Origin of the sequence: Cohnella herbarum, assembly GCF_012849095.1 — a bacterium.
GTDB lineage: Bacteria > Bacillota > Bacilli > Paenibacillales > Paenibacillaceae > Cohnella > Cohnella herbarum.
This window is the reverse complement of sequence record NZ_CP051680.1, coordinates 1,441,789-1,903,161: the sequence shown is the minus strand read 5'-3', so window position 1 is coordinate 1,903,161 and position 461,373 is coordinate 1,441,789. Positions and strand designations below refer to the sequence as shown.

426 protein-coding genes, 1 tRNA gene, 10 pseudogenes, 4 riboswitches and 2 other annotated features (2 of these 443 cut by a window edge) are annotated in these 461,373 nt (G+C 49.3%); of the genes and pseudogenes, 345 read left to right on the top strand and 92 right to left on the bottom strand.

The window, feature by feature from the left end:
• The 3 genes from msrB to HH215_RS08340 form a co-directional block, all read left to right on the top strand.
• On the top strand, positions 1-129 hold the final stretch of the coding sequence (gene msrB, locus HH215_RS08350) for a peptide-methionine (R)-S-oxide reductase MsrB (protein ID WP_169279479.1). It extends 837 nt beyond the left edge of the window; the window shows 129 of its 966 coding nt (coding positions 838-966); its start codon lies beyond the left edge, outside the window; it ends in the stop codon at positions 127-129.
• A 102-nt stretch (positions 130-231) separates the two neighbouring features.
• Entirely contained in the window at positions 232-1,164 is a 933-nt protein-coding gene (locus HH215_RS08345) for a manganese-dependent inorganic pyrophosphatase (RefSeq protein ID WP_169279478.1), read from the top strand.
• A gap of 91 nt (positions 1,165-1,255) precedes the next feature.
• Positions 1,256-2,251 carry an LLM class flavin-dependent oxidoreductase gene (locus tag HH215_RS08340; RefSeq protein WP_169279477.1) on the top strand — a complete coding sequence of 332 codons (996 nt, stop codon included), beginning with the start codon at positions 1,256-1,258 and terminating at the stop codon, positions 2,249-2,251.
• 64 nt (positions 2,252-2,315) lie between these two features.
• Here the strand turns inward: HH215_RS08340 and HH215_RS36325 are convergent, their stop codons facing one another.
• The 3 genes from HH215_RS36325 to HH215_RS08330 all read right to left on the bottom strand — a co-directional run bounded on the left by HH215_RS36325 (position 2,316) and on the right by HH215_RS08330 (position 5,137).
• Positions 2,316-2,522 carry a hypothetical protein gene (locus tag HH215_RS36325; RefSeq protein ID WP_254450417.1) on the bottom strand — a complete coding sequence of 69 codons (207 nt, stop codon included), beginning with the start codon at positions 2,520-2,522 and terminating at the stop codon, positions 2,316-2,318.
• Positions 2,474-3,991, bottom strand: a complete 1,518-nt coding sequence (locus HH215_RS08335) for a helix-turn-helix domain-containing protein (protein WP_254450416.1) — start codon at positions 3,989-3,991, stop codon at positions 2,474-2,476. The genes HH215_RS36325 and HH215_RS08335 overlap by 49 nt, the downstream gene beginning before the upstream one ends.
• 126 nt (positions 3,992-4,117) lie before the next feature.
• Positions 4,118-5,137: an ABC transporter substrate-binding protein gene (locus HH215_RS08330; RefSeq protein ID WP_169279476.1), complete on the bottom strand. Its 1,020-nt coding sequence runs from the start codon at positions 5,135-5,137 to the stop codon at positions 4,118-4,120.
• A gap of 322 nt (positions 5,138-5,459) precedes the next feature.
• On the opposite strand from HH215_RS08330, the gene HH215_RS08325 reads away from it, so the two are divergent.
• The 8 genes from HH215_RS08325 (at position 5,460) to HH215_RS08290 (ending at position 18,034) form a co-directional block, all read left to right on the top strand.
• Entirely contained in the window at positions 5,460-6,512 is a 1,053-nt protein-coding gene (locus tag HH215_RS08325; protein WP_169279475.1) for a FecCD family ABC transporter permease, read from the top strand.
• A gap of 67 nt (positions 6,513-6,579) precedes the next feature.
• The gene (locus HH215_RS08320) at positions 6,580-7,554 is read left to right on the top strand and encodes a FecCD family ABC transporter permease (protein ID WP_375140518.1); all 975 of its coding nucleotides are present in this window, start codon (positions 6,580-6,582) and stop codon (positions 7,552-7,554) included.
• A gap of 215 nt (positions 7,555-7,769) precedes the next feature.
• Positions 7,770-8,276 carry a metallophosphoesterase family protein gene (locus HH215_RS08315; protein ID WP_169279473.1) on the top strand — a complete coding sequence of 169 codons (507 nt, stop codon included), beginning with the start codon at positions 7,770-7,772 and terminating at the stop codon, positions 8,274-8,276.
• Positions 8,277-8,348: 72 nt separating this feature from the next.
• Positions 8,349-9,227: a radical SAM/SPASM domain-containing protein gene (locus HH215_RS08310; protein WP_169279472.1), complete on the top strand. Its 879-nt coding sequence runs from the start codon at positions 8,349-8,351 to the stop codon at positions 9,225-9,227.
• Positions 9,228-9,354: 127 nt separating this feature from the next.
• Positions 9,355-10,413, top strand: a complete 1,059-nt coding sequence (locus tag HH215_RS08305) for a M42 family metallopeptidase (RefSeq protein WP_169279471.1) — start codon at positions 9,355-9,357, stop codon at positions 10,411-10,413.
• Between the two features lie 10 nt (positions 10,414-10,423).
• Positions 10,424-10,942, top strand: coding sequence for a DinB family protein (locus tag HH215_RS08300; RefSeq protein ID WP_169279470.1), 519 nt, complete (start codon positions 10,424-10,426; stop codon positions 10,940-10,942).
• Positions 10,943-11,071: 129 nt separating this feature from the next.
• Complete coding sequence (locus HH215_RS08295; protein WP_169279469.1) at positions 11,072-13,669, top strand: winged helix-turn-helix domain-containing protein; 2,598 nt, start codon at positions 11,072-11,074, stop codon at positions 13,667-13,669.
• Positions 13,670-13,831: 162 nt separating this feature from the next.
• The gene (locus HH215_RS08290) at positions 13,832-18,034 is read left to right on the top strand and encodes an S-layer homology domain-containing protein (RefSeq protein WP_169279468.1); all 4,203 of its coding nucleotides are present in this window, start codon (positions 13,832-13,834) and stop codon (positions 18,032-18,034) included.
• A gap of 92 nt (positions 18,035-18,126) precedes the next feature.
• Here the strand turns inward: HH215_RS08290 and rsgA are convergent, their stop codons facing one another.
• Positions 18,127-19,242, bottom strand: a complete 1,116-nt coding sequence (rsgA, locus tag HH215_RS08285) for a ribosome small subunit-dependent GTPase A (protein ID WP_254450415.1) — start codon at positions 19,240-19,242, stop codon at positions 18,127-18,129.
• Positions 19,243-19,716: 474 nt separating this feature from the next.
• On the opposite strand from rsgA, the gene HH215_RS08280 reads away from it, so the two are divergent.
• Together HH215_RS08280 and HH215_RS08275 are read left to right on the top strand one after the other, a co-directional pair.
• Positions 19,717-21,138 carry an MDR family MFS transporter gene (locus HH215_RS08280; RefSeq protein ID WP_375140517.1) on the top strand — a complete coding sequence of 474 codons (1,422 nt, stop codon included), beginning with the start codon at positions 19,717-19,719 and terminating at the stop codon, positions 21,136-21,138.
• 89 nt (positions 21,139-21,227) lie between these two features.
• A complete protein-coding gene (locus tag HH215_RS08275; RefSeq protein ID WP_169279465.1) occupies positions 21,228-22,472 on the top strand; it encodes a DUF445 domain-containing protein in 1,245 nt (414 codons plus the stop codon).
• Here the strand turns inward: HH215_RS08275 and HH215_RS08270 are convergent.
• Positions 22,457-23,338 carry an AraC family transcriptional regulator gene (locus tag HH215_RS08270; RefSeq protein WP_169279464.1) on the bottom strand — a complete coding sequence of 294 codons (882 nt, stop codon included), beginning with the start codon at positions 23,336-23,338 and terminating at the stop codon, positions 22,457-22,459. The genes HH215_RS08275 and HH215_RS08270 overlap by 16 nt on opposite strands.
• Positions 23,339-23,474: 136 nt before the next feature.
• Here HH215_RS08270 and HH215_RS08265 point away from each other — a divergent pair, with 136 nt between their 5' ends.
• The 6 genes from HH215_RS08265 (at position 23,475) to HH215_RS08240 (ending at position 30,721) form a co-directional block, all read left to right on the top strand.
• Positions 23,475-24,305 carry an amidohydrolase family protein gene (locus HH215_RS08265; RefSeq protein ID WP_169279463.1) on the top strand — a complete coding sequence of 277 codons (831 nt, stop codon included), beginning with the start codon at positions 23,475-23,477 and terminating at the stop codon, positions 24,303-24,305.
• On the top strand, positions 24,302-25,798 hold the full coding sequence (locus HH215_RS08260) for a tagaturonate reductase (RefSeq protein ID WP_169279462.1): 1,497 nt from the start codon (positions 24,302-24,304) through the stop codon (positions 25,796-25,798). Before HH215_RS08265 ends, HH215_RS08260 begins: the two co-directional genes overlap by 4 nt.
• Entirely contained in the window at positions 25,795-27,288 is a 1,494-nt protein-coding gene (locus HH215_RS08255; protein ID WP_169279461.1) for a UxaA family hydrolase, read from the top strand. Before HH215_RS08260 ends, HH215_RS08255 begins: the two co-directional genes overlap by 4 nt.
• Complete coding sequence (locus tag HH215_RS08250) at positions 27,288-28,232, top strand: aldo/keto reductase (protein ID WP_169279460.1); 945 nt, start codon at positions 27,288-27,290, stop codon at positions 28,230-28,232. The genes HH215_RS08255 and HH215_RS08250 overlap by 1 nt, the downstream gene beginning before the upstream one ends.
• Positions 28,233-28,247: 15 nt before the next feature.
• Positions 28,248-29,261: a zinc-binding alcohol dehydrogenase family protein gene (locus HH215_RS08245; RefSeq protein WP_169279459.1), complete on the top strand. Its 1,014-nt coding sequence runs from the start codon at positions 28,248-28,250 to the stop codon at positions 29,259-29,261.
• 311 nt (positions 29,262-29,572) lie between these two features.
• Positions 29,573-30,721: a cation:proton antiporter gene (locus HH215_RS08240; protein ID WP_169279458.1), complete on the top strand. Its 1,149-nt coding sequence runs from the start codon at positions 29,573-29,575 to the stop codon at positions 30,719-30,721.
• A gap of 356 nt (positions 30,722-31,077) precedes the next feature.
• Here the strand turns inward: HH215_RS08240 and HH215_RS08235 are convergent, their stop codons facing one another.
• Entirely contained in the window at positions 31,078-31,980 is a 903-nt protein-coding gene (locus tag HH215_RS08235; RefSeq protein ID WP_254450414.1) for a DMT family transporter, read from the bottom strand.
• A 212-nt stretch (positions 31,981-32,192) separates the two neighbouring features.
• Between HH215_RS08235 and HH215_RS08230 the strand changes: the two genes are divergently transcribed.
• Positions 32,193-32,399, top strand: coding sequence for a hypothetical protein (locus tag HH215_RS08230; protein ID WP_169279457.1), 207 nt, complete (start codon positions 32,193-32,195; stop codon positions 32,397-32,399).
• On the opposite strand, the gene pdxR is transcribed toward HH215_RS08230, so the two are convergent.
• Both pdxR and HH215_RS08220 read right to left on the bottom strand, forming a co-directional pair.
• A complete protein-coding gene (gene pdxR, locus HH215_RS08225; protein WP_169279456.1) occupies positions 32,382-33,857 on the bottom strand; it encodes a MocR-like pyridoxine biosynthesis transcription factor PdxR in 1,476 nt (491 codons plus the stop codon). The genes HH215_RS08230 and pdxR overlap by 18 nt on opposite strands.
• 79 nt (positions 33,858-33,936) lie before the next feature.
• Positions 33,937-35,556 carry a glycosyl hydrolase family 18 protein gene (locus HH215_RS08220; RefSeq protein ID WP_169279455.1) on the bottom strand — a complete coding sequence of 540 codons (1,620 nt, stop codon included), beginning with the start codon at positions 35,554-35,556 and terminating at the stop codon, positions 33,937-33,939.
• 186 nt (positions 35,557-35,742) lie between these two features.
• On the opposite strand from HH215_RS08220, the gene HH215_RS08215 reads away from it, so the two are divergent.
• From HH215_RS08215 to modB, 4 genes are all read left to right on the top strand, one after another.
• Entirely contained in the window at positions 35,743-37,689 is a 1,947-nt protein-coding gene (locus HH215_RS08215) for an ATP-dependent DNA helicase (protein WP_169279454.1), read from the top strand.
• Positions 37,690-37,784: 95 nt separating this feature from the next.
• Positions 37,785-38,333 (top strand): NADPH-dependent FMN reductase, encoded by a 549-nt coding sequence (locus tag HH215_RS08210; RefSeq protein WP_375140492.1) that lies wholly within the window; start codon positions 37,785-37,787, stop codon positions 38,331-38,333.
• Positions 38,334-38,558: 225 nt separating this feature from the next.
• Positions 38,559-39,335, top strand: a complete 777-nt coding sequence (gene modA / locus HH215_RS08205; RefSeq protein ID WP_169279453.1) for a molybdate ABC transporter substrate-binding protein — start codon at positions 38,559-38,561, stop codon at positions 39,333-39,335.
• A 28-nt stretch (positions 39,336-39,363) separates the two neighbouring features.
• Complete coding sequence (modB, locus tag HH215_RS08200) at positions 39,364-40,026, top strand: molybdate ABC transporter permease subunit (protein WP_169279452.1); 663 nt, start codon at positions 39,364-39,366, stop codon at positions 40,024-40,026.
• Positions 40,027-40,085: 59 nt separating this feature from the next.
• On the opposite strand, the gene HH215_RS08195 is transcribed toward modB, so the two are convergent.
• Entirely contained in the window at positions 40,086-41,045 is a 960-nt protein-coding gene (locus HH215_RS08195; protein ID WP_169279451.1) for a substrate-binding domain-containing protein, read from the bottom strand.
• 181 nt (positions 41,046-41,226) lie between these two features.
• Between HH215_RS08195 and HH215_RS08190 the strand changes: the two genes are divergently transcribed.
• The 4 genes from HH215_RS08190 (at position 41,227) to HH215_RS08175 (ending at position 44,629) form a co-directional block, all read left to right on the top strand.
• Positions 41,227-41,682 carry a MarR family winged helix-turn-helix transcriptional regulator gene (locus HH215_RS08190; RefSeq protein ID WP_169279450.1) on the top strand — a complete coding sequence of 152 codons (456 nt, stop codon included), beginning with the start codon at positions 41,227-41,229 and terminating at the stop codon, positions 41,680-41,682.
• Positions 41,675-43,162, top strand: coding sequence for a DHA2 family efflux MFS transporter permease subunit (locus tag HH215_RS08185; protein WP_169279449.1), 1,488 nt, complete (start codon positions 41,675-41,677; stop codon positions 43,160-43,162). The genes HH215_RS08190 and HH215_RS08185 overlap by 8 nt, the downstream gene beginning before the upstream one ends.
• 163 nt (positions 43,163-43,325) lie before the next feature.
• Positions 43,326-44,252: a glycerophosphodiester phosphodiesterase gene (locus tag HH215_RS08180; RefSeq protein WP_169279448.1), complete on the top strand. Its 927-nt coding sequence runs from the start codon at positions 43,326-43,328 to the stop codon at positions 44,250-44,252.
• A 101-nt stretch (positions 44,253-44,353) separates the two neighbouring features.
• Positions 44,354-44,629 carry a YqkE family protein gene (locus tag HH215_RS08175; protein ID WP_169279447.1) on the top strand — a complete coding sequence of 92 codons (276 nt, stop codon included), beginning with the start codon at positions 44,354-44,356 and terminating at the stop codon, positions 44,627-44,629.
• A 21-nt stretch (positions 44,630-44,650) separates the two neighbouring features.
• Here the strand turns inward: HH215_RS08175 and HH215_RS08170 are convergent, their stop codons facing one another.
• Complete coding sequence (locus tag HH215_RS08170; RefSeq protein WP_254450413.1) at positions 44,651-44,845, bottom strand: uracil-DNA glycosylase; 195 nt, start codon at positions 44,843-44,845, stop codon at positions 44,651-44,653.
• An 83-nt stretch (positions 44,846-44,928) separates the two neighbouring features.
• Here HH215_RS08170 and HH215_RS08165 point away from each other — a divergent pair, with 83 nt between their 5' ends.
• The 5 genes from HH215_RS08165 (at position 44,929) to HH215_RS08145 (ending at position 53,158) form a co-directional block, all read left to right on the top strand.
• The gene (locus HH215_RS08165) at positions 44,929-45,801 is read left to right on the top strand and encodes a M15 family metallopeptidase (RefSeq protein ID WP_217362286.1); all 873 of its coding nucleotides are present in this window, start codon (positions 44,929-44,931) and stop codon (positions 45,799-45,801) included.
• A 66-nt stretch (positions 45,802-45,867) separates the two neighbouring features.
• Positions 45,868-46,383, top strand: coding sequence for a GNAT family N-acetyltransferase (locus HH215_RS08160; protein WP_169279446.1), 516 nt, complete (start codon positions 45,868-45,870; stop codon positions 46,381-46,383).
• An 87-nt stretch (positions 46,384-46,470) separates the two neighbouring features.
• Entirely contained in the window at positions 46,471-48,213 is a 1,743-nt protein-coding gene (locus tag HH215_RS08155) for an ABC transporter ATP-binding protein (protein ID WP_169279445.1), read from the top strand.
• A gap of 63 nt (positions 48,214-48,276) precedes the next feature.
• The gene (locus HH215_RS08150) at positions 48,277-52,710 is read left to right on the top strand and encodes a DEAD/DEAH box helicase (RefSeq protein WP_169279444.1); all 4,434 of its coding nucleotides are present in this window, start codon (positions 48,277-48,279) and stop codon (positions 52,708-52,710) included.
• A gap of 94 nt (positions 52,711-52,804) precedes the next feature.
• Positions 52,805-53,158, top strand: coding sequence for a PH domain-containing protein (locus HH215_RS08145; protein ID WP_169279443.1), 354 nt, complete (start codon positions 52,805-52,807; stop codon positions 53,156-53,158).
• 486 nt (positions 53,159-53,644) lie between these two features.
• On the opposite strand, the gene HH215_RS08140 is transcribed toward HH215_RS08145, so the two are convergent.
• The 4 genes from HH215_RS08140 to HH215_RS08125 all read right to left on the bottom strand — a co-directional run bounded on the left by HH215_RS08140 (position 53,645) and on the right by HH215_RS08125 (position 58,175).
• Positions 53,645-54,289: a metal-dependent hydrolase gene (locus tag HH215_RS08140; protein WP_169279442.1), complete on the bottom strand. Its 645-nt coding sequence runs from the start codon at positions 54,287-54,289 to the stop codon at positions 53,645-53,647.
• Between the two features lie 171 nt (positions 54,290-54,460).
• Positions 54,461-55,606, bottom strand: coding sequence for a Ger(x)C family spore germination protein (locus HH215_RS08135; RefSeq protein WP_169279441.1), 1,146 nt, complete (start codon positions 55,604-55,606; stop codon positions 54,461-54,463).
• Positions 55,603-57,084: a spore germination protein gene (locus tag HH215_RS08130; RefSeq protein ID WP_169279440.1), complete on the bottom strand. Its 1,482-nt coding sequence runs from the start codon at positions 57,082-57,084 to the stop codon at positions 55,603-55,605. The genes HH215_RS08135 and HH215_RS08130 overlap by 4 nt, the downstream gene beginning before the upstream one ends.
• Complete coding sequence (locus HH215_RS08125) at positions 57,081-58,175, bottom strand: endospore germination permease (RefSeq protein WP_169279439.1); 1,095 nt, start codon at positions 58,173-58,175, stop codon at positions 57,081-57,083. The genes HH215_RS08130 and HH215_RS08125 overlap by 4 nt, the downstream gene beginning before the upstream one ends.
• Positions 58,176-58,446: 271 nt before the next feature.
• Between HH215_RS08125 and HH215_RS08120 the strand changes: the two genes are divergently transcribed.
• Positions 58,447-59,496 (top strand): glucosaminidase domain-containing protein, encoded by a 1,050-nt coding sequence (locus HH215_RS08120; protein ID WP_169279438.1) that lies wholly within the window; start codon positions 58,447-58,449, stop codon positions 59,494-59,496.
• Here HH215_RS08120 and HH215_RS08115 read toward each other — a convergent pair.
• The 3 genes from HH215_RS08115 to desA all read right to left on the bottom strand — a co-directional run bounded on the left by HH215_RS08115 (position 59,489) and on the right by desA (position 62,383).
• Entirely contained in the window at positions 59,489-60,094 is a 606-nt protein-coding gene (locus tag HH215_RS08115) for a response regulator transcription factor (protein ID WP_169279437.1), read from the bottom strand. The genes HH215_RS08120 and HH215_RS08115 overlap by 8 nt on opposite strands.
• Positions 60,091-61,236, bottom strand: a complete 1,146-nt coding sequence (locus tag HH215_RS08110; protein WP_169279436.1) for a sensor histidine kinase — start codon at positions 61,234-61,236, stop codon at positions 60,091-60,093. Before HH215_RS08110 ends, HH215_RS08115 begins: the two co-directional genes overlap by 4 nt.
• Before the next feature lie 91 nt (positions 61,237-61,327).
• Positions 61,328-62,383, bottom strand: a complete 1,056-nt coding sequence (gene desA, locus HH215_RS08105) for a Delta(5) desaturase DesA (RefSeq protein ID WP_169279435.1) — start codon at positions 62,381-62,383, stop codon at positions 61,328-61,330.
• Between the two features lie 225 nt (positions 62,384-62,608).
• Here desA and HH215_RS08100 point away from each other — a divergent pair, with 225 nt between their 5' ends.
• The 25 genes from HH215_RS08100 to HH215_RS07980 all read left to right on the top strand — a co-directional run bounded on the left by HH215_RS08100 (position 62,609) and on the right by HH215_RS07980 (position 90,353).
• On the top strand, positions 62,609-64,882 hold the full coding sequence (locus tag HH215_RS08100; protein WP_254450412.1) for an ATP-binding protein: 2,274 nt from the start codon (positions 62,609-62,611) through the stop codon (positions 64,880-64,882).
• A gap of 118 nt (positions 64,883-65,000) precedes the next feature.
• Positions 65,001-66,188: an MFS transporter gene (locus HH215_RS08095; RefSeq protein WP_254450411.1), complete on the top strand. Its 1,188-nt coding sequence runs from the start codon at positions 65,001-65,003 to the stop codon at positions 66,186-66,188.
• 91 nt (positions 66,189-66,279) lie between these two features.
• Positions 66,280-66,612 carry a metal-sensitive transcriptional regulator gene (locus HH215_RS08090; protein ID WP_169279434.1) on the top strand — a complete coding sequence of 111 codons (333 nt, stop codon included), beginning with the start codon at positions 66,280-66,282 and terminating at the stop codon, positions 66,610-66,612.
• A gap of 19 nt (positions 66,613-66,631) precedes the next feature.
• Positions 66,632-66,832, top strand: coding sequence for a copper chaperone CopZ (copZ, locus tag HH215_RS08085; RefSeq protein WP_169279433.1), 201 nt, complete (start codon positions 66,632-66,634; stop codon positions 66,830-66,832).
• A gap of 230 nt (positions 66,833-67,062) precedes the next feature.
• Positions 67,063-68,619 (top strand): helix-turn-helix domain-containing protein, encoded by a 1,557-nt coding sequence (locus tag HH215_RS08080; protein WP_169279432.1) that lies wholly within the window; start codon positions 67,063-67,065, stop codon positions 68,617-68,619.
• Between the two features lie 108 nt (positions 68,620-68,727).
• Positions 68,728-69,678: an ABC transporter permease gene (locus HH215_RS08075; RefSeq protein WP_169279431.1), complete on the top strand. Its 951-nt coding sequence runs from the start codon at positions 68,728-68,730 to the stop codon at positions 69,676-69,678.
• Complete coding sequence (locus HH215_RS08070) at positions 69,671-70,618, top strand: iron chelate uptake ABC transporter family permease subunit (RefSeq protein WP_169279430.1); 948 nt, start codon at positions 69,671-69,673, stop codon at positions 70,616-70,618. Before HH215_RS08075 ends, HH215_RS08070 begins: the two co-directional genes overlap by 8 nt.
• Positions 70,615-71,373 (top strand): iron ABC transporter ATP-binding protein, encoded by a 759-nt coding sequence (locus HH215_RS08065; protein WP_169279429.1) that lies wholly within the window; start codon positions 70,615-70,617, stop codon positions 71,371-71,373. Before HH215_RS08070 ends, HH215_RS08065 begins: the two co-directional genes overlap by 4 nt.
• 62 nt (positions 71,374-71,435) lie before the next feature.
• On the top strand, positions 71,436-72,443 hold the full coding sequence (locus HH215_RS08060; protein ID WP_169279428.1) for a siderophore ABC transporter substrate-binding protein: 1,008 nt from the start codon (positions 71,436-71,438) through the stop codon (positions 72,441-72,443).
• 25 nt (positions 72,444-72,468) lie between these two features.
• Complete coding sequence (locus tag HH215_RS08055; RefSeq protein ID WP_169279427.1) at positions 72,469-72,804, top strand: antibiotic biosynthesis monooxygenase; 336 nt, start codon at positions 72,469-72,471, stop codon at positions 72,802-72,804.
• A 149-nt stretch (positions 72,805-72,953) separates the two neighbouring features.
• Entirely contained in the window at positions 72,954-73,274 is a 321-nt protein-coding gene (locus HH215_RS08050) for a hypothetical protein (RefSeq protein ID WP_174887608.1), read from the top strand.
• Between the two features lie 20 nt (positions 73,275-73,294).
• Positions 73,295-75,013 (top strand): ABC transporter ATP-binding protein, encoded by a 1,719-nt coding sequence (locus HH215_RS08045; protein WP_169279426.1) that lies wholly within the window; start codon positions 73,295-73,297, stop codon positions 75,011-75,013.
• 293 nt (positions 75,014-75,306) lie between these two features.
• Positions 75,307-76,008, top strand: a complete 702-nt coding sequence (locus HH215_RS08040) for a GntR family transcriptional regulator (RefSeq protein ID WP_169279425.1) — start codon at positions 75,307-75,309, stop codon at positions 76,006-76,008.
• Between the two features lie 25 nt (positions 76,009-76,033).
• Positions 76,034-77,536, top strand: a complete 1,503-nt coding sequence (locus HH215_RS08035) for a sugar ABC transporter ATP-binding protein (protein WP_169279424.1) — start codon at positions 76,034-76,036, stop codon at positions 77,534-77,536.
• Positions 77,520-78,509, top strand: coding sequence for an ABC transporter permease (locus tag HH215_RS08030; protein ID WP_375140516.1), 990 nt, complete (start codon positions 77,520-77,522; stop codon positions 78,507-78,509). The genes HH215_RS08035 and HH215_RS08030 overlap by 17 nt, the downstream gene beginning before the upstream one ends.
• 82 nt (positions 78,510-78,591) lie before the next feature.
• On the top strand, positions 78,592-79,569 hold the full coding sequence (locus HH215_RS08025) for a substrate-binding domain-containing protein (protein WP_169279423.1): 978 nt from the start codon (positions 78,592-78,594) through the stop codon (positions 79,567-79,569).
• Positions 79,570-79,731: 162 nt separating this feature from the next.
• Positions 79,732-81,954 (top strand): glycoside hydrolase family 20 zincin-like fold domain-containing protein, encoded by a 2,223-nt coding sequence (locus HH215_RS08020; RefSeq protein WP_169279422.1) that lies wholly within the window; start codon positions 79,732-79,734, stop codon positions 81,952-81,954.
• Positions 81,951-83,096 (top strand): M20 family metallopeptidase, encoded by a 1,146-nt coding sequence (locus HH215_RS08015; RefSeq protein WP_169279421.1) that lies wholly within the window; start codon positions 81,951-81,953, stop codon positions 83,094-83,096. Before HH215_RS08020 ends, HH215_RS08015 begins: the two co-directional genes overlap by 4 nt.
• A 114-nt stretch (positions 83,097-83,210) precedes the next feature.
• Positions 83,211-83,600 (top strand): RidA family protein, encoded by a 390-nt coding sequence (locus HH215_RS08010; protein ID WP_169279420.1) that lies wholly within the window; start codon positions 83,211-83,213, stop codon positions 83,598-83,600.
• A gap of 24 nt (positions 83,601-83,624) precedes the next feature.
• The gene (locus tag HH215_RS08005) at positions 83,625-84,365 is read left to right on the top strand and encodes an MBL fold metallo-hydrolase (RefSeq protein ID WP_169279419.1); all 741 of its coding nucleotides are present in this window, start codon (positions 83,625-83,627) and stop codon (positions 84,363-84,365) included.
• A 60-nt stretch (positions 84,366-84,425) separates the two neighbouring features.
• The gene (locus tag HH215_RS08000; RefSeq protein WP_169279418.1) at positions 84,426-85,544 is read left to right on the top strand and encodes an aminotransferase class V-fold PLP-dependent enzyme; all 1,119 of its coding nucleotides are present in this window, start codon (positions 84,426-84,428) and stop codon (positions 85,542-85,544) included.
• Positions 85,545-85,584: 40 nt separating this feature from the next.
• Positions 85,585-86,622, top strand: coding sequence for a zinc-dependent alcohol dehydrogenase (locus tag HH215_RS07995; RefSeq protein WP_169279417.1), 1,038 nt, complete (start codon positions 85,585-85,587; stop codon positions 86,620-86,622).
• A complete protein-coding gene (locus tag HH215_RS07990; protein WP_169279416.1) occupies positions 86,619-87,617 on the top strand; it encodes a Gfo/Idh/MocA family protein in 999 nt (332 codons plus the stop codon). Before HH215_RS07995 ends, HH215_RS07990 begins: the two co-directional genes overlap by 4 nt.
• A 77-nt stretch (positions 87,618-87,694) precedes the next feature.
• Positions 87,695-88,558, top strand: a complete 864-nt coding sequence (locus tag HH215_RS07985) for a fumarylacetoacetate hydrolase family protein (RefSeq protein ID WP_254450409.1) — start codon at positions 87,695-87,697, stop codon at positions 88,556-88,558.
• 40 nt (positions 88,559-88,598) lie between these two features.
• Positions 88,599-90,353 carry a methyl-accepting chemotaxis protein gene (locus HH215_RS07980; protein WP_169279415.1) on the top strand — a complete coding sequence of 585 codons (1,755 nt, stop codon included), beginning with the start codon at positions 88,599-88,601 and terminating at the stop codon, positions 90,351-90,353.
• Between the two features lie 100 nt (positions 90,354-90,453).
• Here the strand turns inward: HH215_RS07980 and HH215_RS07975 are convergent, their stop codons facing one another.
• Positions 90,454-91,617, bottom strand: coding sequence for an AI-2E family transporter (locus HH215_RS07975; protein ID WP_169279414.1), 1,164 nt, complete (start codon positions 91,615-91,617; stop codon positions 90,454-90,456).
• A gap of 121 nt (positions 91,618-91,738) precedes the next feature.
• Positions 91,739-91,878: riboswitch (cyclic di-AMP (ydaO/yuaA leader) on the top strand.
• 193 nt (positions 91,879-92,071) lie between these two features.
• On the opposite strand from HH215_RS07975, the gene HH215_RS07970 reads away from it, so the two are divergent.
• The 3 genes from HH215_RS07970 (at position 92,072) to HH215_RS07960 (ending at position 95,278) form a co-directional block, all read left to right on the top strand.
• On the top strand, positions 92,072-93,256 hold the full coding sequence (locus tag HH215_RS07970; protein WP_169279413.1) for a KamA family radical SAM protein: 1,185 nt from the start codon (positions 92,072-92,074) through the stop codon (positions 93,254-93,256).
• Between the two features lie 112 nt (positions 93,257-93,368).
• A complete protein-coding gene (locus HH215_RS07965) occupies positions 93,369-93,599 on the top strand; it encodes a DUF6199 family natural product biosynthesis protein (RefSeq protein WP_169279412.1) in 231 nt (76 codons plus the stop codon).
• Positions 93,600-93,787: 188 nt separating this feature from the next.
• Entirely contained in the window at positions 93,788-95,278 is a 1,491-nt protein-coding gene (locus tag HH215_RS07960) for a PQQ-binding-like beta-propeller repeat protein (RefSeq protein ID WP_169279411.1), read from the top strand.
• 39 nt (positions 95,279-95,317) lie between these two features.
• On the opposite strand, the gene HH215_RS07955 is transcribed toward HH215_RS07960, so the two are convergent.
• On the bottom strand, positions 95,318-96,484 hold the full coding sequence (locus tag HH215_RS07955) for a hypothetical protein (RefSeq protein WP_169279410.1): 1,167 nt from the start codon (positions 96,482-96,484) through the stop codon (positions 95,318-95,320).
• Positions 96,485-96,641: 157 nt separating this feature from the next.
• On the opposite strand from HH215_RS07955, the gene HH215_RS07950 reads away from it, so the two are divergent.
• From HH215_RS07950 to HH215_RS07915, 8 genes are all read left to right on the top strand, one after another.
• Positions 96,642-97,547 (top strand): VanW family protein, encoded by a 906-nt coding sequence (locus tag HH215_RS07950; protein ID WP_169284287.1) that lies wholly within the window; start codon positions 96,642-96,644, stop codon positions 97,545-97,547.
• 70 nt (positions 97,548-97,617) lie between these two features.
• Positions 97,618-99,282, top strand: coding sequence for a GAF domain-containing sensor histidine kinase (locus HH215_RS07945; RefSeq protein ID WP_169279409.1), 1,665 nt, complete (start codon positions 97,618-97,620; stop codon positions 99,280-99,282).
• Positions 99,279-99,938: a response regulator gene (locus tag HH215_RS07940; protein ID WP_169279408.1), complete on the top strand. Its 660-nt coding sequence runs from the start codon at positions 99,279-99,281 to the stop codon at positions 99,936-99,938. Before HH215_RS07945 ends, HH215_RS07940 begins: the two co-directional genes overlap by 4 nt.
• 213 nt (positions 99,939-100,151) lie before the next feature.
• Entirely contained in the window at positions 100,152-100,778 is a 627-nt protein-coding gene (locus HH215_RS07935) for an FMN-dependent NADH-azoreductase (protein ID WP_169279407.1), read from the top strand.
• 131 nt (positions 100,779-100,909) lie between these two features.
• Entirely contained in the window at positions 100,910-103,090 is a 2,181-nt protein-coding gene (locus HH215_RS07930; RefSeq protein WP_169279406.1) for a YhgE/Pip domain-containing protein, read from the top strand.
• Positions 103,091-103,211: 121 nt separating this feature from the next.
• Positions 103,212-103,892: an NAD-dependent epimerase/dehydratase family protein gene (locus HH215_RS07925; protein ID WP_169279405.1), complete on the top strand. Its 681-nt coding sequence runs from the start codon at positions 103,212-103,214 to the stop codon at positions 103,890-103,892.
• 56 nt (positions 103,893-103,948) lie between these two features.
• Positions 103,949-104,359 (top strand): DUF2203 domain-containing protein, encoded by a 411-nt coding sequence (locus tag HH215_RS07920; RefSeq protein WP_169279404.1) that lies wholly within the window; start codon positions 103,949-103,951, stop codon positions 104,357-104,359.
• Positions 104,360-105,030: 671 nt separating this feature from the next.
• Positions 105,031-105,130, top strand: a riboswitch (purine riboswitch).
• A gap of 76 nt (positions 105,131-105,206) precedes the next feature.
• Positions 105,207-106,169, top strand: a complete 963-nt coding sequence (locus HH215_RS07915; protein ID WP_169279403.1) for an EamA family transporter — start codon at positions 105,207-105,209, stop codon at positions 106,167-106,169.
• 97 nt (positions 106,170-106,266) lie between these two features.
• Here the strand turns inward: HH215_RS07915 and HH215_RS07910 are convergent, their stop codons facing one another.
• A complete protein-coding gene (locus HH215_RS07910) occupies positions 106,267-107,940 on the bottom strand; it encodes a ribonuclease J (RefSeq protein WP_169279402.1) in 1,674 nt (557 codons plus the stop codon).
• Between the two features lie 175 nt (positions 107,941-108,115).
• Positions 108,116-108,356 (top strand) — a binding site (T-box leader).
• A gap of 86 nt (positions 108,357-108,442) precedes the next feature.
• On the opposite strand from HH215_RS07910, the gene HH215_RS07905 reads away from it, so the two are divergent.
• From HH215_RS07905 to tnpC, 4 genes are all read left to right on the top strand, one after another.
• The gene (locus HH215_RS07905; RefSeq protein WP_169284286.1) at positions 108,443-109,573 is read left to right on the top strand and encodes an aminotransferase class I/II-fold pyridoxal phosphate-dependent enzyme; all 1,131 of its coding nucleotides are present in this window, start codon (positions 108,443-108,445) and stop codon (positions 109,571-109,573) included.
• 67 nt (positions 109,574-109,640) lie between these two features.
• Entirely contained in the window at positions 109,641-110,363 is a 723-nt protein-coding gene (locus HH215_RS07900) for a hypothetical protein (protein ID WP_169279401.1), read from the top strand.
• Positions 110,364-110,538: 175 nt separating this feature from the next.
• Entirely contained in the window at positions 110,539-111,336 is a 798-nt protein-coding gene (gene bacA / locus HH215_RS07895) for an undecaprenyl-diphosphate phosphatase (protein ID WP_169279400.1), read from the top strand.
• A gap of 392 nt (positions 111,337-111,728) precedes the next feature.
• Entirely contained in the window at positions 111,729-113,222 is a 1,494-nt protein-coding gene (gene tnpC, locus HH215_RS07890) for an IS66 family transposase (protein WP_169279399.1), read from the top strand.
• A gap of 424 nt (positions 113,223-113,646) precedes the next feature.
• Here the strand turns inward: tnpC and gdhA are convergent, their stop codons facing one another.
• Positions 113,647-115,020 carry an NADP-specific glutamate dehydrogenase gene (gdhA, locus tag HH215_RS07885; RefSeq protein ID WP_169279398.1) on the bottom strand — a complete coding sequence of 458 codons (1,374 nt, stop codon included), beginning with the start codon at positions 115,018-115,020 and terminating at the stop codon, positions 113,647-113,649.
• A 191-nt stretch (positions 115,021-115,211) separates the two neighbouring features.
• On the opposite strand from gdhA, the gene HH215_RS07880 reads away from it, so the two are divergent.
• From HH215_RS07880 to HH215_RS07860, 5 genes are all read left to right on the top strand, one after another.
• Complete coding sequence (locus tag HH215_RS07880) at positions 115,212-115,979, top strand: MerR family transcriptional regulator (RefSeq protein WP_169279397.1); 768 nt, start codon at positions 115,212-115,214, stop codon at positions 115,977-115,979.
• Positions 115,980-116,209: 230 nt separating this feature from the next.
• Positions 116,210-116,632: a GntR family transcriptional regulator gene (locus tag HH215_RS07875; RefSeq protein ID WP_169279396.1), complete on the top strand. Its 423-nt coding sequence runs from the start codon at positions 116,210-116,212 to the stop codon at positions 116,630-116,632.
• Positions 116,616-117,305 (top strand): ABC transporter ATP-binding protein, encoded by a 690-nt coding sequence (locus HH215_RS07870; protein ID WP_169279395.1) that lies wholly within the window; start codon positions 116,616-116,618, stop codon positions 117,303-117,305. Before HH215_RS07875 ends, HH215_RS07870 begins: the two co-directional genes overlap by 17 nt.
• Positions 117,302-118,123, top strand: coding sequence for a hypothetical protein (locus HH215_RS07865; RefSeq protein WP_169279394.1), 822 nt, complete (start codon positions 117,302-117,304; stop codon positions 118,121-118,123). Before HH215_RS07870 ends, HH215_RS07865 begins: the two co-directional genes overlap by 4 nt.
• A gap of 16 nt (positions 118,124-118,139) precedes the next feature.
• Positions 118,140-119,399 (top strand): hypothetical protein, encoded by a 1,260-nt coding sequence (locus HH215_RS07860; protein ID WP_169279393.1) that lies wholly within the window; start codon positions 118,140-118,142, stop codon positions 119,397-119,399.
• A 37-nt stretch (positions 119,400-119,436) separates the two neighbouring features.
• On the opposite strand, the gene HH215_RS07855 is transcribed toward HH215_RS07860, so the two are convergent.
• Entirely contained in the window at positions 119,437-120,075 is a 639-nt protein-coding gene (locus HH215_RS07855) for a helix-turn-helix transcriptional regulator (RefSeq protein ID WP_169279392.1), read from the bottom strand.
• A gap of 29 nt (positions 120,076-120,104) precedes the next feature.
• A complete protein-coding gene (trhO, locus tag HH215_RS07850; RefSeq protein ID WP_169279391.1) occupies positions 120,105-121,007 on the bottom strand; it encodes an oxygen-dependent tRNA uridine(34) hydroxylase TrhO in 903 nt (300 codons plus the stop codon).
• A 199-nt stretch (positions 121,008-121,206) separates the two neighbouring features.
• A riboswitch (cyclic di-AMP (ydaO/yuaA leader) is annotated at positions 121,207-121,344 on the top strand.
• 152 nt (positions 121,345-121,496) lie between these two features.
• On the opposite strand from trhO, the gene HH215_RS07845 reads away from it, so the two are divergent.
• From HH215_RS07845 to HH215_RS07815, 7 genes are all read left to right on the top strand, one after another.
• Positions 121,497-122,150 carry a hypothetical protein gene (locus HH215_RS07845; RefSeq protein ID WP_169279390.1) on the top strand — a complete coding sequence of 218 codons (654 nt, stop codon included), beginning with the start codon at positions 121,497-121,499 and terminating at the stop codon, positions 122,148-122,150.
• Between the two features lie 175 nt (positions 122,151-122,325).
• Positions 122,326-123,099 carry a gluconate 2-dehydrogenase subunit 3 family protein gene (locus tag HH215_RS07840; RefSeq protein ID WP_169279389.1) on the top strand — a complete coding sequence of 258 codons (774 nt, stop codon included), beginning with the start codon at positions 122,326-122,328 and terminating at the stop codon, positions 123,097-123,099.
• 12 nt (positions 123,100-123,111) lie between these two features.
• Entirely contained in the window at positions 123,112-124,833 is a 1,722-nt protein-coding gene (locus tag HH215_RS07835; protein WP_169279388.1) for a GMC family oxidoreductase, read from the top strand.
• Positions 124,830-125,585 carry a twin-arginine translocase subunit TatC gene (gene tatC / locus HH215_RS07830; protein WP_169279387.1) on the top strand — a complete coding sequence of 252 codons (756 nt, stop codon included), beginning with the start codon at positions 124,830-124,832 and terminating at the stop codon, positions 125,583-125,585. Before HH215_RS07835 ends, tatC begins: the two co-directional genes overlap by 4 nt.
• 45 nt (positions 125,586-125,630) lie before the next feature.
• Positions 125,631-125,828 (top strand): twin-arginine translocase TatA/TatE family subunit, encoded by a 198-nt coding sequence (locus tag HH215_RS07825; protein ID WP_169279386.1) that lies wholly within the window; start codon positions 125,631-125,633, stop codon positions 125,826-125,828.
• Positions 125,829-126,075: 247 nt separating this feature from the next.
• A complete protein-coding gene (locus HH215_RS07820) occupies positions 126,076-128,274 on the top strand; it encodes a heavy metal translocating P-type ATPase (protein ID WP_169279385.1) in 2,199 nt (732 codons plus the stop codon).
• A 21-nt stretch (positions 128,275-128,295) separates the two neighbouring features.
• A complete protein-coding gene (locus tag HH215_RS07815; RefSeq protein ID WP_254450407.1) occupies positions 128,296-128,979 on the top strand; it encodes a sulfite exporter TauE/SafE family protein in 684 nt (227 codons plus the stop codon).
• 20 nt (positions 128,980-128,999) lie between these two features.
• On the opposite strand, the gene HH215_RS07810 is transcribed toward HH215_RS07815, so the two are convergent.
• A complete protein-coding gene (locus tag HH215_RS07810; protein ID WP_169279384.1) occupies positions 129,000-129,410 on the bottom strand; it encodes a FixH family protein in 411 nt (136 codons plus the stop codon).
• Between the two features lie 142 nt (positions 129,411-129,552).
• Here HH215_RS07810 and HH215_RS07805 point away from each other — a divergent pair, with 142 nt between their 5' ends.
• From HH215_RS07805 to HH215_RS07780, 6 genes are all read left to right on the top strand, one after another.
• On the top strand, positions 129,553-129,969 hold the full coding sequence (locus tag HH215_RS07805; RefSeq protein WP_169279383.1) for a BlaI/MecI/CopY family transcriptional regulator: 417 nt from the start codon (positions 129,553-129,555) through the stop codon (positions 129,967-129,969).
• On the top strand, positions 129,966-130,823 hold the full coding sequence (locus tag HH215_RS07800; RefSeq protein WP_169279382.1) for a M56 family metallopeptidase: 858 nt from the start codon (positions 129,966-129,968) through the stop codon (positions 130,821-130,823). Before HH215_RS07805 ends, HH215_RS07800 begins: the two co-directional genes overlap by 4 nt.
• A 93-nt stretch (positions 130,824-130,916) precedes the next feature.
• Positions 130,917-131,609, top strand: coding sequence for a DUF3105 domain-containing protein (locus HH215_RS07795; RefSeq protein ID WP_169279381.1), 693 nt, complete (start codon positions 130,917-130,919; stop codon positions 131,607-131,609).
• Between the two features lie 133 nt (positions 131,610-131,742).
• On the top strand, positions 131,743-132,468 hold the full coding sequence (locus HH215_RS07790) for an ABC transporter ATP-binding protein (protein ID WP_169279380.1): 726 nt from the start codon (positions 131,743-131,745) through the stop codon (positions 132,466-132,468).
• Entirely contained in the window at positions 132,465-133,505 is a 1,041-nt protein-coding gene (locus tag HH215_RS07785; RefSeq protein ID WP_169279379.1) for an ABC transporter permease, read from the top strand. Before HH215_RS07790 ends, HH215_RS07785 begins: the two co-directional genes overlap by 4 nt.
• A 35-nt stretch (positions 133,506-133,540) precedes the next feature.
• The gene (locus HH215_RS07780; RefSeq protein WP_169279378.1) at positions 133,541-134,200 is read left to right on the top strand and encodes a TetR/AcrR family transcriptional regulator; all 660 of its coding nucleotides are present in this window, start codon (positions 133,541-133,543) and stop codon (positions 134,198-134,200) included.
• Here HH215_RS07780 and HH215_RS07775 read toward each other — a convergent pair.
• A complete protein-coding gene (locus HH215_RS07775) occupies positions 134,197-135,132 on the bottom strand; it encodes a cation diffusion facilitator family transporter (protein WP_169279377.1) in 936 nt (311 codons plus the stop codon). The genes HH215_RS07780 and HH215_RS07775 overlap by 4 nt on opposite strands.
• Before the next feature lie 679 nt (positions 135,133-135,811).
• Here HH215_RS07775 and HH215_RS07770 point away from each other — a divergent pair.
• Both HH215_RS07770 and HH215_RS07765 read left to right on the top strand, forming a co-directional pair.
• The gene (locus HH215_RS07770) at positions 135,812-136,321 is read left to right on the top strand and encodes a hypothetical protein (RefSeq protein WP_169279376.1); all 510 of its coding nucleotides are present in this window, start codon (positions 135,812-135,814) and stop codon (positions 136,319-136,321) included.
• On the top strand, positions 136,318-136,803 hold the full coding sequence (locus tag HH215_RS07765; protein WP_169279375.1) for a hemerythrin domain-containing protein: 486 nt from the start codon (positions 136,318-136,320) through the stop codon (positions 136,801-136,803). The genes HH215_RS07770 and HH215_RS07765 overlap by 4 nt, the downstream gene beginning before the upstream one ends.
• A gap of 107 nt (positions 136,804-136,910) precedes the next feature.
• Here HH215_RS07765 and HH215_RS07760 read toward each other — a convergent pair whose 3' ends face one another.
• Positions 136,911-137,540 (bottom strand): rhomboid family intramembrane serine protease, encoded by a 630-nt coding sequence (locus HH215_RS07760; protein WP_169279374.1) that lies wholly within the window; start codon positions 137,538-137,540, stop codon positions 136,911-136,913.
• A 219-nt stretch (positions 137,541-137,759) separates the two neighbouring features.
• Here HH215_RS07760 and HH215_RS07755 point away from each other — a divergent pair, with 219 nt between their 5' ends.
• Positions 137,760-138,557 (top strand): helix-turn-helix domain-containing protein, encoded by a 798-nt coding sequence (locus HH215_RS07755; RefSeq protein WP_169279373.1) that lies wholly within the window; start codon positions 137,760-137,762, stop codon positions 138,555-138,557.
• Between the two features lie 39 nt (positions 138,558-138,596).
• On the opposite strand, the gene HH215_RS07750 is transcribed toward HH215_RS07755, so the two are convergent.
• Positions 138,597-139,304 (bottom strand): DUF421 domain-containing protein, encoded by a 708-nt coding sequence (locus HH215_RS07750; protein ID WP_174887607.1) that lies wholly within the window; start codon positions 139,302-139,304, stop codon positions 138,597-138,599.
• Between the two features lie 260 nt (positions 139,305-139,564).
• Between HH215_RS07750 and HH215_RS07745 the strand changes: the two genes are divergently transcribed.
• From HH215_RS07745 to HH215_RS07725, 5 genes are all read left to right on the top strand, one after another.
• Entirely contained in the window at positions 139,565-140,611 is a 1,047-nt protein-coding gene (locus tag HH215_RS07745) for a multicopper oxidase domain-containing protein (RefSeq protein ID WP_169279372.1), read from the top strand.
• 17 nt (positions 140,612-140,628) lie between these two features.
• On the top strand, positions 140,629-141,822 hold the full coding sequence (locus HH215_RS07740) for a ZIP family metal transporter (RefSeq protein WP_169279371.1): 1,194 nt from the start codon (positions 140,629-140,631) through the stop codon (positions 141,820-141,822).
• Between the two features lie 25 nt (positions 141,823-141,847).
• Positions 141,848-142,033 carry a twin-arginine translocase TatA/TatE family subunit gene (tatA, locus tag HH215_RS07735; protein ID WP_169279370.1) on the top strand — a complete coding sequence of 62 codons (186 nt, stop codon included), beginning with the start codon at positions 141,848-141,850 and terminating at the stop codon, positions 142,031-142,033.
• Between the two features lie 491 nt (positions 142,034-142,524).
• Entirely contained in the window at positions 142,525-143,142 is a 618-nt protein-coding gene (locus tag HH215_RS07730; protein ID WP_169279369.1) for a DNA-3-methyladenine glycosylase family protein, read from the top strand.
• 11 nt (positions 143,143-143,153) lie between these two features.
• The gene (locus HH215_RS07725) at positions 143,154-143,837 is read left to right on the top strand and encodes a DNA alkylation repair protein (RefSeq protein WP_169279368.1); all 684 of its coding nucleotides are present in this window, start codon (positions 143,154-143,156) and stop codon (positions 143,835-143,837) included.
• Positions 143,838-143,872: 35 nt separating this feature from the next.
• Here the strand turns inward: HH215_RS07725 and HH215_RS07720 are convergent, their stop codons facing one another.
• Together HH215_RS07720 and HH215_RS07715 are read right to left on the bottom strand one after the other, a co-directional pair.
• On the bottom strand, positions 143,873-144,691 hold the full coding sequence (locus tag HH215_RS07720; protein ID WP_169279367.1) for an SPL family radical SAM protein: 819 nt from the start codon (positions 144,689-144,691) through the stop codon (positions 143,873-143,875).
• Positions 144,692-144,794: 103 nt separating this feature from the next.
• A complete protein-coding gene (locus HH215_RS07715) occupies positions 144,795-145,475 on the bottom strand; it encodes a GNAT family N-acetyltransferase (RefSeq protein ID WP_169279366.1) in 681 nt (226 codons plus the stop codon).
• 91 nt (positions 145,476-145,566) lie between these two features.
• Between HH215_RS07715 and HH215_RS07710 the strand changes: the two genes are divergently transcribed.
• The 5 genes from HH215_RS07710 (at position 145,567) to HH215_RS07690 (ending at position 150,313) form a co-directional block, all read left to right on the top strand.
• The gene (locus HH215_RS07710) at positions 145,567-146,313 is read left to right on the top strand and encodes a spermidine synthase (protein WP_254450406.1); all 747 of its coding nucleotides are present in this window, start codon (positions 145,567-145,569) and stop codon (positions 146,311-146,313) included.
• A gap of 138 nt (positions 146,314-146,451) precedes the next feature.
• Positions 146,452-146,805: a hypothetical protein gene (locus tag HH215_RS07705; protein ID WP_169279365.1), complete on the top strand. Its 354-nt coding sequence runs from the start codon at positions 146,452-146,454 to the stop codon at positions 146,803-146,805.
• Between the two features lie 58 nt (positions 146,806-146,863).
• Entirely contained in the window at positions 146,864-147,400 is a 537-nt protein-coding gene (locus HH215_RS07700) for a TVP38/TMEM64 family protein (protein ID WP_169279364.1), read from the top strand.
• A gap of 166 nt (positions 147,401-147,566) precedes the next feature.
• Positions 147,567-148,709: a serine hydrolase domain-containing protein gene (locus tag HH215_RS07695; protein WP_169279363.1), complete on the top strand. Its 1,143-nt coding sequence runs from the start codon at positions 147,567-147,569 to the stop codon at positions 148,707-148,709.
• A gap of 320 nt (positions 148,710-149,029) precedes the next feature.
• Positions 149,030-150,313, top strand: a complete 1,284-nt coding sequence (locus HH215_RS07690) for a hemolysin family protein (protein ID WP_169279362.1) — start codon at positions 149,030-149,032, stop codon at positions 150,311-150,313.
• Between the two features lie 74 nt (positions 150,314-150,387).
• Here the strand turns inward: HH215_RS07690 and HH215_RS07685 are convergent, their stop codons facing one another.
• Positions 150,388-150,981, bottom strand: a complete 594-nt coding sequence (locus tag HH215_RS07685) for a TetR/AcrR family transcriptional regulator (RefSeq protein ID WP_169279361.1) — start codon at positions 150,979-150,981, stop codon at positions 150,388-150,390.
• A 155-nt stretch (positions 150,982-151,136) separates the two neighbouring features.
• On the opposite strand from HH215_RS07685, the gene HH215_RS07680 reads away from it, so the two are divergent.
• The 11 genes from HH215_RS07680 to HH215_RS07630 all read left to right on the top strand — a co-directional run bounded on the left by HH215_RS07680 (position 151,137) and on the right by HH215_RS07630 (position 159,562).
• Positions 151,137-152,024: an ABC transporter ATP-binding protein gene (locus HH215_RS07680; protein ID WP_169279360.1), complete on the top strand. Its 888-nt coding sequence runs from the start codon at positions 151,137-151,139 to the stop codon at positions 152,022-152,024.
• Positions 152,021-152,830 carry an ABC transporter permease subunit gene (locus HH215_RS07675; protein ID WP_169279359.1) on the top strand — a complete coding sequence of 270 codons (810 nt, stop codon included), beginning with the start codon at positions 152,021-152,023 and terminating at the stop codon, positions 152,828-152,830. Before HH215_RS07680 ends, HH215_RS07675 begins: the two co-directional genes overlap by 4 nt.
• A gap of 172 nt (positions 152,831-153,002) precedes the next feature.
• Positions 153,003-153,428, top strand: coding sequence for a DMT family transporter (locus tag HH215_RS07670; RefSeq protein WP_169279358.1), 426 nt, complete (start codon positions 153,003-153,005; stop codon positions 153,426-153,428).
• A 21-nt stretch (positions 153,429-153,449) separates the two neighbouring features.
• Entirely contained in the window at positions 153,450-154,148 is a 699-nt protein-coding gene (locus tag HH215_RS07665; RefSeq protein ID WP_169279357.1) for a Crp/Fnr family transcriptional regulator, read from the top strand.
• Positions 154,149-154,163: 15 nt separating this feature from the next.
• Positions 154,164-154,640 (top strand): DMT family transporter, encoded by a 477-nt coding sequence (locus tag HH215_RS07660; RefSeq protein ID WP_169279356.1) that lies wholly within the window; start codon positions 154,164-154,166, stop codon positions 154,638-154,640.
• Between the two features lie 81 nt (positions 154,641-154,721).
• The gene (locus HH215_RS07655) at positions 154,722-155,726 is read left to right on the top strand and encodes a metallophosphoesterase family protein (protein WP_169279355.1); all 1,005 of its coding nucleotides are present in this window, start codon (positions 154,722-154,724) and stop codon (positions 155,724-155,726) included.
• Between the two features lie 54 nt (positions 155,727-155,780).
• On the top strand, positions 155,781-156,125 hold the full coding sequence (locus tag HH215_RS07650; RefSeq protein ID WP_169279354.1) for a YojF family protein: 345 nt from the start codon (positions 155,781-155,783) through the stop codon (positions 156,123-156,125).
• 23 nt (positions 156,126-156,148) lie between these two features.
• Entirely contained in the window at positions 156,149-156,802 is a 654-nt protein-coding gene (bshB2, locus tag HH215_RS07645; protein WP_169279353.1) for a bacillithiol biosynthesis deacetylase BshB2, read from the top strand.
• Positions 156,803-156,992: 190 nt separating this feature from the next.
• Complete coding sequence (locus HH215_RS07640) at positions 156,993-157,295, top strand: phasin family protein (RefSeq protein WP_169279352.1); 303 nt, start codon at positions 156,993-156,995, stop codon at positions 157,293-157,295.
• Between the two features lie 13 nt (positions 157,296-157,308).
• On the top strand, positions 157,309-158,982 hold the full coding sequence (locus tag HH215_RS07635) for an ABC1 kinase family protein (protein ID WP_169279351.1): 1,674 nt from the start codon (positions 157,309-157,311) through the stop codon (positions 158,980-158,982).
• 19 nt (positions 158,983-159,001) lie between these two features.
• On the top strand, positions 159,002-159,562 hold the full coding sequence (locus tag HH215_RS07630; RefSeq protein ID WP_169279350.1) for a GNAT family N-acetyltransferase: 561 nt from the start codon (positions 159,002-159,004) through the stop codon (positions 159,560-159,562).
• 80 nt (positions 159,563-159,642) lie between these two features.
• Here HH215_RS07630 and HH215_RS07625 read toward each other — a convergent pair whose 3' ends face one another.
• Positions 159,643-161,793: a heavy metal translocating P-type ATPase gene (locus tag HH215_RS07625; RefSeq protein WP_169279349.1), complete on the bottom strand. Its 2,151-nt coding sequence runs from the start codon at positions 161,791-161,793 to the stop codon at positions 159,643-159,645.
• A gap of 159 nt (positions 161,794-161,952) precedes the next feature.
• On the opposite strand from HH215_RS07625, the gene HH215_RS07620 reads away from it, so the two are divergent.
• A complete protein-coding gene (locus tag HH215_RS07620) occupies positions 161,953-162,327 on the top strand; it encodes an ArsR/SmtB family transcription factor (protein WP_174887674.1) in 375 nt (124 codons plus the stop codon).
• 142 nt (positions 162,328-162,469) lie between these two features.
• Here the strand turns inward: HH215_RS07620 and HH215_RS07615 are convergent, their stop codons facing one another.
• Positions 162,470-162,937: a hypothetical protein gene (locus HH215_RS07615; protein ID WP_169278020.1), complete on the bottom strand. Its 468-nt coding sequence runs from the start codon at positions 162,935-162,937 to the stop codon at positions 162,470-162,472.
• A 206-nt stretch (positions 162,938-163,143) separates the two neighbouring features.
• On the opposite strand from HH215_RS07615, the gene HH215_RS07610 reads away from it, so the two are divergent.
• From HH215_RS07610 to HH215_RS07600, 3 genes are all read left to right on the top strand, one after another.
• Positions 163,144-163,578 (top strand): RrF2 family transcriptional regulator, encoded by a 435-nt coding sequence (locus tag HH215_RS07610; protein ID WP_169279348.1) that lies wholly within the window; start codon positions 163,144-163,146, stop codon positions 163,576-163,578.
• 55 nt (positions 163,579-163,633) lie between these two features.
• Positions 163,634-164,554 carry an NAD(P)/FAD-dependent oxidoreductase gene (locus HH215_RS07605; RefSeq protein WP_169279347.1) on the top strand — a complete coding sequence of 307 codons (921 nt, stop codon included), beginning with the start codon at positions 163,634-163,636 and terminating at the stop codon, positions 164,552-164,554.
• 92 nt (positions 164,555-164,646) lie between these two features.
• Positions 164,647-165,186, top strand: a complete 540-nt coding sequence (locus tag HH215_RS07600; protein ID WP_169279346.1) for an NADPH-dependent FMN reductase — start codon at positions 164,647-164,649, stop codon at positions 165,184-165,186.
• A 118-nt stretch (positions 165,187-165,304) separates the two neighbouring features.
• Here HH215_RS07600 and HH215_RS07595 read toward each other — a convergent pair.
• Positions 165,305-165,381 (bottom strand) — tRNA-Met (locus HH215_RS07595).
• 283 nt (positions 165,382-165,664) lie between these two features.
• Here HH215_RS07595 and cyoE point away from each other — a divergent pair.
• The 7 genes from cyoE (at position 165,665) to HH215_RS07560 (ending at position 175,017) form a co-directional block, all read left to right on the top strand.
• The gene (gene cyoE, locus HH215_RS07590) at positions 165,665-166,585 is read left to right on the top strand and encodes a heme o synthase (protein ID WP_169279345.1); all 921 of its coding nucleotides are present in this window, start codon (positions 165,665-165,667) and stop codon (positions 166,583-166,585) included.
• Positions 166,586-166,810: 225 nt separating this feature from the next.
• Positions 166,811-167,854 (top strand): selenide, water dikinase SelD, encoded by a 1,044-nt coding sequence (gene selD / locus HH215_RS07585; RefSeq protein ID WP_169279344.1) that lies wholly within the window; start codon positions 166,811-166,813, stop codon positions 167,852-167,854.
• A 22-nt stretch (positions 167,855-167,876) separates the two neighbouring features.
• A complete protein-coding gene (gene mnmH, locus HH215_RS07580; RefSeq protein WP_169279343.1) occupies positions 167,877-168,938 on the top strand; it encodes a tRNA 2-selenouridine(34) synthase MnmH in 1,062 nt (353 codons plus the stop codon).
• Between the two features lie 119 nt (positions 168,939-169,057).
• The gene (locus HH215_RS07575; RefSeq protein WP_169279342.1) at positions 169,058-169,792 is read left to right on the top strand and encodes a hypothetical protein; all 735 of its coding nucleotides are present in this window, start codon (positions 169,058-169,060) and stop codon (positions 169,790-169,792) included.
• A 12-nt stretch (positions 169,793-169,804) separates the two neighbouring features.
• A complete protein-coding gene (locus tag HH215_RS07570) occupies positions 169,805-171,493 on the top strand; it encodes a vWA domain-containing protein (RefSeq protein WP_375140491.1) in 1,689 nt (562 codons plus the stop codon).
• 23 nt (positions 171,494-171,516) lie between these two features.
• Positions 171,517-172,656 (top strand): toxic anion resistance protein, encoded by a 1,140-nt coding sequence (locus HH215_RS07565; protein WP_169279340.1) that lies wholly within the window; start codon positions 171,517-171,519, stop codon positions 172,654-172,656.
• 240 nt (positions 172,657-172,896) lie between these two features.
• Positions 172,897-175,017, top strand: a complete 2,121-nt coding sequence (locus HH215_RS07560) for a penicillin-binding transpeptidase domain-containing protein (protein WP_169279339.1) — start codon at positions 172,897-172,899, stop codon at positions 175,015-175,017.
• On the opposite strand, the gene HH215_RS07555 is transcribed toward HH215_RS07560, so the two are convergent.
• Positions 174,983-175,681 carry an FHA domain-containing protein gene (locus HH215_RS07555; protein WP_169279338.1) on the bottom strand — a complete coding sequence of 233 codons (699 nt, stop codon included), beginning with the start codon at positions 175,679-175,681 and terminating at the stop codon, positions 174,983-174,985. The two genes, HH215_RS07560 and HH215_RS07555, sit on opposite strands and share 35 nt — an antisense overlap.
• Before the next feature lie 566 nt (positions 175,682-176,247).
• On the opposite strand from HH215_RS07555, the gene murA reads away from it, so the two are divergent.
• The 9 genes from murA to HH215_RS07510 all read left to right on the top strand — a co-directional run bounded on the left by murA (position 176,248) and on the right by HH215_RS07510 (position 191,067).
• Complete coding sequence (gene murA, locus HH215_RS07550) at positions 176,248-177,540, top strand: UDP-N-acetylglucosamine 1-carboxyvinyltransferase (RefSeq protein ID WP_169279337.1); 1,293 nt, start codon at positions 176,248-176,250, stop codon at positions 177,538-177,540.
• A 225-nt stretch (positions 177,541-177,765) separates the two neighbouring features.
• Positions 177,766-178,407 (top strand): hypothetical protein, encoded by a 642-nt coding sequence (locus tag HH215_RS07545; RefSeq protein WP_169279336.1) that lies wholly within the window; start codon positions 177,766-177,768, stop codon positions 178,405-178,407.
• A gap of 136 nt (positions 178,408-178,543) precedes the next feature.
• Positions 178,544-179,197, top strand: coding sequence for a P-loop NTPase family protein (locus HH215_RS07540; RefSeq protein WP_169279335.1), 654 nt, complete (start codon positions 178,544-178,546; stop codon positions 179,195-179,197).
• 138 nt (positions 179,198-179,335) lie between these two features.
• Positions 179,336-179,668 carry an NIPSNAP family protein gene (locus tag HH215_RS07535; RefSeq protein WP_169279334.1) on the top strand — a complete coding sequence of 111 codons (333 nt, stop codon included), beginning with the start codon at positions 179,336-179,338 and terminating at the stop codon, positions 179,666-179,668.
• 253 nt (positions 179,669-179,921) lie between these two features.
• Positions 179,922-183,626, top strand: coding sequence for a phospholipid carrier-dependent glycosyltransferase (locus tag HH215_RS07530; RefSeq protein ID WP_169279333.1), 3,705 nt, complete (start codon positions 179,922-179,924; stop codon positions 183,624-183,626).
• 180 nt (positions 183,627-183,806) lie between these two features.
• The gene (locus HH215_RS07525) at positions 183,807-187,697 is read left to right on the top strand and encodes a discoidin domain-containing protein (protein ID WP_169279332.1); all 3,891 of its coding nucleotides are present in this window, start codon (positions 183,807-183,809) and stop codon (positions 187,695-187,697) included.
• A gap of 120 nt (positions 187,698-187,817) precedes the next feature.
• A complete protein-coding gene (locus HH215_RS07520; RefSeq protein WP_169279331.1) occupies positions 187,818-188,273 on the top strand; it encodes a GNAT family N-acetyltransferase in 456 nt (151 codons plus the stop codon).
• Positions 188,274-188,362: 89 nt separating this feature from the next.
• On the top strand, positions 188,363-189,250 hold the full coding sequence (locus HH215_RS07515; protein WP_169279330.1) for an AraC family transcriptional regulator: 888 nt from the start codon (positions 188,363-188,365) through the stop codon (positions 189,248-189,250).
• Between the two features lie 524 nt (positions 189,251-189,774).
• The gene (locus tag HH215_RS07510; RefSeq protein WP_375140515.1) at positions 189,775-191,067 is read left to right on the top strand and encodes an MFS transporter; all 1,293 of its coding nucleotides are present in this window, start codon (positions 189,775-189,777) and stop codon (positions 191,065-191,067) included.
• 46 nt (positions 191,068-191,113) lie between these two features.
• Here HH215_RS07510 and HH215_RS07505 read toward each other — a convergent pair whose 3' ends face one another.
• Positions 191,114-192,034, bottom strand: a complete 921-nt coding sequence (locus HH215_RS07505) for an ABC transporter permease (protein ID WP_169279329.1) — start codon at positions 192,032-192,034, stop codon at positions 191,114-191,116.
• Positions 192,031-192,918 carry an ABC transporter permease subunit gene (locus tag HH215_RS07500; RefSeq protein ID WP_169279328.1) on the bottom strand — a complete coding sequence of 296 codons (888 nt, stop codon included), beginning with the start codon at positions 192,916-192,918 and terminating at the stop codon, positions 192,031-192,033. The genes HH215_RS07505 and HH215_RS07500 overlap by 4 nt, the downstream gene beginning before the upstream one ends.
• A gap of 155 nt (positions 192,919-193,073) precedes the next feature.
• Between HH215_RS07500 and HH215_RS07495 the strand changes: the two genes are divergently transcribed.
• The 4 genes from HH215_RS07495 (at position 193,074) to HH215_RS07480 (ending at position 197,978) form a co-directional block, all read left to right on the top strand.
• The gene (locus HH215_RS07495) at positions 193,074-193,982 is read left to right on the top strand and encodes a LysR family transcriptional regulator (protein ID WP_169279327.1); all 909 of its coding nucleotides are present in this window, start codon (positions 193,074-193,076) and stop codon (positions 193,980-193,982) included.
• Positions 193,983-194,091: 109 nt separating this feature from the next.
• A complete protein-coding gene (gene metE, locus HH215_RS07490) occupies positions 194,092-196,371 on the top strand; it encodes a 5-methyltetrahydropteroyltriglutamate--homocysteine S-methyltransferase (protein WP_169279326.1) in 2,280 nt (759 codons plus the stop codon).
• 177 nt (positions 196,372-196,548) lie between these two features.
• Positions 196,549-197,106 (top strand): 5' nucleotidase, NT5C type, encoded by a 558-nt coding sequence (locus HH215_RS07485; protein WP_169279325.1) that lies wholly within the window; start codon positions 196,549-196,551, stop codon positions 197,104-197,106.
• A gap of 527 nt (positions 197,107-197,633) precedes the next feature.
• On the top strand, positions 197,634-197,978 hold the full coding sequence (locus HH215_RS07480) for a CD3324 family protein (protein ID WP_169279324.1): 345 nt from the start codon (positions 197,634-197,636) through the stop codon (positions 197,976-197,978).
• 495 nt (positions 197,979-198,473) lie between these two features.
• Here HH215_RS07480 and HH215_RS07475 read toward each other — a convergent pair whose 3' ends face one another.
• Positions 198,474-198,968 (bottom strand): MarR family winged helix-turn-helix transcriptional regulator, encoded by a 495-nt coding sequence (locus HH215_RS07475; RefSeq protein WP_169279323.1) that lies wholly within the window; start codon positions 198,966-198,968, stop codon positions 198,474-198,476.
• A gap of 154 nt (positions 198,969-199,122) precedes the next feature.
• Here HH215_RS07475 and uvrA point away from each other — a divergent pair, with 154 nt between their 5' ends.
• From uvrA to HH215_RS07420, 11 genes and pseudogenes are all read left to right on the top strand, one after another.
• Positions 199,123-201,627: an excinuclease ABC subunit UvrA gene (gene uvrA / locus HH215_RS07470; protein WP_169279322.1), complete on the top strand. Its 2,505-nt coding sequence runs from the start codon at positions 199,123-199,125 to the stop codon at positions 201,625-201,627.
• A gap of 1 nt (position 201,628) precedes the next feature.
• On the top strand, positions 201,629-203,152 hold the full coding sequence (locus HH215_RS07465) for an MDR family MFS transporter (protein ID WP_169279321.1): 1,524 nt from the start codon (positions 201,629-201,631) through the stop codon (positions 203,150-203,152).
• Between the two features lie 298 nt (positions 203,153-203,450).
• Positions 203,451-204,257: an alpha/beta fold hydrolase gene (locus HH215_RS07460; RefSeq protein ID WP_169279320.1), complete on the top strand. Its 807-nt coding sequence runs from the start codon at positions 203,451-203,453 to the stop codon at positions 204,255-204,257.
• Between the two features lie 86 nt (positions 204,258-204,343).
• A pseudogene (locus tag HH215_RS37000) lies at positions 204,344-204,487 on the top strand (DUF998 domain-containing protein); the annotation flags it as partial.
• A 45-nt stretch (positions 204,488-204,532) separates the two neighbouring features.
• Positions 204,533-204,967, top strand: a complete 435-nt coding sequence (locus HH215_RS07450; RefSeq protein WP_169284280.1) for a YciI family protein — start codon at positions 204,533-204,535, stop codon at positions 204,965-204,967.
• Positions 204,964-206,235 (top strand): RNA polymerase sigma factor, encoded by a 1,272-nt coding sequence (locus HH215_RS07445; RefSeq protein ID WP_169279319.1) that lies wholly within the window; start codon positions 204,964-204,966, stop codon positions 206,233-206,235. Before HH215_RS07450 ends, HH215_RS07445 begins: the two co-directional genes overlap by 4 nt.
• Positions 206,236-206,247: 12 nt before the next feature.
• Positions 206,248-206,703 (top strand): YciI family protein, encoded by a 456-nt coding sequence (locus HH215_RS07440; RefSeq protein ID WP_169279318.1) that lies wholly within the window; start codon positions 206,248-206,250, stop codon positions 206,701-206,703.
• Positions 206,700-207,041, top strand: a complete 342-nt coding sequence (locus HH215_RS07435) for a DUF1801 domain-containing protein (protein WP_169279317.1) — start codon at positions 206,700-206,702, stop codon at positions 207,039-207,041. The genes HH215_RS07440 and HH215_RS07435 overlap by 4 nt, the downstream gene beginning before the upstream one ends.
• A 57-nt stretch (positions 207,042-207,098) precedes the next feature.
• Positions 207,099-207,602, top strand: a complete 504-nt coding sequence (locus HH215_RS07430) for a DinB family protein (RefSeq protein WP_169279316.1) — start codon at positions 207,099-207,101, stop codon at positions 207,600-207,602.
• Between the two features lie 113 nt (positions 207,603-207,715).
• Positions 207,716-207,974, top strand: a binding site (T-box leader).
• A 139-nt stretch (positions 207,975-208,113) separates the two neighbouring features.
• Entirely contained in the window at positions 208,114-209,199 is a 1,086-nt protein-coding gene (gene asd, locus HH215_RS07425; RefSeq protein ID WP_169279315.1) for an aspartate-semialdehyde dehydrogenase, read from the top strand.
• Positions 209,200-209,330: 131 nt separating this feature from the next.
• Positions 209,331-209,675: pseudogene (locus tag HH215_RS07420) on the top strand (ATP-binding protein); the annotation flags it as partial.
• Positions 209,676-209,940: 265 nt separating this feature from the next.
• On the opposite strand, the gene HH215_RS07415 reads toward HH215_RS07420, so the two are convergent.
• Complete coding sequence (locus HH215_RS07415) at positions 209,941-210,267, bottom strand: YnfA family protein (RefSeq protein WP_169279314.1); 327 nt, start codon at positions 210,265-210,267, stop codon at positions 209,941-209,943.
• Between the two features lie 366 nt (positions 210,268-210,633).
• Entirely contained in the window at positions 210,634-214,416 is a 3,783-nt protein-coding gene (locus HH215_RS07410; RefSeq protein WP_169279313.1) for a DUF11 domain-containing protein, read from the bottom strand.
• A gap of 271 nt (positions 214,417-214,687) precedes the next feature.
• On the opposite strand from HH215_RS07410, the gene nikR reads away from it, so the two are divergent.
• From nikR to HH215_RS07360, 9 genes are all read left to right on the top strand, one after another.
• Entirely contained in the window at positions 214,688-215,140 is a 453-nt protein-coding gene (gene nikR / locus HH215_RS07405; RefSeq protein WP_169279312.1) for a nickel-responsive transcriptional regulator NikR, read from the top strand.
• 172 nt (positions 215,141-215,312) lie between these two features.
• Complete coding sequence (locus HH215_RS07400; RefSeq protein ID WP_169279311.1) at positions 215,313-216,911, top strand: ABC transporter substrate-binding protein; 1,599 nt, start codon at positions 215,313-215,315, stop codon at positions 216,909-216,911.
• Positions 216,912-216,930: 19 nt separating this feature from the next.
• Complete coding sequence (locus HH215_RS07395; RefSeq protein ID WP_169279310.1) at positions 216,931-217,920, top strand: ABC transporter permease; 990 nt, start codon at positions 216,931-216,933, stop codon at positions 217,918-217,920.
• Complete coding sequence (locus HH215_RS07390; protein ID WP_169279309.1) at positions 217,920-218,783, top strand: ABC transporter permease; 864 nt, start codon at positions 217,920-217,922, stop codon at positions 218,781-218,783. Before HH215_RS07395 ends, HH215_RS07390 begins: the two co-directional genes overlap by 1 nt.
• A gap of 34 nt (positions 218,784-218,817) precedes the next feature.
• Positions 218,818-219,741, top strand: coding sequence for an ABC transporter ATP-binding protein (locus HH215_RS07385; RefSeq protein ID WP_169279308.1), 924 nt, complete (start codon positions 218,818-218,820; stop codon positions 219,739-219,741).
• Positions 219,731-220,327, top strand: a complete 597-nt coding sequence (locus HH215_RS07380; protein ID WP_169279307.1) for an ABC transporter ATP-binding protein — start codon at positions 219,731-219,733, stop codon at positions 220,325-220,327. Before HH215_RS07385 ends, HH215_RS07380 begins: the two co-directional genes overlap by 11 nt.
• A 126-nt stretch (positions 220,328-220,453) precedes the next feature.
• The gene (locus HH215_RS07375) at positions 220,454-220,789 is read left to right on the top strand and encodes an ArsR/SmtB family transcription factor (RefSeq protein ID WP_169279306.1); all 336 of its coding nucleotides are present in this window, start codon (positions 220,454-220,456) and stop codon (positions 220,787-220,789) included.
• Between the two features lie 40 nt (positions 220,790-220,829).
• Positions 220,830-222,170: an alpha/beta fold hydrolase gene (locus tag HH215_RS36320; protein WP_254450404.1), complete on the top strand. Its 1,341-nt coding sequence runs from the start codon at positions 220,830-220,832 to the stop codon at positions 222,168-222,170.
• A gap of 50 nt (positions 222,171-222,220) precedes the next feature.
• Positions 222,221-222,892: a DUF998 domain-containing protein gene (locus tag HH215_RS07360; RefSeq protein WP_169279305.1), complete on the top strand. Its 672-nt coding sequence runs from the start codon at positions 222,221-222,223 to the stop codon at positions 222,890-222,892.
• Positions 222,893-222,947: 55 nt separating this feature from the next.
• On the opposite strand, the gene HH215_RS07355 is transcribed toward HH215_RS07360, so the two are convergent.
• The 7 genes from HH215_RS07355 to HH215_RS07325 are packed head-to-tail and all read right to left on the bottom strand — an operon-like array spanning position 222,948 to position 230,387.
• Positions 222,948-223,796, bottom strand: coding sequence for an SDR family oxidoreductase (locus HH215_RS07355; protein WP_169279304.1), 849 nt, complete (start codon positions 223,794-223,796; stop codon positions 222,948-222,950).
• Between the two features lie 24 nt (positions 223,797-223,820).
• The gene (locus tag HH215_RS07350; RefSeq protein ID WP_254450403.1) at positions 223,821-224,975 is read right to left on the bottom strand and encodes a GNAT family N-acetyltransferase; all 1,155 of its coding nucleotides are present in this window, start codon (positions 224,973-224,975) and stop codon (positions 223,821-223,823) included.
• Positions 224,972-226,291: a F390 synthetase-related protein gene (locus HH215_RS07345; protein ID WP_169279303.1), complete on the bottom strand. Its 1,320-nt coding sequence runs from the start codon at positions 226,289-226,291 to the stop codon at positions 224,972-224,974. The genes HH215_RS07350 and HH215_RS07345 overlap by 4 nt, the downstream gene beginning before the upstream one ends.
• On the bottom strand, positions 226,288-227,154 hold the full coding sequence (locus tag HH215_RS07340) for an MBL fold metallo-hydrolase (protein ID WP_169279302.1): 867 nt from the start codon (positions 227,152-227,154) through the stop codon (positions 226,288-226,290). Before HH215_RS07340 ends, HH215_RS07345 begins: the two co-directional genes overlap by 4 nt.
• A complete protein-coding gene (locus HH215_RS07335; protein ID WP_169279301.1) occupies positions 227,151-228,149 on the bottom strand; it encodes an NAD-dependent epimerase/dehydratase family protein in 999 nt (332 codons plus the stop codon). Before HH215_RS07335 ends, HH215_RS07340 begins: the two co-directional genes overlap by 4 nt.
• Positions 228,146-229,390 (bottom strand): ATP-grasp domain-containing protein, encoded by a 1,245-nt coding sequence (locus tag HH215_RS07330; RefSeq protein ID WP_169279300.1) that lies wholly within the window; start codon positions 229,388-229,390, stop codon positions 228,146-228,148. The genes HH215_RS07335 and HH215_RS07330 overlap by 4 nt, the downstream gene beginning before the upstream one ends.
• Positions 229,380-230,387 carry a beta-ketoacyl-ACP synthase III gene (locus HH215_RS07325; RefSeq protein WP_169279299.1) on the bottom strand — a complete coding sequence of 336 codons (1,008 nt, stop codon included), beginning with the start codon at positions 230,385-230,387 and terminating at the stop codon, positions 229,380-229,382. Before HH215_RS07325 ends, HH215_RS07330 begins: the two co-directional genes overlap by 11 nt.
• Before the next feature lie 395 nt (positions 230,388-230,782).
• Between HH215_RS07325 and HH215_RS07320 the strand changes: the two genes are divergently transcribed.
• The 18 genes from HH215_RS07320 to HH215_RS07235 all read left to right on the top strand — a co-directional run bounded on the left by HH215_RS07320 (position 230,783) and on the right by HH215_RS07235 (position 249,066).
• Positions 230,783-231,760, top strand: coding sequence for a ring-cleaving dioxygenase (locus HH215_RS07320; protein ID WP_169279298.1), 978 nt, complete (start codon positions 230,783-230,785; stop codon positions 231,758-231,760).
• 138 nt (positions 231,761-231,898) lie between these two features.
• Positions 231,899-232,720, top strand: coding sequence for a GNAT family N-acetyltransferase (locus tag HH215_RS07315; protein ID WP_169279297.1), 822 nt, complete (start codon positions 231,899-231,901; stop codon positions 232,718-232,720).
• A 31-nt stretch (positions 232,721-232,751) separates the two neighbouring features.
• Complete coding sequence (locus HH215_RS07310) at positions 232,752-233,174, top strand: DUF1801 domain-containing protein (RefSeq protein WP_169279296.1); 423 nt, start codon at positions 232,752-232,754, stop codon at positions 233,172-233,174.
• 701 nt (positions 233,175-233,875) lie between these two features.
• Positions 233,876-234,400, top strand: coding sequence for a ribonuclease H family protein (locus HH215_RS07305; protein ID WP_169279295.1), 525 nt, complete (start codon positions 233,876-233,878; stop codon positions 234,398-234,400).
• A gap of 128 nt (positions 234,401-234,528) precedes the next feature.
• Positions 234,529-234,960: a universal stress protein gene (locus tag HH215_RS07300; RefSeq protein ID WP_169279294.1), complete on the top strand. Its 432-nt coding sequence runs from the start codon at positions 234,529-234,531 to the stop codon at positions 234,958-234,960.
• Between the two features lie 190 nt (positions 234,961-235,150).
• Positions 235,151-235,612, top strand: a complete 462-nt coding sequence (gene hutP / locus HH215_RS07295; protein WP_169279293.1) for a histidine utilization transcription antiterminator HutP — start codon at positions 235,151-235,153, stop codon at positions 235,610-235,612.
• Between the two features lie 117 nt (positions 235,613-235,729).
• Complete coding sequence (locus HH215_RS07290; RefSeq protein WP_169279292.1) at positions 235,730-236,707, top strand: agmatinase family protein; 978 nt, start codon at positions 235,730-235,732, stop codon at positions 236,705-236,707.
• Positions 236,708-236,722: 15 nt separating this feature from the next.
• The gene (hutI, locus tag HH215_RS07285; protein ID WP_169279291.1) at positions 236,723-238,012 is read left to right on the top strand and encodes an imidazolonepropionase; all 1,290 of its coding nucleotides are present in this window, start codon (positions 236,723-236,725) and stop codon (positions 238,010-238,012) included.
• Between the two features lie 329 nt (positions 238,013-238,341).
• Entirely contained in the window at positions 238,342-239,385 is a 1,044-nt protein-coding gene (locus tag HH215_RS07280; RefSeq protein WP_169279290.1) for an ABC transporter substrate-binding protein, read from the top strand.
• 117 nt (positions 239,386-239,502) lie between these two features.
• Positions 239,503-240,267 carry an ABC transporter permease gene (locus tag HH215_RS07275; RefSeq protein WP_169279289.1) on the top strand — a complete coding sequence of 255 codons (765 nt, stop codon included), beginning with the start codon at positions 239,503-239,505 and terminating at the stop codon, positions 240,265-240,267.
• Positions 240,264-241,106 (top strand): ABC transporter ATP-binding protein, encoded by an 843-nt coding sequence (locus HH215_RS07270; protein ID WP_254450402.1) that lies wholly within the window; start codon positions 240,264-240,266, stop codon positions 241,104-241,106. Before HH215_RS07275 ends, HH215_RS07270 begins: the two co-directional genes overlap by 4 nt.
• A gap of 36 nt (positions 241,107-241,142) precedes the next feature.
• Entirely contained in the window at positions 241,143-242,420 is a 1,278-nt protein-coding gene (gene hisD / locus HH215_RS07265; RefSeq protein ID WP_169284275.1) for a histidinol dehydrogenase, read from the top strand.
• Positions 242,421-242,514: 94 nt separating this feature from the next.
• A complete protein-coding gene (gene hutH, locus HH215_RS07260) occupies positions 242,515-244,083 on the top strand; it encodes a histidine ammonia-lyase (protein ID WP_254450401.1) in 1,569 nt (522 codons plus the stop codon).
• Positions 244,084-244,099: 16 nt separating this feature from the next.
• The gene (gene hutU / locus HH215_RS07255; RefSeq protein ID WP_169279288.1) at positions 244,100-245,770 is read left to right on the top strand and encodes a urocanate hydratase; all 1,671 of its coding nucleotides are present in this window, start codon (positions 244,100-244,102) and stop codon (positions 245,768-245,770) included.
• Between the two features lie 36 nt (positions 245,771-245,806).
• A complete protein-coding gene (locus HH215_RS07250) occupies positions 245,807-246,997 on the top strand; it encodes a M20 family metallopeptidase (RefSeq protein ID WP_169279287.1) in 1,191 nt (396 codons plus the stop codon).
• Between the two features lie 190 nt (positions 246,998-247,187).
• The gene (locus HH215_RS07245) at positions 247,188-247,568 is read left to right on the top strand and encodes a GntR family transcriptional regulator (RefSeq protein WP_169279286.1); all 381 of its coding nucleotides are present in this window, start codon (positions 247,188-247,190) and stop codon (positions 247,566-247,568) included.
• Complete coding sequence (locus HH215_RS07240) at positions 247,565-248,413, top strand: ABC transporter ATP-binding protein (protein WP_169279285.1); 849 nt, start codon at positions 247,565-247,567, stop codon at positions 248,411-248,413. The genes HH215_RS07245 and HH215_RS07240 overlap by 4 nt, the downstream gene beginning before the upstream one ends.
• Before the next feature lie 5 nt (positions 248,414-248,418).
• Entirely contained in the window at positions 248,419-249,066 is a 648-nt protein-coding gene (locus HH215_RS07235) for an ABC-2 transporter permease (RefSeq protein WP_169279284.1), read from the top strand.
• A gap of 26 nt (positions 249,067-249,092) precedes the next feature.
• On the opposite strand, the gene HH215_RS07230 is transcribed toward HH215_RS07235, so the two are convergent.
• Together HH215_RS07230 and HH215_RS07225 are read right to left on the bottom strand one after the other, a co-directional pair.
• Entirely contained in the window at positions 249,093-250,019 is a 927-nt protein-coding gene (locus HH215_RS07230; protein ID WP_169279283.1) for a carbohydrate deacetylase, read from the bottom strand.
• A 180-nt stretch (positions 250,020-250,199) separates the two neighbouring features.
• Complete coding sequence (locus HH215_RS07225) at positions 250,200-250,670, bottom strand: carboxymuconolactone decarboxylase family protein (RefSeq protein ID WP_169279282.1); 471 nt, start codon at positions 250,668-250,670, stop codon at positions 250,200-250,202.
• 193 nt (positions 250,671-250,863) lie between these two features.
• Here HH215_RS07225 and HH215_RS07220 point away from each other — a divergent pair, with 193 nt between their 5' ends.
• On the top strand, positions 250,864-251,733 hold the full coding sequence (locus HH215_RS07220) for a sigma-70 family RNA polymerase sigma factor (RefSeq protein ID WP_375140490.1): 870 nt from the start codon (positions 250,864-250,866) through the stop codon (positions 251,731-251,733).
• A gap of 314 nt (positions 251,734-252,047) precedes the next feature.
• Positions 252,048-253,526 carry an Lsa family ABC-F type ribosomal protection protein gene (locus HH215_RS07215; protein WP_169279281.1) on the top strand — a complete coding sequence of 493 codons (1,479 nt, stop codon included), beginning with the start codon at positions 252,048-252,050 and terminating at the stop codon, positions 253,524-253,526.
• A gap of 91 nt (positions 253,527-253,617) precedes the next feature.
• On the opposite strand, the gene HH215_RS07210 is transcribed toward HH215_RS07215, so the two are convergent.
• Positions 253,618-254,283, bottom strand: a complete 666-nt coding sequence (locus HH215_RS07210; protein ID WP_169279280.1) for a C40 family peptidase — start codon at positions 254,281-254,283, stop codon at positions 253,618-253,620.
• 345 nt (positions 254,284-254,628) lie between these two features.
• On the opposite strand from HH215_RS07210, the gene HH215_RS07205 reads away from it, so the two are divergent.
• From HH215_RS07205 to HH215_RS07170, 8 genes are all read left to right on the top strand, one after another.
• Positions 254,629-255,279 (top strand): copper resistance CopC family protein, encoded by a 651-nt coding sequence (locus tag HH215_RS07205; protein WP_169279279.1) that lies wholly within the window; start codon positions 254,629-254,631, stop codon positions 255,277-255,279.
• A 57-nt stretch (positions 255,280-255,336) separates the two neighbouring features.
• Positions 255,337-256,542, top strand: coding sequence for a D-alanyl-D-alanine carboxypeptidase family protein (locus HH215_RS07200; RefSeq protein WP_254450400.1), 1,206 nt, complete (start codon positions 255,337-255,339; stop codon positions 256,540-256,542).
• Between the two features lie 13 nt (positions 256,543-256,555).
• Positions 256,556-257,266 (top strand): DsbA family protein, encoded by a 711-nt coding sequence (locus HH215_RS07195; protein WP_169279277.1) that lies wholly within the window; start codon positions 256,556-256,558, stop codon positions 257,264-257,266.
• A gap of 2 nt (positions 257,267-257,268) precedes the next feature.
• Positions 257,269-257,703, top strand: coding sequence for a disulfide oxidoreductase (locus HH215_RS07190; protein WP_169279276.1), 435 nt, complete (start codon positions 257,269-257,271; stop codon positions 257,701-257,703).
• A 31-nt stretch (positions 257,704-257,734) separates the two neighbouring features.
• Complete coding sequence (locus HH215_RS07185) at positions 257,735-258,160, top strand: BlaI/MecI/CopY family transcriptional regulator (RefSeq protein ID WP_169279275.1); 426 nt, start codon at positions 257,735-257,737, stop codon at positions 258,158-258,160.
• Positions 258,161-258,410: 250 nt separating this feature from the next.
• Positions 258,411-258,539, top strand: coding sequence for a sporulation protein YjcZ (locus HH215_RS07180; RefSeq protein WP_169279274.1), 129 nt, complete (start codon positions 258,411-258,413; stop codon positions 258,537-258,539).
• Positions 258,540-258,746: 207 nt separating this feature from the next.
• Positions 258,747-259,577, top strand: a complete 831-nt coding sequence (locus tag HH215_RS07175; RefSeq protein ID WP_254450553.1) for a DNA alkylation repair protein — start codon at positions 258,747-258,749, stop codon at positions 259,575-259,577.
• A 42-nt stretch (positions 259,578-259,619) separates the two neighbouring features.
• Positions 259,620-259,898, top strand: coding sequence for a hypothetical protein (locus tag HH215_RS07170; protein WP_169279273.1), 279 nt, complete (start codon positions 259,620-259,622; stop codon positions 259,896-259,898).
• Between the two features lie 84 nt (positions 259,899-259,982).
• Here HH215_RS07170 and HH215_RS07165 read toward each other — a convergent pair whose 3' ends face one another.
• Positions 259,983-260,330 (bottom strand): hypothetical protein, encoded by a 348-nt coding sequence (locus tag HH215_RS07165; protein ID WP_169279272.1) that lies wholly within the window; start codon positions 260,328-260,330, stop codon positions 259,983-259,985.
• 219 nt (positions 260,331-260,549) lie between these two features.
• Between HH215_RS07165 and HH215_RS07160 the strand changes: the two genes are divergently transcribed.
• The 9 genes from HH215_RS07160 (at position 260,550) to HH215_RS07120 (ending at position 277,213) form a co-directional block, all read left to right on the top strand.
• Positions 260,550-260,861 carry a transposase gene (locus HH215_RS07160; RefSeq protein ID WP_169279271.1) on the top strand — a complete coding sequence of 104 codons (312 nt, stop codon included), beginning with the start codon at positions 260,550-260,552 and terminating at the stop codon, positions 260,859-260,861.
• A 391-nt stretch (positions 260,862-261,252) separates the two neighbouring features.
• A complete protein-coding gene (locus HH215_RS07155; protein WP_169279270.1) occupies positions 261,253-262,266 on the top strand; it encodes an ABC transporter substrate-binding protein in 1,014 nt (337 codons plus the stop codon).
• 69 nt (positions 262,267-262,335) lie between these two features.
• The gene (locus HH215_RS07150) at positions 262,336-263,361 is read left to right on the top strand and encodes a FecCD family ABC transporter permease (RefSeq protein WP_169284271.1); all 1,026 of its coding nucleotides are present in this window, start codon (positions 262,336-262,338) and stop codon (positions 263,359-263,361) included.
• Between the two features lie 65 nt (positions 263,362-263,426).
• Positions 263,427-264,359, top strand: coding sequence for a FecCD family ABC transporter permease (locus HH215_RS07145; protein ID WP_254450399.1), 933 nt, complete (start codon positions 263,427-263,429; stop codon positions 264,357-264,359).
• 45 nt (positions 264,360-264,404) lie between these two features.
• Complete coding sequence (locus HH215_RS07140) at positions 264,405-265,997, top strand: AraC family transcriptional regulator (protein WP_169279269.1); 1,593 nt, start codon at positions 264,405-264,407, stop codon at positions 265,995-265,997.
• Positions 265,998-266,039: 42 nt separating this feature from the next.
• Positions 266,040-266,813, top strand: a complete 774-nt coding sequence (locus HH215_RS07135) for a (2Fe-2S)-binding protein (protein WP_169279268.1) — start codon at positions 266,040-266,042, stop codon at positions 266,811-266,813.
• Positions 266,814-266,832: 19 nt separating this feature from the next.
• Positions 266,833-267,711 (top strand): aminoglycoside phosphotransferase family protein, encoded by an 879-nt coding sequence (locus HH215_RS07130; RefSeq protein WP_169279267.1) that lies wholly within the window; start codon positions 266,833-266,835, stop codon positions 267,709-267,711.
• A gap of 258 nt (positions 267,712-267,969) precedes the next feature.
• The gene (locus HH215_RS07125; protein ID WP_169279266.1) at positions 267,970-275,571 is read left to right on the top strand and encodes a SpvB/TcaC N-terminal domain-containing protein; all 7,602 of its coding nucleotides are present in this window, start codon (positions 267,970-267,972) and stop codon (positions 275,569-275,571) included.
• Between the two features lie 139 nt (positions 275,572-275,710).
• Entirely contained in the window at positions 275,711-277,213 is a 1,503-nt protein-coding gene (locus tag HH215_RS07120; RefSeq protein WP_254450552.1) for an oligosaccharide flippase family protein, read from the top strand.
• A gap of 13 nt (positions 277,214-277,226) precedes the next feature.
• Here HH215_RS07120 and HH215_RS07115 read toward each other — a convergent pair whose 3' ends face one another.
• Positions 277,227-278,360, bottom strand: coding sequence for an amidase domain-containing protein (locus HH215_RS07115; RefSeq protein WP_169279264.1), 1,134 nt, complete (start codon positions 278,358-278,360; stop codon positions 277,227-277,229).
• Between the two features lie 151 nt (positions 278,361-278,511).
• On the opposite strand from HH215_RS07115, the gene HH215_RS07110 reads away from it, so the two are divergent.
• From HH215_RS07110 to HH215_RS07105, 3 genes and pseudogenes are all read left to right on the top strand, one after another.
• Positions 278,512-280,050 (top strand): malate:quinone oxidoreductase, encoded by a 1,539-nt coding sequence (locus HH215_RS07110; RefSeq protein ID WP_256376733.1) that lies wholly within the window; start codon positions 278,512-278,514, stop codon positions 280,048-280,050.
• A 98-nt stretch (positions 280,051-280,148) separates the two neighbouring features.
• Positions 280,149-280,280 (top strand): annotated as a pseudogene (locus HH215_RS36315) (nitroreductase family protein); the annotation flags it as partial.
• Between the two features lie 37 nt (positions 280,281-280,317).
• A complete protein-coding gene (locus tag HH215_RS07105; RefSeq protein ID WP_169279262.1) occupies positions 280,318-280,701 on the top strand; it encodes a VOC family protein in 384 nt (127 codons plus the stop codon).
• Positions 280,702-281,245: 544 nt separating this feature from the next.
• On the opposite strand, the gene HH215_RS07100 is transcribed toward HH215_RS07105, so the two are convergent.
• Positions 281,246-281,368: a sporulation protein YjcZ gene (locus tag HH215_RS07100; RefSeq protein ID WP_169279261.1), complete on the bottom strand. Its 123-nt coding sequence runs from the start codon at positions 281,366-281,368 to the stop codon at positions 281,246-281,248.
• Between the two features lie 244 nt (positions 281,369-281,612).
• On the opposite strand from HH215_RS07100, the gene HH215_RS07095 reads away from it, so the two are divergent.
• The 4 genes from HH215_RS07095 (at position 281,613) to HH215_RS07080 (ending at position 285,741) form a co-directional block, all read left to right on the top strand.
• On the top strand, positions 281,613-283,232 hold the full coding sequence (locus HH215_RS07095; protein WP_169279260.1) for a copper amine oxidase N-terminal domain-containing protein: 1,620 nt from the start codon (positions 281,613-281,615) through the stop codon (positions 283,230-283,232).
• 108 nt (positions 283,233-283,340) lie between these two features.
• Positions 283,341-283,925 (top strand): RNA polymerase sigma factor, encoded by a 585-nt coding sequence (locus HH215_RS07090; protein WP_169279259.1) that lies wholly within the window; start codon positions 283,341-283,343, stop codon positions 283,923-283,925.
• Complete coding sequence (locus tag HH215_RS07085; protein WP_169279258.1) at positions 283,909-284,733, top strand: anti-sigma factor; 825 nt, start codon at positions 283,909-283,911, stop codon at positions 284,731-284,733. Before HH215_RS07090 ends, HH215_RS07085 begins: the two co-directional genes overlap by 17 nt.
• 27 nt (positions 284,734-284,760) lie before the next feature.
• Positions 284,761-285,741, top strand: coding sequence for an aldo/keto reductase (locus tag HH215_RS07080; RefSeq protein ID WP_169279257.1), 981 nt, complete (start codon positions 284,761-284,763; stop codon positions 285,739-285,741).
• Between the two features lie 74 nt (positions 285,742-285,815).
• Here the strand turns inward: HH215_RS07080 and HH215_RS07075 are convergent, their stop codons facing one another.
• Together HH215_RS07075 and HH215_RS07070 are read right to left on the bottom strand one after the other, a co-directional pair.
• Positions 285,816-286,181: a c-type cytochrome gene (locus tag HH215_RS07075; protein ID WP_169279256.1), complete on the bottom strand. Its 366-nt coding sequence runs from the start codon at positions 286,179-286,181 to the stop codon at positions 285,816-285,818.
• A 16-nt stretch (positions 286,182-286,197) separates the two neighbouring features.
• Entirely contained in the window at positions 286,198-286,812 is a 615-nt protein-coding gene (locus tag HH215_RS07070; protein WP_169279255.1) for an SCO family protein, read from the bottom strand.
• 195 nt (positions 286,813-287,007) lie between these two features.
• Between HH215_RS07070 and HH215_RS07065 the strand changes: the two genes are divergently transcribed.
• From HH215_RS07065 to HH215_RS07055, 3 genes are all read left to right on the top strand, one after another.
• A complete protein-coding gene (locus tag HH215_RS07065) occupies positions 287,008-287,613 on the top strand; it encodes a pentapeptide repeat-containing protein (RefSeq protein ID WP_169279254.1) in 606 nt (201 codons plus the stop codon).
• A gap of 188 nt (positions 287,614-287,801) precedes the next feature.
• Complete coding sequence (locus tag HH215_RS07060) at positions 287,802-288,146, top strand: ArsR/SmtB family transcription factor (protein WP_169279253.1); 345 nt, start codon at positions 287,802-287,804, stop codon at positions 288,144-288,146.
• Between the two features lie 30 nt (positions 288,147-288,176).
• On the top strand, positions 288,177-288,692 hold the full coding sequence (locus HH215_RS07055) for an SRPBCC family protein (protein ID WP_169279252.1): 516 nt from the start codon (positions 288,177-288,179) through the stop codon (positions 288,690-288,692).
• A 124-nt stretch (positions 288,693-288,816) separates the two neighbouring features.
• Here HH215_RS07055 and HH215_RS07050 read toward each other — a convergent pair whose 3' ends face one another.
• A complete protein-coding gene (locus tag HH215_RS07050; RefSeq protein ID WP_169279251.1) occupies positions 288,817-293,949 on the bottom strand; it encodes a CLIPPER-2 domain-containing protein in 5,133 nt (1,710 codons plus the stop codon).
• Positions 293,950-294,122: 173 nt separating this feature from the next.
• Here HH215_RS07050 and HH215_RS07045 point away from each other — a divergent pair, with 173 nt between their 5' ends.
• The 4 genes from HH215_RS07045 to HH215_RS07030 all read left to right on the top strand — a co-directional run bounded on the left by HH215_RS07045 (position 294,123) and on the right by HH215_RS07030 (position 298,124).
• A complete protein-coding gene (locus HH215_RS07045; protein WP_169279250.1) occupies positions 294,123-295,451 on the top strand; it encodes a cytochrome ubiquinol oxidase subunit I in 1,329 nt (442 codons plus the stop codon).
• Positions 295,452-295,463: 12 nt separating this feature from the next.
• A complete protein-coding gene (locus tag HH215_RS07040) occupies positions 295,464-296,480 on the top strand; it encodes a cytochrome d ubiquinol oxidase subunit II (protein WP_169279249.1) in 1,017 nt (338 codons plus the stop codon).
• A gap of 393 nt (positions 296,481-296,873) precedes the next feature.
• Complete coding sequence (locus HH215_RS07035) at positions 296,874-297,305, top strand: hypothetical protein (RefSeq protein ID WP_169279248.1); 432 nt, start codon at positions 296,874-296,876, stop codon at positions 297,303-297,305.
• 162 nt (positions 297,306-297,467) lie between these two features.
• Complete coding sequence (locus HH215_RS07030) at positions 297,468-298,124, top strand: CatB-related O-acetyltransferase (protein WP_169279247.1); 657 nt, start codon at positions 297,468-297,470, stop codon at positions 298,122-298,124.
• A 116-nt stretch (positions 298,125-298,240) separates the two neighbouring features.
• Here HH215_RS07030 and HH215_RS07025 read toward each other — a convergent pair whose 3' ends face one another.
• On the bottom strand, positions 298,241-299,764 hold the full coding sequence (locus HH215_RS07025) for an FAD-dependent monooxygenase (RefSeq protein ID WP_169279246.1): 1,524 nt from the start codon (positions 299,762-299,764) through the stop codon (positions 298,241-298,243).
• A 133-nt stretch (positions 299,765-299,897) separates the two neighbouring features.
• The gene (locus HH215_RS07020; RefSeq protein WP_169279245.1) at positions 299,898-300,416 is read right to left on the bottom strand and encodes a hypothetical protein; all 519 of its coding nucleotides are present in this window, start codon (positions 300,414-300,416) and stop codon (positions 299,898-299,900) included.
• A gap of 228 nt (positions 300,417-300,644) precedes the next feature.
• Between HH215_RS07020 and HH215_RS07015 the strand changes: the two genes are divergently transcribed.
• The 6 genes from HH215_RS07015 to HH215_RS06990 all read left to right on the top strand — a co-directional run bounded on the left by HH215_RS07015 (position 300,645) and on the right by HH215_RS06990 (position 304,358).
• A complete protein-coding gene (locus tag HH215_RS07015) occupies positions 300,645-301,313 on the top strand; it encodes a MarR family transcriptional regulator (RefSeq protein WP_169279244.1) in 669 nt (222 codons plus the stop codon).
• A gap of 75 nt (positions 301,314-301,388) precedes the next feature.
• Positions 301,389-301,856, top strand: coding sequence for a DUF402 domain-containing protein (locus HH215_RS07010; protein ID WP_254450398.1), 468 nt, complete (start codon positions 301,389-301,391; stop codon positions 301,854-301,856).
• A gap of 51 nt (positions 301,857-301,907) precedes the next feature.
• Complete coding sequence (locus HH215_RS07005; RefSeq protein WP_169279243.1) at positions 301,908-302,708, top strand: SDR family oxidoreductase; 801 nt, start codon at positions 301,908-301,910, stop codon at positions 302,706-302,708.
• Between the two features lie 254 nt (positions 302,709-302,962).
• Positions 302,963-303,433 (top strand): hypothetical protein, encoded by a 471-nt coding sequence (locus tag HH215_RS07000; protein ID WP_169279242.1) that lies wholly within the window; start codon positions 302,963-302,965, stop codon positions 303,431-303,433.
• Between the two features lie 193 nt (positions 303,434-303,626).
• Positions 303,627-304,151, top strand: a complete 525-nt coding sequence (locus HH215_RS06995) for an ATP-binding protein (RefSeq protein ID WP_169279241.1) — start codon at positions 303,627-303,629, stop codon at positions 304,149-304,151.
• 132 nt (positions 304,152-304,283) lie between these two features.
• Positions 304,284-304,358: a hypothetical protein gene (locus HH215_RS06990; protein WP_169284268.1), complete on the top strand. Its 75-nt coding sequence runs from the start codon at positions 304,284-304,286 to the stop codon at positions 304,356-304,358.
• 97 nt (positions 304,359-304,455) lie between these two features.
• Here HH215_RS06990 and HH215_RS06985 read toward each other — a convergent pair whose 3' ends face one another.
• A complete protein-coding gene (locus HH215_RS06985; RefSeq protein WP_169279240.1) occupies positions 304,456-306,780 on the bottom strand; it encodes an ABC transporter permease in 2,325 nt (774 codons plus the stop codon).
• 2 nt (positions 306,781-306,782) lie between these two features.
• Positions 306,783-307,487 (bottom strand): ABC transporter ATP-binding protein, encoded by a 705-nt coding sequence (locus HH215_RS06980; protein WP_169279239.1) that lies wholly within the window; start codon positions 307,485-307,487, stop codon positions 306,783-306,785.
• Positions 307,488-307,708: 221 nt separating this feature from the next.
• Here HH215_RS06980 and HH215_RS06975 point away from each other — a divergent pair, with 221 nt between their 5' ends.
• The 4 genes and pseudogenes from HH215_RS06975 to HH215_RS06960 all read left to right on the top strand — a co-directional run.
• Complete coding sequence (locus tag HH215_RS06975; RefSeq protein ID WP_254450397.1) at positions 307,709-308,077, top strand: GntR family transcriptional regulator; 369 nt, start codon at positions 307,709-307,711, stop codon at positions 308,075-308,077.
• A 7-nt stretch (positions 308,078-308,084) separates the two neighbouring features.
• Positions 308,085-308,954, top strand: a complete 870-nt coding sequence (locus HH215_RS06970; protein WP_169279237.1) for an ATP-binding cassette domain-containing protein — start codon at positions 308,085-308,087, stop codon at positions 308,952-308,954.
• A gap of 1 nt (position 308,955) precedes the next feature.
• Positions 308,956-309,639: a hypothetical protein gene (locus tag HH215_RS06965; protein ID WP_169279236.1), complete on the top strand. Its 684-nt coding sequence runs from the start codon at positions 308,956-308,958 to the stop codon at positions 309,637-309,639.
• A gap of 10 nt (positions 309,640-309,649) precedes the next feature.
• Positions 309,650-309,784: pseudogene (locus tag HH215_RS06960) on the top strand (VOC family protein); the annotation flags it as partial.
• Between the two features lie 117 nt (positions 309,785-309,901).
• Here the strand turns inward: HH215_RS06960 and map are convergent.
• Both map and HH215_RS06950 read right to left on the bottom strand, forming a co-directional pair.
• The gene (map, locus tag HH215_RS06955; RefSeq protein ID WP_169279235.1) at positions 309,902-310,648 is read right to left on the bottom strand and encodes a type I methionyl aminopeptidase; all 747 of its coding nucleotides are present in this window, start codon (positions 310,646-310,648) and stop codon (positions 309,902-309,904) included.
• Positions 310,649-310,655: 7 nt separating this feature from the next.
• Entirely contained in the window at positions 310,656-311,240 is a 585-nt protein-coding gene (locus HH215_RS06950; RefSeq protein ID WP_169279234.1) for a TetR/AcrR family transcriptional regulator, read from the bottom strand.
• 296 nt (positions 311,241-311,536) lie between these two features.
• On the opposite strand from HH215_RS06950, the gene HH215_RS06945 reads away from it, so the two are divergent.
• Positions 311,537-311,959: a VOC family protein gene (locus HH215_RS06945; RefSeq protein ID WP_169279233.1), complete on the top strand. Its 423-nt coding sequence runs from the start codon at positions 311,537-311,539 to the stop codon at positions 311,957-311,959.
• 5 nt (positions 311,960-311,964) lie between these two features.
• Positions 311,965-312,132 carry a sigma factor gene (locus tag HH215_RS06940; protein ID WP_169279232.1) on the top strand — a complete coding sequence of 56 codons (168 nt, stop codon included), beginning with the start codon at positions 311,965-311,967 and terminating at the stop codon, positions 312,130-312,132.
• Here HH215_RS06940 and HH215_RS06935 read toward each other — a convergent pair.
• Together HH215_RS06935 and HH215_RS06930 are read right to left on the bottom strand one after the other, a co-directional pair.
• Positions 312,124-313,084 (bottom strand): annotated as a pseudogene (locus HH215_RS06935) (IS30 family transposase). The gene HH215_RS06940 and the pseudogene HH215_RS06935 overlap by 9 nt on opposite strands.
• A gap of 95 nt (positions 313,085-313,179) precedes the next feature.
• A complete protein-coding gene (locus HH215_RS06930; RefSeq protein WP_169279231.1) occupies positions 313,180-314,406 on the bottom strand; it encodes an MFS transporter in 1,227 nt (408 codons plus the stop codon).
• A gap of 146 nt (positions 314,407-314,552) precedes the next feature.
• On the opposite strand from HH215_RS06930, the gene HH215_RS06925 reads away from it, so the two are divergent.
• The 4 genes from HH215_RS06925 to HH215_RS06910 all read left to right on the top strand — a co-directional run bounded on the left by HH215_RS06925 (position 314,553) and on the right by HH215_RS06910 (position 318,335).
• A complete protein-coding gene (locus tag HH215_RS06925) occupies positions 314,553-315,305 on the top strand; it encodes a MerR family transcriptional regulator (protein WP_169284267.1) in 753 nt (250 codons plus the stop codon).
• Between the two features lie 450 nt (positions 315,306-315,755).
• Positions 315,756-315,917: a hypothetical protein gene (locus HH215_RS06920; protein WP_169279230.1), complete on the top strand. Its 162-nt coding sequence runs from the start codon at positions 315,756-315,758 to the stop codon at positions 315,915-315,917.
• A gap of 449 nt (positions 315,918-316,366) precedes the next feature.
• Positions 316,367-317,266 (top strand): phosphotransferase, encoded by a 900-nt coding sequence (locus HH215_RS06915; RefSeq protein WP_169279229.1) that lies wholly within the window; start codon positions 316,367-316,369, stop codon positions 317,264-317,266.
• Positions 317,267-317,423: 157 nt separating this feature from the next.
• Positions 317,424-318,335 carry an aminoglycoside phosphotransferase family protein gene (locus HH215_RS06910; RefSeq protein WP_169279228.1) on the top strand — a complete coding sequence of 304 codons (912 nt, stop codon included), beginning with the start codon at positions 317,424-317,426 and terminating at the stop codon, positions 318,333-318,335.
• 70 nt (positions 318,336-318,405) lie between these two features.
• Here HH215_RS06910 and HH215_RS06905 read toward each other — a convergent pair whose 3' ends face one another.
• A complete protein-coding gene (locus HH215_RS06905) occupies positions 318,406-319,971 on the bottom strand; it encodes an MFS transporter (RefSeq protein WP_254450550.1) in 1,566 nt (521 codons plus the stop codon).
• Between the two features lie 401 nt (positions 319,972-320,372).
• Here HH215_RS06905 and HH215_RS06900 point away from each other — a divergent pair, with 401 nt between their 5' ends.
• The 4 genes from HH215_RS06900 to HH215_RS06885 all read left to right on the top strand — a co-directional run bounded on the left by HH215_RS06900 (position 320,373) and on the right by HH215_RS06885 (position 322,756).
• Positions 320,373-320,870: a DinB family protein gene (locus tag HH215_RS06900; RefSeq protein ID WP_169279227.1), complete on the top strand. Its 498-nt coding sequence runs from the start codon at positions 320,373-320,375 to the stop codon at positions 320,868-320,870.
• A 79-nt stretch (positions 320,871-320,949) separates the two neighbouring features.
• The gene (locus HH215_RS06895; protein ID WP_169279226.1) at positions 320,950-321,945 is read left to right on the top strand and encodes a helix-turn-helix transcriptional regulator; all 996 of its coding nucleotides are present in this window, start codon (positions 320,950-320,952) and stop codon (positions 321,943-321,945) included.
• A gap of 9 nt (positions 321,946-321,954) precedes the next feature.
• Positions 321,955-322,257 (top strand): putative quinol monooxygenase, encoded by a 303-nt coding sequence (locus tag HH215_RS06890; protein ID WP_169279225.1) that lies wholly within the window; start codon positions 321,955-321,957, stop codon positions 322,255-322,257.
• Positions 322,258-322,309: 52 nt separating this feature from the next.
• Entirely contained in the window at positions 322,310-322,756 is a 447-nt protein-coding gene (locus HH215_RS06885) for an acetyltransferase (RefSeq protein WP_169279224.1), read from the top strand.
• Between the two features lie 77 nt (positions 322,757-322,833).
• On the opposite strand, the gene HH215_RS06880 is transcribed toward HH215_RS06885, so the two are convergent.
• Together HH215_RS06880 and HH215_RS06875 are read right to left on the bottom strand one after the other, a co-directional pair.
• A complete protein-coding gene (locus HH215_RS06880) occupies positions 322,834-323,304 on the bottom strand; it encodes a DinB family protein (RefSeq protein WP_169279223.1) in 471 nt (156 codons plus the stop codon).
• A gap of 91 nt (positions 323,305-323,395) precedes the next feature.
• Complete coding sequence (locus HH215_RS06875; RefSeq protein WP_169279222.1) at positions 323,396-323,851, bottom strand: ion transporter; 456 nt, start codon at positions 323,849-323,851, stop codon at positions 323,396-323,398.
• Positions 323,852-324,066: 215 nt separating this feature from the next.
• On the opposite strand from HH215_RS06875, the pseudogene HH215_RS36995 reads away from it, so the two are divergent.
• The 13 genes and pseudogenes from HH215_RS36995 (at position 324,067) to HH215_RS06810 (ending at position 331,814) form a co-directional block, all read left to right on the top strand.
• Positions 324,067-324,692, top strand: a pseudogene (locus HH215_RS36995) (UDP-N-acetylglucosamine 2-epimerase).
• 159 nt (positions 324,693-324,851) lie between these two features.
• Positions 324,852-325,643, top strand: coding sequence for an excinuclease ABC subunit UvrA (locus HH215_RS06865; protein ID WP_169279221.1), 792 nt, complete (start codon positions 324,852-324,854; stop codon positions 325,641-325,643).
• A gap of 16 nt (positions 325,644-325,659) precedes the next feature.
• On the top strand, positions 325,660-326,163 hold the full coding sequence (locus tag HH215_RS06860; protein ID WP_169279220.1) for a DinB family protein: 504 nt from the start codon (positions 325,660-325,662) through the stop codon (positions 326,161-326,163).
• 46 nt (positions 326,164-326,209) lie between these two features.
• Positions 326,210-326,377, top strand: coding sequence for a hypothetical protein (locus tag HH215_RS06855; RefSeq protein WP_169279219.1), 168 nt, complete (start codon positions 326,210-326,212; stop codon positions 326,375-326,377).
• A 121-nt stretch (positions 326,378-326,498) separates the two neighbouring features.
• Positions 326,499-327,506, top strand: a complete 1,008-nt coding sequence (locus tag HH215_RS06850) for a phosphotransferase enzyme family protein (RefSeq protein WP_169279218.1) — start codon at positions 326,499-326,501, stop codon at positions 327,504-327,506.
• A gap of 295 nt (positions 327,507-327,801) precedes the next feature.
• Positions 327,802-328,188: a hypothetical protein gene (locus HH215_RS06845; RefSeq protein WP_169279217.1), complete on the top strand. Its 387-nt coding sequence runs from the start codon at positions 327,802-327,804 to the stop codon at positions 328,186-328,188.
• Between the two features lie 251 nt (positions 328,189-328,439).
• A complete protein-coding gene (locus HH215_RS06840; protein ID WP_169279216.1) occupies positions 328,440-328,682 on the top strand; it encodes a hypothetical protein in 243 nt (80 codons plus the stop codon).
• Entirely contained in the window at positions 328,683-329,063 is a 381-nt protein-coding gene (locus HH215_RS06835) for a retropepsin-like aspartic protease (protein WP_169279215.1), read from the top strand.
• A 329-nt stretch (positions 329,064-329,392) separates the two neighbouring features.
• Positions 329,393-329,656, top strand: coding sequence for a nucleotidyltransferase family protein (locus HH215_RS06830; RefSeq protein WP_254450396.1), 264 nt, complete (start codon positions 329,393-329,395; stop codon positions 329,654-329,656).
• 109 nt (positions 329,657-329,765) lie between these two features.
• Positions 329,766-329,951 carry a HepT-like ribonuclease domain-containing protein gene (locus HH215_RS36305; protein WP_310735563.1) on the top strand — a complete coding sequence of 62 codons (186 nt, stop codon included), beginning with the start codon at positions 329,766-329,768 and terminating at the stop codon, positions 329,949-329,951.
• 180 nt (positions 329,952-330,131) lie between these two features.
• Positions 330,132-330,557, top strand: a complete 426-nt coding sequence (locus tag HH215_RS06820; RefSeq protein ID WP_217362282.1) for a GNAT family N-acetyltransferase — start codon at positions 330,132-330,134, stop codon at positions 330,555-330,557.
• Between the two features lie 373 nt (positions 330,558-330,930).
• Positions 330,931-331,284 (top strand): hypothetical protein, encoded by a 354-nt coding sequence (locus tag HH215_RS06815; RefSeq protein WP_169279214.1) that lies wholly within the window; start codon positions 330,931-330,933, stop codon positions 331,282-331,284.
• A gap of 164 nt (positions 331,285-331,448) precedes the next feature.
• Positions 331,449-331,814: a hypothetical protein gene (locus tag HH215_RS06810; protein WP_169279213.1), complete on the top strand. Its 366-nt coding sequence runs from the start codon at positions 331,449-331,451 to the stop codon at positions 331,812-331,814.
• A 404-nt stretch (positions 331,815-332,218) separates the two neighbouring features.
• Here HH215_RS06810 and HH215_RS06805 read toward each other — a convergent pair whose 3' ends face one another.
• On the bottom strand, positions 332,219-332,458 hold the full coding sequence (locus tag HH215_RS06805; protein WP_169279212.1) for a hypothetical protein: 240 nt from the start codon (positions 332,456-332,458) through the stop codon (positions 332,219-332,221).
• Positions 332,459-332,739: 281 nt separating this feature from the next.
• Here HH215_RS06805 and HH215_RS06800 point away from each other — a divergent pair, with 281 nt between their 5' ends.
• The 12 genes and pseudogenes from HH215_RS06800 to HH215_RS06745 all read left to right on the top strand — a co-directional run bounded on the left by HH215_RS06800 (position 332,740) and on the right by HH215_RS06745 (position 341,004).
• Positions 332,740-333,090 (top strand): VOC family protein, encoded by a 351-nt coding sequence (locus tag HH215_RS06800; protein ID WP_169279211.1) that lies wholly within the window; start codon positions 332,740-332,742, stop codon positions 333,088-333,090.
• 106 nt (positions 333,091-333,196) lie between these two features.
• A complete protein-coding gene (locus HH215_RS06795) occupies positions 333,197-333,625 on the top strand; it encodes a hypothetical protein (RefSeq protein WP_169279210.1) in 429 nt (142 codons plus the stop codon).
• Positions 333,626-333,800: 175 nt separating this feature from the next.
• Positions 333,801-334,370 carry a VanZ family protein gene (locus HH215_RS36990; protein WP_169279209.1) on the top strand — a complete coding sequence of 190 codons (570 nt, stop codon included), beginning with the start codon at positions 333,801-333,803 and terminating at the stop codon, positions 334,368-334,370.
• An 83-nt stretch (positions 334,371-334,453) separates the two neighbouring features.
• The gene (locus HH215_RS06785) at positions 334,454-334,942 is read left to right on the top strand and encodes a GyrI-like domain-containing protein (protein WP_169279208.1); all 489 of its coding nucleotides are present in this window, start codon (positions 334,454-334,456) and stop codon (positions 334,940-334,942) included.
• Between the two features lie 184 nt (positions 334,943-335,126).
• Positions 335,127-335,495 (top strand): hypothetical protein, encoded by a 369-nt coding sequence (locus tag HH215_RS06780; protein ID WP_169279207.1) that lies wholly within the window; start codon positions 335,127-335,129, stop codon positions 335,493-335,495.
• Between the two features lie 171 nt (positions 335,496-335,666).
• On the top strand, positions 335,667-336,017 hold the full coding sequence (locus tag HH215_RS06775; protein ID WP_169279206.1) for a VOC family protein: 351 nt from the start codon (positions 335,667-335,669) through the stop codon (positions 336,015-336,017).
• Between the two features lie 109 nt (positions 336,018-336,126).
• The gene (locus HH215_RS06770) at positions 336,127-336,585 is read left to right on the top strand and encodes a GyrI-like domain-containing protein (RefSeq protein WP_169279205.1); all 459 of its coding nucleotides are present in this window, start codon (positions 336,127-336,129) and stop codon (positions 336,583-336,585) included.
• 194 nt (positions 336,586-336,779) lie between these two features.
• Positions 336,780-337,925: a hypothetical protein gene (locus tag HH215_RS06765; protein ID WP_169279204.1), complete on the top strand. Its 1,146-nt coding sequence runs from the start codon at positions 336,780-336,782 to the stop codon at positions 337,923-337,925.
• 15 nt (positions 337,926-337,940) lie between these two features.
• Positions 337,941-338,549, top strand: a complete 609-nt coding sequence (locus tag HH215_RS06760; RefSeq protein WP_169279203.1) for a class I SAM-dependent methyltransferase — start codon at positions 337,941-337,943, stop codon at positions 338,547-338,549.
• Positions 338,550-338,610: 61 nt separating this feature from the next.
• A pseudogene (locus HH215_RS06755) lies at positions 338,611-338,802 on the top strand (DinB family protein); the annotation flags it as partial.
• A 322-nt stretch (positions 338,803-339,124) separates the two neighbouring features.
• A complete protein-coding gene (locus HH215_RS06750; protein WP_169279202.1) occupies positions 339,125-339,685 on the top strand; it encodes a YdeI/OmpD-associated family protein in 561 nt (186 codons plus the stop codon).
• A gap of 134 nt (positions 339,686-339,819) precedes the next feature.
• Positions 339,820-341,004 (top strand): chromate transporter, encoded by a 1,185-nt coding sequence (locus HH215_RS06745; protein WP_169279201.1) that lies wholly within the window; start codon positions 339,820-339,822, stop codon positions 341,002-341,004.
• 25 nt (positions 341,005-341,029) lie between these two features.
• On the opposite strand, the gene HH215_RS06740 is transcribed toward HH215_RS06745, so the two are convergent.
• Positions 341,030-341,659, bottom strand: coding sequence for a GntR family transcriptional regulator (locus HH215_RS06740; RefSeq protein WP_169279200.1), 630 nt, complete (start codon positions 341,657-341,659; stop codon positions 341,030-341,032).
• An 84-nt stretch (positions 341,660-341,743) separates the two neighbouring features.
• Between HH215_RS06740 and HH215_RS06735 the strand changes: the two genes are divergently transcribed.
• The 5 genes from HH215_RS06735 (at position 341,744) to HH215_RS06715 (ending at position 346,251) form a co-directional block, all read left to right on the top strand.
• Positions 341,744-342,379: a GntR family transcriptional regulator gene (locus HH215_RS06735; RefSeq protein WP_169279199.1), complete on the top strand. Its 636-nt coding sequence runs from the start codon at positions 341,744-341,746 to the stop codon at positions 342,377-342,379.
• A gap of 82 nt (positions 342,380-342,461) precedes the next feature.
• Positions 342,462-343,610 carry a mandelate racemase/muconate lactonizing enzyme family protein gene (locus HH215_RS06730; protein ID WP_169279198.1) on the top strand — a complete coding sequence of 383 codons (1,149 nt, stop codon included), beginning with the start codon at positions 342,462-342,464 and terminating at the stop codon, positions 343,608-343,610.
• Between the two features lie 12 nt (positions 343,611-343,622).
• On the top strand, positions 343,623-344,624 hold the full coding sequence (locus tag HH215_RS06725) for a zinc-dependent alcohol dehydrogenase (RefSeq protein WP_254450395.1): 1,002 nt from the start codon (positions 343,623-343,625) through the stop codon (positions 344,622-344,624).
• A gap of 2 nt (positions 344,625-344,626) precedes the next feature.
• Positions 344,627-345,466, top strand: a complete 840-nt coding sequence (locus HH215_RS06720; protein WP_169279197.1) for a fumarylacetoacetate hydrolase family protein — start codon at positions 344,627-344,629, stop codon at positions 345,464-345,466.
• Between the two features lie 17 nt (positions 345,467-345,483).
• A complete protein-coding gene (locus HH215_RS06715; RefSeq protein WP_169279196.1) occupies positions 345,484-346,251 on the top strand; it encodes an SDR family NAD(P)-dependent oxidoreductase in 768 nt (255 codons plus the stop codon).
• 76 nt (positions 346,252-346,327) lie between these two features.
• Here HH215_RS06715 and HH215_RS06710 read toward each other — a convergent pair whose 3' ends face one another.
• Positions 346,328-347,818 carry a glycosyltransferase gene (locus HH215_RS06710; RefSeq protein ID WP_169279195.1) on the bottom strand — a complete coding sequence of 497 codons (1,491 nt, stop codon included), beginning with the start codon at positions 347,816-347,818 and terminating at the stop codon, positions 346,328-346,330.
• Between the two features lie 21 nt (positions 347,819-347,839).
• A complete protein-coding gene (locus tag HH215_RS06705; RefSeq protein ID WP_169279194.1) occupies positions 347,840-349,243 on the bottom strand; it encodes a glycosyltransferase in 1,404 nt (467 codons plus the stop codon).
• A 186-nt stretch (positions 349,244-349,429) separates the two neighbouring features.
• On the opposite strand from HH215_RS06705, the gene rfbH reads away from it, so the two are divergent.
• The 12 genes and pseudogenes from rfbH (at position 349,430) to HH215_RS06650 (ending at position 365,390) form a co-directional block, all read left to right on the top strand.
• Positions 349,430-350,755 (top strand): lipopolysaccharide biosynthesis protein RfbH, encoded by a 1,326-nt coding sequence (gene rfbH / locus HH215_RS06700; protein WP_174887606.1) that lies wholly within the window; start codon positions 349,430-349,432, stop codon positions 350,753-350,755.
• On the top strand, positions 350,752-351,531 hold the full coding sequence (gene rfbF, locus HH215_RS06695) for a glucose-1-phosphate cytidylyltransferase (protein ID WP_169279192.1): 780 nt from the start codon (positions 350,752-350,754) through the stop codon (positions 351,529-351,531). Before rfbH ends, rfbF begins: the two co-directional genes overlap by 4 nt.
• Before the next feature lie 6 nt (positions 351,532-351,537).
• A complete protein-coding gene (rfbG, locus tag HH215_RS06690) occupies positions 351,538-352,638 on the top strand; it encodes a CDP-glucose 4,6-dehydratase (RefSeq protein WP_169279191.1) in 1,101 nt (366 codons plus the stop codon).
• 37 nt (positions 352,639-352,675) lie between these two features.
• Positions 352,676-353,692, top strand: a pseudogene (locus tag HH215_RS36985) (glycosyltransferase family 2 protein); the annotation flags it as partial.
• Between the two features lie 165 nt (positions 353,693-353,857).
• The gene (locus HH215_RS36980; RefSeq protein ID WP_375140514.1) at positions 353,858-354,937 is read left to right on the top strand and encodes a glycosyltransferase; all 1,080 of its coding nucleotides are present in this window, start codon (positions 353,858-353,860) and stop codon (positions 354,935-354,937) included.
• A 1,160-nt stretch (positions 354,938-356,097) separates the two neighbouring features.
• Positions 356,098-356,553, top strand: a complete 456-nt coding sequence (locus tag HH215_RS37180; RefSeq protein WP_310735562.1) for a hypothetical protein — start codon at positions 356,098-356,100, stop codon at positions 356,551-356,553.
• A 102-nt stretch (positions 356,554-356,655) separates the two neighbouring features.
• Positions 356,656-356,961 carry a hypothetical protein gene (locus tag HH215_RS37175; protein WP_310735561.1) on the top strand — a complete coding sequence of 102 codons (306 nt, stop codon included), beginning with the start codon at positions 356,656-356,658 and terminating at the stop codon, positions 356,959-356,961.
• The gene (locus HH215_RS06670) at positions 356,958-360,590 is read left to right on the top strand and encodes a BclA C-terminal domain-containing protein (protein WP_310735611.1); all 3,633 of its coding nucleotides are present in this window, start codon (positions 356,958-356,960) and stop codon (positions 360,588-360,590) included. The genes HH215_RS37175 and HH215_RS06670 overlap by 4 nt, the downstream gene beginning before the upstream one ends.
• Positions 360,591-360,765: 175 nt before the next feature.
• Positions 360,766-362,532, top strand: coding sequence for a thiamine pyrophosphate-binding protein (locus tag HH215_RS06665; RefSeq protein WP_169279190.1), 1,767 nt, complete (start codon positions 360,766-360,768; stop codon positions 362,530-362,532).
• Between the two features lie 18 nt (positions 362,533-362,550).
• Entirely contained in the window at positions 362,551-363,420 is an 870-nt protein-coding gene (locus tag HH215_RS06660) for an acetaldehyde dehydrogenase (acetylating) (protein WP_169279189.1), read from the top strand.
• A 13-nt stretch (positions 363,421-363,433) separates the two neighbouring features.
• Positions 363,434-364,438 carry a 4-hydroxy-2-oxovalerate aldolase gene (gene dmpG, locus HH215_RS06655; protein WP_169279188.1) on the top strand — a complete coding sequence of 335 codons (1,005 nt, stop codon included), beginning with the start codon at positions 363,434-363,436 and terminating at the stop codon, positions 364,436-364,438.
• Between the two features lie 22 nt (positions 364,439-364,460).
• Complete coding sequence (locus tag HH215_RS06650; RefSeq protein WP_169279187.1) at positions 364,461-365,390, top strand: NAD-dependent epimerase/dehydratase family protein; 930 nt, start codon at positions 364,461-364,463, stop codon at positions 365,388-365,390.
• Between the two features lie 17 nt (positions 365,391-365,407).
• Here the strand turns inward: HH215_RS06650 and HH215_RS06645 are convergent, their stop codons facing one another.
• Complete coding sequence (locus HH215_RS06645) at positions 365,408-366,256, bottom strand: helix-turn-helix domain-containing protein (RefSeq protein ID WP_169279186.1); 849 nt, start codon at positions 366,254-366,256, stop codon at positions 365,408-365,410.
• Positions 366,257-366,385: 129 nt separating this feature from the next.
• On the opposite strand from HH215_RS06645, the gene HH215_RS06640 reads away from it, so the two are divergent.
• The gene (locus HH215_RS06640) at positions 366,386-368,332 is read left to right on the top strand and encodes a glycoside hydrolase family 127 protein (RefSeq protein ID WP_169279185.1); all 1,947 of its coding nucleotides are present in this window, start codon (positions 366,386-366,388) and stop codon (positions 368,330-368,332) included.
• 37 nt (positions 368,333-368,369) lie between these two features.
• Here HH215_RS06640 and HH215_RS06635 read toward each other — a convergent pair whose 3' ends face one another.
• Positions 368,370-369,656 carry a DHHW family protein gene (locus HH215_RS06635; RefSeq protein ID WP_169279184.1) on the bottom strand — a complete coding sequence of 429 codons (1,287 nt, stop codon included), beginning with the start codon at positions 369,654-369,656 and terminating at the stop codon, positions 368,370-368,372.
• Positions 369,657-369,676: 20 nt separating this feature from the next.
• Positions 369,677-371,083 (bottom strand): MBOAT family O-acyltransferase, encoded by a 1,407-nt coding sequence (locus HH215_RS06630; RefSeq protein WP_169279183.1) that lies wholly within the window; start codon positions 371,081-371,083, stop codon positions 369,677-369,679.
• A gap of 101 nt (positions 371,084-371,184) precedes the next feature.
• On the opposite strand from HH215_RS06630, the gene HH215_RS36805 reads away from it, so the two are divergent.
• The 6 genes from HH215_RS36805 to HH215_RS06600 all read left to right on the top strand — a co-directional run bounded on the left by HH215_RS36805 (position 371,185) and on the right by HH215_RS06600 (position 376,482).
• A complete protein-coding gene (locus HH215_RS36805; RefSeq protein WP_217362333.1) occupies positions 371,185-372,006 on the top strand; it encodes a collagen-like protein in 822 nt (273 codons plus the stop codon).
• Positions 372,007-372,256: 250 nt separating this feature from the next.
• Entirely contained in the window at positions 372,257-372,931 is a 675-nt protein-coding gene (locus HH215_RS06620; protein ID WP_169279182.1) for a response regulator transcription factor, read from the top strand.
• Positions 372,928-374,295 (top strand): sensor histidine kinase, encoded by a 1,368-nt coding sequence (locus HH215_RS06615; RefSeq protein ID WP_169279181.1) that lies wholly within the window; start codon positions 372,928-372,930, stop codon positions 374,293-374,295. The genes HH215_RS06620 and HH215_RS06615 overlap by 4 nt, the downstream gene beginning before the upstream one ends.
• 207 nt (positions 374,296-374,502) lie before the next feature.
• Positions 374,503-375,447 carry an alpha/beta fold hydrolase gene (locus tag HH215_RS06610; protein WP_375140512.1) on the top strand — a complete coding sequence of 315 codons (945 nt, stop codon included), beginning with the start codon at positions 374,503-374,505 and terminating at the stop codon, positions 375,445-375,447.
• Positions 375,448-375,645: 198 nt separating this feature from the next.
• Positions 375,646-375,882, top strand: a complete 237-nt coding sequence (locus tag HH215_RS06605) for a hypothetical protein (RefSeq protein WP_169279179.1) — start codon at positions 375,646-375,648, stop codon at positions 375,880-375,882.
• A 123-nt stretch (positions 375,883-376,005) separates the two neighbouring features.
• On the top strand, positions 376,006-376,482 hold the full coding sequence (locus HH215_RS06600) for a hypothetical protein (RefSeq protein WP_169284260.1): 477 nt from the start codon (positions 376,006-376,008) through the stop codon (positions 376,480-376,482).
• A 110-nt stretch (positions 376,483-376,592) separates the two neighbouring features.
• Here the strand turns inward: HH215_RS06600 and HH215_RS06595 are convergent, their stop codons facing one another.
• The 3 genes from HH215_RS06595 to HH215_RS06585 form a co-directional block, all read right to left on the bottom strand.
• Positions 376,593-377,261 carry a hypothetical protein gene (locus tag HH215_RS06595; RefSeq protein WP_169279178.1) on the bottom strand — a complete coding sequence of 223 codons (669 nt, stop codon included), beginning with the start codon at positions 377,259-377,261 and terminating at the stop codon, positions 376,593-376,595.
• Positions 377,258-377,533, bottom strand: a complete 276-nt coding sequence (locus tag HH215_RS06590) for a hypothetical protein (RefSeq protein WP_169279177.1) — start codon at positions 377,531-377,533, stop codon at positions 377,258-377,260. Before HH215_RS06590 ends, HH215_RS06595 begins: the two co-directional genes overlap by 4 nt.
• Before the next feature lie 94 nt (positions 377,534-377,627).
• A complete protein-coding gene (locus HH215_RS06585; RefSeq protein WP_169279176.1) occupies positions 377,628-378,326 on the bottom strand; it encodes a hypothetical protein in 699 nt (232 codons plus the stop codon).
• Between the two features lie 438 nt (positions 378,327-378,764).
• Here HH215_RS06585 and HH215_RS06580 point away from each other — a divergent pair, with 438 nt between their 5' ends.
• The 13 genes from HH215_RS06580 (at position 378,765) to HH215_RS06520 (ending at position 398,843) form a co-directional block, all read left to right on the top strand.
• Entirely contained in the window at positions 378,765-379,856 is a 1,092-nt protein-coding gene (locus HH215_RS06580; protein WP_169279175.1) for a glycoside hydrolase family 11 protein, read from the top strand.
• 48 nt (positions 379,857-379,904) lie between these two features.
• A complete protein-coding gene (locus HH215_RS06575) occupies positions 379,905-380,969 on the top strand; it encodes a polysaccharide deacetylase family protein (RefSeq protein WP_169279174.1) in 1,065 nt (354 codons plus the stop codon).
• Between the two features lie 155 nt (positions 380,970-381,124).
• Positions 381,125-382,816 (top strand): sensor histidine kinase, encoded by a 1,692-nt coding sequence (locus HH215_RS06570; RefSeq protein WP_169279173.1) that lies wholly within the window; start codon positions 381,125-381,127, stop codon positions 382,814-382,816.
• Between the two features lie 18 nt (positions 382,817-382,834).
• A complete protein-coding gene (locus tag HH215_RS06565) occupies positions 382,835-384,382 on the top strand; it encodes a response regulator (protein WP_169279172.1) in 1,548 nt (515 codons plus the stop codon).
• A 140-nt stretch (positions 384,383-384,522) separates the two neighbouring features.
• Entirely contained in the window at positions 384,523-385,872 is a 1,350-nt protein-coding gene (locus HH215_RS06560) for an ABC transporter substrate-binding protein (protein WP_169279171.1), read from the top strand.
• Positions 385,873-385,942: 70 nt separating this feature from the next.
• On the top strand, positions 385,943-386,821 hold the full coding sequence (locus HH215_RS06555) for a carbohydrate ABC transporter permease (RefSeq protein ID WP_169279170.1): 879 nt from the start codon (positions 385,943-385,945) through the stop codon (positions 386,819-386,821).
• Positions 386,821-387,663: a carbohydrate ABC transporter permease gene (locus tag HH215_RS06550; protein ID WP_169279169.1), complete on the top strand. Its 843-nt coding sequence runs from the start codon at positions 386,821-386,823 to the stop codon at positions 387,661-387,663. Before HH215_RS06555 ends, HH215_RS06550 begins: the two co-directional genes overlap by 1 nt.
• Before the next feature lie 34 nt (positions 387,664-387,697).
• Positions 387,698-390,364 (top strand): family 78 glycoside hydrolase catalytic domain, encoded by a 2,667-nt coding sequence (locus HH215_RS06545; protein WP_169279168.1) that lies wholly within the window; start codon positions 387,698-387,700, stop codon positions 390,362-390,364.
• 33 nt (positions 390,365-390,397) lie between these two features.
• On the top strand, positions 390,398-392,872 hold the full coding sequence (locus HH215_RS06540; protein WP_169279167.1) for an apiosidase-like domain-containing protein: 2,475 nt from the start codon (positions 390,398-390,400) through the stop codon (positions 392,870-392,872).
• A 647-nt stretch (positions 392,873-393,519) separates the two neighbouring features.
• Positions 393,520-395,283, top strand: a complete 1,764-nt coding sequence (locus HH215_RS06535; protein ID WP_169279166.1) for a Rieske (2Fe-2S) protein — start codon at positions 393,520-393,522, stop codon at positions 395,281-395,283.
• A gap of 191 nt (positions 395,284-395,474) precedes the next feature.
• A complete protein-coding gene (locus HH215_RS06530; RefSeq protein WP_169279165.1) occupies positions 395,475-395,717 on the top strand; it encodes a hypothetical protein in 243 nt (80 codons plus the stop codon).
• A 198-nt stretch (positions 395,718-395,915) separates the two neighbouring features.
• On the top strand, positions 395,916-397,643 hold the full coding sequence (locus tag HH215_RS06525) for a pyrroloquinoline quinone-dependent dehydrogenase (protein ID WP_169279164.1): 1,728 nt from the start codon (positions 395,916-395,918) through the stop codon (positions 397,641-397,643).
• A gap of 78 nt (positions 397,644-397,721) precedes the next feature.
• A complete protein-coding gene (locus HH215_RS06520) occupies positions 397,722-398,843 on the top strand; it encodes a carboxypeptidase-like regulatory domain-containing protein (RefSeq protein WP_169279163.1) in 1,122 nt (373 codons plus the stop codon).
• Between the two features lie 6 nt (positions 398,844-398,849).
• On the opposite strand, the gene HH215_RS06515 is transcribed toward HH215_RS06520, so the two are convergent.
• From HH215_RS06515 to HH215_RS06485, 7 genes are all read right to left on the bottom strand, one after another.
• Positions 398,850-399,785 carry a dipeptidase gene (locus HH215_RS06515; protein ID WP_169279162.1) on the bottom strand — a complete coding sequence of 312 codons (936 nt, stop codon included), beginning with the start codon at positions 399,783-399,785 and terminating at the stop codon, positions 398,850-398,852.
• Positions 399,786-399,792: 7 nt separating this feature from the next.
• On the bottom strand, positions 399,793-400,887 hold the full coding sequence (pqqE, locus tag HH215_RS06510) for a pyrroloquinoline quinone biosynthesis protein PqqE (RefSeq protein WP_169279161.1): 1,095 nt from the start codon (positions 400,885-400,887) through the stop codon (positions 399,793-399,795).
• Positions 400,884-401,156 carry a pyrroloquinoline quinone biosynthesis peptide chaperone PqqD gene (gene pqqD, locus HH215_RS06505; protein ID WP_169279160.1) on the bottom strand — a complete coding sequence of 91 codons (273 nt, stop codon included), beginning with the start codon at positions 401,154-401,156 and terminating at the stop codon, positions 400,884-400,886. The genes pqqE and pqqD overlap by 4 nt, the downstream gene beginning before the upstream one ends.
• Entirely contained in the window at positions 401,153-401,860 is a 708-nt protein-coding gene (pqqC, locus tag HH215_RS06500; protein ID WP_254450394.1) for a pyrroloquinoline-quinone synthase PqqC, read from the bottom strand. The genes pqqD and pqqC overlap by 4 nt, the downstream gene beginning before the upstream one ends.
• A gap of 2 nt (positions 401,861-401,862) precedes the next feature.
• On the bottom strand, positions 401,863-402,648 hold the full coding sequence (pqqB, locus tag HH215_RS06495; RefSeq protein ID WP_169279159.1) for a pyrroloquinoline quinone biosynthesis protein PqqB: 786 nt from the start codon (positions 402,646-402,648) through the stop codon (positions 401,863-401,865).
• Positions 402,649-402,819: 171 nt separating this feature from the next.
• The gene (gene pqqA, locus HH215_RS36975) at positions 402,820-402,891 is read right to left on the bottom strand and encodes a pyrroloquinoline quinone precursor peptide PqqA (RefSeq protein ID WP_375140511.1); all 72 of its coding nucleotides are present in this window, start codon (positions 402,889-402,891) and stop codon (positions 402,820-402,822) included.
• Positions 402,892-403,033: 142 nt separating this feature from the next.
• Positions 403,034-403,498: a WGxxGxxG family protein gene (locus HH215_RS06485; RefSeq protein ID WP_169279157.1), complete on the bottom strand. Its 465-nt coding sequence runs from the start codon at positions 403,496-403,498 to the stop codon at positions 403,034-403,036.
• Between the two features lie 141 nt (positions 403,499-403,639).
• Here HH215_RS06485 and HH215_RS06480 point away from each other — a divergent pair, with 141 nt between their 5' ends.
• From HH215_RS06480 to HH215_RS06470, 3 genes are all read left to right on the top strand, one after another.
• Positions 403,640-404,182 (top strand): manganese efflux pump MntP, encoded by a 543-nt coding sequence (locus tag HH215_RS06480; RefSeq protein WP_254450393.1) that lies wholly within the window; start codon positions 403,640-403,642, stop codon positions 404,180-404,182.
• Positions 404,183-404,306: 124 nt separating this feature from the next.
• Positions 404,307-404,498, top strand: coding sequence for a hypothetical protein (locus HH215_RS06475; RefSeq protein ID WP_169279156.1), 192 nt, complete (start codon positions 404,307-404,309; stop codon positions 404,496-404,498).
• 239 nt (positions 404,499-404,737) lie between these two features.
• A complete protein-coding gene (locus HH215_RS06470) occupies positions 404,738-405,676 on the top strand; it encodes a hypothetical protein (RefSeq protein WP_169279155.1) in 939 nt (312 codons plus the stop codon).
• Positions 405,677-405,773: 97 nt separating this feature from the next.
• Here the strand turns inward: HH215_RS06470 and HH215_RS06465 are convergent, their stop codons facing one another.
• Positions 405,774-406,268, bottom strand: a complete 495-nt coding sequence (locus HH215_RS06465) for a DUF2269 family protein (protein ID WP_169279154.1) — start codon at positions 406,266-406,268, stop codon at positions 405,774-405,776.
• Between the two features lie 406 nt (positions 406,269-406,674).
• Between HH215_RS06465 and HH215_RS06460 the strand changes: the two genes are divergently transcribed.
• On the top strand, positions 406,675-406,887 hold the full coding sequence (locus HH215_RS06460; RefSeq protein ID WP_169279153.1) for a hypothetical protein: 213 nt from the start codon (positions 406,675-406,677) through the stop codon (positions 406,885-406,887).
• Between the two features lie 17 nt (positions 406,888-406,904).
• On the opposite strand, the gene HH215_RS06455 is transcribed toward HH215_RS06460, so the two are convergent.
• The gene (locus HH215_RS06455; RefSeq protein WP_169279152.1) at positions 406,905-407,507 is read right to left on the bottom strand and encodes a TetR/AcrR family transcriptional regulator; all 603 of its coding nucleotides are present in this window, start codon (positions 407,505-407,507) and stop codon (positions 406,905-406,907) included.
• A 263-nt stretch (positions 407,508-407,770) separates the two neighbouring features.
• Here HH215_RS06455 and HH215_RS06450 point away from each other — a divergent pair, with 263 nt between their 5' ends.
• From HH215_RS06450 to HH215_RS06400, 11 genes are all read left to right on the top strand, one after another.
• Complete coding sequence (locus HH215_RS06450; RefSeq protein ID WP_169279151.1) at positions 407,771-409,216, top strand: 4-hydroxyphenylacetate 3-hydroxylase family protein; 1,446 nt, start codon at positions 407,771-407,773, stop codon at positions 409,214-409,216.
• Positions 409,217-409,326: 110 nt separating this feature from the next.
• Positions 409,327-410,481 carry an FMNH2-dependent alkanesulfonate monooxygenase gene (gene ssuD, locus HH215_RS06445; RefSeq protein ID WP_169284257.1) on the top strand — a complete coding sequence of 385 codons (1,155 nt, stop codon included), beginning with the start codon at positions 409,327-409,329 and terminating at the stop codon, positions 410,479-410,481.
• Positions 410,463-411,236, top strand: coding sequence for an ATP-binding cassette domain-containing protein (locus tag HH215_RS06440; protein WP_169279150.1), 774 nt, complete (start codon positions 410,463-410,465; stop codon positions 411,234-411,236). Before ssuD ends, HH215_RS06440 begins: the two co-directional genes overlap by 19 nt.
• A gap of 12 nt (positions 411,237-411,248) precedes the next feature.
• Positions 411,249-412,247, top strand: a complete 999-nt coding sequence (locus HH215_RS06435) for an aliphatic sulfonate ABC transporter substrate-binding protein (RefSeq protein ID WP_169279149.1) — start codon at positions 411,249-411,251, stop codon at positions 412,245-412,247.
• 15 nt (positions 412,248-412,262) lie between these two features.
• A complete protein-coding gene (locus HH215_RS06430) occupies positions 412,263-413,057 on the top strand; it encodes an ABC transporter permease (RefSeq protein WP_169279148.1) in 795 nt (264 codons plus the stop codon).
• Positions 413,058-413,138: 81 nt separating this feature from the next.
• On the top strand, positions 413,139-413,468 hold the full coding sequence (locus HH215_RS06425; protein WP_169279147.1) for an ArsR/SmtB family transcription factor: 330 nt from the start codon (positions 413,139-413,141) through the stop codon (positions 413,466-413,468).
• Complete coding sequence (locus HH215_RS06420) at positions 413,465-413,863, top strand: SRPBCC family protein (RefSeq protein WP_169279146.1); 399 nt, start codon at positions 413,465-413,467, stop codon at positions 413,861-413,863. Before HH215_RS06425 ends, HH215_RS06420 begins: the two co-directional genes overlap by 4 nt.
• Positions 413,864-414,002: 139 nt before the next feature.
• Positions 414,003-416,258 carry an ATP-binding cassette domain-containing protein gene (locus HH215_RS06415; protein ID WP_169279145.1) on the top strand — a complete coding sequence of 752 codons (2,256 nt, stop codon included), beginning with the start codon at positions 414,003-414,005 and terminating at the stop codon, positions 416,256-416,258.
• Between the two features lie 152 nt (positions 416,259-416,410).
• On the top strand, positions 416,411-416,905 hold the full coding sequence (locus HH215_RS06410) for an SRPBCC family protein (protein WP_169279144.1): 495 nt from the start codon (positions 416,411-416,413) through the stop codon (positions 416,903-416,905).
• Between the two features lies 1 nt (position 416,906).
• Positions 416,907-417,425, top strand: a complete 519-nt coding sequence (locus HH215_RS06405) for an SRPBCC family protein (RefSeq protein ID WP_169279143.1) — start codon at positions 416,907-416,909, stop codon at positions 417,423-417,425.
• Between the two features lie 16 nt (positions 417,426-417,441).
• Positions 417,442-417,753, top strand: a complete 312-nt coding sequence (locus tag HH215_RS06400; RefSeq protein ID WP_169279142.1) for an ArsR/SmtB family transcription factor — start codon at positions 417,442-417,444, stop codon at positions 417,751-417,753.
• A gap of 125 nt (positions 417,754-417,878) precedes the next feature.
• Here HH215_RS06400 and HH215_RS06395 read toward each other — a convergent pair whose 3' ends face one another.
• Positions 417,879-418,376, bottom strand: coding sequence for a DinB family protein (locus HH215_RS06395; protein WP_169279141.1), 498 nt, complete (start codon positions 418,374-418,376; stop codon positions 417,879-417,881).
• Between the two features lie 114 nt (positions 418,377-418,490).
• Positions 418,491-419,318 carry an alpha/beta fold hydrolase gene (locus HH215_RS06390; protein WP_169279140.1) on the bottom strand — a complete coding sequence of 276 codons (828 nt, stop codon included), beginning with the start codon at positions 419,316-419,318 and terminating at the stop codon, positions 418,491-418,493.
• A 148-nt stretch (positions 419,319-419,466) separates the two neighbouring features.
• Between HH215_RS06390 and HH215_RS06385 the strand changes: the two genes are divergently transcribed.
• The 19 genes from HH215_RS06385 (at position 419,467) to HH215_RS06295 (ending at position 443,848) form a co-directional block, all read left to right on the top strand.
• Positions 419,467-419,904, top strand: a complete 438-nt coding sequence (locus HH215_RS06385; RefSeq protein ID WP_169279139.1) for an Lrp/AsnC family transcriptional regulator — start codon at positions 419,467-419,469, stop codon at positions 419,902-419,904.
• A gap of 238 nt (positions 419,905-420,142) precedes the next feature.
• A complete protein-coding gene (locus HH215_RS06380) occupies positions 420,143-421,630 on the top strand; it encodes a lamin tail domain-containing protein (protein ID WP_169279138.1) in 1,488 nt (495 codons plus the stop codon).
• Between the two features lie 43 nt (positions 421,631-421,673).
• Positions 421,674-422,267, top strand: a complete 594-nt coding sequence (locus tag HH215_RS06375; protein WP_169279137.1) for a YdeI/OmpD-associated family protein — start codon at positions 421,674-421,676, stop codon at positions 422,265-422,267.
• A 35-nt stretch (positions 422,268-422,302) separates the two neighbouring features.
• The gene (locus HH215_RS06370) at positions 422,303-422,983 is read left to right on the top strand and encodes an MBL fold metallo-hydrolase (protein ID WP_254450391.1); all 681 of its coding nucleotides are present in this window, start codon (positions 422,303-422,305) and stop codon (positions 422,981-422,983) included.
• Positions 422,984-423,578: 595 nt separating this feature from the next.
• Entirely contained in the window at positions 423,579-425,852 is a 2,274-nt protein-coding gene (locus HH215_RS06365; protein ID WP_169279136.1) for a glycoside hydrolase family 3 C-terminal domain-containing protein, read from the top strand.
• Positions 425,853-425,885: 33 nt separating this feature from the next.
• Positions 425,886-428,183, top strand: coding sequence for a glycoside hydrolase family 3 protein (locus tag HH215_RS06360; RefSeq protein ID WP_169279135.1), 2,298 nt, complete (start codon positions 425,886-425,888; stop codon positions 428,181-428,183).
• 199 nt (positions 428,184-428,382) lie between these two features.
• The gene (locus HH215_RS06355; RefSeq protein WP_169279134.1) at positions 428,383-430,122 is read left to right on the top strand and encodes a sensor histidine kinase; all 1,740 of its coding nucleotides are present in this window, start codon (positions 428,383-428,385) and stop codon (positions 430,120-430,122) included.
• 14 nt (positions 430,123-430,136) lie between these two features.
• Entirely contained in the window at positions 430,137-431,747 is a 1,611-nt protein-coding gene (locus tag HH215_RS06350; protein WP_169279133.1) for a response regulator transcription factor, read from the top strand.
• Between the two features lie 134 nt (positions 431,748-431,881).
• Positions 431,882-432,811 (top strand): ABC transporter permease, encoded by a 930-nt coding sequence (locus HH215_RS06345; protein WP_169279132.1) that lies wholly within the window; start codon positions 431,882-431,884, stop codon positions 432,809-432,811.
• Positions 432,812-432,830: 19 nt separating this feature from the next.
• Positions 432,831-433,712, top strand: coding sequence for a carbohydrate ABC transporter permease (locus tag HH215_RS06340; RefSeq protein ID WP_169279131.1), 882 nt, complete (start codon positions 432,831-432,833; stop codon positions 433,710-433,712).
• A 62-nt stretch (positions 433,713-433,774) separates the two neighbouring features.
• Positions 433,775-435,301, top strand: a complete 1,527-nt coding sequence (locus HH215_RS06335; protein ID WP_169279130.1) for an ABC transporter substrate-binding protein — start codon at positions 433,775-433,777, stop codon at positions 435,299-435,301.
• Positions 435,302-435,621: 320 nt separating this feature from the next.
• Positions 435,622-435,799, top strand: a riboswitch (cobalamin riboswitch).
• 172 nt (positions 435,800-435,971) lie between these two features.
• Positions 435,972-436,196 (top strand): glutaredoxin family protein, encoded by a 225-nt coding sequence (locus HH215_RS06330; RefSeq protein ID WP_169279129.1) that lies wholly within the window; start codon positions 435,972-435,974, stop codon positions 436,194-436,196.
• Positions 436,193-436,564: a class Ib ribonucleoside-diphosphate reductase assembly flavoprotein NrdI gene (nrdI, locus tag HH215_RS06325; protein WP_169279128.1), complete on the top strand. Its 372-nt coding sequence runs from the start codon at positions 436,193-436,195 to the stop codon at positions 436,562-436,564. Before HH215_RS06330 ends, nrdI begins: the two co-directional genes overlap by 4 nt.
• Entirely contained in the window at positions 436,561-438,654 is a 2,094-nt protein-coding gene (nrdE, locus tag HH215_RS06320) for a class 1b ribonucleoside-diphosphate reductase subunit alpha (protein WP_169279127.1), read from the top strand. The genes nrdI and nrdE overlap by 4 nt, the downstream gene beginning before the upstream one ends.
• Positions 438,642-439,607 (top strand): class 1b ribonucleoside-diphosphate reductase subunit beta, encoded by a 966-nt coding sequence (nrdF, locus tag HH215_RS06315; protein WP_254450390.1) that lies wholly within the window; start codon positions 438,642-438,644, stop codon positions 439,605-439,607. The genes nrdE and nrdF overlap by 13 nt, the downstream gene beginning before the upstream one ends.
• A gap of 149 nt (positions 439,608-439,756) precedes the next feature.
• Entirely contained in the window at positions 439,757-441,289 is a 1,533-nt protein-coding gene (locus HH215_RS06310) for a spore germination protein (RefSeq protein ID WP_169279125.1), read from the top strand.
• Positions 441,286-442,458 carry a Ger(x)C family spore germination protein gene (locus HH215_RS06305; RefSeq protein ID WP_169279124.1) on the top strand — a complete coding sequence of 391 codons (1,173 nt, stop codon included), beginning with the start codon at positions 441,286-441,288 and terminating at the stop codon, positions 442,456-442,458. Before HH215_RS06310 ends, HH215_RS06305 begins: the two co-directional genes overlap by 4 nt.
• Before the next feature lie 2 nt (positions 442,459-442,460).
• Positions 442,461-442,733 (top strand): hypothetical protein, encoded by a 273-nt coding sequence (locus tag HH215_RS06300; RefSeq protein WP_169279123.1) that lies wholly within the window; start codon positions 442,461-442,463, stop codon positions 442,731-442,733.
• On the top strand, positions 442,730-443,848 hold the full coding sequence (locus tag HH215_RS06295) for a GerAB/ArcD/ProY family transporter (RefSeq protein WP_169279122.1): 1,119 nt from the start codon (positions 442,730-442,732) through the stop codon (positions 443,846-443,848). The genes HH215_RS06300 and HH215_RS06295 overlap by 4 nt, the downstream gene beginning before the upstream one ends.
• 142 nt (positions 443,849-443,990) lie before the next feature.
• On the opposite strand, the pseudogene HH215_RS36970 reads toward HH215_RS06295, so the two are convergent.
• Positions 443,991-444,152, bottom strand: a pseudogene (locus HH215_RS36970) (GNAT family N-acetyltransferase); the annotation flags it as partial.
• Between the two features lie 156 nt (positions 444,153-444,308).
• Here HH215_RS36970 and HH215_RS06285 point away from each other — a divergent pair.
• The 15 genes from HH215_RS06285 (at position 444,309) to HH215_RS06215 (ending at position 456,457) form a co-directional block, all read left to right on the top strand.
• Positions 444,309-444,707 carry a filamin/ABP280 repeat domain-containing protein gene (locus HH215_RS06285; protein WP_169279121.1) on the top strand — a complete coding sequence of 133 codons (399 nt, stop codon included), beginning with the start codon at positions 444,309-444,311 and terminating at the stop codon, positions 444,705-444,707.
• Complete coding sequence (locus tag HH215_RS06280) at positions 444,704-446,056, top strand: right-handed parallel beta-helix repeat-containing protein (protein WP_254450389.1); 1,353 nt, start codon at positions 444,704-444,706, stop codon at positions 446,054-446,056. Before HH215_RS06285 ends, HH215_RS06280 begins: the two co-directional genes overlap by 4 nt.
• Positions 446,053-446,613, top strand: a complete 561-nt coding sequence (locus HH215_RS06275; protein ID WP_169279120.1) for a nitrous oxide reductase accessory protein NosL — start codon at positions 446,053-446,055, stop codon at positions 446,611-446,613. Before HH215_RS06280 ends, HH215_RS06275 begins: the two co-directional genes overlap by 4 nt.
• A gap of 2 nt (positions 446,614-446,615) precedes the next feature.
• Complete coding sequence (locus tag HH215_RS06270) at positions 446,616-447,437, top strand: ABC transporter permease (RefSeq protein ID WP_169279119.1); 822 nt, start codon at positions 446,616-446,618, stop codon at positions 447,435-447,437.
• Positions 447,430-448,143: an ABC transporter ATP-binding protein gene (locus tag HH215_RS06265; protein WP_169279118.1), complete on the top strand. Its 714-nt coding sequence runs from the start codon at positions 447,430-447,432 to the stop codon at positions 448,141-448,143. Before HH215_RS06270 ends, HH215_RS06265 begins: the two co-directional genes overlap by 8 nt.
• Positions 448,140-448,682, top strand: a complete 543-nt coding sequence (locus HH215_RS06260) for a TlpA family protein disulfide reductase (protein ID WP_169279117.1) — start codon at positions 448,140-448,142, stop codon at positions 448,680-448,682. Before HH215_RS06265 ends, HH215_RS06260 begins: the two co-directional genes overlap by 4 nt.
• Before the next feature lie 147 nt (positions 448,683-448,829).
• Positions 448,830-449,042, top strand: coding sequence for a DUF378 domain-containing protein (locus HH215_RS06255; protein ID WP_169279116.1), 213 nt, complete (start codon positions 448,830-448,832; stop codon positions 449,040-449,042).
• A 283-nt stretch (positions 449,043-449,325) separates the two neighbouring features.
• Entirely contained in the window at positions 449,326-450,033 is a 708-nt protein-coding gene (locus HH215_RS06250) for an FAD-dependent oxidoreductase (protein ID WP_169279115.1), read from the top strand.
• 64 nt (positions 450,034-450,097) lie between these two features.
• On the top strand, positions 450,098-450,469 hold the full coding sequence (locus HH215_RS06245; protein WP_169279114.1) for an iron chaperone: 372 nt from the start codon (positions 450,098-450,100) through the stop codon (positions 450,467-450,469).
• A gap of 185 nt (positions 450,470-450,654) precedes the next feature.
• On the top strand, positions 450,655-451,632 hold the full coding sequence (locus HH215_RS06240) for a phosphatidylinositol-specific phospholipase C/glycerophosphodiester phosphodiesterase family protein (protein ID WP_169279113.1): 978 nt from the start codon (positions 450,655-450,657) through the stop codon (positions 451,630-451,632).
• Positions 451,619-452,314 carry a response regulator transcription factor gene (locus HH215_RS06235; protein ID WP_169279112.1) on the top strand — a complete coding sequence of 232 codons (696 nt, stop codon included), beginning with the start codon at positions 451,619-451,621 and terminating at the stop codon, positions 452,312-452,314. Before HH215_RS06240 ends, HH215_RS06235 begins: the two co-directional genes overlap by 14 nt.
• On the top strand, positions 452,289-453,632 hold the full coding sequence (locus HH215_RS06230; protein ID WP_254450388.1) for a HAMP domain-containing sensor histidine kinase: 1,344 nt from the start codon (positions 452,289-452,291) through the stop codon (positions 453,630-453,632). The genes HH215_RS06235 and HH215_RS06230 overlap by 26 nt, the downstream gene beginning before the upstream one ends.
• Positions 453,633-453,872: 240 nt before the next feature.
• Positions 453,873-454,352 (top strand): free L-methionine (R)-S-oxide reductase MsrC, encoded by a 480-nt coding sequence (gene msrC / locus HH215_RS06225; RefSeq protein WP_169284253.1) that lies wholly within the window; start codon positions 453,873-453,875, stop codon positions 454,350-454,352.
• Positions 454,353-454,550: 198 nt separating this feature from the next.
• Positions 454,551-454,910 (top strand): BlaI/MecI/CopY family transcriptional regulator, encoded by a 360-nt coding sequence (locus HH215_RS06220; RefSeq protein ID WP_169279111.1) that lies wholly within the window; start codon positions 454,551-454,553, stop codon positions 454,908-454,910.
• A gap of 8 nt (positions 454,911-454,918) precedes the next feature.
• Positions 454,919-456,457 (top strand): M56 family metallopeptidase, encoded by a 1,539-nt coding sequence (locus HH215_RS06215; protein WP_169279110.1) that lies wholly within the window; start codon positions 454,919-454,921, stop codon positions 456,455-456,457.
• A 364-nt stretch (positions 456,458-456,821) separates the two neighbouring features.
• Here HH215_RS06215 and HH215_RS06210 read toward each other — a convergent pair whose 3' ends face one another.
• The 3 genes from HH215_RS06210 to HH215_RS06200 form a co-directional block, all read right to left on the bottom strand.
• Complete coding sequence (locus HH215_RS06210; RefSeq protein ID WP_169279109.1) at positions 456,822-457,694, bottom strand: LysR family transcriptional regulator; 873 nt, start codon at positions 457,692-457,694, stop codon at positions 456,822-456,824.
• A gap of 15 nt (positions 457,695-457,709) precedes the next feature.
• Complete coding sequence (locus HH215_RS06205; protein ID WP_169279108.1) at positions 457,710-458,918, bottom strand: MFS transporter; 1,209 nt, start codon at positions 458,916-458,918, stop codon at positions 457,710-457,712.
• A gap of 78 nt (positions 458,919-458,996) precedes the next feature.
• Positions 458,997-459,659 (bottom strand): type 1 glutamine amidotransferase domain-containing protein, encoded by a 663-nt coding sequence (locus HH215_RS06200; protein WP_169279107.1) that lies wholly within the window; start codon positions 459,657-459,659, stop codon positions 458,997-458,999.
• Between the two features lie 140 nt (positions 459,660-459,799).
• Between HH215_RS06200 and HH215_RS06195 the strand changes: the two are divergent.
• Together HH215_RS06195 and HH215_RS06190 are read left to right on the top strand one after the other, a co-directional pair.
• Positions 459,800-460,024 (top strand): annotated as a pseudogene (locus HH215_RS06195) (biotin synthase BioB); the annotation flags it as partial.
• Positions 460,025-460,037: 13 nt separating this feature from the next.
• Positions 460,038-460,343: a hypothetical protein gene (locus tag HH215_RS06190; protein ID WP_169279106.1), complete on the top strand. Its 306-nt coding sequence runs from the start codon at positions 460,038-460,040 to the stop codon at positions 460,341-460,343.
• A 39-nt stretch (positions 460,344-460,382) separates the two neighbouring features.
• On the opposite strand, the gene HH215_RS06185 is transcribed toward HH215_RS06190, so the two are convergent.
• On the bottom strand, positions 460,383-460,763 hold the full coding sequence (locus tag HH215_RS06185) for a DoxX family protein (protein ID WP_169279105.1): 381 nt from the start codon (positions 460,761-460,763) through the stop codon (positions 460,383-460,385).
• 285 nt (positions 460,764-461,048) lie between these two features.
• Between HH215_RS06185 and HH215_RS06180 the strand changes: the two genes are divergently transcribed.
• On the top strand, positions 461,049-461,373 hold the 5' portion of the coding sequence (locus HH215_RS06180; RefSeq protein WP_169279104.1) for a GntR family transcriptional regulator. Its footprint extends 38 nt past the window's final position; the window shows 325 of its 363 coding nt (coding positions 1-325); it begins with the start codon at positions 461,049-461,051; the stop codon falls past the right edge of the window.

The window sequence follows — 461,373 nt, the reverse complement described above, 5'->3', positions numbered from 1 at the left end:
GGGCACGTATTCGACGACGGTCCTAAGCCAGGCGGTCTCCGTTATTGCATCAACTCGGCCGCGCTAAGGTTTATTCCGAAGAGTCAACTGGAGCAGGAAGGCTACGGCAGATATTTATCGGAAATTTAAATATAATGTAAGCCTATCGGAATAGAACGTAGTTTGTCTTGATTAAGGTTACCATTTTGCGGTATACTTTTCTCGCCAAAATAATAGATGAGGAGCAAGAAAATGAGCAAAGTATTGATCTTCGGTCACAAAAATCCGGATACGGATACGATTTGTTCCGCCATTGCCTACGCTGATTTGAAGAAACAGCTGGGAGAAGACGTTGAAGCCGTTCGTCTGGGCTCCGTTAGCGGCGAAACGCAATTCGCGCTAGATAAGTTCGGTTTTGAAGCACCGCGTCTCGTAGAGACGGTCGCGGGCGAAGTGAAAGGCGTAATTCTCGTGGATCACAATGAACGCCAACAAAGCGTGTCCGATATCGATCAAGTTACGGTACTCGAAGTCATCGACCATCACCGTATTGCTAATTTCGAGACAAGCGCGCCGCTCTATTACAGAGCCGAGCCGGTCGGTTGCACGGCAACCATCCTCAACAAGCTATACAAAGAAAACGGTAAATCCGTTCCTAAGAACATTGCCGGGCTGATGCTATCCGCTATCATCTCCGATTCCTTATTGTTCAAATCCCCGACTTGCACAGCGCAAGACGTAGCCGCCGCTCGCGAGCTCGCCGAAATCGCCGGCGTCGACGCGGATAGCTATGGTCTGGATATGCTGAAAGCCGGTGCCGATCTCAGCGACAAAACGATCGCGCAGCTGATCTCCCTGGACGCGAAAGAATTCCAAATGGGAACGGCCAAAGTCGAGATCGCGCAAGTCAACGCGGTAGACGTGAACGACGTTCTGTCCAAGCAAGCCGAGTTGGAAGACGCGCTTACGAATATCATCAACGACAAAGGACTCGATCTGTTCTTGTTCGTCGTGACGGACATTCTGAACAACGATTCCGTCGGTTTGGCTCTCGGACGCGCGGCTGATGCCGTTGAGCAAGCCTACGACGTTAAGCTGCAAAACAATAAGGCTGTCATGAAAGGCGTCGTATCGCGTAAATCGCAGATCGTACCCGTACTGACGGATATATTCAATAAACGTTGATGGAACGGAGAGCCCGCGAACGTTGCGGGCTTTTTTGACTATTTACTGCGCATGACGGGAACGCGGCGAAAGGGAGAGGGATCGGACTACCATGAAACTAAGCGTGCTCGAACATTCGCATATCAATGAAGGAAGATCCGTGAAAGACGCGCTGAACGAAACGGTTGGGCTTGCCCGGGAAACGGAGAAGATGGGGTACACCCGATTCTGGGTTTCAGAGCACCACGGATCCGAGGCTTTAGCCTCTTCCAGTCCGGAAATTCTGATCGGGCATATCGCCGCGCATACGAAAAATATTCGTGTCGGCGCCGGCGGAATTATGCTTCCTCATTATAGCCCATATAAGGTTGCGGAAAACTTCAAGCTATTGGAAGCGCTTTATCCTGGGCGGATCGATCTTGGCTTAGGTAGAGCGCCTGGCGGTTATCCGCTCCCGACTCGCGCCCTCCAGGAGCATAAAAGGGTAGATATCGATCTATATCCGCAGCAGGTTGAAGATTTGAACTTATATTTGCATGACGAAAAGCCGGAAAATCATCGTTTTCCGGGATTACGAGCTTTCCCGCAGACGGATACGGTACCCGAGTTGTGGCTGCTGGGTTCAAGCGACGGCAGTGCAAAAATTGCCGCGCAACTGGGAACGCCGTACGCTTTCGCGCAATTTTTCGGCGCGGCGGGGGATGAGGCGCTTCAGCATTATTTCGCTTATTTTCGGCCATCGGCATATCACCATAAACCTGAGGCGCTTGCCGCCGTCATGGCGATCTGCGCGGACACGGAAGAAGAGGCGCAACAGCTCGCCAAGAGTAACGAACTGTACTCCCTTAAGTTTCTATGCGGGCAGGAGCTTGGATTTGTTCCCTCGGTAAAGACGGCATCGGAGTATCCGTACTCGGCCATGGAACTGCAGATGATAGATCGGATGAAGACACGCCGATTCATAGGTACGCCCGGCCAAGTCAAGGAAGGGCTTAAACGTTATGCGGATCGCCTGCATCTGGAAGAGTTGATGATCGTGTCGCACATACACGAGTATGGTAAGCGCGTGAAATCCTATGGTATGATTGCCGAAGCCTTCGGCTTATAGCCGATGTAAGAAGACCGATATCCCCGTCGAATCGAGCGGAGGTATCGGTCTTTTTTTTGTTAGTTTAGCCCATTTTCATAAAATCTTGTTTGAGAACTACGGGCAGCATCTCCAGCATTCGTTCTTGGGTCTTCGCATCGTTGTAATTCCATAACTGAGCATTCAGCACGTAGACGCATCCCTTGCGAACCGCGGGTAAGCTTTGCCACATTGCGCTCTCCATCAATTCGTGCGCCGAACGTCTGGACAGCTCGTTATCCGACAGAAGCATGAAGATATGGTCCCCGCGTATTCGGGCAATGCGTCCGGGGAAATCTCCGCGAAACCAACTCCGGCTTCGACGATGTCTTGGATTCTATTGGCGGCTTGAAAGCCGTATGGGTGGTAGAGGGCAGAGGATAAACCGGAATTCCCCATGACGAAGAGATGCTCCCCATGTTCGTAGATGAATACCGAAGCCGTCCTGCCTTCTTTGATAACCGGTCGTAGCCTATTCCACATGTCCGTAACCTTTGCGTTAAAAGAACTAAGCCATAGCTCCGCTTCCCGTTCACGCCCCAACAACCGACCGAGCGTATTCAGACGATGATCTAAGGGGGCGAACGTGTTGAAGGTGACGGTGGGAGCAATCTTGGATAAGGCGCTATATTGATTCTCGTCCGCGCTTGCGAATATGATCAGATCGGGTTTAAGCGCTAACGCTTTATTGGGATCGATGGGCAAGCCCACGTCATGAATGTTGTATTCATCTTGCTCTTGAGAATAGCCGTTCTTGAAGCGTTCGCTTGTGCCGATCACTTGAATGCCCAAGGCGCTAAGGTCGCCTAGCGTCTCCCCATGGTAAATGATCCGTTTCGGGCTTTCCGGAATATCGACCTCATGACCGGTCCAATCCTTCACGCGGATTTTGCCGCGAATCGATTCGGAATATTGTCTAGGCGTCATCCCGGTCGATTGGCGGAACCGACGGTTGAAATAATACTCGTCCGAGAATCCGACCCGACGGGCGATTTCGCGAAGCGGCTCCGTGGACTGGAAAAGCCATTCTTTCGCATGGCCGATTCGAAGATCGGTTAAATAATCGAGCGGTTTCTTGCCGGTGAGCTCTTGGAAGATCGTGCTGTATTGCCACTGGGCAACCTGCGCGATTTCCGCAAGCTGCTTCACCGTGATCGGGTGCATATAATGGCTGTGAATGTATTTAATCGTTAATTCAACGGATTGAATCGGGTTGGAGGGATGCTCGGTACGCAAGTTATGCTCGAATAGGAAGGCTAGCAATTCGTTGAACTTGGCTTGAAACGAGAAGTTTTCGACCTCGCTGCGAGATTGCCTGCTTTCGCAGAGGAGCTCCGTTAAGCGCATGAGGCGGGTGAAAGGATAGGCGGCAAGCTCGCTTCTATCCGGGACGATCTCTCCCGCGTATTTCTCGTACCCCGAGCTATTCATTTGGATGGCCGTAAAGGACAATCTATAGTATTGAATCGCGTCGCATTCGTTAACGATTCGGAATGGCTCTCCCGGATTTAACCAATAACATTTATCCGCCGCAAGCTTCGTCAATTCGCGGCCCTGGAGCAGTCCGCCTTTGCCTTTTACAACGATTAGCAACGTATAGCGATCAGCCTCGTATGTATCGGGATGCCATGCAGCGCTATGTTCAACGCGTTCTATGTCGGTAATACGAAACATCATAGAGCTTATCGAAACTTTGACTGAAATGGAGCTTGGATGAACCATAGCGTAGCACTCCCTTCTCAATGATAATGATTATCATTTGCGTTAATTGTATAGAAAAAGAAGGCGCATTTCAACGGTTTCGTCGAAAACGCCTTCTTTGGGTTGAAGAATTCGTGTTTCCTGTCTTTATTTAGCCATTAGTTTTGGAAGTTCCTCTAATAGCCATTGTCTGCTAAGCGCATCGCTTCCCGACGATTTGATATCGAGCCGGTACACGTTACCCGCTTTGACGGCGGGTAAATCCAGCCAAATCCGACTCTGCAACAACTCTTCGGTAGATTGGACAGCATCCGTTAGTTCCGCGTACGGATTAAGAATGAAGATACGATCTCCGGCGTATTCGGGCAGCAATTCGGTGGATATTTGTTCGAATCCGCTATTGGCATCCAATACTTGTTGAATACGATCGGTCGGCTTAAGCCCGTTAGGACTGTACAGCACTTGGGACAGACCGGTTCTTGCCATAACGAATAAGCGATCTCCCGGATAATAGGTAAACACGGAAGCCGTTTCGCCCGGCTTCAAGCCCGCAGCTCGCAGATCCGTCCATAATTGCTCCTCTTGCTTGGTATAATCCGCGAGCCACTGCTCCGCTTGCGGTTTCTTTCCAAGGATGTCGCCCAGAAGCAACAATCGATCTTCGAGCGGAGCGAACGTATCGAACATGATCGTCGGCGCGATCTTGGTAAGCTGCTCATAAGCTTTCTCGTCCGTATCGGCGATAATAATCAGGTCGGGTTTCAACGAGGTCGTTTTCTCCAGATTGATCGGGAAACCGACGTCTTCGATGCCGGCTATTCGATCTTCGTATACCGTATCCGCTGCCATGCTCGTTGAAGTTCCGACCGCTTTGACGTCCAAGACGAACAAGTCGCTGAATGTTTCTCCAACGAAGATCACCCGTTGAGGGGAGACGGGAATTTCAACCTCATGACCCATGTAATCCGTCATTTTACGTTCCGATGCGGGAGCTTCGGCAGTCTCTGAAGCCGAAGCCGAAGCCGTTGTTGTCGGGGTGGGATCGGCCGCGGGGGCGCTCGCGCTGGAAACGGCATTATTGTCTTTGTCGTTCCCGCAAGCCATTAATAATGTTCCGAACAGAGCGATGATGCTTAACGCTAAGGTAACTCTCATTTTCCTACTCATGATATAAATTCCTCCGTTTTTCGATGGTATAGATAGATAATGATAATCATTATCGATACCTTAACAGTGACCATCATAAAAGAATGTGCGCCCAGGCTCAATGGATAAAACCGAGTCAGGGTATAGAATTTGTACAATCTCCTATCGGTATGAACGAATAGAGTTAAGGAAAACTCATCTTTACTAATGGCCCGAAAATTTAACTTTGTACAAAGAATGTCTTGATTTTGTCCATTGTCGGCGCTTGGCGTTGGTTCTAATATGGACTAATAATCCAAATGAGAATCAATATCATTTGAGCGTGGAGGCAAGGCGAAGTAATATGATAAACCCTTCTCATCAAGAACGGCCCGGGAAAATTCAAACGCCACCCATTAGCTCCCGTCCATGGGCGGGGGCCTTCATCATAATGGCTGGAATAGTCGCTTTATTGTTAGGCATAGGGTTATCCGTATCCTATGGAGCCGCCGATATACCGCTGGCTACGGTATGGAACTCCGTCCTTCATTTCAATGCGGAGCTCACGCAACATCAGATTATCCACGATATTCGAATGCCCCGCGTACTTGGCGGAGCGCTCGTAGGGGCGTGCTTCGCCGTAGCGGGCGCGATCATGCAAGGAATGACGAGAAATCCGCTCGCGGATTCCGGATTGCTTGGCCTAAATGCCGGCGCCGCGTTTGCGCTAGCGATTTGTTTTGCGCTTTACCCCGGCTTATCTTACACGTATCTGATCGTGATCTCTTTCTTAGGAGCGGGACTAGGAGCGGGGCTCGTCTATGGGTTCGGCTCATTCTCTAAAGGAGGACTGACCCCGGCTCGCCTAGTTCTGGCGGGTGCCGCCGTGAGCGCCTTGCTGGCCGCGTTAAGCGAAGGAGTCGCGCTGTATTATCAGATCGGACAGGATCTCGCGTTCTGGTATGCGGGCGGCGTCGCGGGAACGAAGTGGCAGGAGCTGAAGGTTCTGTTTCCGCTAGTCGGTGCCGCCATTCTGGTGGCTATCGTGATATCGAGATCAATTACGCTCTTAAGTCTGGGAGACGACGTTGCAAGAGGTCTCGGTCTGCGTACCGGTTGGATCAAAACGATAGGGATGCTGGTCGTCCTCTTGTTGGCGGGCGTTGCAGTATCGGTCGTCGGGGCGGTCGGGTTCGTCGGACTCATCATCCCTCATTTAACCCGGTATTTGGTCGGCGTCGATTATCGATGGATTATTCCGTGCTCGGCAATACTCGGGAGTCTGCTCGTCGTATTGGCGGATCTAGCCGCGAGATTGGTTAATCCGCCCTTCGAAACGCCAATCGGCGCGCTGATTGCGTTAGTAGGCGTACCGTTCTTCCTCTTCCTTGCGCTTAAGGAAAGGAGGGAGTTGTAGGATGAAGGGAACGTTAGCGAATGAAACCTTGGTCCGTTTCCGTTCACGGAACAAAGGACTGACCACGATGCTTATTTTAGGCGCCCTGATCCTTATCGTATTCATCATTAGTATGAATACCGGTTATATTCGATTGTCTCCTGCGGTTCTGATCCGCACGTTATTCGGGGCGGGATCGGATAAAGAGAGTCTCATCCTATTCGATTTTCGTTTGCCGAGGATCGTCATCTCTATCCTGATCGGAGCGGGATTGGCCGTATCGGGTTGCATTATGCAGGGGATATCCCGCAACGCGCTAGCGGATCCCGGTATCTTGGGCATTAACGCCGGCGCTGGGCTGATGGTCACGCTGTTCATCTCGTTTTTTTCCGCAACCTCTACGTCGTCGATTTTTTTATTGCCGATCTTGGCGTTGCTCGGAGGCGGAGCGACCGCGTTATTGATCCTTGTGCTGGCTCATCGCCCGCATCAGCCCTTATCTTCCACCCGATTGCTGCTGACGGGGATTGCCGTTGCCGCAGGGCTAAGCGCCGCTATGCTGGTCTTAACGCTTCGGCTTAATCCGGATCAGTACCAGTTCGTCGCGACTTGGTTAGCGGGCAGCATCTGGGGAACGAATTGGAAATTCGTCCTCTCGTTATTGCCATGGATCTTGATTCTATTGCCTTATGTCATCTATAAGGCGCGAGTGTTGAACGTGCTCCGCCTAGGAGAATCGATGGCGACGGGCCTTGGCGCTTCCGTATCGAGGGAGCAGCTCAAGCTGTTGTTCGCGGCTGTCGGGCTTGCGGCATCATGCGTGGCGGTAAGCGGCGGTATCGGTTTCGTCGGATTGATCGGTCCTCATCTTGGTCGTAGATTAGTCGGATCCAGACATCAATTATTAATTCCGGTATCGGCGTTGATAGGCGCGCTTCTGGTCATTACGGGGGATACGCTAGGCCGCTGGATTCTACAGCCTTCGGAAATTCCGACGGGTATCGTGGTCGCGGTGATCGGAGCTCCTTATTTCCTTTACTTGTTGTCCCGGACGAAAGAATAAAGCGGAGGATGCTGGAGATAGATGAAACGGAATGAATCGTCATCGTTGGGCGCTTTAGGATCTAAGCGGGAATATCCGCGCATACCCTAAAGCGTCTTTTTTTCTATATAAAAGACTTAAAGTTGGGCTCCCTATTGTGGCATCGTCGCATTGATTGAATGGGGAATAGTCGATATGATAATGTTATAGAACTTAACGAATCGAGGTCGGTACGGATGAAGATCGTCGTCGTATCCGATACGCACATGCCGAGAATGAGCAAGAAGCTGCCCGAAAGATTGCTTCGCGAGCTTGCGAATGCCAATGCGATCATTCATGCGGGCGATTGGACGAATCTTTCCGTCTACGAGCAATTGGCGAACTATGCGACGACGTACGGAGTCGCGGGCAACAACGACGGGGAGGACATCGTTCGCCGCTTCGGCCTGCGTAAGCAGCTCGAATTCGACGGTTGCCGGATCGGAATCGTGCATGGGCATGGCACGGGGAAGAGGGAAGCTACGGAGTCTCGCGCCATCGAGACCTTCAAGGATGTCCGGTTGGACGCCATCGTGTACGGACATTCCCATATCCCCGTGCTGAAACGTACCGGGGGTTTGCTCGTTTTTAATCCCGGTTCTCCGACGGACAAGAGGAAGCAACCGTTGTATTCGTTCGGAGTGTTCCGAATAGCGAGCGGAACGTTAACGGCCAAGCATGTGTATTATGCGGACAAATCATAGGAACGGCCCCTGGTGCTTGTGCTATAATAAGGGCATCATTCTAAGAGCAGGACCGATAGGAGCACCCCAACCTTGAAGAAATTTAAGAAATTTTATATCGAGATTACGAGCATATGCAATCTCGCTTGCAGCTTCTGTCCGCCTACGAAACGTCAAGCGAATTTTATTAAAGTCGATGCTTTCACGAATACGCTGGATCAGATTCAGGGGCATGCGGAATATATTTATTTTCACGTGAAAGGCGAACCGTTGCTCCACCCTAAGATTGACGAGCTGCTGGATATCAGTCATGAGAAAGGGTTCAAAGTGAACCTGACCTCCAACGGGACGTTGCTCCATAAAGCCAAGTCCAAGATTCTCGGCAAACCCGCGCTTAGGCAGATCAACTTTTCTCTGCATAGCTTCGACGGGCATGAAGGATCGGTCGATAAGGAGGGGTACGTGTCCAGCGTGCTGGATTTTGCCAAGGAAGCTGTCGCCGCCTCGAACATTCTGATTTCCCTGAGACTGTGGAACCTTACGCCGGATAACGAGACGAACTTAATGAACGACCGGAACAGGGAAATTCTCGAGCAGATCGAGAAATCGTTCGGGCTCGGTTATAAGATCGAGGAACATTTCGTTCGGGGTAAGGGCATTAAAATCGCGGATCGGATTTATTTAAATCACGAGGAAGAGTTTAAGTGGCCGGATTTGAAGGAGAAGGAAGACGATAGCAAGGGCTTCTGTCATGCCTTGCGAAATCAAGCCGGAGTTCTGGTAGATGGAACGGTCATCCCATGCTGCTTGGACGGAGAAGGCGTCATTAATTTGGGGAATATTAATAAAACCCCTTTCTCGGAAATTATCGAAGGCGAGCGCGCGACGAAATTGTACGATGGATTTTCCAGAAGGGAAGTCGTCGAAGAGTTGTGCAGAAAATGCGGATACCGCCAAAGATTCAACGCCTAAAGACATGCCGAACGAGTAAGAGGAATGAAGCGGTATTTAAATGTTATGAAAGGAAGTCGCGAATTTGCGACTTTTTTCTACGATTTCGAAGGATTTCAGCCGATAACTATATTAGGAGATGGAACACATGCCTGAAGCTCTCCAACCGCAATTAGATCGCGAGTATATCGTGAGCTTGCTTAACGAGTTGTTGAATACGCCGAGTCCGAGCGGGTTTTGCATGGCCATTATGAAGCGCATTCGAGAGGAAACCGCTAAGCTCGGGTATGCACTCGAGATGACGCCCAAAGGAAATGCGATCATCACGATCCCGGGTACCGGCGATTCGAAGGAGAGAGTGATAGCCTTAACCGCGCACGTCGATACGCTTGGGGCAATGGTTCGTTCGGTCAAGCCGAACGGAATGCTTCGGTTTACTTCTATTGGCGGCTATGCGATGCATACGGTTGAAGGAGAATATTGCCTGATTCATACGCGCGACGGCAGAACCTACGAAGGCACCGTGCTTTCGACGAAACCTTCCGTTCATGTTTACTCGGATATGAGGGATTTGAAACGCGAAGAGGCGAACATGGAAGTTCGCATCGACGAGTCGGTGAAGACGAAAGAGGAGACCGAGGCGCTTGGTATTGCTCCCGGGGACTTCATATCGTGGGATCCCGGCACGCGTACTCTTCCTAACGGCTGGATCAAGTCTCGCCATCTGGACGACAAGGCAAGCGTTGCGGCTTTATTCGGATTAATGGAGTGGTTGAAGCGCGAAGGCCAATCGCCTGCGAATACGGTTAAGGTGATCTTCTCTACATATGAAGAAGTCGGTCATGGCAGTTCCTATATCCCGCCGGACATTACCGAATTGATCGCCGTAGACATGGGAGCTATCGGGGACGACCTCTCGGCGACGGAGAAAGACGTATCGATCTGCGCCAAAGACTCTTCCGGACCCTATGATTACGCAATGACTTCGAAGCTGATCGACCTTGCGAAACGAGAAAACATCGCTTATGCCGTCGACATCTATCCCCACTATGGTTCCGACGCCTCCGCGGCATTACATGGAGGCAGCAACATTCGAGCGGCTTTGATTGGCCCGGGGGTTCACGCCTCGCATGGCATGGAGAGAACGCATGCCGATGCCATCGTGAACACGGCCGCATTACTGATCGCTTACACTATGGAGAAATGAGGCTAAATTGATGAATCAACGTCCCGCGAAAGAAGAATACGCAGAATATTACGATCAGTACGTCCGTCTGGTGCCGGAAGGGAAAATCAGCGATATTTTGGCTAGACAGCTGGAGCAAACGTCCGCTTATTTGTCCGATATTCCCGAGCAAATCGGGAATTTCCGGTATGCTCCGGATAAATGGAGCTTAAAAGAAGTCATAGGTCACATTAACGACAATGAACGGATTATGGCCTATCGCTTGCTTCGGATCGCAAGAGGCGACAAAACGTCGTTAGCCGGTTATGATCAGGACGAGTTTATGAAAGGGGTCAACTTCGACGGCTATTCATTAGCGGATCTTATCGACGATTATATTTCCGTACGTAAAGCGACGCTAACTCTGATTCGCGGATTGACCGACGAACAAACATCGAGATCCGGGACGGCGAATGACAACGCGATTTCCGCAAGGGCGTTAGCCTACATTATTTCCGGTCACGAGACTCACCATATCAACATCATCAGAGAACGGTACCGGATCAATTAATTTCCGGGTCGCGATCGAGAGCCCATGGCGGATTAACCGTCATGGGTTTTACTTGTTGTTGCTAATATCTGACGGTTATTTAATGTGATAAAATATGACTATATGAATAACCAATAAAGGATGGAAGCTATGGTTCATGGAAGTTATGAAAACCATTCTCTTATATTATCCAAGCTGCGGATTCCGCAACCCCTTGATCATTCCGTATCTCGACCCCAGTTGCTTGAGCGGATGAATCAGGGACTGAAACGCAAAGCAACATTCATTACGGCACCTGCCGGTTACGGTAAAACGACGCTGGTCAGCGATTGGGTAAGACAACTAAATGTACCTGTCGGTTGGCTGTCACTGGACGATAAGGACAATGACCCGATTCGATTCTGGCAATATACAACTAAGGCTGTCGAGCAAGCGCTTGGCAGTTTGTCCGGTCCGCTCCAATCGGCAGTTGCAACGTTAAGCCCTGGTCAGCATGAACCGTTCCTCGTTGCTCTGCTGAACGAATTGAATGGTTTACAGGAACCCCTTGTGCTTGTGTTGGATGATTGGCATGTCGTTAATGACAAGAATATCATTGCATCCGTGTCCTATTTTTTGGAGTACCTGCCGTCCCCTGTGCATATTTCCTTCGCAAGCCGTACCGTTGCAGATTTTTCGAAGGCGAGATGGATTAGCCGGGACTGGATCCAAGAAGTCCATGTCGAACATTTGCGATTCGATTTGCGGGAAACGGTAGATTTCTTCCGGATCTGTGCTAAGAGGGATATGCAAAGAGAGCAGATTGAACAACTTCTTGAGAAAACCGAGGGTTGGGTAACGGGCCTTAAACTTGTATCGTTGTCCTTACGAAATGGTAAGCGGACGATGTCGTACATGCCTCATGATCACAGAGACAGCGTCCGGGTTGAGCAATTTTTGCTGGAAGAAGTTTTTGAAGCTCTTGACGAATCGTCTCGGCAATTTCTAATGAACGTCTCCATTCTTCAGAGAATGAACGGATCGCTTTGCGAAGCTGTGGCCGGGGACAACGGAGCGGGGAAACTTGCGGAATTGGTAAGCACGAACCTATTTCTCATTTCGTTGGATCAAAACAAAGAATGGTATCGATTTCACCATCTGTTCGGCGATTTTCTGCAAAAGCAACAGATACGTCATTGCCCCGACAAAACGATGGAACTGAACAATGCAGCTGCTATTTGGTGCGAATCAATGGGGCTGCTGGAAGAAGCCGTGGATTATTATCTAGCCGGGCACTCTTATAAGGAAGCGCTGCGTTTGCTAGAACAGATGAGGAGCATTATGATACGCAGGGAATTCTCGACGCTGAGAGTTTGGTTGTCGGCTATCCCCGAGCGGCTTTTAATGCAACATCCGTATCTTTACTTCTCGTATATTTTTTCTTTGTTGTGGGCTCATGATCTCGATCAGGCGGAAAGGCATTTGCAACTGGCCGAGGAACATTATGAGCTATCGTCGGGGAGTTGGAGTCCGGAAGACAGGAATCGCTATATGAGCTACCTGTATTATGTAAGGAATTTCAAAGCGACCCAGTACGATATGGATATGGTCAAGGGGTTGGAATACATCCGTCTTTCGCTTCAACACAGCCCGGAAGGAATAGATCTCATATTTGCTTCGCCTCAGATGCCGCTGTCCCCGTCCATTTATAGGTCGTATAACGGCAAGCGAGGCAAACATTTACCTAGAGGGCTCTCGGATACGTTTTTTCTTAATATGATCGAATTCATGACGCTTATGGGCTTACAGCATTCGGTTCTGGTCTGTTATGGAGAATTGTTGTACGAACGGGGCGAACTGGAACAAGCGGAGCAATATTTGAAGTTTGGACTGCTAGAGAAGAACCAAGCGCTCTATCAGCCGGAGAAGGTTTACGTTCCCGCAAGCCTGTTCCTTTCGAGGATAAGCAAATCCAACCAAGATATCGCGCAAGCCGAGAAGTGGTTGGAAGAGGCCGGGCAGAAAGCGCTGGAAGAAGGCGCAGAGGGCGCGCATATTCTAATCGAAGCAGAAATGGCCGCTTTGCGGCTGGAGCGAGGGGATCCGTCTGCGGCTCTAGAGTGGAAGGAGCGCTACAGACTCTCGGCGGATGATCCGGTGTCCGTGTATCAGCTGTTCGTCTATATCTTTCTCGTAAGAGTATTACTGGAAACCGCTAACGCTAGAAAAGCGTGGGACCTGTCGGAGAAGCTATATCTCATCGCCGTTAAAGATCATCGTCCGATGGATGCGTTGGAAATTCAAGTGCTTCAGGCGATGATACTGCGGCATGAATCTAAGACGGAGCAAGCTCTTCTGAAACTGGAAGAAGCGCTCAAATATGCGGAACCGGACGATTACGTTCGTGTATTCGCCGATAAGGGCAAACAGATCGCGGAATTGCTGATTACATACGTACAGCAACGACAGAAAGGCAATATCCGGGACAAAAATTCGCCTACGCTCGCCTATGTGCGCAAGATTTTGTCCTCATGTGGTGGAATGGCAGACTCGTTATATCCATCGGAAGGCGCTTTGGAGACGCTTCTAACCCAGAAGGAGCACATGATATTCCGTTGTATGGAAGATGGTATGGACAACATGGCGATTGCAGAAACGCTCGGCATCGGCATGGGAACTCTTAAAGCGCACATTAATCATATCTATAGCAAACTCCAAGTGACCGGCCGCGTGGAAGCGATCAATCGGGGGAAAGGAATGCGGGGTTAGCCGGAACGATTCGAAGCCATTCGGGTCTTCTTTAAGCTGGGGCTATAACCGAATCTATAACCGCGGTTAGACTTCAAGATCTCTAAAACCGTATATAATTCGGCATATGTTGAACGATGTAGACTCTAAGAACATCCAGAGGTGAACGGTATGAGAGTAACTATGAAAAGATTATTTTCTTTATTTGCAGCGCTTCTTTTATTGTTTGGAATCTTCCCGTATCAAGCGTTAGCCGATTCACAAGCTACGATGACAGGCTCGGGGGAGGTCGCCGATCCGTACGTTATTATGACGCTGGATCATTTGAATGAAGTGCGAAACGACCTGAGCGCTCACTATAAGCTCGGGGCGGATATTGACGCTGCGGAGACTGCCAACTGGAACGATGGAGAAGGCTTTATCCCCATCGGAGGCGATGGGAATAACGACAGCCAGTTCATCGGGACCTTCGATGGTCAAGATCATGTCATTAGCGGACTGACCATTAATAAGCCCTCAAGCGATCTTATAGGTCTGTTCGGGATCATTGGCTCCGGCGGGGTGGTAAGAAATGTCGGTCTTGAAGGAGGCTCCATCACTGGAAAGCTATATACGGGCGGATTGGCGGGTCGTAACCGAGGCACAGTGGACAAGTCTTACGTTACCGGCACTGTTAGCAGCAGCGGACTCGTCGGAGGATTGGTAGGGCACAATGATATCGGCAGCACAGTGACCGAATCCTACGCCATGGGCGCAGTCAGTGGAAACAATTATGCCGGAGGGCTTGTGGGGCTTAATGACGCTACAGTGAGTCACTCCTATGCGACCGGCTCCGTTATCGGCACCTTCATTGTCGGCGGGCTTGCAGGGGGCAATGAGGGCGGAACGGTTAGCCAGTCCTACGCCACCGGCGCGGTAAGCGGAAGCGCTAGTAATGTTGGCGGACTGGTGGGGTATAATGTCCAAGGAATGATCAACCAATCCTACGCCACTGGCTCTGTCAACGGGGATAGTGCTGTTGGTGGTCTGGCGGGGAACAATGTCTCTGGCTCGATAAGCCAGTCTTACGCCACCGGCACCGTCAGCGGCACTACCAATGTTGGGGGTCTGCTCGGGGGCAATAGCGGTACTATCACAAGCAGCTATTGGGATAGAGATACAACCAAGCAAGCCGATCCCTTTGGCAATAACAGTGGAACCTTCAACGTTGCCAGCTTTTCTACTGCCCAGGCGCTGACAAAAGGGAGTTATCCCGGTTGGGATTTCAACAATGACTGGTTCATGGTCGAAGGCTCGACGCGGCCTTTCTTGCGCAGCGAATATTCCACTACCATCTCCAATACGCATCAGTTGCAGTTGTTGGCGATGAACCTGACGGCGAACTACAGCCTGGCGAAGAACATCGATTTCGGTACGATATTCACCGACAACAGCCGCTCAGACATGTGGGCGACCGGCATGAGCGGCGACATCATCACGGGAGCGGGCTTCGTGCCCATTGGCGGGATGGGTTCTCCCGAATTCAGCGGCACTTTCGACGGGCTGGGGCATATGATCGGCAATCTGACCATTCATCGTCCCACAAGCAGTGACGTTGGCCTATTCGGCTCAGTTCAGACCAATGGGGTCCTAAAAAACATTGGGCTGGAAGGCGGAAGCGTCATCGGGGATATCGCTGTCGGTGGTTTGGTGGGCGTAAACTTCGGATCACTTAGCAATGCTTACAATACCGGCAGCGTTCGCGGCACCGACTCGATCGGCGGATTGGTAGGGCGGAACAAGTCGGGCACGATAAGCGAAGCTTATTCGGCTGGCAACGTTTCTGGCCGTACATTTATCGGTGGTTTGGTAGGCGAGAATTATGCTGAGGTGAGGGACGCCTACGTCACGGGTACAGTTAACGGCAACAGTGAAGTTGGCGGGCTGACTGGAAGAATTTTCGGCTCAGGCTCAGTGAATACCTCTTACGCCACTGGTGCTGTCAAAGGCAATGCTTATGTAGGAGGGTTGGTGGGGTATGGCGCCTCCGTGAGCGCAAGCTTCTATGACAGCCAGACTACCAACCATTCCGATGAAGGGAAAGGCGAACCGAAAACTACCTCAGAGATGAAGCGGGTAGCTACCTTTCAGCCAGGGTGGGATTTTACGGATACTTGGGTGATCGAAGAAGGGAAAGCATACCCGGTGTTACAAGGGATTGCTGCTAATGCAGGATTGGATGCTGCCCCGCCGACAATCGTCAGCGCGAAGGTAGAGGACGATCATCCTGATCGCGTCGTCGTGACGTTCGATGAGGATGTAAGCATTGCGGATGCAAGCGGAGTTACGATTCAAGTAGACGGTAATGTTGCTACGGTTACGAATCACTTCTTGATGGGACAGAGGGTTCTAACATTTTCCATAAACAACGCGATTGGACATGGGCAAGGGGTAACGATCTCTTATGATGGACAATTGGGGAATATTGCGGATACGGCACGTAATTCATTGCATGGCTTTGCCGATCTATCAGTAGAAAATAACGTCAACGCTCTGGAAGCGCCGACCAACTTGACGGCGGCGGCTGATAACAGCCAGATTACTTTAACCTGGAATGGCGCTTCGAAGGCTAGCGGCTATAAAGTTTATATGGGCACGGATAGCGGGACTTATGCCCAAACGCCGGTAGCGACCGTTACGGAAGCAACCTATAGCGTAACCGGCCTGACCTACGGTACGACTTACTACTTCGCCGTCAAATCGAGTACCGCGATCGAGGACAGCGAATATTCCAATGAGGTTAGCGGCGCTCTACTGGATCATACGCTGCCTTCCATCAACTTGGGGACGAACGGCAGCGAAACCTGGGCGATATCGGCACAGACGGCGGTAACGGTGACTGACAGCAACATCGGAGTGGACGACTCTACGCTGCAATATGCGTGGTCAACCGATATTGCGACACCGGCTTCGGGCTGGATTTCGTTTACAAACGGCGATACGTTAACTAAGAACGGTGTAGACGGAGACTGGTACCTTCACGTTCAAGCGTTGGATCTGGCAGGCAATAAGGCGAATTTAGTGTCAAGGCGGTTCCGGCTGGATGCATCGGTCGCAGCGTTAAGCGGCTTAACGGTGACCGATGGGACGCTGAGTCCCGCGTTCGCGGAAAATACAACAAGCTATGCGCTTAGCGTGGGGAATAGGGTGTCCGGCTTGACCCTTGTCCCTGTATCGGCTGATGCGACGGACACCATAACGGTGGCAGTAAACGGGAGGACGGCCCAACCTGTCGAGAGCGGTGAAATGAGTGAAATTCTAGCTCTCCATGAGGGCGTTAATACGATTACTCTCCATGTCACGGCATTAAACGGATTGCGGCAAACCTATACCGTCACCGTAACCCGGGCAAGCTCAAGCAACGGCGGAAGCAGTACGCAGATTAACCCTGCCCGCTTCGTGAGCATGGACGGTGGGACGATCGTATTTGACGGCGGTGAAATCATCATCCCTAGCGGTGCGTTGAACCGATCAATTAATATAACGATTAGCGAGGTAATGAACACGAATGCCCTGCCGCTTTCTAATAGAGAACAGTTAGCAAGCAAAGTGTTCGAGATCACGAAGGATCAATCTGGAAAATTCAACAAAGAAGTCGTTTTACGTTTGAAATTTGCCGCCAATGCGATAGAGAAGCAAAACTTTAAGATTAGCCTCTACTGGTTCAACGAAGAGACGAACGAATGGGCGGAGCTCGATAACATTCTCGTAGATTGGGAGAAGAGAACGGTCAGCGGCGTCACCGACCACTTCACCAAATTCGCGGTTATAGCCATGCCAGTAAAGGCAGCAGAACAACCGCAACCAGAAGAGACCGATGTTCATTTTACGGATATAAAGGGTCATTGGGCGGAAAAGAATATTGAAAAATTGGCAGCAAAAGGTGCAGTGAAGGGTTATTCGAACGGTACTTTCAAGCCTGATCATCCGATTACCCGGGCAGAGTTTACCGCGATTCTGGTTCGGGCTCTGGAACTCCCGCAGATAGAGGGCAAAGTATTCGCGGATACGGCTGACCATTGGGCCGGCCGGGCCATATCTTCGGCGTCTGCCTATGGGATTATTCAGGGAAACAATCAACATAAATTCGCTCCCGATGGACTCGTGACACGCGAGCAAATGGCGGTGATGATTGTTAACGCATTGCAATTGGAGAATAGGCAAGCAAGTCATGCCTTTGCCGATCGAGAATCGATTGCTGCATGGGCACAAGAAGCGGTCGCCGCCGCAGTTGAGCATGGGGTAATTGCCGGTTATCCGGACAACACGATGAAACCTAAAGCAAATGCAACCAGAGCGGAAGCGGTAACCGTGATATTGCACGCTATCGAGATCGAGAAAGAATGAAGAGAAGGCCCTAAGGGATATTCAAATCCCTAAGGGCTTTCTAACATTTGCTATATTAGCGCCGGTCTTTAGAGCAGCTACAGCAAACACCTTTAATCTTCCGTCAAATAAGCGCGTTTGTTAAGTCTCGCTTGAGACTTCCCTGATTTGGAACGGGGTGTTCGATTGCTTGATTTGGCCTGGCTCTGTGATTCCTTGATGGCCAGCCGGGCGAGCTCCCTGGCTGTTTTCTTATAGTTAGCGAGTCGCTTCGGGTCGAGGCTGCCGGTATTAGCGGCTTCGAGGACCGCGCAGCCTTGATCGTGTTCGTGCTTGCAGTCCCGATAGCGACATTGCGAAGCCAGCTTTTCAATATCGGCGAAAGCCTGCTGCCAGCCGTCATGCGCTTCCCATAACTGGAGTTCCCGCATTCCCGGCGTATCCATGACAAGCGCTCCGTTGTTCAGCAGAAACAGCTCGCGATGAGTCGTCGTATGACGTCCTCGGGCATCGTTTTCACGGATTCCCTGAACCTGTTGCCTATGCGTATCGGCGAGCCAGTTCAACAACGTGGATTTGCCGACGCCGGATGATCCGGTTACGCCGATCGTAACGCCGGGTTGCAAGTAAGCGCCTAGCTCGTCTTTGCCTTGATCGAGCAGAGCGCTGACGAAATGTACGGGTACGCCGGGCGCTACGGTCTCGACCTCGGCGACGAATTTCTCAGGCCGTTCGCATAAATCCGCCTTTGTCAGCAAGACTACCGGCTGTGCGCCGCTTTCCCAGGCCGCGATGAGATATCGTTCAATCTTGCGGATATTGAAATCCTGGTTAAGCGCGTTAACGATGAACAGATAGTCGAGGTTCGCTCCGATGATCTGATCTTCGGTGACGTTGCCCGCCGCATTGCGGACCATCGCCGTTCGGCGCGGCAATACCGCATGGATAACGGAACGGCTTTCGTTCGCGAGCCGCTCCACCATCACCCAGTCGCCTACGGCGGGATAATCGCCGCGCTTAGCGGCGTTGAATTCGAATTTACCGGTAACGGACGCGCTATTCTCGCCGGCTTCCGTCATCACATTGTAAGAGTGGGAGAACTGGGCGACGACCCGAGCCGGTTTAAGCTGTCGAATCGCGGGTTGTTGCTCCGAAAGGAGCTGATCCCAGTAAGCATTCCAACCATAGGCACGTAAACTATCATTCGGATGAAGCGTATTATTGTTCAATCGAAAACTCCTCATATTCGTAATGGGTTAAACAAATAACCGCAGGGGATTCCCTGCGGTCGGATGATGCGCCTTAAGAGCAAGCGCATAACAAAAACCGCCAAGAACCTAAGGTCCCTGGCGGCTGCTTAACACGATTAAGGGTGGATATCGTTAATCCAATATCCTTTTACCCTCATACATGTTGCGTTACTTTCCGTAGAGACCGATTCCTATGAACTTGAGAACACGACGACGCAATCGAAATATTCATGAAGTTGTACATATTCATCAGCCTCCTTCTTTAACGTTGAGTGTAATTATAAGGAACGAATTATTCGTTGTCAATCTGCAATCCATTAATATTCATGATTAGATTACATCGTGTTTGAAGAAATTAATGTCGAATGGTATAGTAAAAATCTATACATATATGGATATGGAGGAAAAAGAGTGAATGCCGCTGGAGGAGCTGCGAGTTCGCAGCACAAAGATTTGGGGGATATTAAACGATTGCCGATATTAATAACGCTCGTTATCGGCGCGTTCTTTTCCATTCTTAACGAAACATTATTGAATATTGCATTCGTCGACCTGGTTAAAGATCTTAACGTATCGTATACGACGATTCAATGGCTGTCGACGAGTTACATGCTCGTCGTGGGGATATTGATCCCGATCTCGGCATTATTGGTACAATGGTTTACGACCAGACAGATGTTCTTGGGAGCCATGATCTTATTTACCTTAGGTACTTTGGTTTGCGCTTTAGCTCCTGATTTCTCGGTACTGCTAAGCGGTCGAATCATTCAAGCTTTCGGTACGGGACTTATGTTGCCTGTCATGATGAACACGATCCTTGTTCTGTACCCGCCCGAGAAACGCGGAGCGGCAATGGGAAGTATCGGCTTAGTCATTATGTTCGCTCCGGCGATCGGACCGACGTTGTCCGGCTTAATCTTGGAGTCGTTGGATTGGCGCTGGTTATTTTACCTCGTGTTCCCATTCGGCGTGCTCTCCATTATTATCGCGGCCATTTATCTGAAGAACGTGTCCGACGTAACGAAGCCAAAAGTAGATATTTTATCGATTATTTTATCGACGATCGGTTTCGGCGGTATCGTGTACGGATTCAGCAGCGCAGGCGGGGAGAACAGCGGCTGGTCCAGTCCGGAAGTCTATCTCACGCTCATCGTCGGTGGTTTAGCGTTGCTGTTGTTCATATGGCGGCAATTGATATCCAAGGAACCGATGCTTAACTTGCGTGCTTTCTTATCGCCTATGTTCGCGTTAACTACGGTGTTGATTATTATCGTCATGATGGCGATGTTCTCCACGCTTATGCTATTGCCGATATTCCTTCAGCAAGGCTTGATGTTCACCGCATTTACTGCCGGACTTATCCTGCTTCCGGGGGGCATTCTCAACGGATTCCTGTCGCCGGTTACGGGTAAGCTATTCGATAAATTCGGACCGCGCGTGCTCGTTATTCCGGGGACTGCGATTCTCGTGGTCGTGATGTGGTTGTTTACTCAGATTGATCTGGATACGAGCAAAGGAACGATTATCCTCTACCACTGTATTATGATGGTCGCTATTTCGATGATTATGATGCCTGCTCAGACGAATAGTTTGAACGAGCTGCCAAGAAAATATTACCCGCACGGTACCGCGATTCTGAATACGTTGACGCAAGTCGCCGGTGCGATCGGAGTCGCCTTCTTCATCAGCATGATGTCGGCGGGAACGAAAGATTACGTGATCGAGAACGCCGAGAAGGTTGACCCTGAGAAGTTGGGGGCTCTAGCGTTAAATGCCGGTATTCATAACGCATTCTATATCGGAATGATATTCGCCATCGTCGGGCTCGTGTTATCGTTCTTCTTGAAACGCACGAAAGCGCCGGAAGAAGCATAATGGGTTAAATAAGAGGGTTATTTATGGGAGAAACCGCTGCAGAACCTGCGCGGTTTTTCTTCCTACATTCAACTAAAAGAGGTAACGATATGAGAACGAGATATATTGCGGGGTTATCTTTGGTTGCAATGGGTGCCGGATTCGTTACGACCTTATTCCTGCCCGATCATCCGGTCGTGGATTTATTGAAAGGCGGATTCGAAGCCGGTTTGGTTGGCGGGTTCGCCGATTGGTTCGCGGTTACGGCTTTGTTCCGCCATCCGCTCGGCATCCCGATTCCGCATACGTCTTTGCTATTGAAGAGTCGGGATAAGATCGCCAACTCGCTCATTTCCGCTTTGGAGAACGAGCTGCTTAACAAAGCAAGCATTACGAGCAGGCTTAAGCAGTTTCAGCTCCTGAAGCTGGCAGGCTCGACGGTTACGCGAATCGTGCGGAAGAGAAGTAATCGCGTAGGCGCGATCCGCTTGCTTCATACGTTGCTGACCAAGCTGCCGCTCGGATCGCTTGTGCCCTATCTTCAGTCCGGCATCGTATCGATGATCGGCCGCATCGACGTGAAACCGCTGGCGGAGAAACTGTTGCATACGGCCGCCGAGGAACGTTGGGATGAGCGCGCGCTCGACTATGCGTTGGATCAAGGCCGGATATGGGTGAGCAGGCCGGAAACCGGACAACTGCTCGGATCTATCGCGCAGCAGAAGATGCAGGAAGCCAAAGTAGGCGGCATTATGGGCTTCGCCGTGCAGGCTTTCGCGGGGTTCATGAACGAGGACAAGCTAGGCACGATGATTCAGCAGCTGTTGCTCTCGGGCATTCAGGATTTAAGCCGGTCGGGCAATATGAACCGGGAGAAGCTGCTGGCGGAAATTCGTAACCAATTGCAAAGGTTCGCGACCGACGAGGAAACGTTAAACAAGGGCAAGCAATGGATCGCGGATAAAGCCGCTCATCCCGATAGCGGCAAGTTTATAGAGGAGCGACTGGAATCGCTGAGAACGTCCCTGTTATCCGCGTTGGACAAGGAGATGGACAATGGCGGGCGTAAAGTCGTTACCGTCGTTCGGTATGCGATTCGGAAGTTGCAAGCGGAGAAAGAGCTTACGGACAACGCGGAACAGAAGATATTATCGTTTATCGTCGATTTCGTCGAAGCTAACCATTATCGCTTAGGTCTGTTGCTGAAAGATAACATCGATCAGATGAACGATAAGGAATTGGTGCGGATGCTGGAAGAGAAGGTCGGTAGCGACCTTCAGTGGATTCGCGTCAACGGCGCATTGTGCGGTTTTATTATCGGACTGATTTTAACGAGCATTCAGTGGCTGGGGTGAGCGGGGGACTTTCCTCTTTTGTAAGCACCCGGGGTTAAACCCGTAATTTTTTTGAAAATGCGATGAAAATGCGGGAGACTCTCGAAGCCGCATTTTTCGGCGACCAAGCCGATGCCGTCATCGGTTTCAAGAAGCAGCTCCTTAGCTTGAACGATACGCTTGGCATTCACGTAATCGGTCACGTTCATTCCGGTAAGCTGCTTGAACACGCGCGAGAAGTGGGCTCCCGTTACCGAAGCCTGCTGGGCTAGCGCGGATAAACTAAGATCCTCGTGCGGATGAGCGGCGATGTAGCCTAAACTTTCCTTCATCCATTGCGGTCCGATTCTGGCGTCCTCCAGATCGTCCGCGAGCGCGGGTGTCGCAAGACGGTTGATGAGCAGCAGCCATAGCTGGAGATGGTGGAAGATCGCTTGTCGATAACCGGTTCTCGTCAGCTCCAGTTCCAGCCGGATTTCCTCTAATACTTGTTCCGTGGCGGTTTGAAAGGGAGATGAGGTTTCGATTTTGTATTGCTTTCGTTTGCGAGCTAATTCGAAGCATCGCGCGCCATGATAAGAATCGTCCAGATTATCGTGGGCAATCAGGCTTGGCGCGAAAAATACGGCGGTGGAAGTGACAGGATCGTTCGGGTCCGGAAACGCCCGGTGGATCGAGTTGCCCGGGATAAGAAACAGATCGCCTTGCCCCATATCGTAAAATTTCTGATCGATGAACATCGTACCCTTGCCCCTATAAACGTATACTAATTCATACCGATCGTGCAGATGGTCCGGCAGCTCTCGCTCCGGGCTTTTCGTGTCTTTAAAGACGAGATCGAAAGGAAACAAAGAGTCGTTAGAGAACGACTTGCGAACGGGATTCATGAGACGCGCCTCCTCGGCTTGCTGTGTCCTTATAAAATATCAAAATAGAGTACATTCATGCAAATCTGAACACTATTTATGTGATTTTTAGCTGGTAAAATAGAAGAATAAGCAATGAAAGGGGAGAAACTCGACAATGAGGATGGATGCCCACCAGCATTATTGGAAAATAGAGCGCAACGATTACGGCTGGATTACGCCTTCGATTCCCTTGCTCTATCGGGATTACTTACCCGAACATCTCGCTCCTCACTTGAAGGATCACCGGTTGGATGGAACGATCGTCGTCCAAGCTGCACCGACCGTAGCCGAAACCGAATATCTATTATCGCTCGCGGATAGCGACGATACGATCATCGGCGTCGTGGGTTGGCTTGATCTGAACGATCCGAACCACCGTACCCATTACGAGAGATTTCGTCGGCATTCGAAATTCGTCGGATTCCGCGTGATGATCCAAGAGATGCCCGATGCCAACGCTATCCTTGAGCCTCATTTCGTGGAAGCGCTTTGTTCTTACGCGGAGGAAAGTGTTCCGATAGACCTGCTTGTCTTATCCCATCAGCTCGAGCCTCTCGCGAAACTTCTCGAACTTGTACCCGGTTTACGCGGGGTCGTTAACCATATCGCCAAACCTTTAATCTCCGAGGAGATCGTCGAGCCATGGTATAGCCAGATGCAGGATATCGCTAAGCACCCGAACATTTATTGCAAACTGTCCGGTATGGTCACCGAAGCGGACCATCGGAATTGGAAGCCGGAACAATTGGTGCCGTACATTCGCCGGATGCTCGATTTGTTCGGTTCGGACCGCGTTATGTTCGGCAGCGACTGGCCGGTGTGTCTATTAGCGGGTAGCTATGACGAAGTCGTGGACGTTCTTGAGCTGGCTTTGCCGGCAAGCTGGGGCCAAAACGAACGCGAGAAGCTATACGGAGGAAACGCGAAGGAGTTTTATCAACGATGAGAGCATTGAATCGATCAGTTCTAAATGAACAGCAGATAAGCGTTATTGATGAAGTGAATGCGAGTCCGATAACGGTACTTCAGATCGGGGAAGGCAACTTTCTTCGCGGATTTTTTGATTGGATGGTTCACGAGTCGCGCAAACAAGGTTTATTCAAGGGGAGCGTTGCGGTGACGCAGCCTCGTCCATCCGGTAAGCCCAAGATCGAAGCGCTCGCCGGTCAGGACGGACTCTATACGTTAGTCGTTCGCGGAATCGAAAACGGGGAAAGCGTTGAACGCGCCGAGGTCATTTCCGTCTTCTCGGAAGTTTTCGATCCCTATACGGATTGGGAGAAAATGTGTCGATTAGCCGTGAGCCCGGATTTGCAATTCGTCGTATCGAATACGACGGAAGCAGGACTCGTGTATCGTCCCGAACCATTAACGGAAGGAACGCCGATCGTTTCTTTTCCGGGTAAGGTCGCTTATTTGCTTTATCGGAGGTACTTGGCATTTGAGGGAGCGAGCGATCGCGGCTTGATCTTCCTTCCTTGCGAGCTTCTGGAGAGAAACGGCGATTCGTTACAAGAAGCCGTTCTGAAATATGCGGCGGATTGGGAACTGCCGGTTCCGTTTGCGGAATGGGTTCGAACGAGCAATCGGTTTCTGAATTCCCTTGTCGATCGGATCGTCACGGGATATCCTGATCAAGATCAGGCGGAGAGTTGGTTCTCCGATTGGGGTTACCGAGACGAGTTGCTTAGCACGACGGAACCCTATCACCTATGGGCGATCGAAGGAGAGCCGGAGCTTGACGAACGGTTACCGTTAAAGAGCGCAGGGCTAAACGTGTTGTGGGTAGACGATCTTAAGCCGTATCAGCAACGCAAGGTTCGCATTCTGAACGGGGCGCATACGTTGATGACTCCGTTAGGTATCCTCCATGGGGTAGATCACGTTAGGGAATTGATGGAGCATGAGAGACTGGGCGCTTTCGTTCTGACAACGGCGATGAACGAGATTATTCCGTCTCTGCCTTACCCGGAAGACGAGATGCGAGCTTACGCCGACGGCGTATTCGAAAGATATTCGAACCCCTATATTCGCCATCGGTTGTCGGATATCGCGATGAATAGCCTTAGCAAGTTTAAGGCGCGGCTGATCCCGTCTTTATTGTACTACGCGGAAGGCGGGGAGCCGATTCCGGAAGGGCTGTTGCTAGGCTTCGCGGCGCTGATTCGATATTATCGGGTTTATCGTAACGGCGATCAATACGAAGGTGTATCGTTATTAGGCTTAAAGTATGTCGTACGCGATGATGCCAATGCGTTGGAGACGATAGCCGCGATCTGGGCAAAGGCTAACGAGAGCGAACAGGAGCTTGCCGTCACGGTAACTCAGCTGCTATCGGAGTCGACCTTATGGGGGCAAGACCTCAATCGTTGGCCGGGGGTAGCGGAAGCGGTAACCTCGCATTTGACTGAATGGACAACAAAGGAGAATCGAACATGAGCGATTGGATACGATTAACGGCAAACGATCAAGTGGCGATCGCCCTTAAACCTTTTTCCGCGGGAGAAGTCGTGACGTTGGAGGATGGCTCGCTGCTTCCCTTGCTAAACGATGTGCCCAAAGGACATAAAATCTTAACGAAACCGGTAGCCGAAGGCCAGGACGTACTGAAATTCGGATATTCGATCGGTAAAGCGAAGGAAAATCTGCTTCCGGGAACTTGGGTGCATACGCACAATCTAGGAACGGGACTCAAGGGTTTCCTAGACTATCGATACGAGCCGACACCCCCCGTGGCGCAAGCTTCGAAGCCGCTCAGACAGACGTTTCAGGGATACGTTCGTAGTAACGGAGAGGTCGGAATACGCAATGAAATTTGGATTATCAATACGGTTGGCTGCATTAACAAAACTTGCGAGATTCTTGCTAACCGCGCCAATGCGCTTCATCGCGGCAGCGTGGACGGTGTGTATCATTTCTCCCATCCGTTCGGCTGCTCCCAGCTCGGAGACGATTTGAAGCATACGCAGAAGCTGCTCGCGTCGCTCGTGAACCATCCGAACGCCGCCGGCGTGCTCGTCGTCGGGCTAGGCTGCGAGAACAATCAGATCGATTCGTTTAAGCAGGCGATCGGGGACTTCGAACCTGGTCGGATTAAGTTTATGAGATCGCAGGACGAAGAGGACGAGTTGGAAACCGGACTTGCGCTCATTGATGACCTGGTCGAATATGCCGGCCGATTCGAACGCGAGACGGTGCCGGCTAGCAAGCTAAAGCTCGGCTTGAAATGCGGCGGTTCGGACGGATTGTCGGGGATTACCGCGAATCCGCTTGTCGGCTCCGTTTCCGACAGATTGATCGCAACGGGTGGAACCGCGATACTGACCGAGGTGCCGGAGATGTTCGGCGCGGAGACGATTCTGATGAATCGCGCGCGGAATGAGGAAGTTTTCGGAAGGATCGTCTCGCTCGTGAACGATTTCAAGCAATATTTTATCCGTCATGATCAAGAGATCTACGAGAATCCTTCGCCTGGCAACAAGGCCGGAGGGATCAGCACGCTGGAAGAGAAGTCTTTGGGCTGCACGCAAAAAGGCGGACATTCTATCGTCGCCGATGTCGTCGCTTATGGAGATCGCGTGCGCAAGGAAGGGCTTAATTTGCTCGAAGCGCCGGGCAATGATCTCGTATCCGTAACGGCTCTGTCCGCTGGAGGCGCGCATATCGTTCTCTTCACGACGGGCAGAGGAACACCGTTCGGCGGGCCGGTCCCGACGGTGAAGATATCGACGAACAGCGAACTGGCGACCCGCAAGAAAAATTGGATCGATTACGATGCCGGGCAGCTTCTAGACGGCAAAGGAATGGACGAACTAACGGAGGAGCTATGGAATCGACTCCTCGACATCGCTTCCGGCGACGTCCGTACGCATAACGAATCGAACGGCTTCCGTGAAATCGCAATTTTCAAAGATGGAGTGATTCTGTAATGAAATATCGTTCGCTAGGCCGGACCGGCTTGAACGTGTCGGCGTTAAGCTTCGGAGCATCATCGCTTGGATCGGTGTTTCGCGAAACGAATGAGTCGGAAGCGATCCGAACCGTGCATGAAGCACTGGATGCCGGCATTAATTATATCGATGTTTCCCCGTATTACGGATTGACAAAAGCGGAGACGGTATTAGGCAAAGCGATCAAGGAGCTGCCGAGGGATCGATTTTTGTTATCTACGAAAGCGGGAAGATACGGGGTAGACCAATTCGATTTCAGCGCGAAGCGGATTACGGCAAGTTTGGAGGAAAGCTTCTCGAGGCTAAACACGGACTATGTCGACATTTTGTACTTGCACGACATCGAGTTTGTTTCCTCCGGCATTATTCTGGAAGAAGCCATTCCGGCGTTGGAGAGATTAAAGGCCGAAGGGAAAATCCGATTTTACGGCATTTGCGGCTTGCCGATTCCGTTATTCGAGACGCTGCTCCCGCAAATTGAAGTAGACGCTATTATTTCCTACTGCCATTATTCATTGAACGATACCGCATTGCTCGGTTTGCTGCCTTTGCTGGAGAGCAAAGGGATCGGCCTGGTCAACGCATCTCCGTTATCGATGGGATTGCTGAGCACGCGAGGAACGCCGGATTGGCATCTGGCTAGTCCCGAGCTTAAGGCTGCATGTCTTCAAGCGGCCGAATTGTGCGCAAGCCGAGGATATGACATCGCGAAGTTAGCCGTTCAATATTCGACTTCGAACGAACGGATTCCGACAACTTTGGTCAGTACGGCGAATCCCGATAATATTCGTAACAACGCGGCTTGGACGGACGAGCCGATCGACGAAGAGCTGCTTAAGGACGTGCTTGATCTGCTAGCGCCGGTTCACGATCGGACATGGGTAAGCGGAAGACCCGAATATAACGTAGGCATTCAAGTTTAAGGAGATGAGATGACGATGTTAGCAATCGTATGCGAGGAAATCGATCGTTTTAAGCGAATAGAGATGGCGGAACCTGCTTTCGTCGAGGGGGAGGCCATCGTTCGTATTCGGCGAATCGGCATCTGCGGGACGGATTATCATGCTTTCAAGGGAAACCAGCCGTTCTTCACTTATCCGCGCGTGCTTGGTCACGAGTTGGCGGGCGTGATCGAGAAGATCGGCGCGAACGAGGCGGGGCTTGCGGAAGGGGATCAAGTTAGCATCGTTCCCTATATGCACTGCGGTCATTGCGTAGCTTGCCGCAACGGTAAAACCAATTGTTGTACGTCCATGAAGGTGCTGGGCGTTCACATTGATGGAGGAATGCGCGAGCTTATTTCCGTCCCGACTTCTCATTTGATCCGAACGAACGGCTTGACGCTCGATCAATCGGCGGTATTGGAGCCGCTCGCAATCGGAGCCCACGCCGTTAGAAGATCCGGTCTTCAGAGAGGCGAAACGGCGCTTGTCATCGGCGGCGGACCAATCGGCTTAGGCGTCATGGCGTTCGCCAAATATGCCGGAGCAAGAGTCATTGCAATGGATATTCATGACGAGAGACTGGCGTTCTGCAAATCTTGGATTAATGTTGACGATACCGTTAACGCCCGGCATGATCCGAAAGCTAAGTTAGCGGAGCTAACGGACGGAGACTTTCCGACGGTTGTCTTCGACGCTACCGGGAACGCGAAGGCAATGGCGGATTCTTTCGGCCTTGTCGCTCATGGCGGGACGCTAGTGTTCGTCGGACTGGTCAAATCCGATATCACGTTTAACGATCCGGAGTTTCATAAACGCGAGCTAACGCTTATGGGTAGCCGCAACGCGACGAAGGAAGATTTCGCGAACGTGTACGAGGCGGTCAAGAGCGGCGGCATCGACGTCGCCAGCTACATTACGCACCGCTCGTCTTTCGATGGGATGATCGGGCAGTTCGAGAATTGGTTGAAGCCGGAATCCAAAGTGATCAAAGCGATGGTGGAGCTTTAATCACCTCTTCGAGCATAGACGAGGAATGCCGTGATATCCGAAGTTAATTCGTGATAGTCGGAGTTATTTAATGAAATCTAACGATTATCTCGTGAATCCATTGAAAAATCCGCATCCGTTCGTTATAATGAATATATTGATGAACAGAATATGGAGATTACCGGAGGAGCCTGCCAACAGCGGGCTTCTTTTTCGCTTTTTTGGAGTTACGTTTCGTATCTTCCTCCTGCTGTCGGCATGGCTCCGATCTGATCCGATTCTGAGATTAGTTTTGGACATCATGGAGAATCTAAGATCATGGAGGGACGAAAATGGAATTTATTCTTTATTTGATTTTGATTCTATTTTTTACGAAGGTGTTCGGCGATCTGTTCGTCCGATTGGGACAGCCGGCGGTGCTTGGCAAGCTGATCGTCGGGATACTACTAGGTCCTGCCGTACTCGGTTGGATCGAGCAAGGGAGCTTCATCGACGAAGTATCGGAGATCGGGGTACTGTTGCTCATGTTCATCGCGGGACTGGAGACGGATCTCGAGCAGCTGCGCCGAAATATTAAGTCCGCCTTTGCCGTGGCAATCGGGGGAATCGTACTGCCCTTTATCGGGGGCTACGGGATGGGACTCGCTTTCGGGTTGAGCCAGAACTTCTCCCTCTTCCTTGGCGTGGTCTTGTCCGCTACATCGGTCAGTATATCCGTACAAGTCCTTAAGGATATGGATAAATTGAATTCTCGAGAAGGGACGACGATTCTTGGGGCGGCCGTCATAGATGACGTAATAGTCGTAATTCTGTTAGCGATTATGATGAGCGTGATCGGAACGGGAGAAGAGGTGTCGATCGGACTTCTTATCGGCAAAAAGGCGCTCTTCTTCATCGCCGTATTCGTCGTCGGATGGTTTGTCGTACCTAAAGTGATGAAGTGGATGGCGCCGTTACGCGTGTCGGAAGCGGTAATCAGCGCTGCTTTGGTCATCTGTTTCTCCTTCGCTTATTTCGCGGAATGGCTGCAAATGGCCGGTATTATCGGAGCTTTCGCGGCAGGGATCGCGGTCGCGCAAACCGAGTTCAAGCATTCCGTGGAGGAGAAGATCGAGCCGATCGCTTACTCGCTATTCGTTCCTGTTTTCTTCGTCAGTATCGGCTTGAACGTATCCTTCGCAGGGATGGGCAACCAATGGGGGCTCGTGATCGCGATGACCGTCATGGCTTGTTTAACTAAGCTGTTGGGCGGCTGGATCGGCGCTCGCACGACCGGATTTAATTCAAGGTCTTCGCTGGCGATCGGGGCAGGCATGATATCGAGGGGAGAGGTGGCTCTGATCATCGCTTCCACGGGACTGCAAGCGGGATTGGTTCTGCCCGAGTATTTCACGTCGATCGTCATCGTCGTCATCTTAACGACGTTGGTTACTCCGCCGCTGTTGAAGATGTTCCTCAAGGATGTGAAACCGTCTTATTGAGTTCACGGCAAAGGATAATAAAAACCAGTCCTTCACTTTTTTGAGTGTTTGACTGGTTTTTTCGTGACTGTTTATATTTGGCCGCATTGCGCCGCAATAGGTACTTGTTAACGGAACTCAATTCCGCTAAAGTGCCAATCAGACTAAATTAGCACATTATAGCGGAATTCTGTTCCTTTATCAGAACAAAAACTCGATAATTATTGCGATTTCGAATGATTTAACGGACCGCATTTCCGTTATTACTCCGGAGCATCGGCAAAGAAATCCTGATAGCGGAATAGCGTTCCGTTAATTTCAGAAGTGCAAAATCAAGCTGCTTGAACGACCTCCGTACAGTATTGGTTGATCTTATTTTACGCGGCTTCCGCAGAAATCGTCTTTACGGAATGTTCCGTCCTCATGTACAGTAGCAGGCCAAGGATGATGAACGCTCCGCCAATGAGCTGGAACGAGGTGATCATCTCTTGGAAGAGGAGCATGCCCAGCAAGCTCGCGCCAACCGGTTCCGCGAACACAGAGATCGATATCGTAGTCGGTTTCACGTACTGTAGCAGCCAGTTAAAGATCATATGCCCGAATACGGTTGGAACGATAGCCAGCAGGACGAATATGCCCCATTCCCTTACCGGATACTCTCCCATGTTAAATCCAACCGCGAGGTTATAGAAAGCAAAGCAGACGAACGCGATTGCGAAGACGATTAAGCTATAGAGATACGAACTTACGCGAGTCAGTATCTGTTTGGCGATGAGCATGTTTACGGCTACGGCTATGGTGCCGAGAAACGATAAAAGATCTCCCTTGAAGGCATCCCCCGACAAGCCGATGTCGCCAGAACCGACGCAGATTGCTCCGATGAGCGCAACGATCAGCCCGATTAACGCGAACTTGCCGATTCTGTCTTTGAAGACGAAATAAGCGCCGATCATGACGAACACGGGTTCAAGAGCCAGAATGATCGTAGAGCTGGCGATCGAAGTAAAGTTGAGCGACTCCATCCACAGCAAGAAATGCAACGCCAGGAAAAAACCGGCCAGTACAAGCAATATCCAATCTTTGCGCGATATCGATTTTACCGTTCGAAGCTGTCGAGTTCCGAATGGGAGCATGAGAATCACGGTGAATAACATGCGGTACATCCCTTGAACGGAAGCCGGCGCATCGGAATAGCGAACGAGAATCGGAGCGAAGGAAATGGCGATCATGCCTATGATTAGAGGAATAAGTATCGGGATAGGCGGGGACGTCTTGTTCACGAATAAGTCACTTCCTGTTCTGATGCGCAATTAAGCCATTGTAATGCCGGAGCAGGGAAAGATCAATTGCTATTCTTATGCAAATATTAACTAAATATAAGCCAGCCCCCGGCATCGGCCTCGGTTAGGTGGATGGTTGGCGAACGTTCGGAGTGGATGGTGTCAGAATAGGCGGAAAAGGTTAAAATAAGCACTAAGGAAGGGGCGAGTTTATGACAAACTTACTGTTAATCGTAACGCTGATTATCATGGTCGCAGCCGTGGTTTGGACGATAAAAATAGGCGGCTCTCTAAGCAGCAAAGAAGGAAGCAGCACCTATTCGGTTAATCCGGGACGCAAGCTGGGAAGGCTGCTGTCCTACTACATTGTCGTTATTGTAGCTGTTCTAGTAATCTTTATATTAATCATGCGGGGTTAGAAGCTGAACTTTTCGGTCCTGTTTCGATTCCCGATAAGCGGCGGCGAACTTCCGGATCCCCTCGACGATGCTCGAGTCGTCCACCTTGCTATAAGTGAGCCGAACGTAACGTGCTTGCGAGCCGAGCGTCGAACCTGGCGTAAACACGACGCCGGCTTGGATGGCATGGTTAAATAACCGCTGAACATCCCACTCTCTAGCCAGCTCGCACCAAAGATGTATGCCCCCGGCCGGTTCGTGGAAGCGGACCTCATCGCCGAGCTCAGCCCGCAGGGTTCTCATCGTTAGCTCCAGCTTGTGACGCAAACCGATCTTCAGCTTAGTCAGATGGTTATCCAATTCCGCCGAGGCGAGCAGTTGAGCTGCGATCCACTGGGGAATATTGGCGTGTCCGAAATCCAACTGCTGCTTGGCATCCGTAAGCCGCGTAATTACGGATTGCGGCCCCGCGATCCATCCGATACGCAGCCCCGAAGAAATCATTTTGGACAAGGAGCTCACATAGAGAACTGAACCATCTTGATCCAGCGACTTCAACGTGCTTTCTGAACGTTGGTCGTAACTGGTCAGACTATACGGGTCATCTTCGACGATCGCGATTCCGTATTTCGTGGAAATATCCAGCAGTCTTTTTCTTCGTTCGTAGGAGAGGGTAGTTCCGGTCGGATTATGGTAAATCGGGTTCACGAACACCATTTTGACCCGATGCTGCTTGTAGAGCGACTCGACCTGCTCGGGATCGATCCCCTCCTGTTCTACCGGTAATCGATAAGTTCTTAATCCCGCCGAATGGAATATCGGCAAGGAATAACAATAGGAAGGATCCTCGATGGCGACCGCGTCCCCCGGCTTCAGTAAACATTGGATAATGAGCTGCAACGCTTGCTGAGCTCCGGAAGTGACTAATACGGAAGAGGCAGAGGAAACGATATTTCTGTGCGTTCGCAAGTGATTCGCGATGCTCTCCCTAAGCTTATAGTTCCCCTGAATATGTTCATAGCCTAGGTATTGACTGATCTCTAATCGATTATGCGCTTCTTGGAGAAGGGTAACCGGGAATAAGTCGGCGCTTAATTCACCGATCGCAAAATTAATATAAGGCTTGTCCGATCCGACGATCTTGTGAATTTGCCGGGTGATGGGATCGTTAAGACGAAGAAATCCGCCTTTGACGTATTCCTCCCAATCCGGGACGCGTTTCATGTGCCCTTCTCCGGTCGGAGTCGGTGAAACAACGGTGCCGAATCCTTTGATTCGGTTAACGATTCCAAGAGAATTCAATTGGTCGTAGGCGGAGACGATCGTGCTGCGATTGACGCCTAGTTGAGCGGCTAGTACCCGTTCGGAAGGAAGCGAGCTGCCCGACGGGTATTCCCCGTTCCGGATTCTAGCCTCGAAATAATCCGAAATCTGAATATATATCGGAACCTGCAACGATTTATCCGGTTTCCACTCCATGCTGCGGTTGTGCCTCCTGATCCTACGCCGTCGATAATCAAACATCTTATCGATTATAGCATAAGGCGGATAACGTTCCCTACGCGAACCGGTAAGAATGATATTTCATTATGTTACGTAAACTAGGCCAGACATCCAAGCTTTCTCCGCCCATATACCAATATCCGTATCCCGCAAGGGCACTGTCTTCACCGACGAGCATTTTCCGGGACAGGGAGCGTCCGTCATCGAGCCACATTTGGTGTTTAACGCCGTTTTTCAGGTAGCTTGTATAGTATTGTCCGAGCGTCTCGTTCCAGACCGGGAATAAGTTGTTCGCCAGCACGGCTTTATTCTGCTCGACAAGACTCCAGACGTCGGAATGCATGCCGGAAGCGTTCGTGTACCAATCTCGCGTATAGAAGGGCAGAGCAAGAATCGTTTTCCTCGCGGGGACTTCCGCAAGCAGCTTCTTCAAGCCGGACCGCAGCCAGGGAACGGATGAGATCGAACCGGCAGTAGATCCGCCGCCCCAATGCTCGTCGTATCCCATTAGAACAATGTAATCGGCGATTTTCCCCAGTGCGGCATAGTCGAATGCTTCCGTCCAATCCGTTCCTAAATCCGGAGAAACATTCACCGATAACACTACGTTAATCTCGTCCAGCGCTAAGCCCAACTCTTTAATGAACGGGGTCATCGTATCGCGGTCTTGGGCATCCACGTTTTCGAAGTCGATATTTAACCCATCGATCCCGTAAGTCTTTACGGCGCCAACAAGCTTGCTTACAAATGCTTTGCGTTGGGTAGGCGAGGATAACATTTGATGCGTGTTCTCCAGATCGGACCGATTGCCGACCATCGCCCATACTTTCTTGCCATGTTGATGTGCCCACGTCAGCAACGAAGGATCGGAGTAATCATCCATAACGCCTGATTTGCCTAGGAAAAACCATCGCGGAGATAAGGTGTTCACGTTAGAGGACGCGACTTGCTGCTCGAACTGTTTCGTCGTTTGCCCGTATTGCCAGCCTAGCTGGATTTTCTCGACGGGATTCTGACGAATCTGCTTCGCCCAATCCTCCCGTTGAAGTACCCGATCGAGGAATACCGCCGCTTCTTGTCTCGTAATCGAGGCTTTCGGACGGAAGTTTCCTTGATTGTCTCCTTCCATTAGATGAAGCTGGCGCAAGCGCGACACGGAAGAAGCCGCCCAAGAGTCAATCCGGCTCCGGTCCGAATAATCGTCGGCACCGACGGTTGAGCTCCCGTTCGGCTGCTTCAAAGCTCTGGCCATTAATACCGCGGCTTCTTGCCTAGTGACGGCTTGAGTCGGCGCGAAAAGGGTAGGCGAGGTTCCTTGGACGTAACCTATCTGCACGCCGGTGAGCACCCAACCGTAATACCATGCGGAGCGGGAGAGATCTCTGAACTCGGTAATCGGGCCCGTTGAAGGCGAGAGAGCAAACAGCTTCCCGAGCATTGTTACGAATTCGGCTCTCGTAATTGCTAAATGAGGTTCGAATTTGCGCTCTCCCGTTCCTTCTATGATATGTAGTTGCGAGAGGCGGACGATTGCATTCGTCGCATAATTGATAGAGATATCGTCGAACGGCAATGAAGCCGCGGCCGAGGCGGGCCGAGATAACGCGGTGAAGCTGCTTGAACATAAGATAAACGCGAGCAAAAATATGCCGCTGCGGGATAATAACCGATGCATTTATCGATCGACTCGCTTTCCGAGAATGTAGTAGAGTACCAATCACTCTATCGTAATCAATCCGCGAGAAGATACCTATCATTAATTATTGGTAATCCGCATTGGCGGAAAATCAATAATGTTTTGCTTTTAGCGGGCGATCGTGTGATAATGTCTCGGACAACATGAAGTGGAGGCATCATCCTATTGAATCGGTATCCTTTTGAATTCGAGCATTCCAAACCATTCATGCAACAGGTCGGGGAATGGGTTGCGGATGTGTTTTACGACCTCTTGCCGGAAGCGGGCTTCGAAGTTCGCGACGAGCAAATCTACATGGCGTTCCAGCTCGAGCGGGCATTCGCCGACAAGCAGACGATCTTCGCCGAAGCCGGAGTAGGGACCGGGAAGACGCTCGTCTATTTGTTGTACGCCATTTGTTACGCTCGATATCACCGCAAACCGGTTATCGTCGCATGCGCCGACGAGTCGTTAATCGAACAGCTCGTTAAACCGGAAGGCGACATTGCCAAGCTGGCCAGGCATCTGGAGCTCGTTATCGACGCAAGACTAGGGAAGTCCCAGGACCGTTACTTATGCTTGGCTAAGCTGGAGCATGCCAGAACGGATTACGAGGACGTCGAAATTTACAAAGCTTTATATGAAGAGTTACCTTCATTCGTCCACAAGAGCGAAGGAATGCAAGCCTTCCACGCTTACGGAGATCGGAAACAATATCCTCACCTGAACGATGCGCAGTGGGAGAGAATCAATTGGGATCCGTATCAGGATTGCTTCGTGTGCGATAAGAGGCACCGCTGCGGGCAAACGTTATCGCGCGAACATTACAGGCAATCGACGGATTTGATTATTTGCTCGCACGATTTCTATATGGAACATATTTGGACGTACGAAGGACGGAAGAGGGAAGGTCAGCTTCCGCTGCTGCCGGACCATTGCGCGGTCGTCTTCGACGAAGGACACCTACTGGAATCCGCGGCGCAGAAGGCGTTAACTTATCGGATTAAGCACAACATCTTCGAAGAGTTGATCACCCGGCTGTTGAAGAACGAGATTCGCGAGACGTTGGCCGTCCTTATCGACGAAGCGATCGAACGGAGCGAGGCCTTGTTCGCGTTGCTCGAACGTCAGAGCTTGTCCATTCCGGGTTCCGATCGCAGACAAATCGTGTTGAACGACGAGCTCCAGCGAGAGGTGACGCGATTCCGCGGCGTTCTGGACGGAATCGAGGAAGAGCTCGTCTTCGAGAGCGAGCTGTACGTGTTGGACGACTACCAGCTTCGAATCGTGGAGGAGCATCTCGAAATGATGCAGAAGGCGCTGAGCTTATTCCAAAGCTCTAGCTCGCTGATCTGCTGGGCTACGGAAAGCTCGACCGGCCTCACGCTCGTCATCATGCCGAAAGCCGTCAAGGAAGTGTTGCGCGAGCGCGTATTCGGCTTGAAGATGCCTGTCGTATTCTCGTCCGCAACGTTGTCCGTTAACGGGTCGTTCGATTATTTGGCTTACAGCCTCGGCGTCGAGAATTACTTGTCGTTCAGCGTCGATTCCCCGTACGAGTACGCGAATCGGATGGAAGTACTCGCGCCTAGGTGGGAGAACGGATCCGACTTCGCGGAGAAAATGGCGACGGCCGTGCGAATGCTCCAACGGACGGAAGGGAGAGCGCTGATCTTATTCCCTTCCAAGGAAGAGCTTAGACAGTTCAAAGAAGCGATCGCTTCATTCCAGGAAATCGCGGATATTAACTTCGGTTATGAAGGAGACCGGGAAATCAGCCATTTGATCGCCGATTTCCAACGCGACGAAACAAGCGTATTGTGCGCGGTCACCCTATGGGAGGGATTGGATGTCCCGGGGCCGTCTTTGTCGAACGTGATCGTGTGGTCGCTTCCTTTTCCCCCGCAGGATCCTGTGTTTACGGCGATGCGCCAAGAAGCGGAATCTTCATTCGAAGAGGTGGACATGCCTTATATGCTGCTCCGTCTCAAGCAAGGAATAGGGCGCTTGATCCGTTCCCGGGAAGACTCCGGTATCATCGCGATTCTGAGCGAGGAAATCCACGAGGACGTCCAACTGCGAGAGCAAATTCAAAGTTTGTTGCCGCAGGGCGTTGAACTGAAGTTAAATTAACGTGCTTTAATTGTCGTACCAATTGTTCTTTTTAGCGTTCCGATGCTAATATAGAGTGAGATGATCATGAAATTGGACAAGGAGGTTGTGATCGAATGCTGAAAATCGCCGTACTTATCGGAAGTCTTAGACAAGGTTCCTACAATATGCAATTGGCTCATACGATGAAGGAACGTTATATTAACAAATTAGACCTAGAAATCGCGGACATTCGATCTCTTCCGTTTTTCGATCAAGATATCGAGTTAAATCCGCCGTCGGTGGTGAAAGAACTGCTGCGCAAAATTACGGCAGCGGATGGAGTCCTCATCATTACTCCCGAATATAACTGGTCGGTACCCGGGGTGCTTAAGAATGCCATCGATTGGTTATCGCGGGTTGATAAAGTACTGATCGGCAAACCGGTTATGACCGCAGGGGTATCTCCGGGAATGATGGGAACGATTAGGGCGCAGCTTCATCTGCGTGAAATCTTGGCAAGTCCAGGCATTCAGGCTAAGCTTCTGCCTCCCGCGGGCAACGAGATTTACATTAGTTCGGCGGGCTTGAAATTCGACGAAACGACTAGCCGGTTGGTCGACGAGTCTACCTTGCGTTTCATCGACCGCGTCGTAGACAAGTTTATCGATTTTGCGAACTCCTAATCTACGATTCGAGCTTAAGGTTCTTCCCATGATTCCTTTCGGAATCCGGAAGGCCTTTTTTGTTTTCCCATCGTGTTAGGACAAGGGTTGTGATTTTTGCTAAATTTCAATATTAAATATATTTATTTATAACTAAACATAGCTAAATAGATTAACTTTATGAAAATGATGTGGTATGCTCATAGCCAAGAAAGCTGACTATACCAGTTAAAGGAGATTATTCGTATGCTAAGAAGAGGGATACTAGCGGCAGTCTGCACGGCATTGTTATTCGGTTTGATTTCCATTCCGGCCGAGTCGGCGAGCGCGAAAGAGAGAACAACATTGCTCGTTTCCGCGGCCGCGAGTTTGAAGGACGGTCTTGACCGGATCGAGGAAATTTACGAGAAGTCCCACCCGGACATCGATTTGCAATTTAATCTCGGTTCTTCCGGCACGCTTCAGAAACAGATCGAACAAGGTGCTCCTGCCGATATATTCCTATCTGCCGGGAAGAAGCAAATGGATGCTTTGATAGACGCTAAGTTGATAGCTAAGAGTATGGTATTATTAAAGAACGATCTCGTTCTTGTCGTACCGTCGGATTCGAATCTTCAAATCAAATCCGTGAAAGAGCTTACGGACAAATCGATCAAGAAAGTCGCCATCGGACAACCGGAGAGCGTACCGGCGGGCCAATACGCCAAGGAAACGCTTGAAGTTCGCAAAGTATGGGAACCGTTGAAAAGCAAGCTCGTCTATGCGAAAGACGTTCGTCAAGTGTTAACCTATGTAGAGAGCGGCAACGCGGAAGCGGGATTCGTCTACCGTACCGACGCGTTGTCTTCCAATAAAGTAAAGATCGCTTTAAAGGTACATTCTTACGCGCATAAGCCTATCGTGTATCCTGCGGCGGTTCTTAAGGAGTCCAAGCATTCGGAAGAAGCGAACGAATTCTATGAATACTTACAGTCGAGCGAGGCTAAGGCCGTTTTCACAAGCTTCGGATTCAAGCTTCCTTAACGAGATTCGATAAAGAGGTGTTAGAACGTTGGACGGGCATGAGTTTCTAGACCCCGTCATCCTTTCGGTGAAGGTGTCGGCGATCGCGAGTGTGCTCGTTTTCGGACTTGCGGTGCTTTTCGCGCGCTGGATGGCGAAAGCGAAGTTCTGGGGCAAAAGTCTCGTGGAGACGGTTTTGCTGCTTCCGCTGGTGTTGCCGCCGACGGTTGTCGGCTTCGTTCTGCTCGTTGCGCTTGGGAGACGAAGCTTGATCGGAGAATGGTACGAGAGACTTTTCGCGGGTCCCATTTTGTTTACATGGGGCGTAGCGGTCATCGCTGCCGTCGTGATCGCTTTTCCGTTGGCTTACCGAACGATGAGGGCCGGATTCGAGGGCGTTGATCGCGACTTGGAAGATTCGGCAAGAGCGCTGGGAGCAACGGAATGGCAAGTGTTCCGTTATATCACGATGCCATTGGCTGCACAAGCGTTGAGAGCCGGCTACATACTGGGGTTCGCGAGAGCGCTTGGAGAATTCGGCGCGACATTGATGGTGGCCGGGAACATCCCCGGACGAACGCAAACGATTCCGACGGCCATCTACGTGGCCGTTGACGGCGGCAGCATGAGGATGGCATGGACGTGGGTAGCGGTTATGATTTTCATGGCTTTCGTAATGCTGCTTGTCGCGAATCGTCAATCGAAGAAGTAAACGAAAGAGGCTGTCCGGGAATTATTTCTCGGGCAGCCTCTTCGTATATAAACCAATCCTTAAGTTTCCAGTAAGACCTGTCCGGTTAAAGCAAGGTCGTAACCGTGTATCTGCCGAAGCTCGCTCTTGAACGCGTCCGACCGGACGATGCCGATGACCGACCCGATCCAATCTTTGTTCTCGGGGCGCTTCAGCATGACGATGTCGTACCGTTCCTGTATGAGGGGGATAAAATCAATGCCCCCGATGAGTTGGGCCGCTTTTTCAATCCCGACCCCAACGTCGGCTTCATTGGATGCAACTTTGCCCGCCACCGCGAGATGCGTGTTCTCCTCTTGGGAATAACCGGTTAGCAAGGCGGGGTTCAGATTCCTTATTCGCAGCTGTTCATCTAACAACACCCTCGCTCCCGAGCCTTTTTCCCGATTAACGATACGAACGCCTTGCTTAAACAAGTCATCCCAGCCGAAGATCGTTTTCGGATTTCCGTTCCGGACGTACAAGCCTGCGGCGCGGGATAACAATCGGACGACGACGTAAGATTGACCGACGAACAACTTGCGTATGTAAGGGAGATTGTACTCGCCGCTATCGCCGTCCAGGAGATGGGTGCTTACGATATCCGATTCCCCTCGGTACATCGATACTAGGCTATCCATGCTGCCATTGAACGAGCGAAGGGGACGTATTCCCGTCATTTGTTTCTCCATGTACTTAGAGAGGATATCCAAGCTAGTGTCCTGTCCCGTGATGACGAGTTGCCGTTCTCCGACATGACCTCTGGAGGAAGATATTTGCTGTTGGATTGTTGAAGGCGGAAAATCTAACGTTGCGCTATCGTTTGCGGTTAAGCCTTTGGATCTGAGCTTGAAGGCTTCGAGGTCGCTGGCGTCGACGCGCATTTGTTTGCCGACGCGATAGGAGGACAGTTCGCCCTTCTTGAGCAGGTCGTAGACGGTGAGCTTGGAGATCTTGAGCAATTTCGCGACTTCCTCGGTCGTGTAAGACTCGTTCGTCATCGTATTCCTCCGCAATGAAGATGTTCTCCCTTGATTATAACATATGCCGTTTCATCCATATTTTTATGTCCAAGTTGACATATGTAAACATTGACATAGAGCTAAAAAGAGAGTATTTTAGTTCGTATGCGAAATGTTCAGATGCGAACAATAACAAGAAAGGAGAGAGGAGGGATTGTCCATGGAAGATAGACAAAGAATAGAAAATATATTCGCATCCTTCCGTGAAGTGAACCAAGCTTTTCATCAATCCATGCTGCAATTATCGCAGCAAATCGGGATTACTCCGATTCAGTATTTCGTACTGAAGATCGTCGTGGAGCATCCAAGAATAGGCCTTAGCGAGCTTTCGGAGAAAATTCATTCGGTAACTAGCACGACCAGCGGGATCGTCGACAGAATGGTGAAGGCGGGATGGGTGTCGCGCGATCGACCGGCGAACAATCGCCGTTCCATCTGTTTAACGGCTACGGCTTCCGGAGAGGAGTTGAGACGGAAGCTGAACGAGTTGAGAATTTCTCAGCTTTCAAGCTCGCTGCTGAGGTTATCGGAAGAAGACGAGCAACACATGTTACGGGTACACAAACAGATCGTCAACATTATACAGAGACAGAGAGAGGAAGAGAATCATGAGTAATGCGGTTTCCACACTGAAGAGAGGTCCGATCGTCGCCGCCTTGTTAATCGGCGCTTTCGTCGCGATACTTGCCCAGACGTTGCTTAACGTCGCTTTGCCGAAAATGATGGAAGATCTAGGGATCAGCGCGAATACGATCCAATGGCTATCCACGGGTTATTTGCTTGTTAACGGGGTGCTTATTCCCGTTAGCGCCTATTTAATCGACCGGTTCACGACGAGGCAGCTGTTTACGACGGCGGTCGGATTGTTTACCTTGGGTACGATCATGTGCGCGGTTGCTCCCAATTTCGAAGTTTTGCTGACCGGTCGCCTGATTCAAGCTGCCGGCGCGGGTATTCTAATGCCGCTTATGTCCGTAATCTTCTTGACCATCTTCCCGATCCAAGAACGCGGGAAGGCCATGGGGATGATGGGGCTTGCGATGATCTTCGCCCCGGCCATCGGACCGACTTTGTCGGGCTGGGTCGTTGAGCACTACGATTGGAGAGTCCTATTTTATATCGTCTTGCCGATTTCGCTGTTTGCTCTGATCTTCGGAATGATATCGATGAAGAACGTGACCAAGACGTCTTCTCCGAAGCTCGATACGCTTGGCATTATTCTCTCGACGCTCGGATTCGGCGGACTGCTGTACGGCTTCAGCGATGCCGGACATGACGGCTGGGACAGCGCTCGAGTCATTACCAGCTTAGTCATAGGCGCCGTATCTTTAGTGTTGTTCTTCTGGAGAGAAATCACTGTCGACAAGCCGATCTTGGAATTCCGCGTGTTCAAGTACAACATGTATTCTCTGACTACCGTCATCAACATGATTATTACGATGTCCATGTACTCCGGGATGATCCTGTTGCCGATCTACTTGCAGAGCATCCGCGGATTCAGTCCGCTCGACGCCGGATTGCTTCTATTGCCCGGCGCGATCCTGATGGGGATTATGTCGCCGATCACGGGTATTATCTTCGATAAAGTCGGCGCGCGCTGGTTATCTGTTGTCGGGCTGACCATCACGGTTATTACGACTTACGAATTCAGCAATCTGACGATCGATACGACTTACACGCATATGATTCTAATGTACACGTTGCGGATGTTCGGAATGTCCATGCTGATGATGCCGATTCAGACGGCGGGCATGAACCAACTGCCGCAGCGTCTGAATGCGCACGGTTCCGCCATGTCGCAGACATTACGTAACGTCGCGGGGGCATTAGGAACGGCATTTCTCGTTACGATTATGACTAACACGGCGTCAAGCCGGGTGAAAGAGCTCGTTATCGCAGGCAAAATCGCCGAAACGGATAAGGCGGGTCTGCTGGAAGCGACTCAACAGGGCACGATATACGGAATTAATCACAGCTTCGTTATCGCGACCTGGATGACCGTTGCGGCGCTTGCGCTCGCCTTCTTCATCAAGAAAGTGAAGCCGCACTCCGAGACGGTTGCCACCGCGCAGTTAGAGAAGAAACCGGCGAACTAATCATGGATCACAAAATGAGGGCAACCTACTACAACGGGTTGTCCTTGTTTTATTAGGACGACTAAATGAAGGAACGGGAGAAAATATCGTAAAAAAGTGGTATCATTATTTAACCACGGCACCATGGGCTACCGAAGCTCAGGATTCGCATCAGGAGGCTCGCATGATCAGAAAGCTGCTTAAGCCGATGGAAGTCCCCAGATTGTATTTTTACGCGATGAACGTATTATTGCTCTTCTCGGTCGTGGGTCTCATCTTATGGGTAGCCGATAACGAAGACGTCCTGGATCACGTATTCTCCAAAGAGGAGAAAATCGTTACGGTCGCGCATAGGGGCGCTTCAGGTTATGCGCCTGAGAGTACGCTGGCTTCTTATCGGTTGGGTATACGAATGAACGCGGATTATATCGAGATCGACCTGCAAGAGACATTGGACGGCGAGCTCATCGCGATGCACGACGAGACGGTGAACCGAACGACGAACGGTTCCGGGCGGGTGAAGAGCTTATCTTTGGACGAGATTAAAAGCTTGGACGCCGGTTCTTGGTTTAACGAAAAGCATCAAATTTACGCCCGGGAAGAATACGTGAACGAGAAAGTACCTACGTTGCGCGAGATTTTCGAAGCATTCGGCAAAGACACGCGATATATGCTCGAAGTGAAATCGCCGGAAGAAAATCCGGGTCTCGAGGAAAAAATGTGGGCGCTTGTGACGGAATTCGATCTCGCGGATCATATTGCGGTGCAGTCGTTCAGCAAGGAAAGCTTGTTGAAAATTCGGGAATGGGACACCGATGTTCCTTTGTTTCAGTTGCTGTGGTATAGCCGCCCCGCTTACATTTCCGATACGCGTCTTCAAGAAATAAGCGGTTATGCGAACGGGATCGGAGTGAACTTCTTAAGAATTAACGAAAGCTTCGTTCACAAAGTGAAAAATGCGGGTTTGCTGATGTACCCCTACACGGTTAATTATCAACTGAACATGGATAAAGCTCTAAAATGGGGCGTGGACGGGGTTCACACCGATTACCCGGATCGCTTCAAGGAAGTCATCGAGGAGCTTGACGAATCCATGATCGGATTGGATTGAGGTGATTGCAACGAGTTTGCTGGAGACGAAGGCACTCGTAAGGCGATTCGTTTTACGCCGAGGATTAAATCGATACCGGATTCGAGGAGGTTAACGAAACGATGGCAAACAACAAGAGGAAACAACAGAAGCCGCATTCGCCAGCGACAGCGTCGGAACAAGCCGACAAACCGGTTACGCTCAAGGATAGGTTGGGAGCCGGCGTCGTGGAGAAATTGAAGCAGCAAGCGGAGTCGATGAAGCTGGAGGAAGCTAAGCAGCGAGAAATCAAACGCATCGAGGCGGAAACGGCTAAGATAGCCGAGCAGAAGCTCAAGGAGAAAGACTTCGAATATTTATTGAACAATAGCACCGCGGATTGGAAGAAGTATAATTGAGGAAGTACAATGAAATTGGATTTAACGATGCGGCGACGAGCTCGACGCTTTAAGTTCAAAATTCATGCATGCTTTACCTGAGGAAGATAGTACGGTTAAGCTCGGCATGGCGTGCGACTTGAATCCGAATGCTTTGCACCCTCTAGGGAAATTCGGATCCCAAGTGACATAGTAATAACGGCATTTCATGCAATCGACGCGTTTGGTATCCGACAAGCCGGATCACTCCTTTTCTTGCAATGAACTCTATTATAACGCATCTCGACAATCGTAGAGAAGAGAGGGTGAAGGCGAAATTCATGAATCCGAATCGAGTAATACCGGTAAAACCTATGAAGCGGTTCGCTAGTTGCATCCTCTTCCTAAGTTTTATCCTTGTCGTCGCAACTGTAGTGACGGGATGCGGCGGGGCCTCTAATGCGGCTGACCGAATGAACGTACCGGACCCGATCGTGAAGCCGATCCCGGAACCGGTAAGTACCCAAACGGGACAATCGGTCGCTAACGAAAAACAAAGCAAGCAAAATTCGACCGGCGAGAAGTCTGCCGAGAAGCTAAGGAAGCTGCCCAAAGGATTCGTATATTTAGACGAGGTTATTCCCGACGCCAAATACGAAATCCGTTATTATAGCGACTACAACTTCGTCGGCGAGCCGATCGACGGTTATAAGGCTCCGGTTCCCATTTTCTCGGGTAAAGCGGCCGATGCGTTGAAGAAAGTCAACAGCGAGTTAGAACGTAAAGGGTATCAGTTATTGATATACGATGCGTACCGTCCACAGAAAGCGGTAAACCATTTTATTCGGTGGGCTAAAGATGCCGAAGACGTGAAGATGAAGATGATTTTCTATCCGGACGTGGACAAAACGAAAGTATTCAAACTCGGGTATGTCGCTTCGAAATCCGGGCATTCCCGAGGAAGTACCGTCGATCTAACGATGGTGGTTAAGAAAACGGGCAAAGCCGTTGATATGGGCGGTCCTTACGACTTCTTCGGAGAGATCTCCGGTCATGGAACGAAGTTGATTACGGCCAAGCAAACGGCGAATCGAAATATTCTCAAGAACGCTATGGTGAAGCATGGCTTCAAGCCCTACGCCAAAGAATGGTGGCATTACACGCTCGTCAATGAACCTTTCCCGAAAAAATACTTCGATTTTGACGTGGAATAGGAAATTTGGTTTATTCGGCCCTTTCACGGGTAATCTAACACAATCTAGCCAAACTGGAGGACTCACATGTCTATTTTTACAAGCGTGACTCGCGCGGATTCGGATGATACGCAAGACATTATGCGTTTGCTGGTCAATACAGCGGAATGGTTGCTAAGCAAAGGCTCTAACCAATGGAATGGATTGCTAAGAGGGGAAGACTCTCATAATACGCCAGAGGCGATCAATCGCGGAGAGGTGTACATTTTCAGGCAGGATCCGAAAATCGTCGGCATGGTCATCCTGCTTCAGGAGCCCAACGCATGGGATCTAGACCTCTGGGGCGCGAAAGCGACGGATAAGTCCGCGATCTATCTTCACCGGCTTGCGATTAATCGTAACTTCGCGGGTAAAGGCATAGGCAGGAATATTATGTCGTGGGTCGATTCGAATGCTCCTTCTTTGGGGAAACGCGTTATCCGGCTCGATTGTCTCGCCAACAACGAAGTGTTGAACGACTTCTACCGCCAGCTCGGGTACGAACATGTCGGGAACGCCTCTAATTCCTACGGAGAGTTCAGCAAGTTCGAGAAACGAGTGTAGCATAGAAATCATCTGCGAACAGCTTGGCCTAACCGGGTCAGGCTGTTTGCGGCTATGCGAAAGCACAGAAACCGAAAGGGAAATCCGATGAAAGAATTTCGATTGTACCTCAGGTTCGTAAAGCCTTATCGGCTTCTAGTTGCCGTTACGCTGCTTATCGGAATGCTGAAGTTTGCTATTCCGCTTGCCGTGCCGTTGTTTCTGCAGTACGCGGTAGACGATATCCTGCTCGCCGATCTCTCCCAGCAGGTCAAGATAGAGCGATTGCTTCAGTTAGTCGGAATATCTTTCGTCTTATTCGTCGTCATTCGCTATCCTGTGGAATACTTCCGCCAATATTTCGCCCAATGGACGACAAGCCGGATCTTGTTCGATCTTCGCAATAAACTGTACGGGCATCTGCAACGTCTATCACTGCGATTCTATCAAGAGCGCAAGTCGGGAGAAATCATTTCCAGGATGATCAACGATGCCGAGCAAACGAAGGCGATCGTCGAGACGGGCATGATGAACGTTTGGCTGGATTTATTTACGTTGATCATCGCGCTTGGAATCATGCTGTACATGAATGCGACATTAACATTGTTCGCGATTATTATTTTGCCTTTCTACGGGCTTGCCGTAGTTAAGTTATACAAGCGGCTAAGGTCTTACGCCCGATCGCGCTCGGCCGCCTTAGCGGACATGCAGGGATACCTTAACGAGCATGTCGTCGGTATACCTGTCGTAAAGAGCTTCACTTTGGAGAAATACGAACAGAAGCAGTTCGGCGTTAAGAACGGTAAATTCCTCGAACGTGCGTTAGCGTTGACCCGCTGGAACGCTTTGACGAACGCCATCATTAATACGCTTACGGAAATCGCGCCTCTCCTTATTTTGTTCGGAGGCGGCTATATGGTCATTAAAGGCAAGTTAACGATCGGAGAGTTCGTCGCTTTCTACGGGTATCTCGATCGGCTGTATACCCCGCTGCGCAGACTGGTTAACGCATCGACGGAGCTGACGCAAGCTTCGGCTTCCTTGGAGAGGGTCATGGAGCTGCTGAACGAACCCCCAGGTATCAAGGATGACTTGGCGGCCCAACCTCTTAAGAAAGTCGCCGGGCGGATCGAGTTTCAGGACGTTTCGTTTCGTTACCGCGAAGAAAACGATTACGTGCTCCGCGATATCGATTTGACGATCGAGCCGGGACAGACGGTTGCGTTCGTAGGGATGAGCGGAGGCGGTAAATCCTCGTTGATCAGTCTACTGCCGCGATTCTACGATATTCAAGAAGGCACTATTCGAATTGACGGCCAGGACATCTCGAAGGTGACGCAGATCAGCCTGCGCTCGCAGATCGGCATGGTTCTGCAGGACAATATCCTGTTCAGCGGAAGCGTTCGCGAGAATATTATGCTTGGCAATCCGGATCAATCGGAAAGCCAAATGCTAGAAGCCGCGAAGCGGGCCAATGCGCACGACTTTATTATGAGTCTTCCCAACGGTTACGAAACCGAGATCGGAGAACGGGGAGTGAAGCTGTCCGGCGGCCAGAAACAGCGAATCGCGATCTCAAGGGTATTCTTGAAGGATCCGGCGATCTTAGTTCTGGACGAGGCAACTTCGGCTCTGGACTTGGAATCCGAGCATCTGATCCAGGAATCGCTGCAGGAGCTCGCGGATAATCGGACGACGCTTATCGTCGCGCATCGTCTATCTACTATCACGCATGCGGATCAGATTATCGTCATCGAACGCGGTGAAATCGCGGAACGAGGCACTCATCGCGAACTGATGGAGCTGAACGGGGTATATGCAAGGCTATATAATGTGCAAAATTTAGGATAGGACTTTATTTCGCATGATTTGGCTATATTCATAGATTCTTTTGAGTTGGAGGCGATGGGTCTGATGGATTCGAAGTTGAGCTTGCCGTTTCATCCCGTAATATCCGCTTGGTTCTCCTCGTCTTTCGGGGATCCGACGGACGTGCAACGCCAAGCTTGGCAGGCGATCGGCGAAGGGAATCACACGTTAATCGCCGCGCCGACGGGATCGGGGAAAACATTAGCCGCATTGCTTCCCTGCTTGGACAAGCTTGCTCGATCACGCGGACGTACGAGGGAAGCAGGCGTACGAATCGTCTATCTATCGCCTTTGAAAGCGTTGAATAACGATATTCATCACCATGTCCTTCAATTCGTAGAGCAGTTGGAAGGCGTTGCTGCCATTAACGGCGATTCGGACTGGAGCGGCATCCGTTGCGAAGTGAGAACGGGCGATACGAGCCAGAGCAAACGCGCTTCGATGTTGCGTAATCCTCCCGACGTGCTCGTGACGACTCCGGAATCTCTCTACTTATTGCTAACTTCCGAGAAAGGCCGAGGAATCTTGAGAACCGTCGAGCAAATCATCGTCGACGAGATTCACGATCTAGCGGCCGATAAACGCGGTTCGCATTTATCGTTAACGATGGAGAGATTGTCTCGAAGATGCGCTAAGCCGCTTCAACGCATCGGAGTGTCGGCGACCCAGAAGCCGCTAGAGAGAGTGGCTACATTCCTCGGAGGCTGGGAGCAAGCAGCAGGTATCGGAAAGATCGCGGATGGCGATGATATGCGTCCTCGTCCGGTCACGATCGTAGAAAGTACGATGAGCAAGCACATGGACGTACGGATTACGATGCCGGATCAAAGCAAACCCGCCGCGACGAGAGAAGCGGTATGGCTGCCGCTCCTCGACCGAATTATTCAGGCTATGGAAGGAAGCCGCTCCGTTTTGTTATTCGTCAACAGCCGTCGTCTGTGCGAACGGCTTTGCTTGCGGCTTAACGACCACGTCGGTTACGAGATGGCCCGCTCTCACCATGGCAGCATCTCCCGCGAGCGTCGTCTTGAAGTGGAAAGCTTGCTGAAGGAAGGGAGCCTAAGGTGCATCGTGGCGACCTCCTCGTTGGAACTCGGCATTGACGTGGGGCACATCGACCTGGTCATACAATTAGACTCCCCGCAAGAAGCCGCCCGCGGCATTCAGCGGATAGGCCGTGCCGGCCATGCGGTAGGAGAATCGAGCCGCGGGTTGCTGCTGGCCAGGCAGAAAGCCGTATTGCCGGAGCTTGCCGTGTTATGCAGGCAAATCGCTCGCCGCGAGATCGAAGAAATTCGTATCCCGCGAAACCCGATGGACGTCTTGTCGCAACATATCGTGTCCATGGTCGCCATGGAGGATTGGGAGCTCGGCGAGCTCTATCGCTTGATCCTGCACAGCGATAGTTATCATACGTTTCCCAAGGATCGATTGGAAAGCATGCTGCAGGTTCTGTCCGGTTTCTATCCGTTCGCAAGACCTTTGCTTACTTGGGATCACGATAGCAATGTCTTATCGAAGAGAAGCAATACCGCCATGGCGTCGATTACCGGAGTCGGTACCATCCCCCAGAGCGGCAATTATCCCGTTCATCACTTGGATAGCCGTGCTCATCTTGGCGAACTGGACGAAGAATTCGTGCAAGAGAGTCGCGTGGGGGACGTCTTTCAACTAGGGACGAGCTCGTGGATGATCCGGGATATTCGCAATGACCGGGTATACGTCTCCGAAGCGGGCAACAGGTTCAGCGAAATTCCGTTCTGGCGCAACGAAGCAGGCAGTCGTCCTTATGTGTTGGGCGAGAAGATCGGAGCTTTCCTGCGGGAAATATCAGAGCGTCTCGAGCTTGAAAAGGATGAGGAAACCGTCCCGTCGGATAGCCGTTCGGCAATGGAAGATCGGGTAGTCGAGTGGCTTAACCGGCATTATGGCATGGATCGTACTTCCGCAGAGGAGTTGATCTCTCTCGTACGATCCCAGTTCAAGTCGTGCGCGATCCCGACGGATAAGCAAATCGTCGTCGAACATTATCGCGACGTGGTGAACCAAACGCATGTCATTATCCATAATCAATGCGGGAGAACCGTTAATCGCGCTTGGTTGCTTGCGATCGAAAGGCAATTCGAACAAACTTTGCCTTACAAGCTGTATGGGAATGCCAAGGACAACGGCATCGAATTCGTACTCCCGGAGTGGGACTCCTCTTGGCTGCAAGCGTTGAACCAAGTGACCCCCGCGAACCTTGAGACTTTGCTGGTCGAAGCGATCACGGGGTCGCCTTTGCTCGGAATCGCGTTTCGAAGAATAGCCGAGAACTCGCTCCTCCTATCGAGAAGCTTCACGAGGACTCCTCTGTGGCAGAAAAGGCTTCGCAGCGAGGAGCTTCTGCGCGGGGCGATGCCTTATGCGGAGCAATTTCCCTATTTGCGGGAAGCGATGTCGGAATGCTTGCACGATTATTTGGGTTATGACGAGTTAAAATCCGTACTTGAAGCTCTTGTTTCGGGGCAAACGTCGATCATCGTCAGAGAAACGCCTTTTCCGTCGCCTTTCGCGTCGCAATTTATCGCGGATTACGTCAATATGAGAATCTACGAAGGAGACGGCTTGGACGAGGCGACACGGCTTCAACTGTTGAATGTGAGCAAGGAATTGGCCAGTCAGTTATTCGAGGGGAACGGTGCCGGAGAGGCGATTAACCGCGAGGTCATCGAAGAGGAAAATCGGCGAATAAATTCGCAGGATCACCCTCCGACCGATGCGAACGAGCTGTGGACCCTGCTGAAGAGCAGGGGGGATTTGACCGCCATGGAGATTGCCAAAGTTGCCGGCGAGCCTTCATTGGCTTGGCTCCAGTCGCTACATGAGCAAGGGCGAGTCACTAACGTGGATATGACGGGTGATGGGGAGTATCGCTGGATTCCATCCGATGAACGCGATGTGTATGCCAGCTTTCCGGAAACGACGCCCTCGGTTATTTTCGTGCTCGGAAGATATGCCGATCATGTCATCTCGTTCACGGAAGCCGATCTTTGCGAGAGATATCCGGCATTAACGCTACGGACCGCGAAGGATGCCGTGGAGCAATTGCTGGAACAGGGATTGATTGAAAGGGCGCCTCACGCCGCCGACGAAGAGGAGCGGTTATGGTCAAGCGCGAAGGTCGCTTCGCGTCTCGTGCGCTTATCGATCCGGCATGCCCGCGACCGGGCGGAGCCGGTAGAACCTGCGCGATGGTGCAGTCAAATCGCTTTCATGCAGCATGCGCTGCAAGGCACGCAATTGCAAGGAAGCGAGGGCCTGCTTGCCGTTATTGATCGGCTTCAAGGCTTATATCTCCCATTGTCCCATTGGGAGACGATTATCTTTCCTTCGCGGCTGTCTCCTTATCGGAAGGAGCATCTGGATCAATTATGCGCCTCAGGGGAGGTGCTCTGGCTGGGGCGTAAAGACGAGGGGGATAAGGAAGGGAAAGTAGCCTTCTTCCTTACGCGATCCAAGTCCTTATTCACGCCTTACTTAGCGGATTTGGTGGATGGGTCTCCGACCAAACATCCCGAGCTCCTTAAGCTATTGGCGAGTGGCGGGGCCAGTTTCCTTACCCGACTTAGCAGGGAAGCAGGCAAGCCGCCTTCCGAATTGTTGACCGATTTGCTTGACTTGGTATGGGAAGGGCGTGTCTCGAACGACCAGTTCGCTCCGCTTCGTCTTCAGATTAACGCGAAGCAGGCGAATTGGGCGAAGACGGGCTCCGGATTAGGTCGTTGGTATGCGACGAGTACGTTACAAGAAAGCGATCAATCGGCGAATCGGCAAGAGACGCCCGAGAAGGAATCGCCGGTGCTGAACTGGACGCATCATTTGATCCAAGTGTATGGATTGATCAATAAGGATTTAGTGGCCAAGTCTGCTCCTTATTCCTGGGATACGTTCTATCCGGTACTGAAGAGACTGGAAGAATGGGGAGTTCTGACGAGGGGGACGTTTATCCGCGGAATGTCGACGTTGCAATTTACGACGAGGGAATTGAGCGATTCGGTTCGTCGCCCGCTGCCGATGCCGGAACGTCTTCCCGCGACACTACTCTCTTCAGCGGATCCGGCGAATCCGTTCGGGCTGCTCATCGATTGGCCGGAGCATGGCGGAGGAGCCTCGTATGCACGGAAACCGGGTAATTTCTTGGTTCTTCAGGATGATCAATGGATAATCTGGATCGAAAATAACGGAAAACGAGCTTATAGCCAAGCGAATAGGGGACTCTCGGAGAAATCGGAATCCGGTCTTGATGATCGATCGATTGAACATCAAGCTTCGCTTCTTCTGTCGGCGTTCCAATCGATTATTCGCAGGCGGAAACTCGTCAAGATCAAAGTCGACTTCTGGAACGGCGAACCGATTACCGAATCGGAGATCGGCAATGAATTGATGAAGCTAGGAGCCGAAAGGGATCTTCGATCGCTTGTATTCTGGTCTAGTTAGCAGTCGGAGGTCCCGGATCCTAATTTGTGAAGCCAAGGATGGATTCCTGGTGTACAATAGCTATAGATAATATCCATTATAGGGAGATGTTGAGATGTTGAACGAGGATGTGTTATGGCAGGGCAAACCTTTCAACTATGGAATCCCAAGTTTTACCCGTTATCAAATTACGGAACGAAGAGTCATTGTGGAAAGAGGCATTTTCACCAAAAGACGCGAAGAAATCCAATTGTATCGCGTGCGGGATATTAACTTGAAGAGGAATTTGATCGAGAGAATGCTCAAGTTCGGGGACATTACGATTTTCTCCACCGATACGACTTCACCGACTTATATTCTTAGAAATATAAGAGACAGCGTTAGAGTGTCGGACCTTCTCGGTCAGGCAGCCGAAAATGCTAGACTCAAATACAGAGCTCAAGAGCTTACCGAAGTTCAAGTTCAATAACGCCCGATTTGGGGCTCCTGAGTGAACTGCACATATCGAATGAGTCGCATGTGCAATCATGTCCGATCAGGAGCTCCTGAGTAAACTGCATATATCTTCGCTTGCTCAAATATGTCCGATTAGGGGTCCCTGAGTAATCTGCACATATCGTATATATCCCTCACAAAAGCGTTGGTTGAATTAACTCTCGAGTTCCTCACCGGTAAATTGGAAACCGTTGCGGAACTGGAGTTAATATGTGCTGACCTGGAGTTTATGTGCACATAGCTCAGGAGAAGGTAAAGCGATAGTAGTCGAGTTCCAATTATATGAAAAATTGACCCTAGAAGCTCGAGAGTCAATATGTGCACATTGCTCAGGTAAAGCCAAAAGGCAAGTGAACGACTGATTCCCAATTACTGAGCGCGTAAGAACTATGCTGTAGCTACTCGGAGTACATATGTGCACATAGCTCAGGGGATGCCCAGGCAAGCATTAGAAGCATTGTTACAGATGAAGCTTAATCGATTTCTTATAGATCGGATACAGCCATTTTACGCCATTAGGCGTTAAGGTGTCCGCGATCAGGTGAGAAGCATATCCCGCGACCGCAACGACCGTTATTCCATCGATCCCAAGCTGTTGCTCAAGCCCCCGGCCGATCGCTCCCCATAGTACCAAAGCCCATATCGTATGCGTCATTCCCCGATGTTTTAACCAAGGAACCCAAGCCACGAATAAACCGAAGCCCATCAACCAATTCTGCTGAGTATCCCATCCGGCATAGAGCAGCGCGCAGCCGATCGCGCTTACGAGAGCATTACGGATCGTGCCTTCTTTGGTGATCAGTCCGAGGATAAACATCGCAACGGAGATGGTGCTGAAGATGGGATAGAGCGTATCCCGAACAAAATACAGGTAGGCAAATACGGCAACGAAGCCAATCCCCGTCCATAGAGCTAGGTTGCGCAGCAATTTGGACAGCTTGCCGAGTTTACCGCTTAATAGGCTAGGGCCATCCAAATCCGCGCTTAACGCCGAGAAGCCGGCAATGCAAACGTACATCGCCGCATGATCGAATTGGAATGGGTAAATCAGGCAGGCCGCCGCCCCAATGGCGCCTCCAATGGCTAGATGAGTCGTCCCTTTCATAGTTCCCCCCGCTGACTGTACTTGGTGCAAGATGTTTATGCTGCATGAATACTAGATATGCAAACATATGTTTGCTTGGCTAAGTAATTATACAGGCAGACCGGGGGGATTAACATCCTACTAGCAGACTATTATAGAGCGATAACCGTGTTCACGGCGATTTATTTCGTCCTACTTCGTTCTGCCCTTATATTTTCCCGTGTTCCTTAAGTCGACTTTGACGATAATCTTCCTAAGGCATTCATGGTCAAGTAAGAACGCTTGGGACTTGTGAAGCCTATGCCATTCTTTGGGACGATTTCGATAGAGCGTCTCCTCCAGCATGAGGACATCGACCTGCTTCTTTAATCCGTTATGGAAGCTTTCCCTGATTTCGTCGCTTATGACTTCACTTGCTTGTTGTTCAAGGTAATCGATGGAGACGTCCTTCATTAATTCATCAAGCGTGGCATCGATTTTTAAGCTGACGTCATACCATACTTTCCCGTCTACGACATCGATATCCACCTTATAATGCGGATTGATCATAACCATCGTGGCGATCGCTTTTCCTTCGGCAGGGATTCTGATCAAGGATCTCTTTAGCTCTTTTTGCGACCAACGGGTACCCGCCAATTCATCTTCAGAGAGCCAGGCCGCCATTTTATCCTGATTAAAGAAATACGCCCCGTTGATCTTAAGCAAGGATTTCGAATTTTTGTCCTCGCGCCAGGTTCCCTTGTTAATCGTGAGGGAGGGTAACATTCCAGGCTCGCCAGGCTCGTTGATTTGCGCAATGACTTGGTTGCCGGTCTTAGGTACGATAAACGAACGCTGGGCATAGATTTGCTCGGGAGAAAACATGAGCGTATCCAATGGCGATAAGTTAAAAATGGATTTCTGGATGAAGATGTCGCTGAGCTTTTCTTTGGTACCGAAAATAAGAATGTTATACCGAACATCTCCGAACCGATTCATTGCGTTATAGGCATCTCTCACGCCTCTCTTTAACACGTTCTCCGTGCACACGATCGTTTTGACATGCCCCCAGAAGATGCGCATCTGAGACGTGGCGTAAATAGACGATAACGATTCGGATATCGTCGAGCCCTCACCTTTACCTACCCATATCGGGACGGATTTGCCGACTTCAAGCGTTTCGGATCTGCCGATATTGGTGAAGTTCAATACTTGTACATAGGTAATGTATTTACCATCCACGAAATCCAACCCGATCGCGGTAACATAGTCCATGTTCTGAATATCTTTGGAATTCCAACAGCCCGTTAACGGAAACAGAAAGATCAGCGCGCTACCCAGAAGCAAAAGCCGTTTCATGGACCTTGATCCTCTTGGTGATCAGGGTCGATCGGCTCCATAGCGATTGGCCTGGTTCTGATCTTGGCGAAGGGGAGCCTAAGGTAGGATACGGCAACATCTTTAATATGGAGCGGAGATATGGGAGTAAGGTAAGGCACGCCGAAGGATTGCAGTCTAGACATATAAGCAACGAGAAGGATAAGACTGAGAATTAAACCGTACATCCCGAGAAACGCCGCAACGAGAAACGTGACCAGCCTAACGAGACTGACGACGGTACTTAGACTTTGGTTGACTAACGTAACGGAAGTTACCGCCGTAATGGCGCCCACTACGACGACGGAAGGCGATACGAGGCCGGCGCGGATCGATGCGTCGCCGATAATCAGACCTCCGACGACGGTTAGCGTCTGTCCGATGTTGCTGGGCAGGCGAACGCCGGCTTCCCGAAAGATCTCGATCAACATAAGCAGGATAAACATCTCCATCTGCGCGGACAGAGGAAGTCCGAGCCGCGCTCCTGCGATCGTAGCCATCATTCGGAAAGGAATTTGATCTTGATGAAACGCCGTAAGCGATACCCAAAAGCCAGGCAGCACGATAGACAGAAAGAGGCTTACTAGCCTAATAATGCGTGCGAAGGAAATATAGGTGTAGTTAAAATGAATATCCTCGGGCGATTTCATAATGAGCGATAAGCCGGCTGGACCAATAAGGACCATCGGAATACCGTCTACGATCAAGATAAACCTTCCCGCAAGCAGGCTGTTCACGACATAGTCGGGGCGTCCGGTCACGGCGAACGTGGGGAAGATCGTGAATTTAGAATCGGATAACATTTCTTCGAGCTGGTTGATGCTGTAGATCCCATCGACGTCGATCTTGCTTATTCTTACGCGGACTTCTTTTAAGATTTTGGGAGATAGAATGTCTTGAAAATATAACAGGCCGATCTTCGTCTTCGTTCTCCTGCCCAGAGTAAACGTTTCATAATTCAGGCTGGTGCTGCGGATTCGTTTGCGAATGAGCGCGACGTTAATGACGAGATCTTCCGTAAAGCCATCCTTAGGTCCTTTGATCGAAATTTCCGTATTGGATTCCTCTGGCATCCGTTGCGGCCGATTGCAAATATTCATTTTGTACATTCGTTCGCTTGCCTTGAAAAACAAAATGAGATCGCCTTGAAAGAGATACTCAATAAGAGTATCCGCGGATTCCTCTTCTTTAATATAAATAAGAGGCAACGTTCCCGTGATTTCTCCGGATAGTAAGTCGGAGAACTGAGCTTTCTTAATCAGCTTTTCTAATTCCGGGAGGACGATTTGCGCGATTTGAACGGAGTCGCACAGTCCTTCAGAGAATATTAGCATCACTTCGGAATTCGGTTGGTCGTCAAGCTTGCAGCTTTGAATTTGCACATCCGCCGAATGGACGAAGAGCTCGCGGAGTTTAACTTCGTCCCATTTCTCTGATGCCGATTGCGGTCGTGTCGTCATGTTTTTCCTCCTTTGGCTTGTTTGGCGAACGCGGACACCGATACCCATGCGATCGAAACCGCCAATAAGACGACCAGCGATATCGGGAAATAGAAGCGATACATCCATAGGTAGAAGGTGTATTCATTGATCGGGACGACGGACAACACGATGTAACTCAAGGCGATGAGCATGATGTAACTGTTTTTCGTGTGGGAATTGCGCAACGGCAAGAGGTCGATCACCAAGAATATGGACAAGCTGATTCGCACGCAAGCCCCGGCAAGCCACTGATAGACGGAGAAGAAATCGACATGCTCGACGTAGGATCCGAGCCTGACCAACCTCCATTGCTCGAAAGGGGACACCATTTGTTTGGCTGCTTCGAGTGGTCCGAATTCCGTGATCGCCCCGAACAACGGTCCAACCATAATGTAGACCATGATTGATGAGTAGATGAGTAGATGTAGCGGACGAACCTTGGCATTTATGTGATGCTGCAAGGCGATGAGTACAATGATTTCAACGAAACCTCCGCCTGCATAGATCATCCCGTTGATCACGGGGGATATTCCGAATTCCAAGTACGGCTTGAGCATATTGAAGTTTTTTTCCGGATAATTGGACACGCCGGCAAATATGCCGAGCAGGATGACGAACGGGAGCAAGATCCCGGACATCACGGCGATAACCCGAATTCCCCAATGCGCGAACGTTGCGCAGAGCACCGTTAGCACGATCGACAGTACGATCTTCGGAGTCGAAGGGAGATAGTTGGTGACCGTCCAAGCCGATGTATGTACGATCGTCATCGCTCCGATTAAATAAAGTTGAATAATCAGAGGAATAGTAAGAATCCATGCCACGATCGGATGGGTTTGTTTGGCTAACCACGGACGAAGTTCGCTTTGCCCGGAACGTTTCATGAAGACGCTAAGAAACAGGCACCAGGGAACGAACAACACCCCGGCCGCGATAACGGATATCCAAGAATCCCGGCCGGCTGCATCCAGAAGCATCGGATTAACGATGACATGATTCGTAAGTCCGTTCATCAACATGAGTATCATGCATGCTTGCAAGAAGCTGATTTTACTGTTGACTGCTGACAATTCTATATCCCCTAGCTAGCTGGTAAAGTTTGCAACAACTGTTACTATGCACGATCAAATGGCTTTTTATGTAACGGATATAAGGGCTCAAAACCTCCTAAAACCTCTTAAGATGACAATTATGAGAAAATATTAATTTACTGCGTCCGGGATCGACATTTTTTCTTTATTTATTCACTTAAAGAATGACAAGCTTTTCATCCGCATATATGTACAATCTAACCTATATTGCTGCGAGTAGCCTTCACCATTTCACGAAAGAGGTGTTGTCATGCGTAGGAAGCTAATGAGCCGTGTGATGATTTATGCGTTAGGATTAGCTCTGCTGTTAACTTTAGGAATGAGATTTCAACAGTTGAATAACGATCAGAAGCCCGTTTCCCCTGCTCCGATACTTTTGTCGCAACCATCCGTTAAGCCGGTCGATACAATTATCGATACAACTAGCGCAACCGTACCGCTGAGCACGATAACCGATTCGGCATCGATCCGATCAAAGAATGAACCGATCCAAGACATAGCCAAGAGTCCGGATAGCGAAGTGCGTATCTCGGCCCTCGTAAGTTCATCGATTCGTACATACGAAGTTACGGCGTATTATCTTAACGTACGGGCGAATGCCTATCCGAAATCGAAAATCATCGATATCGTCAAGAAGGGGACGAAGCTTGCCGTTTCGAGAACGACGGATAACGGTTGGCTGAGAATTAACGGCGGAGGGTATGTACATGGCGACTATGCCAAGTTGGTGGATGAGGGGATAATTAAAAGCGGAGAAGAGACGAGGGAAGCAGATGGATTGAAGGAACCTAATGAACTGAAGGAATCCGACGAAGCGAGTGATGACATACAAGCTATAGAGGAAGATTCCGAGGTCGTGAAGCCGTCGTCGACGGTAGGAACGGAATCGGGGCTTACGGAAGAAGATATCTCCGTTATTTTTAACGGGACGGCTCTAGAGGGGCATGGACTGGAGCAGACGATTCTCGAGGTCGAAGAGGAGTATGGCATTAACGCTTTGTTTACGATCGCGGTTATGAAGCTGGAGAGCGGTAACGGGAGCAGTAGATTGGCTAAGAACAAGAACAATCTGTTCGGTCTTAACGCGTCAGGCAAAGATGCGCATAAGAGAGCGTTCAGCTTCGAGACGAAAGGGGACAGCGTACGAAAATTCGGTCAGTTGCTCTCCAAAAATTACGTGGGTAAAGGGTACACGACGATCGAGAAGATTGCGACGAAATATTGTCCGGCGAATTCCAAGTGGTCGGGGCTCGTTAAAAATATTATGACTAAGGACTACAAGAAGCTGAACGTTATTTGAACCAGCCCTTTTCGTTGAATCGCTTGATCGCTTCTACGCGATTGCTTACGTTGAGCTTGTCTAAGATGATGGAGATGTAATTCCGTATCGTACCGGTCGTAAGGTAGAGCTCCGTGGCGATTTCTTTCGTGTTCTTGCCATCGGCGATCAATTCGAGCACTTCCTTCTCCCGATCCGTTAACGGATTATCGTTATCTCCGCCGTAGGCCTCGTCAACGAGTTCCGCGGCGTAGATCCGTTTGCCCGCCAATACGCTTCGGATCGTGCTAGCCAGCTCGTCGCTCGGGCTGTCTTTTAACAAATAACCACTTACTCCTGCCTTGATGGCGCGATCGAAGTAACCCGCGCGGGCGAAGGTCGTTAAGATAATGACCTTGCATGGCAATTCTTTAAGCTCTTCAGCCGCTTCAAGACCGGTTTTTCCCGGCATCTCGATATCCATAATACAGATGTCGGGTTCGTGGAGACGTACGAGTTCGATTGCTTTCGCGCCGTCCGAAGCTTTGCCGACGACGACCATGTCCTCTTCAAGATCGAGCAGAGAGCCGAGCGCGCCTAACAGCATGCGTTGATCCTCTGCGATAACGATACGAATCATGCATTGTCCTCCTTTTCCATGCGCCTTACGATTTGCGGAATTCTCGTAATGATCGTCGTTCCTTCTTTTAATGAAATTTCCAAAGTTCCGTTCACGAATTCCAACCGTTCTTTCATTCCTTGCAAGCCATGACCGTTCTTGAAGTTCAATTCGTTCGTCCGATTGTCGCCATTGTCGTGAACTTTCATAATGACCTCAGTCGGTGTTTGCTCCAGGGATAGGCAACAGGAAGTAGCTTCGCTATGCTTAACTACATTATTAACGGCTTCCTTCAAGCACATGCTCAATACGTTCTCCGAGAGGAGAGAGATGCCGGGCAATGTCGGATCTCCTTTAATCGTGAATTCGATCTGTGCCGCCTTTAGAATTTGCTTAATGCGCACGATCTCTTCTTCGAGCTTGGTTCCGCGCATTCTGGAGACGAGCAGCCTGACTTCATGCAACGCCGTTCTGGCCGTTTGTTGAACGTCTTTCATCTCGGCGCGAGCCTTATCCGGGTTCTTGGCGATGAGTTTATAGGCTAGATCGCTCTTGAGGCCGATCAGCGACAGCTTCTGGCCGAGCGTGTCGTGCAAATCGCGGGCGATACGTTGCCGTTCCTCCATCTTGACCAAATCGGCGATTCGAATATTCGCGTCTTTGAGTTGCTCTTGCAGTTCGCCGCGCTTGTTGCGGTTATAGCTGTTGAGCGGAAGAAGGATGATGCCGAGCAAACTAATCAAGATGAACGGGGTTTGCGTAATGAAAAATTTATCTTGCATAATGAAGCCTAGATTTACTGCAACGAAGCTGGTCACGATATGAACGGTGTATAAAGTAATAAACCCGGCTTTATTCTGAATGTTGCCGATGAAGAAGGCTAAGAAGAAAGCGAAATATGCATAGTTGAATAACAGCGTCATCGCGATGGAGATTGCGATCTGGATGCTTGTCCCTACGTAAACCGGCCAACCTTTAGCGTTCAAGGTCAGCCGATAACAGACGAAGAATAGGATGATCATGGTAATTCCGCTCACGATCTCGAGATCGGTCGAGGCGCGGAAGATGAAATAGAAAGGCAGTATGCAGAACATAAGCCATACATAAGGGCTTACGCCTGTCGTTTTCGGGAAAATTTGAATTTTCTTTAACTTCTTGTACATCGTTGACGCTCCTAATAACGGGTACGATCTGAGCTTAGTTTAACACAATCTCGAGCTTATGTTACCGTCTTGCTCGGGGACTAGGTCTAAGCTAGGCGACTTCTCCGCTAATCGGAGGCTCAGGCTTCTTAATCGTCGGTACAGCCCCGGATTTATCAAGGTTTTTGATCGCCTTAAAACTCACGAAGCGTTTATTATCCTCATCCCATAGCTTGAACTTCAGAGACCTGAAGCTCTCGGACAAAGTGATCGTCGTCGCATGTTGCAACGGAGGCACTGCTGTATGAGCTTCTTCCAGGTTATAGTTCGGGACTCTAGGGCTTAAATGGTGAACGTGGTGGAAGCCGATATTACCGGTCAGCCACTGAAGCACCTTCGGAAGCTTATAATACGAACTTCCTTCGACCGCCGCTTTCACGTAACTCCATTCCTCGTTGTGCTCGAAATAGGAGTCCTCGAATTGATGCTGCACGTAGAACAGCCAAATGCCCAATGCGCCGGAAATCCAGAAAATCGGAGCTTGAACGAGCAAGAAGTTTTGCCATCCCAGCGCCCACATCAATACGCCGTATAACGCGATAATGCCGATATTGGTGATCCAAGTATTTATTTTTTCCGCGCGTCTTGCGCCTTTTACGTTGAATCTGTATTCGACGAGGAAAATCGCTAGCGGTCCGATGCCGAACATGACGAGCGGGTTCCGGTAAATCCGGTAATACGTTCTTTTCCACCATGGAGCCGCAACGTATTCCTCGATCGTTAGCAACCACATGTCGCCGATTCCGCGTTTATCCAGATTACTGCTCGTTGAATGATGAATGGAATGGCTATGCTTCCACTGCTGATAAGGGAAAAGGGTTAGAATTCCCGTAATGGTACCCATCACTTCGTTGGCTTTGCGGCTCTTGAAGAAGGATTGGTGGCAGCAATCGTGAAAAATGATAAAGGTGCGAATGACGAATCCCGCAGCGAGAATGATGAACGGTAACGCGAGCCAGTAGGAAACGGATAAGCTTAGGTAAGCGGCGGCCCACAGCAGGAAAAAGGGCGGCAAAGTGTTCAGGAGCTGTTTAACGCTTGATTTCGTATTTGATTTTTCATAAGGAGCGACGCCTTTTTTCAATTGTGCATGGTTCGGATTAGTCATAGTTACCTCCTTATGATCTGGACAGTATTGGCATGTGGTTAGTTAGGTTGCGCGACTGTATCTCTATTGTACGTAAGGATGGCGATGGACGTTAGTCATAAGTGTCAGTAACCTCATATGACAAATGTCATGTGTTCGCGTGGTTGTGGCGAAAAATAAAGGAATTTGTCGAATCATGTCAAATAAGTAGAGAGCACCTGAGATAAATTTCGGAGGGTCAGTGACGTGTCCATTAAAGCCAAGTTATCGCTGCTGATTTCGATCATCGTGACGATCACCCTCACGTTGAACATATCGATTTTCTATTTTTCCTCCAAGAACGAACTAGAAACCAACATCAGGCAAGAAATGTATACGATCGCCAAGCAAGTCGGGACGAGCCTTGACGCAGCGGAGAAAACCAAGAGATTCATGGAAGATACGATCGGAGAGAAGCTGCGCGCGGTCGCCGTCGCTGCCAAGAGCGAATTGGATCCCTCTATCGCTAACGTTACCAACGAGCAATTAGCAGGTCTTAGCCACAGACTCGGGGTCGATCATATTTCCCTGTGGAAGCGAACGGATGGCAATATTGTCGTTCTCAAGTCTTCTGAGCCGAAAGAACTTCTCATGTCCTCCAAGACATGGGACTATTGGAATACCGCTTTTAATCAATTGCTGGATGACCAAGAGGTTACGATCCCGGAAGGGCAGAAGCTTCTATATTATTGGTCCGGTCCTTATCAATACGCCTCGTCCGATCCGGAACGCGTTAACAAGTGGGGGTATTATTATGACGGATCGACTGACTATATTATTAATCCCTACATTAATGCGCAAGTATTTCTTGATTACGAGAACAAGATCGGAACGACGGCTCTTATTCGCCAATTGTTAGAGGATAATCCCGATATCTTGGAAATCACCGGGTTCGATCCGAAGTTCTTCGGAAAACCCCCTATCGTGAAAGTGAAGAAAGGCAAGCTCATCCATAACTTAGACGTTCGGGATATTCCGTTCGGCGAATATACATACCGGAATAAGAAAACCGACGTAGCAAACGTTCTACACGCTGCGGAGTCCGGCGAGATCGTAACGACGACGCTCTCGAGCGGCGGTAAAAACGTCATCAAAAGCTTTATCCCCTTAAGCAAGGAAACGCCGTACGTCATTAGCGTAAATTTCGATTACGGCGCGATTAAGGAAGCGTTGAATCGACAGTTGTTCTTACATACGGTAATTTCCGTCTGCTTGATCGTTGCTTCTTGGGGCGCCAGTTATTTGATATCGGGTTTACTCATACGGCCTCTTCATCACATTCTGCACAACGTCAACCAGATTTCCGCAGGGCATTTCGGTAGTAAAATCGCGGTTCGAAGTCAAGATGAACTTGGCTTGTTATCATCCCGGGTCAATACGATGGCGGATAATCTGCAAACTTACATGGGAAGACTGCGAGACTCCGCGGAAGAGCTGAGAAGCACGAAGGAATATTTGGAATCCTTCGTAAACCATACATCGGATGCGATCCACGTCATCGACATGCAGGGCAACATAACGCAGGTTAACAACGCGTTCGAATCGATGTACGGATGGTGCAGAGAAGAAGTCATCGACCGAATTCTTCCTCATATTCCGGCGGAGCTGCAGGAAGAGTACGAGGATATACGCTTGCGAGTCGGGCGCGGCGAATCCTTCGCGGATTACGAGACCGTGCGCCGCAGGAAGGATGGCAAACCTATCGACGTTAGCATTACGGTATCCCCGATCCGCGACGAGGGCGACCGTATCGTGGCCGTTGCGGAAATCTCGCGGAACATTACCGCCCGCAAGCAGACGGAAGAGGTCATCCGCCGTTCCGAGAAGCTGTCCGTCATCGGACAGCTCGCAGCCGGAGTAGCTCACGAAATCCGCAATCCGTTGACGACATTGCGAGGGTTCGTTCAATTGAATAAGCAACAGGGAAATTTATCCGGTGTTTACATGGATATTATGCTCTCCGAGCTGGATCGTATTAATTTTATCGTGAGCGAGTTTCTGGTGCTGGCAAAGCCGCAGGTCGGACATGTTCAATCCGTGGACATTCGAAGCTTATTGCACGATATGATCGCTTTAATGGATTCTCAAGCTAGCATGATCAACGTTGTTTTCGCTCCGCGACTCGATAAGGACGTTCCGATGATCGTCTGCGACGCGAATCAGATGAAACAGGTGTTCATTAACGTAATTAAGAACGGATTAGAAGCGATGCAGGGCAATGCGGGTACGATTACGGTCGAACTGGATTACGATGCAGACAATAAAGAGGTCGTCGCGCGTTTCATCGATCAAGGTCGGGGGATATCGGAGCAGGACTTAAAGAGGCTCGGCGAGCCGTTCTTCACGCGCAAACCGTCCGGTAACGGGCTGGGACTGATGGTTACCCAGCGGATCATCGCCAACCATAAGGGCACGGTGAGTTTCAGAAGCAAGCTGGGAGAAGGAACTTGCGTTGAAATTCGATTACCGGCCCAACAGTAAAGCAGATCATGCTCATTTCCCGGGAAGCCGCAATTTCCGATAAATTTCGCTTAACAAGATATGGAATCCGCGTTATTGTAAGATCTTAGAGATTACGCTTGGCGAAGGGGCTAATAACGTGGGATTTGTTTCGGATTTTCGGATGTTCATCCGCGTCCGTTGGGCGTGGAAGCTTATCGCGGCCATGTTCTTATACGGCTTGGGAGTAGGGATTCTGGCTCCGATGAACGCGGTTTACATGCAAGAAAGCATCGGATTAACGAAAGAAGAGATCGTCATCGTATTCGCAAGCTCCTTGCTCTTGAATATGGTTCTCACGATCAGCGTCGGATTCATTAGCGACAGGCTCGTCAGGAGAAGAAGAATCCCGATGATCGCGGCCGCGCTATGTATTGTCGGTTTGCTATTCTACATGCAAGCGGATAGCTTCGCCTATGCGTTGCTCGGAATGGCGTTAGCCAGCGCGCCTTCAGGGATGATTATGGGACAGATGTTCGCGATGGCTCGCAACCATTTCTCCCAATGGGCGCCTACGATCGTGGAAATGTCGCAGCTTTGGCTCCGAGCGACTTTCAGCGTCGGTTTCTTCACGGGATTGCTGGCCGGCGCGAACATTTATCTGATCTCGTCCTTCCGCGGCGTGTTATGGGGAAATCTATTCGGTTACGCTGCGTTATTCGCGCTGTTGCTATTTTACCGCGAAGTCGTTGCCGAACCGCGATCTGCCAAATCCGGCGGCGGCGAGCCTTATAGTCTGATTATGCTCATTGCGTTATTGTTGTTATCGTGCGCCGACGCGATCCGCGGATTGTACTTGCCGCTCGTCGTGAACGAACGCTTCGGCGATCCGAGGCTCGCCTCTTACATCTGGAGCGCGCAAGCGGTATTCGAATTGCTCTTCATGACGATTGCCGGCTATTGGGCCGTTAAATACGGCAGTAAACGAATTATCGTGCTTGGCGCAGCGTGCGCATTCGTAGCTTATTTCGTTTACGCGACGGTCGACTCGCTGCCCGTCTTCTTTGTCGTGCAACCGATCTATTCGTTCTTCGTCTCGGTATTGATGGGCGTAGCCATGGGGTACGTACAACGAATGTTCATAAGCAGAACGGGTTTCGGCGCGAGCTTATATGTTTTTATTACCCAGACCGCTTCGCTAATCGGGTTTATTTTGCCTTTGACGATCGAAGGGATCACTCCGACTATTTTCTATATCCCGGCAGCGCTCGTCCTGGTCTCCCTATCGTTAATCGCGGTATCGCTCAGAAGCGAACGGGGGAAACTGAGCATAAATTCGCAAGCCTAAACAGCCTCTGCCGCTAGGATATAAAAGGTGTTCCGTCCCTTGACATACCCATATGGGGTATATTATGATACAACCAAGAGGTGAAACGATTATGGATAATCTTAAAGAGCCGCAAGGCGAACATTGCCATACAAACGACGTTCATGCAAGAAAAAGCCATCATTCGGACAAAATGAAAACGAATCTGATCTCCCGCCTCAATCGAATCGAGGGGCAAATTCGCGGAATCAAGGGACTTATCGATAAGGATACTTACTGCGACGACGTGCTGAACCAGATCGCAGCCGCCCAATCCGCGCTGAATAGCGTCGGCAGACTGCTGCTCGAAGGGCATATGAAAAGTTGCGTGGTCGATCGGATTCAATCGGGGGATCACGAAGTGCTCGACGAACTTCTCGTTACTGTTAATAAACTAATGAAATAAAGAGATGGAGGGATTTGAGATGAGCAATATTACATTAAACGTACAGGGAATGTCTTGCGGCCACTGCGTGAACTCGGTGGAAGGCGCGGTTAAGAATTTGGGAGCTGCGGCTACGGTCGATCTCGCGAAAGGCTCGGTTACGATCGCTTACGACGAGTCAAAGACTTCCCTTGCCGCAATCAAGGAAGCGATAGAGGATCAAGGGTATGACGTCGTTTGATTTAATTCGGAGTCATCGGCGATGGCTCCTTTTTTTTGCAAATAGATATACCCTAGTGGGTATATGGGTCTGGCAACCGCCGATCGATGAGCCGTAGGACGATGCTCCGCAATTCGGGGTTCTTCGAGAGAACGGAGTGAATCTTTCATAAATTGACTTTGAGAATAGTTATCAATAAAATTAATAGAATAGAAATCATTGGATTGTCACGAGAAGGAGACGCACGGACGTTGAATAGAACGCATAACAAGCCGGTATCCCTTCATTATTCGGAAACGCGAGAGATTGGGATAGCAGGCGGAGCGAAACACACGATTTCTCCAAGCCCATATGATCGATTCGGGATCTGTTTCCATTCGGATGTCCTTGTTTCCGTGGAGGATACTGGCAGACCCTCGATCGAGGTTCCGTTAGGCGAGCTTTTCTATATCCCGGAAGGGTTATCTTTCGCGCTACAGCCTTTGTCTTCTTCGGATGCCAAGGTGAATCTGATTTCCTTTCGCGTGGATTCCAGCCAAAGACGCTCCGGCCTGCTCTCTCCCTACGTTCTCAGAAGCTTCCGGGTGCCCCAGCTGAAAAATTGGATTTCGGAGTTCACGAACGATAACGAAAACGAGGTCGGAGCGCTTTCCGACTATTTTCTGTTGCAATCCAGACTCTATGCGATAGCTTTCGCTTGCATGAAGTCGGAAATCAAGCCGACTCGCAAGGGGGACGAATTGACGAGATTCGTCGAGCAGGCAAGGCAAAGAATCGTCGAGAATTACGATACCGCGCTGGATATGGAAGAGCTCGCGAGAAACTCAGGCTCGGGTTCAAGCCGATTCTATCGAACGTTTCGCAAACAAACGGGATTAAGCCCGCTTAAGTATTTGATCACGACGAGACTTAACGCTTCGTTAAGATTGCTGGCGGATTCGAACGTCAGCGTGACGGAAGCCGCGCACTCCGTAGGCTATAGCGACGAGTATTATTTCAGCCGACTGTTCAAGAAGCAGTTGGGGATCACGCCGACCGAATACGCATCCCGCGCTCAAGTTTCGGTTGCCTGCTTATCTCCGATATTTTCGGGAGATTTAGCCGTGCTCGGGTTGACCCCCAGAGTCACTCTTAAGAGGGATTGGGAGTTAGAAGACGCCAATCTCGCTGATTATTTGGAGGAGATCAAGTCGGCCCAGCCCGACTTGATTCTAAGCGGTCCCATCTCGGAGCCTTTACGGATCGAATTAAGCAAAATCGCTCCCGTATCGGTATATTATTGGCACGATTATTCATGGAAACAACGGTTGGTCGAATTCGGGAGGCTCTTAGGCTTGGAAAGCGTGGCGGAGCGTTGGTTAGCGGATTTCGAGAGCAAGACGGACAATGCTAGACAGCATGTGGTAGAACGATGGCCCGACACTCCGTATTTGCTAATCGGAGTTAGGGAGACGAATTTCCGCGTGTACGGGAAACAGAGACGGAAATTTACGGATTTGTTATATGACGAGCTGCAATTAAAGGCTCCGGCGATTGCCGACGAGATTGGCTTCATGGATTCGGCCGTTCTCGGGGAACTGACGAAGCTGCCCGCGGATAACGTCATGTTCTTAATCGAATTTTCGGCTTCCGAATCGTATTGCGAGCAGTTGGAGAAGGAATGGAAGAGCGCGGTAGGCGCGAACGGACATGAGAGGCAATGTATTTTCATCCGTTTGGAAAATCCATTTCTATATAATTCGGCCATGCACGAATTACTTGTCGATCAAATTGTGAACAATTTGCATACGCAATATCGATTGAAATAGAAAAGTCCATGTGGAAATCGGAATGTCCATTCCGGTTTCTTTTTTTTGCAGTAAAATGGGTTTAGGTTGTGCAAATGATAATCATTATCAAAAAGAAAGAGAATGGAAATGAAAATCGGAATCTTATGGATTGTGCTCGTCGTGCTAGCCTTCACGTCCTTATTCGTCGGAGTAACCGATATAAACCCGTTGGATTTGTTCTCGATGACGGAATATCAATGGGAGATTATGCAGGTAAGCCGAATTCCGCGCTTGATCAGCATTATTATCGCGGGAATAGGGATGAGCGTTATCGGGATGATTATGCAGCAGTTGGCTAGAAACAAGTTCGTGTCGCCTACGACGGCGGGAACGACGGATTCGGCAAGCCTGGGCGTGCTCGTCGCCATGTTGCTTTTTCCGGGTGCATCGCCCTTACTGAAAATCGTCATCGCATTCGTGTTCGCTTTTGTCGGAACGATGATTTTCATGCGAATCTTGACCAAGGTTCAGTTCCGGGATCCGATCTTGATCGCTCTTATTGGTTTGATGTTCGGAGGGATCGTGGGATCGATCACGACTTTCTTGGCGCTCAAATACAACATGCTGCAAAGCGTGATGAGCTGGCTCCAAGGCGACTTCTCGGTCATCCTTAAGGGAAGATACGAGATGCTGTATGTCAGCTTACCGTTAATCGCGATCGCCTACTTATTCGCCAACCGATTTACGATCGCCGGCATGGGCGAAGATTTCGCGGCAAACCTCGGGCTTAAATATCGCCAAGTCGTCAATATCGGACTAGTAATCGTAGCGCTCGTCTCGGCCGTCATTCTCCTTACGGTCGGTTCGCTGCCATTCCTGGGGCTGATTATCCCGAATATCGTCTCGATCTATAAAGGAGACAACTTAAGAAGCAACCTATCCCATACCGCCTTACTGGGCGCGATATTCGTTCTGTCTTGCGACATCCTTGGACGTATCATTATCTATCCATACGAAGTATCCATCGGATTAATGGTTGGCGTACTCGGCAGCGGTATTTTCCTCTATCTGATCTTGAGGAGGAAGAGCCTTGCATGACAAATGGAAGTTAGTTGCGTTAGCCATTGTTGCGACGGGTCTGATAGCGGTATTCATGACGATCGACGGAAGCGGCAATTGGGATTACGTTCTACCTCGCAGAGCGAAGAAAATATTGGCGATGATACTTACGGGCTTAGCTATCGCGCTATCTACAGTCGTGTTCCAGACGATGACGAACAACAAGATTTTGACGCCGAGTTTAATCGGGCTTGATTCTTTATACTTGCTCCTGCAGACGGCTATCGTGTTTGTATACGGTTCGACGGTGCTTACGGCGATGAGCAAAAACTTGCAATTCGCGGTTGCGATAGGGTTAATGGTGTTATTCGCAGGACTGCTGTACAAGTTGTTGTTCAGAAGGGAAGGCAACCATCTCTATTATCTATTGCTCGTGGGGATTATTTGCGGCACGTTCTTCTCAAGCGTATCCAGCTTCTTGCAGATGTTGCTCGACCCGAATGAATTCATGGTCGTGCAGGATAAGATGTTTGCTAGCTTTAACAACGTTAACACGGATATTTTGATCCTCTCCATCGCGTTGGTTCTGCTGGTCGTCGTTTATTTCTATCGGGACTTCAAATATTTGGACGTTCTTGCGCTAGGTAAAGAGCATGCCGTGAATCTGGGCGTTCCCTACGATCGAATTACGAAAAGACTGCTCGTCGCGGTAGCCTTGCTGGTTGCGGTTTCGACGGCTTTGGTAGGTCCGATCACGTTCCTCGGATTGCTGATTTCGAACATTGCTTATCGGATGATGAGCACTTTCCGGCATAAAATCGTCATCGTAAGTTCGATCTTGATCAGCATCGTAGCGCTTGTCGGAGGACAATTGATCGTCGAAAGAGTGTTTACTTTTTCCACCAATCTCAGCGTGATCCTCAATTTTGTCGGAGGTATCTACTTCTTATACCTACTGCTTAAGGAGAGCAAATCGTGATAGAGGCAAGGAACGTTACGAAAAGTTACGGCGGTAAAAGCGGGATCCACGGGGTTTCGACGACGATTCCGAAAGGCAAGATCACGTCCTTCATCGGTCCGAATGGAGCGGGGAAGAGCACGCTGCTATCGGTCGTCAGCAGATTGATTCAGATGGACGAAGGCGAAGTGGTAATAGACGGTTTGGACGTTAAGAGCACGGACAGCAGCGAGCTGGCCAGGAAAATATCCATCTTGAAGCAAGCGAACGCCATTAACGTAAGGCTTAGGGTAATCGACTTGGTGGAATTCGGCAGATTTCCGTATTCCAAAGGGAGATTGAACACGGAGGATCGCCGGCATGTAGATGAAGCGATAAGTTACATGGAGCTTGACGAAATGCGCGACAAATATCTGGATCAGCTTAGCGGAGGACAGAAGCAACGGGCATTCATTGCCATGGTGCTTGCTCAAGATACCGATTACGTGCTGCTTGACGAGCCGCTTAACAATCTGGATATGAAACATTCCGTCCAGATCATGAAGGTACTTCGCAGACTCGTCGACGAACTGGGCAAAACCGTGGTGCTCGTGCTTCACGATATTAATTTCGCTTCCAGCTACTCCGATTACATCGTTGCGATGAAGGAAGGCCGAATCGTTCATGAAGGGTCGACGGACGAGATGATCGACACCTCGGTGTTGAAGAGCGTATATGACATGGACATTCCGATACATGTCGTGGACGGGAAAAAAATATGCATTTATTTCTCTTGAGTTATTTTGGAGCCATGTGCCCCGATTGACTATATAAAAAACATAAATAGGAGTGGTCTTTCGTGAAAAAATCTTTATCCCTGATTCTGATGTCTGTTATGATGATTGCTGTATTGGCAGCATGCGGATCCAACAACAATGAAGGAGCGGCAAGTCCGTCGGCTTCTCCGAGCGCGTCCGCTTCTGCTTCGGAGTCCGCCAGCCCAAGCGCAACGACTCCCGCCGCACCCGCGGAAGTAACGATCACGCATCCGCTAGGTACCGCGACGGTAAAAACAAACCCGGAAAAAGTCGTCGTGTTCGACTTCGGTACGTTAGATACGTTAAATAAACTAGGCGTCGAAGTCGCGGCGCTTCCGAAAGCTTCGATTCCGTCTAATCTGTCCCAATTCGGCGATGCGAAATACGAAGACGCGGGCACGTTGTTCGAGCCGGATTTCGAGAAGCTGAACAAGTTAAAGCCCGACGTTATTTTCATCAGCGGCAGGACGGCGGAGGCTTATGAAGAACTGAATAAGATCGCGCCAACGATTCAAATGTCGATCGATTATAGCAAGTATGCGGAGTCTTTCGCAGCAAATGCGGAAACGATCGGTAAAATCTTCAACAAAGAAGCAGAAGTTGCCGCCGAGCTTGCTGCCTTTAACGCTTCCGTTGAAGAGTTGAAGGGTAAAGCTTCGACGGCGGGTAAAGCGCTTATCGTGCTTACGAGCGGCGGTAAAATCAGCGCGTACGGCAAAGGCTCCCGTTTCGGCAGCATTCACGATACTTACGGTTTCGTTCCCGTGGACGAATCGATTAAGCCGGATACGCACGGCGATAAAATCTCGAACGAGTATATCGCGGAGAAAAATCCGGACATTCTGTTCGTCGTCGATCGCGATGCGGTCGTGAGCGGAGAAGGAACGGTTCCGGCCAAAGAAGTGATCGAGAACGATCTCGTCAAGAAAACGAACGCCTTCAAGAACGGCAAAATCATCTATCTAGACGCGAACTATTGGTACTTGTCGGGCGGCGGTCTTCAAACGGAATTAGAAATGGTTAAAGAAGCGGCTCAAGCCGTTCAATAAATCGAGATTATGGAGGCTAATATAGATGCTCATTCAAACACGAACGATCGTCGTGGAAAAAGGGAATGCGGACAAGGTTATCGAACGTTTCAGCCAAGAGGGGATTCTCGACGAAAGAGAAGGCTTGATCGATATTTCCGTCATGGTGAATAAACGCGGCAAAGAAAACGAGGAAGTCGTTGTATTCATTCGTTGGGAATCCGAAGAGGATTGGAAAAATTGGGAGAAGAGTCCCGAACATCTTCAAGGCCATCGCGACAACAAGGGAAAGCAGCAGCCTGAATACGTCATCAGCTCGAACGTTAACATGTACGAAGTTAAAAAAGTCAGAAAAGGCAAGTTCGAACGAAAAGGCGAATAAATAATGATGCTATAAAGGGGCTTCGAGGAATCGAGAGCCTCTTTATTGCAGTCATTGTCAAATAAAGTATTGACTTCTTCTTGGCATCTGTATACATTTGTATACAGATGGTGATTGAAATCTCGATTGCGAAGGAGCAGGTGATCGAAATGAAAATTCACGGAAGAGAAGAAGTAGGAGAAAGAGGCCACGGACATCGGGGAGAACGCAATGGCGAACGTCATCGTCATGCGGCTAACGGTGCTCAGACGTTCAGAAGAGGGCGTATTTTGGTATTTTTAGAACAATTGAAAGTGAAAAGGGTTACGTTAGCCCGTCAGTTGAACGAGCCTGAGTTCCAAACGATTCAACAGGTGCTATGCGGTGAGCTTAAGGCGCTGGATCAAGTGATAGAGGAGTACATCCATTTATTCGAACTGCAAGATGATGATGCCGAGTCGCCGAATACCGATATCCCGTCGGCTGACTGAAGAAGAGAGAGAGGCTAGCGATGTTAAGACGTTTTTTCTCATATTATCGTCCTTATAAGGGACTTTTTATTTTGGATTTCTCCTGCGCGGTGATCGCCGGACTGCTGGAGCTGGCTTTCCCGCTGGCCGTTAGCAAGTTTATTGACGATCTGCTGCCGGGCGAGGATTGGCCGATGATCGTATTGGCGTGTGTCGCGTTGCTCGGCATATACGCCTTGAATACCGCGTTGAATTATGTCGTCACCTATTGGGGCCACATGCTAGGCATTAACATCGAAACCGATATGCGCCGGAAAATGTTCGAGCATATCCAGAAGCTATCGTTCCGGTTCTTCGATAATCATAAAACGGGACATTTGGTCGGAAGGGTAACCAACGACTTGAACGATATCGGGGAAATTGCCCATCACGGTCCCGAGGACGTGTTCATCGCCGTCATGACGCTAGCCGGTTCGTTCACGCTAATGGCTTACATTAATCTCGAGCTTGCCTTGATTACTTTTATTATCATTCCGATTATGGCATGGCTGATTATCGTATTCGGCGGTAAGATGACGAGCACCTATCAGAGGTTATTCGGGAACGTAGGTAACTTCAACGCTCGTATCGAAGAGAACGTTGGAGGCATTCGCGTCGTACAATCGTTCGCGAACGAAGAGCACGAGAAGAAGCTGTTCGCGGTCGATAATAGCAACTTCCGGGAAACGAAGCTGCTTGCGTACAAGACGATGGCGAAAAGCATTTCGGTCAGCTATATGTTAATGCGCCTGATCACCGTGTTCGTCATGGTTTGCGGAGCTTGGTTCTTCATTCAAGGAAAACTGGAGCTTGGGGAATTCATGGCATTCTTGCTCCTATCGAATATTTTTTTCCGCCCGATCGAGAAGATTAACGCGGTCATCGAAAGTTATCCTAAGGGCATCGCGGGCTTCAAGCGGTACGTGGAGGTGCTCGACACCGAGCCGGATATCGCCGACGTGAAGGATGCAGTTGCGGTTGAATCTATCCGCGGCGACATTAAGTTCGATAAGGTCACCTTCGGCTATGAGCCGGGCAGGGATATTCTAAGCGGAATCGATCTGTCGATACGCGCGGGAGAAACGGTTGCGTTCGTCGGGCCTTCCGGCGCGGGCAAAACGACGATCTGCAGTCTTCTTCCAAGATTCTACGACGTTACCGAAGGTAAAATTACCGTTGACGGAATGGATATCCGCGGCATGAAGCTGCAATCGTTGCGCAAACATATCGGGATCGTACAGCAGGACGTGTTTCTTTTCTCGGGGTCGATTCGAGAAAATATCGCATATGGAGATCTGCTCGCAACGGAGGAGCAAATCTGGGATGCGGCTAAACGGGCTTCCCTCGAGGATATGATCCGGCAATTGCCGGAAGGGATGGACACCATTATCGGAGAACGCGGCGTCAAGCTGTCCGGCGGTCAGAAGCAACGGATGGCGATCGCGCGAATGTTCTTGAAGAACCCGCCGATCCTGATACTGGACGAGGCGACTTCCGCGCTCGACACGGAAACCGAAATGGCGATTCAGAAGTCGCTGTCCGAGCTATCCGTAGGACGTACGACGCTCGTTATCGCCCATAGGCTCGCAACGATTAAGAACGCCGATAGAATTATCGTCGTCGACGAGAACGGGATTGCGGAGCAAGGAAGGCATCAAGATTTGGTTCAATCCGGAGGGATCTATAGCCGGCTTCATCAGGCTCAATATCAGCACGCGTAAGGCTGGCTGAGGTTGACGGAGCTGTGCGAAACCGTCGGAGCCGATGGCAGTACAATATTGATCGGCGATTTCCGCTATCTCCAAAAATCAGCTTATGAAGCGACCGTTTCCCGGTATTCAACCGGGGGACGGTTTTTTTTTGTTTGTAGAAATTCTAAAAATTGTATTGCCAAATTATATATAATGCATTATATATAATATTATAAAAGTTAAAGCATAGCCCAAGCAATCACCTTGCAATGCGAGTTGTGCATGTCGGGTTTCCAATAGAGTCGGTAGAGGAGCGAGCGATTATGAAAGAAACGATTTCCAAAAAGTTTTTCGCGGATAAACAAAACATGAGCAACGATCTGGTCGAATTTTTCAAGCAGGAAATATTGGGTGGCAGACTGAATCCAGGAGACCGGATCGTCGAGACGAAATTCGCCCGCGAGCTGGGCATTAGCCAGACGCCGGTGCGGGAAGCGGTGCGGCTCTTGTCGGGCGAAGGCATCGTCACGATCGTTCCGAATCGGGGGCCGGTCGTGAACGAACTGAGCGCCCGGGATATATTCGAAATCTATTCGCTGCGGGCATCGATCGAAGGGTTGGCGATTCGCCTTGCGACGCAGATCGCTACCGATGAAGCGGTCCGGGAGCTGGAACTGTTCTATGAGGAGATGAAGGGCAAGGCGAAAGATAATGAAGTCGTCTCCTTGCTGGTCGATTCCTTGTACATCCATCAATCGATCATTTCGCTCTCGGAGCACTCGAGGCTGCTCCGCGCCTACGAGTCGATCTCCTTTCAGATCGCGTTGGTCAATCGCATACTCGGCAACGAGTCCACCAAGGAGAAGGAGGTTGAACAGCATTCCGAGCTGATAGAGGCGCTGAAAGAAAGGGATCCCGATAAGGCGGAGCTGACGATGCGCAAACATATATACCGCTCCTATCGGGAGTGTTTGGATCTTAAGGAAGACGAGGATACCGAATTCGGGACCCATTTATGGTTTTGACGTCTAGCTAGGAGGAGGACGGGGCATGGGAGAAACCATTTTGACGATGAGAGGCATGACCAAATCGTATTTCGGCGTTAAGGCGCTGGACGGAGTATCGCTCGATATTCGCAAGGGCGAGGTTCATGCGCTGATGGGCGAGAACGGCGCGGGCAAGTCGACGCTCATGAAAATTTTAACGGGGCTGGTCAAGCCGGACGAAGGCGAAATCGTGTTCGAAGGAACGAAGGTGCAGTTTCCTAATCCGCAAGCGGCGCTGAATGTCGGCATCGCGATGATTCACCAGGAGCTGAATCCGATTCCGGAGATGACGGTGGCCGAAAATATTTACCTCGGCAGGGAACCTTGCTTTCCGGGAACGCCGTTCGTGAATAAAAAGAAGCTCGAAGAGCAGACGAGGCGATTGCTGGAACAGTTTCAATTCCGGGCCCAGCCGCATACGAAAGTCGGACAGCTCAGCGTCGCCCAGAAGCAGATGCTGGAAATCATCAAGGCGATTTCCTATCAAGCCAAATTGATCATTATGGACGAGCCTACCTCGGCGCTGTCCGAGAGCGAGGTCAAGACGCTGTTCCAAACGATCGAACGGCTGAAAGGCCAAGGCGTCCCGATCATCTATATCTCACACCGGATGGAAGAAATATTCGCCATCACGGATCGGATTACGGTGCTTCGCGACGGTAAACTCATCGGCTCGCGGAAATCGTCGGAACTGGATTCCGACGGATTGATCTCGATGATGGTCGGACGGTCGCTCGATGCCATCTATCCGAAGGAAGAGGCGGCCATCGGCGACACGGTACTCGAAGTTCGCGGTTTGACGCGCCGTCCTTACTTTGCAAACGTTTCCTTCTCGGTGCGTCAAGGTGAAATTCTCGGCATCGCGGGTCTGATGGGCGCCGGACGAAGCGAAGTGATGCGGGCGATATTCGGTATCGACCGGCCGGACGGCGGGGAAGTGCTGATGGAGGGCGAAGCGATCAAAGTCCGGCATCCGGCCGACGCGATCCGGCACCGCATCGGTTTCGTTACCGAGGACCGCAAGGAACTCGGACTCGTGCTTAGCCAGTCCATTCGCGAAAATATGACGCTGGCGAGTCTATCCAAGACCAGCAAGGGACCGTTCGTCTCGCGACCGGCGGAAACGGCACTGTGCGACGGGATGACGGCCAGTATTCGCATTAAGATGAATCGCATGGAGCAGGAAGTGCTGACGCTTAGCGGAGGCAACCAGCAGAAGGTCGTTATCGCCAAATGGCTGCTGACTTCGCCCAAGCTGCTCATTCTGGACGAGCCGACGCGAGGCATCGACGTCGGGGCCAAGGCGGAGATTTACCGGATGATGTCCAAGCTGGCCCAGCAAGGGATGGCCATTATCATGGTATCCTCGGAGCTTCCCGAGGTATTGGGAATGAGCGATCGCATACTGGTCATGGGCGAGGGCGAAATCCGGGGCGAGTTTAACCGGGGAGAAATTACGCAGGAACAAATTCTGGAATGTGCAATCGGGGGTGGACGCATTGCCTAGCGGCGTGCCAGTAAATCAGAGTTCGATCATTAGAGACAAGGTCAATTCATCCGAAATGATGCGGAAGTACGGGTTAATCGCGATCTTGCTCGCGGCGGTTATTATTCTCAGTCTCGTCTCGGATACCTTCCTGACGGTCACGAACTTAATGAACGTGCTGCGGCAGGTATCGATCAACGGCATTCTCGCCATCGGCATGACTTTCATTATTTTGACCGCGGGCATCGATCTTTCCATCGGTTCGCTGATGGCGGTCGCGGCGGTTATCGCGACGAGCATCGTCGCGCACGATCCGGGAGCCGTCGGCTTGGCGTTGATCGCGGGGGTGGCGGCAAGCGGAATTCTCGGCGGCGTCAGCGGCACGATGAGCGCGAAGCTGAACGTAGCACCGTTCGTGGCGACGCTGGCGATGATGACGATCGCGCGAGGGATCGCGTTGATCTATACGAACGGGAGGCCGATCGTGGTCAGTTCGGAGCCGTTCAAGTTTCTAGGACAAGGCTATATCGGTCCGCTCCCCGTACCGGTCATCATCTTCGTGGCGGTAGCGGCTATTATGGGCGTCGTTCTGTATAAGACGAAGTTCGGACGCTACGTCTACGCGATCGGCGGCAACGAGAACGCTTCGAAAATTTCCGGAATTCGCGTCGGACGCATTAAAATCTGGGTCTACGTCATTAACGGTTTCTTGGCCGGGCTTGCCGGCATACTGCTTTCTTCGCGCATTAGCTCGGGACAGCCCAACAGCGGCATGGGTTACGAGTTGGACGCGATCGCCGCCGTCGTCATCGGCGGCACCAGCCTCTTCGGCGGCCGCGGGTCGCTGCTCGGCACGATCGTCGGGGTGCTCATCATCGGGATCATCAACAACGGTCTTAATCTCATGGACGTCTCGTCCTATTGGCAACAAATCATTAAAGGTCTGATCATTGCCGGCGCGGTCATACTGGATCAGCGCGCCAAAAGGAATTGATGGGGAAAATCAGAGATAAGTCCGTAACGCGGGCGAATCTGATTATATAAAACATCAAAGGGACATGGGAGGAGAAATCGGCATGAAGAGGAAGAACGCATGGAAGTGGATGGTCACGGGGGTAATCACGGCCGTGATGTTGACGGGTTGCGGCAGCAACGGGAACTCGGGCAAGACGGATAACGGGGGCAATTCGGAATCCGGCGGGGACAAGAGCTATAAAATCGGCGTCGCCGCCCAAGGGCTCTCGCATGAATTCATCAAGTCGTTGGTCGAATCGATGCAGGAGAAGGCAAGCGAGCTTAAAGTCGAACTGGTCGTCATGGACAGCCAAGACAAGATCGAGGAGCAATTGAACCAGGTCGATACGCTGGTCGCGCAGAAGGTGGATGCGGTTATCCTGAACGCGGTCGACTTGGTCGGGTCCAGCCCGGCCGTAGACAAGGTGAAGGAAGCCGGCATTCCGCTCGTCGAAGTGATTACGTTCACGGAGAACGAGAACTACGACGTCTTCGTCGGTACGGATCCGAAGCAGTCGGGCGTCATGATGGGCGACATTCTGGCGGACAAACTCGGCGGCAAAGGCAACGTGGCTTTGCTGCAAGGCCAGATCGGCCATTCCGCGGAAATTACTCGCGGCGCGGGGCTTCAGGAAGCGCTGTTCGACAAGCATAAAGACGTTAAGAAGCTGACCGAGCAGACGGCGAACTGGAACCGGGACGAAGCGATGAGCATCACCGAGGACTGGCTGCAACGCTTTCCGGAGATCAACGCGATCGCGGCGCAGAACGACGAGATGGCGATGGGCGCTCTCCAAGCCGTTGAAGCTTCCGGCCGTAAAGACATTTTCGTCGTCGGCATCGACGGCATCGCCGACGCGCTGAAGGCGGTCAAGGAAGACCGTCTGGCGGCGACCGTGCTGGATAACGTCACGGCGGAAGGCAAACGTGCCGTGGAGGTAGCCGTAGGTCTGATCAAGGGCGAGAAGTTCGAGAAGAAGGAACTGGTCGACTACGTGCCGGTTACGAAAGAGAACGTCGATCAGTTCTTGGCGAAGTGAGCAACCGATCGGCTTCAAGGTGTGGTCATTTAATCGGGTTATCGGCGCCGGGCAATCCTGCGCGAACCTGACAACGGGGTATGCGGACGGACCTTCCTCCGCATACCTTCTCTTTCCCCATTCCCATCACGGCGGGACGCCGAATCAAGGAGGTAATCGCGGATGAGCGCAGCTCTGGGATCGTTAGCACAACCGTTGCTTCCCGAGCCGAAACGGGCGACCCGGACCGAAGGTAGGTTTGTCGTTCAATATGATCGTATTTCGTTGTATATGGAAGGATTAGCTTCCGTCACGGAGGAAGTCGTACGCGGCGAGTTGAAGCATGCCGGTTACCGGCAAATTCTACGGGCTTCCAGTGCGGCGGAAGCCGATCTCGTGCTGCTTGCAGGCCCGCATATTCCGAAGGCTGCTCGTGCGCTTATAGACGAGCAGCCTCACCCGGAGCAGTCTTATCGGTTGACGATCGGCGACGAAGGAGCGGTCATCCATGCGGGCGATTGGGCCGGCGCGCTTTACGGGCTGGCTACCTTGACCTCGCTGCTGGGGAATTCGGCGGACGGCTTGCTGCCCGCCATCGATATCGTCGACGGGCCGGACGCGAGCAAACGCATCGTTTCTCCGACGCTGACTTGGTACGCGGGTTTCGCCCGCGCGGGCTTCGGCACGCAATTATGGGACGGAGAACGGTGGAAGACATTCATCGACTGGTGTTACCGGCACAAGATCAACGCGCTGAATATCGTCATGTACGGGTTTTGGCCGTTCGAATTTCCTCAGTATCCGGAGACGGTACTTCGGGATCTTAAGGTGCAGACTTGGTCCAAGGAAATCGACGGCTGGATCGAAGTGTCGTTCACCCATCCCAATCTCCGCAAGCCGTTCTTGGAGGATATGATCCGCTACGCGAATGCGAGAGGCATCGACATTTACGCTTATATCGGCCTGAACTCGTACAGCGGCGGTTACCCGGTCGCGCATCCGGAGAGTCGGGGGCAGTTGTCCCGGGAACTCCTCGACAAGGGACATGTGAATAATTACGACTCGTTATGCACGTCGAGAACGGATGTCCGGGATTATTTGATCGCCAGCGTGAAACGAATCGAGCAGCTAGGCTTCAACGGCCTCGTGTTCGAGGAGAGCGAGGAAGTGCAATGGTTCTGCCAATGCGCGGAATGTCAGGCGAAATACGGCCATCTCGCGCCGAACGATGCGAAGCATACGGTGTCGGTCGATTTGCTGCGCGCCTATGACGAAATCCTTCGTCCGGAGACGATGATCGCCGTCCGCTGGCTGCGGGAGCCGCCGATCGTTAAGGATCGGGCGACGCTCGAGGCTTGGCGGGACAAGCTGCCGGAGCGGGTCAAGCTGTTCTGGGCGCCGGGGCTCGAAGACGACGATCGCGAGTTTCTGAAGTGGGTAGACGTATTCGGTCCCGACCGGATATGGTCGCGCAACTGCGAAGGCAGCGGCTTCGCGGCGAGCTTGGGGCGTATCCCGTACATCCTTCCGGACACGTTTCCGGAAAGCTTGAAAAATTACGCCTTTCAGCACCTGTGGAACGATATTTCCCAGTTCCAGGGCGCTGTCAATACGGGATGCACCGGCATTAACGGTTACGGCTTCGAATGGTACGGCCACGAGCTGTTCTTCATGGCCGCGGCGCAATACGGCTGGAACGCTTGGGCGTTGGACAATGATGGATTTCTGGCCCGAGCGTCGCGGCATTTGTTCGGAGAGACGAACGGCGCCCGTTACGAGAGGCTGATCCGAACGCTTCCTTGTATTCACGAAACGCAAATCTGCGATACGCTCCCTTCCTTTCCGTTCATGCCGAACAAATATATCGGCGACGAAGGAAGACGGTATTTGGAAGATTGCGCGGAAGCCGTCGAAGCTTCGATCGCCGATTTGAACGCGATCTTGGCTACGGCCGGATTGATCGACGTCCAGCGGGAATGCGCGGAAGCGACCCGAATTATGGCGCTTCGGATGAAAGAAGTGATCTGGGCGGGCATAACCTTCAACCGATACTTGGAGGAGCGCGACCAAGGACAGAATGAAACGGCAAGGCTGGAACGGTTGGCCGATCGGGCGTTGCATCATGCGGAGCAAGACTACAAGCTCATCAAGGAGCATTACTTCGATACGAAGGAGCATGATTGGACCGGCGTCGCGATCGGCGAATATTACATCCCGATGGTCATTAACGAGTACAAGAAAACTTTTGCCGAGAGGCTTGGCGATCGCTACGAACCGGACGACGAGGTTACGCCTATCGTAGGCGGAGAAAGCCTGCCGTGGGAATGGCTTCTAGAATGGGGGCCGAAGATCGCTGCGGCTAAACCGAACGCCGCGATCCGGGGAAGGGAAGGGGTTCGCGGATGAAAGAGCGGGCATTGAAACTGCTGGAGCGGTTGATCGCCATCCAGAGCGTCAATCCTCATTACGGGGAAGGCGCGAGAGGCGAGATGGCCATTTCCCGTTTCATAGAAACCTATTGCCTCGATGCCGGCCTGAAAGTGACCCGGCAGCCGGTCTTGGAAGGCAGGGACAATCTGATCATCGAGCTGCGAACCGGACATCCCGAATCGGTGCTGCTGTTCGAGGCGCATATGGATACCGTATCGCTGGGCAGCATGGACCGACCTCTCGAGGCGGTCTACCGGGACGGCAGAATCTATGGGAGGGGAGCCTGCGATACGAAGGGCTCACTCGCGGCCATGATCGTCGCCATGGAGACCTGCGCGGAAGCGCCCGATTTGTTGCGATCCGATCTGGTGCTATGCGCGTCGGTTGACGAAGAGCATGCCTTTCGCGGGCTGCTGAAATTTCTGGAGCTGGACATGCCGATCTCGGGCGCCGTGGTCGGCGAGCCGACGGAAATGAAGATCGTCGTCGCGCACAAGGGCTGCGTCCGGTTCGCGGTGCATGCTCTCGGCAAAGCCGCGCACAGCTCCGTTCCGCACGAGGGCGAGAACGCTATCGTAGCCATGGCTGAGATCGTGCGATATATTACGGAACGGATGTCCCCTGGATTGGCCGACATCCGGGACCTGTTATGCGGTCAGGCTACCGTATCGATCGGCACGATCGCGGGCGGCGAGCAAATCAATATCGTCCCGGAGCGGTGCTCGATCCAAGTCGATCGGCGAATCGTCCCGGGCGAGCATCCGGAAGACGTCATGACGCGCATCGAGCGGGAGCTTTATGCCTTCTGCGCGGAGAAGGGAATCCGGATCGAGGTGGAACGATTGCTGCTCGATTATGCGCTCGCGACGCCCCATGACGCTACGCTCGTGACTGCCGCCCTCGAGACGGCCGACCGCATCGGACTCCCCGGAGGCATCCATGGCGAGACGTACGGGAGCGATGCCAGCAAGCTTCAGGGGATGAAGGGCATTCCTTCCATCGTCTACGGACCGGGGTCGATCGCGCAGGCTCACTCCAAGGAAGAATGGGCGCCGATCGTGGACATCGGGAACGCGACGCGATTCTACGTGGAATTGGCGCGGGCTTTCCGGGCATGATCTGGCCCGGAAAAATCCGCAGGAACGTTAACGGTTAGCTTGATACGCAACGTAAGTCTTAAGGACGCTAAGGAAAATGAAGTCATCTTACAGCGGAACTGGAGGGAACGACCGATGAAGAAGGAAATCATCCGCTCGGAGCGGGCGCCGCAACCTGCCGGCAGTTATTCGCAGGCGGTCAAATACGGCAATATGGTTTACGTCGCGGGTACATGCCCGTTCGAGTTGGGCTCCAAAACGGTGAAATATCCCGGCGACATGGCTAGACAAACGTCGTTGGTGTTGGAATATATCGGTAAAATTCTGGAGGAGGCGGGATCGTCGCTGGACAACGTGTTGAAGGTTACGGCCTTTATCGACGATCTGGATCGATTCGCCGAATACGATGCCGCTTATGCGCCGTTCTTCGCCAATGATCCTCCGGTGCGCAGCACGGTCGAAATCGGCAAGTTCCCGCAAGGGATGTGCGTCGAGATCGAGTGCGTTGCGTATATCGAGGAATAACGACGAGGCGGGAGTGAGTGGCGGATGAACATCAGCGATCGCGTTTATATGGTGGGAAGCGGCAAATACGGAATGGAAATGAGCGAGTCCATGGATTGCAACGTCTATCTGCTGGACGGCGGCACCGAGTGCGCCCTCATCGACGCGGGGGGCGGTATCGAACCGGAGCGGATCGTGGCCAACATCGAACGGAGCGGTTTTAAGATGACTCAGGTACGGCGCTTGTTGATCACGCATGTTCACGGCGATCATGCGGCAGGCGCCTATTATTTTCAAAGCCGTTACGGAATCGAAGTCGTCGCGTCGGAAGAAGCAGCCGCTTGGCTGTCGGCCGGCGACATGGACAAGACGAGCTTGAATCACGCCAAGCGGGGGGGCGTGTACGATCCCGACTTCCTATTCCCCGCTTGCCCGGTGGAGCGGAGCGTGCGGGAAGGGGAGATCGTCCGAGTCGGCGATATCGAGCTCCGCGTTATCGATAGCCCGGGACACGCGAGAGGCCATATCAGCTTTTTGTGGGATAAGGGAGACGGAGAGCGGAGTTTGTTCGCGGGCGACACCGTATTCGCCGGAGGCAAAGTCGTGATGCAGTATGTATGGGACTGCAATATCGAAGAGTACGCCGATACGATCGAGAAGCTGCACCGTTTGCGGATCGACCGTCTGTATCCCGGACACGGTCCCTTTCTGCTCGCGAACGCCGGTCGACATATCGAGAAAGCGCATGGCTGCTTCAGCAGGCTGGAGCTGCCGCCGAATTTATAGACGACGTGAACGTTTGATTTCGATCCGCGTCTGAAGGGACGGTTTAGGATGAAAGCATTAATGAACAAACAGGACTTTATCGGCCTGGACCAGAGCGCCTGGTTGTTTTGCGGGGCGGAAGCGCCGGTTCATAGTAAAGTGATGGACGCCGTTATGGAATACATGATTGCCCGCACCCGCGGTCCTCGCGGTAGGGAACGGAACGCGAAGACGGAATGGGCGTGCAAGACGAATTTGGCCAGCCTGATCGGAGGCCGCGCTTCGGATATCGCCCTCATGTCGAATTCGTCGGAAGCGATCTCGATGGCGGCGCAAGCGGTACGGCTGCAGGCTGGAGACAATGTCATCATCAATAATTTGGAATTTCCTTCCGGAGTTTTACCTTGGCTTGCGCTGAGGCGGCAAGGCGTGGAAGTCCGAATCGCGAGGCATAACGAATGGGGCATGGAAACGAACGATATTATGGAACTGGTCGACGATCGCACGCGGCTCGTCATGACGAGCCATGTCAGTTATTTATCCGGTACCCGTATCGACTATAAGAAGCTGTATGAACAGCTTCGCGACACGAACGCCTTGATGCTGCTGGACGCGACGCAGTCGTTGGGCGTGGTGCCCGTCGATATCCGTCATACCGACATGCTCGTCTGCAGCTCTTATAAGTGGCTGTTGTCCACGCACGGCGCAGGGATTCTCGCGCTCAATCCGGGCCGCGTCGAAACGCTCATCCCGACTTACGTCGGTTGGAGAAGCGTCGTCGGCGCGCCCGGCGAAGACAGATTCGCCTCGTATGCGATGCATACCGATGCGAGAAGGTTCGAGCTTGGTTATCCGAGCTATCCGACGATCTATGCGCTCGAATGCGCGACGCGGCTTCTTCTGGAGACGGGCATCGACAACATCGAGCGTCACGTGTTGGAGCTTGGCGGACAGTTGATAGAGTTGCTGAAAGAGCAAGGGTTGCAAGTCATGACGCCGGACGATCCAGCGCGCCGCGCCGGTAATATCAGCTTCGCGCATGCCGATGCGGAGGCCATCGCCGGCAAGTTAGCAGTCCATGATGTTTACGTGATGGGAGGCGACGAACGAGTGCGCGCCTCGATTCACGCGTACACCGATTCGACGGACATCGGTCGGTTGATTACGTTGCTGCCGTCCGTTCTGGACAGCCGTGCTTAGCGTGGGCTGACGACGCGAAAAACAATTAGGAGGGATAATCATGCAAGCACTTATATGGACGGCGGCGGAAAAAATGGAATATAGCAGAACGATGAATAAACCCGTGCCGCTAGAAGACGAGGTGTTGATCCGCGTGGAAGCCGTCGGCATATGCGGATCGGAAATCGAAGGCTACCTGGGCCATAACAGCTTACGCATCCCGCCGTTGGTCATGGGGCATGAGTTTTGCGGCCGGATCGTGGAGACCGGAAGCCGCGTTACGGGATTAAACGTCGGGCAGAAAGCGGTCGTTAATCCGTTGCGCCACTGCGGCGCCTGCGCCTCCTGCCGCAAAGGGCAGCCGCAACTCTGCGCAACCCGCAAGATCGTGGGCATTCACCAGCCCGGCGCGTTCGGCGAATGGGTGGCGGTACCCGCTTCCGGCGTCGTACCGGTGCCGGACGAGCTCGATCCGTTCCGCGCCTCGCTATCGGAGCCGCTTGCCTGTTCGCTGCGAGCGACGCGCCGTGCCATACTGCGACATCCCTTCGCGAACGTCGTCGTATTCGGCGCCGGAGGGATCGGCATCCTCAGTGCCAAGATCGCGAAGCTGCTTGGAGCGGAACGAGTAATTATGCTCGACACCCAAGACGAGCGGCTCCTTATGGCCGCGCAAGTTGCCGCGGACGAGACGATTAATCCGCGGACGACGGATATCAAGGAAGCGCTCGCCCGCATCGTCGGAGAGAAGGGCGTCGACGTTGTCATAGACGCGGCCGGCTTCCAGCCGACGCGCACCGCTGCCATCTCGATCGTCAATCCGGGCGGCACGATTATGAATATCGGTCTCGGCATCGACGACACCGTTGTTCCGATCAACGTCCAGATCCGCGGAGAAATCGAGATTCTCGGATCTTTCTGCTACAACCCGCAGGATTTCCGCGACGCGGTCGACCTGCTCGTAAACGGAAGCATCACTGAGGAAGGCTGGACGGAAGTACGTCCGCTCTCCGCGGGCGACGGGGCGTTCCAAGATTTAATCAACGGACGGGTGAAGTCCGGCAAAATCTTCCTGAGCATGGACGGTGGCGAAGCATGAGAACCTTAAAAGTCGGAATCATCGGCCTAGGGAACTGGGGCTTGAGCCATCTAGAAGCGTATCGCCAGCTTCCGTTCGTGGAGGTCGCGGCCGTGTGCGACGCGAACCCCGAACGGCTTCGTTCCGCGAAAGAGCAATACGGCATAACCAATGTCTACGCCGATGCACAGACGATGCTGAACCAGGAAGCGGATATCGAACTGGTCAGCATCGTTACGTTCGAACGCAACCATTTGCAGCCGACGTTGCTCGCTCTTGAAGCGGGAAAACACGTCATCGTGGAGAAGCCGATTACGACGGATCCCGAAGAAGCCAGACAAATGCTCGCGGCATCGCGGCAGTACGGCAGATATGCGGTCCCGGGCCATTTGCTCCGGTTCGAGCCGAAATACGCGGAAATCAAGCAAATCATCGAGAACGGCCAGATTGGCAAGCCAGTGAGCATTTACTTGAAACGCTCCCGCGAGAACGGCCTGTTCGCCACGTATCAGCGCACGCACACCGTGTTCGAGCTAATGATTCACGACTTGGATCAGGCGATCTGGTATGCGGGCGGCAAAGTGAAAAAAGTATACGCGACGGGTCGTACCGTTACCGGAGCCGAGACGCCGGAAATCTTGTGGGCGCAGCTTCAATTCGAGAGCGGAGCCGTTGCCGTTCTTCACAGCAATTGGATGACGCCGGATGCGGCCGGGATCGCCATTAACGATTATACCGAGGTCATCGGGGAGAAAGGCATCGTTCAGTTCGATACGAATCCGGCCGGCGTCCAGGTATGGACAAGCTCGGGACGGTCGACGACCGACGTTTCGATCCATCATCGCCAGAACGGCAGGGTGATCGGCTGCCTGGCCGAGCAATTGAATTACGTGAGCCAGTGCATCATCTACGGCCGGAATCCCGATTGGATATCGTTCGAGGACGCGCTTCACGGCATAGAGGTGGCGGACGCTATCGTGAAATCCGCGGCGGAAGGCAAGGAGATTATCCTGTAGCGCCGGCAATAAACTCTCCGTCCTTCCCGGCTTAACCGGCCGGGAGGAGACAGGAACAGCAGGAAAGGAAGATCAAGGTGAGACTGGTACAATTTACGAAACGTTCGGAACCGGGCGGCGAATTGAGGCTGGGCGTATGGAGAGAAGACGGGCGGATCGCGGCCGCGACGGAGGCGCCGTCGATGCTGGCTTGGATCGAGAAATGCGAGAACGGCGACTTTGCCGCGTCTAACGCGGCATTGGCAGAATCCGCTACGGAGCTCTATGCGTTCGAGGACGTGAGACTCGAAGCCCCTCTTCTTAATCCGCAGAAGCTGATTTTCGTCGGATTGAATTATTACGATCACGCGGCCGAATCGAACATGGCGGTACCCCAAGTGCCGGTTCTGTTTCCGAAATACGCGAACTCGATCATCGGTCCCGAGGACGACGTCATCATTCCGAAGGAAGTTACCCAATGCGATTACGAGGTCGAGCTGGCCGTGGTCATCGGAAAGACAGCGAAGCGCGTATCTCCCGAAGACGCTATGGACTACGTCTTCGGTTACACGGTGATCAATGACGTCAGCGCCAGGGATATTCAGTTGTCCGAAGGGCAGTGGACCCGCGGCAAGGCGATCGATACCTTCGCGCCGATAGGACCTTGCATCGTGACGAAAGATGCGATTGTCGATCCCGGCGAGCTTGATCTATCGCTGATTCTTAATGGAAAGACGATGCAAAACGCCAATACGCGGGATCTGATCTTCGATATTCCGTATCTGATTTCATTTCTCTCCCGCACGATGACGCTCGTGCCCGGGGATATCATCAGCACGGGGACGCCGCCGGGCGTCGGACTCGGCCACAAGCCGCCGGTATGGCTGGAAGACGGGGACGTGACGGAAGCATACGTGCAAGGAATCGGCACTTTACGCAACCGTTACGTAAGGGAGTCTTGACGTCGAATCCGCAAGCTTAAGCGACAGGGGGGATGGAGAATTGACCGGATTTCGTTTCAGAATCGGCTATAAAATATCGATCGGTTATATCGTGCTGCTGATCTTTCTGGCCGCGTCGCTGTTCATCGTCTCCGGCACGATTAAGTCGCTACAGGGAGAGCTCGATTCCATCGTCAACCGGGATCTGAAAATTCACGAAACGACGCATACGCTCGACAAATACGCATCGACGATGGAATCGGCTTTATATCGCGCGATCATGACCGGCCAAAAGGCGGATCTTGACCTCTACGAGGGGGAGAAAGCGAAGTGGAAGCAGGGATACGAGACGCTGAAGGAGCTGTTCAACGGAAATGCCGAACAAACGAGCCGACTGGTTGGCGTTCTGGGAGCAATGGATCGCTGGTTCGCGGTTTCCGACAAAGCTTCGGCGACGCTGTCCTACGACAAAGATGCCGCAAAGGCCGTTCAATACTTCGCGGACGATCCCGGCAAGAAGGCGATGACCGGCATGAAGGAACAGCTCTCCCGGCTGCGGCAATCCGAGAAGTACGTAACGGAAAAACGCATCTCCAGCCTGATCGACACCAATGACGGCTTGCGATCGTTGTTATATGCCATGGCGGCCGTGCTCGCTGTTCTGACGATCGCTTTCTCCTGGATCGTTTCCCGCAACATTACCCGGAATTTGAAGCGAGTGACGTCCGCTATCGCCGATATTGCCCGATCGGGCGGAGACTTGACCCGGCGCATTCAAGTGAAGGCGACGGATGAAACTTGGGAGTTGGGGCAAGAGACGAATAAGCTGCTAGCCTCCATGCAGACGATGATGCGTCAGATTCAGGAACAGGCGGCACGCTTGTCCGCCGTCTCCAGACGAATCGGCGAAGGCTCAGCGGGCACGGTCGAGATTAACGGCCAAGTGAGCGAAGCCGTTCGCAGGGTTGCGGTCGGGGCAGAAAATCAGGTCGCACAGACGGAGGAAATATCCGCGATCATGCAGGAGAACCTGGGCGGCCTGGATTTGGTCGCCAAGGGGACGCGGCAGGCGGCGGAACTGGCCAAGACGACGCAGGCGGCCGCGGACAGCGGCAGTCGCAATTTGGACAAGACGCAAGAAGAAGTCGCGAAGATCGACCGGGCGTTCACGAATATCCAGCAAAGCGTTACCCAACTGTCGGAGCAGTCGAGCCAAATTCTCGGCATCGTCGGGTATATGAGCGATATTTCCACGAAGACCAATCTGCTCTCGCTCAACGCGACGATCGAAGCGGCGCGCGCGGGCGAATACGGGCGGGGATTCGGGGTCGTCGCCGCCGAAATCCGCAAGCTGGCCGATCAAACGGCGCAATCCGCCGGCAGCATCGAATCGACGCTCAAGCGGATGAACCAGGACGTCGAGACGATCGTCGAGCTGATCGCCGACAGCTCTAAAACCGTCTATGAAGGAACGTCGGCCATTCGCGAAGCGGAGTCGAACATCAGGCAGATCGTCGATAATGTCGACGATCTGACTTCCCAAGTGATCGAAGCGGCTTCTTCCATAGGCCAGATCGCGGCGGGCAGCGGCAGCGTTGTCCGTTCGGCCGAAGAGATCAGCCGCGTGACGGAGGAAACATCTGCTTTCACCGAGCAGATGTCGGCTATGGTGCAGGAACAGACCGCCGTATTGAATGAGTTCGCCCAAACGTCGCAGCAGCTTCTGGAGGTGTCGGATTCGCTGAAAGCGGCGGTCGGCCACTTTAAGGTAGACGGGGAAAGCGCTAAGGATCCAACGTCGCCAGCGAAGCATTGATGCCGAGCGTTACCGAACATTATCCGTCGTTACCCTTACTTAAAAAAAGGGCATCTCGCAAGCCATTAGCCTGGCTAGCGAGATGCCCTTTTTATTCCGTTCACTCGGAAGCTTTCGGCTCCTCGACTTCGGGCGGTTCATATAGCCCAGTCCGCGCCTTGAACCATCGGAACAAGTGAGTGGCGATGACCTTAATGATCGCATAACCGGGAACCGCGAGAATAATGCCGATGATACCGAACAAATTCCCAGCGGCGATGATTACGAATATGATGGTGATCGGATGAACGTGCATCGTCTTTCCCATAATTTGCGGAGAGATGAATTTTCCTTCGATAAGCTGGACGATCGTCCAGACGATGACCATTTTCAACAACATGAACGGCGAAGTCATCATCGCCACGATCAGGGCTGGGGTAATGGCGATGACCGGTCCTAAATAAGGGACGATACTCGTGCAAGCGGCAATGACCGCAAGAACGAGCGAATAGTCCAAGCCGATAATCAGATAACCGATGTAGAGCAGAACGCCGATGCACAAGCTAACGACGATCTGTCCGCGTATGTAAGAGCTGATCTGTTGGTTCATCTCGAGCATAACGCCGAACGAACGCTGACGTAAGGAAGTCGGCAGAAAGCTGAGCACGAATGGAGACAGTTTCTTGCGGTCCTTCAATAGATAGAACAGTATGAACGGCACGGTGATGATGGCAAGCACAGTTTCCGTAATGCGGCCGACAAGATTCCCGATCCCGGACCATGCATTGTTCAACACCTCGGAGGCGCGACCCGAGAAATCGTTCACCAGCTTGCTGGAATCGATGCCGAGCGTATCCTGCAATTCGTTGAAGTATTCGTTCCCGATCAATTCCTCGAACTTCAGCTTCGCGTCCTGGCTATAATTCGGGAACTGTACGATCAAGCTCGTGATTTGCTCGCTTAGCAACGGAACGACCTTCATGACGACGAGCGTTAGGATGGTAATAATGACAAGGTACAAGACGATAATGGAATACACTCGTTTAATTTTACGAAGCTCGAGGTAATCCACGATCGGGTTAAGCAAGTAATAAGCGACTCCGGTCAGAAGAAAAGGAAGGAAGACCGTCTCGAAGATGACGATAAACGGATGAAATACGTACGAGATTTTGTCGAGTACGAGTATATTCAGGCTGATTAACAGTACGACGACAAGGAACAGGATTACTTTTTGGTTCATCAGCATCCATTTGATGCGATCAGACCATTTCCGCGCAGGTTGCATATGTGCCTTCCTCCTCTAATACTTCTTATTTTAATCGACTTTAGACCCTAAGAACAACTTGGCTTGGATCGGATATTCCCGAGGTTTACCACGTATTGACATCTCTTGGAGAATCCTCTATAGTAACCCTAAGCTTAGTTTCCGGCATTAGGCCGGAGAGCGGGGGAACCAGTTTTCTGGGGCGAATCATTCTACGCGAATGTAGGGAACCATCTATCCCGAGTCCGTCAGCTAACCTCGTCAGCTTTGGATGGGTCGGATTGTCGTGCGCAGATAAACTGCTCATTCTTTTGACCCGAACAAGGGTCTTTTTTGTTTTCTTTAGGCCCGGTATGCAGAAGGGATGGTCTTCTGGCATCGGGTCTATTTATTTTGAAACGAAGGGGGGATAGCAGGGGCTTGGAATGGATTCGTTCTCGAATTCGACCGAATATACCTTGAGGAGGAATATGCAATGCCGCAACCCAAGTATATTACCGATATCGGAAAAATCACTCACATCCCCGAGCAACAACGTGAGCAATTAAAATCGATCACCGATAAATTCGTCTTTCGCGTGAATGAGTACTATTTGAAACTGATCGATTGGAACGATCCGGACGACCCCATCCGCAAGCTCGTCATTCCCAATGAAGGGGAACTGCTGGAGTACGGAAGATGGGATGCCTCGGATGAAGACACTAACTACGTTGTGAAGGGCTGTCAACATAAGTACAGTTCGACCGCGCTGCTCATCGTCTCCGAAGTGTGCGGGGCGTATTGCCGATATTGTTTCCGCAAACGGTTGTTCCGCAACGACGTCAAGGAAGCGACCTCGGATATCGAGCCGGGACTGCAGTATATCGCGGAGCACCCGGAGATCAGCAACGTCCTCCTGACCGGAGGGGATAGCTTGATTCTTGCCACCTCTAAACTGCGCGCAATTTTGCATAGATTAAGGGAAATCGAACACGTTCAGATTATACGGCTAGGCTCCAAAATTCCGGTGTTCAACCCTATGCGTATCTATGAGGACGAGCTATTGCTCGAAGCTATACGCGAGTTCTCCAGCGCGAACAAGAGAATCTACGTCATGGCCCATATTAACCATCCAAGAGAGATTACGCCCGAAGCCGTTCGCGGGTTTCAAGCTTTACATGATGCAGGCGCGATCGTCGTGAACCAGACCCCGATTCTGAAAGGAATCAACGATGACGCGCAAGTGCTTGGCGAGCTTCTGGATAGATTGTCGTGGGCGGGAGTAACTCCTTATTATTTCTTCATTAACCGTCCAGTCGCGGGTAACGTAGACTTCGTGCTTCCGCTTGCCGAAGTATACGATCTCGTAGAGAAGGCTAAAGCCCGGACGTCCGGGTTGGGGAAAAGAGTGCGACTGTCGATGAGCCATACCTCGGGTAAAATCGAAATTCTGGCCATCGAGAACGGAAAAGCTTATTTGAAATACCACCAATCCCGCGACGGGCATTACGGTCGCTTCATGATCTTGGATTGCCCGGACGATGCCGCGTGGTTCGACGATCTGCCCGGCAGCGAGCAATACTGGAGCAAGCCTAACAAGAAGACGGATGCGGTCGTCTCGGTGAATGAGATGCCGGAACATCCTCAGCTTAGGGCTAATAAAATGATTATGGTTAAATAGGTACGAATAGACAGACCGTTTCGTTAGCCAAGTTAAGGCTTTCGGGACGGTCTTATCTATCCGGGTACGTACGTATTATCTACAAACATGTTAATGGGGGGGGGAAATGGGAGTGCCGCCGGAAGTGAATGCTTTTTCTTGGATTTTTTTCATATTCATGTGTTTATGGACCGGAATTGCATTGTTTGCAACGATAAATCCTTATTACTTCTGGAAGTTAGCTCAAAGCTGGAAAGCTTTAAGAGAACCGCCAAGGGCCTATTTTGTTTTTCAAAGGATCATTTCAGGGGTGTTTGCGCTTATTGGCTTATCGATTTTGTTGCTGCCGCATTTACTGCGCTAGTTGTTATAACGCAGTTTCTAGTATTTTTGTTGTAGTAAGATCCGTATTCGTTTAAGACTAGACGAAATCCCGGATCAAGTCGCTCATTATGACAAATATTCCCTTAATACTCGCCGACCGTTTGACATGCTTCTCGGAGTCTAGTAGGTACACTCTATTTATCCTAGGTTTTGGAGGAATAAATAGAGATGTCCCGAGGAAAAAAGACTTTCATCCTAGCACTATTAATCGTTTGTATGTACCAGGGAATCGCGCAAGCCGAAAGTCGTTACTCCTCGCAATGGAATAAGAAGCCTACAATCTCGCAAGCGTTTCCCGCCGTTTATACCGAAGTCGAGGGGATTTTGACCTTTCGAGGGAATAAGGAGAGAAGCGCTCCTTCCTTCGGCACGACGGAGATGAAGCGATTTAGCCCGAAGATCGTCTGGGAGAAAAAAACCAAGTCGAGCTCTTGGGGAGGCGGAGCGGGTTGGACGGGTCAGCCGGCCATCGTGAAATGGACTCCGGAAGTATTGCGCACGATGAACGTCAAAGAGAAGTTTCTCTCGCAACCTGATTTTACCGAAGTGATCTACGCGTCTCTCGACGGGTATGTCTATTTCATGGAGTTGAAGACCGGCGAGGAGACGCGCAGTCCAATCAAGATCGGCAATCCGATCAAAGGCAGCGTGTCGGTGGACGCAAGAGGTTACCCGCTCCTCTATGTCGGGGAGGGCATTCCCGAGAACGGCACGATCGGATTTAATCTGTTCAGCTTAACCGATCAGAAGAGATTGCTGCGCGTAAACGGCAAAGACCCGTTCGCCTACCGCACATGGGGAGCGTTCGATAGCTCGGCGATGTTCAATCGGCTGGACGATACACTTATCGTCGGCGGCGAGAACGGACTGGTCTACCATCTGAAGCTGAATACCGTTTTCGATCCGGCGAAAAAGAAAATATCCATCGATCCGATAATCAATAAATACAGATACAAGATTTCAGGCAATAATCATCAAGGTATCGAAAATTCGATCGCCATTCACGATAACCTGGCATATTTCGCGGATAATGGCGGCAGCGTGCAAGCGCTGAACTTAAATACTTACGAATCGGAATGGTCGCTTCCTCCCATCGATGACACCGATGCTACGATCGTGCTTGAAACGGAGAAGGGCATTCCTTATCTCTATACCGGTACCGAAGTGGACAAGCAAGGAAGGAAAGGAAATTCCTACCTCAGGAAGATCAACGGTTTAACGGGAGAGACGGTCTGGCAGAGCAAATACGCGAGTTTCTCGGTGCTCGGCGATCATCCGATTAACGGCGGATTACTGGCGACGCCCGTATTGGGGAAAAAGGAAATTTCCAACCTCGTGATCTTCACGATCGCCCGGTACGGGACGTTCAGCGGAGGATTAATGGTGGCTTTGGACAAGGCTACGGGGTTAGAGAAATGGAAGCTGCCGATGGCGAATTACGCCTGGTCTTCACCGGTGGACGTATACGATAAATCGGGGAAAGCGTATCTGATTCAAGCGGATTCCATCGGCAATATTTCCGTCATCTCAGCCAGCAACGGCAAAGTCGTCGGAAAATTAAGTATCGGTACGAACATCGAGTCATCGCCTGCCGTCTTCAACGATTATGCCGTCGTTGCTTCTCGCGGGGGCAAAATATACGGAATCAAGCTGGAGTAAGCAACGCACGGGTTCACACGGAGATTAGTCTAAAAAAGCTTATTTCTTGGATTTAGCGATTACGTCAACAATGCGCCATGGCTGCTGCGGAGTTTCCCGTTTGAATTGAAACGTATAGGTAGTTGCGCGATCCGAATGACCTTTGACGTGGAATTTGATCGGGAGTTTCATTTCCGCGACTAAGTCGGTTTCGGAGAATTTCGGGGTTATGCGTTTTTTGCCGGTCGGTAGATCAATGCGAATGGACTCGAGGGTATCTATCTTTGCGATGAAATACGACAATCGATCGCTTTCCACGTCTTGTGCAATAAGGGTTAGCATGTCCTTATCCTTCTGGTACATCGCTTCCACGAAGCTTTCCGCCAACAGATCCGGGGCAGCCGATTCGACGTACCGCTTAAGCTCGCCCGCAGCCTTATGCACCATCAATTGATGCGCGGGATCGGGAGTTTTGGATTTGTGCGAAGTACTGTCTTGGAAGTGGACGCAGAAGTGGCCCGAGAAGCCGTTATCGGGGATGCCGTCTCCGCCGTGAGGCATACCGTTCATCGAGGCCGCAATCCGTATTCGTCCGGTTTGAACAAGGACCGCTTTGCGCTTCCAGCTCCATTTTCCATCGTATATTTGCTTCATGATTTTCGAATCTTCTTTCGATATCGGCTGGACGTCCGCATGGCTGCTTCCCGCCCGTCGCTGTACGCGAAAAGTAAGTCCCGATTCCAATTCCGTTATAGAGAAGATGCTCTTGCGGCCGACGATTCGTTCTGCTTCCTCCCAGCTCATTAATTTGCCGTAATGGGATTGACGCACAATCTCGCCGTAATGCAATAGCGAACTCGTCACCTCGGAGGGAAGAACAAGCAACTGCGAGCTCGCGGTTTCCCACAATCGGCCGGAACGATCCAAACGATAGTGAGTCGTCTGATGACCGTTCGTGAATTGAACTTCGATATCCGCGAACAAGGAAGCCTCCTCGGTGGCTTCTTTTTTGGCTTTTATTATGCTTTTGATTATTTTCGCATTAACGATATCCAGCTTGCTGTACATCAAGGCATTGGAACTGGAACGAACGGTCATCGTCAATTCGGAGGCAGGGGCAGGGGGATTAGCGGCAGCTAAAGCTGACGATCGATATGCCTGCATCGGAAGTAATAAGCAGATCGCAATTGCAATAAAAGCAAACTTCCCACGAGTAAAATAGGACATTGATTTCCCTCCGATTCCTTTTTTTTATTTTCCGCATCGCGTCAAATAATTATGTAAGGGTGTGGGGGATAGTAGGAAGGCATGTGCCAAATCAAGCTTAGGAATCGATGTCGTATTGGGGGACTAAGAATTGGGATTTCATTGGCTCTTAGGAGTGATGATGCTCGTAGGTCAAACAGCTCTTCCGGATAGCGCAATCGTGGTCGATCATGATCAAACCGTTGCCAGCATTAAGCGATCGGATTACACGCTTCCTTATTTAGGGCTGCCCGTAGTGAACGAAAACAAGCTTGACAAGCTTATTGACGATGTCAGCAAACGCGTATATCGCGCTCCTGTCAACGCCGGTCTCGACGACGGGGGAAGGATCGTACCCGAACAAGCGGGAAGCGAATTGAATCGTTTTGCCTTCATGGATCGGGTGTACGGCTATATCGTCGAAGGCAAATCTTTACGGATTGAAGCACCGTTACGAAAGCTGCATCCTAAGGTAGATACCGAACTTCTGACTTCCATTCGGGAGAAACAGATCGGCGTCTATACGACTTATTTTAATTCAAACAACAAAAATCGTTCGCACAATATCAAACTCGCCGCCAAAGCCATCAACAATCATTACGTGTTTCCAGGGGAAACCTTCTCGTTTAATAAAGTCGTCGGGGAACGTTCCGCGAGCAAAGGTTACCAACGCGCTAAAGTAATCGTTAGAGGCGAAGTCGCGGAAGGGATCGGAGGCGGGATCTGTCAAATTTCCTCGACGCTGTTCAATGCTGCGGATCGCGCGGGGATGCAGATCGTTCAACGCTATTCGCATAGCAGAAGGGTTCCATACGTCCCGCCCGGACGCGATGCAACGGTGAGTTGGTACGGCCCTGATTTCTCCTTTCAGAATAATTACAGCTATCCCATTCTGATCCGGGCCGTCGTGTACGGAGGACAGGTGAGCATCATCCTGTATTCCGCCGACGAAGTGAACGAGAAGCCGCGGGAAGTTCCGAGAGCGTCAAAACGGTTGCCCGAAGAAGTGCCGGCCGACCAGAATGTTCAACGGATCATGCCATAACTCATTGTGTCTTAGGGGGCGAAAGCAGTAAAATAGTTAAATCCGGCTACAAAGGGGAGGAGATGAACGCATGCCGAGGGAGATTCGCACGAATGAGCTGTTAGCCCTTAAGGAAATCGCGGAGCTTCTCAACACGACGAATGAAATGAACGAGATGTTGAACGACGTGTTGCAAAAGCTTATGGAGGTAACCGCCTTTACGACGGGATGGATCTTCCTGACGTACGATCATCCCGGTAATCCATGCGCGGCATGGCATCGACTCCCTCCCGCGTTAACGGCAGGCAACTACTCGTTGATGTGCGGCGAAGATTGCTCCTGTATCATTCGATACAAACAAAACGGATTGGATCGGGCTACGAATATTATCGAATGCAAACGAATTTCATACGCGATTGCCAATGGGGTTGGGGATACGGAAGGCATTACGCATCATGCGACCGTTCCGTTAAACGCCGGAAGCGAGAGTTTTGGCTTGCTTAACGTCGCAATGCCGGGTAAGGTACGCTACTCGGAAGACGAGCTCGCCTTATTGCAAGCCGTTGCTTTGCAGATCGGGATGGCGATCAAGAGAATTCGGCTCTATCAAGCGCAAGAGAGGAACGCTGCGCTCTATGCGAAGCTGGGCGACGTCATTCAACGGATTAATTCCATTCCGGATCTTAATCAATTGCAAGTCAAAGCCGTACATATTATCGGGAATGCATTCGATTGGGCGCATGTTTCCTTGTTCGTTCATAGGAATCAGGAACTGTCGTTGCGAGCTCAATACAAGGAAAACAGGGTGGACGAGAAGTGGCAGGCGCTGTCCCATGACGAGTCCGGTTTAGTCAGCAAAGCTTTCCGCCATAATCGTCTTATTATCGAATCTCATTCCGGGAAAGAGTGTCCGTCAACGCTCTCCGAAGTCGGCGTGCCCCATTACGTGTCCGCAGCCGCGATCCCTCTTCGCGCAAGAGGTCGTCCGTTCGGCGTGCTGTTGATCAGCAGCCCGAATCATGAACAATTCGACGAGATGCACGAAGATTTCATGTATTCGCTAGGCGATCATCTTACGTTAAGCATCGAAAATCTGCGAATTTACGAACAGAGAAGCGAGCTTGCGTTGCTTGAGGAGAGAAACCGGATGGCTCGGGATCTACATGATTCGGTCATTCAGAAGGTATTTTCTCTATCGTTCATGGCCAAGGGCGCCGAAGCCGTGTTAGGCGGCGATTCCCCTATCGTTAAGCAATCGTTGCAGGAGATCGGTCAGCTCTCGCAAGAGGTGCTCAAGGAAATGAGAGAGCTGATCTGGCAACTTCGGCCGGCCGGATTGGAGAACGGTTTATTGCCGGCGTTGAAGCAATACGGGCAAACTCTGGATTTAACGGTATACGAACAGGCGGAAGGCATTATGGAGTTACCCCGGGCGATCGAGGAAGCGTTGTGGCGAATCGGCCAAGAAGCGCTTAACAACGTGAAGAAGCATGCGGGAACGAACGTCGCTTATATCCGATTGACCAAATCGGAAACGGGCACCAGCTTGGAAATCACGGACAAGGGAACCGGGTTTTCCAACGAGAAGAAGAAAGGCAAGCTGACGATGGGCATGATGTCGATGCGGGAAAGGGCGGAAGCTCTCGGAGGCGAGATTACGATTTCAAGCGGTAAAGGGCAAGCTTCCACGGTCAAAGTGACGATCCCGGTTCATGTCGTGGAGGAGAAATGCTCGGAGGAGAAGGAGCAACTTTGAAGATTAGATTATTGTTAGCGGACGATCATCAGCTCGTACTGAAAGGAATCTCGTTTTTTCTTGGTTTGCAGCCGGATTTCGAGATCGTCGGAGAAGCGCATAATGGTAAAGAAGCGGTCGAGCTTGCCGCGGAATTACAGCCTGACATAGTGCTTATGGATTTGAATATGCCAGTCATGGACGGGATTGAAGCAAGTCGTTTAATCTCCGAGCAACACCCGAACGTTAAAGTTCTCGTATTGACGAGCTTCTCGGATCGCAGCCACATCGTGCCTGCTTTGCAGACGGGAGCGATCGGTTATATGTTGAAGGAAGTTGAGCCGGATCAACTGGTCGAGGCGATTCGAAGCGCTTATAAAGGCAATATCCAGCTGCACCCGGAAATCTCTAACGCGATCTTATCGCAACTATCGCCGATTGCTCACGAGCCTAAGAAGTTACCGGGGAAAGAAGCGATCAACTCGCTGACTCCAAGAGAGATAGAGGTATTGGAGCAATTGACCAAAGGATTAAGCAATAAGGAAATCGCGCAAGCGCTTGTCGTCGCCGAGAAAACGGTGAAAACGCACGTGAGCAGTATTTTGAGCAAATTGAATTTATCCGATCGAACGCAAGCCGCGTTGTTCGCGGTTCAAGTATTCCATTCTAACGGTTAAATACCCAGAGCTAACGGTGAACGATAAACGGGATTGAAGCACGGACAAGCTTCTACGACTAAAGTCTTACGACCGGTCCTCCGCCTATGGCGGATTTTTTTGTGCGCCGAAATCCGCCTATTTACCGATGTGAGCGGTGGGGAATGCGTGTATAGTCATTTATAGTTACTTTAAGTTACTAACTAAATAAAAAAACATCTGGAGGAAATTCATATGAGTACCGTATTATTCGTTAAAGCGAACGACCGCGCGATCGAACAAGCCGTTAGCGTTAAACTATATCAAGCATTCTTGGATAGCTACAAAGCTAGCCATCCTGAAGATACGATCGTCGAGTTGGATCTGTTCCAAGAAACATTGCCATACCTGAACGCGGATATGATCAACGGAAGCTTCAAAGCGGCCCGCGGTTATGATCTGACGCCAGAAGAGCAAGCGGCCGTAGCCGTGAAGCACAAATATCTCGAGCAATTTCTAGCGGCGGATAAAGTCGTCTTCGGATTCCCGCTATGGAACCTGACGATCCCTGCGGTATTGCATACGTATATCGATTACATCTACGAAGCCGGCAAAACGTTCAAATATACGGAGCAAGGTCCGGTCGGTCTGATTCCGGACAAGAAGATCGCTTTGTTGAACGCTCGCGGAGGCATTTACTCCGAAGGTCCTGCAGTGGCCGCGGAAATGTCCTTTAACTACATCTACAACATCATGTCGTTCTTCGGCGTGACGAATTTCGAGAACATTATCGTTGAAGGACACAACCAATTGCCTGCGCAAGCGGAAACCCTCGTATCCGAAGGGGTTGCGAAAGCTGAAAAAGCGGCGGTCGGATTCTAAGAATTCAATTGTCCGATCATAGGAAGCGGGAAGCCGATCATCGCGAATGCGATGATCGGCTTCTTTTTTGCATACGGCCCGGGGTGATTGTAACATACTACCACCGAATCACTTACGAATCGGGGGACGATATGCGATATTTTCAAGTGTTTAATCAGGCCTTTAAATATTTTATCCGCCAACCGATGCTCGTCGTTACTTTCGTCGCGGTCGCATTCATCCCTATCTTGTATAGCGGGTTTTTGATCAAGGGAGCATGGGATCCCTATGGCCAATTGAGCGGACTTCCGGTAGCCATCGTGAACATGGACGAGGGAGCAAGCTTTCAAGGGGAAACGCTGAATGCGGGACAGGATTTCGTAGACGAGCTTAGGGGAAATAACAGCTTTCATTGGCAATTCGTCAACGAGGAAGAAGCGGAGGTCGGGATGAGGGGGAATCGCTACTACGCGGCCATCACGATACCGGCGAATTTCTCGCGGGAAGTGGCATCGTTAGCGAACGATAACCCGGTTCAGGCGGAAATTATTTTCGAATCCAACAGCTATTACAATTTCGTCGCCGGTCAGATTAGCGAGAATGCAACGAAGGAGCTCAAGGAGAAGCTTTCGCATAATCTTACGGAAGCCTACTCGCGAAGTATTTACTCTCAGTTCGAGACGTTGTCCAGCGGACTTAGCTCCGCAGGCGACGGAGCCAAGAAATTAAACGAAGGGGCCGCGTCGCTTAACGATGGAATCGTTAAAGTCGCGGGAGGGATATCCGATCTTGCGAACGGTACCGCTCAACTGAACGCCAAAGTCGGATTGCTGCGCGAAGGATCAAGCAAGGTGCATGCGGGAGCATCCCAATTAAACGCCGGAATGACGGAATGGTCGGCGGGCGCAAGGCAGTTATTCGATGCAGGGAAGAAGCTGCAGCAAGGCGCTGAGCAAGCCGCGCAAGGTTCAACGGGACTGTACAACGGAATAAAGTCGTCCAAAGAGGGGGCGGATCGTCTTACCGCAGCCCTAAAGGATGCTTCGTCAGGCACGAAAAAATTAGGGAGCGGACTTGAGAATTCCATTTCAAGCCTCTCGGAATTGGCTGACGGCAGTTCGCGGCTTGCTGCGGGATTGCAGAAGGTAATCGACGATCATCCGGAATGGGCAGCCGATACGCAATTGAGCAACTTGCTAGCGGCAAGTCAAGACGTATCCAAGGGGACTCGTGCGCTGTTAAGCGGTCAGAACGAGCTTCTATCGGGCAGCAAAGCCGTTGTTACCGGACAGCAGCAAGCGCTGGCGGGTTCCCAAGCGATAAGCGACGCCCAAACCCGATTACTTCAAGGCGCGACGGATTTGCAAGGAGGACAGAAGCGGTTATTCGACGGACTCCGGACGTATAATGCCAACTTCTCTAAGATCGTAAACGGCAGCGACAAGCTGGCGCAAGGCGCCGGACAAGTAGGCTCGGGAGCGGAGCAGTTGAAAACCGGGATGAGCCAGCTAACGAATGGAATCGGTAAAGTGGCCGACGGAGCTGCGCAATTAAAGACGGGCTCGGCGCCGTTAGCTACCGGTGCGGCGGAACTGGCGGAAGGTGCCCGACAATTGGACGTTAAATTGAACGAGGCAGCGGAGAAGACTTCAACGATCCAAGCCAATGACAAGATGATACAGATGCTGGCGCAGCCGGTTACGATAAAATCCAATAACGAGCGAAAGGTGTCGCTGTACGGCAACGGTATTGCGCCATACTTTATTTCAATGGCGCTGTTCGCGGGCGCGCTCGTCTTTACGACGATCATCTCGGGTCGTACGACGGTCGTCGAAGATGCCTCTGGCGTTCCGCTGTTTATCGCGAAGACGTTGACTTTCGGTTTGATCAGCATAGCGCAGTCGCTTATCCTAGTTACGATCCTCGTGTTTATTCTAGGGCTGGAAGTACAGAATGTCCCATTATTCTATCTATACACGGCGTTAGTCGGATTGACTTTTATGCTAATCGTTCAAGCGATCGTCACTTGGCTGGATTTGCCGGGTCGTTTCGTCGTGCTGTTGATCATGATTTTCCAACTCGCCTCAAGCGCGGGTACGTTCCCGCTCGAGCTTCTTCCCGGATGGGCGAAGGCGATGAATCCGTGGCTGCCCATGACCTATAGCATTCGCGGCTTTAGAGACGTCATCTCCAGCGGGGACTACGACAATTTACGAATTCAGTGCGCTTATTTGGCGCTATATTTGATCGTATTTCTCACCTTGACGTTCGTTTACTTCATGATCAAGAAAAAGAAAACGACGGACGAGCAGTTAATGCCGGTTAAGCTTTAACGACTTCATGACCCGAAAATCGAAAAAAATCGGGATTGTCCATTCCAAGCATTAGGAAATCTACTTCTATCAATGGTATAGTTTACATATATACGATTCGTTAAGAAGTTGAACTCGGCGAATGGGGTGGACTCTTCTGAAGAAAATAAGGGCGATCATTACGGGGGCAACCGGCATGGTCGGCGAAGGCGTGCTCCGCGAGTGCTTATCGAATGCAGATGTCGAACAAGTATTGATCATCAATCGCAAGCCTAGCGGCATATCGCATCCTAAGCTGAAGGAAATCATACATGGCGATTTTTTCGATTTGACTCCGATCGAGAACGAGCTTGCCGGATATAACGCTTGCTATTTTTGCTTAGGCGTATCTTCGGTCGGAATGAAAGAGGAGGAGTATCGTCGGGTTACCTATGACCTCACTCTTGGCGTGGCGACTCTGTTGTCTAGGATAAATGCCGACATGGTATTTTGCTACGTTTCCGGAGCATCCACGGATAGCACGGAGCAAGGAAAGAGCATGTGGGCGAGAGTAAAGGGGAAGACGGAGAACGATTTGTTGAAGCTGCCTTTCAGAAGAGCGTATCTATTCAGACCCGGTTATATGCACCCGACTAAAGGGGCATTGTATACGCAAAAATATTATTACGCGTTCAGTTGGCTCTATCCCTTATTAAGACGACTGTTCCCGAAACACGTGATTACGTTAAGGGAGCTTGGCATAGCGATGATCCGTTCGGTGAATATCGACTATCCGAAGTCCGTTTTAGAAGTTAAAGATATAATAGATATCTCGAGAAAATGAGATTCGTTTCGCATTTCCGAATAGGATATTCCCCGTACGTAAGGAGTAGATAGACGATGGATGGGAAGTTGTTTACGCTTGAAGAAGCGAACGCATTGCTGCCTCAGATCAAAGAAGAGCTCGCCGATCTGCAAGCGCTGGTGAACCAGATTGAACTGCACTATCAAGAGTTTCAGAAAATCAAATCGAGCAACAAGCATGGCCAATCCGTCAACGGGCACGATCCGCTATTCGAGATCGAAACCCGGATAGACTTCATGCGTATGGAAGTGGAGCTTGCGATTCAGAATTTCGGCCGCAAAGGCGTGCTGCTGAAGACGATCAATCCTGGACTCGTCGATTTCCCTTCCGACCTGAAAGGGAGAGACATTCTCCTGTGCTGGAAGGAAGGCGAAGAGAGCATTACGCACTACCATGGCTGGCATGACGGGTATATGGGGCGCAAGCGAATTGCGGACGAGATGTAGGTTGATGGAAGCTGTGTAGAGCGCCAGGGCAGTGCAGTGCAGGGCAGTACAGGGCAGGGCAAGGCAAGATAAGGCAAGATAAGGCAATGTAAGGCAAGGTCAGGCAAGGTCAGGCAAGGTCAGGCAAGGCAACTGCGTTTATTAATCGCTCCGTCTTAGGCTCGTTAAACTAATCCTCAGTGCTTGACGTAATCAAGGTTCCTTCTAACGGCGACAGCGGCCGTTATTTTGCTCAAAACGGTACTTTTCAAAATCTAACGGAGATGAGCGCTCTTATTCTGGTATTTTCCTATGAAAACATGCCAATTGAGCATAAATAGAGGCGCGTAGCTTCGTTAGAATTTTGAAACCTTGTTTTTGACGAAATAGCGTCCGTGGGAGCCGTTAGATAAATAACCCTTAAATTAAATGCGATAGCCTTGTTCGGACACCAGGGCAACCGCTTACCGAAATTGAAACAAACGCACCGCTATTTCGCTTTACGAACAGGTTTCCGGAGAAATAAGGGTGCTGAGCACCGCTATTTCGCTCCGCGAGCGGGATTCCGGAGAAATAAGGGTGCTGAACACCGCTATTTCGCTCCTAAGCGATTGCCCACGATCTCACTTGACGATCTCACCTGTCTATTGACAATCCACAATGAGCAAGGTATGATTCAAGCTGTTGCTTGTTAATCATACCTAAACATTATTCGTATAACCTCGTGAATTCAGGGCGAGGGTCTCTACGGGAAGCCTTAACTTCCATGCTACGAATATGGAATCATCGCCTAGATGATTCTATATTCCTAGCTGGAAGTTTTTTGTTTTTCCGCGGATTGCGAGAGTCAGGGAGGCGTTTCATCGAAATGAAATACTTATTATCGGTATTGCTCGGAGCGATCAGTTACGGCATCTTGTCTACGATCGTAGTGAAAGCATATGGCAAAGGTTATGGGTTGGGAGAAGTCGTCGGCAGTCAATTGTTGGTCGGTTTTATTCTCGTTTGGAGTCTGGTTTTGTTTACGAAGCTACGGGAAAAGCGCAACAAGAAGTCAGTGGACGGCAAGGGCAAGTTTGCGGTTGAAATGAAAGCCAGCCTTACTTGGAAGCAGCGTTTTTACCTGATGGCGGCGGGAACTCCGACAGCCATAACCGGCCTTCTGTATTATGAATCTTTGCGCTATATTTCGAATTCGTTGGCTATTATCTTATTGTTCCAGTTTACTTGGATCGGCGTTTTGATTCATGCGATCAGTCATCGCAAACGGCCTGATGGAATTATGTTGCTTACGCTTGCCGTCTTGTTAGGCGGAACGATGCTGGCAGCGGGAATTATGGAGCAGGGGTTGTCTAACTTCAATTGGATCGGAGTTGCGTTCGGACTAGCGTCCGCAGTGAGCTATTCCTTGTTCATCCTCATAAGCGGAAGGGTGGTTCCATCCGTTCATCCGGCGTATCGCAGCGGTTGGATGATTACGGGAGGGATGCTCTGCGTCTTTATCCTTTTCCCACCGACATTCCTCATTAATGGCGTCCTGTGGGGGGATTTGCTCTTGTTCGGCTTTATGCTTGGAATGTTCGGAGCGTTCTTGCCGCCCGTATTGTTCGCCATTGGGGTCCCGCATATCGGGGAAGGGATGACCGGCATCCTGGGCGCTTCGGAGTTGCCCGTAGCGGTGATGCTCTCCGCCGTCGTGTTGCACGAGCACGTTAGCGTGCTCCAATGGATGGGCGTCGTACTCGTCATTCTAGGCGTGATGTTGCCGGAGTTAGCGAAACGGATCAATCGTACAAACCGTAGCTATCCCCTTACGAAGTTAGATGTATAACGGAGTTAAATAAAAAGTTGCGAAAATAAGCCCTCATCGGAAGGGCTTATTTTCATAAATCAGATTATCGGATCATATTTTGTCAAATATCAGCGCCCTAGATTTGAATGATAATCGGAAGGATCATCGGCCTTCTTTTCGTTTGGGCATAGAGGAACTTGCCGACGGCTTCCTTGATCGCTTGCTTGTAGACGCTCCACTGATTTACGTTGTCTTCCAGCAGCTTAAGAAGGGAGTTTACGGTGATGCGGTTGACTTCCTCGAGCAACCCTTCCGACTCGCGAACATAGACGAAACCGCGGGATATCGTGTCGGGACCGGAGATGATTTTGTTTTCCGAGCGATTGATCGTGATGACGATGATAAGGATTCCGTCCTCGGACATATGCTTGCGATCCCGCAACACGACATTGCCGACATCTCCGATTCCAAGACCGTCAACGAGAGTGATTCCGGTAGGTACTTTCCGGCGCTGGCGGGCGATTTGGCTATTGATGTCCACGACGTCCCCGTTCTTGAGGATGAAGATGTTCTCGCTCTTCACGCCGACGGCTTCGGCTAACAAGCGATGCTGATAGAGCATGCGATATTCTCCGTGGATCGGAATGAAGTATTTCGGCTTCATTAAAGTCAACATGAGCTTAAGTTCCTCTTGGCTGGCATGACCGGATACGTGCATTCCCGTGACAATGCCGGATCCATAGATGACTTTAGCGCCTAGTTCGAATAGATTGTCTACAATCCGGGCTACGTTCCTCTCGTTGCCAGGGATCGGCGTTGCCGCAAGAATGACCGTATCCCCTCGGAGAACTTCGATTTGTCGATGGTTGGAGCTAGCCAAGCGGGACAACGCGGCCATAGGTTCCCCTTGGCTCCCCGTGCAAAGAACGACAACCGCATGGGGCTCGTACTTATTTACCTCCGGGGGTTCGATCAACATATCGTCCGGCATTCGAAGGTACCCAAGCTCGGTCGCAATGCCAACGACGTTAACCATGCTCCTGCCGACCAATGCGACTTTTCGGTTCGTTCTCTCCGCCGCATCGATAATTTGCTGCAGCCGATGGACGTTGGAGGCGAACGTCGAGATGAATATTTTTTGCGTCGCGTTATCGAATGCTTCTTGGATATGTTCGCCCACGAGTCGTTCCGATGGCGTGAAGCCGGGACGCTCCGCGTTCGTGCTCTCGGAAAGCAGCGCCAACACGCCGTTCTTCCCAAGCTCCGCCATTTTATGGATGTCGGGGTATTGCTCGTTGACCGGGGTGAGATCGAATTTGAAATCGCCGGTATGTACGACGGTGCCTTCAGGCGTATGTAACGCGATGCCAAGACAATCCGGTATGCTGTGATTGGTGCTGAAGAAGCTGACTTTTATCGTGCCGAACGTGACTTTGGAATTCGAATGAATTTGATTTAATTGCGCTCTAGCGAGCAAGCCATGCTCCTTCAACTTCCCTTGGATCAAGCCTAGCGTAAGTCTTGTCGCATAGATCGGCATATTCAGTTGCTTGAAGATGTAAGGGATTCCCCCGATATGATCCTCGTGTCCATGGGTCACGATCAATGCCCGAATTTTATCCTGGTTCTCGAGTAAGAAAGTGATGTCGGGTACGATGACGTCGATGCCGAGCAAGCTTTCGTCAGGGAACTTGGAGCCGCAGTCTACGACAAGAATATCATCGTCATATTGAATCACGTACATGTTTTTGCCGATTTCGTTGACGCCGCCCAGTGCGACGATCGATAGCGTATTTTCCTGTTCGCTCAACCTTGGAAGCCTCCGTTCACACTTAAGAATAGGGACATTGTTCCCATACTCGGACTGAATCATCCAGATTTAGCGGCCAAGGATTACAAGATCAGGATTACAAGATCATTACAAGATCATGTATTGCATTCTTCCCGCGTAGTGAGTATAATAACTTCAACTTGATAGGTATAATGTAATGTCGATGAAGAGAAAGAGTACGTTATTCGTCTGATCCGCAGAGAGTTGGGAACGGTGAAAACCAACGATGAGGCGATAACGGAAAGCCATCTCCGAGACGCAGGCTGAAATTACAGTAAGCTCTGCCGCATTTCCAGCGTTAACGGGAACACGTATTGATGGATACGTTGCAGAGTGCCGTTGCTTGGTTAGCAGCGGAACTAGGGTGGTAACACGGGCATAGACTCGTCCCTTGAGGGCGGGTTTTTTTGTTTTTAAAAAAGGAGGAAATAACGTGATTCAGTCTACGATAGGGGATTTATTGTCACCGCAAGTACGTGATATGCCGCCTTCCGGAATCCGCAAGTTTTTCGATTATACGTCCGGAATGAAGGACGTCATCTCGCTTGGAGTAGGAGAACCGGATTTCGTCACTCCGCAAGTCGTCAGGGATGCGTGCATCCTCGCGCTGGAAAAAGGAAAAACCTCCTACACCTCGAACGCGGGCATGCCGGAATTGAGGGAAGCGATCGCGGAATATATGCGTTCGGGCTACCGGGTCACGTACAACCCTTCCGACGAAGTATTGGTTACGGTCGGCAGCAGCGAGGCGATCGACCTCGCATTGCGTGCGCTCATTACGGAAGGCGATGAAATCCTTATACCCGAGCCTTGTTATATTTCTTACTCCCCGATTGTATTTCTCGGAGGAGGCAAGCCGGTTGCCGTCGAAACTAGCGCGGATAATCAGTTTAAATTGACTGCGGATGCTCTGAAGAAGAAGCTGACTTCCCGATCCAAGGTACTCGTTCTCTGCTATCCGAACAACCCGACCGGCGCAATCATGACCTATGAGGAATGGCTGCCTATCGCCAAACTGGTGGAAGAACGCAATCTGATCGTCATCTCGGACGAAATCTACGCGGAACTCACTTATGGAGGAGAACGGCATGTCAGCTTCGCTTCGCTCCCCGGCATGAAGGACAGAACGTTACTTGTTAGCGGATTTTCCAAGGCCTTCGCGATGACGGGCTGGCGGGTCGGCTACGTATGCGGTCATCGGGAGATCGTATCGGCTATGCTCAAGATTCACCAATATACGGTCATGTGCGCTCCGATTATCGGACAGATTGCGGCACTGGCTTCGCTCCAAGTCGGAATGGAGGAGAAGGACCGGATGATCGAATCTTATAATCAACGCCGGAGGGCATTCGTTCAAGGACTCAGACAGATCGGACTTCCTTGTCATGAGCCGCTCGGTTCCTTCTATGCTTTTCCTTCGATCGCGCATACGGGCTTAAACTCGGAGCAGTTTGCTCAACAACTGCTTAAAGACGCGAAAGTCGTAACCGTACCGGGCCAAGTGTTCGGCAGCGGCGGAGAAGGTTTCATACGATGTTCGTACGCCTCCTCGCAAGTCCAATTGGATGAAGCGTTAGATCGGATTCATACGTTCTTGCAACGTCGGCTCTAGGAATAATGCTCTTCATTCGCTATACTTACATGTAGAAGAGTCGAACGAACAGTTAGGAGTAGATAAGATGGAAGCGACGAAAAATAACGCCATTAGATACTATCCGCCTAAAGAGGACTACATCGCCTTCGATAACGAAGAGGATTACGCGGACAAGGGAAGAAGCTGGGGATTGTTCGGGAAGGCGCCGAAAAAACAATTCTGGTACAAAAACGCGACGACGCAAACTCAGGTGACGATTAAAGGTTATCAAGAGTTCAACAATTTGAGCATTCTAGTCGTCGAATTCGAGGACGGAAATGTAACCTGCATACATCCTTCGTTCTTGAAGGAAATGCAGAGCGGCAATTTCGGTAAAGAAATTATCGTCGAGGATGGAGAGGGTTCGGCATCGGGTGAAGCTGCCGTAACAGAAGCTGAACCTACCAAATCGGCGAAATCGTCCGTGGAGAAGCCGCCTAAAGCGGTTAAAACTCCGAAGAAACAAGTGGAAAAACTGGATCTGCCGCTGGAGAAGGTGAAATTCTCGGCTAAAGTAAAGGAATTCACGACGAAGCCGAATCCGTTCTCGGATAACGACGACGAGGTCGTGCTGCTCGAAGAAGTAGCGGTGCTAGGAGAAACTCCGCTTACGATCGGAGACGCGTGGTGCGGTTACAGCAATACGCTCAAAGGATTCGCGCTCGAAGTCGGAGACTTGGTCGAATTCGAAGGAAAAGTCGTGGATAAGAAGTTTAACAAAGAAATTCTTTACAAGGTGAACAACCCGTCTAAATTAACGAAGAAGTGAACGGGCAATATTCGTTCATGACCGTCGAGACTATCTCGACGGTCATTTGCCGTTCTTGGTTACAATCTTGTAAGGTATTATCCATCAAATTGTCATGAAATTCGATGGATTACCTAATCCGACTTCGTCTATAGTTGTACAAGAGAATACAAGCATTAAAGTGGAGGGAATCGCGTTGAACGAATTTATTAAAGCCGTGATTATGGGAATTGTTGAGGGTTTGACCGAGTTTTTGCCCGTTTCGTCTACGGGGCATATGATCTTGACCGGACGATTGTTGGAATTTGAAGGGGATATGGCTGATACTTTTAAGGTCGTCATTCAACTAGGGGCGGTAATGGCCGTGCTTGTACTGTATTGGAGAAGATTTGTCGGTTTCTTGAATATCACGCCTACGGCGCTTAGACGTCCGGGAATCAATATCATCCATGTCATTATCGCGATGATTCCTTTCGTCATTACCGGTTTCACCATTCACGGATATATCAAGGAACGATTATTCGGTCCCACGCCCGTCTTAATCGGACTTGTCGCCGGCGGTATCCTCATGATAATCGCCGATCGGGTTCGAAGGAAAGTCAGCGCGGAGACGATGGACAAGATTACGTATAAGCAAGCTTTCGGTATCGGTCTCTTCCAATGCTTGGCGGTATGGCCTGGGTTCTCCAGATCGGGCTCCACGATTTCCGGAGGGATGCTGCTGGGGACAAGCCAGAAGGCTGCGGCCGAATTCACGTTTATCGTCTCCGTTCCGGTTATGTTCGGCGCTTCCGCCTATGACCTGTATAAGAGCAGGGAGTTTTTGACGACTGCCGATATTCCGTTGTTCCTCGTCGGACTGGTCGCTGCTTTCGTCGTGGCCATGATCGCGATCGTCACTTTCTTAAACTTGATCAAACGATTAAGGCTGTCTTGGTTTGCTTATTATCGATTCGTACTGGCGGCGGTTTTCTTCGTGATTTTGTACTTATAAGAGCAGAGTGGGAAGAGATGAGCTAGGCAGATTAGAGAAGAGCAAGGCAGATAGGAAAAAAGCAAAGCCGACTCAGCTTTGCTTTTTTTTTGTTGGAGAAGATAGAGCGGCTACACCGCTTTAAATCGAGCATGGAGACACTTTTTGGAGAAGATAGAGCGGCTACACCGCTTTAAATCGAGCATGGAGGCACTATTTGGGGAAATAGAGCGGCTATGCCGCTTTAAATCGAGCATGGAGTCACTTTTGGGGAAAATAGAGCGGCTACACCGTTACTACTTAGGTCTCCCCAAAATTGAGGAGATTTTTTCTTTGCTATTTAAAGGAATTCGAGCATCTCACAGCGAAGTAGTAGTTAAAGAAACTTTGCTAGTGAGGAGCGTGTGACACCCGTGAAACTAACTTCGCAACAAGTGAATAAGATTAGCAAGGGCGACAAAGAAATTGCGGATTATTTCAGTGCGCTCCTTACTCAAAACCAACAGTTGACCCAACTTGTCGAAAAGCAGGCCGCTCAAATCGAGAAGCAAACCCTTCAAATCGAGAAGTTAGAAAAGCGCGTTAACGATTTAGAACGGCAACTCGGACAAAATAGCAACAACAGCAGTAAACCGCCCTCCAGTGACGGATTGCGTAAACAGAATAATTCGCGCCAGTCTGGCGGCAAAAAGGGTGCGCCTACCGGCCATGATGGACATACACTTCGTTTCAGCACTTCGCCGGACGAAATCGTCGTGCATTCGGTATCCACTTGTAAGCATTGTGCCCAATCCCTTGATGGGGTGGCCGTGCAAGGCTATACCAAGAGACAATTATTTGACTTACCACTTCCCCGTTTGGTTGTCACTGAACATCGCGCGGAGGAGAAGTGTTGCCCAGCTTGCCATACACGTCAGCGGGCTACCTTTCCAGACCGAGTTCAAGCACCTGTGCAGTATGGAGAAGGCTTTACAGCTTGGACCGCTTATTTAAATGTTTATCAGCTTCTGCCACTAGATCGCATCTCGCGATTGTTTTTCGATCTGACCGGTTACCAGCCTAGCGAAGCGACGCTTTTGGCACAGATCAAGACGATGGCATCCGTTGTAGCGGATCAAGAGCCGAGTATTCGAAAGCATCTCCTTACGCAGCCACTCATTCACAGCGATGAAACACCCATGCGCTTGAATGGCAAACAACAGTATCTCCATACGCACTCCAACGCCGATTGGACTTTGTTAGCCATGCACGCGAGGCGATGTGGGCCGGCACTTGTAGAAATGGGCGTGTTGCCATCTTACACCGGTATTGTGGTTCATGACTGTCTTAATTCCTACTTCAAACCCGAGTTTAAGTTCACGCACGTCTTGTGTAACGCGCATTTATTGCGCGAATGCCAAGGGATCGCGGAGCATGACCATCATAAGTGGGCATCCGACATGAAACAGTTGCTCCAAAGAAGTTGGGTGCTGGCCAAAGGAGCTCGAGCGGCAGGTATCCCCTTGTCGGATGAGGTGCTCACCGAGATTGACCTAAGCTTCGATGCCATTTTGGCCCTAGGGAAAACGGAATGGGCTAAAGATGCGGTGCGCGAAAAAACAGGACCTCGAGGACGAAAATGCAAAAGCAAAGCGGCTAATCTTGGGCAGCGATTCGAGCTTCATAAAGCGTCGATTCTTCGCTTTCTTTACGATGCCCGCGTCCCTTTTGACAACAACCAGGCCGAACGAGACATCCGTATGTCCAAGGTGAAGCAGAAGATTTCTGGATGCTTCCGTACGGCAACTGGCGGCGAACAATTTGCAAGTATTCGTGGCTTTATTTCCACTCTCCTCAAACAGAAGCTTCCTTTACATGCCTCACTCGTATCCGCACTCCGTGGTAATTTCCAATTCAAGACTACCTGAGTAGTAACGGCTACACCGTTTTAAATCGAGCATGGAGGCACTTTTTGGGAAAATAGAGCGGCTACGCCGTTACTGCTTAGGTCCACTTCTTTTAGGCAGCAATTCTAGGCACATTTTTGGCCTACTTTCGCCGTAATCGCCATCCAGCCTCATATCAAGGTACATTTTTTGGCCTAATTTCGCCGCAGTTGTCATTCAGCCACCCAACAAGGCACATTTTTGGCCTACTTTCGTCGTAGTCGCCATCCAGCCTCCAAACAAGCTACAATTATGGCCTTCTTGCTCTATGTGCATAGAGACTCGGTTCGGGACTAAGAGAGTAAATAGAATAATGACCTGAGTAGTAGCGAGTATGCCCCACCAATCCTCAAAAAAAAGACCGTCAGGGAGAATACGCCCTAACGGTCTGTGCTATATAAAGTTCTTATACGACGCCTTGAGCAAGCATCGCATCGGCAACGCGGATGAATCCCGCGATGTTGGCGCCGACGACGAGATTGCCGGAATGCCCGTAAGCTTCCGCGGCTTTAACGCTATTTTGGTAAATATTTTTCATGATTCCGTGAAGTTTAGCATCGACTTCTTCGAAAGTCCAAGACAATCTCATGCTGTTCTGGGACATCTCGAGCGCGGAAACCGCAACGCCGCCCGCATTGGCAGCTTTAGCTGGTCCGAACAATACGCGATTTTCCAAGAACACTTCGATCGCTTCCAGCGTGGAAGGCATGTTGGCGCCTTCTCCGATGGCTTTAACGCCATTGGATACCAACAATTTGGCCGCTTCTTCGTCAATTTCGTTTTGAGTCGCGCAAGGAAGAGCGATATCGCACGGGATCGTCCAGATGCCTGCGCATCCTTCCGTATATACGGCGTGCGGATGTTCGTTCACGTATTCGCTGATTCGTTTACGTTCAACCTCTTTCAAACGTTTGACCGTATGGAGGTTAATTCCTCTTGGATCGTAGATATAACCGTTGGAGTCGCTGCAAGCGACGACTTTCGCGCCAAGCTGAGTCGCTTTATCGATCGCGTAGATCGAAACGTTCCCGGATCCGGAGACGACGACCGTGCTATCTTGGAAGCTCAAGCCTTTAGCTTCAAGCATCTCGTTCACGAAGTAAACGCAACCGTAGCCCGTAGCTTCCGTACGCGTAAGGCTTCCTCCGTAGATAATGCCTTTGCCTGTAAGAACGCCGGCTTCATGTCCGCCTTTGATCCGTTTGTACTGACCGAACATGTATCCGATCTCGCGTGCGCCTACTCCGATATCTCCTGCAGGTACATCCTCGTCCGGGCCGATGTATTTGTATAGCTCGGTCATGAAGCTTTGGGTAAATTTCATGATTTCGTTGTCTGATTTGCCTTTAGGGTCGAAGTCGGAGCCGCCTTTACCGCCGCCAATAGGGAGACCGGTTAGGGAGTTTTTGAAGATTTGTTCGAAGCCGAGGAATTTGATAATGCTAGCGTTAACGGATGGGTGGAAGCGAAGACCGCCTTTATAAGGACCAATTGCGCTGTTGAACTGAACGCGGAAACCACGATTGACTTGCGTTACGCCTTTGTCGTCAACCCATGGAACTCGGAAGTAAACAACGCGCTCCGGCTCTACGATCCGTTCTAGTATCCCTTGTTTCATATATTTGGGGTGCTTAGCAAATACAGGAGTGAGGGAGTCTAAAATTTCTTTAATGGCTTGGTGGAATTCGCTCTCGTGCGGGTTACGTTTAATGACTGCTTCATAAACGGATTGAACGTATTGTTGCGCGCTTGTACCTGCCTCGGCAGTGATTGTTGTCACTTTTCAATAACACTCCTTCGATTTGTTTGCACTATTCACCGCAAAACATGTATTTATATACTTGATGATTGTAGATTATACACGAATTTTAAGCAAATTAAAATTTTTTTCATGCCTGAAACATTTAAATTATCCGTATTGACATTGACGTTGCGTAAAGGTGTACGATGATTTTGCAAGGGGGATCGATTATGGAATATACAGTGCAGAAACTTGGACTATTGGCAGGAGTTAGCACCCGAACGCTAAGGTATTACGATGTGATTGGCATTCTCAAGCCGGCGAGAATCAACTCATCGGGATATCGCGTCTATGGGCAACGAGAGGTTGACCGATTACAGCAAATTCTATTTTATCGCGAACTGGGAGTGAGTTTGGACGAGATCAAGGAAATCGTGGACTCGCCCCGATTCGACGCTAGTCGCGCATTGCGTGAACATCGGGACAATCTCCTTGCCAAACGGCAGCAATTGGATGCGTTAATTGCCAATATCGATCTCACCTTAGCAAGTCGGGAGGGGACATTTCCTATGAGCGATGAACAAAAGTTCGAAGGTTTCAAACAGAAGCTGATCGACGACAACGAGAAGAAATACGGCGAGGAGATTCGTGCCAAGTACGGCAAGGACCAAGTCGAGCAATCCAATAAAAAGTTAAAAGGGATGTCGCAGCAACAATACGCGGAAGTCGAGCAACTTGCGGCGGATATCCATTCGAAGCTGGCCGAAGCATTCGCAACGGGAGATCCCGCAGGCGAGCTAGCCCAAAAAGCCGCGGATATGCATCGTCAGTGGCTAAGCTTCTACTGGGATAGCTACAGCAAAGATGCCCATGCGGGCGTTGCGCAGATGTATGTGGATGATGAGAGGTTCAAGGCTTACTACGACAAAGATCAGCCAGGCGTAGCTGAATTTCTGAGGGATGCCGTATTGATCTACACGGAAAACCGCGGGGAATAATCTGTCTGGCTTAGTCGAGTGAGTTAAATGTATATGGAACAAATAAGGTTGTCCCGAAAGAATCCGCGGGCAGCCTTATTTGTTTTCATTCAAAATTAATGATTCACCGTGTGATCAGCCCTATTTTCACAAAATCAATCTCTTGACACAGACAGCGTATTAACCTCATAATACACTTACAGGTGTATGAACTAGTTAGTACACACACTTAGTGAAAGCGAGGTGACTGAATGAAAACGGGTGAAGGCTGGGAGGAAGTCGCGTTTAATAGCCGGGATCCGGTCTATTTGCAGGTCGTGAGGCATTTCAAGGAGCAGATCGTAACCGGCAAGTTAGAAGCGGGGCAGGTCATTCCTTCGCGGAGGGAACTGGGGACGTTGCTGAAAATAAATCCGAATACGGCGCAAAGAGCTTATAAGGAGATGGAGGAGCGACACTTGATCGTTACGGAAGGAAATTCGCCTAGCCGAATCACTAGGGATGAGGATGTATTGAGAACGATTCGTTCGGAATTGTTAGGCGAGGCGGTAGAAGCCTTCGTCGCTTCCGTGCGGAAGATCGACGCACCGTTGGATGAGCTTCTGGACTTGGTAAAAGTTAAATATTCGGAAAATAAGGCCGAGGAGGAGATGCGGAATGATCGAAGTCAATAACCTGCGCAAGCGATTCCGTCTCCGCAATGTGCTTAATGGCGTTTCATTTACCGCGGAGAAAGGGCAGATCACTTGTTTAACGGGGATTAACGGCGCCGGTAAATCGACGGTATTAAAGGCGATTATGGGTCTGCTTCCGTTCAACGGCGGTCAGATTCAAATAGATGGCAAAGCGCTCAGCAAACATACATACGAGAAGATAGCGTATATTCCGGACCATCTGACGATGCCGCTCGGAATGAGTCTAAGCGAAGGCATGCGGTTTATGGCCGACTTCTACGACTCATGGAACGAGGAGAGAGCGGAAGAGTTGATGCGATTTTTCAAGCTGGCAAGCTCGGACAAGATCGGCAATCTATCGAAAGGGACCGCGGCCAAATATAATCTGGTGATCGGATTAGCCCAGAATACGGATTACGTGTTGATGGACGAACCGTTCTCGGGCATCGACATCTTTAGCCGGGAGCTGATCGCGGAAGTGTTCTCCAGTCACCTGATCGAAGATCGGGGAGTGCTGCTGACGACCCACGAAATAGGAGAAATGGAACATTTGATAGATAGAGCGGTCATTATGGACAAAGGAATCATCGTTCGCGAATTCGATTGCGAAGAAGTGCGCAGCGAGGAAGGCAAGTCGATCGTGGACGTGATGAGGGAGGTGTATCACTCGTGAACCGCTATTTGAAACTCGTACATATGGAAGTGCATCGATTTCGTTACGTTCTTGCGAGCTTAATGGGCATCACGATCCTTATCCAATTCGCGGCATTGATATGGCACGTCAACGATGAATTGGCGATGAACAAGAAGGCGCTCATAAATACCGGATTCATATCGGATAAAATGTCTTTCGCCGAGGCGATCGCCAACACGCAATTCTGGTTTGCCATCCCGATCTTCTTGAGTATCGCCGTATTATGCCTGTACGTATTCTTGATTTGGTATCGCGATTGGGCAGGACGCAATACGTTCGTTTATCGGTTGTTAATGCTTCCTACGGCAAGAAGAAATATCTACTTGGCAAAGCTTACAGCCATGATGATTTTCATATTTGGGCTTGTTGCTTTTCAACTGTTGCTACTCCCTATTGAGCACTTGATCTTCAAGCTAATTGTTCCGGCGGATCAAATCGAGCCCTCTTACTTTATGGATACCGTTTCTACGAATCAAGTATTCATCTGGTTGATGCCACGCCATTTCGACCAATTTGTTTTGTCGTACGGATTAGGAATCATGGCGTTGATCGTCGTCTTCACTGCGATAATGCTAGAAAGAAGCTATCGATTAATCGGGATATTGTTCGCGGTTCTCTATATACTGGCATGCGTGTTTACGGTGTTATTTCCGTTATTCGCAATGGGCTTCGAACAGTCGGACTCCTACCTTTATCCCGAAGAAATATGGACGATCGAACTTGTCATTTGCATAGCGCTCGTAACGGTATCCGTCTGGCTCGGATTCCGGTTGTTAAACAAGAAAATATCGGTGTAAGAAGGGAGGTTACGCTATGAAACGGTATTGGTTATCGGCATTGTTAGGCCTTTTCGCGGTCGTCGCGATAAGTACGTATTACATCTATGGCGCAACGGAGAAACTTCCCGTATATAAGCTGCAAACGATAGAGGGCGACGAGAACGTAATAGCGGACGTAAATCTGTACGGATGGTACGGGGGAGTACTGCATTCCGAATCCATGGACCTCTCATTGGAAGGGACTAATTACAACGTGGATATGTCCCTCTACGAGAAACACGTAAAGAATGCTCGGTCGTGGACGAGCTCCCAGAAAGGTTACAAGGAGTTAAAGAAAGAACACCGAAATTTCATGAGAGGAAAGAGCGCGATGGATCAATTCTATAAAGACAAAGAGTGGTTGATCTACGTCAAGGCTACGCTGGACTATAATTACGATCATATCGATGATAAGGAAGAAGCGATTCTAAAGATTGATCTTCTGAACGAGAAAACGGGAAAGGTGAACCGTTATCAGACTACGATCAAAGATTCGAGCATCTATACCTGGATGACGATCGAGGATGTGCAGCGGATTGACGATCAAATTCATATCCTCACTACGCAGAGGGCGATGAATATTGGTGAAGAAGATCGGAACTCAACCGCTGAACTCCACGTGTACGTCGTAGACATGAATTCTGGTGATCTTATCAAAAATGAAACCTTGAAACATGGCATTACGGCAACGGACAAGGAGGATATTATCCTATCTTCTGTTTCGAATGAGATTCGTTCCGAACCCGGAGAGGTTGTCGTGCTGAGAATCCGCAAGGAAAAAGCAGAAGATCATCTTGAGGGAAACGTTTACAGCATGGAGTCCCAATCCGATCATCTCTTCGCCTATTCCTATCGAACAGGTAAGCTTACGATGCTGACTGAGTATTTTCTGAAAGGAAATACAGCGCTCCTACCCGATTATACTCTGAACGGTAATATTCTATCGTCATTAGTTTACGATACGAACGCGATCACGATAGCGCGATATGATATTGTAGCCAATAAAAAATTACCGGGACTTCACGAGCTCACAGCGCAACAGCTTGGCGTAAACGAGATCGCATCGGTTACGATCGGGAATGGTCACGTGTATGCGTTGCTGCGCAAGGGCGAACACACGGAACTTGCGGTATTGGAAGCAACGAGCGGAAAAGTCCTGTATCGCGGCCAGCCAACCTATAAGGGGCCGAGCTCTAAGGCGGATGAGCAAATGAAAAACCTTCATCTGATGGGTATCGGGTTTAAATATCAATAAAAAAAAGCTTCCTCGATGCGGATCGAGGAAGCTTTTTCTAACGATCTTGTTGCGGACGAATGCGGTAGACGCATTTGTTGTCGCCCTTGGCCAAACAATCGGAACGGCTAACTTTGGCTTCGAGCAAGGATTCGAACAGGTTAAGTTCGCACGTACACGCATGGTTATACTTATTTGCCACTCTGGATATCGGACAATTATATTCGGTTAGAATATAATCGCTATCGCCGGTTTTCTCCCACGTTGCCATATAGCCGTTTTCATTCTGGATTTCGGAAAGCGCGGCAACTCTATTCTCCAAATCCTTGTTAACCATCTTACTCTCGTAACGTTGCATCAGAGTCGCCTTGCGCAGATCGAACAGATGGTTGACCATCGTTTCTCCTGCCTCGACCTCAAGCTCGGTAAGAAGGTCGAGCGCTACGGAATGATAGTTTTTCGGAAAATAATCATCGGCTTGATCCGTTAATCGATATACCGCGGCAGGACGCCCCATCGGGATTCGAACCGTCGTCGATTCTATTAAGTTATCCCGTTCTAGAATCGAGATGTGCCTCCTGACGGCCATCCCCGTAATTCCTAGCTGGTCCGTCAAGTCCTTGGTCGTCAATTGTCCGGCGGTCTTCAGCATTTGCATGATTCTGTTCCGGGTAGACAAGTCCAAATCGTCTTTCATCTCGTAACCTCCAGATCTACCGCGAATGATTACAGGACGGACCCCGAAGTAGCCAGATCATGGGTTTCGCATTCCTCGGAACAATACCCCCGACTATTGCTTTCGCATTCATCGCAAACCAAATGCTGAAGATGGCAAGTATCGTCCTTGCAGTTAATATAACGATCGGTTTTCTCGCCGCAATGATGGCATTGGCCGACAAGCGTATGCTCGTCGGTTTGGTTAATCCGCACGGAGACGCGTTCATCGAACACGTAACAATTGCCGTCGAAGCCTCGACCTTGAACTTCCGGATCTTGACCGTACGTGACGATTCCGCCATCCAGTTGGAACACGTCGTCGAAACCTTCGTTCTTAAGCACGGCGGTTAACATTTCGCAACGAATGCCGCCGGTACAGTAAGTGAGTATCCGTTTATTTTTATGCTCGGCGAGGTTATTGCGGATCCATTCCGGAAATTCGCGGAACGTCTCGAGATCCGGTTTGATCGCGTTGCGAAAATGGCCGAGATCGTATTCGTAGTTGCTTCTTCCGTCCAAGATGAGCACGTCGTCCCGATCGAGATGGTCATGCCATTGTTGCGGGGTCAATCTTCCGCCGCCGTCGGTATGCGGATTGAGCTTCTTGTCGTAACGGAGCGTAACAAGCTCCTTCTTGTGCCGGACGAACAGCTTCTTGAAGGCATGGCCGGCCGATTCGTCGATCTTAAAGAGAAGATCGGAGAAGAGCGGATGTGCATGCATCGCTTCCATGTAGCGATCCGTCTGTTCGATCGTACCGGAGAGCGTGCCGTTAATGCCTTCTTCGGCAATGAGAATACGGCCTCTGATCCCAAGATCTTTGCAAAACTGAAGGTGCTCCGCCGTAAAGGCTTCAGGATCGGAAATAGGCACGTATTTGTAGTAGAGCAGGATGCGATAATCTGTCGTCATAATCGAACACCTTTCATCTTTTCATCATTTGTATCGGAATAAAGAATAGCGGAAGAGAGAGGACTGATCTCTTCCGCCAAGCGTTAAGACGTTTCGTCGCGGTAAATCATACTGTGATTATGTTATTTTAGCTTCTCGACGTTACTTAGTCAACATGGATGTTTATTAAGTGGTTGACAATCCGCCAAAGTAAGCTTAGGATTATAGTACGCTTAGTTTTCGACCTATAGGTCGAAAAGCGGGGGAACCAGTTATTAGGGGCGAATCATTCTTCGGAATGAAGGGTACCATCTTACCCGAGTCCGTCAGCTAACCTCGTCAGCAGGAGATGGGTCTGTTTTATTATTTTTTCACTTCGGACCCTCCGTTTTAGGGTCCTTTCTGTTTATTTAAGGCCCTAATTATCGGAGACTCCTCTCGATAAGCTATGGGTCTTTTTGTCGTCGTGATCGCGATTCAAGAGAATCATCTACTTAGGAGGTGCGATGTATGATTCACGAGGATGCAGTGAAAGCCACTTATGCGACTCTCATGGAACAGTCTCGGCTGATCGTCGAGCGTAAGACTCCCGGTCCGGAACGTAGTCCGATGGAAGAACTTCACGCGGTGTTGCACATGACCGTCGAGAATACGGGAAGTCGCAACCGCGACGAAGCGACGGATCTTTCCTTGACGCAGCAGGGCATTATCCGATTCGTTTCCGTCGTCTCGCAGATCGTTACGGGTTGGGGCGGCAAGCTGATCGAAGCCAACCACCATTCCTATACCGCGATTTTCCCGATATCCGATCCGGATGCCGGCAGTCACAGCTGTATTTGCGGGTTTCAGATCCTAAATGCCGTCGCGAATGTCATCAATCCTTCATTGAAGAAGGAAGGTATTGACATGAACTTTGAATGCGGCATCGGGATTAGCATGGGGGAGGTATACGGTTTTCAAACCGGCCTGAAACTACCCGCGAATAGTTTGTATTACGGGGAAGCGATGGTCAGCGCTATTGAATATGCCAGTATGACGACCGGCGTAGTCATCGTTGATAAGGTTGTCAAAGAACGATTCGAGCGGGAAGCTTCCCCCTTCAAAGTTCAATTCAAGCCTTATCGTTATCATGAATGGGTAGGATATCAGTTTATCGTCGGATAATCTCTCGTCGTAACTGCTCTAAGCTCTAATTGCTACGATATATAGACTAAAAATAAGACTTCTCCTATCCGCAATAGGAGGAGTCTTATTTTATTTTCTTTTTGGATGAAAATCCATATTCAGGGAACAATCTCGGTATATCCTTTCCATTACAGGAAGCGAGGACGATCCCCAATTGGCTAAAGATCAATCGCAGAAGCCCCAGGACGAATCGAGAAGAAGGTTTCTTAAATATTCGGGTACGGCAATCGGAGGCGTTGTCGTAGGCGGAGTCATTGGCGGAATTATCGGTTCTAGCCTAAAGAAGACGGACAAGGAAGAGAAACCCGCGAATCCGGAAACTCCGGCCCCTTCGTCTGACCGAGACTATAACCAAGCTTTAATGTTCTTTACGCAGGATCAGTTTCTGATCACGGAAGCGGCGTCCGAACGGATTTATCCGATGGACGAACTCGGTCCGGGCGCGAAGGAGCTTGGAGTCGCTTTCTTCATTGATCATCAGATGGCCAGCGCATACGGAATCAACAGCAGGGATTACATGTCGCCGCCTTTCTATCCTTCCGAAGTTTCGCAAGGTTACCAACTCAGCTTCAAGCGCAAAGAGTTGCTGGCGCTCGGGCTCGATGCGCTGAATGAATACAGCACCGACACGTATAACAAGCCTTTTACGAAGATCGCTCCGGAAGAGCAGGACGCCGTGTTAACGGCTTTCGAGAAAAACGAAGTCAAACTCAAAGGCGTGCCTGCGGCCGCGTTCTTTAATTTACTGCACAATCTTACGATCGAAGGCGTGTATTCGGACCCTCTGTACGGCGGAAACAAAAATATGGCCGGCTGGAAAATGCGGAACTACCCCGGCAATCAGATGAGCTATTACGACGTGATCGAAAAAGAAGAGTTCATCAAGATGGAACCGCTCAGCTTGCACGATCATCTTGAGTTAGGTTAAGGAGGAGGTGGCATGGCGAATAAACTTCCGAAAGTGAATGTCGTCATCGTTGGGATGGGCTGGGTAGGCGGCATCATTGCCGCCGAGTTGACGAAGGCAGGTCACAACGTAGTCGGGTTAGAACGCGGCAAAAGCCGAGGAACCCAAGACTATTACCACGTCCATGATGAACTGAGATATGCGACGAGGTACGAGTTGATGCAAGACTTGTCCAAGGAAACCATTACTTTCCGCAATACGGAGAAAATACGGGCGCTTCCGATGCGCACGTACGGATCGTTCTTAATGGGGGATGGTCTCGGCGGGGCCGGCGTCCATTGGAACGGACAATATTACCGTTTTCTACCGTATGATTTCGAAATCTATACCAAGACGGTGGAGCGCTACGGAAAGAGTAAAATTCCCGAAGGAATGACTCTACGGGATTGGGGAATCACGTACGGCGAGCTTGAGCCGTATTTCGTTAAATACGAGCAGATGGCGGGCATCTCCGGGGACAAGGAACTTCCGGAACATGTCTCGCAGATGTCAAAGCCGTTCCCGACGGGTCCGATGAAACAGACGCCGGGCATGAAGCTATTCACGGAATCCGCCAAGAAGCTCGGTTACCACCCTTACAACATTCCTTCCGCGAACCTATCCGAAGCATACACAAATCCGGACGGCATCGAGCGGGCGGCATGCCAATATTGCGGGTACTGCGAGCGCTTCGGCTGCGAATACGGATCGAAGGCCGATCCTGTCGTGACCGTGCTGCCGGTCGCTCTACAGACGGGCAAGTTCGAGCTGCGCACCTTCTCTAACGTCACGGAAATTATTCACGACGGCAAGAAAGCGACCGGGATCAAGTACGTTAACGTACCGACCGGAGAAGAGTACATGCAACCGGCCGACGTTGTTATTTTAGCAGGATACGTGTTCACGAACGTACGCTTGCTGCTGGTGTCCAAGCTGGGACAACCTTATGACCCGAAGTCGGATACCGGATCCGTCGGACGAAATTACGCCTATCAAGTTAACGGAGCGAGCACCGCCGCCTTCTATGAGGATCGGGAGTTTAATATGGCGATGGGGGCAGGCGCGCTTGGAAGCTGCATAGATGACTTTAACGGCGACAACTTCGATCATAGTTCTTTGAACTTCCTGCACGGCGCGAATATTCGGTTTACTCAAGCCGGGTTAAGACCGATTCAGTATCAACCGACTCCCGCGGGCACGCCGAAATGGGGAAAGTCGTTCAAGCAAGCTACGCTGCACAATGCGAACCGCGTGTTATCTATAGCAGGACAAGGAGCATGCATGCCATACCGCCACCATTACTTGGATCTCGATCCGGAGTATAAGGACGCGCTCGGAATACCGCTAATACGCATGACCTTCGATTTCGAACAGCAAGACATCGAGCTCGTGAAGTTTATCGCGCGGAAAACGAAGGAAATCGCGGATGGAATGGGCGCGACGACTACGCAAATGAATGATGTGATCAAGCAGTACAATATCGTTCCCTATCAGTCGACGCACAACACGGGAGGAACGATAATGGGCAGCGACCCGAAGACGTCCGTCGTGAACAATTATTTGCAGATGTGGGATGCGGACAACGTGTTCATCTGCGGAGCTTCCAACTTCCCGCATAACGGGGGCTATAATCCAACGGGAGTCGTCGGAGCGTTAGCCTACCGCACAGCCGAAGGCGTTGGGAAGTATCTACAGAAAGGCGGCTCTCTCGTATGAGCGGGGGGCAGAGATCGGAAGCGCTCGATCGCGATCTGGTCATCCATTTAACGGAGCTTCGCAAGCGTCTCATCTATGTTTCCGTTTATTTTATCGCGGCGTTAAGCTTCGGTCTGTACTTATCTCCGAAGCTTCTAACTTTCGTAAAAGAAAATATGGGGGCCGTGCAAGTCGAGTGGAGCGTGTTCGCGTTATCCGACGGACTGCTCGTGTACATGAAATGCGCATTGCTGGTCGGAGTCGTGTTGACGTTGCCGGTGTTACTGTACCATCTCTGGGCATTCGCCCGACCCGGGATGACCGATTCCGAAGCGAAAAGCACGCTGCTCTACGTACCGTTGTCGTTCTTGCTGTTCATCTTCGGGGTGGGTTTCGGTTATACCGTCGCGCTACCGATGATGATCCGGTTCATGATTAAACTGAATCAGAGCATCGGCGCCATGGAGGTATACGGAATTCAGCATTACGTGTCGTTTTTGACGAGTTTTCTGTTGCCGATGGGAATCGCCTTCGAAATGCCGCTCGTGATGATGTTCCTTACGCGGATCGGAATGCTGACGCCGGACAAGCTGAAGAAAGTACGCAAATTCGCTTATGTCGGACTAGCGATACTAGGGTCGCTGATCTCACCGCCGGATTTCGTCTCGCATCTATCGGTGACGGTTCCTCTCATTGTACTCTTCGAGATCAGCGCGTTCATCTCCACGCGTTATCATCGAAGAAGAACGCTCGTGGCCGTTCGTCCGACCTAACGTAAGGGAACAGGATTCATACAAGGAGAAGGGAGGTGATCCGCAATGTTCAACAACATAGGGATTTCGGGGCTGGTCATCATTTTGGTTATCGCGCTGATCGTGTTCGGTCCGGCCAAGCTGCCGCAGTTAGGCCGGGCTTTCGGCGATACTTTGCGCGAATTCCGCAATTCGACCAAAGGCATCGTGGACGAGGAGCCGGAGGATCGGGTAACGGTAGTCGAAGTGGAGAAGCAGTCTTAAGCTGAAGATTGGATCAAATTCGAATAAGCTAGTTAGCTGCGATAATTGTGAAATGCACCCAATGAATAGACATTAGATTAACCTTCGGGGGATCTAATGATATTCTTGGGTGTATTTTTTTGCGGGATTCGATTAACCGGTAACCTAACCTTTGCCCAGAGACTATTCTGAACGATTTTCCCTGCTCATAGATTAGAAGGACAAGCGAAAGCTTGAACGAATCCGACGGGCGGGAAGAGGGATCGAATTGCAGACGTTAAGGCTGTATATCACGGGGATGACCTGCGCGGCGTGTTCATCGAGAATCGAAAGAGCCGTAGGACGGATGGATGGAGTCCATACGATTTCGGTGAATTTGGCGACCGCCCAAGCTTCGGTTCAAATCGATCAAGGCACGGTCGGAGAAGCGGATGTTTACCGGAAAATCGAACAATTGGGTTACGGAATCGAGCATGCGCAAAGGCCGAAAGACGCGAACGATTCCGAAGTGCGCCATTACCGCATCCGGTTTCTGGCTTCGCTAATCCTTTCGTTCCCGCTCATGTGGGGCATGCTGGCGCATTTTCCGCTTCTATCCGGAGTGTGGACTCCGCATCTCTTTCACGATACGTTCTTTCAATGGGGCCTTGCCACGATTTTGCAATTTTATATCGCGTACCCCTTCTACGTTGGCGCTTATCGTGCATTAAAACAGCGAAGCGCCAATATGGATGTATTGGTCGTCATTAGCACGTCGGCCGCTTATTTCTACAGTCATTATCAAATCTTCCGCCATATCGGCTCGACGGGACATGGGCATGTCCCGCTTTACTTCGATGCGATCGCGATGATCTTGACGGTCATTCTGCTCGGCAAGTTGCTCGAATCCATCGCAAGGGGCAAAGCCTTAAAAGATTTAAACGAATTGTACGATCTGCAAATTCGGCTCGTGCGCATCGTTCGCGGCAAGGAGGAAACATGGATCCCCTCCGAGGAGTTGCGCAGGGGCGACATCGTCTGCGTGTTGGCGGGAGAGTGGATTTCGGCTGACGGAACGATCGTCTCCGGCGCTTCCGAGATTGACGAATCGTTGCTGACGGGCGAAAGCCATCCCGTCATGAAGTCGATTCGGGATCAGGTGTTTAGCGGCACCAGGTGCCTGAACGGGAAGCTTCTTATTCAAGCGGGCAGCGAAACCCAACGTTCGCGTCTTACCCGGATGATCGCGATGGTGGAAGAAGCGCAAAGCAATAAACCGTTAATCGCGCGCAAGGTCGACCGCGTCGCCGCTTATTTCGTCCCGTTCATGCTTCTGTGCGCAGTCGTCACTTACATCGCATGGTTATTCTCTGCGCAAGAAAATGCGTCCGAGATGGCTATGCGTCAAGCGCTGTCCGTATTGCTCGTTGCTTGCCCTTGCGCGTTAGGCTTGGCAACGCCCGTTTCGATCCTTGTCGCGACGGCTTTATCGGCGAAGTCGGGCATTCTCTTCAAGGATGGGCGTGCATTGGAGACGCTACACCGGGTAAATCATGTCTTGCTCGACAAAACCGGAACGCTGACGGAGGGAAGACCACACTTGCTCGGCGTTCAGAGCGTAACGGATTCGGAAGCCTATTTAATCCGGATGGCCGCCGCGGTGGAACAACACTCCGCGCACTTATTGGCGCAAGCGATCGTTCAAGGCGCGGATCGTCGCCGAATTATCGTTCCGGAGGCATCTAATGTGGTCGAGTTGCCGGGTAACGGAATGAAAGGAATCGTGGAAGGGAAGACGGTCCGGGTAGGTCATTATCGCTGGATGAAATCTGAGCTCCCGGCAATGGCGGAACAACAAGCTCAGTCATTGCCGACGTCGGGCGGCGGGGGAAGGACGATCCTCTACGTATCCGTGAATGCCAGGTTAACCGGATGGCTCGTTCTAAGCGATGTGTTGCGGACGGAAGCTCCGCAAGTCGTTCGCAAACTGAAATCCCAGGCGAAAGTATGGATGCTGACGGGCGATCAGCCGGAGCCGGCGAGTAAGATCGCCGCCGAAGTCGGAGCGGATCATTACCGGGCCGCGATGAGTCCGGAGATGAAGCTCGCCGTCGTTCGAGAGTTGCGGGACAAAGGGAGAATCGTCGCCGTGCTCGGAGATGGCAACAACGATACCGCGGCTTTGGCGGCGGCCAACGTCGGAATCGCGATGGGGGGAGGCGTAAATTCCGCGAGAGAGGCAGGCGATGTTATTCTCGTTAACGATCGATTATCCGGCATCTTGGACGCGATCGGGATCAGCAGGAAAACGATGGGGAACATCAAACAAAATCTAGCGCTTGCCGTTGTTTACAATCTGATCGCCGTTCCCTTTGCGGCATTCGGCTACTTGGATCCGCGCGTCTCTTGCATCGGAATGGCCGCAAGCTCGGTAACCGTCGTCGCTAACGCGCTCAGACTTCAGAGGTCGGGCAAGAAGAGAGCATGAGGAAAGGGGAGATACGCGCAAGTGATAACGGGAAACGCGCTGCTCATCGTCGCCTTGTCCGGTTTGGCGGGAGCCCCGCATTGCTTAATCATGTGCGGAGGAATCGCATCCTCCTTCGCGATGAATGCGAAACAATCTCCTTTACGTTCGGTGTTGGCGTATAACGCGGGTAGAATTACGACTTACTCGCTGATCGGCGGGGCAATGGGATACGCGGGTTCTTTTATGAATTTAGCCGGCGGTCTCGTAGGCATTCAGAGCATAGCGAGCATTCTCGCGGGGGTATTCATTCTGCTCTGGACCTATTGGCGTTATACGTTGCCCATACCTCATCATTGGGTGCCGGGAAGCCGCTACTTGACGAAGAAAATCGCGCATGTCAGAGAAAAGTACGACCTGACTGGGATTTATTTAACGGGGATTATGCTCGGATTTCTCCCTTGCGGGCTTACTTACGCGATGCAGATGAATGCAGCCTCGACGGCGTTATGGTTGGACGGCTTGATCATCATGCTTGTTTTCGGATTATCGACGTTTCCCATCTTACTCATCACAGGTCTCTTTGCCGGAGGCATTCGGAAAAAATGGAGGAAAGGGATGCGGACGGCAGGAGCTAGCCTCGCATATTTAATGGGGATTCTGTCTTTAATGAAAGGTTTCGTCGCGAATGGGTGGGTACCCTCCATCCATCCCTGGCTATGGTAGATGAAGTTGGCAGAATTCATTCATGATTTGACGATAAAAGGGTGGTCCACCCGTATAAGCTGATCCGCGATCCGCAGAGAGATTTCGGCATTCCACTTTCCTTGCATCACCGGTATGCCCTTAATGAGGTAAGAACCCGGCGTCTGTTCGGATACTTGAGCCATAATGATTCCGCAATACATTTTCGGCATCAACAATTGCACCTTAAGATTCGCCTGTCGAATCGGTTGACCGGCCGCATCGGTTAGTTGGAGCGTGAAGGAATTTTCGCTCATGGCTACCGCCGCTTCTTGGTTCGAAGTTACGCTTATTCGAACAGCTTCGTTGCTGTAGTCCGTTTTGGCCGATATTCCCGAATTGTCGGGCAATAAATAAAATACGCCCGCAACGATGAGCAGCAGGAGCAAGAGGGTGAGCGAAATGGCTTTCAAGGGATCCCTTCTTCCGTTGTCTAGATATGCAGCAGCTATTGTGATATCTATGCACCTTTATCGGCGGTGATTCGTCAACATTTTCAAGCTTGTAACGCATTCCATGCTACACTATAATGTGTAGTGGAAGGTGGGCGAAGATTTGAGTATCAAAAGTTTTAAATACGACGAAGTGGGATTAAATCGGTTTTTCGGAACGTTGGAAGCCAAGATCATGGAACTGCTATGGAATTCGGAAGAGATGAGCATCAAGGAAGTGCAATCAAGACTAGAGCAGAGCAAGCCCATTAACTTCAATACGGTTATGACGGTGATGAATCGGTTAGTGGACAAGGGCATTTTGCTAAAGCGATCTCGTTCCAGGCAGTCTCTGTACAAGCCTAGCCAATCGAAAGAACGGTTTATCGAGGAGCAATCCAAGAAACTAACGGAAAATCTGTTCGAGGAATTCGGCGGACTCGTCATCAACCATATGATCGACGTGTTGAAGGAAGTAGATCAAGAGCTGCTTGATCAATTGGAGCTTAAAATCCAAGGATTGAAGAGGAAGCCGGAATGATGCGGAGAAAAAAACAAACGTATGTCGTCCTCGCCGTTAGCGTTGCAATCGCCATGCTGGTGTTAAGCCAAATGGGGATGTACGTAGCGCATTTGCTGTGGGGGACTAGCCTGCACAGAAATATTTTTAACTTCTGTATCGGATTATTCCATCCGGATTCTTTGCCGTTTCGTGTAATCACTATCCTGCTCAATCTACTTATCGTTTCTACATTAGGAATCGGAATATTCGGAGGAGCGCATCAGTTTATTCTCCTTCGCCGTTTCAGGAACAAACTGAGCGCGATAACCGATTCGCGTCTATCGGAACATATTACCCGGAAATTTAACCGTCATTCCGATCTGATCGTCGTGAAGCAGGAACGAATGCTCGCGTTTACGGTCGGTTTCCGCCAACCTCGAATCGTGTTGTCTACGGCATTGATCGATAGATTGGACGAGCAGGAGCTGAGGGCGGTTATCGAACATGAATCGTTTCATCAGATTAACCGCGATACGGCTAAGATTCTTCTAACCCGCTTAATCTCGCAAGCCCTGTGGTTTATCCCGCTTGCGCGATGGTCCTATTTGAATTATAAAATCATCAGCGAGCTCGCGGCCGACGAATATGCGATTCATCGAACGGGATCCGAACTCGGCTTAGGCAGCGCCATATTAAAGCTGATCAGAAGCGGGCCAAATCTTAATGCGACTCCCGAGTTGGCGAATTTCTCCGACGGTTCGATCAACTATAGGCTGCAGGAGCTCGTTAATCCGGTGCGCACCCTTCCGGTGAAGCTGGACGCGACATCCATCGTGACCTCGGCCTATATGCTGGTGCTTATTATGTTCATGATGCTGCTCGCGGGCATCTGATTTGCCGTTTTTGCGCTCGATCATAAACTACGAAGCGTAGTGTTCGGAGTTTATGATTCTAATACCCATTACGACGAATGGAGAGAAAAGAATATGGTCATGGGAATAATCGGCGCCTTGATTCTAATAGCCGCTCTAATCGGTTACGGATTAGCTTCGAAATGGAATAAGACGAACACGAGTCAATTGAAGAAGGAGCGGAAAGCCGAGTTAAAGCAGAAAAGCAAGAAGATGCGCATGACCGCTCATTCCCTATTAGCGGTAGCCGTCTTGGCAATCATCGTAGCGTTGGTTCAGAACTCCTCCGGTAAGTACGATTTGGGAACTCTCAATTACAAAGAGGCAATCGAGGTGACGACAGACCGCGATTATGGAGGAGGACATTCGGAAATGCCGGTCTTATACGAGATGAAGCTCCCGACTTCGGGGACGCATAGTCCTCACGATCTGAAATTCGGCTATTACACGGAGAAGCCTGCAACGGAATTGCTGGTGCATAATTTGGAGCATGGGGATATTCTGATCTATTATCGCCCGGATGCAAGCAAGGAAATAAAAGAAGCGGTCGAAGTTCTCTCCCATTACAAGAAGGCGGGTGCGGGCGTTCTTGCCGTACCGAGCACGGACATTCCCGAAGGCAAGCAACTGGTGATGAACGCCTGGACGAAAACGATGGAGTTAACCGCGTACGACGAACGGAAGGCGGGTACCTTCATCTATGAATACATCAATAAAGGACCGGAGCAAATTCCGGCGAGGGTTCGGCGCGGCGGCGGCACGATGTAAGAGGAGAAACCGGGAAAAGGCAGTTCGAATCCAAGAGATTCGAACTGTTTTTTATGTAAATATTGACATTAGACTCGTCGTCACCATAAAATAAAAGTAATCACTCACTTTTTCTGATCCGGGAGGCGTTGGAATGGGTTCATCCGTGAAAGTGATCGGCGTCAGCAAGAATTATGGGAAAAAGACGATTCTGAACGAAATAAACCTGGACATTCAGAGCGGCCAAATCTATGGTTTGATCGGTCCTTCGGGTGCCGGCAAAACAACGCTCGTTAAAATGCTGGTCGGCATGGAGACGGCGGATACGGGGACGGTTCATGTGTTGGGCGAGAAAATGCCGAATCTGAAATTGCTCCAGGAAATCGGCTACATGGCGCAATCCGATGCCTTATACGCGGAGCTATCGGGAGAAGAGAATCTCGAGTTTTTCGCCTCCTTGTTCAAGCTCGGCAAGAAGGAGAGAAAGGATCGGATAGCGTACACCGCGCAGCTGGTAAACTTGACAGAGGAACTGAAGAAGAGGGTGTCCGCGTACTCCGGGGGCATGAAGCGCAGGCTCTCGCTAGCGATCGCATTAATTCAGAATCCCCGGATTCTGATCCTGGACGAACCTACGGTCGGCATCGACCCGGAGCTTAGATTATCGATATGGAACGAGCTGCTGCGCCTGAAGAACGAAGAAGGCAAGACGGTTATCGTAACGACGCATGTCATGGATGAAGCGGGGAGATGCGATTTCCTTGCGATGGTGAGAGAAGGAAGAATATTGACGACAGGCTCCCCGACAGAGCTAATGGAACAATACGGGGTCGGAAGCCTTGAGGATGTATTCCTGAACGCAGGGGGGAAGCGCCAATGAGAACGGTTGCGTTAACGAAAAGAATCATTCGGCAAATGCTTCGGGACAAACGCACGCTGGCGTTATTATTCGTAGCCCCGTTAATCATTCTGACCCTCGTGAATCTCATTCTGAACGGCAATGGCGAAGTTGCCCCGCCGAGACTAGGCGTCATTAGCGTCGAGAAGCCGCTTCTGCAAGCGTTAGAACAAAGCGGGATCGTCATCGAAGAAGTCGCCGTCGATACGAAAGAAACGATCGTAAACGATCGGCTGGACGGCATCCTGCGGATGACGGACGGCAAGCTGACTCTCACGCTTACGAACGCGGAACCTTCGGAAGCTAAGGCTTTGAAGATGAAGGTCAGTCAAACGATCGCCTCGCTCGTCATCGCCAACTTAGCTACCGATTTCGTACCTCCTAACCTGTCCATAAACTACGTTTACGGCAACGGAGACACCAACTTTTTCGACGTGTTAAGTCCCATTCTCGTCGGGTTCTTCGTCTTCTTCTTCGTGTTCCTGATCTCTGGAATCGGCTTGTTGCGCGAACGGACGACGGGGACGCTGGAAAGGCTGATGTCCACGCCGATCCGAAGGGCGGAAGTGATCACGGGATACTTGACGGGGTACGGGATATTCGCGGTTATTCAAACGATCATCGTCGTCTTGTTCGCCGTAAACGTATTGGATATCGCGCTCGTGGGTTCCATATGGAACGTGCTGCTTATTAACTTGTTGCTCGCGTTGGTCGCTCTATCTCTAGGAATACTGTTGTCGACTTTCGCTGCGTCCGAATTCCAGATGGTACAATTTATCCCGATCGTCGTATTGCCGCAAGTATTCTTCGCCGGAATCGTCCCGATCGACGGGATGGCGGATTGGCTGCAAGCTTTCGGGCAAATCATGCCGCTCTATTATGCGGCGGATGCGTTAAAAGGCGTTATGTACCGAGGAGAAGTTTTCGGCGATATTGCGGTTAATATACTGATTCTGGTGCTCTTCGCGACGATTTTTATCGTCCTTAACGCATTGGCATTGAAAAAATACCGCAAATAAAAAGAAGATCAAGCCATAGAAAGGTAAGGGTAGGCATGTCCTCGATAAATATTTTGGAAGCAATCGTAGCCAAATCCAAACTCTCGAAAAAAGAAACGGCCAAACAGCAAAAAATCGTGGAATCGGCCATCGCTTTATTCGCGGAGAAAGGATACTCCAATACGTCGACCAGCGAAATCGCCAAAAAATCGGGAGTGGCGGAAGGTACTATCTTTCGCCATTACGGTACGAAGGAAAATTTATTGCTTTCCGTCATTGCGCCGTTCTTGAAGGAATCCATGCCTGACTTGGCCAAGGATTTAAGAGAAGAAGTAAATCCGGATAACAATACCCGTTTCGAGGATTTTATCGAATCCTTGATTCGTAACCGGCTGAACTTCTTGAAAGCAAACCGGGAAATCTTCCGGGTGGTTATCAAGGAGCTGTTATATCGCGACGAGCTTCGCTACGACCTATTTCCCCATATCGGCAAGGAAATGTCCGCTTTTATCGGCAACGCGATAAACGACTACAAGGCCCGAGGCGAACTGGCGGACATCCCCAACGATCAGTTGATAAGGATGATTTTATCTACGATCGGAAGCCAGTTCGTCGTTCGGTTCGTGTTGTCTCCGGAAACTAACGCGGATAACGAAGAGCGGGAGATCGAAAGTCTCGTTCGATTTATCGTATACGGCGTATCGGCTAGAGACTAAACATGATTCAGTAAAAAATTGCGCCCGTACTCGCCATGGTCATGAATCGCCGCATGCTCGATCTGAATCGTGGAATGACCGATTCCGTATTTGCTTTTGAGCATTTCGTTAATGGCGAGGATGATGCAGAAGGGCTGTATGTCGACTCGTGCGAACACATGAGCCGTAAGCGAATAGTGTTCCGTCGACACAGCCCACAAATGCATCTCATGAACGTCTTCGATGCCCTCGATATTGCCGAGATCGGCACGTATTTCATTCAAATCGAATTTCTCCGGCACGGTTTCCATCAGGATTAAATAAGCCTCCCGAATGATTTTGTACCCTCCGAAACAAATGATTCCGCCAATGACCATGCTGATTAGCGGGTCGATCGCTTGCCAACCGGTGAAACGGATAAGCAAGGCCGATACGATTACGCCAACCGAGCTCAGTAAATCCCCGATGAAGTGCCATAGAGCGCTTTTGACGTTTAGGTTATTCTCGGCCTTCATGCTGCGCGATAGGATAATCGTTAACGTAATGTTTACGACCAATCCGATGGAGGCTATGACCAGCATCAATCCCAGATCGACTTGTTGAGGGTGGATCATTCTTTTGATTCCTTCCACGAAGATCCATAGGGCGATTAAGATTAACGTTAGCCCGTTCAGGAAAGAAGCGATGATCTCGAAACGCAGAAATCCGAAAGTATATTGGTCATTGGGTTTACGCGTGGCCATGTAGATCGCGAACATGCTCAGTCCTAAGGCGAGCACGTCGGATATCATATGCGCGGAATCGGACAACAAAGCTAGCGACTGCGACAGTACCCCGCCAATAATCTCGACAACGGTAAAGAACAAAGTCAAGAGGAGAGTAATCCACAGCGTTCGCTTCGAGGACTGCTGTTCTTTGACATGGTCCAAGTGATGATAATCGACCGTTTTCATAGCAAATCCCCACCTTAATTATAATGATTATCGTTTAATACTTACTATAAATAATCTCATGACCGACGGAAATAGGCAAATGAACTTTGTATGGATAACGTTAGTAATAATCATTATTAATCCAGATAAAGAGAGCAAGGCTGGGGCAAGGATAAACCCGTTATCAAAATAAAAAGTCCGCAGAGTGTACGGACTTCTTAGCTTCGTTGCCATGAGATTAATTACAGCCAAGAGCGGGGTTGATAATATCCGTAATGGTTTTCGTGCCTGATCTCGCAGCAGGCGAAACATCTGCAATTGTTTTTATGCTTTTCGTGACCGCAGGATTTATTTCTGCCATGGGACTTGTCCCTTCCGCAAGATCTGTGTTTATGGTCGGATCTGTGTTTGTGGTCGGATCTGTGCTTGTGTTCGGATCTGTGTTTTTCGCAACCGCAACTGCGGTTGGATTTGTGTCGATGTTCACAGCCGGATACTTTTAGCTTGGACATAATGCCACCTCCTTCTTGATTGCTTAAGATCAAAATATGTCGCATCGAACCGACTTGCTTGTACCAATAACCGATAGGGAAAGAAAACAAGCAATTATGAGCAGTTTGTTACATTGTGATTATTTTCACACGAACAGGGCGGAGGAAGGGTTAAGATAAACTCATAAGTCAGGAGAGGAAGTGATTTTATGACAAAATTACATGTCCCCCACGATAAACATCCGTTAAACGCCGAAAGTAGTGAATATGGGTTGGAAACGTCCATGCTTCGGGCAAAGCAGGAGCATGAGTTGCTGAGATTCGAGTTGCACAACATATTCGAGCAGGCCTGCAGTTTACGTCAAGGCAAAGATGACATCGGCGTAAATCGGGATATTTGCAAGCTGAGCGAGAACGTCAAAATATTCATGCAGGATTGGAACGAGCATACTTCTTGGGAGGAGACGGAGCTGTTCCCGAATGCCGTCCGGTTGTTGGGAGCCGAGTCGGACTTGTACTCGTTGATGGGGAGGGAATACGATTTGGCCGAACGATCGATCCAGGCATTTATGCAATCCTTTGATCGTACGAGTCTTCCTTTACAGCGGGACGAAGCAAGGAGGTTGGCCGGGTATTTGATCCAAGCTTACGCGATTATGAGCAATCGCTTCAGAGAAGAAGAGGAAATCATGCAGGAGTTGGAGGAGGATATCCGATGACGAATTCGGGTTCGCCGTTGCTTGATCTCTATCAGTCATACGACCAGTGGAAAGAAGAACACGATGCTTTGCGGGATAAACTGAACAAGCTATGCGTGAAAATGAGATGGAATCCGGGAAACTTCGATTATCCCTATTGGGGAATGCATCTGCGCCAAGTGCATGAGGATTTCATGCCTTTCATGGAGGAATGGCAGACGCATCAGGAAAAGGAACGGACTATCGTGTATCCGATCGCTAAGTGCTCCGGTAAAGGCGGACGAATGGGGCAAGTGTCGGTGCTAGAACAGGACGATAGAATCGTTCTTCAGTTCTATGAGTCATACTTATTGTCCTTGGAAAGCGGAGAACCGGCAGAAGAATCGCTTACGCGCCTGCTTCAGGTGCTCATCATCATCTCCGAACACTTCCGAGTCGAGGATGAGACGATCGTTCCAGCGGCAGAACGATTAATGGAGGAAATCGAATATATCGGCTCATAAGGATGGACCGTTCCATCGCTGATAATGAAATGAAGAAAACTAGGGAAGCTCGGGCTCCCTAGTTTTTTTGTAATCGTTTCAATCGTTCAATAATACAGATTCGCGCTTTAACGAGAACTTAACCTGTCGCGGACTTTCTTCCTTAATGTAACGATGGCGCCCATCATAGCGAAACCTGAGAGTGCGCCCCCGATATGGGCCCAGAGATTAATGTTCGGGGACAATACCGAGTAGATTACGCCGAAGACCAAGGTTCCGTAGATCGTCTTGCGCGTTGCTTCGTCCAATGCGGCCTTTCGGAAAACGGCAAGAAAGAGATAAGCTCCGAACACGCCGTATATCGCGCCGGAAGCACCTACCGACGCATATTCCGAGCCGGCGTGAATGATCGCGCTTAATGCGTTTCCTCCTATGCCCGCGACCAAATAAAACAACAAATACCGAAGATGACCCAACATGCGCTCTAATGGAGGAGCGAATACCAATGTCGAGAAGCAATTGAACAGGAGATGTTCCCAGCCCGCGTGAAGGATAATAGAGGACAGGTAACGATAAGGTTCGGCCATTCCGTATCGATTGAACACCGGCTCTTGATAGAACAATCCCCAAATGGTTAATCGGGAATCCAGGAACCAATTGTCCAACAGAAACATGATCAAGTTCACGGCGAGAATTAGAGCCGTGATCGGATACAATCGGAGATAACCGCGGAAATTTTCGTATCGCAAGAATAGCATGGTAATCCCTCCCTAACGGTGTGAACCTCTCCCATTATACCATTCGAGATTGCTCGCTTACAGGGAACCGTCTCCAGAGCCTATATACTCGTTTCGATAATTTAGACTTGCGTTTTTTATGTAATTTATGGTAAGTTTTATTGAGAACATTTGTTCCTGTTTGTGCAATACCTATTACATATAGCTTAGTTAGAGAGGTTCAGGAGGTGAAAGGGAACGATGGAGTCCAACCGCTATGCGGAGATCGACGAAGCGATCGCTTATATTCACAGGAACATTTACGATCCGTTGCCGCTGAACCAATTAGCAAGCCATGTTGGCTATAGTCCTTTTCATTTTACGCGTATTTTTAAGGAAAGAATCGGCTTGTCGCCCTTGTATTATGCGTCTTCGATTCGTCTGCAGAAGGCCAAAGACTTGCTTCTTCGCACGAACCTGGGCATACGGGATATCGGGCTGGAGATCGGACAGCAAAGTCTAGGAACGTTTACTACGCGGTTTACGGAGCGGGTAGGAGTGACTCCGTCTCAATTTCGCAATTCTACGATAGAGGCGGAAAATCACCTTAACAATTTGCAGAAGCTTAAAGATTGGCAACCGCGCATTGAAGCTAATGGGGCATACGCGACCGTAGAAGGTAGCGTGCGGACGGAAGTTCCGATTTCTGGCGTCGTCTTGATCGGTTTGTTCGCCAAGCCGATCCCCGAGGGGTTTCCCCTCTATGGAACGTTGATTCCTTCGCATGGAGAGTTCCGTCTGACCGACGTGAGACCCGGTACTTATTACCTGATGGCTACTTCCGTGCTCTGGGGAATGCAGGCCGTCGATTTCCTGCTACCGCATACGACATTGCGAACCCGCTCTAAGGAGCCCATTACGGTACATGCGGGTTCATCCGTTCCCTATCAGCAGGTTACGCTGCATCCGCCGCTTCCCGACGATCCCCCGATTCTGGTTTCCCTATCCTTGTTAATGAATCATTTCTTGAACCAAGTTCTGCAGATTAGCAATCGATGAGAAACTTTCGATTCGAAGGGTTCCGCCATATGGTCATGCTCATTCCCGGTCAATGGCATGGCGGATATGATCTTCGTACTCATCGAAGATCACTTTCCCTTCGGAATTGATGACGGCATAATTGACCTTTTCCAGAGAGAGGTTTTTCTTGTGCAGCTCCGCGTCTAACCATTTTTCCGAGATACCGTTTTGCTTTAAGTTATTGGAAATAACGGTTCCGTCCATAATTAATTCGATCGGAAACGATAGCTTGGTGTCCGATTTCAAATTCAAGTCCTTTATCGTTACAGCCATACTGTCGGATGTTCGCATCACCGATAGATGTCCGTTTAGTTCGAGTATGGCGTACTTGACTTCTTCGATGTTAAAGATCGCTTTTGCTCTTAGTTCTTGATTCAGCATATCTAGTGAAACCTTGAGTTTCTTCATATTCCGCTCCAGAATTTTGCCGTCCTGAATGAGAACGGTCGGTTCGCCTGACAACCATTTGCGCAGAATTCGGTTTTTCAAAGACAGTACCATCAAGAGATAAGCGATTCCGGAGAAGACGATTACCGCGGTAAGTATTTTCCATACGGCAAGTTTGTCATTAAAGGCTAAGTTAGCGGATATGGCGCCTAGAGTAATCGAGGCCACAAAATCATGATAGGTCATCTGGGCGATCGTCGGTTTACCCATAATTCGAGCAATGACCATCATAAGAGCAAACGCTAGCAACGATCTCAGCACGATTTCCCATACACCCATAATTAATCGCCTCGTCTCCGATACTTTCTACATATCTTTCCCAATCGAAGCTGCCTTTAGATATTTCTAAAGAAGGTTTCTTTTTAATTCCTACTTTCACGAAATTCGTTTACAACTTTCCATAAAGAGGATATATTTAGATCAGCATTTAAGTTGCATTAACACAACTTTTTGTCCCTAGTACACAACATATTTTTTTATCCAAAATGTTTCCTTAGGTAAAATTAATTTCCTTGAGACAAGAATGGAAGGTGAAGCGTATGGCATTCGATCCAAAGCGACCTATATCGAGAAGAGAAGTATTGAAGTGGGGGGCTGCAGGTACGTTGGGCGTACTTGGAGGAGCATTGTTAAATCCGGGTTCATGGTTCGGAAGAACGGTCAAAGCGATGGATAAGCACGATGTTCATTCGGCGTTGCAAACCCAGAAGCATGCCATGATGACCCACGGATACGATCCGGGTAAGGAAAGGACGAAAGGGTTGGAAGCGGCGATCGAGGCTCTAACTTCTTTCGATTACGGTAAAGTCAGTACCCGGGCGGACGGACGCGTCTTAAGGGAGTATGAGTTGGTAGCTATGGATACGGAAGTCGAGATCGCGAACGGAATCAAATTTCCCGGATGGGCTTATAACGGCACGATTCCCGGTCCGACTCTTCGATGCACCGAGGGAGATATCGTTCGAATCAAGTTTTGGAACGGTTCCAAACATCCGCATTCCATCCACTTTCATGGCATTCATCCGACGAAGATGGATGGAATAGAGCCCGTGCAATCCGGCACGGAGTTCATTTACGAGTTTGAGGCCAAGCCGGCAGGGTTGCACATTTACCATTGTCATATTCCGCCGCTTGCCAAGCATATTCACAAAGGGTTATACGGGAACTTCATTATTGATCCCAAGAAACCAAGAAAAACCGCGCACGAGCTAAACATGGTCATGAACGGATTCGATCTGGATCTGGACGGTGAGAACGAGGTTTATACGGTTAACGGTTACGCCTTCGCATTCCATGCCTATCCGATCGAAGTCAAAGTAGGGGAGCTCGTTCGCGTTTACTTAAGTAATCTAACGGAATTCGATCTCATTAATTCTTTCCACCTTCATGCGAATTTCTTTCGTTATTACGAAGTCGGTGCGGATCCGGAAGCGAGACCGGTGCTTACGGATACGATCATGCAATGCCAAGGGCAACGCGGAATATTGGAAATCGTGTTTCCCGAACCCGGCCAATATATGTTTCATGCGCACCAAAGCGAATTCGCCGAGCTTGGCTGGCTAGGTTTCTTCGAAGCTAAAGCTTAAGAAAGGAGGATAACCGTATGCAAAGCGAATTGAATCTCGGCAATCCTAAGCCGATGAAGCGATATTGGATCTGGGGAGTCGTTCCTCTAATTTTGCTGGCCGTTATTATTTATTTGTTATCGAGTCTCGGAACCGGAATCAAAGATACACCGGTAGCTCCGGTCGAAGTTCTCAACGTTGAGAAAATCACTTTGACGGAGGACGGATTTACGGTAAAAGTGCTTAACTCCGGTCCGGAAACCGTCACGATCGCGCAAGTAGTCGTCAACGATGCATTCTGGAATGCGTCATTCCATCCGAGTAAGACGATAGGGCGGTTAGGAAAGACGGAAGTTTCGATCCCTTACGGTTGGGTGGATGGCGAACCTTACACGATTACACTGATCACGACGAACGGCCTGTTATTTACCGGCGAGGTTGCCGTCGCGGCTATGACGCCCGTGGCTGACGTTAACCGTTTTGCCCAATATGCTTTAATCGGATTTTACGTGGGGATCGTGCCGATCGGACTTGGTCTATTGTGGTTTCCTTTCCTGCGCAGGTTTTCGGACAAGGGCATACAAGGAATTCTTGCGCTTACGGTCGGACTGCTGTTTTTTCTCGCGGTCGATACCGTTCAGGAAGGATTGGAGCTCGGAGCGGAAGCGCCGGGAATATTCCAAGGCACGGGATTGGTTTGGTTTGGCGCGCTCCTAAGCTTTCTCTTCCTGCTTGCATTGGATCAAGCGAATGAACGGAAAGGCACCCCTGACGGTAAACAATTGGCTTATAAGATCGCCGGAGGGATCGGGCTTCATAATCTTGGCGAGGGATTGGCGATCGGCGCAGCCTTCGCGGCCGGAGAAGCGGCACTGGGAACGTTCTTGATTATCGGCTTCACGCTGCACAATATTACGGAAGGGGTAGGCATTGCTTCGCCGCTCCTGAAAGATCAACCGACGTGGCGAACGTTCCTAACGTTGGCGCTTATTGCCGGAGCACCGGCGATCCTGGGAACTTGGATAGGCGGATTCGTGTTTAACGATACGTTGGCCGCACTGTTCTTCGGTATCGGAGCGGGGGCAATCGTGCAAGTGATCTATGTGATTAGCAAAATGGTCATAAGAGAGGCCGCGAAGGCGGGAAGACCCGCAGTGTCGTGGGTTAACTTGGCGAGTTTGACTCTCGGTATCGTATTGATGTACGTGACCGCGCTTTTCGTCAGCGTGTAATCTTGCATTCAAGGAGGTTATCTTAATGCCTTTAAATATTGGCTGGACGGGAATATTGCTTCTGGTGCTGATTGCTTTGTTGATCTTCGGCCCTTCCAAATTGCCGCAATTGGGTAAAGCGATCGGAACGACGTTAAGGGAGTTTAGAACGGGAACCAAAGATTTAATCGAGGAGGAAGCGGACGAAGGCCATTCTAGGCGGCCCAAGTGAAGTCGAATTATCAATCGTAGGTCAGAGATTAGAAGGGGGAGGTTTATTGTATAAACTTCCCCAGTCCAATCATCGCCAGTTCATAATTCGATGTCAGTATAATTTCTTACGTCATTAAGCAGTACTTGATATTAAGGTGAGCTAAACGACCCTCGTTAACTTGATTTCCATCCAAGGATTCCAGCTCTCGCCATCGCCCGATAGCTCCCAATTACCAGATAAAGTGTTGCCGTCATCGCTGAATGTCCCCGTGAAACGCTCCGATTTCCCCATGATTGTCCAGTCAGCACCAAGTAGAGGAGGGACTCGACTTAATCAGTCCTTCTGTATTCCATGTGCCTACGAAAACAAGGAGAATTAGGAACAACAGGCGATGAGCACGAACCGGCTTCTGATTCTTACGTTATCTTGCTGTCCTATTCGATGAATCTTGCGGATCGAGTCGGTTCAGTTATAGTAGAGTTAAGACGATAGCTATCGGGGGAAACGGATTGGCGACGGTGATAACCAAGTTTTTTGACTATGGGGATGAGGAAGTCGATTATCTAAGAATCGTTGACGGGATTTTAGGAGCGGCAATGGTCAGAATGGGTAAAATCGAGCGCGTCATTATCCCGGATCTGTTCTCTGCGCTTGTGCATGCCATAGTAGGACAATTGATTTCGGCCAAAGCGGCGCAAACCATTTGGAATCGAATGCAGCTTACCTTCGGCGAGGTGACACCGCATAATTTGGCGGAACGGTCCGCCGACGACATCCAAAGCTGCGGAGTGACGATGAAGAAGGCCGTCTGTATTCATAACATTGCCGGGATGATCGCGGATGGAGATTTTAACTTAGATGAATTGCATGATTTGCCGGATGCGGAAGTCATTCAACGACTCACGGCATTAAACGGCATTGGAAAATGGACGGCGGAGATGCTTCTGCTTAACGCCATGGAGCGACAGGACGTAGTTAGTTGGGGAGATATCGCCATTCGTCGCGGAATGATGAAGCTCTATGGCTTGCATTCGATCACGAAAGAGCAATTTGAAGTTTATCGTCGGACCTACTCTCCCTATGGTTCGATTGCCTCTATTTATTTATGGGTGATTTCTTTTGAATAAGGAGCTTTGTTATGAACGTAACGATCAAAGATCAGCTATTGCAGCTTGCGGAACCAGAATTTCAGAAATTTACGGCGGCGCTTATTCCGACTATCGATAATGTATTGGGCGTGAGGTTACCGGAGCTTCGCAAGATGGCCAAACTTATCGCGCAAGGCGAATGGCGCGATTATGTGGAACAAACCGAGAGCGAGTATTTCGAGGAAGTGATGCTGCAAGGAATGGTTATCGGTTACGTTAAGGCGGACATAGAGGAACTTCTTCAGTATGTAGCCGTCTTTGTCCCGCGAATTGACAACTGGTCGGTATGCGATAGCTTCTGCAACGGGCTGAAATTCACCGTAGCGAATAAGGTTCGGGTATGGGAGTTTCTGCAGCCTTATCTGTCGTCCGATCGCGAATACGAAATCCGCTTCGGAGCGGTAATGCTCCTTAGTTATTATATCGATGAGGAATATATCGACCGCGTGTTACGCTTGTTGGATGGCATCAAACACGAAGCGTATTATGTCAAGATGGCCGTAGCTTGGGCGATTTCCATCTGTTTCGTGAAATTACCGGAACCTACGTTAAACTACTTAAACGACAACTCGTTAGATCTATTTACCTACAATAAAGCATTGCAAAAAATAACCGAGTCCTACCGGGTGGACCAGATCACCAAAACGCTCATTCGCAGCATGAAAAGGAAGTAGAGGGCTGTAGCAATAGTATTCGCGATTGCCCCCTCCTAGGGCTCAAATCCTTGCTGGCTCACGTAGATTTGATCCTCTTCAAATACCGTCTTCAACCGCTCATAGACGATGCGATAGGCGGAAGGGTCGTACCATTCTTCTAAACCTAGCTGTTTATATAGCGTTGATATGCCTAAACTCCGCGTTCGTTTCCCCCCGCTGCCATCTCCCATGAAATAGTCGTCTACGCAGACGCGATCGACGCATTTCCGGAGCAACGCCGGTAAAGCCTCGCTGCTCGGGAGCATAGGGGCAATCGTTGCTTGAGTCGGCACGCCTGCATCGGCCAACGCCTGAAGCGTCTTGAGTCTGGCACCGATAGGCGGCGCTGACGGAGAGAAATGCTTGCGAATGCGTTCTAAGTCCGTTTCGACGGTCATGCTGACCCGAACCTGATCTCCTAGTCGTAATAAGAGATCGATATCCCGTGCGACCAAGGGGCTGCGGGTTTGCACGAATAAGAAATCGGGCGGCTCTTCGACAATGACTTCCAGTAGAGATCGAGTGATTCGTTCTTTGTATTCGATCGGTTGATACGGATCGGTGCTCGATGACATGAAGATCGTAACCGGTCCTTTGACCTTGGCCTTACGCAATTCTTTCCGAAAGATTTCAGCCGCGCCTTGCTTGATATCGACCCAAGATCCCCATTCAAGTCCCCGGAAGGTGGATACCGGCATTTGCCTGACGTAACAGTAGGAACAGCCGAACGAACAGCCCGTATAGGGATTGAGAGAGTGACTATAACCGCTTAGAAAACCCGTTCCTTTATTCAAGAGCGTTTTCGGTTGTTTATAAAGGTATTCCGCCTTCAAGAAAGTTCACCTCCATGAACAGTATAACCCCAAGGGGGAACGGTTGTACGCAATATAGAATAGATGAGCAAGAAAACGAAACCCGATACGGTGCGCAGAGGAATCAGATTATTTTGCTTGTCGTGACAAAAGGGTTTTTCCATTCCATCAGAGCCGCGTAATGGCAAGATTCTTCGTCCTCTAAGTAGTTCGATACGACTTTGAGGGGAGTTCGCCCGCAGCGTAATAGGAATGTAATGACCGGATCTTTGATCTCTCCTGCAACGACGGCATTCAGATACTGCTCCGCAGTCATTTCGTTCGCTCGCTTATGATAACCTGACATTCTTCCCCCGCCGAGCAATCGGTCTAACCCCTTGTGCACGACAACCTCGTACATGGACGACATTAAAGCTTGTCCCAATCCTAGTTTCCGATAGGAGGGACGTACGCTAATATCGACAACGTACAGGGTATTTCCGGTGCTTACATGGTTTCGTATGTATCCGTGATCCGTAATCTGTTCCCACGTATGATCCGGATGATCCGGATCAAAATCAATGAGCAGTCCGGTCATCGATCCGGCGAGCACGCCCTGAACTTCGATACATAACGCGCCTTCCGGGAACAACGTAACATGGTTGTTCAATTGAACGGGATTCCACCATAAGTTGGATGGGAACGGGGGCGGAAAGCTTTCCCGTTGCACTTGAATAAGATCGTCGAAATCTCCGCGCTCATAATTACGGATGACGACAGGAACCGGCCGATCTTGATCGAAGACGTAAAATTGTTTGCGATACATACTTTTCCTCCTTGCGATGGGTCGATTGGCTATAATATATAGTAATCGAAAATAAAAGCAAGAGGCACGGAGTGGGAAGGAGTACGACGAGTTGCATTTATTGACGAAGAGGTCTAGCGCGCACAACGAGATTGCCGTATACGAGACCTCTCAATTGTACGGGAAGATGGGGAAATTTCGCTGCATGGGTTTCGCGGATGATGCGGTCCAGGGGGCGATAGACTTAAAGGATCCGAAACGGATTGTTCTGGAATACCAGAGCTCGCTTATTTCATTAATGGAGTTCATTAATCCGTATTTCGAGCGCGTATTCCTTATCGGGCACGGGATTGGGACAATCGCTGGCCATTATCCGAACAAGCTTTTTACGATCGCGGAAATCGATGAGAGCGTCGTGGACATAAGCCGGCAATATTTCATGTATGAACGGAATAACGTCAAGATCGGGGACGGTCGTCAGCTTCTGGATCAGGAGGAACAGAGTTCATTCGATTATATTATCGTTGATGCCTTCACGGATAAGGGAACTCCGCATCATCTAAAAACTTTGGAGTTTTTTGCATTGACGAAAGAGAAGCTCGATAGCAACGGCGTTCTCCTCTTGAATCTAATGGGCAAAACGAATAACGATTGGCTGTTAAACGCCGTAAATACGACGATTAGAAATACATATGATTACGTCAAAGCATTTTCCTTGCCGGCGGTGGCTGAACGAGATGAGCGTAACATAATCGTGTTGGCAAGCGGCAAAACACTCGATGCGCAAGCAGGAGATGTTGGAAAAGGAATCGTTGAAATTCAATTAAGCGAAGGCCATACGATTATGGATAGCGACTGACCGGAGCATCTGCTTCGATTCACAAAATGACCGCAATTGGTGGAATCTTTATCCTATCAGCCGAACCTCGTGAAACATTCTAACCTTTTCCTCGTCTAGGACATTGCGAAGCGTACACTACAACCGGAGGAATGACGAATGAACAAAATGTACAAAATGTACAAAATGTACAAAGCGTTAGCGACGGCATCTATTATCGCATTGGCGGCTATTCCGATTCCGGCCAGTGCGCAAAACGTACCCCCACCGACCAAACACGATGGACAAGGTTTTAACGTGAATCAAGTAAAAGCGATTCCGGCTACTGTAGGAAAAATCACGAATATCGTGAACGATGATTCCGGTAAAACGATTACCGTCACCGGACGCGGCCTTGTCTTAACGGATCAAAGCGAAATCATTCTTTCGATTACGAAAGACACGAAAATCATAGATGCCAGAGGCAAGAGAGTATCCTTGCAATCGATTATCGACGAGAATAAAGTCTCCTAGTCGCCTCTAATCATGTTATTGTTTTGTAAGATAACCCTAGTAAAAGAGGCCTCCCCCATTGAAAAAGCGGATCGTGTTCGTCATTTACCTCGCTACAGCCGTCTTACTGTTCGTCTATCGGAATTCATTGTTGCAGTGGATTGAAGCTGACTCCTCATGGGAGGCGGATATTTTATTATTCGCGGTCGCGTTTCTTATCGCGGTCGTGCCTGCGATTCCTTACGGCATATTAGCTGCTTTGCTTGGTGCTAAGTACGGAATCGTCTCCGGCAGCGTCATCAATCTGATCATATCCAGCTCAGCCGCTGTAGCGTTGTTCCTCTTAGTCCGCTATACGTTCAATCCGGAACAAAGGCAAAGAGCCTTCGACATCAAAGGGATTTCCCGTTTAACGGCCCTCTTTGATCGCAGTCCCTTTCTTGCTGTCATGATCGCCCGTATGTTACCGTTCATCCCCGCACAAGTCATTAACATTTTAGCATCCGTGACCCATATGAAGCTCATTCCATTTGCGCTGGCGTCGATCGTTGGGAAAATACCGTTTATCTTCGCCGTCACCTTATTCGGAGATCGCCTATTGAATTATCTCGATTAACCGTTGCCGGATAGAAGGAAGCGGGTCCTCTTCATGCCGTAAAAATGATACATTTTAACGATTTATTTCACTATAAACGGGAGAGGCGCTGTACGTATAGACGCGTTGTGGGTAGGTCGATTAGAATAATCCCGAAGTTCCTGAAAAAGGAAAGCGAGGATAATCCATGAACGTTAAACCGTTCGACCCAACAATACTAGAAGGGAAGTTGGATGCGGCGCCTGAAGAGGTAATGATGGATTCCCTTCAGCTGCATAAGCTTAACGGCCACTTCGACGATCTCATCACGAAGGATCAAATCCAAGCAGCCGGATATCTCGTAGCTCGTCACGGGAAGATCGTAGCATGGCAATCCCAGGGTCCGCTCCATGGCACGACGAAAGAGGGACTGCTGCAACCGGATTCCTTGCGTCAGCTTTCCTCGATTACGAAGGCATTCACTAGCGTTGCAATCGTTAAACTCATTGAAGACGGCAAGTTGTATCTCGATCAACCGGTGTCTACGATCATTGAAGAATTCAACAATCCGATGCATCAAGACATTACTTTGTTTCACTTGTTGACCCATACGTCAGGCATTATGCCCGTGAGAGGCTACTATAACGAGCCATACCCACGGGAATGGTGGGGCGCGCAAGGGATGGACGGTTGGATTCGTAAAGTGCTGCAGGGACCGCTCGTTTGCCAGCCGGGGGAAGCCTATAATTATTCCTCGGTCGGTTTTTCCCTGCTCGGCGAAGCGGTCAGCCGCATATCCGGCAAGAAATACGAAAACTTCGTTAACGATCATATTTTGCAACCGCTGAAGATGCACAGGACTTTCTTCGACGTGCCAGAACGGTTATGGGCGGAAGTGTGCACGGTTAACCAAGCGGACGTCGAACAACTGAACGAGAAGGACGATGGTTCGTCCAAACCCCCATTATCGGACAGCGGACTTTATTCCACGATGTACGATCTATGGAAATTCGGACAAATGCTTCTGAACGGAGGAACCTTCGAGGGCGAACGCATCCTAGGAAGAAAAACCGTAGAGTTGCTCACCCGTCGTCACTTGTTTAATGTTCCCGCTTATCATTGGGGAGGTAAGATCAAGGACAAAGGCCACGCGCTTGGTCTCGATCTGACGATTAGCCCTCTTAACTTCGAATCTCAAGGAACTTTCCAACTTGAAGGCGGGGGAAGATCGGCTCTCTTCGTCGATCCGGCCGAGAATCTGGTCGTCGTTCTGTTCGTGCCTTCCGTTTACTCTTGGGTTCCGCTGTCGGTACTCGGTACGAAACAAATTATTTGGTCGAGTTTGAAATAGGATGGGCGTCGGGTGAACTAGGAGAGTTCACCAATGATAATTCGTGGAACTCCAAGAAAGTCGCTCTGTTTGTCGGGCGGCTTTTTTTGCTTGATCGGATCTCCTAAGTGAATTGAGTCTTTTATGGGTTAAAAACATCTACTTTGGGGGTAATAATCAATTATCGAGTGATTTGCCACGCATAAGATTGTACCGTATGAATTTGAGCTTTCCGTGGAACCCTTAGCAGATGTTGCCAGTCGGAAATCAAAAAAATGAATACATTGTTGGGTTTCTAACGTATAAACCATTATTCAACTACGAGAGGATAGATTTTTACTTTGGTCATTAATTTGTTTTTAGTCGCAATACTGATCGTATTAACCGCTTTTTTCGTCGCAACGGAATTCGCAATCATCAAGCTCCGTCCAAGTCGGGTAGATCAAATGGTGATGGAAGGAAAGAAGAACGCCATCGCTATTCAGAAGGTTACCGCAAATCTGGACGGATATTTATCCGCCTGTCAGCTCGGAATTACGATTACCGCATTAGGCTTGGGTTGGTTGGGAGAACCGACCGTCGAGAAGATGCTGTTTCCGTTATTCGAACGGTTAGGTATCGGGGAAAACACCGGTCACATTTTATCGTTCTTGATCGCGTTCTTATCGATTACTTATTTGCACGTCGTATTGGGCGAATTAGCGCCGAAGACGCTTGCCATTCATAAAGCGGAGGCCATCTCGACCTACACCGCCCCGGTTATCATTTTGTTCTACAAGATCATGTATCCGTTTATCTGGATATTAAACGGTTCCGCGAATGCTTTAGTCAGAATGTTCGGCATGAAACCGGCCAGCGAGCATGAGGAAGCGCATTCGGAGGAAGAAATTCGCATTATTTTATCGGAAAGTTACGAGAGCGGCAAAATCAATAAAACGGAGTACGGTTACGTCAACCGAATTTTCATGTTCGATGAACTTCTGGCGAAAGAGATCATGGTGCCGCGTACCGATATCGTTTGTTTGTACGAGGATATGACGCTGGAGGAAAATCTCGCAATCATTAAGAAAGAACAATATACCCGATTTCTGGTCGCTAAAGAAAACAAAGACCACATCGTTGGGTTCATGAATACGAAGCAATTTTTCTTGAATTACGATAACAACCCGGCGTTCAACTTTAATGCGCTTATCCAGCCGGTCATGTCGGTGCCCGACGTCATTCCCGTCAAATCGCTATTGCTCAAGATGCAGCAAGAGCACGTCCATATCGCTCTTCTGCTGGATGAATACGGCGGGACGTCCGGTTTGATCACGATCGAAGACATACTAGAGGAAATCGTTGGAGAAATTCGCGACGAGTTTGACGAGGACGAGAAGAAACCGATCGAATCGCTCGGAAATAACCGCTATTTGATCGATGGGTTAACGTCGATCGACCGAGTGAATGCGGTATTGGGAAGCCATCTGGAACATGATGACGTCGATTCGATCGGAGGATGGTTATACAATAGGCAACCCGAACTTGCGATCGGCACGGAGTGGAAGTTCGATTCGCTTACGTTCATCATCCGAGAGAAGGACAAGCATAGAGTTCGGAAAATGGAAATTATTAAAATCGATTAAGCCTATGACCTTAAAGACCCTTCCTTCAACGGAAAGGGTCTTTTTTAATGGCGGCAGGCTATCAATGAGTCGGATTAGGGTTTACCGCAAATTCCATAGAAGAACATATGAACCATGCCTTCCAGATACTTATCCATATCCTCGCTTTGCTCGGCCATTTGCAAGATCGTTTCGTACTGATTCATATACAGTTGAATAAAAGCGAGCACGCTCTCGATAGATACCCCTTCCGAAATTTCTCCGCTCCGCTTTCCTTCTTCCAGAATGCGAACCGTAAGCGGAATCGTTTTCTCCTTGTACTGTAACTCGATATAACGGCTTAGCTCTTCGTCCGCGGCCAACAGTTCTTTAATAAGTCCGGGAGGAAGCTCTTTATAAGAGGATTTCTCCAGCAGGATGATGTGTTCGATCTTTTCCTTTAACGAATGATTCTCGTCCATGTACTGCTCGAATTCGAGGATGGCACGGTCTACGTAGTCTATGAACGCTTCTCGGATCAGAATTTCCTTGCTTCCGAAATAATTGTATATCGTGACTTGCGATACGTTAGCCGCCTTGGCAAGATCGGCAATTCTTATCTTGCTGGACCCGGAAGAGCTTAACATCTGCAAGGTCGTTTGAATGATTTTATGTTTAATTTGGCTTGCTCTTTTCTCGAAACCATTCATATCGCTTCACCTCAATTATTGAAAATTTCATATTTAATGAAATATTAACATAAAAATATTTCATAATGTATTGACTGTTTCCTTTTGTAAGCATAGTATAACATATGAAATATATTGAATGCGAAATTTCATTTATTTACCCTGGGGGTGTCTGCATGTTAACCGTTGAACATCTGACGAAGACGTTTTCGAATGGGAAAGGCATTTTCGATGTGTCGTTTACGGTACGGCAAGGCGAGGTTTTCGGTTTCTTAGGTCCGAACGGAGCAGGGAAGTCAACGACGATCCGACAAATTATGGGTTTCATGAAACCGGACAAAGGATTCGCGACGGTAAACGGGTTGGATACGTGGAAGGAGCAGGGGAAAGTACAAAGGTTCATCGGATATTTGCCGGGAGAAATATCTTTTATCGAAGGAATGACGGGAAAGTCGTTCTTGGATTTCATGGCCGAGATGCAAGGCGTGAAGGACTTGAACAAGCGTACTCGCTTAATCGATCGGCTGCAATTCGATATCCACACGCCGATCCGGAAAATGTCCAAGGGGATGAAGCAGAAAGTAGGAATCGTAGCGGCTTTCATGCACGACCCGGAAGTGATTATTTTAGATGAGCCGACTTCGGGTCTTGACCCGCTTATGCAAAAGGTGTTCATTGAGCTCGTGCTCGAAGAGAAGGCGCAAGGGAAAACGTTCCTGATGTCGTCGCATAGTTTCCCTGAAATCGAGAGAACTTGCGATCGGGCAGCCATTATTAAGGACGGCGTCCTGATTGCGACTAAAGATATTCACGAGTTGCAATCCATGCAACGCAAGCTGTTCGAAGTGACTTTCGAGAACGAAAGCGATGCGAATTCGTTTCTTGATTCCGGATTGCTCGTCGAATCTCGCGAAGGGAATCGGGTGAGCGTAGCCGTGCAAGGCAACTACGACAAATTCGCGGAAGAGACGGCTAAGTACAAGGTGCGCAATATAGACATTCATAGCCAGAACCTGGAGGACGTCTTTATGAACTACTACGATAGAAAGGAGACGATGAGATGAATATGACGTTATATAAACAGATGATGAAAGTGAACGGCAAAGGATTCTTGAACTACGCCTTCGGGTCCGCATTCTATATTCTCCTTATGTTCTGGCTATATCCGGGAATCTCCAAGAGCGCACGAGCGATTGACGAATTGGTTAAATCCATGCCGGCAGGGGTGGGTAGAGCGTTCGGCCTTAACGGCTTCGATAGCGCCGAAGCGTTCATCTCCGGCGAATATTACGGATTGATTCTCGTTCTGATTCTTTCGATCTTATGCGTCCAATGTTCGACTCAACTCATGGCCAAGCTGGTAGATCAGGGCTCAATGGCTTATCTGTTATCCACTCCGACGACAAGAGGCAAGGTCGCGTTCACGCAAGCGTCCGTGCTGACGACGGGACTATTGTTGATCGTAACCGTAACGACGGTAGCCGGGATTGCCGGGAACGCTTGGTTTCTGGGGACTGCCTATGAATTCGACACTGCGAGATTTCTGCTGATGAACGCGGCGGCATTCCTGTTGTTCTTCGCGGTAGGCGGTATCTCTTTCTTAGTGTCCTCGTTATCCAATGACGAGAAGAAGGCGCTAGGGATATCCGGAATCATAACTTTCGGTTTCTTCAGCTTGGATCTGTTGGGGAAACTCAGCGAGAAAATCGATTGGATTAAACACTTCTCTATCTTCTCCTTGTATCAGCCCGGCGAAATCGTAAACGGCAACGCGGAGCTCGTGTTTCCTTTCCTCCTGCTCGCAGTCATCGGACTGGCTTCGTTCGGACTCGCCATTGCGTTATTTCGCAAACGCGACCTGCTTCTATAAGTTAACATTGGAGCGAACCTATAATCCATTTGGATAGGAGCAACCGCTTAGAGAAGTTTTTCTAAGTCGTTGCTCTTTTTCATTTTCATACGATCTCAGGACATATGTCCTATCATAGTTCTTGGAAATATCTTTTAATAAAAAAGAGAAATCTATATGGGGGAGAGTACCGATGAAAGGTAGCTTATTCGCGTTGATTGGCGGCGCGTTAATTACGTTGCAAGGAGTAGCTAATTCCCGGATTAGTCAAGACATCGGCACTTGGCAGGCGGCAACGCTCACCCAGTTCACCGGATTCGCGGCGGCATTGCTTATTCTGCTCCTCGTTAAGGAAAGAAACTGGCAAAGTCTGAGGGAAGTAAAGCCGATATATTTGACAGGCGGTGCTTTTGCTTCGATCATTATTTATAGTAACATTACGGCCATTCAACAAATCGGCGTTACTCTTACGATATCTGCGTTATTAATCGCCCAATTAAGTCTCGCCTTTATCATCGACGGTACCGGATGGTTCGGCGTTATGAAGATAAGAATGAAATGGCCGCAGTTTATCGGCATCGGGTTGATGATAACCGGCGTCATCCTATTAAAGTTTTAATCGCGTGGAGGGATATCCGGGGTGAGGGAGATCAACGATCCTGAGTTGCTGAATCATTATTTGCAAACTTTTGAGCTGGAAGCCGCATTTCATGATCCGTTAAGACCTTATTTGACGCTGTACAGTTTCGAACAAGGGGAAAAAATTTGTTCCCAAGATGAAAAGGCTCAGCAATTGTTGGTATTGGTTAAAGGAAAGATCAAAATTTACACGATATCAAAGGAAGGCAAAACGCTTATCCTTTCCTTTAAGAATCCGCTCGAGGTCATCGGGGAAATTGAGTACGTGAGAGGGGCTCCGATCCTGAATACGGTCGAGGCGGTTTCATCGGTCCACATGATCGGAATTCAACATCGTTGGTTGGATCGATACGGGAAAGACCATGCGCCATTGCAGCGATTGCTATTAGAGATCATTACGGAGAAGTTTTATATTAAGTCCAACTCCATGAGCTTTAACTTGATGTATCCGGTTGAAGTGCGACTGGCAAGCTACCTTTTATCCGTTTCCTACGCTGAATCCGGTGATCGCTTGAACGGGCAATTGAACTCTACGAAGGTAGCGGATGCCGCAAGTTTAATCGGAACGAGCTACAGGCATCTGAATAGGGTCATCCGGCGGTTCATCGCGGAGGGGCTGATCGAACGAAACAAAGATGGCCTTAGCGTTAAGAATAGAGACGGATTATGCGAGTTGGCCAATGAAAATATTTACGAATGAGGGGGAGACGCGTGCATGATTCAAGGGATTCTATTGGCGGTCGTCGCCGGTTCGTTGGTCGGTTTGCAAAATATTTACAATAGCAAAGTGAACGAAAGAGCCGGTTCTTGGACGACAACGTCATTGGTGTTAGGTTTAGGATTTCTAGCCTCCATGACGATTGGTCTGTTTGTGGAAGGGATCGATTTGTTCGACTTGCGAAATATGAAGGTCTGGTACGGATTCAGCGGGTTAATCGGCGTCGGAGTGGTCATCTGTCTCGTGCGCGGGATAAGACTGCTTGGTCCAACCTATGGCATTTCCCTAGTTATGATTTCACAGCTCGGATTTGCGTTGGTTTGCGATTCTTTCGGATTGCTGGGCTTAGATCAAGTGCCTTTTACTTACAACAAGTTGCTGGGCGTGTTAGTCATTGTAGCCGGAATTATCGTATTTAAGTTCAAGAGCAAGCCTAGTCGTCGGGAGATGGAAGTGGAGTGCCAAGTCGTTTAAAGGTATTTTTTTATAAACTTCATTGTATATGAGTGTGTTTGAGTGTTATTATGTTGGGAAAAAGCGAGAGTAGGCATCAGGATGAAGGAAAACGCTTTACGATTTCGCGAGGATGGCACGTTCAAAATTGTCCAGTTCACCGATATTCATTGGAAGGACGGATCGGAGAGAGATTTGAAGTCCAAAGCGCTAATGGATAGCGTTCTGGCTGCAGAGTTGCCGGATTTCGTGATGTTCACGGGCGATGTCATCTATACCGGGGAAGATGCGGATGGTCCTAGCGTGTGCGTTGATCCTTTAGTTGCTTTCCGGGAAGCGGTCTCTGTCGTTGAACAGAGGGGCATTCCTTGGGGAGTCGTATTCGGCAATCATGATACCGAGTTCGGGATCACCCGCGAAGAGTTGATGGACGAGGTGCTTAAGAGGCCATTTGGCTATACCGAAAGAGGGCCTAAAGATATTCAGGGAGTAGGAAATTACGTGCTTCCCGTATGGGGAAGGACTAACGATAAAGTTGCCGCCTTGCTGTATGCGCTGGATTCGGGCGATTACTCCCGAAATGCGAGAGTTCCCGGGTACGGTTGGATCGGCCATGACCAAGTTCAATGGTATTTACGTCAATCGCAACAATGGAACTCCGGTTCCGAAGGGGATGATTTACCTGCGCTGGCGTTCTTCCATATCCCGTTGCCGGAATATCAAACGGTATGGGATCAGGAGATTTGTTACGGGAGCAAGAACGAGAACGTATGCTCGGCGCGAACTCAGGCAGGCTTCTTCTCGGCGATGCTAGAGCAAGGGGACGTCATGGCTACTTTCTGCGGGCACGATCATGTCAACGATTATTGGGGAGAGCTCTATGGCATTCGCCTCTATTATGGCAGAGCGACGGGCTACAACACGTATGGCAAAGAGGGATTTAATCGTGGCGCGCGCGTCATAAGACTAACGGAAGGCGAGCGTAAGCTGGAATCTTGGCTAAGACTCGACGACGGATCGGTTGTCGGTCAGCAGCCGGAGCATCTTCCGGGAAATCCATTATTCGCGAGACGATTTGCGGAAACGAAGCGGATGTTGTTAAAATGAGTACATCCGTTTACGGATTTCATAGATTGTATTGCGGTTGTGGGAGGTTAGAGGATGCTACTCATCAATAAAGCTGAAGTCCAGCGTATGATCGATCAATTCCAAGGTCAAGAGCTCTACGTTCATCTCGAGATGACGACGGGAGCTTATGCCGCGCATCTGGATAGTTCCAAGCATCCGGCAGCGACCTTTATTTCGAATGCGCGCATTCGTTATTCCCAAGGTTCGATATCCGGAGACGGACCTTATCGGGTAGGTTTGAAAATGGATCACGGCTGGGTTTACTCGGAAGGTCTTACGCACTATGAAGACGGAGATATGCAAAGGCTCATTATGGCGGGCCATGACAGCCAAGGCAAGCTCGTCGTAGCGTTGCAACTAAGCCGAGAGCCCTTCTAACGGTAAAGGAGATGAAAGACCGCATGGAACAGCGCATTCTTGTTGTTTTGCCGCATCCGGACGACGAAGCGTTCGGATTATCGGGGACGCTTGCCAAATATATTAGCCAAGGAGCGCAAGTCACTTACGCTTGTTTGACATTGGGGGAAATGGGACGCAATATGGGCATTCCGCCCTTCGCTACCCGAGTCACGCTTCCGGAAATTCGCAAGAAGGAGCTTGAACAATCTTGCCGGGCGATCGGTATACAAGATTTAAGAATGCTTGGCTTTCACGATAAAACGATCGAATTCGAGGATCAGGAGCAATTGGATGGACGAATTTCGGCACTGTTGACCGAGCTTAACCCTTCGCTGGTCATTACTTTCTATCCGGGCTTTAGCGTGCATCCGGATCATGATGCTTGCGGGGCCGCGGTCATTCGTACGATCGGAACAATGCCCGAAGAGCACAGACCTCTCGTTCACTGCCTGGCATTCAGCAATAATCACGAGCAGTCGATAGGCAAACCCGATGTCATTATCGATGTTAAAGACTTCCTCAACGCGAAGATGGAATCGATCAAAGCCCATCGATCCCAGTTTCAGGCCGCCGAGCTGTTAGGCAACGGAAAGCTTAGCGACAAAGAGATTCAGGATCGGTTCGGTACGGAACGGTTCTGGACGTATGCAATCTGACGTTAGGAATTGTTGGACTTCTTTTCTACTTTTCGAGCCACTTCAAGCCTCTTCGAGCCGCCGTGAAATTCTCGGCGGTTTTTTCGTTATTGCCGCCGTCTCGTCTTATCTTAATCTCATCTAGGATGAAATGATGAAGTTTGTCACATCATGATACAGACACTTCAGCGATAAAGGAGCTAGAAATATCATGAGAGATACGATCGAGAAGGCGTTCTCGCTTGGCTTAGGATTAGCGGTTGCGGGTAAGGAGCAGATCGAGAAAACGATCGACGAGCTGGTGAAGAAAGGAGAGATGAGCAAGACGGAGTCTCGAACGCTCGTGAACGATCTCGTCGGCAAAGGCGAAGAGATGAGGAAGAGAATCGAGGTTGTCGTTAAAGAACGCGTACAGGCAATCGTGGGCGACGGCCGACTCGCGACCAAGGAGGACATCGAAAGAATCGAACAGCGTTTAACGATATTGGAACAACGGGAACCTACCGCAACTTGACGGGAGATTTAAGATGAACGTGAGAAGAAGGATTCGCCAATTGCGACGTTACCGGACGATTGCCGCTGCTTTTGCCCGCAACGGCCTCGGATACGTTTCGAACGAGATGGGCCTCACGGAGAAGCTTCTGTATTTCAGAAGCGAGGAGCGGAAGGGGATACGGGCGAAGAACACCGGTGAACGGATACGTTTACTGTTGGAAGAGCTGGGGCCGACGTTCGTGAAGTTAGGGCAAATCGCGAGCTCGCGCCCCGATCTGCTGCCGCCGGACATCATTAAGGAACTGGAACGCCTGCAAGACCAGGTGAGGGCTTTCCCTTTCGAGGTCGCTTCCGGGATCATCGAGCAAGAGCTGGGAAAACCCGTCGAAGATCTGTTCCTGCAATTTTACGAGACCCCGCTGGCCGCGGCTTCCATCGGTCAAGTCTACCATGCCCTGCTTAAAGACGGCACCGAGGTCGTAGTCAAAGTACAACGTCCTAACATTCATGCGCTTATCGAAACCGATCTGGAAATTATGGCGGATTGGGCAAGATTGGCCGAGAGTCGTCTGGAATGGGCGCGCAGTTACCGGTTAAGCGAGATCGTGGACGAACTGGGCAAAGCTTTGCGCTCCGAGCTTAATTACGGAATGGAAGCGCGCAATGCCGAATTGTTCGCGCTCCAATGCAAGTCCATGAAACACAGCCGCGTTCCGGCTGTATATTTGGGCTATTGCTCGAACCGGGTAATCACGATGGAATACATAGAAGGAATCAAGTTAACCGATCAAGCTCAGCTTGATCGGGCAGGGTTAAATCGTAGTGTGCTCGCCGAGAGATACGCGACGATGATCCTGCATCAAGTGCTGATCGAAGGCTTCTTCCATGGCGATCCCCACCCCGGCAATGTGTTGGCGCTCCCGGATGGTCGACTGGCCTGGCTGGATTTCGGGATGATGGGCCGATTATCTTCCGAGACCAAGAACCATTTCTCGTCGTTCGTCATTGCTCTCAGGAATCAAAGCACGAAGGGCGTGCTTCGCGCGATATCCGATATGGGCGTCGTGCCGGAAGGGGCGGACATGAGACAATTGAATTCCGACGTCGACGAACTGCGGGATAAGTATTATAAAGTGCCTCTAGACCGCGTACGAATAGGCGAGGCGGTTCATGATTTGTTTTCCGTAGCTCTGCGTCATCGCATTCAAATCCCCAAGGAGCTGACTTTGCTCGGGAAGACGTTATTAACGATGGAGGGCGTCGTCACGACGTTAGATCCAACCTTCAGCGTCATCGACGTAGCCGAACCGTTCGGGAAAAAATTGATTTTGGAAAGATTGAATCCCGGGCGGCTCGTCAAAAAATGGGCGGAGGAAATTCCCGCCTATCTTGATTTATTGAATGATATCCCGTTAAGCTTAAAACAGTTGTCCATCTTGTTGCGGCAGGGAAAACTTCGCGTCGAAGTCGCCAGCCCTCAGGTAGAGGCATTGATGAAGAAAATGGACCGGATCGGCAATCGTCTTTCTTTCAGTATCGTATTGCTTGCTCTTAGCATCGTTATGCTCGGATTGATTGTCGGAGCCGCTTTGAGTCATTCGCGTACGGTGCTATGGCGGGTCCCCGTCATCGAGATCGGCTTGGGAATTGCCATGTTTATGTTCATGTGGCTGCTGTTCTCGATTTTTCGATCCGGTCGTTTTTGATGAAAAGGTGGATATCGGTATGGAACATCGAACGACGGATAAATGGAATGAAGCCATGTGGGCCGAGGCGGAGCAAGTGTATCATGAGGCTTTTCCCGAACATGGCCGGAAAAATCGAGCGATCGTTCGTCGCATGTTCGACAGACGCATATGTACGTTGCATACTTGGAGCGAACGCGACGAGATTGTCGCGATGGCTCTGACAGCATTAAATTTGCGTGCCCGGATGCTCGTGATCGACTATCTCGCCGTTCGGCGAACTTGGCGCGGACAAGGGGTAGGGCGTTTATGCATCGAGAATATTCGGGACTGGGCTTTGACCTCTATGCCGGACACTCGGGGCATCGTCATCGAGGTCGAAGCCGAGGAGACGAAGGAAAACGCGGAACGCGTTCTTTTCTGGGAAAAAGTCGGATTTCGTTTAACGGATTACGTTCATTCTTACATTTGGGTTCCCGAGACGTATCGGGCTATGTTTCTTAGCTTCGACGATAGCGCAGCCATAGAGGATGACGGCCGATCGTTGTTCAAAGCGATTACGCAGTATCACGAGAAAGCTTATCGCAACGGAAATGGATAGGAGGAAAGTCGCAGTGGCAGGGCAGGGAATAACGGAAAAATGGCGACACGGGGATCACTTCCCGTTGTCGCCATTTTTATCTATTGATCCGTTTTTCTTTGCACGAGAATCGTCAAACTGACCAAAGTAACGAAGATCGTGGCTCCCATATCGGATAAGATGGCCACCCACAAAGTTAACCAACCGGGGATGGTAAGGAGCAGAGCCAGAAGCTTCAAGCCCATGGCGACGCCAATATTGAACCGAATGATGCGATTCACTTGTCGAGCTACTTTGATCGCGGCGGGCAGCTTTCCGAGATGGTCCTGCATGAATACGATGTCGGCCGTTTCGATCGCGCTATCCGTTCCTTTGCCCATCGCGATTCCGAGCTGCGCGGAGGCAAGGGCGGGAGCATCGTTTATTCCGTCCCCGATCATGCCGACCGTGCCCCGGGTTGCGAGCTGCTTTACTTTGGCAACCTTGTCCTCAGGAAGCAAGTTGCCGTAATACTCCTTAATACCGATTGCGTTAGCTACTTTCTCGGCGGTCTTCTGGTGGTCGCCCGTCAGCATGACGGTATGGCGAATGCCGCTCCGATGCAGCGCCGCGATGACCGAACGGCTCTCTTCGCGGAGTTCATCGGAAATGCCGAACATTCCGATTACTTGCTTCTCGTCGGCTACAAGGACGAGAGTCAGACCGCTTTCCTTGAATTGCTCGATCGCGTCATGAACATCATTAGGCATCGTTATGTGTTCCATGCTTCTTTCGTTCCCGAGCCAATAGGATTTACCTTCGTAGGTCGCGACAATGCCTCTCCCCGACACGGCCTCGATCGCTTCGGCATCCTTAGGCTCAATACCCTTGCGATGAACTTCCTTCATAATGGCTTTGGCAAGCGGATGATTGGACGATTTCTCGATCGCGCCGGCAACGGCTAGAAACCGGGATTCATCGTATACGATGGTTTGCTCGACATGGGGTTCGCCCTTCGTCAGGGTGCCGGTTTTATCGAAAGCCAACGTATCCAGTTTACCTAACTGTTCCAGGAACACGCCGCCTTTGATCAGAATACCGTTGCGCGCATTCCGGGTAATGCCGGCCACGATAGCAATCGGAGACGATAAGATCAACGCGCAAGGACAACCTACGATAAGTACGGCTAAGCCTTGATACAACCATTTCGTCCATTCGCCGCCGAGAAACAGAGGAGGGATGACGATGACGAGAGCGGCGACGATCATAATGAGAGGAGTGTAATATTTGGCGAATTTATTAATGAACAGCTCGGTAGGCGTTTTTGTTTCTTGGGCTTCTTCCACGAGATGAAGAATTTTGGCCAACGATGAATCGGCATACGCTTTGTCGATACGAATTTGCAGAACGCCTTCGTTGTTTATGCTGCCGCCGAAGACCGATTCGTTTTCCGCTTTCTCAACCGGGAGAGCTTCGCCCGTAATCGCCGACTCGTTAACGGAGCTCTTCCCGGATAGGACCGTGCCGTCGGAGGGGATCTTTTCCCCGGGTTTGACTAAAACTCTGTCGCCGATTCGGAGCGTTGCAATCGGTACAACGGTTTCCTCGCCGGCGTTCCCGAGTTTGGTTGCTTCTTTGGGAGCGACTTTTAGGAGCGTTTCCATGGATCGCCGCGCTTTTTCCATCCCCAAACCCTCTAGCAGTTCGTTAAGGCCGAACAAAATGGCGACAAGGGTCGCTTCTTTCCATTCTCCCAACGAAATCGCGCCGACCAGAGCAACCGTCATCAGAGTGTCTATCGTGAATTTAAGGCGGAACAGATTTTTTAAGCCCTTCACGAACGTTGTATATCCGCTAAGCGCGGTTGCGGTCAAATACAACAAAATAACCGCTATATCGGCCGTTTGATCGTCCATGAATATCGCGCCTAAGTAAATAACGGTCGAAGCTGCCAGGATGCCGATCATTTTCTTATTGCCCTGGCTGTGATTATGCTCGTGCTCATGATTATGTTTATGTCCGTGCTCATGGGAATGTTCATGTCCCGAATAACCGTGAGCGTTAGAGGAAGCCGCAGCTTGTTTCTCGATATAAGCGCGGTCGCCGTTCAGAATCTTATTTACTTGATCTAGGGGCACGCGTTCGTCTAAACGTAACTTGCCGCTATTATAACTAAGAGTCGCGGTTTCACCGTGTTCCAATTGGCGAATTTCATGTTCCAGCACCTGGGCGCAATTGCCGCAAGAAAGGCCTTTAACCCGATATTCAATCATAAGAAGGACCAACCTCCGCAAGTTAAATGAATAGATGCTCATATGTTATTCCGAATTTGCGATGATGTCAATGGAATCCGCACTTTGTCGATTGATCGTAACCTTTCCGAAAAACAAAGGACTTGTTATAATGGTACCCAAGAGTTTAACGCAAAGGTGATGTTGAATCTGGAAAAGCAAACGGTAGAAACGTGCGATACCACTTGCGTAGGAACGGATACGGATTTGACCGAGATCAAACAAAAGATGGTCGACGATACTTCCGCGAACGATCTGGCCGAACTATTCAAGGCGCTCAGCGATCCTACGCGCGTGAAATTGATCGGAGCCTTGTTGATAAACGAATTATGCGTGCACGATTTGTCGGTGTTGCTAGGCATGGGACAGTCGGCGATATCGCATCAGCTTCGTTATTTAAGGAATCTTAGAATCGTGAAGCGACGCAAGTCGGGTAAAACCGTTTATTACTCCTTGGATGATTTGCATATCGAACAATTATTCGTCCTTACGCTGCAGCACTTGAAGCATGAGTAGATCGTATGAACGAATGAGCAGTTTTTTCGCTAATTTTCCGCGAGAAAAGGACAACCAGGCTACTCTGGTTGTCCTTTTCATGATTGAACTTCGTTAGTGGGTTCCCCGAGCATTTTGATTCAGGGCACCCATTCGACTTCCTTTACCCGCCGAACCCTTTGAGCAACGGCATAATCGTCTTGACCATTCCCATTCCCATTTTCACCATCGGCATCGCTTTGTTAAAGAATCCCATAAACTCGGTAAAGCCTCCGAAACCTCCGAAGAAACCGCCACCGCCACCGCCGCCTTGAGCTTCGGCGGCAGCTAACCCGCCACCCGCGCCTAACCCGGCATTACCGCCACCACCGCCACCACCTAACCCGGCACCGGCGCCCATCAACGTTTGGAACATGGGTAATAATCCGGACACTTTCACGTTTTTACCCCGTTTGGAGGACGGACGACGACGAATTGCGCCATGTCTTCTTTTTCCGGAAAAAATTAATTGGTCTTTATCGATACCCTCGATTCGTCCGTAGTAACAACTTCCGTCCTTAAGCTCGATGCAAACGGGAACACCGATCATCCTGACGGCTAATTCTCTTGTCGATTTCCGTTTATTCGTCATGGCAGGACGACTCCTTTCAATTCGGCTTCTTATGTTACAACGTATTCCGAAAATGCGGAGATGCTTGTATGTTTAACTAGATGATGGCGAAGGCTAAGCGACAACACGCTCAAGAGGGATCATTTTCATGGTTGCATTATAGATATTTTGTGTCTATAATAGACAAATCGAGTCTATATAGCTCGACGATTCAAGGGGGGATAGGCATGCAATTTTCCAAAAGCACGGGTTACGCGTTGCACGCTCTTATTCATCTGGCGAGAGCGCAGCGCGGCCATAACGTCGGCATTAAGGAACTATCCGGGTTGTTGGGGGTCTCCGAAAGCTACTTATCCAAGATCATGTCTAAGCTTAGGCAGGATGGCATTTTACGAGCGGTTACGGGAGCGAGCGGCGGTTACGAGTTGGCAAGAGACGCTGATCGGATTACGTTTCAAGAAGTCGTTCAAGTCGTCGAGGGCAGGCAACAGTTGTTCGAGTGCGTGAATCTGAACGGACATCCAGGCAACAAGGAATGTTTGGTGAAGAAAGTAATGAACGGCGCAGAACGGCAGATGTACGAATATCTTGAGCATCATACGATCCAGTCGGTGTTGGATTCGGCTTCCATAGATAACGACTCTGAGCTTAGCAAGAAGTAAGGGTTGCTTCTTGTATTCTATTGTGGACATTAAAGATCCAGGAGGATGATAATAAATGAATGAACAACAACGGATAGACGTAGCGATCATCGGCGGAGGACCGGCAGGAATGAATGCGGCACTTGTTCTGGGGAGAGCAAGAAAAACCGTCATCGTCATCGACGAAGAACGCCCGCGGAATCGGGTTACTCGCGAGACGCACGGGTTTCTAACGAGAGACGGAGTTTCTCCAAGCGAATTCAGGCGTATCGCGAGAGAACAAATAAGCGCTTATCCTTCCGTGCGTTTCGTGTCGGATATAGCAGTCACGATCGAGGGATCCGACGGGGATTTTCTTATGACGACCGAGCAAGGAGCGACCTACCGGAGTAAAAAGGTTTTGTTCGCAATGGGCAAGAAAGATCTTCCGTTCGATATCGAAGGATTAGCGGAAGTATATGGAAAAAGCGCTTTTGTGTGCCCATATTGCGATGGTTGGGAGCTGCGAGATCAGCCGCTCGTTTTGATTGCGAAAGGGGCAGGCGCGGTGCATTTTGCCAAAGTGGTGTCCGGTTGGTCCGATCATAAGGTCATTTGCACGAACGGACCCGACGACATGACGGAAGAACAGCGCGAGGAGCTTAAGCGGCATCACATCCCCGTTTTCGACTCGCCAATTCTTCGTATCGATTCCATCGACGGTAAAGTGCAACATATCGTTCTGGAGGATGGAACAAACGTTCCTTGCACGGGAATTTTCTTTGCGACTAAACTGGTTGCCGGATCGGAATTGCCTCAAGACCTTGGTTGCAGAGTATCGGAGGCAGGCTCGATAATCGTAGATGCATTAGGCAAAACGAACGTACCGGGCGTATACAGCGCCGGAGATGCGGCAACGGAGCTCTACCAAGCGATTACGGCCGCTGCGATGGGATCGTTGGCCGCGGTGGGAATTAATAGCGAGCTGCTTACGGAAGCATGGGAAAGCGTTAAGTAACGAATATGAACGAAGGCTCAGGGAATTCTAAGCAAGTATTTTATTGCTTGCTTCGTGTAGTTCACACAAAGAATTCTCAAGGAGGCCAAAGCGTGTCGAATTTGAATATCGGAATTATATTGGGGAGTACCCGTCAAGGGCGCGTAAGTCCGCAAGTAGGCGAATGGGTTAAAGGCATTGCCGACAAACGCGGAGACGCGAATTACGAGATCGTGGATATCGCGGATTACAAGCTGCCTCTGCTTGGCGAAGCGGATGCTACCGAACAAGCGACGGCGTGGAACGTCAAGTTGGCTAGCTTGGACGGCTTTGTATTTATCGTGCAGGAGTATAACCACAGCATATCCGGCGCATTGAAGAATGCTTTGGATTATGCTCGCGAAGCGTGGAACAACAAAGCGGCTGGAATCGTTAGCTACGGTTCGGTAGGCGGAGCTCGGGCAACGGAACATCTGAGAGGGATACTGGCGGAGTTGTCCGTAGCGGACGTTCGAGTACATCCGGCTTTATCGTTATTTACCGATTTCGAGAACGGAACGGTATTTAAGCCGGCCGATCTGCATTTGACGAACGTGAACGGGATGCTCGATCAAGTGTTGGCCTGGAGCGGAGCATTGAAGACTTTGCGGTAATGAAGCAGAGAAGTCCGCGACTGAATCGCGGACTTCTTCGTTACATAAAAAAACACCTTCCTACCGTTGTTTCCGGTTTAAAGGTATCTGTATATAGAGTGTAAATTCGAATGCGAATTGGTTGCGGGGGCAGGATTTGAACCTGCGGCCTTCGGGTTATGAGCCCGACGAGCTACCGGGCTGCTCCACCCCGCGAAAGTAAAAACGAGCATCATATTTATTTCATCGACCAGAATTCATACTTTACAGCAGTTCACGTGAAGAAGCAAGTATTATTTTGAAAGAACGAAAAATCACATGATCATCGGCGAGTCTTACCAGATCAAAAACGCCTTCCGTTCACGGATTCGACACATTGTTAACGAAAGTGCCACAGGTTTATGACAGAATGATGATGGCTCTGCAACTAACGAGTACGCGGATGAAAATTTATGTTAGCATGTGGAGGTGAGAAGGAACAGGGAGGAGTGTTTGTGTCATGCGTACGCAAACCGGTCAATTGAGTTTCGACTTGTCAACGAACTCATTCTCGAAAGTATTATTCGATACGATAAAAATAGGTATCATTAAGTCTAATCTCATTGCGATGTTCGCGGGGCTTAGCATGGCATTGTTCGTCAATGAAATCCCGTTCTTCGATAAAATCGGAAGCATCGCGCTCGCGTTCATCGGTTCCTCTTTGGTGATCGGTTCCGCGGGAGCGTTCAATAATTTGTACGATCGGGATATCGATGTCATCATGGAACGAACGAAGAGGCGACCTACCGTAACCGGTCGTGTGAGCATGACTACCGGATTGGTCATCGGGATCGGGATGGCGATCGTCGGATTGTTCGTCCTGTACATGGCTTCGCCGCTTGCCGCGTTGTTCGGATTCCTCGGCCTGTTCCTCTATGTCGTCCCTTACACGATGTGGACGAAACGCAGAACGGTCTATAATACGGAAGTTGGGAGCTTATCGGGAGCGACACCGCCTCTTATCGGGTGGGCCGCAATCTCGTCCGATATGATGCATCCCGGTATCGCCGCTCTATTCTTGTTGATGGTGATCTGGCAAATGCCGCATTTCTACGCGATCGCGATTCGTCGTATGGAGGAATATCGCGCGGCTAACATTCCGATGTTGCCTGTCGCCAAAGGCATTCGGAGAACATACCTTCAGATGAACGCGTATCTCGTGGCGCTTATCGCCTCCAGCTTCTTGTTCTGGTCGTTTAACCCTTATATCGCCATAACGAACGCGTTGCTCAGCGCGGCATGGCTGATTCTGAGCTTCGTCGGATATCGCCGCATGCAAGAGAGCGGCTGGGCGAGATCGATGTTCATTTTCTCGTTGAATCACATTACGGTCGTTTTGCTGTTCGTTATCGGCTACTCGCTGCTCATGCCATTGTTCTAATCGAACTTCATCCCGCGTTTCGCCTCGAAGGCGTAGAGCGGGATTTTTTTACGATTCAGTAAGTAGTTAATTTGCTCTACTTATATGAATCGTCTCCGACAAAAACGGTTTTCCGCCATTCCTAAGGACGGCGGAATCCGTTTTTGCTTGTTTGAATTGCGTTCATCGGAGCAGTTAGTGTACGATTTAAGGTAGGAAACAACAGGAAAGGACAGTGAATGATTCATGCAAGATACAGTTAAATTGACTTCGCTTTCCAGTAAGGGCGGCTGCGGATGCAAAATCGGCCCCGGGGATCTGCAACAGGTGATTCAAAGCCTTCCTAAGTCCGAGCCTAACCCGAATCTACTGGTCGGTCTAGACACTAGCGATGACGCAGGCGTTTATCGTTTGAACGATGAAATGGCATTGGTACAAACCGTCGATTTCTTTACGCCGATCGTAGACGATCCTTACGATTTCGGACGAATCGCCGCGGCTAACGCGATCAGCGATATTTACGCGATGGGCGGCAAGCCCTTAACGGTATTGAACATAGTTGCTTTTCCGATTACGACTTTAGACAAACAAGTTCTTGCCGATATTTTGCGCGGAGCCGGAGATAAAGTCAGAGAAGCCGGAGCCACGCTCGTTGGAGGGCATTCCATTGACGACAAAGAACCGAAGTTCGGTCTCGCCGTTACCGGATTAATTCATCCGGACAGAATCCGCACGAATGCGGGAGCTAAGCCCGGCGACAAATTAATTCTGACCAAACCGATCGGCGTCGGCATATTGACGACCTCGATCAAGAAAGACCAATTATCCTCCGATGAGATCGCACGATTAACCGAAGTTATGGCTACGTTAAATAAGAAAGCCGCCGAAATTATGGAGCCTTACGATGTGAATGCTTGCACGGACGTGACCGGATTCGGATTAATCGGACATGCTTTGGAAATGGCCCGAGGAAGTAACGTAGGCTTAATCCTTAATCACCGGGATGTTCCGCTTCTTCCTCGCGTTAAGGAGTTGGCCGAGAACGGCTTCGTGCCGGGCGGCACGAAAAACAACTTTTTGCACGTACAAGACCATGTGCGGTTTCCTGAAGACATGGATCAGGTCAGTCGCTGGATCTTGTGCGATGCCGTTACTTCCGGCGGATTATTGATATCCGTCAACTCGGAACAAGCGGAGAAGCTACTCCAAGAAATGAAGGAAGCAGGCGTCGAAGCAAGCCTGATCGGTGAAATTACTACGGATCATCCTAGCCGAATCGTCGTTGCTTGACCCTGCGAAGGAGAACGTCGACATGTTGCAAGATTTAACGTTAGAAGAATGGGCTTCGTTACGCAATACCAAAGAGCTTACATTAATCGATGTCCGTTCCCCTTCCGAATTCGAAGAAGCTACGATACCGGGCAGCCTGAATATTCCGATCTTCGACGACGCGGAACGCGCCGAGATCGGAACGCTGTATAAACAGACGAGCATTCAGGCCGCGAAGGAGAGGGGGCTAGAGATCGTCTCCGCCAAGTTGCCTTCATTCGTGAGGAGTTTCGGGCGAATCCCCGGGAAAAAAGCGGTTTTCTGTTGGCGCGGAGGGATGCGGAGCCGGACGACGGCGACACTCTTATCCTTGATGGACATTCGCGTATACCGATTAATCGGGGGATACAAGGCTTATCGCAAATGGGTGATCGACTCCCTGGAGTCGATTCCGTTCGAATCGCCTGCCTTTATCCTTCAAGGACTTACGGGATGCGGTAAAACCGCCGTGTTAAGCGCATTGCAAGAGCAAGGGGCGGCAGTGTTGGACTTGGAACGGCTAGCGGGACATCGCGGATCCATTTTCGGACATATCGGCTTGAAGGCTCATAACCAGAAGACGTTCGATTCCTTGCTCTTGGATGAAATGCTGCATATCCACAATGCTCCTTACGTGATTTTCGAAGCGGAAAGCAAACGAATCGGCAAAGTCGTGCTTCCCGATTTCCTCATGCGCAAGAAGGAAGAAGGAACGCAGATTTTACTTGAGCTTCCGTTGAAGGCGCGGGTCGATCAGATTCTTAAAGACTATCGGCCATGGGAAAATCACGATGCGTGCCTGTTGGCGTTTCATAAGATCAAATCCCGGATCCATACGCCCATTGCGGCTGAAATCGAGCAGAGCCTGAAGGATAGTAAGTATGACCGGGCGGTGGAACTGCTTCTCGAATATTACTATGATCCTCGTTACGAGCATTCCTTCGATCAGTACGAACCGATGAATAAAGCGGTTATTCAGGCCGATTCGGTGGACGAGGCTATTCAAGCCGTGGAAGCGGTCATATCCAACAAACAAAGAGCAGCAGAAGATCAGCGTGCCCATTAAAATCAAATAGGTTAAACGGAAGGAATGCCGGATTTGGGCATTCCTTTATTTTTATTATCCATGATTTGCGACCTTGGCGCGTACACATATAGAAATGGACGATAGAGGGGTAAGCGTCGATGGGTGCAAAGTTCGTTAAGCTGCTCGGACTCATTGTTGGCGTCGCGGTCGTAAACATTGTCGTGCTGTCGCCAGGACTTATCGGAGTAACGTTCGGCGAGAATGCTCTCGCTACGGCATCAGGAGTCACTTTGCTGTTCGCAAGCACGTTTGCCGTGCTTTACGGCAGCTACGCATTACTGTTTAAGTCATCGGTCGCGCTCCCGGTAAAGCAACTCCAAACCCATGAAGACTTCGTGCAAGCCATTGTTCGCTACAAGCACGTCAAGTCATTTCGGGAAGATATTTCGCTCGCCTTGGAGCAACTCGAGAGAATGAGAAAGAAGCAACTGACATTATTTCAAGTCCTTAACCAGCGATTCGAACCGAACGAGTTAAGCTACAAGAAGTTTGCTTCCGTCGTTCTGACGGTAGAGAAGCTCTTCTACATGAATGTAAGGAGCGTCTTGAACAGGTTTTCCGTCTTCGACGAGTCGGAGCTCGAAGGCGCTTGGAGGCGGGATCCGGAGCGCTTATCTTCGAAGCTTCAGCAAGAGAAAGCGAATATGCATAACGAACATCTTGCTTTCGTGAAGAGCTCTCTGGATGCGAACGAAGAAATGCTGTTGAAGCTGGATAAGTTGCTGATGGAAATTTCGCGCCTAGACGGTCTTGATCCGGGAGAAATCGAAAACATGCCCGGGATGCAGGAGATCGACTCGTTGATCAAGCAGACGAAATATTACAAACAGTGAGAGGTGAGGGGAGTGGCTAATTCGCGTAAGTTTTTACTGTTGGCAGGACTGGTTTTGGTTTTGGTGTTCGCGCTTGTGTATTACGGGGTGAATCTGACCTCCGACTTAGGGAAGTCCAAATCGCAAGTCACCACGGAGGACGCCGGTAAGAAATTAAGCAAGCTATATTCGAAAATATCCGTAACTTCCGCGGAGCCGGTCAAGGGGCAGATCGATCTGGATCCCGTCGACGTCGCGGCCTCGTTGCCGGATATATCCAAGTATCCGATAACCGTAAACAACACGACGGATCAGTTCGTTGAAATTTTCTCCTCTACGGAAAAGTCGGGAACCGGCGTAGACGGTTGGTTAACCGAGGTCGCGACCGAGTTTAACAAAGCCAATATCGACGTGAACGGGATGACCGCATCCGTTCTCGTACGGAATATCGCTTCCGGAACGGCGACCGATTACATCAAATCCGGGAAATACGTTCCCGACGCCTTCACGCCTTCCAATGAACTGTGGGGCGAGATGATAAAGTCGAGCGGAGTCCCGACGGTAATGATATCCAAGCGACTAGTCGGGAATGTGCCGGGTATCGTCATATCCAAAGCGAAGTACGATGCATTGGTGGAGAAGTATGGCTCCGTTAACGTCAAAACCGTAACGGAAGCGATAGCGAACAACGAATTTTCGATGGGATATACGGACCCTTTCGCCAGTTCGACGGGGATCAACTTCCTCCTTACGGCTCTCGATTCGTTCGATAGCTCTGACATCTTAAGCGAGAAAGCGGTTCTAGGGTTCCAGCAATTTCAAGCGAACGTTCCCTTCATAGCTTCGACGACCATTCAGATGCGAGACGCGGCCAAGTCCGGAAGGTTGGACGGTTTCGTGTTGGAATACCAGACCTACGTCAACGCGGAGGATTTGAAGAGCGGATACGTGTTCACGCCATTCGGAGTGAGGCATGACAGTCCGTTGTATGCGTTAGGTCAGCTCCCCCAAGAAAAGCTAGACATCCTTAAGAAGTTCGCGGAATTCGTTTTGCAAGATAAATATCAAAGCTTTGCCAAGGACAAAGGTTTTAATCAGCTTGAAGACTACAAGCCGGAACTGGCGGCGGTCGATGGAAGCTTGCTGTCTTCCGCGCAGAAGCTGTGGAAAGAGAAGAAAAACGGCAGCCACCCGATTGCGGCCGTGTTCGTAACGGACGTGTCGGGCAGCATGGACGGCGAACCGTTGAACCGGCTTAAGGAATCGTTGCTGAAAGGACAGAAATATTTGGGGAAAGACAACAGCATCGGTCTCGTCTCCTATTCCAGCGACGTTACCATTAACTTGCCTATAGCGAAGTTTGATACGTTGCAGCAGTCGATGTTCGTCGGCGCGGTGAACAGCCTGCAATCCGGCGGAGGGACGGCTACTTTCGATGGAATCGTCGTTGCGTTAAAGCTGCTTCAGGACGAGTTGAAGATTAATCCGAATCAGAAGCCGGTTATTTTTGTCCTGAGCGACGGGGAGACGAACGAAGGGTATTCGCTTAACGATATTAAGGAGTTAGTCCAGACCTACAAGATCCCTATCTATACGATCGGATACAATGCGAACATCAAGGCTCTTCAGAGCATTTCGAGCATTAACGAAGCAGCTAGCATCAATGCGGATACGGATGATGTCGTCTACAAGATCGGCAATTTGTTTAACGTTCAAATGTAATCAGAAACCTGAGGAGGATGGCCATGTCGTTCACAATGGAAGTCGCTAGTCCGGAAGAGATTAAGTCGGTCATTGAACAAGAGGTAAAGCCTATGCCGGAGGAACTCGCTAAACTGAAAGAGACGGCGGATTTAAACGTAGCGACGATAATGGCCATGGATATCGAGTCGATGGAGAAGCGGAAGGAAATTCTGCAATCGATCGACGCTTTCGGCCTTCAAACGATGAAATCGTCTTCGGACAAAAATTCGCTGCTGCAGATTTCGGTCGGTAATCTCTCCAAGACGGGAGACGAGGGCGGGCAAGTAGCTAAGGGGCTTTCCGAGTTGCATACGCAACTGAAGGATTTAGACCCAAGCCTAGTGGACTTTGCCAAGAGAGGTTTCCTGGGTAAGCTGTTCAATCCACTGCGTGCTTATTTTATCAAATATGAGAAAGCAGACAGCGTCATTGCGGATATCGTCGTTTCGTTGGATAAGGGAAAAACAACGCTCAAGAATGACAACACCACGCTCGAGATCGAGCAACAGACGCTCCGGGAATTGACCAAGAAGCTTCAGAAGGAAATACAGCTCGGGGCCATGATGGACGAATCGATCGAGCAGCAGATCGAGGAGGCCAAACAGCGTAACGAAGATCCCGATAAGATTCGGTTCATTACCGAGGAAGTTCTGTTTCCCCTCCGCCAGCGCATGATGGATTTGCAGCAAATGTTAGTCGTGAATCAGCAAGGGATCATGGCCATCGAAGTGGTCATCCGCAACAATAAGGAACTGATCCGCGGGGTAGACAGGGCGAAGAACGTAACGATCTCGGCATTGAAGATATCCGTTACCGTCGCTAGCGCTCTCTATAATCAGAAAATCGTTCTGCAGAAAATCCAGTTGCTAAACCAAACCACGAACGACTTGATCGCGGGCACGTCCAGAATGTTGAAGGAGCAGGGAACCGAAATTCATAAGCAATCGCTAGAAACGAGCATTTCCGTGGATACGCTGAAGCAGGCGTTTACCGACGTATTGTCGGCATTGGATTCGATTAGCACTTACAAACAGGAAGCTCTGCCTAAGATGCGGGATACGATTAATCAGTTCAGGGAGTTAGCCGACCAAGGAGAGAAGCAGATTCAGCGATTGGAAAAGGGGCATAAGTTGGGGATTTAGAACATGATTGCTTGATTGGAAGTCTGTTTCGGCAATCCGCCGAAGCGGGCTTCTTCTGCTGTTACGAAGCTATCATCCGGCTATGATTGTCCATCTATTGAATGAAACGGGACTCCGGTCTATGATAGCTTTGGATCGAGCAGGACCGATTAAGCTATTTTGCGATCGATCGGCAGGCAATAGAGATTACGAAGCGAATAGGAATAAGAGTATTCTATCGTAGTCTAGGAGGTCGGAATAATGAAGTTGCGTAAAGGAGCATTAGCCTGCGGTTTAATCGTTCTGGTATTGTTCGGATGCAGCAACTCGGCCGACGAATCGACGGCCGTGCCGAAACCGAACCAGAACCCGACGCCGATCCCGTCTATCGTTCCGTCCGATAGGAGCGAAAGCTACTTATCCGAATGGCAGCAGTTGGATTTCGCGGGAATGTACGCCTTACTGACCCCGCAATCGAAGGACGGAATGACCGAACAACAATTTGCCGAGCGCTACGAGAAAATTTACGCCGGAATCGAAGCCAAGAACATCGTCATTACCGAGATTCCTCGTGAACCGAGAGAATCGCAGGACGCGCAAAACTCGCAAAACGCGCAAAGTTCGCAAGGAGCAGTCAATTCCGAAGAAAAGGTACGCAAATTCAAATATAACGTACGAATGGATACGATTGCCGGACCGGTGGAATTCCAGCACCAAGGCACGATCCGCAAGATGCTAGAGAGCGATGAAGAGAAGTGGTTGGTGCAGTGGGAACCGTCGCTGATATTCCCGGATATGGAAGAAGGGGATAAAGTCCGGGTTCAAACCGTCGACGCGCCGCGAGGAGAGATCATGGACAAATTCGGCAACGGCCTTGCCGTTAACGGCAACGTGCTGCAACTTGGCATTGTTCCCGGCAAACTGGGCGAAACCGCGGAAGACGTTAAAGCTTCCATTGCGAATAAACTCGGCATCGGCATAAATGAAATTAACCGCAAGCTAGGCGCGACGTGGGTCAAGCCGGATCTTTTCGTGCCGATCGCTCTCGTGTCGGAAGACGAAATCGGAGACCTTCCGGATCTTCCCGGGGTCGTCATTCAGGAAAAGAAACTACGCGTCTATCCGCTGGGAGAAGCCGCTGCCCATTTAACCGGGTATGTCGGAGAGATTAACGCGGAACAATTGGAGAAACGGAAGGCGCAGGGTTACGAGGTTGGCGATTCCATCGGCAAAGCCGGCTTGGAGCAAGTATTAGAAGATCGACTGAGAGGGAAAGACGGCATCTTGATCACGATTACGGACGATAGGGGCGTTCGTAAGTCCGTGCTTGCCGAATCGGCGGCGGTTCCGGGTACCTCTTTTCAATTAACGATCGATTCGGAATTGCAAAAGAAGATCTATAACGAAGTCAAGGAAGACGCGTCTTCCGTCGCGGCCGTTCAGCCGACCACGGGAGAAATATTGGCTCTGCTCAGCAGTCCGTCCTATGATCCGAACGCTTTCGTGCGCGGCTTATCCAGCGGGCAATACGAGACGTGGAATAACGACCCTCGCCATCCTTTCCTGAATCGTTTCTCGAAAGGGTATGCGCCGGGCTCCGCTTTCAAGATCGTTACCGCCGCGATCGGAATGGACACCAAAACTTTGGATTCGAACGAAGAGAAATCCATAGCCGGTCTGACTTGGGCCAAAGACGGATCTTGGGGCAACTATTACGTGAAGCGGGTACACGCCGTTGATCCGGTCGATCTCACGAAGGCGCTCGTCTATTCGGACAATATCTATTTCGCTCAAGCGGCGTTACAAGTCGGGAAAAAGAAATTCGTCGAAGAGGCGGCCAAGTTCGGAATCGGCGAAGAGATTCCGATCGCTTATCCGCTTAGTAAGTCGCAGATGGCGAACGGGGATATCCGAAGCGACATTCAGCTCGCGGATTCCGGTTACGGGCAAGGGCAGGTGACGATGACGTCGCTTCACGTCGCGCTTGCTTTCTCGGCGATCGTGAACGAGGGGAATATCGCGTATCCGAGGTTGACGATAGACGATCAAGCGAATCTGCCGTCTATCTGGAAGGAGCAAGCGATGTCCCAGGATACGGCCGCGATCTTGAAAGACGATCTCGTCAAAGCCGTCAGCAGCCCCGAAGGCGTCGGACACGGAGCCTATATTCAGGGCGCTTCTATCGCCGGCAAGACGGGAACTGCGGAGCTTAAAACAAGCAAAGGCGACGACGGTCAAGAGAATGGCTGGTTCGTAGGGTTCAACGCGGACGATCCGCGGCTGCTGGTCGCCGTCATGATCGAGGAAGTCAAAGGGCGCGGAGGAAGTAAGTACGTCACGCCGAAGGTTAAACGTATTTTTCAGCAAACCTTGAAAGAGTAAGAATATAGCCTTTGCCGCGAATATTTTCGATGGAGATGACGGGATGCGTCTTCTTGCGAATCCGGTAGAGCAAAGAATTGATCTCCTCGGAGCTTGCGGCGGGAATCTCGTCCTCTTCGTATCTTTCCGGCCACACGTAACGAATGATCTCTTCCTTGCCGACGAATTGTCGCTCCTTGCGCAAGAGCAGTTCCAGACATTTGTATTCCTTGTCGGAGAAGGAATAGTTTAGATCTTGCAGGACGAGAAGCTGCCTAACCGGATCCAATTGATAGTCGTCGGAGGCAGAGGCGGCGGAGGCATGGGTCACCGGCGAGAAGTCCATCGTCTCCTCCCACATTCGCGTGGAGAAGGTCAGACAGATCATCCCTTTGGCGAAGGTGATGACGTCCGACGAACGGAGAGCGGACGGTACGAACGGAGTTAGCTTTATTCCGTTAACTTCCGTCCCGTGTTTACTATCGAAGTCCATGACGGTATAGTTTCCGTTCTCATAGCTGATGGAGGCCTGTTTTCTGGAGACGTAGACGTTCTCGAATCCGATGTCCGGTTCCCATTCCGCGTCTTTCCTTCCTAGAATAACGCTGTTACGTTGGATCTGAAGCGTTGATCCTTCGTCATATGGAAATCCTCGTACGACCACGAGACAGGAATTGAGACTCATAGATTAACCTCTTTCCGTAAACAATTTTGAGAGAAGAAGGCTTCTTCTACATATAACGAATGATTATGGGCCAAGGTTACCGGATTTGCAAGCGGCAAAAGGCAAATGCTCAAACGCGCTGGAGTTACTCGAAATAATCGAGTAATTCGTCGCCACGCAGCCACTCGCGCCGGAGTTACTCGAAATAATCGACTAATTCGTCGCCACGCAGCCAAGAGTGCCGGAGTTACTCGAAATAATCGAGTAATTCGTCGCCACGCAGCCAAGCGCGCCAGAGTTACTCGAAATAATCGAGCAATTCGTCGCCACGCATCCAAACGCGCCGGAGTTACTCGAAATAATCGAGTAATTCGTCACCATGCAACCAAACGCGTCGGAGTTACTCGAAATAATCGAGTAATTCGTCGCCACGTAGCCAAGAGTGCCAGAGTTACTCGAAATAATCGAGTGATTCGTCGCCAAGATCCAAAAATGGAAATATTATCATTTCATAAGCGATTGTCTGCGGCAATAGATTCAGTAATTGGCAATCGGTTAGCGCACTCACTCGACGAGGAGACGATTTCATGAAACGAATCGTAGTTCAATCATCCTACCCGCTCAGAGGCTCGATCGCGATTCCGGGCTCCAAGAACAGCTCGCTTGCTTTGTTGGCGGCGGCCTGTCTCGCGGACGAGCCCGTCATATTGCGCGGAATGCCGCGAATATCCGATTTGGACGTGTTCTTCCGCATCGGTGAAGAGATCGGCATCGACTTCCGCCGCGACGCGGATAACGACGTGCTGATTGACTCGCGCGGCATTCATTCCACGGAGATCGATCCGGTTAAAGCTTCGAGCTTCCGCACGGCGTATTATTTCGTCGGCGCATTGCTCGCCAAATACGGTAACGTCAGCCTAGGATATCCCGGCGGCGACGACTTCGTGAGCCGTCCCATCGATCAGCATATTAAAGCGCTCGAAGCCATGGGCGCGAGGTTTACTTTCCATAGCGATTATTACGACGTAGAAACTTCGAGCCTTCATGGCGCGGATATTTACTACGATACGATATCTTCTGGAGCGACCATTAACGCAATGCTTGCCGCCGTCCGGGCGAAAGGGAAAACGGTATTGCGCCAAGCAGCCAGAGATCCGGAAGTCGTCGATACCGCCAATATGCTCGTCTGCATGGGAGCGAAAATCAGAGGAGCCGGCACCGACACGATCGCGATCGAAGGCGTACCCTTTTTGCGCGGCTGCGACTATACGGCGATACCGGATCGGCTGATCGCGGGTTCCTTCTTGATCGCGGCGGGGGCAACGGGAGGTTCAATTACGATTAACGACGTCATCCCGGAGCATCTTGGCGTAAGCCTCTCCAAACTAACCGAGATCGGCCTCGGCATCGAAACGACCGACAATTCCATCACCGCTTATCGATACGGTAGACTTAGGGCAACACGGGTAAGAACCGCTATGTATCCCGGTTTTCCGACCGATCTGCAGCAACCGCTGACCGCGCTGTTAACGCAAGCATCCGGCAGAAGCATCGTCGCCGACCGGATCTATCCGAAGCGGTACCAGCACGTTGCCCAATTGAACCGGATGGGGGCGGATATTAACGTTCGTTCCGGCGTCGCCCTTATTAAAGGCGGCAGGCCGTTGAGGGGAACGCTCGTCCATGCCACCGATGTTCGGGCGGGCATTTGCCTGCTCATCGCCGGATTGGCCGCCGAAGGGGTTACTTCCATCACGGGCGTAGGCCATATCGAGCGAGGTTACGAGAACATCGTCGCATCGTTCCAATCGATCGGTGCGAACATCGAAATGTTGGAGGACAATGCCGGCTGGAACGGAATTTCGGCGATAAGGGGCTAGTGCGCGTGCGAGGAGGGGAAGATAGACGGATTTTCGACCTATCTTCTCTGGGTAAGCCCTTAACGTGAGGGAGATAGCCGGAAATCCGGCCTAAATTCTCGTAGCAAGTATTCTTAGCAGGGATAGATAGACAACTATAGCGCGCTCGCCGAAAGTAGGCCAAAATTGTGCCTTGTGGGACGGCAGTATGGTGAATGCACCGAGTTCTATGTAAAGGAGCAGACTATGGGATCGAGAGTAATGCACTATTGCATATCAACGCTACTTGCTAAAGAATTACGAATTGATGACGAACAGTTTCTATTAGGCGGCATTGCACCGGATGTGCATAAAAATATGAATACAACTAAGAAAATATCCCATTTTGCAAGAACCGATAGTGAAGGGAAATTGTTCGTCGATTTGTATGGATTTCATGAAAAATATTTAAGTAATATGATGGATCCATTTTACTTAGGTTACTTTTATCATTTGGTGTCTGACGTTATTTGGGTGGAAAGAGTATATAATCAGAAAATAAGGGCGTTGCCTCAACCCGACAAGAAGGAAGCGCAATTAAAGTATTATAGGGATTTCTGGAGATTGAACGGTAAACTCATCGATTATTACTCTTTAGAGATCAAACAGTTGGAAGTTAAATTTATCGAGATTGACGAAATTGACTACAGATTCCTCCCGGAGTTGATAAAGGAATTAGAATTAGATTTTGCAATGAAAGATGAAGCGAAAGATCAGGAATTGGAGATTCTTGATTTCGATGAAGTTGTTGATATTCTTGAAAGAACAGTAAGGGAATGTATTGAGATATCGACGAAGCCAATTTACTATCCCATGACGAAGTCAAAGCGAGGATGGATAAATGGCTGAACAAACAATCATTTGGACGCACAAATACTTTATGACTTCCCGCACCGAGGACGTGTAGTTCCAGAAATGGACGATCCTGAGATGAACTATGCTTGATACTCTCAATGATCTTAATCGTGGGATGTATTCAAAGCTAGTGGATAGAGCTTTAAAGCAATGGCAATCCTTTTCCGATTCCGTGCAAGAGAAGGATTGCGTTGTTCTAATAGACAGTACTTTCTTTGGATATTTAACTTGGTCTCTATTCCCAATGGATGTGCCGATTGAAGAAATTGAAGTTTACTTATACGCCATCGAAAATATCCTCAGCCCTTGCAAACCATCCTTGATTTATTTTTATCAGAATGACGTGTATCAATCTCTTAAAAATATTTGTGATAAAAGAGGCAATGGCACATCGGAACGGTTTATACATAATGCTTGCGAATCAATCTATGGGAGGAAGAGGAATCTAACAGGGTTTGAAGGTATGGTTTCATTTTGGAAAGATTACCGTCAGTTTACAGATGGGATCGTTGAAAATATCGGATTTAGGAAAATCGCAGTTGATACTGCAAATGGGGATTGGGATGAATATTTGAAAGATGTTTCTGACTTTTTGGGAATCACGAAAGCTGCGACAGTAGCGAATTTAGAAGACATTGATTCCTATATTGGAATTTATAGAAGCGGAACAACGACATGTAAAATAAAAAGCGATGATGGCGAGCTATATATATATATCTGGAATTCAAGGGATATGGCCCAATTGCAGGCTTTTGCCGAGAGCGATAAATCAATATGCGGTTGAATCATTTCCTATACAAATCACAATCGACGCGGACAAAATTATTGTATCTGGACCACAGTTATTAGACGGAGAATTTCCTGAAGTATGGATTAAACAGGATTAACTCGGGCACTCGTCCCTTATTTCTGGAGGTCATATATGTTTTTTAGAAGGAAGTATTATGTAGTCAGCAATGATTTCGTGGAAGTGTTTAACAGGCATTTCATGGAAAACAACTTACCGAATCAATTGAAACATGGTTCTAGATTAGTCGGGAGATGGATGGCTCCGCATTCGGAGACAACAACTGAGATTTTTGCAATATGGGAATATGATAGTAAAGAACGATATGAAGAAATCGAACGAAATGTTCGAAACCCTGAACAAGCGAAAAGGGTCAATGCTTGGTATGATAGTCAAGGCGGTAGAGAGAGAGTATATAAAGAATGCATATTTCATGTGAATGATTCAGAGATCATTTCGACCTTGTAAACTTCGGCAACGCACCTTGAAATCATTAAAGATAGCAGCATGTGTTCGGCTTTCAACTCATGAGACGGTCATTCTGACCGTTACAATGGTGTGAAAACAAATGGCGTAACAAGGCGGATCTTAGGAGAATCTTAGGAGCCGCCTTGTTTTTTTGTACATCAGATGGAGACGATTAATAATTTTTTGAAGGAAATGAACCGGAATTGTTGAATCATGTAATTAATGGAATCACGAATCGACGAGGAGGGAAATCGTGTTTAGGCGAAGCGCTCTGTTTGTACTGTTGTTATTGGCTTCTATGATCCCCTCCATGACTGTATATGGGGAAGATGCCGAGAGGAATCTCGTTCTGAACGGAGGCTTCGAAGAAGTTAACGTCGGCGAGCCGGCGAGTTGGATCAGGGATGCCTATTACGTAGGCGATGATTATAGTCAGATGAAGGTCGCGGAAGGTGACGCTCGCACGGGCTCCCGGTTTGCGACGATTGAAAGCTTGCAGCCGAACGACGCCAAGTGGACGCAGACGGTTTCCGTAGAACCCGATACGTTGTACAAGCTATCGGGTTGGGTTCGGGTTGCCCGAATAGATAATGAAGGAGCGACCGGGGCCAATTTATCCGTGCTGGGCATCGGAACGACATCGCCGGATAAGAAATCGGCTTCCGGAAGCTGGGAACTTCTCGAACTGATCGGACGGACGGGCGCAGAGCAGCTCCAATTAACGGTAGCGGTTCGGATCGGAGGTTACGGCAGCCTGAATTCGGGGAAGGCCGATTTCGACGACTTTCGCATGGAACGGCTGGACGAGGCGCCTTCAGGGGTTAGCGTCGTATCGTTCGATCCGGTCGTCGCGCAAGGGGACGGGGGCACGGTTCCCGGTCCATCCGAACTCGCTTCTTCGCATGCCGGATATTCGGGCTGGATGGTTTTTTATGGTTTAGCGTATGCGGCATTAGGCTTCTATTTGATTTCAAGGTTCCGCAACCCGAAGGCTAATTTATCCGATCGCATGCCGGCACTGGACAAACATCGAGTGTCGATCATCGTTCTTCTGTTCGGGGGCGCGTTGCTGCTTAGGATTGTATGCGCTCCTATTATTCAAGGCCACCCGATAGACATTTTCGATTTTATGGCTTGGGCGGATAGAGCTTACCATGAAGGATTAGGGGGCTTCTATAACGGGGAAGTATTCGCGGATTATCCTCCGGGTTATATTTACGTGTTATACGCGCTCGGCATGATCAAGTCGTGGCTTGGCTTGGATCCGGCATCGTCTACCTCCATAATCCTGATTAAGTTTCCGGCAATCGTTGCCGATCTCTTAGCGGGTTTGTTCATTTATAGACTGGCGTTGCGCCATGCGGACGCAAGATCGGCTCTTCTGGCGGCGCTGCTCTACGTTTTAAATCCGCTCGTGTTTTTGGACTCCGTCGTTTGGGGTCAGATGGATTCGGTATTTGCTTTGTTCATCGTAATCATGGTTTACTCCCTTCATATCAAGCGGCTTCCGACGGCTTCGGCTCTGTTCATGATCGCCGTGCTGATCAAGCCTCAATCTTTCATGTTCGCTCCGTTGCTGCTCTTCTCGATCCGTTCTTGGAAAGAGACGGCCAAAGCAGTCGTTTACGCTCTAGTCGCTTTTATCGTCGTGACGTTACCCTTCGCGCTTCAGCAGGGGCCTTGGTGGATCTTCAAGCACTATCAAGCGATGTTCGGCATGTACCCCTATGCTACCTTCAACGCGTTTAACGGGTATGCGCTACTGGGTGCTAACGGCGTGGAAACGAGTCGAAAATGGTGGGGGATTCCTTTCGCGGGCTGGGATATACTCTTTATCTTGGCGATCGTTGGTCTGGTAGGAGTTCTTATGCTTAGAAGCCGCAAAGACGGCAAAATCATTTACGCGGCATTCCTAATCGCCGTACTCGTATTCGCGTTCAAGACGGGACTGCACGAAAGATACGGATATATGACCATACCGTTAGCGCTAATGAGCTGGATATGGATACGGGACGTTCGCGTGTTCGGATTATTCCTTGGCGTTACGCTTACGAACTTCGCTAACGTGGCTTACGTCCTGAAATACGGTCTGAGCCAAAATTATTTCATTCCGAACGGCAACGGATTCATGAACCTCGTCTCCCTTGGCAACGTATTTCTTGCCGGATATGCCGCATGGATCGGCTATGAGCTATTCATCAAGAAGCCGAGCAGCAAACCGATACAATCAATCAAGCCTAAGCCTGTCGCAGCTGCAGCGCCGCCTTCAAACGTTACGATGACGCGTAAGGATTATTTCGCAATGGTAGGCATTACATTCGTGTACGCGGCCATCGCTTTGTTCCAACTCGGTTCGACCGTCGCTCCGCAGAGTTTCTGGAAAGCAGGGACGCAGGGGGAAAGCGCGATTGCGGATTTCGGAGCCGCCGAGCAGGTGAAATCGATCTTATGGTACGGAGGCATCGGAAACGGGAGCTTCCAAGTGGAGCAATCGGAAGACGGAATCGGATGGACTCCGGTGACGACCGTTGATCTTAACGACGGCTCCGTATTTCAATGGAAAAAAGTCCAAGCGAGTTTTACGGCGCGTTTCGTGAAAATAGCGGCGGTTAATCCCGGAGCTTCGTTAGGGGAGATAGGGTTTCGAGGAACCGAGAAGCAACTCGTTCCTTTTTCCGACTCGACTTCGACTTCACCGGCATTCGATGAACAAGGTTCGGTTCCGAAACTAAGCTCTTTCAAGAACAGCATGTATTTCGACGAGATCTATCACGCCAGAACCGCCTATGAGAATATACATCGCATGGAACCTTACGAGACGACCCATCCGCCCCTCGGGAAGGTTCTCATCTCTTCCGGAGTGGCCTTGCTGGGGATGAATCCGTTCGGTTGGCGGATCGCGGGCGTTCTCTTCGGGATTGCTATCGTGCCTCTTCTATATGCGTTCGGTAAACGTTTGTTCAGAGAAACCCGTTATGCGGCGCTGGCATCTATATTGGTCGCTTTCGACTTCATGCTATTTACGCAAAGCCGTCTGGCTACCGTCGATACGTTCGCCGTGTTTTTTATTTTGTTGGCTTACGAACGTATGCATCGCTATTATGAAATGAACTTTCATCGAGATAAGCTGCTGAAGACGATCCCACCGCTTGCGATCAGCGGATTAGCTTTCGGACTGGCCACGGCGACCAAATGGATCGGACTTTACGCGGGAGCGGGTTTGGCGATCTTGTTCTTTCTTTCGCTGTGGAACCGGTATAAGGAGTACCGGGAAAACAGGCAATTGCCTTTTGCGAATCATGCGCTATGGACGATCCTTTATGCCGGTTTGTTCTTCGTTGTCGTTCCGTTGATGATCTACCTGGCATCGTACATTCCTTTCCTGCTCGTTCCGGGTCCTGGTCACGGATGGAAGGACGTCTTGTCGTATCAGCAATTTATGTACTCTTACCATAGCAAGCTGGTCGCTACGCATCCGTTCTCGTCGACATGGTGGGAATGGCCGCTCATTCGCAAACCGATCTGGTATTACGGAGGTTCGGAATTGCCGGCAAGTAAGATGGCTAGCATTGTTGCGATGGGAAATCCGGCGGTATGGTGGGTGGGGACGATCGCTGTTATCGCGACCTTACGAGCGGCATGGAAAAAGCAAGATTCCAGCATGGCGGTCGTATTAGTCGGGATCGGTGCTGCTTATTTGCCGTGGGTACTCGTCCCTAGACTGACCTTCATTTATCATTTTTTCGCTTGCGTACCGTTTATCGTCTTATGTATCGTGTATTGGATTCGGAAAATAGAAGAAGGCAAGCCCGAAAATCGGAAATGGACGCATCTCTATGCCGGAGCTGTCGTGCTGTTGTTCCTGTTGTATTACCCGATTCTATCGGGGACGGAAATCTATGTTTCTTACGCGGACGGCGTTCTGAAGTGGTTTGACGGTTGGATTTTTCATGGATAATGAACAATCGGGCTTCAGGACGCGCAATACCTTGGAATCGCATATCTTTTCCGTAGGATTACCTCTTATGTCTTGATCCACTCTGTTTCTATAATGAGGTTGTTACAAGAAAGGAGGACTTGAAAGCGCTAACATTTGTGGACTTTCGGAGGTTTGCACATTTAATCGAGGAGGAAAATAATGCGCACAGGCAAGTACGTCGCATGGTCTCTTATCGTTACCATGCTAATCTCGGGCTTTTTTCTGTCTGTCGGATCTCCAGATGTTGTTTCCGCGGCTGGCGGGACGAATCTGACACTGGGCAAAACCGTAACGGCGAGCGGGTACGCCGACGTCTACGGACCGGATAACGCGAAAGACGGCAACGCAAGCACCTATTGGGAGAGCACGAACAATGCATTCCCTCAATGGATTCAAGTTGATCTTGGGGCGAATACGAGCATTGATCAGATCGTTCTGAAAATTCCCGCAGGTTGGGAAGCGCGTACGCAAACGCTGGCCGTGCAGGGGAGCGAGAACGGAACGACATTCTCGAACATCGTAGGGTCCGCGGGTTATGCGTTCAATCCTACGGTCGCAGGCAACTCGGTCACGATCGACTTTGCGGCTACGAGTACCCGATACGTTCGGCTGAACGTTACCGGGAATACGGGCTGGCAGGCAGCTCAGCTGTCGGAATTCGAAATATACGGTACGAGCGGGCCAACGCCGACGCCAAGTCCGACGCCAACGCCTCCGCCGTCGGGCACTTACCAAGCCGAAGCTGCCGCATTGTCGGGAGGGGCGAAAGTGAATACGGATCATAGCGGCTACTCCGGAACCGGTTTTGTTGACGGATATTGGACGCAAGGGGCGGCGACGACGTTCACCGTTACCGTGCCGACTGCTGGCAGTCGCAACGTTACGCTTAAGTACGCCAACGCAAGCGGAAGCGCGAAGACGGTAAGCGTCTACGTCAACGGTTCGAAAATCCTTCAAACCTCTCTGCCTAGTCTGGCGAACTGGGATACGTGGGGGAGCAAACAAGAAGTTCTTACCCTCAATGGGGGGAACAACACGATTGCCTACAAATACGATGCGGGCGATTCCGGCAACGTTAACCTTGACCAAATCACGGTAGATACGACAACAACACCGACTCCAACACCGACTCCAACTCCTACGCCAACACCGACACCAACACCAACACCAACACCGACACCAACACCAACACCGACACCAACACCAACACCGACACCAACACCAACACCGACACCGCCTCCCGGCAGCAACATCGCGATCGGCAAATCGATCACCGCATCCTCCAACACGCAAACTTTCGTGGCATCCAACGCTAACGACAACGACACCAACACCTATTGGGAAGGCGGCGGCAATCCAAGCACGTTAACGCTTGATCTCGCGGCGAACCATGACATTACGTCTATCGTGCTTAAGCTGAATCCGGCTTCGATATGGGGCACGCGCACGCAAACGATTCAAGTGCTCGGCCACAATCAGAACACGACGACCTTTAGCAATCTCGTATCCGCGCAATCGTATACGTTTAATCCGGCCTCCGGCAATTCGGTAACGATTCCGGTAACGGCGACGGTGAAACGTCTACAGCTTAACATTACGTCCAACACCGGCGCACCGGCCGGACAGATCGCCGAGTTCCAAGCGTTCGGAACGCCTTCGGCGAATCCGGATCTGACGATCACCGGCATATCTTGGTCGCCGACGTCTCCGGTCGAGACCAGCGCCATTACTTTGAACGCTACGGTTAAGAACAACGGAACCGCCAGCTCCGCGGCGACGAACGTGAATTTCTATCTGAACAACGAGTTGGCGGGCACCGCTCCGGTAGCGGGACTTGCGGCTGGCGCTACAACCACGGTATCGGTAAACGCGGGTACGAAATCCTCCGCTACCTACTCGGTCAGCGCCAAGGTAGACGAGAACAACGCGATCATCGAGCAGAACGAATCGAACAACAATTATACGCAACCGACTTCGCTTACCGTTGTTCCCGTTTCAAGCTCCGATCTCGTAGCCGCCGTATCTTGGACTCCGACCACTCCGGTCGCCAACAATTCGGTTTCCTTTGCCGTCAATCTGAAAAACCAAGGAACGATTGCTTCCGCAGCCGGAGCCCACGGAATTACAGTCGTGCTTAAAAATGCCGCCGGGGCAACGATCCAAAGCTTTAGCGGATCCTATAACGGCACTTTAGCCACGGGAGCATCCGCGATCGTTAACATTCCGGGGACGTGGACGGCGATTAACGGCAGCTATACGGTTACGACTACCGCAGCGGTAGACGCTAACGAATTAGCGATTAAGCAAGCGAATAATACGAGTACAACGAATCTTGTCGTCTATTCCGCTCGAGGAGCGAGCATGCCGTATAGCCGATACGATACCGACGACGCTACCCGCGGCGGAGGAGCGACGCTTCAGACGGCGCCGACGTTCGATCAATCGCTGATCGCTTCCGAAGCTTCCGATCAACGCTATATCTCGCTTCCTTCGAACGGCTCCTACTTGCAATGGACCGTTAAGCAAGGGCAAGGCGGCGCGGGCGTTACGATGAGATTTACGATGCCGGATTCGTCGAACGGCATGGGACTAAACGGATCGCTTGACGTTTACGTGAACGGAGCCAAGGTCAAAACCGTGCCTTTGACGTCCTACTACAACTGGCAGTATTTCTCGAGCGATCAACCTGCCGATACGCCTTCCGGTGGACGGCCGCTGTTCCGATTCGATGAAGTTCATTGGAAACTGGATACGCCTCTACAACCCGGAGACACGATTCGCATTCAAAAAGCCAACGACAGCATTGAATACGGCGTCGACTTCCTGGAGATCGAGCCGGTTCCGACAGCCATCGCGCGTCCGGCCAACTCCGTTTCCGTAACCGATCACGGAGCCGTCGCGAACGACGGTCAGGATGATCTTGCGGCCTTCGAAGCCGCGGTAACGGCGGCGGTCGCGAGCGGCAAATCCTTGTATATCCCTGAAGGAACTTTTCATCTTAGCAGCATGTGGAAGATCGGTACCGTCGCTAATAAGCTCAACAACTTCACGATCATGGGCGCCGGAATCTGGCACACGAACATCCAGTTCACCAACCCCAATGTGTCGGGAGGCGGTATCTCTTTCCGCATCCAGGGACAGCTTGATTTTAGCCACATCTATATGAATTCGAACTTGCGATCTCGTTATCACGAGGGAGCCATATACAAAGCTTTCATGGATAACTTCGGAACCAATTCCAAAGTGCACAACGTCTGGGTAGAGCACTTCGAATGCGGGTTCTGGGTCGGAGACTACGCGCATACGCCGGCAATCATTGCGAGCGGACTGGTGATCGAGAACAGTCGGATCCGGAACAACTTAGCCGACGGCGTTAATTTCGCGCAAGGAACAAGCAACTCGACCGTACGCAACAGCAGCATTCGCAATAACGGCGATGACGGACTTGCCGTATGGACGAGTAACGTTAACGGGGCGCCCGCGGGAGTGAATAATACGTTCTCCTTTAACACGATCGAGAACAACTGGCGCGCGGGAGGCATCGCGTTTTTCGGAGGCGGCGGTCACAAGGCTACTAACAATTTGATCAAAGACACCGTAGGCGGTTCCGCAATCCGAATGAATACCGTGTTCCCAGGTTACCACTTCCAGAACAATACCGGTATTCTGTTCTCGGACACGACTATCATCAACAGCGGAACAAGTAAAGATCTGTACAACGGCGAACGCGGCGCGATCGATCTGGAAGCTTCCAACGATTCCATTAAGAACGTCACTTTTACGAACATCGATATCCTGAACACTCAGCGCAGCGCTATCCAGTTCGGGTACGGCGGCGGATTCGAGAATATCGTGTTCAACACTATCAATATTAACGGTACCGGCTTAGACGGGATTACCACTTCGCGGTTCACGACGCCTCACCCGGGTGCGGCAATCTACACTTACACGGGCAACGGTAGCGCTACTTTCAATAATCTGACGACCAGCAATATCGCTCATCCGAATCTGTATTTCATTCAGAGCGGTTTCGGACTGATCATTCATTAAGAACTCAAGCTAAATGAATGGGGGGAGCTCTTCGGAGCTCCTCTTTTCGCGATTTTTTTCGCCAATCCTCGCGAAAGCTATGTTATAATTTTAACAATTTTCCAATGAGGAGATTAAGAGATGGAGATTAGAATCGATGATCTAACCGGTGCCAAAATCGTTCGGTTAATCGGGGAACATCTGCGGGGGATGGCGGACAATACGCCTCCGGAAAGCGTACATGCCTTAAATCTCGATGGGCTTAGAAAACCGGATATTACTTTCTGGAGCGTATGGGAACAGGACGAGCTACTGGGCTGCGGAGCGCTTAAAGAGCTTGAGGGCAGACACGGAGAGTTAAAATCGATGAGGACAGCTTCCGTGCATATGCGCAAAGGCGTAGCTAAGACTCTTCTCGAACACATCATTAATGAAGCCAAACAACGCGGATATCGTCTGTTAAGCTTGGAAACGGGTTCCGGGGAAGCTTTCGAAGCCGCGAGAAAACTATATGCGAACGCCGGTTTTCAAGAATGCGGGCCGTTCGCGGATTATAAGGAAGACCCCTACAGCGTATTTATGTCTTTGAAGCTATGAGGCGATCAATACCCCTCATAACGGTGCACGGAATGTCGGGTTCGAGTTTTCCAATCCTGCTACTCTAATGGTGAAAGGAGGGGGAGGAATTGAATTTGCTGGAGAAGATGAACGGAGCCATAAGCTATATCGAAGATAATCTCGCGAATGAAATCGACTATAAGGAAGTTTCGAGAAGGTCTTTATGTTCGGAATACCATTTCAAGAGAATGTTTTCTTTTCTCGCGGGCGTAACCTTGTCCGAATATATTCGCCGCAGGAGGCTTACGCTTGCCGCATTCGAGTTGAATAACAGCAACGCTAAGATCATTGACGTCGCCGTTAAGTACGGTTACGATTCGCCGGATTCTTTTGCGAGAGCGTTCCAGAGCATGCATGGCGTCACGCCTTCGGATGCGAGGAGAACCGGCCGATCTCTTAAATCCTTCCCGCGCATGTCCTTTCAATTATCCATTAGAGGAGGAATTGAAATGAATTATCGCATCGTAGAGAAAGAGGCGTTCCGCATTGCCGGGATGATGAAAAGAGTACCTGTCGTATTCAACGGGGTGAACCCGGAGATCGCGGAGATGGCTAAGAGCTTGGATGCCGAAACGATCCAAATTCTTAAACGACTGTCTAATGTCGAGCCGCTCGGAATCGTCAGCGCATCGACGAATTTTTCCGAAGGCAGAATGGAGGAACAGGGAGAGCTTGATCATTATATCGGCGTGGCTACGACGATGGAATGCCCGGCGCATCTGGCTCTTCTTGAGGTTCCTGCTACGACTTGGGCGGTTTTCGAAGCGGTTGGTCCCTTTCCCGATACCCTTCAGGATGTATGGGGCCGCATCTATTCCGAATGGTTCCCGTCTTCGAATTATCAACTATCGGAAGGGCCGGAATTGTTGTGGAACGAGCATCCCGATACGACCTCGCCGAATTATCGAAGCGAAATCTGGATTCCGGTAACGAAAGGAAATACGGAATTCGAATAATCCGCTCCCGTTAATATGCTAGAAGCAGCCGCCCGATCGATTGGGCGGCTCCTTTAGTGATCGCTCCTCGATTGCAACAAGCCCTTACCTGACGACCGACTGCACAAGATCGAACCGGATCGCAGCTACGAGCTAAGACTCGGTCAATCTTTGTTCGTCAATACGATTAACGGCAGGTCGTTCCATGAAATTCCGCCGATGATGGTTAGAGAATGCGATTTTTATAGACCGCTCACAGAGGATTACAGCCAACAGTTCCGCAGTTTTCAACCAAATAGACCGCTCACAGCGGTCTACAGCCCACAGCTCCGCGGTTTTCGACCAAATAGACCGCTCACAGCGGCTTACAGTAGAGTTCAACGAAACGAGGCCAAAAAAGTACCTTGTTGGACGGAAGTACGACGAGTGCGGCGAAAGTAAGCCAATTACACTCATGAACTGAATGTCGCGGGGATGGACAGTTTACGGATAAGAATGTTACTTTCAATTATAGAGGAGGAGTCGGAAAAGGGAAAATTGGAGGGATATCGTTGAATGCAGCGGAAATAGAAGTTCAATCAAACCCCTATCAAGGGTATATCGATTCACCGGATAAACAGCAAAAGTTGTATAAACGGACGCTGATTGTTATCGTTATTTCGCAAATCTTCGGGGGAGCGGGACTGGCAGCCGGGGTAACCGTCGGAGCGCTGCTAGCTCAAGATATGATGGGAGCCAGCAGCTTCGCAGGGGTGCCGGCAGCGTTAATTACGTTCGGCTCCGCTTTGTCGGCACTGCTTGTCGGCCGACTTTCGCAGCGGTTCGGTCGACGTACCGGACTTGCATCGGGTTTTATAGCCGGCGGTATAGGCGCGATCGGTATCGTGCTTGCCGCGGTTGCAGATCAGCTCGCGCTTCTCTTTGTATCCTTGCTTATTTACGGAGCGGGCACGTCTTCGAACTTGCAAGCTCGTTACGCGGGTACGGATTTGGCGAAACCCACGCAACGAGCTCGAGCGGTCAGTCTTGCGATGGTATCGACGACGTTCGGAGCTGTCGCAGGTCCAAACCTAGTCGATGCCATGGGGAGATTCGCTACGTCCATCGATGTTCCGGCCTTGGCCGGTCCGTTCTTATTGGCAGCCGTGGCTTTCCTGCTTGCGGGCGTTGCTCTTCTTGTCTTCCTGCGTCCCGATCCTTTAATCGTAGCTAAGGCTATTGCCGAAGCCAACAAAGTCGACCGGAAGAATGCAACAACCGCGATTGGCAAGATTTCGGCCGTGAATAACCGGGGAATCATCGTCGGGACGACCGTAATGGTGTTAACTCAGATCGTAATGGTCGCCATCATGACGATGACGCCGATTCACATGAAGAACCATGGCCATGGATTAGGAGATGTAGGACTTGTCATCGGTATTCACATCGCCGCGATGTTTCTCCCGTCCCTCGTGACCGGAGTCCTCGTGGATAAGTTCGGCCGTACCGTAATGGCTTGCGCCTCGGGGATTACGTTGTTATCCGCCGGTTTGTTAGCCGCGCTGGCACCGGCAAATTCAATGTTTCTTCTCATCGTCGCTCTCGCGCTGCTCGGACTCGGCTGGAACTTCGGTTTAATTAGCGGTACGGCGCAGATCGTAGATGCAACTACCTTGGAAACGCGCGCGAAAGTGCAAGGGAATATCGATGTTCTAGTCGCCTTGGCAGGGGCTTCCGGCGGGATGTTGTCCGGAATGGTCGTCGCAGGCTCCAGCTTCGCAACCCTGTCGCTTATCGGAGGCGCCCTTTCTTTAATGTTAATTCCGGTTATCATTTGGTCTCGCGGCAAACAGAACTAGTGACGACCATCGTGCAAGAAGCAACTCCGTTCTAATCAATTTCATTCTAAAAATGAGAGAACTTGGCGTATCGTTTCTTATACAGCGCTTCGAGCCCGTTGGAAACCAAGTGAAATCCCGTGATCAGCAACATATAAGAGGCAAGAGGGATGAACAGGATCCACGAATATAAATACATGCTATTTCTCGCTTGCCCGATTAATCCGCCCCATTCGTTGGTACGGCTGAAATACTCGGCAGGATCGAAGTTCATGGTCGTTCCGCCAACGAAGAGATTAAAGATCGCCAATTGACCGAATAAAGTTAAAACGAGTATGACTTCTTGCACGGTCATGATTAAAAAACTTTCTTTCAGGTGCGGGAACAGGTGGGATCGAATGATTTTCCAATGTCCCGCCCCGATGGATTGGGAAGCTACGACGAAAGCTCTGTCGCGAATGACCGACGTTTTATCCTTGATCGAGGATACGACGGAGGGAAGGCCGACAACAGTAAGCACCGCCCCCATTAGGATTGAGATTGCGAGCGGCGAAAGGCTTGGATTTATGGATATCCCGATCAACATCAACCAGAAAATCAAAAATATCGGGATCCCGTTTAGGAAGTTCCAGGAAGAGGGAGCGCGAAGGCGACCCGCCGGATTCGTCCTGAAATAGCCAAGCAACATGCCCAGCATACCGCCTATGAATACTCGCATGAACGCAATTCCTACGGAAAGAAAGATCGTATATTTCGCGCCGTCCATGAGTTTGGCCATCAGATCGTAACCGTTCTTATCGGTTCCGAACGGGTAATTCGAGCCCGGTCGAACCGGCGGAGCGATGACTTCTCCTTTCCCCTGATCGTTGACGATGTACTCGATTTTTACTTGGTCTTTCAGATCATGGGGGGCGAAATACCCTCCGAACAAGGCTACCGCAATCATGATCGCCGTTATGAGCAGTCCGGCCAGTAAAGTTTTGTTCATCGGACCAACACCTTCTCCCATCCCCATAGGTATGTCTTAAGAAGCGCGAACACAACAGCGTACAGGACTAATAAAGTGAGCAGCCCGTTTACGACAAGGGCATACTGGTAACCTTCGTTGGCAAAGGCATCGGCGAACAATAACATCGTTACTCCGTGCATGTTGTACAAATATTCCACGATAAAAATATTTCCCATCAAAATGCCTAACAACTTATGTAAATCGGCCTTGATAAACGGCAATACGTTCGGCAAGGCGTGATAAAAAACGATATACCATTTGCCTAACCCGCGGGATTTGGCAAAGCTAATATAATCTTCCGTCAGCGTAAGCTTCATCTGTAAAGCCACGTTCCGAATCATATAGTTAGCGGGAATGATGAGAGAAGAGATCAGAGGCAGAATAATCGCGGGATCGTCGGCGGTTACGCTGGCGACCTGGAAAAGGACGACTCCGGTTTCCGAAGCGACGAAAACGATAAGAAACTGAAGCAGTAGAATCATGATAAAATCGGGCACAACACCGATAAATTCAACGGTTCGCTTCAACCAGTCGGCGCCGGATAACGCAAAATAAATACCGATCAGGATGCCGATCGTCGTTCCGATCAACGCGCCTCCGGCAATATTGAGTAACGAGACTTTGAAATAACCTCCGATTTGCTCCCAGAAGACAAGCTCGGATCGACCAGCCAAGAAGCGAAAAGACTCGCCCGTCCCGATCCCTATAAAATAGTCCTTTACTGCGGTAAAGCTCTGCGACCAGTCCAAACGAAGGGAACTGCCGCTCTCGTTAAGTTGAAGCAAATGAGGAAGAACGGCCATGAAGAAAATAAATACGAATGCGAGCGGTACGGTCATTGCTGATTTGACAACCCTTGCCATTCGGTCAGCTTCCTTTCTCCAATATTTGTTACATCTAGTATAACTTTTACACGAATAATATGGCGATATGAAATTTCGAAATCATCCGTAACCATCGATCTGATATACTTGCCAATAACGACGTTTATCGGAAATATCGGAAGGGGAGTATTTCATTGACTCTGCAACAATTAAAGTACGTTATCGAAGTCGCCAATCAGGGTTCGATTAACGAAGCTGCCAAGCGGTTATTTATATCTCAGCCAAGCCTTTCGAATGCGATCAAGGATTTAGAGGAAGAAATGAAATTAGAGATTTTCGAGAGATCGAACAAAGGGATTTCGCTTTCCAAAGAAGGCGTCGAGTTCTTAAGTTATGCGCGACAGGTCGTCGAGCAGGCGGAGTTGCTGGAGAGCCGGTATTTGAATGCCAAGCCTTCTCCGCAGCATTTCTCGGTATCGACACAGCATTACGCTTTCGCGGTAAATGCGTTCGTGAGTCTCGTTCGCGAGCATGGTCAGGAAGAATACGAGTTATCCTTACGAGAGACCAAAACTTACGAGATTATCGAAGATGTCAAAACCTTGCGAAGCGAGATCGGGATATTATATTTGAACGAGTTCAACGGCAAAGTCATCAACAAGCTGCTTAAATCCGCGAATTTACAATTCAACAGCTTATTTACGGCAAATCCGCATATTTTCATCAGCATTAACAATCCGTTGGCGAGACAATCTATCGTGACGATAGATCAGCTTCAGAACTATCCCTATTTGTTTTTTGATCAAGGCGACTATAATTCCTTTCATTTCTCCGAAGAAATTCTCAGTACGTTGTCGCATAAGAAAAGCGTTAGGGTCACCGACAGAGCGACGTTATTCAACCTATTGATCGGCTTGAACGGATATACGATATCGACTGGGGTGCTTAGCGCGGATTTGAATGGTAACGAGATCATTCCCGTTCCGTTGGATTGCGGGGAAACGATTAACGTCGGTTGGATTTCCCATAGGAACACGACACTATCCAAGCTCGGAACAGCCTACATCGAAGCGCTGATCGAGGCGACGGTTACAGCCCTTTAAGTGTCCGGTATAGCCTGAGGCTATGTCTAGCTATAGTTTAATCCAGTTACGCTATATCCGATGAAACATGATATCTTTCTTGTAACAATTCATTTAGGAGTGTTACGAGATGGCGAAAAGCAGCGTATTGGGTTATCCGCGCATTGGCGCGGAGCGAGAGTGGAAAAAGGCTCTGGAAGCGTTCTGGGCAGGAAAGCTGGAAGAAACGGAATTTCAAAGCCAACTGAAGGCGATTCGCTTGAATCATTTGCGCAAGCAACTTTTGAAAGGCATAGACATCATTCCGGTTAACGACTTCAGTTATTACGATCACGTGTTGGATACGGCCGCGATGTTCGGAATCGTACCGAATCGTTTCCCTTACGAAGGCGGCGCCGTGCCTTTGTCCGTGTACTATGGCATGGCCAGAGGAACGAAGGAAGCAACGGCAAGCGAGATGACCAAGTGGTTTAACACGAACTACCACTACATCGTGCCTGAATTAGACGGGGCAAAACCGACTTTGACGGAAAATAAACCTCTCGCGGCTTACCGGGAAGCCAAATCGGAGCTTGGAATCGAAGGCAAGCCGGTCATCTTGGGACCTTTAACGTTCTTGAAGCTGTCCAAAGGATATAAAGCATCGGAAACGGATGCATGGGTAGATCGCTTGCTTCCGCTCTACGTTCAGATCCTTCGGGAGCTGGCGGATGAAGGCGTACAATGGGTTCAGATCGACGAGCCGATCCTTGTCACCTCGATCAACGAAGACGATTTGCGTCGTCTGAACACGATTTACGGCACGATCGCTGCAGCGGTGCCTCAGTTGAATGTCATGCTGCAAACTTATTTCGAATCGGCTGAAAGCTATCGCGATCTCATTGCGCTGCCCGTTCAAGGTATCGGACTCGATTTCGTTCACGGATTGTCGGGCAACCTCGAGGCGATCAAACAATTCGGCTTCCCGTCCGGCAAAGTTCTAGGAGCTGGAGTCATCGACGGCCGCGGTATTTGGAAGGCTTCGCTCCGTGAAAAGCTGTCTCTGCTGGAAACGTTAACCGAATATGTCGGCGCTGATCGGATCGTCGTGCAATCGTCGTGCAGCTTGCTTCACGTACCGGTCTCGACGCAATACGAAACGAAGCTCGCTCCCGAGTTGAAGAACGCTCTAGCATTCGCGGACGAGAAGCTGGATGAGCTCGTGTTGTTGGCCAAAGCCTTTACTTCCGGCGAATCCGCGATCAGCGAAGAGCTCACAAACAGCGAAAACGCGGTTCAAGCGCTTAAGCAATCGGATGAGCGCAACCGTACGGCAGTGAAGAACGCCGTAGCTGCCATTAGCGCGCAGCAACCATTGCGCAGCCGTCCGTTCTCCGAACGTCAAATCGCGCAACAGGAAAAATGGCAATTGCCGTTGTTCCCGACGACGACCATCGGCAGCTTTCCGCAATCCGCGGAAGTTCGCAAAGCCCGTCAGCTGTGGCGCAAAGGCGAGTGGAATCAAGAGAAGTACGAAGGATTCATTCGCGAGCAGATTGACCTCTGGATTAAGCTGCAAGAAGAGATCGGGTTGGACGTTCTCGTGCACGGGGAATTCGAGAGAACGGATATGGTCGAATTTTTTGGAGAGAAACTGGCCGGATTCGCGTTCACGCAAAACGGTTGGGTTCAATCGTACGGTTCCCGTTGCGTAAAACCGCCAATTATTTACGGAGACGTGGCGTTCGAAAATGCAATGACCGTCGAAGAAACGAAATATGCCCAGTCCAAGACGAAGCACCCGGTTAAAGGCATGCTGACTGGCCCGATTACGATCATGAACTGGTCGTTCGTCCGCGACGACATTCCGCGCGAGCAAATCGCCTACCAATTGGCTTATGCGCTCAGACAAGAAGTAGAGGCGCTGGAAAGCGCGGGCATCGGGATGATTCAAGTGGATGAACCTGCCGTTCGCGAAGGATTGCCATTGAAAGCGCAAGATCAAGCCGAGTACTTGGCTTGGGCCGTCAAAGCTTTCCGCATGACGACTTGTACGGTTGAAGAGACGACGCAGATTCACACGCATATGTGTTATTGCGAATTCCACGATATGATCGATTCGATCGAAGAGATGGACGCGGACGTCATCTCGATCGAGACTTCCCGTAGCCATGGGGAATTGATCCATAGCTTCGAGCTGAATACGTACAAGTTGGGCATCGGCCTCGGCGTATACGACATTCACAGTCCTCGGGTTCCGGAAGTCGAAGAGATGACGGGCATGATCGATCGCGCCCTGCAAGTTCTCGATCCGAAGCTATTCTGGATCAACCCGGATTGCGGCTTGAAAACGAGAGGAACCGAAGAAACGGTCGCTTCCTTGCGCAACATGGTCGAAGCGACGCGGATCGCGCGTTCGAAGCACGCGTAAGAAAGCGAAGATGATATAGTTCCAAGTAAGACGCGGGTTTCTGCCAAGCGATTTGGCGATAACCCGCGTCTTTTTTTGCGTCATATCCACTAGAAATGGATGGCGTTTTGGATAACTCAACGTCACGAGATATAATAAGGTTATCTAAGCATTACATACGTTAAAGGGAGGTCAATCATGCGGAAATCCATCATCGCGGTCGATATGGACGATACGATATGCCATCTCGTCAAGCGCGCTATCTACCACAACAACATCGACTTCCCGACTCACCCGCTTCGCTATGAAGAAATGTTCGACTGGAACACGGATCATTTGCGTCATCCGGATAGTTCGCATGAAATCTTTTTTGGACGCCCGGGACTGTATGAGGAACTTGATCTGTTCGACGAACACGTCGTCGAGGAGATGGAGAAGCTTCACGGGGCTTACGACGTCGTTATCGTTACGGCCGCGCAACCGTCATCGGTGTTGGAGAAATGGAACTGGCTCCAAAAGCATATGCCGTTTATTCCTCTGGAAAACTTCATCGCGTGCAAACGAAAAAGCCTGATCGCTTACGATCTCCTCATCGACGACGGCGCCCATAATCTAGTCCCGGCGTTGGAAGCGGGGAGAAAAGTACTCTGCATTCCGCATCCATGGAATCTGCGCGCGCGGGAACAGTACGATTTTCCGTTGATGACGGAGTGGAAGAACGCCAAAGAAAGAGTAGATCAGATATTGGCCGATTGAACGCATTTCGGATATTCGATGTCGAACGGAAAGTTTAATTATAGCCGTTTAATCGCTTTCGTCAGGGACCGGTCGGTCGTACAATAAAAGGTGTCGGGCCCGACTAATCTCCAAGAAAGGAGCTGATCGCATTGATCTACCAATATGAGGTGATTTCCTCTTAATCGAGGATCGCCAATTAGGGGGGAGGCCGCAAGCCTCCCTTTTTCAGCTTATCGGAAAGTAAAATTCGCTTAAAGCTGTTGTGAAATGAAAAGGCCTTCTATATACTGTAACCGTGCATTACATTTAATGGAAAGGGGATATTCAAGATGCCGCAAGCAAACAAGGTGAGAGAACGCTAACCGAATACCGTCCGCTCTGGAAGTCCGTGCAATGGAATAGGTATCTGGGGAGCACGAGCCTTGCGTTCGTGTTTTTGTTATTTTATTAACCAATAACCGAGAGGAGGATGAAAGATATGGGAATGGCAGTTGCGGAACGGATGAAAGTAGCCACGAACGCTTTAGAAACGAAGGAGGGCCAACTTGATCTACAAAAACGGGAGAGATGTGCTTCCCCCTAGCTTGCTTAAGGAGCTGCAGAAATATATCAACGGCGAACTGGTCTATATTCCTAGATTGGACGAACAGCGCGCCCGCTGGGGAGAAGTCAGCGGAACGAGAAAGCTGCTGGCGGAACGCAACAAGGAGATCTGCCGCTTGCATAAGGACGGATCGACTATCGCGGAGCTTGAACTTAAGTACCATTTGACCACCGAGAGTATTCGAAAAATCATCATAAAATCACGTAGACAATCGATTGTCGGCGGAGGAACCCATGGCGATTCAAAGTATGCTCCCGGAACCTATTCGCATCCGACTATCCGGTGAGCCGGTCTTTAGCGTTAAGACGGATTTGATGCCCGACGGACATTTCGGAGAAAGAATTTCCCCGTTATTGTCCGAGCTGCGGGAACCCGCTGTCCGAGGAAACGCAATCCTGCCCGATCTGCAAGAGCAAGGGCAAGGTGCTCTTCCGCATGTTGCGGTACGCGCAACCCTATAAAACGCAGATGGCGGTCGCTATCATCCTACTTATGTTGACCACGGCCGTGGAGTTGATTCCTCCCTATCTGACGAAGATCATGATCGACGATGTGCGTGCTCCAGCCCAAGAATACGGGATCCGCACTCCTATGGGTCGTGCTCGGGCTCGGATCGACTTTCTTGGTGATGTCCGCGATGCAGACAGTCCGCGGCCTTATCGGGGTGTGGGTAGGCTCCAAGCTGAAAGGATTAGCGTTTAGGCAATGATTACGCATAAAAAGGCCGCAATCCAGAAGTGACTACACTTTGGGTTACGGCTTTTTTAGCTAGAACATAAGATTAGGATGAAGATTTGCCGCGCGTCGTTGAGCCCAATTGAATAATTTGCTCTTCCAGTACCCAACTGGCGTTGTCCAAAAATTGCGTAATGAGCGCCAACTCGTCTTCCTTATAAGAGGAGGCCAGTCTAATCATTGCCGCATGAAGCGGTTCGTACGTTCGGCTAACTTCTTCTCTATTTTCATACAAGGGGACAATAATCACTTTACGACGATCGTTAGGGTCATTCTGCCTGCGTACGAAGCCGTTTTTTTCAAGCCGGTCGATTAACGCGGTAATACTGCCCGTAGATAGCCCGGTTAAATTGGATAACTCTCCAGCGGTGATGGGACCTTTCTCGCGCAGGATGTCTACGGATAAATAATCGTTATTATATAACCCTAGCGAGGCTGCTACTTTTTGCTGGTACAGCACCGTTCGAGAACCCAGACCGCGCATGCGTAAGGTGAAATTTTCCTGCTGCTCCGTTGGTTGGTCCTGTTGATCGCTTGACAAAAGACACCCCTCCTTTTAAGATAAAAATATCTTGATTATCAAGATATTCGTTTAATAAGATACTTGATAAACGGATGATTGTTTAAGTTCATTTTAGCGAAACGATGATAAATTTGCAAAGGGGAACGATATTGGACTGAGGAGAGAAGTATTTATGAAAGATACGATAGTCATTAATGGCGCTCGGGAAAATAATTTGAAAAATATTTCTCTCGAAATACCGAAGATCAAGTTGGTCGTTCTGACCGGACCTTCGGGTTCGGGCAAATCTACTCTAGCGATGGATACGCTTCAGCGGGAATGTCAGAGACAGTACATGGATTCCATGGGAATGATGGCGGACGCGATCGGCAGGCCGAAAGTAGAGTCAATCGAAGGTTTATCGCCTTCCATTAGCGTCGGCCAGCATGCGACCAATCGCAATCCCCGTTCGACCGTAGGAACCGCAACCGACCTCTACACTTATGTACGATTTATTTTTGCCAGATTGGGAGAAAGGAAATGTCCTTCCTGCAAGGGCAGCATTCCGCCATCTTTCGAACCATCCGGCAGACCGGATGAGGAAGACGAGTGGATGGATCGTCAGACAATGGACTGTCCGCATTGCGGTACTGAGCTCGTGAAGGTGGGAATGTCGCACTTTTCTTTCAACAAACCCGAGGGGGCTTGCGAATCGTGCGGCGGACTCGGTCATGTGGCTAGCATTAATGAAGCGGCGGTATTCAATGGGGATCTGAGTTTGAGCGAAGGGGGCGTTGCCTCTCTGAACGGCGTCCATCGCGATATTCAAACCCGAATTCTAATGGCCGCCGGCAAACATTTCGGATTCGAGTTCGATCCCCAACAGCGGTTGAAGGATTACGGCGAAGTCCAGCGGGATATGCTTTACTACGGAGTCGAAAGCGACGCCTTCAAGCGCCATTATCCGAACGTAAAGCCGATTCAAGGGACGAAATTCGAGGGGGTCATCCCCGGGTTATGGCGGCGTTACAAGGAGAAAGACGGGGAAGTCGGCTCCCAGGAGAAGGAGGGAGGATTTTTCCGCGAGCAGTTATGTCCCGATTGTCTCGGCGCTCGGTTGAAGAAGGAAGTTCTTCTCGTTCGAGTAGCGGGTTGTTCCATATCCGACGTGTCGGACTGGTCGCTCGGCGAAGTATACGAGTGGACGAAAGGACTGATGGAGGCGCTGCCCGTCGAAGGTCATCATTTACTGAAGCCGATACTCCACGATATGCCTATGCGGCTAAAGCGGGTTATCGACGTCGGGCTCGGCTATCTTTCCCTGAACCGTCAGACGGTGACGTTGTCCGGCGGAGAAGCGCAAAGAATGCGTCTAGCTTCGTTGCTTGGCTCGGGGTTGACCGGAGTGCTGTACATTCTGGACGAACCAACGACTGGGCTTCATCCTCGGGATACGCAAGGACTGATTAGAGTGCTTCAGCAATTGCGGGATCTCGGCAATACCGTGCTCGTTATCGAGCACGATGTCGAGATGATGAGAGCCGCCGATCATATTATCGATATCGGCCCTGGTGCCGGCGTGCATGGCGGTAACGTTGTGGGCCAAGGCAGCTTGGAGGATTTAATGGCAAGCGAGCTTTCGGTTACCGGCGCTTACTTGAGAGCGGAGAATCTCGAGTCAACCGCTCGCGTCCGCAGGCAAGGGAATGGGGGGCAGATCACGATTCGGCAAGCGCGGTCCCGCAATATCGATATCCCTGTCGTGACCTTCCCGCTCGGATGTCTAGTGTCGGTTACCGGGGTATCGGGCTCGGGAAAATCCACGCTTGTGTTCGATATTCTTGCCCGGTGGAACCCTGAAAGCCGCGAAAAGACAGGATGCAAGGAAATGTCCGGTATGGAGCAAGTCGGTAACATCGTAATCATCGACCAATCGCCAATGGGGAGAATGCAGCGTTCGAATGTCGCGACTTATACGGATGCGTTCACTCAAATACGTCAGTTGTATGCTAATCTTCCGGAGGCGAAGACGAGGAAGCTATCCGCTAAGCATTTCTCGTTCAATACGCCGGGAGGACGTTGCGAGACTTGCCAGGGGTTGGGCGTGCTGAGCTTGGATATGAATTTCATGCCCGATCTGGAAGTAAAGTGCCACGACTGCAAGGGAAGAAGGTTTACGAACGAAGTGCTCCTGGTGACTTATGAAGGCTTCTCCATATCGGATGTACTGAACATGTCTATTCAGGAAAGCCTGCCTCTTCTTAAGTCCGAAACCAAAATCGCCGGTTTGATCGAGACGTTATGCGAGGTCGGGCTTGGTTACTTGAAATGGTGTCAGTCTGTCAAAACCTTATCCGGAGGCGAGGGACAGCGCATTAGATTAGCGAAGGAGCTGAGCAAACCTTCCAAAAATCATACTCTCTATCTGTTGGATGAGCCCACGACGGGTCTTCATCCGTCGGACATTAACCAGTTACATGCTTTATTGAGCAAACTGGTCGATTCCGGAAATACCGTCGTCGTTGTCGAGCACAGTCTGGAATTGATCCGGGAATCCGATTGGGTAATCGACATCGGTCCGGAAGGGGGATCGGCTGGCGGTAAGCTCGTTGCCGAAGGAACTCCTGAGCAAATCGCCGATGTACCGGCTTCTTACACGGGAAAGTTTTTAAAACCGATTTTGAGGGGAATTCGTTGAGATGACAAAGAAAAATAATATGGGCATAATCCTTGGAGGACTGCTGCTATCCATCCTTATGGCATCGATGGACAACACGATCGTAGCCACGGCTATCGGCACGATCGTTGGCGACCTCGGCGGCTTCGACAAATTAATGTGGGTGACCTCGGCTTATTTGGTAGCGGAGATGGCGGGAATGCCGATCTTCGGTAAGTTGTCGGATATGTATGGGCGCAAGCGCTTCTTTATTTTTGGAATCATCGTATTCATGGTCGGTTCGGCGCTATGCGGTACGGCAGACACGATCATAGAACTTAGTATTTACCGCGCGATTCAAGGGATTGGCGGAGGGGCGTTAATGCCTATTGCCTTCACGATCATGTTCGATGTCGTTCCCGCGGATAAACGAGGCAAGATGGGCGGTTTGTTCGGCGCCGTATTCGGTTTATCCAGTATTTTCGGACCTCTTCTCGGAGCTTATATTACGGATTATATCCATTGGTCTTGGATTTTTTACATCAACTTGCCGCTTGGTCTCGTTGCATTCGTCATGATTGCTTTCTTCTACAAAGAGTCCGTAGAGCATTCCAAACAAAAGATCGACTACTTGGGCGCGTTCGCGCTAGTTGCATCCATTGTCTGTTTAATGTTCGCTTTAGAGCTTGGAGGCAAGCAATACGCTTGGGATTCCGGCGTGATCCTCGGTTTGTTCGCGGCTTTCGCGGTGCTTATCGTTGCTTTTATTTTCATCGAACGACGCGCGGAAGAACCCATTATTACCTTCGGAATGTTCAAGAACCGTCTCTACGCGACAAGCAATATCATGGCTATGTTTGCCGGCGCGGCGTTCATAACGGCATCTATTTACATTCCGATCTTTATCCAAGGCGTATTAGGAGGATCGGCAACGAATTCGGGACTTGTCCTGCTTCCGATGATGTTAGGTTCCGTCGTAACGGCCGCGGGCGGCGGCTCCATGTTAGCCAAGTTCAAGTATCGCTCGATCATGATCCCTACTTTGGCGCTCCTGGTCGTCGGCATTGCTCTGCTTACTACGTTAACGACGGGATCGACGCGGTTCATCGTTACGGTCTTTATGATTCTGGTCGGTTTGGGAATCGGAGCATCGTTCTCCGTATTAAGCAATGCGGCGATTCATGGCTTTTCCGCAAGACAGCGCGGTTCCGCCAGCTCGACGCTCAATTTCATGCGTTCATTGGGAATGACGCTTGGGATTACGGTATTCGGCATCATTCAAAGTCATGTGTTCATGAATAAACTAGGCGCCATGTTCGGCGGCGGAGCTCAAATGCCGAAAGGCGTCGATCTAAGCGACCCTCGCAAAATCTTAACTCCCGAAACCCGGGGGCAAATTCCGGATTCGATTCTGGATAAGATTACGGAGGCGCTGTCCTCGTCGATCGTTCAAACTTTTGCCTGGGCGATTATCCCGTCCGTCATTGCGCTTCTTGCCGCGTTCGCCATGAGCAAAGAACGATTCGACCCGGCGGCAGAGATGAAGGAGTATTCGGCTTCGCATTAACAAATTGAGTTGAAAGCCCCCAGAGCAACCTTGAACGAATCCATTGGGATTCGTCCGAGGTTGCTCTGGGGTTTTGTCGTTTAAGTCTTCGTTTATTCGTACCCTACAGATTTACAGTCTACATGAATTTATTTGATAACTTAAAAATTATTTTTTCCGAATCTGTCGATTCTGTCGATGGCCGTTCGTCGTCATAATAGAGGCTCGGAAATCCGATAAAAAGGAGGAAAACTTCATTGAGATGAATCGAAGTCTGTTAGGACTAAATGATATTCGATCGTAACTAAGGAGAGATACCGTGCACGCAGTAACTTCCAAAGACGGAACCAAAATCGCTTACGACAAGACCGGACAAGGGCCGGCTCTCATCCTTGTAACAGGTGCCTTCAGCTACCGGAAGTTCCCCGGTCAGGTACAACTCGCTGAACTTTTGTCGAAGAGCTTCACCGTGTACAACTACGACCGCCGCGGCCGAGGAGATAGCGGAGACAAGCAGCTCTATGAGCTCGCGCGGGAGATTGAAGATCTTCAAGCCATCATCGATGAAGCAGGCGGTTCGGCTCATGTCTGGGGATTGTCATCCGGAGCGGTTCTTGCCCTGCAAGCAGCGGCTAGCGGGCTAAACATTACAAAACTAGCCTTACATGAACCTCCTTTCGTAGTCGGAGCGAATGATCGTAAACCGCCTGAAGATTTCGTCTCGCACGTTACGGAGCTGATTGCCGCCGATCGACGAGCTGAGGCTATCAAGTATTTTATGACCAAAGGAATGGGCGCTCCTTCATTCGTAGTCGGCTTGATGCGATTGATGCCCGGCGTGTGGCGGAATCTGATGGCCGTCGCTCACACGTTGCCATACGACGCGAAAATATTGGATGGTTTTATGGAAGGCAACCCGTTGCCGTCCGAATTGTGGAGCATGGTTACGATGCCAACGTTAGTACTCGAAGGTACGGAAAGTCCCGCTTCGCTGCGTCATGCTGCCAAGGGACTGACCAACGTGCTTCCGAATGCTAAGCTGCTAAGTAAAAAGGGGCTTGGCCATACGAAGAAGCTCGATGCGAAAAAAATCTCCGCGGAGCTTGCGGCATTTTATGGAGGATGAAAAAATAGGAAGGAGATAAATATTATGCATGCGATAAACGCAAAACGGATCAATAATAGGGCATTAAACTTCTTCTCATCGGCGGCATGATAACAGCGCCATTGTTCTACGCGATAACCGTTGCTCAAATCTTCACGCGTGAAGGGTTCGATATTAAGATTCATGCCATCAGTTCTCTAACGTTGGGTGATGCGGGTTGGATTCAGAGCTCTAATTTCATCGTCACAGGATTGTTCGCCGCCCAGGTTTATATAAAAAAGAGGAGGAAATCGAAAATGAGATTTATGATGATCGTAAAAGCGACAACGGATTCAGAGGCGGGATTGCCGCCTAGCCAAGAACTTATTGAAGCGATGCAGAAATATAACGAGGAATTGGTGAAAGCGGGCGTGTTATTGGCTGCCGACGGCCTGCAACCGAGTTCTAGCGGAATTCGGATATCCTATCCGGAGCCCGGAGGCAAAGCGAAAGTGCTGGATGGTCCGTTCACGGAGGCCAAAGAAATGATCGCGGGGTATACGCTGATCGAAGTGAAATCCAGAGAAGAAGCTATCGAATGGGCGCTGCGCATGCCGGATCCGCATGGTTACGGACAAGGTGAGATCGAGCTCAGACAAGTGTACGAATTCGAAGATATTATGGAAGACTCCAAAACGCAAGAGAGAGAAACGGAACTGCGCAAACAAGTCGAGGAGCGGAAGAAAGCGTGAGTTCGTCCCGTACCCATCGAACCATCGACGCGATATGGCGAATGGAGTCGGCGAAGCTTATCGCGGGGTTGACGCGAATGGTCAGGGATGTAGGTCTCGCGGAAGATTTGGCTCAGGATGCTCTGGTCGTTGCTCTTGAGAAATGGCCGGAGAGCGGCATACCGGAAAATCCGGGGGCCTGGTTGATGACGACCGCTAAACGTCGCGCCATCGATCTTATGCGCAGGACTAAGCTGCGCGATCAGAAATACGTAGAGATCGCTCACAATATGGATTTGTTTACGGAAGACGACATAGATCAAGTATTGGACGGAGAGATCGGCGACGATCTTCTTCGTTTGATCTTCATGACCTGCCATCCGGTATTATCGCAAGATGCCAGAGTGTCGTTGACGCTTCGCTTATTGTGCGGACTTACGACGGATGAAATCGCGCGTTCATTCCTCGTAGCCGAATCGACGATTGCTCAGCGAATCGTCCGTGCCAAAAGAACGCTTAGCGCCGAGAAAGTTCCATTTGAATTACCAACCGGCGAACGACTTCATAGTCGTTTGTCCGCCGTCCTCGAGGTAATCTATTTGATGTTTAACGAAGGGTATTCGGCAACCTCGGGAGATCATTGGATGCGACCGTTGCTCTGTCAGGAGGCGCTGAGGTTGGGGCGCGTCCTTGCCGAGATTGCTCCGCATGAGCCGGAAGTTCACGGTTTGGTCGCCTTAATGGAAATTCAATCTTCGCGGTTTAAAACCCGCGTAAACTCGTTGGGTGAACCCGTACTTCTGATGGATCAGAACCGTACTCAGTGGGATCGCCTGTTGATCCGCCGCGGGTTGTCGGCGCTGGATCGCAGCCGGAAGCAGGGACGACCGCTAGGTCCCTATTCCTTGCAAGCGGCGATATCGGCTTGCCATGCCGAGGCTCGGACTGTAGCAGAGACGGATTGGATACGCATCTCGGCCCTATATGAAGCGTTGTCTAGAGTAACGCCATCGCCGATCGTCGAATTAAACCGGGCGGTCGCCCTATCCATGGCGTTCGGTCCGGCCTTCGGACTCCAAATCGTCGATGAGCTTAGAAGCGAAGCGGCCCTTAAGGAATACCACCTTCTGCCAAGCGTAAGAGGCGATCTTCTGACGAAGCTTGGAAGGTATGAAGAGGCCAGTACGGAATTTGAACTTGCGGCTTCGATGACCAAGAACGATCGCGAGCGGAAGCTACTACGGAACAGGGCCGCGGAATGCGAATCGAAAATAACGAAAGCGGATTAAGGAGGGAACGATATGCGATTTATGTTGATCGTCAAAGCGACGGGATATTCCGAGGCGGGGGTAAAATTCAGCCGGGAATATGACGATGCCAGAAGAGCGTTTAAGAAAGTTTTGGCCAAAGCCGGCATATTGCTTGCGGAGGAACAATGTCAGCCAAGCTCCAGCGGGATCCGGATATGTTATCCGTCGAATGGCGGAGAGCCCGAGATCAAGTCCGGTCCTTTTGCAATAGATCAAGAGCTTATAGCGGAATATACACTGATCGACGTCGGGACGGAAACCGAAGCTATGGATTGGGCGCTTAGGATGCCGGTACCGCCAGGATTCGGTGCATTCGAAATCGAGCTGCGGAAACTTAACGATGAAACGGACTCGATACGCGATCCTAGAGCTTTGGCTCTGGAAGCCGATTTAGAAGATCAAATCAATATGTTACAAAACATACCCGAAGGAGAGTTCAAACTATGAACCAGGAAGTTACCGATTTTATCGATGCGTTAAATGAACCATGGCAGAAGGAAATGTCCGCCAAATTACGCGACGTTGTTTTCCAAGCAATACCTGATGTTAACGAACGTATTCAATATAAGAAACCCCATTTTTTGAAAAACGGAAAATACGCCGCCGTCATCTCGACTTCGAAAGACGCTGTTAGCTTTACGATCTTTAATGCAGCCGCGCTGAGCGTGCCGGATAGCTTGTTCGAAGGTCCCCCGGAACGAAAAACGATGAAATTGCGCAAAGGGGATACGTTTGAATCCGGACAATTGGTGTCATGGTTGAGCCAATCCTCAAGCTCGCTTTAATTGAGCGCAAACCATGGTATACTGGTGTTATTCCATTTACGTTAAGGAGCTGTTAGGATGTATAAACATATCGAGGATTTTGTCGCAGCTTGGCAGTTTGAAACGGCTGCAACGTTAAGAACGTTGGAGCTGCTAACGGATGAATCGCTAAGCCGGCAAATAACGGACGGCCATCGTACACTCGGACGCATTGCGTGGCATTTGACGCAGACTTTGCACGAAATGCCATCGAGAACCGGGTTGTCTTTCGTTGGCCCGGGCGAAGAGGAAGCGGTGCCGACATCCGCAGCGGAAATTGCGGCAGTCTATAAGCGGACTTCGCAAGCCATGCTTGATGCCGTTCAATCCCAATGGACAGACGCTAATCTGCTAGAAACGAGCGATATGTACGGCGATCAGTGGCCCAACGGAGTGACGCTGGACGCTCTCGTGAAACATGAAATTCACCATCGCGGTCAAATGACGGTACTCATGCGTCAAGCCGGACTCCGAGTGCCGGATTTATACGGCCCGACGAAAGAGCAGTGGGCAGAGTTTGGCGCTCCGGCACCGGCTATCTAGCATATGTCGGCGTACTCGTCATACATGGATGAGAACTTTTACGTTCAATAACTAACCGGACACGAAAAATTTTGTTTACCTTGGCGAAGTTTTTTGATAGTATAATCGCAATAACAAATGCAACGAAGAGACGAGTAAATAAATGAAGTCTTTGGCAGAGAGCTCCGGCAGCTGAAAAGGAGTAAAGAGTTCATTATTGAAAAAAGACTCTGAGCAGCGCGTCGGAACCTCAAGGGGATGGCGTGACAGGGGCTCCTGTTACAGGGCTAGAGTATAAGCATTACTTGGTAATGCCGTACTTGAAGAGGTTAATATGGCGACATGTTAACGAATCTGGGGTGGTACCGCGAGCATTCAAATCTCGTCCCTAAGACATCTGTCTTGGGGGTGGGTTTTTTTTATTGTCGCGAAGAGAACTCGGGAACGCCTGCCGCATACGGTAGATAAAATCATATTTTTTGGACTCGTTATTTGCCCATGATCAAACAAATAGGAAGGATTTGAATAGAGAATGACACAAAAATTGAAAGTCGGTATTGTCGGAGGAACGGGCATGGTCGGCCAACGGTTCGTTCAATTGCTCGACCAGCATCCTTGGTTTACGGTGACTACCATCGCGGCCAGCGCCGGTTCGGCAGGGAAAACATATGAAGAAGCGGTTCGAGGCAGATGGAAACTGACCGGATCGATTCCCGACGGAGTTAAAAATATTATCGTTCTGGATGCTTCGAAAGTGGAGGAAGTTTCCGCCGAAGTCGACTTTATATTTTGCGCGGTGGATATGAAGAAGGATGAAATCAAAGCGTTGGAGGAGGCGTATGCCAGAACGGGCACTCCCGTCGTCTCCAATAATTCGGCTCACCGTTGGACGCCGGACGTTCCGATGGTCATTCCGGAAATCAACCCCGGCCATCTTGAAGTCATTGCGGCTCAGAGAAAACGTCTCGGAACTTCGACCGGATTTATCGCCGTGAAGCCCAACTGTTCCATTCAAAGCTATGTTCCTATGCTTCACGCTTTGCTTGAATTCAAACCGACTAAGATCGTTGCTTCTACGTACCAGGCGATATCCGGAGCGGGCAAGAACTTTACCGATTGGCCGGAAATGCTGGATAACGTCATTCCTTACATCGGCGGGGAAGAAGAGAAGAGCGAGCAGGAGCCGTTGCGCATCTGGGGCAGCATCGTAAACGATGAAATCGTTAAAGCGAACGCGCCGCTCATTACAACCCAGTGCATTCGCGTTCCCGTGCTCGATGGACATATGGCTACCGTGTTCGCTTCGTTCGAGAACAAACCATCGAAGGAAGAGATTCTTGCCCGTTGGTCCCAATACAAAGGACGTCCGCAGGAGTTAGGCTTACCTAGCGCGCCGAAGCAGTTCATCACTTATTTCGAGGAAGAAAACAGACCGCAAACCCAGCTTGATCGCGATATCGAACGCGGCATGGGGATTTCGGCGGGAAGATTGCGCGAGGATACGTTGTTCGATTATAAATTCGTCGGACTCTCGCACAATACGTTACGCGGCGCGGCAGGCGGCGCGGTTCTGATCGCCGAATTGCTTAAAGCGGAAGGTTATATTCAGCCGAAGTAATCAAAAGGTTCTACCGTCTTGTTAAGTTGAAGAAAGGGACTAACTTTGTCGTAGATTATGCGATAGGAGTTAGTCCTTTTTTATGTGGGAGATGATGGAAGGGAGAAGTCAAGACAGTCGACGTAACGAAGCTAAGACAGATTCTGATCAATTTGCTTAGCAACGCGAACAAATTCACCGATAAGGGATCAATCCTATTCAAAGTTAGCAAGGAAGATAAACCGCACGGTTCGGGATATCGTTTCCTCGTTGAAGATACGGGAATCGGCATGTCTCCCGATCAAATCGGCAAGCTTTTTCAACCCTTTACGCAAGCGGATTCTTCGACTACGCGCAAATACGGGGGAACGGGACTAGGGCTTGCGATCAGTCAACGTTTCATTCATTTGATGGGCGGCGATATAAGCGTAAAGAGTCAACTAGGCGAGGGAACGACTTTTAATTGCTGGTTACCGGCATCAAAGGACAAGCTATAGGCCGCGTGAATAATTTTAGGCTTCCTATCGCAAAATAATAAGGACGGTGTAAGAGAGGCGTGGTTCCATTGGGCCAATTGGTGCAAGGACTGCAGGGGGAACTTATCTAATCACTTAGCCTAGGAAGCGAGGGGTTGTGCTGCAGAGTATCTCTGAACACAGGATTTACCCAAGTGATTCCATTGTCGCGAAGTGTGATGTCTGAGACTCAACAATCAACCACCGTCGGAAGAAGGAGCCTGTTAAGGGCTTCTTCTTTTTAACTTCAACTTCTGGGCGCCCATAACATGATGGAAACTCCAACGATACACACGAACGCTCCGATCCAGTCGTACATATCCGGTGCCTTCTTATCGACGAGCCATCCCCAAAGAACGGCGAGAACGACGAAAATACCCCCGTAAGCTGCATAGACTCGTCCAAACGACGGGAAGTTCTGTAACGTCGGGATAACCCCGTATGCGATCAGAATAAGACTTCCGACTATACCGTACCAGTAAGACTTGGACTCTCGCAGCCAGAGCCAAACCAAGTAACCTCCGCCGATTTCGGCCAGTCCCGCGATAACGAATAGAACAATAGATAAAAACAAACTTCATTTCTCCAATCCGACTAAGTTAGACGTTTTCAGTTGATTATAGTGCGTGATTGAATAGGGGGCAAGTGAATTTACAGCACGCATTCCTCGGAATCGGACCAATTAGACCGCTGTTAGCGGTTTGCAGCACATTTAGTTGGATGATCCGCCTAGCCTAGCCCGGCTGAGCCGGGTTAGAGCGTGGGGAAAGGCCGCAAAACGAGAAATAGCCCGGCTCAGCCGGGTTATTTCTTGGGAATGGCGGCGCGAGGTGGTCACAACGCCATGCAACGCTACACTATGCGCAGAATCACGCTTAGGGAGCCGCGCGTTGCGGTAACCAGCCACGATCCCACTTATAGCGAATGATCCAATCATTTATCATTCTTCTTCTTCGGAGATCGCGACAATGACGGGGTTGGAAATGACCGTTCGCGGAAATCTTTGCCCGTTAGGCAGTACGAATTGGAATGTAATCTGAGCGGTATTGACGGTTGATTGAAACTCTGGTTCGAAATCGACGTTTACTTGAAAGCGAACTTCCGCTGTTCCTTTAGGCGGGATAGTGCCAAGCGGAATACCCGTTAAAGGAGAAAACCCAGCTGCCGTCGCTCCGTTTATTTTAACGCTATTCGGGATGAAGGAGAGCCCCGACGGGAGTATATCGGTTAGTTGGACATTTTCGATCGGCGTTACATTCGGATTCGTAGCAATGATCGTATAGTAAAAGCTGCTTCCGACTTGCGCTTCGGTGACTCCGGCCGATTTGACAAGCGTCGGCAAAGCCAATACGGGCACCGTCACCGGATTCGTCTCTACGAATTCCTGGAAGGGTCGACCGTTCGGTAAAACGAAATCAAGAACGATTCTACCTTGATTAAATAAGACGCCTGTCGGTGGATAGGATACGACTCTCAATAAAAATGTAATCATGTTGTTTCTGTTCGCTTCAATCGTACCTAATAAGGCGCCCGTCAGCATATTAACGCCAGGATCCGGGATTCCACTTAACGTTAAGCTGTTAGCTACGAACACGGAACCTTCCGGAAGCAGATCGAACCATGTGGCCAAAGCGTTGAAACTCCCGATATTCTGCACGTTCGTCTGATAATGAACCAGATCTCCCACGAATACGAACGGTTCTCTAGCTGACTTCTGCGCAGATACGATCGGTTGTGTTACGTTCACGGTCACCGGCTCGGAAACCGCGGCACTCGGCACGCCAGCCTCGGTAAAGCTGACTAAAGCCGAATCGATGATGTTACCGGTTGGTTGAGGGATAAATATAATGTCTGCTTGGAACGTGACGAAGACGCTTTGACCGGGGGCAATCGTGCCTAGCGGCAAGCCTTGCGTTACGTCTCCGGTCACGGGTGCGCCGTTAACGGTCGCGCTGCCGGGGACAAATTGGGTCCCGGGGCTCGTAAGATCGACGAGCACTGCGTCCGTGGCACTCGTATTGCCGGTATTCGATACGGATACAGCATAAGTCACTCGATCTCCGACTAGAGCCATACTATTCGAAACCGATTTGACGACTACGAGATGAAATGAAACATTGCGAACTTCCACCACGTTGGAGACGGTATTGCCGTTTCCGATCTGACCGCCGGGAGATTGGAAAGTGAAAGTCGCGCTAGCTTGATTCAAATAAAACTGTGTCGGAGGTACTGCCGTTATTAAGACGTCGTATGAGACGACGATCGATTGCCCCGGTAAGACGGAACCGATCGGGATGCCGGTCAGGGGAGAATCGGTAAAATTCAACACGCCATCGATTCTTACGGTACCTGGGACGAAGCTGCTGTAAGCGTTCAATGGATCCCTAACGGTAGTATTCGCCGCGATGTTTCCGGTGTTCGTAACGGTAACCGAATAATTGAGAGTTTGACCGACGCTGACGGAATCCAAGCCTGCCCGTTTAAGAAGTGTTATAACCGGCTGTAGCACTTCGACAGTTACTGGATTAGAGGGTTGGTTAAAATGCGAATTCTGAAAATTGAAGGCGATATTGGCCGTGTTCACGATGAATGGAGGAGTGGGGAGCGATACGATCGTATACTGGAAAGTAACGATGACGGATACGCCAACGTCTAAAATGCCCAACACGATTCCCGTCTCCGGATTAGCATTTAGATCCGGAATGTTGTTGATCTGAACGCTGCCGGGAACGAATGCGGCGCCGGGTCCGATCGAATCCGTTAATAACGTGTTTTGGATCGGCAATACGCTGTTATTCGTTACGGTAATCCTGTACGTAATCGTCTCGCCTACGATAGCCTCGGTCTCGTTCGATGATTTTACGACGTTTACGATCGGCATAAAAATTGGATTAAGAACCGGTATTATCACTTGATTAGAGAGCATAGAACCTTGGATCGGAAGGTGACCGGGAGGAGTGAACGTAAAGTCGACCGTAGATTGGTTAATTAAGTTCCCGCCCGGAGGAACGGCATCGACATGAACTTGAAACGTTACGACGGATGACATTCCAACGGAGAGCGTACCTAGCGGGATGCCTACGACAGGACTGACGCCTATTATACTAACTCCGTTTACCGTAACGCTATTAGCCACTAAGCTCGAACCGAGGGGCAAAGGATCTGTTAATACCGCTGTAATCGGTAAATCGCCTGCATTCATGACGTTGACGACATAAGTCACCACGTTACCAAGCAGAACCGGGCTGGGCGATCCGGATTTCTGAACGATTACGTTGGGCTGGAAGATCGGTATATTGATGATATTGGATGGCAAGAACGTAGAGATGACAGGGCTTCCGGGAGTCGGGACGAAGTCGAATGCGACGAATGACTGGTCTGTAATCTCGCCGTCGTTCGGTAAGCTTGCCACCGTGTATTGAAAAGTTACGACTATGGTCTGATTTGGTGAAACCGTTCCTAACGGCACACCCGTTGCGGGATCCACATTCATCACCGGAGAGCCGTTCACCGTAACGCTGCCGGTGACGAAAGTGGCCTCCGGATCGATATTATCCGTAAATACGGCATTCGTCGCATCCACAATTCCCGTATTTTTGATCGTAACCGAATAAGTAACGACATCTCCGACAACCGCGCTGATGGTGGGAGTGGATTTTACGATGCTTAGAATAGGAGTGGCTATATCGAACTGTAAGCCGATACTGTTCACAAGGTAACCATCCCCGTTGGTCTCTAGCTGGAATACCGCATCGGTTTGCGCATTCAACAAAGTCGAGCTGACGTCGACGTTCGTAATATCCCAGCCCTGGCGTCCTCCGATAATATTAGTACCGGGTTCTCCATTGATCTGATTACGGAGTCCGAAAGTTCCCGACGTATCCAATGTTCCGTCGTCTTGGTTAATTTGCGAAGCGAAAAAGTTGTCTACAAAGTTATTGGGTCCGGACAGCGTCGTTAAGGTTGCAAGCGTAGGACCGAATAAGGCTTGATCGCCAGTCTTATTGGCATCCCCTTCTTGAGCGCTAATAAGCGCCCTTCCGTTTAACGCACCTGCGAAAGGAGTAGCGAATCCGTTGACGACTGTGGTCACCGGCCCGGATGTAGATTGGATGACGTCCGCCCCGACCCTGATCGACAAGTTGCGAAGCGGTAAGGAGGCATTGTGGTATACGACCGCTAAAGTCCAACCGGCATGATTGGAAGTCGGATCGGGGACGACGATCGTTCCTACAACGCTACCGGTCGTGTAACTTCCCGCACCGCCTGCCTGAACAAGCGAGGTTACATCGGCCGATCGTACGTAGGCGAAAGCAGGCGGGAAGGGAGGCGAGTTCGAAAGAAGGACCTGGAATGCGGTGTCCGTATCGGGAGAAACCGAAAACGTAGCCATTGGCGTCGTAAATTGCACGTCATCGTTAATAAAAGCGCTGTTATCCACCCCGTTGTTGATGTACGTCCCGCCCCAGATTAATTCCGCGTACAAGACGGTACTTCCCGCCGGTATTTGGAGTACGGCGGTTGCGCTGTTCAGATCGAAGGAACTTGTCGTTCCTGCGGGATAAGCTCCGAAGGTCATTGTGGTGTCAGTCGTTACGAATGCGCCGATGCTATCCACCGTTCCCGGCACGGCCACGGTATTCGAACGGCTAAGTCCTAGTGTGTTTCCGGTGTAAGTGATAGCACCGTTGTCGTTCAAGAAAAATCGGTTGACAAAGGGCAATGAGATCCCCCCTCGTAATTTACGTTAGCATCCCAATTTATTCGACTCGGCAGGGATATATGCTTGGAAGGGATCATTTTCGAATGCTCATTTCCGCGCTTATCCGGCAACTTGGCCTAGATATATCGGTCGAAAAATCTCGAAGGATTCCGAGTTTCTAGTGAAGGCGAAACATAAGTCGGAATAATAGAAGAGTTACGGCTCGCTTTCATTTCCAATGCGTAAAGCCTGTGATACAATTTAGGAAATTGAAAGCGGACTGGGTGATAACATGTCTGAAAAGGAAGAATTGATTCGGTTCGGAGTCTCGTTTCCCGAAGCGCTGATCGAGCAGTTTGATCGATACATCGCGGGGCAAGGGTATACGAATCGATCTGAAGCTATTCGGGATTTGGCCAGGAAAGCGATACTCGATCCAGAGCAGCTTCGCGCGGATGAGATCGTCGCCGGTACGATCGTGTTGGTGTACGATCATCATATCCAAGACCTGCCGAACTTCTTAACCGAGGCGCAACATCAATTTCATCATCATATTATTTCGACTATGCATGTTCATTTGAATCATTCGCAGTGCTTGGAAGTGATCGTCGTTCGAGGCAAGCTGTCCGGACTTCGTGCGCTTCATCAGCGGATTCAAGTCCAAAAAGGCGTAAATTACGCCGAGCTGTCCGTGACCTATGCGGATGAACAGGACACGGCACCTCATGCTCATGTTCATCCGTAATGGCATAAAAACGACCCCCTGCTGATAGGGTTGGTCGTTTTTTTTGTGTAAAAACAGAAATAGTTAACTTCCTAGTTAGGGTTATGGTATATTTCCTGACGTAAAAGTGTGTTACAATGTTAAGAAATCGTGTTACATATGAGGGAGTATAGGGAGAGTGGGTGGAGAAGCCATGGAGAAAAAAGCATCGATTGTCATTTTATTAATCATTATGCTCTGTAGCCTCTTGCTCGCGGGGTGTGCCGCGGACAACCGGGAAAGCGACAAACCGAACAAAGACGAATTAATATTGGCTATAAGCTCCGAGCCGGAATCAGGGTTCGACCCGACGACAGGGTGGGGCCGTTATGGTTCACCGTTGTTCCAGAGCACGCTGCTCAAGCGCGATGACGAATTGAAGATCGTAAACGACTTGGCGGACGAATACGAGGTGAACAAAGACGGAACTCAGTGGACGGTCAAGCTGAGGCCGAACGTGAAATTTTCCGATGGGACTCCGCTTACGGCCGAAGATGTTATATTTACTTTCGATACGGCGGCAAACAACGGTTCCGCTATCGATCTGACGAATTTGCAAAGTATGGAAGCGAGCGGGGATGATACGGTTATCTTTACGTTGAAGGAGCCGGATTCCACCTTCATCACTCATCTGGTTTCTACCGGGATCGTGCCGAAGCATGCATACGGAGAAAATTACGCCGAGCATCCGATTGGTTCCGGGCCGTATAAGTTCGTGCAATGGGACAAAGGTCAGCAAGTCATCGTTGAAGCGAATCCCGACTATTACGGAGCCAAACCGTTTTTCCGGAAGCTTACTTTCTTGTTTCTAAGCGAGGATGCGGCTTTTGCGGCGGCCAAAGCCGGGAAGGCGGACGTGGCTTATATTCCGTCGGCTTACAGTAAGCAGACTGTGCCTGGTATGCGGCTTGAAGATATCAAGACGGTAGACAACCGTGGCATCCAATTTCCATATGTACCTTCAGGCGGTCAAACCGACGACGGTAACCCGATCGGGAATGACGTGACCGCCGATATTGCCATCCGTAAAGCCGTAAATACGGCCATCGATCGAAAGGCATTGGTAGAAGGAATTCTCGAAGGTTATGGCACCCCGGCTTACTCGGCTAACGATGAGCTTCCATGGTGGAACGATCAAACGGTGTTGAAGGATGCCGACATCGACGAAGCGAAAAAAATATTGAACGACGCAGGGTGGAAAGACGCGGACGGAGACGGGATCGTGGAGAAAGGGGCTTTGAAAGCCGAATTTTCTATGATCTATCCCTCTAGCGACGTGTTGAGACAGTCTCTGGCCTTAGCGGCTGCGGACATGGTTCTTCCGGCAGGCATCCGTATCAAAGTGGAAGGGAAAAGCTGGGACGACATCGGGAAAAGAATGCACGCCGATGCTGTTCTATTCGGGTGGGGAAGCCATGATCCGCTCGAGATGTACAATCTGTATAGCAGCTCCTATCGAGGAATGGAATACTACAATGCCGGTTACTATAGCAATCCAGTCGTTGACGACTGGATGAGTAAAGCATTGCGCGCAACTAATGAAGAGGAAGCAATGGGATATTGGAAGAAATCCCAATGGGACGGCAAGACGGGGCTGAGCGGTCTTGGAGACGCGCCATGGGCGTGGCTCGTCAACATCGACCACCTGTATTTGGTAAAGGATAAGCTGAACATCGGCAAGCAACGTATCCAACCGCACGGCCATGGATGGCCGATCGCGGATAACATCGAGCAATGGAAATGGGACGAATAAACGACAAGGGGGAGCGGACATGCTGCGAAATCTAAGCCTGTTTTTCGGCTTGAAGCTGATCCGGCTAGCTACGCTTCTCGCAGCCGTCAGCATCCTTTCGTTCACGCTGATCAGCATCTCTCCTATTGATCCGGTACAAGCTTTCATCGGTTCGGACATGATGCGGGTAGGACCTGAGCAACGCTTGTTCATCTCGGAATACTGGGGACTGGACAAATCCCCGCCGGAGCAATTCATGAGATGGGTCAATGCGCTTCTGCATGGAGACTTAGGAACTTCGATGATCTTCCGTGAGCCGGTAGACCAAGTGATAAGCGAAAGGTTCATAAACTCTATCGCGTTAATGGCCGTTGCCTGGTTAATTTCCGGCTTGGTCGGATTTACGGCTGGCGTAGTTGCGGCAATGAAAAAAAACACTTGGATAGACAGGTTGATCCAATGGTATTGCTATACGCTGGCTTCTACTCCGACGTTTTGGTTAGGGTTGCTGCTGTTGATGGTTTTCGCGGTGTGGCTCGGATGGTTCCCGGTCGGGTTGGGCGTACCGGCAGGGGTGCTTGCGGATCAAGTCACTTTGGTTGACCGCGTACGGCATATTCTATTGCCTGCCATGACGCTCAGTATTGTGGGGATTGCTCCGATAGCTCTGCATACGCGCCAGAAGTTGCTGGAAGTCATGTCGAGCGATTACGTGTTGTTCGCGAGAGCGAGAGGCGAGCGAGGGTTTGGACTTATTCGAAGGCATGGTTTGCGCAACATCGCCCTTCCTGCGATCACGCTACAGTTCGCGTCGTTCAGCGAGCTATTCGGAGGCGCTGTTCTAGCGGAGCAAGTGTTCTCCTACCCGGGACTTGGACAGGCGACGGTAGAAGCGGGTCTGAGAGGGGATGTGCCTCTACTCATGGGGCTTGTTTTGTTCAGCACGATATTCGTTTTTACGGGGAACACGATCGCCGATCTACTCTATCGGGCAATTGATCCGCGCGTCCGGAAAGGTAGGGTGGTTTAATGGCACGCGGGGTTTATTCGGGTGTTCAATTGAAACCTTCTCTTCGGATTAATCGGCGGAAAAGAGCGTTGTATACGGTAGTAGCCATTGTGGGATTTTTGATCCTCATTGTATCGAGCGCGATGGTGATGGGGGATAACCGGTTAACTACGAATCTTGGGAATCGTAACTTACAGCCGTCGTTATCCCATCTTTTTGGGACGGATTGGCTCGGCAGAGATATGTTCGCTCGTACAGTTAAAGGTCTTACGCTTAGCATAGGTGTGGGAATGCTCGCTGCCGTTTGCAGCGCATTCATCGCGACCGCCGTCGGACTTGCGGCCGCCTTGCTTGGAAAAACCGCGGATCGTTTCTTTTCCTGGCTTATCGATCTGTTCCTGAGCGTGCCGCATCTCGTAACTCTTATTCTTATTGCCTTCGTTAGCGGAGGCGGTGTTAGAGGCGTCATTATTGGCGTTGCGCTTACGCATTGGCCAAGCTTGTCGCGAATTATTCGAGCCGAAGTGCTGCAATTGCGATCCGCTGAATTCATTAAAGTATCGAAGAGACTTGGAAAATCGAGTTGGTGGATCGCGACCAGGCATCTAATGCCGCATCTTGTCCCCCAACTGCTGATCGGGGTGTTGCTGCTATTTCCTCATGCGATATTGCATGAAGCCTCGATTACGTTTCTAGGACTTGGCTTGTCCCCGCATCAGCCTGCAATCGGCATTATTTTATCGGAAGCGATGCGTTATTTATCAACCGGCATGTGGTGGCTGGCCGTATTTCCGGGGTTAGGCCTTCTCGTTGTGGTTCGTATGTTCGATCGCCTCGGGGACAGATTGCGGACATTAATCGATCCGCGTCATGCGAACGATTAATAGTAAGCCTAAAGATTAAGCGGGGGGATGCAGGGTGGCTCTATTAAAGGTCGATAAGCTTTCCGTATCTTTTATGCAATACACGGGTGGCCTACGGCAACAAATCGTTCAGACGATCACCGATTTGCATTTATCTGTGAATGCCGGCGAGATCGTCGCCGTATTCGGTTCAAGCGGATCGGGCAAGAGCCTGCTTGCGCACGCGATTATGGGAATTCTACCGGATAATGCCACAATGTCCGGGACGATCCACTTCGATGGCCGAATATTGGATCAGGATAGAGCGTTATCTCTTCGGGGTAAAGAAATCGCGCTGGTGCCGCAGTCGGTGAACTATCTGGATCCGCTTATGAGAGTCGGGGCGCAGGTAAGGACGACTGCCGTCGGAGAGGATCGGGCGTCCGCGCAGCGAGCTATCTTTAAGCGGTATCGGCTTAACGACAACGTAGAGCGAATGTTTCCGTTTCAATTGTCGGGCGGTATGGCGCGTCGAGTGTTGGTTTCCACGGCCGCGATCAGCGGTGCCCGACTGATCATAGCGGACGAACCGACGCCGGGCATGCACCCGGACGACGTAACGGAAGCTCTTAACACGTTTAGAGAATTGGCGGATAACGGCTGTGCCGTATTGTTCATCACGCACGATATCGAGGCGGCGCTGCGTATTGCAGACCGCATTGCCGTTTTTTATGCAGGAACGACAGTGGAAACCGCGCTAGCGGCGGACTTCGCGGGAGATGGCGAACGGCTTCGGCATCCCTACAGCAAAGCATTATGGCAGGCGTTGCCGCAAAATGCATTCGTTCCGATTCCGGGCGCTCAGCCTAGACCCGATCATTTGCCTTCGGGTTGTCTGTTCGCCCCGCGTTGCGCTCGGGTTACGGACGCTTGTACGGAGTCGCGACCGGAGATGCGCGAAGTTCGAGGCGGGTCGGCGAGGTGTATCCATGCTTCTTGAGGGGAAGAATCTCGGCTTCCGATACGACGGGAACGATTGGTTGTTCCGGAATCTGGATGTGACCGTTCATTCCGGCGAGATCGTAGGTCTTGTCGGACCAAGCGGATGCGGCAAAACGACGTTAGGGCAAGTCCTTGCAGGGCATCAATTGCCTGTGGAAGGTGTGATTGCCCTGAATGGACAGGCTTTGCCGAGAAGTGGCTATCATCCGGTTCAATTGGTGTTTCAGCATCCGGAACGAGCGGTCAACCCGCGGTGGCGTATGAGCCGTGTTTTAGATGAGGGAGGAATACCCGATCCGGCATTCATGGATGCGTTGGGTATTCAGGAAAGCTGGTTGCAGCGAACGCCTAGTGAATTATCCGGCGGAGAGTTGCAGCGAATATGCATCGCGAGGGCTTTGGGCGGGAACGCTCGTTTCCTCATTGCCGACGAGATGACCACGATGCTCGATGCGATCACGCAAGCGCAAATCTGGCATGCCGTGCTCGAAGCGGCCAAAGCTCGAAACCTTGGACTTCTTGTAATCAGCCATGACCAGCAATTAGTCGAACGAATTTGCGATAGGCGGATATCCTTCTGGTAAACGCTCATTTTTAATATGTTGCATGTAAAAGGGAATGCCACGGCGCATTTCCTTTTATTTTTGCAATCTAAAATAAAAATTTTATATACGTTGACATGTATATACACTTAGGTGTATATTATGGATATGAACATAACCCTATTGCAACAAAATCTATTTACGATCTCAGAGCCAAACCGTTTTAACATCGTAGAGCTTCTCAAACAAGCGCCTCGTTCGGTAAGCGAAATCGTTCAGGCGCTTAACCTCGGACAACCGCAAGTGTCGCGCCATTTGCGAATATTGAGCGAGGCAGGGTTGGTACGATCGCGTACCAAAGCACAACAGCGAATATATAGCCTTGAAGCTCAGCCGTTTCAGGATCTCGATGCTTGGTTCGATTCGTTCAGCCGCTTGTGGGAAGAACGTCTCGACAATTTCGAGGATTATATGCTCGACTATTCCAAGAAGGAGAAGCCTTGACAGCGATGAACAGCTTTTATTAAAGAGAGGATGGATCGATTTGAACAGTCGAACTAAAGTGAGCAAGGACAGGAAACTAAGAGAACTCACAGTCGAAAGAATCGTTGCCTTGCATCCTAATCTTGCATGGGAAGGCTGGACTCGACCGGAACATATCGCGCGTTGGTGGGGACCTCGATCATGGACCGCTACCGTGCACGAAATGGATGTTAGACCTGGCGGGCTCTGGCGCTATAGTCTGATATCGGACGACGGAAACGGGGAAGAGGCTTTCTGCAGAGCCGTCTATCACGAAGTCAACGAACCATCCGAACTTGTCTACACCGACTCTTTCGCCGACAAGGACTGGAATATCGTAGAGAACAGCGACATGTTAACGACCGTTTCATTTAAAGAGGTCAGCAACGGAACTAGACTCCGCATCGTTACGCGGTTCGCGAATGTTCAAGACTTGGACAATGCCGAAGCTATGGGGATGGTTGAAGGGTTTACGGATGCCTTTAGTCGCCTTGAACAATACTTGAACACAATTACTGGAGGTACGACTATGCAAACGATATTTTCTAAAGATGGAACAAAGATTGCCTATGACAAAAAGGGAAATGGACAAGCGATCATATTAGTAGCGGCAGCTGCTGCCGACCATAGGGATGCCGCACAATTGGCCGATCAGCTTGCTAATCATTTTACAGTTTACAACTTCGATCGCCGCGGGCGCGGTCAAAGCTCCGATGCCGCTACATATGCGCCCGAACGGGAAGTCGAGGACATCCAAGCCATTATTGCCGCCGCAGGAGGTAAAGCCTACTTGTTCGGAAGTTCGTCCGGCGCCGTGTTAGCCCTTGATGCGGCGAGCAAGTTGGGCGAGCAAGTGACTAAGCTATTTCTGTACGAACCGCCGTTTATTATTAATGATAGCCGTTCGCCAGTGCCGGCAGATTACGTTAGTCGCCTGAACGAACTGATCGAAACCGACAGAAGAAGCGATGCCGTCGAATATTTCATGACCGCAGCCGTCGGAATCCCCGCCGAGTTTGTCGAGTACATGAAAGCAGATCCATCCTGGAAGAACATGGAGCGTATGGCGCATACGCTAGCTTACGATGGCCGCATTATGGGCGATACCCAATCCGGTAATCCGCTCCCGACTGACCGGTGGCAGGTTAACGTACCAACTGCGATTATGACCGGAGAGAACAGCGAACCGTTGTTCCATGACGCGGCCAAAGCGCTTGCCGATCTATTGCCGCAAGCCGAGCACCGGCTTCTCGCCGGACAAGATCATTCGGCAGTCGTAATGGCGCCAGAATCCTTGGCTTCGATAATCGTCGATTTTCTTCGTATTCCCGTGGCCAAACAAGAGGTGAATTTGAGTGACTGATCTAAGAAATCGGCCAGATTACCGAGTAACGGAATTGGAGGAAGAAAGTAATGGTTGAACCGAAATTCATCTTGAAACCTTTATCTCCGATTGCCGTCAATGCCGCCCTGCTGTCCGTCGTCTTAGGGATTCTATTCGTTCTTCTTCTAGGGTGTCTTCATCTATTGGAGCCGGAATTTGATCCGATGTGGCGCTTTATTAGCGAATACGCACTTGGCGACTTCGGTTGGATGATGCATCTTGCATTCGGAGTTCTGGCTATGTGTCTGATTAGCACTTGCGTGGCAATCTTCTCGCAAATCCGCACGATTGTTGGATTTATCGGACTCGTAATCCTTGGAATAAGCGCGGTCGGCATGTTCTTCGCGGCGATTTTCGTTACCGACCCGATGACCGCAAGTCCAGATGAAGCTACGTTTAACGGCAAAATGCACGTACTCGGAGCAACATTAGATTATACCCCGGTGGCTGCTCTTCTGCTCAGCTTTGCTTTGGTTCGCAACCAAGCTTGGAGGCCTATTCGCAAGCGATTGTTTATTACCGCTGGTATTACCTTGATTGCCATGGCTGCTTTTATGTTTCAGATTCCTCACGATGGACAGTTTGGCCCCGACATTCTTGCCGGTCTATTCGGACGATTATTGATCTTGTCCTATTTCGGGTGGCTCTTCACCGTTGGGATACATGCGCTTAAGCTAAGTAAACAAGCCGTGAGTAGTTAATCCCATAATGGAGGATTCATGAATAACGATTATGTTGAAATCGTAACAAAGCCGATCACTTGCCCAGAGTCCTGCGGACGGCTGCTTCGATCCAGCCCCAGGGAATCAGTTTGCTTGCCAGAATAAGCAACCGCGCGCCGCGACCGATCGGATAGCGCAGGCGCCGGGAACGTTTGCCAACGGCAAGACGGGCCACCAGATCCGCGACCTCCTGAGGATCCGGAGAGGTTTCAGCCGCTTTGCGGGCATATTCGAGCACGGGATCCATCATCCGCTTATACGGTGAATTCGGTTGCGAATGAATACCTGCGAAGCCTTTACTCCAGATCGGCGTGCGATAAGCACCTGGCTCCACGAGAAAGACTCGGATGCCAAATGGCGCAACCTCATGGCGAAGACTTTCGCAGAAGCCTTCGACCGCGAACTTGGATGCGGCATAAGCGCCGTATCCGGGTAAGCCGATCCTGCCGCTAACGCTGCCGATTTGAATGATAGCGCCGTCTGCTTGCCGGCGCATCAGGGGCAGAACGGCGCGAGTCACGGCTACGGCTCCCATGAAGTTCGTCTCCATCTGCGCTCGCCAAGCTTCCATCGGTACCTCTTCGACGAAGCCTCCCGCGGCGAATCCGGCATTATTCACCAACACGTCTATTTTACCGTGCTTGCTTATCGTTTGCGATACGGCTTCCTCAATCGTTGTAGCATCCGTGACATCGAGCTTCACGACATCTATTCTCGCGCCAACACCGGACTGTTCGGCTTCCCGCAACAATGTCGCTTGCCGTTCCGGATCGCGCATCGTGGCGACGACCCGGAGTCCTTTTTGCGCCAATGCGACTGCGATCAGCAGACCAAAACCGCTGGAGGCGCCTGTGACTAGCGCTATTTTCTCTACGTCTGCCATCTTCGATCCTCCTTCACCCATAGACTAAAGTTTGTATTTGCGTAGTAACGGTACGCCGATCCTAACTAGAAGCCATTCGAGCGCGGACCAGCACCAGCGGCGGCTTAACGGCAAATGACGGATATGAACCGCCGTATATTCGATCTCGGCAACGGCGCCTCTATTCCGTTTGAATTGGGCCGCCCCGGAGCTTTCATGCAGCAATAGACCGCGATCTCTAGCCAGTTCGATCAGCAACGAAGACAACATCCGATATAAGCCAAGCTCCTGCGGGAGAGACGTATCGTACCCGAAGAGAGGCGTCGTCATTGCGCCGTTCCGCGCATAGAAGCCGAGCACGGCATCGAGGCGGCCATTGCGGCGATAACCGAATAATTCAAGCGTCCCTTCTCGGAGCGCTTCCTCCAACAATCTTTCAGAGAACTGCGGATTGTAGAAGGAATATTTCTCTAAATAGAGCATCCGATATAGCTCTGCGATGCGAGGGACATCCTCGTCGGTCATCCCGCTAGCGTCAACTTTCTCATACCCGTGCTTGTCGGCTAGCGCGTCGTCTCGTTTAAGCAACCAGCGCGACTTGGCATTGCCGAAGTTGGAATCATCGGTCCGTAGCAGATAGATCTGCCTACTCGGGACGAGTCGGCATTTCCTTGAACCTAACCGATCAAGCTCCCGGGCGTTCAGGGACGGATTTAACGAGCGGAATGCGATGGCATGATCGGGAAATGCCGCCAGAAGCTTGTCCAACGCGGCCTCCCATTGTTCCTCGGCAAGAGCAGGGAAAAGGTTGGTCGACAACAGCCAGTTGTTAACGTGAACGATGCGATTAAAGCTCGCCCGCTTCAGCAATACCCCGATCCCGGATAGCAGCGCGCCTAGGCTAGCGATAAGCATACGATTGCCTAACAGGTCCAGCTCTTGCTTGGCATAGCTGACATAATGGGTATAAGGCGAGCAGACGTAGGAATTATCGTACTCCGAGTCGTTCACGGTGATGGGGACCGGTATTCCGTCAATGGAGAGAATGAGAAGCCGCGTACGGACATTCCGGACGTACAGCTCGGAGCCATGCTTTAACATCGGAAGTAGGAATCGCTTGGCATAGAGGCCGTATTCCGTATCCGGCCAAGTATACTCATGCACATTAGATGCGTCGAACAGATCGACTCGCGGGCTCACGGCTTGTATTTCCTTTCGACGCGCCGAAGCTTATTGGGCCCGGCAAGATAAGAGTAAGCTGCGAATTCAAGTTCGGGCATTCGGCAACTCAACCGATCGCATAACGCCGCGATCGACTGACGAACGAGATCCTCCGTCGAAGCGCGTCCATGTTCCGTCAGCTCAAGCTCGATCGTCCATTTGTCCAACGCCGTCTGAACCGTCCGGTATTGTTCGATAGCAGATGAGGATTCGATGATCGCGCGGGTCACGAAGTCGGGATAAACCGTTACCAGTTCTCCGTTTCCCTGCTTGCCGGTTGCATAGAAAATATCGTCGCAGCGGCCTTCAATCCGTTCGATAGCGGTATAAGGCGACCCGCATGGGCAGGGCCATTCGCTCTCGGTGAGCAGATCGTTCAACCGATAGCGGACGATGGGCTGGGTCGTGCGGGAGATGTCTGTGACGATCGGTACGAATGTTCGAGACCTACCCGGCACGTACTCCTTTTCGATATAGACCAGATCTTCGTTCAAATGAAGCGTTCCGTGCGGACATGTGCAGCCCAGAAAGCCCTCCGTGCATTGATAAATCTGGTGAACGGTTTGACCGAACGCTTGACCGATCGCCTCCCGGTCCAGCGGATCTAGTACCTCGGCGACGGAGATGATCCGACGGGGACGAACGTCTAGCTTGCCGGACCGGAGTGCTTCTGCAAGCACGCGCAGTACGGAAGGAGGTGCCGCGATCACGTCGGGCTGCTGTCGTCCGAGTGACTTGAGATGGTCCGACAACGGAAGGAGAAGATCATAGAAGCTGAAGGTGAGCCGCTTGCTGCGAACGGATTCGTACAAATTGCTGTTCGCTCTCAGGAAGAAGGCGATCGACGTGCGGGCGAGGATCGAACCGGGCAACATCTTGCCCAGCATCGCTCCCGCCCAACCCGCTCGTTCGCGACTTCCGACGAGGAACAGTCCTCGATTGCCGGACGTGCCGGAAGACAATCCGATTGTCACTTCGCCTACGGCAGGCTTGAAATCCCGAGAGGCTTCCGCCGCACTCGCCACGGCAAAAGCCTGATCTTTGGTGATACTCGCTGTATTCAAACGGTCAAAATGCTCCATCATGATCGATTTGTCGATTAGAGGGAAGGACCTCCATTGCCGAGAAGGGATTTCACCCCACCAATCTCGATAAAAAGCGGATCGTCTTCGAATGAATTCGACATGCCGAACGACTCGGCGCTCGCGGCGTCGTTCGAATGACGCGCTGTCCGCCCTTCCGCCGCGTCTCTTGCCATCCCGATAATGCTTGATAAAAGCAAATATATTCCTCACAGACGGTGAACCTCCTCGCTATCGATATCGAAAAATTCCTTGCAATGGCTTGGTACCAAGATAAGCTCCGGATCTGCGACTTGCCATTTTCTCAACCGATCGAACGTTTCGCGGTATGCCGTTCGATCGGACATGACGATGCCAGCGATAGGATGAGGCGGCCGATTCTCGCGAAGCGCGCGGCTCGACCAGGCGGCATCGGCGCAGAGCAACACCCTTGCGTTAGCCGTGGAAAGCAACAGGCCGATCTGTCCCGCTGCATGACCCGGTAGAGGGATGGCGATCAGACTGCCATCTCCGAAAATATCGCGACCGCCGGAAAAAGGGATGTCGTCAGAGAGTGATATCTCCATTGACGCACGTTCGATCGGCTGCGCGATTTCGTCAAAGGTATCCGGCAGCAAGCCCGCAATGAAACCTGCGCGGGTCGCAGGGACAGGCCCGAGCGTCCGAACGGCGTCATAAGCAGACTGCGGATAAAGGAACCGGGCAGAAGGGAAATCCCGCGCTCCCCCGATATGGTCGGCATGAAAGTGCGAGAGGATCACATAACGGACTTCCTCTACGCCAATACCGAGCTTGGCCAGTTGGCGGACGGCGGTATTCTCTTCCTGCAACCGGACGGGGGTAAGGTGGCGGTATAACGAATAAGGGAGCGACATCGTCAATTCTCGAAACCTCGAGGAGTAGCCGGTATCGAACAGAATCCAGCCGCGCGACGGGTGGCGGATACAAGCGAAGCCGGCCGGATAAGCGGCAGGACGTATGGAGCCGCCTCGTAGCGTCACGAATTCGGGATGTAAACAATAACCCGCGGATAATAGAAGCAACTCGACCGGTACCGTTCGAAGATGATGCGTCATAGGCGTTCGTTCCGCCACCAGTCCGCGAACCGGCGCAATCCTTCTTTTATGGAAATTCGCGGTTCATACCCAAGGGATTTGCGCGCTTTGGATATATTGAGCGTCTGGCTATAGGCGAGCAGCCCGACCGTGTACCGCGTGAACTTCGGTTCCGGACCAAGCGAAGGAAGGGCCCGGTATAACCATTCCAAACCTTGTCCCGCAGCCAACGCGATCGGACGAGAGACAGGCTTGACGCGAAGAGGCAATTGCAACTCATCGAACAATTGCCTTAGCAACTCGATCAACTTGACGGGTTCGCCGTTGGAAATATTGTAGATATGTCCGGTAGCGTCATCCGGCGCTCGGCAGGCCATAAGAAGCGCATCTACGACATTGTCCATGAAGGTCAGATCAAGCTCCGCTTGACCTCCGCCGATCATCGGAATACCCCGCGACTCGTTCACGCGCAGCAGACGCGGAAAAAGCGAAGTGTCGCCCGGCCCGAAAATGGCTCTCGGACGGATAATGACCGAAGGCAAGCCATTAGCTCCGGCATCCGATACGATTCTCTCCGCGATAAGCTTGGTAGCGGCATAGGCATTCACCGGCTTTCTCGGAAGTTCCGTTTGTTCGGAGATAAGCAGCCGATCGGAATAATCGAAATAGACGCTTGGCGTCGAGACGTGCACGAGTCTACGCACGCCGTGACGAAGACAGCCGGTAACGACATTCTCCGTACCGGTTACATTCATCTCGTAAAAATCCCGGTAACGCCCCCAGGGGGAGGACAACGCCGCGCAATGGATGACGTAGTCCTGTCCCGCGCAAGCTTTCTCGATCTCCTTTGTACTACGCAAATCCGCCTGAACGAAGGGGATACCTTGCTCGGTCAGCAAGCGTCCGGCTTGCGGGTCGCGGCCGAGCCCTTGCACGTCCCAGCCCAAATCTCTAAGACGAAGGGCCGTCGCCCGTCCTAGAAATCCCGTTGCGCCAGTCACGAGCGCCTTAGTCATCGTTCACCATTCCATTCTATATCGGATGTTGAAGCCTCTTGCAGGGAGAAGCCCCGGCGACGCGCGACGCGACGAGTCCAAGCGAGAAGCCGGAATTGCTCCGCGAACGGCTTCGGATCCTCCCGACGAAACACGACGTCTCGGCTGCTCCGGTAAGCGCGCTGCCATTCGCGAAGCATGCGCTGCCTGACGGCTTGCGTCAACCCGAACGACAGCATTGCGGCTGTTAGCATGGCGCCGCTTCCGGCTATCTCCGAAGGCGTCGCGATTCGACCGTTCGCGATGAGGCCCGACGGAGTCAGTAATGCCTCCGCCAGACTGCCGTCCGAGGAGCCGAACAGATGGACCCCGCTCGTCGCGCGAGGGTTGCATTCCATCGGCATGACGGCTCCTTCCGGAGATACCATGAAGTCGAACGCGATCTGACCGGTAAAGCTGCTTCGACTAATGAAGTTTCGTACCCACTCGAATAGCTGAGGCTGTATAGCCGGCTCATAATGAATGCTAGCTCCGCGCCCGGCTCGAAAACGACTGCGGTAGGCGGCATGAGCGGTGATCACGCCGTCGTGCGCCACGCTATAAGTGCACCATTCTTCGCCTCGCAGCAGTTCTTGCGCAACCCAAGGAAGAGTTGGCGACGCCTTGGCATTTTCCAACTTACGGACAAAATGTTGCCGCTGTTCGGCAGATAAGGAACCTCGGCTCAAATCCATGAACAAAGTACGCGATGCGAACCGGGAGTAAGCCGGTTTGAGCACGAGTCCTTCGCCGAACCGGGAGTCTTCGAGCAGCGGCAGCCAGCTTTCCGGAAACTCGATCAGCACGGTTGCCGGAACAGGCAAGCCCATACGCTCGGCGAATCGTATAAATTTTTCTTTGTGATGAACGCGTTCCAGTTCATCGATCGGAGTAGCGAACACCCGGCAGACGCCGTCAAACCGGTCAAGTTCCCTGGAGATGTAGAAGATCTCTTCGCATACCGGTATCAAAACGTCAATGTCATGTTCCTCTGCGATCTTACGCAGCGACTGGACGTATCCGGACGGGTCGCCGATCGGAGCGGGTACGGTAAAGCTCCGTTCGACGGAACGGGATACCCGGCACAAATGATACGGAATGGACTCGGCTGCGTACACGCGATGCCCGGCGGCTTGAAACAGGCGAGACAACTCCAAAGCAGCTGGAGATCTCCCTCCGGTGATAAGAATGCTAAGGGAGTCAGAGTCTGCGCTAGTAGTCAAGAATGAGCCCTCCCAACGTAAGCCCGGCGGCCGTACCGATCAGCAACACGCGGTCGCCTCTTCCGATCCGGCTCGTCCGGATCGTTTCATGAAGACCCATGGGGATGGACGCGGCGATCGTGTTTCCGTGATCTGGCGTGATATAAACGAGCTGTTGTTCCGAAATATCCAGCTTTTTACGCATGAGTCGGACGGCCATCGCGCTGCCTTGATGTGGGATGACCGCCTTAAAGTCGGACATCCTCGTGCCGGCGGCTTTCAGAAGTTCATCCGTGAAGGCCGGCAACAGGCGCGAAGCCATTTTGAAAATAGCGGGGCCGTCCATTTGGAATAAATAGTCTTCCGGCTGAGCGGGAAGAGGGCCGCGCGGGTGACGTTTCGTGCCCCCGGCGCGGATCTCGGAATAGGGTGCTCCCGTGCCGAAAGTACGAAGGGAAGCGCCGATGATTCCGGACGGATCGCCGTCTCCGGATGGTCCGATGACGACGGCTGCGGCTCCGTCGCCGAACAAGGCCGCGCTTTCTTTGTTCCGCCAATCCATTCCGACGGAAGCGATCTCGGACGAGACGATTAGCACGTATTTGTACCTGCCGGTCGCGATCATGCAGGACATGGCGTCGAGCGCGGCCAGGAAACTCAGGCACGTCGAATCGATATCGAACGCGGGCACGCCAGATTGTTCCATCCCCATCGCCCGTTGAATGAACACGGCCGAGCAGGGGAGCGCTTGTTCTTTGGTGCCGCTCGCGCTAACCAGGCAGTCCAAGTCCGAGAATTGAAGATTTGCGGCTTTTAGGGCTTCGAATGCGGCCTTAGCTCCCATCGCGGACGCCGTATCATCGGCACCCGCGAAGTGACGGAAAGAGACGTCCGTCATTCGGCGTGTCCAGCCCGGAGCAACTCCGAGACGTTCGTCCATTTCCGAGTCCGAGATCGGCTGGCCGGGCAAATATTTTCCAGTTCCTACTATTTTTACTTTGCGCGTATTCGTACTCATCGTATAAACTCCTTACCGGTGCGTAACGTTCTCACACGTTCATTGTGAAGGATAGAAACACGACCGGATAGTACCAATTGTTTATAGTACCGCCAACTTACGACCATAAACGTTACTATTCGACAAAGGTTACGGAGGTTCCTGTAATCGTTCGGCCCTTTAGGATTCAAGGGAATAAATAGCTATATCGATTTCTATCCCGGCTACTTCAAAGGGTTATGAAGCAAGCATCCAATTTATAGGTGTCGGTTTTTCGACGAGATTGATCTAGGTTGACTTTCAATCGTAACCCTGTTATATTTATCTTAAATTTAAGATATATGATATTAAGATTGTTGAGTTAAGTGTTTTTACCGGCAGGGTGGGTAAGCTAAAATCGACTGGAGGAATAGATCATGAACGGATTAAAAGGCATACATCACGTAACGGCAATTACAAGCAGCGCAGAGCGGAATTACGAATTTTTCACATACATCTTAGGAATGCGTTTAGTTAAGAAGACGGTTAACCAAGACGATATTCGAACTTACCATTTGTTTTTTGCGGATGATAAGGGTAACCCGGGTACGGATATGACGTTCTTCGATTTCCCTAATATCCCTAAGGGCGTTCATGGGACGAACGAGATTTCGAAAACTTCTTTCCGGATACCTACCGATGCGTCGCTTGACTACTGGGAACAACGGTTTAATCGTCTGTCAATCAAACATTCGGGAATACAAACGCAATTCGGCAAAAAGACGCTTTCTTTCGTTGATTTCGATGATCAGCATTATCAGTTAATATCCGATGAGAATAACAAAGGCGTCGCTTCGGGAACGCCGTGGCAAAAGGGACCGATTCCGCTAGAGCATGCCATTACCGGCTTAGGACCCATTTTCGTTCGCATCGCTCAATTCGATCATTTTAAGGAAATGCTGGAAAAAGTATTATTATTCAAGGAAATCGCCAAAGAAGGATCATTCCACTTGTTCGAAGTCGGAGAAGGCGGCAATGGAGCCCAGATCATCGTTGAACACAATATCGTTCTTCCTCAAGGCTATCAAGGTTCCGGTACCGTGCATCACGTGGCATTCCGCGTTGAAGACCGCCAAGTATTGGAGGAATGGATCAACCGCTTGGACAGCTTCGGGTTACATTCGTCCGGTTATGTAGATCGCCATTTCTTCGAATCTTTGTACGCCAGGGTTGCTCCCCAAATTCTATTCGAATTTGCAACGGATGGGCCAGGATTTATGGGAGATGAGCCCTACGAAACGCTAGGGGAAAAGTTGTCTCTTCCTCCGTTCTTGGAAAACAAACGGGAACAGATCGAGGAACGGGTTCGTCCGATCGATACGGTACGCAGTACCAAAGATTTGGTTAAAGAATAAGGTTAAACCGATATCGTGCCGCCTCATCTACGGATGGAGCGGCACTATTCGCTATATAATCCATAGATACTCTGCTAGAATGACATCATAAACCGAGACTTTGATGCGGAATGACAAGCCATAAGGCAGGAGATGACTATGTTAACGAAGCAACGTCTGCAAGAGATTGAACGATTGCAACAAGAGTGCGAGAGACATGATGGCATCCAGTTGAAGCTTAATTGGGATATGCTTAAAAAACGCGAATCCGATCAGTTAGACTTTTTTTATTACGAAAATGACGAACTTGCAGCGTTTTTAGGTTTGTACGACTTTGGTTCTACGGTCGAAGTATGCGGCATGGTGAAACCAAGGGAGCGACGCAAGGGACATTTCGATAGCTTGTTCCATCAGGGAATGAACGTAGCCAAACAACAAGGCTACAAGAAAATCTTATTGAACGCGCCAACGGGATCGGAAGCGGCCAAAGCTTTTTTGAACAAACAAGGTGCTGAATACGCCTTTTCCGAGCATCAAATGAAGTGGCAACAAAGACCGATCGAAGAAGCAGAAGGCATTATTCTGCGGGAAGCAACAGCCGACGATTATAAGATGCGCGTTCGGTTGACCGTTACGGCGTTCGGCTTGGAAGAAGCCGATGCCCAGGAGATAGAAAATAGGGTCGACCAGGACTCGGAAGCCGAAATGCTAATGATCGAAGCGGACGGAGAAACCGTCGGGAAAATTCGCGTGGATCGCCAAGACGGGGAGGCGTGGCTTTATGGATTTTCCGTTTTGCCGGAACGGCAAGGCAAAGGGATCGGCAGGAAAGCGCTTCGCCGAGTCATTAAACAGTTAAGCGCAACCGGTCATTCGGTTCACTTGGAAGTCGAGACGAAAAACGATCAAGCGTTAGGATTGTACGAATCGGTTGGATTCAAAGCGGTGCATTCGCAAGATTATTACAGGTATCCATTTTGAATAGTAAATCCAGGAAGGAATGGTTCTTGTCATGTATGAACAGAAAACCAAAGAAACCGAAGCCAGCGTCATAGAGTTTATCGAAAATATCGACAACCTTAAGAAGCGCGAGGATGCTTACAAGCTGTTGGATCTCTTTACCGAAACGACCGGTCATCCCGCGAAGATGTGGGGGCCTACGATTATAGGATTCGGCTCGTATCACTATAAATATGCATCTGGTCATGAAGGTGATGCGCCGCTTGTAGGATACTCGCCGCGTAAAGCCAAGATCAGCTTGTATTTTGCGACAGGCGATGCCGCGCGCGAGACTTTGCTTAAAGATTTCGGAAAATTTACCGCAGGTAAAGGCTGCGTCTACATCAATAAGGTAGCGGATATTGATACTGAAGTGTTAGTTGCGTTGATCAACCAGTCCGTTAAGTTCCTGAACGAGACGTACCCCTCCGGCTGATTGAGTATCTTGATAAGGTCGAATTCCGGATGAAGCGTGAGTGGGTGTGTGAGGGAGAGATAGGCGGAAGTTCGACCTATCTGCTTCGAGTTAGCGCCGCGTGAGGGAGAGATAGGCGGAAATTCGACCTATCTGCTCCGAGGTAGCCCTGCGTGAGGGAGAGATAGGCGGAATTTCGATCTGTCTGCTCCGAGTTAGCTCCGCGTGATGGGGAGATAGGCGGAAAATCGACTAACATTCTAGTAGTTAGCTAGCGAGGTGACTAGTTTCTGCGAGAGTTACTCGAAAAATTCGATTAATTCCAGCGAGGTGACCAGTTTCTGCGAGAGTTACTCGAAAAATTCGACTAATTCAAGCGAGGTGACCAGTTTCTGCGAGAGTTACTCGAAAAATTCGATTAATTCCAGCGAGGTGACCAGTTTCTGCGAGAGTTACTCGAAAAATACGATTAATTCCGGCGAGGTGACCAGTTTCTGCGAGAGTTACTCGAAAAATTCGATTAATTCCAGCGAGGTGACTAGTTTCTGCGAGAGTTACTCGAAAAATTCGACTAATTCCAGCGAGGTGACCAGTTTCTGCGAGAGTTACTCGAAATAATCGATACAATCCCATTGTACCTAGCCATACCTGAATAATTTCGGTAGAAAGCGGGAGCCTATGAAAGGCTTCCGTTTTTTACATTAATTTTCCGGAGGTAAGGTATGGATTCAAGCCTGCATTTCTTGGTCAAGAGAGCGTATGCAACTCCGAGCTTACGGCAGAATATGATGAACTCGGGCATGATTTGCATGTATAGCGACTTCTCCGGGCAAAAGGAAACCAACGATTGCGGCATAGCTTGCTGTTGGGTCTATCGCAGAAACATCTACGTCGACTCGAAACAAGTGACGGTCGAGCAAATAGGCGATTCCGTACACGGAGAATTATTGGCTATTGTTTATAGTCTCGAAATTCTTGGTGAAACGTTGGCGGAAATGGAAACCCGTCCGAAAATCGCCATGTTATATACAGATTGTAGCTGCATAGCCAGACTGATATCCAAAGATAGTCACTTAAAGCCCCAATACGAAGAAATGCGGAATCAAATCACGGCAACTATCAATGGGTTGAAAATGTTTTTTCCCGAGATCTCAGTGAGGGTAAAGTACATTAGCAATCACAAAAAGAATAATGCCCTGCATAAAATAGCGCACGTAGCGGCTAGGAAAGCGATCGGGAAATCATGAAAGAGCGGAAAATGAGGATACAGATCTGCGTTCGCGAGCGAAATTGACAAATGTGATAGATGTTACATTCTTCGGAGATGAGGTATTCTAGTATTAAGATGAAATCATCATCCATTGGAGGGAACAATATGTCCTATCACAACATAATTACCGCATACGATGGATCGAAAGCATCCGAGAAAGCGCTATCACACGCGATTAAGTTAATCCAAGGCAATCCCGGAAGCAAGCTTACGGTGGCCAACGTCCTCGTGAGGCCTGCATACGCTTTCGCCGGATATGGAATGGTTATACCCGAAGGTTACGAGCAGCAGATCAAAGATCATCAAAATTCGCTTGTGGATCAAGCCAAAGCAAAGATCGCGGATCTTCCGTATGCGAAGGTGGTTATCTTGTCGGGTACGCCCGCTACGGCGATTCTGGACTATGCCAAGGAAAATATGTGCGATCTTATCGTTATGGGTAACAGGGGACTGGGCCCGATCCGCGAATGGATGCTTGGCAGCGTAAGCCACCATGTCGCTCAACTGGCGCAAATTCCGGTGTTAATCGTCAAGTAATCGCTTGGCGGACGATATCATCTCGATATTGACTTAAACCGCAAGGCGTGAGTATAGTAAGAGCAGAGCGCAATAGTTATTTAGCCGATAGTGTGCCGCTTGGACGTTGGAGACGATGATCTCCTGTTCAAGCGCACTTTTTTTGTCGCTTAAGATGACGTCCAGAAGTTGACTCATAAGGGGATATGACATGACAAACTCGAAAGCGGCTTCATTCCCGATCGGCAAATTATCGATCATGCTCGCCGTCCTCCAGGATCACGAATGGAGAAAAGACGTGGAAGACGAATTGACCGCGAAAGGGTTCCGTTTCACGATAGGGCGAGTCGGAGCGATGGACATTATCAAGGTCGTGACCGCGATCGAGACGGCCGCCAAAAACAATAAAATCATCGACAGCGAATCGTATCGCGAAATTCATGCCGTCTATCACGCTATTATCGAAGCGATTCAGAGCATCGGGCGGGGAGTCGTGCAATTCGGCGATATCTTGCGCACGGTCGGTTTAACGTTCAGCATCGTTCGGGGTAAAATGGACGGAGCATTGGAGCATAGCGGCGAATGGATAGCCGTCTGCGTATACGGGACGATCGGCGCCCCGAAAAAAGGCTTCGAGCACGAAGCGATCGGATTCGGATTTAACCATATTTAATTATCGGAATAATAGCGGAAGTAAATCGAATCCTTATAGCGATTAGCGATTAGAAGCCATAACCTGATTTTGGGTTGGCTTTTTTTGTTATCAACCGTTCGAAGGGACGAAGAACCTATGACCAAGCAAATCGAATTTCTTAACCCGCCGGAAATCATCAGGCGATCCAACTGGAGAGACCGTTACGAAACGAAAGTCGCGCAGTGGTTGACGCCGTGGGATGGCGTAGAGCTTCCGGAGATCGGCTTCATCGGCGTCCCGTTATCCAAGACGTCGATTAGCGTCTCCGGCGCTTCCATGACGCCGAACGCGCTCCGGGAATTGTTCGCGAACGCGACGACTTACAACGTAGATCACGAAGTGGATCTGCAGCATCTACGTGCCAGAGATCTAGGCGACATCTCGATGCACGTAACGGATTTGTTGAAATGCCATGCGAACATCGAACAGGGCCTGAACAATGTATACGAGACATTGCCCGGCTTGTTTCCTATTATCGCGGGCGGAGACCATTCCATTACTTGTCCGTCGGTTAAGGCTTTCCGTAAGCATGCGGGCGGTAAGGTCGGCATCGTGCAAATCGATTCCCATATGGACGTAAGGAACCTGGAAGACGGAGGGCCGTCGAACGGAACGCCGATACGGGGCTTGTTGGAGTCCGGCACGGTGGAAGGACGGAATATCGCTCAGATCGGCATCCATAGCTTCGCCAATTCCAAAGCTTACCACGATTACGCCAAATCCCAAGGCATCTTGCAATTTACGGCGAATCAAGTGCATCGCGCAGGCATAGAAAGCTTAGTGGAGAAAGCGATCAAAGCTGCGGGAGACGGCACGGAGGCGATTTACGTAACGGTGGACATGGACGTGTTGGATCAGGCTTTCGCGCCGGGCGTACCCGCGATGGTACCCGCCGGTATGACGCCGTGGAAATTGCTGGAAGCGGCTTACATGCTGGGTAGGCATCCGAAAGTTAAAGCGTTCGATATCGTCTGCGTCGACCCGATGCAAGATCCGCGGAGAGCGACCGTTAGGATGACGTTGTACGTTATTCTAACGTTCTTGACCGGATACGCGATGAGATCGAATCCATAGATGAAGGGTGAGACAATGGAAACGGGAACAGGAATCGATTTGTTGGTGCATAACATCGGAACGTTGGTGACGATGGCAGGAAAAGCGGCAGCTCGCAAAGGAGCCGAGATGTCGGAGTTGTCGATGGTTTCTAACGGAGCCGTAGCCATAAGCGAAGGGAAAATCGTTGCGGTTGGCCCTGAAGATAAAGTAAGAGCGCAACTCGGCAATGCGGCTATCGCGGAACAATTCGATGCAGGCGGGAGGTTGGTCACTCCCGGACTTGTCGATCCGCATACGCATCTGGTACACGGAGGATCTCGCGAGCACGAGCTCGCGTTGAAATTAAAAGGAAGCACGTATTTGGAAATCCTGGCTCAAGGCGGCGGAATTCTATGCACGGTGCGCGCAACCCGTCAAGCTACCGAGGAAGAGCTATACGCGAAAGCGCGCCGAAGCTTGGACATCATGCTGCTGCACGGCGTTACGACCGTCGAAGCCAAGAGCGGATACGGGCTCACGCTACAGGATGAATTGAAACAGCTAAGGGTAACCCGAAGCTTGAACGAGTCCCATCCGGTGGATATGGTGTCTACTTTCATGGGTGCGCATATGGTGCCGGAAGAATACAAAGGCCGTTCCGACGAATTCGTAGAACTGCTGATACGACTAATGTTGCCCGAAGTCAAGCGATTAAATCTCGCGGAATTCTGCGACGTATTTTGCGAGCATGGCGTATTCACGGTCGAGCAATCGGAACGGATATTGGTCGCGGCTAAGGCCCTTGGCTTCGGCTTGAAAATCCACGCCGACGAGATCGAACCGATGGGCGGCGCGGAGCTTGCCGGCCGAATCGGCTGCGTATCCGCCGAGCATTTGCTCGCGGCTTCGGACGAAGGCTTGGAGGCGATGGAACGCGCGGGCGTCATTGCCGTCTGTTTGCCGGCGACATCGTTTAACCTGCGGCTGACCCGTCACGCTCGGGCTCGCAAGATGATCGAGTTCGGGTTACCGGTCGCGTTATCGACGGACTATAATCCCGGAAGCTCGCCGACGGAATCCATCCAGCTCGTCATGACGCTGGCCTGCTTGAATCTAGGAATGACGCCGGAGGAGGTGATGACCGCCGTGACGATTAACGCGGCATACGCCATCGGACGCGGGGATTCGATCGGTAGTCTGGAGGTAGGAAAACTAGGAGATTTGGTTATTTTTGAAGCGAACAATCTGGCTTATTTACCTTATCATTTCGGCATTAACCACGTTAACGCGGTAATTAAACGGGGGAAGGTCGTCGTTTCCGAAGGCAGCAGGCTCTCGCAATGAAAAACATATTGACAATAAACGTCGAAATGAAGGATATTATTAGTATGAGTGTTTAGTTGTAAGCGATATCATCAGTATCATCATTGCTGGATGTCAGATAACATTACTCATCAAGAATCTTTCCCTCTCATAACGATGTTTATTTGATCAAAGCTCTATATAGTGATTTAGCCGATAGAATGAAGCTTTGAACAGGGAAACTTTGCGTTTCCTTTTTCGGAGTTCATTCTATTTTTTTTATGCTTACGATGATATTCGTTTACAACCGGACATGATTGCGCGAAATAAGGATAATCGAGTCGAAAAAAGAATGAGATGGAGTGTAGCGAATGAAGAAGTGGGTCGTGTTAACCGCATTATGCATGTTCGTAAGCTTGCTGTCAGCCTGCGGTTCCAATGGTAACAACAATGAAAAACAACCGGCTTCTTCTCCGGCGGCATCTAGCGCGAGCTCGGCTTCGTCCGATCCGTCGGCGTCGCCCGAGCAATCGGACGAGCCGGTCAGCTTGGCGATGGGCATGCAGCCGTGGGTCGGAAACGGACCTTGGTGGATTGCCGACAAGGCGGGAATTTTCAAGAAACACGGTCTGGATGTAACGATCAAGATGTTTAACCAAGATGCGGACATGAACGCGGCCTATGCCGCCGACGTCATTCAAGTGTCTAACGTCGCGACGCACACGGCCATCAAGCTGGCCACGAAAGAGGGCGTTCCGATGACCGGCGTTATTTTCTTGGACGAGTCGCACAAAGCGGACGCCGTTCTTGGATTAACAGGCATCGACAGCATAACGCAATTGAAAGGCAAGAAGATCGCTTTCGAAGAAGGAACGACTTCCGACCTTCTTATCCGTAAAGCGCTTAAAGAAAACAACATTTCCTTGGACGATGTTAAATTCGTTCAAATGCCGGCTTCCGATGCAGGGATGGCACTGCTCGCCAAGAAAGTCGATGCGGCCGTTACCTATGAGCCTTACATTTCGACGATCATGAACAAAGGCGATGCAAGCATTCTGTATTCGGGCGAGAACGCTCCCGGATTGATTAGCGATATTGCCATCGTACGCACGGATTTCCTTGAGGAGCATGCGGGCTTGAAGGAAAAATTGATGAAAGCTTGGGACGAGTCTCTAGCTTACTGGAAAGCGAATCAGGCCGAAGGTAACGAAATCGTAGCTAAAGAAAGCGGAATTTCGGCGGAAGAGCTTCCGGTCATTCTGGACGGACTGAAATATTTCTCCACTGAAGATCAGAACAAGCTGCTTGATTCCGGCGAATTGTTGAAATCCGTGCAGAACATCCAGCAAATCCTGATTGAGCAGGGCGCGCTTGATAAAGAAGTGGACTTGCAAAAAATTGTTCCGACGAAATAAGCAATCTCAATAGCGGCGTTACTAGCCGTGCTTCTGCAAGGCGACCGTTGCGGGGCGGACGAGTCCGAACCGCAACGGTCTCTTCGAAGCATGGAGGATAGCGAAGGAGGACGACATATGTCGCGGTATACCATCTATTCTATCTCCAGCGTTCTCCTGGTGCTGGCAGTCTGGTCGATATTCACGTATACGAATATGGTGGATAGCTTGTTCTTGCCTACGCCCGGAGATATCGTTCAGGCATTGAAGCAAGAAATCGAAGAAGGCATTTTCTTTAAGGACGTCGGCACGAGTTTCTATCGGATATCAGTCGGATTTCTGATCTCTACGATCTTCGCCGTTCCGATCGGGATGTTGATCGCCACTTCCCGAGCCTGGCAAGCGATCTGGGAACCGCTAATCGCCCTGATCCGCTATATGCCGGCGGTCGCTTTTATTCCGTTATCGATCTTGTGGTTCGGAGCGTCCGATATTCAGAAGTTCTTCATTCTGTTCTTGGGCGTGTTCTTCCAAGAAGTCATTATGATCGCCGACAATTGCAAAACGGTAAACAAATCGTTAATCGAGGTCGGAAAGACGCTTGGCTTTAACAAAAGGGAAATTCTAAGACATATCACGTTCAAAGCCGCGCTTCCGGGAATGATGGACACATTCCGTACGACTTGGGGTTGGGCATGGACTTATCTCGTCGTCGCGGAGCTCGTTGCCGCCTCCTCCGGTCTCGGATACCGGATCATGCAGGCGCAGCGGTACATGGCAACGGATCGAATCATACTAGGAATCCTGATCATCGGTTTGCTAGGTTTGATTACCGATATGCTGTTCTCGCTGTTGTACAAAAAAATGTTCCCTTGGAAAGCGCTGGAGAAAGCTAAGGGATGAAAGGGGACATGGTCATGCAAGATGCACGGAATTCGTCCGCTCGACCGGAACAGATGCTGGTTGCGCGCAACGTGACCAAGAAGTTCGAAAGCCACAAGAAAACGATCACGGCGATGGAAGACGTTAGCTTAACGATCGGTAAAGGAGAGTTCGTCTCGCTGCTAGGCCCTTCGGGCTGCGGGAAGTCGACCTTCCTTAGACTGGTAGCCGGACTCGACCCTATGACGGAGGGCGAATTGATCCTGCATAACGAGCCGATTACCGGGGCGGGCAGAGATCGGGGCGTCGTATTCCAGCAATATAGCTTGCTGCCTTGGTTGCATGCGTGGGAGAACGTCGCGTTCGCTTTGAAGAAAGCGGAAGATTTAAGCGCCGCCCAGAAAAAGGAAAAGGCCTATCATTATTTGGATTTGGTCGGTCTTAAAGGGTTCGAGATGTCGTATCCAGCGCAGTTGTCAGGCGGCATGCAGCAACGGGTGGCGATCGCCCGCGCGTTGGTGTTCCATCCTTCTTTGCTGCTTATGGACGAGCCTTTTGGCGCGTTGGACGCGCAGACGCGCAGGGAAATGCAGGATCTGGTCATGAAAGTATGGTCGGAAGAGAAATGCAGCGTATTATTCGTTACGCATGACGTGGATGAAGCGATCTATTTGTCTGACCGCCTCTACATTATGAGCGCGCATCCGGGCCGCGTCGCCCAAGAGATGACGATCGATATTCCTAAGCCGAGAGATTTCAACGATCAACTATCGGATAAATTCATGTATTATAAGAGAGCGATCATCATGGAGCTGGAGCTTCAGAAATCGCTGAAGAACAAGACGGCGAACAAAGGATAGACAGGCTGGAAGGAGCGCGGACTATTGCTTAAGGTGATGCAACGCCAACAATTGCGTGCCAATCGGAGCAGAGCTTCCAAAGGGCAGGATCGTAGGGAAGACGTTCTGAATATCATAGAGCAAGTAAAGCAAAATGGCGATCAGGCGCTTCTTGAGATGACGGAAAGATTCGACCGAGTCAAGCTAGCGCATTTGAAAGTCCAACCGGAAGAGTTCGATGAAGCTTTCGAAGCGATCGACGATACGTTGCTCGATGCGATCCGCAGCGCGATTCGCAATATCCGGGATTATCATGAAAGACAAGTTCGGCAATCGTGGATGAACGCGACGGAGTCGGGCACGATTCTAGGTCAACTGGTCAGGCCGTTGGAACGAGTAGGGATCTACGTTCCCGGCGGTACGGCTTCCTATCCGTCATCGGTCATGATGAACGCCATACCCGCGCTTGTAGCGGGCGTCGAACAGATCGTGATGACGACTCCTCCAGGCAAGGACGGCAGGATGAATGCCGCGGTTCTGGTCACGGCTAGAGAGTTAGGCATAACCGAGATTTTCAAAGTCGGCGGCGCCCAGGCGATCGCGGCTCTCGCTTACGGGACGGAATCGATCGCCAAAGTCGATAAAATAACCGGGCCCGGCAACGCCTTCGTAGCGGCTGCCAAGCGGGAAGTCTATGGAGACGTAGACATCGACATGATTGCCGGCCCTAGCGAAGTCGTGATCCTCGCGGATGAAACGGCCAATCCGGAATTTACCGCGGCGGATTTACTTGCCCAAGCCGAACACGACCCGCTCGCTTCGGCGATATTGGTTACGACTTCGGCCGCGTTAGCCGAACAAGTGCAGGAGCAAGTGTTAAGTCAGCTCGAGCATCTGAATCGCAAAGAGATTGCCGCACAATCGATCGATCAATGGAGCGCCATATGTATAGCCAATAGTTTGGATGAGGCGTTCGATATCGTGAATGAATTGGCAACGGAGCACTTACAGTTGTGCATCGCCGATCCTTTCGAACGATTAGGCAAAGTCAAGCATGCGGGAGCCGTATTTATCGGCAACAATAGCCCGGTTCCTATCGGAGATTATTACGTAGGACCGAATCACGTGCTGCCGACGAGCGGCAGAGCCCGTTTCTCGTCCCCGTTGTCCGTGGACGACTTCATTAAGAAAATGAGCTTGGTCAGTTATAGTCGGGCGGACATGGCGGCCAATGGACATAAAATAGCTGCGTTAGCCGAATTCGAAGGGCTGCAAGGCCATGCTTATTCCGTTAAGCTGCGCATGGCGAACTCGGAAGAAGGCAGCGGAAAATAAACAAAAAGAATATGGCCCTTTAGCGATTAGTGATTAGAAGCCGAACCCTTTTTTGGTTGGCTTTTTTTTATTACTCGTAAAGCAGGTGCGGATCATGAAACAAGTACATCAAGAGCAACAGGCGCAACCGATGAAAGAGACCCCCGTCATGGTGGGCGGCGGAGAGATGACGATCGAACAGGTCGTGCGCGTGTCCAGAAATTATGCCGAAGTTGACATTCTGCCGGAGAGCGTCGCACTGATGAAGCGTACCCGCGATTACGTGGAGAAGCTGCTCGACGAACAGAAAGTCGTCTACGGACTCACGACTGGATTCGGTAAATTTAGCGATACGTACATTTCCGGCAAAGACGTGCAGACGTTGCAAATCAATCTCATACGGAGCCATGCGTGCGGAATCGGCGCCCCGTTTCCGATCGAAGTTGTCCGGGCGATTATGCTGCTGAGGGTCAATGCTCTGGCGCTCGGATATTCGGGTATCCGTCCGGAGGTCGTCCTTCTGCTCGCGGACATGCTCAATCGGGAAGTCACGCCGGTCATTCCGGAGAAAGGCTCGCTTGGCGCAAGCGGCGATTTGGCCCCGTTGTCGCATCTCGCGCTCGTGCTCGTGGGTGAAGGAGAAGCGTATTATCACGGCGAGAGATTGCCGGGCGGTCAAGCGATGGCGATGGCGGGTCTCGTTCCCGTTACGCTGGAGGCCAAAGAAGGACTCGCGCTCATTAACGGTACGCAGGTCATGACCGCTGTTGGCACGCTAGCTTGCTGGGATGCGCTTAATCTTGCCAACTGGGCGGATTGCGCTGTTTCGCTGACCAGCGAAGCGCTCTTCGGAGTTCGCGACGCGTTCCACGCCTCGACGCACCGCATTCGCCCGCATCCAGGGCAAAGCCGTTCCGCGGCGAATATCCGGGCGTTAACTTCGGGCAGCCGATTGATGACCGATCAGGGAGAAAAGCGCGTGCAGGACGCCTATTCTTTGCGTTGCGCGCCTCAAGTGCACGGAGCTAGCCGAGATGCGCTCGCATATATCGCGAACAAGCTGGAGATCGAGATCAACTCGGCGACGGACAATCCGCTCATCTTCGTGGATGAGGACCGAGTCATTTCGGGCGGCAACTTCCACGGACAACCGATCGCGCTGGCGATGGATCATCTGTCCATCAGCGCCGCCGAACTGGCTAATATCTCCGAGCGCCGCGTGGAACGGCTCGTTAATCCGCATTTGAACGAGAGCTTGCCGCCATTCTTAACGACGAACGGCGGACTCGAGTCCGGTTTTATGATCGCTCAATATGCGGCGGCAGCGGTCGTCTCGGAAAATAAATCGTTGGCGCATCCGGCCAGCGTAGATTCGATCCCATCGTCCGGTAACCAAGAAGACCATGTGAGCATGGGAACGATCGGCGCGCGGAAGGCGAGGCAAATCGTCGATAACGCGTATGCCGTCCTCGCCATCGAGCTGTTATGCGGTGCGCAAGCCGTCGATTTTCGCGATCCGAAGCTGCTTGGGCTTGGCACGACTTGGCTATACGAGCATTGTCGCGAGCTGATTCCGGCCGTTACCGTGGATCGCATTTTGTCGCACGATTTCGAGATTATTGCCGAGTGGATGAAACGAACCAATATTGCCGAAGCGATGTCCGCCGTAGCGGTCATTCAATAATAAGGGGGAACTTCGAATGAGTAACGAGTCTAATCCGCGTGAGGTGCGCGCGCCAAGAGGAACCGTGCTGAACACGAAAGGCTGGGTCCAAGAGGCCGCCTTGCGCATGCTGATGAACAATCTGGATCCCGATGTTGCCGAACACCCCGATAAGCTCGTCGTCTACGGCGGAATCGGCAAAGCCGCCCGCAACTGGGAAAGCTTCGATGCGATCGTTAAGGCCCTTAAGAATCTGGAAGAAGACGAAACCTTGCTTATACAATCTGGTAAACCGGTCGCCGTGTTCCGGACGCATAAACACTCGCCGCGCGTGTTGCTGGCTAACTCGAACCTCGTGCCGGCATTCGCGAATTGGGAGAAGTTCCACGAGCTCGATAAAAAGGGTTTGATGATGTACGGTCAGATGACGGCCGGAAGCTGGATTTATATCGGGAGCCAAGGCATCGTTCAGGGGACTTACGAAACGTTCGCGGAGCTCGCGCGGCAGCATTTCGGAGGATCGCTGAAAGGAACGATCACCGTAACCGCCGGAATGGGCGGAATGGGAGGCGCGCAGCCGCTGTCCGTGACGTTGAACGATGGTGTCGTGATCGGAATAGACGTCGACGCGACGCGTATCCAGAAACGAATCGACTCCCGCTATCTGGATCAGGTGGTCGACAGCTTGGACGAGGCGATCGCACTTGCCAAGGAAGCGGCCAGCGAGGGTCGCTCGCTGTCCATCGGGTTAGTCGGCAACGCGGCGGAAGTATTGCCGGCGATGATCGGCAAAGCGTTCATACCGGATATCGTAACGGACCAGACGTCCGCGCACGATCCGCTGAACGGTTATTTGCCGGCCGGCTATACGCTTGAACAAGGGCGCAAGCTGCGCGAAGAAAATCCCGAGCAATACGTGAAGCTGTCCAAATCGAGCATGGCTGTCCACGTGGAAGCGATGCTGGAAATGAAAAAGCTAGGTTCGATCGTATTCGATTACGGCAACAATATTCGCCAAGTCGCTTTCGACGAAGGCGTGAGCAACGCTTTCGATTTTCCGGGATTCGTACCTGCTTACATCCGCCCGCAATTTTGCGAAGGGAAAGGTCCGTTTCGTTGGGCGGCGCTATCCGGAGATCCCGAGGATATCTACAAACTGGATGAAGTCGTCATGAAGACTTTCGCGCATAACGAGCATCTGTGCAAATGGATCAGGATGGCGAAAGAAAAAATCGCGTTCCAAGGCTTACCGGCGAGAATCTGTTGGTTGGGGTACGGGGAACGCGCCCAATTCGGCAAAATCATTAACGATATGGTCGCCACTGGCGAACTGAAAGCTCCGATCGTTATCGGACGCGACCACCTGGACGCGGGATCCGTGGCATCCCCGAATCGCGAAACCGAAGCGATGCGGGACGGCAGCGACGCCGTGGCGGATTGGCCGATTCTGAATGCGCTCGTTAACGTGTCCGCGGGAGCTAGCTGGGTATCCGTGCACCACGGCGGCGGCGTAGGGATGGGTTACTCGATGCACGCGGGTATGGTCGTCGTGGCGGACGGAACGAAAGAGGCGGAGGAGCGTCTTGAACGCGTGCTGACGACGGATCCCGGAATGGGTGTTGTCCGCCACGCCGATGCGGGTTATGATTTAGCCATAGAAACCGCGAGGAATAAAGGAATCCGAATGCCGATGATCGCTAAGGATTAATCTATTCGCGGTGTTCGCATAGAAAGGCGGATGAGCATGCTCACGCAACAAGAGAACGAACTGCTTCAACTCATCGACGAGGAGGAGCTCATTCGGTTTCTTCGGCAATTGGTCGCCACGAATAGCGAGAATCCTCCCGGAAGGGAGGGAGCCGTTGCCCGGTTGATCGCGGATAAGCTTCGATCGATCGGTTGCCAAGTGGAATTGCAGGAAGTCGAAGGGGATCGGGTGAACGTCATCGTCGCCCTGGAAGGAGAACGGCCGGAAAAGCTGTTGTTCAACGGCCATACGGACACCGTGCCCGCCGGTAACTTAGAGCTCTGGGACAGTGATCCATGGGCGGCGGAAATCCGGGACGGGAAAATGTACGGCTTAGGCTCGTGCGATATGAAGGCCGGAGTCGCTTCGATGATCTTCGCGGTTCAGGCGTTGGTACAAAGCAAAGTCGTCCGCTCCAGGGGGCTGTTGTTTACCGCGGTTATCGACGAAGAGGTCAACTTCCTCGGCACGAAGGCATTGCTGTCCAACGATAAACTAGCCGATTGCGTCATGGCTTGTATCTCCGAACCGACAAGCCTTCGGATCGGCAATCGACTGAAAGGCGCGATGGAGTTCTCCGCAAGAACGGTCGGTCGCAGCGCGCATACCGGAGTCGCGTTTAACGGGGATAACGCCATATTCAAGATGGGTCGTTATCTCGAAGCTTTGAGGGAGTACAACGACGGGTTGGCGAAGGTTGTCAGCGATCCCGATCTTCGGCATCCCACCGTCAATGTCGGGAAAATCCAAGGGGGTGTCGGGGTCACGCTCGTGCCGGATTTCTGCGATGTCGATTTCGACCGACAGGTGTTGCCTACCGAGTCGATGGAACTGGCGGAGAAGGAAGTCCGCCATCTGACGGATGCCTTGAATCGCGACGAAGGACTCGGAGTCGAGTTGGTTTTGAAGCAAAGCTTTAGTACGTGGACGTTATCGGACGGGGAAGAAGTCGTCGTTCGTCTATCGGAAGCAATCAATGACGCAACCGGTGAAGAGTCCGCCTTCATGGGCTTTAACGGGTACGCCGAGGTCGAGCTTCTGTCGGCAGCCGGCATTCCTTCCTTGCTTTACGGTCCGGGAAGCATCGACGTCGCCCACGCCCCGAATGAATTCGTTCCCTTGGACCAAGTCGTAAAGGCCGCGAAAGTATACGCGCTGATGGCTCATCGGTTCGTGACTGGGAATTGAGCTAGCCGAATAAATTTCGAGCGGTTAAGAGAAAAATTAATTTTAACTTGAAGAAGGCCTGCGCATGCCGCAAGGCCTTCTTCAAGTTGTTGCCGCGAGAACGGAGCAGGAAACCGGAAGTTGACTTTACTGTGTATCGTGTGTATTCTGTGTATGTAACTAATATACAGATAAGACCTCCGGAGGTCACATGAAAATTATCGTATCCAACGTATCCGATACGCCGATCTATCAGCAAATCAAAAATCAAATGAAAGACGAGATCTTGCGCGGAGAATTAGCGGAGGGCGAAATGCTTCCATCGATTCGCGCGCTGGCGAGCGATCTTCGCGTAAGCGTTTTGACGACGCGCAGAGTGTATGACGAACTCGAGTCGGAAGGGTTCATTACGACGAGAGCGGGCAAGGGCTCGTTCGTCGCCAAGGAAAATCTCGAGCTTCTGCTCGAGTCCAGGCGTCATCTTGTCGAGGTCAAGCTTACGGAAGCTTGGGACACGGCGAGATCTCTTGGAATCGGCAAAGACGAATTGTTCGCTATGATGGAATTATTGTTTGAGGAGGATACGGAATGAAGCCGATGCTGGAAGTAAAAGGCCTTAGTAAAAGTTGGGGCGACTTCGGACTTAAGGACGTGAGTTTTACGTTATACGAGGGTTGCATTACCGGATTTATCGGCGTCAACGGGGCGGGGAAGACGACGACGATCAAGTCGATTCTCGGACTTACCCGGAAGGATGCCGGAAACATTACGTTTTACGGAAAAGATACGCAGCGGTACGAAAGAGAATTCAAGAACCGAATCGGTATCGTCTTGTCCGATGGCAACTTTTACGATGACTTGAATTTACTCGAAATGAAAAGCATAATCGCGCCGTCTTATTCGAATTGGGATAACGCGATCTTTGTAAAGCGTATGGAACGGTTCGGTTTGTCGGCAAATCAAAAGATCAAGACGTTATCCAAAGGCATGCGAATGAAATATTCTATCGTTTTGGCAATTTCCCACCATGCGGACTTGCTCATTATGGATGAGCCAACAAGCGGTTTGGATCCGCAAGTTCGCTCGGAATTGATGAACATTTTGCTCGAATTCGTGAAGGAAGAAGGAAAAAGCGTATTCTTCTCCTCGCATGTCACTTCCGACTTGGATAAAGTTGCGGATGCGTTAATTCTGATCGATAAGGGGCGCGTCGTGTTGGACGAGGAGAAGGATGTTTTGCGGGAGAGGCACAGCGTCGTGAAAGGGGACTGCCGTCAGTTGGACGGCGTGCGCGATTTGTTCTTGACGCTGGAGGAGACGAAATACGGGTTTACCGGATTGACCGATAATCCTGCGGCCGTTCACAAGCAAATGAAAGACGTCCTATTCGAAAGACCTTCGGTTGAAGAAATCATGCTCGGTTACATCGGGAGGTGAGAAGGATGGTTCTCCATCTTGTGAAAAAAGACTTATTATTGGCTAAAAGATATTGGATCATTATGCTAATTGCGGCGCTATTATTACCTCTTGGGATCAGCAGTAAAATCGAATTGGCCGATAGCCGGTTCTTAAGCTTCTTTCTTAGCACGATCTACATTCAGTATTTAATGTTTAATATGGTTTCGATGGTCGAATACAAATACAAAGGATCCACGTTCTTATGCACGACGCCCTACACGAGGAAATCGATCGTGAGATCGACTTATCTATTCGTTTTGACGATATTCGCGGGATGTTTCGCTTTGTACACGATGATGTCCCTCGTTGTTCCTAGCATGTTGGAGCCGCTTCGTTTCTCGGACTTTTCTCTGTCTTTATTGATCTTAACCGTTTTCTTCGGTGCGATAATCCCAGTACAATATCAAATCGGGTACGAGAAGACCAGATATGCGTTCATGTTAATCATCGTTATGTTCCCATTCGTAATTCCGTCAATCATGCAAGAAATACAAAGCCGAAACATCGACATCCGCTTTCAATTCCCTTTTCCCGCTATCGTTCAAGACATCCTCTTGTGCGCGCTGGCAGCAGCGATCGGTTGGATCTCGCTAACGGTTTCGACGCGGATCTATAATCGCAAAAATTTGTAAGTCTCGAGTCGCGCATCCTATTAGTATTATCGAGTCTTATACTTTATTGAAAGAAATAAACGAGTAGAAACACGCCGCTTCTTCCTCTTCGGCGTTATTAACTTGGCTTTTTTCTTAAATGTACGTTTCTTGCGGCGTTTATATTTGAGAAGGATCTTGGGTTTTGGGTTTGGAGTAGGATGCACGGTAGGTTGAGCGATTATCGAACTCAGCAATCCGTAATGAATCGGACGAATATCCAGCTCTCGAATCGTGTGCTGGACGACAGGATCGCGAAAAACCGCCAATTCGGCTTCTCTGGCATTCGACCACTCCGAGGTTTCTCGTTCGCGCAGCATGTTGTCGGTATATCCGGGATGACACATCAATTCCGTCGTGCCTTCGGGAAGTTGGCTAAGGTAAAGAAGCAACTTTTGAAGACCGTCTGGCTTCTCGTAAGTGTCCAGTAAAACTTGATGGGTCTTTAATACCGAAGGAGCGATTGTTTCGTCTGACGTCTGCGAACGCCGCATGGGAATGTTCTCTTTAGTAGCTAAATTCGCCATTGCTTTGTAGACGGAAGGGAAGATCTGATGGATATGGTGATGGGAATCCAAATGGGTGGGGCGTAGGCCGGAGGCAATGAAACGATTCCATTGCGCGGCGAGCTCGATTTCGATCTCGCGTTCGTCTCTTGCGTGAACTTGCCTGAAATCACGAAATGTTCCATCTTGTTGTACGAGAGAAGGGATGAGATTCGGATGTGAAATAGGTATGCCGGAGGTTAAGTTAAAGTGTAAACCGACACCCAGATTTGGCAGCGCAAGAGAACGAATTATGGCATCCTCAAAGCCGGGCATATTCACCATCAAGGTTGTGCTGGTTATCCCGCCTGCCAGATAGGCTTCGACAATGCCCCTGTTGACACCAGGAGATAAGCCGAAATCATCCGCGTTAACGATTAAATATTTCATCCTGCGTCCCCATCCTTAACGACCTATGATCATTAACAGATGCGGAATAGCTGCAGTCTGATAGGGACAAATGCTTGGGAAAATAAAATCAGGCGACGGAGTCTTAAGAACGCGTGAAGAAGGCGGCCGACTATCCAGTCAGCCGCCCTTTATTTACGAAGATTGCGCATTCAGTTGCGCTTATTCCACGGAGACATTAACGATCTGCCTAGTCGAAACGTTAAAGCGATTCCAGAGGTTGGCCGTAGCGATTCCGGCGATCAGTGTGGCCAACGCCTGTTCCTCGTAGTGTCGGACAGCCTCGGTATAAATCTCGTCCGGCACGGGATCCGTTCGGTCGCTTAGACGGGTAATCGACTCGCTGAGTCCCAGCGCCGCACGTTCGGCATCGGTGAAGTGCGGCGTTTCACGCCAGGCCGCAACGGCTAGAAGCTTCTCTACCTGTACGCCGGCCGCCATAGCGTTGCGCGAATGAAGATCAACGCATACGCTGTCTCCGTTAATCTGACTCGTCCGAAGATAAGCAAGGAAGAGCGTCCGGCTCGGAACGCCGGTTTTCTCGGCGGACTCGAACAAGGCTTTGCCTAGTGCTTGTAAGGCTTGGATCGCTTCTGGAACGATCATCGCGGGACTATTCATTCTTGATTGCATAAGTAACAACCCTTCTTTATTCTGATAGGAGCGAAGTATTCGCCCTCTTCAAAACGATGACGAAATGAACCTCTGGAATGTGACAAGTGGAAGTTATGCCGGTTAATCAGCGATTTTAATCGACATGTCACAATAGCCGGTTATCGTTCGTCAATAATGATAAAGATGAATATCAGATCGAAAAGGAATGTGGATGATGAACGGAATGGAACGGAAGGCGGAGCAGTTCGAAGTGCATCGGAATCACCTGCAGGCGGTTGCGTATCGCATGCTTGGATCATTGAGCGAGGCGGAGGACGCGGTGCAGGAAACTTGGGTAAGACTTAGCCGTTCGGATACGAGCGATGTCGTGAACCTGGGAGGATGGCTGACCACTGTAGTTTCTCGGGTGAGCCTCGATATGCTGCGTTCGCGCAAGTCGAGACGCGAGGAATCGATGGAAACGCATTTGCCCGAGACGTTCGCGACTCATAGCGATCGTAACGACCCCGAACACGAAGCGCTGCTGGCGGATTCCGTCGGTCTTGCCCTGTTGGTCGTGCTCGATAATCTGAATCCCGCGGAACGCATCGCGTTCGTGCTGCGAGATATCTTCGCAATACCTTTCAACGAAATTGCTCCTATCGTGGGGAAATCCGAAACCGCGGTCAGACAACTTGCGAGCAGGGCTCGTCGCCGGGTGCAAGGGACTGGAAAGACTGACGATGCCGGAATTGCTCTGCAGCGCGAGCTCGTCGACGCTTTCCTAGCGGCATCGCGCGTTGGCGATTTTGATGCGTTGGTAGCGGCTCTTGATCCGGATGTTGTCGTCAGAGACGATCGCCGGACAGCACAATCCAACGTAACTCGAGGCGCAAAAGCGCTGGCGATGCATATCTCTGGACGCGCGCAGGCTGCGCAGTCAGCCCTCGTGAACGGAAAGGTAGGCGCTATCGTTGCTCCTCGTGGAAAGCTGCTTTATATTCTCCAATTTACACTGATTCACGGGAAGATCGTCGAGGTCGACTTGATTTCCGAACCTTCGCGCATTAGAGAGATGAACCTGGCAGTATTGGACGTATAGGAAGGATCTCCCACATAGGTGTGTCTCCCGCATAGGTGTTGAAAATAAAAAACGGTTATGGTAAACTTCACTTACTTTAATGACGGGAGTTGAAAAGAATAATGTGATTTTTCTTGCTAATCATTATAAAACAGGAAAAGCGATCGTTTTCGCATGTTTTATTTTGTATGCAAGAAAGTTACTTATTCTTTTCGCTCAATGAATAAATCCATTTTCTAACCCCATAGCGGGTTGGATTTTCTGTATTTATTTGAGCTACAAGAAAGTAACTTTCTTGTAGCTCTTATTTTTTTAGGATGCAGGAGGATTTCTTTATGTCATTAATTAATGTCGCGAACTTAACGTTTGCCTATGAGGGCAGCTACGATAATTTGTTCGAAAAAGTTAATTTTCAATTGGACACCGATTGGAAATTAGGATTTACGGGAAGAAACGGAAGGGGGAAAACCACATTCCTCCGCTTATTGCTTGGTGATTATGAATACGGCGGGAAGATTTCCGCTAATGTCGGGTTCGAATATTTCCCATTCCATGTCGAACACATGGAAGATCATACGATTGATGTCATCAACGGCATTGTCCCGGACGTCCCTCTCTGGGAAATCATGCGCGAATTGACGTTGCTTAAGGTTTCCGAAGATGTCTTATATCGCCCGTTCGACTCTTTGTCCAACGGAGAACAGACCAAGGTACTATTAGCAGCCTTATTTCTTAAGGAAAACAGTTTTCTGTTAATCGATGAACCGACCAATCATCTTGACATTGAGGCAAGAAAACTCGTCGGTCATTATCTCAACGCCAAAAGCGGATACATCCTCGTGTCTCACGACAGATCGTTTCTTGATCGCTGCGTAGATCACATTTTATCCATCAATAAGACTAACATCGAAATCCGGAAGGGTAATTTCTCCGATTGGTGGGAAAATAAAAGGAGACAGGATCACTTCGAGCTAGCGGAGAACGAAAAGCTCAGAAAAGACATTAGACGTCTATCGGAATCCGCGAAACGAACGAGCAATTGGTCAGATGCAGTGGAAAAGACGAAATTCGGAACCTTAAATTCCGGATCCGACGTAGATAGAGGGTATATCGGCCACAAAGCCGCTAAAATGATGAAACGCTCGAAATCGATCGAGCATAGACAGCAATCCGCGATAGAAGACAAGTCTAAGCTGCTTAAGAATATTGAAAGCGCCGAGAGCTTAAAGCTTTCACAGCTTGCCTATCATAAAAATCAACTTGCCGAACTCGATCATGTTTCCATTTATTACGGCGAGAAGCAGGTATGTTCGGATATCGGTTTTATGATTGAGCAAGGGGATAGAATAGCGCTTACGGGTAGGAACGGTTCGGGAAAATCGAGCGTCATAAAACTTATTCTGGGCGAGAAAATCGATTATTCCGGTACTTTCAGGAAGGGCAGCCAACTTAAAATATCCTATGTCTCACAGATTACTTCGCATCTGCGGGGCAATTTGACGGACTACGCGAGAGATAACGGGATTGACGAAAGTCTGTTCAAATCGATCTTAAGGAAACTCGATTTTTCGAGGGTGCAATTCGAGAAGGATATGTCGGATTTTAGCGGTGGGCAGAAAAAGAAAGTATTAATCGCAAAAAGCCTTTGCGAGAAAGCCCATTTGCATATTTGGGATGAACCGCTAAATTTTATCGATGTCATCTCACGCATGCAAATTGAAGAGTTGCTGCTTGAATATAAGCCAACCTTGCTTTTTGTTGAGCATGACAGCGAATTTTGCGAAAATATTGCGACCAAGATCGTTAAGCTCTAAAGCTGCCGGACTTTATTCCAAACAAAATGACCGACAGAGTTGATCTGGCGGTCATTTTGTCTTTGATTTAGGGAAGTTAACCCGTCATGTTTTATCGATGCCATTTCTTCTTGTGATTGTAGCGGTCACGATCCCAATGATCGCCATCATCCGAACTGTCTGTATCGGGTTCGGTAATCGAAGGTTTGTCAGGCTTCGGATCCGGTTTCGTAATGTTGGTCGGCGGAGTGACCTCGACAGGTTGTTCATTCGTTGGAAGCACTCTGCGAGCCGTTACGTATGTCTTATCCCACGAACTGCCTGTGAACGTCGATATCGTAACGCCAATTCCGACTCTATAGGTGTGCAGAAGCTGGTCGTTACCGATATAGATGCTCACGTGATTGATAACTCCGTCCCGATTCGTATCCGAGAATACCAAATCTCCAGGTTGGAGCTGGTCTCTGGACACGAAAGTACCTACTTTGGATTGTTCTTTAGACGAACGGGGGATACTGACTCCGTTTTGTTTGAACACGTATTGCGTGAACGATGAGCAATCAAACGCGGTCGTTTTGTTCGATGAGGCTCCGAATTCATAAGGAACGCCCAAGAACTTCTTGCCCGTCGCAATTACGCTGTCCGCGGTTGACGTTGTTGCGGCATAGGCCGAGTTCGTATTCGCGAACATCGTTCCTGCCGAGAAAACGATCGAAAGGCTTAGCGTAGCTCCGACAAGCAACTTGCCCATATGATTTTTCTTAATGGTAGTAGTCATGATGTCGTCCTCCTTAAGATGGTTAAGATGTGTTGCTGCTTGATCACCTGAACCAACGATAACACATCTTTTTGACCCTCTATTTACCAAGAAGACAATCCGAGCATGTCCGCCATAGGTCTTCCGACGATTATGATAAAACAATGAGAAACTCCACATCGAATTCTTATTGACGTTGGCCGACTTATGTTTTCACTTCGATTTCTTGCGCGGAGCCTAAAAATTGCGCATCGATGTCATCATTACGTCAAATCATACTATTTATCGTAGTTTAATAATGTTGTAAAATAAATAAGTCACGAGATTCATATGTTACTAGAAAAGATTCGAAATGGGGAATCAATAATGAAACGAACCAAATGGCTGATCTTAACGGCCTTCGTTCTGGCAATCCTTGCTCCGACAAGCGCTTTCGCGCATACGGGTCTTAAATCCTCGACCCCCGAAAATAAACAAATCGTGGATGCGGAAGTCAATGAGATAAAAATGACCTTTAACACGGACATTGAGAAGCTGAGTAGCTTTAAGGTTGTTGACGCTCAGGGAACCGAATATGAGATCGCCGACAAATTGGTCGATAAGTCATCCATGTCCGGAGGATTGAATTCGCCATTGAAGGATGGGGAATATACCGTGGATTGGAAAATCATTGGCAAAGACGGACATCCGATTAAAGGCAGCTTCGCATTCAGCGTGCGTGTTCCGGCAACTGCAACTCCATCTGCTTCACCTTCGGCTTCGGCTTCGGCTTCGCCATCGTCATCGCCTTCAAGCTCCGAAGATCCGGTTGCCTCCGAATCCTTAAGTCCGGCTCCAAGCGAAACGAATACCTCCAATCCGTCCGCTTCGGAATCATCGCAACCGGACAGTGAATCTGATTCATCCGATAATACGTCCTTAGAAGTTAAGTCCAAAGCTTCGGATTTTCTTCTCTATGCCGCCGGGGCCGTATTCCTATTATTTGTTGCTTTGTACCTGCGCAGGAAAAAAAGATAATGAGCGGTTGAGGTATTTCTATCCAATCGGTTCATAAAAGCGGAGATGAAGATCAATATGCGGGTTTCGATCATTCGACTATTTCTTCCGGTCTTGATGTTCTTGTGTTGGGCGGGATCCGTTTCGGCGAACGGCGGTCAGCTTCCGGCAATCCGCGGTGAAGCCGCAATCTTGATCGATGCGCGAACAGGCGCCGTCGTATACGATAATAATGGCGACAAACGAATGTATCCCGCCAGTATCACGAAAATCGTGACGGGAATTCTAGCGTTGGAAGACTCGAATCTCGCCGATATCGTAAAAGTTTCCAAGGAAGCAAGAAATGAAGAGGGAACTCGCGTATTTCTAGCCGAAGGGGAAGAGGTTCCGATGGAGAAGCTCGTTTACGGACTTCTTGTTAACTCGGGGAATGACGCGGCCACAGCAATCGCGGAGCATATGGATGGTTCCAAAGAGCAATTCGCAAATCGCATGAATGCTTTCGTGAAAGAGAAGCTGGGATTAACGCAAACGAACTTCACGAACCCTCACGGGCTCCCGGATTCCAATCACTATACGACGGCAAGAGATATGGCAATTATCGCGAAATACGCAATGGAAAACGAAACCTTTCGGACCATCGTGTCCACGCGGAATAAACCGTGGGTCGGGAAAGAGTGGGTGTCGGAGCTCGTTAATCATAATAAGCTCTTGTCGAGTTACGAAGGGGCGACAGGGATTAAGAATGGGTATACGAACGCATCTGGCTTTACGTTGGTTTCTTCCGCACAGCGCGGCGACACGGAGCTAATCGGCGTGATTCTTAAGTCCTCTTCCAGCGATGAAATCTATTCGGACATGGCTGCCTTGCTAGACTACGGATTTGAACGCGTAGAAACGATTAAGATCATGGACGAAGGCGTCGAACAGAACTTTTCAGTAAACGGCGAAGAGAAGCCTTTCCATTCGAATGCTGCGATTTGGATGACCGCAGAGAAGGGGACGACACCCGCTCTCGCAGCGGATGAATCCGGAAATCTATACGTACGGAATAGCTCGCTCTATAAGCTGGATCAATCGATTGCTTCCTTAAGACCGCTATTTCTTAGCGAAGCTCCGAACTTGCTTGAAGCCGCAGCCGAGGTGGAAATCACGCCTCCTATAGATAAGAAGTCCCCATGGGCGATTATGGTTACTATTTTTTGGTTTTTACAGTTGCTATTCATGTTATTCGTCTTGTTAGCCAAAAGAAGAAAAAGGTTGACGCAAAAATTCAGATCGTAAAGGGGATAACAAAATGTCAGGCAAGAATAAGAAGGCAGGTACGACAGGTCGTAAGAAGAATCCGGGAAAAGCTATGGTGCTCTACACGACAGCTCTCGTACTCTTGCTCGTTGCTTTGTTTTTCATTAATCAAGCCAATAAGGATGGAACGCAGGATTTAACTCGGGTCGACGTGCAACCCAGCATCGCGGATCAACCCGTTATCGGGAGCGAGGACGCTAAAGTGACCTTGATCGAGTTTGGAGATTATAAATGTCCGTCATGCAAAAAATGGAGTCAAGACGTATATCCCGTTCTCAAGGCAGAATATATCGATACCGGGAAAATGAAGCTTGCATTCGTTAACACGCTGTTTCACGGCGATGAATCCGAACTCGGGGCTTTGGCCGGGGAGGCGGTGTTCTCCCAGAACAAGGACGCCTTCTGGGTGTTTAACGAAGCGATGTTTAATGCGCAGCCTTCGGCAAACCACGATGGACTCTGGATCACCGAGGAGAAAATCGCGGAACTCGCGACAACGATCACACCGCAGATAGATATTGAGAAGTTAAAGAACGACTTGAGCAACAGAACGACATTACCTCAGGTTCAAGTCGATAACGCTCTCGTCGAGAAGTATCGAATTAATCAAACGCCAACTTTGATGATCAATGGCATTACGATTGCAAATCCTTTTGATATCGAGTCGATCAAATCCGTGATCGATAAGGAGTTGGGAGTTTAAAGATGAACCCGAGAAAATCGATTGCTCCGCATTTCTTCTTATATTTTGCTTGGATCGTCTCCGTCGTTGCAACGTTAGGAAGCTTGTATTTCAGCGAAGTTCGCGGGTATATTCCCTGCGAGCTCTGTTGGTATCAACGGATATTGATGTATCCTTTAAGCATCTTACTGGGGATAGCCGCTTATTATGGCGATGTTGCGATGAAAAAGTATATTTTACCTCTGTCGATTATCGGGGGATCGATTTCCATTTATCATTATTTGCTTCAAAAAGCGCCCGGATTCGAGGGAATAAAGCCTTGCACGAACGGGGTTCCTTGTAACGTCGATTATATTGATTGGTTAGGCTTTATTACGATCCCGTTTCTAGCTTTAGTTGCGTTCGTGCTTATCACGGTTAGCATGATTTTCCTCAGGACGTCGTCGGAGAACGATTGAAGCCATTCGGATTTCCAAGGGGGCAAAACCGTTGAGAGTAAAAAAAATACACTTGAACGAAGAAGGGCTTCATCGCTTCTTCGGTTCTCTTGAAGTTAAGATTATGGAAGTGCTGTGGGAAAAAAATAAAATGACCATCAAACAAGTGCATGAAATTCTGAATCGGGAAGATCCCATCTCTCTGAACGCGGTAATGACCGTTATGATACGGTTGGCCGACAAGGAGCATTTGCTTAAGGAATCAACCGGCAACAGCAGAAACAAGATTACTTTATTCTCTCCGGTTCAGAACAGGGAACAATTCATTAGCGAACAAACGAAGGTTGTGACCGATGGACTTGTCGAAGACTTCGGATCGCTTATGGTAAGCCATCTCATCGATAATCTGGACAGGGCCGATGCAAGCTTAATCGAACGATTGGAACTTAAGCTGAACGAGTTGAAACAGAAGCCATGAAACCTACAAGGTCGAATATGCCGCGGCAACCCAAGATCGCTTTTGCCATGACGATAGGCTTGTGGAAGCAGAGAATCATACTTTCTAGCGGCTTGTGATGGCGATTGTTATTTTTATGGGCTGCATCTGAAAAAATAATGAACTTAAAGGTTTATTTTCCCATCTGTGCGAATGCACAAACCGTAAATTTATCTCAACATAGACTAACCGTGTGATGTAACATCACAATAATTAATGGTGGGTGATATCCATGGGTTGTGAAGTCGGAGGAGTAGGTGCCGGTAGTTGTGGAGGATACGGCGGCGGAATGCAAGCCGCTGCATTCGCGCTAGTACTGTTCATTTTGCTGGTCATTATCTTGCGTGCAGGCTTCTATTGAAAATGATCTTCGACGCTTAACTCAAAACCCATCATGCGCGTAGCATGATGGGTTTTGAATTGTGTTTAAGGAGGCTGCCGTTTCCTTGACAAGTATATCGTTGTGAATCTATTGTTGGAAAGGAAGGTCTAATATTATGGGTTCATAGAAGTATAAGTTATTATAAGCATAGATGACGAGATACGGAGAGATGACCTTTTGAAGAAGATGATATCCGATGTGATTATGCAACGAAAAGGCGCTCTTAAGGTCAGCGAAATCCCGGAAGAAGTAAGCGCGCTGCTTCAGAGTGGACAATTGGAGTCTGTTAATCTGACAGAATGGCTCGCAGTCAACCATATCGTACTATTGGATCATATCGTAAATGAACTTGATCTGAAGCAACAGGCTGGTTCTATGGTTGATGAGCTCCAGCAGGGAGCAGAGAAGAAAATTATGAAAATCATCCCTGCAATCGCGCAGGCATGGCTTAGTTTGATGGAGCGCTTACCGTCAGAATCGCGCGAACTCATTTTCATGAAATTATCGACGCATCTCTCGGACAGTGTTCGGTGTTGGGCTGCCTACATAGTCGGACTGGATCGGAAGCTTAGTCTTGACCAGAAATTGACGCATATTCGATCGTTTGCCGCGGATTCTCATTTTGGCGTGCGCGAGATTGCATGGATGGCCGTCAGGGAATCTATATCCAATGAGTTGGAGCTATCCATTCGTATTCTTAGTGATTGGGTACACGATGCCAACGACTATGTCCGGAGATTCGCCATCGAAGCGACTCGTCCCCATGGCGTCTGGGCTAAGCATATTTCCGCGTTGAAGAACAAACCCGGACTGGCTCTGGTTCTGCTCGAAGCCGTAAAATCAGATCCGGTCAAATACGTTCAAGATTCGGTTGGGAATTGGCTAAATGATGCCGGTAAATCGAATCCGGAGTGGGTTCAAAAGGTTTGTAAGACTTGGTCGGTTACATCGGATACTAAAGATACGAGGCGCATTATCAAACGCGCTCTGAGAAGCTTTCCACCGCCGATCCATTAATTAACACGCCAATTAGGAATGTAGAGAAGGAGGGATAATGATATGATAATCACTTATGAGTGTAATCATGAAGTCGTCCACATAGCGGAATCAGCCAACGACTTAGACGTTGAGTTCGATATCAGAATGATCAAGGAAGAGCATGGGGAACAATTGAAGCAAATTCAGCAGAAGTTCGAAGAAAACAATGTACTTACCGATGTAATGTTTTATCCCTATGCAAATCAACGATATCGAGTGATCGTCCGCCAAGATTATTATGTGGATTTTATACTTGCTCTTATGAAATACCGTTTATTGAAACGTGTCGAGTGGAAATAATTTAGATATTAGTGCACCTATATCTTCCTACAGTCTATTTTAGGGGAGGACATAGGTGCACTTTTGCATTTCTTGGAGTGAAGTTCATTTTTGTTTTACGAACACAAGACCAACCGCAATAATTCCGAGACCGACCCATGTTTTCCAATTGGGTAGTTCTTTAAGAAACAGGTAGCCCATTCCTAACGAAATCAGTACTTCCATACATTTTGCAGCAATCAGCACGAATCCGAGGTTCTGTACAGCTTTAAAACCAAATTTAATGCCGTAGCCTATGCAGAGATTCGTTATTAAAAACAGCGGGAGCATCATCACTTGAAACTTTAACGTGACCCAAAACTGAGGATCAATGTTTTTACTTTGATAGGAAAAAATAAAGTTTATTCCCGTTAGTCCTGCAAATAGGAGCGCAGTGCCATAAAAATAGTACATGTTAACCTCCGGAATACAGCATTAACGAATTGCTCATACGATACCGCGGCTGTTGCAAGCGGGGGGAATATGGCTCGTCATTAATGTTTCCTGAAGCCAACTTTTTTATCCTAGTGCAGGTTCATTTTTAGATCAGCTTTCCGGGGCGTCCCAAGAAGAAAAGCTGGCTTACGTATTTTCCCGAAATAATAAGCTAACAATGGGGATGAGGTGAATCCCGTGTCGATCTTAATCTTATTCGGCAGTTTTATAGTTCCGTTAGCTATGTTGTATGCGCAACGTAAGTGGTCGCAAGCTTCTAACGTGTTTAACATGTTGTCGCTAGTCTCTTTGCTTATCTTCGGGAATATCGCCGCAATGTCGATTGCCGGAATCATTAAGGATCGAATCGTGTTCATGACCAGTATACATGGCGTGTTTCTGAATCCGGTCTTCCTCTTGTCGGGTGCTTACTTAGGCGTGTATTTCGTGTACCGGGTTTTGTTGTTGACGATCGAAGGATTCGAGGAACAACGATATCGGATCAGATAGAGGTTGCGAATAGGCGTAATGGACTCGTATTTTCGTCGATTCTGTGCGGATGCACTGGCGGTATAATTATCCTTACATATATTAACGAGGAGATAAACAAGCACAAAGGCCGGTGAAATGATGAGCATTTCGATAGTCGGGTTAATCGTACTTGTGATTTTTATTCTCTTGGTCTTTATACTTATCGGAGCGACGGTTGCAAGCAGGAACAATCGAAGAATAGTAAAAGGGTAAGGAATCGTATGCCGGATTAAAAGCCTGAATGATGATCAGGCTTTTATTTTTTTGTATGGAATCGATAGGTTTTTGCATGGACAGTCTATCCTGCGTACGCTATTATTTTCATTAATAATGATAATCATTATTAATTAGTTGTAGGGGGATTAACTGCATGTTGGGAAGTCAAATGGGGATTCATCGTAAATCATGGATTTATTTATCGGTTCTTGTACTACTGCTGACGGTCCTAGCGGGGTGCGGCAACTCGGAATCGGATACGACAAACGGCAATACCTCGGGATCGGCTACGCCGGCGTCCACGGAAACGGCTGCGAATGCTACGGATAATCAAGCGAACACAGCCGCAACTAGGGTAGTAAAAGATGCCTACGAGGAAGTCGAAGTCCCGGAAAATCCCGAGCGAATCGTTGTGCTAGATATCGGAGCGCTCGATAATTTATTGGAATTGGGGATCAAGCCGATTGGCGCCCCTTCGATCTTGACCGCGGGAGATCCTTATCCGGCTTATCTGAAGGGAACGGACGGGATTGATAATATCGGCACGGTTAATGAACCGAATATGGAAGCAATCGATGCGCTGAAGCCGGATTTAATTATCGGCAACAAGGACGCGCATGAAGCGATTCGCGACCAGTTGAAGCAAATCGCTCCAACGGTGTTCGTAGAATCATTGGGCGTGACCTGGAAAGCCAATCTCTTGCTGCATGCAGAGACGGTGAACAAACAAGAAGCAGGCAAGAAACTGCTGGAAAACTACGAGCAGAGAATCGAAGAGCTCAAATCGAAGCTCTCCGCGAACGAGCCCATAGAAGTTTCATTATTCCGGCCAAGGGAAGATAAAATCCAGATCTACCTGAAAGGTACGTTCGCGGGAAGTATAATGACCGATGCCGGAATCACTCGCCCTGCTGCGCAAAGCGACGAAGGATTTTCCAAGGACTTAACGACGGAGCAAATAGCCGATCTCGATGGAGACGTGATGCTCTGGTTCAATAGAGAGGAGAGCGCCTTCGCGAAGCTGGAAAGCAGCGCCCTATGGGCGACCTTGGAAGGGGCTAAAAACAAGCGCGTACATCCGGTTGATTGGGAATATTGGATGAGCGGACTTGGCATTCAAGCAGTGAACAAGGTAGTCGACGATTTGAACGCATATCTTGTCGACTAGGGTTGCCCGTTCCGTAATCGCTTGATCAGAGATTGGGTCGTCCTAGCGGCGGCCCAATCTTTATTCTGTATTTATCACACTGGACATGCTGCGGAGGGAAGAACATTGAAGGTCAGATTCATAGGGTTGGCAGTCCTTCTTACTCTTGTCGTTGTGGCCGCGATCCTAAGTATCGCGTTCGGAATCGTACGAATCCCTTATCGTTCAGTGCTGGATGCGTTCTGGTCGTTCGATGGATCGCGAGATCAATTGATCATTCGCACCGTAAGATTGCCAAGAGCGCTAATAGCGGTAATGGTGGGCGGTTCTTTAGCCGTTGCCGGTTGCCTAATGCAAGCGCTGAGCAGGAACTCGCTCGCAGGTCCGGAATTGTTCGGGGTTAATTACGGGGCAGCTTTGGCGGCCGTCATCGCATCCTTCTTATTAGGGTCGACTTCCCTCACGATATTCGCATGGTCGGCTTTATTGGGAGCCGCGATTTCAGGGGCCTCCGTATTTCTGCTAGGATCGCTTGGGAGAGATCCGCTGACGCCGGTTAAGCTAGTATTGGCCGGTTCGACAATGAATCTTCTGCTCGCGTCGTTGACGCAAGGAATTCTCATATTAAACGAACAATCGTTGGATACGATGCGGTTCTGGCTTGCCGGTTCGCTAACGGGGCGGGATATTCATTTGTTGGAGCAAGTGCTTCCGTTTATGATTATCGGTTTAATAGTCGCGTTTAGCATGGGGGGGCATATGAACGTTATTAACCTTGGGGACGATATGGCCCGCGGGTTAGGTCAGCGCGTGTTTTTCATGAAAGTCGGTTGCATCATTGTCATTGTCATGCTTGCGGGAAGCGCGGTTGCCATTGCCGGGCCGATCGGTTTCGTAGGATTGGCGGTTCCGCACATTGCCCGTTTCCTCGTAGGCACCGATTATCGCTGGATTCTACCCTATGCTGCTTTGCTTGGCGCATTGCTATTGTTAGCGGCGGACATTGCCGCACGATTCGTGCATCCGGCTCAAGAAATTCCGGTGGGGGTCGTGACCGCCTTTTTCGGAGCCCCGTTCCTTATTTATTTAGTCGTGCGAAAGGGGGGGACGACATAGTTTCTCCCGCGTTTAAGAGGCAATGGTCGTGGCTCGTCCTGCTATTGATTATTTTGAATTTACTAGTGCTTACTCTAAATGTCATACTGGGAGAACGGCTTATACCGGCAATCGAAGCCATTCGGACAGCGCTCGGCATCGGTAATGAGGAATATGCGTTTACGATTCGGCAGCTTCGGCTGCCTAGAGCGCTAACCGGATTTTTGGTAGGCTGCGGATTGGCTTTATCCGGGACGATATTACAAATCATAACCCGTAATCCATTGGCTTCTCCGGGCGTTATCGGACTTAATTCAGGCGCGGCTGCGGCTGTCGTTGCCGTAATCACGCTAATTCCGTCTTTCCCAATAAGCAGATTACCTATCGTCGCGTTTCTCGGAGCGCTTATGGCTGCGGTTATCATTTACATCCTGTCATGGAGAAAAGGAAGCTCTACGGTACGAATGCTCTTGGTCGGAATAGCTATTTCGGCCATGGCCGGAGCGTTGATTACTTATCTATTGACAATCGGAGAAATATTTCAAGTTACGCAAGCTTCCATCTGGATGGCTGGTAGTTTGTACGGGAGAACTTGGATTCACTTCTGGCCGTTGCTTCCTTGGTTAGCCCTTTTGTTTCCGTTGATTCTATTGTTCGCAAGACGGCTAAATTTGTTTCAATTAGGAGACGAGTCGGTAAAAGGGTTGGGCATTCGGTTGGAGTCGACACGATTTATTCTGATCTTGATCAGCGTAGGATTAGCTGGTTCAGCTGTATCGATGGCGGGTACGATTGCATTCGTAGGGCTGATGGCCCCGCACATGGCCTTGCATCTAGTCGGCAGCTCAAGCATGAAGCGACTGCCGGTCGCGGCACTGATCGGGGGACTCTTCGTCATGTCAGCGGATTTACTAGGCAGAATCTTATTCTCGCCGTACGAGATACCCGCCGGACTGATTACCGCGGTAATTGGAGCGCCTTATATGATTTATTTGCTGCTTCGCCGCAATGTTATTTAATATGAAAAGGAATTATTCAAGATTAACGAAAGGTTGTGCGGATTGATGCCATCCCCTTTATTCGAGAACGATACGCTTTTCCTATTCTCATCTGTTCGTAAGCGTATTTTCCCGAACAAAACGGGAGTCTATTCGTATCGAATTCCCGTGCATTTATTTTGTTTTATTACCAAAGGCGAGGGAGTTGCGCTAATCGACGGGGCATTATTCAAGATCCGTCCCTTCGAGCTTTATTTGCTCGTTCCGGGCATGATTGTAGAGTTCCCGGAGCAGGGCAAGGGATATGAGTATCTCGGAGTGTTCTTCGAGCCGGTCTCTCTTGTCAAAACGAATGGAGCTCGCTCGGTGAAACAAACGTCATCGTCGACCGGTACATTGTTTCCGGGACATCTCCCGATCCGTCATCCGCAACAAGTGTTCCAACGTATTCTCCAAATGCAAGACAAGAGCAGCGGACCGCAGAAGGAAAGTCGTTTTTCGCTGCGGCTCAGATTAGAGACTTTAATCAATGAATTTATTGTCAATGCTTCGGACAAATCCGATATGAGCGATGAGCGGATCGACCGGAGCATTTCCCATATGGAGCTTCGCTACACGGAGAAAATCAGCATGGAGGAGTTGGCCGATAAAGCGAATATGGGGCCGGCCGCATACTCCCGTCAATTCCGCAAAGTTACGGGGATATCTCCCGTTGAATATTTGGGCAACATTCGGATCGATCGAGCTAAGCGATTGTTAGACCAGGATTCCAGCCGTGTTAAGGAAGTGGCCGCTGCCGTCGGATTTCGCAGCGAATTTTATTTCAGTCGAACGTTCCAGCGGATCGTTGGCGTATCTCCTACGGTATTCATGAAGCGGAGTACCTTAAAGATAGCCGTGGCATCTTCGTTAGGGTTTCAAGATCATCTAGTCCCGTTAGGCATAGATCCGGTTTGCGTGGTGGATCTATTTCACTATCCGGGATTGGCCGAGGAGCAATACGCTGAATTGTTGCAACGACAATTGGAGGAGCTGAGAACCTCCGATCCCGATCTCATCTTGGCCGATCACTATCATATGGATTTCAAGATGACGTTAAAGGAGATCGCCCATCCGGTTTTTCTTGACTTTTCGGTATGGGATTGGAAAGGGAGCTTCATGAAAATCGCCGAGCTTGTCGACCGCGAGCGCGAAGCGGAACAGACGTTAACCCGACTGGAATTGCGAATCGCGGAGGCCAAACAGCAACTGCGCCTTGCGCTGGGCGAGGAGCGCATTGCGATCATGCAAGTAAGCCACCGTGCGGTAGGCATCCAAGGCCTCTCGGGGCATCCGCTTAATGAGCTGATTTATAGCGAGCTTGCTCTTAAGTCCGGAGCCAAAGAAGCGGGATCGATGTGGAGACTGGAGATATTGCCGGAGTCCTTACCCGAGTTAGAGACGGAACATCTATTTGTCCAGAAGCACCACGTCTTGGCTGGAAGCGAGAAGATATTCGAAGAGCTAACACGCTCGCCCGCTTGGTCGGAGATACCAGCGGTTTGCAAACGCAACGTGAAGCTGATCCCGAACTGGTTCGCGATGAGTTGGACGACGAAGGGCCGATTGGCGATTATCGATTCGCTTGTGGACATGATCGTAACGCAACGGAATACCTGAAGTCGTCTTCCGCAGAGGGGAACAATAAGAGGGGGGAAATGCATGATGGCTTTCGCCATGCTACCTGAAGAAATGAACGTTCTGACACAACATTTTCGATTGACGCTCGAGCCCTCGTTGGATAGACGGATCTCAATCCCCTCCGTAAGTTTACTGGATAGAGATAAGGGGCTAGAACTGATGGATAAGGTATCCACCGTGTTCGAAACCTCATCGAAGGTTGCCGTAGTCTCGCTTTTCGCGAAGCGATATGGATTCATGTCTATCCTATCAGGACTGTATGCCATGACGATGTTCGATAAGTCTCTGAATTATTCGATTGAAAATTGTCATCTGGAATCCAGTTATCGGGATCAGGCTTGGCTTCCGAAAGTGCGCCTTATACGTTGGGATGTTTCAAGACCCGTTGAAGGCTGCCGGGAGGAATGGCGAGATCAAGTCCTCCGAACGATTTTCGCCGGGAATATAGCTAAAGTATGGCGCGCTCTGACTAAGATCGCTCCGATATCGGCATCCGTTCTATGGGAGAATGCGGCCATTTACGTGTATTGGTTGTATGAGAATAGAATCGAGGAGGGGGCGAGCGAAGCTCAGAAATCCCGAATACGCGATGACTTTCAATACTTGATTAACGAAGCCCCGGCAACTCTTTTCGGAGAAACCAGTAATCCATTTAAGAAATTCAATAGCGATAAGATCATGATTCCGACTTCCGACGTTCCCCTTCGCATTCGAAAAACTTGCTGTTATTATTATCAAACGTCGGATGAAGAATATTGTCCGACTTGTCCTAAAAGGAAGCATGAAGTGAGTTAAATTAAGTAGGAGGAACAATATGGTTCATATTAACGTGGAATTAGTAACAAGATTAATACGCGAGCAATTTCCCGAATGGTCGGATTTAGAAATCAGTCCGGTAAAATTCAGCGGGAATGATAATCGAACGTTTCATCTAGGCGACCATATGAGCGTAAGGTTACCGAGCGCAGCCTCTTATGTTCCCCAAGTGGAGAAAGAAAGAATATGGCTCCCTTTATTAAAACAACAACTTTCTTTACCCATATCCGCTCCGCTAGCCAAAGGGAATCCTAGTGCAATGTATCCTTGGCCTTGGTCCGTTAATATGTGGTTAGAAGGAGAGACGTTGACTCGGAACAATATTAATGATGTTAATCAATTTGCCCGAGACTTGGGAAAATTTTTAGTTGAATTCCAATCCATCGATGCTAGTCAAGGTCCCGCAGCCGGGGAGCATAACTTTTATCGAGGGGGACCCATTGCCGTCTATGATGAAGAGGCTAGAACCGCAATCGAAAATACGAAAGATACCTTTGATGAACACTTATTAAAAGAAATATGGGCGCTTGCGTTGGATTCTAAATGGGATAAAGATCCTGTTTGGGTCCATGGTGATATAGCGCCAGGTAATCTGTTGGTTAATGAGGGAAGGTTGTGTGCAGTCATTGATTTCGGAATATTGGGCGTAGGAGATCCCTCCTGCGATGCTGCGATGGCATGGACCTTCTTCGATAACGATAGTCGAAAGATATTCAAGGAACAATTAGGCATGGATCAAGACACCTGGAATAGAGCGCGAGGATGGGCGTTATGGAAGGCTTTAATCACATACGATGGCAATAGGAATTCAAACAGAGCAGTAGCAGAACAATCATTTAATGTCATTAATGTGATTGTGGATGATTACGAACGCTAGCTAAGCGGATAAGGCTTGTCACTTCGGTGACGGGCTTTTTTTTGTTTGCATGGCTTCATGTACGTATGCGACCCATAGGCTTTGAAATGGAGAACCATTAACTTCTGTCGGTTCATGTCGACAAGAAGCGTGATCTCATTGCATGACCACAAATGACGATAGTCACTAGCAAGATGACAAACCGGACTTCTACAATTGTAGTGATTTAGAGAAGTTTTTTTATGGAAGGTAATGTCATTCGTCTCAAAAGGGGGAAAAATGATGAACGCGGAAAACTCGAAAGCGAATATGTCGCTCCTTGACACAAGTGGCGGAAGAACAAAATCCAACGCCATCGATGTTCCATCCATCTCGTTACCCAAGGGCGGCGGAGCTCTAAGAGGGATTGACGAGAAGTTTACCGTCAACGCAGTGAACGGCACGTCCTCCTTCTCCGTTCCGCTGCCATTCTCTCCGGCTAGAGGGAGCGCTTCGCCGGCGATGAACCTGATGTACAATTCCGGCGAGGGCAACGGGAGTTTCGGCTTGGGCTGGATCTTAGGATTGCCATCGATCAAGCGGAAAACGGATCAAGGACTGCCCAAGTACGAAGACGATACCGATTCGGATACGTATTTGTTCTCCGAAGCCGAAGATTTGGTGCCGGCGTTCGCGAGATCGGAGGACGGAAGTTTTCGCATCGATGCGAATGGGAGTTATGTCGTCCATGAACAAGACTCCGTGGACGGCTTATTTACGATCCGCTTCTACAAGCCTCGGATTGAAGGCTTATTCGCAAGGATCGAGCGTTGGACGGGCAAATCTACGCGGGAGATCAAGTGGCGGGTCGTATCGAAGGCCAACGTGACGACGCTTCTCGGATGGAGCGTCGATTCCCGAATTTGCGACCCGCAAAATGCGTCTCGCGTATTCGAATGGTTACCGGAGTTCGTCTTCGACGATCAGGGAAATTGCACGCATTACTTGTACAAGAAGGAAGATATCGCCGGTTTCGATGCTTCGTTGCTGCATCACCGCAATCGAATAGCGGGCAACAGCCAACTCACTTACGCCAACATTTATATCGCGAGGGTTTGCTATGGCAACCGAACTCCCTATCTCGGTTTCGGCGATGCCTTCCCGCCGGCATCCGATTACGTGTTTCAAACGGTGTTCGACTACGGCGAATACGACGTTGACTCGCCATACGACGAAATTCAGGAGTGGGAATTCAGAAAAGATGCTTGGTCGGAGTATAAGGCCGGATTCGAGATTCGGACGACTAGACGCTGCAAGCGAGTGCTGCTGTTTCATCATTTCGCCGAGCTGCCGGGTGGTTGTGCTCTGGTCAAATCTATCGAATTCGGCTATAGCGAAGCGAACGGAACGGATCTGAGCTTGCTCAAGTCGTTCACGGCGCGCGGCTATATTAAAAAACCGGACGGAACGTATACGAATCAATCATTACCGCCTATCGCCTTTGAATATCAGCCTATCGAGTGGAATCAAGCGGTTCAGACCGTGTCGGCGGAAGCGCTCGTTCATGCGCCTGCTGGACTTGATGAACCGCGTTATCAATTTACGGATCTCTACAACGAAGGGGTTTCCGGTATGCTCACCGAACAGGGCGGAGGCTGGTATTACAAACGCAACTTGGGCGGCGGAAAGTTCGGAAATGCCGAGTTGGTTTCCCGCAAGCCCTCGTTCGCGGGACTTGGTTCCACGATGCGACTGATGGATCTGGATGCGGACGGAAGCAATCAGCTTGTTAGTCTTGCCAACGAACCGAAAGGGTTCTTCGAGCTGGGCGAAGCGGAGGATTGGCTGCCTTTCCAACCCTTCAAGAGCTTACCCAATTCGAACATGGCGGATACCAACGTCCGGATGCTTGATCTCGACGGGGACGGCAGATCGGAGATGTTATTGACGGAAGAACTTGTTTTCGTCTGGTATGCTTCCATCGGAAGAAGAGGATTCGAGTACGCCGGCAAGACGATTCGCTCTTCGGATGAAGAAACCGGTCCCTCGGCCGTCTTCTCCGACGCCGAACAATTCATCTATCTTGCGGATATGTCCGGCGACGGACTGTCGGACATTGTTCGCATTCGCAACGGGGAAGTCTGCTATTGGCCGAATCTCGGCTATGGTCGCTTCGGGGCGAAGGTGGCAATGGACAATGCGCCGGTTTTCGACCATCCGGAGGCGTTTCAACCGTCATACTTGCAACTTGCCGACGTAGACGGGTCAGGAACCGCAGATCTTCTGTATGTGGGGCCAGATCGCATAGCCTGTTGGTTCAATCTGAGCGGGAACGCATTCAGCGCATCTCCTTATGTCATCGAGGCATTCCCGGAAGTTCATTCGGAGGCACGCGTCTCGGTCATCGATCTTCTGGGCAACGGAGTTGCCTGCATCGTTTGGTCCAGTCCATTATCCAAGGATGCCCAGGCTCCTCTCCAATATATCGATCTTATGAACGGCAGAAAACCTCATCTGATGACTTTGTACAAAAATAATCTTGGGAAAGAAGTGACGATGGAATATAAGCCATCTACGGCGTTTTACTTAGCAGACCGAATGGCGGGGTCTCCTTGGCTTGAGCCGCTGCACTTTCCCGTACATTGTCTGACGCGAACCGAGACAAGGGACCGTACGACCGGTTACCGGTTCGTGAACGAATATCGGTACCGACACGGTTATTACGATCGCGCCGAAAGGGAGTTCCGCGGCTTCGGCATGGTGGAGCAAACGGATGCCGAAACGTTCGAGCATTGGGTGTTGGGAGAGAACGGTCAACCGCTGGATCGGTCTATGCACCAAGCACCGGTCGTCTCCAGAAGCTGGTTCCATACCGGAGTTTACTTGAACGGGGGCGATCTGTCCCGTGCGTTCGGCACGGATTATTGGGAAGCTGAGCTTAAACGGGCAGGATTTACGGCAGAAAATCCGGAAATAGCGTTGAAGGAGACGACGATCGTAACGGCTCCGGGATTGGATCCCGTTCTTCTTGAAAGGCTCGACGCCGAAGAGCGTAGGGAGGCGTACCGAGCCTGCAAAGGCAGAAGCTTACGGACGGAAACGTTCGCGCGCGACGCACCATCGAACGATGCGACGGCCGATCAAATCCGCAAGCAGCTTAGCCCATACTCTACGGCCAAGCAAGGATATACGATCGTTCTGATGCAGCCCAAAGGACACAATCGGCATGCGGTCTATGCGGTGCAAGAGCGCGAAGCGCTGACGTACGGATACGAGCGGAATACGGACGATCCGCGCGTAGCCCATACGCTGAACGTAAAGTTGGACGAATACGGACAGATTTTGGAGACGGCTTCGGTTGTATATCCGAGACGTCTAACCGATTTTTCGTTGCCTGAGGAAACCCGCGAAGCGCAGAATCGGATGCAGATCGTCTATACGCTTAATCGTTATACGAACGATGTAGTTACCGATGCGGCTTACCGATTGAGACTGCCTGCGGAGACGAAAATTTATGAATTGAAGGGTCTAGTCAAAGCCGGAGCGCTCTTCGACGTCCTTGATTTCGAGCATGTCCTTGCGTTAGCGGACGAGGTCGACTATTATCAAACGGATGTTGCGCCAGCCCCCGGTTGCTCGCAGAAACGATTAATCGAACATGCACGCACGCTGTACAGGAGCGACGATCTGATCGATGCATTGCCGATCTATGAACTGGTGTCTATGGCATTGCCTTACGAGAGCTACCAGCTTGCTTACACGCCGGCTCTGGTAGACCACATTTTCGGTGATAAAGCGAGCGACGACGTTCTGCTGGAAGGGAAATTCATGCGCTGGGAAGATGAGCCTAACTGGTGGATTCGCTCGGGAACGACCGGGTATATCGCATCTGATGAAACGGCAGCCGAAGCTCGTAATCGATTCTACCTTCCTGTCAGCTATACGGATCCGTATGGTGCAACGACTAAAGTGAAATATGACCGTTATCGGTTATTCATGACGGAAACCGAAGATGCGTTAGGCAATCGCGCGAAGGTTGAATGGTTTAATTTCCGCACGCTTTCTCCGCAACGGATGAGGGATGCGAACCATAATCTCTCGGAAACATTGACAGATGAATTGGGCTTGGTAAAAGCGATGGCCGTTTACGGCAAAGGGAGCGAAGCCGATGACCTGAGCGGCTTTAACGAGTTTTCTTCGACTTCCGAGAGGGTACTGATCAATGTTTTCTTACATGCGCAGGCTTCCGATGTATTGGTTAGTCATGGGAAAAGTTTATTGCGGCATGCCACGGCAAGATTCGTATATGACTATGATGCTTATCGAAAATCAGGCAAACCTGCGGCTGCTGCTTCCATCGTGAGGGAAGAGCATTATATCGACAACGTGAATTCGCCCGTCCAGATCAGTTTCGAATATTCAAACGGTCTAGGACAAGTTGTAATGAAGAAGACGCAGGCAGAGCCGGGACCGGCCAAGCAAGTGACGGTTAATCCGGATGATTCCTATGCGATCGTCGACATCGATACCGCAGCGCTAAGCCCCCAACAACTGCGTTGGATCGGCAACGGCAGAACCGTACTGAACAACAAAGGTAATCCCGTTAAACAATACGAGCCCTATTTCTCGGTCACGCATCGTTATGAGGATTTGAAAGAGCTAGTGGAAACGGGAGTTACGCCGCTGTCTTTCTACGATGCGCCCGGGAGGCTCATCCGCACGGAATTGCCTGACGGCACGCTGACTCGCGCAACCTTCGATTCCTGGAAACAAGCCGCTTACGATGCCAACGATACGATACTCGAATCTTCCTGGTATTTTAACCGAACCAACCGGTTGATCGATAACGAGCTGCTCGCGGCGGGCAAAGACCCGGTCAAGGAAAAGGAGGCGGCCGATCAGAGCGCGGCTCACGCGAATACGCCCAGCGTTCAGCACTTGGATTCGTTAGGCAGGCCCGTATTAGCGATTGACCATAACCGGGCTCCCGACACCGGGAAGGATGAATTCGTAGCGACTAGGGTCGTGCTCGACATCGAAAGCAACCTGAAAGCCGTGATCGACGCGCGAGGTAACTTGGCTATGGAATACCGTTACGATATGCTGGGAAACAAGGTTTATCAGCGGAGTATGGATGCCGGCAGTCGGTGGCAACTTACGAATATTACAGGTCAGCCGCTAAGGACTTGGGATAGACGAAATCACGAAATGCGCTATTTCTATGATATTTTGCAGAGGCCGACGCACAGCATGGTGTCGGGGGGAGACGGAGCAATCGCTCTGAACCATGTCGTCGAACGGATGGAGTATGGCGATGGTGAGGACAATCCCGAAGCGAAAAACTTGAGAGGGCGAGTCATTCGCCATTACGATACGGGGGGAAGGACGGAAACGCCCGAATTCGACTTCAAGGGGCAGCCGATGTCGATGACTCGTACGCTGTACCGCAATTACAAGGAAATCGCGAATTGGATCTATGCCAATCCGGAAGACGATCTGGAAGAGGAGAGCTTCACGATCCGGACGGTAACGGACGCGATCGGCCGGATCGTCCGGCAGATCGTCCCCGACGGGCGGATTCTCGTTCCCGTGTATAACAAAGCCGGTTTGCTAAAGGGAGAAAAAGTGATCCATACGGATGGGAATGCGACGGAATCTTATATTAACGACATTAATTATAATGAAAAAGGGCAGCGGACGTCGGTAGTCTATGGAAATGGAGTGTTGACGCGATTCCATTACGACAGAGAGACCTTACGACCGACGAGATTGGAGACGAAACGCGGGAACGGCGAACCGCTTCAGGATTGGCGTTATACGTACGATCCGACGGGGAATATCACCCATATCCAAGATAACAACGTTCCAGTCGTCTTTTTCGATAACCGGAAGATTGTCGGAGTCGCAACCTTTACTTACGATTCCTTATATCGGTTGATTCAGGCAACCGGAAGAGAAAACGAAGCGGCACTACCAGACCACGGAGGCGAAGACAATTGGAACGATAATGCGTTCATGCACTCGTTGAATCCCGGAGACCCGATGGCTATGCGGATGTATATCCAGAGCTACCGCTATGACCTTGCCGGTAATTTGCTGCAAATGCGGCACCAGGCGGCCGGCAGCAATTGGACGAGAGATTACGAGATGGCTTCGGCAAATAATCGACTGTTACGAACGCAAGTCGGTTCCGCGACGTTTCACTATACGCACCATTCTCAGCACGGCTATATCACTTCCATGCCTCATTTATCTTACGTCGGGTGGAATTACAAGGAGGAACTAGCGAAGACCGTCCGTCAGAGGAGAACGGACGGCGGTACGCCTGAGACGACTTATTATCAATATGACGGCGAAGGGCAGCGGATTCGGAAAATAACCGAATATCAGGCGCCCGAAGGACAGGAGCCGACGCGGAAAGACGAGCGGATCTATATCGCCGGATACGAGATCTACAGACGCTATGCCGGAGCGGACGCGGGATTGGAACGCACGAGTCTGAGCCTTATGGATGGCGGGCACCGCTTCGTTCTGATCGATGTCGAGACGAAACCGGCGGAAGGCTTCGGTTCGTCCGCAGCGCGAACCGCCCCTGTCGTATCGGTGCGTTACCTGTTGCACAATCATCTGGGCTCGGCCTCGCTGGAGCTGGACGAGGAGGCGAGGGTGGTCAGCTACGAAGAATATCATCCGTTCGGTACGACTGCCTATAAAGCACACAATGCATCTATCCGAAGTGCTGCCAAGCGTTACCGCTATACGGGCATGGAACGGGACGAAGAGAGCGGTTTGGCTTATCATGGCGCTAGGTATTACTTGCCTTGGCTCGGCAGATGGCTCAATTGCGACCCGGCGGGAATGGTCGAAGGAACGAATCTGTATGCTTATTGCCGGAATTCTCCGGTCATCCGGCATGATCGGAACGGGAGACAGTCGGCAACGGAGGACACGAAACCTGAAATCTTCTTTACGGCTGACCAGATTCAGAGGGCCGCAAGGTTTGGGAGCAAGATGAGCAAGCAAGAACGAAAAGACAGGATGTATCCGCTTCTAGAGAAATACGGAATTCCGAAGGAAGGGTTCGCGGATGAAATATCTAATCTCTATGACAAAGACAAAGATGTAAGACTTGTGGGGCTGCTAAGAGTTCTGTCTAGGGAAGCTTATAAAAAGGAAAAGCAGAAACCGAGCGAGTATGCGGCTATTAATGTCAATAGGGCGGCGAACATCGTCAAGGAAATCTCCCCGTTGCTATCCATGATGATCGCTGCTCGGGAACATGTTTCGTCTATTACGGCTTCAGGGGAAGAGAAGAAGGTTAATACTTTTGCAGAGGGCGGCATCGATCATCTCTCAACGAATATGGGTAAGTTTCGCCTAGTCTCGAAAATTACTTCTAATTGGACAGTTTTATCTAGCCAGGACAATCCTGAAACGAGTAAGAAGGTGTATCCCGCGGAAATTCCGACACAAGACGAAGTATTGGCTTACGCGGCTCAAACTCGCCACAGCTATGAACAATTTGAGGTTCAAGTGAAGGATAGACTGGGAGAACGGGGAGGGGATCGCGCGTTAAACCAACTCAGTTATGAAGCGAGACAAGTATGGCAGTCCTACGCCTTCCTTGCTCCTGGAGGTGCCGTGTACAATCCTTCGGCCAAGTCGCAACACGGCCAAAATTACGGTGTCAAGACAGCTCTTGGCTATTTAATTCATAAGGCCGAAACAAGCGGATCTGAAGTGGATTTGAATACGATCCTCACGGATACAGACTTTAACCTGACGGATTATGTCAAAATAGCCAAGGTAAGAGCAGTCGAAGCCGATTTTATGGAAGATTTGATTATCGATGCGAATTCCTTGGACAGAAACCTCACCCTGGAGCTCGAATTATTTAAATAATGATCGTAAAGGGATCCGCCTTATGGATCCCTTTACGCATTTTCAGAAGATACTGCTGGCACATGGTTTCATACCTGATCCGTTCTTGTCATAAAGTTCGATAAGGACAAGTTTTACTATCGGGGTGAATGCGTTGAGAATGCCGCTTCTTCTGAAACAAACTGCTTTGCGAAGCAGCGCCATGTTTGGCGTGAAAATATTCGGATTGATCGGAAGGGTTGTTCTGACGCGTTTGGTCGGTGCCGAAGGAGTGGGGCTCTATCAAATCGCTTACTCTTACTATGGTTTGATGCTGATGTTGATTACCGGGGGGCTACCGACGACTCTTGCTTTGTACACTGCGAAAAATAAAGCTCAAGGCTGGAGGTTGTTCAAAGCGTTTTCTCTGATCATCGTCGTTATAGGCGGATTAGTCAGCTTGCTTAGCTTCTCGTTCGCTTCAGTAATCGCGCAGCTTCTCGGTAATTCCAAGCTAGCATTCGCTATTCAATGTATAGCTCCCGCGCTATTCGCCGTTCCGTTACTTAACTTGCTGCGGGGATACCTGCAAGGGATGGAACGCTACGGAATGATTGCGTTATCGGAATTAACGGAACAAGCCGTACGCATAACGGCCATGATTGTTTTCGTAATTTTATTTCTCTCTTACGGCTCTTCATTAGCGGTGGGAGGAGGCATTCTAGGAACGTTCATCGGAGCATTGTTCTCCTTCATCCTTTTAATAGTCGCTTGCGCGTTTGCACGAAAACCTATTCCGTCCATCGGTAATCCGTTGGGAGCGTCGCCTGTAAGTCCCGCGCTTTCCATCGTCATTCAATCATCTTTACTCATTGCTCTAACGAGACTGTTGATCCCGGCTTCCGACCTGATCGATGCCGTCGTGATCCAGAGACGATTGCAATTCGCGGGTTATTCCGCGTCGGAAGCGATGGCTATGTACGGCGTGTTATCCGGAATGGCCGTCATTATTGTTTATATGCCGACCTTACTTACCTCGGCATTGTCACATACCCTTACAATGAAAATCGCTGCCGATTGGCAGGAAGGCCGGAAAAACCATTTTTATAGACGGGTTTATGCTGCTATGGAGCTGAGCTGGATATGGGGGTGGGCTTCGGGTCTGCTTCTATATAAGTACGCTGCGCAAATTTCTTGGTTGTTTTTTGGCACGGATGAAGCCTCTACAGCGATTCAATATTTGTCGGCTATCCCTTTGATCGTAGGATTCCGTGAATTAACGACAAGTACTTTGTGGGCCCAAGATCGTAAGAGGGTACCTTTGGCGGGCATGATTGCAGGGGTAAGCATGACTCTCATTTTGTTGTATTATCTCATCACGATTCCGGGATTCGAATATGCGGGAGCCGCGATCGCATTCCTGTCGATGGAGCTTGTTGCCGCGGCATGGAACATACGAGCTCTTAAGCTGGTGCGTAATCATTATGTTCGACCGACGTTGCTTATTCTGGATTCGTTGGTTCTTGCTGGAATGATGATTTTCGCAACGATTGTATCCTTATTTTTACTAAACCTTTCATCATCGAAACCAATCGCGCTAGCGCTTGAGATCGCGATATACCTTGGAGGAGCGGGCATTTACATGGGCATACGGTTTTTCTTCAAAATCCGGCAGCAGCTATGAACGAATGAATCGTTTAATCCAAAATATGAATGAGCTGATATCGGGTATGTTGATCCCATCCCAAGTCGAACGGCACCCCAATGCGATCGGCGGTATGGGAATTTACTAAGGGATAGCCATTGTCATCATAGCCTACTAACACGCCGAAATGGTCCACGTCATCGCCATGAAGAATATAAGCAATTAAATCGCCGGGCTTTAATTCCCCGATATCGCCGTAGGGACGTTGTGGGCTCGGTTTCGTTATCTCTTCGAAAGTTCCTGCCGAAATTACGCTAACATATCCCGAGGCTAGAAGAAACTTGCGAAAACGATCCGTCTGAATCCAAGTATGGCTACCGCCGGACCGAAACCAATACCGCCAATTGGTTGTCATCCGCAACCCGCCGCCTTCATGAGGATCGCCGATTACTTGCGAGGCATAATTGGTGCAGTCTCCTCCGTCCGATGTATAATCCCGATAATTCAAGTTATAGCGATTATTGTTTCCGGCTCCCCAAGCGGCACCTGCATACTTATTGGCATAAGCTATGGCTCGGTCTCGTTGATAACCGAGTTTCCCTTCGTTTGATCGATTTCTTTTCGTATGCTCTTGGATTAACGGGTTAGGAAAGTTATCGTTCGTAGCGGAAATTAATCGGGGATTCTCGTTAAGCGGATCGGAATACCATTCTCGAAGGACATGCCATTTTCCGTCTGTTTGAATTAATGTTAATGCATGTCGAGTACCGATACCGAACGACTGGAAGACGGAGAAAGGCTCCGAATACGAATATTCCAATTTCTGGGATAGGACGACGGATACTTTAGCGCGATTACCGTCTATGCGAATACGAGGGACACGAATATGGCTATGGACGCGCTCAAAGCGAACTTTTCTTCGAGTCGCCCATGCTTGGATATATTCCTTACGAATCATCTCCTGCTGAAGAGCATGTCGGCTTGCCTTCTCCATGGAGAGATAGTATCGATTTAACATTTCATTATCGTTACTCAGCAAGAATCGCGAGCGGGCATCGAATAATTGTTGTAGAAAATTCACGATCTCAAGCTCAGTATTCGATTTGGATTGAGCGGCAGCGTCGACAACGCCGTACGTATTCAATACAAAACCGATTGCGACGATGACTGCCATGATCCGTTGCATGGAAAATAACGCTCCTCCGCCCATCGGGAAATGATGATGAGTAGGATAACCGCTAAATAAGAACATTATTCGGCTTCTTCGCCGCGCTTCTTGTCGTATAGCTTATAACTATCTATAATAGTAGATAAATATATTAATCTATTCTTTAGATATAAGGAAGGTAAAAATGAGCAACATACAAACTAGAACAGACGTTATCTTAATTGGTGCGGGAATTATGAGTGCTACATTGGGATCGCTGCTGAAAGAATTAGTACCGGACTGGGAAATTAAAGTGTTCGAGAAGCTCGAAAATGCTGGTGAGGAAAGCTCTAACGAATGGAATAATGCTGGAACGGGGCATGCGGCTCTGTGCGAGCTTAACTATACGGAAGAAAAACCGGACGGATCGATCGATATTAGCAAAGCTATCAAAATTAATGAACAGTTTCAACTTTCGATGCAGTTTTGGTCTTATCTCGTCAACAGCAAGCTCGTCAATAATCCGCAGGATTTTATCATGCCATTGCCTCACATGAGTATGGTCCAGGGAGAGAAAAACGTAACTTTCCTAAAGAAACGTTTCGAAGCGTTATTAAACAACCCTCTGTTTCAAGGGATGGAATTTTCGGATGACCCGGAAAAACTGAAGGAATGGATTCCGCTTATTATGGAAGACCGTCCGGCGAACGAAGCGATAGCGGCAACGAAAATAGACTCCGGAACGGATGTTAACTTCGGCGCTTTAACGCGGATGTTGTTTGACCACTTAAAGAGCAAGAAAGTCGATATCAAATACAAACAAAATGTCGATAATATCAAACGTACTAAAGATGGTTCTTGGGAATTGAAAGTGAGAAATGTCGATACCGGTAACGTTGAACGCCATATTGCTAAATTCGTCTTTATCGGAGGCGGAGGCGGAAGCGTACATTTACTGCAAAAATCGGGTATTCCCGAAGGAAAACATATCGGCGGATTCCCGGTTAGCGGGATTTTTATGGTGTGTAACAATCCGGATGTTGTCAAGCAGCATCACGCCAAAGTATACGGCAAAGCGAAGGTCGGCGCTCCGCCAATGTCCGTTCCGCATCTTGACACTAGATATATCGATAATAAAAAATCGTTGTTATTCGGACCGTTTGCCGGCTTCTCGCCTAAGTTCTTAAAATCCGGTTCCATGTTCGATTTGGTTACTTCCGTTAAACCGAATAATGTCGTAACGATGCTGGCGGCAGGCGCCAAAAACATGTCTTTGACGAAATATCTGATCCAGCAAGTGATGTTGTCGAAAGAAAAAAGGATGGATGAGTTGCGTGAATTTATCCCGAACGCCAAAATCGAGGATTGGGATTTAGTGGTGGCCGGTCAACGCGTGCAAGTCATTAAAGATACGGATGCCGGCAAAGGAACGCTTCAATTCGGTACGGAGGTCATTAGCGCCGCGGACGGTTCGATAGCCGCATTGCTCGGCGCTTCTCCGGGTGCTTCTACCGCCGTTCACGTTATGCTTGAGGTTCTTAACAAATGTTTCCCTCAACATATCAAAGAGTGGGAGCCGAAAATCAAAGAAATGATTCCCTCTTACGGCGTGTCGCTATTGAAGAATCCCGAGCTTATCGAAGAAATTCATACTTCAACGGCGCGGACGCTTGGCTTAAGCGACAACATGCCGTTACAAGCCGCGCGCAGAACCGTTTCCGTTTCATAGTTAAGAATAATCGGCGATTCATTTGCAAAGCTGAAGCTGACTCCAATTCAGCATGGGGTCAGCTTCTTTTTCTGAGGATCGCACATTGTTCTCGACGGCGAATTGCGGAAGCATTCGGAATCGAAGCGGATCGGTTCATACCCGTAATGTTGATCTCAATAGGTAATACTGTTAACGTCGGTCAATTATCGGTCCGACTGCCGATCGATAAAGTCGCTCAGTGCAAGTAAATTCATATTCGTTTTTGAGAGGGAGTTGGAAAATTTAATGATCAATAAAGTCGGACAAATCATGGTGTATGTAAACAACCAAGATGAAGCGCGTGCTTTTTGGACGGAAAAATTAGGATTTAGCGTTATTGCCGAAGAGGACAACGGTCAAGGGTTCAGATGGATTGAAATTGCTCCTGCAGAGAGTTCGGATACGACCATCATCCTTCACAATAAAGACTTCGTAGCCAAGATGTCTCCGGGTTTAAATCTCGGAACGCCTTCTTTGATGTTCTTCTCGGATCACTTCGAACAACTTCATAGCGACTTATCCAATAAAAACGTCAAAGTCGGAGAAATCGTAAATTTGCCTTCCGGTAGAGTGTTCAACTTTGCGGATTTCGAAGATAATTACTTTGCCGTCATGGAGAAGAGTAAATAAGCGTTACAGAGGATTAACGGTAAACCTAAACCGCAGATAGAACGGTCGATTGGCTTTGAAAGCCGGCGGCCGTTTTTTTGTCCTTATATTAAGGCTCATGTTACTATTGGAAAAGCCAATGCCGATGTTAAAATCTATACATAAGATAGCAGCATGTACCGACAACATAGAAATAAACAAAAGGAAGTTGATTATTTCATGTTTTGTCATATCGGAAGGATAACGATTGTAAAAAACGAAGGAACGATTATTTTCGGTAATGTCAACGGCGTCCCTAACAACACATCACAGAGCAATCAGGGATCAACCGAAGGCGACAAAGACGAGGTCTCTTTTGATAGTCCAAGCTTCAATGTGACGATGCCCTTCCAACCGATCGTTCTTGATAACAGGCAATCGAAGGATAGGAAGAAAAATAAAAATTCCGGAATGGTACGAGGCTCAAAAGTAAAACGAGCTCGGCGTCCATCGGATGTGTAACGGTGTTCCTATTGCGTAGTAAAAACCCGCGATCGATCGTACATCGCGGGTTACAATGAATTTGTTAGTAGGCAGCTCTTAAGATGATTACCAAAAGGATGAAGAGAACAAGCGCAAATGCAGCCGCTTGCATGCCTCCGCCGTATCCGCCGCAGCTACCGCCATACCCGCCAACAACTCCGCTCAATGATTTCACCACCGATTGTTTATTTGTGATCGTCGTTGGTCACATGTCTAGCTTATGTAAGTTAGACGGTATGGTACAGTACAAATACCCAGAGTAAATAAATCTCAGCAAATACCCAGATGAAGATACATAACCAACAACTGCTCGGGAAAAAGATGGAGAAGAATGTGATCCAAAGTTTCATTCTCTCCGTTGGTCTAATTAGAAACGAAATAAGACCAACCCTGAGGAGAGTGAATGATTCATGAAACTGAACAAATGGTTAGCTCCCGTACTTAGTCTGTCATTACTATTCCCTACGATTACCGGCGCGACGAGCGCAAGCGCTGCGGAACCGAAGATACCAACCGTCGAAACGCCTGCGATAGAGCTGAGAGCGACATTGGATTACTTGCTTTCGGAGCACTTCACGCTCGCCGTTGACTCGATGATCAAGAAGTACGACAACTCGTTCGACGCTGCTGCGGCTCAAACGGCACTGGAGAAAAACGCGAAAGATATGGTGCCGGCTATTGCTTCCGTATACGGAGAGAAAGGGGCGAGAGAGTTCGACCGAATTTTCAGCGGTCATCTTAACTATACGAAAGATTACGTAACGGCAGTCAAGTCTAATAATGCCGCCGATAAAACCAGTGTCGCTAAAGAAATCGAACAATTCGCAATCAAACTTGGCAACTTCTTGGGTACGGCGACCGCAGGCAAGCTGCCTGCATCGGCGGCGCAAGACGTGCTTCGTAAGCACGAGGATCAAGTCAAACAAGTATTCGACGATTATGTCGCCGGAAATTACACAAGTTCGCTTGCCAAATATCGTGAAGGCCTAAGCTTCATGTTCGTAATTAGCGATGCATTGTCAGGTGCAATTGTCACCCAAATGCCCGATAAATTTAATGGTACCCGGCCGGACACTTCGGCTGGAGATCTGAGATCGGCACTGAACTATCTCGCCGCGGAACATTATGCCCTTGCCGTAATTAGCATGCAAAAAGGAATGGATAAATCTCCCGCATATCCCGCGATTCTCGAAGCTGAGAACGGCAATACGGTAGGTTTTACTGAAGCCATTACCTCTCTGTATGGTGCAGCTGGCGGTGAAGCCTTCAAAACCGTGTGGTTTGGCGATCATATTAATGCGCAAGACGAAATTGTTAAGGCTAGCCTTGCCGGAGATGCGAATGCAAGTATGCAAGCTAGAGCTAAGCTGAGCAAGTTTTCCGTTGAATTCGGTAATTTTCTTGGCGCTGCCACAGGTGGTAAACTTCCGGCATCTGCCGCAACGGCTGCCATAGCAGAACATGAGAGGCTCGTGCTTGAGGCATTTGATCTATATAGAGCCAAGGACGCTTCCGGATTGTATGCAAGCTATGATAAAGGGTACAATCTCATGTTCGGAGTCGGTAAAGCGTTGGGGGGAGCAATCGTGATGCAAAAGCCTGATTTTTTCCAGTCGGAGTTTCCTGTAACCGAGCCTGAAACCTCGAACGAAGTTCAAACGATATGGCTTCAAATCAACGGGAAAACAGCCAAAGTTAACGGCAATAACGTGGAAATGGACGTTGCGCCTTTAATCAAGGACACAGTTACCTTCGTATCGTTAAGAACGTTGACGATGGCGCTTGGCGCTGACTTGAGATGGTCTCCTTCCACGGCTACGGTTGAAGTGGACACAGGCACGGATAAAGTTGTCTTCTGGTTAGGTAAAGATATCGCGCAAGTGAATGGAGAAAACGTCAATCTTATGGCTCCCGTATTCGCACACGATGGCCGTACACAGGTACCGCTTCGGTTCATCGCCGAACTGCTAGGTTGGAATCTGAATTGGAACAAAGCCGACTGGTCGATTACGTTGACTAAAGCTATGTAAACCTATTCGAGAACCTGCAATATTCTTGTCCTGTTTCGGTTATCCTTATACCGGAACAGGACTTTTATATTATAATGAGGGGGTGTGTAAGGGGGGACCGCTTCGAATATGTCGGATGAGATGACGGATTTAGAATTAATAGAGCGCATTACCCGTAAAGATTCCCAGGCATTGCAGCTTATATATGAAAGATATGAACGTCCCATTTATACTTTTGCTTTCCGTATCGTTAAAGATGCGATGCTAGCGGAAGAAGTCGTACAGGAACTGTTCCTGCGAATATGGAACGCAGCAGAGAAGTATGACGGAGATCAGGGCAAGCTATCCAGTTGGATGTTTACGTTAACTAGAAATATTGCCATTGACGGTCTTCGGAGAAGGCAAATCCGAACATCAAAGCAAGTTGTCAAGACGGAGCAATTAAATCAAACCCCGGATTCTGCAACAGATACTGCTATAGCGGTGGAAACAAAAGTGATCGGGGAACAGGTTCGGCAGGCAATGCGAAAGCTTAGCCCGGATCAGCACCAAGTTGTGGAACTCATCTATTTTGGCGGATATACTCAGCAGGAAGTATCAGTGAGTTGCGATATTCCGCTCGGAACGGTTAAGAGCAGGGTAAGGCTCGCTATGAAAGCTCTGAAGTCGGAACTTGAAAATATAGGAGAGGAGGGGCATGGTTATGAAACATGATACAAATTCATGCGAGAATGCGGAAATGTATGTGCTTGGCGGATTGAGTGAAGCGGAAAAAAGAGCTTTCGAACAGCACCTTATCTCTTGCGCGGAATGTGCACAGCAAGTCACGGAGCTTCAGGAAATCGTAGATATGCTGCCGCTTTCGTCCGAGCCGGTCGATGTGCCGACAGGGATGAAGGATCGGGTTCTCGGTAATATTCTGAAGGTAGCAGACACGGAAGTGAAACGAGTTATAGAAACTGAACCTGTTATTCCGCATCAAACACCAGAAAGATCAAACCGCCCTGTCCTCTCCTTTCCAGATGGATCGAAGAAGCGGAGCTTTGGCAAATGGGTAAATGTCGGCCTTGCTGCCGCGGTGATTTTGTTGTGCGTATATACACTTGCTTTAAGGGACGAGGTGTCGAACCTTCATAACGAACTCACCCTCGCCAAACATAACGAGCCCCCGCAGGGATTGCGTATGAATCAGGCAGTAAGCTTAAGTTCGGCGGCCAAAGACATCGTCGCAAGCGGTCTCGCGACGATCGTGATCGATAACAAGGGAACCCATCTATTAGTACAAGCCGAGAAGCTTCCGCAGGTAAAAGAAAACGAAGCGTTTCAGGTTTGGTTAATGAAGAAAGGCCAGGATGTCGTGAACGCCGGTACCTTCTTCCCGCAAGACGGGAAGGGCGGTTTATACTTTACGCTTGACCAAAGCTTGGATGGTTATGATCAAATCGCCATCACCCAAGAACCAGATGCGTTCGGTCAATCGCCAAGAGGTACTGCCATCTTGACCGCGGAGATACAACTTTAAGTAATCTTGGAAAGCGAGGATCGACCAATGGAATACGTGAAACTCGGAAATACCGGCCTAGATGTATCCCGGCTTTGTCTTGGCTGCATGAGCTTTGGCGTTGCGGAGCGGTGGATTCATGAATGGGTACTGAATGAAGAGCATAGTCGTCCCATTATCAAGAGAGCATTGGAGCTTGGGATTAATTTTTTCGATACCGCCAATGTGTATTCAGACGGAACAAGCGAGGAAATTGTAGGACGAGCGTTAAAGGATTATGCCAATCGTGACGAGATCGTCCTCGCGACCAAGGTTCATTTCCGCATGCATCAAGGGCCAAACGGTGCCGGTCTCTCCCGGAAGGCAATCATGAGCGAGATGGATAAGAGTCTTAAGAGGTTAGGAACGGATTATGTAGACCTCTATCAAATCCATCGCTGGGATTACAATACTCCGATCGAGGAAACGATGGAAGCCTTACATGATGTTGTGAAAGCTGGGAAGGCAAGATACATCGGCGCTTCCGCCATGTACGCATGGCAATTTCTAAAGGCATTACATGTTGCCGAGAAAAACGGATGGACCCGGTTTGTGTCGATGCAGAATCATCTAAACCTCATTTACCGCGAAGAGGAGAGGGAGATGCTGCCGCTTTGCAAGGAAGAGAAAATCGGCGTGATTCCCTATAGCCCCCTCGCATCGGGTAGGTTGACTCGTGATTGGTCCGAGACAACCCGCCGTTCCGAAACCGATCAAGTTCAGAAATCCAAATACGATGCGACCGCGAATACGGATCGATTGATCGTAGAGCGTGTTGCGGCAATAGCGGCTCAACGCGGAGTTCCCCGAGCTCAAATCGCGCTAGCCTGGTTGTTGCAGAAACAACCGGTAACAGCTCCCATTATCGGCGCTACGAAAATGACTAATCTAGAAGATGCTTACGCTGCTCTGTCGATTAAGTTAACGCCCGAAGAAATCGTTTCGTTGGAAGAGCCGTATGTACCCCATTCGGTAATGGGTGCGGTTTGATATTCGAAAGAACAAGTTGAATAACAAAAGCTGCTTTCTAGAGTCCTTGCAGGACCTACGAAGCAGCTTTTCTTTTATTTTTTCATACCTGCAAGCCAATTCGTAATATTAACGAGCTCATCTTCCGTCAGTCTATCCTCGAATTTGGGCATTCCGCCTCCGCCTTGCTTAATTTGCTTGTAAATCTTCTCTTTGGTCATCGATGTACCAACGTTGGTTAGGTTCGGTGCGAAACCGCCGGACAATTGATCCCCATGGCAAGACAAACAATTGCTTTTGTAGACTTGCAGGGCTGCATCGGCATCAACGGGAGTGGCAGGTATGGCTATCAATGAGGAGGGCTCGGCTGACTCTTCTTTCTCAGGCATGTTGTACGTAATCAAGTAGACGGCAAACAAGCAGGCTAAGGCTATTATTCCGCTGGCGATCCATTTGTACATTTGAATATCCCCCCAATTATTGTTCGTCGACCAGAGCTAATATATCTTTAATGATTGTATCGTTATCCATTTCGGAACCCATCTCATAGATTTGTCTTATACGATCTTTGCCGTCAATTAACATTAAAGAAGTCACGTTATGTACAAATTGACCATCGCCCATATTTTGTATTGTTACCCCGAATTGTTTGGCGATTTGCTGAATGTTCTTTTCCTCTCCCCGGAGTAACGCCCAGCCGGATCTATCGATGTTCATGCGATCGGCATATGCATTAAAGACTTCCGGAGTATCACGCGCCGGATCGAAGCTGACCGCAATCATCTTCACTTGTTCACCCCAGATGCCGCGTGTTTTCATTTCTTCCTGGATTTGTACCATTTTGTAGGTGGTTACGGGACAGATATCCGGACAACTCGTGAACATGAATTCCATTAATCGAACCGTTCCGTTCATCGATTCGCTGTGAAACACGTTGCCGTCTAAATCTTCCAATACGAAATCGGGTGCCGCTTTAATGACAGGTAAAGATTTGGCAGGCACTAGGGATTTGTAAGCGATGTAACCTGCTATTACGATGAACATTGCAAGAACGATATAAGGAAAATATCCCGATCCGGACTTCGTCTTCATCTTTCCGCTCCTTTCGTTTGTTTTATTGTATCACCGCTATAAATGAGCCGAAAATAGCCCCTTATAGTCATTTTAACTATCCTAATCTAGGTGTTTGAGTGTTTGATACGAAATAAAAAGCGCTTGACTTTACGCGGAGCTCATACGGGTACTTGACAGCCGTGTGCTATATTAAAAATAGATGGAGGGCTGCTCATGTTTCAGCATTGTAATCAAGATTATTCGGGAGTAAACTTCGGCAAGCAGGATTTAAGGTACGGAGAGTTAATAAGTTGTACATTTAGTCGTTGCTCGTTTGCCCACGGCTCTCTAGAAGAGATTACATCGATCAACTGCCGGTTTATGGAGTGCGACTTCCGGGGGGCATCGTTAAATAGCTCTATTCATAAAGAATCCGCGTTCGAGAACTGTCATTTCAGCGGAGCTAACCTCTTTGTATCTAAATTCGAAAATTGCAAAATGACGGGTTCGGATTTTTCCGGCGCCACTATGGATGGGATCACCATTACTCAAGGCGATTGGTCGTATACGAATTTGAGACTTGCGAGATTAGCTAGACAGAACTTACGCGGGGTTAAATTTTACGAAGCGGACTTGTCGGAAGCCAACTTAGAAAAAGCCGACTTAAGAGATTGCGATCTCACAATGGCATCGCTGGCCAAAGCTAAGCTGCAAGGTGCCGATGTAAGAGGGGCTAAAATGGATGGCGTGGACTTCAAGTCATTCCCCGTTATAGGGTTGAGAATGGATAGAGAGCAAGCTGTTTTGTTATCGCTATCTCATGGAGCCAAGGTGGATTAAAGCGGGTTATGCAATAGCGCATTGGTGGTTAAAGGGCACTGGTACTTATTCAGTGCCATTTTATTGATTTAAATATTCCTTGACAGGAATATTCCTTATAAAGTATATTAATTTCAAGAGGAAGTTGACCAAAGAGATGAGGGAGTTGATAATATACCGAGAGACTTTATCCTAACGAGGTGATCGACATGTCAGACAACATTCCCAGTATGGACATGACGACGCTGAGTGCTTTGTCCGAACCGAATCGAATGAATATCGTCGAACTATTGCGCGAAGGTCCACTGACCGTGGGGGAAATCGCCGATCGGCTTGGGCTTCGTCAGCCGCAAGCCTCGAAGCATCTGAAGGTGCTTAGCGAGAACCGGATTGTGGAAGTGCAAGCTGAAGCCAACCGTAGAATTTACAAGTTACGGGCCGAACCCTTTCAAGCGCTTGACTCTTGGGTGCAGTCCTTTCGCCGAGTGATGGAAGAAAGATACGACAATCTAGATGCTTATTTGCGCGAGCTGCAGAACAAAGATAAATCATAAAAACATTAAATTATAGCGGGAGGAAATACAATGTCTAACAATGCCATGGTTTCAAGAGTAGAGAATGATCGGGTGCTGGTGCTGGAGCGCGTATTCGAAGCGCCGCGCGATCTCGTGTTCAAGATGTTTAAGGAGGCCGAGCACCTCAAGCGTTGGTGGGGACCGAGAGGCTGGGAGCTTCCCGTGTGCAACATCGACTTCCGTCCGGGCGGCGTTTGGCACTTCTGCATGAAGTGCGTCGATCAGAACTTGGGAGATTTTTACGGCATGGAATCATGGGGCAAAGGCGTCTACAAGGAAATTGTCGAGCCGGAGTGGATCAGCTACACCGATTACTTCTCGGATGCCGAAGGCAATTCGAACGAGACTATGCCGTCAACCGATGTTACAATGGAATTCATCGATCTGGGCGGCAAGACGAAGTTGGTAAGCCGCAGCGAATACGTATCGGCTGAAGCGCTCAAGACCGTCATGGATATGGGCATGCTGCAAGGAATCACTGAAACTTGGGATCGTCTGGAAGAGCGTCTGAATGCGGTTAGGTAAGGTAACGATTTGAACCCATTAAACGAATAAAGAACAGCGAAACCGCTTATCGCGATTCGCTGTTCTTTTTCGTGCAGTGAGATGGCAAGGGTTGACTAAAGCCTATCGCATTATCCTGCTGGTTCTATTCTTCATGTTCTTCCACCGTAATGACCAAGAGATTGGAGTTAATCGTAAACCGTTGAAGCGTATTGGCCAATTGGAAGCTTACCGCTGCCTGATTCTGGACTCGGTCATTAGGCGGCAAAATGAGTTGAATCGCTTGGAACGAGACTTGAACGGTCTGACCCGGAGCAAGATTACCGAGAGGAATACCGGCTTCCGGATTGGCGCCGGCTACGGAACTGCCGCCGACCGTCACGCTGTTCGGCACGAATTGCGTGCCTGCTTGCAACGCATCCGTCAAAATGACGTTGTTGGTCGCGAGCGTACTCGTATTGGCTACCGTAATCGTGAAGCGGATATTTTCCCCTACGAAGACGAGATCGACGTCCGATCTCTTCGTAACGGAGAGGGGGAGACCAACGATTCTTAATGTCGCCGCCGTGCTTAAAGGCCCGGTTTGAACCGAGTCGGTTAGTACCGTATTGACGATCGTATCGCCGGGACTCGCGGTAGCCGGCACAGTAAATGGAATGATGATCGCGATCGCAACTCCGACATCCTGCATAGCCACGATTCCGTTAATGCCGAACAGCGGATCGGAGTAGCGTATGTTCACCAGAGGTACGTTGCCGGTATTGATGCCTTCCAAGCGGAAGAACACGACTTCTCCTGGAATGGCGATGGTCGGGAATACCGTTTTGCTAATCGTGAGCTGCGGATTATCGGCCACGGTTACCTGCACGGTAGAAGAAACAGGCGAGGTCTCGGCGGAACTTAACACCGCCGTATTCGTGATTACAGTACCGCCGCGCGCATCCTCAGGTATCGTGAACGTACGGGACAGAATGATGAAGAACCCGGGTGGAATAAGATTTACCGTCTTGTCGATGCCAAGCAAATCGTCCGTGAATCGCAAATCGGTGAGCGGCGCGTTGGATGAATTTTGGATGGTGAAGGTGAATGTAACGCTATCTCCGGGAAAGCCGATGGACGGATTAACGCTTTTGATCAGACTTAATTGGAACTCCGGTAAAACCGTAATCGTTGCGGTAGCGGAAGTTTGCCCCGTTTCGTCGGAAAATGCAGTTGCCGTATTGGATAGTATCGTGCCGGCCGGTACATTAGGCGTCACGAACGGAATCGGGATGGAAACCGTCGATCCGGCAGGCAATGTGGGAAGCACGGAACGGAAGTCCAGCGTCGTATCGGCGATGACGACATTCGTCAGATCGACGTTGCCCGTATTCCGTACGACGATCGTCGCGATCGCGGTTTGCCCCGGCGCGGCTTGCGCGGGATCGATGGTCTTGGTTATCGTTAAACCCGGACTCGGGTCGACCGTTACGTTGGATGTGTCTTCTTGCGGATTCGTCTGATCCGAAGTGGCCACAACCGTATTGACGATGACGGAACCGTTCGGCGCATCGGCAGGAATCGTAAAAAGGAATGTAAACGTTAGGCTTTGGCCGGGATTAAGCGTGCCGATCGTTTGGGCGATGCCTAGTAAAGCATCTGTTAAGACAACATCCGTCAGAACAACGGTTCCGGGATTCGACACCGTAACCGTGTACGTAACGGTATCTCCGGGAGCCGCGATCAATCGATCCGGGGTCTTCACGACCGTCAATTCCGCGGGCAATCCATTGATCAGCACATTAGCAGATGCCTGTACGGAAGCCGTTTGGTCGGAATTAGCCGTGCTCGTATTCATGATAACCGTGCCGACAATAGTTCCCGGCGGAACAGTAAACGTTAGCGTGAAGGTCTGCGATTGACCAACAGGAAGCGTCGGGATAGCAGCATTCAGGCCGAGCAGCGGGTCGCTGACGACCACGTTCGTTAAATTCACATTCCCGGTGTTCGTGACAATAACGGTGTAAGTGATCAAGTCTCCAGGCAGGGCATTGTCCCTATCCGACGTTTTGGTTAGCGAGATGGCGGGAACTTGATTTACCGTTACCGTTGACGTTCCTTGCTGCGGCCCAGTCTCCGTCGGGGAGACGGTGACGACGTTCGTAATGCTCGAGCCGGCCGCCGCATCGTCCGGGATAACGAACGGGATCGTCTCCGTTACGGACGCGCCGGGGGCAAGCGAAGCAATTAAGTTAAAGTACGATAGCAACGGATCGGATACCGCGACATTGGTCAACGCGATGCCTCCGGTATTGACGATCGTAAACGTGAAGTTGACCGTATCTCCTGGATTGACTTGCGATTGATCGACCGACTTAGTTACCGTAAAAGCGGGTAGTAGGACATCAAGAGACGCGGAACTGCTATTCTGCACGGCTTGCGTATTGAAGTTGCCGGTCGCCGTCGCCGTATTGTTAAACGGACTAACGGCGGTGTTTGGAATGACGAACGGGAAATCGACCGTTCGCGATTCTCCGACAGCAAGCGTACCAATCGATTGGATAAGACCGAGGGTCGGGTCAGTTAGCGTTACGTTAGACAACACCGTATTGCCCGTATTCGATACGAGAAAAGTATAGGTGACCGTATTTCCGGGGGACGACTGTTCGGGCGAGACAGATTTAGTTATCGCAATGTCAGGCACGCCGATTACTGTCACGACTGCATCCGCTTGTGAGGGTCCGGTCTGATCCGCCGTCGCGGTTGCTACGTTCACGAGCGTTTCCCCTTGCATCGCGGTAAGAGGAACCACGAACGGTATCGTGACAATAACCGAATCTCCGGGGTTTACCGTTACAAACGTCTGATTGATGCCCAACGTCGGATCGACGATTCGCACATTCGTAAGCGTCGAATTTCCGGCGTTCGTGGCCGTGAGAGTGTAGGTAACCGTGTCGCCGGGTGCGGCGATTTGCGGTGTAACGGTTTTGAAAATGACAAGGTTCGGAACAGGAGTCACAATAACCGTAGCCGTATCGGATGCGGGTCCTGTTTCGTTAGAGGTGGCGGTCGTTAGGTTCGTGAAGACGGTACCGGAAGGCGTTCCTGGAGGAATCGTGAAAAGGACCATGAACGACAGGGATTCGCCTGCGGACAACAAAGGAATATTTTGGGTAAAACCTAGCAAGGCATCCGTAACCGTGACATTGGTAATTGCAGCGTTGGACGTATTAGTTACCGTTAGCGTATACGTTACCGTTTCTCCAGGCGCGACGGAAATACGGTCGCTCGTCTTCGTAACAGCCATGCTAAAGACCGGCAGTACCGTAACCTGAGCCGTCGCTATGGCAGGGCCTGTTTGATCGGAAGTGGCGGTTGCCGTATTGGTGATAACGGTATCGGCTGGCGTGCCGGCAGGTACCGTGAACGAAGCGTTGAGAACGACCGAAGAGCCGACCGGCAAACTGGACAAAATATCGATCAACCCGAGCGTGGAATCTTCAATAAGAACGTTAGTCAACGTCACGATACCCGGATTCGAGACCGTGAAAGTATACTGCACCACGTCTCCGGGTGCCGCCGAAGTCGGGGTTACCGTCTTGGTTAAAGCGAGCTCTGCGGGCGCAGCGATCTGGACAATGTAATCTTCCACTTCTCCATCCGATGCCGGCCCTAAAGTTCTTGTATCTACCGATGTTACGGAAGCTGCATTCTGATTAACCAGATTATCCGTCGTAAGTCTGAGCCTTACAAAGGTGTGGCCGGCGGATAACGTTACGCCGCTCGAAGGTACCGTGAAAGTGATCGGTATCGTTTGAGTACCGGGTTGCGATGACACGACTTGCACGGGGGATGCTTCATTGCCTTGGAATATGCCATCACCGTTAAAGTCAACCCAACCATATAGATTGGCAGGACTTCCCGTATTATTGATTACAGTTACATTTAGCGAGTAACTCGTTGCGTTGATAGGGAGGGCGGGAAGAGGTACGGCCAAGCCATCGTCTTGAATGTCTTTAGGGATATCGTCGCCGGTAGCGGTAGCATTCTGAAGAGCATCCGGTTCAGCTGTTACTTGCGTTCCTAACAGCAGATCGTTCACCAGTTCATGGCGCGGTCCGTTCTTGGCAAGCACTGTAGAATAGTTATCCGGACCATTCCCTGCTGCCGTATCGGGCGCATCGCCGAAATCGATATTGACCGTAGCAAGCGGGCACATGGTCGCGTCATTGAATGATGTCGTGACAGTGGTTGAGAATTGTGCCGCAGTGGCATTGTTGCCGACGATGGTATACCTGAAAATGTTTCCGGTCTGGTTGGAAATGGCGTAGATGGTTCCGGTTGCATCGGTGGCGATTGCTCCGAAAGGCCCCGTATTATGAGGCGTCGTCGTTAAATCGGTAATTTTGCCGGTCGTCGGAATTATCCTTTCAACGATTCCGGTAGGCGTAATCCCGTATAAATTATTATCCGAAGGATTAATTATCCAATCGCTTACGTTCAGAGCTGCGCTTAAGGCGACTCCGAAATTACTTGTCTGCTCCGCAAAACCATTAGCCGGATTTACCAGCTTCATGAATGTAGCCGAGTTTGGCCGCAGGTCTACTACGTAGAACTTTGAATTGTTATTGACGAACAGATACAAAAATCCGTTCAAATCAAAGGTTCCGGTCGTGTAGGCATCCGCCGGAAATCCTGTTGGAAGAGGGAATAGAGCCGTTACATTACCGCTGTTATCGACGCGGACGATGTTATTGTTGAGCTGATCATACCCGTAAATGTAATTGTCCAACGGATTGTATCCGATTGCGTTAATGTCGACGGGAGGACTAACGGTTCCTAAGACGGTTGCCGTCCCTGTAACAACGCTGATGCTATACCGGATAGAGGGTCGACCCGCGAATTGAATTAACCTTGAGTTACAGCTTAGCGGGTTATTGGTCGTGTCATGACTGAAATTTTGATTTGCTATAGTCGCGTTGCTGCTAATTTGAGCTGCCGTAACGGTAATCGTTATTTTTCTTGGTCCGTTGGACATCGTGAACCCGCTGGGTTGAGTGAAAGTCGAAGGCGGACAAGTCGCTCCCGGGTTGGCTACAGGCTCATAGACGGTATAGGTTCCGGCCACGGTAACCGTGAAACTATAAATTCCGTTAACATCCGTTTGAGCGGGTATGCAGGTTCCGCCCGTATTGCTAAACAGAACGACAAACACATTGGGTATTCCCGGTTCGCCGGGATCGAACTGGCCATTGTGATTTATGTCATTAAATACTATTCCCGTTAGCGTTGCAGCCATATCTTGATTAAAAGCCTCCTTTCAATTACTTTATTTTTCATATCCGGATTTTTAATGCCTATTTAGCAGATGACTTCGTTAGAACCTCGGTTCACGAGTTGCTACGAATACGTTTTGTTAATGAAAGGAATGATATCCAGAATATGAACAGTCAATAAGCAGGAGGGGTTAAGGTGAACGCGTTGGATTGGAGCCGTGGCTTAACGGAGATGACTCTTGCCTTTCATATCCTGTTTGCCACCGTAGGGGTAGGCATACCGATTTTTATCTCCATCGCCGAATGGATCGGAATAAGAAAAAATGATCCTCATTATTCGCTGATGGCACGGCGCTGGACACGCGGTTTTGTCATTACCGTAGCGGTAGGCGTAGTTACCGGAACGTGTATCGGTCTTCTCTTAAGCTTGCTGTGGCCGGAGTTTATGCGATTTGCCGGCAACGTGGTCAGTCTGCCGCTCTTCCTGGAAACGTTCGCGTTTTTCTTCGAAGCCATTTTTCTAGGTATTTATTTGTATACATGGAACCGTTTCTCCAATCCGTATATTCACTGGTTGTTAACCCTTCCGATCGTGATCGGAGCCTCGGCATCCGCGTTGTTTATCACGATGGTTAATGCTTTTATGAATACGCCGCAAGGATTTACGCTCGAAGAGGGCAGACTGACGAATCTTGATCCGATCGCAGCTATGTTTAATCCCGCGATGCCCTCCAAGGTGGCGCATGTCCTGTCATCCGCGTATTTAACCGCGGCTTTCCTACTTGCCATGATTGCCGCTTTTGCCATGTTGCGGGGGCGGGATAACGAATATAACAAAAAGTCGATTCGTCTGAACATGATGACCGGATTGATTCTTGCGGCGGCTACCATTTTGATCGGAGATAGTTCCGCAGTGTTCTTGGCAGAAGCGCAGCCGGAAAAGCTCGCTGCCGCGGAATGGCATTTCGAGACGAGCAGTAGGGCGCCCCTCATTATTGGAGGGAAATTAAACCCGGATACGAACGAAGTCACAGGAGCCATTACGATCCCCTGGGCGCTTAGTCTTCTTGCCACGCACCATCCCAACGGTACGGTTGTGGGTCTTAACGAATTTCCTAAGGACGAGTGGCCGCCATTATACGTTCACTATTTGTTCGATGCAATGGTGGGTATCGGATTTTACTTGCTTGCCATACCGATCTTGTTCCTCTTCATGACGCTCGCGAAGCGTTGGAATGCGTATAACCGCTGGATGTTAGCGGGGATCGTCGCGGGGGGGCCGTTTTCTTTGTTTGCCATTGAGCTCGGATGGTTTTACGCGGAGGTCGGCAGACAACCTTGGATTCTTAGGGGATACATGCGCGTGTCCGATGCGGCAACAACGAATCCGCATGTCGGCATAACGTTCTGGCTGTTCGCCGCTTTGTACCTCTTACTAGGTATCGTTTGTTTGCTCGTGCTTAGTCGCTTGTTCCGCAACAAACCCGCGGAGCTTGAGCTTGAAGAACGACGAGTTATTTTGTAGGAGGACAATACAATGCCGCTTGCTGAAGTCGGGATTACGGTTCTTTGGATATTTTTGTACGGTTACTTGATTGTTGCGTCCATCGATTTCGGAGCCGGATTTTACGCTTATTACGGTAAGGTAATCGGAATCGAGTCCGTCATCGGACCGGTCATTTCCAGATACTTGTCGCCGGTATGGGAAGTTACGAATGTATTTCTTGTATTTTTCTTCGTCGGAATCGTCGGATTTTTTCCGGATACCGCTTATTATTTCGGAACCGCGTTGCTGATTCCCGGAAGCGTTGCGCTTATTCTGCTTGCCGTTCGGGGATCCTTCTATGCCTTTGCTAATTATGGAGCCAAGAAAAGCAATCTTTATTTGCTTGCTTACGGAGCTACCGGATTGCTTATTCCTGCCGCCTTATCTACCGTGTTTACGATTTCTGAAGGCGGTTTTCTGTCCGTTAGCGCCAATACGGTTACGTTGCTGATGGAGGAGCTTTTCTTTAGCGCCTACTCTTGGGCGGTCGTTCTTCTTGCCATTTCGAGCGTTCTGTTTATCAGTTCGACGTTCTTAACTTATTACGCCGATCATGCGGAAGACAAAAGGGCGCTGGAGTGGCTGCGTTCTTTTGCTCTATGGGGAGGCGTGCCTACGATTATTTCCAGCTTGTTCGTTTTTATTGCGCTTCGTAATCATAATCTGGAGCACTTCGATAACATGGTTCGGCTATGGTGGATGTTCGGACTGTCGTTAGTCAGTTTTGCGATCGCGATCTGGTTAATATGGCGACGTAAAAACTATGGGACGGCATTCGTGATGGTTATGTTGCAATTCGCGTTTGCTTTCTTCGGATATGGAATGTCGCATCTTCCTTATTTGTTATACCCGCACTTGATGCTTGTCAACAGCGTGACCAACCAGACGATGGGACGGGCGTTGGTTGTCGCCTTTGTGGCAGGACTTTTGCTCCTGATTCCTTCACTCGTTCTTCTGCTAAGACTGTTTTTGTTTAATGCTAAGTATGTGAAAGGAGAGACATCATGAACGTGTTTGAACAGCAGGACAAATGGCTGATGAGACTGTGCTTCGGGATTGCGGCTTTGCTTTTGTTATCCGCGCTGCGTTACGTTTTTTAATGTAAAATGTAACTGGATTAACGTTTTGGGATGAAAGATATGAACCGGAGAGTACTCGCAATGAGATCGATATATTTGTGGCTTTGAGATAACGAATTTAAGTTGAATGATTACAACGAATAGAGTAAATAAGCGAGAGAAGCGAGAGCCTCAATCGCTTATTTATTGTGCGCAACAGTACCCGGAATAGCCGAAAGAGAATAGCGGTGTCTAGGAATGTTGAACCATTTTCAAGATCATAAACGTATAAAGCTTTGACAGGCAAGCCCGTTACATTATCTAACTAAGAGGACTAATGAAGATGAAGCTACTTTCTTTATGGAATAGTGCGAGAGAACGGCGAAAAGAGCTTCAAGATCGACTGTGGCATTTGAAAGTCGAGGAAATGAGATTACGGTTCGAGTGGGATAAAATGTTGATTCGAAGGAATTCCGTAACCGTATTAAGTTCTAAGACCGAAGAGGGTTTGTCTCTTAAATACGAGGAGTTCCAAAAGTTGTGTTTAGCGGAAAAGAGGCTTGGAAGTATAGACTCTATCAAAGATAAAAGAACGTCTAAAGCTAGCGGAATGTACTATCTATTTGTTTATTACTGCGACTTCGATCTCATTACAGGATATTCGCTTAGCGAGTACAATGAAGCGATTCGGAGGTACGATAATAAATCCGGGGAAATCGTTCGTCTGCAAGAAGAATTGGATAGAAAAAAGGGTTTCTTTCAACGATTTTTTTAGCGAGTGATTTGACGATTAAAAGTTTCCTTTGTTACAATGTCCCCATCAATTAGGAAAAGGATGAGGACGATGGTTCGTCGTTTGAAAAGGTTAAAAAATGTTGCTACCGCATTACGCTTCTAAGCGAAAAATGATTATCTAACTTAGAAGCGAGGAATTAAAATGAAACAACATCGGTTTAACCATTGGTCTGAAATTAAGTATCTGAAAGATATTGTCGCCAACCCCATGATTGAAGTAGGGGAATACTCCTACTATTCAGGATATTACGATAATCACGACTTTGAAGATGGGTGCGTTAGATACCTTTGGGGAGATGAAAAGTCGAGAAGGTTATTTAATCCCATTAAAGACTATGGTTGGGTTTTAGATAAATTGATTATAGGAAATTACGTTTGCATTGCGAGCGGCGTAGTTATTTTAATGGGCGGAAACCACAATCATCATCCGGAATGGATTACCGTGTATCCGTTTGTAGAGCAGATTGAATTCTCTTACGTACCCAAAGGGGATACGATTATCGAAAGCGATGCTTGGATCGGCATGAATGCAATGATTATGCCCGGCGTGAAAATCGGTGAAGGTGCCATTGTTGCGGCAGGATCGGTTGTCGTGAAAGAAGTCCCGCCTTACACGATAGTAGGCGGCAACCCCGCTAAAGAGATAAAGAAACGTTTCGCGGACAAAGAAATCGAGAAGTTACAGGAAATGCGTTGGTTCGATTGGGAACGCGAGAAGATTGAACGAGCCGGTCCGATCCTCTCAAGTTCATCTATTGATCTATTATATGAATTTTATCAAAGAGAAATAAAACCTTAGGATCATTTCGATTAATAAGTGAATACGAAATTGTAAAAGAGCAGATTGCCGCGGCAGTCTGCTTTTTTTCGGCAATTATGCATATATCGTTTTCCAAACGATGTCATGCGTGACCCTCAGTTGGACCGAGGCGGGGCAATCGTCCTGGCTACGCTATCGAAGGCTTCTATCCAGTCGGACGTGATGATGCTTCCGATGTAACCGTCTGGCCGGATCATCACCAAGGTGTCGCAAGTGATGCCGTAGATGCTAGTAAGCTTTCCGGTGGTGTCGTTTAGGCTATTGTCGTCGACTCCATTCCCGATTATGACGGGGTAGCGGCGCAATTCGGCACCGCTTGTCGGCCAAGTCAGCTCTGGAAGTACCTTGGCTGCGCTGACGCCGAAAGCCAACAGAGTGAAGTGTGGCCCTTGAAATACGTCGAACAGACGTCGTGCCCCGCCGGGACCCATGCAGTGCGCGTCTGGTGCCCGGTCACCCACATGCAGCGTCTTGGTGGTTGATGTGTCGGCCTGAGCGAGTGGCCCGCCGCGGTACGAAAGTCCGAGCTGTCGCTCCTCGTCTCCACGCTTGAGGCTGGAGAGACGTTGTTTGTCCATACCGGAGTAAAGCTCGCTGGACTTTCCGAGAACACGTGCTGCGATTGGCTGCCGTTCGGACTCGTAGCTGTCGAGGAGGCCGTCGGGTGCGCCGGCGATGACCTGGCCGAGTTTCCAACCGAGGTTGTATGCGTCCTGCACCCCGGTATTGAGGCCTTGCGCACCGGCCGGGGTGTGAACGTGGGCGGCGTCGCCCGCCAAGAAGACATTGTCCAGCCGGTAGTGCTCGACGAGCCGGACGTTGGGCCGGAACACCGAGGTCCAAGTAATGTTGCGGAGCCGTAAACCGGTGAGCCTGTGGAACTGGTCGGCTAACGCGGCTTCTTCGAGGTCAGGAATTTCGTCAGGTTTCAGACGGATCATGACCTGGAATTGTTCGGAGTGCGGCAGTGGGCAAGCTCCGACCGACTTGCCGTGCGTTCGAGGCCACATGTGCCACCGGTTGCGCGACAGTCCGTCGATCGCGCCGTCGATAATGAGCGTACGGTCGGAGTTGTCAGTCTTTCCGACGAACCGAGTACCCAAGGCCTTACGGACGGTGCTCGAGCCACCGTCGGCTCCGACCAAATACCTGCTGCGGATTTTCTCGCCCGTAGAGAGAGTTGTCGTCACGCCGAAGGAATCCTGTTCGAAACCTTCCACCGAGGCGTCGAATTCAATGCGCAGCCCGAGACGGTCGAGCAGGCGATGCAAGATGGCATCGGTACGGGACTGGGGAAGCAACAGAATGTTCGGATAGGGCTCGCTGGGCGTTGGTTTGTTCCGCTGCTGCATCCGCCAAGGCACCGTGATCGGTCCGAGGTGGAGGCCCGCTAGCGGGTAGGGGCCGCCTTCAGCGCTAGCTTCGCCCATGATACCGAAGTCTTCGAAGATTTCCTGAGTGCGCGGTTGGACTCCCTTGGCTCGTGAACCCTTAAAGGCATGCGGCGCTTTGTCGACCACTCGAATCCGAAGTCCGCGACGTAGTAAGTCCGCCGCCAGCGTCGAGCCGGTTGGACCAGCTCCGGCGATGAGTACGTCGATTTCGTAGTGTTCTTGCAAGTGGATTTACCTCCCCGATTTTATAAGATAATGACATATTTCATTCTGTTTATTGTTTTTCGGAAACAATTAGTTTCATAGAAACAATATTAAATAGATCAGCATTGTATGTCAATATTGTTTCGTGGAAACTTTAGTTGTCGCTTTTCCTTTGATATACTGGTATCAAGTCAATCGCGGGGGGAGTAACACGGAAATCGCTTACGATACGATTTAAGGATGAGTTAGCCTTAAAGGGATAGCTGTAACGGTTCCCACCTAGCTGGAGAACGAGCGAAATAGCGGTGCCTAGCACCCTTATTTCTTGAGAAACCAGCTCGCAGAGCGAAATAGCGGTGCCTAGCACCCTTATTTCTCCAGAAACCTGCTCTCGGAGCGAAATAGCGGTGCCTAGCACCCTTATTTCTGGAGAAACCTGCTCGCGGAGCAAAATAGCGGTGTCCAGCACCCTTATTTCTGGAGAAACCCGCTCGCAGAGCGAAATAGCGGTGCCTAGCACCCTTATTTCTCGAGAAACCTGCTCGCAGAGCGAAATAGCGGTGCCTAGCACCCTTATTTCTCGAGAAACCTGCTCGCAGAGCGAAATAGCGGTGCCTAGCACCCTTATTTCTCCAGAAACCCGCTCGCAGAGCGAAATAGCGGTGCCTAGCACCCTTATTTCTCCAGAAACCCGCTCGCAGAGCGAAATAGCGGTGCCTAGCACCCTTATTTCTCCAGAAACCGGCTCTCAGAGCGAAATAGAGGTGCCTAGCACCCTTATTTCTCCAGAAACCTGCTCTCGGAGCAAAATAGTGGTGCTCAGCACCCTTATTTCTGGAGAAACCTGCTCGCGGAGCGTTTGTATTAATTTCGTAAGCGATGGCCTTGAGGGGAGAAATGTATGATCGATTATTCAAAGGAAAAGCCAAATAAAGATCGCTTAATCAAACATTTCTTGGAATCCATGAATGAAATTCATCTTAGATTCCAATCGGAAGAGGACGAAGAGAAACAATGGTTGATCCAAAATAGCCCTAACGCCGTTGTTGCAGAGTTGATGAAAGAAATGACTGTGTTGATGCTGCATGTGCTGGATGCGATCGGCAAGCACGAGCCTATAAACGGTATTACGATTTCGAAGAAATTCGGCATTTCCAAAGGCACTGTTTCCAAAATCACGAGAAAACTGGTGGAAAAACAAATCATCTCGATTGAATATCTTCCGGATAACAAAAAAGAAATTCTGTTCCGTACCACATTATTGGGCAAAGAGATTTATCGTTTGCATCAAGCTCTGCATCATCTAATTGACAGCGGTGCCAATCGTTTTTTACAAAAGTATAACGAAAGTGAATTGCAATTTCTCGTCAATGCCCTTGGCGAAATTTTGCGGACTTCATGGATAAATTCGGAGACGACTAGGGAAGAGACTGACTTGGCTCTCCGCTCTTTAACGGATAACGAGGAAATGAATGATATCATGGCGATGCTTAACAAGCTGGATTCACGCAATCTAAAGAAAGCGAAAGCGATTCTAAATAATGTTTTCTTTTCAGACTATGAGGATTAAAAGAGTAATCAAATCACTAGAGGATGATTCATTATCAAAACAATAAAGATTCAAGCTCTTAAATACGGCAATAATTTGCATTATGAGTGGGATACATTACTGTTAGAACAAACGTCAACCTATATCATAGTTCTTGGGGAATATGGACGAAAGTTACACCATCATACAAAACAAAAAATATTCGAAATTGACAACTGGACAGTTGAATTTTTTCCGTTTGACTGTTGGTTTACTGTAAGCGCGGATGTAAATAACGGAGTTATCACTCAATACTATTGCAACATAAATGAACCCGCAAACCTATCAGAGGATGGCGAAACGGTAAGCTTTGTCGATTATGATCTCGATCTTATTCAAAGAAACGGAAAGTGGATGATCGTTGACGAAGATGAGTTTGAGCAAAATTCGATTTTATATTCCTATCCTCAAGGACTAATTAAGAGGGTGAGGCAAGAAATGGCGAACTTGCAGAATCGAATTGAAAATCATCATTTCCCCTTCGATGGCACTTTGGAACGTTTTATTGATCGAATTTCAAGCTAAATAATCGTATTGCAGATTCTTTCTTGATTCCAAACGGGAGGTAGAACTAAAATGACCAGTCTTCTGCAAGGAAAAACCGCCATCGTCACGGGTGCAAGCCGTCCGGGCGGAATCGGGACCGCGATTTGCCGGTCATTGGCCCGCGAAGGTGCCAACCTATTTTTTACGCATCTGTACGATTACGATAAATATATTAATCCGAATGATGCCGACGAGAGTTGGCCCGATCTTTTCGCCGGAGAACTTCGTCAATTCGGCGTTCAAGCAGCACATATGAAATTGGACCTCGCCGTATCTGGTTCGGCAGCTCAACTGCTGGAGGAAGCTCGAACATCGGTCGGGCTTCCGACCATCTTAGTCAATAATGCAACGTATAGCGTAGATTCCGATTTCCGTCAATTAAACGAGGCCCTTATCGACGCTCACTGCGCTGTAAACATCAGGGGCACCTTCATGTTATCTGTCGAATTCGCCCGTATGCTCGAGGCCGAGCAAAGCGCTGATACCTCTCATACCGGATTCGGCGGACGAATCATCAATCTCACTTCCGGCCAAGGTAAGGGTCCAATGCCCGGTAATCTCGCATATGCCGCTACGAAAGGCGCTATCTCCGTATTTACCGAATCGCTGGCCGTAGAGCTGGCGCCGCTTCACATTACGGTGAACGCGATCGATCCCGGACCTACCGATTCGGGTTGGATGTCCGAAGAGGTGAAAAGCGCCCTATTGCCGCGATTCCCGATGGGGCGGATCGGTCTTCCTGAGGATGCGGCTCGTTTGATTGCTTTTCTGGCAAGCGACGAATCACGTTGGATTACAGGACAGATCATTCATTCCAGAGGCGGGTTCTAAAGGAAGACTTTCATTGTTAGTTGCATTAATCAGTACCAGAATCAAGCTGATAAGTGATTTCTAAAGCACGGTTGTCCGTATTCTGTCTATCGAATCATAAAAGGCCTCTCATAGACGCGTTAATTCGTCGCAGGCTCCGATGAATTTCTCTCATAAGACCTTCGGAAAATAGACCGTCGAAATAGATTAATGGACAAACCTTTTCATGCCTTCCTCCATAAATTGAATTATCTCAATGTAAAGGAGGAATTTAATTGATCAAGAAAGAAAAACTTCCAGCAAAAGCGTCTATTAGACGAGTGGGCGTCAAAGTAGTCAACCCGTTGCTGCGTTTAAGCACAGGAACTAACTTCACAGGTACGACAAAATCGTATCGAGGCAATCTGGGCATACGGAACTTGGCCAACGTCGGCTTAAACAACAACATCCAGAGTTTAAGGTTAACAACGGCGGCAGGCGCAACGGGCACGGTTGTCCTTTTTGACGGAACGGGATATTCGGGAGATTTCGTAAAATTTAATCCTAGCGCCGCAGGGGTTCCCGATTTGGCTGATTTCAACTTCGATAACCAGGCATCGTCGTTGGTCGTAACTTCTTTGGTGCTTTCCGACGCAGACATTGCCGTTATTCAACAAAGTGGATTGAGCAATAACTTCGGAGAGATTTTGAGGCGTATTCGCGTGGCCAGAATTCGCCGTGCCGCAAGTCGTCGGGGCAAAAAATAAAAAAGATCCGTTTTTCAACAGAATGGAACGACGATTAAAGGATACTGATCTACATCAATTAAGGGGCTAGCCGGGAGGCAGCTCCTTTTTTGTGAAGTAAAGTCCAGGTTAGTTATAATTGTTTACTACCAAATTAAGTCTCTCTATAAATGCTATAATTTTATAAAATAAGCGTGCGAATGGGGGCTAACAGATGGAAAATAAGTTGCCTTTATTTATTGTAACGGGTGCAAGTGGGTCAGGGAAAACATATATCGTTAAAGAATTACGCAGAATAATGCCAGAGTTTGATATTTTCGACCCTGATAATCTCATTGAGTTTATTGAGCATGATTGGGAGAAAATGCGCAATATTTGGCTGCGCGTTGCGCGAAATATTGCGCAAAGCGGACGCATGACTATCCTGTGCGGGACTATGATGCCTTGGGATATTGCAAAATGCGTGGACTTCCCTTACTTTAAGCATGTTTATTATTTGAATCTGCACTGCAATGAAGAAACTCGTGAGAAACGATTACAAGAAAGAAATTGGTCAACTGGAATGATTCAGGAGCATAAAAACTTTGCAAAGCGTTTGCTTGAAATTGCGGATACGGAATACGACCCGCCGATGCCTACTATTGATACAACGGAAGCTGCTGTAAGCGGTGTTGCATCACAAATTAGGGAGTGGGTTCTACGATACTCCGATACGGGTACGAAGAGCAATGAATGCTAAATTTGATTTCCGGGGCAAGTCAATGGATCGACAGGAGGATTGATTATTGATACTCAGGAGAAATTCCGACGGAGAAGTTGAAGGAGGTATTTGGCGAACTTGAGAGCGAATGGTTAGAACTAGCGGAAGGTCATGAGGTATTGCGAGCAGTATGTCGGCGACAGCTATTTTGAATACCGGCTGCGGCATCTTGTCTACAATGGATAATTGGAGATCAAAGGAATACCGCGAGCGATGAGGTATTATTGCGTAAGACTAAAAAACTAAGCTAATCAATTAGCTTAGTTTTTTAGTTCTTAAATTTTTATTCTATACTTTTTAAGGATTCAATCATATTTATTTTGGTTACTTTTCTCCGAAGCATCAAGTTAGAGAGAATAGTCAGTAAGAATGCCAGAATAATAGATGTTAACATGACAATTAGATTTAATTTATCTGGAATTTGCTGATGGGTACTAGAAAGCGCCGTTACAACAATGGAATACACATAACCGCTGACAGGTAATGCAACAATAACCGCAAAAGTGGTGAGTATGATGTTTTCGACAAAGATCAGCCGGTTTATTTTATTTTTTTGATACCCTAATACTTTAAGCGTGGCAAGCTCACGATTCCTTTCATATATGTTTATGGAGGATATCGTATATATCGCGCCAAAGGAGAGGATGACGGCACAAATGATAAACATAATAAATACAAAACTATTTTGTTTCAAAATAAATCGAGCGGATTGTTTTAGATCATTCTTATCCGAAATGGTATCTACATGCGGATCTTGTTCAAAGAAGTTACGTACGTTTACAAGATCTGTAGAGCTATTAGCTTCAACTAAAAGCGAGGTAGGACTGTAGTCGATGTCAAAGCTATTTAAATAGGTGGGTGTGGCATAAAACGACGGATTTGAATACTGAGTAGATATTTTTAACACCTTCATATCCGCTGATTTATTTTTCAACTCCGGTGCCGTGAACTTTATTTTGATGATATCTCCTTGAGAAATATGGTATTTATCGGCGTAAGATTTGGGGACCAGCACCCCATTGTTTTCCAAAAATATCGGATTATCGTTTTCGTCAAAGAAATGAACGAGATTGTTTTCTTGTTCAGTAACAACTAGAGTGGCATTTTCTTTGTCATCTTCTTTTATGAATTCGACAGAAAAGGTGGATAAAGCATAACTATTATTAATTCCGAATGGTAGTTCTAGCGAAGTCGTTGATGTTCCCATTGTATAATTTATTTTTAGATCATAGGTATAAACATCTTCGACTTGGTTAGCTACCTTCGTTAAGGCCATTTGCGTGCCAAAAGCGGTTATCAATAATACCGTGCTTACAACAACGCCGATCGAGCTCGCTAAAGCTTTTTGCTTATTTAGAAATATGTTCCTCAAGATGAGTTTGTAGCTGTAGGGAATAGGACTCCAAACACCCGGAATTCTTTCTATTAATAGCTTTTTCATCTTCTTTGGCGGTTTAGGACGCATAGCTTGGGCCGCATGTTCTTTTAGTAAATTTCTACCGCTTAAGTAACAGGATAGGAGTCCAAAAACGCTTGAGATCATAATGGGAGGGATGATGGTATAAAAGGAAAGCGAGTAAGTAATGTCAGGCAAAGAATAGGATCGCGCACTCGACGCGGTGACTAATGGAATAAATACGCTGGCGGCAATGGCACAACCTAGGATCGAGCCTATTAGACTCGCCATTACAGGATATCCCATATAATGAAGCATGATTTTTCTGTTTTTAACGCCTAAAGCCTTCATGATCCCGACTTGAGTTCTTTGAGAATCTATAATTCTCGACATGGAAAGAAATAGAATGATAGCGGAAATCAAGAAGAGGACTAAAGGAATAACCTTACTCATCATCCCATTGTTGTATATCGTTTCAGTAATTTTTGAGTAATTGAAAGTCCGCTCTTTGCTCACTTGATTTAAATAAGGAAGTTGCTTCGATTGCGCTTCAATAGATTTACCTAATTTGTCTATATCGTAACCTGAATTAGCATCAATCATGATTTCATTATAGTAAAAGCCGTCTAGGATTTCAGGTATCGTCTCTTCAGCAATATAAGCTACTCCGAAGGCTTTATGGTTTTGCGTTTCGTTCTTTTTTGTATATTCAACATTTTCACCCAAGCCGCTAATGGTAAACGTATAATCTCTTTCAACCGTATTTATACTGATTTTATCACCGACATGATATTGATGTTCTTCGGCATAATGGGAGTCCAATAAGATCTCATCCTTGTGAGACGGGATATTCCCTTCAATTATAGTAAGTGTATTTATTTCATTATTTACAGGAATGGAATGGATCTTTAATGTAGTTTTATCCTTATCGAAGGCTTGCGTGGCATCAAAGGTATAACGGCCTTCCATTTTAGTTATTCCTTCAACTGTGCTTAAACCAACCACATCATCTTTAGAAATTTGACTGTAAAATACATTTAAATCGCTTAAGTTATGTTCTTTGAAGTAAGCCTTAGTGTAAGAACTTAGCTTATCGCTATAGGTTACGAGTCCTCCATAGAAAAAAGTTCCTACTGCGATAACCAAAACCAAGGCTATAAATTGGCCTGTAGATTGTTTGATATCCCTCGCTAATTTTATAAGTAATTTCATTATTACCACTCAATCCCTTCAACGCTTAGCTTATCCTCATTAATCGTGACGCTTTCTATCATTCCGCTTTTAACCTTAATAATTTTATCCGCCATAGGAGCAATTGCGGAATTATGGGTAACCAGAACGACGCACTTCTTCGTTTCCTTATTCAAATCTTGAAGAAGCTTTAAGACGGACTTCCCGGTCACATAATCCAAAGCTCCGGTTGGTTCATCGCAGAGTAACAGTAAAGGATTTTTTGCAACGGCTCTAGCTATAGCGACTCTTTGTTGTTCTCCACCGGAGAGCTGGGAGGGGAAGTTTTTAATACGATCCTTTAATCCAACCTTGTATAAAATATCTTTAGCATTCAGATGGTTTTTACATACTTCAGTGGCAAATTCAACATTTTCCAGAGCGTTTAGATTCGGAATTAAGTTATAGAATTGAAAAACAAAGCCAACCTTCTCACCCCGATATTCTGTTAATTTTTTATCGTTGAGCTTGGTTATTTCTTGATCGCCAACAAACACTTGACCCGAAGTAGCAGTATCCATGCCGCCGAGTATATTCAAGATCGTACTTTTACCTGCACCGCTTGCCCCCAAAACAACGACGAATTCCCCCTCTGATATCGATAAATCAACACCATTCAGGGCCTTTATTGGAGCTGCTCCTACCGTGTATTCCTTCGTTACTTTTTTGAATTCGATTAGCTTTTTCACTTGTTACATCTCCTCGTATTCGGTTTTGTATGTTAGTATGTTACTCATGTAGCATACTATAATGCGCTATCTAATCCTTGTCAACAAACGATTAACTATTCAAGTTCGTTCGTCTTTCTTGCCGATTGAACACGATTGAACATTCGGTGATTGACAATTGTTTGCACATAAACTATGGTGTGTTAGATTATTGATATACTAATATGCTGAGTGGTGAAGCAATGAGCGTCACTTTCGACGATAAGCAACCGATCTTTCGGCAGGTAGCGGACATCATTGAGGACGATATTCTGAACGGCACTTTTCGAGTGGACGAGCAGATTCTTTCTGTTGCTCAGTTTTCTCAGCTGTTTCAAATTAACCCTGCGACCGTAGTGAAAGGAATCGCCCTGCTCGTCAATGAAGGGATTTTGTATAAAAAAAGAGGGCTGGGCATGTATGTCTCGACGGATGCGAAACAGAAAATTCAGACTCAGCGACGAGATCGTTTCCACAAGGAGCTGTTGACTGAGTTGCTTAATGAAGCCGACAAGCTCAAACTGACAACCCAAGAGATCGTTGACATGATCAAACAGTTGAGAAAGGAATGAACGCATCGTGAGCATAGTATTGAGTTGCGGCAATTTGAACAAAAAATATGGTCGAACTTACGCATTGCGGGATTTGGATCTTCAACTGGAGGAAAACGTCATTTACGGCTTGCTCGGGCGAAACGGCGCCGGTAAAACGACGTTGCTTAACCTAATCGCAGGAGGGATCTCTCCGAACAACGGCACGATAGAGGTAAGAGGCAAAAAGCTGGGCAAAGGAGAACTGCCTGAAGATTTCTGTTTCGTACGGGAGAAAAACAAATTTTTCGGAGAGGCGCGGATAATCGAAAATTTGCAGTTTGCTGCGAATTTTCATCCTAAATGGGATTGGACGTTAGCTCATAAGCTGCTAGAAACTTTTCGCCTCGATCCGCACAAAAAAATAAGACAGCTTTCAAGAGGCGCGGAATCGCTCGTAGGAAATATCATCGGTCTGGCCAGTCGGGCATCGTTGACAATATACGACGAGCCGGTGCTCGGACTCGATGTGTTGATGCGGGAAAGGTTTTACAAGGTGCTGTTGGAGGATTACGCTAATCACCCCCGCACCATTTTGCTTTCTACGCATTTGATTGACGAAATCGTCCCCGTCGCAGAAAGAGTTTATATCATTGAGGCCGGCGCTCTTCTGCTTCACGACGAGACGGAAAGGATACGTAGGGCAGCTTATTCGATTCGGGGGAATTCGGAAACGGTGGCGTCGTTTACGGCGGGGAAACGAGTCCTGTATACGGAATCCTATGGCCACGGCACTCTTGCCGCTATTTACGATAAGTTGAACGACGGGAACATAAAACAGGCGCGGGAGATGGGCATTTCGATCGAAAATTTGACGCTTCAAAAGTTTTTCTCGTATTTGATTGAAGGAGGTCACTAGAATGGGGGCATTTGCCGTTCATTTAAAGGCAACCTACTTGCAAATGAGGATTTACATTTGGTGCGTAATGATTCTTATCTTGCTTGGTAGGCTGGCAGAGTTCATTGTTAGTTTCTTTATAGACGGCAACCCAAATACCGGACTTTCAGCGGCCAACATGCTGATTCTTATTTTGCTCTTTACCGCTATCGTGCTGCCGCTGACTTATTACAAACGCATCGTGCATTTGGGCGCAAGCCGAGAGCAATATTATAAATCGCTCCAATTCGTCTTTGCCGTTTGGGCAGCAGCTATCGCTTTGTTCAATTCTTTATGGCTATTGCTTGAGGAGAATGTGTTCAGGAGTTACTCGAAGACCGTTGATCTTGCTAAAGCGTTTCATTGGGACGACTTTGGTCTGGCAGGTTCTTTTGTATACCAATTGGCCTTTTATTTGATGGTGATGGCGCTAATAAGCATGTTGGTATCCGGTTACTACCACCCTGTGGGCTGGCTGCTGTGGGCGGTGCTTATTGCGGCAATCCCGTTGGGAACGGCGATTCCTTCTCTGCGCGTACATGTCGTCTCTTTTTTCAAAACGCTGTTATTCAACGGCTCGCTGCTGGCGGGCGTCGGATTTAACCTTTTGCTTTTTTTAGTTTTCGTGGCGGGGGGCTGGCTTTTTACTAGGGGAAGAACGCACTGATCGTTTGGACCGAACTGCTCCTGTAAATGCCCTCGGTTATCTACGCGTCATGTTCACCGTGGAAGACATTGACGAAATGGTATCCAGACTCACTAAGTATGGTGCTCAGCTCGTTGGCGAAGTGTTACAGTACGAGGACTCGTACGATAAATGAACGGCTGCCGCGGCAGCCGTTTTTAAGTGATTTGGCAGTATTGCTTAATCACCTCGCGAATACTAGAAGGATGAAATTTTTTCTATATCATGGTCGATCTCTATTATTCTATTGCGCGGTCAGGATTTGCGGACCTTCAGCCGTGATGGAGATTGTATGCTCGTATTGGGCGGCGAGCTTGCGGTCGAGTGTCCGCGCGGTCCAGCCGTCCGGATCGATTGTCATGTTGTAAGTGCCTTCGGTGATCATTGGCTCGATCGTGAACACCATGCCTTCCTTGATGCGGAGGCCTTTGCCGGGCTTGCCGACATGCATATAGTTCGGTTCCTCGTGCAGGTCCCGGCCAATGCCATGCGCGAGAAGGTCGCGCACGACGCCGAAGCCGTTCGATTCGGCATGCCGCTGGATGGCGCTCGTCACGTCGCCGAGGCGATTGCCGTGCTGCGCCTGTGCGATGCCGAGGTCAAGGCATTCCTTCGTGACGCGCATCAGTTTCTCGGCCATAGGCGAGATCTTCCCGACCGCATAGCTCCAGGCCGAATCGCCGAGCCAGCCGTCGAGCTCTGCGACCGTGTCGATCGTCACGATATCGCCCTCCTTAAGTGGCTTATCGCTAGGGAAGCCATGCGCGATCACATCGTTGACGGAGGCGCAGGTCGCATATGGATAGCCTTTGTATCCCTTAGTGTAGGGCTTGGCGCCGTGCTTCAAGATAATGTCCTCGAAGATGCGCTCAATCTCGTTCGTCGTGATTCCCGGTTTGATGAGCGGGGCGATCGTGCGATGGCATTCGGCCACCACTTGGCATGCCTTGCGGATTGCCTCGATTTCATGCTTGCTTTTTAAGATAACCATGTTCGTATCAGGACTCCTTCGTAATAGCTTGCATCGCGAGCTTGGCGATTCGATCGACGTCCAGCCCGGAATTGCCTGCATAGTAGCGCAATCCGCAGCAGCCGACAAGCACGGCAAGCATATGGTCGACGCTGTCGTCTTCGCGCTGGGAGATCGATTGGAGCGGAACGTACAGCCGTTCCATGAATCGTCTCTTGGTAGGGTGCCGATCTATCTCAGGCAAACCCGTATAATGTTCCGCCGCCATTTTATAGACGAGATATGCGCGGGCGTCCGACTGCCACAGCCGGAGCAGCGCCTTGCAATATGTCAACAGCTGCCTGTCATCCGGGCTGCCGCCGCAGATGTTTACCCAATCTGCCAAGGCTTGCTCGCATCGCTCGAAGCCGCTGTCCAGCACCTCTTCTATTAATAAATGCCGGTTGGGGTAATAATGGTATACCGTGCCGTAACCGAGCTCGGCCTCGCGGGCGACGTCGCGAATATCAAAGTTGCCGCCCTTGTAGAAGTAGGAGCGCGCGGCGGCGTCCAGGATCTGTTCTCTGCGCTGCATGCGGATAAGCTCATTTTGTTCTTTGGTACGAGGGCACATAGGCACGTGAACCTCCTTGTATAGACCTGCAAATTTGTCGATATAAATATAGTAACGCATGGGTCGGGGATATGCAAATTATCTGTGGCCGGTGTTAATAAAAGGATATGCGATGATTCTCTCGAAGTTTTTAGGATATATAATAACGAAACCATGGCATCCACGATAAAAAATATTGGCTGAGTCGTATTGAGTTAGGAATTCCGATTAAATGCAATATTGACCCCGTATCCCTGCTCTTATTTTTTTCGTCATGTAAGGTGTAAAGAAAACTTCAACGATAGGGGACTCCTAAAATGAAGCGGATCATGAGCAAAGTTAGCGGTATTTTCATCCCGATTACGGACATGCAAAGAGCGGCGGATTGGTACATACGGATATTCGATCTGGAAACGATTCAAATTTCGGACGTTTGTACGGGTCTTGCCTTCCCGGGCGAAGCGACGATTATCAACCTCTGGAAAGTTCAAAGCAGGCAGCCGGTTCATTTCGACGCAGGAGGCTACACGATTCCTTATTTCAACTTTGAATCTTTCGACATTGAAGTCTCGTATGCCTCGCTTAAAGAGAAAGGCGTTGAAGTTAATGCGATCCATGACGATGGCGGAGTTCGTTACTTCGATTGCTTCGATCCAGACGGCAACGCCTTAGGGATCGTCGAGGAGCTGCCGGTCTCGGAGAATTTCTATAGACATAAACAAAAATACCGGAAGGAATAGTCTTGATGCACAAAGCATTATCCGATGCAAAGTTCGAAGAACTGACGATAAAGCATCTAGCGGAGCTTCGCAGAAATTCCCGGAAGTTAGCCGGAGCGGATTGGGACGGCGAGGATTTGTTGCAAGAGACGATGTTGAAGGCGTTTCGGCGATATGACGGATTGTCAAGCTAAGTGCAACAGATCTTCCATGAACGATTCGTTTGCAGACTTCCACTCGAGACACTTCCGAGGTCGGTGGTTTATGAGGTGGAGGGCGCGGGCCAGTTCTTCATCTGTAACCTCTGCAAAATCTTTACCCTTCGGGAAAAATTCGCGGAGGAGCCCATTTGCATTCTCATTGGATCCACGTTGCCAGGACGAGTAGGGATCGGCGAAATACACATTAATGCCATGAAAGAACTCCAACGCTGTATGGCATGCGAATTCCTTCCCACGGTCAACGGTGGCGGTCTTGAAGGCTCCTTGTGGAAACTGCCCAGTTACTACACCGAATGCAATCTCCATGGAATGAGCGGTGCGGTCAGGCATCTTAACAGCCAGGTACATACGCGTCTTGCCTTCAATAAAAGTCGCTACGCAGGCACGACTTTTTCCCCGGCTGGAGACAACTGTATCGAGTTCCCAGTGACCGAATGACTCACGCTTCTTAACGGATTTTGGACGCTGGACAATCGTTTTACCCACTAGAAACCGGCCACGTGTCTCCATAGGCTTCCGTCGTTTTCCTTTATGGCGCAACATGATAACTTCGCCCCCAGCCAGACGTCCGTCATAAAGCCACCGGTAAATTGTTTTGAAGCATACAAACGGCTTTCCGCTTGCACGACGTTCTTCAGCGATCTGCTCAGGCGACCATGTTTGGTTCAGCTTATTCTCCAGTTCGTCAGCTAACTCCGTCGTGAAGCGACCTTTCGGCTTGCTGGACTTCCGCCGCTCTTCGTAGGCAATCAATCTGCGCTGTCTCTGCTTGGTATACGCCACTCAAGCTTCCTCGCTTTCGTTCTCTTGCGATTGCTGAGTGGTGCCTCCCTAACTCCCTACCGATCTCCCGATTCGACCATCCAATTCGGATTAGGACTTCTAGCTGGCTACGTTCGGTTTTGCTAAGATGAGTGTAACTCATGGTTATATTCTCCTGTTGTTATATGAAAATATAGTGCTTAGTGAATAAAGTTATAAACCGCGAACCCGCACTAGCGTGTAGTATAAAATGATTCATTATGCCACCGATTGCTCCCCTTTACCTTTGCTTCGGAAAAGCGGAATCATAATTAGGAATCCTGCAAAAAAACAGAATCCCGCCAATTCGTACACAATTGTAAGTGAAAGTGTATTTTTTAACATACCTGCAACACTCATCATAAGGAGCATCGCTCCCGTCATAAGCGGAGTGCGGATTCCCATTACCCGACCTATAAAGTTTTGATCGGTATGCTGCATGACCATCGCGCTATTTCCGACAAAAATGGCCGGTTGCAGAAGAGCAATGATGAATTGGGCCATCATCGTTAGCCATATCACGGTCGACATCCCTGTTAAGATGATCCCGACACCGTTGACGAGTAAGCCAATCATAAGGAAACGTTGTGGGGCGATCTTAGCCGCGAGAGCAAATATTACTATTCCTCCGACAATTTCACCCAAACCGTAAGGTATGCTAATCCACTGCAAAGCCTCTGCAGGCAAGTCCAACTGCTCCGTAACGAGGAAGATGCCAAGCGGCGTAATTAACCCAACTCCTAGTCCCACCAACGTGAAACATATACTGAGCTGCAAGAGTAGCTTGTTTACGAAGACAAAATGAATGCCGTCCGCCATTTCGCGAAATAGCGAAGATGGGTTGGTCTCTCGATTCTTTAGTTGCTTTTCATCAGACGGGACGAAGACAAGGGAAAAAGCAGATAGCAGAAAGCAAGCGCTGGTCGTCAATATTGAAACTTCAATTCCGAATTGCTGATATACCAACGTTCCCAGGATCGGACCAAGAACCATAAAGACAGATGTTATGGTTTGTAGCAAAGACATACAGGATTGTGCATCTTCATCACGTACATGATTCTTAAATAGCTTCATGCCTGAAGGTTGTGCAAACTGTGATAGAATGGAAGAGCATAATGTTGCTAAAAAAATGATCTTCCATGTTCCAACTTCCAACATAACAAAGACAATAAATACGGATAACGAACTTAAACATTCACACCAAACCATTGTTCTCTTGGGCCGCCATCTATCCGCGAATACCCCGCCAATGAAAGAAAAGATAAAAATTGGAGCATATTCCGCGACCGAAATCATGGAAGCGGCAAATGAATCTCCTCCTGTCACCTCCATAACATACAAGAGGACAGCAAAATTACGAATCCAAATACCCATTTGAGAAAATAGAGTTGAAATCATAACGGCTCGAACAAAGCCGTTTCGAAGCAGTTGAATGGATCCTGACATTTCTAGTTTCCTCCCTCGTCATCTATTTCGAAAATCATCTTAGTGCCTACTGTAAGGGGAGGGTCAATATTTTTTTTTGAAAATGTTCGACTTGACTCTCCTCTTAGGGAAGACAATAAGCTACCTAGTGAAGGGAGGAATGAGCAATATTGTACACGGTAAAAGAAGTATCGGAACTGTCCAATGTTACAATCAAAACGCTTCATCATTATCACAAGATCGGTCTTCTCTTACCTTGTAAGATAAGTGAAGCTGGATACCGATTGTATGGAACGAAAGAGCTGGAACGTTTGCAAGAGATTCTATTTTACAGAGAATTGGATTTTTCCTTAGATCAAATCAAGGAAATGATGGAACATCATTCAGACCGGCTATCCATTCTTTCGCAGCAGGAGGAGTTGCTCCTTTGCAGCAAAGACAGGCTGGATACTATCATTCAAACATTGCGTAAATCCATTGCATGTGTAAAGGAAGGGGAAACCATGGATAATAAGGAAATGTTCAAAGGTTTTGAAAACGAGGAAGAGTGGAACAAAGCGCTGACTGAGCAAAATCAATATTTGAAGGAAACGTATGGGATGGAGTCTCATGAGGTTGCCCCAACGGATGTTAAGGAATTAAACGAGCAAGCAGTTGAAGCCATGACTTTCATGAATGAAATGGCAAGTTCATTAAGAGAAGGCTTAAAGCATAACGATGAAAAAACAAGAAATTTGATTCGATGCCATCTTGAGTTTATGAATAAGCATGGGCACAAAGCATCGGTTGAAGACTTTGTAGCACAGACTCGTTTTTTTCTAAGTGATGACTTTCATCTTAAGATGCTCGAAAGTCAGCAAACCGGGTTGGCTTATTATCTATCAGCAGCGGCAGAGTCTTTCGCGGCAACGAATCAATAAAGCAAATCCGGTTGACCAAAAAAGCTGGTGTACCTTTTAGTATAAGGGACACCAGCTTTATTTTGCTTGAAGGGTGTTATTCCTTAATTGCTTCCGGAGCGCAAAATCTAATTAATTTTCTTTCTCACGTTAAACATCTACAACTTTTACTTTCTGACGACTACTCTGTAATAGTGAGTTGCGGTGGTTGCGGTGATTCTATTTTATATAAACACTTCCATGAGCCTTTAATCTACCTGTCGCACTTCTCTTTACAATCCGTCATATAAAAAAAGCCCTGAAAGAGAGCTTAGCAAACCTTATCTTTACAGAATCGCGGCGAAGCAACTGTACCGGTACGCTAACGACGATTCGGGGTTTGAACATCGGGCCGCGGACAGGCAATGGGGTTCGGATGCGGAATTGTTCGAAGCGTTCTTGAAAGCTTTTCGAACGGCGGATGCTCAAGTCATGTTTGACTCTTATCGCGAGCTAACGGACCGTGGCATGAAGATCGACAACGTACGCTTCATCCCAGGGAGCATCTGGTTTACTTTCAAGGATCCCGACGGCAACGTCTTGACCGTATCTTCGCCATTTATCGCCAAACAGGAGGAAAGACAAGATGGGTAAATCGATGTTTTATGGCGTTGTTCATTAAAAAGGGCTCATCGGCCTGGGAGGGTGGTTTGGAAATGGTTGCGGGCAATCGGGAGATCGTCGATTTCATCCCAGTCGTATAACGAGAACCCTCGCCGGGAAGCGTGAACGGGAATCTAGCCATTTGGCTAAACGGTTTTACCGGAAGCAAAGATGCCGATCACATGCTCGACTTTCTGGAAAAATTGGAGAACATAGGATTTGTGGCGATTTCATTCGATTTATACCATCATGGCGAGCGGCTCATGGAGATCGGACAAACTTACGCTTATCGAAATGCCGAATGTTGACCACGATGTCATCAAGGGGATGCATGAGCGATGTTTAGATTGGTTCGATAAGGTTGGAAAGAGATAGTACATTTCAGGAAACTTAATAAGTACTGAAGCCGGGTGATAAATAAACGGGGAGTGTTACCATTCATGGTTACCGATTCAAAGCTTCAGCAACTCTTTCATGAACCGATAGAACAGATCAAGTATCTTGATCCTGGTTATTCTGGGCATGCCAGTGATGTCTGGTTGGTCAAGACAGCTTCGGAGGAGTATGTCGTACGTTCATCCAGATGGACCGAAGCTCCGAGTCGTGAGTTTTGGTGGGGGATTTATGATTTGTTCGGGATCGATCCCAGACGAATGTGTTACTTCGAAGCAAACGCCGCTATGCTCAGTTCCATTGCAGACATTCCGGTGCCACGAGTACATACGCATACGGTCATCGAGGCAACGGAATATCTCGTCGTCGAAAAAATGAACGGCAAGGCGCTTCAGTCGTTCGTCGGTCAATCCGATGCCCTTCTACATCAATTAGGTGTCTGGTTGGCCCGCGTGCACTTGAAACGTTGCGATTACTTCGGAAACCTTGCCTGCACTCAAATCGAACGACAAGAATCCTTCCATGCTCGACTGTCCCAAACCATACGGCAGCTAGTCGAACGCGATTATTGGAATGATAGTAAGATCAAGGCACTCCTCGATGCAATGATTCTTGAACTTGGTGATCTGCCGATGCCGGATCACTTTTGTCCAGTGTTTATTGATCTGGATCCGTCACAGTTCCTAATTCAAGATGGTATGCTGTTGGCAGTCGTAGATGTTGAAGCCTATGCGGTAGGTCCTCGCGAGTTTGATTTTGTCGGATTGGAATATGTGTTGGATGAGATATCAGCCACCTCTTTCCTCAATGGCTATTCGACGATCCTTGATCCTCCCGATATATCAAACTATCGCAAGGCATACCGCTATTTTTACCTGCTTTTAGGAGTGCAAGGGTCCGTCGATTTGGATCGGTGGTTCGCGCAACAGGCACTGTTCCGACGTTAGCCTTTAAACAAATGGGGAACGAGAGTTAAGGAGTTTGCCTGAAGGCAGCTCCTTTTCTTTGTTGAAGTAGAAGGCAGGATAGTTCGGTATTTTCACGAATACTCTTTTGAAGAGAAAGATGAAGTAAGCCTATATTGCTGAAAGGAAAGATTATGACATGATTGCGATCCCTGATACATTTATTGAAAGAATGCGTGAACTCCACGGTGAACAAGGCGTCGAATGGTCTCAAGCGCTGCCCAAGGTTATTACCGACTTTGCTAACCGGTTCGATTTTAATCCAGAGGCGCCATTTTCTAATTTATCCTATAACTTCGTGCTCCTCGCAAAGCTCAAGGACGGGAAGCCCGCCGTACTTAAATCATCCTTTATGAAGGACGAGCTTTCCAAGGAAATCAGTGTGCTTCGTGCCTATCAGGGTCGAGGGGCGATTAATGTGCTTTATGCAGACGAAGATAGGGGCATGGCTTTGCTTGAGGGTGCCGATCCTGGAATGCCATTGTCTACAATTGAGGATGATACGCGTGCGACGGATATCTTTTGCGAAGTGTTTCGCCGCCTGCACCTTTCGGCCCCATCCGGTAGTCAGTTTCCGAGTATGAAGAAGCACTTCGCGGCGATCGAGCGATACCGAGAGAAGTTCGTCCACGATAACATTTCCTCGCCGCTACCCGAGAACTGGGTGGAAAATGCAGAAGAATGTCTGGCGTATCTCATTGCGACCACGAGTGAGAATGTACTATTGCATGGCGATCTGCACCATGAAAACATTCTTCGTCAAGGCGAGGAACAATGGGTTGTCATTGACCCCAAAGGCATCATCGGCGACATCCATTTCGAAACGATCCAGTATCTGCTTAATTACGAGGATCGAGGCGGCGATCGTGAGCATGTGTTACGAACCCGAATTGCGATTATGGCTGATCGCCTCGGCCTTGACCCTCGCCGAATCGCGATGTGGGGCGTAGCTCGAGGCGTCCTTGAAGCCTGCTGGATCATTGAAGAAGGCGGAACGGATTGGAACAGAGGCATCCAAATAACGGAACGCTTCGCCAAATTCCTAGATTGAAGTTAGTTTAATAAGACAAAAACCAATCGTACGGGTTGGTTTCTGACTTCAGCATTATTACGCAGCGCAACTAACTTGATTGTTTGGCAGCGCCGGGTGCAACTACTGGAATACTGCCGGATTGGTTAGACTGAGTCTCACCGATTGGACGTAAGTGACGAAACCGCGTAACGACAAGGATGAAGACAGCGAGCATGATAACGCCGCAGGCTGCCGCAACGGCGTGCATCCCGCCGGTAAAGGCATCGCGCGCGCCGATGAGTAGGGTTTTGCCGGCTTGTTCGGAGAGGCCTTCCGCTATAGCCGTGGCGCCGGCCAAGCTATCGCGGGAAGCTTGTTCCGCGGATGCCGGCAAGTCGGCAGGAATAGAGTTCGCCACTTGGTTGCGGTACACGATCGTGCCGATGCTGCCAAAGACCGCTATGCCCAGCGCGAAGGCGAATTCGCCGCTGGTTTGCAGCATGGACGCCGCCGATCCCGCCTTCTCCGGCGGGGCAGAGCCGATGATAAGGTCGCTGGACAGGCTCGGGAATGGGGCAGAACCTATATTGAAGCAAATGTACCCGAGCACCAGAAACGTGAGACCTGATTCAACCCCCACCTGGGTCAGCAGAAAACAACCCGTGGTCGATATCAATAGACCTATTCCGATAAGGCGAGCCGGTCGGATCCGGCGTGCGATAAGCGGCGAGAGAAGCATTCCGGCCATTGAGGCAATTACCCCTGGGAGCATATACAACCCTGCCTGAAGAGGGGACATTCCTTGCACAAACTGAAGGTGCTGCGCGATGAAAAGCATGGTCGCTCCGGTCAGTGTAATACCGAATATGCCCCCTAGCGCAGCGCTGAATCCGGGACTCGCGAACAGGCGCAGGTCCAGCAAGGGACTCGTATGCCTGCGTTGACGCAACACGAACAGCGTACCGAGGACGACGCCCACCAGTATTAACAGCGCAGGTACCATCTGCAGACCGTACTTGGCGATCTCCTTGAGGCCGTATATCACCGGCAGGATAGCGCCCAGAGATAACGCGACACTGGTTAAATCCAGCCGGCCGGATTCGGGGTGTCGGTATTCGGGTAGCAATATAGGTCCGACTACTAGCAGAAGCAACATGACCGGCACGCCTAGAAGAAACGCCGAGCCCCACCAGAAGTGATCCAACATGATGCCTCCCACCACCGGCCCAAGAGCCATTCCGCCCATCGAGCACGTTAACCATATTCCGATAGCGAGGGAGCGCTGCTTATGGGAACGGAACATGTTGCTTATTAAGGCTAGAGTTGAAGGCGAAACAGTCGCCCCGGCAATTCCTAGCAGTGCACGGGCCACAATGAGCATCTCAGCGCTTTGGGAGAATGCAGCCATTATCGAGGCCATGACGAATGTGGCTCCGCCGATCAACAGCAGTTTACGACGGCCGATCCGATCTCCCAGAGACCCCATGGTGATCAAGAACCCGGCAAGCATGAAGCCGTAGATATCGATGATCCACAGCTGCTGGGCACTGTCGGCACCGAGGTCGGCGCCAATGAGCGGCAGTGCTAGGATCATTACGGAGAGATCAATGGAGACAAGAAGGGCGGGTAGGGCAAGCACCGCAAGCCCGATCCATTCACGCGTGCCGGCTTGCATCTCGGTCACGTTCATAGCGTTTGTTGTGACTTGTTCGTTCATGGTTTATTTAGTCCTCTCATTGGTCGGCTAGCCGTGTAGTATTGGATTCAGAGCTAATTTCGCAATTCTCCAACTTTCCACTCCCGTTTCATATTCATCTTCTTACTCTTCGCGCGAGATTTTTACCGGTATCTGCATCATAATTCATTACGTCACGTAAGCTTCAAGCGCAAAATGAAATTTTTGTAAATATAAACTTGAAAAAGGGTGGAGGTGTTCGATGTGTTCTGGCTTGATTGAGAAATAGCATTTTATTTAAATATTTGTCCAAGCTAACGAAAAATCACTGACCGTAGCTGTCAGTGGTTTTTTTGTATGCTTGTAGTGCTTAAGCCAATAATGAAATGGAGGAATAAAAAATGTTTACACGAATTGAAGATTTTGCGACGGAATGGAGTAGTGAGGCGGAATTAACGGCAAGCGTGCTGGATGCACTTACGGATGATTCTCTTGGACAAGAGGTGATCGAAGGTAGACGAACGCTAGGACAAATTGCCTGGCATCTGGTTCGTTCCTTGCACTACATGACCTCTTTGGGGCTCGTGTTCGATGCTCACTCCGGAGGCGAATCGGCTCCGGCTTCTGCTGCGCTAATAGCCTCAGAGTATCGGCGGATCAGCAGGGATCTGCTGCATGCGGTTCGAACGCAGTGGAATGACGAAACTTTGCGCGAATCGGTTATGATTTACAATGAAGCTTGGTTGAATGGAAGTTCCCTTCGCTATACGATCATGCACCAAACGCATCATCGCGGACAGATGACCGTTCTTATGCGCCAAGCCGGTCTTCGATTGCCCAATGTCTACGGCCCGACTTACGAAACTTGGATCGAGCAAGGGATAGCGCCCTTAGTCTAATTTCCTTTACAATAGAACTATGGAAAGCGGCAGGTTAAATGCTTTTTTAAGAAAACGCCTTAGGGGGTGAAGAACGGCAATGTCCAAAGCGGATAATATGCTGTCCATTCTATGGCTACTTCGATCGGGGAAGCGGGTGACGGCGCAACAGCTCGCGGATGATCTGGAGATTCATGTTCGCACCGTATACCGATGCATTGATTCCTTGTGCGCGAGCGGAGCCCCGATTATTGCCGACTCCGGTCCTAAGGGTGGTTACCGGTTGCTCGGCGAATTCGTCGATTCCCCGTTGCTGTTCGATTCCGAAGAACAGAAAGCGCTCGTGCATGCATCCGTCTTCGCCAGGGAAGCGGGGTATCCGTTTACGGACGCGCTTACCCGAGCGGTCGATAAGCTGAAGCGATACACCAATGAAGAGCAGCTTGAATGGATTAACAGGCATAGCAGCGGGCTTGCCGTCATCCAGACACCTACGGCTTCGAGAGAGCTTGAATTGCTTAAACGGTTAGAGGAGGCCGCAGCCCGAGGAGAGTCGTTGAACATGGACTATGCCAAAGGGGCGGAGCCTACTCCCAGCCAACGAATCCTCGATCCCTACGGCATCGTGCATTGGAAAGGGATTTGGTACATTGTCGGATTTTGCCGTCTAAGACAAGAGGTCCGAAGCTTCCGCGTGGATCGCATAGTCCGTTTGGAAACGGTGGATATTCGTTTCGAACGTCCGGCCGCCTTTTCCGCGAAGGATTTCCTTTTGCGTTCTTTACTCCCGGAATCGCTCGACGCCGAGACGCTAGTCAACGTTAGGCTCCAAGGACATGAACACGCGCTTAACGAGCTATGCAAACATTGGCTATTCGGTCATGCGCTAATTGATCGCAAACGACCCGGCGAAGTTCTATTTAAGCTAGGGGAGCAGTCGCTTAAGACATACGTGCCGTACTTTCTTCTTCCGTACGGGAGGTCTCTTGAGATCCTAGAACCGCAAATGCTGATCGATAGAATGGCGGAGGTTAGCCTCGAAATGTATAAACACTATCAATCGATGCAAATAATAACAGAGAATAAGAAAGGATGAAAAAATGAGATGAACAAGTTTACTATGTTCGGAAAATTGACGGCTCACCCAGGGAAACGGGAGGAACTGATTTCATTATTGCTGGAATCTTCGCTTAGCTTGAATGATATGGAGGGCTGCGAGTTCTATATTATCAATGAATCCGTAGATGATCCCGATGCGATCTGGATCACTGAGCTGTGGAGCGATGCCCAAGCTCATGCCGACTCTCTCAAGAACGAAGAAGTACTGGCCGTCATTCAGCGCGCGCGACCTTTAATCGCAGGCATCGAGCCGATTCGGCTTCGTCCTGTCGGCGGCAAGGGATTATAACGCAGCCTACCTCGAACATGAATGAATTTTATTGTAATACGGAGGAAGAGTAATGCTAAACAAAATAGTCCCTTTTCAAGAACACTATCATGATAGATTAGTAGATATTTGGTACCGTGCCGTGCGTCTAACTCACACATTTTTGACGGATAAGGACATTGAATTTTATCATCGGATGGTTCAAAACGGAGCATTAAAGGAAGTCGAGATTTGGTTGGCATTAAACGAAGACGAAGTACCGACAGGGTTTGTTGGACTTGACGGAACGAAGATAGAGATGCTATTCGTGGATCCCCATTATCACGGAAAGGGGATTGGCAGTCAATTAATAAAGCATGCCGAAAAAGTAAAAGGAAGCCACCTCCATGTCGATGTGAACGAGCAGAACGAGGGAGCTCACGCATTCTATAAACGGTACGGCTTTATACAAATAGGACGATCGGAGCTGGATGGTTCAGGACGACCGTTTCCCTTGCTTCATTTAGAATTAAAACGTTAAGGGATACAAAACGAAGCGAGCCCTTTGTCCAAAAAGGCTCGCTTCGTTTCAAGCAGTTATTGTGTTAGCCATCAGTGTTATTGCATTTCTTTCGTAGGTCCCATCACGCCAGGCACGGGAAGGCCAGCTTGACGGAGCAATACCGTCATTTGACCGCGATGATGCGTCTGGTGATCGACGAGCATCCGCAGAAACTTGCCTCTGATCATTTTGCCGCCAAAAGCGTTGATTTCCTCAGTCATCATTTCATCCGTGAAATTCTTTGCTTCGCTATTATAAGCAGCGTTAATCGCTTCGTATTTCTCCACGATGTCGCCCATGCGCTCAGGTACTTTAGCCCCACGCTCGATCGCGGGAGTATTCAATCCGGCAATTTGTCCGAACGCTCCCGCCGTGCCGACCAAATGCCATGCCAGCCATCCTAGCGAGTTATGTCCTTCCACGATTGCCGTGTGCATTTTGTCGTCCGTGATCGCTTTCATAACGGACAGCGTTCCTGCGGCGGATGCCGACCATTCTGCCAAAAAGTCTTCTGCTTTACGGTACATGAGTTTGCCTCCAATGAATGTAATCTTATCCATTGTATACTCTATGGGACGATGAATTCAAACGGGGTGACCGTTTTTGTCAGATCGAGTGTTACCCTTTTCCTTTTTCCAGCTTCTCCACTTCTTTCGCCGCTTTCGAAGCCTTTTTGCCGATCTTGAACGATTTGGCTACCTTCGCGCTTTTCGTTGCTTTGAACAACTTAAGCGATTTGATGCCTTTTATTGATTTGAGGCCTTTCAAGGCGTTAAGACCAGTCAACGATCCGACTCCGACGAGCGCGTCGGCAAGCTGAGTGACGGAGATCGATGAGACTACCGCTATGATGCTTAGCCACTGTTCTCGGAAGAATTTGCGGGCGTCTTTGGTAATGAAGAAAAGCACGATCAACTCGACGATGAAGAACCACAATACGTAATAAGCGACGGTTTCTAGCGGCTTCAAGATCGCTTTGGATACGGGAGTAAAGCTGAGAATCGTGACGATGACAAGGAATATGGAGAGAACGAGGGAGGAAACCAGATACCATTTCTTAAAATACGCACTCATGCCCTATGCCTCCTGATGTACCAAGGAAAAAAGGTTAGTCTGAACGTGTCCGACGGGATAGATTTTAGTAATATTTTAACATCCGACTACAATTATGCAATGCTTGCTAATTAAGCTGCGGCGGGATTGTAGCGGATTTGCCGAATGATTGATGATTAAGAAATAGCTAACGGGCAGGACGTCGCAACTTTACACCCTTTAATTCGTTCTATTTTATGAAGATTATGGTCATTTTTGGTGCAAGACCCGAAGCGACGAAAATGTGCCCTGTCGTACAAGAGTTAAAAAGGCATCCGGAATGGTTCGAAACAAAAGTTGTCGTGACGGGGCAGCATCGAGAACAGCTTCATCAATCTCTAGCGCATTTTGATTCATATTCGTTCTTGGGGATACCCAAACTGCTTTATGCGGCGGGTTGGTTGCTTTTTTCAATAAAATACCGGTTGGACATATTGAAGCGGGATTACGTTCCCATAATATATATTCGCCATGGCCTGAAGAGGCAAACCGACAGATCATCGTCGTCGTAACCGATTGATTATAGATTTAAGGAAAACAAGTTGAATCGTATACTTCAGCGTGAAGCAAGAATTACAACCGTGACAGCCCATCGCAGGGAAAATTACGGCCAGCCCATGGAAAACATGTTTAATTCGATACGTCGCTCTTATCTTATATTGAGTGACTCGGGTGGACTTCAAGAAGAAACAAAGACTTCTATGATAGGATGACAAATGCCAGCAACATTTTCGGAGACGGACAAGCATCAAGACGTATTGTGAACGTACTGGCACATTACTTCGGGTTTATTCCCATCCTCCCAGTCGAATTCGAGGGATAGACTAGTGATAGCTGCGGCCTGCTGCGGTATGTTGAGCAAAGCTGCGGGGGGATTGTAATGAAAGTGCCGAAAGATTGAAGAAAAAAGGGTATCGAAACGACTGTGTGGAATTCAAACTTATGCAACTTAAATCGGATGCAGCTGAAGGAGAATCAGTCTATGAATCGCTCGTATACCCCGGTTAGACCGTTCAACCCCAAACGTCCAGGCGCCCTTGTCGGCGTCATTATGTCCGTGTCGGAGTACCTTGGCGCGCTTTATGGAAGCATTGCAGAGAAGAGGGAAGTCGGTTCTTACGGTCCTTGCGCCGAGTGCGGCGGTACCGTTACGTCGACCGAGATCAACCCCGACCGCATGATCGTTCCCGAGCTGTCGCTTAAGAACGGAGCAGTCCTCTTATGGGCTGGAACGGACTGCGCACCGGTGCCGAGAATCAGGCAACTGGCGACGATGCTTGGAATCGATTATCTGAGGCCGCTCGAGGAACAAGATCGGCAATTTATTTCTGTCCTGCTGTATGGGTACGACAAGGAGCCTGTTTCGTTTGTACATAATAAGCGGCTGCGGACGGACTATTACCGCGGTTGCGTATCCGATCTTCAAACTATGATTGATGCGCGCACCACCAGCAAAGGCAATCTGAGGATGATCTCGTTTTTCTCGAAACATTCGGAGTGTCCGGCGTGCGTGGGAACCGGGATGAGCAAGGGCGTGTTGGATATCCACATTTCTGGTTATACCCTGGCTGAGGCCTACAAGTTGCAGTTACCGGAAATGCTCTCTTTTATCAAGAACCTGCCGCAGTCGATGGACGCGCATGAGTTCGAAATAATCGGCCCCATCGTCAGTCATCTTGAGCCCATGCTTCTCTACTTGAGTACAATCGGACTTCGGAGGCTACCTCTGGCCTTAGTTGGCAAACATATGTTTGGTAAACTTTGTGAAACATAGGGGAGCGTGAAGAGTTTTGGACAGTTCAACTATAGTGATTGACCTTCTCTTAAGGAAATACAAAGCAGACCAGAAATGGACTCGCATCGTAATTGAACAGTTGACTGAAGAGGATATCGTATGGTCACCTACGCCTGAGAGTAACAGCATCGCAAATTTGGTAGCACACATTTCAGGGGCGTTATATCAATGGTTTGAAACCGCATACTTTGGTGCTCCACATATTGAAGACAGGAGTAAAGAATTCGAACGCGGTTTGCAAATGACAAAAGAGCAAGCTTTGGAACTTTCGAAGAAATCATACGACAGCGTCATACAAGTTCTAGAGATTATTAAAGCAAACCCAGAAAAGTTACTGGAGCAACCTTATTTAAACTTTCCAAAGTTCAGCAGTGCCGGCCTAGATAATCAATCCACGGTTCTAGAGATGCTTTTGCATCAATTCAGACATTTACCTAGTCACACGGGACAAATCCTTTACATTGCAAAAATGAGGAAGGGGCAGCTGTTATGGGAGTAACATTTAAATCGAAGAGTCTAAACTAGATAGTATGGAGGGAGTTCGGATGCAACAGGCTATCGTTGTTTATTTTCTTTCTGAAAAGAAAAACAACTTGGACGAATTAAATCATCTGCTTGCTAGTGGCTGGAAAGTAATAAATCAAAGTGCAATGGGTGGCGGAGGAGGGAATAATGCCGTTTATTCGTTAGTAGTTGTAGAAAAAGCTGATTAATAAATGAGGGTTGGCCGCCGAATGGGAATGGGAAAATACAGTTAAAAAGATAGTTTACCGCGATGATAGTCCTTTTGACTGTTACAATGATGCAAGAACGGTTCAATAAAGGGGAATTGCGATGAACAACGGCTTTCGGATCGATTCAGAGACAAATCGGCGCCATACGCTGAAGCAAACGAAACAAGCGGCACTTAATACCTTACAGAAATACGAAGTAGACTGGAGTTCCATTCACTTCATTCAGATATCCGAGCATGTCACCTTCCGCATAGTGACTGACGGGGGTGTACAGTTATTGCTCCGGATTCACCCGGAATGCAAACCGCGCGAGGAAACCATCTCCGAACTGGAATGGTTGGCGGCACTAAAACTCAAGGGTCTAATCTTACCCGAAGCGATATCGAATCGGGAAGGAGACTTTGTCACGAATGCAGCGACGAGCGACGGACAGCAGTGCCATGCTACCTTGCTGAGATGGATCGAAGGCGAGCGTTTGAAAAGAGAGGAGCTTTCAGAGGAGGCCATCCGGAAAATGGGGACTATGATGGCGAACCTACACGAGGCAAGCGCGGATTTTAAACCATCCGTCGGCTTTAAACGCCCATCTTGGGGCAGGCAAAGCTTTCAACAGGACTGGGAGCATTTGCAACTGTATCACAGTAATTTCATATCGGAAGAAGCTTTTGAGTTATACACGAAGGCCTTCATTAAGGTTTTTGATCATATTGGCACGTTCGTCAGCCATGAACGGAACTATGGGATGATCCATGCGGACTTACATAAAGATAATGTTATTTTTAGAGACAGCGAACCTTATCCCATCGATTTCGGCAGGTGCGGCTTTGGCTATCATCTCTACGACATTGCCCAATCGATCATGGGGCTGCATCCGCCACAGAGAGCTCTTTTCATCGAAGGTTATGAGAGGATAAGAAACATGGACGACGATGCTATTCCGAAGCTGGAGAGCTTTTTTATCATGGCGATCATTGAAGCATACAGCTTCCATGCGGAGAATCAACTTGAGTCCGAAGGGTTGATTGAAGAGCAGCCCTACGCACAAGCGATACTGCGAGCCTACATGAATGGAGAACCGTTCTTGTTCAAGTCGTTGGAGGTCTCTTAACTAAAACTTATAAAATGGACTTCGTAAATCAGGGATCAATTTATTATTTCCGAATGCTTCATAACATTTCGTGCATTACGACAGCAGGCTGCCAAATGCGGTAGCTTGTTCAGTTTTATGGCAGGATAGTGTAATTAAATCTCGAATTCCTCAGATATTGGATATTTGCGAAGTTCGTAGATTAGGAGTTATGTGAAACTCCCGAAGAGCTCTAAAAATCATTGAATAGAGGTGATACCTCATTCATCAAGTAAGAATTTATAACTACTTTAAGATAAGGCGACTACGAAATGATTTGAAATTAATTAAACCCGTCTTTGAAATATTGCAAGATCAAAAAGAGATATTTGAAAACCATTGGAATTTAAGATCTGAAGCATATGAATTATTAAGTGAAGAGGACATAAAAGATATTTTAATATTTACAAAACAGAAACTCATTGAATTAAAGAATTATATCGGTACAGTTAAAGAAAATAAGAAAACAATGGAATGTCTATATTTCTATAAGGATCATGTTGATTTATTACTGAGATACCATCTGAGGAAGTTTGACGGATACCCTGGAACTTACATGTATATTTATAGTGAATTACTACTTGGAGCGGAAAGATATCTGAATATTAAGAACGAATTAAGGCGATTGGGTTGCATTATCGAGGAAGACAGGAGTATCACATAAACCCTATTCACGCTTCGGGCCATTCGGCCCTCGGTCCGGCAGATGTTAGAAGTAAATTCGAAGAGGCAATTGCTGTAGCATGGAAGTAGATTTAGCCGGACACATCCGCTCCGACTAACCGCATCGCGGCCGCCCTTCGGGCTTAAGGGAGTTGGACGTCGTGAATAAAAGAACGTTAGATGAAATTCAATCTAAGGCTTTTTAAATAAAGAAATGGTACAATAATTTTAATTTGATTGGAGGGATCAATCGTGAAATGGGATGAAGTTCAAAACATATATCCTGATCAATTTGTTAAGTTCGAAATACTGCATTCAAAAGAAGAAGATAACAAAGAGATTATTGATGAAGTTGCTTTGATTGGTCCAGTCAAAGATGAGGATGCAACCCACGAATTGCTCAATTGTAAGAATAGAACGCTTGTTTACCATACATCTAAGGATAAGGTCGAAGTAATAATAAGAAAGAACATCGGGTTAAGGAGATACCTTTAGATGCAAATTAAATATAAGGATGGACTCCTCTTTACCCAGGTTAGAATTAAATTTAAAGGTCAAAGTAAAGTAATTGAGAATATAGTAATTGACACAGGAGCAAGCCATACATTACTTTCACAAGATGCAGTTGACGAGTTAGATATAAGAGCGACCAAAGAAGATCACTTTATAACTAGTTTTGGAATCGGCGGAGAAGAGCATGCATTTATTAAAAAGATAGATTCAATTGAAATTGGTGATTATTTAATTCAAAATGTGGAATTAGATTTTACATCATTTAAGTATCACAATATAAACGGACTACTTGGATTGGATATCTTACTAAAAGGAAAATTCAATATTGATTTACTCAACTTAGAGCTCAAGCGTCTGCAATGAAAATTGCAGATTTTTTATTGGAAATTTCATGGAAGAGATTGAACTTCACCTAAACCATATTTACGCATCGGGGCATTCGCCCCTCGGTCCGGACCGGAGATGAAGAGGACTCGACTGGAGTGATCTCAGATACGAAGAAGCGGAAGGAGTTTACATCCAACTCCCTAACCATATCGCGGCCAGTCACTTCGTTCCTTTAGGGTGGTGGGACGCTGTGAATAAATCAACGGGTGAAATTCCCTTAGAGCATAAGAACATTTTATCAAATTTGTATTTTTGAATTATAATATTATCAAAGACCGAAGTTCTTAAAACGGAGGGTGATACGCTTGAATAAAGATGAAGTGCAGAAAACCATAAATGAACATAAAGCATATTTGTCAGAAACCTATTCGGTAGAGAAAATCGGATTACTCGGATCATTTGTAAGAGATGAACAAACCGAAAACAGCGATATAGACTTATTGGTGGAATTTAAGAAACCTGTTGGATTTGAATTCATTGAATTGAAAGAGTATCTGGAGGCAAAAACCAGTAGATCTGGTAACCGTAAATGCCCTAAAACCATTCATGAGGGAACAAGTGATGAATGAGGTACAATTTCAATGAAGAAGAAAAACGTATACTTAAAAGACATCCAAGAATCAATAAACAAAATTGAAATGTACATCCAAGGAATCGATTACGATTCCTTTTGTTTTAATGATGTTTGATGCTGTAATAAGAAATTTGGAAGGCATGGGCGAAGCAGCAAGAAATGCACCTGATGAGATTAATATAAAATACCCTGTTATCCAATGGAGACAGATGATAGGTGTAAGAAATATTTTAATACATGAGTACTTTGGAATTTTGGCAGATCATCAAAACAAATTTACCAGAGATTAAGCCAATACTATTGAAGGCTATTCAAGAAGATGGGGACATTACCTAACACAATATTCGCGCTACGGGCCATTCAGCACTTGATCTGCCCAAACTGTTTTTTAAGGAAGCGGAGACAGGCAGATACATCCATTTCTAACCTAAAACTACCCAATGATTTTTTTCTTGAGAGGAGAGAATTAAGTGAATATTAAATACAGAAACGCTGATTTAGAAGATGAAGAAGAGTTGTTTGTTTTAGCGGAGAATCTGGCGACAAGTAATAAACTTAATAAGACCGATTTTTCAAGAATTTTTTCAGAACTCTTAAGTAATAATAATGTTGATTTAGTAATAGCAGAAACGGAATCAAGATTAGTAGGATATGCAATGTCGTTTCACCACTCAACATTTTACGCAAATGGTTTAATAAGCTGGGTAGAAGAGTTGATTGTTTTAGAAGAATATAGAGGAAAGAGGATTGGAAAGAAATTGATGAAAATAATTGAAGAGAAAGCTTATGGTCGTGGTTCAAAACTCGTTGCACTCGCTACAAGAAGAGCTAGTGAATTTTACAAGGCAATTGGGTATGATGAATCCGCAATATATTTCAAAAAGACTTTAACTTAGAACGACAAGAATAATTTAATTTTGGAAGTTGCTCGAAGGAGTCGCTGACATCGCCTTACACCATATTCGCGCATCGGGCCATTCGTCCCTCGTCCGCCAGAGGTTTTTCGGGGAAGTTATAACAGCCGGACACATCGATTTTCCTAAGATAGGAGCTATCTATGGAAGATCGACTTCGTGAATTCAAGAACGTTAGACGAAATCAGCGCAAAGCAAAAATAAACGATAACATCAATCAGAGAATCCAGGAGGCGAACAGCGTGTTGCTTACATAAGTAGGACTTCTGATAACACAATATTCACGCTGCAGAGCTATCTAAGTGAAATGGACAGCGAAGGTAAAATTATTTCAAATTTATAAGGAATGATTAATTTGAACTTTCAAGCGTTATTTAATGAACCAATTGAATCACAAATTTCTCTTGGTGGTCATGCTAGTGATGTTTGGCTTATCAGAACTTCAAAAGAAGAAGTTGTCGTCAGGGCTTCGGGAGTTCGAGAAGATTCCGATGCACCGTTTTTATATGGTTGCAGAACTTTATTTGGAACTGAACTAAACAAAACATTTGATATAGAGTTTATTAATGTAGAACTGAGTAAAGTCAGTCCAATTTCGATCCCGCAAGTGAAAAGGAAACAAGTTATTAATGATGTTGAATTTGTTGTCGTTGATATGATGGTTGGCAAGAATGGTTCTTTTTCCAACATCAACCTTGAAGTTTTTTAGAGAATTTCGGAAGAGACTTAGCGATTATACATAAACATACTTTCAAAGAGTGTGGGAACATAAAAGGCACTTGTAGATTTCCAACTTCTCAATTCAATGCTAGGCTCGCCAGAGTCATAACTGAAATATCAAATAAGTATTACAAAAAAAGTGAAGAAGAACAAATGATTCATAATGAGATTATAAAAAAACTACAAGTAAATCCGGCACCTAGTATTTCTTCATTTGTGATGGTGGACATGGATTCACGTCAACTACTATTTGATGATAAGAGGGTAACAGCCATAGTCGACACTGAAGCATATGTCATCGGACCTAGAGAATTAGATTTAGTCACAATTGAATGTAATTTAACTTCAAATGGAGCACGAGCATTCAAAAGAGGATACGAAAGCATAGGTGAATTTCCTGATTTGACGCAATGTAGAGAGCCATATAGATATTTCTTCTCACTTTTAGAAGTAAAAGGTCCAATTGATTATAAAGAATGGACTAATACTCCTAAGTATTTTGATTGTATAAGTGAGTAATTATTTGCCTTTTGAGGTGAACAAAATACCATTTCCAGATGAAAATGAGCAAATAAAAATCTTCTTGGTACAAGCTGAATTCGTACCGGATGATTTAAGTTGGAGAATCTTGTATGAAGGGAAAACAGACAAAAGTAAATATCATTTTGTGAAGGTTAATGCAAAAACGAAAGAAATAATTTCTATTGAGTAGTCAAAAAAGTTGATTATGTTCGGGGGAACAGAATCAGTGGACAACCATACTCCAGCTAATATAAGAGCTATCTAAGCCGGTGAGGATTCATGAATAAAAGAACGTTATACGCAAGTTCGATAAAATCAGTAAAATGAATAACTTTCAAAATCTAATTTAAGAGTAAATCTACTAAAAAAAACGATGCCAGAAACTGATTGTGTAACAAACTTCACTTTGTCCACCTACACCATACATTCTTATGGCTCTTCCATTGTTCTATAAGAACTTGTTCTAATTGGATGGAACCTAATTTATACTTCAAGTTTATGGAAACAGTAGGAAGCCCATTATACATTTCAATTTTCATAGCTTTCTTAATAACCCTGTTGCTATTCACTGATGTAGCGTCTATTGCTTCAACTAGAACCCATTTTTCTGGATAATTTTCTCTAATTGTAGACCATTTCATAAAGTGAACCTCCCTATTCAAGAGCAATAATTATATTAACTCAACAAAAGAAATTTGAATGTAATTCAAGAAGAACGAACCATCGCATAAACCATATTCACGTGCTGCGGCCTTTGCCCTCGATCAACCGGACATATCCGCAACGACTAAGCGCACCGCACCCGGCCACTTCGTGGTCTAAGTCGGTGGGATGTCTTGAATACAACGTTATCGGAAATCCACGAGAGTTGAGACATCAATGACATCAAAAAGATCTATTTCACCCAAAACGGAGGGTAATTATGAAAGTAAAACGGATTGTAACAAACATCCATTCAGATGCTGTTTCAAAGGCTAAATCCTTTTATCAAGATGCTCTAGGACTCCATTTAATAATGGATCAGGGTTGGATTACAACTTATGGATTTGATCAAGATATGAAAGTACAAATTTCAATTGCTTCGCAAGGGGGATCTGAGACTCCGACCCCTGACATATCAATTGAAGTTGACGATGTTGATACCGCATATACAAGAATCAGAGAAGCTGGGTTTCAGATAGAATACGGACCTGTAAATGAACCTTGGGGTGTGAGAAGATTTTATGTAAGAGATCCATTTGGAAAATTAGTAAATATTCTTGCTCAACAGTAGAATGTTATTTTCAGTACACGCTTTGAAGACGGTAACATTAGTTAGCAGGTGGGACGTCGTAAATACAAGAACGTTAGGTAAAATCGGAGCTGAAGGGAATATTGCTATGAAGGGCTATATAGGTGCTTTTGCAATATACATTTCATTCATATTTGCTGGATTATTAATGGACACATGGCCATTAAAATATGTAGATGATCAGTACGTTAAAAGCAGTATTTATCTTTTTGTTATATTCAATTCTATTCTAGCTATTTTGTTGTTAATCTCTGCAAGAATTATAAATAGATATAAGGGCCTGATCGGTGTAATAGTGCTTATGACTTGGATTCTAATATCAACAGTATTCGGAATAAGTAAGATGATGAATGATAACGATAAATTTGTTTCTGGTGATTGGAATAAGTTATTTGGCTGGGATTTTGTTTTATGGGAAGTGGGGATACCCCTTTACATCGGGATACCACAAATCTTTTTTATTTTAGGTCATGTGTTTATAAGGTTACTTTATGAAGGCCAGAAACATAATTCTTGATAATGAAAGGAAGGTGCCGAAATTACCTAACACTACATTTACGCATCGGGTACGCCCCGCGGTCCGGTACAAGTTTGAAGTTGATTAGAAGAAGCATTTCAGTAGCAGGGAAGCGGAATTAGCCTGACACATCGTTCACCCTAGGATAGGTGCTTATCTAAGGAGATTGGACGTCGTGAATGTAAGAACGTTAATTGAAATTGAGGTGAAAACAAATTTGAAGGTCAAACGATTAATTTACCTTGTAATTGTTTGGTCAATTTTTCTTGTTTATCTTTCAATTTTGTTCAAGGTTGTTCTATTTAAATATTCGCACTCGCAATCGTTCATAATTGAAAGAATACAAACTCAACTTCATTGGGAAAGCATTAAGATCAAAATTTATTACTATAGTAATTTGATTCCTTTCAGAACTATTTATAATTATGTTATTAATAATGAGAATTGGAGGATTGGATATATAAATGTGGTAGGGAATACAATTCTCTTTATACCATTTGGATTAATAATTTCTGCAATGATGTATAAGAGCAACTCTAATCGAAGGATATTTTCGTATGCTACACTAACGAGTTTATCACTTGAAGTAATTCAATTAATTTTAGGATTGGGACAATTTGATATAGATGACTTGATATTAAACTCCATTGGAGCAATTATTGGGATAATGCTTTTTAATTTTGTAACGATTATTTACAGAAGCATATTTCGAAAATGGATAAAAGAAGACCTCATCGTCCGATAGCACCATATTTGTGTTCGGGGGTTTTCCCTCGGTCCTTACAGACTTGTTATCAGCTTTAAGCCAAATCGTTAGGAGAGTGTAGTATGTCCGCATTTTTAGAAAAGAAGGGATCATTTGCAGTTATCGGAAAGTTAGGACAGGGCTTTGCAGCCGACAGCCAAGATTGGATTTATCCCCTTTGGCAAGAAGCAAATAATAACTTTGAAGAGATTCGGACATTAGCAAAGACTGATGCGGAAGGTAATATCGTTGGGCTTTGGGGGGCGATGAGTGACTTATCCGAGAGCTTTAAACGTTGGACAGATCAGGGTAAATATTTAGCTGGATGTGAAGTGTTGGAGAACTCGATTGCTCCAATTGGATGGACAAAATGGATAGTTCCTTCATATAAATTTGCAGTAATGAAATGCAGTCAAAGTACATATCAAGAGATATTCAATTATATGATCAATGATTATTTACCAACTAACCAATATACAATTGTTGGAGCAATACATGAATTCTACAACCCAGTAGAAGCAAACGAGGAACTTTATTTATATTTTCCTATTGAAGAACGAGACATCAAGTAATTCAATGAGATTCAGCATAATCGTAGAAGGCAAGTCCATTGGATAAACCATATTCACGCTGCGCGACTGTCGCCGCTTGGTCTGCAGAAGTGATTACTTAGAAACGGAATCAGAAGACAACCCTGCACTGTGTTTAAGTCCGTTGGACCCGCTCGCTATCGCTTACTTAATCCAGTGAGGGTTCGTGAATACAAGAAAGCTAGCTGAAACAATGCCAAGAGAAGGAGAGATTAATATGAAAGTTAGCCCAAAACATTTATTTTTACTGTTTTTAGCAACCACTTCAATAATTATTGGAATAGTTTTCATTTTGAATAGTACGAATTGGGGCTTCCATTCTGCTGAGCGATTCTTAGGAAATCGTGGTGGAATGGATACAAACCAATTTAACATTATTATCAAGAGTAAAATAGAATCATATGAATATCTAGGAGCAATTTTAACATTATTGGGTGGAATGTTCTTGTTATTTACTATCTTGAGTAAGGACTTCTTAATTGAAGAGATTAACAATGGAAATAAAGAAGTTAAAGACAGTGCAGAGACTGAATAATTTGAGTGATTTTCATAGAAGAAGGGTAAGAAGGAAGCACAATCACAGTATTATAGGGATTTTTGGAGATTGAATGGCAAGCTTATAGATAACTTTAAAATAAGTTTACATACGAACAAACATTCGTTATTATTTTAATTGGGTATCTATTCCTTTTGTGGAGGTTTCTTTATGGGGAGAGTAGTTTTATTTGACTTAAGTAGTCAAGATCCTGAACGTGCAGCGGCATTTTATTCTTCGGTGTTTGGATGGAAGATTTCAGAACCCAATTGGGGGTACTATCCCGTGACAACTGGCGATGATAATCAACCAGGAATTCATGGCGGCATTTCTAAAGGACCGAGTGATTTTCCTCATGGCACAAGAATTCAAATCGAGGTAGATGATATCGAAGAATCTATTAAGAAGTCAGTTGAATTAGGAGCTCAGATTGTAAGAGATAAGATGGAATTTGATAATTTCTATTTAGCATATTTAGTTGACCCTGTAGGCAACGGAATTGGATTAATTCAGAATAAGTAATGGATTAACTTTAGAGGAGATCTGCAAAGCAGATTCTCCTTTTTTCTTAGATAGCATGGAAGTGGAATTAGCCGGACACATAAAATCAAATAAAGCAGGAGTTGGTTATGTGCGAGTAGTCGAACTCAATGAAAAGAAGTTAGTTGGAATAAGAGTAATTTGTCCAGGTGATCAATATGTCAATGAAATCCCCAAGGCTTCTCTTAAACTTAAAGAAAGACTGAACGAGATTAATGACGCTGTAAATCCAACAAGACTTGTAGGGGCATTTGTCGTTGATGATTTTTCCGAAGAGGAGGATGGTTACTGGGTATGTATTGAGGTAAAAGAAATTAATAAAGTTCCTGAGGGAATGGTTTCTTTAGTAGTTCCTAAACAAAAGTATGCAGTTATAAGGCATAAGGGACCCAATCATGAAATTAGAAACACATATGAAAAGCTACATAAATGGATAGAAGAAAATAGACTTGAAAGATTACAAAGATCCTGGCATCTGGAGATATCTGATGAATGGGGATCTAATGAAATAGAAGATATTGAAATAGACTTGTATGACACAATTATATAGAATCTGAGAGTTGTTTAGAGAAAGCCCATCTAAGAATCGCAAAGGGTTCCTTCGGAATACAAGAACGCTATTTATTTTAGATTCATTCTAGAATAAGAGAATTATAAGTATGACTAGCTGGATGCCATTTTAAGTATTCACAAAACGGAATCCGACGAAATTAAATAGATAAAACATAAGGCTGGGAGAGGATCATGTTGTCAGGGACAAGTAAAAGGCTGCTTACAACAATGTTTATCGTAGCCTTTATATGTATGTCTTTCGCAAGTCCGTATCATGCTCGAGCTGCAAGTAGTTCGAATTTGGTCATTGCGAGTGTCATTCAACATCCGTATTTAACGATTCAGGTCATGAGCCAGAAGAAACGGATTGCGCTTCGTCCCGGAATGACCAAGGTACAGATTGACCGGTTGCTTGGAAAGCCGAACGAAGTGGAAAGTGCTGATTTTAAAGGCTATTCTTACGGTTCTACTCCCACTGTGCTCGTTGGCTATTTAAATGGAAAGGCGGCATCCATCTTTGCGACAGGATATGAGACATCATTAAATGGTCAATACAAATTTGGATCCCCATGGAAAAAGGTTTTGTCAAAGATCGGCCAACCGTCCTTAAAAACAGACCGGAATGGTGATTACGTATTTCAGATGGTAAACGGAAAGCTGAAGCAGATTTACGGGAAAGCCATTCAAGACGGAAAAGGCAGAACAGATGTATATACGTTAAGATTTGGGATCAGCCCATCTGACAATGTTTCTGGGATAAAAGTTGTACAGGCCGCTTTTACCCAATTTATGGAAGAACGGTACACCGAACCTGTTCCTAACAAGCCGACTTTTGCCGAGGAGGAAATAACCGGGATTAACGACAGAGATGATAAACGGATTTCGCTGGGCATGTCACGAAAAGAGGTGGAGGCATTATACGGAAAACCGGATAGTCCCCTTAATTACTCCTCCGTTGTCATGGACTCGTACGATTCATTCTCCGTTTATTATCGTGAGGATCTCGTAGCGGCAATTTTAGTTGTTCCTTCATTGGATTCGCTGGTTGCAACTAATAAAGGGTTGAGCATGCCGACTGATCGAAAAGAAGTGCTTCGCATTTATGGGGATCCCACTTACAATGATTCTTTGAGTCTTAATTACAACTTTAAGTGGATTGAAGACAGGTTGCAATCCATGAATATGTTTGAAGCAACGGATCGGAACAATTGGCAAAATTCGATATATTTGCTTAGCTTCATAGCAAACGAATTAAATCCTGATCGTATCGAGTATTTCATTTTAAGCGATTCAGAATTTCGTTTTGATCAATTCAATATATCAAAGCCTGTCCAATGAAATGAGGAGGCAACAATGGACAAACAGAAACTCATCCGTAAATTCGATAACCAATCCCAAATTTACGAAATGAGGAGGAAGAAGCAGTCCGAAAGGAAATGGCGGGAGAAATTGATCGGGAGTGCGAAGGGGAAGGTTCTCGAGGTAGCAGTCGGGGCCGGAGCGAATTTTTGCTTTTACCCCAAAGACGTGGATGTGACTGCTGTCGATTTCAGCGCTGCTATGTTGTCCAAGGCGCAAGAGTCCGCTGCGGCTAGCCAAGTTCGGGCCACATTCATTCAATCCGATATTGAATCGATTTCGTTTCCGGATAACTCATTCGATACGATCGTCTCGACATTATCCTTTTGCGGTTACGAATATCCGGTTAAAGTGTTGGAATCCTTTAGCAGGTGGTGCAAGCCGGGCGGTCAGATTTTACTAATGGAGCATGGTCTCAGCTCGAACCGATGGATCGGCAGCACCCAAAAGATCATCGAACCGTTATTTCAACGTGTTGTCGGCTGCCATCTGAATCGTAATATGATCAATATTTTTCAACAGTCCCGGATTCATATTCACCATATGGAACGCTACAAGTTTAATATTTTTCATTTGGTGTGGGCGTCGCCAAACAAAGAATAAATGAAAGGAGGACGAGCTAGGATGCTATACGATTTACAAGGCGAAGCTGGAATGTCGCCGATTGTTGAAAGATTCATGTTCGCGGTTATCGGATGCTGATCTAGATAAAGTTGTCACTTTTGGTCATGAAAATGAAAAGAAAGCCACTATCCGCTGGGGTATATGGCATATGGCAGACCATAGTCGCTATCATCAAGCTCATATTAATCAGCTTAGAAGGTGGTTTAGTTCCGGCGTGGGAAATATTGGTTGAAAATTGCTCGAAAGGATATTACGATAAGTAATAAATCGGTGTAAGAGAGGGCGACTTATGTCTCGACAAGATACGAAAGATATTCGTAGTGACCTTATTGCCCTTCTCCTATGCGTATGCATTATTGGAGGCGTCGCGCTTAGCACATCTATCCCTTCAAATGCTTACGCTAACCTGTTACATCGTTCTTCCGCACCCTTGCTGGATTTACCCGATGCGAGCGCGATGCTACACGAAATCATAACGAATTACGATGATAGCGGTTATATAAGTAGCGTCAACAGCCAATCCCCCTACCATTTCGTAACGGAGGAAACAATAAATGATTATTGATAAAATCGTCCAAGCTCATTCGCGACAAGAATGGCGAAATTGGCTAAGCGATAATCACGATTCAGAAGATTATTGTTGGGCAGTAACTGCAAATCATGATCCCGTAAGTTATTTAGATTTAGTTGAAGAAGCTTTGTGTTTTGGTTGGATTGATAGTACAAAAAAGAGGATAGATAACACCCAAACCGCGCAACGGTTTTCACCTAGAAGTAAAAGAAGTAACTGGACAGAGCTCAACAAAGAACGAGTCCGGCGATTAGCTAAACTAGGTATGATGACTGAAGCAGGAAATCGCGTGTTGCCCGATATGAAAGTGGAATCTTTCGTTATTCAAGATGATATTTTAGCGCAATTACGTGAGGATGAAACGCTATATCGTCATTTTCAGGCCATGCCGGACCTATATGTGAGAATCAAAATCGACAATATCCAGTCGGTCCGGAACGATGCAAAGTTATTTCAAAATCGATTGACAAAGTTCATCGAACAAACCCGTATTAATAAAATGTATGGTCAATGGAATGATGATGGTCGCCTCTTAGAATATTAAATCTATAGTAGCCGGAGGCTGTCCCTCAAGTCATGAAGATGACGAGGGGATAGCTTTTTTACATTGCGATAAACAAACGGTGATAAAATGGGGATATTAGAATTGGAGATCAGGGTGGAGGTAAAGTAATACTCATGAATAAGCTTAAGTCATTGGCAGAAGTCGTCTGGGTTTCTACTCTACTCGGATTAACGTCATTTGGAGGCCCCATTGCTCACCTTGGTTATTTTCACAACGTATATGTAAAACGAAGAAAGTGGATAGATGAGAGAAGTTACGCCGATTTAGTAGCTCTTTGTCAGTTTTTGCCTGGACCTGCAAGCAGCCAAGTCGGTATAGGCATAGGAACCATGCGCGCGGGGTTATTAGGAGGCGTTGCCGCTTGGATCGGGTTCACACTTCCGTCATTCCTAGCGCTCGTACTCTTTGCATTTACGATGAAAGGATTAGATATCGGCGCAACGGGATGGATTCATGGTCTGAAAATAGTAGCCGTAGCCATTGTCGCTCATGCCATACTTGGTATGGCGCAAAAATTAATACCTGACCGTAATCGAGCAACAATAGCCATTGCAGCGACTGTAATCGCTTTATTGTGGCAAACTTCGCTTAGCCAAATTTCGATTATTTTCCTTGCCGCTATTGCGGGTTTATTTCTCTACAGAAAATCAACGGTTACCGATTTGTCAGAAATTCAAGTGACCATTAAACGAGATATAGCCGTCGCCTGTTTGGTTGTTTTTTTCGGATTGTTATTCTTGCTACCCGCAATAAGAGAGTTAACGTCTTCTCATTGGATTGTGATGTTTGATAGCTTTTACCGGGCAGGTTCTCTTGTATTTGGGGGAGGACATGTCGTTCTTCCGCTCCTGGAGAGGGAAGTCGTAACAACGGGATGGATATCAAGCGAAGAGTTCCTTTCCGGATACGGCGTTACCCAAGCTGTACCTGGTCCCTTATTTACTTTTGCAGCTTATATAGGGACCATTATGAATGGTTGGCTGGGAGCAATAGTAGCTACTGTGGCAATCTTTCTGCCGGCTTTTCTATTGGTCATTGGGGTATTGCCGTTCTGGGATTCCTTACGAAGAAAACCTAAAGTACAAGGCGCTCTCCTAGGGATAAATGCGGCAGTGGTAGGTATTCTAGTTGCAGCATTTTATAACCCGATTTGGACGAGTTCAATATTAGCTCCAGCGGATTTCGCTTTGGCGGCTATATTATTCGGCATGCTTGCTTATTGGAAAACTCCGTCCTGGGTAGTGGTGATCACGGGTGCATTAGGTGGAGTAGCCATTAGCTATTTTCAACTGGTCTAACGAATTACGGGATGTACTCTAATCTTTATAGCCATGTCAGCTTCAGCGTGTGCAGATAGTCGAATAATGCTTCTTGAAAAGTTGCCAAGTCCGAAGATGCTGAACGAATCAGCTTATCGACTTGAATGGAGGTTTGACCGGCGTAGGGAGCTTGCCATCGTCTGTAGTTTCGATTCCAGAATAATCGTGAGACAGCGGATTGAAATGATTTGGTCATTTCGCTATTATTGCAGAGCATAATGAATCGTTGAAGCAGCTCGTATTCAAACACGATAAGTTCATTAAGATCATCTTGCCTAGTCGTAATCAAGAGTTGATAAGCTTCCAGCCTGTTGTTCGACAAGTCGCCTATTTCATCTTGTTTGGACTTCCATGATCCACTTACGGAGAACAGCACCATAGATGCGATGATCTCTAGCAAGTCGCTGACTCTCTGGGAAGAAGAGTCTAGGATCAGGATGCCGTGTTTGGACGCGATTCGGACATATCCTTCTAGCTCGAGCTGCTGAAGGGCAGCCCGAATTGGGGTTCGGCTCATATCAAGCATCTTGCTGAGTTGGACTTCCGAGGTTACCGAACCTTTAGGAAAATCTCCGCTTTCGATCCAGTCCAAAATTTGTGCATACGCCTGTTGACGCAAAGATAGATTTCCCATTCGTCTGTTCCCTCTCTATCGGGTCTCTTGGATAACGAGTATGATAATCATAGAACAAGAAGCGCAAGAAAGGAAGATCGAGGGATGTCCTTTACGGGAATGACGCTTAGAGATACCGCCTTTCAGAAAATAAAGATGAGCATAGTGAACGGGGAGTGGGAAGGAGGTACGTTTCTTTCGGAAAAATGGCTAAGCGAGCATCTGCAGATGAGCAAGACACCCATCCGTTCGGCGTTGGATCGGCTTGAGATGATGGGGCTAGTAAAGCTTATGCCTAATCAGGGGTTCGTCGTTCAGGAAATTTCGCTTAAGAAGATTATGGATATCTATGAATTGCGGTTATCGCTGGAGACATTCGCGGTAAGTCATTTGACCGGCAAAATGGATCGGGATTTCTTCGCTAAGCTCGATGCAAATCTGGTTAAGCAAGCCGAAGCCGTTAAACAGGAGGATATCGTAGGCTACGTGGAGTTGGACCGCGAATTTCACGAGGTGATCATAGCTGGATTGTCCAATGAGGAATACGCGGACGCGATGTCGAGAATACAAGATAAGTTCTTGATGGCTGTGCGGACGACCTTCTATAAGAATAAGAAACGGTTGTGGGGCAGCCTGAACGAGCATAAGCAAATTCGCGATGCGCTCGAAGGCGAAGACGCGGCGTGGACGGTGCAGCTGATCAGAAATCATATCGAGTTCGTGAAACAAATCATGCTTTGATGTATACAAGTGAGACATCTTGAGCGTCTAATAGGTTCATGTTACGTTTAGTTCATTCCTATAATACTGGAGGTTACGTAACATGAAGATTACCGATGTTCGCACTTATATCGTAGGAAACCCTTGGAAAAATTGGTTGTTCGTCCAGGTGGATACGGATGAAGGCTTTACCGGATTGGGCGAAGGCACTCTGAACGGGCTCGCTAAGACGGTTGAGGCGGCCATACACGAGTTGAAGCATTTGGTGCTCGGGATGGATCCGTTCGACGTGGAAACGATTTCGCTTAAAATGATTCGAGATGTTTATTCAGACGGCGGCCAAGTTCAAGGCTCCGCCCTTGCCGCCATCGAAACGGCGTGCTGGGACATCATGGGCAAAGTCACCGGTCAACCCCTGTACAAGCTACTCGGCGGCAGGTGTCATGACAAGCTTCGTTGTTATGCGAATGGTTGGTATCGCGGCGGCGCGGATGAAGATAGCTTCTACAACCAAGCGAAGGAGGTCGTCGACAAGGGCTATACCGCTTTGAAGTTCGATCCCTTCGGACCGGCGTGGCGAACGGTCGAACGCGCGGACTTTACTCTTGCCGTACGTAATATAGCTGCCGTTAGAGAAGCGGTAGGACCCGATGTCGATATTCTGATCGAAGGCCACAATCGCTTTAGCGTGCATACGGCGTTACAATTCGCGGATGCCATGGCTCCATATAGCCCGACCTGGTTCGAGGCGCCTGTACCTCCTTATCGCGTTTCGTCGGTTATCGAAGTGGCCAAACGAAGCCCGGTTCCGATTGCATGCGGAGAAGATTATTACAACCGCGAGCAATTCGCGGAATTGCTGAAACATGATGCCGTTCACATTATCCAACTAGAACCGCAGTTCCTGGGCCTAAGCGCATCGAAACAAATATGCGGGATGGTCCATGCGCATAATGGCGTGACGGCTCCTCATAGCGCTCAAGGGCCGATCTGTTCGATCGTCTGCTCGCATTTGAACATGGCTACGCCGAACTTCTTCCTGCATGAAATTTTCGACGACTTCAACCACTCGTGGGCGCAGGATATTTTCTCCCCTCCCTTTAAGGTAGTGGACGGTTATTTGCAACCGCCGGAACGCCCAGGCCTTGGCGTAGAGTTTAATCTGGAGGAAGCATCCAAGTATCCGTACGATCCGGGACACTGGCTGCCGTTGTTCAAACAAGGCTGGGAGAAGCGGGAAAAGGTCGAATAGGGGGCAAAGATCATGAGCATGAAGGCATTGGTGTACGAGGGACCGCGAACGATGAACATGCGGGAAGTTCCGCGACCGGAAGTAAAGCCGGATGAGATACTCATTCGCGTCAAGAGAGCCGGCATCTGCGGATCCGAGCTTAGCGGCTATCTAGGACATAATTCGTTGCGTAAGCCGCCCCTGATCATGGGGCATGAATTTGCGGGCGTGATCGAGCAGATTGGAGAACATGTGAGCGGCTTCCAACCGGGGGATCGCGTAACGGCAAATCCTCTGATCACTTGCGGAACGTGCGGCTACTGTCGCAACGGACAATCGCAATTATGCGCAGCTAGAAACTTACTGGGTGCTCATAGACCAGGGGCTTTCGCAGAGTACGTTGCGGTTCCGGCGCGAAACGCGTACCGATTGGAAGATCGACTATCGTTCGAAGAAGGCGCTTTGGCAGAGCCGTTCGCCTGTGCAATCCATATCTGCCGTTTGTTGCAATTAAAGCCGACGGATCGGATTCTGATCTATGGCGCGGGGCCGATCGGTATATTCACGCTCCTGGCGGCGAAAGAGTACGGAATCAGGGATGCGGTCATCGTAGACTTGAACGAAGCTAGACTTGAGATCGCGAGGGAACTCGGCGGAATCGCGGTTAAGGATCTACCGGACGGGAACGGGTTCGATGCCGTCATCGACGCTGTCGGAGCTGAAGTGACGAGGCAGAACAGCGTTAAGGCAACGCGCGCGGGAGGCAAAGTCGTCTTCACGGGATTGCATGAAGCGGATAGTAAGCTCCCGATCAACGATATGATCCGTAACGAGATCAGTACGAAAGGCGCATTCGCCTATTCGCAGGAAGACTTCGAGACGGCGATATTATGGATCGGACAAGGAAGAATCGATATTCTTCCTTGGGTAGAGACAGCTCCGATAGTTGACGGAGGAGCTTGCTTCGAGCGGTTGATAGGCGGACCGGGAAAAGTAGCTAAAATCTTTCTAAGCTTGGAACAGGAGGAGTATTAACGATGAAGCTTTTGCAATTCTATCACCTGCAAGATGAAGCGCGTAAACTCCAGGTCGGCCTACTCAAGGGAGATTCTACGGTCGTCGCGCTTAGTACCGCAGGAACGGTGCGCGATGTTATTCGTGAATCCGACATCTATTCCTTGCAGGAAGGAGCTTCCTATCGACTCGATGAAGTGAAGCTTTTATCCCCGTTAACCGATCCGGAGAAAATCATCTGCATCGGGCTTAATTATCATGATCATGTGATCGAATCGAATATGCAGGTTCCTAAGGTGCCGGTGTTGTTCCCTAAGTATAACAACTGCCTGACCGGCCATGACGATGAAGTCGTCATTCCGGCCGAAGTCTCTCAATGCGATTATGAAGTCGAGCTAGCGGTCGTCATCGGCAAGACGGCGAAGCGCGTACCTTTGGAATCCGCAATGGATTATGTATTCGGTTATACGGTTCTGAACGATGTTAGCGCAAGGGATATTCAATTGAACGAGCCGCAATGGACTCGCGGCAAGGCGATCGATGGTTTCGCTCCGATGGGACCTTGGATCGTCACCGCAGACGAGATTGAGAATCCAGGCAATCTGAGCATTTCGCTCAAGTTAAACGGCGAAACGATGCAAAATTCAAATACGAAGGAATTGATCTTCAACATTCCTTACCTGGTCTCGTTTCTCTCCAACACGATTACGCTTCAGCCGGGCGATATCATCAGCACAGGCACCCCTCCGGGCGTAGGAATGGGGAGGAAGCCGCAAGTGTGGTTGAAGCCCGGCGACGTCGTGGAAGCGACGATTGAAGGCATCGGGACGTTGCGGAATACATTCGTGGCCGATCAATTCTAAACATTATGAGGTGTACCATGGGCTGGGAAGATAAAGTCGTTATCGTTACTGGCGGTGGCGGCGGGATCGGCCGCTCGATCGCGCACAAGTTTGCCGGCGCAGGCGCCGCGGTCGTTATCGTAGGCCGTACGCTTAGCAAAGTAGAGACCGTGGCCAATGAAATTACGGAAATGGGTTATCGCGCAGTTGCGATGGCGGCAGACGTAGCGGCCGAAGATGACGTGAAGCGGATTGTCCAGGAAACGCTGAAACAGTTCGGAAGAATAGATGTTATGGTGAACAACGCGGCGGTTTGTCCGCAAGTTCGATTAACGGATATGAGTCTGGACGAATGGAACGGCGTGATAACGAACAATCTGACTTCCGTATTCTTATTCTGTCGGGGAGTCATTCCGTCCATGTTAGAGCAGGGGGGCGGGGTGATCGTGAACGTTAGCTCCGTTCATGCGGTTGCGACGCTCGATGGCTATTCTGCCTATTCCGCTTCCAAAGCCGGAATCGTAGGGTTAACGCGAGCCATCGCTCTTGATTATGCCAAGCAAAATATTCGCGCCAATACGGTACTGCCCGGCGCGGTTCGAACGCCGATGCTGGAGAGCAGCGTGAGAAACTTGGATACGCCCCGAGAAGAAATCATGAAACAATGGGATGAGTCGCAACCCATCGGTCGGATCGGACAGCCGGAAGAGATTGCGGCGGTCGTCATGTTCGCCGCAAGCCCGGACAATTCGTTCATGACGGGAGCGACGTTAGTGGCGGATGGCGGAATGACGGCCGAATTATAAAGGTAAACGAAGATGACGCAGGTAAACTCCTGCGTTGTTTTTTTGCTCAAATCGCCGCACCATAGACGATAGACCTCTAGCTTTGTGCAGCCGCAGTTAAAGCCCGAATCTCATTTAGAACTTGTTCATAGTAGGGCTCGTCATGATAATGTTCGCTGAAAATATCCTCGAACCGACTGATATCCGTGTGGTAACGATTTACGATAATGCCTCTATACCAAGGTAGAATAAAGCTGAAGAGAGACCGCATTTTCTCCTCGCGAAGGTTGTCTTCCGTTAGGCCTTTACCAATAAAGTATTTTAAGATCGACTGATAGCTACGAAACACTACTTCGCCGTAATTATAACCGCTTGGTTGATTCCCTTCGAATTGAAACATGCTCCAATTCACGACGCAAAACTTAGGGTTTTTCATCAATATGGCGAATTGAAGATACATTTGGTTGAAGGAGGAATTCAGAAACCGTTCGGGCTGCTCGACTTGATCCAAATCCTCTTTTCGCAAAATCATGCCTGAAATGAAGGTAGACATCATAGTCGCCGTAGCGAGAAACGCTTGAGCACCTTCGGCCGTATACACGCGTCGGTCGTTGTTATACGTATGAATGTGAATAATCCCGCAATCGCGATGGCTTCTCACAATATCGATAAGCGGCATTAGCGTGCCTTCTTCGTAATAATCGTCGTCCCCTTGCATCTTGATGAACGTTCCCCGAGCTTCGCGCATGACGCGATAGATATTCCGGTCTCCACCTATATTCTCGTTATTGCGAGAATATTTCAAGAAGGGATACCGGTCCGCATACCGCTTAACGACATCAGGCGTATCGTCCGTGGAGGCATTGTCCGAAACAAGCACTTCCACGGGAGCGCCAGCTTCTAATTGCGGTAATATCGAATTCAGACAGCGGTCCAAATTGGCCGATCGATTGTAAGTCGGAATGCATATCGAGAGTAGGGGGGGCTTTTGCCTAGGTTTTAATAGGCGATGATCGGAAGCTTCCATCTTTTTGCCCATATCGACCCATCTATCTAGAACCGGCTCGTATATTTGTATGATTTGCGCTGGGGCTCCGCTCACCATGCATTGCTCCGGCACATCCTGTTCGACGACGCTTCCGGGCTGCACGATACTGTAACGACCTATACGGATATTACCGACAATAACAGAGCCTGCACCTATGCGCGCCCCTTTCTCGATAAGCACCTCGCCTGAGGTTTCAATGAACGATTGCGCCTTTACGGGTATGCCGACTTGACGGTAATCATGCTCGGCATCCGAAATATAGACACGGGGTTCAATTATGACGTCACTTTCAAGCTCGATCCGATTTAAAGCACTCATCATAAGTCCCTGTTCGCATATACAGCCATCGCCAATAATGATTTTCGGCTTTGGTCCGATTTCGTTTGCAATGATTTCTAGCGAATAATCACCACGGATCTTTACGTCGCTTCCGATAGATATTTGCTCGGGATGATGGAACTGCCCACTGACATCAAGGAATGACGACTCCCCATAACGATAAAAGGTAGCGGCTATTTGCGGATCTATGGACACCGGCATGCCTGTGCTCCTCTCTGTTGGTCAGGTGCTTTTTAGAATAGAAGCAATGATGCTCAAACCCTCTTCGTAGTAAGGCTCATCTTTGTAATGATCGATGTATATGTCTTCGAACCGGTCCGTATTGCCTTCCATTTTCGTCCTGATAATATGATCGAACCACGGAAGAGCGTATTCAAAGAGAGTTCTTTTCTTTTCTTTAAGAAAGTCGTCCATCGTCAGTCCCCTACCTATGAAATGTTGCAGGATCGACTGGTAGCTATGGAAAATAATCTCGCCAAAATTATATCCTTCGGAAGAGCCGCCTCCGTATGTGAACATACTGCTATTCATTACGCAGAATTTGGGGTTTTCCTCCAGAATCGCATATTGGAGATACAGCTGATTAAACGAAGAGCGCAGAAATAATGCAGGCTCTTTTATTTTCACGAGATCCTCGCGGCGCAAGACGATGGAGCTAATGAAAGTCGCGTATATGGATGTCGCATCCAGATAAGCGCTCATCCCGGTCCCGGTCCATATTCGTCCGTCTCCGTTTCTCACGAAGACCTGAACGATACCGCAATCGCTATGGCTGTGCAGAACATGAAGCAACGCATTTAATGTTCCTTCTACATAGAAATCATCGTCACCCTGCAATTTGACGAATGTACCCTGCGCCAAATTCATAACGCGGAATATGTTCGGGTCCCCGCCGATATTTTCTTCGTTGCGCACGTATTTCATATTCGAATAACGCGAAGCGTAGCGAGTCGCAATTTCCGCCGTTGCGTCCGTAGAAGCATTGTCGGAAACGATTACTTCTATTAATTCATGATCACCGATCTGATCGTAAATGGATTGCAAGCAGTGTTCCAGATGAGGAGCGCGATTAAATGTAGGAAGGCAGATCGAAAGCAGAGGATGTCGGCGTCGTGTTGCAAGAAGCTCGCTCGCATGATCATCTCCGGTGACGGGAACCCAGCTTACGGAAGACGTTTCATACAGTTGAACGATTTCAGCGGGAATCCCCGCTACGACGCAATAGTCGGGGACGTCTCTTACTACGACGCTGTTCGGTTTTACAACGCTGCCCCTGCCAATGCGCACGGCACCTTGCACAATAGCATGAGCACCGATCCAAGCCCCCTCGCAAATATGAACTTCCCCCTCTGTAGAGGAATCACCTAGGTTTGGAAATGGTGCCCCCGTCGGCAGTTTGACGTCCATGTCTACGTGATCGCTGATGTGAACATGGGGGTCGATGAGTACGTTTCGTTCCAGCGTGACTTGGTGCTTGGCGACGATCGTCAGTCCAGGCTGGATACGGCATCCGTCGCCAAGAAGGATAGCCGGCAACTCATTCTCGTCGTTAATTACCTTTAACGTATAAGGCGCGCTTAAAGATACGCCATGTCCGATCGAAATTCGCTCAGGCGTGATGTCCATCCGTCAATTAGCGCCTCCTTCTCCGAAGCTTAAGAGCATCCTATTCAGATGAGGCGATGAATGATCGAAGGGAGGAATAGATTAAACATTTTCGAAGCCCAGCATATATTTAAAAAATGAGCATATCGCTTCGCCCAATATGCGAATTTTCATGCGACTAAGATGGGGCAGGGGGATTCAACACCGATGGAGTTGTCCAAGCAAAATCTTAGAAAACAAATTTTAGAATTAACGGCCGCATTCTATGTGGAGAAGTGGTCTCCGAAGGCGTTTCGACCAGGCGTTGATTATATCCCCGTTAGCGGTAAGGTATTCGATCAAGACGAGGTCGTGCAATTAGTCGACGCGTCCCTCGATTTTAACTTAACGACAGGCCGTTACGCGCTAAAGTTCGAGCGTGAATTCGCCAAGTTCATGAATTGCAGGTATGCGCTCTTGACTAACTCCGGTTCAAGCGCTAACTTGTTAGCTTTAGCAGCGTTAACTTCGCCTCAGCTGGGGGAGCGCAGACTTCGACCGGGGGACGAAGTGATTACGGTAGCCGCCGGGTTCCCTACAACGGTGAATCCGATTGTTCAATACGGTCTTGTTCCCGTCTTTTTAGATGTGGATATTCCTACGTACAATATAGATACTTCGCTCTTGGAAGCCGCAATAAGCCATAAAACGAAAGCCATTGTCATCGCGCATACGCTCGGCAATTCATTCCGCGTCGACGAAGTCAAACGAATCGCCGATCAGTATGGCTTGTGGCTGATTGAAGATACGTGCGATGCCGTTGGGACGATGTATCATGGAAACCGCGTAGGAACGTTCGGAGATCTGGCGACCGTAAGTTTCTACCCGGCGCATCACATTACGATGGGCGAGGGAGGAGCCGTTCTAACCTCATCGCCAAAACTGAAAAAAATAGTAGAATCGTTTCGGGACTGGGGAAGGGATTGCTGGTGCGAACCCGGCAAAGATAACACGTGCGGCAAGAGGTTCGACTGGCAGCATGGAGATCTCCCGCAAGGCTACGATCATAAATATACGTATAGCCACATTGGCTACAACTTGAAAGTAACCGATATGCAAGCGGCAATCGGCGTTGCTCAATTGAATAAGCTTGAAGCGTTCATAATGAAACGAAAGCAAAATTTCGCCTTCTTAAAGGCATCTCTAAAACCGCTAGAAGATGTTCTCATATTACCGGAGGCCACCGAGGGAAGCGATCCAAGTTGGTTTGGGTTTCCAATAACGGTACGGGAAGATGCCCCCCTTACGCGTAATCAACTCGTGCAAGCGCTGGAACAACATCGTATCGGTACCCGGTTGTTATTCGCCGGGAATATCCTCCGTCAGCCTGCTTACAAAGACATGAACTGCCGAATCGTTGGCGAGCTGCGGAACACGGATCGGATTATGAACGATACTTTTTGGATTGGCGTGTATCCGGGACTTAGCTCGGAAATGCTGCAGCACGTTGTCGATGTTTTTTTTACGCTGTTGAAAAGGAGTTCTCATTCATGAAAGTAGTTATTCTAGCCGGAGGGTATGGAACAAGAATCAGCGAGGAAACCCATCTAAAACCGAAACCGATGATTGAAATCGGCGATAGGCCGATGATATGGCATATTATGAACAGTTATTCAAAATACGATTTTAGAGAGTTTATTATTTGTCTCGGTTATAAAGGAAACGCGATTAAACAATATTTCGCGAATTATCATTTATTCGGCTCCGATGTGACGTTCGAGTTCGGGAATGACACCAAGAAGATGACCTTGCATAACCGCGACTTGGACCCTTGGAAAGTCACTCTAGTAGATACGGGTTTAGATACGATGACGGGCGGAAGGTTGAAAAGAATACAGAAGTACGTGGAGAAGGAGCCCTTCATGCTGACTTATGGAGACGGTCTTTCGGATCTGGATATTGGAAAGCTAGTCGATTTCCATCATTCGCATGGGAAAATGGCAACGTTGACCGCGACGCAGCCTATCGGACGATTCGGGGCTTTGCACATTTCCGGCGAGAGTCAGGTGCTAAAAATCGTGGAGAAGCCAAAGGGGGACGGAGGATGGGTCAACGGCGGTTTTTTTGTATTGCAGCCTGAAGTATTTGACTTTATCGAAGGGGATGCGACGGTATGGGAAAAAGAACCGTTGGAGTCTCTGGCCAAATCCGGCGAGCTGATGGCGTACCATCATACCGGTTTTTGGCATCCCATGGACACCCTTCGCGACAAAAACTACCTGGAGGATCTGTGGAAAACGGGAAAAGCCTCCTGGAATAGAAACGGATGAGGAACAATGCCAAGTAACGATTTCTGGTCGCGCAAAAAAGTGTTGATTACCGGACATACGGGATTTAAGGGAAGTTGGCTTAGTTTGTGGCTTCAGTCTTTAGGAGCAGAAGTAACCGGTTACGCGTTGGAACCGATGACCTCGCCGAATTTGCATTCATTATGCAAACTTGAACAAACGATGCGCTCCGTGACGGCAGATATTCGAAATCGAACAGCGTTGCTAGATACTATTCAAGACACGCAACCCGAAGTTATTTTCCACATGGCCGCTCAACCTTTTGTCCGATATTCTTATCAATATCCAGTAGAAACCTTTGAGGTCAACGTGCTTGGAGCCGTTAATCTCCTCGATGCGGCGAGAACGTCGATTAGGGACGGAGTAGGCATTAAAGCCATTATTAATGTGACTACGGACAAGTGTTATGAAAATAAGGAATGGACCTGGGGCTACCGTGAAATCGACAGGCTGGGCGGTTTTGACCCTTATTCCAACAGTAAAGCATGTTCCGAGCTCGTTACCGCTTCTTTTCGAAACAGCTTTTTTCATCATAAGGATTATGCGAATCATGGTCTTAGCGTAGCCACTGCAAGAGCGGGCAATGTGATCGGAGGAGGCGATTGGTCTGAAGATCGACTCGTTCCTAACAGTATGCGGGCTTTATTGTCCGGAAGTAAGCTGGAAGTACGCCATCCTCAGGCTACTCGGCCTTGGCAGCATGTACTAGAGCCGTTGCAGGGCTATTTGCTGTTAGCGCAAAAGATGGTAGAGCGCGGAACGGAATTCGGGGATGCGTGGAATTTCGGACCTATGGATGCGAACTCGAAAAGCGTGGAGTGGTTGGTCCAGACGATCGGAACGCTCTGGGGAGAGTATGACTTCTATGAATTGTCGCAAGGGAGCAATCCCCATGAAGCCGACAATCTTAGTTTGGATAGTTCGAAAGCAAGGCGCGCTTTGGGCTGGGAGCCGGTATGGGACGTGAAGACGGCATTGGAAAAGACGGTGGATTGGTTTCAAGCTTACCGGAAACAAGCCGATATGAAGGCTCTTTGTTTAGAACAATTAGATGCATATTCGCGCGAAAGTGTTAAGCCAACCGATTAGCCGTGGAAAGTAAGCTTTCTGATATTGAGGTGAACAAATGACAACCAGCATCGTGATTTTGACGCATAATCAATTGCCATTAACCGAAAAGTGTTTGAATAGCATTAGGCACCATACGAACGATTATGAACTTATCGTCGTTGATAACGGGTCCACGGACGACACGGTTACTTATCTAAGAAGGCAACCCGATGTTATCGTTCATGAGAACGAAGAGAATCTTGGTTTTGCTAAAGGCTGCAACCAAGGAATCAAGCTGGCAACGGGGGACAACATCCTCTTCTTAAATAACGATACGATCGTAACGATGCATTGGTTAGAAAACATGTTGCGCGTGCTGCATGACAATGAAAGAGTCGGACTGGTCGGTCCCGTTACGAACTACTCAAGCGGACATCAATGCATTCCGGTTACTTATAACGACTTGAGCGGGCTCGAACCCTTTGCAAGAAGTCACTGTCAAGAAAATGCAGGGTGTTATACCGACGTGCGTCGTTTGATCGGGTTCTGTCTATTAGCGAAGAGAAGCCTAATAGACGAGATAGGCGGCTTCGATGAACGCTATGAACTTGGGAACTACGAAGACGACGATCTATGTTTACGCGCGTTGCAAGGCGGTTACTTGTTACGGGTCGTTCATGATTCCTTCATCCACCATTTCGGTCATGCGACTATGCTTAATCTAGAAGGTTACAACCTCGCTATGCTCTTGCAACAAAATCGTCGGGAAGCAACGGAAAAGTGGGGCATAGATATTCATCAGCTTATGTATAAACCGGAGCATACGGTTAGTTTCTGCATGGTGTTAAAAAATGCCGAGCTTACTATAGATCAATCTCTTCTTTCCATTCTGGATATTGCCGAGGAGATCGTCATTGTTGATCTGGGCTCCAACGATCAAACGATTAAGATCGCAAAAAATTATACTTCGATTGTATTTAGTTATTCGGGACTGGATGACCCTCTAGGTCCCTATCGATATGCCTTTGATAATGCAACGCAGGAATATGTCGTTTGGCTGAAACAAGATGAAGTTTATGATGCGAAAATGATTAGGAAACTGGCTAGCCTGAAATTTACGATGGATGGCAGCGAGGATAGAGTTTCTCTGACTGATGAACGAAAAATAGAAACTTTCGATGAACCGTATTCCCGTTACCTGTTCAGAAGAGCAGCAGGATATCCGGTGCCGGACGATTTACCAGAGGAAGAAGGGGGAATCGGGACGATGATTACCATTAGTCTGTGCATGATTGTTCGGAACGAAGAGGAAGGACTGGCTAATTGTTTGTCATCCGTCAAGGGAATTGCAGATGAAATCGTTATTGTGGACACAGGGTCAACCGACCGTACGAAGGAGATTGCCGCACAATTCACGGACCGAATTTTCGATTTCGAATGGATCGACGATTTCTCGGCTGCCCGCAACTATGCCTTTAGTCAGGCAACCAAAAAATACATCCTGTGGTTGGACGCAGATGATCGAATTGCAGAGAAAGATCGGCAGTTGTTCATTAAACTGAAAAAGAAACTTACCATGGACGTCGATAGCGTGAGCATGCACTATTATCTTGCTTTCGACGAGGCTGGGAATGTGTCTTCGAGCCTGCGGCGAAACAGATTAGTTCGCAGAGATCGCAACTTTCAATGGATCGGCGCCGTTCATGAATATCTTGCTGTCTCCGGCAATATACAGAACAGCGACATAGGCATTACGCATAGCAAAAATAAAGTGTATACAGACCGTAATTTGCAAATTTACTTAAAAAGAGAGCAATCCGGAGAGACGTTCACGCCAAGAGATTTATATTATTTCGCAAACGAGCTTCGCGATCATTCTCAATTTAGAAAGGCCATTCTGTATTACGAGAAGTTTTTGAAAGGAAAACAAGGCTGGATTGAAGATAATATACAAGCCTGTATGAGGATTGGCGATTGTTATGGTCGTCTAGGTCAAAGAGAGAAACAGGTTGAAGCGATGTGCAGATCACTTTCCTATGATAAACCGAGAGCGGAATTTTGCTGTGCTTTGGGTGGATATTTTCTGGAAGAGAAGCATTACGAAACTGCGATTTTTTGGTTTACAGTAGCTGTGGAACAGGGGCACGATAAGAACAACTTGGGATTGGTTAATCCATTTCACTCGACGTGGTTACCTCATTTACAGTTGTGTCTTTGTTACGATCGTCTAGGACAACATGAGAAAGCTTACGAGCATAACGAGAAAGCCTTGTCTTATTATCCTAATCATCCAAGCATGCTCTATAATAAAAAATATTTTCAAGATTTGTTTGGTTGAAAAACGTATTTCTTTTCTTTCATTGAGTAATCAGTCTATCCCAGTCAACGCTTATCCTCATACTTTATCTGTATGGAGGTGACAGGCGTTGACTGTTATCTGTTCTTCAGTAAAAAAAAAATCTATAAAAACCCGAAAAGCAAATAAAACGATAACAACCAAATGTGATAAACCGAAAGATCAGAAAAAAAAGAAACCGGTCAAAAGGAAATCAAGCTGTACTTGTAAACAGAAAAAGAAGAAAAAAAGATATATAAAGTGTTTGGTTTGTCGCGAAGTACGTTGTAAATGCAAAAAGAAAAAGGTCAAAAAAGCATGTTGTAAGAAAGGTCCGAGAGGTCCAAAAGGTCCAGAAGGGCCTCAAGGGCTGAAGGGAGCAACAGGCGAACAGGGTTTGATGGGAGTTACGGGAGCAACAGGAGCCATAGGACTGACAGGCCCAACAGGTCCAAGAGGACCAACGGGGGCTACCGGTGCAACAGGTCCGCCTGGTCCTACTGGAGCTACGGGGCGAAAGGGGGCTACAGGAGTAACAGGAGCTAGCGGCAATACAGGAGCAAATGGAGTTACTGGAGTTACAGGTGCTACAGGTGCTACAGGTACTGCAGGTGCAACTGGAGCAACAGGAGCAACTGGTGGAGAAACAGGAGTTACAGGAGTTACTGGAGTTACAGGGGTTACGGGTGCAACAGGCGTAACTGGTGTTACCGGTCAAACGGGAGCTACGGGTTCGACTGGTGATCCAGGGGCAACGGGAGCCACTGGGGCTACAGGTGCATCTGGAGTAACAGGAGTTATGGGTGCAACAGGCGTAACTGGTGTTACCGGTCAAACGGGAGCTACGGGTTCGACTGGTGACCCAGGCGTAACAGGACCGACAGGAGCGACTGGCCTAGCAGGAGTTATGGGTCAAACTGGAGCAACCGGTTCAACTGGGGAACCAGGCGTAACAGGGGCAACAGGAGCTACTGGGGCAACCGGCACAACAGGTCAAACTGGTGCAACAGGAGCAACTGGTGTTACAGGTGCAACAGGAGCAACTGGGGTTACAAGTGCAACAGGAGCAACTGGGGTTACAGGTGCAACAGGATCTACGGGAGCAACAGGAGCAACAGGAGTAACGGGAGCTACGAGCGAAACGGGAGCAACTGGGGCTACAGGTGCAACGGGCGCTACGGGCGAAACAGGTGCAACAGGAGCAACAGGGGCAACTGGGGATACAGGTGCAACGGGTGCAACTGGCGAAACAGGTGCAACGGGAGCTACGGGAGCAACAGGAGAAACCGGAGCAACGGGCGAAACGGGAGCAACAGGAGCAACAGGTGCAACGGGTGCAACAGGGGCAACTGGAGCAACAGGTGCAACTGGAGCAACAGGCGCAACTGGCGATACAGGAGCAACGGGAGCTACGGGAGCTACGGGCGAAACGGGAGCGACAGGTTCTACGGGAGCAACAGGAGCAACGGGAGCAACTGGGGCTACAGGTGCAACAGGTGCAACAGGTGCAACTGGAGCAACAGGTGCAACTGGCGATACAGGAGCAACGGGAGCTACGGGCGAAACGGGAGCAACAGGGGCTACGGGCGAAACAGGAGCTACGGGAGAAACCGGTGTAACAGGGGCAACAGGGGCAACAGGCGCAACAGGCGCAACTGGCGATACAGGAGCAACGGGAGCAACGGGAGCTACGGGCGAAACGGGAGCAACAGGAGAAACCGGTGCAACAGGGGCAACCGGGGCAACCGGAGCAACGGGAGCTACGGGAGCAACAGGAGCAACAGGAGCAACGGGAGCAACAGGAGCAACGGGAGCAACAGGCGCAACGGGAGAAACCGGAGCAACGGGCGAAACGGGCGCAACAGGAGCAACGGGAGCAACTGGGGATACAGGGGCAACAGGAGCAACAGGAGCAACGGGAGCTACGGGCGAAACGGGAGCAACTGGGGCTACAGGTGCAACAGGTGCAACAGGTGCAACTGGCGATACAGGAGCAACAGGAGCAACAGGCGCAACGGGAACAATAGGTGCAACTGGGGCTACAGGTGCAACGGGCGTTACGGGCGAAACAGGGGCAACTGGGGCTACAGGTTCTACGGGAGCAACCGGAGCTACGGGCGAAACGGGAGCAACAGGAGAAACCGGTGCAACGGGTGCAACAGGGGCAACAGGAGAAACCGGTGCAATAGGAGAAACAGGGGCAACTGGGGTAACTGGGGCAACTGGGGCAACTGGAGAAACAGGTGCAACTGGTGCAACAGGAGCAACCGGAGCAACAGGAGAAACCGGAGCAACAGGAGCAACAGGAGCTACAGGTTCTACGGGAGCTACGGGCGAAACAGGGGCTACAGGTGCAACTGGAGCAACAGGCGCTACGGGCGAAACAGGAGCAACGGGAGCTACGGGCGAAACGGGAGCAACGGGAGCTACTGGCGAAACGGGAGCGACAGGGGTTACAGGTGCAACAGGAGCAACAGGAGAAACCGGTGCAACGGGTGCAACAGGCGCAACAGGATCCACCGGTGCAACAGGAGCTACGGGCGAAACAGGAGCAACGGGAGCAACAGGAGAAACCGGTGCAACGGGAGAAACCGGAGCAACTGGGGATACAGGTGCAACAGGAGCAACCGGAGAAACCGGCGCAACCGGTGCAACAGGAGCAACAGGAGCAACGGGAGCAACTGGGGCTACAGGGGCAACAGGAGCAACTGGCGCAACTGGCGAAACGGGAGCTACGGGCGAAACGGGAGCAACAGGAGAAACCGGTGCAACAGGGGCAACCGGAGCAACGGGAGCTACGGGAGCAACAGGCGCAACGGGAGAAACCGGAGCAACGGGCGAAACGGGCGCAACAGGAGCAACGGGAGCAACTGGGGATACAGGCGCAACAGGTGCAACAGGTGCAACAGGAGAAACTGGGGCTACAGGAGAAACTGGGGCTACAGGTGCAACAGGAGAAACTGGGGCTACAGGAGAAACTGGGGCTACAGGAGAAACTGGGGCTACAGGAGAAACTGGGGCTACAGGAGAAACTGGGGCTACAGGAGAAACTGGGGCTACAGGAGAAACTGGGGCTACAGGGGCTACAGGGGCTACAGGTGCAACAGGTGCAACAGGTGCAACAGGAGTAACGGGAGCAACAGGAGCAACAGGAGCAACAGGAGCAACAGGCGCAACTGGCGATACAGGAGCAACAGGAGAAACCGGTGCAACAGGAGCAACAGGTGCAACTGGGGCTACAGGTGCAACGGGAGCTACGGGCGAAACGGGAGCAACAGGAGAAACCGGTGCAACGGGAGCTACAGGTGCAACAGGGGCAACTGGGGCTACAGGTGCAACGGGCGCTACGGGCGAAACAGGTGCAACAGGAGCAACAGGAGCAACAGGGGCTACAGGTTCTACGGGAGAAACCGGAGCTACGGGCGAAACAGGTGCAACGGGTGCTACGGGCGAAACGGGAGAAACCGGAGCAACTGGGGATACAGGTGCAACGGGTGCAACAGGGGCAACTGGAGCAACAGGCGCAACTGGCGATACAGGAGCAACAGGTGCAACAGGATCTACCGGAGCAACAGGATCTACCGGAGCAACAGGATCTACCGGAGCAACAGGAGCAACAGGCGCAACGGGAGCAACGGGAGCAACAGGAGCAACGGGAGCAACAGGAGCAACAGGAGCAACGGGAGCAACAGGAGAAACCGGTGTAACGGGTGCAACAGGTGAAACTGGGGCTACAGGTGCAACAGGAGAAACTGGGGCTACAGGTGCAACAGGAGAAACTGGGGCTACAGGTGCAACAGGAGAAACTGGGGCTACAGGTGCAACAGGAGAAACTGGGGCTACAGGTGCAACAGGAGAAACTGGGGCTACAGGTGCAACAGGAGAAACTGGGGCTACAGGTGCAACAGGAGAAACTGGGGCTACAGGGGCAACAGGGGCTACAGGTGCAACAGGAGCAACGGGAGCAACAGGCGAAACAGGAGCAACTGGGGCTACAGGAGCTACGGGCGAAACGGGAGCAACCGGCGCAACTGGGGATACAGGTGCAACAGGAGAAACTGGGGCTACAGGTGCAACGGGAGCTACGGGCGAAACGGGAGCAACAGGAGAAACCGGTGCAACAGGTGCAACAGGTGCAACAGGGGCAACAGGGGCAACAGGGGCAACAGGCGCAACAGGTGCAACTGGGGCTACAGGTGCAACAGGAGCAACGGGAGAAACCGGTGCAACAGGAGCTACGGGAGAAACCGGTGCAACAGGGGCAACAGGAGCTACGGGAGAAACCGGTGCAACAGGAGCAACAGGCGCAACGGGAGCAACAGGTGCAACAGGAGCAACTGGGGATACAGGTGCAACGGGGGCAACAGGAGCTACGGGAGAAACCGGTGCAACAGGGGCAACAGGGGCTACGGGAGAAACCGGTGCAACGGGTGCAACAGGAGCAACAGGTGCAACTGGGGCTACGGGAGAAACCGGTGCAACAGGGGCAGCTGGTGCAACAGGCGCAACTGGCGATACAGGAGCTACGGGAGCTACGGGCGAAACGGGAGAAACTGGGGCTACAGGTGCAACGGGAGCAACCGGAGTAACCGGAGTAACTGGAGTCATCGGACCGACGGGAGCTACAGGTGCAACAGGGGAAACTGGGGCTACAGGTGCAACAGGTGCAACGGGTGCAACTGGGGCTACAGGTTCTTCGGGAGCAACGGGAGCTACGGGAGCAACAGGAGCAACAGGAGCAACAGGAGCAACAGGAGCAACTGGGGCTACAGGTTCTACGGGCGAAACAGGAGAAACCGGTGCAACGGGTGCTACAGGATCAACAGGGGCAACAGGTGCAACAGGATCTACCGGCGCAACGGGTGCTACGGGAGCAACTGGCGAAACAGGAGCAACCGGAGCAACTGGGGTTACAGGCGCAACCGGAGCAACAGGAGCAACAGGAGCAACAGGAGCAACGGGCGAAACGGGAGCGACAGGGGTTACAGGGGTTACAGGTGCAACAGGAGCAACGGGAGCAACAGGCGCAACCGGAGCAACGGGTGCAACGGGAGCAACAGGGGCAACCGGAGCAACGGGTGCAACCGGAGCAACGGGAGCAACAGGGGCAACCGGAGCAACAGGAGCAACAGGAGCAACGGGAGCAACCGGAGCAACCGGAGCAACCGGGGCAACAGGCGTAACGGGAGCTACGGGAGCAACCGGAGTAACTGGAGTCATCGGACCGACGGGAGCTACAGGAGCAACAGGAACAAATATCACGAACACTTCGGCATTCGCTGAAAACACATCGGGAACATTTCTAGTGGTACTAGGTGGCCTTAATGTTTCACTGCCTAATAACCAGAATATTGGTGCAAATATCACGATTAATGGTGCAAATGACACATTTACGCTCGCAAATGCGGGAAGGTATTATATTTCTTATAAAATTAATACGACTGCTGCTTTACTAGTTCAATCAAGAATATTATTGAATGGGGCTTCGGTGCCGCCTTCTGTTGTTTCGCCAACGATTAGTACTTCTCTTTTAACATCTGATTTTATTATTACCGTTCCGGCTAACTCGACGATAACACTCCAATTTTTTGGACTTGTGGCTACCGTCGTTTTATCGCCACCTGGCGCTACGATCAATATCATTCAAATTGGTTAGATCGGGAATTTTATTCAGCAGGTTCATTATGGTCGGATATCACCATTATGAACCTGCTTTTTTTGTCTACTTATTTAATGCTATTAATGACTTTCATCGAATCATATCTGACTTGCTTCCATAATATGATAATTAGGACAAAGCACTTCAGGTACGTGGTGAGGAGTGGGGCATTATGCGAATGCGCGTTGCCGATTATATTACGAATGCGTTATACGAAGCTGGCGGAGAGCAAGTCTTTCTTGTGACCGGCGGAATGATCATGCATTTAACGGATGCTCTTTATCAACATAAACATCAGACCTATATTTCATGTCACCATGAGCAAGCAGCGGCAATGGCGGCAGAGGCATACGGAAGATTTACAAATCGACTAGGGGTCGCTTATGTTACTGCCGGACCGGGTGCATTAAACTCGATAACCGGTGTCGCCGGTGCTTATATTGACTCGTCTCCTATGATTATTGTGGCAGGAAACTCAAAAGTGTCATTAGCTAAAATCAAAGGGCCCCGACAATTTCCTTTGCAAGGATTCGACTCGCTGCCCATGTTTTCTTATATAACCAAATATGCGGTTTTGCTCGATGATATTTCAAAAGTGAAGGTTGAAGTAGAGAAATGCATTCACTTGGCTAAGACGAATAGAGTCGGACCCGTATATCTTGAAGTTCCAGTAGACATTCAGGGTGCTTTATTCGATCCCGATGAATTTGAAGGGTATACGCCCGAGTTGAGCATAACGACGCATATAACTGAACAACAAATTAAACAAGTCAAGGAAGCCCTATTATCGAGCGAGAGACCCTGTCTATTAGTCGGCGCAGGCGTAAGATTATCCAATGCGATCGACAAGTTTCATGATTTTGTTAACCAAGCAAAAATCCCCGTATTAACTTCGAGATTAGGCATGGACTTAATAGACCATGGCCATTCTTTTTTTGTTGGCAGACCTGGCACCTATGGGGAACGCGCGGCTAACTTTACGATTCAAAAATGCGATCTCCTTATCACGGTAGGTTGTAGGCTTGGCATAGGTTTGGTAGGTTATGATTTTCAAGATTTCGCGAGTCAGGCTTACAAAATCTATGTTGATATCGACGAGAAAGAAATCAATAAACCTTCGGTTTCCGCTGATTTATCTATCTTAGGAGATGCAGGCGAGTTTTTCGAGAAAATAACGAAGTCGCTACCTCCGATGGAAAGCAGACTAGCATGGATAGAACAAACGCAACAATGGAAGCTAAAATATCCGGTTGACCTCGCAGAGTATGACGATGATAGCAATGGCATTAACTCCTATCGTTTTGTCTCTAAATTTTCGGAAAAGGCTTTGTCCAATCACGTGTTTGTCGTCGATACAGGTTCATGCTTTCATGTTCATGCTCAAGCTTTTAAGGTGAAATTCGGGCAAAGACACATCATCACCGGCGGATTATCTACGATGGGGTATTCTCCCGGAGCGGTAGGCGTGTCTGTTGCATTGAAACATCAAGAAGTATATTGCATAACCGGGGACGGATCTTTCCAGATGAACCTTCAAGAGTTGCAAACGATTAATCAATACAAGCTGCCTATCAAGTTCATTTTATTCAGCAATAACGGATATTTGTTGATGCGGCACACTCAACATAATTTTATGGAAGGAAGACTCATCGGGGAAAGCCCTTCGACCGGCGTTAGTTTTGCGCCATTTGACAAGGTAGCCGATACGTTCGGATTAGGATATATGAAAATTTCTAACCTCGAAGAATTGGACTTCAAACTAGAGGAACTATTTGCGTATGAGGGATCATTGATCTGCGAGGTCATCACGCCCCCCGATCAATTATTAATACCGAGGATTTCATCGAAGAAAATGGAGGATGGAACGATGATATCGATGCCTTACGATGATATGTATCCATTTCTACCCAGAGAGGAATATCGCTCAAATTCCGTTTGAACTATTGGGGAGATAAAAATGAATAAATTAAAAGTGGCCATAGTGGGAAGCGGCAATATAGGAACGGATCTCCTTATAAAAATAATACGATCGCCTTATCTGGAATGCACGATGTTTATAGGAAGAAACGCGAATTCTCCAGGAATGCTAAAGGCTCGAAGTTTAGGAGTCCCCACGTATGATACAAGCATCAACTCCATTGTGATGGATCCATCTTTATGCGATGTAGTCGTCGACGCGACCTCGGCAAGGGATCACTTAGATCACGCGCCCATATTGAAGAGATTAGGAAAATTCGTAATCGATATGACCCCGTCCAATATCGGGGAAATGTGCGTCCCCGCAATCAATTTGAAAGAATGCCTGGATCGAGACAACGTAAATATGATTACTTGCGGCGGACAAGCCTCTTTACCGATTGCGTATGCCATCGGTAAGTCGCAAAAGAACGTGAATTACATTGAAGTGGTATCGAGCATATCTTCGAAAAGCGCCGGACCCGCAACAAGAACAAACCTGGATGAATATATTGAGACGACGGAAGAAGCAATCAAGCACTTTTCGGGTTGTAATAGAGCAAAGGCGATCCTCAATTTAAATCCGGCAAATCCTTGCATCGATATGCAAACAACGATATTCGCGTTAGTCGACAAGCCTGATATGGATGCTCTGTTGTCTTCCGTGAATGAAATGATAACCTCCATCCAAAGCTTCGTACCCGGATACAAGCTGATTGTTCCCCCTACGATCGAGAACGGGAGAATTGTTGTCATGGTTAAAGTACAGGGCTTAGGCGATTATTTGCCTACGTACGCAGGTAATTTAGACATTATCAACTGTGCTGCTATTGCGATTGCGGAAGAATACGCTAAAATACACAATCTCTAAAGGGGCGGGGTAGATGATGAGACCTATTTTAATTAGCGACCCAACCTTAAGGGACGGATCACATGCCATTCATCATCGATTAACCGTAGAGCAGATTAGCGCTTATACCCGAATGGCAGAAGAAGCGTCGATTCCCATCGTTGAAGTCGGGCATGGTAACGGACTCGGGGCATCTTCATTGCAATTAGGCGAGAGTCTCGTTTCGGATAAACAAATGCTAGAAGTATGCAGAGAACATTTGAAGAGAACGAAGTTAGGCATTCATGTGATTCCAGGCTTTGCTACCATTAAGAAAGATCTAAACAATGCGATAGATATCGGAGTAGATGTCATACGAGTTGCCTCGCATTGTACGGAAGCGGATGTTACGCAGAGGCATATCGAGCATTGCCGTACAAGGGAAAGAGAAGTCTACGGCGTTCTAATGATGTCGCATATGGCACCAGCTTCGATCTTAATTGCCGAAGCGAAGAAAATGCAAAGCTATGGCGCTCAAGGCATCATAATCATGGATTCCGCTGGTGCCTATTTACCCGAAGAGGTAAAAGAGAAAATGAAAGCTTTGGTAAGCAGCTTGGATATTCCAGTCGGATTTCATGCTCATAATAATCTGGGAATGGCCATCGCAAATTCCGTTGCCGCAATCGAAGAGGGGGCAACTATATTAGATGCTACAATGAAAGGCTTCGGAGCAGGGGCAGGAAATGCCCAATTAGAAGTTCTCATCGCTGTATTGCAATTAACGGGATATGAGACTGGAATTGACTTATACAGGTTATTGGATGCTTCCGATGTAGCCGAGCAAAACTTCATAACGGTTCCGACGATTAGCTCGTCTAGCATTGTTAGCGGAATGGCGGGTGTATTTTCGGGATTTGCAAAACCCGTGGAGCGAATAGCCAAACAATATAATCTGGATCCCAAAGACATTTATTTCGAGTTGGGCAAAAGAAAAGTAGTCGCAGGTCAGGAGGATTTGATTCTAGAGGTTGCCGTGAGTCTTTCCCAATTACGATAATGACGAATAGAAAGGAGATCCTATGAGTAAAACTAAAATTGCGATTTTAGGAGCCACGGGGCATATTGCCAAAAATATCATAATGGGTTTATCCAAAAATACGAATTACGAATTATTTCTGTTTGCTAGAAATCAGGAACGGTTACAAGCCTTCCTTAAAGCCGAGATCGCTGATTGCTCGGGTATAGCAGTCCATTCTTTTAGTTCCTTCATGGAGCTGAACTACGACGCGATTATGAATTGCGTGGGGATCGGCGATCCTGCCAAATTGAAAAAAGTAGGCGGGGATATATTCAGATTGACCGAGGAATTCGATAATTTAGCCTTAAGGTATATAGAAAACAGTCCCAAAACTTTGTATATCAATTTTAGCAGCGGCATTGCCTACGGTTCAAATTTCAATACGCCCGCGGATCAGAATAAAACAGCCGTCATCAACATCAATAACATCTCTTCAACGGATTACTATACCATTTCCAAAATGAATACGGAGGCCAAGCATCGGTCATTTTCTAAATTCAATATCGTGGATTTAAGAGTATTCGGATTTTTCAGCAGGTATATCGATTTGAAAATGCCTTATTTTCTTAGCGAGATCGTCAATAGTTTAAAACGAGATAAAGAGTTTGTAACGGGAAGTAACGACATGGTAAGAGATTACATACATCCTAGGGATTTGGTTGAGTTAATCGAAAGATGCATTAATATTCGCAATATTAACGATGTGTTCGATGTGTATAGCTTAGAACCGATCAGTAAGTTCCAGATGCTTGAATTTTTCGAGAAGAACTATGGATTAAGGGTCAAGATCGAAAAGGAAACGGAAATTACTTCGGTCACGGGCTTGAAATCAAACTACTATTCGCTTAACAGGAAATCGGATATGATTGGCTACCAGCCCCAATATTCTTCCAAAGATGCGATTATATCCGAATTAAATTACATATTGTAATTCATGTAACACATCCGTCAATTCACATACTGCTTACGGTATTTGAGAGGAGACAGGCCGACGCTGCGCTTGAAAGAGGATGAGAAGTAGGGGGAGTACCGAAAACCGACTTCTTCCGCGATCCGTTCAATCGACCATTCCGTAGAGACGAGGAGACGCTTGGCCCGCTCTAGGCGGAACTCGAGCAAATAGTGAATCGGCGTGACTCCGTACTTCATTTTCATGCAGCGAACGATATAGTTGGGATGAAAATGGAGCTCCTCAGCCAGAGTCTCGTTCGTGATTTCATTTCGGAAGTTTAATTGAAGGTAAGCTGCGGCCTTCTCCGCCAACCGGGTCGCGGACGAGCTTGTCCCGCTCGACCTTCCTTCCTCCAGCAGGGCGAGAATTCCGGCAAACAGGCGCTGTTCTTCCCAGAAAGAGTCGCCGACCGGCAGCAGCAACAGCTGTCGCATCAGTTCGAAGGCGATCTGGGGATTGGACAAGCAAATCTGTTTAGGAATTCGAAGCGAGTAGGGATTACCGAACGGAAGCAATGCATGGGTGTCCGTTTCTTCGGCGTGAACACCTTGCTGCTTGGCTACATGCTCAAAATGAACCCAGTAAAACACCGTTTTCCGCTCGCATGGCTTGACCGAATAATGCTCCCCGTAAGGCAGCAATAATAACGTATCTCCTTCGCGTAGAGACCATTCTTTCCCGTTTTCTCCGATATGAAGCTCTCCCTCGGCCATGATCAGCAGATCGTAAATGCCGAGGTTTCTTCGATTAGGATGACGATCGCCGGCCCGGAACTCCGCACGCCCGGCTTCCACGAAATACGGGAGCGGAGGGGCTTGCAACTCAACGATGGACGCTTCACTCATCCCAATTCCCTCAACCTTCTGTGTCATTTTGTATAAAAAAAAGTTTATTCCGTTCCTATTTCGCCTTTTGGAAAAAGCATATACTCGAACCTATAAGGAGTCAAATTCTATATTTTCATGGAGGTTCTTATGCGGGAGACGAAAGTATATATCCAAGACGATTTTTGGAATGGTTACTCGGAGCTGGTTCGCCAAACCGTCATCCCTTACCAGTGGGAAGCGCTGAACGATCGGATCGAAGGCGCGGAACCTAGCCATGCGATTCGAAACTTCCGTATTGCCGCAGGGCTGAAGGAAGGCGAATTCGGCGGCTTTGTGTTTCAAGACAGCGATTTGGCCAAGTGGTTGGAGGCGGTCGGCTTTTCGCTCCGTCATCATCCGGACCCTGAACTCGAGAAGATCGCCGATGACGTGATCGACTTGATCGGTCAAGCCCAGCATGAGAACGGATACTTGAATACGTACTATACGATCAAGGAACCAGGCAAACAATGGACCAATCTTTACGAAGCTCACGAGTTATATTGCGCCGGTCATATGATCGAAGCCGCCGTCGCTTATTTCGAAGCCACGGGAAAACGCAAGCTGCTCGATATCGTCTGCCGTTTCGCCGACCTTATCGATAACCAATTCGGAACGAAGCCGGGCCAAATTCGGGGATATTGCGGCCATCAGGAGATCGAGTTGGCTCTTGTCAAGCTGTATCGGGTGACGGGAGAACAACGTTATGTGAACCTAAGCCGCTACTTCATCGATGAGCGGGGAAGTAAGCCGAACTACTTCTTCGAGGAATGGGAGCGCCGCGGACGGACAAGCTACTGGGTACAGGGAACAACGTCCGAGCCCAATCTCGAAATGTATCAAAGCCATCTTCCCGTACGAGAGCAATCGGCTGCCGTCGGACACTCCGTGCGGGCCGTCTACATGTATTCGGCGATGGCCGATCTGGCGCGATTGACAGGTGACGCCAAACTGCGCGAAGCCTGCGAGCGACTGTGGGCTAATACGACCGGCAAGCAAATGTACATTACCGGTGGCATCGGTTCGACGCATCTCGGCGAAGCATTCTCGTTCGATTACGACCTGCCCAACGATACCGTTTACGCGGAAACTTGCGCCTCGATCGGCTTGATCTTCTGGGCGCGAAGGATGCTGCAGATAGAAGCCAAGAGCGAATACGCCGACGTAATGGAGAGGGCGCTTTACAACAATGTGCTTGGAAGCATGTCTAAAGACGGCAAGCATTTTTTCTATGTGAACCCGTTAGAGGTATGGCCGGACGCAAGCGCCAAAAATCCCGACAGGCATCATGTGAAGGCCGTACGTCAGAAGTGGTTCGGCTGTTCTTGCTGCCCGCCTAACGTAGCCCGTCTGCTCAGCTCGTTGAGCGATTACATTTACGACGTATCCGATGACGGCAAGACGGTCTATGCACATTTGTTTATCGGCAGCGAAGTCTCGTTCGAACTTGCCGGACGAAGCGTGACGTTGCGCCAGCGGTCGGAACTGCCTTGGAACGGCAAGGTCGAATTCGAGGTATCGATTCCGGACGGCGGCGATGGCGCCGAGTTTGAGTTAGCGCTCCGCGTACCAGGCTGGTTCCAGAGCCGCCTGCCGGTTATGAAAGTGAACGGGGAAACTCAAAATTATCGCGTGGATAACGGATATGCGAAAGCGGAGCAAATCTGGTCGGAAGGCGATAGAGTGGAGTGGTTGTTACCGCTGGAGACGAAGCTGATCGCCGCCCACCCGTTAATCCGAGCAGACGCGGGCAAGGCCGCCATTCAGCGCGGCCCGCTCGTCTATTGTGTCGAAGAAGCGGATAACGTGACTCCGCTTTCCTCGTTCTCCCTTGCCGAAGAACCGAAGCTTACGGAGAGCTTTGTCGCCGATCTGCTCGACGGTTGCGTTATCGTAGAGGGCGACGGGCTGGTCGTCGACGATTCCGTTTGGTCGGAGGGACAGCCTTACCAGCCGCTCAAGGACCAGACGCGGCCCGTCCGCTTCAAAGCGATTCCCTATTATTTGTGGGGAAATCGCCAGCCCGGGGAGATGAGCGTTTGGCTACGTAGCTGATTGGGCTATTCCATTGGTTTCACGGAAGGGAATAAACCTAATTTCCGGCAATCTTCTCGAAATTATAGGTATCGCTGAACAGATTGTCGTCGTGGAATGCGATGATCAATACATCGTAATGCTCGCTCGCGAGAATCTTCTTCAGGCTGAATTCCGAATAATAACGACTATCGTAAACGGTAAGTTTGTTAAAATGTTGAGCCAAATACGGCGTTATAGGATTCATGAAAGAATCTTTCAGCAGCAAGACGTTTAATCGATTATTCGCTTTCGGATTCTCATAAGCGATTTTACGTCTGTCGCCGCCGTAGATGGCTCCATAAGAATAAGTGCTTCGCCCTTTTTTGAAACCGTAAAAATCTTTAAAGCTCGAAACGGTTTGTTGTCCGTCTTTGTTAATGACTTCGAAATTGTGAAAGGAGAACGGCACTTTCGGTTCATAGAGGATCGTTCTATCCGCTCTTCTGGGACTTACGGCATTATTGATTTGAATGTTATAGCTGCCTTCGAAGTTGCCAGTCGTTAATTGAGATACGTAGATATCGTTCAGAGTTAGCGGCGTATCTTCGAATAAGGCCGACTTGTTAGAGATCTGGGTTATCATTTCCTGATAAGCCGTAAAGGCGCCCTTGATGTTCCAATGGTGGTCGGTTTCCAAGTAGCGTTCCTCCAACTGCGCTTTCGTGAAAGAATCGAACTTGTCGCCAATATTAACGACGTTAATATTAGGATCGAGCTTGGATAAGAAATAGTCTTTGGAACGGGCATAAGCATCGGTTTGCAAATACTCAGGATATAAATGCATCAGCGCTTTGGTTCTGGACGGGTTAAAAACAAAATACGTTTCCGTGTTTCGCGCTTCGGCGAATTTAACCGCTTCGTTTAATTTGGCGGTCGATTCGTCGATTTTATCCGTATGAACGACTTTGTCGGTAACGGGCATAATCCACTTGTGGTTCGTGACGACAAGTCCGGATACGATGCGCGAATCTTTAATGGCGGTTCCCTCTTCGGGATTATGCGGCTTGTTAGCACGAAGCAAGTTTTCGAACAGCATGGAGTTGAACAACTTAGAATTTTGCTGATTTTGGTAAATGCTTACCATTTCATCGCGGAACACGATTTGATCATTGGCGTATTGGTTCATATCTTCGAAAAAACTGCGCGTAGAAATGGCTTCCAAACTGATCCTAGGCAACTGGCTTAACGTTCTGTTTTCAATAGCGGAGATGTCTCTATCCGGTTTAAGAATGCTGGCAATCGCGAAACCGAAAATAATGGCTATGAAGACGACGATATAAACGATTGAAATCCGTTTGTTCACTTTGTAGCTCCTTACGAAAATCAGAATCTAAAATACAGGAATGGGTTGTAGGTTGAATTAATCAAATACAAGATCACTTCCGCGAGAAGGAAGAAGTGGAACAGCATTGCAAAAACGGTTAGCGCGTTCGTAATCGATTGACTGAATCGTAACTTCTGAAGCTTCGGATACACTGGCATAGCAACGAGAATCGCAATGGCAAAAGGCAGCCAGTTCAAAGATAACAACGATAGGGCCTGTGAATCGAAGATCGCGTTGCCATTGGAATAGAAAAGGGTAGACATGAAATCCATCGCGTAACCGAAGTTGTCGGCGCGAAAGAAAACCCATCCGATCATGACAAGCAGCAGCACGATAACATGGTTTAACGGATAAATCTTGGATAGCCATTTTTCAAGGCCGGCTTTTTCTAGAGCGATAAGGATTCCGTAGTAGGTGCCCCAAGCAAGGAAAGTCCAACTGGCTCCATGCCAGAACCCCGTAAGCGTCCACACGATGAATAAGTTGCGATAGATCTTCCAATGAGCGACTCTGCTACCGCCCAGCGGGATATAGACATAGTCCCTGAACCAACTGCCCAACGAGATATGCCAGCGTCTCCAGAACTCGGAAATGCTCTTCGAGATATACGGATAGTTGAAGTTCTCCGCGAACTCGAAGCCGAACATTTTACCTAAACCTATCGCCATATCGCTGTATCCCGAGAAATCAAAATAGATTTGCAGCGTATACGCGATCATTCCAAGCCAAGCGCTTCCGGTAGATAGATCCATCGGAGACGAAGCGAATACGGTATCGGCGACGGACCCGAGCGGGTTGGCCAACAGTATTTTTTTGGATAAACCTAGAATGAACCGTTTGATTCCCTCGGCGAATTGGGGGGAAGAAAACGCGCGTTTGCCGAGTTGTTCGGCGACGGCGTTATATCTAATAATCGGACCTGCCACGAGTTGCGGGAAAAACGTAATGTAAAGCGACAGACGGAACAGATTCCGTTGCGCTTTTTCTTTTTTTCGATACACGTCGATTAAGTAACTGAGCGCATGGAACGTGTAAAAAGAGATCCCTATCGGTAAGGGAATCGGCTTTAGATGAAGATTCGTTTGAAGAACGGAATTCATGACATCCACGAAGAAATTCGCATACTTAAAGAAACCCAGAAGTCCGATATTCATGACGATGGCCAACGTTAATATCGAGACTTTCTTTTTTTCGCGATGTTGCGTTTTATCGATCCAAATGCCGTAACCGTAGTTCATGAGAATGGATAAGATCATGAGAACGACATATCTGGGTTCGCCCCATGCATAGAAAACTAAACTGAAAAGTAACAGAATCGTATTTTTATATTTGAACGGAACGGAGAAATAGAGCGCCAGAACAAGCGGTAAAAAGAAAAACAAAAATAGGACTGAACTAAAAACCAAAACAAATTTCCTCCATATGTCGAATTCTCGTTAGTCACATAAGTCTGATTATAACGGTTAAGAAACCAAAAAAATAATGTAATATATTTCAAGCTTTTGCTGTGTTTATTTGCTCCGGCGTAGGCGTCTTTGCGGCCGTTCAGAGTAAACCGACGACAAGCGTTATATACGCTTGCACGAAGACGAATGGAGATCTTCGGATTGTCGCTTCCTCCAAGTCTTGTCTCAAGAACGAGAAATTGCTCTCTTGGAACGTGATCGGACCGAAGGGAGAGAAAGGGGCGAAGGGAGACAAGGTAGACAAGGGAGATCCGGGAGTTAAAGGAGCCGTCGGCCCGACAGGGGCGAAAGGCGACACCGGGGCGACTGGCGCGACTGGGCCGCAAGGGTCATCGGGAAATACGGGTGCGACAGGGGCCACAGGTCCGACCGGCGCAACCGGACCGCAAGGACCCCAGGGGATACCCGGAATGCCGGGAACGGAAATCGTCGCCTCCGCGGTTAAGGCTGTAACCAACGATGATCAAAGTACGAATTACCCCAACAGTATTTATTTTCATACCCAACCCTTTGACTTAGGAGACGAATTCGACGGTACGACGTTCATTCCGAAGACGGACGGGATTTATTGGTTCCAGGTTTCCTACGAAGTCTTCCTATATCCCGGTAATTCCGGGTCTGTGGAGATCGGCATAGTCGAACTCCCGGCCGCAGGAGGAATGAACTACGTGCAAAAGTATACTGACTATACGCCGAACGGCTTTCCCGGCGGAAATTTTTTCGTCACGACATCGACCATGCTTAAGCTTACTGCAGGTAAAAGGATCACGATTATCCCCTATACTCCGGGGAACAACAACAGTATCGTGAAAGCAACGCTGGAAGTGGCGCGACTGCCTTTCCCTGTTGCTGCTGTCCAATAAACAGGCGAAATAGAAGCTGTGCATTATGTCCATACGAAATGCCCGGGATATCATGTACCGGGCATTTTCGCTTTCGGCAAACCGTTCGCACCTGTCTCCACAATGCTACGTTCCTACGCGCTGCAGTGGCGTCAACTAGATGGATGCCGACCTGAATGGTGCATCACGCAAGGGGCATCTTAGTTGAAGTATATGATAGGTTAACTTATAGTAAACTGGTTAGGATGGACAATAGGAAAAGAGGGAACGAATGCCTACAATACTGGTTGCCGACGACGATGCGAACATTCGCGAACTCGTCTGTTTGTTTCTGCGTAACGACGGGTTGTCAACTGTCGAAGCCGCGGACGGTAAGGAAGCGCTGGCCGTCTATGCTTCGACGCAAGTCGATCTCGTCGTACTCGATATTATGATGCCGATTATGGATGGTTGGACGTTATGCAAGGAGCTGAGACGAGCAAACCCCGATCTTCCGCTGCTCATGCTGACGGCCAGAGGAGAAACATGGGAGAAAGTGAAGGGCTTCCAGCTAGGTACGGACGATTACTTGACGAAGCCGTTCGATCCGATGGAACTGACGGTACGCGTTAGAGCGCTCCTGAAAAGATACCGGATTGGCTCCACGCAGTCGATCCAGTTGGGCAATATCATTCTTGATCGCCAGACCTATAAGGTAACGAGAGGAACGGAGTCGCTAACTTTGCCGCTCAAGGAGTTCGAATTACTTTATAAGCTTGCCGGTACCCCCGGACAAATCTTTACGCGCGACCAGTTGATCGACCAGATTTGGGGGATCGATTACGCTGGAGACGATCGAACGATAGACGTACATATTAAACGTCTGCGCGAACGGTTCGCGTCTTCACCGGATTTCCATATCGAAACGGTACGCGGGCTTGGATATCGGCTTGAGGTACAAGAATGATCAAATCCTTATATACACGGGTAGTCCTGACATTTTTAGTCTCGGTAATCGGGGGGACTATCATTGCTTTTTTCGTGGCGACTTGGATATTTAAGGATAAATTGAACGAAAACCTGAAAATCACCTTGCTTGATTTCGGCCAGGACATCGTCCGGTTATACGAGGTACTGCCGTTAAGCGAAGCGGAAAAGTTCTTAAGCGGAATGAAGCAGCTCAATTCTTATCATGTTCGAATTTATGATGAAACGGGTCGGTTCCAGTCTTACGGACCGCTTAACGGACATAAGACTTCCACTGTGACGATGGAACACATAAAGAAAGTAATAAATGGAGAAGTTACAGCCATCCATGCAACGGCAACCGAAACGAACTTCCTCGGCCTGCCGTTAAAAACGGAAATGGGAACAAAAGCGATGTTTATAGAGCCGCTAGCTCCTTCCTCCTCATTCCTCATTACATGGGTATTGAACTTTTTGGCGTATTCGTTAACAGCGGGAAGCCTGATTATTCTGATCGCCGCTATGTTCCTAATAAGACCGATCAAGAAGCTGACAATAGCGACTAAGCGTATCGCAGCCGGAGACTTTAACGTCGAGCTGAATATTAAGCAGAAGGGCGAGATAGGTACGTTAGCTCGCAGCTTTGAAGAAATGATGCACGATTTACAGCAGCTTGAGCAAATGCGCAGGGAATTCGTATCGAACGTGTCGCACGAAGTTCAGTCGCCGCTTACCTCGATTTCCGGTTATGCTATCGCTCTTAAACAAGAAGACATCGGCGTTAACGAGCGTAGACGTTTTCTCGACATTATTATCGCCGAAGCGGATCGGATGTCCAAGATGAGCAACAGCCTGCTAAAGCTGAGTTTGCTTGAATCGCAGACGCAGCAGTTGCAGTTGGTCACGTTAAGATTAGATGAACAGATAAGGCGAGTCATCGTGGCCATCCAACCTCAATGGTCGGCTCGCAGCATCCGATTCGAGCTTGATCTGCGGGCGGTTACCCTAACGGGTGATCATGATCAACTGAATCAAGTATGGACCAATTTGCTCGGCAATAGCATCAAATTTTCCAAGGAAGGCGATATTATCGAAGTAAGCGTCAAGCAAAATAACAACCATGCGATCGTCCGAATATCCGACAATGGCATTGGGATTTCACCGGAGGACCAGAAGCGTATATTCGAGCGTTTCTTTAAGGCCGATCGGTCCCATAGCCGGAAGTATGACGGTAGCGGTATGGGACTTGCGATCGCCAAACAAATCGTGTCTCTACATCACGGAGATATCCAAGTAGAAAGCGAAATCGGTCGCGGAACGACATTCATCGTCACTTTGCCCATCACGCCGGTAGTAAATTCATAGTTCCCTATGTCAATTCCATATTACGGAATCATGTGCAAGCTTACTTGCATGCGACTCCGTAATATTTTTTTGCTTGTTCATACTCCGTTCATATTGTCGTCATAAGGAGTACATTTTCGTCGATTAAGCTTTTGTTAGCAGCCAACACAAGGCAGCCAACAACACGAATGAGGACAGGAGTAGATGCAAGTGAAACGGATAGAGGGAATGAAAATGAACAAGTTGCTTAAGTTTATTCTTAAGTCGATAGGGATTATCGTAATAGCCATAATCCTTTTTCTAGCTATTGTTTTTATAGTAAACATGATTTGCAACAAGACGGAGAAAAGTAAAATCGAACCCTATGGTCAGTCCGTCGTCGTAGACGGGAAAAAGATGAACGTACTCATTCAAGGGGAAGGCGAAGAAACGGTCGTGCTCCTACCGGGTTATGGAACGGCAGCGCCGGCGCTTGATTTTAAGCCGCTTGTGGAGGAACTGTCCCCATTTTACAAAGTCGTCGTGATTGAACCTTTCGGTTATGGGTTAAGCGATGGAACCGATAAGGAACGAAACACGGAAAATATCGTGAACGAGATTCATGAAGCTTTGCAGAGTTTGAATATTGACCGATACATCCTAATGGGTCACTCCATTGCGGGGATTTACGGTCTCGATTACGTTAACAAATATGAAAACGAAGTGAGCGCGTTCGTCGGGATCGATAGCAGCGTTCCAACGCAAGGCGGCATGGATACTGAATTTCCTATAAAAACGTTTAAACTGCTCAAAAAATCCGGGATAGCCAGATTGGTAATGAAACTGAGTGCAGACCCATATGAAGGATTACCATTCGATGATGAAACAAAAAAACAAATTAGGATGATTACTCACAAAAATCTTTACAATTCCACTCTATCGAATGAAATGGAAAACTTCAGTCCTAATTTTAAGGCGGCAGAAAAATTAACTTTCCCCAAAAATCTTCCCGTTATTCTCTTAGTTCAGGCGAATAATACGGACGTGGAAGGATGGATACCTCTGCATGAAGGGCAAATCAAAGACTTGGAACATGGCGAAATGATTAAGGTTGAAGGAGAGCATTATCTTCACCATACCCATTCGAAAGAAATGGTCGAGAATTTCAGGGGATTTATAGAAGGAATACAGTAGAACCAAAGAGCCACCCCAAGCGGGGCGGCTTTCTTAACTGATTACGCAGGAAATTCAATATCCGAGCGAAAATATAAAAAACTATAAATTTTTAATTTTTCTAACGATGTACCCCCTCAAACCAGAAAATAGCATCGAATATTATAATTATAAGAACAAATATAATTATGATAAGTTTGAGAGAGGGAGAGGATATTGATGACTAAGACCGCGAAAAAAGTTCATTACATAAATGAAAGCGAAAATTTTAATATCATGGCTGCTTATCAAATGAGAATAGCCGAGAACGAGAAACTGCTTGATGAGATCAACCGGTTAAATAGCAAGCTTAACGATATGAGTTTAGATTTAATAAAAGCGCAGGACGGAGAACGCCAATACCGCGATATGTATCATGCGCTTCGTCAAGGGCATTATTTGCTCATTCCTAAGTGAAAGATTAAAGCTGAGTGATGTGCTTTGTTGTGAATATTAACTAGTGCAGGATAATGAAGTTATTTGCTGGGTAACATAAATGATGTGAATAACGATATCTGCCTAGGAGGAATTCCAGTGAGTATGAATAAAAAGGGAATTACAAAGCTTATATTTTGTTGCATGTTTACTTTGATATTTCTAATGTCCAACTCGGTTTTTGCGGACTCTCAGATTAACAAGCGACAAACCGACATTCCGATGCTTTCGGAGTTGAAACAGTTATCGTCTAATCAACTTCAGGTGACTTACGATCAGCCCGTAGAGTTGTCAAAAGGGATAGATCCCAAAAACTATTGGATCCAGAGCACGACGGAAGCGAGTCCGACTGGTATCGCCACATTGGGCGTAAACGATACCGTGAATCCCGGCAATTCTTTGACTTCAGCTAAAGTAACAATCAGAGCGGTGGGTAACAACAATACCGTATTTGTATTAACATTTAATCAAGATATAACTAAAGACAAGGCGTATAAAATGATCATTTGTTACGTTACAAAACCAGGTGCGCCACCCTATACCGGGGATAATGGATCAGCTACATTCGTTGGGAGCTTCTGAGGGCTCTTGACTACGAGTTCAGTCCGCATAGAAGACCGGCAGAGTTAGCTCTGCCGGTCTTCTCTATGGTTAAACTTCGTTCGGGTTGCAACAGATGCAGACGAATTCGTTCACTTGGACGAAACCGCTGCAGAATCCACCACCGCTTGGATCCGGTCCAGGAAAGTCGCATCGAATGGAAATGCTGCGGAAATTATCGACGACGATATGAATTTCCTCGGGAAGAAGTTCGGCGGCATTTTGGGCGGCAGCGCTCTTTCGATAATCGTCCCGCTTGACGTAACCACGACCAATACGGCTTGGCAAGGGTCGTACCAGTTCTGATTGCTTGCGGCCGATATGAAAACTTTCTGAATATCGGCCGTCGAGAGATTTTCGAAAATGACTTCGGACTTTCCGCACGGAATCGTGAAATTCTCGAAGCTGCCGATTTCCTTAACCGTGCAATTCGACGCGGTGACGGTGTTCATGTTGCTGATAATCGTATTCGTATTCGCGGCAATGCTGTTCTTAAGGCTGGCGTTAAGTGCGCTGATCGAATTGACCATATTGGCGTTGAGATTGCTGTTGCCGTTGCTGATCACGCTGCTCAGGTTGTTAAAATCAGTATTAATGTTGTTGTTGATCCCGATTAGTTGGGTGTTGATGACGTTTAACAGCTCGACGACTTGCGTGACGCCGGAGGGGTGTACGGTTTTCTTTATTTTTTCCTTTTTGCACTTGAGAGTTCTCGGCGGCTCGGAGCTGCTGTGCCGCTTGACTTTAACGCATGAGGTCAATTCGAAACACTCTCCTTAGTAGTTACGTTTTGGGGCCCGCAACCGCAATCGAGGCTTTGATCGATCGGCTGGAGCAGGGAATAAATAAACCGGTATCGCGGTTGATTGTAGATTTCGTCTCTTAAGAAACGGTCTCTGACGCGGGCCATATACGTCTGGCTGGGACGAGATTCGGAATGCCGCTGCACGAAAAGCTGATAGGAAGTGCTTCGTTTGAGCAAAATTTCTTCGAACGCTTCCAGTACGGCTTTATCTTCCGCTTTGTTAGTCACAAGTTCCATTACTTCCGGCAAATCGAGGGTTGCTAACCGTTGCAGCACGAGAGACCTTTGGTAATCGTTCAGAAAATAACCTCCTTAGCCCGAACTAAGCGACGACGCCGCTTGGGCAGCATATGCAGAAAAATTCGTCCACTTGGATAAAGCCTTTGCAGTCTGAATTTTCCGGCGGCGGATCTCCGATTCCGAAATCGCATCGGATGGCTATGTTGGAATAGTCATCGATCTGCAGGTTCGTTTCGCTGCCGTTAGGAGGGAGCAGGCGTTCGATGACGTGACCGTCCTGTTGAACGATGATCAGGACGGCCCGGCAAGGACTTTCGACGGGCTGGAAACTGGCTGCGCGTACGATCACCTTCTCGGTCGTCGGCGAAGAGAAATTTTCGAAGAAGATTTTTTGGCTTCCGCATGGCACCGAGAAGTCGCTCCATTGGGACGTTTTCCGGACGGTGCAACTCCGGGCTTGAATTGTGTTCATGTTGCTAATGATCGTATTAGTCGTCGTCTGCAACATGTCGGTTAAGCTAGCGTTCAGAGCAGCGATCGAAGTCGTCATATTGCTGTTTAGGTTTGTGTTGTCGTTGCTGATAAGCGTACTTAGATTGTTAACGTTAGTGTTGATGCTAGAATTGATCCCGATGAGCTGATCATTAATGACGTTAAGTACGTCGACGACTTGGTTGAAACGAACTCTGACGATTTTGACGTTGTGTTTTCTTTTTTTGCAGCTACAGCGGAAAATGGGCTGAAAACACACCTTGCAGTTCCTTTTTTCGATCTTGATCAACCTTTACCACGCTCCCCTAAAGTTTTCGCGCCGATCGATCAAGGCGGCTAAGATCCTATCTTTGATTCCATTTGTTTCGGTTTCCCCCTGTTTCTGTCTAGAAATAGAGTATATAAGCACAGCCCGAACGGTTTGTACGAATGACGGAGGGTGATTCGCGGATTTTGAACCCCATGGACAGAAAAGCGTTTTTTTATATGAAAACAGATAGCGGACGACATAGATTGCCATTCATCCATTTGAAACCAAAAGGACTATGTATTTTACAGTAACATCTAAATTTTTACAGGTTAAAAGTTGAGGGACGCTTTGATAAAATAATCGTTGTAATCGCTTTCAAACAATATTGAGAAAGGAAGTGGGGACGTCGGCCAACTATAGGCTGCACGGAATCATAGTAAGACCAAATGCATCATAACCAAAAAGGAGGAATTACAAATGAAACAAAGAAGGACGAAACTTTTTTTTGCCCTATTACTATGTTTGGCGCTTACGGTACCTACATTAATCGTACATGCGGCTACGACGATCACCTCCAATCAAACCGGTACCCAAGACGGCTACGACTATGAGCTGTGGAAGGATTCGGGCAACACGAGCATGACGCTCAATAGTGGCGGCGCATTCAGCGCGCAGTGGAGTAACATCAACAACGCGTTGTTCCGTAAAGGTAAGAAATTCAACTCGACCCAGACGCACCAGCAGATTGGAAACATTTCTATCAACTACAGCGCAACCTTTAATCCGGGGGGCAATTCCTATTTGACTGTTTACGGATGGACGAAGAGCCCGCTCGTAGAATATTACATCGTCGAGAACTGGGGGACTTATCGTCCGACCGGAACGCAAAAGGGCACCATTACCGTTGACGGGGGCACCTACGATATTTATGAGACTACTCGAGTCAACCAACCTTCCATAGAAGGTACCGCGACGTTTAAACAGTATTGGAGCGTCCGGCAGTCGAAACGCTCTAGCGGAACGATCTCCGTTAGCGAACACTTTAAGAAGTGGGAAAGCTTGGGAATGCCGATGGGTAAAATGTACGAAGTCGCGCTAACGGTAGAGGGCTATCAAAGCAGCGGAAATGCTAATGTGACTACGAATACGCTTACTATCGGCGGTGGCGGTACGAATCCAACTCCTACCCCAACCCCAACTCCAGGCACAGGCACGAAAAAGGAAGCCGAGAGCATGACCAAAAGCGGTCAGTACACCGGGAATATTAACTCTCCATTCTCCGGAGTCGCTCTATACGCCAACAACGATTCCGTAAAATACACGCAGAATTTCACGACCGGCACTCATAATTTCTCGCTTCGCGGAGCTTCGAATAACTCGAACATGGCCAGAGTGGATTTGAAAATCGGCGGACAGACGAAGGGGACGTTCTACTTTGGCGGAAGTAATCCAGCAGTTTATACCATTAACAACGTTAGCCACGGGACCGGAAATCAAGAAATCGAGCTCGTTGTAACTGCCGATAACGGGACTTGGGATGCTTACGTTGATTATCTGGAAATCACTTAAAAAGCCCGAAGCGGTATATGATTCGACCAAAGCGAGGAGGTACTTAATTTGTTCAAAGCAAAACTAGTAAAAGGAGCAGCTGCCTTGGCGCTAATAGGCACGTTGTTTACCAGTCCGGCTATGCCCATCGCCAACGCAGCCGATCCCAACTGCCCGAACGGTTACGTAGGGTTGACGTACGACGACGGCCCGAATGCCGGGAACACGACCAATCTGCTCAATGCGCTTAAGCAGGCCGGGTTACGCGCAACGATGTTTAACCTCGGGCAGAACGCGCAAAATAACCCGTCTCTGGTGCGGGATCAAGTGAGCGCGGGCATGTGGGTCGGCAACCACTCTTATACGCATCCGCATATGACAACATTGAGCAGCTCGCAGATGTCGTCGGAAATTACGCGGACGCAGCAGGCGATCCAGTCGGCAACTGGAACCTCGCCGAAGCTGTTCCGACCGCCATACGGAGAAACCAACGCTACCTTGAAATCCGTCGAGTCGCAGAACGGTCTTACGGAGGTATTGTGGAACGTCGATTCCCAAGATTGGAACGGCGCCACCACCGCTCAGATCGTAGCCGCAGCGGGCAGGCTGCAGAACGGCGACGTGATTCTGATGCATGACCAGTACCAAACTACGCTCCAAGCGGTACCGCAAATTGCTCAGAACCTCAAGAGCCGTGGCCTTTGTTCCGGGATGATCTCGCCGAGCACGGGCAGGGCGGTCGCACCTGACGGCGGCGGCACGACTCCTCCAACGGGTACGAAGAAGGAAGCCGAAAGCATGACCAAAGGCGGGCAGTACACGGGGAATATCAGCTCGCCGTTCTCCGGAGTCGCTTTGTACGCCAACAATGATTTGGTGAAATTCACGCACAATTTTACGACCGGCACCCATAACTTTTCACTCCGGGGAGCTTCGAATAATTCCAGCATGGCCAGAGTCGACTTGAAAATCGGCGGGGTAACGAAGGGGTCCTTCTACTTCGGAGGGAGCAGTCCTGCGGTCTATACGCTAAACAATGTCAGCCATGGAACCGGAAATCAAGAGATTCAGCTCGTAGTCACGACCGACAACGGGACTTGGGACGCTTATCTTGATTATTTGGAGATTTCGTAAAAAAGTATTCCAACGTAATCCCGGCGGGATCTTTCCCGCCGGGATTTTTGTCGTTATCCCATGCGTTAAGAAATCTGAATCCTTATTATTTTCTTTGCTATTTTCCACGGTTTGGGATTACTATATTGTTCAACGCCAACAGGAGGATTACGACTATGAAGCTGATTCAATCGATTCGTTCGAAATTGCATTACAAAATGATCATTATCTACTCGCTACTGACGCTAGCGCCTTTAATCGTTGTAAGCGCTACCTTTTATTTTAACTCCAAGCGCATCCTTGAGAATAACGAGGACCAATCCTTTAAACAAACGTTATCCGAAACTTCCGATAAGATAGACGGCGTGTTGAAGGCGTTTGCCCGGCAGGCTTCCGACATCGGCGATAACCGTTTGGTATACACGCTGTTGCGCAACGCGGCTTCGCCGGACAAATATCCGTTAATGCCATCCGAACAGTCCGCGCTCGAAGAGGGCGTCGAACAAATGCTGCAGATCGAATTGGAAGATATGACTCGTAGCATCGGCGACTTCGCGAATTCGATCCATCTTTATAATCGGGAAGGCAAACACTATTCCGCGGGCTCCGATCAAGAAGTTCAATACTACGAAGCGCTTAACATTATGCCTTTCGAGAAGCAGGGTATTCCGGAATGGGCTTTCTTCGTCGATCACCGGCGATTGGTTTGCAATATGCAGCTAATAGATACCGTAACGGGAACGAATCTCGGTCTATTGGTGATCATGTTGGATGCGGATAAGGTAAGAGGGTTATACGGCACTTATCCGGAAGGATCCTTTTTTATAACAAACGCAAGCAACGTCGTCATGTCCTCCGATCATTCGGAATCCATAGGTCAGCTACTTTCTATGGCCGAGAAGAGCAAAACGATTACTACGGAAAGAAAGTCAAAGGAGACCGACTTCAAATACGTTAGCCGCATTCCCGTTTCCGAAGCGAGCGCGGGTATTCGTAAATTAGCCGTATTATCTATCGTGATTACTTTGGTTTCTTGGATAGCGGTCATAGTCATTACCTACTACGTGCTCCGGAGAATCACAAGTCCTTTAACGACCTTAAGTAAATTAATGCGCAAGGCGCAAAAAGAAAACTACCAGCTAATCGAAAATTTCGGCTCTCATGACGAGATTGCTATGCTATGCAACAGTTTCAATAGGATGATCATGGAGACGAGAGATTTGATTCAGAAGGTGTACAAGGCCGAACTGGTTCAGAAGGAAGCGCAACTGACGGCGATTCGCACCTATTTTAATCCGCATTTCTTGCATAACACGCTTGAGTACATTAGCATATTGGCCAAATCCAAGGAGAAGATCGATTTAATTCCCACTCTCGTCAAGAATCTTTCCAGCATCTTTCGTTTCTCGATCGCTCCGGGAGAAGCTTTCGTATCGCTGGAAGTGGAAGTGAAATTCGCCCAGATTTACTTGCAAATCCATCAATACCGATTCGAGGATCGGTTCGAATACAATCTGGACATTCCGGATCATCTGAAGCAAGTAAGCGTTCCTAAGCTGATCCTTCAGCCGATAATAGAGAATGCTTTTATACACGGCATCGATCACATTCGCCACAAAGGACGAATCGATATTCGCGCTTACGAAAGCGGTTTTGATCTCGTCATTGAAGTCGAAGATAACGGCCGAGCGAACAATGCGGAACCGGTAAGAACGAAGGGGATGGGATCGGGATTAAATAGCATCGAATCGAGGATTAGACTCCATTACGGAGATCGTTTTGGACTTGAAAAGGTAAGGGGTGCCCAAGGAATGATCATTCGGCTTCACTTGCCGATTGTTTTGAACGATTTCGAAGAGACTTCTTAGAAAGGAAGACGACAACTCATGAACATATACGTGGTAGATGACGAAAAAGCAGTTCGGGACTATATCGTTTCCCTTCCGGAATGGGAGAACCTCGGTTGCAAGATCATAGGACAGGCAGCCGATGGCTTGGAAGCCTATGAAGATTTAATAGAAATGAAGGAACGAATTCCCGACATCCTCATATCCGATATTCGTATGCCGGTTATGGACGGAATTGAGTTGTCCAGGCGCATGCTGGAGAAATTTCCGGAGATGAAAGTGATCTTCCTAACCGCCTATAGCGAATTTAACTATGCCAAGCAGGCCGTTAAGCTAGGCGTATCGGATTTCATCACCAAGCCTTTTCACGAAAGCGAGCTCCTGGACAGCGTCAAATGGATCAAAGAACATCGGCTGGATCGTCAGAATGCGGAATTGATTCGGCAAGAGGAATGGATACAGACGCTTCTGAACTCAGAATTGTCGGAACAATCCAAGTCGGAGGCTCTTAGTCAGCCGGAACTGTTCATGAAATCGGCGGTGTTCCTATCGATTGAAATCGACAACGTGGATTTTCTGGATTACACGGGGAAACCTTTCTCCAAGCTTACGTTACGGGAAAAAATATTCGAGGTGATGTCTTTCTATCCTTTTCCTTATTGGTCGACTCTCTCGCAGAGCGGGGTTTATTTGATTTTATTTATCCCTTTTTCTCTTCCTAACGAAGAAACCGCGCATGAAGCGATGGATGTTGCCCGTCGGATTCTAGAGACGAGCAACGAGTCGTTAGGTTTTAGCGTTTCGATAGGAATCAGCGATAGATTAAACTCCATCCTGGAGCTAGGAAGAGGTCTTGAAGAGGCGAAAAGCTGTTTGGATTATCGGATGTTGATTGGCCGCAAATCGATTATCGCTTACCAAGCTATGAAATCCCTCCAGGAAAAGAAACGGGTTCAAACGGAAATCAACCATACGGAACTCGTTGAAGTTTTACGTAAAGGGGAATCGGCTCTTATACCGGAATATTTGAAAAAGATGAATAGAGTCTTTATGCGGGAAGGTTTGAACAAAAAACGGATACTGGAAGAATGCATGGAAATGGTGACCGTGACCGGTAAAACGATGATCGCGTTCGGCTTGCAGCCAAGCCCAGAAGAGACGCTGGCCGTTCGTAAAAGCGTATTGTCCTTTACGATTCTATCCGATCTGATGCAGTTCATGGAACAATTTCTGGAGAGATCGGTAGCGGATATTAAATCCGCGAAACAGAAATCGTCCGTAAACTTAATCGATCATGTCACGCAGTTTATTGAACGGCGGTACATGGAAGACATTACTTTACAGATGTTGGCAGAGGAACTCTTTATTAATTATTCGTATCTAAGCAGGCTTATCAAGAAGGAAACAGGCCAAAATTTCCGGGACCTGTTATGGTCGTATCGCATCGAGATGGCTAAAATCAAGCTCTCGACAACAAGTCTTAAGCATTATGAGGTTGCTTATGCGGTCGGATTCAAGGATCCTGCCCACTTTAGTCAATTATTCAAGAAATTAACGGGCAAAAGTCCCGGAGAGTATAAAGCATAAAGAAAAATACAGAACAGGTTTTGAAAAATACACACATGTCGATGGGGGACGAGTTCGTTTAGGCTAGGAATTAGGAAAGCGTTGCAACTTCAACAAGAGAGCGCTTCTCCTTAAACAGAAACTTTGCGGGAGGGCACAACGTGAAAAAAAGAATGACTCTTCTAATGTCCGCTACGTTATTGATATCAATGGCGTTATCGGCATGCGGAGGAAACGAAGCTCAAAACACGGCAACGCCGAACAAGAACGGATCGGTCGAGAGCGCTCCTGCTAGCGCTTCGAATGACGATGCATTTACCATTCGAATCGGGGCTTGGTTTATCGATGATCGGCCTTACATGCAAGAGTTCAAGGCGAATACCGAGAAAGCCTACAAAGCGGTATATCCTAACGGTACGATCCAATGGGACATTACGCTCGGCGACACTTATTCCGACAAGCTGAAGGCGGAGTTAGCTTCGGATACGGCACCGGACGTATTTTTCCATCAAGGACAAACCGCAAAATTCGGCGAAGTCGGCTATTTGGCGGATTTATCCGGAGAGTCATGGGCAGGGAAGCTTAATCCGGGAACTAAGAGTTCCTATCTTTACAAAGACGTCGTCTATTCCCTGCCGATGGGAGTGGCCTCCAGCGGAATCTGGTATAACAAAAAAATCTTCGGCGACCTAGGTATCCAAGTACCCAAGTCGTGGTCGGAATTGGAGAAGGCTTTCTCCGTGATCAAAGCAGCGGGCATTACTCCCGTTTCCGCGGGCTTTAAGGATATCTGGACGGCTCAAATGACTTTTAATCTATGGATGCAGCCTTATGGTAACGAAAGCAGTCCAACGTACGGCAAAGATTTGTACGAAGGCAAGAAGACGTTGGAGGGCCCTGAAGTTCAAGCGGTCATGACCCATCTGCAAGAAATGGTCGAAAAAGGGTATTTGAACAAAACCGCACTGAGCATCGATTGGCCGCAATCCGCGGAGTTGTTCACTTCGGGTAAAGCGGCAATGATCGTACAAGGTCCTTGGATGCCCGGAACGGCTAAAGAAAATTTCCAAACCAAAGGACATGCCGCATTCGATCTCGGATACTTCCCGTTCACGACGGATAAAGGGTATGCCAAATTATCCATCGGCGTCGACCAATCCCTGTCCGTCAATGCCAAGACGAAACTTATGCAGCAAGCGAAAGACTTGGTCGATGTCATAGCGAGTCCGGAAGTGTACGGTCCATTTAACGTGGGCGGCGGTACGGTGCCTGCCATTCAAGGCATGCAATTGAACTACCCTGACGCTGCATTGAACGATCTACTGAAGGTTGTCGAAGAGACGGATTCCGGTATGGGCTATGAATCGTACTTGCCTGCTTCCGCTATGACTTCGCTCGTGGAGACGTTCACGAAAGTGGCATCCGGCATTAAATTTAATCCTAAAGATTTGGCGGAAGCGCAGAAAAAGCTCGAAAAAGATAAAGGGACGGTCATCGTTCCGGCGGAGTAAAGCTAATATATTCGAATTCGACCGGCCGGCTAAACAGACGGCCGGTCGAATATTAAGCAGGTGAAAGACGTTGAACAATCGATCTCGCGAGTGGTGGACCGGATTTCTATTTATTCTTCCGGCAACGATACTTTTTATCGCGTTTGTTTATTACCCGTTTGCGCAAAGCATTTACTATTCGTTCACGGAGTGGGACTCCATTCGTCCGGCGAAATATATCGGATTGGATAATTACGCGTATCTTCTCGAGGATTCCAAGATGCTTCGAGCGGGGATGAATACGCTTCTGGTTACGGTATTCGGTTTAGCGATACAGAACCCGCTTTCGTTGTTGCTGGCTGTTCTGTTAAATCGTTCGTTCCGTACCCGGGCATTTCTGCGAACGGCATTTTATTTACCGGTCATCGTGAGTCTGGTCGTAACTTCCATCGTATGGGGCAGCATTTTACAGTACGACGGATTGCTTAACGGCTTGCTTGAACGAATCGGATTGGCGGATTGGAGCCGGGATTGGCTAGGCAACTCTCACACCGTATTTCCTACGATTATCGCCATGACTCAGTGGCAGGGACTTGGATACTGTGCCGTCATTTATTTGGCGGGACTGCAATCGATCCCGCAAGAGCTGTACGAAGCCGCGAAGATTGACGGGGCCAATGCGGGCAGACGTTTCATGCATGTAACGCTTCCGCTGTTAATGCCTGCCATTACGATCGTCGTTTTCTTAACGATTATCGGGGGGCTTAAGCTGTTCGATATCCCTTACGTCATGACGGGCGGCGGGCCAGGTTCATCCTCATACACGATAACTCTTGCGATATATAATGCCGCGTTCCGCGAGAACACTTACGGTTACGCAATCGCAGCCGGTATCGTCCTTATGATCTTCATTATGATCGTCACGCTCATTCAACTGAGAATCACGCGCCGAAGAGAGGTGGAGATCTAATGGACAAGCTGCTCTCCAAGCGGAGAGATCGCGTGGGTTTGGCATCGGAAGTTCTATTAATTCTAGTCGCATTGCTATTCTTATATCCGATCCTCTATCTTGTTCTAGCTAGTTTCAAGGAGCCTGGCCAATTCTATGACCCTCTAGCATGGCCAAACTCTTTTTATCTAGGACATTACGAGAAAGCCTTCGCTAAGGTAAACGTTATGTCGGGCTTTATGAATACCTTTGCTATTAGCGCGGGTTCAATCGCCCTCATTATTATCGTATCTTCCATGGCCGGGTATATCATTGCACGAATGCCGCACAAGTTTTTTCAGCTCTTGTTCTACTTCTTCATATCGGGCATGGTCATTCCGCTGCAAACGGGAATGATTCCGATCTTTAAGATGGGAGTCGCGTTGCATCTCATCGATACGCGCTCTTTTATGATTTTGTTGTATACGGCGGGCGCAATCCCTATGGCTACGTTTATGTACGCGGGATTTACGAAGTCCGTGCCGCGAGAAATAGAAGAGTCGGCTTCGCTAGACGGATACGGTAGATTCCGAACGTACTGGCTGATTATTTTCCCCTTGTTGCTTCCGGCTACGGGAACTCTGATTATGCTGAACATTTACGGAATATGGAACGATCTCTTCGGACCTTTGCTCTACCTTAAGGATCCGGCGAAAATGACGCTCATGGCGCAGGTCGTGCAATTTAAAGCGAATAACCAATCGATCGATTACGGTCCGATTTTTGCTCTGTGCGTAATGGCGACTCTCCCTTTGATTATTCTGTTTTTCTTTACGCAAAAGTACATGATGAGAGGGCTCATCATGGGATCGGTTAAAGGCTGAAGGATCGCGTCATTTGGAGAGATGGAGGAGTAAGATGCAACTTTTCGGCTTAACAGATTTACGCTGCGAATACCGGGTAAACCCCGTTGGGATAGGCAATCGTGTCCCGAGGTTCAGTTGGAAGTTAACGGGGACGGGACGCGGAATTAAACAAGCAAGTTACCGGATTCAAGCTTCGGAAGGGGATCCGCTATTTCAGACTTTGACGTGGGACAGCGGACAAGTCCGAACGGATCAATCCGTTCACATCCCCTATGAAGGAAGTCCTCTCAAGTCGCGTACGATTTATCACTATCGGGTACGCGTTCGGGATTCTCGGGGCGCTGAGAGCGATTGGTTGTCGGCGTTCTGGGAGACGGGGATGATGGACTTCGCGGAATGGACGGCGCATTGGATCACCTGCGACCTGGAACTGAACAATCGCTCGCCGGAAGCTTCCCAGATGTTTCGGAAAACTTTCGAAGCAGGCGAGAGTCCTGTATCCGCGCGCATTTACGCTACGGCTTTGGGGATATACGAATTGGAGCTAAACGGGAAACGCTTGAACGAGAACAAGTTTTTACCTGGATGGACCAGTTATCATAAGCGGCTTCAAACGCAAACCTTCGACGTAACCGATCTTGTTCGAAGAGGAGACAACGCGATTGGAATTACGGTAGCGGACGGCTGGTATAAGGGGAGAATCGGCGGGCACCCGAACAATTTCTATGGGGATCAACGGGCGGCTCTGCTTGAACTGCACCTGAAGTACGAAGACGGGAGGCAAGAAATCGTCATCACCGACGGGAGCTGGCGGGTGGATACGGGTCCCATCGTCATGGCTTCGATCTATGACGGAGAAACGTATGACGCCAGGTTAGAGAAGGAGGGATGGAGCACATCCTCCTACGAGGATGACGATTGGCTCCCCGTTTCCATCTTGGATCATGGCAAACAGATGCTGGTTCCTGAGGAGAACTTACCAACCCGGGTAATGAGGGAATTGAAACCGATCGCCGTGCTTCGATCTCCGGCTGGAGAAAAGATACTCGATTTCGGCCAGAACATGGTTGGCTGGGTCTCTTATTCGGTGATGGCGCCGACAGGGACGATCATAGAATTGGCGCACGCCGAAGTATTGGATCGGGACGGCAATCTGTATACGGACAATTTGCGCTCGGCGAAGCAGACAACCCGCTACGTGTGCAGAGGGAGCGGAAGCGAGGTTTACGAGCCCAGGTTTTCGTTCCAAGGTTTTCGATATGTTAAAGTTACCGGCTATCCGGACGATGTGTCGCTCGAATCTTTTACGGCACATGTGATTTATTCCGCGTTGGACGAGACGGGAACTTTCGAATGCTCGGACGAGTCGATCAACCAACTGCAAAGCAATATCGTGTGGGGGCAAAGAGGAAATTTCCTCGACGTGCCGACGGATTGCCCGCAGCGCGATGAAAGGTTGGGGTACACGGGCGATGCGCAGGTGTTCATTAGAACGGCGGCGTTTAATATGGATGTGGCCTCGTTCTTTACGAAGTGGCTTAGGGACTTGAAAGCGGACCAGCTTCCCAGCGGGGGCGTTTCGAACACGGTACCCGACACTTTGCCCGGATGGGATTTGCATTCCGCGGCGGGCTGGGGAGATGCCGCCGTCATTTGCCCATGGACGCTATATCTATGTTATGGAGACAAACGGTTGCTGGAAGAGCAATACGACAGCATGAAATTATGGGTGGAATTCATACGAAACCTGGGCGAGGAAGAATTTCTATGGAATAGCGGATTTCAATTCGGCGATTGGCTTGCGCTGGATGCTCCGGCTGGAAGTTATGCGGGCGCAACGCCGAAGGATTTTATCGCAACCGCATTTTATGCCCATTCTACGGATTTGCTAGTTAAAGCCGCACGGGTTCTAGGAAAAGAAAAGGATGTCGCGGAATACGAGGAGCTGCACAAGAGAGTTTTAGAACATTTTAACCTCGAGTTCGTGTCCAAGAACGGCAGGCTTGTCTCTCCGACTCAGACCGCGCACGTGCTGGCACTCGGTTTTGGATTAGTTGAAGGTACCGTTCGAACGCGGGTCGAGCAAGATTTAATCGAGCTCCTAGAACAATCGAATCACAAGCTGACGACAGGTTTCTTAGGCACTCCTTACCTCTGTTCAACGTTAACGGACATCGGTAGAACCGACCTGGCTTACAAGCTGGCGCTTTCCAGAGATTTTCCTTCTTGGCTGTATTCGGTCGAACAGGGGGCAACGACGATTTGGGAGCATTGGGACGGTCGGAACGCGGACGGATCGTTCTGGAGCGCGGATATGAATTCATTTAATCACTATGCTTTCGGCGCAATTGGAGACTGGTTTTACAGGGTCGTATCAGGCATAGATACGGACTCGGAGCAATCAGGGTACAAACATACCCGCATTCATCCTAGGCCGGGAGAAGGATTAACGTATGCTAGAGCCTCCTATCAATCCATGTACGGTGAAATTCTGTCTCTATGGACAATAGAGGATGGAATCATGATTATACAAATAACTTTGCCTCCAAACACGACCGGCACCGTTATTTTACCCAATGCCCGTCAGGAAGAGGTGACTGAAGGAGGGATGCGGCTGAGCGAATCGTATGGGATCCGACATGTCGTTCCGCAAGAGAAGGACATAAGGTTGGAGTTGGAATCAGGCTCGTATCGGTTTCAATATGCTTGGCGCTTATAAACTTCAGGCTTAAATCGAGGAGGATGAACGCAAATGATGCGTAAATGGAAAATGGCGGCAATGATCGTCGCATGGTTGCTTGCGCTTGGGTTATGGACGGGAGCGAACGCGCCGGAGGGTCTAGCGAAGAAGCCGATTGCAATCGTCAAAACGGAGCAGTGGAGAGCGGCGGAAATTACGTTAACGAGTACGAAAAGTTATTCGGATCCATTCAAGGACGTTGATATTTCGGCGACGTTCATCGGTCCGGACCGTACGATCATTACCCGGCCAGGCTATTGGGATGGCGGAAACACGTGGAAAGTCCGATTCGCGCCGACTAAACCGGGCACTTGGACTTATCGGGTAACGGCCTCCGTCCCGTCCGATAAGGGGTTGCACAATCAGACCGGTCAAGTGTTGAGCACGAAATATAAAGGCGATTTGGCTATTTACAAGCATGGGTTTTTGAAGGCTGGCGATAGCGGTAAATACTTGAGTTACGCGGATGGAACGCCGTTTTTTTACTTAGGGGATACGCACTGGATATTGCCGCATGAGCGGTTCTCTACGTCGAACGCGCCCGGAGTAGCTTCGCAGTTCAAGTACATGGTCGACAAGAGAAAGGATCAAGGGTTCACCGTTTACCAGTCGGAACCGATCTGGCAACCTCACGGCGGAACGCACACTGGAGCGGACGAAGAAAAAACGGCGAATTTAAGCGACGGTTTCACGGCCGCCGATCTGGATGGATTCCGCAATCTGGATCGCAAGTTCAAATATATCGCCGACAAAGGTTTCGTTCACGCGAACGCGCAAGTCACTTGGGCGCTCGACCCGGTACAGTATCCGATCTTTACCGAAGACTACATGGCGCGAATCGCGAAATACTGGGTAGCGCGGTTCGGCGCTTATCCGGTGATCTGGACGATCGCGCAAGAGATCGATAAAAATATGTACGGCAATTACAACGAACAAACGATGGGCAAGTGGTATGCCGTTGGGCAGAGCCTAGCCGACAACGATTCATACAAGCAACCGATCATGCCGCACATGGAAGGAGCGAATTCGACTCTTCCGGCGAGTTCCAGTTGGGCGAGCAAGCCGTACCATGACGGCTGGGCGGTTCAGTGGCAGGGCAATCTCTCCGGCATGCGGGTGGCTAAAGAATTCTGGAATGCTTCCCCTTCCAAGCCGGCGGTGTTATACGAAAGCGGTTACGACGAATTTTGGACCGATAGCAGGGGGGCTTTGAGCGCGGCATATAAAGCGTTTCAGTACGGGATGTACGGATACGGTTACGGGGCTGCTGGCGTCTGGAACGATATTTATTCCCAAAGCGGAAAGCCGGATGACTTCGGAACCGCTTCCGAGATGCCGGACCGGTACTTTTGGTGGTATGACGGCGCGAATTTGCAGACGGCCGATCAGTTGACCGATTTCAAAAGGTTTTACACGTCGCTGGATTGGTGGAAACTCGTTCCCCGATTTAATGACGGTGCCTGGGCTTCTTTTAAGGACACGACTAGATCGTTGCTATCATCGGATGGAAACAACGCTTATGTCGTCTTTTTCTATAATAGCGACACAGCCAGCGGAACTTTGAAACAATTGGACAATTCCGCTAAATACGAGGCTAATTGGTTCGACCCGCGAACGGGTCTTTACTACCTGATTCCCGAGACTATCCAAGCAACTTCTTCGAGCTGGTGCATTCCCGCCAAGCCGAATAAGGACGATTGGGTGTTACTGCTCGAGAAGCAACGGAAAGGGAAGATGAACGATAAGAACAAGAAAAACGCGATTCTCGATTCGGCGATTCAACTAGCGATCGCGGACTCCCTGTTGGCTGAACCGCGCTGCTCCGTACAACCTGGCGAGCAAGGGGAGGTGCCCGTGCCGTCGTTGACATGGAAATTCGATGAAAAGACGGGGAATACGTCGACTGAATCGTCGGGAGGCGGCTCGCCGGCTCAGTTGAAGGGCGGAGCGGATATCGTATCCGGCGGTGTCTTTGGCAATTCGCTCTCGTTGGACGGCGTAGACGATTACGCGGAAATCGATAGCCGCGCTTTAGATGGCAAAGATCAGTTTACGATATCGATGTGGGTGAATATGTCGCGCCTGCCGAAGCTTAACTATTCCCTTATCGGTAAAGAAGGAGGAGATACGGACAATGCGTTTCGATTGACGATAGAACCAAGCGGAGCGGGACACTTCGTCATGAGTACGTCCGGAGCGGGCTGGTATAGTACGGTTGCGGGATTCCATATGCCGCTGAAGACCGGGCAATGGCATCAGGTTACCGCGACTTACGATGGAAAGAACGCGCGCGTATACATCGACGGGGAGGAAGAGGGAATGAGTGGCGATATGGCAGGAGGACTGTCGGTCGTATCGAACCCGATTCGTCTCGGCTATAAGTCGGCTTCCAATATCGAATTCGCGCAAGTCAGAATCGATGAATTGCAATTGTACGACCGGGCGCTTACGGGCGATCAGGTTTCGAAACTTTACTCGTCGCGATAGGTGGATGAAAACAAGATTATACAAGAGCTCCTTCCGGTTCTCCGGACAGGAGCTCTTTGTTATTGATATGAAAGGCTCGAGAAGTAGGCAACCATTATTGCTATATAGACGGCTGATAAAGTTCCGGGATAGCACCATAGAATTCGCGTTGAATCGAAATAGTCGGCTGAACTAGTTGCAGATTTTACACTTAGTCGGTAGAGAGAGTAAAATTTCCTAAACTAGTTGCAGGTTCTACACTTAGTGTGTACAGATTTTCCTATTTTGCGAGGTTTCTAGAGTGACAGTTGATAGAATTTGCATTCGTTTACGGTGTTCCTTTATTGCCGTCCGTATAGATTGAATCTGTACATTCAATTTGCCTGGCCATAGTCGAAATTTCCTACAGTAAGGGAGCACTTGTATGTTTGAGCTCGTCGTAGTCGGTTTTTTCGACTATGGGAGTAGGGTTTGTTGATTATGCATAGCTATTGTCGCGGAAAAACGGTTACTGCGTCCGCTCCAGTCGTCGAAAAAAACGCGACTATCTCGAGGCAAATATCTGAAACATTAATGTATAATAAGTATAGAAAATAACGTAGTGAATTCAGACAGCTAAGATGGGTATCACTTGAAGTGCAGCTTGAAAAATAAAGGAGGCTGTTTCGATGAGCGTAAGTTTAAATTGGATTTCGGCAGGCGAATTGGAAGCGCTTAAACAAGCGGGCGCAAAGGTTATCCGAGGCGGTATCGCCGTTTTTTATCATGAAGACAAGGTGTACGCCGTGGACAACCGTTGCCCGCATTTAGGCTTTCCGCTTCATATGGGAAGTTTGTGCGACGGGATTCTGACGTGCCATTGGCATCATGCCCGGTTTGACGTCTGCAGCGGCGGTACGCTCGATCCGTGGGCGGACGACGTTCCGTCGCATGAAGTGCGCGTCGACGGCGGCGAAGTGTGGGTAAATCCGGTTTCCAGAAGAGCGGATGGCGCGGAAAAATATAAGCATAAATTAAAAGAAGGTCTCGAGCAAAACATCGGCATCGTCATCGCGAAAGCGGTCGTCGGATTGATCGAAGCGGGAGTGCCGGAACAGGACATCGCCCGCATTGGCATTGAATTCGGTACGACATACGGAACGGGCTGGAACTCCGGACTTACGATTCTGACCGCGATGACGCAAAGCGTCGACAAGCTTGACAAGAACGGCAAAATACTCGCCTTGTATCAAGGTCTTGTCCACGTCGCTCGCGGCAGCTCGGGCAGAGGAACCCGTCACTTGCTCACTGCGCTGCCGTCGGCCGACGTGCCGTTCGAACGATTGACCGAGTGGTATCGCAGTTGCATAGAAGTACGGGATACGCAAGGCGCAGAGAAAGTTCTGATCACAGCGATAAGGAAAGGAATTGATACGAAACGACTATCGGAAATGATGCTCGTTGCCGCAACGGATCACTTTTACTTGGACGGCGGTCATGCGTTCGATTTCCACAGCAAAGCTTTTGAGGCGTTGGAGTGGGCGGACTCTTCGCAAAAGGTGCGAATTTTAACTTCGCTCGTGCCGATGATGGCTCGTCCGATACGCAGCGAGGAACTGCACCAATGGCAAGCGCCGGTGAACCTTGTAGAGCCGATCAAGCAAGCGGTCATTGAGCTGGAGAACCATTCGGCGAAGGAGAAGCTTGCCGACGGGTCAACGAATTCGCGGCTGTCCGCCGAGAAGGAAGAGCAATTGCTGCGGCAATTGCTAAGCGATGCGCCGGAACAGACGATCGCTTTGCTGCGCGATCTGCTCATAGCGGGAACGGCTCCGGCGCAAGTGGCGCAGATCGTTGCTTTGGCCGCCGCGGAACGGATCGTTCGTTTCCATACGCAGAACGATTTCGCCGATTGGATTGCCGTGCTCCATACGTTCACGTATGCTCACGCCGTGCATGAAAGGCTGCTGCAATCGGATGAGCCCCTTCTGCAACGAGCGATTTTTCATGGAGCCGTCAGCGTATATCTTGACCGTTTCTTAAACGTACCGACAGCCTCGCGGCCCAAACCGTCCGACTCCGCAGCTTCGTCGAACCTTCAGGAACTGCTCGACTTGCTCGATCAGCGCCAGCAGGTCGGACCGGCCGCCCAATGGGTGATGGACTACATTCATGGCGATGGCGATCCGGCAGCGTTGCTGAACACGCTTGGCCATGCGCTGTTGCGGGAGGATGCGGAATTCCATTCTTTCCAAATGTACGAAGCCGCAGTGGCCGAGTTCGACCGCTGGCAAGCGGCGGAAGGAACTTTGGCGGAGAAGGCCAGAGAAACGATGCTGCTCGCCTGCACCCGATATTTGGCGGCGCACGCGCCAACCGCGCGCGAGCTTCCGCATACGGCTAAAATCGCCTGGAGGCTGCATAAAGGCGAACGGTTATTTGAAGAAGATTAACAGATGGACACGTGAGCCGGTTCGTAAGATCGATTCGGCAGCCCGGCTCTATTTTCAGGTATATTCGCTCTTGTCCTCGTCATACAATCGGTCTTAGAGGGAACCGAGAACCTTCGCGGGTAGCCTGCATACTTCAAGCTAGTCATCAGAGCGAGGAGTGCGTATACGAGGATCAACGGGAGGGTGAGCGAATGGGCAAATCTTACGTTAAGTCGTCGGTGAAGGGCGTGATTATGGGGGCCTCGATGACCGGCGGTTGGCTTCTGGGCGATCTGCTGCTTCCAGAGCCGTGGGGAGACGTCGTCTTATTCTCGGCCATGGCGGTGGTGAATATCGGGATTGGTTGGAAGCTCGGTAAGATGTACGACCAGCAGGAAGCGAAGGAATCGGCCGTCGAAGTTATCGATGCGAAGAATGCGGTGAAATACGAATAGAACAGAAGAAGCCGTTGGGGATATTCTCCCTGGCGGTTTTTTTGTGTTTATTAAGGATCGAATTCGAAGTCGGGCAGAGTGTTGGGCAAGTCTGTGACTTAATTCTCGCCAGTTTGGAAATACCATAATCAGCGGATGTTGCATGAAGTTGGAACTTCCACGAACCACGAAATATCAAACATTTTGGGGGTAACGATCGTGAAAAAAACGCACGCCAAAATCGGAACAACTCTAGTCGTTATGTTGTTGGTGTTTAGCGCTTGTACCGGAAAAAACAACAATGTTACACCTTCGCCAACGGCAAGCCAGACCGCAACGGCTTCGCCGCCCGCCACCGGAGTGACCGGCAAATCCTTTGAAAATTGGGGTTCCTACGGTCACACGCTTGCCAACAATCGACACGTTCCTTTCAAAGAGATTTCCGCCGATAACGTCAAAGATCTTGGCGTCATCTGGACAGCGGACCTTAAGACTCTAGACCCGGATGTCAAAAACGGCAATCAGTCGTATCCGGTCGTTGTAGACGGAGTCATCTTCGTTACGACTGCCGGCAATCAGGTGTTCGCGTTAGACGCCGTGACGGGTAATCCCATCTGGCATTGGAAGCCGTCAGCCGAGCAAGCCGCAACCTTTGCGAAAGCGGGGATCATTGCCAATCGCGGCGTCGCGGTCGGCGATGGCAAAGTGTTTATGCTGGCGGTCGATAATTCGCTGATTGCCTTGGATCAGAAAACCGGACAATTAGTTAAGATGATTAAGCTTTCCGAATATATCGACGGGGTTACGATGGAGAATGGGTACTATGAAACAACTGCTCCCCAATTCTATAAAGGAAACGTTTATATCGGGAGCAGCGGCGGCGATAACGGCGTTCGCGGTTTCGTAGCGGCGTTCAAAGCGAGCGATCTGACGCCGGCCTGGGATTCCCCGTTCTGGACCGTCCCGCCGAAAGGCCAGGATTGGCTGGCGAACAGCAAGTTCCAAGGTGGCGGAGCGGTCTGGGATCCGGTTGCGATAGACGAAAAAACCGACCTCATGTACTTCGCGACAGGTAATCCGGCTCCGGATTTCTACGGAGAGAAGCGTCCGGGAGATAACCCGAATACCGACTCGGTCGTGGCCGTCAATGCGATGTCCGGCAAGTTAGTTTGGGCTAAGCAGGAAGTCAGCCACGACGTATGGGACTACGATGCCGCGGCTTCTCCGATGATTATCGAAGCTACGGCGAAAGGGAAGAAGCAGAAGCTCGTCGTTCAAGGGGGCAAATCCGGCTTGTGGTTCGCTTGGGATGCGGCTACCGGAGATACGGTGTGGGACGGCATTCCGTTCGCTAAGATCGATCATCCGAAGCCGACGGTCGAAGGAGTGGTCGGCTATCCCGGAGTGCTGGGCGGGGAGAACTACGCGCCCGAATCCTATGATCCCGCGACGAATTACGTATTGATTCCCGGAATCGAGCAGCCCTCCATCTTCAAAGCGGCGAAAAACGAAGAGGAGGCAGACACCCCGGATTTCCCGGGTGCGGCGGCTTTCGGTACGGTAACCGAAGAGGTACCGGATGTCAAAGGATACGGTACGATTACGGCGATCAACGTGGATACGGGCAAGCAAGCCTATCAGATCAAGACGACGGATCAGCAGCGCGGCGGATTGACGAGCACGGATTCGGGACTGGCTTTCTTCGGAGAGCTGGACGGGAAGCTGAACGCGATGGACATCAAAGCAGGCAAAGTGGTCTGGACTTTCCAGACTTCCGGGGATAACGTGCAAGCCGCCCCTTCGATTTTCAAGGTTGATGACAAAGAATACGTCGTGGTTACCACGGGCGGCTCCAAGCCAAAAGTACATGTGTTCGGGCTGGGAGGCAACAAAACGCAAGGGCCGGCAGGGGAAGCTAATACGGGTGGCGCGCATTCGGCGAAATAAGGAAAGATTCGACAAGGCGATCAAGACAAACATCCATTGGTTTGTCTTGATCGCTGCTTTTGAAGGAGACCTACATACATGAAAATAATAATCAAAATCTGCCTGTTCGTGTTCTTAGGTGCGGCTTCGGCGTATGGGATACGGATGACCTCTAGTCATGAAGCCAACGCGCAAGCGGAAGTTCTTCAAGGACAAATCGAGCTTGATCGGACGACGTTTGTCGTCAAGACATGGCGAAAGGACGGCACGCACTTGACCGCCGTCAAAGGGAAGCTGACTTTCAACGGACAGCCGGTCGAGAATGCCGTCCTGCAAAGCGATACGAGCAGAAGAAGCATTCGAACCGAGGAGAACGGCTCTTTCGAACTGATCGTCGACCGAAGTCTACCGGTTTATGCTCCTATTCGAGCCGTGTCAGTCCAGGATGCGAAGATCGCAGGCAAGCCGATCGGGAAGAAGGAGGCCGATCTGCTCTTGACAACGACTTCAGCGATCAGCGTCTATCATCCGATCGAAGTGACAAAGACGGAGCTTTCGAAAACGGATGGGAACATGATCAAAGTGCATGCTCGGATCTTGAGCGACTATGGCGATAAGGTTTCCTTTTTCCAGGTCGACAAATACCGGATCGCTGGCACGGTGACGGACGCCGGCGGCAATCCGGTTAAGGATGCGATCGTATGGATTGACCGGGACAGAGGCGAAGGCTTCGCCAAATCGACTCCAACGGATCAAGATGGGAAATACGAGATGTATTACTGGCCGGAAGAAGAGGAAACGAACCTTACTGTTATCGTAGGCACTCGTCGGTACGCACTTCCGGCTAATAAAGTGTTCATTCTGCCGCGGAATACGAGCGTCGATATTGGGATTCGACTGCCTAGGGAGGGCACGGTAATCGAAGATAAGCCTCCCACGCTAGATTGCAAGACCTCGATGGGAGCGACGTATGCCGGATTGCTAGCCGGACTCGACGTCCCGCCGGAGGTCCGATACTCCGTTACGATACCCGACCGAAACGGCCGGTTCGTCCTGACGGTACCGGAGGAAGTATGGAAGCAGCGCCCGCCGTTTTATGAAACGCGCATAACGAAGTTCGTGGGACAGGAGAAATTTCTGAAGGCGGGAGACTCGCTGCCCATCGGCTTTGTACAGCCGGGCGATCATGATCCGAGGGTGATCGCTTCGGCTGCTAATTAAACGGCTTTAATCCGGCAAATGCTCCATATAGAAGCGGAACCAGTTGCCGTAGACGAATAGCTCGACATCATCTTCTCTGTAATGCTTCAGGAGCAGATTCACCAGTCGGTCGTAATGTCCCGCATGCTCCAGACCTACGATCCATTGCTGAATTCCGTCGAAATCGGAGCCTAGCCCGATATGGCGACTGCCGCCTAACGAGCAAATGTGATCGATATGAAGCAAAATTTTATCCATAGAAACCGGTTCTTCCACGCTAACGAAAGGGGGGACGAAGGTAATCCCGATAACGCCTCCGTTATGAATAACGGAGCCGATCTGGGCATCCGTCAGATTGCGTAATCGGGGGCTGATCGCGCTTGCGTTGGAGTGGGAAGCGATGACGGGTTTGCCGGATGCTTCGACGAGTTCCCAGAAGCCTTTCTCGGATAGATGGGAAACGTCCATAATCAAACCCAGCCGGTTGCATTCCATGATCAATTCTTCCCCCCGCGCGGTAAACCCGCCGCCCCGGGGCTCCAATACGCCGTCCGCAGCCCAGTTGGCGCGGTTCCACGTTATTCCGACGGATCTTACGCCAAGGTGGTAGAGTATCCGCAGATAGGCCAAGTTTCCGTTCAGCGAATCTACGCCTTCCAGAGATAGCAACGCCCCGATCCGTCCTTCGGCCGAGGCGATCCGTAAGTCGTTTTTCGTGCGAATAAACCGCATTTGCGGCTCTATGAGAATGCGTTCGTTGAACAAATCTATGCTTTCCAATACATACTTAAATTCACCGGACCATCGCTCCGGCAAATATACGGCAAAATTTTGCACGCCGATGCCCGATTCAAGCATTCTTTCCAGCGTAACGTCCAGGCCTTCTTTTCCATGGGCAAAATCGAGGTTAGGATTCTCTAGCAGCTTGCTGAGCACATCGCAGTGGGCGTCGAAAATTTTCAATTAGGGATCACCTGCCGCGGTAAGAATAGATTGGCGTGCCAACATCGCCATTGCCGTTCGCGCTCGCGATCGAGCCGACTTTATCCGCGATCACGCCGCGATGGGGAGACCACTTGCATACGGGATCCGCCGCGCTCGCGTCCCCGGTTAACTGAAAGGCTTGACAGCGACACCCGCCATAGTCTATCTCGCGTCGCTCGCAGCTCTTGCAGGGCTCCGGCATCCAATCGTAACCTCTAAAAGCGTTAAAAGAAGGAGAATCATGCCAAATCCAGGCTAGATCTCGTTCCTTTACATTTTCGAAGATCAGGCTCCGAATGTCCGATGACACCGTGCACGGCAGTACGCGCCCGTCGGGCGCGACAGTAAGGGATACTTGGCCCCAGCCGCCCATGCAGGGCTTCGGGAAATCTTCATAATAATCCGGTAAAATCCATAAAAGTTCGATTTGATGGCCGAAGCGCTCATGCGCCCGTGCATAGGCTACTTCGGCTGCTTGAATTTGTTCTTTGCTCGGAAGCAATTGATGAATGTTTCGCAGAGCCCAACCGTAATATTGCGCATTGGCTAGCTCAAGCCGCACCGCGCCCCATTCCGCGCAAAGCTCGATGATCTCTTCGACACTATGAATGTTGGCCCGATGAAGAACCACGTTCATATGTAAATCAAGTCCGCTGGCGCGAATCCACTCAGCTGCTTGCCTTTTCCGTTCATGGGCTTGAAAGCCGGCAATCGAATCGGCAAGCTCGGAAGAGGAGGCCTGCACGCTAAGCTGAATGCTGTCGACCCCGGCCTCTACGAGCTGCCGTACTCGCTGCTCCGTCATTCCGACACCGCTCGTAATGAGATTGACAAATAGCCCTAACTCCCGGGCACGGCGGACGAGCAATTCCAGGTCCGGACGCAGGAGCGGTTCTCCGCCCGTGAAATGGACTTGAACGACCCCGAGCTCGCTGGCCTGTTCCAAGACGTTCAGCCATGTATCGGCCGACAGCTCATTCTCTCTTTTCTGAAGTTCGATCGGATTGGAGCAGTAGGGGCAATGAAGCGGACATCGATGCGTGAGTTCCGCGGTCATGGCATACGGCAAATTAACCGTCATCGTTCGATCCACCCTCTCTCCGCCGCCGAAGCGAGAAACTCGACCACATCTCCTTGAAGGTCGGATTGACCGTATTTCGATTCAAGCTCATCGATCATTTGCGCAATCGTTCGTTGTCCGTCGCAAAGCCAGAGAATCGCTCCCGCCGCCTCGTTGAGCTGGACGACCCGTTCGGGAAGCAGCAGCATATCGGATTGGCGGGCTTTGTCGTATTTCATGCGACCCGGTCCGCGTATTCTCGGCCGTTCTGATAGCGCCCATGAGCTCATCGCTCGTTCTCCCCGGGGAAAGCCAAGCTTAACGCATCCAAGAGAGCCCAGAGAACGTCGCATTTGAACCGCAATGCCGAGATCGCTTGTTCTTGATCCCTGCGATCTTTGCATTCTCGCAGTACCAGGCTCAAGCCGTGATCCGCATCGCGCGGCGCTTGATGCAGTCTGGCTTGAAAGTAAGCCAGACCTTCGGGGCGAATCCAAGGGTACAACTGTTCGAATATCGCAATCCGCTTGGACACGAGAGAAGGCGCGAACAATTCCGTCAAGGATGAGGCGACGGCTATGGGCCACGGTTCCAATCGGCAAAAATTAACATAGGCATCGACGGCGAACCGAACCGCCGGAAGCACGCGGCGCTCATCCAGCATTTCCTCTCTCGGAATGCCTGCGGCTTCGCCAAGACGAATCCATGCTTCGATGCCGCCTTCCGAGCCTTCCCGGCCGTCATGATCGATGATCCGTTGGATCCACTCGCGGCGATCTTCGCGGGACGGCAGTTTGGACAGGACCAGCGCGTCTTTAATGGGGATGTTCTTCTGATAATAGAAGCGATTCGCGATCCATGCTTGAAGCTGCGCAGGGGACAGCTTTCCTTCGTGCATCGCGACATGATAAGGATGTTTGTCGTGGTAGCGTTCTTCGCCTACCTGTCTCAGCTTCGTCGTGAATTGTTCGTTCGACAGCAAATACGATTCCAAAATTAAACCTCCATTTCCATTCCGTCATAACCGATTTCAATGCCTAGCTCCTTCAGACTTCGGTGTTCCGGCGAGCGTTCGTCCAGCATCGGATTCGTGTTGTTGACGTGTATATACACTTTGCGGCGCGCCGGTAATCTCGCGAATCGCACGGCGCTGCCGTTAGGTCCGGCTACGGGGAAATGTCCCATATCTGCCGCGCTCAGCTCGGATACGCCAAGCGTTCGCAACTCGTCGGCCTGCCAGAAGGTTCCGTCCAAGAAAACGCAATCCGCATCTTCCAGATGCCGTTCGAGCGTCTGCGACCACGTCTCGATCCCCGGCGCGTATATTGCAACGCCTCCCGTCGTTCGATCCGTAATCCGATAGCCAACGACCCAAGCTTCTTGGTCTTGAGAGCGTTCCGCGTATACGTATCGAGGAGACTTGCCGCCCAAATAAAACGGACATACCGATAATTGTCCCCCAAAAAGTGGAAAAGATTCTCCTGGGTTCGCCTCCAGCCAGCGAAAACCCGCATACGGTTCGAGAATTCTCCGAATCGGGAAGGAATCCTCCAGCGCGCGGAGAACGGGGGGAGCCGCGTATACTTCCAGGATCGAGCTTTGTCTAAGCTGAAGCAGACCCGTCGTGTGGTCCAATTCCGAATCGGTAAGCAATACGGCTTGAATGGGGGAGCCGCGCAAGGATGGACCCGGATGAAGGGAGGCGTGAGCTTCCGACTGCAAGCAGACATCCGGCCCTGCATTCAGCAGTGCCCACCTGTATCCGTCCGGGCTAACGGCCAACGAATCATTCCCCGGGCGCGTAAGGAAGGCTCCCCGGTTCTAACGCGTCGGCAGTTGGAACAAGCGCAATTCCATTGCGGAAATCCTCCTCCGGCGGCGGAGCCTAGCACTTTAATGAACATGGCTTCTCCCCTTAATAAAAGAGATGCCGGATCTCTCCGGCATTTCATTTCACTTCCGATGAGCGTAGGCCGTCACTTCGGCGCAGATCTCGATAATCTTGAAATCGGGTTTAACCCACATGGTCACACCTCCCCTCCAATGGAATAGCGGCAGACGGTATGCCTTATTGTATGAGGGCATCTGGAGGCCTCAGAAGCAAAAAATAACGATGCTAGTCTCGTCCGTTCATCCGGGCGAGTCTGCATCGTTATCGAACCTCTGGTCAGCGATTTCGTTGCGGATTTCTGCTAAATATCCCGGCAAGACCGATCAAGCCGATCAGGCCTAGCCATCCCCATCCTATGCCTCTAGTCGGGGTAGAAGCGGTTGCCCGATAACCTCCGTCCGTATACATTCTCGTATGATAATCTTCGGAGGGGTTCTTCATGCCCGGAGCCCCCGCATTCATGTTCCGGAACTGGCTGCCGGTTCCCGTTCCGTAGATGCTGACCTCATAATCGGGAGCTGCTCTTGTCCCTTTTGCGCGATAGCCCGCTCCGTCATACATCCGCGTTCCGTTGGAATTCGTGGACATCCCATCGTGCGTACCGGTTCCATAATGACCCATTCCGTTGCCCAAGCCTCCGTTTCCGCCATTTTCCGTCCCTGTATGGGCGGCATACGCCGGTAACGCAAGCATCAAAGACACGACGGCAACCCATAACCCGCTTATGATTTTCCTTCTCATGGAGGTGTACCTGCCTTTGGAGTCTGATTAATTTCTATCATTAGGGTGACACAGCCGCCGAATTCTTATGCAACAGCTTGTACTACGGTAATAACGGCTGGAATATCTATGAATAAAGCGATCGCCGAAAGGGGTTAGGCCGTGGATCTAACGTTAGCCGCCTGGATCTTAGTTATGGCGCTTGGCTTTGATACGATCGTCATCTCGACCTCGTTAGGACTGCAAAGAAAAGCGAAGGACAAGGTGAAAATCGCGCTGACTTTCGCTGCGGCGGAATCCGCCATGCCGCTTGTCGGTTACTTCCTCGGCAACGCGATCAGCCGGTATTTCGAAAGTATGGCATCCGTTATCGGAGCTTTGCTCCTAATCGGGGTGGCGACTTATTTTCTTTTATTTAACGATGAAGACGAAAGCCTAACGCTGGATAAGGAACTTGCCGGATGGCCTTTGGTCGCGACGGCGTTCAGCATCAGCTTGGACGAACTCGCCGTGGGGTTTACCGCCGGATTTATTCATGTGCCTATTTTGCTGACGGTATTGCTGATCTTTTCCAGAACTTTCGTGTTTACCTTTATCGGCATCGCGTTCGGCTCCAAGCTCAAGCCTTATTTGGGAGAATGGTCGGAAAAAGCATCGGGCGTCTTATTGGGCGTAATGGGCATTTACATGCTGCTCGAAGGATAAGAGCTTATCTGGAATCCGAAGAATAAGTACGTGAAAGTTAGCCCCGATCATACCCATGAAAGCCATCCCGGAATATAATGCAACATAAATATCGGGAGCCGTAGCTCCCATGGAGGGAACTAGGATGGGGCGTAAGCATAAGATGATCCAAGTGACTTTCTACCATCAAGATGGAGAGTGGACGATACACGTACCTGCGGAAAATGAAAACGAAAAGCTTGCGATTGTCGTGGCTTGCAAATGCTTCGCATCGGATGGGTTCGACCTTGACGACATTACTGAAGTATTAACGGAACGATCATACAGCTATGTTTAGTCAACAGAGACTTCAAAAACAAGCACAGTCATCTTAATATGACCGTGCTTGTTTTTTGGCATTTTCTTGATTTGGTTTTAGAAGCGACTATTGAGGTTAAATGAAAGTATTCCCGTTAGATTTCCCGACGAAAAGTTTACAGCTTGGAAACAACTCGATATGATCCCGATACATCCGGCCTTTATTGTTAGAAGTAGCTTAACCAACCATTTCTGTAAATCACCCAAAGGAGAATGAATATGTATAGAAAAACTCGCAGAACGAAGACCATGACGATTGCCGCGATCGCGGCTCTTGCTTTCACTTTTCAAGCGATTCAAGTATCGGCAACTAACCTTTCTACGGCTTATGCAAGCTCGGTAGGTACGATCTCAGCCGCCTCTCCGACCTCAGTCGTCAACCAATTCGAAGCTTTACTGAAACAAAATCAGATCTCCAAGGCGTTCACCTACTTAAAAGCACACATAGTTGAAGTCAACAAATCGCAAGCTACTCTTATGGTTCTTCACTTGGAGAATGCGGTCAAGAAGCAACTACCTGCGTTACAAAAACGTTTCGAAGCGTTATCCGTGCAGAAGGGGATCGGAAAAGCGTACAAAAAAGGAGACAGCTTCGACAACGTAATCAGCCGGACGACAGATAAGACGCTGAAGGGAATGCTCATGTCGGCGCGCGATAGCGGCTACAAGCTGGAAACCGCCGAAGGGTTTTTCTTCCCGGTCGTTAATTATACGGGCTTTAAGATTTTTGCGGACCGGGTAAATTCGGATATTTCAACTTATATCGATATTATGTCCGTCGAAACGGAACAAGCTCCGCTTAAGGATGCGGCGCTAGTCATTGGTTATCAACAGTTGGTTAACCGGGCTCTAAGCCAAGAAAAGTTCTTATCGCTGTACCCTCACTCCAATCGTGCGAACCACATCGGCAATTTATTATTAAGCTACCGTACGTTAACTTACTATGGCGCCAATAATACGCCGTTGTTCGGATACGATTACAAGCTTATGAATGCGAACGCGCAGAAGGCTTACAAAGCGATGCTGCAAAGGAACGATCCGAAGTCAAGCGCCTATCTGAACCTGCTTCAACAATTCATGGACGTCGTCGAGAAAAACAACTACAAGCTGAACGCGGAAGTCGAAAAGTTCAGGAAAGATAAAGTCCCTAACAATTAAGGACTACGACGGTTCGCGAATTACGTGCAAGGAACATATATAGAGGTTGGAAATCCCCGATGCTCTCGCATCGGGGATTTGTGCGTTGCGTGCTACGTTACAAAGTCGGCTTGAAAAACATGAGGAGGAAGAGGACGACTCCGAAGCAAGTGGCGATATAATTGATTTTATTCACTTTCGCCACTTCGCTAGCGAACTCCGCCGAAATAGGCTGATCATCCGGTTCCTTGGCTGCCATGATTTTGGAGACCAGCTTCTGCGCGGCAGGAGCCATAAAACCGATGACGACGATTTGAATGAGAACATACACGGCAAGCGAGCCGTATATCCATAGCTGCTTAAATCCGTAATCGCCGAGCCAAGCGAGCAGAATGCCGCTAACGACCGCCAAAGAGCCGAGAATCTTCGGAAACTTCTCCAGCAACGGCATTAAGCCGACGGAGTTTCTTAACTTGCCGTAATTTTGCCCTTTGCGAAGAAGAACGTGGCCGAAGAAAGTCGGGCCGATGCCGATAATGGCGCTTAAGACGTGAACGAGCACGAGCAGGTTGATCCAGTTGTCCGAGGGTCCGAAGTAACCGTGAATATCCATGAGGGTAAAGCTCCTTCCAAGACGTCGTTATTTTATTTCTTGGAAATTGTAACACGCGGAAACGAGTATGCCTGTCACGGAAATGTCATGTTTAGTCATGCATGATTGTCATGCTGGATAATATAAACTCATCCGATATACGGCACGATATCCGTTTTTCGAACGCATGGATCGCCATTTGGCGATAAAGACGACGATTTTATCGGACAGCTTGATTTAAGGGTACTGAGACATTTTGGGTTTTTCCAGATGGGTAACAAAGAGGTTGTGATGCTGCCTGTCATTGGGAACTGGCGCGGAGGCGGTTGGAATCTTAAGATCATAAATTTGAAAGTATGTATTTAATGACGTTAACAATATGGCGACTTCTACGACCATTCCACCCCAATCAGTCGGGTTGGAACAAATGACCTTGTCGCAAATCGGTCAGATCGCAGGGGTTAGGGGAGGAGGGAAAGTTAATCGTCCGACGATCACCTTCACTATCGCTCATCGGAACGGCAATATTAACATCATCTTCACGGGCACGAATACCGGAAAACCGATTCGTTCGATGATGATAACTCCCGCCCACGCTTTTCCTTCGGACAACGTAAGTTTAGTTTTTCCAAGTCGTTAGTCTACGGAAAGTGGAGGTTACATCCCCATAGCCTTATCCGTGCCTAGTCTGCATAATCTCGTCAACTGAAGGGCCATGTAATTTGCGCTGTATTTCATTCCGTTGTCATACCATTTCTCTACTACCCCAATAATTGAAGAGCAGAGATAATCCAATAGAATATCCGTCGGAATAAGCATCTTTTGTTCGAGTTTGAATTGGGAGATGACAATGAACTGGCTTTCTCTGATGACTTCCAGCATACGGCCGCGAAGGACTGAATCCTCGATTCTCTTGAACATGACCGTATAAAATTCCGCGTGTGCTTGAAGATGAACGAACAGAGTTACGAAATAGGGATGAGGGCTGTCCTGCGCATTGGAAGGCACGGGATGAGTGACTCTAGACGCTTCGAGCTGCTCGGATAGCAAGGTTAGCTTCTCTTCGATAACGGCTTGAAGAAGATCGAATTTATCTTTGTAATGGGCATAGAAGGTTGATCGATTGATCTCGGCACGTTCCGTTAGATCGGCTACGGATATGTCGGGAAACCCTTTTTCGTTCAGCAGGGAAATGAAGGAATCCGTTATGACCTTACGCGTGCGGATAATTCTGCGGTCTTCTTTCGTTGGTTGCAGCATGAATTTAATCCTCCTTTTATTAATGGACAATATGGTCGAATTCGTTGGTTAACCAACATCGTGCCAATGTTCAAATAGGCTGAGAAGATTTATGAATAGTTGTTTGTTTTTGGGTAATCGAACTTATAGGCGAATTCTGTTGCTTAAACCACGAAATACATACAAATGATGGTTGAATTTAATGAAAAAATTGGATAACATCAACATCATGATTTAAATCATAGTATTCTCATCGGAAAAAGAAGTCAAGGAGATACCGTTCAATGACAAAGAGAGGCGATAAGTTTCTAAACAGTCTTAAGGATGGTCGGAAGGTTTGGCTTGAAGGCCAAGCGGTGGACGATTTGCCCGGTCACCCCGCGTTTCAAGGTACATTGAAAACCATTTCAGCACTCTTCGATTTACTGGATGATCCGCACCGCCAAGATGAAGTAGGGTATTTCCTCCCGTCAACGGGGCGTTATGCTCACAGTTCATTTCTGGTGCCTAATGCGCAGGAAGACATTCTAACCCGAAGTAAAGCTTTCACCTGTTGGGCGAAAGAAACCAACGGCATCATGAGCCGCTTATCCGATTACGGCAGGTCCATGATTACGGGATGGTATGCGGATAGAGAAGAGATCGGCAAGAGGGACCAGGGGTTTCAAGCGAAGATCGAGAAATATTACGAATCCGCCAGGGATAACGACTTGTTCCTTACGACGGCTATCCTCGACCCGCAGATCGATCGTTCCCGCGAATTAAGCGATGAGCGCATCGCGGAAAGATTCCTTCATGTGGTGAAGGAATCGAGCGAAGGCATTATCGTGCGCGGGGCGAAAATGATTGCGACTGGAGCGCCGTATACGCACGACTTCATTATTTTCTCCTTTTTACAGTTGAAGAAGGAGAACAAGGAACATTCGCATGTCCTCGTTGTTCCGGCCAATTCGAAAGGGCTGCATATCGTTTGTCGGGAATCTTTCGCGGATTCAAGGGATGAGGAGCATATTCTGAGCTCTAGATACGAGGAAATGGACGCCGTTCTATTTTTCGACGATGTGCTCATTCCTTGGGAACGCGTATTGCTCTATGGAGATTCGGAATCCGTATTGAGTCTGCGAAACAACAAAACGGCGAATTCGCTCGCGTTCCATCAAACGGTCGTGAGGTCCGTCGCTAAGCTCGAATTCGTAACGGGACTTGCTTTCGCGATTTCGGAATCGATCGGGGTAACCGGCTATCTTCACATTCAAGAGAAGCTTGGAGAGCTGCTGACTCAAGTCGAGACGATGCGAGCGCTCGTGATCGCTTCCGAAACGAAAGCCGCGCAAAATACTTCCGGAGTATGGGTGCCTGAGATTTCTTTTATCGATACCGCTAGGAATATCGGAACGAAAGCATATCCGAGAGCGATCGAGATATTACAGCAGGTCGGAGGAGGCGGATTCGTTCAAACCCCGTCCGGCATGGAGGACTTCTACGGTCCGATCTCCAAATTCATGCATCTGTATTTCGAAGGCGCCTCCGTCAGCGCGGAGAAAAAGGTAAAGCTGTTTAAGCTGGCATGGGATTTAATCGGCAGTCCGCTCGGCTCGCGCCACGAATTGTATGAACGTTTCTATGCGGGGGATCCAGTACGCTCGTATGCCAATCAGTATCTCAACGCGAATAAAAGCAGTTATACCGATCAGATCTGGAAGCTGCTGCAGGAAACGAGCAAGGGATAGATGATCAACTTGAACTTACAGCTAAATACAAGCCGATTAGACAACTAAAGGCGCCTTTCTCTAATAACAGGGGACGGGTGTCTTTTCTATTCGAGAGGAGATTTAACATGATGGAAGTATTCTGGTTTATTCCGACCCACGGCGATGGACATTTTCTAGGCACGAGCGAGGGCGCTAGAGCGGTTAACTACGCGTACACCAAACAGATCGCGCAAGCTGCGGACGAGCTGGGTTTCGGCGGCGTGCTTCTTCCGACCGGCCGCTCGTGCGAGGATGCTTGGGTCGTCGCTTCGACGTTGGTACCGGCTACGGAGAAGCTGAAGTTTCTAGTTGCGGTAAGACCCGGCTTGATGTCCCCGACTTTGGCGGCAAGAATGGCGGCAACGTTGGATCGGTTTTCCAACGGACGGCTTCTTATCAACGTAGTGACCGGCGGCGACAGGGCTGAGCTTGAAGGAGACGGCGTCTTCCTAGATCACTCGGATCGCTACGGCTTAACCGGCGAATTCCTCGAAGTATGGAAGCGAGTGCTGCAAGGAGAAGAGGTGGATTTAGAGGGGGACCATCTTAGCGTAAAAGGCGGAAGGGTGCTGTATCCTCCGATTCAAGCCCCTTACCCGCCCTTATATTTCGGGGGATCTTCGGATGCGGCTATGGAGATAGCGGCTGACCACATCGACGTTTACCTGACATGGGGCGAACCTCCGGAGCAGGTTGCCGAGAAAATAGCTAAGATGAGACGGCTGGCCGAAGCTTCCGGAAGAACGATCAAGTTCGGTATCCGATTGCATGTTATCGTCCGTAGAACGGAATCGGAAGCGTGGCAAGCGGCCGATAAGCTCATCTCGCATATCGACGACGAGACGATCGCAAGAGCTCAGTCTTCTTTTGCCAAGATGGACTCGGAGGGACAACGCCGGATGGCCCAATTGCATGGAGGAGACCGAAACAAGCTTGTCGTGAGTCCTAATCTGTGGGCGGGGGTCGGTCTGGTGCGCGGCGGGGCGGGTACCGCGCTTGTCGGCGACCCCGATCAGGTAGCGGCTCGTATGCTGGAGTATCAAGAGATGGGCATCGACACCTTTATTTTGTCGGGATATCCGCACTTGGAGGAGGCTTACCGCGTAGCGGAGCTTTTGTTTCCGAAGCTTCCGCTGCACAAGAAGGTGCAAGCGGATCAACCGCTCTTCATCAGTCCATTCGGCGAAATGATTGCCAATCAAATTATTCCGAAGGGGGGAAGGGAATGGAACGAACGGCATTAGGCAGTTATCTGCAAATTAAGCAAACAGCAAAGCGGTACGGGGATAAGCAGGTTCTGAAAGGGGTGGAACTTGAAGCAAAACCGGGAGAATTCATCGCTATCGTAGGCAGGAGCGGTTGCGGGAAGAGTACTTTGCTCCGACTGGTGGCGGGTCTCGAGAAATCGTCCGAAGGCGGCATATCGATCGACGGCGAGGAAATTCGGTTTATACATCCAGATACCCGCGTGCTGTTCCAGGATGCAAGATTGCTCCCTTGGAAGAGCGTGGTTGAGAACGTTAGAGTGGGCGTCAAGGATGGGGCTATTCGTAAAGCGGAGAATGCGCTAGAGCAAGTGGGTTTGGGTAGTCGCGCTTCCGAATGGCCAGGCGTGTTATCCGGCGGACAACGTCAACGGGTAGCGCTTGCCCGCGCTTTGGCGGGAAATCCGAAGCTTCTGCTGCTTGATGAGCCGCTTGGAGCGCTGGACGCCTTAACGAGAATCGAAATGCAGCAATTAATAGAGCGCTTGTGGACGGAGCAGCAATTCACAGCTCTGCTTGTCACCCATGACGTAGCGGAAGCGGTGCAATTGGCGGATCGGGTTATTCTCATTGAGCAGGGGAGGATTGCGTTTGACGTTAAGATTACGTTGCCGCGCCCCAGAGAGCATGATAGCGGCTTCGCCTATTTCGAGAAAATGATTCTTGACCGCGTTCTGGTTAAGGAGAAGATAGAATCGCCAACTGGCAAGGCAATGGATAACTATACCATCTAAGGAGATATGAAAATGAGATTAGGAAAAGGGAAGCAACTCGCATTCGTTATCGTCATGATATTGGTCGTACTACAATTGGCGGGCTGCGGTAACGGCACGTCGAAGGAAGCTTCATCAAGCGTGACCAAGATTAAGCTGGACTATGCTTATTATAATCCGGTAAGCCTCGTGTTGAAGGAAAAAGGCTTCCTGGAGGAGGCGCTTAAATCGGACGGCACCGAAGTCGAATGGGTACTTAGCGCGGGAAGCAATAAGGCTTTGGAGTATTTGAATAGCAAGAGCATCGATTTCGGCTCCACGGCAGGCGCCGCGGCGTTATTAGGCAAATCGAACGGAAATCCGATTAAGTCGATCTACGTTTATTCCAAGCCGGAATGGACAGCGCTTGTGACTAAAGCCGACTCTACGATCGCGAAAGCCGAGGATTTGAAAGGAAAGAAAATCGCGGTTACGAGAGGGACGGACCCGCATATTTTCCTATTGCGAATTCTAGATCAGGCGGGACTGACCGAGAAGGACGTAGAGCTCGTTCAACTGCAGCACGCCGATGGCAAAGCGGCTTTGGAGAAGGGCGAAGTCGATGCATGGGCGGGACTCGATCCGTTCATGGCGCAAACCGAAGTGGAGCAGGGCTCCAAGCTCGTTATCCGCGACGCTTCCTTAAATACTTACGGGGTGCTTAACGTAAGAGAGTCGTTCGCGAGCGACAACCCGGAGCTGACGAAAAAAGTGATTGAAGCCTATGAAAAGGCGCGTAATTGGGCTATCGACAACGGTGACGAATTCAAGAAAATCGTAAGCGAGCAATCCAAGCAAACGTTGCCGGTCGTGGATAAGGTTATCGAGAGAACCGATCTTTCCGACCCTGTCATCGGAGATAAGCAGAAGGAAGCTCTTAACGCGGCGGGTGTTGTTTTATTGAAGAGCGGAATTATTCCTGAGGATACGGACGTTGCCAAAGTCGTGGATGAATTGATCGATTCGCAATACTTCACCAAGATCGCACAATAAACGGGGGTCGTCGATTTGAAATTCACGGACAGTCGCCTTTTTCAAATCGCTTTGGGATTCCTAGTTCCTATCGTCCTGCTAGGCGGTTGGCAATACGCTTCCGTTACCGGATATGTAGCCCCTAATTTACTGCCGCCGCTCAATCGAATTTACGACACATTCACCGATCTGTTAGCATCGGGCGAGCTGGCCGAGCATTTGCGGATTACGATATATCGGGTATTTTCCGGTTTTGTTGCAGGCTTAGCGGTAGCGTTGGTACTAGGCATTCTGAACGGGTACTTTCGGTTTTTCCGTTATTTGTTTGACCCGCTGCTTCAAGCGCTTCGGAATATTCCGTCCATGGCGTGGGTTCCTTTGTTCATTCTATGGTTAGGGATTTACGAGACGTCGAAGATCACTCTTATCGCTATCGGGGTATTTTTTCCCGTCTATTTGAATTTGCTGACGGGCATTATGAGCGTAGACCGGAAGTTGATCGAAGTCGGATGGGTGCATGGATATAAGGGATTTCGTTTGATCTGGCATTTCTACCTGCCCGCTACGTTGCCTTCCTTGGTCGTCGGCATGAGAAGCGGATTGAGCATGGGCTGGATGTTCGTCGTGGCAGCGGAAATTATGGGCGCCAGCAAAGGGTTAGGGTTTCTTATGACGGACGGTCAAACGACGGGACGACCGGCGATTATCATGACAAGCCTCATTCTGTTCGCGATATTCGGCAAGCTGACCGATATGGCGATGGTATGGCTAGGATCCAAGCTGCTGTATTGGCACGATCTGGTTGACAGGACACCGAAAGGAAACATATAATTAAAAACGACACCAGATGGTGTCTAATTAATAAATAATGGCTTTGCTGTCCCTTGGTAATCCTACTTAGGAGAGGGTGCTGTGAACGAGAACAACCAGTTGCGGGATGTATATGACGCGATTGCAGATCCAACTAGGCGCGAACTGATACATCTGTTATCGGAGTCGGAGGAGATACCGCTTCACGAATTAACGGCGCAGTTTCCAATGGGCCGCACGGCAGTGTCTAAGCATTTGACGATTCTTAAAGAGGTCGGACTAGTACATGATCGAAAAGTCGGAAGGGAAACGCGATTTAGGCTAGACGCCTCTCCGCTTAGGGAAGTTCAAGATTGGGTGGGCTTCTACAGTAAATACTGGAGTACCAATATGTTGCGATTGAATCAACTATTCGAGGAGGAAGAAGAATGAGTTTGGCTTTGTCTTTGGATTTTCAGTATACGACATCGATCGAGAAGGCATGGTCCGCCTTAACCGATTCGAATAAGCTTGCCAAATGGATCACGGAAAATGATTTTAAGCCTGTCGTGGGCCATCGTTTCCAGTTTCGCCATCAGCCGAACGAATATTGGGATGGGCTCGTTGACGGCGAAGTGCTTATCGTGGAAGCGCCAAACCGGTTGTCGTATTCCTGGGCTACCGGAGACGAGCGGCATACGGTCACCTGGACGTTGCAGGATTTAGGGGACGGGAAGGTTAATCTTCATCTCGATCAAACCGGATTCTCGAATGTTCATGGACTCGAAGGCGCTAGATACGGCTGGGGGAATTGGTTCGGCGGGTTCGAAAAGGCGTTGGAACTATAACCGCATTGTGCCTTCCCAATACTAGAATGAATGGGTGCGATAGACGGACTCAGCTTGACCCGAATCAACATAAACCGGCTGCATATCGTTTGCAGCCGGTTTATGTTGATTCAATAATTATCGGAAGGGTGTTAAGCACATGAGCGAATGGAATCAGGAGTATATCGTCATCTCGGGTGCGAGGGAAAACAATCTCAAGAACGTATCCTTGCGCATTCCGAAGAGGAAGATCACGATCTTCACGGGGGTATCCGGATCCGGTAAGTCATCGATCGTTTTCGATACGATCGCCGCGGAATCCCAGCGGCTGCTGAACGAAAACTTCAGCATGTTCGTCCGTACTTTTCTGCCGCGTTTTCCGCAACCGGACGCGGACGCGCTCGAGAACCTAAGCATGGCCGTTATCGTCGATCAGAAGCGGCTGGGCGGCGGTTCCCATTCCACGATGGGCACGATTACCGATATTTCTCCCATTCTCCGACTACTCTTTTCCCGCGTGGGTCAGCCCTATGTTGGTCCGGTGAACATGTTCTCGTTTAACGATCCGCAAGGGATGTGTCCGGAGTGCAACGGGATCGGTCGCAGGCTGGGCATCGATATGAGCAAAGCGGTGGATATGTCCAAATCGTTAAATGAAGGGGCAATCCTGCTGCCGGGTTATTCGGTGAGCAGTTGGGATTGGAACATGATCGTTCAGTCGGGGCCCTTCGATCTCGACAAGAAGATAAGCGATTATTCGGATGAGAATCTGGAGCTACTGCTATACGGCAAGGCTAGGAAAGTGAAGATGGATTTCGCCGGGAAGGCAACGAATATTACGGTGGAAGGCGTCATCGAGAAGTTTACCAATAAGTACATCAAGCAAGACGTGAAGACGAAGTCCGAGCGCACGCAACAATCCGTTGCGCCGTACATTACCGAGGGTACCTGTTCCGCTTGTCGCGGCGCAAGACTCAGTCAGGCTGCGCTTAACTGTCGGATCAACGGACACAACATCGCTGAATTATCGGCTATGGAAGTGGGACAGCTCATCCGCGTAATTCGGGAGATTGAAGATTCCGCATCCGCGCCGGTCGTGAAGGCGCTGGCGGAGCGATTGCAGCATCTGGTGGATATCGGACTAGACTATTTGACGCTGGACCGCGAGACGGATACCTTGTCCGGGGGAGAGTCGCAGCGCGTGAAGATGGTGAAGCATCTGAGCGGCAGTCTGGTTGACGTTACTTACATCTTCGATGAGCCCAGCATTGGTTTGCATCCCCGCGACGTACACCGATTAAACGGATTGCTTCAGAAGCTGCGCGACAAGGGTAATACCGTTCTAGTCGTTGAGCATGATCCCGATGTGATCAAGGTTGCGGACTATATCGTAGACGTCGGGCCTCATGCCGGCAGTCGCGGCGGTAACGTCGTGTACAAAGGAAGTTATCAAGGGTTGCTGGAGTCGGGAACGTTGACAGGCACCCATATGAAGCGTTCGCTCCAGTTGAAGCAGGATTGCAGGCACTCTTCCGGCAAGCTGTCCATCAACGATGCCACTCAGCACAACCTGCGGAACGTGAGCGTCGATATTCCGACCGGAGTGCTGACAGTCGTAACCGGTGTCGCCGGTTCGGGTAAAAGCACGCTCATTAACGATGTATTCCTTAGCCAGCATCAAGATGCGATCGTTATCGACCAATCGGCAATAGGCGTGTCGACTCGCTCGAATCCGGCGACCTACACGGGCATCATGGATGACGTGCGCAAAGCGTTCGCTTCCGCGAACAAGGTTAACCAAGGCTTGTTCAGCTTCAACTCCAAGGGCGCTTGCGAGAATTGCCAAGGACTGGGCGTAGTCTATACGGACATTGGTTATCTCGATAGCGTGAAGTTGCCATGCGAAGTATGCGGCGGGAAACGCTTTAAGGAAGAAGTTCTCGAGTATAAGCTGAACGGCAAGTCGATTGCGGAAGTGCTGGAGATGACCGTCGAGCAGGCATTGGACTTTTTTCAGCTCAAAGAGGTTGTGCGCAAGCTTCAAGCGATGAGCGACGTAGGGCTGAACTATATTACGCTCGGCCAGCCGCTCAGCACGCTCTCCGGCGGGGAATGCCAACGCATCAAGCTGGCAAGCGAGTTGCACAAGAACGGCAGCATCTACGTGATGGACGAGCCGACGACAGGCTTGCACATGTCGGATATCGGTCACCTGCTGGAGATTATGAACCGCCTCGTGGATGCCGGCAATACGGTGATCGTTATCGAGCACAACCTCGATGTGATCAGCCAAGCGGACTGGATCATCGATATGGGACCGGACGGAGGGAGCAAGGGCGGTCAAGTGGTGTTCGAGGGCACGCCTACTCAGATCATCCACGCGGAGAAGTCGATTACGGGAAAATACTTGAAGTAATACTAAGCGTTAAGAAGATGATTCCTATATTCTTTAGGGGTCATCTTTTTTATTGAAGCTGGTCGATTCGGTCAATTCATTTCTTTACAGTTATATATCTTTATAGTAATATATATTATATAATATGGAAGAAAATAAATTGGAGGGATGACATGGACGGCAAAGTTTTACGACATGAAGGAAGACGAGTGGTTAAGTTCGAGCGTAATCTCAATCATCCGGTTGAAAAAGTATGGACGGCGATAACGAGTCCGAACCGGATCGTCCATTGGTTAACGGCTGAAGCTCGATTCGATCTGATAATGGATGGCAAGATTTCATTTCAATGGGACAACGGCGATGTGGTTCATGGGGTATTCACCAAGGTAAATCCTCCGAATGAATTGGAGTACACCTGGGAAGAGAAGTCATCGGGACAATCCTTGGTTCGATGGGAATTGAGGGACGAAGGTGACGGATGTCATCTCCGCTTGACTCATACGTTTTATGAATCCGCTGAAGTGGGTGATTTTCTGGCGGGCTGGCACGTCCATTTGGATATGCTGGATGTGGTCCTTCAAGAGAAGCATGTCGACTTCCCTTGGGGGCGTGTTAAAGAAATGCGCGAGAAATATGCTTCCATAATGAATTTAGAGAAGGAGGGTTAAGATGCGAAAGACGCTTGATATTCAGCATCGTACATTCATAAATGCCACACCGGACAGGGTATATGAGACGCTTACAACAGGTGAAGGATGGGATGCGTGGTTTACTCAAGGTACGACGATCGATGCTAGACCGGGTGGAAGCATACATTTTCGATTCAAGGATTTCGGTCCGGACCATATTTCTTTGGAGGACGGCGGAGCCATTCTGGAAATGGTCGCTGGCGAAAAATTCGTTTATCAATGGACGCCGGGGGAAACGACGACGACAATTTCATTTACGTTGAGGAAGCTTGGCGAAGGGACCTTGGTTAGTTTAACGGAATCGGGATATCAGCGATCCGAACAGGATTTGAAAGCTTTCGGAGATTGCGCGGTCGGGTGGGGAGAGGCATTGACTCTGCTGAAATTTTACTTGGAACATGGCATTACGTACGGCACCGTACCGCGACATCGCGAGGAAAAGCCGATGACAAAGGAATATTCAATACGGACAGATAACTTCACGAAAATTCAGAAATGAACCTAAGGTGCAAAGGATGAAAAATAGTATATTTGAAGTTTTGTCGGAGCCGCATAGACGGTCTATGCTAGATCTGTTGCGCATCCGCGAGCGGTCAGTCGGGGAGCTTGTGGACAAGTGCCAGTTGAGTCAACCGGGAGTTTCCAAGCATCTTAGAATATTACGAGAAGCCGGATTGGTAGAGGTAAGATCCGTATCCCAGAAAAACATTTATTCCATACGTCCGGAGCCGCTTCAGGAAGTCGATAGGTGGTTGGAGTCCTATCGTCATTTCTGGTCCAGCAAGCTTGATGCACTCGAGACTTTCCTTGACCAAGAGGAAAATTAGAAATCGAAAACGCAAGCAGGTGAACGCGAGCGTCTAATCGAAGACAATAATAATAGTCGCAGAGTGCCGGCGGTCATGCCTGTACTCTGCGACTATTTGGCGCGTAACGGATCAAGAAACTAAGCTCATTGGGCAGCCTCGTCGGCCGATGGGCCGTACATCCCCGGCACCGGAATATCGAGAAGCCGCAAGTATACCCCGAGCTGTGCCCGGTGATGAACCATGTGGCTCAATCCGAAGGAGCGGAGCGCAAGAGCCTTCGGTTCGCGGAGGATCATATGGTCGCCGTGGCGTAACGTCCATTCCTCGCCGAGCGTAAGCTCATCGCATTCGGCGATGAGCTTCTCCAGCTTGCCGACGTTCGCGTCGAACTCCTCAAGAACTTCCGCGCGTCTTTCCAAGGCGGTCCGCCGCTGCGGAACGGTTGCAAGATCGAACTCCGGATACTGAAAAATCGCGATTTGCCAGTTCAGCAGGTTGATCAGGTGCGTGGCCAGTCCGCCGAGCGTCATCGATTTCTCGTGCGGCTTCCACGACATATGCTCCTCGGGCAAGCGTTCCAGGACGCGGCGTGTCGTCGCCAGTTCATGCAATGCGTCGCCGACGATCAGTTGTTTGAACATAAATTCCTCTCCTTTCTTATGGTTTAGAATACTATAAACTCAGAAAGAAAGGAAAGGATTTACAGTGGGTGCTTGAGGCAATTATGAGATCGACTAGCAAATCTAGCGAACGCGTTATTTCGATTGCAGGAATTCGAGCACGATGCTCATGAATTCGGATTGAAATTCTACATTGGGCAGGTGAACTGCAGGCAGCATGACTAGCTTCGCGTTCGGCACGGTCTCGGCGATCAATTCGCCGTGGCTGGGGAGTGTCACCGTATCATACTGACTGGCAATGACTAGCGTCGGGGCGTCGATAAGGGTGACGGTTCGGCGCATATCCATGTCGCGGATAGCTGCCCAGCTTCCTGCAATTCCTTGAGGACGAGTAGCGAGTATCCCATTGCGAAACGCTGCGACGAGCTCATTCTTCGATTCTAGCATATGCGAAGGGAACCAGTTCTTGATGAACATATCGGCGAAATCGGAGATCTTCTCTGGTTGCAGCACTGAGGTAATTAGACCCTGCCACTGCTCGGCCGGCCCAAGGTAGGAGGAGGTATTGCTCAGAATGAGCCGATCGATCCGTTCGGGAGCATAGATGCCGAGCCATTGTCCGATGATACCGCCTAGCGACAGTCCGAGGAAATGGACACGATCAATATGAAGAGTGTCGAGGAGCTCGATTACATCCCTTCCCAGTCTGTCGAACGAATAAGGACCATCGGGCGTATCCGAGTCGCCATGCCCCCGATAGTCGTAACGTAATACGCGATAATGCAGAGAAAATTCAGCGAGCTGACCGTTCCACATGTTCATCGAGGTGGCAATGGAGTTCGCCAGCATTAGCACGGGCTTACCGGCTGTTCCATCGATTCGATAAGCAATCCGAACTCCATCACCGGTCGTAAAAAAGTTTAACCCATCGGTTGCTCTTGTTTCGTTTAATGTTTTTGTCATCGCTCTCATTCTCCTCGCTGGTTATTAGTGACATTTTATTGGAATTGACCTACAATTTGAATGAAATAATTAAGGAGTTAGGGGCTCAAAAACTTAAATATATCGTTATTTTTCCAGCCGTGACTTCTATAAATGAGGTGCCCCGATTATGGATCAAACCGATTATAAAATATTGTCCATCATTCACGATAATGCGAGGATAACGGTTTCCGAAATGAGTCGAATGATCGCGATGTCGCAGCCGGCAGTAACGGAACGACTTCGAAAGCTGGAGGAGCAGGGGATAATCAAGGGTTATCGAGCGGAGCTTTCCTTGTCTAAGCTTGGCAAGCATACAACCGCGTTCGTCATGTTGAAATCGAACAAATGCAAGGAGTTCGAAACCTTCGCCGAAGCGGCTCCCGAGATCGTCGATTTCTACAGAACTAGCGGAGAGTACAACTTTTTATTGAAGGTTGTAACCGAAACAAGCGAAACCTTGGAGAATTTTCTTGAAACCTGCCATACATTCGGTTTTTCATCGACCCTTGTTGTGCTTTCCACGCGTTTCGAGGATAAAATGTTGTTGCAAGATGTAATGGGTTAAAAACGCAACGATTCAAGAAGAGATTCCGGCAATGGACGAAATTCTGGATCGAAAAACGCAAAATAGCTGCCCGAGATAAAATCAAAAACGTAATTGCGAATGATTAAACTATTTTTTCGTATTGTTTTTAACTGCATCCAACGATTTCCATGTCGATGGGAGCTCAGCAAACCTCGTTAATTAATAAGCCATTGTGAGTGAAAATACGATTCGGGAAACGGTACAGAGGCGGGATTTTATGCTAGGATTCGCTGAGCTACATAAAAAGCTGGGTTTAATCGGTACGGTTGCAACGCTGACGATTACGCTTGCGGCATGCACGCCGGAAAACGCGAACCAGGAGAAATACGAGGACAGAGCTCCGCTGGCGAGCGTCGCTGTGCTTGAAGATGAAATGCGAAGCGAAAAACCCGTCGAACGACTTAATCCATCCGACAGAGCGCCCGTACTTGAGAAACGAGAATTAAAATGGAATGTAATATCCTCCAACGATGCGCTCAACCCATGTCCGTGCATGTATGAAAGCATGCCGATCATCGGAGATCTAAGCGTTGCGCCCGCATCGTTAATTGGAAACCATGCCACCGTCGCGTTCGAGGAAATCGAGTTCGGCAGCTTCGGGGAAGCCAAGCTGTATGTCGTGGCGCGCGACCGTTACGTCGGCGATACGAATAAGGACGAGAACTATGAAGGCTTTACTTACGAAGCATGGCTTGTCGCATTGGGGGACAAGATCGATATTGAAGGCACCCGATTCGCATCGGCCGTCACGGTCACGGGCCAATCGAGCATGAGAGACGCTTACGACAAAGGTAAACAGCTCAGTAAATACGCCGTTCTTTCCGAGGGTAACGGAGATGATATTCTGCATTCTCAATCGAACAAGGAAGACGGAGTCGCACTCATCAGCGTCGATTTCACGAAACAGACAGCCGTTCTCGAGAATCAGAGCGATCGCGACGTCGATCTGACGGGCTGGGGACTGGACGGGACGAATAAAAGGGAAGGCTACGTTTTCTCGGAGGGAACGTTATTGAAGGCGGGAGGCAAGCTGACCATTATCGCCGGGCTGACGGAGCGTATGAGTCCTCGACAGGGCGTAATTCTATGGGATAACAATCGGTTTCCATGGCGATACGACGGCGATCAAGCCGTATTGCGCAATGCGGATGAAGAGGTCGTCAGCCACGTCGAGAGGCCGAATCTGACGGAGCCCGTAATTATCGGAGTGTATAAAAACATGCCGATTACGGAAAAGATTACCTCTAACCCGGACGTAACTTCCGCGATTATTGCGATCAGGACGGCGGGCGGTACGTCGATGGACAAGCTTCGGATCAACGAGGTAGATCAGGCGAAAGCCTCGAACGGTCGCACGATCTGGATGCTTAAGCTACGACCGGAAGGGCAGAACGAAGGCGCATTCGTGGATGTGCGGATCGATCCGGATAACGGAGAGCTCCTAATGGTTTCCGGTATCGGCGAGGCGGAAAACCAAGCGCTCGATTACGAGGACGCAGGCGCGCTTGAGAAGCTAGCGAACGATCAGTTACGCTTGCTCTTGGGCGATGCTCATGCCGAATATAAGTTGATCGACTTTGTTGAGAAACACGGATACGCCGAGATGACTGTGGCGAGAGGGAACCAGGATATTTACCTGCTCGTCTATTCCGAAACGGAAGGCTTTAAGAGCGTAGCAAGACCTTGGTTGTACGGTCTGCAATGAGATACAATTGGATCACAGTCAATAGAATGAGGAGTGTGCCATCATGCCAAAAGGTGAAAGGAATACGAAGATCGATCCTTTTTTCGCCAAAGAGAAAAAGTGGAAGGCAGAATTCGAGAAGTTGAGAGAGATCGTTCTTGACTGCGAATTGAAAGAAGAATTTAAGTGGATGCATCCTTGTTACACGTTTCAGAATAACAACGTCGTTATCATTCATGGATTTAAGGAATATTGCGCGCTTCTGTTTCACAAAGGAGCTTTATTAAAAGATCCCCATAAGATCCTGATCCAACAAACGAAAAATGTACAGGCGGCGCGCCAGATTCGGTTCACCAACGCTGAAGAGATCGATGGGATGCAGCTTATTATCAAAACGTATATCGATGAAGCCATCGTAGTCGAAAAATCCGGTTTGCAAGTGGAGTATAAAAAGAATACGGAATATGCCGTTCCTGAAGAGCTACAAAATAAATTCACGGAAATTCCTGAATTGAAAGTTGCTTTCGAAGCATTGACGCCCGGACGTCAAAGAGGGTACCTGCTTCATTTCTCCGCACCCAAGCAATCCAAAACTCGGGATTCGCGGATTGAAAAATATTTGCCGAAAATTCTTAATGGTAAGGGAATGGACGATTAGTATTCGATGAACGAATTGTGAAAGAGAGGTCATGTATGATGCCGAACAAACAAGAAGTTATCCCGTTACTCCTCAAGATGGACGCGGGCGGCACGCCATTCCCGGTTCATGCAGCGGTAATTTGGGACGGGGAGGAAGCTACGCTTGTCGATACCGGTATTCCTGGGCAACACGAGTTGATTCGATCGGCGCTGGAAGAGCAGGGAATACCTTTCGAACGGGTGACCCGAATTCTCATCACTCATCAAGACCGTGACCATATCGGAAGTTTGCCCGAACTCGTCTCTGGCGGCGACCGAATCGAAGTGTTATGCCACGAAGTCTGCAAACCCTACCTCGAGGGGAAGGCGCCGCTTATCAAGAGCGGCATGCTCGCAACGCCCGTCTCAGTGACCCGCACGTTCCAAGACGGAGACACCCTGCCGATCGCCGGCGGCTTACGCGTCGTCTACACCCCGGGTCATACGCCGGATCATACCAGCTTCTACCACGAGCCTAGCCGCACGCTGATTTCCGGCGATGCGTTAACTGCGCAGGACGGTAATCTTATGCCTTTTAACCCGAGTTTCACTCCGAATAAGGAGGAAGCAGTGCGCTCGATCGAGAAGCTACTTGATTTTGATATCGATACGGTCATTACCTACCACGGCGGTGTTTGCAGCGGCAACATTCGAGAACGGCTGATGGAAATCGTGAGAACGACTCCGAGGGAATAGTTAGGCGAAACGCCATTTGAAATTGAAGTCCAGCTTACAAAAAACAATGACTATTCGATAAAGTCTGTGCGATAGCGTTAGGCTTATTCGACTTTATGCGACGATGTTCGTTAAATTCTCTTAGAGTCTGTATAGAAATATGCTCTTATCGCGTCATATTTCTACCATTACGGTCATGATGACCGTCGTCACTATCGGGAGGGACATTTAACAATTTACAATTTAAGTGAGATTTTACGGAGTCTCCTAATCGTTCAATATTCGAAAAAAAAGAAGAGGAGGTTAGTTGATAACAGCGATACGAACTATACCCAACACAACTTAAAGCTAGATAGAATATTTTTGCTCTGTACGGGCGTTATCTTCTTAGCCTTAAATTTAATGAAACGATTCAAGCAAAGTAAATAACGAGAGATGATCCGAACTTCCGATCGTTAGACGATCTAACATTGGAGGTTCGGTTTTTTAATGAATAAGAACGACATTGCGGCAATAAGTCGGAAAAACGCAAATCGGAGGTCGTATTCCAAGTGGTCGCATGTTCCCGTCGCCTTTTACAATAGAATCATGTTCATCCAAACGGGAGGTTCTAGCCATGCACCGAGATTTGAGGAAATTATTGGCCGAGATGACATTGGAGGAGAAAGCTAGTCTGTGCTCGGGACTCGATTTCTGGAGCACGAAAGGAATCGAGAGGTTGGGCATTCCTTCCATTATGCTCACCGATGGACCGCATGGGCTTAGGAAACAGCGGGCTTCAGCGGATCACCTCGGTCTGTTCGATAGCGTTCCGGCGACTTGTTTTCCTTCGGCGGCGGGGCTGGCCAGTTCTTGGGACCGGGACCTGATCCGAAAGGTAGGGGAAGCTTTGGGTGAGGAATGCCAAGCGGAAGACGTTGCCGTATTGTTAGGTCCCGGAGCGAATATTAAGCGTTCGCCTTTATGCGGAAGAAACTTCGAATATTTCTCCGAGGATCCGTTCTTGTCCGCGGAACTTGCGGCTAGCCATATCCAGGGAGTGCAAATTCAAGGCGTCGGCGCGTCGTTAAAGCATTTCGCGGTGAACAATCAGGAGCATCGCCGAATGACGATCGATGCGATCGTGGACGAACGAACGCTCCGCGAAATATATTTGGCCAGCTTCGAGGGAGCGGTGAATCAAGGGCGTCCGTGGACGGTTATGTGCTCATACAACAAAGTCAATGGGGAATACGCCTCCGAGCATGTCGGCCTTCTGACCGAAATATTGAAGGAAGAGTGGGGGTTCGAAGGTTTTACCGTATCCGATTGGGGAGCCGTGAACGAACGGACGCGCGGTCTCGCCGCCGGGTTGGACCTGGAGATGCCCGGCAACGGAGGCGCGGGAGACCGAGAAATCGTGTCGGCGGTCCGACGAGGCGATCTGCCGGAAGAAGCAGTTGACCGCGCCGTCATGCGGGTGCTTTCCGTCATCTTCAAAGCGGCGGACGGAAAAAGGGAAGGCGCTGCCTATGATCCGAACGCCCATCACCGGCTAGCCCGGGAAGTCGCAAGAGAGTCGATGGTGCTGTTGAAGAACGAAGGGGAGCTGTTGCCCCTGCCGAAAACCGGAAAAATCGCGCTGATCGGCGAGATGGCCGTTCGTCCCCGTTATCAGGGAGGCGGAAGCTCCCATGTTAATCCGACTAGAATGGATGACTTGCGCGAGCAGCTCTTATTGTCCGCGGGAGGCGGAGTTGAGATCGTCTACTCGCAAGGTTACGAGTTGGATCGGGACGACGAAGTCGAGGAACTGTCCGCCGAAGCCGTTCGAGTCGCGGAGGAGGCGGATGTCGCGATCGTCGTGCTCGGTCTTCCCGAACGGTTCGAGTCGGAAGGATTCGACCGATCCCATCTTCGGTTACCGGATAATCAATCGCGCTTGCTTGAAGCCGTTTCGAAGGTGCAAAGCCGCATCGTGGCGATACTATCCAACGGATCGTCCGTCGAGATGCCTTGGCTAAGCAGTGCCGGTGCCATCCTAGAAGCCTATCTTGGCGGGCAAGCTCTCGGTGGCGCATTGGCGGATCTGATCTTCGGCGACGCCAACCCCAGCGGTAAACTGGCGGAAACGTTCCCCGTCGACCTTAGGCACAATCCTTCCCATCCTTATTTCCCGGGGGAAGGCGATCGCGTGGAATATCGGGAGGGGATATTCGTCGGTTATCGCTACTACGACGCCAAAAATATCGAGCCGCTATTCCCGTTCGGACATGGGCTTAGCTACACGACGTTTCAATATTCCGGGCTCTCGGTGGATAAGAAAGACATGGAGGATACCGATTCGCTTACGATCCAAGTCGAGGTATCGAATACCGGTGACCGCCCGGGCAAAGAAGTCGTGCAGCTGTACGTTCGAGACGTACATAGCGGAGTGATCCGGCCGGAGAAAGAGCTGAAAGGATTTGCCAAGGTGTATTTGGAACCGGGACAATCCCGTACGATCACGTTTCAACTGGATAAACGGGCATTTGCTTATTACAATACGGACATCGGAGATTGGGCGGTCGAAAGCGGAGACTTCGAAATGTTGGTCGGAAAATCTTCGGCGCAGATCGAGCTTCGGGAGACGGTATTCGTACATTCTAAAGCGGCTCCGGGAAAAAAATATACGCGAAATACGGCCATCGGAGATTTGATGACGGACCCGCGAGCTATCCCGGCCGTACAGGGGCTCCTTGCGAATACGCCTTTCGGCGCGTCCTCGGCGATCGCGAACGAAGATTCCATCTCAGCCATGATGGCTGCCGCGTTGAAAGACATGCCGTTGCGCGGTTTGGCCGCGTTCAGCGGCGGAGCGTTCTCCAACGAAACAATCGACGAGATGCTCAGAGAGCTGAACGCCGATTAAACGCACGATTAACCTTAAGGGAGGGAATCGCAATTGAATTCCAAATGGACCGAAACCGAAACCAGCCAACAATCGATTCGCTATATCGATAATCCCGGAGGCAGCAAGCTCGGATACTCCGTTTCTTCCGGAATCGGTATTCTTACGGAAGACGGCTTCGCCTTCAAGGACCTGAACAGGAGCGGCAAGCTTGAGCCTTACAAAGATTGGCGGCTGCCGCCTCATGAACGCGCCAAAGATCTGGCGTCCCGGCTCAGTCTCGAAGAGATTGCCGGGCTGATGCTGTACAGCACTCATCAAGCGGTTCCCGGATCGTTCGCCTTCTTTCCCGCCACGTACGGGGGCAAACCGTTCGCGGAGAGCGGGGCGGAGCCGCACGCGTTGTCCGATCAGCAGACCGCGTTCTTGACGAACGATTATTTGAGGCATGTTCTTGTAACGACGGTTTCCGATCCCGCAACGGCTGCCCGATGGAGCAACAACGTGCAAGCGCTCGTAGAAGGCCTCGGGCATGGTATTCCCACCAATAACAGCTCGGATCCTCGACACAGCACGGAATCCAGCGCGGAATTCAACGCGGGCGCGGGCGGCCGCATCTCGATGTGGCCCGAGCCTCTCGGTCTAGCGGCCACCTTCGATCCGGCTACCGTTCGCCGATTCGGCGAAATCGCCGCACAGGAATACCGGGCGCTCGGAATCGCGACCGCGTTATCCCCCCAGATCGATCTGGCGACCGATTCGCGCTGGATGCGAACGAACGGTACGTTCGGAGATGATCCGAAGCTGGCGACGGATCTCGCCCGCGCTTATATCGACGGATTCCAGACGTCTCAGGGAGACCGTGAAATCGGAGGGGGCTGGGGATACGACAGCGTCAACGCGATGGTGAAGCACTGGCCCGGCGGAGGGTCCGGGGAAGGCGGAAGGGACGCGCATTTCGGGTATGGAAAGTACGCTGTCTATCCCGGCAATCAATTCGAAACGCATCTGCTCCCTTTCACGGAAGGGGCGTTTAAGCTAGAGGGCGGAACCGGCCAAGCGTCGGCCGTCATGCCTTACTATACGATTTCCTTCGGACAGGACGACCTGAACGGAGAAAACGTCGGCAATTCCTACAACGTTTACTTGATTCAGAACCTGTTGCGCGACGAATACGGTTACGATGGGGTCGTCTGCACCGATTGGGGAATTACGAACGACGAAGGAGAAGATATCACGAAGCTGTTTCCCGGCGGACGATGCTGGGGAGTGGAAGAAGGTTACACGGTAGCGGAGCGGCATTATAAGCTGATCATGGCCGGAGTCGACCAATTCGGCGGCAATAACGAGATCGCTCCGATTATCGAAGCGTACAGGATCGGAACCGCCGAGCACGGAGAAAGCTTCATGCGCCGTCGCTTCGAACAATCGGCGGTCAGGCTACTGATCAACATTTTTCGCTTGGGATTATTCGAGAATCCTTATCTGGACCCGGAGGAAACCGCTGCAACGGTCGGCAACGCGGCGTTCATGAAGGAAGGTTTCGAGGCTCAGCAACGGTCGATCGTCATGCTGAAGAACGAATCGGGCACTACATTGCCGCTTGCCAAGCGCAGCAAAGTTTACGTGCCTAAGAGGTTCGTACCGGCCGGCGTGAATTGGTTCGGCTTTCCGACTCCGGAATCGTTCGATTACCCCGTAAGTCTCGAAGTCGTACGCGGTTATTTCGACGTGACGGACGATCCGGAAGAAGCGGATTGCGCGCTTGTGTTCATTCACGGCGCCGATTCAGGCAGCGGTTACAGCAAGGTAGACGCGGAAGCCGGAGGCAACGGGTACGTGCCGATAAGCTTGCAATACGGCGAGTATACCGCCGCGGACGCACGCGAACGAAGCCTTGCCGGAGATTCGCGGCCGACGGACGTCGAGAACCGTTCGTATAAAGGCAAGTCAGTTACCGCTCATAACGCTCCGGATTTGGACCTGGTACTGCAAACGAAAGCGCTTATGGGGGAGAAGCCGGTCGTCGTCTCGCTGCTGCTGTCGAAGCCGACTGTCGTTCGCGAGTTCGAAGCGTCCGCGGACGCGATTCTCGTGCACTTCGGCGTACAAACCCAAGCGATGCTCGACGCGATGACCGGGGAAGCGGAGCCGAGCGGCTTACTTCCGATGCAATTGCCAGCCGATATGGATACCGTGGAACGGCAGCGGGAGGACGTGCCCCGGGAGTTGATTCCGCACGTTGACGCCTCTGGCCATGCTTACGATTTCGCCTTCGGTTTGAATTGGTCCGGCGTCATTCAGGACGAGAGAACGGCTCGTTACAATGTTCCCGCAATCTCGCAATCTTGATGCTAGCAAGCAAAAACGGCTGCCGCCGTCCTTAGGCATGGCGGGAAGCTGTTTTTGTCGGAGACGATTCGGAAATGTAAAGCAAATTTCATACATTCTGAATCGTTAATCGAGGACACCCGATAATCGGGTGTCTTTCGTGCATCGAAACGGGATGAGATAATGGAAGAACTTCCCGCTAGAAGGAGCGTCGTTGCGCATGCGTCAACTTAAACCTTTTCTCCATTCGCTACGTTTTAAGCTATTCGCCGTAATTACCCTGATTATGGCGCCATTGATCGCGTTGCTTATCATTAACAACGCTTATTCGATCGATGTCGTTCGTAACCAAGTCGCGCAATCGAACAAGAACATGTTGAGTCTGTATATGAACCAGATTGACCGCAACCTGCAAGAGGTCGACAATTACTTGTTTAATCTGTCGGAAACGGAGACGGACCTGCTGGAATTGAATAAACGCAAATCCGAAAATGAAACCGTATACACGCTAGCCAAGCTGCGCATTTTCCAAGATCTTCTGCAAGACATTACCTATTATCCGTCTATCGATTCGTTTTTCGTATATTCCGAGCCCAACGAAGAATTGATTATGACGCAAACTTTCGGGGATACTCTCGAGGCCCGCGAAACCGTGAAAAGCGATATCGTCGCGATGATCGAACAGGCGTCGGACGATTTCGATTTCTCCCAATGGCACGCGTGGAAAGGCAAACGAGACTATCATATGTTTCACTTGATCAAAACCGGCGATGTCTATGTCGGCGCGTGGGTCAACAGCAAGAAGCTGATCGTACCGTTGAGCTTGATCGATCTGGGCGAATCGGGCGCGGCGTTGCTGGCTACGGATCGGCTCATCCCGATCAACCATGCCGAGCTAGTCGAAGACAACGGAATCGACCTGCGATTTTCTAAAGATTCGTACAGCCTTAGCGGGAAACACGCGCAGTACCTCGTCATGGGAGAAACCTCGAAAGAAGGAGGGTTCAGCCTGATCGCGCTCGTCCCGGAGAGCGAGATTCTTGAACGTCTCCCCGATCTCCAGCGCATATCGACTCTCATCTCGATTGCAGGGGCGCTTTTCCTGCTTCTCTTCCTGTACGCGATGCGCAGAGTGTTCCTGCTTCCGATCAAGAGCATCGTCGTGGCTATGCGCAAGCTTCAAGGCGGGAAATGGGACGCGCGGCTGGAGAAGGCTTCTAGCTCGACCGAATTCGAGCTGATGAACGAGACGTTTAACCGGATGATCGGCGAAATTCATGAGCTGAAGATCAACGTATACGAAGAAAAGCTGAATCATCAGCGCGCGGAGCTTCGTCACTTGCAGTTGCAAATCAATCCCCACTTTTTCCTGAATTCGCTTAACATCATATACAATTTGGCGACGGTGAGAGACTACGCGCTTATCCAAGAGATGTCCAAATGTTTGGTCGCCTATTTCCGTTTTATGTTCAGGAGCAGCTCTTACTTCGTCTCGCTAAGGGATGAATTGAAGCATTCCGCCAACTATTTGCGAATCCAGGAATTAAGATTTCCCGGCATATTCGCTTACCGGCTCGATTCTCCGGACAGCTTGCTGGATATCGAAGTTCCGCCTCTCGTAATTCAAACGATCGTGGAAAACACGATCAAACACGCGGTTAGCATCGATAAGCCGATCCGCATCGACGTCGAGGTCGCACTGGAGCATGCCGACGCCGATGGTGCGCCTATCGTGGCAATCCTAATCCGGGACACCGGCCCGGGTTTTTCGGAGGAAGCGCTGCGAAGGTTGAAGGACGCGGAGGGAATGCCGGGGGAGGAAGGCGAGCACATCGGCATCTGGAACGTAAAGCGAAGGCTCCGCTTGCTCTATCAGGACAAAGCTTCGATCGCATTCTATAACGAAAGGCAAATTCAAGGAGCGACGGTGAGGATTACGTTGCCGGTACAATCCGCATGAGGGGGGCATCGCCAATGCATCACGTTTTGCTCGTCGACGACGAGGTTCATGCCGTCAGAGGGCTGCAGGCAGGCGTCGACTGGGAGCGGTTAAACATCTCCGCCATACATACCGCGCATAGCTTAAAGCAAGCGCAGGACGTATTCCGGTCGCAGCCGGTTAGCCTGATGATCTGCGATATCGAGATGCCCATGGGTTCCGGCTTGGATCTGTTGGAGTGGACCAGAGAAAACTTTCCCCGGACGGAGACGATATTTCTGACTTGCCATTCCGACTTTTCTTTCGCGAAGCAAGCGATCCACTTGCAAAGCTTCGGGTATTTGCTTAAGCCGGTCGATTACTCCGAGTTGGAAGGCGTTATCGCGAACGCGCTGGAGAAGATTCGCAAAGATCGGGAGCTTCATTCGTTCGAAGAAACGTACAAGCATTATCTCGGCTTATGGGATAAACATCGACCGGTCATGGCGGAAAGATTCTGGCAGGATCTTCTCCGGCAGACGTTCGCGTCGACCCCGGAAGCAGTAAGGGAGCAGGCGTCGAGAATCGGTTTAATCTACTCGGATGACGTTTCGTTCTTATCGGTCTACATTACCGTGCGCGAATGGCATCAAGCATGGAATCCGCGAGACGAACGGATTATGGAGTTCGCGCTGCGCAACGCGGCGGAAGAAGGAGTCGCCGGAAGAGGCACCGTCGTTCCGCTTGAGGCGGGCTCGCTGTTGGCCGCCATTCCGTCCGAAGCCGAATTTGTCATGCCGCCTGTCCAAGCGGCTTGCGACTCTTTTATCGCGTTCTGCAATTCGAATTTGCATTGCGACATCAATTGCTATATCGGCAAGCCGGTCAAGCTGCACGAAATGCCCGCCATGCTTCGACGGTTGCAGGACCTGGATGAAAACAACGTCACTCGGGTCAATCGGACGTTATTCCTCTATGAAACCGGCAAGAAAGAGAATCGAACGACCCGAATGCCGCCGGCTCCCGTGGAAGAATGGGCCTTGTGGATGAAGCAGGGAGCTAGGGAGAGGCTAACCGCCGGCATCGTAAGCTATCTGGACTCTTGGAGAGGGGATGAAGTTGAAGCGGATTCCCATTCGCTGCACCTGTTCTATCAGGATTTTCTGCAGATGGTTTACTTCATTCTCCAGTCGAAAGGCTTGCAAGCTAATCTAGTATTTTCCCGCAACCTGATGACGGATAAGCCCGCAACGGTGCTTCGTTCCGTCTCGTCGCTTCGGGAGTGGGTGTTGTACGTACTGAGCGTGGCGATGAATCGCTTGCACGATTCCGAGGAAAATATGTCGATCGTTGATAAGGTGAAGCGCTACATACACGATCAACTCGGATTGCAGAGCTTATCCCGCGAAGACGTTGCGAACCATGTGTTCCTGAATCCCGATTACTTAACGAGGGTGTTCAAGAAGGAAACCGGCTTCTCCATATCCGATTACATGCAGCAGCAAAGGATCGAATTCGCCAAGAGGTTGCTCTGCGATTCCCGTCTTTCGGTCAGCGATATCGCCGTCGAAATCGGGTATACGAACCTTTCTTACTTCTCCACGCTATTCAAGAGAACGACGGGATTGAACCCGATCGACTACCGCAAGCAATGCTCGAGGAGATGACGGCCCGTTGCGGAAACTCCCGAATCCGGAACAAGTCGGAATAACGAAAACACGAAGTCGTGTTCGTGGTAAGCGCCGGTTGTCTGCTGCTTATACAATGAAGAAGTAACAGCAACGAATCGAGGAGGAAGCGCATGCAACGGACAGGATGGCGCGCGGCGCTGAAGAAAGCGAGACGCTACAGGGCACTGCTGATCATGGTCGTGCCCGGATTGATCTATTTGATCATCAACAATTATTTGCCGATGTTCGGCGTCATGATCGCCTTTAAGAACATCAATTACGCGAAAGGAATTCTCGGCAGCGATTGGATCGGCTTCAGCAATTTCGAGTATCTGTTCAAGACGTCCGACGCGCTGATCATTACCCGCAACACGCTGCTCTACAACGGCGGGTTTATCGTGCTCAACACGGTTCTCGCCATCGCGGTCGCCATACTGCTCAACGAAGTACGGCATAAAATCGCGGCAAGATTTTATCAAAGCATCATTTTGCTTCCTTTCCTTATCTCGATGGTCATCGTAGGTTATTTGGTTCTGTCGATGCTCAACGTCGAGAACGGCCTGCTCAATCGCTTGCTGCCGGCGTTCGGAATCGAACCGATATCCTGGTACAGCGAGCCGAAGTATTGGCCCTATATTCTAACGATCGTGAACGTGTGGAAGAACGTCGGTTATCTGTGCGTCATCTTCCTGGCCGCGATTATCGGAATCGATCAAGAATATTACGAGGCCGCGACGATCGACGGCGCGAATAAATGGCAACAAATCAAGGGCATTACCGTCCCGTTGATCATGCCGACCATTACGGTGCTAACGCTCCTTGCGATCGGGCGAATTTTCTACTCCGATTTCGGGCTTTTCTACCAAGTGCCGCTGAACTCCGGTCCTCTGCAGCCGACGACGGACGTCATCGATACGTACGTATATCGCGGCCTGATGACGTTAGGAGACATCGGGATGTCTTCCGCCGCGGGCTTGTACCAATCTCTTGTCGGGTTTGTTCTCGTTATCCTGTCGAATTACGTCGTCAGTCGAAGAAACCGAGAACAGGCTTTATTCTGAGAAGAGAGGGGGACCCGAGATGAAATCGATACAAATGAATCAGACTTTCGTTCACGCCGTGTTATTCGTACTCGCTTGCGCTTGTTTGTTTCCGTTCCTGCTGCTGTTCATGTCATCGATCACGGATGAAAGCTCCATTATTCGCAACGGCTATTCGTTGTTCCCGGAACGCATCAGCATGGACGCCTACGCCTACCTTTGGACGGAAGCGTCCACGATGCTACGAGCTTACGGCATTACGGTATTCATTACCATAACGGGTACGTTCGTCGGGCTGCTCATCGCGGCTCTGCTCGCTTATCCGTTGTCGCGCAAAGACATGCCGCTTCGAACATCGCTTTCGTTCATCGTGTTTTTCACTTTGTTATTCAACGGGGGGCTCGTACCGACTTATCTCGTCTACACTGAGCTGTTCCACTTGAAAAACACGTTGATGGCGTTGATCATCCCGGGATTGCTTACGAACGGATTTTTCATTCTGTTGATCCGGACGTTCTTCTCGACCTCCATACCGGTTCCGATCATCGAATCGGCCTACATGGACGGGGCGTCGGAATTCAAAATCTTCTACCGCATCGTATTGCCGCTGTCGCTGCCGATCTTGGCGACGATCGGCTTGATGCTAACGATCAACTATTGGAACGACTGGTTTAACGCATTGATCTACGTGACCGACGCCAAGCTGTTCAGCATCCAAAGCTTGTTGAACCGGATGCTCAGCAACATTCAGTTTCTCCAGCAAAATACGCTAGGCAGTACGCAGGGACAAGCCGCGTCGCTGCCGACGAATGCGGTTCGCATGGCCATGGCGGTCGTCGGTATTCTGCCTATTGTCTGCATATACCCGTTCTTCCAGAAATACTTCGTGAAGGGGCTCACGATCGGAGCCGTTAAAGGTTGATCGGCTTTATCCGGACTTCCGGGTTCGGTGGCATACACACCATCATTAGGGGGATACGAAACATGTGGAGCAAACGCAAATCATCTACGATTCTGCTATCTGCGTTGTTGGCGTTAATGGCCTTGTTGGCCGCTTGCGGAAACGACAATAACAAGAACGGCGGGGCAACGGAAGGGGGAACGACGGCAAGCCCGGCGCAAGCCAACGAGAAGACGGCGAATTTGAAAATGGCTTACTTTAGCGTATCTAACACGAAAGACTTCAAAACGGTTCAAGACGCCATTAACATCATCGCGAAAGAGAAAATCAACGCGACCGTTGAACTGATGCCGATCGACGCAGGCTCATGGAACCAACAGATCAATTTACTGCTCGCGGGGAATGAGCCGCTTGACCTCATGCTAACGTCGACGATGTTTAATTTCAGCAACCAAGTCGCTAAGGGTCAACTGCTTCCGCTCGACGAATTACTCGAAAAATACGGCCCTACGATCAAAGACACGATGGAGCCGGCCATCTACAACGCGACGAAGATCGACGGCAAAATATACGGCGTACCTAGCGTGCGGGATACGGCGGCGGATTACGGATTGATCATGCGCAAGGATCTGGTCGACAAGCACGGGATCGATTTGTCCGCGGTCAAGACGTTTGCCGACGTGGAATCGATTCTCAAGACGATCAAGGACAAGGAACCGGGTATCTCCCCGCTTGTTCCACGGTCTCAGGCGCTTCCGATCGTCACCGATATATTGAGCGGTTCGATCGATATGCTCGGCGACAACATGGGCGTGCTGCCGCTCGCGAATAACGATACGAAAATCGTCAACCTCTATGAAACGCAGGAATATGCCGATGCGGTCGCTTTGGTTCGCAAATGGTATCAAGCCGGATACATCATGCAGGATGCCGCGACGACGCTGGAAACTTACAGCAGCTTGGTCAGAGCGGGCAAAGCGTTCAGCTATTTCTCCAACACGAAGCCCGGGTTCGAGCAGCAAGAGACAGGGCTGAACGGACACGAGATGGTCGCGGTTCGACTGACGAAACCGGTATCCAGCTCTTCGAACGCGACATCCATGATGATCTCGATTCCGCATAACAGTTCGGATCCGGATAAGGCGATGCAACTGATGAACCTGTTGTATACGGACAAGGAGATCGTGAATCTATTAACGAACGGCGTAGAGGGCAAGCACTACGTCAAGAACGAAGACGGCACGATTCAAACACCGGAAGGCGTCACGGATACCGGCTACCAATTCAACCAATGGGAAATTGGCAACAACGCGCTGTCGGCCGTGTGGAAAGGAACAGCGCCGGACATCTGGGAGCAGATGAGAGCTTTCAATAAATCGGCCACGTTCTCCAAGGCGCTAGGCTTTACGTTCGACTCGAACTCAGTGAAGAACGAAGTGGCGGCGGTCACGAACGTCGTCAACCAATACAAGGTCGGACTCGAGACGGGCACATTGGATCCTTCGACGCTGGGCGATTTCAACGGGAAGTTGAAGTCGGCGGGACTCGATAAAATTATCGCCGAGAAACAAAAACAGCTCGACGTATGGGCGGCATCGGAAGAAAAGTAAATACGAACCACTAAGTTCCGTTGTTCCGCCTCCATTCCGGGCTGGGCGCAGCTCACGTTCAACAACGTTCCGGTCATGAGGGGGTCAGTTGAAATCGATATAGGTTTCGCATAAATAAAAATCAATAGAAATAGCCACCCGTTAGGCGGTGGCTATTTCTATTGATTTTGCTCTAAACCTCGTCAATACGCACGGTTTCATCGTATTTTACGGCCATTTTGTATCATCTAGATATTGATCGTTAGTACCAACAAATACCTCTATACATACTGTATCTTGGAATATTGAATCGCATGTGCTACAATTGCTTTACTTCAATTACATATCTGTTTCGGCTAGGTACACTAAGGTAGCTTAATAGGGAAGCTAGTGCGATACTAGCGAAGTCCCCGCATCTGTAACGCTGACGGACGTTCGAATCTACTGTGCAATCGGCAGGGGAAGGGGACGCCGGGACGAAGCGAAGCCAGATGGACCTGCCAGACCGAAACGCTGTTTGCATTTCTCCGGGGGCTGAGAAATGAAGCGAATATAGCGGGATTTTCGGCAACGCTTGCGGCATGAAGAATGCGCATGTTCGGTTGCCGAAAATAACCACGCGATTCGGTAGAACCCCCCGGAGACGAGGGTGTTCTTTTTATTTGCGAATACGACTAGAGGAGACGAGAAGATGAAGCTTTATACAAGAACGGTATGTCCGAAATGCATGTGGATCAAATCAGAATTACAACGCGCGGGCGTCGAAGTCGAGATTATCAACGTCGATCATGACGCGGAAGCGTTTGAGAGGCTCGTGGCGGCAGGCGCGATGAGCGTGCCGGTCATGGAGGTCGAAGGCGAGTTCATTTTCGATACGAACGACATGGTCAAGCAATTGGAGAAAGCGAACGTATGATTGCCTTCGCGAGCCGTACGGGAAACGTTCGCTATATCGTTTCGCGGCTTCAATTGCCGGCGATCGAAATCGCCGATGACGTTAAGCTGACGCAGCCTTTTTTGCTGTTCACCTATACGGACGGGCTAGGCGATGTTCCGCGAATCGTGAAGGAGTTTATGGAGCGGTGCGGCGCGTATTGCCAAGGAGTGATCGTAAGCGGAAACAGCAACTTCGGCCATCGCGTATTCGGGGCGGCCGGCGATGCCCTTGCGCGGCAATGGCAAGTTCCGCTTGTCCGTAAAATCGACTTGCGAGGCTTCGCCGAAGATTACGAGGCGATTCGCCGTTATTACGAGCATGGTTTCCGGGAGGAGAGAGTCGGATGAAGTCTTATCTAAAGTTGAACAACGAAGTTCTTAATCAATACAGCCGGACGGGAAAGCTTGATCTCGTGAAAGACAAAGAGGCGACGCGCCGCTATTTTCTGGAGCACGTTAACGTAAAGTTGCGATATTTTATCGATACGGAAGAAAAAATTCGGTATCTTGTGGACGAAGGGTACTACGAAGCTGGCTTCCTTAAGCAATATTCGATGGAGTTCATCGAGCGGTTATACGAGAAAGCGTACGCGTACGAATTTCGTTTTCCGTCGTTCATGAGCGCCAGCAAATTTTATGAGAGCTATGCGATGAAGAGCCGGGACGGCGAGGAAATTCTCGAGAAGTACGAGGATCGCATCGTTATTATCTCTTTGTATTTAGCGCAAGGGGATGAACGGCTGGCGGAACGGGCGGTCGAAGCGATGATGTCGGCTTACCAACCGGCGACGCCGACCGCGCTCAATAGCGGCAAGATGGCGCGAGGAGAGCTCGTTAGCTGCTTCAAGTTGACGATGGACGATTCGATGAACAGTATTTCACAGAATATCGGATACTGCCTGGAACTGTCTCGCTTAGGCGGCGGTGTCGGGGTTAACTTAACCGACCTGCGACCGCTCGGGGATCCGATCAAGGGCATTCTTAACCGCGCGAGCGGGGTTATGCCGGTAGCCAAGCTTCTGGAGAACTCCTTTTCCTATTCGAATCAACTTGGCCAGCGTAATGGCTCCGGTGTTATCTACTTGAACGTTTTCCACGCCGATATCGAGAACTTTATTTCCGCTAAGAAACCTAACGCTGACGATAAGATACGGCTAGCGACGCTTTCGACGGGCATTATCGTGCCGAATATTTTCTTCGAGCTGATGAAGCGCGATAAGGATATGGTGTTGTTTAGTCCGTACGACATATATAAGGAATACGGCAAACGGATGTCTGAGCTCAGCATTAACGAGATGTACTACGAGCTGTTGGACAACCCTAACGTTCGCAAAATCAAGCGCATCAATGCGCGTAAATTGTATACGGAAATCAAGAAGGCGCAGTTCGAATCGGGCTATCCGTTCGAAGTGTTCGACGACCACGTGAACGACAAGCACCCGTTGCGCAATTTAGGCCGGGTGAAGATGTCGAACCTGTGCACGGAAATTTTGCAGGTTCAAGAAACCAGCGTCATCCACGACCACGGGACCGACAACGATTACGGAATGGACGTATCTTGCAACTTAGGTTCAATTGACATACACAACGCGACGCGTGAGGCATCCTTCGGGCAGTTGATCGACACGTCGATGCGATTGTTGTCCAATGTGTCGCTTATGACCGATATCAAGAACGTACCGTCCGTTTCGAAAGCGAACAAAAGCATGCATTCCGTCGGACTTGGCGTTATGAACTTGCACGGACATTTGATCTCGCAAGGATTGGCTTACGGATCGAAAGAATCCGCCCTCTTTATTGACGCATTCATGGAGGCGCTCAATTATTACTCCTTGGTCGCATCGAGCCAGATCGCCCAAGAACGCAATGAAACATTTTACGGCTTCGAGCGAAGCGATTACGCCAACGGAAGCTATTTCGATGCGTATATCAGCAAATCCGACGAGGAGCTGCCGGTTGAGGTCATCAAGGCGTTAGGCAACGTCCCGTTGATTACGGCGGAGATGTGGGCCGAGCTTAAGGAACAGGTCATGGAACACGGATTATTCAACGCGTACCGGCTGGCTATTGCGCCGACCGGAAGCATTTCCTATATCCGCAACAGCACGGCTTCGATCGCTCCTTGCACGGAGAAGGTTGAAATTCGGGATTATGCCGACAGCCGTACGATTTATCCGATGCCATTCTTGACGAACGATAACATCGCGTTATACAAGGAAGCCTATGAGATCGATCAATTCCGAATGGTCGATTTGTACGCGGCCGCGCAGCGTCACATCGACCAAGGAATTTCGATGACGTTGTATGTGACTGATCAATGGACGACCGAGCAATTGGCGCGTCTTTATATCTATGCATGGATGAAAGGGATCAAGACGGTGTATTACGTGCGTCAGCGTCTTCAGACCATCGAGGAGTGTGTGTCGTGTTCGATCTAAAAGCGTTCGAAGCCGTAAACTGGAATCGAAGCCAACAAGAGCTGACGAAGGTATTCTGGGATCAACAGTGGAAACAAATTTGGTTTCCCGAAGAGATAGCGGTCAGTAAAGATTTGAAGCAGTGGCAGGATTTCGCGCATCAGGATACGTACAAAAAGGTGTTCGGCGGCCTTACGCTGCTAGATACGATTCAGACGAATATCGGGATGAACGAGATCGCCCGCCATGCTCCGGATCTGCAAGAAAAGGCGCTCTACACGGTGTTTGCCTCGTTCGAAGCCATTCACGCGAAGTCGTACTCTTATATTTTCACGACATTATGTACGAACGGCGAGATCGACACGATCTTCAACTGGGTAAAGCAGAACGAGTATTTGCAGTACAAAGCCAAACGGATCAGCGACGTCTATCTCGCGATCGAAGAAGGCGAACCGGTTACCCTATGGAAGGCGATGTTCGCTTCTGTTATGCTGGAGTCGTTCTTGTTCTACTCGGGCTTCTTCTTTCCACTATACTTGGGAGGCCAAGGCGTGCTTCGTAATAGCGCGGAGGTCATCTCGCTCATTTTACGGGACGAATCGATTCACGGCGTAGCTATAGGTTTCTTTGCTCAACAACATTTCAAACAATTTAGCGCGGAGCAAAAAGAGCAGCTGACGGTTTGGGCTTACGAGTTCTTGTTGGACTTGTACCATAACGAGCTGAACTATACCAATGATTTATATGCGGAAACCGGATTAAGTCCGGACGTGAAAAGCTATATCCGTTATAATGCGAACAAAGCGCTGATGAACATCGGCTTCGAGACGATGTTTCCGGACGAAGAAGTGAACCCGATCGTCATGAACGGGATTAGGAACGAAGGTTCCACTTACGATTTCTTCTCGCAAAAAGGGTCTACGTACGCGGTGGCGAAAGTCGCTCCGATTACGGACGATACGTTCAAATTTTAAGCGCATAAGCTACACTAGGAAGGCGTCTTTCCTCTAAGTATCGGGGGGAGGCGTCTTTTTGCCGTTGACCCTCGTAATCGAATAGCCCTTCCCTCAACTGGTAAACCTAACGAATGTTTCCAGTCGCGCCCAAAGGGGGAGGGAGAAGCATGAGAAAGAGCCTGGACGATCGAGAAGAGACTTCGGCATCTTCGCCTCTGTCCATAAAACTGGAGGAAAACTCGAGGGAACTGGCGGAGCGATTCGCCGATTGCTCGGATCTCGAGATGAGCGGATGGAGCTACGGTCCGCGCATGGAGCAGAAGGCTCTGACCGTCTGCTTCGACACGTTGGTCAAGCCGGTCCGCAAGAACGAGCTTCGAATCTCCTTGCAGAACCTTGTCGCGCATCGGCTCGGACCGGCGGAGTCCGTGACCGTGGAAGACGTCGTCCGCCATTACGAAAGGCACGGGATATCGGAGTCCGGAGCCGACTTGATCGCGAGGTTCGATCAGGCGGCGCAGGCCGTCCTGGGAGGCAAAGTTCTCGTGTTGTTCGACGGATGGAACATGGCGTTGGCCTATCCCGCCCTGGACGTCGAACAGAGGCAAACCTCGGAACCGATCAACGAGCCGAGCGTCCAAGGTTCTCACGCGAGCACGATCGAAAGCCTGGACCGCAATGTCGGCGTAATCCGCAATCTGCTCCAATCCTCGAATCTGAAGTTCGAGTTCCGGACCGCCGGGGCGGAGAGCAGACGAAAGATCGCCTACGGCTATTTGGACGGCTACGTTAAACCGGAAATTCTGCTCGAATTCAAAAAGAGAATCTCGGCAATCGACCAAGAAGAAATTCTCGACGCGACCTACCTGGAAGATTGGGTAGGGGAAACCCGATATTCTCCTTTTCCGCTAGCGCGCTACACGGAGCGACCGGATACGGCCGTAGCCGCGCTGCTCGACGGCAAAATCATCGCCCTGGTAAACGGCAGCCCGTCGATCTTGATCTGTCCGGGAACTTTCATGGAATTTTTCGTGGCGAGCGACGATTACTATTACCGGCCCGTATTCTCTTCGCTCATTCGAGTCTTGCGGGTCGCTGCTTTTATCATCGCCTTGATGCTTCCCAGCACCTACATCGCGTTGTCCACGTTTCATTCCGAATTGATTCCGACCGTTCTTCTTCTTGCGATTCTGAACACGAGGGAAGGGATTCCTTTTCCGGCTTTCGTGGAGGCGCTCATCATGGAGTTTTTCTTCGAGTTGCTGCGGGAAGCCGGTATCCGGCTTCCACGTCCGATCGGCTCGGCCGTCAGCATCGTCGGCGCCCTCGTGATCGGACAAGCCGCGATTCAATCGCAGATCGCTTCTCCGGTCATGGTCATTGTCGTCGCCCTGACCGGCATCGCGTCGTTCGCTTTCCCGCAATACAATATGGCCATAGCGATACGCATTTTGCGTTTCCCTTTGATGTTGTTGGCCGCGACGTTCGGAGGTCTCGGGATCATGGTCGGTTTCTTGCTGATTTATCTTCATCTCGCCGTTCTTCGTCCGTTAGGACAGCCCTACTTGGCCTCCATCAGCCCGTTGGATCTCGCAGGCCTTAGGGATGCCTTATTCGTTCTTCCGAAACGTCTGTTGCCGCAGACTCCCGGAGATCGCCGAATGAGGCATAGAAGAGCCGGAAGGGGAAAGGAACGTTGAAACGTTGGTGTGCATCCCTTACGCTCGCGCTTTCGTTGCTCGCGGTCTCGGGCTGCTGGGACAACAACGAACTCGACGAGTACGGATACGTTCAGGCGGTCGCCATCGACTCGTCCGAGGACGATCTCATCCGGTTAACGACCCATTTCTACAATCCTTCGAACAAGACGGAGATGAGCGGGAGCGCGAAATCGTCCACGGCGAAGGGCATCAATATCGTCACTAGCGCGGAAACGATCTTCGAAGCGGTGCGCGACGTTCCGCTCAAATTCGGCCGCAAGGCGAAATGGGATCATATGCGCGTGATTTTGATCGGAGAGAAGCTGGCTCAATCGAGGAACATCCGGGAAATCCTCGACTATTTTTCAAGAGACCACGAGCCGAGGGGAACCGTGCTCCCGTTGATCGCGGAAGGAGAGGCGGCGGACTTTCTGAACATTCGTCCGTTCATCGAACAGACGATCGGCCAGCAGTTCAAGAAAATGGAAACGAACGGGGCGATCTACACCGGAAAAACGACTAAAATCCCGCTATACGAGCTGGCCATCCAAATGAAAAGCCCCTCCAAAACGTCGGACATTCCGTTAATCCGCATAACCGATTCCGGGAAAGAGGCCGTCGTATCGGGCATTGCCATTCTGAAAGATAGCAAGCTCGTCGACGCGCTGCGCGGGAAAGACACGGAAGCCTATCTGATGCTCGTCGACAAATACGAGAGCGGCGTGCTGGAATTTCCGTGCATCGGCAACGCGGAAGGGATGGATCGCCGGATGGAATCGATCGAAGTGATCTTTTTCCGCAGCCGATTGATTCCGCACGTGCATGGCGACTCCGTGTCGGTCGACGTGCGCATCGAAATCAAAGGGACGATCGGAGAACTCAAGTGCTCACGCTTGAAGTCGGTCGAGGACGCGGAGCTATTCGAGGAGAAAATCGCCGAGCAGGTGCAGCGGCGCCTACATCACGCCATCTCGATATTCGAACACCGGAAAGCGGACTTGGTTGGAATCGGCAATCGGATTTACAGGAAAAACCCGAAGCAATGGAAAACACTAGAACCGAGTTGGGACGAGATTATCTCCCGTTGCAGATTCGATATCCACGTGGACGTCGAAGTCTTGAGCACGGGCCTGAATGTCGGTACGCCATTCGGTTATAAGGAGAAGTAGCCGTGTACGGAAAAATCGCCTGCTTCGTCGCGCTTCTCGCGCTTATGTTCGCTAGCGATTGGTCCCAGCTCGCGCAAGCCGTGAAGAGAGACCGTAGAACTTACGGGACGTTGCTGGCGGCGATCGTCTATCTCGGATTCCTCAGCGTGTCGGAGTTTCATTGGCCGAATCTGAACGACGCCTTCGATCTGCTCGCGAAACCGGCCAAGCAACTGGTCCAGTGGATGAATCCGACCGTTGCCAAGCAACAGCCCGCAGAGGGGGAATCGCCATGAACGGTTCGGAACGCGTTAGTTCGCTTCAGATGATGGTTTTGTTTCTGTTCTTCATGACGGGTTCGTCCATCGTCATCGTTCCGGCACCACTGACGAACGTCGCCTCCAACGGGGCTTGGGTCGCTTTGCTGATCGCACTGGCCGCCGGTATGGCTCTTCTGTACGCGGTTCTGTATATGTACCGCCGGTTCCCGAACGAGAGTCTGGTCGTCTATAGCCGTTCGTTAATCGGCAACGCGTTGACCTTTTTGCTGCTCGCTCCCTTCCTCGTGGTCCTGTTCTGGAACGTCGCCGGCATCGTCATCGAGATCGGCATCTTCTTCAAGAGCACGATGTTGAAGGAAACCCCGACCTACGCGGTCAACTCTTTGCTATTCGTAACGATCGCCCTGACCGTGCGCGCCGGTCTCGAGACGATGTCCCGCATGGCCGCGATGCTGTTGATTCTCATGTTCGCGTTTATCGTCGTCGTTTGCCTTCTGGTCGCGAACCTGTATCATCCGGAATATTTGCTTCCCGTCATGCCTGACGGGATAGGCCCCGTGCTGAACGCCGCCTACATCGTGTACGGGTTTCCTTATTCCGAGCTGGTCGTGTTCGCGATTCTTCTGCCGTGCGTCAAGGAAAAGGAATCTCGCAAGGTCGGCAAACATCTGTACTTGGCGCTGACGATTAACGGTTTAACATTGCTCGCTTCGATCGTCTGCAGCATCATGGTGCTCGGGCCTCTGTCAGGCGATCTCAAATACTCGCTCTACCAGCTTGCCCGTCTGATCTTCATCCAGGAGATCATCGAACGGATCGAATCGGTCATCGGCTTCTCCTTGATCGTAGGCTTTTACTTCAAAGCTTCGATTTTGCTGCTTATTCTGGTCCGAATGTTGACGCAACTTCTGAAACTCAAGAACGAACGCATGATGGTGTTTCCCGTGGCGTTCGTCTGTTTGCTGCTTTCTCTGACGACGTATACGAACGAAGCCGCGCTCGAGGAGATCGTCAACACCATCTGGCCCCTATTGAACAACCTCGTGTACGTGCTTCCCTTGCTGCTGTTAGCGGTCGTCTCTTGGTTTCGCCGGAAAGGCGTATCCGGGAGACGACCGCGGAAGGGGTGAAAAGCGGCGGGGCATTCGTTTTCCATCGTCACTTGATCGAATTCCATTCCTCCAGCAGGATGCCGTACTTCAACTCGTTATCCCAGCGCCCGTCTTTGTAACGCGTTTTCCGGATTTCTCCTTCCTTGCTCATGCCGATCTTCCGCATGACCTTCTCTGAACCGCCGTTGTTGGCATTGCAGCTCGCGCTGATCCGATGAAGCTTAACATGATTGAATCCGAACTCCAGAAGCCTGGACCCGATTTCCGAAGCATACCCTTGTCCCCAGTGTCCGGGGTCCGAAAAAACCGAATAAAACCGTTCGAAATCCTCTTCCCGGAACTCCCTCCGATATCATTGAACGATCTATCTGTCACAAGAACGTCATCGGATATAGCCCTATCGAGTTATGTAAAAAAGTTGGATCCGTTCTAAAATAGTAGTGAAAAGTGAAACTAGTCGTTGGATTGGAGTGAGGGGATGGGAAATCTATTCGGTAGGTTGCTGCTAGCAATAAGCGTAATATTGGTTGTTTTGACTGGTTGTGGTTCATCTGCGAGCACGGGAGACCAGGATCCCAAAAATGTAAAAGTAGAATTAAGCACGATCCCGGAGCAGGCTCGTTCGGGGGAAGAAACGAATCTTCAGGTTACGATCACAGGGTTAGTAGACGAGAAAAACACCGACGTGCAGTTTGAAATCCGTCATTCGGATAACAGCGGCTTACCCGATCTGATTCAAGAGGTCGAATCAAAAGGAAAGGGAAAGTATACGGCTCCGTACGTATTTAAGAATGCAGCAAAATACGATGTGTACATCCATTTATACAATCAAGATATTCATATTACAAAGAAAAAACCGCTGGTTGTGATGGAATGAAAAACAAGCTTATTAAGTTGATCTGTTTAACAAATGCAATATTGTTCATTTCGGTTGCTTCGATGCTCGGTGCGGCTCACTCGAATAGCGCAGAAGCGCCTTCAAGAGCGTTGCAGAATTTGATAGACGATGCCAAGCCGGGCGATACGATCGTGCTTGAAGACGGGAAGTATCTGGGGCCGGCCATCATAGATAAGAAACTGACGATTAAAGGGAGCCGCAAGGCAGTCGTAACCGCTGACGGCAAGCAAACGGTTATCGAGATTCGTTCGAACGATGCCGTTATTCAGGGGATATCGATTGTTCAACAGGTAGCAGGTGAATCGTCGGCTATTGTTGTGAAGTCAGACTACGTATCCCTAGAAAATCTTTCGATCGAGACGCGAGGTTTCGGTATTATGCTTCGCAATGCAGACAGAGGGATGATCAAGAATAATCGGATTAGCTGGTCAGGGGCGAATAACAACGAACAAGCACGTCTAAGCAAGAAGAACAATGGTATTGACCTTTACGATTCTCATGACAACCTCATCGAATCGAATGAAATATCGGACTTGAGAGACGGGATCTATCTTGAGAACAGTCATCGTTCGATAGTCGTGGACAACAGGATTTACCGATCGCGTTACGGCATTCATTGCATGTATACGAATGGGACCCTTGTTACGGGCAATCAAGGAGAGTATAACGTCACGGGGGCTATGATTATGGGGGTTCGCGACGCTATCGTTTCCGACAATTCCTTCCGGAAACAAAGCGAGAACGTCAATTCTCAAGGCCTGTTATTGTTCGATGTCCAGACTTCGCTCATAGATAGCAATATCGTCGAAGGCAACCGAGTCGGCATTTATATGGAGCAATCCTCGGACAATCGGCTAATTAATAATTCCGTTTGGCGCAATTTTATGGGCATCCAATTTCTCGAATCGGGTAACAATGAATTTCATAATAACCAGTTTATATCCAATGTGATCGAAGCCGAAGCGCTGGAGAGCAGCGGCAATCGTATGGAAAACAACTATTGGGATGCCGTACAAGGACTAGACTTGAATCATGACGGTTTAAGCGATATCCCGTACGCGATTAATCCCTTCTATCAACAATTGATTCAGAAGACGCCGGCTTATCAGCTATTCTTCCAATCTCCGAGCACGATGTTCTTAAGCAATTTGTTCATGAACGATAGGGATTCTTGGGCGACGGATGCTTTTCCTCTTATGAGCTTGCCTTCCGCATCGGCAGATAGAACCCATCCCTCGCAGGAATCCCGTGCTTACATGCGGATCGTAAGTTTGATTCTACTCATTGCTTCTCTAACCATCATATACAAAGGGGTAATCAGAAAATGAAGAAATGGACACTTGGTTTGATTCTCGTAATGGCGTTCGTCGTATTGACGGCATGCGGAGGAAAGAAGTACGAGGCGGTTCCCATTAATGAAGACGTGGACGTATGCGTCATCTGTAAAATGCAAGTTAAAGATGATGCGTATGCGACGCAGCTTACGACTAAGGACGGAAAAAACTATAAATTCGACGACATTGGCTGCATGAATGAATGGAAGAAGACGAACGGGACGGACAACATCGGGATGGATTACGTTCGCGATTACAATGATAAGGATTGGGTTGAATTCGAGAAAGCAACTTATGTGTATGACTCGTCACTTCGCACGCCTATGGCATACGGGATCGTAAGCTTCAAAGATAAAAAGTCCGCAGAAGCCTTCATAGCGGAGCAAGGCGTAGGAAAGCTGATGAATGCGGACGATCTTGCTTCCCATACGTGGGAGCAAAATAAAGACAGCATGAACATGGGAGATATGAACGGGGAAATGGGATCCGATGGCGAAGGCCACATGGACGGCGAAATGAGCGGAGATTCTATGGAAAAGACGGAGAAATAATAATGTCCGATATGTTGCAAGTCGCTAAACGCGAGATTAAAATCGGTTTTCGAAATCCGTGGGCATATTCCTTCTTAGCCTTGTTTTCCGTATTCAGCCTTTGTTTGCTGCTAATTAATGCCCAAAACGTTGTGCAAGGATACTCCGGAACAACAGGTTCCATGCTTAGCCTTATTCTATACTTGTTACCCTTGATGACCTTGTTCCTTGGTTCCTTCTCCTTAACCGCGGAGAAGGAGGAGGGGAGTTGGCAGTTACTATCCACTTACCCTCTTGGGACGTTATCTTTCGTTGCAGGAAAATACATCGGCTTATCGGTTGTTCTGATTACGATCGTCGCCTTTGGTTATGGACTGATGGGGCTTGTTAGTCAAATCACGGGAACCGGCTTCGATTCCAAAACCTACTTTTTGTTTTTGGCATTCTCGGTCGGATTGGTTTTATTATTCCTGGCGATATCCATGATCGTAGGCTCCTTGTCGCGAAACCGCTGGCAAGCGATGACGATTAGCGTTGCCATATGGTTTTTCCTCGTTGTCGGATGGTCTACGATACTGATTGCGATACTCGGAAGCTTGCCATATTTGTGGATCAAACCGATCTTGGTCGCTTTAACGTTCGTTAACCCCGCGGAGTTAGTCCGGTTATTCGTCGTAATAAAGCTCGGAGGAGGTTCCGTCCTCGGTCCGGAATATTATGAATGGGTCATTTGGGTGCGCCAATCTTCCGGTACTTTTCTATTCTTGGGCGTCTGTATCGCATGGATTGTACTCTCTATGGGGTTAGTCTATTGGATATGGGAAAGGGGACGATCGCGTGGATGAATCGCTCGTTAAAGTTTCCGGCGTCAGCAAGACGATCAAGAAGCAAACGCTCGTAGAACCTATAGATCTGAAGATCCGTAGAGGAGAAGTTCTTGCCTTGTGCGGCGGCAATGGCGCAGGGAAGAGCACGATCCTTCGAATGATTGCGGGAATCCTTCAGCCTAGTACTGGCGAGATTAGCGTAAACGGACTAGCGTGGAAAAAGGACAGAGCAGCATTCGCTACGCAAATTGGATATATGCCTGACGATTACCAATTCAGCGCGGGTTTATCTGCCTTCGAAGCGCTGTCCTTCTGGGCTGCCCTGCGTTCCGTGCCGAAGCAACGCGTTCTGGATACTTTGGCTATGGTAGGTCTCGAGAGCAAAAAAAACAATAAAGTGCATACTTTCTCTAAGGGCATGCGGCAGCGTTTATTATTCGCTCAATCCCTATTGTCCAACCCTCCGCTTTTGATTATGGACGAACCTACCAATGGACTCGATCCTTACTGGATGAATGAGTTCGTTCAATTGATTAAGAACATCAAGCAGGAAGGTCATGCGATTATTTTTTCTACACATCAGCTTCCGGTAGCTGAAGACGTCGCGGATCATGTCGTATTCCTCAATGAAGGAAGAAACTGCGGAGAAGGTAGCGTAGAACACTATCGTGCCCGCTTCGGCCACCATCCTTTACATGCAGCTTTCCAAGAGGCGCTCAGATGAGACAACGAACGGCAAGACTTAATGTCGTTAGCGTAGCAACTGTTATCATTGCTTTAATTGCCCTCATCCTGATGATCCGACTGTTTATTTCGACGGACCGTTCCGAGAGCCATGAAAAGAAGGGGAACCTCTCAATCGGACTCGAAGCGCCTGAATTCGAAGGGGTGAATACAGACGGAGAGAGGGTGAATCTTCGTTCATATCGGGGTCAAACCGTATTGTTAAACTTCTGGGCATCCTGGTGCAAGCCTTGCGTAAAGGAAATGCCGCTTATAGACGAGATCTACCGATCCAAGGAGATCAACTTCCAGTTGGTGTCCGTTAACGTTGGCGAATCAAGAGGGACGGTTAACGAATATCTAAAACAACAGGACATATCTTTCCCTGTCATCATCGATGCGACGGGGAAAGTCTCAACGCTCTATCGAATAGTCGGCCTACCTGCCACTTTCGTAATCGATGCCAATGGAAAGCTTCGTCAAGTCGGCATTGGGGAAATCACGAACCGAGATCAATTGCTTTCCATGCTCCAAACTTAGTAATAGGTGCAACAAAACAAGGGGGTAAAACGAAATCCATCTGGATTCCGTTTTACCCCTTAGAATTTATTGATTCCTAGGTATGGATGTCATAAAAAATACGCATATTGTTAATTGTAAGATATTGATTGAAGAGGGTGGTAAGTTATGGGTAAAGTTGCGTTGGTGCTAGTGATTATCGGAGCGGTTAATTGGCTCCTCGTCGGTTTATTTGAATGGGACTTGGTCACCGCGTTGCTAGGAGGGGATTCTCATCGTGAATCTTCAATGATTAGCCGAATCGTGTATTTCTTGGTTGGAATTTGCGGGTTGTATTGCATCAAATATTTATTTACGAATGATTCTCACGCAAGAACGTAAAACGAAAATCGTACTTTGCGAATATTAATCTAAGGTGGAGGAACCTGCATTTTGCAGTTCCTCTTTTCTTCGTTAGCTTAAGAATAATATTGTTCGATGACATATTTAGTGCGGTTAGGTAGCTAAATTGGTGGATGTTTACGCGATAATTGTCCATTGGAATTTATTGTGTAAAGTTAAAAAAATTGTTGACGCGACACCAAATGGTGACCTAAAATTAAAACAACACTAAATGGTGTCCAATTAGAAGTTAGTTCATTTTATAAAGTTGGGAGCTGGGGAAATGAGTTTTTTCAAGGATGCTTTCGCAATATTCAAAAAGAGAGAATTATTATTTTTAGAAAGCCGCAAAGAATCGGAAGATGTATATTCTTTTTTATTTGAAAAAGATAAAGATTTAACTTGGACAGCAGGGCAATATGGTTTGTTTAGCATTACTCATAAGAACATCAAAAATGTTACAAAGCCATTTAGCATGGCATCTGCTCCTACGGAAAAGATTGTTAAAATAACAACGCGTATCCGTAATAACCCAAGCGATTTTAAGAAAGCGCTATTAGAATTACAGGAGGGAATGAAAGTTAAAATGAGCGGGCCTGTAGGGTCTTTTTGTCTACAAGATAACAGTCCTTCGCTTCTGATCGCAGGCGGAATCGGAATTACTCCGTTTCGTTCGATCCTAAAACAAATAGAGTCAGAAGGAAGCGAAGACGGAAAACAAAGAAAACTTCTTTATCTTGATGGCAAAAAGTCTTATCTCTACAAAGATGAACTTGATGAACTGGCTGACAAAACTTCAATAAGCGTCGCTTATCTGGATTCAAGGGACGACTTACATCAGGAAATCGATAAGTTTAACGATGTATATTCAAACAATGGTAGTTACTTCATCGCAGGACCGAAGGCAATGGTAGATTCCATATCCGGCTATTTACAAAGTCATAATATTTCAAAAAAGAACATCAAAAAGGATGCTTTTTACGGGTATTAGTTAATAATGAATTCGAATGAGTGATTAGGGGACGAAAAGTTTAACCTTATGAGGAGGGAATAATGTGGAAGTTTTTGGAGAATATTTCGCGCGTATCGATAATCCGCAACATCGTGCCCGAACGGAAGAGGTTATGGATTGGGTAACTAAGAAATTTCCGAGCTTAGTGCCGAAAATTGCGTGGAATCAGCCTATGTTTACCGATCACGATACCTTTATTATTGGCTTTAGCGTATCCAAACAACATTTGGCTGTTTCCCCTGAAAGGGCGGGAATTAATCGTTTTTCCGATGAAATCGTGCAGGCTGGTTATGATCACACCAAGGAACTGCTACGTATACGGTGGGATAGTCCGGTTGATTTCTCATTACTTGAGAAAATGATCGAATTCAATATGTTGGACAAGGCAGACTGTTCAACCTTTTGGCGGAAATAGGAAAACAGAACCTAATAAATAGTCCCTTAACAAGTCGCGTAAATCGCGGCTTTTTGATTTTGCGGGATCAGGTACCGGTTAACTGACAAGCTAATCTTTAAAGTTTCTTTCGTTTTTTCTCCCCTGCTTATTCATAGACACCCGTTAACATGGGTTCTATGAATGACGAAAGAGGAGAAGTAAGCATGAAAATAGCGAGTCGGATATGTATAGGCGTATTATTAGTTTTGGTGGCCATCGGTTTCGGGGGACGGGCAGTTGCCGTCGGCACAGCGGATGGCTGGCAAGCCAACCGCTTCATTGCCCATGCGATGGGAGGCATTGACGGCGTAAAATACACGAACTCTTACGAGGCATTCCAAGCCAATTACGATAGAGGATACCGATTGTTCGAGGTCGATCTCATTCTGACGAAAGACGGGAAGTTGGCCGCGCGGCACGATTGGACGGACGATTATCAACCCGGTTTGCCAGATCGAAATGGCGGCGCATCCACATTAGCGGAATTTAAAGGCACTTTGATCTATGGCCAATACGAACCGCTGAGCGTAAGGGATATCGTTCGCTTGATGCGGGAAAATCCGGACTTTTATTTGATTACGGATACCAAGGAAACTAAAGTAGAGAAGGTGAGGAGGCAATTCGAGTATTTGGTGAATGAAGTGCAGAGTGTCGATACGTCGTTATTGCGAAGGATCATACCCGAAATCTATAGTCCGGAGATGTACGATGCCGTAATGAAGATCTACCCTTTTCCGAACAAAATCTATTCTACTTATCAGTCTAGCCAATCGGCTGACGCCATCGTGGAATTCGTGAAAAATAAAGGATTTTCCGCGGTCGCGATGCCCGTATCCAGGGTGCTGTTAGATCCGTTTCTCGTATTTCGCCTGCACAAGATCGGGTTGAAAAGTTATGTGCATTCGTTAAACAATAGTGCTTTCATGATGTTGTTAAACCGCTCGGTCGGCGTATACGGATTTTATACCGATCTAGAAACCGGTCCCAAGCAGTTGTCGAGCGAAATGGACAGTTTAAACGAACCATTCGAACATCATTTATGGATCTGCATATTTCTAATCGGCCTAGGAAAAATAAAAAGTGGCGTAAAAAAGGACAAAGCGACGAAAATCGTAAGGTGGAAAAATAATGCCGAAACATAACGTGCTGATCGTGGATGACGAAGCGGAGATTCTAGAGGCTCTGACGATTTACTTATCAAGCGAAGACATCGTTGTATTTACGGCTTCAAACGGAGTAGAGGCTCTCGCAGTCCTAGAGATGGAAACGATTCATCTTATTATCATGGATATCATGATGCCCCAGATGGATGGTATCAAGACGACTTTCAAAATTCGCGAGCATCTGAATATCCCGATCGTCTTGCTCTCCGCGAAATCGGAAAATACGGACAAAATTATGGGACTCAATATAGGGGCCGACGATTATATCACGAAGCCTTTTAATCCTATGGAGCTGGTAGCGAGAGTAAAATCGCAATTAAGGCGGTTTACGAATCTGGGATCGCACAAGATGGCCGATGACCAGATCGTAATCCGCGGTCTTGCTTTGGACAGAAGCTCCAGAACGGTCGTGGTCGACGGCGAAGAAGTCAGGCTTACGCCTAAAGAATACAAAATTTTAGAACTGCTTATGGTGAATAAGGGGAGAGTATTCTCCATCGACGAAATTTACGAGAAGGTATGGAATGAACCTGTTTATGCGTCCGAGAATACCGTTGCCGTACACATTCGAAATATTCGCGAAAAGATCGAAATCAACCCGAAGGATCCGAAATACTTGAAGGTGGTGTGGGGGATTGGATACAAAATGGAAAGCAAGTAATCCATTCGCCGGATTCAAGCGACAATACGAAAAAATCTCAAATTCGATCGGTCGATTTTCTTTCGATATTCGGCTATTGGGAGCTGCGGGTATCTGGTGGCTGATCGTACTGGGAATCGGCAATTTATCCTTCTGGGGTTACCGTTCGGATATTGCCTTAAGTTACGTCATAACCATATTTTTAGTCGCATTCGGCGTCTTCGTTCTTCGAATTGCCCATCTTCTCGTAGCACCGGATAACCTACTTAAACAATGGAGAAACAGTCTCCTGCTTAGGTATTTGCGTACATGGCAAGGCGGGATCATGGAATATCGAATTGCGCTTCCGATCGTTTCGTTCGCTCTTCTATCGGCTGCCGCGGGAATCGTCGGCTATCGGTTATACGGCTACTATCGCTATGTCGATGAGAAGTGGCTTATTCTGTACATGTGTTTCTACGTGCTCGTTATCTTACCCGCGGTATTAAATTTCGCCGGGAAGTTCCGTCGCTTATTGCTCGAAACGAAGGAAATCACCCAAGGGAATCTACAGGCAAAAATCGAGATCAAAGGGAAGGGGCCAATTTCCGATCTCGCCTCCCATATCAATAACATGAAGATAGGTTATCGAAAAGCGCTTGAGGTGCAAATGAAAAGCGAACGTCTCAAATCGGAGCTCATTACGAACGTGTCGCACGATTTGAAGACGCCGCTCACATCCATTATTAATTACGTCGATTTACTTAAGAAAGAACAGCCGGGATCCGAAAAAATAGGAGCTTACGTGGAGGTGCTGGACCGCAAATCGTCGAGACTTAAAGCGCTAATCGAGGATTTATTCGAGGCGTCGAAGATGGCTAGCGGAACGATAGAACTCGATATTCAGCGAATCGACGTTGTAGCGCTTTTAGATCAAGCCGTGGCGGAATTCAAAGATAAATTCGAACATTCCTCGTTATTTCTTCGCATGAAAATGAGCAAACCCCATATTTACGCCTATCTGGATGGGAACAAAACTTGGCGATTGTTCGAGAATTTACTTTCCAACGCCCTTAAATATTCGCTTCCAGGCACGAGAGTTTATGTATATCTTGACGAGGTGGACGGCCGTGTAACTTTTCAAATTCAGAATACCGCCCAGTACGAGATCGATTTTGCTCCGGATGAGTTGTTCGAAAGATTTAAGAGGGCCGACGAATCCCGCCATACCGAAGGGTCAGGGCTAGGGCTAGCCATTGCCAAAAGTATTGTCGAATTGCAGGGCGGGGATATCCGAATCGAGGTTAGCGGAGACCAGTTTAATGTGCTGATTGGTTTTCCTATAGAGGCGAGGGACTAGCGGTAGGTATCCAACACGCGTTTCATGTTCGGCAACACATCGGAAGTTCCTTTTATCTCGGCTGGAGCGTTGGATAAGGCGAAGTCGTTTTGTGTATCAATGGTGATCAGTACGGATGTACTCCAATTTGGATCCGTATAACACATGCCACTCACCTCAATGGAAGGTTTTCTATGATCCTATCATAAAATAAAAATGGATGATATCATTATGGAATCATCTAATGTCGAGGTGGAGAAAATGTTTCAAAAAGAAAGCTATACAGGAACGAAACAACAAAACTACCAATTGGTTACGCAACAACTTTCATCGCTGCTTGAAGGCGAAACCGATAGGATTGCGAACTTATCCAATGCTTCGGCGCTACTGAATCTATTTTTAACCGATGTAAATTGGGTCGGCTTTTATCTGTTGAAGTCAGGCGAGCTTGTACTTGGACCGTTCCAAGGGATGCCGGCTTGCATTAGAATACCGATAGGTAAAGGGGTCTGCGGAACTGCAGCTCAAAAGAGGGAAACGATTAGAGTGGACGACGTCCATTTGTTTCCGGGTCATATTGCATGCGATGAAGCTTCGCAATCGGAAATCGTGATCCCGCTCATTAAAGACGATGAACTGATCGGAGTTCTGGATATTGACAGTCCAAGCAAAGGTCGATTTGATGGAATCGATCAAGATTGCCTGGAGCGATTAGTCAAGAATTTGGTGAAATACATCTAGGGAGAATTTTATTAATCATAATCCGATCCCGAATGAAGTCCGCGGAAACCGCGGGCTTTTTCGTTTTGCGGATTAAGTATTTTCGGAAGCCAAGGGTCACTTGTTGTAAAACAACTTCAAACCGGATTGACTAAATCGTTCTACTGCAATAGAATATAATAGTAATGTTCTAGTGCAGTAGAACGGAGGGGATTTCTTATGAGCATAAAACTGTTTGATAGCGAGCTTAATATTATGGAAATTTTGTGGCAAGAAGGGGATACGACGGCAAAGAAGATCGCGGAAATAACAAAGGAAAAAATAGGCTGGAGCAAGACTACCACCTATACGGTCATTAAGAAGTGCCTCGATAAAGGGGCGATTGAGCGGCAAGAGCCGAATTTCGTATGCCGTGCGCTTGTGACGAGAGAACAGGTGCAAGAACATGAAACAACGGAGCTCATCAATAAATTGTATAACGGCGCTCCCGATAGACTGGTCGCTTCACTGCTGGGGCAGAAACGCCTGACGTCCGAGGAAATTATCCGATTAAAGCAACTGATTGAGAAATTGCAATGAGGTGGGGGATGTCGTTTCTTGAAATGAGCGTATCGGCTTCCTGCTTCATTCTTGCGGTTGTATGCTTTCGTTTCCTGCTTCTGAATAAGGTTCCGAAAATGACGTTTATCGTTCTATGGGGTGTTGCGTTATCCAGATTGCTTATTCCTGTTTCTGTTTATTCGCAATTTAGTATTTTTACGGCGGTTAACAATATAACCACATTATTTACAGATCAGACGAGCATTTCCCTAACGCAAAACACACCAATTTCACATGGTGGAACGGTTACTACGCCACTCACAGCAGATAATCTGATCACTCCAAACGTACCCATGGAGCCGTCATCATCAATATGGATTTTTTTGCTAGCATGGCTCATTGGTTTTACGATTTTCGCTTTGTTTTTCATCATCCCGCATATCAGGTGTCGCAAAAACTACAGAACGTCGTTGCCGCTTGAAAATGAATTCATCCAAAAATGGCAGAAATCAAATCCATTATGGCGTAAGGTACGAATCAGACAGTCGGATACAATTATAAATCCGCTTACCTATGGTATTTTTCAGCCTGTGATTCTTATGCCGAAACATATCGACTATACCGACGAAGATCAACTCAAGCTTATCCTTATTCACGAGTATATTCACGTCAAACGATTTGATACGCTCAAAAAGTGGGTGCTTGCTGCTAGCTTATGCGTCCATTGGTTCAACCCGTTCGTGTGGCTCATGTACATCATGGCCAATCGTGACATCGAGCTATCTTGTGATGAAAAGGTCATACGGACATCCGGGGAGAGCATGAAGTCATCTTATGCTATGGCACTTGTCCGTTTGGAAGAAAAGAAAAGCGGGATGTTCCAGATGGCTAGCCATTTTTCGAAAATCTCAATTGAAGAAAGGATTATATCGATTATGAAAACTAAGAAAATCTCTAGAGCGGCGATTCTGCTTGCTATTGTCATTGTGGTTGGAACCGTTACGGTTTTTGCGACTTCTGCTTCGGGCAAACCGGAAGCGGCTCCGGGTAATGCTTCAGGTGTAGAAAGCAATCATACTGAGGCTAAACTTAGCGATTTCCGAGGCGATTTCCGAAATGCGACCTGGGGGATGTCGACTAACGAGTTTAGAAAAACAGAGGCCGAAAATCCAAATGGGCATGGAGAGAACATAAGGAAAGCAGAAAGTTCACTTCATTACGATGGCAATATTCACAATCTAAAGGCTGGATTCGGAACCACTTTTATAGATGATAAGCTTGTTGAAGCTCGTTATGGTATTTTTGAACAGCACTCAAATGCTACTGAACATATTAATGATTTTAATAACCTGAAGAAGAATTTGACCGAGAAGTACGGCACACCGATTACAGATGATATAACATGGAAAAATGATTTGTACAAAGATGATCCTTCTGACTGGGGGACAGCCGTTATAACAGGTAATCTGGTCTATGAAACCGTATGGGAAACAGACACAACCCATATTCTCTTGAAATTGCATGGCCGTGATAATCAGCCCTTTTTGGGGATCTTCTACTCTAGCAAGGATCACGTAGAGTTTTAGAAGCGATCATTAGCAGTGAAAATAGATACATGGAAGCAGATTCAGACGGATACGTCCTCGTTACAGGCAGATAATCGGTTAAAAGTAGCATCAGTCAAAAATTTTCGGATTATCAAGGTACACTTCACTGATGGCACAGTTTTAGGATAACAATAGGATAACTGAAACGAAAGAAAAGGAGCTAGCCAGAGGCAGCTCCTTTTTCTTTGTGGAATTACAGGTTAACCAAAAACGCAAATGACTAAAAGGGGTATCCCTAAAAAAAGCTATAGATACAGAATAGTTTATAAAATAAACCAGCACCTACAACAAGAGGCTGTCATCCTTCAAAGGATAACAGCCTCTTGTGCGTGAAAATGTGCGATTACACTGTTTTTTTCTGCGTTTCAATCCACGTCTTCAACTGGGGCGAATTCCGATTTTTCATCTGGTACGCCATGTACAGGTCATTATGGACAGTATAGGACGGGTACATAATCTTTACCTTGTTTCTAAAAAGATGGTCATTCAGCATGAACGTGGGAATCAAGCTGATTCCAGCGCCATGCTCGATCGCCTTAAGGACGCTGTGTAAATCGGGTACGACATGCGTAGGATGTGTTTGCGGACGCTTCTGGAAATGTTCGCGCCAAAAACGGCGGATAATGGGTAAATCCAAGTCATAGCTGATCCATGGCTGGGAGCATAACCACGCTTCAAAAGACTCTTTGTCGCTAAATGAGGGCTCAACGTAATCAGGAGGGGCGACTACCGCGAACTCCTCCTGCATGTACGGGATATATTCGATTCCGGGAGCAGCAAGCTTTTGAGACATGATGATGATGTCTACCTTTTCCTCAAGCAGCCATTCAAGCAGCTTGGAAGCGACACCGAGATAAGCTATGATGCGCATCTGGTACCTGTCGATATGCGGAGCGATATTTTCCCGAAAAAACTCATATGCAGACCCGATCCGAAGTACCGGTAAAGAAGCTAGCGCGTTCGTCTTCAAGGATTGCGTAGCTTCTTCCAGAGCTTCAATAAGCGGAACCACCTGAGTATAGAGTGTTTTCCCTCTCTCAGTCGGAATCATTTTCCGATGAGCACGAGTAAACAAAGATTCACCTACCTCTGCCTCCAGAGCGGCCAAATGTTGGCTCATGGCCGGCTGGGTCATCATCCTTGTTCTAGCAGCCTCCGATACGGAGTTATGCTTATAAATGCTAATGAAGCTGCGGTACCATTCAAAGTCCACCATGTTCAGCACCCTTTCTTACCTAAAGCTTTTCCGGTGTTGTGCTCCCCATAGCGTAAACAAAATTCCGATGACCGTCACTATCGAAGCAACCCAAGGTACGGCAGGAAGACCTCCTGCGAAATTCGTATCAATGACGATGCCCCCAAGATAAGCTCCAAGCGCATTGCCCAGATTAAAAGCCGCGATATTCAAGGTCGAGGCGAGAGTAGGAGCCTCCTTGGCAGTGTTCAGCATGTGGAGCTGCAGACCGGGGACGGTTCCGAATGCCGCGATTCCCAATAAGAATACAGTGATCAAGGTGAGAATCTTATATTGGTCCGTGATACTAAATACGGCAAGTATGATCGCAAGCCCGACAAGTATCCCAAGCAGGGAGGGGAACAAGCTGCGGTCCGCCAATTTTCCTCCGTAAATATTTCCGATGGTAATCCCCACGCCGAATAGGACGAGGATGTATGAAACAGAGCTGATCGAGAAACCCGTAATATCTACTAGGATTGGCGAAATGTACGTAAAAGCGGTAAATACTCCGCCAAACCCGAATACGGTCATCAACAAGGCGATATGAACCGCCGGACGTTTGAGCACTCGGAGCTCATTTCGCAAACCGGATGTTGCGTTGGCAACTTTCGGGACGAGCATGACAATCCCGACAAGCGCAACGATCCCAATAATGGTGATTGCCCAGAATGTAGAGCGCCAGCCGTAGGCTTGTCCCAGAAATGTTCCGAACGGCACTCCCAAAATGTTAGCCAGCGTCAGTCCGGTAAACATAATCGCGATTGCCCCTGCGCGTTTTTCCTTGGGAACCAGCTCTGCGGCAATGACCGAGCCAACGCCGAAGAACGATCCATGGGTAAGGGCAGCAAGGATACGGGCCAACATCAAAACCGTATAATTCGGTGCGATAGCGGCAAGCGCATTCCCTGTGATAAAGAGAATCATAAGGAAAAGTAAAAGTGCTTTACGCGGCATTTTGTGAGTGGCTATGGTTATGAAGGGCGCGCCTATCGCAACGCCTAAAGCATATCCCGTAATAAGGAAGCCGGCCATTGGGATAGAGACATTCAGACTAGCCGCTACTTCGGAGAGCAGCCCCATAATGATGAATTCCGTCATTCCGATTGCAAATGCCCCAAGCGTAAGCGCATAGAGGGCGAGCGTGGATCCTTTGCGACTTGCCTGTGCTTGCTCGGACCGAAGGGCAATATTTTCTGTTGGCATGGTTGTGATTAGCCCTCCTTTAAATTAAGGTGAATAAGGAAGAAGGCTGATAATTGTTGCCAATCAGCCTTATGAGTATTATTTACCTAGTTGATTTAATAATGCATTTACGACTGCAAGCGTAGATTGAGGATTTTGCCCGGTAATCAGATTGCCGTCGACTTCTACATGCGTGCTCCAGTTCGGTGCCGCTACAAAGATAGCGCCCAGATCGCGAATTCTGCTCTCCAAGAGGAACGGCACGTATGAGCTCAAGCCTGTCTCTGATTCTTCTCTGTCCGTGAAGGCATTCACGCGTTTTCCTGCAACCAGCGGTTGTCCATTGGACAAAGTCGCGCCGACAAGGCCGGCAGGGCCATGGCAAACGGCGACGACGAATTTGCCTGCTTCGTAAAATTCGCGAAGCAACTGCCGGAGCTTTTCGTTTTGCGGAAGATCGAACATCGTTCCGTGACCGCCGGGCAGGAAAATCGCCTCGAAGTCCTCTGTCGTTACGCCGTCTAGCTTTTTGGTATTTTCCAAATGCTTGGCGGCATCCAGAATTTCTTGAGGCGTTTGGTCGTCCACGCTGCCTGGGTCAACCGGACCGGCTCCTCCTTTTGGACTTGCTACTGTAATTCCATAGCCTTTTTCCAAGAAGGTCAGATAAGCCTCCGCGAATTCCGACAGCCAGATTCCCGTCTTTTTGCCTTCCTTCATATCTGCATGATTGGTGACAACCATTAATATTTTTTTCCCCATCCGTATTGCCTCCTATATATTTGATGTTTGGTTACAGGTGTTATTGTACGATCGTCAAATGAATAAAACAAATTATGTTTTATGTGGTTATGTATAAAAATATTTATGATAGTTCGCCAATTCCTCTTTCAGAGGTCACCGAAGCGTTGAAGGTATTGGCATGGTTTCGTTTCATTTGCCCGTCTAAAGAAATCCGCGTGGCGGGTGGGCGTGAAGTTAATCTCCGTACCTTGCAGCCTCTGTCTTTGTTCGCGACCAATTCACTCTTCGTCGGTGATTACTTAACGACAGAAGGCCAAGATGTGTCCGCCGATCACCAGATCATTGAGGATTTGGGCTTTGAGATTGAATTAATCGCCCTTTAAGGCGGTGCTAACGATGAACTGGATGGATAAAGAGCTTGAACGATTGGCTGACGCCTCATTGGAACGTTCCTTGCGTACGCATGGCACGGTATCCGAATTTCCAGGTTATACGGTGCCCGGAGAGCGAATGTTATTGAACTTGAGCATGGGAGCAAGCGCTTCTGAAGCCGTTGCCATTCCTGATCTGAGCTCCCGACAACTGTTTTTCCAGATGTTTATGGAATACGAGAGGAAGTATCGCATGCAGGGAGGCGTCTTCGCGACTTATGATCTTCTATTAATTCAAGCCCGTGACTCAAGAGTGGAAAAATCAAATTAATGTCATTAAATAAAACAGGGATAAAAAATAAGACCCAGCCTACCCAACTGGCCTTATTTTTTTGTCCGCGGGTCTGAAATACCACGAAACAGCGGTTAGAACGAGAAGTAACGCGGGGGGAGTTAGATCGCCGATAGAATCGCCTAATACAAGATGTGAAATGATCGCTCCCGCCACTGTAAAGAAAAAACCAGCGTAAGCCCATTCTTTAAGCAACGGAAATTTTGGAACGAGTATGGCAATTACGCCTAATAATTTCGATGCGCCAAGGACAACGAGTAAATAGGATGGATATCCCAAATGCGTCATTTTAACAACTTCTTCATCCATTTTAATGAATTGCACGATTCCCACAGAAAGCATTCCTAGCGAAAGCCAAGCGGTAGCCATCCAATAAATGATTTTGTTTCTTTTTGTCATGGTGGTTTCCTCCTTGATTATTTCCTCATCGATAAATAACGGTAAATTTCCAATTAGACACCATTTGGTGACACTTTGATTATAGGACACCGATTGGTGTCGTGTCAACAGCCGATGTAGCGTCGGACGTATTCAGTATCCTTCTGCCTCTTCATAGGGTAGTGGGCTTTTTTCGCTTATTTGGGCTGCAGCAGTATAGACAATTATTTCAATGTCATGTATAGTTGAATACATGAGTAACCAACCATTCAACGTCGCAATCTTTTTAGAGAAAAGAGGTCCTTGATGAAACCGACATTGGATGAATCCCAACCCATCTTTCAACAGATTGCCCAAATGATCATGGACGAGATTGTGGGGGGCGAATTGAACGAAGAGGAACAAATTCCTTCCGAAAATGAGTTGTCGCGCTTCTATAACATCAATCGGGCGACGATACGTAAGGGTCTACAGGATTTGGTGGATGCAGGGATTATTTATAAACAGCGAGGGATAGGCATGTTCGTTAAGAGCGGAGCGAAGCTGCAATTGTTGAAGGAACGTCAGCGTCACTATCGCGAACAGTTCGTCCTTCCCTTATTGGAAGAAGCGAAGAAAATCGGATTAAGCA

Excerpts from the sequence above, each read along its gene's own strand:
- HH215_RS08345 (WP_169279478.1), top strand. The coding sequence starts at position 232 with ATGAGCAAAGTATTGATCTTCGGTCACAAAAATCCGGATACGGATACG.
- HH215_RS08340 (WP_169279477.1), top strand. The coding sequence starts at position 1,256 with ATGAAACTAAGCGTGCTCGAACATTCGCATATCAATGAAGGAAGATCC.
- HH215_RS36325 (WP_254450417.1), bottom strand. The coding sequence starts at position 2,522 with ATGCTTCTGTCGGATAACGAGCTGTCCAGACGTTCGGCGCACGAATTG.
- HH215_RS08335 (WP_254450416.1), bottom strand. The coding sequence starts at position 3,991 with ATGGTTCATCCAAGCTCCATTTCAGTCAAAGTTTCGATAAGCTCTATG.
- HH215_RS08330 (WP_169279476.1), bottom strand. The coding sequence starts at position 5,137 with ATGAGTAGGAAAATGAGAGTTACCTTAGCGTTAAGCATCATCGCTCTG.
- HH215_RS08325 (WP_169279475.1), top strand. The coding sequence starts at position 5,460 with ATGATAAACCCTTCTCATCAAGAACGGCCCGGGAAAATTCAAACGCCA.
- HH215_RS08320 (WP_375140518.1), top strand. The coding sequence starts at position 6,580 with ATGCTTATTTTAGGCGCCCTGATCCTTATCGTATTCATCATTAGTATG.
- HH215_RS08315 (WP_169279473.1), top strand. The coding sequence starts at position 7,770 with ATGAAGATCGTCGTCGTATCCGATACGCACATGCCGAGAATGAGCAAG.
- HH215_RS08305 (WP_169279471.1), top strand. The coding sequence starts at position 9,355 with ATGCCTGAAGCTCTCCAACCGCAATTAGATCGCGAGTATATCGTGAGC.
- HH215_RS08300 (WP_169279470.1), top strand. The coding sequence starts at position 10,424 with ATGAATCAACGTCCCGCGAAAGAAGAATACGCAGAATATTACGATCAG.
- HH215_RS08295 (WP_169279469.1), top strand. The coding sequence starts at position 11,072 with ATGGTTCATGGAAGTTATGAAAACCATTCTCTTATATTATCCAAGCTG.
- HH215_RS08290 (WP_169279468.1), top strand. The coding sequence starts at position 13,832 with ATGAAAAGATTATTTTCTTTATTTGCAGCGCTTCTTTTATTGTTTGGA.
- HH215_RS08275 (WP_169279465.1), top strand. The coding sequence starts at position 21,228 with ATGAGAACGAGATATATTGCGGGGTTATCTTTGGTTGCAATGGGTGCC.
- HH215_RS08270 (WP_169279464.1), bottom strand. The coding sequence starts at position 23,338 with ATGAATCCCGTTCGCAAGTCGTTCTCTAACGACTCTTTGTTTCCTTTC.
- HH215_RS08265 (WP_169279463.1), top strand. The coding sequence starts at position 23,475 with ATGAGGATGGATGCCCACCAGCATTATTGGAAAATAGAGCGCAACGAT.
- HH215_RS08260 (WP_169279462.1), top strand. The coding sequence starts at position 24,302 with ATGAGAGCATTGAATCGATCAGTTCTAAATGAACAGCAGATAAGCGTT.
- HH215_RS08255 (WP_169279461.1), top strand. The coding sequence starts at position 25,795 with ATGAGCGATTGGATACGATTAACGGCAAACGATCAAGTGGCGATCGCC.
- HH215_RS08250 (WP_169279460.1), top strand. The coding sequence starts at position 27,288 with ATGAAATATCGTTCGCTAGGCCGGACCGGCTTGAACGTGTCGGCGTTA.
- HH215_RS08245 (WP_169279459.1), top strand. The coding sequence starts at position 28,248 with ATGTTAGCAATCGTATGCGAGGAAATCGATCGTTTTAAGCGAATAGAG.
- HH215_RS08240 (WP_169279458.1), top strand. The coding sequence starts at position 29,573 with ATGGAATTTATTCTTTATTTGATTTTGATTCTATTTTTTACGAAGGTG.
- HH215_RS08230 (WP_169279457.1), top strand. The coding sequence starts at position 32,193 with ATGACAAACTTACTGTTAATCGTAACGCTGATTATCATGGTCGCAGCC.
- pdxR (WP_169279456.1), bottom strand. The coding sequence starts at position 33,857 with ATGGAGTGGAAACCGGATAAATCGTTGCAGGTTCCGATATATATTCAG.
- HH215_RS08220 (WP_169279455.1), bottom strand. The coding sequence starts at position 35,556 with ATGCATCGGTTATTATCCCGCAGCGGCATATTTTTGCTCGCGTTTATC.
- HH215_RS08210 (WP_375140492.1), top strand. The coding sequence starts at position 37,785 with ATGCTGAAAATCGCCGTACTTATCGGAAGTCTTAGACAAGGTTCCTAC.
- modA (WP_169279453.1), top strand. The coding sequence starts at position 38,559 with ATGCTAAGAAGAGGGATACTAGCGGCAGTCTGCACGGCATTGTTATTC.
- HH215_RS08195 (WP_169279451.1), bottom strand. The coding sequence starts at position 41,045 with ATGACGAACGAGTCTTACACGACCGAGGAAGTCGCGAAATTGCTCAAG.
- HH215_RS08190 (WP_169279450.1), top strand. The coding sequence starts at position 41,227 with ATGGAAGATAGACAAAGAATAGAAAATATATTCGCATCCTTCCGTGAA.
- HH215_RS08185 (WP_169279449.1), top strand. The coding sequence starts at position 41,675 with ATGAGTAATGCGGTTTCCACACTGAAGAGAGGTCCGATCGTCGCCGCC.
- HH215_RS08180 (WP_169279448.1), top strand. The coding sequence starts at position 43,326 with ATGATCAGAAAGCTGCTTAAGCCGATGGAAGTCCCCAGATTGTATTTT.
- HH215_RS08175 (WP_169279447.1), top strand. The coding sequence starts at position 44,354 with ATGGCAAACAACAAGAGGAAACAACAGAAGCCGCATTCGCCAGCGACA.
- HH215_RS08165 (WP_217362286.1), top strand. The coding sequence starts at position 44,929 with ATGAATCCGAATCGAGTAATACCGGTAAAACCTATGAAGCGGTTCGCT.
- HH215_RS08160 (WP_169279446.1), top strand. The coding sequence starts at position 45,868 with ATGTCTATTTTTACAAGCGTGACTCGCGCGGATTCGGATGATACGCAA.
- HH215_RS08155 (WP_169279445.1), top strand. The coding sequence starts at position 46,471 with ATGAAAGAATTTCGATTGTACCTCAGGTTCGTAAAGCCTTATCGGCTT.
- HH215_RS08150 (WP_169279444.1), top strand. The coding sequence starts at position 48,277 with ATGGATTCGAAGTTGAGCTTGCCGTTTCATCCCGTAATATCCGCTTGG.
- HH215_RS08145 (WP_169279443.1), top strand. The coding sequence starts at position 52,805 with ATGTTGAACGAGGATGTGTTATGGCAGGGCAAACCTTTCAACTATGGA.
- HH215_RS08140 (WP_169279442.1), bottom strand. The coding sequence starts at position 54,289 with ATGAAAGGGACGACTCATCTAGCCATTGGAGGCGCCATTGGGGCGGCG.
- HH215_RS08135 (WP_169279441.1), bottom strand. The coding sequence starts at position 55,606 with ATGAAACGGCTTTTGCTTCTGGGTAGCGCGCTGATCTTTCTGTTTCCG.
- HH215_RS08130 (WP_169279440.1), bottom strand. The coding sequence starts at position 57,084 with ATGACGACACGACCGCAATCGGCATCAGAGAAATGGGACGAAGTTAAA.
- HH215_RS08120 (WP_169279438.1), top strand. The coding sequence starts at position 58,447 with ATGCGTAGGAAGCTAATGAGCCGTGTGATGATTTATGCGTTAGGATTA.
- HH215_RS08115 (WP_169279437.1), bottom strand. The coding sequence starts at position 60,094 with ATGATTCGTATCGTTATCGCAGAGGATCAACGCATGCTGTTAGGCGCG.
- HH215_RS08110 (WP_169279436.1), bottom strand. The coding sequence starts at position 61,236 with ATGTACAAGAAGTTAAAGAAAATTCAAATTTTCCCGAAAACGACAGGC.
- desA (WP_169279435.1), bottom strand. The coding sequence starts at position 62,383 with ATGACTAATCCGAACCATGCACAATTGAAAAAAGGCGTCGCTCCTTAT.
- HH215_RS08090 (WP_169279434.1), top strand. The coding sequence starts at position 66,280 with ATGGATAATCTTAAAGAGCCGCAAGGCGAACATTGCCATACAAACGAC.
- copZ (WP_169279433.1), top strand. The coding sequence starts at position 66,632 with ATGAGCAATATTACATTAAACGTACAGGGAATGTCTTGCGGCCACTGC.
- HH215_RS08075 (WP_169279431.1), top strand. The coding sequence starts at position 68,728 with ATGAAAATCGGAATCTTATGGATTGTGCTCGTCGTGCTAGCCTTCACG.
- HH215_RS08055 (WP_169279427.1), top strand. The coding sequence starts at position 72,469 with ATGCTCATTCAAACACGAACGATCGTCGTGGAAAAAGGGAATGCGGAC.
- HH215_RS08050 (WP_174887608.1), top strand. The coding sequence starts at position 72,954 with ATGAAAATTCACGGAAGAGAAGAAGTAGGAGAAAGAGGCCACGGACAT.
- HH215_RS08045 (WP_169279426.1), top strand. The coding sequence starts at position 73,295 with ATGTTAAGACGTTTTTTCTCATATTATCGTCCTTATAAGGGACTTTTT.
- HH215_RS08040 (WP_169279425.1), top strand. The coding sequence starts at position 75,307 with ATGAAAGAAACGATTTCCAAAAAGTTTTTCGCGGATAAACAAAACATG.
- HH215_RS08035 (WP_169279424.1), top strand. The coding sequence starts at position 76,034 with ATGGGAGAAACCATTTTGACGATGAGAGGCATGACCAAATCGTATTTC.
- HH215_RS08025 (WP_169279423.1), top strand. The coding sequence starts at position 78,592 with ATGAAGAGGAAGAACGCATGGAAGTGGATGGTCACGGGGGTAATCACG.
- HH215_RS08020 (WP_169279422.1), top strand. The coding sequence starts at position 79,732 with ATGAGCGCAGCTCTGGGATCGTTAGCACAACCGTTGCTTCCCGAGCCG.
- HH215_RS08015 (WP_169279421.1), top strand. The coding sequence starts at position 81,951 with ATGAAAGAGCGGGCATTGAAACTGCTGGAGCGGTTGATCGCCATCCAG.
- HH215_RS08010 (WP_169279420.1), top strand. The coding sequence starts at position 83,211 with ATGAAGAAGGAAATCATCCGCTCGGAGCGGGCGCCGCAACCTGCCGGC.
- HH215_RS08005 (WP_169279419.1), top strand. The coding sequence starts at position 83,625 with ATGAACATCAGCGATCGCGTTTATATGGTGGGAAGCGGCAAATACGGA.
- HH215_RS08000 (WP_169279418.1), top strand. The coding sequence starts at position 84,426 with ATGAACAAACAGGACTTTATCGGCCTGGACCAGAGCGCCTGGTTGTTT.
- HH215_RS07995 (WP_169279417.1), top strand. The coding sequence starts at position 85,585 with ATGCAAGCACTTATATGGACGGCGGCGGAAAAAATGGAATATAGCAGA.
- HH215_RS07990 (WP_169279416.1), top strand. The coding sequence starts at position 86,619 with ATGAGAACCTTAAAAGTCGGAATCATCGGCCTAGGGAACTGGGGCTTG.
- HH215_RS07975 (WP_169279414.1), bottom strand. The coding sequence starts at position 91,617 with ATGCAACCTGCGCGGAAATGGTCTGATCGCATCAAATGGATGCTGATG.
- HH215_RS07970 (WP_169279413.1), top strand. The coding sequence starts at position 92,072 with ATGCCGCAACCCAAGTATATTACCGATATCGGAAAAATCACTCACATC.
- HH215_RS07960 (WP_169279411.1), top strand. The coding sequence starts at position 93,788 with ATGTCCCGAGGAAAAAAGACTTTCATCCTAGCACTATTAATCGTTTGT.
- HH215_RS07955 (WP_169279410.1), bottom strand. The coding sequence starts at position 96,484 with ATGTCCTATTTTACTCGTGGGAAGTTTGCTTTTATTGCAATTGCGATC.
- HH215_RS07950 (WP_169284287.1), top strand. The coding sequence starts at position 96,642 with ATGATGCTCGTAGGTCAAACAGCTCTTCCGGATAGCGCAATCGTGGTC.
- HH215_RS07945 (WP_169279409.1), top strand. The coding sequence starts at position 97,618 with ATGCCGAGGGAGATTCGCACGAATGAGCTGTTAGCCCTTAAGGAAATC.
- HH215_RS07935 (WP_169279407.1), top strand. The coding sequence starts at position 100,152 with ATGAGTACCGTATTATTCGTTAAAGCGAACGACCGCGCGATCGAACAA.
- HH215_RS07930 (WP_169279406.1), top strand. The coding sequence starts at position 100,910 with ATGCGATATTTTCAAGTGTTTAATCAGGCCTTTAAATATTTTATCCGC.
- HH215_RS07925 (WP_169279405.1), top strand. The coding sequence starts at position 103,212 with ATGGGGTGGACTCTTCTGAAGAAAATAAGGGCGATCATTACGGGGGCA.
- HH215_RS07920 (WP_169279404.1), top strand. The coding sequence starts at position 103,949 with ATGGATGGGAAGTTGTTTACGCTTGAAGAAGCGAACGCATTGCTGCCT.
- HH215_RS07915 (WP_169279403.1), top strand. The coding sequence starts at position 105,207 with ATGAAATACTTATTATCGGTATTGCTCGGAGCGATCAGTTACGGCATC.
- HH215_RS07905 (WP_169284286.1), top strand. The coding sequence starts at position 108,443 with ATGCCGCCTTCCGGAATCCGCAAGTTTTTCGATTATACGTCCGGAATG.
- HH215_RS07900 (WP_169279401.1), top strand. The coding sequence starts at position 109,641 with ATGGAAGCGACGAAAAATAACGCCATTAGATACTATCCGCCTAAAGAG.
- HH215_RS07880 (WP_169279397.1), top strand. The coding sequence starts at position 115,212 with ATGGAATATACAGTGCAGAAACTTGGACTATTGGCAGGAGTTAGCACC.
- HH215_RS07875 (WP_169279396.1), top strand. The coding sequence starts at position 116,210 with ATGAAAACGGGTGAAGGCTGGGAGGAAGTCGCGTTTAATAGCCGGGAT.
- HH215_RS07870 (WP_169279395.1), top strand. The coding sequence starts at position 116,616 with ATGATCGAAGTCAATAACCTGCGCAAGCGATTCCGTCTCCGCAATGTG.
- HH215_RS07860 (WP_169279393.1), top strand. The coding sequence starts at position 118,140 with ATGAAACGGTATTGGTTATCGGCATTGTTAGGCCTTTTCGCGGTCGTC.
- HH215_RS07855 (WP_169279392.1), bottom strand. The coding sequence starts at position 120,075 with ATGAAAGACGATTTGGACTTGTCTACCCGGAACAGAATCATGCAAATG.
- trhO (WP_169279391.1), bottom strand. The coding sequence starts at position 121,007 with ATGACGACAGATTATCGCATCCTGCTCTACTACAAATACGTGCCTATT.
- HH215_RS07845 (WP_169279390.1), top strand. The coding sequence starts at position 121,497 with ATGATTCACGAGGATGCAGTGAAAGCCACTTATGCGACTCTCATGGAA.
- HH215_RS07835 (WP_169279388.1), top strand. The coding sequence starts at position 123,112 with ATGGCGAATAAACTTCCGAAAGTGAATGTCGTCATCGTTGGGATGGGC.
- tatC (WP_169279387.1), top strand. The coding sequence starts at position 124,830 with ATGAGCGGGGGGCAGAGATCGGAAGCGCTCGATCGCGATCTGGTCATC.
- HH215_RS07825 (WP_169279386.1), top strand. The coding sequence starts at position 125,631 with ATGTTCAACAACATAGGGATTTCGGGGCTGGTCATCATTTTGGTTATC.
- HH215_RS07800 (WP_169279382.1), top strand. The coding sequence starts at position 129,966 with ATGATGCGGAGAAAAAAACAAACGTATGTCGTCCTCGCCGTTAGCGTT.
- HH215_RS07795 (WP_169279381.1), top strand. The coding sequence starts at position 130,917 with ATGGTCATGGGAATAATCGGCGCCTTGATTCTAATAGCCGCTCTAATC.
- HH215_RS07790 (WP_169279380.1), top strand. The coding sequence starts at position 131,743 with ATGGGTTCATCCGTGAAAGTGATCGGCGTCAGCAAGAATTATGGGAAA.
- HH215_RS07785 (WP_169279379.1), top strand. The coding sequence starts at position 132,465 with ATGAGAACGGTTGCGTTAACGAAAAGAATCATTCGGCAAATGCTTCGG.
- HH215_RS07780 (WP_169279378.1), top strand. The coding sequence starts at position 133,541 with ATGTCCTCGATAAATATTTTGGAAGCAATCGTAGCCAAATCCAAACTC.
- HH215_RS07775 (WP_169279377.1), bottom strand. The coding sequence starts at position 135,132 with ATGAAAACGGTCGATTATCATCACTTGGACCATGTCAAAGAACAGCAG.
- HH215_RS07770 (WP_169279376.1), top strand. The coding sequence starts at position 135,812 with ATGACAAAATTACATGTCCCCCACGATAAACATCCGTTAAACGCCGAA.
- HH215_RS07765 (WP_169279375.1), top strand. The coding sequence starts at position 136,318 with ATGACGAATTCGGGTTCGCCGTTGCTTGATCTCTATCAGTCATACGAC.
- HH215_RS07760 (WP_169279374.1), bottom strand. The coding sequence starts at position 137,540 with ATGCTATTCTTGCGATACGAAAATTTCCGCGGTTATCTCCGATTGTAT.
- HH215_RS07755 (WP_169279373.1), top strand. The coding sequence starts at position 137,760 with ATGGAGTCCAACCGCTATGCGGAGATCGACGAAGCGATCGCTTATATT.
- HH215_RS07750 (WP_174887607.1), bottom strand. The coding sequence starts at position 139,304 with ATGGGTGTATGGGAAATCGTGCTGAGATCGTTGCTAGCGTTTGCTCTT.
- HH215_RS07745 (WP_169279372.1), top strand. The coding sequence starts at position 139,565 with ATGGCATTCGATCCAAAGCGACCTATATCGAGAAGAGAAGTATTGAAG.
- HH215_RS07740 (WP_169279371.1), top strand. The coding sequence starts at position 140,629 with ATGCAAAGCGAATTGAATCTCGGCAATCCTAAGCCGATGAAGCGATAT.
- tatA (WP_169279370.1), top strand. The coding sequence starts at position 141,848 with ATGCCTTTAAATATTGGCTGGACGGGAATATTGCTTCTGGTGCTGATT.
- HH215_RS07725 (WP_169279368.1), top strand. The coding sequence starts at position 143,154 with ATGAACGTAACGATCAAAGATCAGCTATTGCAGCTTGCGGAACCAGAA.
- HH215_RS07715 (WP_169279366.1), bottom strand. The coding sequence starts at position 145,475 with ATGTATCGCAAACAATTTTACGTCTTCGATCAAGATCGGCCGGTTCCT.
- HH215_RS07705 (WP_169279365.1), top strand. The coding sequence starts at position 146,452 with ATGAACAAAATGTACAAAATGTACAAAATGTACAAAGCGTTAGCGACG.
- HH215_RS07695 (WP_169279363.1), top strand. The coding sequence starts at position 147,567 with ATGAACGTTAAACCGTTCGACCCAACAATACTAGAAGGGAAGTTGGAT.
- HH215_RS07685 (WP_169279361.1), bottom strand. The coding sequence starts at position 150,981 with ATGAATGGTTTCGAGAAAAGAGCAAGCCAAATTAAACATAAAATCATT.
- HH215_RS07680 (WP_169279360.1), top strand. The coding sequence starts at position 151,137 with ATGTTAACCGTTGAACATCTGACGAAGACGTTTTCGAATGGGAAAGGC.
- HH215_RS07675 (WP_169279359.1), top strand. The coding sequence starts at position 152,021 with ATGAATATGACGTTATATAAACAGATGATGAAAGTGAACGGCAAAGGA.
- HH215_RS07670 (WP_169279358.1), top strand. The coding sequence starts at position 153,003 with ATGAAAGGTAGCTTATTCGCGTTGATTGGCGGCGCGTTAATTACGTTG.
- HH215_RS07660 (WP_169279356.1), top strand. The coding sequence starts at position 154,164 with ATGATTCAAGGGATTCTATTGGCGGTCGTCGCCGGTTCGTTGGTCGGT.
- HH215_RS07655 (WP_169279355.1), top strand. The coding sequence starts at position 154,722 with ATGAAGGAAAACGCTTTACGATTTCGCGAGGATGGCACGTTCAAAATT.
- HH215_RS07650 (WP_169279354.1), top strand. The coding sequence starts at position 155,781 with ATGCTACTCATCAATAAAGCTGAAGTCCAGCGTATGATCGATCAATTC.
- bshB2 (WP_169279353.1), top strand. The coding sequence starts at position 156,149 with ATGGAACAGCGCATTCTTGTTGTTTTGCCGCATCCGGACGACGAAGCG.
- HH215_RS07640 (WP_169279352.1), top strand. The coding sequence starts at position 156,993 with ATGAGAGATACGATCGAGAAGGCGTTCTCGCTTGGCTTAGGATTAGCG.
- HH215_RS07635 (WP_169279351.1), top strand. The coding sequence starts at position 157,309 with ATGAACGTGAGAAGAAGGATTCGCCAATTGCGACGTTACCGGACGATT.
- HH215_RS07630 (WP_169279350.1), top strand. The coding sequence starts at position 159,002 with ATGGAACATCGAACGACGGATAAATGGAATGAAGCCATGTGGGCCGAG.
- HH215_RS07625 (WP_169279349.1), bottom strand. The coding sequence starts at position 161,793 with ATGATTGAATATCGGGTTAAAGGCCTTTCTTGCGGCAATTGCGCCCAG.
- HH215_RS07620 (WP_174887674.1), top strand. The coding sequence starts at position 161,953 with ATGTTGAATCTGGAAAAGCAAACGGTAGAAACGTGCGATACCACTTGC.
- HH215_RS07615 (WP_169278020.1), bottom strand. The coding sequence starts at position 162,937 with ATGACGAATAAACGGAAATCGACAAGAGAATTAGCCGTCAGGATGATC.
- HH215_RS07610 (WP_169279348.1), top strand. The coding sequence starts at position 163,144 with ATGCAATTTTCCAAAAGCACGGGTTACGCGTTGCACGCTCTTATTCAT.
- HH215_RS07605 (WP_169279347.1), top strand. The coding sequence starts at position 163,634 with ATGAATGAACAACAACGGATAGACGTAGCGATCATCGGCGGAGGACCG.
- cyoE (WP_169279345.1), top strand. The coding sequence starts at position 165,665 with ATGCGTACGCAAACCGGTCAATTGAGTTTCGACTTGTCAACGAACTCA.
- selD (WP_169279344.1), top strand. The coding sequence starts at position 166,811 with ATGCAAGATACAGTTAAATTGACTTCGCTTTCCAGTAAGGGCGGCTGC.
- mnmH (WP_169279343.1), top strand. The coding sequence starts at position 167,877 with ATGTTGCAAGATTTAACGTTAGAAGAATGGGCTTCGTTACGCAATACC.
- HH215_RS07575 (WP_169279342.1), top strand. The coding sequence starts at position 169,058 with ATGGGTGCAAAGTTCGTTAAGCTGCTCGGACTCATTGTTGGCGTCGCG.
- HH215_RS07565 (WP_169279340.1), top strand. The coding sequence starts at position 171,517 with ATGTCGTTCACAATGGAAGTCGCTAGTCCGGAAGAGATTAAGTCGGTC.
- HH215_RS07560 (WP_169279339.1), top strand. The coding sequence starts at position 172,897 with ATGAAGTTGCGTAAAGGAGCATTAGCCTGCGGTTTAATCGTTCTGGTA.
- HH215_RS07555 (WP_169279338.1), bottom strand. The coding sequence starts at position 175,681 with ATGAGTCTCAATTCCTGTCTCGTGGTCGTACGAGGATTTCCATATGAC.
- murA (WP_169279337.1), top strand. The coding sequence starts at position 176,248 with ATGAAACGAATCGTAGTTCAATCATCCTACCCGCTCAGAGGCTCGATC.
- HH215_RS07545 (WP_169279336.1), top strand. The coding sequence starts at position 177,766 with ATGGGATCGAGAGTAATGCACTATTGCATATCAACGCTACTTGCTAAA.
- HH215_RS07535 (WP_169279334.1), top strand. The coding sequence starts at position 179,336 with ATGTTTTTTAGAAGGAAGTATTATGTAGTCAGCAATGATTTCGTGGAA.
- HH215_RS07525 (WP_169279332.1), top strand. The coding sequence starts at position 183,807 with ATGCGCACAGGCAAGTACGTCGCATGGTCTCTTATCGTTACCATGCTA.
- HH215_RS07520 (WP_169279331.1), top strand. The coding sequence starts at position 187,818 with ATGGAGATTAGAATCGATGATCTAACCGGTGCCAAAATCGTTCGGTTA.
- HH215_RS07505 (WP_169279329.1), bottom strand. The coding sequence starts at position 192,034 with ATGAACAAAACTTTACTGGCCGGACTGCTCATAACGGCGATCATGATT.
- HH215_RS07500 (WP_169279328.1), bottom strand. The coding sequence starts at position 192,918 with ATGGCAAGGGTTGTCAAATCAGCAATGACCGTACCGCTCGCATTCGTA.
- metE (WP_169279326.1), top strand. The coding sequence starts at position 194,092 with ATGGCGAAAAGCAGCGTATTGGGTTATCCGCGCATTGGCGCGGAGCGA.
- HH215_RS07485 (WP_169279325.1), top strand. The coding sequence starts at position 196,549 with ATGCGGAAATCCATCATCGCGGTCGATATGGACGATACGATATGCCAT.
- uvrA (WP_169279322.1), top strand. The coding sequence starts at position 199,123 with ATGAAAGATACGATAGTCATTAATGGCGCTCGGGAAAATAATTTGAAA.
- HH215_RS07465 (WP_169279321.1), top strand. The coding sequence starts at position 201,629 with ATGACAAAGAAAAATAATATGGGCATAATCCTTGGAGGACTGCTGCTA.
- HH215_RS07450 (WP_169284280.1), top strand. The coding sequence starts at position 204,533 with ATGAGATTTATGATGATCGTAAAAGCGACAACGGATTCAGAGGCGGGA.
- HH215_RS07440 (WP_169279318.1), top strand. The coding sequence starts at position 206,248 with ATGCGATTTATGTTGATCGTCAAAGCGACGGGATATTCCGAGGCGGGG.
- HH215_RS07435 (WP_169279317.1), top strand. The coding sequence starts at position 206,700 with ATGAACCAGGAAGTTACCGATTTTATCGATGCGTTAAATGAACCATGG.
- HH215_RS07430 (WP_169279316.1), top strand. The coding sequence starts at position 207,099 with ATGTATAAACATATCGAGGATTTTGTCGCAGCTTGGCAGTTTGAAACG.
- asd (WP_169279315.1), top strand. The coding sequence starts at position 208,114 with ATGACACAAAAATTGAAAGTCGGTATTGTCGGAGGAACGGGCATGGTC.
- nikR (WP_169279312.1), top strand. The coding sequence starts at position 214,688 with ATGTCTGAAAAGGAAGAATTGATTCGGTTCGGAGTCTCGTTTCCCGAA.
- HH215_RS07400 (WP_169279311.1), top strand. The coding sequence starts at position 215,313 with ATGGAGAAAAAAGCATCGATTGTCATTTTATTAATCATTATGCTCTGT.
- HH215_RS07395 (WP_169279310.1), top strand. The coding sequence starts at position 216,931 with ATGCTGCGAAATCTAAGCCTGTTTTTCGGCTTGAAGCTGATCCGGCTA.
- HH215_RS07390 (WP_169279309.1), top strand. The coding sequence starts at position 217,920 with ATGGCACGCGGGGTTTATTCGGGTGTTCAATTGAAACCTTCTCTTCGG.
- HH215_RS07380 (WP_169279307.1), top strand. The coding sequence starts at position 219,731 with ATGCTTCTTGAGGGGAAGAATCTCGGCTTCCGATACGACGGGAACGAT.
- HH215_RS07375 (WP_169279306.1), top strand. The coding sequence starts at position 220,454 with ATGAACATAACCCTATTGCAACAAAATCTATTTACGATCTCAGAGCCA.
- HH215_RS07360 (WP_169279305.1), top strand. The coding sequence starts at position 222,221 with ATGGTTGAACCGAAATTCATCTTGAAACCTTTATCTCCGATTGCCGTC.
- HH215_RS07355 (WP_169279304.1), bottom strand. The coding sequence starts at position 223,796 with ATGGCAGACGTAGAGAAAATAGCGCTAGTCACAGGCGCCTCCAGCGGT.
- HH215_RS07340 (WP_169279302.1), bottom strand. The coding sequence starts at position 227,154 with ATGACGCATCATCTTCGAACGGTACCGGTCGAGTTGCTTCTATTATCC.
- HH215_RS07335 (WP_169279301.1), bottom strand. The coding sequence starts at position 228,149 with ATGACTAAGGCGCTCGTGACTGGCGCAACGGGATTTCTAGGACGGGCG.
- HH215_RS07325 (WP_169279299.1), bottom strand. The coding sequence starts at position 230,387 with ATGAGTACGAATACGCGCAAAGTAAAAATAGTAGGAACTGGAAAATAT.
- HH215_RS07320 (WP_169279298.1), top strand. The coding sequence starts at position 230,783 with ATGAACGGATTAAAAGGCATACATCACGTAACGGCAATTACAAGCAGC.
- HH215_RS07315 (WP_169279297.1), top strand. The coding sequence starts at position 231,899 with ATGTTAACGAAGCAACGTCTGCAAGAGATTGAACGATTGCAACAAGAG.
- HH215_RS07310 (WP_169279296.1), top strand. The coding sequence starts at position 232,752 with ATGTATGAACAGAAAACCAAAGAAACCGAAGCCAGCGTCATAGAGTTT.
- HH215_RS07305 (WP_169279295.1), top strand. The coding sequence starts at position 233,876 with ATGGATTCAAGCCTGCATTTCTTGGTCAAGAGAGCGTATGCAACTCCG.
- HH215_RS07300 (WP_169279294.1), top strand. The coding sequence starts at position 234,529 with ATGTCCTATCACAACATAATTACCGCATACGATGGATCGAAAGCATCC.
- hutP (WP_169279293.1), top strand. The coding sequence starts at position 235,151 with ATGACAAACTCGAAAGCGGCTTCATTCCCGATCGGCAAATTATCGATC.
- HH215_RS07290 (WP_169279292.1), top strand. The coding sequence starts at position 235,730 with ATGACCAAGCAAATCGAATTTCTTAACCCGCCGGAAATCATCAGGCGA.
- hutI (WP_169279291.1), top strand. The coding sequence starts at position 236,723 with ATGGAAACGGGAACAGGAATCGATTTGTTGGTGCATAACATCGGAACG.
- HH215_RS07280 (WP_169279290.1), top strand. The coding sequence starts at position 238,342 with ATGAAGAAGTGGGTCGTGTTAACCGCATTATGCATGTTCGTAAGCTTG.
- HH215_RS07275 (WP_169279289.1), top strand. The coding sequence starts at position 239,503 with ATGTCGCGGTATACCATCTATTCTATCTCCAGCGTTCTCCTGGTGCTG.
- HH215_RS07270 (WP_254450402.1), top strand. The coding sequence starts at position 240,264 with ATGAAAGGGGACATGGTCATGCAAGATGCACGGAATTCGTCCGCTCGA.
- hisD (WP_169284275.1), top strand. The coding sequence starts at position 241,143 with ATGCAACGCCAACAATTGCGTGCCAATCGGAGCAGAGCTTCCAAAGGG.
- hutH (WP_254450401.1), top strand. The coding sequence starts at position 242,515 with ATGAAACAAGTACATCAAGAGCAACAGGCGCAACCGATGAAAGAGACC.
- hutU (WP_169279288.1), top strand. The coding sequence starts at position 244,100 with ATGAGTAACGAGTCTAATCCGCGTGAGGTGCGCGCGCCAAGAGGAACC.
- HH215_RS07250 (WP_169279287.1), top strand. The coding sequence starts at position 245,807 with ATGCTCACGCAACAAGAGAACGAACTGCTTCAACTCATCGACGAGGAG.
- HH215_RS07245 (WP_169279286.1), top strand. The coding sequence starts at position 247,188 with ATGAAAATTATCGTATCCAACGTATCCGATACGCCGATCTATCAGCAA.
- HH215_RS07240 (WP_169279285.1), top strand. The coding sequence starts at position 247,565 with ATGAAGCCGATGCTGGAAGTAAAAGGCCTTAGTAAAAGTTGGGGCGAC.
- HH215_RS07235 (WP_169279284.1), top strand. The coding sequence starts at position 248,419 with ATGGTTCTCCATCTTGTGAAAAAAGACTTATTATTGGCTAAAAGATAT.
- HH215_RS07230 (WP_169279283.1), bottom strand. The coding sequence starts at position 250,019 with ATGAAATATTTAATCGTTAACGCGGATGATTTCGGCTTATCTCCTGGT.
- HH215_RS07225 (WP_169279282.1), bottom strand. The coding sequence starts at position 250,670 with ATGCAATCAAGAATGAATAGTCCCGCGATGATCGTTCCAGAAGCGATC.
- HH215_RS07220 (WP_375140490.1), top strand. The coding sequence starts at position 250,864 with ATGATGAACGGAATGGAACGGAAGGCGGAGCAGTTCGAAGTGCATCGG.
- HH215_RS07215 (WP_169279281.1), top strand. The coding sequence starts at position 252,048 with ATGTCATTAATTAATGTCGCGAACTTAACGTTTGCCTATGAGGGCAGC.
- HH215_RS07210 (WP_169279280.1), bottom strand. The coding sequence starts at position 254,283 with ATGACTACTACCATTAAGAAAAATCATATGGGCAAGTTGCTTGTCGGA.
- HH215_RS07205 (WP_169279279.1), top strand. The coding sequence starts at position 254,629 with ATGAAACGAACCAAATGGCTGATCTTAACGGCCTTCGTTCTGGCAATC.
- HH215_RS07200 (WP_254450400.1), top strand. The coding sequence starts at position 255,337 with ATGCGGGTTTCGATCATTCGACTATTTCTTCCGGTCTTGATGTTCTTG.
- HH215_RS07195 (WP_169279277.1), top strand. The coding sequence starts at position 256,556 with ATGTCAGGCAAGAATAAGAAGGCAGGTACGACAGGTCGTAAGAAGAAT.
- HH215_RS07190 (WP_169279276.1), top strand. The coding sequence starts at position 257,269 with ATGAACCCGAGAAAATCGATTGCTCCGCATTTCTTCTTATATTTTGCT.
- HH215_RS07180 (WP_169279274.1), top strand. The coding sequence starts at position 258,411 with ATGGGTTGTGAAGTCGGAGGAGTAGGTGCCGGTAGTTGTGGAGGATAC.
- HH215_RS07175 (WP_254450553.1), top strand. The coding sequence starts at position 258,747 with ATGATATCCGATGTGATTATGCAACGAAAAGGCGCTCTTAAGGTCAGC.
- HH215_RS07170 (WP_169279273.1), top strand. The coding sequence starts at position 259,620 with ATGATAATCACTTATGAGTGTAATCATGAAGTCGTCCACATAGCGGAA.
- HH215_RS07165 (WP_169279272.1), bottom strand. The coding sequence starts at position 260,330 with ATGTACTATTTTTATGGCACTGCGCTCCTATTTGCAGGACTAACGGGA.
- HH215_RS07155 (WP_169279270.1), top strand. The coding sequence starts at position 261,253 with ATGTTGGGAAGTCAAATGGGGATTCATCGTAAATCATGGATTTATTTA.
- HH215_RS07140 (WP_169279269.1), top strand. The coding sequence starts at position 264,405 with ATGCCATCCCCTTTATTCGAGAACGATACGCTTTTCCTATTCTCATCT.
- HH215_RS07135 (WP_169279268.1), top strand. The coding sequence starts at position 266,040 with ATGATGGCTTTCGCCATGCTACCTGAAGAAATGAACGTTCTGACACAA.
- HH215_RS07130 (WP_169279267.1), top strand. The coding sequence starts at position 266,833 with ATGGTTCATATTAACGTGGAATTAGTAACAAGATTAATACGCGAGCAA.
- HH215_RS07125 (WP_169279266.1), top strand. The coding sequence starts at position 267,970 with ATGATGAACGCGGAAAACTCGAAAGCGAATATGTCGCTCCTTGACACA.
- HH215_RS07120 (WP_254450552.1), top strand. The coding sequence starts at position 275,711 with ATGCCGCTTCTTCTGAAACAAACTGCTTTGCGAAGCAGCGCCATGTTT.
- HH215_RS07115 (WP_169279264.1), bottom strand. The coding sequence starts at position 278,360 with ATGCAACGGATCATGGCAGTCATCGTCGCAATCGGTTTTGTATTGAAT.
- HH215_RS07105 (WP_169279262.1), top strand. The coding sequence starts at position 280,318 with ATGATCAATAAAGTCGGACAAATCATGGTGTATGTAAACAACCAAGAT.
- HH215_RS07095 (WP_169279260.1), top strand. The coding sequence starts at position 281,613 with ATGAAACTGAACAAATGGTTAGCTCCCGTACTTAGTCTGTCATTACTA.
- HH215_RS07090 (WP_169279259.1), top strand. The coding sequence starts at position 283,341 with ATGTCGGATGAGATGACGGATTTAGAATTAATAGAGCGCATTACCCGT.
- HH215_RS07085 (WP_169279258.1), top strand. The coding sequence starts at position 283,909 with ATGGTTATGAAACATGATACAAATTCATGCGAGAATGCGGAAATGTAT.
- HH215_RS07080 (WP_169279257.1), top strand. The coding sequence starts at position 284,761 with ATGGAATACGTGAAACTCGGAAATACCGGCCTAGATGTATCCCGGCTT.
- HH215_RS07075 (WP_169279256.1), bottom strand. The coding sequence starts at position 286,181 with ATGTACAAATGGATCGCCAGCGGAATAATAGCCTTAGCCTGCTTGTTT.
- HH215_RS07070 (WP_169279255.1), bottom strand. The coding sequence starts at position 286,812 with ATGAAGACGAAGTCCGGATCGGGATATTTTCCTTATATCGTTCTTGCA.
- HH215_RS07065 (WP_169279254.1), top strand. The coding sequence starts at position 287,008 with ATGTTTCAGCATTGTAATCAAGATTATTCGGGAGTAAACTTCGGCAAG.
- HH215_RS07060 (WP_169279253.1), top strand. The coding sequence starts at position 287,802 with ATGTCAGACAACATTCCCAGTATGGACATGACGACGCTGAGTGCTTTG.
- HH215_RS07055 (WP_169279252.1), top strand. The coding sequence starts at position 288,177 with ATGTCTAACAATGCCATGGTTTCAAGAGTAGAGAATGATCGGGTGCTG.
- HH215_RS07050 (WP_169279251.1), bottom strand. The coding sequence starts at position 293,949 with ATGGCTGCAACGCTAACGGGAATAGTATTTAATGACATAAATCACAAT.
- HH215_RS07040 (WP_169279249.1), top strand. The coding sequence starts at position 295,464 with ATGCCGCTTGCTGAAGTCGGGATTACGGTTCTTTGGATATTTTTGTAC.
- HH215_RS07035 (WP_169279248.1), top strand. The coding sequence starts at position 296,874 with ATGAAGCTACTTTCTTTATGGAATAGTGCGAGAGAACGGCGAAAAGAG.
- HH215_RS07030 (WP_169279247.1), top strand. The coding sequence starts at position 297,468 with ATGAAACAACATCGGTTTAACCATTGGTCTGAAATTAAGTATCTGAAA.
- HH215_RS07015 (WP_169279244.1), top strand. The coding sequence starts at position 300,645 with ATGATCGATTATTCAAAGGAAAAGCCAAATAAAGATCGCTTAATCAAA.
- HH215_RS07005 (WP_169279243.1), top strand. The coding sequence starts at position 301,908 with ATGACCAGTCTTCTGCAAGGAAAAACCGCCATCGTCACGGGTGCAAGC.
- HH215_RS06995 (WP_169279241.1), top strand. The coding sequence starts at position 303,627 with ATGGAAAATAAGTTGCCTTTATTTATTGTAACGGGTGCAAGTGGGTCA.
- HH215_RS06985 (WP_169279240.1), bottom strand. The coding sequence starts at position 306,780 with ATGAAATTACTTATAAAATTAGCGAGGGATATCAAACAATCTACAGGC.
- HH215_RS06975 (WP_254450397.1), top strand. The coding sequence starts at position 307,709 with ATGAGCGTCACTTTCGACGATAAGCAACCGATCTTTCGGCAGGTAGCG.
- HH215_RS06965 (WP_169279236.1), top strand. The coding sequence starts at position 308,956 with ATGGGGGCATTTGCCGTTCATTTAAAGGCAACCTACTTGCAAATGAGG.
- map (WP_169279235.1), bottom strand. The coding sequence starts at position 310,648 with ATGGTTATCTTAAAAAGCAAGCATGAAATCGAGGCAATCCGCAAGGCA.
- HH215_RS06950 (WP_169279234.1), bottom strand. The coding sequence starts at position 311,240 with ATGTGCCCTCGTACCAAAGAACAAAATGAGCTTATCCGCATGCAGCGC.
- HH215_RS06945 (WP_169279233.1), top strand. The coding sequence starts at position 311,537 with ATGAAGCGGATCATGAGCAAAGTTAGCGGTATTTTCATCCCGATTACG.
- HH215_RS06940 (WP_169279232.1), top strand. The coding sequence starts at position 311,965 with ATGCACAAAGCATTATCCGATGCAAAGTTCGAAGAACTGACGATAAAG.
- HH215_RS06930 (WP_169279231.1), bottom strand. The coding sequence starts at position 314,406 with ATGTCAGGATCCATTCAACTGCTTCGAAACGGCTTTGTTCGAGCCGTT.
- HH215_RS06920 (WP_169279230.1), top strand. The coding sequence starts at position 315,756 with ATGTTTGACTCTTATCGCGAGCTAACGGACCGTGGCATGAAGATCGAC.
- HH215_RS06915 (WP_169279229.1), top strand. The coding sequence starts at position 316,367 with ATGGTTACCGATTCAAAGCTTCAGCAACTCTTTCATGAACCGATAGAA.
- HH215_RS06910 (WP_169279228.1), top strand. The coding sequence starts at position 317,424 with ATGATTGCGATCCCTGATACATTTATTGAAAGAATGCGTGAACTCCAC.
- HH215_RS06905 (WP_254450550.1), bottom strand. The coding sequence starts at position 319,971 with ATGCAAGCCGGCACGCGTGAATGGATCGGGCTTGCGGTGCTTGCCCTA.
- HH215_RS06900 (WP_169279227.1), top strand. The coding sequence starts at position 320,373 with ATGTTTACACGAATTGAAGATTTTGCGACGGAATGGAGTAGTGAGGCG.
- HH215_RS06895 (WP_169279226.1), top strand. The coding sequence starts at position 320,950 with ATGTCCAAAGCGGATAATATGCTGTCCATTCTATGGCTACTTCGATCG.
- HH215_RS06890 (WP_169279225.1), top strand. The coding sequence starts at position 321,955 with ATGAACAAGTTTACTATGTTCGGAAAATTGACGGCTCACCCAGGGAAA.
- HH215_RS06885 (WP_169279224.1), top strand. The coding sequence starts at position 322,310 with ATGCTAAACAAAATAGTCCCTTTTCAAGAACACTATCATGATAGATTA.
- HH215_RS06880 (WP_169279223.1), bottom strand. The coding sequence starts at position 323,304 with ATGTACCGTAAAGCAGAAGACTTTTTGGCAGAATGGTCGGCATCCGCC.
- HH215_RS06875 (WP_169279222.1), bottom strand. The coding sequence starts at position 323,851 with ATGAGTGCGTATTTTAAGAAATGGTATCTGGTTTCCTCCCTCGTTCTC.
- HH215_RS06865 (WP_169279221.1), top strand. The coding sequence starts at position 324,852 with ATGAATCGCTCGTATACCCCGGTTAGACCGTTCAACCCCAAACGTCCA.
- HH215_RS06855 (WP_169279219.1), top strand. The coding sequence starts at position 326,210 with ATGCAACAGGCTATCGTTGTTTATTTTCTTTCTGAAAAGAAAAACAAC.
- HH215_RS06850 (WP_169279218.1), top strand. The coding sequence starts at position 326,499 with ATGAACAACGGCTTTCGGATCGATTCAGAGACAAATCGGCGCCATACG.
- HH215_RS06835 (WP_169279215.1), top strand. The coding sequence starts at position 328,683 with ATGCAAATTAAATATAAGGATGGACTCCTCTTTACCCAGGTTAGAATT.
- HH215_RS36305 (WP_310735563.1), top strand. The coding sequence starts at position 329,766 with ATGATGTTTGATGCTGTAATAAGAAATTTGGAAGGCATGGGCGAAGCA.
- HH215_RS06810 (WP_169279213.1), top strand. The coding sequence starts at position 331,449 with ATGATTCATAATGAGATTATAAAAAAACTACAAGTAAATCCGGCACCT.
- HH215_RS06805 (WP_169279212.1), bottom strand. The coding sequence starts at position 332,458 with ATGAAATGGTCTACAATTAGAGAAAATTATCCAGAAAAATGGGTTCTA.
- HH215_RS06800 (WP_169279211.1), top strand. The coding sequence starts at position 332,740 with ATGAAAGTAAAACGGATTGTAACAAACATCCATTCAGATGCTGTTTCA.
- HH215_RS06795 (WP_169279210.1), top strand. The coding sequence starts at position 333,197 with ATGAAGGGCTATATAGGTGCTTTTGCAATATACATTTCATTCATATTT.
- HH215_RS06785 (WP_169279208.1), top strand. The coding sequence starts at position 334,454 with ATGTCCGCATTTTTAGAAAAGAAGGGATCATTTGCAGTTATCGGAAAG.
- HH215_RS06775 (WP_169279206.1), top strand. The coding sequence starts at position 335,667 with ATGGGGAGAGTAGTTTTATTTGACTTAAGTAGTCAAGATCCTGAACGT.
- HH215_RS06765 (WP_169279204.1), top strand. The coding sequence starts at position 336,780 with ATGTTGTCAGGGACAAGTAAAAGGCTGCTTACAACAATGTTTATCGTA.
- HH215_RS06760 (WP_169279203.1), top strand. The coding sequence starts at position 337,941 with ATGGACAAACAGAAACTCATCCGTAAATTCGATAACCAATCCCAAATT.
- HH215_RS06750 (WP_169279202.1), top strand. The coding sequence starts at position 339,125 with ATGATTATTGATAAAATCGTCCAAGCTCATTCGCGACAAGAATGGCGA.
- HH215_RS06745 (WP_169279201.1), top strand. The coding sequence starts at position 339,820 with ATGAATAAGCTTAAGTCATTGGCAGAAGTCGTCTGGGTTTCTACTCTA.
- HH215_RS06740 (WP_169279200.1), bottom strand. The coding sequence starts at position 341,659 with ATGGGAAATCTATCTTTGCGTCAACAGGCGTATGCACAAATTTTGGAC.
- HH215_RS06735 (WP_169279199.1), top strand. The coding sequence starts at position 341,744 with ATGTCCTTTACGGGAATGACGCTTAGAGATACCGCCTTTCAGAAAATA.
- HH215_RS06730 (WP_169279198.1), top strand. The coding sequence starts at position 342,462 with ATGAAGATTACCGATGTTCGCACTTATATCGTAGGAAACCCTTGGAAA.
- HH215_RS06725 (WP_254450395.1), top strand. The coding sequence starts at position 343,623 with ATGAGCATGAAGGCATTGGTGTACGAGGGACCGCGAACGATGAACATG.
- HH215_RS06720 (WP_169279197.1), top strand. The coding sequence starts at position 344,627 with ATGAAGCTTTTGCAATTCTATCACCTGCAAGATGAAGCGCGTAAACTC.
- HH215_RS06715 (WP_169279196.1), top strand. The coding sequence starts at position 345,484 with ATGGGCTGGGAAGATAAAGTCGTTATCGTTACTGGCGGTGGCGGCGGG.
- HH215_RS06710 (WP_169279195.1), bottom strand. The coding sequence starts at position 347,818 with ATGCCGGTGTCCATAGATCCGCAAATAGCCGCTACCTTTTATCGTTAT.
- HH215_RS06705 (WP_169279194.1), bottom strand. The coding sequence starts at position 349,243 with ATGGACATCACGCCTGAGCGAATTTCGATCGGACATGGCGTATCTTTA.
- rfbH (WP_174887606.1), top strand. The coding sequence starts at position 349,430 with ATGGAGTTGTCCAAGCAAAATCTTAGAAAACAAATTTTAGAATTAACG.
- rfbF (WP_169279192.1), top strand. The coding sequence starts at position 350,752 with ATGAAAGTAGTTATTCTAGCCGGAGGGTATGGAACAAGAATCAGCGAG.
- rfbG (WP_169279191.1), top strand. The coding sequence starts at position 351,538 with ATGCCAAGTAACGATTTCTGGTCGCGCAAAAAAGTGTTGATTACCGGA.
- HH215_RS06665 (WP_169279190.1), top strand. The coding sequence starts at position 360,766 with ATGCGAATGCGCGTTGCCGATTATATTACGAATGCGTTATACGAAGCT.
- HH215_RS06660 (WP_169279189.1), top strand. The coding sequence starts at position 362,551 with ATGAATAAATTAAAAGTGGCCATAGTGGGAAGCGGCAATATAGGAACG.
- dmpG (WP_169279188.1), top strand. The coding sequence starts at position 363,434 with ATGATGAGACCTATTTTAATTAGCGACCCAACCTTAAGGGACGGATCA.
- HH215_RS06650 (WP_169279187.1), top strand. The coding sequence starts at position 364,461 with ATGAGTAAAACTAAAATTGCGATTTTAGGAGCCACGGGGCATATTGCC.
- HH215_RS06645 (WP_169279186.1), bottom strand. The coding sequence starts at position 366,256 with ATGAGTGAAGCGTCCATCGTTGAGTTGCAAGCCCCTCCGCTCCCGTAT.
- HH215_RS06640 (WP_169279185.1), top strand. The coding sequence starts at position 366,386 with ATGCGGGAGACGAAAGTATATATCCAAGACGATTTTTGGAATGGTTAC.
- HH215_RS06620 (WP_169279182.1), top strand. The coding sequence starts at position 372,257 with ATGCCTACAATACTGGTTGCCGACGACGATGCGAACATTCGCGAACTC.
- HH215_RS06615 (WP_169279181.1), top strand. The coding sequence starts at position 372,928 with ATGATCAAATCCTTATATACACGGGTAGTCCTGACATTTTTAGTCTCG.
- HH215_RS06610 (WP_375140512.1), top strand. The coding sequence starts at position 374,503 with ATGAAAATGAACAAGTTGCTTAAGTTTATTCTTAAGTCGATAGGGATT.
- HH215_RS06605 (WP_169279179.1), top strand. The coding sequence starts at position 375,646 with ATGACTAAGACCGCGAAAAAAGTTCATTACATAAATGAAAGCGAAAAT.
- HH215_RS06600 (WP_169284260.1), top strand. The coding sequence starts at position 376,006 with ATGAATAAAAAGGGAATTACAAAGCTTATATTTTGTTGCATGTTTACT.
- HH215_RS06580 (WP_169279175.1), top strand. The coding sequence starts at position 378,765 with ATGAAACAAAGAAGGACGAAACTTTTTTTTGCCCTATTACTATGTTTG.
- HH215_RS06570 (WP_169279173.1), top strand. The coding sequence starts at position 381,125 with ATGAAGCTGATTCAATCGATTCGTTCGAAATTGCATTACAAAATGATC.
- HH215_RS06565 (WP_169279172.1), top strand. The coding sequence starts at position 382,835 with ATGAACATATACGTGGTAGATGACGAAAAAGCAGTTCGGGACTATATC.
- HH215_RS06550 (WP_169279169.1), top strand. The coding sequence starts at position 386,821 with ATGGACAAGCTGCTCTCCAAGCGGAGAGATCGCGTGGGTTTGGCATCG.
- HH215_RS06545 (WP_169279168.1), top strand. The coding sequence starts at position 387,698 with ATGCAACTTTTCGGCTTAACAGATTTACGCTGCGAATACCGGGTAAAC.
- HH215_RS06540 (WP_169279167.1), top strand. The coding sequence starts at position 390,398 with ATGATGCGTAAATGGAAAATGGCGGCAATGATCGTCGCATGGTTGCTT.
- HH215_RS06535 (WP_169279166.1), top strand. The coding sequence starts at position 393,520 with ATGAGCGTAAGTTTAAATTGGATTTCGGCAGGCGAATTGGAAGCGCTT.
- HH215_RS06530 (WP_169279165.1), top strand. The coding sequence starts at position 395,475 with ATGGGCAAATCTTACGTTAAGTCGTCGGTGAAGGGCGTGATTATGGGG.
- HH215_RS06520 (WP_169279163.1), top strand. The coding sequence starts at position 397,722 with ATGAAAATAATAATCAAAATCTGCCTGTTCGTGTTCTTAGGTGCGGCT.
- pqqE (WP_169279161.1), bottom strand. The coding sequence starts at position 400,887 with ATGACGGTTAATTTGCCGTATGCCATGACCGCGGAACTCACGCATCGA.
- pqqD (WP_169279160.1), bottom strand. The coding sequence starts at position 401,156 with ATGAGCTCATGGGCGCTATCAGAACGGCCGAGAATACGCGGACCGGGT.
- HH215_RS06485 (WP_169279157.1), bottom strand. The coding sequence starts at position 403,498 with ATGAGAAGGAAAATCATAAGCGGGTTATGGGTTGCCGTCGTGTCTTTG.
- HH215_RS06475 (WP_169279156.1), top strand. The coding sequence starts at position 404,307 with ATGGGGCGTAAGCATAAGATGATCCAAGTGACTTTCTACCATCAAGAT.
- HH215_RS06470 (WP_169279155.1), top strand. The coding sequence starts at position 404,738 with ATGTATAGAAAAACTCGCAGAACGAAGACCATGACGATTGCCGCGATC.
- HH215_RS06465 (WP_169279154.1), bottom strand. The coding sequence starts at position 406,268 with ATGGATATTCACGGTTACTTCGGACCCTCGGACAACTGGATCAACCTG.
- HH215_RS06460 (WP_169279153.1), top strand. The coding sequence starts at position 406,675 with ATGACCTTGTCGCAAATCGGTCAGATCGCAGGGGTTAGGGGAGGAGGG.
- HH215_RS06455 (WP_169279152.1), bottom strand. The coding sequence starts at position 407,507 with ATGCTGCAACCAACGAAAGAAGACCGCAGAATTATCCGCACGCGTAAG.
- HH215_RS06450 (WP_169279151.1), top strand. The coding sequence starts at position 407,771 with ATGACAAAGAGAGGCGATAAGTTTCTAAACAGTCTTAAGGATGGTCGG.
- ssuD (WP_169284257.1), top strand. The coding sequence starts at position 409,327 with ATGGAAGTATTCTGGTTTATTCCGACCCACGGCGATGGACATTTTCTA.
- HH215_RS06440 (WP_169279150.1), top strand. The coding sequence starts at position 410,463 with ATGGAACGAACGGCATTAGGCAGTTATCTGCAAATTAAGCAAACAGCA.
- HH215_RS06435 (WP_169279149.1), top strand. The coding sequence starts at position 411,249 with ATGAGATTAGGAAAAGGGAAGCAACTCGCATTCGTTATCGTCATGATA.
- HH215_RS06420 (WP_169279146.1), top strand. The coding sequence starts at position 413,465 with ATGAGTTTGGCTTTGTCTTTGGATTTTCAGTATACGACATCGATCGAG.
- HH215_RS06415 (WP_169279145.1), top strand. The coding sequence starts at position 414,003 with ATGAGCGAATGGAATCAGGAGTATATCGTCATCTCGGGTGCGAGGGAA.
- HH215_RS06410 (WP_169279144.1), top strand. The coding sequence starts at position 416,411 with ATGGACGGCAAAGTTTTACGACATGAAGGAAGACGAGTGGTTAAGTTC.
- HH215_RS06405 (WP_169279143.1), top strand. The coding sequence starts at position 416,907 with ATGCGAAAGACGCTTGATATTCAGCATCGTACATTCATAAATGCCACA.
- HH215_RS06400 (WP_169279142.1), top strand. The coding sequence starts at position 417,442 with ATGAAAAATAGTATATTTGAAGTTTTGTCGGAGCCGCATAGACGGTCT.
- HH215_RS06395 (WP_169279141.1), bottom strand. The coding sequence starts at position 418,376 with ATGTTCAAACAACTGATCGTCGGCGACGCATTGCATGAACTGGCGACG.
- HH215_RS06390 (WP_169279140.1), bottom strand. The coding sequence starts at position 419,318 with ATGACAAAAACATTAAACGAAACAAGAGCAACCGATGGGTTAAACTTT.
- HH215_RS06385 (WP_169279139.1), top strand. The coding sequence starts at position 419,467 with ATGGATCAAACCGATTATAAAATATTGTCCATCATTCACGATAATGCG.
- HH215_RS06380 (WP_169279138.1), top strand. The coding sequence starts at position 420,143 with ATGCTAGGATTCGCTGAGCTACATAAAAAGCTGGGTTTAATCGGTACG.
- HH215_RS06375 (WP_169279137.1), top strand. The coding sequence starts at position 421,674 with ATGCCAAAAGGTGAAAGGAATACGAAGATCGATCCTTTTTTCGCCAAA.
- HH215_RS06370 (WP_254450391.1), top strand. The coding sequence starts at position 422,303 with ATGATGCCGAACAAACAAGAAGTTATCCCGTTACTCCTCAAGATGGAC.
- HH215_RS06365 (WP_169279136.1), top strand. The coding sequence starts at position 423,579 with ATGCACCGAGATTTGAGGAAATTATTGGCCGAGATGACATTGGAGGAG.
- HH215_RS06355 (WP_169279134.1), top strand. The coding sequence starts at position 428,383 with ATGCGTCAACTTAAACCTTTTCTCCATTCGCTACGTTTTAAGCTATTC.
- HH215_RS06350 (WP_169279133.1), top strand. The coding sequence starts at position 430,137 with ATGCATCACGTTTTGCTCGTCGACGACGAGGTTCATGCCGTCAGAGGG.
- HH215_RS06345 (WP_169279132.1), top strand. The coding sequence starts at position 431,882 with ATGCAACGGACAGGATGGCGCGCGGCGCTGAAGAAAGCGAGACGCTAC.
- HH215_RS06340 (WP_169279131.1), top strand. The coding sequence starts at position 432,831 with ATGAAATCGATACAAATGAATCAGACTTTCGTTCACGCCGTGTTATTC.
- HH215_RS06335 (WP_169279130.1), top strand. The coding sequence starts at position 433,775 with ATGTGGAGCAAACGCAAATCATCTACGATTCTGCTATCTGCGTTGTTG.
- HH215_RS06330 (WP_169279129.1), top strand. The coding sequence starts at position 435,972 with ATGAAGCTTTATACAAGAACGGTATGTCCGAAATGCATGTGGATCAAA.
- nrdI (WP_169279128.1), top strand. The coding sequence starts at position 436,193 with ATGATTGCCTTCGCGAGCCGTACGGGAAACGTTCGCTATATCGTTTCG.
- nrdE (WP_169279127.1), top strand. The coding sequence starts at position 436,561 with ATGAAGTCTTATCTAAAGTTGAACAACGAAGTTCTTAATCAATACAGC.
- HH215_RS06310 (WP_169279125.1), top strand. The coding sequence starts at position 439,757 with ATGAGAAAGAGCCTGGACGATCGAGAAGAGACTTCGGCATCTTCGCCT.
- HH215_RS06295 (WP_169279122.1), top strand. The coding sequence starts at position 442,730 with ATGAACGGTTCGGAACGCGTTAGTTCGCTTCAGATGATGGTTTTGTTT.
- HH215_RS06285 (WP_169279121.1), top strand. The coding sequence starts at position 444,309 with ATGGGAAATCTATTCGGTAGGTTGCTGCTAGCAATAAGCGTAATATTG.
- HH215_RS06280 (WP_254450389.1), top strand. The coding sequence starts at position 444,704 with ATGAAAAACAAGCTTATTAAGTTGATCTGTTTAACAAATGCAATATTG.
- HH215_RS06275 (WP_169279120.1), top strand. The coding sequence starts at position 446,053 with ATGAAGAAATGGACACTTGGTTTGATTCTCGTAATGGCGTTCGTCGTA.
- HH215_RS06270 (WP_169279119.1), top strand. The coding sequence starts at position 446,616 with ATGTCCGATATGTTGCAAGTCGCTAAACGCGAGATTAAAATCGGTTTT.
- HH215_RS06260 (WP_169279117.1), top strand. The coding sequence starts at position 448,140 with ATGAGACAACGAACGGCAAGACTTAATGTCGTTAGCGTAGCAACTGTT.
- HH215_RS06255 (WP_169279116.1), top strand. The coding sequence starts at position 448,830 with ATGGGTAAAGTTGCGTTGGTGCTAGTGATTATCGGAGCGGTTAATTGG.
- HH215_RS06250 (WP_169279115.1), top strand. The coding sequence starts at position 449,326 with ATGAGTTTTTTCAAGGATGCTTTCGCAATATTCAAAAAGAGAGAATTA.
- HH215_RS06240 (WP_169279113.1), top strand. The coding sequence starts at position 450,655 with ATGAAAATAGCGAGTCGGATATGTATAGGCGTATTATTAGTTTTGGTG.
- HH215_RS06235 (WP_169279112.1), top strand. The coding sequence starts at position 451,619 with ATGCCGAAACATAACGTGCTGATCGTGGATGACGAAGCGGAGATTCTA.
- msrC (WP_169284253.1), top strand. The coding sequence starts at position 453,873 with ATGTTTCAAAAAGAAAGCTATACAGGAACGAAACAACAAAACTACCAA.
- HH215_RS06220 (WP_169279111.1), top strand. The coding sequence starts at position 454,551 with ATGAGCATAAAACTGTTTGATAGCGAGCTTAATATTATGGAAATTTTG.
- HH215_RS06215 (WP_169279110.1), top strand. The coding sequence starts at position 454,919 with ATGTCGTTTCTTGAAATGAGCGTATCGGCTTCCTGCTTCATTCTTGCG.
- HH215_RS06210 (WP_169279109.1), bottom strand. The coding sequence starts at position 457,694 with ATGGTGGACTTTGAATGGTACCGCAGCTTCATTAGCATTTATAAGCAT.
- HH215_RS06205 (WP_169279108.1), bottom strand. The coding sequence starts at position 458,918 with ATGCCAACAGAAAATATTGCCCTTCGGTCCGAGCAAGCACAGGCAAGT.
- HH215_RS06200 (WP_169279107.1), bottom strand. The coding sequence starts at position 459,659 with ATGGGGAAAAAAATATTAATGGTTGTCACCAATCATGCAGATATGAAG.
- HH215_RS06190 (WP_169279106.1), top strand. The coding sequence starts at position 460,038 with ATGAACTGGATGGATAAAGAGCTTGAACGATTGGCTGACGCCTCATTG.
- HH215_RS06185 (WP_169279105.1), bottom strand. The coding sequence starts at position 460,763 with ATGACAAAAAGAAACAAAATCATTTATTGGATGGCTACCGCTTGGCTT.